We start from the raw sequence: 457,486 nt of genomic DNA, 5'->3' as shown, positions 1-457,486 counted from the left end.
GTCCTGGGGGGAGCTGATGGACATGGACCACCTTCAGGCCGGCCTGCCATGCCATGGCCATGGCACACGCGTCCTCAAGGGCCGGAGGAGAGCCGGACGCGTCCACAGCCACCACCACAGGCCCGTCGGGGTGGAGGTCCTGCCGGATGACCGCAACAGGGCAGTGGGCGGTGGCTGCCAGCTCCAGGCTGACGGATCCCACGAGCAGGCCCAGGAATCCGCCAAGGCCGCGGCTGCCCACAACAATCATTTCTCCGCCTGAAGCGATCATGGCCAGGTGCGAGGCAGGCAGGCCGTGCAACAGTGTCGCCTCAACATGCAGGCCTGGGGCAGCGGCGCGGGCATGGTTGACGCCGTCCTTCAGGATGGCTTCCGCTGACCGCTCCAGGCCGCTGTCCGCCACGCCCGGAACCGGGCCCAGATTGCGGGTCAGCAGCGGCCAGATGGAGCAATGAACCACGTGGAGGGCAAAACCGCGCAGCTGCGCATGCCCGGCTGCCCAGCGAACGGCGTCCGCCGCTTCAGCGGAACCGTCATAGCCGGCGACGATGGATCCTGGTTCTGCCATTGCTCCTTCACCCCTGGTCGGGCACTCCTGGTCGGGCGCTCCCGGTCACGCACTCCTGGTCAGGGACCTTCGGCACTGTGATGGTCCCTCGCGGCGCTCCATGCTGATGGAATGGGGCCGGCCGCGTACCGCGTACACCAGCAGAGCACCCAGAGCCGCCGGAAGCAAGAACTGCTTGACGAAAAGAGGAGCACCAGATGTCCATGTGGCAGGAAATCATCACGCCGAACCGGTTCGAGGGCCAGACCGTCATCGTTACGGGGGCCGCTTCCGGTATTGGCCTTGCCACTGCTTTGCGTGTTGCCCGCGAAGGCGGCCGGGTGATTGCCAGCGACCTCAGTGATGAAGGGCTGGACAAACTCGTGGCGGAGTACGAGGATCTGGACTTCGTCCCGGTGGCCGGAGATATCAGCAAAGAGGATGTAGTACAGGAAGTGGTGTCTGCTGCCCAGGGGCGCATCGGCGCGCTCGCCAACGTGGCCGGAATTATGGACAGCTTCCAGCCCGTGCATGAAGTGGATGACGCCACCTGGGAGCGCGTGCTGGACGTCAACCTGACGTCCATGATGCGGATGACAAGGGCGGTGGTTCCGGTGATGCTGGCCGCGGGGTACGGCTCGATCGTGAACGTTTCCTCCGAAGCGGGCCTTCGCGGATCGGCGGCAGGGGCCGCCTATACCGTTTCCAAGCACGCGGTCATCGGCCTGACCCGCAGCTCAGCCGTAATGTACGGGCGGCGCGGCATCCGCGTCAACGCGGTTGCGCCCGGAGGCACCAAGACCAACATCCACGCCGAGTTCAAGTCCCAGCTCGCCGCGGAGGTCCTCGGACCCCTGATGCAGGCAAACGTGCCGCCCATCGCCGAAGCGGGGGAACTTGCTGCCGGGATCACGTTCCTGCTCAGCAGGGACGGCTCGAACATCAATGGTGTGGTGCTGGCCTCGGACAATGGGTGGAACGCCGTTTGAGGGCGGCCCCGCCTGCAGGGAGTGGTCATAAATGGGCAGCATGATGCGCAGGATCGGCAGCCTGCTCCTGGCTTTGCTGGTGCTGTTGCCCGGCACGGCCGCCGTCGCCTTCGCCGTGGCGCCGGTGTCCGTGGAGATCCAGGACACTGCGGGGGTGCTGGACCGGAACACCCTGGTGCCGGCCCTTGAACGCATCGAGTTCTATGAGCCTACCCGGGTTGTGGTGTACACCTACAACGGACGGACCGAGGACAACCTCAATGAGGAAGTCCTGAGGTTTGCCCGGGCTGAGCACCCCGAGTGGATCAGCGCGGACGGACAGAAGTGGGCGGACGGACTGTTTATTTTCGCCCTGGACCCGGTGGGCCGCCATGTGGGCACCTACATGGGCGAGGACCGCAAAGTGTCCCTGGAACAGCGGAACGAGATCCAGGACGCTGCAAAGGACCTGCTGCGCGACGCCCAGTGGACGGACGGGACCATTGCCGGAGTCCAGCGGGCTGCCGAGCTCATCAACCAGCCGTGGTACCGGTCGGCCGCCTTCCTGGTCACGGCGTGGGTAACGGCGGGGACGGCAGCCCTGGGAGCCGGAGCATGGGTTGTGGTGCGGGCCGTCACCAGATCCTCCGCGCGGAAAGAGATCGAACGCGGGGACCGGAGCTACGCCAACGTCAGCATGGACCTCGAGGTGACAGAGCTCAACGCCGGCACCATTCCCGAAGCGTCCAGGTATGGAAGCACCGTCCTGGAGAAACACCGCACCTTCCTCAACCGCTACAACGCTGCCAGCGAGCTGTCCAACAAGGTGCACGCGCTCTCGAAGCGGGAGTTTGGCCGACGCAGGAACCTGAAGCTCGCGCGCGAATATGCGGAGGCCGCCTCGGAGCTCGACGCCCTGGACGATGTCATTGCCGACACCAACGCGCTCCTGAACCGCGCCGATGCGTGGCCCGCAGCGTGGGACCGCCAGCTTGCCCCCTTCCGGAACGACCTTGCCGGGCTGGAACAGCTCCTCAGCAAGCGCCACGGCCAGGGGGACTCTGCCTCAGCGGCGGCACTCCGGTCCTTCCGTGACCAGAGCCTGCGGGAGATCGAGCGGTGGACGGCGGAGCTGGCGGAGGGAAAAATCACGCCCGAAAAGGCGCTGGACCGCCTCTACGAGGCCAGGACCCGGCTCGCGGTGCTGCTGGAAAACCATGCTGAAACGGTCATTGAAGGCTATGCGAAGAACGAACGCGAGGCTGCGCTGATGCGCAAGGAGATGGAGGCGGCCCAGGACGGCCTCGACCACCGCCGCCGCACTTACGAGCCAAGCATCCTGGGCACGGTTTACCCGTCCTACCACTTCTTCTCGGTGGCCACCTTCAACTCCGGGCTCAATACGGGCGTCAGCAGCGTCAGCTCCGCCCGCGGCGGAGGCGGCAGCACCACAGGTTACGGAAGCAGCGGCGGGAGCTTTTCCGGTTCCGGCAGTTCGTCCAGCTTCTGAGCGGGGCTACGCACGGCTTCTGGCCGGCGGACACGAGCGGGTGCGGCTTTTGAGTGGGGTACGACGGCGGCCCTTGCCTAAAGCGCGCGGCTGAGGCTGCGCTGCAGCAGGAAGGATCCGAGCGCCAACAGTGCCAGCGCCATGGCGGCCAGGACGCCCAGCTGCGGAAGGATGTCCCCCAGCGTTCCGTTGTGGCGCTGGATGTCCGCGAACGCGTCGTAGGCCCACCGGTGAGGGGTTACCCGGGACACTGCCTGCAGCGTCCCGGAGAAAAACTCCGGCGGCACCATGGAACCGCCCAGGCCCGCCAGCACCAGGCCGAGCCCTACGCCCACACCGGACGCGGCGGCGTCGTTATCCATCAAAGCCCCGATGACCATCGCTGCTGCGGCGGACACAGCGCAGAAGAGAACCAGGACCAGCCCGGCCAGCAGCGGATTCCCCCAGTCCACGCCGAACAACAGGGATGTGCCGAGCATGATGTACCCGCCTTGGACCGCGGCGATTCCGAAGCGTCCCATAGCCTGGCCCGCGAGCGCCTGCCAGCTGCTGACAGGGGCGGCCATGACGCGGGCGATGACGCCCAGGCGGCGGGCTTTGATCAGGGTGGCGGCGCCCGTGAGGGAACTGAGGAAGACGAAGAGGAGAAGCTGCTGGGCGGCTCCGAGATCGAACCTGCCCAGGCCCTGGAACACCTGCGAGACGTCGTTGGTGTCCACCAGTTCCACGCGCGGCCGTTGCACCGCTTTCCGTGCCTGCTCCAGTGCCGCCGCTGCCTCAGATGCATCCACGCCGGCAGCTTCAAGGAGGGACTGCTGCCGCCGTTCCGTGCTGACCGCCTGGATGGACGAGCGGACTTCCTGGAGCACTGCCTGCGCCGCCGACTGGGAAGCCGTCACCACTTCCAGGTCCGCGGGCCGGCCTGCCGAGAAAGCGGCCGAGTCGTCGTCGCTGATGAAGATCCCGACGTCGGTCCTGCCGCGGCTCAGCTGGTCCCGCACTGTTCCGGCCCCGGCGGCGGAAACCTGCAGGCCGTCCTCCTCCATTTGCTCCGTCAGGGCGCGTGCCAGCGCAGTATCCGCTCCGCCGGACAGCGCCACCCGCGCCTGGCCGCTGTTGGTGCCGAACTGCGAGCCGAGCAGCAGGATCAGCAGAAGGGGAAAAATGAAGACGAAGAAGATGTTGGACCTGTCCCGCAGGAAGAGCCGGACTTCCACGGCGGCGATTCCCAGGATGCTCCTCATTGCCTGACACCCCTGTCCGGGAGCAGCCGGGAGGCCAGCGTCGCCGCCGCAGCGAAGCCGAGCATGATGGCAAGGGGAATGCCGGCGTCGGCCACTCCGCCGCCGCCCGCCGTGATGCCGAGGCCGCGGATGAAGGCTGCAATGGGGTTGAGGTCCATGAGCGCAGCAAGGAATCCTGAGGCTTCGATGGGGAAGAACGCGCCGCCCGCAATGCCCAGCACCATGCCCAGGATGGATTGGACAATGTTTGCCTGCTCGGCGGTCCGGACAAGGCGCGCGACGATAAACGTGAGGCTCGTTGCGGCTGCTGCCACGGCGAGGACCAGGAGTGCCACCACTGCCGGTGAGCCGAAGGACACACCGAACAGTACGCTGCCGGCAGTCAGCAGGATGGTGGTGGCCACGACGCCCAGGATGAATCCCACCAGGGCTTTGGCCGTGATGATGGTTCCCGGCGCCACCGGAGTGGACTGCAGCCTGGAGAGGGTGCCCTCCTCCCGCTCGGCCAGCAGCCCCAGGACGCCGAAACCGACCGTGAAGAGCAGGAAGAGCCCTGTTTGGCCAGCCACCAAGGTTCCCTTCAGGGACAGCTGCTCCGCGGACGCCTGGCCTTCCGAGAGCGTAAGCGCCGGCGGCCCTGCGGCTGCCTGCTGCGCCAAACCTGCCAGGACATCATGGGGGAGTCCGGCGGTTTCACCGGCTTCGGCAGTTACGGTCCCCGCCGAAAACTGCTCGAGGAGCCCGTCCACCACTGACACCAGGACGTTGGTTTCCAGCCCTGCCCCGTCCCCCTCGATCACCTGGACGCTGAGCGCCTGCCCGGACGTGACCGCCGCCGTGAATTCCGCTGGCAGGATGATGCCCAGGTCCGCTCCGCTGTCCCTGGTCTCCCGGCTGACCTCTGCGGCGGGCACCTTGCGGACAGTGACATCCATGATGGGCAGCGAGTCCACGGCCTCCAGCAGGGCGGCGCCGAGCTGCCCGCTGTCCTCCGAGCTGGCCACGACTTCGGCTGGCTTCAGGTCTACGCTCTCGGTGTCGAACCCGCCAAAGGACAGGTTCAGCACAGCCATCAGCGCCAGGGGAACGAGGAGGGAAAAGATGAACACGGATTTGTCCCGGACCCGCTGCCGGAGGTCGTTGGCCACCATGGTCCAGAGTCCGCGCACGTCAGTCCCGGAGTGCTTTGCCGGTCAGGTGCAGGAAGACCGATTCCAGGTCCGGCCGGACGATCTCCACGGAAGTCAGCGCCACCCCGGCCCGTCCCGCCTCAGCCACGATGGGGGCCAGGAGTCCCGGCCCGTTGTGCACGGTCAGGGTCAGCCCGGACGTGCCGCCGTCGACATGCTGCACGCCTGGAAGCTGCCGCAGTGCCGTGGCAGCGGCACTGGTGTTGCCGCTGCCGCGCAGGTCGATGCGGTCCACCCCGCCCGTCAATTCAACGAGCTGGTTCCGGGTGCCCTCGGCCTGGATCCGGCCCTCGTCAATGATGGCGATCCGGTCGCACAGCCGCTCCGCCTCCTCCATGTAATGGGTTGTGTACAGCACCGCCATGCCCTCCGTGGCGAGGCCTTCCACTGATTCCAGGATGGAATTGCGGGACTGGGGATCCACCCCCACCGTTGGTTCATCAAGGATCAGCAGGGTGGGCCGGTGCAGGAGGCCGATGCCGATGTTCAGCCGGCGCTTCATACCGCCCGAGAACTTCTTGGTCTGCTCGCCGGCCCGGTCCGCCAGGCCGATGAGGTCCAGGACCTCCCCGGTCCGCGATTTCAGTTCCTGGCCGCCCAAACCCTGGAGCCGGCCGAAGAACATGAGGTTCTCCTTTGCCGTCAGGTCAGGGTAGATAGCCAGTTCCTGCGGGACCAGCCCAATGTGGCCTTTGACCCGTGTACTGGCCGGAGTCATGGCTGCACCGGCCAGCTCGATGGATCCGGAGTCAGCCGGAATCAGTCCTGCCACCATGGAAATAATGGTGGTTTTGCCCGCCCCGTTGGGACCCAGGAGCCCGTACGTTTCGCCGGCTTCAATGTGGAAGGAGACGCCGTCCACCACAGTGTGGCTGCCATAGCTTTTCACCAGGCCTTTGACGCCCAGGACCTGAGCCTTCTGGGTCTGAACGTCCGCCGTCATCGGACAGCCGGTTTGCTAGGCGGCACCGAGCGATCCCGCCTTGGCGGAAGCGAACGGCAGTGCCTGCGGGAGGCGCCTGGGGATCCGGACCCGGACCGGGGCGGCAACGGGAGCGAGGTCCCGGATCAAACCGGTGCCGGCGCATTCGCGGACATCGTTGATGGCGGCAGCAGCCTGGTACTTGTCCTGGTACTGCCCGGACACGGCCAGCACCGTTCCATCCGCCGCCACCAGCCTGAACCTGATCCGCGAATCTTCATCGGCAAACAGTTCGAACGTTCCCGCCATAAGTCCTGCTCTCCCTCAAGCAACCTGGCTCCATCGGATTCGTGGAGCGCGTGGGCACACCGGCCACCCGGTGCGGCAGCCCGGACACAGCACCCCAGCCATGGTGCATCCTTCGGGCCTCAACCAACCCTGCCAGAGCATGCGGCCGGCTATTAGGGCCCAAAGTCCCGTATTGCCCAATCGCTGGTGAAACCGGCTGGCTTCCAGCGGTCGGCTTCCAGCGGGCTGCTTCCAGCAGGCAAGGCCGCCGGCGGAGAGGCCGCTTGTCCGCTTCAGAGCCGTTTGGCTCTAGTCTGTGCGGGAAGCCGCTCCTAGCCTCGGTGCAGGAGGTGCTTACGGATGAAGAACGAAGTCGGGTTGTATGCGGGGAAGGGTCGACGCCGGGAACAGGCCACTGCGAGCGCGTTGGCAATTGTTCTGCTGGCCCTGGGAATGGGCATGGCGGTTTCCTCCTTGATGGGGCCGCTGGGCTTTGGATTCATGCAGTACCGCACGTCGGAGACGACGGTCAACCAGTTGGTGGGCAGCGATGCCGCGGCCCTTTTCGTCGTATTTCCCGCCACCATCGCCGCCGCCGTGCTGGTCCTCCGGGGCAACCCGGGCGGGCCTCTGCTGGGCAGCGGCATTGGCGTGTATGCCATCTACACCTACGCACAGGTGGTCATCGGCCAGGAGTACCTGCGGCTGCCGGGCAACGTGGAGTATTGGTTCCCGTTGCTGCTCGCTGTCTTCATTCTTGCCGAAGCCGCGGTTGTCCTGTCCCTGGCCGCCGGGCCGCGGGACCTGCCCCAGCCTTCGCAGGGGGTCTGGAAGACGGCCGCCGTGTCGCTGCTGGTGGTGGCGGCGTTCCTCGTGGTCGGGCAGCATTTGCGGCCGCTGCTCGCCGCGTGGTCCAACCCTTCGTCCCTTACCGAGTATTCCTCCAGTCCCACGCCCTTCTGGATGGTGAAGCTGATGGACCTGGGCATCATCGTACCGGCGGCCGTCGCGTCCGGAATTGGCCTGCTCCTGGGCGCACAGTGGGCTTTGAAGATCATGTATCCGCTGCTCACGGGGTACGCGTTCCTGGCTGCCTCGGTGGCCTCCATGGCCGTGGTCATGTACGTGAAGGCCGATCCGGATGCCTCACTGCCGCTGATGGCCGCATTCCTGGTCTTCGCGCCGCCGTTCGCAGGTTGGCGCTCATGATCTACCGCCCGTTCTTTCCATCGCAAGCGGGGGCATCTGCGCCATTCGGGCTTTAGCAGGCCGGCCGGGGACTCATGACCTTGGTCTCTAGTGTCTTCCTGCCGTCCGTTCCTACGCTGGGCGGCATGGACGAAAAGCTGCAGATCGAGCTCGAGGATGCCGCCTCCCAATCCTGGTGGGCACGCATCCTCTACACGTTGGGATCCCAGTACGGGCGGACGCAACTGCGGTTCGTGGGGAAAACGGATGATGACCGCCGGCTCTATGTCAGCGACACCTTCCCGGGGCCGCCGCTAGGTGCCACCCCGCCCGAAGAACAATGGGCTCCGGGGATGGAAGCAAGCCTCGCGGAGCTCCGGCAGCAGATTGCCAGGGACGGTTGGTCCGAAACCAGCCGCGGCCAAAAGCCCTGGGAACTGACCTTTGCACGGCGGGCAGGCAGCTAGTTTTACCGTCCCGCGTCTCCGGCATGGGATGTGAGTTCCCTGGTGATCTCGTCGGCCCAGGCGTCAATGGCGGCCCAATCGCGGAAATCACCGGCCGGCAGCGCGTCCTTCGACGCCGGTGCCAGCCGGATCAGGCGCTCGCCAAGGCCCACAGGAGGGGCGTCGGGGTCCCAGGCACCGAAAAAGACATGTTCTCCGCGGGGCTGGAGTACCTCCTGCAGTGCGGTGAATTCCTTGGGCCTGGCGCTCGCCAGAACATCATTGCCATCCTTGTCAACGGTGTCCGTGCCGAGGGGTCCACTGCTGAAGAGCCACACCCGTTTGTCCTGGAGTTCGCTATGGTGCCGCCTGGCAAACGCCGTAGCTTCCTTGAGCCAATGGACCATGTAGGCGGCGCTGCCCAGAACCACGGCGTCGTATGGGCCAACGTCGTCCACGTCTGCTACGGACCGCGCCTCGGCCTGGTGCCCGTTCTCCGAAATGCGGGCTGCGATGCGTTCAGCTATTCCTGCCGTGGAGCCGTGCCGGCTGGCGTAGGCAACAAGAACTTTCATGGTGACCTCCTGTTGGTGCGGTCGGGATGTGGCTTGAAGCAGTTACGCGATGGGCCAGACCACCCTTGTCTGCCATTTCGCCGGGTCTGGTTCGGCCTCCGGGTCGCTCAGGTAGTACTCCCACATGGTGTCCGAAGGGGTGAGGCCCTCGGCTTCCATTTGTCCCAGGATGGCGTGGTAGGTGCTTTCCAGGGTGTCATACGGTCCAATATGGAGGGCCTCGAGGGCATCCGTCTCCGGCAGTGTCCCTTTGGCTACCCCGTCTGTCCCCTCGAAGTTTCCGGTGATGGGGAAGCCGGCTTCCACGTCAACTGACTCGCTTGGCATTCCGCGGTAGAGCGCGAAGGGCGGCCCGGCCGGGCTGGCACCCTGCTTTTGCGCGGCAGCCATCACCGTGCTGAATGCCCGGCCGAAGAAATCGGTAAGTGAAGCCATGGGGACGCGTTCGCGGACGACGGCGACGGGCTGCTCCGTGAGGTGGACTTTCCTGGGGTGCTGGGCAGAATTGTTCATGGCATTAGAGTGCCCCCGCCGGCGGCAGCGGCCACAGGGCCTTAGGACCCTGGATTGCTGCCCGGGGGCGGCAGTCACCCGGCGGACTCATAGGCCTGCCGCATCCACTCCGCCACCTCCCTGTCCAGCCCGCTGCTGTCCACCAGTTCAAGATGGTGCATCCAGATTCCACGGGAGGGGTGGGCAATTTCCTTGAACCGCGGTGAGGCTGCCTCGTAAGGCAACGCCAGCGAGAGGACCACGGGAACCGCGGACTTTACGTAGGTCCCGGGGCGCCAGAGGTACGCAAAGCCGCGCCGGCGCCGGAACGCCACTTGGCTTTTGCTGACGCGGACTTCCATGGGTCCCAGCGCTGCTGCCATCCGTTCTGCCGCCTGGTAGATGGCGTAAGCAGCGGGGGACCCCTCAAAAAAGCGGGCAGCAGTCCACGCTTCACCGCCCGCTGCGGACGGGACCGTGGCTATTCGAGGCCGGCCCGGGTGGCCTCGTTCAGGGGTGTCTGCCAAGTGCCGGTGGCCGACAGGGTGAACCTGCGGCCCGTGACCGACTGGGGAACGATCCGGATCAGGTGGTCCTGGCCAACGCCCTGCCAGGGAAAGAGTCCCCGCCGCGGCTCATTCAATGCCGGTCCCGTGGCGTCATCCTGGACAGCCTTGCCCTTGACCACAACGCTCCATGCAAGGCCAAACTCGGCGCTCACACTGTCCGCTTCCAGGGCAACCATTGAGTTGGCTTCCATGGCCTGCAGCTTCGTTCCGCCGCCCGTCCGGAAGATGAGGCCCTCACCGTCAACCTTGAAGCTCACCGGGAAGACGTCCGGCTCGCCGTTGACAACCACCCCAAGCCGTCCCACGCTCGTGTGTTCCAGTAGTTTCCAGCACTCGTCGGAGTCGAGGATTTCAGCTTCCGGCACCATGTTTTTCTCGGTCATGCCCAGATCCTATGGTGCGGGCCGGACGTCCAACAGGGCCCAAAGACCTTGACCCCTTTCCTGGCGCCTTTAGGCGTTGCCGTGACTGGCCTGGTCCTTCAGGGATGCAAGCAGGGTTCCGGCCCAGGATGCGGCGCGTTCTTCCTCGCCCTGCAGCAGGGGTCCCTCGCTGCCCTTGACATAGAAGGCCATGGGGCCGGAGACGATGCTGGCCCCGGCGTCCTTCAAGGCGCGGCTGATCTTTTTGGCCGCGTCACCGTGGATGAACAGCTTGAGCCGGGTATCAAACGCTGCTGTCTTAACCCCCGCCAGTCCATGCTCCGCCAGGTCCGCGAGCGCCTGCGCGATTTTTGCTGTGGGGCGCCATCCATTGATGGGGCTTCCCACCACCAGGAGATCTCCGGCCCGAACGGCCCGGGCGTCGAAACGGTCTACGGGAACGGCGGCTGCGTTGTTCCCCAGACGTGACGCAAGCGCCTCGGCAATGGTCCTGGTGTTGCCATAGGCGGAGTCGTAGACAATGTGGGTTTTCATTTTTCCTGTCGCCTTTCGCGGGCAGCGCACGTGCTGGAAATTGTGTGCTTCCATCCTGCGGGCAGCAAAGTCCCCGGTGCAGGGCCGAAAGTCATGGCCGGCCCGCCAAAGCCACCGGTTCCCGGGCCTAAATGCCCTAGCACTGACGGTGCCGGGGGCACTACGTTCAGCTGTATGCACAACGAGTCGCCTGGGCGAAACGCTTCACCCGCTGTGGAAGTCTTGGATTCCGATGAGTGCTGGGATCTCCTGCGCGGGGTTCCAGCAGGCCACCTTGCCGTCCTGGTGGATGGCCATCCGGAGATCTTTCCCGTGAACTACAAAGTGGACCATGGTTCCGTGGTCTTCCGCAGCGGGGAAGGTACCAAGCTCCACGCGGCGGCCGGGCCCGCCGCCGTGGCATTTGAAGTGGACGGCACAGACCAGGAAAAGCGGACGGCCTGGAGCGTGGAGGTGAAGGGCCACGCCGTCGCCCTGGAGCCTTCCCCGGAGTTGCTGAAAGGTGTTGGCCTGACGCTTTTCCCCTGGCAGTCCGGGCACAAGGACCACTTCGTGCGGATCATCCCGACGGCGGTCAGCGGCCGCCGCTTCAAGGTCACCCCGCCGCTCACCTGGTGGAACCACATCGATGATCCCGCGCGGGCGGGCTTTGCCTGAGGAACGCCCGGCCGCCGCGGGCACTGACATCCGGGGCCCTGACACCGGTCCGGACACCTCCGCCCAAACGTTCCCGGGCAGGGCCGTCAAGTTTGTCCGGCTGTATCCGCTGGTGGCGCTGACATGCCTGGTGCTTGTCCTCACTGGCCTGCTGCTGCAGTTCGGCCTGGAAGAACCCGTGCGGCTGGGGGCCTCCGCCTATGCTGCCATCGTTGCCGCCGGCCGCGCCGTCGCCATGTTCCGGAGCCTGCGCGAGGGCCGCTGGGGCATCGACGTGCTGGCGCTGATGGCCATTGCCAGCACGGTGTGGGTGGGGGAGTACCTCGCGGCCCTGGTGGTGATCCTCATGCTGTCCGGAGGGGAGGCACTGGAAAGCTTTGCGCAGGGACGCGCAGCACGGGAGCTGCGTTCGCTGCTGGACAGGGCACCCCGGTTCGCCCACCGGGAAGCCGCCGGATCCCTGGACGAGATTCCAGTGGGAGAGGTGGCAACCGGTGATGTCCTGGTGGTGCGCCCCTCGGAGCTGGTGCCCGTGGACGGGGAGCTCCTGTCAGATTCGGCAAGCCTTGATGAATCATCGCTGACCGGCGAGAGCCTCCCCGTGGAGCGGGTCCGGGGCGAGCAGCTGCTGAGCGGGTCCGTGAACGGCGAGTCAGCCATCAGGATGCGCGCCACCGCCACCGCTGCCGATTCGCAGTACAGCCGGATCATTGCCCTGGTGGAAGAAGCCTCCAACAGCCGCGCACCGGTGGTCCGCCTCGCAGACCGCTATGCCGTTCCCTTCACCGCGCTCGCGATCGCCATGGCGGGCACGGCCTGGTTCCTGTCCGGAGATCCCGTGAGGTTCGCCCAGGTCCTTGTGGTGGCAACCCCCTGCCCGCTCCTGATCGCCGCGCCGGTTGCGTTCCTTGCCGGCACCAGCCAGGCGGCCCATAAGGGCATCATCATCAAGAACACCAGGACGCTGGAGCAACTGGCCAAGGCCAGGACGGCGGTTTTTGACAAAACCGGAACCCTGACCTCAGGGCGGCCCGTCCTCCAGAGCGTCCTCACGGCACAGGAGCAGGGAGCCGGCAACGGTGGGACCGTCAGCGCTGACCGGATCCTGCAGCTCGCTGCCTCCGCCGAGCAGTACTCGTCGCACGTCCTGGCGGCCTCGGTGATCGAGGCTGCGGCTGCCCGGAACCTTGAGCTGTTGCCGGTTGCGGAGGCTGCAGAGCATGCCACCCATGGGGTGGAAGCGGTCTGCGGCGGTGAGCGAGTGGTTGTTGGCAAGGCGCGCCTGGTCGGCGCCTCGGCCACAGATTTCCGGGAAGCGGAACTGCAAAGCGGCCAGCTTGCCGTCTATGTTGCCGTCAACGGGGTCTACGCCGGTGCCCTCATCATGAAGGACCCGCTGCGGGCCGACGCCGGGGAGACGCTCGCCAGGCTGCACAGCCTCGGTGTCCGGCACACCCTGCTGCTGACAGGTGATGCCGCCGGAACCGCCGCCCACATCGCCCGGGAAGCCGGGATTCGCAACGTCCAGGCGGACTGCCTTCCCGAGGACAAGGTCAACGCCGTGGCGGCCGTGCTGGAACGCCCGGTGTTGATGGTGGGCGACGGCGTCAATGATGCCCCGGTGCTTGCGGCCGCAGATGTCGGCATCGCGATGGGGGCCAAGGGTGCCACCGCAGCGAGTGAGTCGGCGGACGTTGTGGTGATGCTCGATGACCTGTCCAAGGTGGCAGTGGCCGTGGGCATCGGCAAACGCACCGTAGCGGTGGCGCTGGTGAGCATCTGGACCGGAATCGGACTGAGCGTAGGACTCATGGCGGTGGCCATGACGGGGTACATTCCGGCGGTCACGGGTGCGCTCCTGCAGGAGCTCGTAGACCTTGCCACGATCCTGAACGGACTCAGGGCGCTGCGCGGTGCTGACATACCCCGTGCTGATGTGACCGCTGTTGACATACCGCGTGCTGGCATCACGGATGCCGGGAAGGCCCGGCGCCCTGCATGACTTTTGGCCCTTCCCCCCGCCTCCGGCTCTGGGGATGGTAGTGGGTATGAATGCAGACATAGTGTCCAAGCCCGTGATTGCGGGAGTGGACGGCTCGGAATTCTCCTCGGCGGCCCTCCGCTACGCAGGGATGCTGGCCGCGCGCCTCGATGCCCGGCTGGAAGTGATTACGTGTATCGGCATGCCCGATTACTTGGTGGTGGCGCACCTCGAAAGCGGCGAGCACCCCTTGACGGCGAGGCTGGAGGACACGGCTGCCCGCCTGGTGGAGGACGCCCTGGGCCGTGCCTTCTCCGACGCGCGTCCCGCGAACATCGACGTCACGGTCAAGTTCGGCCCGCCCGGCAAAGTCCTGGTGGAGGAGAGCCGCCGGGCGCAGCTGCTGGTGGTGGGACGCCACGGTGAGGGGGGATTCCTTGGCACCTCCATGGGCTCAGTCAGCAAAGCCTGCGCCGCGCATTCCGTATGCCCCGTGGTCCTGGTGGGCCAGGAGGCGGACAACGTGTGATGACAGCGGCGGGCCTGACCTCGCAACAGGCTGCGGAGCTTCTGGAGCAGGCAGGACCCAACCTCCTTCCGGCGGAGAAACCGGTACCGCAGTGGCGGAAACTGTGGGGGGAGCTGACCCACTTCTTCGCACTGATGCTCTGGTGCGCCGCAGGACTGGCCTTCCTCGCGGACATGCCGCAACTGGGGGTGGCGATTATCGTCGTCGTTCTTGTCAACGGCGTGTTCGCGCACATCCAGCAGGAAAGGGCCCAGCACGCGGCCGCGAAACTGCGCGGGCTGCTGCCCGCTGACGTCCGGGTCCGGCGGGACGGGCGCGTCCGCACCATGCATGCCAGCGAGCTGGTCCCGGGCGACCTGGTACTCCTGACCGCCGGAGACCGGATCCCTGCGGACGTGGTACTGGCAACTGCTGGAGCCTGTGCCGTGGACGAATCGATGCTGACCGGCGAAAGCGTTCCAGTACCCAAGGCAGCCGGAGACCCCGCCTGGGGCGGAACCTTCATGGTCAACGGCGACGCCGAGGCGTCCGTCAGCGCCACGGGCGCAATGACACGCCTGGCCGGGATCGCCGCACTCACCAGCGGAGCGGTTTCCCCGCCCACCCCGCTGTCCCTGGAACTGCGCAGGATCGTCCGGCTGGTAGCGTCCGTGGCGCTGGCCATTGCCGCCCTGTTCTTCCTGGTGTCGCTGCTGGTGGGCATCCAATGGCGCGATTCGTTCCTTTTCGCCATCGGCGTGGCCGTGGCCCTCGTCCCGGAAGGCCTGCTGCCCACCGTCACGCTCTCACTGGCCATGGGCGCCCAGCGCATGGCTTCCCGCAATGCGCTGGTCCGGAACCTGGAGGCCGTGGAAACCCTTGGCTCCACGACGTTTATCTGTACGGACAAGACGGGAACCCTGACGCAGAACAGGATGAACGCCGTCGAGGTTTTCACCGGCGAAGGATCCGTCCGCATAGAAGGCGAGGGGTACTGCCCGGAAGGCACCGTGCAGGGGGAGGGAAAAGGAAAAGCCGCGGAGACGGCCTTCGCGGCGCTCGCCGCCTCGCAGGGCCGGGCCGAACTGCACAACGGGGAATGGCGGGCCGCGGGGGATCCGATGGAAGCCGCCATCGACGTCCTGGCCCGGCGGCTGACGGGAACGGCGGGCACCGGAAAGGCACCCTCGCGGCGCCTCGCCTTTGATCCGGTACGACGCCGGGAATCGGCGGTTGTGGGGCCGGACCTCTTCTGCAAGGGCGCCCCCGAAGCCGTCCTTCCCCTGTGCGGGGACGTCCCCGCACAGTTCAAGGAGCAGGTGCAGGTGATGGCCTCCCGCGGATTGCGGGTGATTGCCGCCGCGCGGAGGCGGCTGGATGGACCCCCTGGCACGTGGGACGCATGCCCCGCCGAGGACCTGGAACAGGGCTTGGAGCTGCTGGGCCTGATCGGCCTCCACGATCCGCCCCGGCCGGACGTTGCCGACGTGATCCGGACAGCGCGGCAGGCCGGGCTCAAACTTGCCATGATCACGGGCGACCACCCGGCCACTGCAGCCGCGATTGCCCGGGAAAATGGCTTGATGGGGATGCCCGAACGCGTTGTGGAAGGCTCCGATCTGCCTGACGACGAGCAGATGCTCGGAGCGCTCCTTGACCGGGACGGGGTGGTGGTCAGCCGCGTCTCGCCGGAGCAGAAGCTTCGGGTCGCCAAAGCGCTGCAGTCCAGGGGGCACGTGGTGGCCATGACCGGCGACGGCGTGAACGACGGCCCGGCCCTCCAGGAGGCGGACATAGGGGTGGCAATGGGGCTCAGCGGCACGGATGTGGCACGCGAAGCCGCGGACCTTGTCCTCCTGGACGACCATTTCGGCACGATTGTGGCTGCCATCGAGCAGGGCAGGGCCACGTACTCGAATATCCGCCGGTTCCTGACGTACCACCTCACAGACAATGTGGCGGAGCTGACGCCTTTCGTTGTGTGGGCGCTTTCGGGCGGGCAGTTCCCGCTTGCCCTCGGCGTCCTGCAGATCCTCGCCCTGGACATCGGCACCGACCTGCTGCCGGCCCTGGCGCTGGGAGCCGAACCACCCGGCAAACGGGTGCTGGCACGCCCGCCGGAACGGCGGCACCTGATGGACCGGCAGCTCATGGTGCGGGTTTTTTGCGTGCTGGGCCCTGTGGAGGCGGCCATTGAAATGGCGGCATTCTCCGCGGTCCTCTTCGGCGGCGGCTGGACCCGCGGCGAACTCCCGGGGCCTGAGCTGCTCATGGCCGCGTCCGGCGCTGCCTTCACGGCCGTGGTGCTGGGCCAGCTGGCCAATGCCTTCGCCTGCCGGAGCGCCAGCGTTGCCCCGTGGAAGCTGGGCTGGGGCACCAACCGCCTCCTGGTGTGGGCTGTCCTGGCTGAACTGGTTGTTCTGGCCGCCTGCCTGTATGTTCCCCAGGTCTCCAGGCTGCTGGGCCAGGCGCCACCCCCGCCGGCCGGACTGCTCCTGGCTGCCCTGGCGGTACCGGCCGTGCTGGCAGCGGACTGGGCCTACAAGGCCGCCAAAAGGCGGTGGAGCGGGACGTAGCCGGGAGTGCCGGCAAGGGCAGGGCGGGCCCGCGGGACCAAAGACTCTGCACGGCCCTTCCTGCACGTCCCACAATCAAGGCATGACTGCACCCTCCGTGACCTCCCTGACCGACGCTCTCGTTTTGTGGTTCGACGATACCGGGATAGGGGATGTTGCCTCTGTCGGGGGTAAGAACGCCTCCCTGGGGGAATTGAGCAGGTCCCTGCGCTCTGCCGGGGTGAGGGTTCCTGAAGGCTTCGCCACCACCGCTGCTGCCTACCGTTCCTTCCTTGAAGCCAACGGCCTGGAACCCCTTATCAGGTCCCACATCCAGGACTACCGGGGCGGCCGGGCAACATTGCGCCAGACGGGCGCCGCCATCCGGGAACTTTTCCTGGCAGCAGTGTTCCCGGACAGCATCGGGGCCGCCATCCAGGAGCACTACCGCCTCCTTTCCAGCCGGGCGGGCCAGGACGACGTGTCGGTTGCCGTCCGCAGCAGCGCCACGGCTGAAGACCTGCCGGACGCCAGTTTCGCTGGCCAGCAGGAGACCTTCCTCAATGTCGCCGGGGAGCGGGCCGTCCTTGAAGCCTGCCGGCGCTGCTACGCCTCACTGTTCACGGACCGCGCCATCAGCTACCGGGAAATGAAGGGTTACGACCACCTGGAGGTTGCGCTTTCGGTGGGGGTCCAGCGGATGGTCCGTTCCGACCTTGGCGCCTCCGGCGTGATGTTTTCCATCGATACCGAGTCGGGCTTTCCGCAGGCGGTAGTCATCAGTGCTGCATGGGGTCTCGGCGAAACCGTAGTCCAGGGAACCATCAATCCGGACAAATACCAGGTGTTCAAGCCGCTGCTCGCCGATTCCCGGCTCGTGCCCATCATCGAGCGGCAGCTGGGCGCCAAAGAGCGGAAGATGGTCTACAGCGTTGGCGGAAATGCCAGGACCCAAATGGTGGACACCACTGAAAGGGAGCGCGGAGCCCTGGTGCTGGACGACGCTGAAGTCGTCCAGCTGGCGCGCTGGGCTGTCGCCGTGGAGGACCACTATGGCCGCCCCATGGATATGGAGTGGGCGAAGGACGGAATCACGGGCGAACTGTTCATGGTCCAGGCCAGGCCGGAGACCGTAATGGCCCAGCGCAGCACCACCACGTTCCGTACCTACCATCTCCGCCAGCCCGGCCGGGTGCTGACTGTGGGGGCGGCGATCGGGGATGCCATCGCCAACGGGCAGGCCTGCGTGATCCGGGACGCGAAGGACATCGAGCGGTTTGTGGACGGTTCGGTCCTGGTGACCCGGATGACTGATCCGGACTGGGTTCCGGTCATGAAGCGGGCGGCCGGCATCGTCACGGACCACGGCGGGCCCACCAGCCACGCAGCCATTGTCAGCCGGGAACTCGGCGTGCCCGCCGTCGTCGGAACCCGCAACGCCACCGAAACGCTGCCCGATGGCGCCCCCATCACCCTGTCCTGCGCCGAAGGCGAGGAAGGACGTGTTTATGAGGGCCTGCTGGAGTTCAGCGTCGAGGAAGTGGACATGGCGGCCCTTCCGGCGGCCCGGACGGATGTCATGGTCAACATCGGCAGTCCCGCCGCGGCCTTCAAGTGGTGGCGGCTGCCGGCAGCGGGGGTAGGCCTGGCCCGGATGGAATTCATCATCAACAACCTCATCCGCATCCACCCCATGGCGCTCGTGCACCCGGAGAAAGTGGCTGACCTGGAGGAGGCCGAGCTGATCCGCAAGCTCACCAGCGGCTACCCGGACCCGCAGGAGTACTTCATCGATGTCCTGGCCACCGGGATCGCCAAGATTGCGGCGCCGTTCCACCCCAAACCTGTCATTGTCCGGCTGAGTGATTTCAAGAGCAACGAGTACAGCCACCTGGTGGGCGGCGCCTCCTTTGAACAGTCCGAGGAAAACCCGATGCTTGGCTTCCGTGGTGCCTCGCGCTATTACAGCGGGCATTACCGGGAAGGTTTTGCCCTGGAATGCAAAGCACTCAAACGCGTCCGGGAGGACGTGGGCTTCTCCAACGTCATTGTCATGGTCCCGTTCTGCCGCACCGTGCAGGAAGCCGACCTGGTCCTGGAGGCCATGGCAGAGCACGGCCTGGTGCGCGGCGACGCCGGGCTGCAGGTCTACATGATGTGTGAAATACCGTCCAACGTGGTGCTTGCGGAGCAGTTCGCCCAGCGCTTCGACGGCTTCTCCATCGGTTCGAACGATCTCACCCAGCTGGTCCTGGGGGTTGACCGGGACTCCGAACAGCTGGCAGGCCTGTTTGACGAACGGGACCCCGCGGTCAGCGCCATGATCGCAGAGGTCATCCGCAAGGCGCACACCGCCGGGATCAAGATTGGCATCTGCGGTCAAGGCCCCAGCAACCACCCCGATCTTGCCGAATTCCTGGTAAGCCAGGGCATCGACTCCATTTCCTTGAACCCCGACACGTACCTGAAAACCCTGCCGGTCATCGCCGCGGCCGAGCAGCGGCTGGGCAAGCAGGCCTAACGGCACTGTCAGCCGGGAACGCCTCCTGATAGCACTGTCATATGACCGCATCGCCCACCGCAGCCGCCGCCAGGCCGCCCTTCGATGCCGTAATTTTCGACCTGGACGGAGTGGTCACCAACACCGCGCTGGTGCACCAGGCTGCCTGGAAAGAAGCGTTTGACCGGATCCTGCAGGACCCGCGGATTCCCGGCACAGCTGACCGTTCACCCTTTACCAAAGCCGATTACCGCACCTACGTCGACGGCCTTCCCCGGGAGGAAGGGGTGCTGAAGTTCCTGGCGTCCAGGGGGTGCGCATCGACCGTGGGTCTGAGGCGGACGAGCCCGGCGCCTGGACGGCTTTTGGCCTGGGCGGCCTGAAGAACCGGCTCTTCCTCGAGCGCCTGAGGCAGGACGGAGTCCAGACGTATCCCGGCACGCTGCAGCTGCTGCAGAGGCTCGCCGACGCCGGTGTCCCCATGGGGGTGGTCACGTCAAGCCGCAATGCCTCTTCGGTACTGGACGCGGCCGGCATTCCGGATTTCTTCGGCGTCATCCTGGACGGGGCGGCCGCAGCAAAGCTCGGACTGCGCGGGAAGCCGGCGCCGGACGTGTTCCTGGCGGCCGCCTTCCGGCTGGGAGTATCACCGTCCCATGCAGTGGTTGTGGAGGATTCGGTGGCCGGCGTGCAGGCGGCGCGCCGGGGCGGTTTTGGACTGGTGGTGGGGATCGACCGGAGCGGCACCCGGCGGGAACTGGAGGCTGCCGGCGCCCTTGCTGTCCTCAACGACGTCAGCGAACTGGACCTGGGGCTGGTGGCGGGCGATCCGTGGCAGCTCACCTACGAGGGTTTCGACGGCGGCCACGAAGGGCACCGCGAGGCGCTCACCACCTTGGGGAACGGCTACTTCGCCGTCCGGGGCGCTGCCCCGGAGGGCGGCGGCTTCCGGTACCCGGGCATGTACCTGGCCGGCATCTACAACCGGGTGGCGGCGGAAGCCGCCGGTGAAGTGCTGGTGGAGGAACACCTGGTCAACGCCCCCGACTGCCTGCCGCTGGACCTGCGGGTGGGGCGCGGGCAATGGTGGTCCGCGGGCGGCTTGGCTGTCCTGCGGGAACGCCGCACCCTGGATCTTCACAGGGCTGTCCTGGAGCGTTGGCTGCTGGTGGAAACTGCCGACAAGCGGCGAATGGAAATCGTCCAGAGCAGGTTCGTTTCCATGGCAGAGCCGCACCTGATGGTCCTCGACATGCTGGTCACACCCCTGGGCTGGTCCGGTGCCGTGGAGGTGCGCAGCGGTGTCAACGCCGGCGTCAGGAACGCCAATACGCCGGACCCGTCGTCCGGCCCGGGGATCCACCTGGTGGACCGGACCGGCGCAACGCACCCGGAAGAGATCGCCGTCGTCGAAGCCGAAACAACGCAAAGCCTCATCAGGATTGCCGCGGCCTTCCGCACGCGCGTGGCCGGGCAGCCGGACGAAGGGCGGCCGGGCAGGAAGGGAGCGTTCCATTTCCGGACCTTCCAGGTTCCCCTGGTGGACGGTACGCCCGCGAGAATCAGCAAGACCGTGGCTGTGGTGACCTCCCGGGACCGGGCCATCTCGTCCGCGGCATCTGCTGCGCGTGGCGTACTGGAACGGACAGGCGATGACGTCGACGCCCTGCTGGCGGCCCACTTGAAAGCCTGGCACCGCGAACTGCATCCTTTCCTGGTGGACATCGACGCGCCGGTCCAGGTGCGACTGGTCCTAAACCTGCACATATTCCATGTGCTGCAGACCCTGACGCGCCACACCGCCGAACTGGACGCCGGCGTCACCGCCCGCGGACTCCACGGCGAGGGGTACCGGGGGCACGTCTTCTGGGACGAGCTGTTCGTCCTGCCGCTCCTGACCGCCCGGACGCCCGACGTTGCCCGCGCGCTCCTCGACTACCGGTGGCGGCGGCTCCCCGCGGCCCGCCACGCGGCTGCCGTCCTGGGCCTCGCCGGAGCGAAGTTCCCCTGGCAGAGCGGCAGCGACGGAACCGAGGAGACGCCCAAGTGGCTCTACAACAACAGGTCCGGCCGCTGGGTCAGGGACCACTCGCACCTGCAGCTGCATGCCGGGCTGGCGGTGGCCTTCAATGCCTGGCAGTACTACCAGGCCACCAATGACAAAGCCTGGCTTTTCCGCCGTGGTGCCGAACTGGTGATCGACGTTGCCCGGTTCTTCACTTCCCGCAGCCAGTACAGCCACGACACCGGGCGTTACCATCTGCGCGGTGTGGTGGGGCCGGATGAGTACCACACAGGTTACCCCGGCAGTCCCGATCCGGGCCTGGACGATAACGCCTACACCAATGTGATGGCGGCCTGGGCCTGCCTTCGTGCCGCGGAGATCGTGCAGACGGTCCAAGGGGATGAGATGGGCGAGCTCATGGAACGCCTGGATATTACGGAGGAGGAAGTGGCCGGCTGGGTGCAGGTGGGAAGGGCGATGTTCGTCCCGTTCCACACCGACGGCGTCCTCAGCCAGTTTGCCGGGTATGAGCAGCTGGAGGAACTGGACTGGGAGCGGTACCGGGAAACCTACGACAACATTGAACGGCTGGACCTGATCCTGGAAGCCGAAGGGGACGAAACCAACCGGTACAAGCTTGCCAAGCAGGCCGATGTCCTGATGCTCCCCTATCTCCTGGGCCAGGAGGGACTGCTCACACTTCTCGGGGAGCTGGGGTACGCCTTCACCTCGGAGCAGCTGAACAGAACCATCGAGTATTACCTCGCCAGGACCGCGCACGGGTCCACGTTGAGCCGGGTCGCCCACGCCTCCGTCCTGTCAGCACTGGACGCGGACAGGGCGTGGGACAGTTTCCGGGAAGCGCTCGACGCCGACCTGGACGATACGCAGCATGGAACCACGCGGGCTGGTATCCACCTGGGCGCCATGGCGGGAACCATCGATGTGATCCAGCGCAGTTTCGCAGGGTTGAGGCTCAGCGGGGACACTCTCGTGTTCGCCCCCAACCTGCCCACCGGGCTGCGGGCCGTAGCCTTCGAAGTCCGTTACCGGGGACACCATCTGCACATTGAGCTCAGGGACGGGCAGATAAATATCGCCTCGGCCCCCGGGGATGCGGGCCCGATCAGTGTCCGCGTCAACGGCACGGACACCGCCCTTCCGGCGGGGGAGGCCAGGAGTTTCCAGCTGCCGGCCACGTCGGAAGGGTCCGCCGCATCATGACGGATTGAGCTGGTGGATGACGGATTCAGCGTGGTGCCTGGTGCCTGGTCCCGCTGCAGGGCGGTCCCTGCTGCGGGACCAGGCGCCGGCATCAGCCCCGGGTGATGGGAATCTTCGAGGCTGCGGCCTCCTGCCCCTGGTCGGGGAGGGGAGCCCGGACCTCCAGGACGCCGTCCTTATATGAAGCAGTAACGTCGGCCTGCTGGACCCCGTTAGGCAGCGGGAGCCGCCGCACGAACGAACCGTAGCGGAACTCGGAACGGTAGCTGTCCTTTTCCTTGTGTTCCTTCTTTTCCTGCCGCTGTGCCTTAATGGCCAGCACGCCGTCGGACACTGTCACATCGACGTCCTTTTCCGGGTCGATGCCGGGCAGCTCGGCGCGCACCACCAGGGTGTTGCCGTCCACCAGTTCCTCAACGCGGATGGCGGACGTCCCCGTCTCGCCTTCGAACAACCGCTCGATCAGGTCGACGGGGGAGCGGCGGGTATCAAACCATTTCATCAGGTCAGTCATTCTTGCCTCCTGCTTAAACTTTCTCCGGGTTTCCCGGCAATTCCACCTTCCGCTTCATTCGGGCGCGGTTCCAGAGTCCAAGGTCCCAGCCTGCACTTAGCCGCCTTCGGGACGGACCCGCAGGACGGCGGATCCGGTGATCCTGTCCGCCGCAAGGTCCTCAAGTGCCCTCCCGGCGGCGTCGAACGGATACGTGGTGGTGGTTGGCGCCAGCGGGATTTCGGCTGCCAGCGCAAGGAATTCCTGCCCGTCCGCACGGGTATTGGCTGTCACACTCCGCACCTGGCGCTCGTGGAACAGGTGTGCCTGATAGTTCAGGGAGGGAATGTCGCTCAGGTGTATGCCGGCAATCGCCAGGGTGCCGCCACGATCAAGGGCCTGGAGGGCAACAGGCACCAGGTCACCCACCGGGGCAAAAAGGATGGCCGCATCCAGCGGCTGCGGTGGCTTGTCGCGGGCGCCGCCGGCATACTCCACGCCGAGTTCCCGGGCCAGGGCACGGGCACTCTCGGAGCGGGTCATGACATAGACAGACATGCCCTGGTGCATCGCCATCTGCGCGGTCAGATGCGCTGAGCTGCCGAAGCCGTAGATGCCCAGGCGCCCTCCGGGCACGATGCCCGCGCGTTTCAAGGCACGGTAGCCGATAATTCCGGAACACAGCAGCGGCGCCGCCTGTTCATCTGTGAACACGTCGGGAATGAGGTAGGCAAAGTCCTGGGAGACTACGAGTTTCTGGGCGTAGCCGCCGTCCCTGTCCCAGCCTGTGAAGACCGGCGCGGAGCACAGGTTTTCGTCGCCGCGGCGGCAGTAAGGGCAGGTCCCGCAGACGCCTCCCAGCCAGGCCACGCCCACCCTGTCCCCGGGCATGAACCGGGACGTGCCAGGGCCGCATTCAACCACAACCCCCACGGCCTCGTGTCCCGGCACCACTCCCGGGCGGCGGGGCTCCAGGTCGCCCTCAGCCAAGTGGAGGTCAGTCCGGCAGATGCCGCAGACGCTGACCTCGACCAGGAGTTCCTTGGCGCCGGGCCTGGGGTCCTCGCGAGTACCCGTGACCAGGGGATGCGTAGATATGGGACCGGGCCGGCCCACCCACCAAGCGAGCACGTCTCCTCCTCATGCGTGTACGTCAACACTGGCAGGCTTTCGCGGGGCAGGCCCAGAGCCAAAGGTCACATTCAACGCGCATTTGCCGGCGCAGCGGCAAGGCGGCGCTGGAAACGGGCGGCGGCTTCGATGGCCGCTCCGCCCGCCACTGCCACCAGGCCGGTGGCGGCCAGAAGATCCGGCGGCGGCCACTCGAGCCTGAAGAACTCCTTCACCGCGGGAACGGTAAACAGAAGGCCCAGTCCGGCGTACATGCCGGCAAGGATGAGGGACTTGGACCGGGTTAACGGGCGGGACGCCACCACGAGGATCCATGCCGCCACCAGGGCAAGGGTGAGTACCGCGGCCGATTGGATCTCCCCGGAGCTGAACCTGGCGGCGGCGTGGGCATAGAGGCTGACGGCCAGAACGCACAATGCGGCGCAGAACCCCGCCGGGACCGAAAAAGCCAGCGAGCGCTTCAGGAAGCCTGGTGTGTACCGCCTGGCGCTTGGCTGCAAGGCAAGGAAGAACGCCGGCAGGCCCAGGGTCAGCCCGTCAAGGACGGACAGTTGGCGCGGAAGAAAGGGGAAGGGACACAGCAGCAGGGCGAACGTCAACGAAATGATGGTGATGTACACAGTCTTGCTGAGGAACACCATGGAAACCCGTTCGATGTTGCTGATGGCGCGGCGGCCCTCGGCAACCACTGCCGGCAACCTGTCGAAGCGTCCGTCAAGGAGGACAAGGCGGGCTACTGCCTTGGTTGCTGGCGATGCCGTGTCCATGGCGATACCCAGGTGGGCCTCCTTGAGCGCCAGGACGTCGTTCACACCGTCTCCGGTCATGGCGACAGTATGTCCCCGCCGCTTCAGGGCCAGCACCATGTCGCGTTTCTGGGCCGGCGTGACGCTCCCGAAGACGTGGACGTTCTCCACCGCGTCCTCCAGCAGGACTGGGTCGGTGGGGAGGGCCCGGGCGTCATATGCCCCAGCCTGTCCCGTACTGCTGCCCTGCGCTGTGCTGCTGCCCTTCGCCGGGGCACCAGTCGTTTCCGGTCCGAAGCCCAATTCGCGGGCCAGGACCCCCACGGTCCGGGGATCGTCGCCGGAGATGATCTTCAGGGTGACCCCCTGCTCCCGGAAGTACGCGAGCGTTCCGGGCGCATCCCTCCTGATGTCCTCACGGAAGGTCAACAGCAGGGCCGGCACCAGCCCGGAAGGCAAAGCGCCGCCTTCCGCTCCGGAGGGCAGCGGCCCCGGCAAGTGGGCCAGCGCCAGCGTCCGCAGCCCGGTGGACGCCAACGCCGCGGCCCGCCCGTGGGCGTGGTCCTGGGAGGGCGATCCCCTGAGGACGGCATCAGGTGCGCCAAGAACCCAGGTGCCGGCCGCGCCCGAACCGGGCCGGAAGGTCACCGAGCTCCATTTTTGCGCTGAGGTGAATGCCACGGAAGAAGCCTCCTGCAGGACTCTCCCGGCCGGAAAAGCCGCACCGATGGATGCGGCGGTGGTGCTGGCTTCGGCCTTGGCGCCAAACCATTCGAGGGCTTGCTTCCACCCGTCCGGTGGCGGCACACCTGCATCATGGACGGCGTCGAAGGCGATGGCTCCCGAAGACAGGGTGCCGGTTTTGTCCAGGCAGAGGACGTCCACCCGGGCCAGGACCTCAACGGCAGCGAGCTCCTGGACCAGGACCATGTGGCGGGCCAGCCGGACCCCGCCCACCGCGAAGGCCACGCTGGTAAGCAGAACCAGCCCCAGGGGGACCATGGAGATGATGCTGGCCACTACGCCAACGACTGCCGGAATCCACCGGCCGGACGTGAACGCCTCGGACCAGCCGCCCGCATTCTGGATCTGCGCATGGGTTACGAGCAGGGCGGTGGGCAGCAGAAGCCACGTTATGACGCCCAGAATCCTGTCCAGCCCCGCGCGGATCTCGGACGTGACCAGCGAGAAGCGTTTGGCCTCAGCGGTGAGTTTGTAGGCGAACGTGTCCGGACCCACCCGGATGACTACTGCCTGGCCCGAGCCCTCCATGATCAGGGACCCGGACAGCAGCACCATTCCGGGGTACTTGGGCACTGGCTCGGATTCACCGGTCAGGAACGACTCGTCCGCTTCCACGTATCCGTCGTCCAGGAGGCGCACGTCGGCGCTGACCTGTTCGCCGGCGCTGAGGAGCACGACATCGCCGGGGACCAGTTCCTCCGCCGGGACCTGGCGGGGCAGGCTGTCCCTGATGACCCTGCTCCTGGCGGCGTGGAGGATGGCGAGCCGGTCCAGGGACTGCTTGGCGCGGTATTCCTGGATGATGCCGATCAGGGAGTTCCCCAGTGCCGAGAAGCCAAAAAGGGCGTCCCGCCATTGATCCAGCACGAACAGCAGGATGAAGCTTCCCGCCACGATGCCGTTGAACAGGGTCAGGACGTTGGCACGGACAATTTCCCAGATGCTGCGGCTGGTGGCGCCCGGGATGCGGTTGACCCTTCCCTCCTCCGTCCGTTGCCGGACTTCAGCCGAGGACAGGCCTTCCCGGGCAGGGCCGGCTCCGGGCGTGGCCGGAGCCGGATGGCGTGCGCTGCTTTCCCCGGCTTCGAACATCACGAGGTCAGGGAGTCCTGCCTGTCACTTTTCCTGCCGGGTTTTCTTCAGCCGGGTGATCACCGTAGGGCATGGCGGCTGGGTCAGGACGGCGTGCGCCGTGGACCCCAGGAGCAGCCTGCTGAAGCTTCCCCGGCCCCTGCTGCCCAGGACCAGCAGCCTGGCTCCGGAGGCTGCCTGGACCAGGGCATCGGCGGGCTCCATGACCGTCTCAAGGACTCCATTCACGGCAAGGCCGGGGTAGTCCTGGCGGAGTCCCGCCACCGTTTCGGACAACACGATCTGTTCTTCTTCGACCACATGTTCAGCGAAAGTGCTGGACGGCAGTCCGGCCTTGATCCATCGGTTGGGACCGGTGAAGGCGTAAAGGACGGTCAGTTCCTCGCCCAGTGCGTCCGCCTCGGCGGCTGCAAAGGCCACAGCCTGGGTGGACTCCCTGGACCCATCCACGCCCACCACCACGCCATGTCCGTCGGCTTGGCCCGGCCCGATCACCGCCACGGGGGATTCGGCCGTGGCGGCGGCCTGGAGGGCCCGGTCCGTCAGCGCCCCGCGTGAATGGCCGCTGCTGCCCAGTACCAGCATGGAGGCGTTCCGGGAGTAGTCACCCAGGGCGGCGCCCACGCTGCCCTCCAACAGTTCCGTTGTCACCTGCACATCAGGTTCCTCAGCCCGGATACGGTCACCGGCCTGCTTAAGCATGTCCAGCCCGGATTTCCGCAGGACGTCGATGTAGGGCAGGGCCTCCAGGGCCTCGCCCGCCATCCATCGGTCATCCAGCACATGCACCACTGCCAGCGGCACCTTGAGCCGGCGGGCGCGGGCCGTTGCCCACAGCAGGGCGGCACTGGAAGGGGAGGAGTCGGTGAGCCCGACGGCGATGGGTTTGGTTGCGTCCATGGGTTGCCTTCCTGGCGTTGGTCGGGGTTTCAGGCTCTGTCTGCCGGTTCCTGCGGTGCCCACCAGCTGTTGGGCGGCGCGATGACAAACCGCCGGCCGGTGATCTCCTCGGGCGTTATCCGGATGAGGCTGTTCTTCGGCCCTGCCTGCCACGGTGACAGCCCGGCGTCGGCCGCGTCCTGGAACTCTTCAGCGTCGTGGACTTCAGCAGCGTGGCCTTTCACCACCACGCTCCAGGCGATGGTGCCGTACTGGTTCAGCCCGTCAGCTTCCAGTGACACGGCCGTCCGTTCCTTTACTGCGTCCAGCTTGGTTCCCCTGCCTGTGCGAACGAGCAAAGTCCCGTTGCTCGGCACGTAGTTGACCGGGAAGATTTCCACCTTGCCGGTGTGCACGAAGGCAATCCTGCAGATCGACGTCGACCGGAGGTACCTCCAGCAATCGTGGACTCCCAGGCTTTCCGCTTCCGGCTCTGATGCTGCTGTATCCATGGCCGTAGCCTAGGACGGGGAGTCCCGGCGGCATAGGGAAGAAGGTCCCGCAGCGCACCATGTTGAGCAGGAATTTAGCGAATCTTTGGTAATGGGACGTTTCAAGCCTCAAACCTTTCTCCTAGACTGGTCCCAGGACACCACTTCGTGCTCAGGCGAGTGGACATTGCCGGGGACTAACCTCCCCGGCCGCAGGCAGCGCTGCTGAGGGCCGGCAGGGACGCCGGCATGGATGCCGGCAGTTCAACAGGAGGTCGGACATGAGCACTGAGCCGTCGCGCTCTCCCATGAAGGAAAGGGCTGAGGACCTCCTGCGGGACTTTGTAGCCCGGGCGGATGAGCTGCTGCAGACCCAGGAGAGGATGAACGGCCTGCTGGCAGCCGTCGTGGCCCTCGCCGAGGATCTGAGCCTTGAGGCAGTCCTGGACCGGCTGGTCCGGTCTGCCTGTGGCCTCGTGGGCGCGAAGTACGGGGCCATGGGCGTGATCGGTGAGGACCGCAGCCTCAGCCACTTCATCACGGTAGGTATTGAAGACGAGGAAATCCGCTCCATCGGTGACCTGCCCACAGGGCACGGCGTGCTGGGACTCCTGATCCGCGAGCCCCAGCCCCTGCGGCTGCACGACCTCGGCCAGAACCCCATCGCCTCCGGGTTTCCGCCAAACCATCCCCCGATGAGCACCTTCCTGGGGGTGCCGGTGCGTGTTCGGGACGAGGTATTCGGGAATCTCTACCTGACGGAAAAAGACGGCGGGCAGGACTTCACCCCGGAGGATGAGGACCTTGCCGTAGCGCTGGCCGCGGCTGCCGGTGTGGCCATCCAGAACGCGCGCCTCTTCGAGGACAGCAAGAGGCGCCAGAAATGGCTTGAGGCCGGAATGGAGCTGAGCAGCAGGCTGATCATGACGCCGCATCCTGAAAATGCGGACAACCTGGACCTCGTTGCCGAGACCGCCCTGAAAATCTCGGATTCCGCCCTTGCGGTGATTGCTGTTCCTGGCGGCGACGGCGTTCTTCGCTGCCGGTCCTCCCTTGGGGTCCAGGGCCTGCAGGCGGGCGAGGAGATTGGCGCTTCCGACGTTGTGTCCAGGGTTGTGGAGACGGGCGAGTCACTCGTGGCGCGGGATGCCCGGCAGGTTTTCGTCGACGAAGTGGCGGAGAAGCTGGGGTCCGTGCTGGTGTGCGCGATCGGACACAGCAGCTCGGAAAACGCCGTGCTGCTGCTCGCCCGCCCGCAGGGATCGGCTACGTACAACCAGGCTGAGGTGGAGTCCAGCTCGCTGTTCGGCAGCAGGGTGGGCCTGGCCCTGGACCTGGCCCGCGTCCACGCCCTGCGTGAACAGAACCTCCTGTTTACGGACCGTGAACGGATTGCCCGGGACCTGCACGACCTGGTCATCCAGCGACTGTTCGCCTCGGGGCTGAGCATCCAGAGCCTGCGGCGCTACATCCTTGATCCCGTTGCCCATGAGCGGATTGCGGCAGTGACCTCCGAACTGGATGACACCATCCGGAAACTCAGGGACACCATCTACTCGCTGCGGACAGGGGAGGTGGAGCGGGAACCGCTCACCAGCCGCGTCTTGAAAGTGGTCCAGGAAACCTCCCGCAACCACAGCGTGGCGCCGCAGGTGGCCTTTGCCGGGCCGGTGGACGATGTGGTTCTTGAAAGCGTTGCCGGCCACTTGCTCTCGGTGCTCTCCGAAGGCCTGAGCAACGCTGTCCGGCATTCCGGGGCGGACCAGATCGGGCTCACGGTCTCGACTAACCAGCAGCAGGTTGAACTGGTGATCCAGGACAACGGTTGCGGCTTCGAGGAACCGGCGCGGGTCAGCGGACTGGCCAACATGCGGCACCGGGCCGAACTGCTGGGCGGCACCTGCATCATCCGGAGTGCGGCTGGGGAAGGAACGCGGATTGTGTGGACGGCCAACCTCGAATAGCCTCCCGCGGAACGGACTACGGCCGGGCAGCTTCAGCTGCCCGGCCGTTGTCGCGTTCACTCGCCTGCCGGCCTATTGTGCGTCCTGCCCGCTCCTGGTCACATAGACGGCAGCCTGCGTGCGCCGCTCGAAGCCGAGCTTGGCCAGGATCGACGACACGTAATTCTTGACGGTCTTCTCTGCCAGGAACAGTTCCTCGCCGATCTGGCGGTTCGTCAATCCCTGGCCGATCAGCGTCAACACCTTTTTCTCCTGGGCGCTCAGCCCTTCCATCCGGGGATCGGTTGGAGTCTTGGAAAGGCCGCTGACGATCCGTTCCTTGACGCCGGGCTCGAACAGCGATTCACCCGCTGCTGCCCTGCGGATCCCCGCCAGGAGGTCGTCACTCCTGATCTGCTTCAGGACGTACCCGGACGCGCCGGCCAGGACGGCGCCGCGGATGGCCTGCTCGTCGTCGTAACTGGTCAGGATCAGGCAATGCAGGCGGGGATCGAACGAGCGCACATCCCGGCAGACCTCGATGCCGGTGCCGTCCGGAAGCCGGCCGTCAAGGATTGCAATATCCGGTTGCAGGGCAGGTATGCGGCGCGTGGCTTCCGCGGCCGAGCCGCTTTCGCCAACCACCACGAACCCTTCACCCTCCAGCAGGTCCCTCAGCCCTTGCCGGACAAGCTCGTGGTCATCGAGGATGAACACGCGCAGCGGCCCACGGGTATCTTCGGCTCCGTCCGAGCCTGATTCATGCCTTTGCACCCTACGCTCTCCCGTTTTCTGAAGGACAAAACCTGCACTGGTGTGCGAGCCAGCCCCCGCCAAGGGGTCAGGCCCCATTTTTCCTTCCGTGCAGAGAAGCCGGAAGGGACCAAAGTCTGGAGTCCTGATCATACAACCGCCGTTACCCGGCAACGACTGTAGTAATTGCGGCCTGCCAGGCAGGCATCCAGGCAGGCAATCAGGCGGGCAACCAGCCAACCAGCCAGCCGACCAGCCAAGATGACTTTAGGCCCTACCCGCGGCCCCGAACCCTGCCCATTGTTGGAGCAGGCCAGAAAGAGAGAATGGAGCCGCACATCATGGATGCCGGAGAAGAGCACCCCAAAATCATCGTGGGAGTGGACGGTTCCGGTGCTTCAATTGCTGCGCTCCGTACCGCGGCTGCCTTGGCCGGTCCGCTGGAAGCATCAGTGGAGGCCTGGGCCTGCTGGGATGTTCCACCCGGATTCGGGCTGTACCTGGCGGTGGGGATCGAGGGATTCGAATACGCAGCCAGGCAGTCCCTGGACCAGGCGCTTGCCGAGGCCTTCCACGGGGAGTTGCCGGCGTTCGTGCGGCCCCGGCTGTTGCGCGGCAAGCCCGAGGAGCAACTGATTGAAGGAAGCCGGAACGCCGCGCTCCTCATCGTCGGAAGGCGGGGTCACGGACGTTTTGTCCCCGGCTCCGTGAGTTCAGCCTGCGTCAGCCACGCCCACTGCCCCGTCCTGGTGGTCCATGCCCCGGAAGGGAAGCACGCCCCGGAGGAGAAGCACGACGGCGGACGGTAGCCCGCAGCGGCGCGTCCCTCAGGTGCGGCGCGTCCCCCAGCTGCCGCGCGGGTCAGTGGCCGCGCGCGTCAGTGATGGTGCGGGCCGCCGTCGTGCACTCCTGCATGGTGGCCCGCGCTCCCGCCTACCAGTTCGTGCAGCCCCTTCACCGAATCGGCAAGCGAAAGGTCAGGTGAAGCGACGATGAAAGGCATCAGGAGGCGGTTCTCTTTGTCCAAGTGCATCCCGAACATCCGTTGAATGGCCGCGCCGGCCACCACGGCGGAAATCCCGTTGGCCGTGCGCAGTTCCTCCACAAGGCCCACAATCACCTTGTGCTCGGCCAGCATCCCTTCCACCAGGAGCCGCCCCTCCGGGGTGGCACCCGGCCCGCTGTACAAAGGGCCCTCCTCCGCCAGCGCATGGGGAATGAGCTGGCTGTCGCACCAGTCCAGAAGTGTTGCCTGGGCCGTTTCCCCGGCTGCCGTGTCGCCTGCTTCAACAGCTTGCGTCAGCAGGGCCACCAGGCCGTTGAGGTGCTTGAGCATCTCGGCGTGGTGACGTTCCACAGCCTGCAGCGCCTCCGCCTCGGCTGAAGGGTCCTTGACGTTGTTGTCCATGATTCCTTCCTTCTCCACGTTGATGCAGGCTCCTTGCCGCGCCCGGCCACAGGCGGACGCGGGAAGGTGTTCCTGGATCAACTATGGAATGGACGGCGCGGCTGGAGTCAGAGCCATAAGTCCCGCACTTGGCAACGAAAGGGGCAGGGGCGTACGGAGCGGGCAGTCCGGGGGGAGCACGCTCCGGCGGGGCTTTTGGCACTGTTGTCCGCCGGTTACAGCAGGCAGTCTGGGATGAATGTGAAGGAAGGACCCTGCCCGGTGGCCGCTGAGCAATCCGTCGTGACGCGGAGGAACGCTTTCCTTGCCCGCTGGGTGGGCTGGGTGAGCCTGGGCGAGAGCCTTGGTTTCCTTGCCCCTGCGGTTGCACAGCTGATGGCCGCTGCGCTGTGGCCGGCCGGGCAGGTTCCGCTGCTGGTCCTTGCCGGTTTTGTGGAGGGAGCGGTCCTGGGCCTGTTCCAGGTGCGCGTGCTCAGGACTCGGCTGCCAGCCGTGCGCACCCGGCGCTGGGTTCTGCTCACCGCCGCCGCAGCGGTTGTGGCGTGGGCACTGGGGCTGTTGTCCTTTGGCAACGAGGCCTGGCAGGAGTGGCCGCCGGCAGCGCAGGCTGCCACGGGAACCGCGGCAGCCGTGCTGCTCCTGCTCTCGATTGGCCTGGCGCAGTGGTTTGAGCTGCGGCGCCACGTGACGCGTGCATGGCGGTGGGTGGCCGGAAGTGCGGCGGCCTGGGCTGCGGGGCTTGGAGTTTTCATGGCGGTGGCCACCCCGTTGTGGCAGCCCGGCCAGGACCCGTGGCTTTCGGCTGCCATCGGGGTGGTGGCCGCCGTTTTCATGGCGGTGGCCATGGCCCTGGTGACGGGTCTGGTGATGGTCCGCATCCTGCCGAAGGCCTGATGCCGGTTGTTACCTAGAACGTATGGCGCCGGAAGCGCTTGTCCAGGGCCACCACCAGGGAAGCCAGCACGGCGATGCCCACGATCCGCAGCCAGGTCTCCAGGCCGATCGGCGCGGTGTGGAAGAGCTCATTCATCAGGGGCGTATACGTAATGGCGAACTGTCCTGCCGCCTGGACCAGGACGCCCAGGATGACCCAGCGGTTGCTGAAGAGCCCGATTCGCCAGACGGACCTGGTGAGGGAGCGGCAGCTGAAGAGGTAGAACAATTCCACGGCCACGAAGAGGTTAACCGCCGCGGTCCGGGCCTCGGCGAGGGACGCTCCGCCTGCCAGTTCGAGTTCGAAGATCCACCACGTTCCGGCCACCAGGAGGGTGGAGACCAGCAGGATCCTCAGGGTCAAGGTCCACGTCAGGAGCGGGCGGTCCGGGGCCCTCGGCGGACGGGACATGATGCCCGGTTCTTTCGGCTCGAACGCCAGCATCAGGCCCAGGGCGACGGCCGTGGTCATGTTGATCCACAGGATTTGGGTGGGCAGGACCGGCAGGGTGGCGCCCAGCAGGATCGCCACGAGGATCACCAGGCCCTCGCCCATGTTGGTGGGCAGAGTCCAGACGATGAACTTGGTCAGGTTGTCGAAGACGTTGCGGCCCTCTTCAACCGCCGCCTCAATCGTGGCGAAGTCGTCGTCGGTCAGGACGATGTCCGCCGCCTCCTTGGCCACTTCCGTTCCGGACCGTCCCATGGCGATGCCCACGTTGGCCTGCCGGAGGGCCGGTGCGTCATTGACGCCGTCACCGGTCATCGCGGCCACGTGCCCCCGCGACTGCAGGGCTCCGATGAGGCGAAGCTTCTGCTCGGGGGAGACGCGGGCGAAGACGGTGGCCCGCTCCACGGCGTCCGGCAGTTCGGCCGCGGGGATGGCATCCAGTTCGGTTCCCGTCAGGGCCGTTCCGTCCGCCCGGTCCGAGGCCAGCCCCACGGCCCGCGCTATGGTGGCTGCTGTGCCCACATGGTCCCCGGTGATCATCTTGACTGCCACCCCGGCCTCATGGCAGGCCTTGACGGAAGCCGCCGCCGCTTCCCGCGGCGGGTCGAACATCGCCTGGAGTCCCGTCAGCGTCATGGTCCCGCGGAGGTTCTCCGAGGTCAGCCGGGTGCCCGGAGGGATCCGGACCATGGCAGTGGCGAGCACCCTCAGGCCGGTACCGGCGAAACCGTGGGCAGCGTCAAGGACCTCCTGCTTCGCGAGGGGCCTGCTGCCGCCGTTGCTGTCCATCTGGACCGCACAGAGGTCGAGCACCCGCTCCACGGCACCCTTGACCAGCACAATGCCGGCTTCGCCGCCGCTGCCTTCCTGGTGCCCGGGCAGGTGGAGTGTTGCCATGTATTGGCGCTCTGACGTGAACGGCAGGGTGCCCGCGCGGGGACTGGCGGCCAGGAAGTCTTCCGCACCCACGCCCCCTTTTCCGGCGGCCACCAGCATGGCGGCCTCGGTGGGATCCCCCTGGGCCTGCCAATTGTGTCCTTCCCTGATGACCTTGGCGTCATTGCAGGCGGCACCGGCAAGAAGGGACCAGGACAGTGCGGCGTCCTGCCCCGCCGTCGTTCCTTCGGGACCCGGATGCTGCGCGGCGCCGGCGGCGATGATCAGGCCCTCCGGGCCATAGCCGGAACCTGTCACCTTATAACTGCCCGACGGGGTCCAGAGGGCACGCACCGTCATCTGGTTTTCCGTAAACGTTCCTGTCTTGTCGGAGCAAATGACGGTGGTGCTGCCGAGTGTCTCCACCACCGGCAGGCGGCGGACCACGGCCCGGCGCCTGGCCATCCGGCGGACGCCGATGGCAAGGGTTACGGTGACGGCAGCCGGCAGGCCTTCCGGGATCGCCCCCACGGCCAGGGCGACGGCGGCCGTGAACATTTCCGCCGGCTGCTGGCCGCGTGCCACTCCCGCAAGGAATGCCACCGCGGCAAGGGCAAGGATGGCCACTGTGAGGGTGGTGCTGAAGTGGGCAAGTTTCCGCGTCAGCGGCGTTGCCACCGTCTGGACGGAACCCATGAGGCGGTGGATTTCGCCGAGTTCGGTTTCGCCGCCGGTTGCCACCACGACGCCCGTCCCGGTGCCCGCAGTCACCAGGGTGCCGCTGTAGACCATGTTGCGGCGGTCCGCCACGGGGGTGGTGGGGGGAAGCACCACCTCGTCCTTGGCCACTGCCTCCGATTCGCCGGTGAGCGCCGATTCGTCGGCCCGGAGGCCGGACAGCCGGACCAGGCGGAGGTCCGCCGGAACCTTGTCGCCCGCTTCGAGGAGTACAAGGTCGCCAGGGACAAGGTCCTCGGAGGGGACCTCCTGCCGCTGTCCGTCCCTCATGACAACGGCACGGGTCCGGACCAGAGAGTGCAGGGCGTCCAGGGCGGCTTCCGCGCGGACCTCCTGGACAAAGCCGATGATGGTGTTCACCAGGACGACGGCGAGGATGACCACCGAGTCCAGGTACTCGCCAAGGACCAGGGTGACTGCCGCCGCGGCCAGCAGCACATAGACCAGCGGATTGTTGAACTGCCGGGCGAGTTTGCGGGCGATGCCCCCGCGCCGGGAGCGGGGCAGCACATTGGCGCCGAACTGGGCCTGCCGCCGGGACACCTCGCCTTCTGCAAGACCCCGTACGGGGTCCGTCTCGAGCAGCAGGACCACCTCGTGGAGGGGGAGGCCGTGGTGTGCCGGGTCGCTGGTTCCATTCGGCGCCGGCAGGGATTTTTTGCCGGCCGGTTTTGGCGGCCTGGTTTTTTCCATGGTGGCCCTTCTTGTCTATGGGGCCAGCAGCGTATCGAGGGTGACGAACCCGTACCCCGCGGCGCTGATCCGGTCGATGATGGCGGGCAGGGCGTCGGCATCCAAAGTCGTGCCGTCGTCGGGATTTGAGCCAATGTGCATGAGGACGATTTCACCCGGCTGCAGGCCGGCCAGCGTCCGGTCGGCGACCACCTGCACGCTGACGCCGCCGCTGGTACCCTTCCAGCCCAGCGTGTCCACCGTCCAGCGGACCGCCACGTAGCCGGCGTTGTTCACGGCAGCGATGGTGCGGGCATCGCGTTCTCCGAAGGGGAAGCGGAACAACGGCCTGGGGTCGGCTCCGGCTGCCAGGATGACCTGCTCTGCCCCGCGGACCTGCTGGCCGATCTGGGCATCACTGAGGCCAGTAAAACCGGGATGCGTCATGGAGTGGTTGGCCACCCGGTGGCCGGCGGACACAATCTGCCGTACTCCGTCCGGGTTTGCCTCCGCCCAGTTCCCGGTCAGGAAGAAGGTGCCAGGAACTCCCCTCGCGGACAGGGCGGACAGGATCTTTGGCAGGCCCGCACCGTTGGCGCCGGCGTCGAAAGTCAGCGCCACCACCCGGCCGGCACCCGGAATGACCGTGAGGTCCTGGCCCCGAAGCGACGCGGGGAAGGGTGCCGCGGGCGGTGGAGGCGGTTCCGCCGGTGGCTCCGGGACAGGCGGCACCGTGACCGGCGGCTGCACCGGGTTCTGGCCGGCTTCCGGTGTTTCCGTTGCGGGGTTGGACGGTTGCGGCACGGAGGGAGCGGCGCTGGGCGTTTCCGTGCCGGGCACGGTGCTCGCACTGGAACCGGGGCTTGCGTTGCTGGAGGAATCCGGAGATCCCGTCGCAGCCGACGGCGGCGGGCTTGCTCCCGGCGACCGGAAGAACAGGGCCACCCCGATGGCAAGCGCCAGCAGGGCGAGGGCGACCACCAGGGCCACCACCCGCCGTCGGCCGCCCTGCAGCGCAGTTGTCAATGCCTGATACCTTCCTGCCCGCGCGGGCCTGCCTACGAGTCCTTCGGCCGTTCTTCCGGCGTGTGGACCACCAGGACCGGGCAATGTGCGTGCGCCACCAGGGCAGAACTCACGGAGCCCAGCAGCAGCCCGCCGAAGCCGCCATGGCCGCGACGCCCAACCACCACCATGTCGGCGTCGCGGCTGGCTTCAATCAGCGATTCCCGCGGGTGGCCGCGGACCAGGTTCGAGATGACGTTCGACGGCGTGTCCCCGCCAAACGCGGTTTTCACCGCTTCGTCGAGGATTTCCCCGGCGCGTTCCTCGAAGCCTTCGATGCCCATCATCACGTAGCCGGTGTACACCTGGGGGTAATCCCAGTAGGCGTTGGCCATGACCTTGGCGCCGAGGGGCACCGCCAGGCGTTGGGCCTCACGCAGTGCCTCGATGGAGGCCTCCGATCCGTCCACCCCCACAACAATCCGGGCGAATGGTGCTCCAGCAGTACTCATCTCAACTCCTCAGGTGACCGGTGCGGTCACTGGCAATCATGTCCGGACGCAACGGCCCGGGGTAGGGCCGAAAGTCACTGCACCGGCCGGCCCGGCGGGGGTTGAGTGGAGGCATGGAACAGCTCATCCCTTGGCTGGTGTTTTGCCTGGCCTTCCTGGCTTTCTGCTTTCTCCGCCCCAACGGCGCACGCATCTTTGCCGGCATCTTCTTCATCATCATGGCGTTGGGGGTTAACGCCCTGCTCAGTGTCGTGAACCCGGAGATGTTCGTGGCGATGGGCACTGACGCGCCGCTGATCCCCCTTTACGCGTGGTTCTTTGGCCAGGTGGTGGCTGCTGCGCCGGCGGTTGTGGGGCTGTTGGCGGCGTCCGGCGAAATAGCCGTGGGCCTGTTGATCCTCAGCCATGGACGCGGGGTGAAACTTGGCCTCCTTGGCGCGATCGTCTTCCTGCTGGCCATCACGCCGCTGGGCGTGTGGACACTCCCGAACCCGCTGATGGCGCTGGGTCTCGCCAGGTTGCTGGCCAGGGATTATCCGCGTTCCTTCTGGCACTCAGGGTGGCGTCCGGTCAGGGGTTAGCAGGTCCGGGTTGTGGTTCGGCGTTTGAAGGGGCTGCCTCTTGCGGTGCCTCTTCCAGCGGGCGCGGGTGATCGGCCGGGCCCTGGTCCAGCCGGAAGGGCGGATATTCGTCCCGCAGCAGGGCGGTGTACGTCATGACGCGGTAGATCCAGCGGTTGATGCCCAGGATCAGGTCGAACAGCGGCCGTATATAGCGCCCGGTGAACAGCAGGGCCACCACGGCCACCAGGACCAGCAGCCCCAGCAGGGACAGGCCCGTTCCGCGTTCATAGGTGGTGCCCAGGTCATCGGTTTCTGCCTGCCAGGTCCACGTTGTCCCGGCGAGCGCAGCAACGATGAGCAGATGCGGGAAGGACAGGAGCCACCATTTCACCAGGACCAGACCGCGGGAAAGCCGTTCAGGGTAGTCCACTTCGAAGTCGGCCGGATAGTTGGTGCGGCGCAGCGTGAAAGGCGGGTAGAGGTCCGTGCCTGCTGCGGCGTACGCGTAGAAAGCCACCCTCCAGTTCCAGCGCATCACCCCGACGTTGAAGTCGAACAGTGCCCGCGGATACCGTCCCGTGAACAGGATGGCGAATCCGGCGACGATCGTGGCCACAATGAACGCGAACCACAGGAAAACAAGCACGATGAAATGCGGAATGGCCAGGAGCCACTTCACCAGCCACATTGCCCGCGAAAGGGCGGGATCCAGCTCTCCGGAGAGCCGGGCCGGGTAGGGGGCACGGTCGGCCGCTTCAGCGGAACGGTGCTGGGCGGGTGGCTGGGGCTGCTGGTAGCCGGGCGCCGGGTAGCCGGGCTGCTGGTAGCCGGGCGCCGGGTAGTCTGGTGCCGTATAGCCGGGCGAAGGATAGCCTGGCGGGGGAACACTACCCGGGGGCGGTGCTCCCGGTCCCTGGGAGTGCGGCCCTGTATGCCTGCCCAGTCCCACCGCTCCCAGGATCAGCAGGGGAATCCCGATGGCAAGGGCCACAGCCCCTCCAACCAGCAGTCCTGTTGCCGCCGGCCGGATCAGGTCGGAACGGAAACCAACCTGGACCTGGGTATCAACACCAAGGCTGGCGTCCGCGTTCATGATGACGATGGCCCAGCTGCCGGCGGCAAGATCCCACGTGAGCTCCTGTTCGCCCGGCCCGGAGACGGAGGCGCTCCAGAAGTCCTGCCCGGCCGGAGGTGAGGGCGTGTTGGTACCGGGAATGTCACGATATTCTGCCCGGAACGGCCGGCTGTCCACCTCAAGCAGTTCCGAGTGGTGCACACCTGAAAGGTACCGCTCGACGTCGTCCTGCGGGGCAATGCCTATGAAAATCTCCTTACCGGGATCCACGGACGAGGCTTTCAACCTGAGCGTCCCGACGTCGAATGGCAGGCGGGGCGGGACGCCCTCGCCCACGGCGTCAAGCCTCGGTGTGGTGAGGGCGTGAGATCCCACGGAAAGCCGGGCGGTGCCCGAGGTGATGTAGCCGTCGCCCTGGGCGGAGCCCACCACGGATGCAGCCACACCTCCGGCCAAGGTAGCCAGCCCAACCAGCGAGATGAGGATCCCGAGGACGAGCATTATTACTGAAGCGGTCTTTTTCATGATGCCAACCCGGAAGTAGGAGTAGGGGCAGTACGGCGTGGCGCAGCCTTGGGGGCAGTGCCACGGGCCGGATTCAAACCTTGTTCTTGACGGCCTGGATCCGCGTAATGACGGTGGGGCACGGCAGGTGCTTGAGTACCCCGTGGGCTGTGGAGCCGAGCAGGAGCCGTTTGATGGCGCCGCGGCCCCGGCTACCCACCACGAGCATCCGGGCGTGGAGGGCGGCATCAACCAGCGCTTCCACAGGGCCCCTTTCGGTCTCCAGCACCTGGTTCACCCGCAGGCCCGGGTAGTCCTCCTTGAGCCCGGCGACGGTTTCCGCGAGGACCAGCCGTTCCTCTTCGGTAATGAGCTCGGCGAGGCTGGCGGAGCTCAGGCCCGCATCGGCAACCCGGTCAGGAGCGCTGATGGCATAGACCACGGTCAGTTCGTCATCTTCCCGGTCCGCCTCCGCTGCCGCGAAGGCGACGGCCTGGGTGGCCTCCTTCGACCCGTCCACGCCAACAACCACACCGGACCGTCCGCCAAGTTCCTGGGTTCCGACGACGGCGACGGGGACTTTGGCGGAGGCGGCAACCTGGAGTGCCCGGTCGGCCAGCGAACCGCCAAGGTGGCCTGTGCCGGAGCCAATCACCAGCATGGACGTTTTGCCCGAGTACTTCGCCAGTGAACCGCCAATGCTTCCAGTGAGGAGCCTGGTGGTGATGGTGATGGGGAACGCGTCCCGGACACGTCCGGCGGCGGTCTGGAGGAGACGGTCGCCGGCCTCCTCGAGGACGCCGATCCAGGGATAGGGTTCGGCGACCCACCGGTCATCCACCACATGGAGGATCACCAGCGGCACGCCGGCGCGTTCCGCCCGGCGCGCTGCCCAGAGCACCGCCGCCTGGCTCTGCGGGGAGTCGTTGGTGGCGACGGCGATTGGTTTGCGAGTTGTCATGGCCGGGCTTCCTGGTTCTTCTCTGGCGGGTCGACAGGGCGTTAGGAACCCGCGGATCGGCACCCCTCGGCATTCAGGGGTCTCCCTGCTGTACAAGACTGGCGTCCGTCCCCTGCAGTTTGTAGGGCCAAAAGTCACGGTCCCCCTGGACGGCAGCGGGGTGGGGACCTTGGGCCCTGTGGCAGGACCTGGCCGCGTGGGACGCTGACCGTGGGGCGGAGCAATCGGAGGAAACGGATAATGACGGAACATGGCTCTACCGCACGGCGCGCCGTCTGGGCCGTCGCGGCACTGCTGACGCTTGGTGCAGCCGGACTTGGCGTCGCTGACCCGGCCCTCTACGACGGACTTGTGGAGGAGCCCTACCTTCCCGGGACCTACTCCCAGGACGCGATGTCCGTGGCGGCCGCCGTCGTCCTGTTGTATGTGGCATGGGCAGCAAGGACCTTCCGCCCGAAGCTCGAACTGGTGGCTCTTGGGCTGCTGGGATACCTCGCCTATGCCTACGGCATCTACGTCATCGAGCGGGTCTACAACGGGCTCTACCTGGTCTACATGGCCATCTTCGCGGCAGCTTTTTGGGCCCTGGTGTACCAGGCCCTTGCCTTGTCCAGGAGAACAGGCCGGGTGAACCTGCCAAAGCGTGTCCGGCTTGCATCAGCGTCCGGGGCGCTGCTGCAGCCCCTGATGTTCTACCCGCTGTGGATCGGCATGCTGCTGCCGCTGATGGCGGCCCGGGAGAAGATCGAGACGATCTATTCGGTGTTCATCCTTGACCTGTGCCTCATCATGCCGGCGTTCCTTATCCTGGCTGTTTCCGCTTTCCGTCGGAGGAAGCAGGGGCTCCTGCTGCTGCCTGCCGCCTACGTTCTGGGTTTTACGCTGATCCTGCCCCTGGCGGCGGCTGAGCCCGCAAAGCAGTTGTTCGGCGGACAGTTCGACCCGGCAGCCTTCTGGTCCTGGCTGGTCCTGTCACTGCTCTTCCTTGTCCTCGGAGCCGTGCACCTGCGGTGGCTCCAGGTGGACGGCGAACCCGGTCCGGCCGGCGCGGGAGAGTACCAGGCCGCGGAGCGAAGAAGTTAGCGCCCCCACCACTTGCTCAGTATGCTTACTATTGTTCGCACGGCTGACCAAGGGAAAGGCATCATCATGACCGAACAGAACCTCCCCGACGACGAGCTGGAAGTTGTCCAGGATGACGACGTGCTCCTGGACGAGGCGCCCGGTGCGGCGTCCTCCCTTGAGCTCGACCCCGTCAAAGGCGAGCCGGACAGCTACCCCGGCGCCGCAGAGAACAACCCGGACCGCTGGCAGGAAGACCCGCTGCTCCAGGACGAGGCAGTTTCCGGAGAAGAGGAGGACTTCATTAGCGACCAGACCTTCCGGGACGAAGCTGCCCAGGCACGCTATGAATCCGGGGCGCCTGGGGACGCCCCGGTGACGCCCACCCTGGGTGAGGCTGTTGCTGACGTGGATTTCGGTGAAGACCCCACCGGGGACGAGTCCGAAGGCAGTGACGATACGGAGAACTTTGGCGGTTCCCCGCTCAGCGAGTTCGAACCCGACGACCTGGAGCGCTGAGCCGGCAACTGCGCCCGCTCCGGGCGGCTGCTTCCCTGATCCATGCGTGCGGCGGCGGATCCTTTCACGGCTGGCGCGGGCAGGACAAAACCGCATCCCAGGGGACGAAAGACTCTGGCGAGCGGGCCCGGGTGGCGGGATAGTCAGGGAACACCCGCGGCAATGGGTCGGGGGAAGGGGTCGGCAATGATGTTTTGGGACGGCAACATGGGCGCCTGGGGATACATCCTTATGGTGTTGAGCTTCATTCTGTTCTGGGGCGCGATCATTGCCGCCATCGTCGTCTTCGCCCGCTCGATGTCCGGAAGCAGCCGCAGGAACAGCGGCAGCGGCCACAGCATTGGCGGCGCGGAGGAACTGCTGGCGGAACGGTTTGCCCGCGGTGAAATCGACGAGAGCGAGTACACGGCGCGCCTCACTGCCCTTCGCCGCGCCCGGGGCGCCTGACCGGCTTGCCGCCCCTGCCGGGCCGATCGCCATGGACCTCCGCCTCGTTTCCCGGGTGCTGTTCCTTCGCGCTGCCTGGCGGCGGCGGGACCGGTGGGACGCCGCCCGGATAGCCGCCCATCAGGAACAGGCCCTGAAGGAACTGCGGCGCGCGGCGTATGCGGGATCCGAGTTCTACCGGCGTCACCACGCAGGCCTCCACGATGCGCCCCTTGAGCAGCTGCCCCCTGTGACCAAAGCGGCACTCATGAAGCATTTCGACGAGGCCGTGACCGCCCCCGGACTGCGCCTGGCGGAACTTGAGCAGCATCTCCGGGACCTCGCGGAGCACGACGGCGATCCGGGCCTGCCGTGGCGCGGCCGCTGGTGGGTAGCTGCCACCGCCGGGACGGCAGGACCGAGGGGAACGTTCGCCTGGAACCGCTCCGAATGGGCCACGGTGCTGGCCTCCTACGCCCGCGCCAACGATTGGGCCGGAATCCCGGCGGGCGTGGGCCGCCCACTGAAGGTAGCCCTCGTCAGCTCCCGGGTGCCCACGCACCAGTCGGCCGTCGTGGGTGCTTCACTGCGCTCCGGGCTCGTCCCCACCATCCGCCTGGACGTGACGGCACCAATTGCCCAGACCGTGGCCGAACTGAACGGGTTCCAGCCCAGAGCCTTGGTGGGCTATGCGTCGGCACTTCGTCCGCTGGCGGCCGAGCAGCTGGCAGGGCGGCTGCAGATTTCGCCGCAGGCTGTCATGTCGGCTTCCGAGGTGCTGACGCCCCTGGCCGCCCGGGAGATGGAAAAGGCGTGGGGGAGTGCCCCTTTCGACGTCTATGCCGCCACCGAAACGGCCGGCCTCGCCTCACCCTGCACGTACCGCAACCGGCATCTCTACGAGGACCTGGTCATCGTGGAGCCGGTAGACAGGGACGGGGCGCCGGTTCCGCAGGGCACCACCGCGGCAAAGCTCCTGGTCACTGTCCTGTTTTCGCGTACGCTGCCGCTCATCCGCTACGAGATTTCGGACAGCGTGACGCTGGGTGGACGCGGCTGCGCCTGCGGCCGGTCGTTCACCCTGCTGCAGGACATCGAGGGGCGGCTCGAGGATGTGCTGACCCTGCCCGGAAAAGGGGGAACGGCCACCGTCCATCCCATTGTGTTCCACCACGTCCTGGACCAGCAGTCAGCCGGCGGTTGGCAGGTGGTCCAGGAACCTGGCAGGCTGCGGGTTCTCCTTGCTGGCCTTGCGGCGGGCAGCACAGTTGAAGGAGTGCGGACGGCCGTGGAGGCCGCCCTTGCGGAAGCAGGGGTGGTGGAGACCTCCGTGGACGTGGCAGTGGTGGACCGGCTGGAACGGACACGCCTGGGAAAGGCCCCCTACGTTCGCCGGTTGGGGCACTGAGCACCAGGAGTAGGAATCAGCAGCCGGGCCCCACTGGAAATCTGCCAGCCACAGGTCCGGTCTGAAGACTCCGGACCTGTGGGGACACATCGGAGCGCACCTGCCTGCACCGCCGGACTTGTTTCCTTTTCCGCCCTGCCCCGGCGGAGTACCCTTGGACCACCGTTAGGAAATATGCGGCCGCCGTTTGCAGATTGGATCACACATCCCAGCATTCCGAAGGGATGCCTGGCGGCCGCTCGAATGCCTTTCATCCCCTGGTCAATGACCTGGATTCAAGCTCCGCCACACCTCTTCTGCTGGCCATTCCTGCGATCCGGCCGATGCAGGCACGTGTGAGGAGTTTCCATGGATACCGGGACTGTTCTGGCTCTCGTCGGCGGATACATCGCCGCTGCCATAGGGGTCTTCCTGCTGTATTCGCCGGTCCTTGTCCTGGTTGTTGGACTGCTGATCTCGGCAGGCCTCCTGCAGTTGCTGGCGTGGCCGTTCCTTGTCCTGGTCCGCAAGCTCCGGCGAAGGCCGGAGCCGCCGCAGGACGGGTCATGGCTGCTGCACTGAGTGAGCGCCTTTGCCGGCCGGACGCGTGCCCCGGCCGCGGGGCAACCGCGCGTCCGTCAATCAGCGTGGATTACGGCATTCTCCTTCGACTCAGCCCGGAACTAGGCTAAAATACTAAGCAGGCTGATAAATATCGGTTGGCAGGATCACTACTGAAGGAGTTTCACATGAACTTGGGAAGCATGATCAGGAATGCCGCTGGACGATTCTCCGGCAGGACCGGGACAAGCGGGACAGTCCGCGGGTCCGGCCTCAACGCCCCGGGACGCACGCCGGGCACGACCGGTGCCCCGGGAGCCAGGACCGGCGGAGTCGCCGGCAGGATCATGGGAATGCTCCGGCGGCGCTAAGCCGCCCCAGCATCAGGAAAGCAGGTCCCGGGTTGCTCCGGAGCCTGCTTTTTTGGCCTTCCAGGACAATGCGCCAACTTGTCATCCTGGGCACTGCTTCCCAGGTCCCCACCCGTACCAGGAACCATAACGGCTACCTGTTGCGCTGGGACGGCGAGGGTTTCCTTTTCGACCCGGGCGAGGGGACCCAGCGGCAAATGATCCATGCCGGGGTGTCGGCGAACCAAATCACCCGGATCTGCCTGACCCACGTGCACGGAGACCACTGCTTCGGGCTGCCCGGAGTTTTGTCGCGCATGGCCCTCGACGGCGTGGCGCATCCGGTGCATCTCCACTACCCGGCCTCCGGTGAGGACACGGTCCGGTCGCTGGTGTCAGTCAGCTCACCTGGAATCGACCTCCGGCTCCACCCGCACGGCGCGGGCGGAACCGTGGCCGAAGGCCTGGACGTCCGGCCGCTCCAGCACCGGATCGAAACGTACGGGTACCGCCTCGCCGAACCGGACGGCCGCACACTGCTGGCCGAACGCTTGGCGGCGGCAGGTGTTTCCGGCCCGGACGTTGGGCGCCTCCAGCGGGAGGGCACCCTGGCGGGCGTCCGGCTCGAGGATGTCAGCGTCCCAAGGCCCGGCCAGGGCTTTGCCTTTGTCATGGATACTGCCCCTTGTGCCGGCGCGGAGGAACTGGCGGACGGCGTGGACCTCCTGGTGGCGGAGTCCACCTTCAGCAACGACGACGCCGGGCTGGCACGCCAGTACCGGCACCTCACCGCGGGCAGGCGGGGGAGCTGGCGGCAGGTGCGGGCGTCCGCACCCTTGTCCTGACCCATTTCTCCTCACGCTACGGCGACGACGCCGGCGTTCTCGCGCTGGAGGCCACCGGCAGGGCCGGCGGTGCAACGGTCGTGGCGGCAGCGGACCTGCAGCGCATCGAATTCCCGCGCCGGCGGCGCTGGCCGGAGGACGCGGCCGGCCAAACTGCGAGCGGCCAGGCAGCAAACTATGGAGGTTACTTGTGAGTGCCACTTCCGAAGAAGTTTCCGACGTTGCTCCCCATGGCAAGGAGGCCACCCTCAAACGCGTGCTCGGGCCCAAGCTCCTGCTGCTGTTCATCGTGGGGGATATCCTGGGCGCCGGGGTCTACGCAGTCACGGGGACCATGGCAGGCACAGTGGGCGGCCTCGTCTGGCTGCCCTTCCTGCTGGCATTCGTGGTGGCCACGCTCACCGCCTTCTCCTACCTGGAGTTGGTGACGCAGTACCCCCAGGCGGCGGGCGCCGCCCTGTACACGCACAAGGCGTTCGGCATCCACTTCGTCACCTTCCTGGTGGCATTCGCCGTCGTATGCTCCGGCATCACCAGTGCCTCCACCTCCGCCAACGTCCTGGCCCAAAACTTCTTTGGCGGGCTCGAGGTCAACGGGTGGATGGGGATGCCGGGACAGGGGGTCATCACGGCAGTTGCCTTGGGCTTCATGCTTCTTCTGGCCGCCATCAACCTGCGGGGCGTGGGGGAGAGCGTCAAATTCAACGTCGTGCTCACCGTGGTGGAGATGGTGGCCCTCTGCATTGTCATCGGTGTTGGTTTCTTTGTGATGGCACAGGGAACCGGCAACCCCGGCGAGGTGTTCGTCTTCAACGACTACCAGGACAAGGGCCTGTTCCTGGCGGTCACTGCGGCCACCTCCATCGCGTTCTTTGCCATGGTGGGCTTCGAGGATTCAGTGAACATGGTGGAGGAGACCCGCAACCCGGAAAAAATCTTCCCCCGCACCATGCTGACCGGCCTCGGCATCGCGGTGCTGCTGTACATGCTGGTGGCCGTGTCCGTGGTCAGTGTCCTCACCCCCACCGAGCTGGAAGGCATCCGGGAAGCTGAGGGCGCCGCCCTGCTGGAAGTTGTCCATAAAGGGTCACCGGACTTTCCCATCGACAGGGTCTTTCCCTTCCTGGCCGTTTTCGCGGTGGCCAACACGGCACTCATCAACATGCTGATGGCCAGCCGGCTCATCTACGGCATGGCGCGCCAGCACGTCCTGCCCCGGCCACTGGGCAAGGTGCTCCCCGTGCGACGCACGCCGTGGGCAGGAATTGCCTTCTCCACCGTCCTGGCGCTGGGCCTCATCCTCTATGTAACAAGCGATCCGGAAAGCAATATCGTGGCCAACCTCTCCGGGACCACGGCCTTCCTGCTGCTGTGCGTTTTCACGGTGGTCAACGTGGCCTGCGTGGTCCTGCGCCGCAAGCGGGATCCCCACCGCAAGGTGTTCTTCACTTCCCCGGGCCCCCTTCCGCTGGTGGCGGCCGTGCTCTGCGCCTTCCTGGCGGGGCCTTGGGTCGGGCGGAATGTCATCCAGTACCAGATTGCCGGCGGGCTGATGGCCATTGGAGTGATCCTGTGGTTCGTCACCTGGCTGATCAACCGGCGGACCAACGACGGCGATAGGGTTAATCCATGACTGCCGCAGCAGAATCGATGATCACATTCGAGGGCCGCTTCGCCCGTGAACTGGCCGAGTTGGCTGTTCCCTGGCAGGCGGAGGAAGCGCCGCATCCGGAGCTGCTGGTCCTGAATGAAGCCTTGGTGGACGAACTGGGGATGGCGCCGGAGTACCTGCGCTCTCCCGAAGGCGTGCGCCTCCTGCTGGGCAACCACATTCCGGCAGGCGCCACCCCCGTTGCCCAGGCATACGCCGGGCACCAGTTTGGCGGGTATTCGCCCCTGCTCGGTGACGGCCGGGCCCTCCTCCTCGGTGAAATCGTGGACGACGGCGGCCGGCTGAGGGATGTTCACCTGAAGGGTTCCGGACGCACCCCCTTCGCACGGGCCGGGGATGGCCGCGCGGTCATCGGCCCCATGCTGAGGGAGTACCTGATTAGCGAAGCCATGCATGCCTTGGGCATTCCCACTACCCGGGCACTGGCCGTGGTGGCAACAGGGCGGGCCGTGCGCAGGGAGACGATGCTTCCCGGCGCTGTCCTGGCCCGCGTGGCAAGCAGCCACCTGAGGGTGGGAAGTTTCCAGTACGCGCGGGCCACCGAGAACGTGGAACTGCTCCGCAGGCTCGCCGACCATGCCATCAGCCGGCACCATCCCGCAGCCGCTGAAGCAGAGAATCCCTACCTGGCGCTCTTTGAAGCGGTGGTGGCCGCACAGGCCCGGCTGGTGGCCAAGTGGATGCTGGTGGGCTTTGTGCACGGCGTCATGAATACGGACAATATGACCATTTCCGGCGAGACCATCGACTACGGCCCCTGTGCCTTCATGGACGCCTTCAACCCGGGCGCGGTCTACAGCTCCATTGACGTTGGGGGCCGGTATGCGTACGCCAACCAACCGGTCATAGCAGAGTGGAATCTCGCCCGGCTGGCCGAGGCAATGCTGCCGCTGTTCAACGAGGACCAGGAGCAGGCAGTGGGCCCGGCAGTGGAGGCGCTGGGCAGATTCCGCAGCCAGTACAGCGACGCCTGGTTTAACGGGATGAAGGAAAAACTCGGACTGCCGGCAAGCATGGCCGGGACCCCGGAAGGAGACGCCGCGTCGGACGTGGTGGACGGAGTGGTTGCGCTGCTGAAAGACGGGCCCGTGGACTATACCCAGTTCTTCCGGAACCTGGGCCACGCCGCCCGCGGCAACTCCAGGCCTGCCCGGGGAATGGTCCTGGACCTGGCAGCCTTTGATGCCTGGGCCGAACGCTGGACTGCGCTGAACCCCGACTCCGGCCTGATGGACCGGGTAAATCCGGTATACATCGCGCGCAACCACCTGGTGGAGGAAGCGCTGGCTGCGGCCACTGAGGGCGACCTTGGCCCGTTCAACCGTTTCCTCGACGTGGTGCGTTCCCCGTTCCAGGAGCGCCAGGGGCTGGAACGCTACACGGAGGGGCCGCCGGAGGACTTCGGAGATTACCGGACTTTCTGCGGCACCTAGGAAGAAGCCGGAAGCACGATTGCGGCTCCAGGACAGGTGGGAACAGGACAGGCGGGAACAGGAAAGGTGGAACAGCACAGGGGCGGCAGCCGGGAAATCCCGGCTGCCGCCCCTGTTTGCTCAGTGGGCCGGGCCTGCGGTGCGCAGGCCTGCCCGTCCGGCTGCTGGCTATGCCACCCGCACGAAGGAAGCGCCGCCGAGCCAGCTGATGGAGTGGACCTCGGTCTTGTAACCGTCCACGCCGCCGCTGACTACCTGGCCGTCACCGGCGTAAACGCCCACGTGGCCTGCGGTGATGACCAGGTCACCCGGGGCCGGGGAGCCCACGGTGGTGCCGTACTGGAAGAACTGGGTGGGAGCAAGGTCGCCCACGGACTTGCCCACGGCACGAAGGGCCTTCTCCACCATGGCGGTGCAGTCCTGCTGGATTCCCACCTGGCCGTAGGCGTTCGCCAGGATGGCGGCGCCCGTGCCGGTGCCGCTTACTGCGGGAGCAGGCGCGGGGGCCGGGGCTGCGGTGGTGGAGGCATAGGCCAGGTTCATACCGGTATTGGCAGGAGCGGATGCGGCCTGCACCGGAGCGGCGGCGGCAGGTGCTGCGTAGCCGGCGGCCGGAATCTGGATCTGGTCACCCGGGTAGATGATCGCGGAGATCGACAGGCCATTGGCGGACAGAACGTCGTTCAGGCTCACGCCATAGGAGGCCGAGATGGCGCCCAGGGTGTCGCCGGAGACGACGGTGTGGACCGCGCCTGCTGCTGCTGCCGGGGCGGCAACCGTGGCGGCCGGGGCTGCAGTCGCCTGGACGTTAGTGGTTTCGGTGGTGTCCGGGCCGCTCACGCCAGCGTGCGCCGGAGCTCCGACGCCAAACGCAATGCCGGATGCAGCGGCAACGGCGAGGGCCGGCCGGCCCAGCGTCCGGGCCTGTGACTTGGCCGTTACAGCCAAGCCCTGGAGCACGATTGAGCGGTCCGGAGTCGCGCGGTGACGGGCGGTGGTGGAATTTTTTGACACAGTTGATCGCCTCTCCCATGCCTGCGGGGTGAGCTGTCGGGTTCGGGTTGGAGATACCCGGCCGGTGGCAACCCCCGTTATGGACGGAGGCGCTATCGACTTAACCCCAAGGCCTTAAAAAGGCCGCGGAAACTTGGTTCCCCCGTCCCTGCCAGCTGGAAAGCGATTGGTTCCCGTAACAGTGGCAGGGCTCGGCATACTGTCGGGAATGTCCCGTCTGAGAGGGACACCAGAAGACCATAACCCGGGCGCGGACCAATTGTCACATTTGGATAACATGCGAGGTACTTCTCTCACATTTCCGCAATTCGGTGGATTTCCTTTGCATTCCGCCGTGGCCTCGGCTGATGCGGTGTCCGTGGTCCTGGCAACGGGCCCGTGTAACAAAGTCATAAAGTTGTGCATGATGCGTGTGCGTGGCGGGGCAGGCGGACTACGGCGGTTTGCCATCTGCGCCATCTCCGGTCGGGGTGCACCATGGACGCCGGGCGCCGGTTTGAGTGGATTACCCAGGGCCTTACTGGTGTCGCGCTAGGCTTTTCCCATGCCCGATTTCGAAAGGTTCCGGATCCTTCTCGAGGAGGAATGGCGGCGGAAGGTTGAGCTCCTGCCCGCCCTCCGCGCGGACATCGCCGCGGCAAACTCTGCCCGGCAGGACTCCAATGTGGATGACGAACATGATCCAGAGGGCTCCACTATCGCTTTCGAGCTGTCCCAGGCATCGGCCCTGCTGAAGCAAAGCGCGTCCGGTCTGGACCAGGTGGAAGCTGCCCTGGCCCGTATCGCAGCCGGCACTTATGGCACCTGCGCGGTATGCGGCGAGGCCATTGCCGAGGGCAGGCTTGAAGCCCGGCCCTGGACCCCGTACTGCATCCGCCATGCGGGCGGGGGGCGTCGCCGGTGAACGGCGGAAGTGATGACGTGGCAGCGGCTGCCGGCTTCATTGACCACACCCTCCAGAACGAGGGCGCCTGGTACCGGGCGGACGACGTCGAACTGCGGCTGGGCGGTGCACTTGCCTCCTACGGGTCCTCCGTAGGTGCCGTCCGCGGCACCGTACGCGACGCGCTGCGGAAGTTCAAAGAACTGGACCACGACGCCGTAGCCATGCTGGCCTCGGTGTTGTGGGGCCAGCCGGGGCCTGGCACCAGGCCTGTTTTTGAGCGGCGGCTTGCCGCCGTGGTGCTGCTGCAGTCGCGTGTGAAACTCCTGCGCCACTCCGACCTGACCAGGATCGAGGGCTTCCTTCGGTCCGCAGGAAGCCGGGAACTGGTGGATCCGCTGCTGGCCGACGTAGTGCGGCCCCTGCTGGCCGGGCTGGCGCCACGGGAGCGCCAGCGGGCGGGCGTGGTACTGGCCAGATGGAGCCAGGACCCGGACGGGCAACTGCGCGCGGCAGCAGCCTTCCTTGAAGACCAGCCCCGCAGCGACGACCTGCACAAAAGCGCCCAAGCCCCGCATAAAGGAGAAATAACATGAACGATCCCTATGACCTGGAACGCTTCGTCACCGCCCAGGACAGCGGCGGCACCGGAGAGGGCGGAACCTATGCCCAGGCGCTGGCGGAGCTGCAGCTCGGGAAGAAGACGGGGCACTGGATGTGGTTCATTTTTCCCCAGCTGGCAGGCCTCGGCCAAAGCCCTACCTCCCGGAAATTCGCCATTACCTCGCTTGATGAAGCCCGGGCCTATCTGGACCATGAGGTCCTCGGCCCGCGGTTGCTGGAATGCTGCCAGGCGCTGACCAACCACGCCGGCCGCACCGCCCAGGAGATCCTGGGCGGCGTCGACGCCCGCAAGTTGCATTCGTCCATGACGCTGTTCCTCCGTGCAGCGCCGGGCGAAACCGTATTCAAGACAATCCTGGCGCAGTTCTTTGACGGCCAACCGGACGAGGCAACGGACGCCCTGCTCGCGCAACAGGATGCGGACTGACCGCTACGGGGTGGGATTGCCGCCGTTGACGTTCAGGGTTTCGCCCACCACATAGCTCGATTCAGGCGATGCCAGGAACACATACGCCGGGGCGAGCTCTGCCGGCTGGCCCGCGCGGCCCAGGGGAGTGGACTGCCCGAACTCCGGCAGTTCCTCCTTGGGCTGGCCGCTGCTGACCTGCAACGGTGTCCAGATGGGTCCCGGTGCCACGGCGTTGACGCGGATGCCCTTGGGCGCCAGCTGCTGCGCCAAGCCCTTGGTGAAGTTGTTGATGCTCGCCTTGGTGGTGGCGTAGTCCAGCAGCGTGGGGGAGGGGTTGTAGGCCTGGATGGACGTGGTGTTGATGATCGTCGAGCCGGCCGGCATGTGCGGGAGGGCCGCTTTGGTCAGCCAGAACATTGCATACACGTTGGTCTTCAGCGTGTGGTCAAACTGCTCATCCGTAATGCCGGTCAGCTCTTCCTGCGCCACCTGTTTTCCCGCGTTGTTCACCAGTATGTCGATGCCGCCAAGCACCGCCACGGCGGTGTCCACCACGTCCCGGCAGACGGACGCGTCCTTGAGGTCCCCAGGCACCTTGATGGCCTTGCGGCCCGCGGCCTCGATGAGCCCCGCGATCCGCGCGGCGTCCTCCTCCTCTTCCGGCAGGTAGGACAGCACGACGTCGGCACCCTCCCTGGCGAAGGCAATCGCCGTTGCTGCCCCGATCCCTGAGTCAGCGCCGGTGACGATTGCCTTCCGCCCTTCCAGCCTGCCCGTTCCGCGGTAGGTCTCCTCGCCCAGGTCGGCCTTGGGGGCGAGTTCCGCGTCCAGGCCGGGCTCGGGCTGGTGCTGCTTGGGCGGCGAAATCTTCTCATAGGCGGTGACTGGATTGCGGAAGGTGTACTGGTCTGTCATGGCGGTACTCCTGTTGCTCGGTGGAACACGAAAAGCTAAGCATGCTTACCGTTCCAAGCCTAGGCAATCGGCGGCCCGCTGCCAACCCGCTCAGGCCTTGTGGACCTCCACCAGCCGGACGTCCTTCAGGGCGCCGTTGTCCACGGAGGCGGTCATGTAGGTGCAGGCGGGCTGCCGGCGGCGGTCCGTCGGCGAACCTGGGTTGAGCAGGCGCAGACCGCGGGCGGACGTGGTGTCCCACGGAATATGGCTGTGGCCGAACACCAGGACATCCGCTTCGGGGTACAAGGCTTCACACCGCGCCTCCCGCCCTTTGGCCTGCCCGGTCTCGTGCACCATCACAAAACGCACTCCCTCCAGCGTCACCTCAGCCGTCTCAGGGAGCCGACTGCGAAGTTCCGGCCCGTCATTGTTGCCGTAGACGCCCACCAGTGCGCGGCTCCGGTGCTCAAACTCGTCCAGGACCGATGCCGCCACCCAGTCGCCTGCGTGAAAGACCACGTCAGCACTCTCGACGGCGGCCCATACCTGGGCGGGCAGGCTGCGGGCACGCTTGGGGACATGGGTATCGGCGACCAGCACGAGGTTGAGCGGCATGCAGGAAATCCTGCCATGTCCCGCGTACCGGCGCCCTTTCCCGCGGCCGTCTCCGTGGGCCCCGGAGGCTGCCCCCTATTCCCTTCCCTCTTTTTCCGTGGCCCCTTTTTCAGCGGCGGAGGCCAGTCGTAATCTGGGCTTGGAGGTGATTGCCATGGAGGCAGCGCAGGGCGACCGCATCATTGTGCATGGCAGGACGGTGGGTGCGACGGACCGGCATGGAGTGATCCTTGAGGTACGCGGCCAGGGCGGAACTCCGCCTTACCTGGTCCGCTTCGACGACGGACACGAGACCATCATGTACCCGGGCGGCGATTTCGCAGTGGAGCGGGGGCACGGGAACCAGGACGGGCCGTAACCAGCCTGGCCGTAAGCAAGGATGGCCGGAACCGCGCCCTTGCGGGTGCGCCGCGTCCGGTGCACCTGTCAGACTGGGGCGATGGATCATTTTCAGGCGTCCACCGCATCTTCCACCCCGCCAGTCCGTACCGGACCCCGTGACCCTGGTGATGCCTGGGTTGAGGGCGGCCACGGCCGCTTCTGGGGGCGGTTCGGAGCGGCGGGGGTACTCGCCTACGATCCGCAGAAGGGCGTGCTGCTCCAGCATCGCGCCGTCTGGAGCCACAATGGCGGAACCTGGGGCCTGCCGGGCGGGGCGCTGCACGAGGGCGAGGAGCCGGTGACGGGCGCGCTCCGCGAGGCGTACGAGGAAGCCGCGGTGCCGGCCGGAAAGGTCGAGGTCCTCTTCACCTCGTTGCTGGACCTCGGCTACTGGTCCTACACCACGGTGGTGGTGCTGGTGAAGCAGCCTTTCGATCCCGTGATCAGCGATCCGGAGAGCCTTGAACTGCGCTGGGTGCCGCTGCCGGAGGTCACCGGACTGGAACTGCACCCGGGTTTCGGAACCGCCTGGCCGGGTCTGCGGGCGCGGCTGGAGTCCTAGTAGTCGGGCCCGTATTCCGCGGTGACCAGGATGGGGAGATGGTCCGAGTTTCCGCGCGGCAGCGTTTCCACACTCTCAATGTCAAGGCCCAGTGACGTGGCGAAGTCGAAGTGGCCTTTGAACACTTTGTAGCGCGTGTAGGTCCGCCGGTTGCTCAGCGACAGGGCGTACCCTGAGTTCTTCATGTGCACGTGCAGGTTCTTGGTGAAGAACGGGTAGTTGAAGTCGCCCACCATCAGCGTCATCAGTCCCTTGCCCATGCTGAGCAGTTCCGCATGGGCGGCGTGGATCTGCTTGCGGCGCAGCGAGTTCGACGCTGTGAGCGGCGCGGCATGGAATGAGCCAATGACCAGTTCATGCTGGGTTTCGTTGTCCATGACCCGGGTCCCGATCAGCCGTTCATGGGCAGGGGCCAGGACCCGGTCATGCATCGACTTCTTGAGTGCGAATGACTGGGTGTCCAGTGCGGTGAAGCGGCTGGTCCGGTAGTAGATGGCCAACCCCAGCCGGTTGCCTTTGGTGGCGTCTGCCAGGTGCAGCGGGCCCAGCGTTTCCGGGAGGTCGCTGGCGTCCACCTCCTGGAGGCAGAGTGCGTCAATATCGTGGTTCCGCGCCAAGGCGAGGAGTTCACCGCTCGCCTTGTGCTTGCGGAGGTTGTAACTGATGACGCGCATGGAACACCTCTTCCGAGGGTTGCTGACAGGACCAGTTCCTGAGTCTAGTCGGATGCAACCCGTCAGGGTCCAACATTTCGCCGCGTCCCGGATCAGGCGCCGTGCCCGAAGATGCGGCGCAGCACGCGGCCCTGCCGGATAGAGTTAAGCCCGATTCACTGGAATACTCCGGAAGGGCCACCGTTGACCGCAGACCTGGCTGAACTGGCCGAAGGAAACTCCTATTACGTGGACCAGGGCGGGGGACGCTTCCAGTCCACGATCCACGCCCAGGGCGCATGGAACGCGCACGAGCAGCACATGGCGCCCGCGTCCGGGCTGATGGCCGACTGCCTGGAACGGCACCAGCCCCGGGCTGACATGCGGATGGCGCGGATCAGCTACGAGATCCTGGGCCTCATCCCCGGCGGCAGCTTTCACATCGAAACCGCCACGCTGCGGCCTGGAAAGACCATCGAACTCCTGCAGGCAGAACTGGTCGCCGGCGGCAGGACGGCCATCCGGGCCACCGCCTGGCGCCTTGTCACCAGCGATACAACCGCAGTGGCTGCCGTCGAGGACCTTCCCATCCCCGGGCCCGACGACTGCAAGCCCTATGACGGCGCCTCCGTCTGGCCGGGCGGCTACATCCGCTCCCTGGAAATGCGGGTGGCCGAGGGGCACCGGCCCGGAGCCGGAAAGGTATGGCTCAGGACGGAGCACCCACTGACCGACCGTGCGGACAGCGGCGACCTTGCCCGCCTCATGGGGCTGGTGGACACCGCCAACGGTATTGCAGCCCGCGTACCTCCCGGCAGGGACAGCTACGCCTTCCCCAATCTTGACCTCCAAGTCCACATGTACCGCCGCCCCGAAGGGGAGTGGCTGGGCCTGGACAACGCTGTCTCATTCGGCCGGGACGGAATTGGCCTGACGTCCACTGTCCTGCACGACCTCCAAGGACCGTTCGGCCGGGCCGAGCAGATTCTCACGCTGCGCCGGACCTGAACCGCCCGGCCCGTTTTGGTCCCGCCGCAGAAAAGCGGAGCAGCCCTCGATTCCGCAGTTGCGCGGATGTATCGTTGAGTATCGTTGTATATCGTTCGGGGTGACCTAAGGGAGCTGGCCATGCGAGACTCATACCCGGCCGCCGGGTTCGGCGCCAACAACATCGACGGCATCTTCCAGGCTGTCGAGGAACTGCGTTCACGCTTCGAAAAGCGTGTCGGCACCCGCGCCGGAAAAGGCGAAGTGCGGGCAGCAGTGCTGGCCCTCCTCGCGGAACGCCCAATGCACGGGTACCAGATCATCCGCGAGATCGAAGAGCGCAGCGGCGGCAGCTGGAAACCGAGCGCGGGCTCTGTCTACCCCACGCTCCAGCTGCTGGCCGACGAAGGCTCCATCACCGCCGAAGAATCCAACGGCCGCAAAATCTACTCCCTAACGGAAGCGGGCCGCGCGGAGGCCGCGGACCAGCAGGGGGCATCGCCCTGGGCAGCAGCGGGAACGCCCCCAGGCGCCGGCTTCGGGTCCCTGCCCAGGGCCGGCGTTGAACTTGCGCAGGCCACGGCCCAGGTGGGCCGCTCCGGCTCACCGGAACAGGTGCAGCAGGCTGTAGCTGTGCTGGATGAGGCGCGCCGCCGGATTTACGCCATCCTCGCCCAGGGCTGACGCCGGTGCAGCCACTCCACCGGGAGTCCGCAGTCCGGGCGCCAGGCGCAGGTGACACCCGGGCGCGGTACCGGCGCATCCTGCGGTTTGCTGCCTGGAACCTGGCAGTGGCCTGGTGGTTTGAGCTGTTCCTCCCCAAGGTTGGGTTTGCCAGGATCGCCGAGCGGACGCGCTCCCGCCGGATGCAGCGCTTCGCCCGGCGTTTCCACACGCTGGCGGTTGAGCTGGGCGGGCTCATGATCAAGGTGGGACAGTTCCTGTCATCGAGGCTTGACATCCTTCCGCCCGAAATTACCAACGAACTTGAGGGCCTGCAGGACGAGGTGCCACCGGTGGCTTTCCCTGCCATCCGGGCACTTGCCGAGCAGGAACTGGGTGCCACCCTCGAGCAGGTCTTCGCCTTCGTTGATGAAACGCCGATCGCTGCGGCATCACTGGGCCAGGCACACCGGGCGCGGCTTCTTCCACCCGATTCGGCCGAAACCGGGTTCAAGGACGTGGTAATTAAGGTCCAGCGGCCCGGCATCGACGCGATAGTGGACGTGGACCTGGCAGCACTGCGCCGGGTGGCCGGATGGCTTAGCCGCTTCCGCCTGGTAGCCGACAGGGCAGACATGCCCGCCCTCGTGGAGGAATTCGCGCAGACCAGCTTCGAGGAAATCGACTACCTCCACGAGGCCGCCAACTCCGAGCGCTTTGCGGCTGACTTTGCCGGCGACAGCCGGGTAGGCGTGCCCAGCGTCGCCTGGGAGCGGTGCACCCGCCGCGTCCTCACCCTGGAGGACGTCACCGCCATCAAGATCACCGATGCTGCTGCCCTCAGCGGGGCGGGAATCAATCCGGCTGACGTGGCGCCGGTCTTCGCATCCGTCATGTTCGACCAGCTGTTCACCAACGGCTTTTTCCATGCAGACCCGCACCCCGGCAATATCTTCGTGACGCCCGGACCCCCCGGTGCCGGCGGACACCCGTGGAAACTGACCTTCATCGACTTCGGCATGATGGGCGAGGTTCCGGCCTCGACGCGCCGCGGCCTGCGCAAGCTGCTGATCGCCGCAGCCGCGCGGGACGGCAAAGGACTCGTGGCCGCCATCCGCGACGTTGGTGTGCTGGTACCGTCGGCTGACACCGTCGAACTGGAACGGGCCATGACGCACCTATTCGCCCGCTTCGGCGGTATGGGTTTCGCCGAGCTCCGCGAGGTGGATCCCCGGGAGTTCCGGGACTTCGCGGTGGAATTCGGCGATGTGGTGCGCTCCCTTCCATTCCAGCTGCCGGAGAACTTCCTGCTCATCATCCGGGCGATGTCATTGACCTCGGGCGTCTGCAGTTCACTGGACGCCAGGTTCAACTTGTGGGACTCGGTGGAACCGTACGCGGACCAGCTGCTGCGCGATGAGCGCGGCAACCTTGTCCAGGACGCTGCCCGGCAGGCGCTGGACGCCGCCGCGCTTGCCGTCCGGCTGCCGGGGCGTCTGGACGGCCTCATCACCCGCCTTGAGGACGGCACGCTCGCAATGGCCACTCCGCGCCTTGAGCGGCACGTGGCGAGGCTTGACCGCACGGCCCGGCGGACGGCGTCGTCCTTGGTCTTTGGCGCCCTGCTGGTGGCCGGTGCCCTGGTCCGGCCTGATGACGCGGCACTGGGCAACGTGCTGATGATGGCGTCTGTGCTACCGCTGCTGCATGGACTGTGGGTGGGGCGCCGGGGGCTCTGAACCGGCTTCGGTGCCAAGCGGTGGACAAGCCATGGAACTCCACGGCGTAACCTAGGTGTGGTTTGCGCAGGCGGGCCACGAGGAATTGCACAATGACCAGAGGGAGCTTGGCGCAGATGAACGACGGCGGTTCCGGACCCCGCACCCTGACGGTGGTGCGGCAGGAAGAGTCGCTGGGCGCCGGGCGGGACCTGGAATTCGGCCTGGAACTGCTGGGTAAAGCCAGGAGCGGCGGGATGGGCCCAACGCTGCGGCTGTACCGGCCGGCTCCAACGGTGGCGTTTGGCCAGCGCGACACCCGGCTGCCGGGATTCGAGGCCGCTGCCCAGGCCTGCCGGGACAACGGCTTCGAACCCCTGGTCCGGAGGGCCGGCGGGCGGGCAGCCGCATACCACCGGGGAACCCTTGTGGTGGACCACATCGAGCCGGACGAGGACGCCATCGCCGGCTCCAAAACCCGGTTCGCCTACTTCGGGGAACTGTTCGCGGACGCCCTGCGCCGCGTGGGAGTGCACGCAGCGGTGGGTGAGATCCCCGGCGAGTACTGCCCCGGCGAGTTCAGCGTGCACGGCACCGACGCGCTCGACCGCACGCACCAGGTGAAGCTGGTGGGCACCGCGCAGCGCGTGGTATCCGGCGGATGGCTCTTCAGTTCCGTCATCGTGGTGGAAAACTCGGCACCGATCCGGAAAGTCCTGACGGACAGCTACGCGGCCCTGGGGCTCGAGTGGGACCCCGCCACCGCCGGGGCAGTGGATGATCTTGTTCCCGGAGTGGACGTCTCCGCCGTGGAGCAGGCACTGCTGGCCACCTATGCGGGCCACGCCACCTTGGCGCCCGCTCCGTTCAGCAGCCTCGGTGCATGACCAACCCTGGAGAAAAAAGAACGGGACCGGCACGAATGCCGGTCCCGTTCATTCCCAGGACGCGCCTGGCACGGCGCGCCCTGCTTGCAGCCTAGGCTGCGAGGCGCGTCTTGACTTCTGCTGCTGACGGGTTGGTGGCCGCTGTGCCGTCCGGGAAAAGGACCGTGGGCACAGTGCGGTTGCCGCCATTGAGCTGCTCCACGAGTTCGGCCGTTCCTTCCACTTCCTCGATGTTGATCTCGGTGTAACCGATGCCCTGCGCATCCAACTGCTTCTTCAGCCGGTTGCAGTAACCGCACCAGGTGGTGGAAAACATCGTGATGCTGCCGGATTCGGGAGTGAAGTCCATAAGTTTCTCCTATGAGTCGTTCAGGGGTTCCTTCCCTTCAACGGTAGCGTGCATGCCGCTATTCCCCCGCCCATAGGGCGCTGCGCGCTTCATATGGCTTCCGGATGACAGCCCCTGCGTGCGATGGCATGCTGGAGCCATGTGTGGACGCTATGTAATGGCACGTGCCGTGGGGGACCTCCTAGCCGAGTTCGACGCCGAACTGGAAGAGGAAGTGGACATCCCGCCGTCATGGAACGTGGCGCCCACCGATGATGTGCCGATAGTGCTGGAGCGGCTGGTTGACGACAGCCGGGAACGCAAGGTGCGCCAGCTTCATGTGGCACGGTGGGGGCTTGTCCCTTCATGGGCCAAAGACCCGGGGATCGGCTCACGGATGATCAACGCCCGGAGCGAGTCCGTCCTGGAAAAGCCGGCTTTCCGCAAAGCCATCCAGTCGCGACGCTGCGCGGTCCCGGCCGATGGCTACTACGAGTGGAAACAAGGGCGCGGCAAATCCAAGCAGCCCTACTATGTGCATCCCGGGGAAGGCAGGGGACTGGTCTTCGCGGGACTTTACGAGTGGTGGAAGGACCCCTCCTGGCCCGCAGGGGAGCCAGGCGGCTGGATGCTCTCCACCTCCATCCTGACAACTGACACGCCCCCGCCGGGCAGTGAATCAACGGTGTTTGGAAAGTTAACCGAGCTTCACGACCGTGTGCCCCTGCCCATGGACAAAGCCACGATGCAGGCGTGGCTCGATCCCCAGGCGGATGACGCCGCCGGACTGGTGGACCTTGTCCGAGCCGGCGTCAAGGACGTCGCGGCGGACTGGCACGTGGATTCGGTAGGCAAGGAAGTCGGCAACGTCCGGAACAACGGGCCGCAGCTCATCCAGCCCGTGGAAGCGCTGTTCTAGGCGCCCCCGTTTCCAGTAGCCCCTGCCCGCCCGCAGCCGGGGGCTAGACGGTAACCGTGCCGCCGTCGTCCACGGTCCACGTGGGGTTGTATGCCACTTCCCACCGGAAGCCGTCAGGGTCCGCAAAGTAGCCGCTGTACCCGCCCCAGGGCTGCGTGATGGGCTCCGAGATGATGTCCGCCCCTGCTGCCGCCGCCTCTTCAAGGACCCTGTCCACATCCTCCGTGCCCGGAACGTTGTGGCTGAGCGTGATGCAGGGGACAGGGCCGGGCGGACCTACGCCGGCGTCGGCCTGCATCTGGCGCACGTCCCACAGCGAGAGCACCAGCCCGTGGTTCACCTGGATGAACACCACATCCCCGGGAACCTCGCGGTGGACCGGCCAGCCAAGGCCGTCAACGTAGAACGCGCGTGACGCAGCCACGCTGCGGACGCCTAATGAAATGAAGTCGACTCTGGGCTGCATGGTTCGATACTGTCAGACGATGGCGACAATTCAAGGGAACGATCGGGATGCATTGGCCGACAAGGAACAGCTCGCTGCCGTCCGGGTCGCCGTGGACGAGGTGGATGACCAGATTGTTACCCTCATCGCCCGCCGTGAGCGGCTGATCCGGATCGCGGGAACGCTCAAGGGCGATGACGCGGAAGTCCGGGCCCCGGGGCGCGTGGAGCGGATCATCGAACACGTCCGCTCGGCCGCCGAAAAGAAGGACATCGATCCGGACATCGTGGAGTCCACCTACCGGGCGATGATTTCAGGGTTCATCGAACTCGAGTTGCGGGTCCACAAAGAAAACAGCTGAACGGCTGCCTTCAGGAGGCCTCGAACGCTTCCTCCACCGGCACGCCTGACTGGAACTCCCGGCCGTCCGCCTCGCTGAAGGCGGACATCACGTGTCCCTGGCCGAGGCCATTAATGGCCGTGCGGGGAAAATGCCCGGTGATCCTGTTTTCGGAGTGGGTGACCCCGGCAAGGTCATAGTTTTCTTCCAGGCCCTGTTCCCGGTTGAACGAGTAGAAGGCGATGGCCTCCCCGTTCATGAATTCAATGCAAAGCCGCCGCTGCGTCGAATAATCCGGGGTGGCCCCCACCAGTCCCACCACGTAGGCGCCCGATCCCGGAATGGTCCCGTCGATATCGAACGTTGCCACCAGGGTGGAGTCCTGGGCCTGGATTTTTGCCTGCTTGAGGAGTGCGTCATCGGTACTCATGGCACCATCCTGCTCCCTGGCGTTCTGTCCGTCCACCCCGGCAGCTGACAGAAAAGGGGCCGGAGGTGCTTCCGCAGCACCTCCGGCCCCCCTGCATCTTCATCTGCACTCAGGCTGTGGTGGTGTTCAGGCGCAGGTGACGTCCACAAAATAGGTGTGGTCACCCTCGGCGTGGTCCGCCACTGTCACGCTGACGTTGGCCCAGCCACGGTTGCCGTTCACTGCCTTTCCGGCAGGCGGCTGGACGGAAACAATCGTGCAGCCGGGCTGGCTGTTGACCCGGATGCCGTGGGTTCCCGGCTCCACCGCTTCAAAATGGGCCTCGTGGAAGGCAAGGACGGCGGGGTTCCATTCAGAGTATTTGGTGTTGCTGGCGCCGTTGGTATCGGTCCAGTGTGCCGCGTACCCGTCCATGGCTACACCGTTCTTCCAGAACCGGACATCGATTTCGACGATCAGGGGATGCCTGACCTTGAAGTTGTCAGTCTTGCTGTACCTGGGGACGAAGCAGTGCCTGGCACTTGGCGCACTGCAGTCCAGCAGGTTGGTGGGGGAGACCCACACCTTGTAGACGCCGCCGTTGTTAGGGGTGTCGTTGTAAGGGAAGAGCTGGACGGTAAGGCCGCCGTCCTCCGTGCTGGTCCCGGTGACGTGGGCGCAGGCGCCGGATACGGTGTTGCTCGTTATGACTCCGCTGGCATCGACCGTGAACTGCCGGCAGGCGACCGGGTCCGTGGACAGGAGGGTCTCTCCGGAGGGGTCGGTCACCTGGAACGAGTAGGTCCCGGCGGGAAGTCCGGCGGCGTCTTTCGGGGCGTTAATGCCTGGGCCGCCATTGAGGTAGACGTCCTCCTTTGAGTCGTAGATGTTGAGGTTGACGGGGTTGCCGCTTGCATCGGTAGTGAAGATGGCCCCGGAGAGCTGGGTGGAGGGTGGAGCAGCGGTGGCAGGGCTGCCCAGCATCGCCATGGAAGCGAGAACGATGCTGCCGGGAATGACTAGCTTTCTGAACATTGTTTTTGCCTCGGATCTGTGGGTCCCATTGACTCTGACGCGCATTCAGCGCGGATCTCAAGGCAGAGGCGCGCTGCGAAAAACCCCTGGCGGGGTTTATCGTCGGCTGCACCTCAGATGGGGGAATAGTACGCCCGGCGGGATTGATGCGCAATGGTGCATGATGCCGCTGCCCGAAGCCTTCCGCGGCAGCAGTGCCCCTGTCTATGCGTCCACTTCAGCAAGGCGTAGACTGGTGCTATTCGAACACATCTTCGAATACTAACCCGGTCCACAGCCAAGCCATGGAGGCGCAATTGGGCATGTTCAGTGAATCCGTGGATGTGGCCTGTGGTTCCGACGGCAAGCCGATCAGCGTCCAGTGGGCTGGGCGTTCCTACTCAGTGTGCGCAGAACCGACTCGCTGGTATGAGCGCCGCAACTGGTGGGCGGAAGAAAGCCGTGCACCCTTAGGGAGCGGACCAGGACTTGTGGATCACGAAATCTGGCGTGTCCAGGTACTGCCGTCCACTGCCGGTGTACCCGGCGCCCACGATGAAACCCTCACCCTGGACCTCACCCGCCATCTCAGCAGCGGCCGCTGGCGGCTCCTGCGGATCCACGATGCACTCCGGCCAAGAACAGCATGAGTTTTACCCATCTTCACGTTTCAACAGCTTTCAGTGCCCACTACGGCGTCTCCTGGCCTGAAGAACTGGCCCAGGCGGCAGCGGCTGACGGCGCAACAGCTCTCGCCTGCACCGACAGGGACGGCCTGTACGGGACCATCAAACATCTCAAGGCTTGCATGGCCGCGGGCATCGATCCCATCGTGGGGGTGGACCTTACGGTATTTGACGACGACGGCGACCACCGCACCCAGGTGGCGGGCAGGGTGGTGGTGCTCGCGCGGGGCAACAACAACGGTGCTGGCTACCGGGCACTTTGCCGGTTGATTTCCGATGCCCATGCCAGGACGTCAGGAAAATCCGGAGGTGCTGTACCGGTGGCTGTCACCCGGGCTGAACTTGCTTCACGGACCCTTGACCCCCAGACATTGAAGCCTGTGTTGGCTGTCCTGGTCGGGCCGCATTCCGACGTCGGACGAGCCATGGGCGGGCGGCGGTACCTTCGTCCGCGCACCCTCTTCAAGCAATGGCTGGACGCCATGCCCGCCGGAACGCTGGTAGCGGAAATTGTTTCGCAGCTCAGCATGCCGGGAACGCCGCTGAGCACAGCCCATGCTGTCCGCATGCTCAAGCTGGCGGAAGAGCACCAGGTTCCGGCTGTCCTGACCAACGCCGTCAGGTACTGTGCTGCCGACGGTGCCCCCACAGCCGATGTGCTCGACTCTGCACGTACCTTGAAATCCCTCCCCGAACTGGCCGAAGAACCCCTGCTCCAGCCAACCGGGCAGGGGTGGCTGAAATCCTCTGCCGAAATGCTCCAGCTGGGGAAGGAAATCATTTCTGCGGCAGGTTACGGAGCAGCCGACCTCAAACAACTGATGGCACAGACTGAGGCGCTCGCCGATCTCTGCCGGATTGATCCCGCCTCTGATATGGGGTGGAAGCAGCCGGTGGTGCCTGAGGCTTCCGTTATTGGGATCAGCCAGGACCCGCACCTTGAACTGGTCCAGCGGTGCCAGGCGGGAATCGGCAGGCGGTTTCCGGGAATCAGCGGTGCTGACGGGGAGAAGATGCTTGCCCGGCTGGAGCACGAACTTGGCATCATCCGGAACCTCGGTTTCTCCTCCTACTTCCTGACGGTCGCGGAGGTATCCCGGATGATCCAGGACATGGGGGTGCGGGCAGCTGCCAGGGGGTCGGGAGCCTCAAGCCTGGTCAACTACCTGATCGATGTCAGCCAGGTGAACCCCCTGCAGCACGACCTGATCTTTGAACGCTTCCTGTCGCAGGACCGCGCCACCCTGCCCGACATTGATATCGATGTTGAAAGCGCCGAGCGGCACAACGTCTACCACCGCATCTTCGAACGCTTCGGTGCTGAACGGGTCACGCTGATGAGCATGCAAAACGGTTACCGTGCCAGGGGAGCCGTCCGGGACGCCGGACTGGCACTGGGCATGGACGACGGCGAGGTGGGAGAGATTGCCAAGCAGCTCTGGCGGTTCTCGGCCAGGAAATTCCGCGAAGCGCTCCAGGAAAAACCCGAACTCAGGGAGTTCGCCGGCCGGGTGGAACAACGGGACATGCACGGGAACCAGCAGCTCGACCTGCTGGTTGACCTGACGGAACGCCTGGACAGGCTGCCCCGCCACATCTCCATGCATCCCTGCGGCGTGATCCTGGGCGATGCCACGCTCCTGGACCGCACTCCAGTCCAGCCCAGCGGCCTGGGACTGCCCATGAGCCAGTTCGACAAGCACGACATGGATCCCATGGGCATGCTCAAGCTCGACGTCCTGGGCGTCAGGATGCAAAGTGCCATGGCCTTTGCCGTCCGGGAAATCATCCGCATCCATCCCTCAAAACAGGAAGTGGTGGCTGCCGGGGGACATTCGTCCGGAATGGACGGTACCGGCCCGGAGTACATTGCCGAAAACGGCCGCATCGACCTCAATGCTGTTCCCCTGGATGATGAGCCCACTTTTGAGCTCATCCGCAGCACCCATACCCTGGGCTGCTTCCAGATTGAGTCCCCGGGTCAGCGTGAGCTCATTGGCAAAATGGCGCCACGGGAATTCAACGATCTGATCATCGACATCTCCCTCTTCCGCCCAGGGCCAATGAAGTCAGACATGGTCCGGCCCTTCCTGGAACACCGGCACGGGTTTGCTCCCGAGGTCTACCCGCACCCGCTCCTGAAGCCGGTACTTCAGGAAACCCACGGGGTCACCGTATTCCACGAACAAATCCTGCGGACATTCGACGTGATGACCGGGTGCGGACTTGCCAAAGCCGATGAATTCCGCCGGGCCCTCAGCAGCGAAGCGGGGGTGTCCCAGGTGGAGGAGTATTTCCGGATGCATGCCAAGGAAAAAGGCTTCCAGCCCGATGTGGTGGATAAGGTCTGGGAAACCCTGAAGTCCTTTGCCAGCTTCGGTTTCTGCAAAGCCCATGGTGCCGCCTTTGCCGTCCCCACTTACCAGTCAGCCTGGCTGAAAACGCACCATCCCGAAGCTTTCCTTGCCGGATTGTGGGAACACGATCCGGGCATGTATCCCAAAAGACTGCTGGTTGCGGAGGCCAGGCGCCTTGGCATCCCGATCCTTCCGCTGGACATCAACCGCAGCAAGGCAGAATACCGGGTGGAAAAAATCACCAGTGGCCCGGATGCGGGGAAGCTGGGAATCAGGCTCAGCCTCAATGGGATCTACGGACTGTCCGCAGCCGAACTGAAGCGGATCGTGGCCGGCCAGCCCTACGATTCCCTTGCTGACCTGAGGAACCGTTCAAGGGTCAGCAAGCCCAGCATTAAGCGGCTGGCCCAGCTGGGCGCCTTTGATTCGCTGCACCGGGAGGCAGGGGGCACTGCCAACCGGGCAGACCTGGTCCAGCACCTGCAAAAGCTCCAGGGGTCCAACAGCGGGCGGAAGGGCGTGGAAGTGCTCGAGGGGCAGCTTTCCCTGCCGCTGGGCGATGTTGAACTGCGCAACGTCAAACCGGGGCTTCCAGCTCTATCCTTGGTGGACAATGTGCGCGCCGAGCTTGACCTGATGGCCGTGGATGTCAGCAGCCACCTGATGGACAGCCACCGGCCCATGCTGAACAGGCTGGGTGTGGTCACCGCGGACAAGCTCCTGGGCCTTCGCAATGGGACGGAAGTACTGGTGGCCGGGGTGCGCGTGGCAACACAAACACCACCCATGCGGGGCGGCAGGCGCGTCGTTTTCATCAGCATCGACGACGGCACAGGCTGTATCGATTCGGTCTTCTTCCATGAGGCACAGGAAAATGCCGGAATGCTCCTGTTCGGTACCCGCCTTCTGCTGATCCGCGGAACCACCAGACGGACCGGGCCGCGGGGCATCAGCCTGAGCGCGAGCATGGCCTGGGACCTGAGCCGCACCGAAACCCTGCCGTTCCAGGATTCCCAGGGGCAGGAACCTGACGCCCCGCACCCCCTGGATGGAATCAGCAGGAGCCTTGCCATCACGGGATTCAGCGGCTGATCCCTCCGTGCGCCGCGTTGGTCGGGCCTCAATCGAACCGATAGCATTGACGATGGCTGGCTGTGGTCCCCGTATGCCACAAGCTATGAAGCCTAAACTTTGAATAGGAGACACCCGTGTCAGATGCCCAGCAGATCACCCTTCTCGTCGATGGCGAAGAGACCAAGGTGACTACCGGGACAACCGGTGCGGAACTCTTCTTTGAGCGCCGCGACGTTGTTGTGGCCCGCGTTAATGGCGAGCTGAAGGACCTGGACCAGGAACTTCCGGAGGGCGCCGACGTCGAAGGCGTCACCATCGATTCCCCTGACGGGCTGAACGTGCTCCGCCACTCCACCGCCCACGTCATGGCCCAGGCCGTCCAGCAGTTGCGCCCCGACGCCAAACTCGGAATCGGCCCCTACATCACCGACGGCTTCTACTTCGACTTCGACGTCGCCGAGCCCTTCACCCCGGAGGACCTCAAGACCCTCGAGAAGATGATGCTCAAGATCGTCAACCAGAACCAGAAGTTTGTCCGCCGCGTGGTCTCCGAGGAGGAAGCCCGCGAGGCCATGAAGAACGAGCCCTACAAGCTCGAACTGCTGGGCAAGAAGAACGAGGCCGCCGAGGCAGGCGAGGGCGTCAACGTCGAGGTCGGTGCCGGCGACATCACCATCTACGACAACGTCGAGCGCAAGGAAGGGACCACCGTCTGGTGCGACCTCTGCCGCGGCCCACACCTGCCCAACACCAAACTGATCTCGAACGCCTTCGCACTCACCCGCTCCTCCTCCGCCTACTGGCTGGGAAACCAGAAGAACCAGCAGCTCCAGCGGATCTATGGCACAGCCTGGCCCACCAAGGATGCCCTCAAGGCCTACCAGGAGCGCATCGCCGAAGCCGAACGCCGCGACCACCGCAAGCTCGGCTCGGAGCTTGACCTGTTCTCCTTCCCGGACGAACTTGGCTCCGGCCTGCCGGTGTTCCACCCCAAGGGCGGCATCATCCGCAAGGAAATGGAGGACTACTCGCGGCAGCGGCACGTTGAGGCCGGCTACGAGTTCGTCTACACCCCGCACATCACCAAGGGCCACCTGTATGAGGTTTCGGGCCACTTGGACTGGTACAGGGACGGCATGTTCCCGGCCATGCACGTGGATGCCGAACTCAATGAGGACGGTACGGTGCGCAAGCCCGGCCAGGACTACTACCTGAAGCCGATGAACTGCCCCATGCACAACCTCATCTTCCGCTCCCGGGGCCGCTCCTACCGCGAACTGCCCCTGCGGCTCTTCGAGTTCGGCTCCGTTTACCGGTACGAGAAGTCCGGCGTGGTCCACGGCCTGACCCGGGTCCGCGGCATGACTCAGGACGACGCCCATATCTACTGCACCCGTGAGCAGATGAAGGACGAGCTGACCAAAACCTTGAACTTCGTCCTGGGCCTGCTCAAGGACTACGGGCTGAACGACTTCTACCTGGAGCTGTCCACCAAGGACCCCGAGAAGTACGTCGGGGAGGACGCCGCCTGGGAGGAAGCCACCAGGACCCTTGCCGAAGTGGCCCAGGAATCCGGGCTGGAACTGGTTCCGGATCCGGGTGGAGCCGCTTTCTACGGACCCAAGATTTCGGTACAGGCGAAGGATGCACTGGGGCGCACCTGGCAGATGTCCACCATCCAGCTGGACTTCAACCTCCCCGAGCGGTTCGAACTGGAGTTCCAGGCCGCGGACGGCACACGGCAGCGCCCGGTGATGATCCACCGCGCCCTGTTCGGATCGATCGAGCGGTTCATGGGTGTCCTCACCGAGCACTACGCCGGCGCCTTTCCCGCGTGGCTGGCCCCCGTGCAGGTGGTGGGCATCCCGGTTGCCGAAACGTTCAACGAGTACATGTTCGACGTCGTCGACCAGCTCAAGGCTGCGGGCATCCGTGCCGAGGTGGACACCTCCTCGGACCGGTTCCCGAAGAAGATCCGCACCGCCAGCAAGGACAAGATCCCGTTCGTGCTGATCGCCGGTGGGGATGACGCAGAGGCAGGCGCAGTCTCGTTCCGCTTCCGCGACGGAAGCCAGGACAACGGCGTGCCCGTGGCAGAGGCAGTCAAGCGGATCACGGAAGCCGTCCGGAACCGGACCAGCTAGCGGAAACGGAAAAGCACCGTGCAGGAGAACACAGGCGCAGGGTATCCAGGGGATGCCGGCGTTACCGACGACTTTGACCTCGCCGGTGTCCCGGACGCCTTCCAGCGCCTGTGGACTCCGCACCGCATGGCCTACATCAAGGGCGGGCAGCACCAGTTCAAGAACGAGAATGACTGCCCCTTCTGTGTCGGCCCCGCCAGGACCGATGAGGAAGCACTGATCGTGCACCGCGGGAAGACCTGCTACGTGGTGCTCAACCTGTTCCCGTACAACCCCGGGCACCTGCTGGTCTGCCCCTACCGCCACATTCCGGACTACACGGACCTGACAGTGGCTGAGACGGCAGAGTTCGCAGACCTTACGCAGACGGCCATGCGGGTCCTCCGGAAAGTTGCCAACCCTGGCGGCTTCAACCTGGGAATGAACCAGGGCGTGGTGGGCGGCGCAGGCATCGCCGCGCACCTGCACCAGCACATTGTTCCCCGCTGGGGCGGCGACGGGAACTTCTTCCCCATCATCGCGCAGACCAAGGCCATCACCCAGACCCTCGACGAGGTCCGCCAGCAGGTGGCAGACGCCTGGCCGGGGGAGACGGATGCTGAATAAGCACGCGCGCGGCTTTTTCACCGCGTTGTTCACTCCGCTTGCCCGCTGGCTCCTCAAGATGGGCGTTTCCCCGGACGCCGTCACTGTCATCGGCACCGCCGGAGTAGTTGTCGGTGCTTTGGTCTTCTACCCCCTGGGGCAGCTGTGGTGGGGAACGCTCTTCATCACGGCATTCATCTTCTCCGACGTCCTGGACGGCATCATGGCCAGGATGCAGGAGGTGAAAAGCCGCTGGGGAAACTTCCTTGACTCCACACTTGACAGGATCGCCGACGGAGCACTGTTCGCCGGGCTTGGCATCTGGTTCTTCACCGGCGGGGCAAACGTCCCCATCGCCGTCGCAGCCATGATCTGCCTTGTCCTGGGCATGGTGGTGTCCTACGCCAGGGCCAAGGCGGAGTCGTTGGGATTCACGGCCAACGTTGGTATCGCGGAGCGTGCGGAGCGCCTTGTTTCGGTCCTCGTGGTCACCGGATTCACTGGCGCGGGACTGCCGGAAGTGGTCCTGCTGGCCACCCTCCTGCTGCTCGCTGTGGCCAGCCTGATCACCGTGGTCCAGCGGATGCTGTCCGTCCGACGCCAGGCGCTGGCCGAGCCGTCGCCGGCGGATTAACACGAATTGAGCCGGCCGGCCGGGGTGAGACTAGTATTAGGACTGCCCGGTCAATGGATCCGGCAACCCGGTGTGTGTACAGATGGCATCTGCGTGCCGCCCTGCACCCCCGGCGAAGGTCATCTATCTACCCATAGGGGTTTTTGTGTCTACACCTGATGTAAGCAGCGAAGCCGGTTCGTCCGCGAACAGCGTCACGGGCAGCAACCGCGTCAAGCGCGGTATGGCTGAGATGCTCAAGGGCGGCGTCATCATGGACGTCGTCAACGTCGAACAGGCCCGCATCGCCGAAGACGCCGGTGCCGTTGCCGTGATGGCGCTGGAACGCGTTCCGGCCGATATCCGCGCCCAGGGCGGCGTCTCCCGCATGTCCGATCCGGACATGATCGACCAGATCATCGACGCCGTGTCCATCCCGGTGATGGCCAAGGCCCGGATCGGCCACTTCGTCGAAGCCCAGGTCCTGCAGTCCCTCGGCGTGGACTACATTGACGAGTCCGAGGTCCTCACCCCTGCGGACTACGTCAACCACATCGACAAGTGGAACTTCAAGGTTCCCTTCGTCTGCGGCGCCACCAACCTGGGTGAGGCGCTGCGCCGCATCAACGAGGGCGCGGCCATGATCCGCTCCAAGGGCGAGGCCGGCACCGGCGACGTCTCCAACGCCACCGGGCACATGCGCCAGATCCGCTCCGAGATCGCCAAGCTGGCAGCCCTGCCCGAGGACGAGCTGTACGTCGCGGCCAAGGAACTGCAGGCCCCGTACGAACTGGTCAAGGAAGTCGCCGCTGCCGGCAAGCTTCCCGTGGTGCTGTTCACCGCCGGCGGCATCGCCACCCCGGCTGATGCTGCCATGATGATGCAGCTCGGCGCTGACGGCGTATTCGTCGGCTCGGGCATCTTCAAGTCCGGCAACCCGGCCCAGCGTGCCGCCGCCGTCGTGAAGGCCACCACCTTCTTCGATGACCCCGATGTCATCGCCAAGGCCTCCCGCGGCCTGGGCGAAGCCATGGTGGGCATCAACGTCGACGAGATCCCCCAGCCCCACCGCCTCGCCGAGCGCGGCTGGTAATTTCTCTGGTTCGCGCCTGGCGGCGCTGATCCTCTGCGCGCTATTCCCCGCGTCCTGCTAAGGCCGCTTCGCGGCGAGCCGGGACGCGGGGCCCCTTTTACGCACGCTGCCGGATAACACCGTCCCTCGCCAGGGTGCGTTGGCTAAAGAAGTACGACGCCGGTTCCTCACCCTCTGCGGGTGGGGGACCGGCGTCGTTCATTTAACCCAACTGAGTAGCGCTAAGTGTCGTTTTGAGGGCTCAGAACGACACTTAGCGCTACTCAGTTGGGAGCTGTGCCGCTTTACTCGAGGCCGCGGCGCTTGAGGAGCGGCTCCAGCCTTGCGTCCCGGCCGCGGAGGATGCGGAAGGACTCGAGCGGGTCGCGGCTGTTTCCCCGGGACAGGAGCTCCTGGCGGAACCGTTCCCCGTTGGCGCGCGTCAGCCCCGCGTTTTCGGTGAACCAGTCCACCGTTTCCGCGTCCAGGACCTCGCTCCAGATGTAGGAGTAGTAGCCGGCGGCATAACCCGCGCCGGCGAACACGTGCTGAAAGTACCCGGTGCGGTACCGGGGCGGGATCAGGGCATGCGCAATGCCTGCGGCGGCCAGCGCTTTCTCCTCGAAGGCCACCGCGTCCTCGGGAATTCCCTTGCCGTCCAGGACATGCCAGGCCAGGTCGAGCAGGGCTGCGCCCAGGTACTCCGTGGTGGCAAACCCTTCACCCCACATCCGGGATTCGTTGAGCTTCTCCACAATGTCGGCCGGCAGCGGCTCACCCGTGGCGTGGTGGCGTGCGTAGTTTTCCAGGACCTCGGGCCACATGATCCACATCTCGTTGACCTGCGACGGGTATTCGACAAAGTCGCGGGGAACAGAAGTGCCGGAGAACCGTGGATAGGTCACGTTGGAAAAGAGCCCGTGCAAGGCGTGGCCGAACTCATGGAAAGTGGTGCGCAGTTCGTCAAGCGTCAGCAGCGTGGGTTCGCCGGCGGGCGGTTTGGTGATGTTCAGGTTGTTGATGACAACAGGCTTCGTACCCAGCAGCGCCGACTGTTCAACCAGGGAATTCATCCAGGCGCCACCCCGCTTGGACTCCCTGGTGTAGTAGTCGCCAAGGAACAGGCCCAGCCCTTCGCCGTCCCTGTCGCGAACTTCCCAGACCCGCACATCAGGGTGGTACCCGGACAGGTCCTCCCGTTCATGGAACGTGATGCCGTAAAGGGACGTGGCGGCAAAGAACACGCCATCGGCAAGGACCCGGTCCAGTTCGAAATAGGGACGCAAGGCCAGCTCGTCCACCGCGTATTTCTCCCGCCGGACCTTCGCCGAGTAGTACGCCCAGTCCCAGGGCTCGAGTGCATGCCCCGCCACCTCGGCAAGCTCCGCCGCTTCCCGGTCCGCGTTCCGCACCGCTGCCGGGGCCATCCGGTTGAGCATGGCCTGGACGGACTCGAAATCCGGAGCAGTCTGCCGGTCCACCACCAGTTCGGCGTAGTTGGCAAAGCCGAGCAGCGACGCCTTCTCGGCTCGAAGCCCTGCCATGGAGGTTGCGAGTTCGAGCACGTCAAGGCTGCCGCCGCCGCTGCCCCGGGCTACGGAGGCCTCGAACAGCCGACGGCGGACGTCGCGGTTTTCGAGGGCGGCCAGGGCAGGCTGGTTGCTGGGTTGGATCAGCGTCAGCAGGAACTTGCCGTCATGCCCGGCTGAGCGGGCTGCTTCCGCGGCGCCGGCAATATCCTCTGCCGGCAGGCCGGCCAGCTCCCCTGCATCGTCCAGCAGGAGCGCAGCGGCCTTCATTCCTTCCTTGACCCGCTGCCCGAACTCCGTCCCCAGCCGTGCAAGCTCGGCGTTGATGGCCTTGAGCCGTTCCCGGTCCGGTCCCTCAAGCTGGATGCCCGACTGCCGGAATTCCTTGAGGTACTCATCCACCAGCCGCACCGATTCGGCGTCGAGCCCTTCTGGTTCAATCGCTGCGAACCGCTCGAACAGCGCCCGGTTCAGGTACACCTCGTCCTGGTGCACCGAGAACAGCGGGGAAAGTTTCGTCTCAAGCCCGCGGATCACGTCAGAGGCATCGGCTGAGACCAGTGTGAAGAAGGAGGCTGCTGCCCGCTCCAGCAGCCGGCCCGACCGCTCCATCGCCAGTGCGGTGTTGTGGAACGTTGCGGGCTCGGGGTTGTCCACGATGGCCTTGATCTCCGCCAGGTGGCCGGCCAGGCCCGCGGTGATGGCTTCCTCATAATGGGCTGGCGTGATTTCGGCGAAGGGCGGCAGTCCGTACGGCAGGGGACTGGCGGCCAAAAGGGGGTTGGTCATGATGTAAAACCTTTCACAGCAGGCCACGCTTCTCAATGTGCGCCACGCCACGCGGCCGTCCCTAGAATGGCCAGTATGGGGACCATAACCGGCAGGGAACCGGTGCGCCGCCGCTCCCGGACATCCGCCATGGCGCTGGCCGTTTCGGTGCTGCTGGCAGGCGCCCTGGCGGGCTGCGGCCTGGTCGCGGAGCAGGACGGCTCCACTGCCCGGCCAGGGACTTCCGCGCCGGCCGGAGCAGGGGATGCAAGCGGGCAAGGCAGCCCGGTCCCGCCATCCACCGCAACGACTGCGCCGACGCCCACTCCCACCCCGACTCCCGGCAAGGGGCCCGGCTGCCCCGTTCTCCGGTGCACGTCGGTGCTGGTAACCGGCGACATGCTGGTCCACACCCAGCTGTGGCAGCAGGCCCAGCAGGACGCGGCGGCTGCCGGCAAGCCGGGGCTGGACTTCGTGCCGCTGCTGGAAGGCCAGCGCCGCTACATCAGGAACAGCGACCTGGCCATCTGCCACCAGGAAACACCGGTGGCCGGTCCTGATGGACCATTCTCCGCCTACCCGTCCTTCAACGTCCCGCCGCAGATCATAACGGCAGCGAAAGAGGTGGGCTACCAGGCCTGCACCACCGCCAGCAACCACACTATCGACCGCGGGACCGACGGGCTCCTCCGCACCCTGGACCACCTGGACGCCGCCGGCCTCAAGCACACAGGCTCTTACCGTACCGAGAGCGAGTCCCGCGGAATCCTCATCATGCAGACGCCCGCAGCAAAGATTGCGCTCATCCAGGCTACCTACGGACTGAACGGACTCGTTCCGGACCATCCCTGGCAGGTGGACATGCTGGATGCGCCCACGATGATCGCCAAAGCGGAGAAGGCCCGGGCCCTGGGTGCGGACATCGTCCTGGCGGCACTGCACGCGGGGGACGAATACGCCGGTGCCCCCAACATGCAGCAGCAGGAAGTGGCGCATGCCCTGGTGGACAGTGGCCAGTTCAACCTGGTGTATGGACACCACACCCATTCGGTCCTGCCCATTGAAAACTACAAGGGCACCTGGATCGTGTACGGTCTCGGCAACGGCGTCACCGAACTCTCACCGTGGTACGTGGTCAACAATGAGGGACTGCTGGTCAGGGTGCAGTTTGGGCAGGACAGCTCCGGCAAGTGGTCCGCCACCGACCTTGCGTGGGCACCGTCCGTCATAGTCCGGGATCCGTACCGCTGGTGCTCCGTGGCCTCGGACGCCCCACAGGGGCCCTGCGCCGGACCGGAAGCGGACGCCGCTACAAGGCAGCGGACCATCGGTGTGGTGGAATCCATGGGGGCTGCGGCGGCGGGAGCCCACGAGCTCCTCATCTCCCGCGAACCGTAGCCGGCGCGCAAAGGGGAGCGCCGCCGTCGTGCGTCCGTTCCTGGAGCAGGTGTGCCTAGCGCGGCCGCCGCGCCGCGTGTTCCCGGGCCAGCTCGGCGTAATGATCGTCCGGGTGGCCGGGCAGGAAGGTGCCGTACTTGCGTTCGGCTGCCGTCCGGATCAGGAAGTCGGCGATGGCAGGGTTCTTCGGCAGGAGGGATCCATGCAGGTAGCTGGCCACGATGTTGCGGTACCGGGCGCCCTCGTGGCCGTCGGTGCTGTTGTTCCCCATGCCTTTCGGGGTGGTGCCCAAAGGCCGCACGCCACTGCCCAGGGTGGTCTGTCCGCTGTGGTTCTCGTAGCCCAGCACTTCGCCGAACTCCGGAGTGGACACCTTCACATTCCCGATCAGCCGTTCGTCCGTGCCGTGGGTTTCCACGTCAAGGACGCCGATGCCGGGAATCACGGCCCCGGTCCTGGTCTTGAAGAACTTGCCGAAAAGCTGGTAGAGCCCGCAGATGACCAGCATCGGCACGCCGTCCTCGGCCAGGTCCTTCAACGCTCCGCCCCGGGACTGAAGGTCGTCCTGAATGACCAGCTGGCCGCTGTCCTGCCCGCCGCCGCCCAGGATGATATCCACGTCGTCCGGAAAAGGATCGCCCACGTTGTACTCGAGCAGCTCCGGGGTGTAGCCGTGCCAGCTGAGCCGGCGCTTCAGGACCAGCGCGTTGCCCCAGTCGCCGTATATGTTCATGTCGCGCGGATAAAGCTGCACCACGCGGACAGTGCCTTTGCCGTCTTCCACGGACCCCGCACCTGCCTGGTTCAAGAGACAACCTCCACGGTGGTGATTTTGGACAGCTCGCGGCGGATGGCCAGCATGGCTGTATAGGTACAGAAAATGCGCTTCGGCTTGCCCTGGGCTTCCCGGATGAAAGCCGCGAGGGCGGGGGCAATGTCCGGCTCGACGTTTCCGATGGGGACCTCGTCATACTGCAGGCGGAGGGCCATGTCGTAGGCCCGGGAACCGGTCAGCTGGTCCACGCCGCCCTCGCGCAGGGAATCGAATTCCACATCCCAGAGCCAGGACATGTCACGGCCGTCGGCGTAGTTGTCGTTGATGGCGATCATGGTGGCGTAACCGCCGGCGGGGAACGATTTCAGGCCGAGCCGGAATCCGCTTGGATTCTTCACCAGCACCAGGTCCAGCGGCTGGCCGTCAACGGTCAGGCTTTCGCCGCGTCCGAAGGCCGGTGCCACGTGGGACAGCGCCTCCAGCAGGGTTTCGTGGTTGGCAGTGGCGGCGCCGCTGCCGCAGATGCTCCGCGCAAGCGTCAGCGCGGCGGCCGCGTTGAAGATGTTGTAAACACCCCGAAGCTTCATGCCCGTGGTGACGGTGACGCCGTCGTATTCGAATTCAGCCGTGTCCGCGCCTACCTTGCGAAGCACGACGTCGGCCGCCGGCTTCTCCGGCAGGGTCGCCGGGGCGGGGCTGCCGGGAGCGGCGCGCATGTCGTCGTCGTTGGGGAAGGTGCTCAGGAGCGAATCGTCCAGCCCGAAATATTTGACGTCCTGGCCGGTGAGGGTCTCCGCGATCCGGGCAACCCGGGGGTCCTCCCGGTTCAAGACGACCGTTCCGGTGGTCTTGGCGGCAATGTGCTGCAGCAGCTGGGCGGTTTTGTCGATCTCGCCGAAGCGGTCCAGCTGGTCCCTGAGGACATTGAGCAGGAGGCAGTAGCGGGGCGGGACGCTGTTCACAAAGTGCACTGCGTGGGCCTCGTCGAGTTCAAGGACCGCGACGTCGGCATCCAGCCGGCCGCGCCAGTCCACCTCGCCCAGCAGTGCGGCGGCAACACCGCGGGTGAAATTGCTGCCGGTGCGGTTGGTGAAGACCTTCAAACCCTGGCTTTCCAGGAGCTCAACCACCATTTTGGTGGTGGTGGTCTTGCCGTTGGTGCCGCTGACAACCGCGACGCCATGGGGGAGCGTGGTGAGTGTCCGCCGCATGAAGCCGGGATCGATTTTTTCGACCACCAGACCGGGCAGGGCGGAACCGCCGCCCCGAAGCCGGGACACCCGGCGGACCAGCTTGCCGAGCGGAACACTGAAGGAGAGCATGTTTTGAATATATCCCAGCAACGGCATGCAACCGCTGTCGGGTGCCTTCACTTGGAACCGGTGGAAAGGCCCGTCCCCGTATGCTGGATGGATGGCAAATTCCCTTTCAGCTGATTCTGCGCGCCCTGGCGCCGGCCTGCGTATCGGTGTGCTGGCACTGCAGGGCGACTTCCGCGAGCACCTGCACGCCATCGAACTGACCGGGGCCGAGGCCGTTGGCATCCGCCGCCCGGAGGAGTTGGACGGGCTGGACGGGCTGGTCATCCCGGGCGGTGAATCCACCGCCATCGACAAGCTGGCACGTGCCTTCGACCTGGCCGAGCCGCTCAAGGAACGGATTGCCGGGGGCCTGCCGGTCTACGGCTCCTGCGCCGGCATGATCCTGTTGGCCTCTGACATTGCCGATCCCGCAACAGACCTGGCCGGCGCGCCGCAGCAGACCTTCGGCGGCCTGGACATCACCGTCCGCCGCAACGCCTTCGGCCGGCAGCGCGAGTCCTTCGAGACGGACCTGGAATTCAAGGGACTTGACTTCAGCGCAACGGAGAACGGCGTCCCGCCCGTCCATGCCGTATTCATCCGGGGGCCATGGGTGGAACGGGTGGGGACCGGCGTCGAAATCCTTGCCCAGGTGGAACCGGCCGACCCGGACCACGCGTCCCACGCGGTCCCGCTGCCCGGGACGGCTAGAATTGTTGCAGTGCGTTCCGGCCACCTGCTGGCCACCTCCTTCCACCCGGAAGTGACCGGTGAGAAACGCATCCATGAACTTTTTATCCGCATGATCAGAGGAGAAGCGTAAAGCATGTCAGGCCACTCCAAATGGGCGACGACCAAGCACAAGAAGGCGATCATTGACAGCCGCCGCGCCAAGTCGTTCGCCAAGCTGATCAAGAACATCGAAGTTGCCGCGCGGATGGGCGGGCCGGACCTGGCCGGCAACCCGGGCCTGGAACTGGCGGTCACCAAAGCCAAGAAGACCTCCGTGCCCAACGACAACATCGACCGCGCCATCAAGCGCGGTGCCGGCCTCACCGGCGAAGTGGTGGACTACACCGAGATCATGTACGAAGCCCGGGGCCCGCAGGGTTCCGCGCTGCTGATCGAGTGCCTCACCGACAACAAGAACCGCGCCGCCTCCGAGGTCCGACTGGCGATTTCCCGCAACGGCGGCACCATCGCCGACCCTGGTTCCGTGAGCTACCTCTTCACCCGGAAGGGCGTTGTCAACCTGCCCAAGAACGGCCTCAGCGAGGACGACGTCCTGATGGCAGTCCTGGACGCGGGCGCGGAGGAAGTCAAGGACAACGGCGACACCTTCGAGATCCACTCGGAACCGGGCGATCTTCCCGCCATCCGCGAGGCACTCAAGGAAGCCGGCATCGAGTATGACACCGACGAGGTGGAGTTCGTCCCCTCCATGCAGGTGGAGCTCGACGTCGACGGCGCACGCAAGTTCCTGAAGCTCGCGGACGCACTGGAGGACCTCGACGACGTCCAGAACGTCTACAGCAACGCCGACCTCAGCGACGACGTCCAGGCCGCCCTGGAATCTGAGTGACGCACCTGCCGCCCGCCGGACCAGCGCAGCCGTGACGCTGCGCGTCCTCGGGGTGGACCCCGGACTGACCCGCTGCGGGATCGGCGTGGTGGACGTGGAGCGGAACCGGCGGGCAACCATGGTGGCTGTCGGCGTCGTGGGGACCTCGCCGGAGGAGTCGCTCGACCAGCGGCTCCTGCTGATTGCCTGCTCCATCGACGAATGGCTGGACCGCTACGAACCGCAGGTCCTCGCCGTCGAACGCGTCTTCTCCCAGCTGAACGTCAGCACGGTGATGGGCGTGGCCCAGGCGTCCGGGGTGGTCATTGCCGCCGCCGCACGCCGCGGGATTCCGGTTGCCCTGCACACGCCCTCGGAGGTCAAGGCGGCCGTGACCGGCAGCGGATCCTCGAACAAGGACGCCGTGACCAAGCTGGTCACCAAGATCCTGCGCCTGGACGCCCCGCCGCGTCCGGCGGATGCCGCTGACGCCCTGGCCCTGGCCATCACCCATGCATGGCGGGCAGGCAGCGGCGCCGCTGTCGCCACCACAGGTCCGGGCAATTCGTCCCTGACGCCGGCGCAGCGTGCCTGGGCCGAGGCGGAGGCAAAGGCGCGCCGCGCGCGCTGATTGTCCTGGCTGCTTGCTAGGGTATTCGTAAATATGTTCGGATAGCCGGTTCTGCTGCCCTGTGGACCCGGCAGTACACCAGGAGCCCGGCCTTGATCAGTTTCCTTCGCGGAACGGTAGCGCACGTGGGTCTTTCCACTGCGGTGATTGACCTTAACGGTGCAGGGATGAGCGTCAACGCCACCCCACAGACCCTGAGCGGGCTGCGCACCGGGGAAGAAGGCCAGCTCTTCACCTCCCTGATTGTGCGGGAGGACTCACTGACTCTTTTCGGCTTCGCGTCCGACGACGAGCGTGAAGTTTTCGACGTCCTGCTCAGTGTCAGCGGTGTGGGTCCCCGGCTGGCACTTGCGGTCCTTGCAGTGCACGATCCCGAGGCCATTCGGGTCGCGGCGCACACCGGCGACAGCAAGACCTTCACCAAGGTGCCGGGGATCGGGCCCAAGGTTGCAGGGAGGATCGTGCTTGAGCTCGCTGGAAAGCTGGTGCCCCAGGGCACGGCAGGTACCGCTGCCGCACCCACCGCGGCCGAAGCCTCCTGGAAGCCCCAGGTGGTCGCCGCCATGACCAGCCTGGGCTGGTCGGAAAAGGACGCGTCCGCCAGCATTGACAAGGCCTTGGCAGACGAGCCCGAGGTCTCCTTCCGCGGCAACGTCCCCGAAATCCTGCGGACCACCCTGCGGTGGCTCGGCCAGGACGGGGCCCGGGCGGGCAACCGCGTAGGCAGCCGTGGCTGAACCGTCCCTGGTGGCCGCCGGCGAAGAGCCGGAGGAACGTGCCATCGAGGCTGCGCTCCGGCCCAAAAACCTGGACGACTTCGTGGGCCAGCACCGGGTGCGCAAGCAGTTGTCCCTGGTGCTCAAGGCGTCCAGGATGCGCGGCCGCAGCGCCGACCACGTACTTTTCTCCGGCCCGCCTGGCCTGGGCAAGACCACCCTGGCCATGATCGTGGCCGCAGAGATGAACGCACCGCTTCGGATCAGCAGCGGACCCGCCATCCAGCACGCGGGTGACCTCGCCGCCATTCTTTCCTCCCTTTCCGAAGGTGAGGTCCTGTTCCTGGACGAAATCCACCGAATGTCCCGGCCGGCAGAAGAAATGCTGTACATGGCCATGGAGGACTTCCGGGTGGACATCGTGGTAGGCAAGGGAGCCGGCGCCACGGCCATTCCCTTGGAGCTGCCGCCTTTCACCCTGGTCGGTGCCACTACACGCGCGGGGCTGCTGCCCGGCCCGCTGCGCGACAGGTTCGGGTTCACCGGCCACCTGGAGTTCTATTCCGTGCCGGAACTTGAACTCGTCCTGCGGCGCTCGGCCGGGCTGCTGGACCTCAAGGTCAATTCCGCGGGTTTCACTGAAATCGCAGGACGTTCGCGCGGTACCCCCCGTATCGCCAACCGGCTGCTGCGGCGCGTCCGGGACTGGGCCCTGGTCCACGACATCGAACAGATCGATGCCAGGGCAGCCTCTGCCGCCCTGGATATGTATGAAGTGGATAAGAAAGGCCTGGACCGCCTGGACCGCGCCGTCCTGGAGGCGCTCATCACCAAGTTCGGCGGCGGTCCGGTGGGGCTGGCAACCCTGGCCATCGCCGTCGGCGAAGAAACCGAGACTGTGGAGACCGTAGCGGAGCCGTTCCTTGTCCGCGAAGGCCTGCTGGGGCGCACCCCGCGCGGCAGGATCGCGATGGCACCGGCCTGGACGCACCTCGGCTACTCCATACCTTCGGGGGTCTTTGCGCAGGAGCAGCTGGACCTCTTCGAGCCCGCCGGGGAAGAGGACGGTCCGGCAGGGGACTGGACCCCTGCAAGCCAATAGCAGGATGTCTTCAGCTTTTCCCTTTAGACTGGTATGACGCTCGGCACGTACGGGTCTTTGTTTCGCGGGCCGCACAACTGCTTCCCGCCCCGCTGGGGACGGAAACCGGCAGGCTTCTGCCTGCCCGGCAGTCCTGCCCCGCCGGACCAAAGCCCCTGTTGCCGCCAATTCAGCTAGGCAAATAAAGGACGGAATTCCCCTTGGATCCAATGTCAATTCTCCTGTTCGTCATGCTCGGTGTGTTCATCTTCATGATGTTCCGCCGCAACAAGAAGACGCAGCAGCAGCAGGCGGAACTCCAGTCGAAGTTCGGCCCGGGCGTCGAAGTCATGACCAGCTTCGGCCTCTTCGGCCGGATTGTGGACATGGACGAAGCCGAGAACAAGGTCACCCTTGAGCTTTCCCCCGGCAACCTCGCCACGGTCCACCGCCAGGCTGTCACCAAGATCGTTGAACCCGCTGCCGTGCCGGAGGCTGCTGCCCCGGCCGTTCCCGATGACGCCTCCTCCATCACCGGCCAGGGTGTCACGGCACAGGAACCGGCTGCCCCCGCCCAGCCGGCGGAAACCGCAGAGACGCAGGACGAGACCCTGAAGCGCCTCAACGATGAGGGCAAGAAGGACAGCTAGTCCCGCAACCGCTTTTCAACCTCTACCGCTGCGGACCGCCGCCGGTGCAAGCATCAGCAGGCACCGGCGGTTCCTCCGTGAATAAGAGAAAGATCCACAATGGCACGAACTGGCCCCAAGAAACCAGGCCTCCGGGTCCTGGTCTGGCTCGGTGTAATCCTCGCCGCGCTCACCGCTGTGCTGGCCGGCGGCACCCTCGCCGGGCAGGCAAGCTGGGCTCCCAAACTGGCCCTGGACCTCGAGGGCGGTACCCAGATGATCCTGGCGCCCAAGGTCGAGGGCGGTTCGGACATCAACGAGGAACAGCTCAACCAGGCTGTGGCGATCATCCGGCAGCGCGTTGACGGTTCCGGCGTTGCCGAAGCCGAGATCAGTACCCAGTCCGGGCGCAACGTGGTGGTCAGCCTTCCCGGCACCCCCTCCAGCCAGACCCGGGACCTGATCCAGGCCTCGGCGGACATGAACTTCCGGCCCGTCCTGCTTACCGCAGCCGGCGCACCCGTTCCTGAGGACCAGCGCGCACCCGAAGACCAGCTGCCCAAGCCGACGGCGGAGCCCGCCAACAGCAGCGACACCAACTGGATCACCCCCGAGATTTACCGCCAGTTCGAAGCGCTGGATTGCGAGAACCCCGCCCAGGACGAACAGGAGCGCTCCGATCCAGCCAAGCCGCTGGTCACCTGTGAGCCTGCCACGGACACAAACCCCGCCATCAAGTACATCCTCGGTCCCGTGGAGGTCAAGGGCAGCAACATCGTCACGTCCTCCTTCCAGCTCCAGCAGGGTGCCCAGGGTGCCGTCACGAACGACTGGGCCGTCAACATCCAGTTCGACGACGAAGGCACGGCCAAGTTCAAGGAAGTCACCGAGCGCCTGAACCAGTTTTATGTTGCAGCCGGCGGCGACGCAGGCAACGACCCCAAAGCCCAGTTCGCCATTGTGCTGGACGACCAGGTCATCTCTGCTCCCCGCTCCCTTGCTGTCATCACCGACGGCCGGCCGCAGATCACCGGCGGCTTCACGGAACAGAGTGCAAAGGCTCTGTCAGACCAGCTCCGGTTCGGCGCCCTGCCCATCAGCTTCGAGATCCAGAGCGAGCAGCAGATATCCGCCACCCTGGGTGGCGAGCAGCTGCGCATGGGCCTCCTGGCAGGCGTCATTGGACTCCTGCTCGTGGTGGTGTACTCGCTGTTCCAGTACCGGGCCCTGGGATTCGTGACCATTGCCTCCCTGGTGGTGGCCGGCGTCCTGACGTATCTCGCCATCGCCATCCTGGGCTGGACAGAGAACTACCGGCTGTCCCTCGCCGGTGTGGCGGGCATCATCGTGGCCATCGGCCAGACCGCGGACTCGTTCATCGTCTACTTCGAGCGGATCCGTGACGAACTCCGCGAGGGCCGCGGCCTGGTCTCCGCCGTCGAAAATGGCTGGAAGCGTGCCAAGCGGACAGTCCTGGCATCCAAGGCCGTCAACCTGCTGGCCGCACTGGTTCTGTACTTCGTCGCAGTCGGCAACGTCCGCGGCTTTGCCTTTACGCTGGGCCTGACGGCCATCGCCGACCTCATCGTCGTCTTCATGTTCACCCACCCCACGCTGCAGCTTCTGGCACGCACCAGGTTCTTTGGCGAGGGACATCCGCTGTCCGGCCTTGACCCCAAGCGACTCGGCGCCGTTCCGCTCTACCGCGGCGCCGGCCGGATCCGGACCCCCGAGGACAAGCCGGCCGCAGTCCGCGCCAAGAATGCCGGCGCGGCAGCAGAGGCCGAGCGCAGGATGACCATCGCCGAACGCCGGATGGCGGAAAAGCAGGAGCAGCTCGCGGGCTCCTCGAAGTCCTCAGCGAAGGAGAACAAGTAATGTCAAGCTTCGCCAACTTCGGCAACGAGCTCTACACCGGAAAGCGGTCCTACAACTTCGTGGGCGCCAAGAAAATCTGGTTCATCATCGCGGCGGTGGGCGTCGCCCTCTCCATCATCATTCCCGTGGCCAAGGGCGGGTTCAACCTGGGTATCGAGTTCCGCGGCGGGTCAGAATTCACAGTCTCCAACGTTCAGACCACAGACGCTGCCCTGGGGGAGAAGGCTGTCACGGACGTTGTTCCCGGCAGCGTGCCCAGGGTGGCCAACGTGGCCGGAACCACCATGCGGATCCAGACGGACAAGCTCACCGACGATGAAACGCTCCGCATCAAAGAAGGCCTCACCAGCGCTTACGGCGTCACCGACGACGAGGTGACCTCCACCTTCGTGGGGCCGACATGGGGTGCCGATGTCACCAAGCAAGCACTGATCGGCCTGGTGATCTTCGTACTCCTCGCGGCTGTCCTGATGGCGCTGTACTTCCGCACGTGGAAGATGTCGCTCTCAGCCATCGCAGGCATGGCGGTCACGATGTTCATCACCGCCGGCGTCTATGCCCTCAGCGACTTCGAAGTCACTCCGTCCGCCATCATCGGGTTCCTGACCGTCCTCAGCTACTCGCTGTACGACACCGTGGTGGTCTTCGACAAGATCCGGGAGAACACCGCGGACCTGGACGCGTCCACCCGCCGGACCTTCGCGGAGGAAGTGAACCTTGCCGTGAACCAGACCCTGGTCCGGTCCATCAACACCATGATGGTGGCCATCCTCCCGGTTGGCGCCATCCTGTTCATCGGTGCCGGCCTCCTCGGCGCCGGGACGCTGCGCGACCTGTCGCTTGCCCTGTTCGTGGGAATCCTCATCGGCACGGCCGCCACGATCTTCGTGGCAGCTCCAATGTATGCCTGGCTGCGGCAGAATGAGCCGGACCTTGTCAGGCAGGCCAAGCGGGTTGAACACCGGCGTGCCGCTGCGGGACAATCCACCGCCGGACGGGCCGCCGCGGAACCGGCCCAGGCCTAAGCGCCAGTTCGGGCCGGACAGCGCCATAACCTTGGCGTTGTCCGGCCCGTCCGTGTTTAAGCACCCGGTTATAAAACTCCCCGCCGCGGGGAATAGACTGAAGTAATTGAAACTGTGGTGAGGGGTGCTTCATTGGAAGAACGTTCGGCGTCAGCGCCAACGGCACAGGGAGACAAGAGTCCTGCCCACGGTACGCCGGCCGGGGTGGCTGCATCTGCGCGCCCGGGCCCGCTGGTTCCCGTCGACAACTCGGGTTCCCGTCCCACATTTCCGGGGCGCAGGGAGCGCACCCGGTCCCGGCTTGCCCGGCTGACGGGGCGCAGCACGGCCACGTACTCGCCTATCCTTGAGCCGTTGCTGCGGACTGTCCGCGCCAACAATCCCAAAGAGGATTTCGACCTGATCCAGCGTGCGTTCGACGTCGCTGAGCAAAGCCACCGCGGGCAGAAGCGCAAGAGCGGCGATCCGTACATCACCCATCCGGTGGCGGTGGCCACCATCCTCGCTGAACTGGGCCTCAGCGGCACCACCCTGGCTGCCGCCCTCCTGCACGACACCGTGGAGGACACCCCGTACACGCTGGCGGACCTGAAGCGGGACTTCGGCCCCGAAGTGGCCATGCTGGTGGACGGCGTGACCAAGCTGGACAAGGTCAGCTTCGGGGAGGCAGCGCAGTCCGAGACCGTGCGCAAGATGGTTGTGGCCATGGCCAAGGACATCCGCGTCCTGATGATCAAACTGGCCGACCGGCTTCACAATGCACGGACCTGGCGTTTCGTCTCGGCCGAGTCCTCCGCGCGCAAGGCCCGTGAGACTCTGGAAATTTTCGCCCCGCTGGCGCACCGGCTGGGCATGAACACCATCAAGTGGGAACTGGAAGACCTCTCCTTCGCTGCCCTGTACCCGAAGGTCTACGAGGAGATCGTCCGGATGGTGGGGGACAGGACCCCTGAAAGGGAGAAGAGCCTCAGCGTCATCCGCGACCAGATTACAGAGGACCTCCGCGCCGCCAAGATCAAGGCCACCATCACGGGCCGGCCGAAGCATTACTACTCCATCTACCAGAAGATGATCGTCCGCGATAAGGACTTTGATGACATCAACGACCTGATGGGCGTCCGGGTGCTGGTGGACTCCGTCCGGGACTGCTACGCGGCCCTGGGCACCATGCACTCGCGCTGGAACCCGCTGCCGGGCAGGTTCAAGGACTACATCGCGATGCCGAAGTTCAACATGTACCAGTCGTTGCACACTACGGTGATCGGGCCCGGCGGCAAACCTGTGGAAATCCAGATCCGTACCCATGAAATGCACCGCCGTGCCGAGTACGGCGTGGCAGCGCACTGGAAGTACAAGGACCAGCCCAACCGCACTGCCGTTGGACCGGGGAGTCCCCGCGACGGCGACATGGGCTGGCTGCGTTCCCTGGTGGACTGGCAGCAGGAAACGTCCGATCCGGGCGAGTTCCTCGACTCGCTGCGCTTCGAGATCAACGCCCGCGAGGTGTTCGTCTTCACGCCCAAGGGCGAGGTCATGGCGCTGCCTGCCGGCTCCACGCCCGTGGACTTTGCCTATGCGGTGCACACCGAGGTGGGCCATCGGACGATTGGTGCCCGCGTCAACGGCAAACTGGTTCCGCTCAACAGCGAACTGAACCACGGTGACTGGGTTGAGATCTTCACCTCGAAGGCCGAAGGAGCCGGGCCCAGCCAGGACTGGCAGCACTTCGTCAAGAGCGCCAGGGCCCGGAACAAGATCCGCCAATGGTTCAGCAAGGAACGCCGCGAGGAAGCGATCGACCGCGGCAAGGAACTGCTGACCCGTGCCATGCGGAAGCAGAACCTCCCGCTGCAGCGGCTGATGACCCATGAGGCCCTTGCCGCAGTAGCCGAGGAATTCAAGTACGTCGACATCTCGGGCCTGTATGCCGGTGTGGGGGACGGGCATACGTCCGCCCAGTCGGTGATGGAAAAGCTGGTCGAAAACCTCGGCGGCAATGAAAGCGCCGACGATGACATCGCCGAAGTCAGCATTCCCACCCAGGTCACCAAGGCCCGGTTCTCCGACTCCGGCGTGGTGGTTCGCGGCGTGGGCGACGTCTGGGTCAAGCTCGCCCGCTGCTGCACACCGGTGCCGCCAGATCCCATCCTCGGTTTCGTGACCAGGGGCTCCGGGGTTTCCGTGCACCGGACCGACTGCACCAACATTTCAGACCTGAAGGACCAGCCGGACCGGATTGTGGATGTGGATTGGGCACCGACGCAGTCCAGTGTGTTCCTGGTGGAGATCCAGGTGGAGGCCCTGGACCGCAAATCGCTGCTGTCGGACGTCACCCGGGTACTGTCCGAGAACCACGTGAACATCCTTGCAGCCAGTGTGCATACGTCCACGGACCGGGTGGCCATCTCAAAGTTCGCCTTTGAAATGGGTGACCCCAAGTACCTCAGCCACGTCCTGAGCGCTGTCCGCAGGATCGACGGTGTGTTCGACGTGTACCGGACTACCGGAAACAAGCGCCGGAACTAGCGCCGCAAGCTTCTCCAACGCAGCCTTCTTGTGGGGCACCCGCGGCGTTGCTTCGATGGCGAGGACCAGCAGGCGCAGGCGGACATCATTCTGCGGGCGGGCCAACAGGGACTCCAGGGCGGGGATGGCAGATGCGGATTCCACGTGCAGTGCAATGTCCAGCGCCGTCCGCAGGGGGCTGGAAACCATAAGTCCGCCGAGGCTGACGACGTCCAGCGGGCCCAGCTTCACCTCATGGAGCGTACAGCCCCTGGTGTTCCGGAGGCTGGAAACCCTTCGTTTCGCATCCACGAGCAGGGCAAGCCTGTCAGGCTCGCCGGCGCAGCCGTAGATCCAGGCGGCTGTCATGCGGCCGGCGACAACACGCTGGCGGATGGACGGGGGCACTGATCCCGCTGCCGCACGCGCACGCAACTGCGGTGATGTCGGCATGCCCGGCAGCGTATAGCCGCGATGGTGCAGCCGGTCCAGCAGGCCATCCGAGGCAAGGGACTGCAATTCCGGCCAGGCGAACGGCATGCCGGGCGCATACAGCTCGGGGAACCGGGCAGGTGCTTCTGCCGGTGTTGGATGTTCTGGGCCGGCGCTAGCCGATGGAGTCGCCATTCGTCCATCCTGCCCCGGGATCCATTAACGGACGAAGGCCCGGTTCCGGGTATGTGGATAACCGGAACCGGACCTTCACGGAAGGTGTGCGCTGATGTCAGCGCAGGGGACTCAGGTGAGCTCGCTTGCCGACCGCTGGATCTGGTCCAGCCATGCCTGGCGGGCCTCAAGGGCTTCACGCGCAGCCTTGATCTTGCGCTGGTCGCCGGTCTTCTCAGCCGCGGCCAGGTCGTCCTGCAGGCCTGCGATCGCAGCTTCGAGCTGGGACAGGGCGCTGTTGGTGCGCGCCTTGCGCTCCGGGTTGGACCGCTGCCACTGCTCGTCTTCGGCCTGGCGGACGGCGTCTTCAACCTTGCGCAGTCCGGCCTCAATACGGCCCATGTCAGCCCGGGGAACCTTGCCCGCCTCTTCCCACCGGTCACGGACGGACTGCAGGGCTTTCTTTGCCGCTGCAAGGTCCTTCACGGGCAAGATGGTGTTGGCCTCCGCCAGGAGCGCTTCCTTGACCTTAAGGTTGGCGGCGTATTCCTGGTCGATCTCGTCGTTGGCTGCCTGCCGGTTGGTGAAGAAGACATCCTGGGCGGCGCGGAAGCGGGCCCAGAGTGCGTCGTCGTCCTTGCGGCTGGCGCGCGGGGAGGCCTTCCACTGGTCCATCAGCCGGCGGTATTCGCCCGCGGCAAAACCCCAGTCCGTGGAGCTGGAGAGTGCTTCCGCCTCAGCAATGAGCTTCTCCTTGGCCGACTTGGCAGCAGAGTTGTTGCTGTCCAACTGGGAGAAGTAGGCGCGGCGGTGCCGGTCGAATACCGTGCGGGCAGCGCGGAACCTCTTCCACAGGGCGTCTTCATTGCTGCGGCCCAGGCGCACGCCGCTCTTCTGCGCTGCCTTCCAGCTCTCGAAAAGCTCGTTCATCCGCGCGCTGGAGGTTTTCCACTGCGTCTGTGCAGGGTCCTGGCCGGAGATCTGCTCAGCTTCGGCAACGATCGCCTCGCGGGCCGCAAGCTCCGACGCGCGGAGGGCGTCATGCTGGGCCTTTTCGGCTTTCTCAAGCTCTTCGATCTGGCCTGCAAGCTTGTCCAGCCGCGCTTCTGCCGCCCGCAGGTCGCCCACCATATTCCGCTCGGCGAGCTGCTCCCGGAGGTGCGTCACCGTCTTTTGCATGTCGGTGCTGGGTGCCTTGGAGCTGACGCGCTGTTCAAGCAGCACAATCTGGGCCACGATGTCGTCGTACTTCCGGGCGAAGTACGCCAGGGCTTCGTCGTCGCTGACGCCCGGGTACTGGCCCACGGCGTGCTCGCCGCCGTCGATGGTCAGGAAGACATGCCCGTCACCTTCAACGCGTCCCCATTTCGACGCTTCGGCCAGGGAGGTTGCAGGAGCTGCCGGAACCGGTGTTGCGGCCGGAGCGGCAGCAGCAGGCTTGGGCCGTGAAGCGAATGCAGCCGGGGAGGGTGCGGCCGGGCGGGATGCGGGTACGGGTGCAGGTGCAGGTGCTTCCTCAGCAGGGGTGCCGGCCGCCGGGACCTCACCGGCACTGGGTTCTTCTGCAGCGGCAGCCCCGGCCCCGGGTGCGTCCGCAGCGGGGGTGCCGGCTGCCTCGGGTCCTGGCTGGGCTGCCTCGATGGCCTCCGCTTCGGCCAGGTCTGTTGCTGTTTCGTCGGATTTCTGACTGTCTGTCACCGCTAAAAGTCTTTCGCTTGGAGGGAAATACTCACGTACTGCACCGCGGCCTCGCAGGCCGGGCTTCCTACTTCAGAGAAAATGAGTCTATCGTGACTGGTTCCACGGGTGCGCCGTCTGTGTCGCTGCTGCCCGGCGTGATGCCGGCGGCAGCGATATCCGAGACGATGTCCAGCCCGGATGTTACCCGTCCCACCACCGTGTAGCCGCCGGCACTGTCTGCCGGGATGACCGTGTCCTTGTAGACAATGAAGAATTGCGTGCCGTTTCCGTAGGCGTTGTTGCCGGTACGGGCCACCGCGATGGTTCCAGCCGGATAGGTATTGTCCGCTGGGGTGTTTTCCAGTGGTCCCCAGGTGTAGTTCGGGTCACCCTGCCCGTCGCCCGACGCCGAACCGCATTGCAGGACGCCAAAGGACTCCCCGGTGGTCAAACGGTGGCAGGACTTTCCGGCGTAGAAGCCTTCGTCGCTGAGGGATTTGAAGACTGCGGCTGCCTGTGGAGCCTTGGTCCCGTCCAGCTCAACACCGAGGGCGCTGCCGTTGAGCACCAGTTCACCCGTGAAGGTCTTGCCGGCAGCGGTGTCGGCGGCGGGGATGTTGGGGCCGTTGGTTGCCTGGGCAGACGGGTCTGCCGACGGGCTTGCGGAGGCCGACGGGCTGGACAGCCCGGCCTCCGCGGCTGCGAATTCCTCTTCGGTGGGATTTCCGGCAAAGGCGGTGAGTTGGAGGACGACGGCGAGCACCACCGCGGCTGCCCCGGCACCGGCGGCGAGCAGGTTGTCGCGCTTGCGGCGGTTCTCCTGGTCCCGCCGCATGGCGCGCTTGGCTTCCATCTGCTGGATGCGCCGTTTGGCCTCGCGGGCACTGCGTGGACTGGCCGCCAAGGGTCCTCCTTCTAGTCGGGGTGCTGCACCCGGTGGCCCTGGGCCGCTGGTAGCAGGTGTTTGGCGGTCACACCCGCCTTTCCGCCGCATTAGAGATGCCGGCGGAAGGCGCATAAACTGACTGCCGCACATAGTTTATGCATGACTGGCTGGACTGCCGCCGTCGCAAGGACCGTTTCGGGCCGATCGCCGCGCAGGTCTGGCAGCCTTCACCAAGAGGAGATACTCCACCATGGCACGCACCGCCTCCCTGTCCGGATTCCCCGAGTGGCTTCCCGAGGAGCGGCTGGTGGAGCTCCATGTGCTTGACACGCTGCGCAGGGTTTTTGAACTCCATGGGTTCTCCTCGATCGAAACCCGGGCAGTTGAAACGGTGGGCCAGCTGCTGCGCAAGGGCGAAATCGACAAGGAAGTGTATGGACTCAGCCGGCTCCAGGAAGACGAGGGCACCAACCCTGTCAAAGAAGGAAAAGCTGATCCGCATGCACTTGCCCTGCACTTCGACCTGACCGTCCCCTTTGCCCGCTACGTCGTCGAAAACGCCGGATACCTGGCCTTCCCGTTCCGGCGCTACCAGATCCAGAAGGTGTGGCGCGGCGAACGTCCCCAGGAGGGCAGGGCGCGCGAATTCACCCAGGCGGACATCGATGTGGTGGGCGACGGCGAGCTGCCGTTCCGCTATGACGTGGAGATTGCCCTGGTCATCGCCGAGGCGCTGAGTGCCCTTCCGATTCCTGATTTCCGCCTGCGCATCAATAACCGGAAGCTCGCGGAGGGGTTCTACCGCGGCATCGGACTGGATGACACTGCCGGCGTGCTGCGGAGCATCGACAAGCTCGAGAAGATCGGCCCGGCGAAGGTGGCCGAACTGCTGAAGTCCGAACTGGGCGCCACGGACGAGCAGGCGCAGAAAGCCCTGCAGCTGGCCGGAATCCGTGCGGAAGACACCTCGTTCGTGGCGCAGGTCCAGGCGCTGGGCGTCACCAACGATCTGCTTGAGGAAGGCCTGGCTGAACTCGAACAGGTGGTCGAAGCTGCCGTGCAGCGGGCCCCCGGCAAGGTGGTGGCCGACCTCAGCATCGCCCGCGGCCTGGACTACTACACCGGCACCGTGGTGGAAACGGTCCTGGTGGGCCACGAGCAGCTTGGCTCCATCTGCTCCGGCGGACGGTATGACGCCCTGGCGTCCAAGGGAAACCGGAAGTTCCCGGGGGTGGGGCTCTCCATCGGAGTGACCCGCCTGGTGTCACGCATCCTCAGCCAGGACCTGGCAAGGGCATCCCGTTCGGTGCCCACGGCCGTGCTGGTGGCCCTCGCGAACGAGGACAGCTGGGACGTTGCCCAGGACGTTGCCGCGCAGTTGCGCAGCCGCGGGATTCCCACCGAGGTGGCGGCGAAGGCGGAGAAATTCGGCAAGCAGATCAAGTTCGCTGACCGGCGCGGCATCCCGTTCGTGTGGTTCACTGACGACGACGGCACGCACCAGGTCAAGGACATTCGCACCGGGGAGCAGGTGGTGGCCGCCCCCGAGACCTGGACTCCGCCGGCAGAAGACCTGACGGTCCAGGTATCAACGGTGTCCGAGCCTGCGGCGGTTTAGCGGCGGAACCGCAGCACAACCCACCGCCCTGCCACGCCGGCGGCAAGCACCGCCGCCATGGTCGCAACTGACGCCGGCGGCAGGGTGAACGCGAGCAGCAGGCAGGCAAGGAAACCGGCTGCGTTGAGCCAGCGCGGCGCGTAGCCGGGATGCCGGTCCAGGGTGAACGCGGATGCGTTGGCCACGGCGTAGTAGATCAGGACGCCAAAGCTTGAGAACCCCACTACCGTCATGACGTCGGTGGTCAGCAGGAGCAGGATGACGACGGCGGCCACGGCAAGTTCCGCGGCGTACGGCACCGTGTGCCGGCCGCCAACCTTGGCCAGCAGGCCGGGCAGGTCGCGTTCCCGTGCCATGGCCAGCGTGGTGCGGCCCACACCGGTGATGAGGGCAAGGAGCGCGCCAAGGCATGCGGCCGCGGCTCCTGCCTGGACGATAGGAGCGCCTGCCTCGAGCCGGGACTGCAGCACGGCGTCAAGGAGGGGTGTGGTGGTGGCGGCGAGCTGCCCGCCGGGAAGGTGGTTCAACAGGAGCAGGGCCAGCGTGAGGTAGATGGCGAAGGCGCCGGCCAGTGCCGCCAGGATGGCGCGTGGAATGGCGCGGGCAGGATCCTTGACCTCCTCGCCCAGGGTCGCAATCCTGGCGTAGCCGGCGAACGCGAAGAACATCAGGCCGGCAGCGGGGAGCACGCCGGCGGGGGAAGCAGCGCCGTCGGGTCCGGCCGCGGCGGGATCGGGATGCGGTCCCATGGCTGCTGCCACGGCGACGAAGACCAGGGTGGCCAGCACTACGCACAGCAGGATGCGGGTGAGCAGGGCCGTGCGGGTAATGCCAAACAGGTTCACAACGGTCAGGGCAACCACGGCGGCGATGGCCACCGGCACGGCATACCCGGGAGAGATGTAGCTGCCGAACGTCAGCGCCATGGCGGCACAGGAAGCGGTCTTGCCGGTGACAAAGCCCCAGCCTGCAAGGAAACCTGGCCACTGGCCAAGCTGTTCCCGTCCGTAGATGTACGTCCCGCCACTGGTGGGGTACCTGGCGGCAAGCGCGGCGGAGGCCACGGCATTGCAGTAGGCCACCGCCCCCGCGATGACCACCGAGAGGGCCAGGAGCTGGCCCGCCAGCGCCGCCGCAGGAGCGAAGACCACGAAGACCCCGGCGCCCAGCATGGAGCCCAGGCCTATCGCAGTGGCGTCGAACGTGCCGAGCCTGCGTTGAAGTTGCTGGTGTGCGCTCATGCGGTGGCAGTCCCTTTGCAGCGGGTAAACTCGAACGGGATTGTTCCCGTAACGATCCTATTTAACTTCCAGATCGACTTCCCGCTGTTACCCCGCAGAAAGGCGTGCTGTGCTGCGCACACATGACCTCGGATCCCTTCGTTCCGAGCACATTGGACAAACCGTAACCCTGGCCGGCTGGGTGGGCCGCCGTCGTGATCACGGTGGCGTGGCCTTCGTTGACCTGCGTGATGCTTCCGGCGTGGCACAGGTGGTGGTCCGTGAGGAGGAAGTCTTCCACGGCCTGCGCAACGAGTACGTCCTGCAGATCATCGGCACCGTGTCCAGGCGGCCGGAGGGCAATGAAAACCCCGCCCTGGCCACCGGTGAGATCGAGGTGATGGCCGAAAAGGTCACCATCCTCAACACCTCCGATCCCCTTCCGTTCCAGATCGACGAGCACGTTGAGGTGGGTGAGGAAGCACGCCTGAAGCACCGCTACCTGGACCTGCGCCGCCCCGGGCCCGCACGCAACCTTCGGCTTCGCTCCGAAGCCAACCGGGTGGCCCGCGAGCTGCTCCACCAGGACGGGTTCGTTGAAGTCGAGACCCCCACACTGACCCGGTCGACGCCGGAGGGCGCCCGCGACTTCGTGGTTCCCGCGCGCCTGGCGCCGGGTTCCTGGTACGCCCTTCCGCAGTCGCCGCAGCTGTTCAAGCAGCTACTGCAAGTGGGCGGTTTTGAAAAGTACTACCAGATCGCCCGCTGCTACCGGGATGAGGACTTCCGTGCTGACCGGCAGCCCGAGTTCACCCAGTTGGACATCGAGGCAAGCTTCGTGGAGCAGGACGACATCATTGCCCTGGGCGAGAGCATCGTCAAGGCACTGTGGAAGCTTATCGACGTCGAAATCCCGACGCCGATCCAGCGGATCACGTACCACGACGCCATGGCCCGCTTCGGCTCCGACAAGCCGGACCTCCGCTTCGGCGTGGAGCTCACGGAGCTGACGGAATTCTTCAAGGACACAAACTTCGGTGTCTTCAAGGCGCCGTATGTTGGTGCCGTGGTGATGCCGGGCGGTGCTTCCCAGCCGCGGCGCACCCTGGACGGCTGGCAGGAGTTCGCCAAGCAGCGCGGCCACAAGGGCCTGGCCTACGTTCTCTTCAAGGAAGACGGCGAACTTGCCGGTCCGGTGGCGAAGAACCTGACCGAAGCCGAACGTTCCGGCCTCGCCGATGCCGTGGGCGCCAAGCCGGGGGACTGCATCTTCTTCGCCGCCGGCGAGAAGTCTGCCGCCCGTGCCCTGCTCGGCGCAGCCCGCGTTGAAATCGGCCACCGGACCGGGCTGATCGACCCCAACGACTGGGCCTTCTGCTGGGTGGTGGATGCACCGATGTTCGAGCCCGCCGCGGCGGCAGTTGCGTCCGGCGACGTCGCCGTTGGCGCCGGCAAGTGGACGGCCGTGCACCACGCGTTCACATCGCCCAAGCCGGAATACATGGACAGCTTCGACACGGATCCCGAGTCCGCCCTGGCCTACGCCTACGACATCGTCTGCAACGGCAACGAAATCGGCGGCGGCTCCATCCGTATCCACCAGAGCGACGTCCAGGAACGCGTCTTCGAAGTCATGGGCCTCTCGCACGAGGACGCCCAGGAGAAGTTCGGCTTCCTGCTGGAAGGCTTCAAGTACGGCGCACCCCCGCACGGCGGCATCGCCTTTGGCTGGGACCGCGTGGTGGCGCTCCTGTCCGGCGTGGACTCCATCCGCGACGTTATTGCCTTCCCCAAGACCGGCAACGGCTACGATCCCCTGACTGCAGCCCCGGCACCCATCACGCCGCAGCAGCGCAAGGAAGCCGGCGTCGACTTCAAGCCGGAGGCAAAACCGGCAGAAGCCAAATAGGAAACCAACCCGCATCACCTGAAGGTCCTCCTGCACGGGAGGGCCTTCAGGCTTATCTGCAAAGGAATAGCTGTGGCCGGGCACTCACTGGTTCCGCCGGACCACCATTACGGGGCGCTCATGGATGCTGCCTGGCCGGCACTGGAGCGCCATGACACGGGGGAGTGGGTCCACCGTGCCGCCGCCGGTGTTACCCAGCGCGCCAATTCCGTGTGGCCGCGGGACTGTGCCCGCGAACCGAAGGAGGCGTTGCGCGCGGCCTTGCAGTGGTACCGGCAGCGGCGCCTGCCACTGATCTTCCAGGTCACGGAAACACCGGCGAACTCGGCGTTGAACCACCTCCTGGATGCGGAGGGCTTTACCCGCCAGTCGGAGACGCTCATCATGTGCCGCGCCGGAACGGACGCGCCGTCACCTTCGCCCTCCGCCACTGCGGCAGCGGTTGAGGTTACTGACCAGCCCGGCACAGGGTGGCTGGACCTGTGGTGGAGCGTGGATGGCCGGGGCGGCACCGCCGGGATGGAAACGGCACGGGCCATCCTGGCCGGTTGTCCCTCCCTGTATGCCCTCGTAAGGGACGACGACGGCGTCCCCGCCGCTGTAGGACGCCTCGCCCTGGTGGCGGGGACCGGCGGGATCTACTGCATGGCCACGTCCCCCACCCATCGCCGCCGGGGCTACGCATCGGCGGTGCTCGAGGCCCTCCTTACCGCGGGAAGCGCCAACGGCGCAGACAGCTTTTGGCTGCTGGTCACTGCGGCCAACCAGGCCGCCCGGCAGTTGTACAGCGGTGCAGGCTTCCAGGAAGCGGGCCGCTATCTCTACCGCCAGCAGCGACCCGCGCGTGCCCTGACTGGCTGCTGAGCTTGACCTCCATCCTGCTCACTGATGGGCGGTTGTGGATAACCCGGCCCCGGCGTCGGTCACTTGGATCCTGATTGAGCAGGCGTCGGCGGCAGCTTTCTTCAACACGGCGGCTTTCGGATCCGGAACGTCCAGGGGCGTGAGCCGCGGCAGGCACGCAAAGCGGGTGAGCGACGGGTGCTGGAGGACGAGGGCCGCCAGGGTCCGGTCGCCGCCGGGAACCACGTACTCGAAGGATTCACTGCCGAACACCCGGGCTGCCTGCTCCGCCACAGCGTCCACCAGCGCCTCCGCCTGGTTGGACCGCCGCCGCGCAAACCGCTGCTGCGACTGGCCTCCCGCGGCGGTGCGGGACTGCACGTAGGTGGAGCCAACCTTGGATGCCAGGACCAGCCCCTCACCCGCAACGCCCACTCCGTACCCGCCGCGCCGGACCAGCAGCAGGCCAAGCCGGCGCGGCTGCGACGCGAGGGAGGCAAGCCGTTCGAGGGCATCCCGGCCGCGGCCCGGCCGGCCATCCACGGGCCACGGAGCCTGCAGAAGCGCCTCGGTCCCGTCGGAAGCCATCAGGCGCAGGCCGTCGTCGCCGTCTTCCATCACATAGCCGCCGTGGGCGGCGCCAAACCTCCCGGCCCAGCCGTCCAGCCGTTCGCCCGGAACAAAGGCCGTCCTGGTTGAGATGGGGCGGCCGGTGCCGTGCGGTGTCATGGGAACCCTTTGGAAGACGACGAAAGCCGGGCAGCAATCTGGAAGTAGCCTATCTATGTGGATGATCTCTTCGGCCAAGGGCCCCGTAACGACGACGACGGCGACAATGGCGCACCACTCGCCGCCCGCGCCGTTGGAGGCGGCAGTCCCTCACCCCGGGGGCCACTGGCCGTTCGGATGCGGCCCCGTACCCTCGACGAGGTGGTGGGCCAGCAGCACCTGCTGGGGCAGGGTTCACCGCTGCGGCAACTGGCGGCAGGCGCCGGCGCCGATACGTCCGGGCCGGCCGGTCCCACTTCCCTCATCCTCTGGGGGCCGCCTGGCACCGGCAAAACCACCCTCGCGCATGTCATTGCCCGCGGGCCCGGCAGGAAGTTCGTGGAGCTGTCAGCGATCACCGCCGGTGTCAAGGATGTGCGGCGGGTCATGGATGAGGCCCTGACCGCCAGGGACCTGTACAAGACCACCACTGTCCTGTTCCTGGACGAAATCCACCGGTTCAACAAAGCCCAGCAGGATGCCCTGCTGCCCGGCGTCGAAAACCGGTGGGTGGTCCTGGTTGCCGCCACCACCGAAAACCCATCCTTCTCCGTGGTCTCGCCGCTGCTGTCCCGCTCCCTGCTGCTGACGCTGCGCCCGCTGACCGACGCGGACATTGAAGGGCTGATCCAGCGTGCCGTTGCCGACCCACGGGGCCTGAGCGGGAAGGTGGACCTCAGTGCGGAGGCCCTCGAGCACCTCGTGAGGCTCTCCGGCGGTGATGCCCGCCGCGCGCTGACCGCGCTGGAAGCCGCCGCCGGCGTCGCATTCGGTGATGCTGACGACGCCGTCGATGGTCCTGTCGCCGTTGACCTCAAGCACACCGAGCGGGCCCTGGACGTTGCAGCTGTACGGTATGACCGCGCGGGCGACCAGCACTATGACGTCATCAGTGCCTTCATCAAGTCCATCCGCGGCTCGGACGTCGACGCGGCCCTGCACTACCTGGCCCGCATGCTCGAGGCGGGGGAGGACCCGCGCTTCGTTGCCCGGCGGATCATGATTTCCGCCGCCGAGGACGTGGGGATGGCGGATCCCACGGCCCTGCAAACAGCGGTGGCTGCGGCCCAGGCCGTCCAGCTGATCGGCATGCCGGAGGGCCGGATCATCCTTGCCGAAGCCGTGGTGCACCTGGCAACCGCCCCCAAATCCAACGCAGCCTACCTGGGCATCAACAAGGCAACAGCCGATGTCCGGGCCGGCTTCGGCAACGGCATTCCCGCCCACCTGAGGGACGCGCACTACCCCGGGTCCAAGCAGCTGGGCCACGGTGTGGGATACAAGTACGCCCACGACGCTCCCCACGGAGTGGCCAGCCAGCAATACCCGCCAGATGATCTCGTGGGGAAGGACTACTACCAGCCCACGGCCAACGGGGCGGAGCGGGACATCGCGGGGCGGCTGGAGCGGCTGCGGAAGATTGTCAGGGGTAAGTGACCGCCGTGGTAGGATGGATGTTTGTCTGGCAAGGCGCCGGCGCACAATCTCCCCAATTTTACGTTGTGAAGGTTATGCCCTGCGCCCAGTAGCAAAAGGCAGCGGTTGGCCGATGCTCTCCATCGTGGAGGCCAGTAACACTGACACACCGCAGATATTGGAAGGACACAAGTGGCTAACAACACTCGTGCTCGCCGTCAGGCCCGCCTCTCGCGGTCCCTCGGCATCGCTCTGACCCCCAAGGCCGCCAAGTACATGGAGCGCCGCCCGTACGGCCCCGGTGAGCATGGCCGTGCCCGCAAGAAGCAGGACTCCGACTACGCCGTACGTCTGCGTGAAAAGCAGCGTCTGCGCGCCCAGTACGGCATCCGCGAAGCGCAGATGACCCGTGCCTTCGAAGAGGCCCGCCGCACCAAGGGCCTGACCGGTGAAAACCTCATCGAACTGCTCGAAATGCGTCTTGACGCCCTGGTCCTGCGTGCCGGCTTCGCCCGCACCATCGCCCAGGCCCGCCAGCTGGTTGTGCACCGCCACATCATGGTTGACGGCGTCCGCGTTGACCGCCCGTCGTTCCGCGTCGGCGAGGGCCAGCTCATCCACGTCCACAGCCGCAGCGAGACCATGGTCCCGCTCCAGGTTGCCGCAGCCGGCGCCCACCGCGACGTCCTGCCGGCCGTTCCGGGCTACCTGGACGTCAAGCTGGAAGCCCTGCAGGCACGGCTGGTTCGCCGCCCCAAGCGCTCCGAGGTCCCCGTGACCTGCGAAGAGCAGCTCGTCGTCGAATTCTACGCACGCTAAATTCCGGCAGCGTATCCAAAGAAGCCCGTGGCAAGCGCCGCGGGCTTCTTTGTATGTAAGGTACTTGGGGGACATCTGCGGGGTGCGCTTCATGCACACCCTCCACGATGCAACGAACCACGGAATTTCAAGGAGATGAACGTCTATGTCTGGTGGCGATATTGCCGGCCTGATCGCTGCCGGGGTGTTCGCGCTCCTGGTGCTGCTGCTCGCGGTGCCCATCCTGAAGCTGGGCAGTGTTTTCGACGAGGTGCGCACCGCAATACGGTCCCTCAGCGACGGCGCCACGCCCCTGATGGACGAAGTGACAGCCACCGTGTCCACCACCAACCAGCAGCTGAAGAAGGTTGACGGCATCTCGTCCAACGTCTCGGATGCCTCCGCCAACCTGTCGGCGCTGTCCTCCCTGGTGGCAGCCACCGTGGGATCGCCGCTGATCAAGGTGGCGGCCTTCAGCTACGGGGTGCGGACCGCTTTGGCCGGCCGCAAGAAGCCTTCTGCCGGCCGCCGCAGCCGCTAAATCCAGGGAGAATTGAAAATGAAACGACTTGTCTGGATGGGAATCGGCGTCGCGATCGGAGTTATCGCCTTCCGCAAGGTGACTGAAGCGCAGGCCTCGATGCAGTCCACCCTTGGCCCCGAAGGCCTGAACCGGGCCGTCAACCGGCTCGCGGACGGCGTCTACGACTTCGCTGACGCAGTACGTTCCGGAATGCGCGAGCGTGAGACGGACCTCCGTGCCGCCCTCGGCATCGAATCGGCAGAGCTGGTCCGCCGCTGACCGCAGCGCTGGCGCACATCATGCTGACCGGCACCAGGCCGGGCGGCACCACACGTTAGAAACACACCGGCGGCGACCGCATAAGCGGGACCTGCCAAGCGAAAGAACCTCCGCACCACATGTCGGGCGGAGCAAGAAGGGTAAGTACACAGCTCATGAAGTCGCAGGAGATCACAAAGCGCTGGGTGGACTTTTTTGTCAGCAAGGGCCACACCGCGGTTCCCTCCGCGTCGCTGGTCTCCAGCGACCCCTCGCTGCTGTTCACGGTTGCCGGCATGGTGCCGTTCATTCCCTACCTGACAGCCAGGGAGGAAGCGCCCTACTCGCGTGCCGTCAGCGTGCAGAAGTGCATCCGCACCGGCGACATCGAAGAAGTCGGCAAGACCGCGCGCCACGGCACGTTCTTCCAGATGTGCGGCAACTTCTCCTTCGGCGACTACTTCAAGGAAGACGCCATCAAGTTCGCCTGGGAGCTGCTCACCACCGGTGTGGACGACGGCGGCTACGGCCTTGACCCCGAGCGGCTCTGGGTGACCGTCTACGAAGAGGACGACGAAGCCAAGGACCTGTGGCTCAAGAACACCGGCGTGCCTGCAGAGCGCATCCAGAAGATGGGCAAGTCGGACAACTACTGGCACACGGGCCAGCCCGGCCCGGCAGGCCCCTGCTCCGAGATCTACTACGACCGCGGACCCGCCTACGGCGTGGAGGGCGGCCCGCTGGCCGACGAAACGCGCTACATCGAGATCTGGAACCTCGTGTTCATGCAGTACCAGATCGAAAACGTCCGCTCGAAGGAGGACTTCGACGTGGTGGGCGAACTGCCCAAGCGCAACATCGACACCGGCCTTGGCATGGAGCGGCTGGCCATGATCCTGCAGGGCGTCGAGAACATGTACGAGACGGACCAGGTCCGCCCCGTCATCGACAAGGCCGCCGAGCTCTCGGGCAAGGAATACACTTCCGCCGAAACCGATGAGGATCCGCACCACACCGATGACGTGCGGATGCGCGTCGTCGCCGACCACATCCGCTCGGCCCTGATGCTGATTTCCGACGGCGTGACCCCCTCGAACGAGGGCCGCGGCTACGTCCTGCGCCGCCTGATCCGCCGTGCGGTACGTTCCATGCGCCTGCTGGGCGTGGAACAGGCGTGCCTGCCCGAGCTGCTGCCCGCGTCCCGCGACGCGATGAAGGGTGTCTACCCTGTGGTGGACACCGACTTCGCCCGGATCAGCAGGATCGCCTACGCCGAGGAAAAGGCTTTCCTGCGGACGATCGCCTCCGGAACCGCGCGCCTGGAGGACGCCGTCAGGGAGTCCAAGGCCGCCAACAAGCCGCTCTCGGGCGAGGACGCCTTCACCTTGCACGACACCTACGGATTCCCGATCGACCTCACGCTGGAAATGGCTGAAGAAGCCGGGCTCAAAGTGGACGAGGCAGCCTTCCGCAGCCTGATGCAGGAGCAGCGCCAGCGCGCCCAGGCCGATGCCAAGGGCAAGAAGGGCGGCCACGCCGACCTCAGCGCCTTCCAGGAGCTCCTGGGACAGGGTGAGACGGTCTTCACCGGCTACTCTGAGCTCGACGGCGAATCACGCGTCCGCGGCATCCTCACCGGAGGACGGCCGGTCCAGCAGGCGTCCACCGGCGACGAAATCGAGCTGGTCCTGGCCGAGACCCCGTTCTATGCCGAAGCAGGCGGCCAGGCAGCAGACACCGGCCTGATCACCGGCGACGGATTCGTCGTCGAGGTGCTCGACGTCCAGCGTCCGCTGAAGGGCCTGAGCGTGCACAAGGCGATCGTCCGGGAAGGCGAAATCGGCGCGGACTCCCTGGTGCGCGCCGCCGTCGACCGCGAACGGCGCCATGCCGCCGAGCAGGCGCACACCGGCACGCACATTGTGCACGCCGCCCTGCACCAGATTCTGGGCCCGGAGGCCACCCAGCGCGGCTCGTTCAACAAGGCGGGCTACCTGCGGTTCGACTTCGCCTGGGGTGAAGGCCTGAGCACGGCTACGCGCTCGGAAATCGAGGAAGTGTCCAACCTGGCCATCCGCAACAACTACGCGGTGGACACCAAGGTCATGCCCCTGGCGGAGGCCAAGGCACTGGGTGCCATGGCCCTCTTCGGCGAGAACTACGGCAATGAAGTCCGCGTCGTGGAGATCGACGGCGCCTGGTCCCGCGAGCTTTGCGGCGGCACGCACGTGTCCAACACCTCCCTCATCGGCAGCCTGTCGCTCCTGGGCGAGCAGTCCGTGGGCTCCGGGAACCGCCGCGTGGAGGCCTTTGTTGGCATGGATGCGTTCCGGCACCTGGCCGCCGAGCGTGCCCTGGTCACCGAACTGACCGAGATGCTCAAGGTTCCGTCCGGCCAGCTCGCTGACCGTATTGCCACCACCCTCGCCAAGCTGAAGGCCACGGAGAAGGAATTGGACCGCCTCCGCAAGGAGCAGCTGGCCGCCTCGGCTGCCCAGCTGGTCAGCACCGCCACGGACGCCGGTGGTGTCAGCGTCATCGCCCATGACGCCGGCCAGGTCAGCGGTGCCGACGACATCCGTGGACTCGCCCTGGACTTGAGGAACCGCCTGGGCTCCGGTGCCGCAACAGTGGCAGTGGCTGGTGTGAGCAACGACCGTCCCGTCATCCTGGTGGCTACCAATGAGGCCGCGCGCGAAGCCGGGGTCAAGGCAGGAGCCCTGGTCCGCCTTGCTGCCGGTATCCTCGGCGGGGGTGGCGGCGGCAAGGACGACGTGGCGCAGGGCGGCGGAACCGATGCCGGCAAAGTGCCCCAGGCGCTTGCCGCCGTCGTCGATGCCATCTCGCGGCGCTAATCCTCCATGACCAATCCTGCAGCAGCCGGCGGCTACCCCCAGGGCATCAAACTGGGGGTGGACGTCGGCACCGTCCGCGTGGGGGTTGCCATCTGCGACCGGGACTCCGTCCTGGCCACGCCCTACAAAACGCTTGACCGCAATGCCAGGAAGAACTCGGATATCCGGATCATCGCGAATCTTGTGGACGAACTTGGCGCGGTGCAGGTCATTGTCGGGCTGCCGCGCACCATGAAGGGCGAAGAACGGTCCTCCGCCGAGATGGCCAGGGAGTACGCCGCGCTGCTGGCCGGTGAGCTCGCAGGCCGCGGCCTGGCGGTGCCCGTGAACCTGGTAGACGAGCGGCTCAGCAGCGTCACGGCGCACCGGCACCTGCATGAAGCTGGCATGAGCAGCCGGAATCACCGTAAAGTAGTTGATCAGGTCGCGGCGGCAGGTATCCTGCAGCACGCCATCGACATGCAGAAAGCCAGGGGAGCGGACGTCGGCTCACGCGTGACGGCGCCTACCCCTTCCGTGGAGCCAGGAGGCAGCGCACAGGATGAATCCGTGCGCGCCACCCCCGGTGACACGGCCCGATCTTCAGATAATGGAAGGCAACAGTGAGCCCTGCCAACATTGACGACGCTTCCAGCCCGCTGGAACCCGGGGCAGCCAGACCGCTGACCCGCAAGGAAATCCGCGCGCGGGAAAAGACGCTCAACACCGGACACCACGACGCCGTTCCCGAACAAGCCTACGAAACGGGGCATGACGTGCCGCCACTGCCCTCCGAGCCACCTGCCGTTCCTCCGGCCGCTTCCCGCGGCACCCGCGAGGATCAGCCGGTTCCGGCCGCGCCGGATGCGCCGCCGTCAATCCAGGAAACCCAGCCGGAGCAGCACCACTGGGCAGTTCCGCAGCAGGAGCCGCACCACGATGAACCGGCGCAACACGAACCGGTCCAGCACGAAACCGTCCAGCACGCGGACCCGCACCACGACGACGTGCACCATGACGATGTGCACCATGACGATGTACAGCATGGCGGCCTGGCTGCAGCCTATGCCGCCCCCGTACCGGCCGGCCACGCAGATGCCGCCGGCACCCACTACGCCGAAGACCATCACTACGCCGATCAGGACTTCCGGGAAGGCCCGCACCATGACGAGGCCTACCACGATCCGGCCTACCACGATGATTTCCAGGACATCGCCCACCACGGGGCCCATGAAGTCAGCGGGCAGCACCACGAGTTCCTGCCAGGTGCGGCGGCATCCGTAGTGGCCAAACCGTCCAAGAAGGTGCGCCGCCGCCGTCGGATGCTGGCTCTTTTCCTGACCCTTGCAGTCTTCGTCACCGCCGTCGCCGTGGGCGCACAGTTCCTCAAGCCCCTGCTTGGCAGTGACAAACCCAGTGATTTTCCGGGGCCCGGTACGGGCGAGGTAGTGGTGACAGTCGAAAACGGTGAAGGTACCCGGTCCGTGGCGTCCAAGCTTGAGAGCGAACGCGTAGTGGCCAACGCCGACACGTTCCTCCAGAGCTTCAGTGCCTCCGGCGGAACGCTGGCCCCGGGCGACTACACTTTCAAGACGGAAATGAAGAACTCCGACGCCGTGAACGTCCTGCTGGGCAAGGACCAGGCGAAGGTGATCTACTTCGCGCTGAGCGCCGGCCTCCGCATCGGCGAGTCCCTGCAGGCGATCTCGGAGGGTTCCGGAATATCCATCCAGGATCTCCAGGCGTTGAGCAACCAGCCCGCCCAGTTCGGCCTGCCCGCCAATGCAAAGAACCTGGAAGGTTACCTGGCTCCGGGGGAGCACCGGTTCCCGTTGGGCACGCCGGCCAAGGACATCCTCCAGGCGCTGGTCAAGATCACGGTTGACGAATTGGAGTCCCAGGGAATTACCGATCCGGCAAAGCAGTACGACGCCGTGATCGTCGCCAGCATCGTGCAGGCCGAAGGCGGCCAGGCGGAGTACGGGGACGTGGCGGGTGCCATCTACAACCGGCTCAAGCCCAACGACCAGACCAACGGCTTCCTGCAGGTTGATTCCGCCGTGACCTACGGCCTGGGCACGAAGAGCTACAACTTCACCGAAGAACAGCGCCAGGATAAATCCAACCCGTACAACACCTATGCGAACCCCGGCCTGCCGCCCGGTCCCATCGGTTCGCCGGGCAAGACCGCCATTGATGCTGCCGCCAAGCCCAAGACCAACGACTACCTGTACTGGGTGACCATCAACCTGGATACCAAGGAGACCAAGTTCTCCAAGACGCTGGCCGAGCACAACAGTTACGTCGAGCAGTACAACGCCTGGTGCATGGCCAACCCCGGACGCTGCACATGAGCCTTCGGGCAGCCGTCCTTGGCCACCCGATCAGCCATTCCAAGTCCCCGGCACTGCATCTGGCTGCCTATGCCCGGCTGGGAGTGGGCATCAGCTATACAGCTGTCGATGTGACGGAACAGCTGCTGCCCGCGTTCATGGACCAGATCCGGGACCAGGCCGGGTGGCGCGGGCTCTCGGTCACCATGCCGTTGAAGACCGCCATGCTGGAGCAGGTGGACGAGGTCCGCGGCGTTGCCCGGACCCTGGGCGTGGTGAACACGGTGTCGTTCGAGGACCATCCCGCCGGGACCCGCACCGTCGGTTCCAATACTGATGTGGCCGGCATCGTGAACGCGCTGCGGCACGCAGGGGCCGGAGCGGCACCTTCGGCCGTTGTCCTGGGAGGCGGCGGGACGGCTGCGTCGGCGGTGGCTGCGCTCAAGGAGCTGGGGGCCACCCGGGCCGAGGTCTTTGTCCGGGACACGTCCCGGACCGCAGAAGTGTGCGCCGCGGCGGACAGCCTGGACGTCGACCTGGACATCCGGAACATGGCCGGCGCCGCCCGCGCGGCCGTAACTGCCGACGTCGTGATTTCCACCCTCCCGCCGCGTGCGGCGGACGGAATTGCCTCCCAGATGGCCGCCCTGAAGACTGCCATGCCTGGTGTCCTGCTGGACGTTGCCTATGACCCGTGGCCCAGCCTGCTCGCCTCCGTATGGCAGGCCGGCGGCGGAAAAGTGGTGCCCGGGCTGGAAATGCTGCTTTACCAGGCGGTGGAACAGGTCCGCCTCTTCAGCCGGCTGGACAAGGAAGTTAACGCATCCGTCATAGATGTGATGTGTGACGCAGTCGGCCTTCCCCGACGGGCGTTGTGACCGCCATACGTGGCAGGATGGAAAATATGTTGCGTTGGTTGACTGCCGGTGAATCCCATGGTCCGGCCCTGATGGGAATTATTGAAGGCGTCCCCGCCGGTGTGGAAATCACCAGCGGGCATATCGCCGATTCACTGGCCCGCCGTCGTCTGGGCTACGGGCGCGGCGCCCGCATGAAGTTTGAGCAGGACGTGGTAACCATCCTGGGCGGCGTCCGCCACGGCCTCACCCAAGGTGGCCCTGTGGCCATCCAGGTGGGCAACACCGAATGGCCCAAGTGGGAACAGATCATGTCCGCCGATCCGGTGGACCCGGAGCTGTTGGCCGACCAGGCCCGCAACGCGCCGCTGACCCGGCCGCGTCCGGGCCACGCCGACTTCACGGGTATGCAGAAGTACGGCTTCAGCGAGGCCCGGCCGGTCCTGGAACGCGCCAGCGCCCGCGAAACCGCCACCCGCGTGGCGATGGGAACTGTCGCAGCACAATTCCTGAAACACCTCGGCATCGAGCTGGTCAGCCACACCGTGTCCATTGCCACGGTGACCGTGCCCGAAGGCCGTCCGCTTCCCGTGCCCTCCGATGTCCTGGCCCTGGATGCCGATCCGCTGCGCTGCTTCGACCGCGAAACGTCGGACGCCATGGTGGCCGAGGTGGACGCCGCGCACAAGGAAGGCGAAACCCTTGGCGGCGTAGTGGAGGTCCTCGCCTACGGCCTTCCCCCTGGACTGGGCAGTTACGTCCACTGGGACCGCCGGCTTGATTCCCGCCTTGCCGCAGCCCTCATGGGGATCCAGGCCATCAAGGGCGTCGAGGTGGGCGACGGTTTCCTGACTGCCGCGCGCCGCGGCTCCGCCGCGCACGACGAAATCGTCAGGGACGCTGATGGCCGGATCGTGCGCGCCAGCAACCGTGCCGGCGGCATTGAAGGCGGCATGAGCATCGGGGACGTCCTGCGCGTCCGCGCGGCCATGAAGCCTATCGCCACGGTTCCCCGCGCCCTGAAGACCATCGATGTCAGCACGGGCGAGCCTGCCAAGGCACACCACCAGCGTTCCGACGTCTGTGCCGTACCGGCCGCCGGGGTGGTCGCCGAAGCCATGGTGGCTCTGGTGCTGGCAGAGGCCGTTACTGAAAAGTTTGGCGGCGACTCCGTGGCGGAGACGGCACGCAACATCAAGGGTTACCTGGACAACATTCCGGCTTCCCTGGACTCGATTGGCCAGTAAGTGCCGTTCAGCAGCAAACCTGGACCCGCTGGCCGCCCGATCGTCCTGATCGGGCCAATGGCGGTGGGCAAGTCCGCCATTGGCCAACAGCTGGCGCACCAGCTCGGTGTCCCTTTCGTGGATACTGACGCCGTGATCGTGGCCGGCCACGGCTCCATCTCCGACATTTTTGCCGGGCGCGGAGAACGCGCGTTCCGGGAGATCGAAGCGCGGACGGTGGCCGAGGTCGTGGAGGCGGCGGACAACACCGTTTCGGTGATCTCGCTGGGCGGGGGCGCCGTGCTGGATTCCGGCACGCAGCAGGTCATCAGGCGCTGCACTGTGGTCTACCTCGAATGCGACACGCAGACTGTCGCAGGCCGGATCGCCCGCAACTCCGGCCGGCCCCTGCTGGCAGGGGACGCGATGGGCCGTTGGACGGCCATGTTTGCCACCCGCAAGCCCGTCTATGAACGGCTCGCGGACATCACCCTGGACGTGCGCCAGGGCTCGGTTTCCGAGCTGGGCGGCCGGCTCGAAGCAGCACTGCGTGAGTACGCAGCTGCCCAACAGGAAGTTGAATTGTGAGCACCGAATCAACAGTCATCAGTGTTACCGGCGGTTCCGCTGCCGAGAACTACGACGTCGTGGTGGGGCGCGGGCTGCTGGGTGACCTGCCCCGGCTGCTGGGTGAGCGCGTCCGCCGGGTCCTTGTCATCCATCCCCGGGCGCTGCGCCTGACCGGTGACACCGTCCGTGACGAACTGGCGGCCGCAGGGTTTACCTCCCTCACGGCGGAGATCCCGGATGCCGAGGAAGGCAAGCACATCCAGGTGGCCGCCTTCTGCTGGCAGGTCCTGGGCCAGAACGACTTCACCCGCTCTGATGCGATTGTGGCCGTCGGGGGAGGGGCCGTCACGGACCTCGCCGGTTTCGTCGCCGCCACCTGGCTGCGCGGCGTCAAGGTTATCCACATGCCCACCAGCCTGCTGGCAATGGTGGACGCCTCCGTGGGCGGAAAGACCGGCATCAACACTGCCGAAGGCAAGAACCTGGTGGGAGCCTTCCATCCGCCCGCCGCGGTACTGGCTGACCTGGACACCCTGGATACGCTGCCGCGGAACGAGATGATCTCCGGCATGGCGGAAGTCATCAAGTGCGGCTTTATCGCCGATCCCGCCATTCTCGACCTCGTGGAAAAGGACCCCACGGCAGTGGTTGACCCGCAGTCGGACGTCCTGCGGGAGCTGATTGAGCGGTCCATCGCCGTGAAGGCAAAGGTTGTCTCCGAGGACCTGAAGGAATCCGGGCTCCGGGAGATCCTGAACTACGGGCACACGCTGGGCCACGCCATCGAACTGGTGGAGCGGTACTCCTGGCGCCACGGTGCTGCAGTCTCCGTGGGAATGATGTTTGCCGCCGAGCTTGCCCGCAGCGTGGGACGCCTCAGCGATGCCGACGCCGACCGGCACCGGAGCATCCTGGAGAGCCTGGGGCTCCCGGTCACCTACCGCCGGGACCGCTGGCAGGGCCTCCTGGACGGCATGCGGCGCGACAAGAAGGCCCGCGGGGACCTGCTGCGCTTCGTGGTCCTGGACGGAGTGGGCAAGCCTGGCATGCTTGACGTTCCCGATACCTCGCTGCTGTTTGCGGCCTACCAGGAGATAGCCTCCTGATGCAGGGCGACATGGAAGGCACAGCCGACTGGCCAGAGGCTGGTTTCCCGGGCATCCGGATCAACCCGGAATCGCTGCTGCCGGAGATCGTCAACGACGACGCCTGCCGGGAGGCGCTGGCCGTTTCCACCGATCCCGCAGACCACATCTTTGTGCTGCTGGTGGAAGGCCACGCTTCCGAGGCTGCCGAGCTTCTCGCCGAAGCACGTTTCAAGGACCCCGAGTCCTTCCGGCTGCGCACGTTCGAAGCGGAGGTGCTCCGGGTTTCCAACCGGATGGACCGCGCGGTGGAGCTGTTCCGGCAACTTCTGGCCGAGGTGCACGGGACTCCGCGCGAAGCCTTGGTCTGGCAGTTCCTGGGCAAGACCCAGTACAGCGCCGGCCAGATGTCAGCAGCTGTGGAATCTTTCGCCCGTGCGCTCGATTTGCGGGTGGCCCAGTCTGCTGACGCAGCCCAGATCTATTCGTCCACAGTGGCCCTCCAGCGGGCCCGCGACGTCCTGGAACTTGCCTGCTGACGCTGGCAATCAAGCAACTGCAAAAGTGGCCGTCCGTGCCCGGTAATTCAGTGCTGCCGATTTACAGGTAGAATGGTCTTTGGATTTTTACGACCCGATCTTTGACAAACACGCGCCGGCAGTCCTTGTGGCTGTCCGCCCGGCATAGAACGTCTGGCACTACCACCAGACCAAGAAACCAGAGGAAACCAGTGGCAACCACCAACGACATCAAGAACGGAACGGTCCTGAAGCTCGAGGGCCAGCTCTGGAACATCATCGAATTCCAGCACGTCAAGCCGGGTAAGGGCGGAGCCTTCGTCCGCACCAAGATGCGCAATGTGATGTCCGGCAAGGTTGTGGACAAGACGTTCAACGCCGGGCTCAAGATCGAGACCGCCACCGTGGACCGCCGGGACTACCAGTACCTCTACCAGGACGGTGCCGACTTCGTGTTCATGGACACGTCGGACTACGACCAGATCACCGTCTCGGGCGCCACTGTTGGCGACGCCACGAATTTCATGCTCGAGAACCAGATGGTCAACATTGCCATCCATGAGGGCACCCCGCTCTACATCGAACTCCCGCCGAGCGTCGTCCTCGAAATCACCTACACCGAGCCCGGCCTGCAGGGCGACCGCTCGTCCGCCGGCACCAAGCCCGCCACGCTGGAAACCGGCTACGAGATCCAGGTTCCCCTGTTCATTGAGAACAACACCAAGGTCAAGGTGGACACCCGCGACGGCAGCTACCTGGGCCGGGTCACCGACTAGTGAGCGCACGCGGTAAAGCCCGTAACAGGGCCCTGGATATTCTTTTTGAGGCTGAGCAGCGCTCTGTCTCCGCTTTCGACGTGCTCCGGGCACGCCGCGAGAAGACTGACCAGATCATTAATCCGTACACCCTGGAAATCATCGAAGGCGTGGTCTCGCAGCAAACCGCCATCGATGAATTCCTTGAGACCTACTCGCAGGGCTGGAGCCTTGAACGGATGCCGTCCGTTGACCGCATCATCCTGCGGATCGGGACCTGGGAACTGCTGTACAACGACGACGTCCCGGACGGCGTGGCGGTAAGTGAAGCGGTGGCACTGGCCAAGACGCTGTCCACCGATGAATCGCCGCAGTTCATTAACGGCCTGCTGGGCCGCCTGCAGCAGCTGAAGCCCTCGCTGCTCGCCTGATACAGAAAACCCCGCCCGGATCAGTCCAGGCGGGGTTTTTTGTGCCCCGGCCGGATGCCTGCACCACAGCGGGCCGCAGATCGAAGGGGCCTAACCTATAGGATCTGACTATGCAGAACGCCTCCGTGCCCGCCGCTGCCCAGCCCAGGGAGAAGGCAGCCCCCCGCCAGTCAGCCCGTTCCGTCAGCCGGCAGGTGTTGGCCGACCACGTCTACGCGGAGCTCCTGGCATCACTCATGGACGGGCGGCTGGAGCCAGGGGCTGTGGTCAGCATTGACGGAACAGCCCGCGACCTTGACGTTTCCCCCACTCCTGTCCGTGAAGCGCTGGCACGGCTGGAGCATACCGGCATGGTCCGGCGGGTGGCGCTGAAGGGTTACCGCGTGGCCCCGGTCTTCACACGGGAGGATTTCGCTGAGCTGATGGAGGCGCGGCTGGCCATCGAACCGGTCAACGCCAGGCTTGCGTGCACGCGAATTGGCGAAGGGGGCCTGGCGGAACTGGAGCAGGCCGTCGCGGACCTCAAAGCCGCTCCCCGGGGCCCGTCCTTCTCCGAGTTCAAGGACTACCTCGAGGCTGATGAGCGGTTCCACCAGCTGATCGCGCGGGAAACGGGAAACCAGTTCATGGAGGCGGCGTACTCGGCCCTTGGCGGACAGATCCAGCGGTTCCGGCTGTTCGGGGGAGTGGGCATTACAGACGCCGAGTGTGCCATCGCCGAGCACCAAGCAGTGCTGGACGCCATCCGTACAGGTGAACCCGCCGCAGCGGAAGCGGCGATGGCGGACCACATCAACCGGGTAAGGTCCAGGGCAATCGCCGACGCACCGGAAGGCTGAAACCAGCCACGCCCACCCAACTAGGTAGCGCTAAGTGTCGTTTTGAACCGCCAAAACGACACTTAGCGCTACTTAGTTGGGGGACGCCACCTGGAGTGTGACCTTGACAACTTTCTCTCTTTCATAAATCCTATAGGAAAGAGGATCGAAGCAAGGAGCAAAACATGCCTTACACAGCCGAGAACTGGCCCATCACGGCAGCGCTGCTGCAATTCCCCGGCACTGACGCCCGGGGCGTGCACGTGAACGACGCCGATCCCTCCGTCTGGCGGGCAGTGTTCGAAGAGGTGAAGGACGCCGGGTTCGCGAACGCCGACCTGACCGACAGCTGGGTCCGTCCCGGGGACCTGGACAAAGCGCGGCTGGCCGAGTTCAAGCAGGCTGCTGACTCCGTGGGCATCGGCATCCCGGTGATTTCCGCCATCCGCCGCAGCGTCATTGAAGAGGGCAACTGGGAAGCCAACCTCGCCTACAGCCACCGCACCATTGATGCTGCGGCAGAACTGGGCTGCGAAGTTGTCTCCTTCGGGCTCCACCAGGCCATCACCCCGGAACAGCAGAAGCAACTGTGGTTCTGGACGGTGGAGGGCTACAAGGATCCCGCGGGGGACAAGGAAACGTGGAACAACGCCGTGGCACGGCTCCGTGAACTGGGGCGCCATGCAGCCGACGTTGGGGTCCTGGTTTCGCTGGAAATGTATGAAGACACCTTTCTGGGAACCTCCGACTCCTCAGTGCAGATGGTCCAGGACATTGGGCTGTCGAACGTGGGCCTGAACCCGGACATCGGCAACCTGATCCGCCTGCACCGGCCCATCGAGGACTGGCGCGACATGGTGGCCAAGACGCTGCCGTACTCCAACTACTGGCACATGAAGAACTACATCCGGGACGAGGATCAGGCCCGCGGTACCTACATCGCCATGCCCTCGCCCATGGAAAGCGGCCTCATCAATTACCGCGAGGCGTTCAAGGTGGCGCTGTCCGTGGGCTTCCAGGGCATCCTGTGCACCGAGCACTACGGCGGCGACGGACTGAGCGTGACCGCCAGCAATCAGGAGTACCTCCGCCGCCACGTCCTCCCCAAGACCGACGGTTATGCCCTGGGGCGCAGCGAGGTGGCACAGGGCCGCCAGCAGCCGGCCGCCTTCGCCGCAACGTCGTCCTGACCGCTCCGGACCGGGCGTACCGGCCGGACTTTTCACTCCTACGGATTCGATGAGGAAACCATGACCCAGATCTTCGATAACCCCGCCGATTTCGCGGATGAGGCACTGGACGGGTTCGTCGCTGCCAACCGCGGGTTTGTTACCCGCGTTGACGGCGGCGTGGTCCGCTCCACCGAGGTTCCCGCCGGGCAGGTGGCGCTGGTGGTGGGCGGCGGTTCCGGCCACTACCCGGCGTTCGCCGGCCTGGTGGGCCCCGGCCTGGCCACAGGTGCCGCATGCGGGAACATGTTCGCTTCGCCCGCGGCCGGCCAGGTGTACAGGGTGGCCAAGGCCGCGAATGCAGGCGGCGGCGTGCTCTTGAGCTACGGCAACTACGCCGGCGACGTGCTCCACTTCGGCCAGGCCCAGCTGCGCCTCAACGCCGAAGGCATCGAGACGCGGACCGTCCTGGTCACTGACGACATCGCCAGCGCCCCGCTGGACGAGATCGAAAAGCGCCGCGGCATCGCCGGCGACCTCACAGTCTTCAAGATTGCCGGTGCCGCCGCCGAGGCGGGCCTGGACCTGGACGCGGTGGAGGAGCTGGCCATCCGGACCAATTACCGCACCCGTTCGCTGGGTGTGGCCTTCGACGGCTGCACCCTCCCCGGCGCCGACCGGCCACTGTTCCACGTGCCGGCAGGACAGATGTCGCTGGGCCTGGGCATCCACGGGGAACCGGGCATCTCCGACCACCCCATGCCCACCGCCTCCGAACTCGCCGGCCTGCTCGTTTCCAGGCTGCTCGCGGACAAGCCGGAGGATGCGGGGGACCGCGTGGTGGCCATCGTCAACGGCCTGGGGACGGTCAAGTATGAGGAGCTGTTCCTCCTGTTCGGCAAGATCGAGAAACTCCTCGCGGCCGCGGGCCTGACCGTGGTGGAACCCGAATGCGGGGAGCTTGTCACCAGCCTGGACATGTCCGGTCTTTCCCTGACCCTGCTGTGGCTGGATGACGAACTCGAACGGTTCTGGGTCGCCCCTGCCAGTACCCCGGCCTTCCGTAAGGGAAACGCCGAACCACGGAAGCGCCGGGAACTGGCCGGACCCCAGGCAGGCGTCGCCGCTGCAGCGGAAGACACGACGGCGACGGCGGCGGTGGTGGGCAGGCTGGCGGCCGCCGTGCTCGCCGAAGTGCAGGACGTCGTCGTCAAGCACGAGGCCGAGCTCGGCAGGCTGGACGCCATCGCCGGCGACGGCGACCACGGCATCGGCATGCGCAGGGGCGTGGACGCTGCAGCCGCAGCGGCGCAGGACAGCGCCGCGGCCGGGGCGTCCGTGGAACGGGTACTGACAGCGGCGGGTGAGGCGTGGAGCGAGCGGGCCGGCGGGACCTCGGGCGCGCTCTGGGGATCAGCGGTCATCGCCGCCGGACTCACGCTGGGTAACAAGGACGCCTACAGCGGGGGAGAAGCCGCCGCCGCAGTGAACGCTTTCGCGGACGCCATCACCGCCCTGGGGAAAGCCGAACCGGGCGACAAGACCATGGTGGACGCGCTGCTTCCCTTCCGGGACACATTCCAGGCAGCGTTCGACGGCGGCGCGCCGGTGGCGGATGCGCTTGCCGCGGCATCGGCGGCGGCGCAGGAGGCTGCCGCGGCCACCTCGTCCCTCAGGCCCCTCAAGGGGCGGGCGCGGCCGCTGGCCGAAAAGAGCCTCGGCCACCCGGACCCCGGCGCAGTTTCCTTCGCCCTGATTGCAGCGAGGCTGTCGGACTACCTCAACTCTGAGCAGGCCAGGCATGTCCTGGCTGATTACCGGATGGCCGCTTCCACGGCCGGAAATGGAGCCCAAGCATGAACAACAACAGCATCTCCGAAGGCTGGCGCATCGTCATCGGCAATGACGAGGCCGGCGTCGAATACAAGCAGGCACTGAAAGCGCTGCTTGAAGCGGACAGCCGCGTGGCGTCCGTCGTGGATGTGGGGGTGGGAGCCAATGATTCCACCGCCTACCCGCATGTCGCCGTGGATGCCGCCCGCAAGGTGGCCGCGGGCGAAGCGGACCGTGCCCTGCTGATCTGCGGCACAGGCCTGGGAGTGGCAATCGCGGCGAACAAGGTTCCCGGCATCCGGGCCGTCACCGCCCACGACGGCTATTCCGTGGAGCGGTCCGTGCTCAGCAACAATGCGCAGGTCCTCACCATGGGCCAACGCGTCATCGGCCTGGAACTGGCCAAGAAACTGGTGGGCGAATGGCTTGACTACCGGTTCGACGAAACGTCGCCCTCCGCCGCCAAAGTGGACGCCATTTGCTCCTACGAGCCCGAATCAACGAAAGCAGTCTGACCATGACCGAAACAACAAACAACCCCGCTGCGGCAAGCACAAACGGCTCCCGGAAGATCGCCGTCATCGGTTCCGGCTACATGGGCGGCGGAATCGCGCAGGTCCTTGCCCTGGGAGGGGCACGGGTGGCGCTTGCCGATGTGTCCGCCGAAGTGGCGCAAAGCAATTACGACCGGCTCCTGGTCGAGTCCGACCAGTTCGTAGCCGACGGACTGTTTCCCGCCGGGGCCACCGAAATCCTGAAGCAGAATCTGTGGGCCGCCAAGGACATCGAGGAAGCGGTGGCGGACGCTGACTTCATCGAAGAGGCGGTACCGGAAGTCATCGCCATCAAGCATCAGACGCTGGCCCGGATCGGTGAAGCCGCCAAGCCGGACGCCATCATCGGCTCCAACACGTCCACCATCTCCATCGCCGAACTGTCCCAGCCGGTCAGCCGCCCCGAGCGCTTCCTCGGCGTCCACTTCTCAAACCCGTCGCCGTTCATCCCCGGGGTGGAAATCATCCCGCACGCCGGGACTTCGGCAGCTGCAGTGGCAGCTGCCCGGGACCTCGTCCACGCCGCAGGCAAGCAGACCGCCGTGGTCAAGGACGTCACCGGGTTTGTGCTTAACCGCCTGCAGTACGCGCTCTTCCATGAAGCCGCGCAGCTGGTGGAACAGGGCATTGCCACCGCCGACGACGTGGACACGCTGGTCCGGACCACATTCGGCTTCCGGCTCCCGTTCTTCGGCCCGTTCGCCATCGCCGACATGGCCGGACTGGACGTCTACAACTTCTGCTACCAGTCCCTCCAGAAGGATTTCCCGGAACGCTTCGCCACTCCGAAAATCCTCAGCGACCTGGTGGAGGCCGGAAAGCTGGGCACCAAGACCGGTGCCGGGTTCCTCAACGTCCCGGCGGAACGTACGCCCGAGCTGATCGCCTACCGCAACAAGGCCTACGTGGCCATGCAAAAGCTGCTTGACGACCTCGGCCCGGCCCCCATCAGCTGAGCCTGTCCACTCCCGTCCTTCTTCCAACGCCTGAGGAGCACCATGAGCACTTTCCCCACGGAACGCACGGCAATAATTACGGGCGCCGTCTCCGAGCGGGGCATTGGCCGCGCCACCGCAAACTACCTTGCCGCCCAGGGCTGGAACATCGGCATCATCGATCTTGACGATGCCCTGTGCAAGGCCACAGCCAAGGAGCTTGCCTCCCAGTACGGGGTCCAGGCCCACGGCGCCGGTGCCAACGTGGCAGACGAAGCGTCCGTCCGTGCGGCCATCGACTCGATCGAGGCCGAGCTGCCGCAGGTCGTTGCGCTGGCCAACGTTGCCGGCGTCAGCTCCCCGGTTCCCTACCTGGAGCTCGATGCTGCCGAATGGAACCGCGTGCTGGACATCAACCTGAATGGTGTCCACTACGCCACCAAGCGGGTCGCTGAATCCATGGCCAGGAACCGGATTGGCCGCATCGTCAACATTTCCTCGGTATCCGCCCAGCGCGGCGGCGGCACCTTCTCCAAGACTCCCTACTCAGCGGCAAAGGCAGGCGTGATCGGCCTGACCCGTGCCACTGCCCGTGAACTGGGGGAGTACGACATCACCGTCAACGCCATCTCTCCCGGTCCCATCGATACGGACATCATGGGCGGGACGCTCAGCGAAGAACGGAAAGAGGAACTCACCAAAGACCTGGTGGTCAACCGTGTGGGCTCCACCCGTGACATTGCCGCCGCCATCGCCTTCCTCTTCAGCGAAGACGCCGGCTACATCTCCGGCCAGACGCTGAACGTGGACGGCGGGCTCTACATGCATTAGGAAAAGGGCATCCCATGGGCTCCTGGAGCAAAGAACGTCGGATCTACCTGGCCATCGGCATCCTCGCCTGCCTGGCCGGTGTGGCGCTCATCGCCTTTTCGATCTAGCCGTTCACCGCTGGCTTCGATTCACTCTTACACACTCAAAGAGGAGTTTTTATGTCCCTAACAGCAGCATCCACCAAGGAGCTCCTGGATTCGCCGGTCCTCAAATCGGCGGTCTCCAAGGCTTCCTTCCGGCTGATGCCGATGCTCGTCATCCTGTACATCGTGGCGTTCCTGGACCGCACCAACGTTGGCTTTGCTGAAGCAGCGCTGAGCGTGGACCGCGGCGTCACCGCGGGAGCGTACGCGCTCGGCGCCGGAATCTTCTTCATCGGCTACGCCCTGTTCGAAATCCCGAGCAACCTGCTCCTGACCAAGTTTGGGGCAAAAGTGTGGCTGGCGCGGATCGCCATCACCTGGGGCATCGTTTCCTCGTGCTTTGCCTTCGTGCAGGGGGAAACCTCCTTCATCATCCTGCGCTTCCTGCTCGGTGTGACCGAGGCCGGCCTGTTCCCGGGCGTCATCATGTTCCTCGCCGCCTGGTTCCCCAACAAGGTGCGCGTCAAGATGTTCGCGATCTTCTACCTTGCCCAGCCGTTCTCCCAGATGATGGGCGCGCCGCTCTCCGGCTGGCTGATCAACATCGGCGGCCAGGTCCCGGGTGTGGCCGGCTGGCAAGTCATGTTCTTTGTCGAAGGCATGCTGGCCGTGGTTGCCGGCATCGCCGCCTACTTCTTCCTGATCAACGGCCCGCAGGACGCAAAGTTCCTGAACCCGGCTGAAAAGAAGGCCCTGCTCGACGTCATGGCGCTGGAAGACAACGTCAAGGAGGAAACCGGCCCCCGTGGTGTCCTCGCAGCCATGAAGAACCGCAAAGTCTGGTACTTCACGGCCATCTACTTCTGCCTCCAGGTGGCGGTGTACGGAGTAACCTTCTACCTCCCGCAGCAGGTGTCCCAGCTGACGGGCCAGAAGGTGGGCCTGATGGTGGGGCTGCTGGCGGCTATCCCGTGGTTCTTTGGCATCTTCGCCTGCTACTTCATCGGCAGGGCTGCCAACACTGTGGTCCGCCGACGCATCTGGGGCACCGGCCTGTTCCTTTCCACCGGCCTGTGCATCTTCGGGTCTGCGTGGGCCGGAGCCAACCATCTCCCCGCACTCGGCATCATTTTCATCACCCTTGCCGTCTGCAGCTTCCTGTCCACCGGCCCCATTGCGTGGTCATACCCCACCGCTTTCCTGACCGGAACGGCGGCCGCCGCCGGCATCGGCCTGATCAACTCCCTGGGCAACCTGGGCGGCTTCGTGGCTCCGATCCTCCGGACTACGGTCAACCAGGTCACAGCGTCGGAAACAGGAACAATGGGGGTCTATGCACTGGGCGTCCTGCCGTTCGTTGCGGCGGCCATGATGTACGCCACCAAGCGGTTCCGCAACAAGGCCGACGACCTGCTCGACACGGAGTAAGAGCGGTCGGATGCCTGATTACACCATCACAGGACAGCAGGGCGGCGAACCCGTCTACGTGGGCGTCAGCACCAAAATGTACTTGGGATACCGGGCTTCCCTGGATTGGCTTGCCCGCATCAGGCACGAAGTGGACACCCGCCCGGCCCTTGCGGCCGGGCGGGTGGTCCCGTTTGTGATCCCCAGTTTTCCGGTCCTGCCCGCCGCCGCGGCCCTTCTGGAGGGGGCGCCGATGTTGCTGGGTGCGCAAAACTGCGGCTGGGCTGACGGCCCGTGGACCGGGGAGGTGGCGCCATCCATGCTGGCCGAACTGGGCGTGCGCCTGGTGGAGATCGGCCACGCCGAGCGGCGCCGGCATTTCCACGAGGACAACGCCGTCGTTGCCCGCAAGGTGCGTGCAGCGGACGACGCCGGGCTGACGCCGCTGCTCTGCGTGGGAGAAGACTCGGTGGGGGAAGGCGGCGCCCTTGACGCCGCCCGCGTTGTACACGGGCAGATCCAAGCGGCGGTTGGCGGCGACTGGACTCTGGCCTCCCGCCTGGTCGTTGCCTATGAGCCCGTCTGGGCCATCGGCGCTGCCGAGCCCGCGGACGCCTGGTACGTGTCCGACGTCGTCCGTCACCTCCGTGCGCTGCTCGCCGGGGATGGGCTCCCGGAGGTTCCGGTCATCTACGGCGGGTCAGCCAAGCCCGGCACGCTTCCCAGGCTCGACGGCGTTTCCGGGCTGTTCCTGGGACGCTTTGCCCACGATGCAGCGAACTTCGGGAGGGTACTGGACGAGGCGCTGGAACTGGCAGCGAAGAACACCGGCTGCCGGGCCGGCTGAACGGGTAGGCCGCTCAGCCGGCGACGGCGGCGCGCAGGGCCAGGATCCGCTGCAGTTCGCGGCGTTCTTCGGCCTGGTGCAACTGGACGTCCCTGCCGCTCAGGATCCGTTGCCTGGTATTCGCAAGCCGGGTTGCAGCCTTCAGGAATTCCTTCATCTGCCGCTTCTTCCCGTACCCGGCTGCCCAGCTCAGGGCGGTGCGCCTTCCCCCCAGCGTCGCAAGCAGTTCCACCTCGGCGGGGGTGAACCAGCCTGCTGCCGAGTACTCCAGAAGCCGCTGGCGGGTCAGCCGTTTTTCCGCGACGCGCAGCAGGATGATGCCGCCCACGGCAAGGAAGAAGATGGGCACCTGGACCAGAATGTAGTCCACCAGGAAACCTTGGCCCATGCTGTTCCACCGGTTGTGCAGGAACATGGCCGGCAGCAGCCCCACGAAAAATGCGGCCACCGAGGCACCGGCGTGCCACCGCCGGGCAGCAAAGCCCATGATGAGACCTGTGGTGCCGGTAAAAATCGCATGGGCGAACGGGGACATCACCCCGCGAAGGAAAAAGACCTGTGCAAAGTCGCCCGCAGGGTCTGCGGATTCGGCAATGGCCCGGCCGAAGTAGAGGATGTTCTCCGTGAAGGCGAATCCTCCGGCGATGGTGAACGCGAAGACCACCCCGTCCACGGGTCCGTCGAAGTGTTTCCGCGCCATCAGGAGAAGAATCAACAGCCCCAGGGATTTGGCGAACTCCTCCACGCTGGGAGCCTGGACTGTGGCCATATAGGTCTGCAGGTCGGGCTCATCGGAGAACTGGAACGTCAGGACAAAGAACGGCTGGATGAGCAGGGTCACCGCAATGGACACCGCTGCACCCCAGGTGAAAGCGAAGTAGAGGAGCCGCTTGGGTTCCGGCTCCCACTTGTCAATGATGTAGACGGCCAGGAGCACCACCGAGAGCGGAATCAGCGATGCCAGGAAACCCACCAGGAAACCGGCCGGGCCGGTGTTGGACAGCAGGAACGGCACCACCAGGAACAGGCTGAGGAAGGCAAGGATGCTGCCTCCGAGCGTCAATCCCAGGAGGCCGCTGCGCGTCCGTCCTGATTTCACCATGGCACCCTGGACCTGCGGCGGGACCATGGCGTCCACGGGCCGGCCCTGGTGGCCCGGGGCCGGACGGTAGTTGCCAGGCTGGATATGTCCCATCCAGCTGGGGTTGGCCTCGGTTGGGAGCGGCGCAGTTTCCCCGCCCCAAGGATCTTCGGGCGGCCCGGACGCAGGGTGGCGAGGATGCATCGACATACCGGAAAGCCTAGGTGCGAGTCGCCGTGGCTCCTAGGATCACGGCAGTTTGGTCCCGGTGAGCCGCCGCAGTGTGACCATTACCGCGTTCCCGCGGAACATGCCGGAAGGGGCCCATGTGGTAATTTTGGAGCGCACATAATCCTTTTTTAATTCCGTCCTGTGAGGCGGGGAAAGGGGAGACGAGCGTTGACTACTGTCACCAGCGCACCGGTTCCAGCCAGGGTTGTCCTCAGCCAGGCGGATATTGACCGGGCCCTCACTCGTATCGCCCATGAGATCCTTGAGGCCAACAAGGGTTCCCAGGACCTCGTCCTGCTGGGCATCCCGCGCCGCGGCTACCCGCTGGCAGTCCGGCTCGCCGGCAAGATCGCCGCGGCGGACAGCACGGTCGATGCTGCCGCAATAGTCGGCCAGCTGGATGTCACCATGTTCCGTGATGACCTCTCACACCAGGGCACGCGCCCGCCGTACCCCACCAAACTTCCACGCACTGGCATCGACAACAAAGTCGTGGTCCTGATCGACGACGTCCTGTACTCCGGCCGCACCATCCGTGCCGCCCTGGACGCACTCGTGGACCTGGGCCGCCCGCGCATCGTACGCCTGGCCGTGCTGATCGACCGGGGCCACCGCGAACTTCCCATCCGCGCGGACCACGTGGGCAAGAACCTGCCCACGTCGTCGTCGGAAAAGGTCCGCGTCCGGCTCGAGGAAACTGACACTGCCCCCGGCGGCGCACCCGTGAATGAAGTAGTCATCGAGGGCGGCTCATGAAGCACCTGCTGTCCACCGAAGACCTCAGCCTCGCCAACGCCATCCGCATCCTGGACACCGCCGAGGAAATGTCCGCCGTGGGCGACCGCGAGGTCAAGAAGCTCCCGGCCCTGCGCGGCCGGACCGTGGTCAACCTCTTCTTCGAGGATTCCACCCGCACCCGGATCTCCTTCGAGGCCGCCGCAAAGCGCCTCTCCGCGGACGTCATCAACTTCGCCGCCAAAGGTTCCTCCGTCTCAAAGGGGGAGTCCCTGAAGGACACCGCCCAGACACTGTCCGCCATGGGCGCTGACGCGGTCGTGATCCGGCACTGGGCCTCCGGCGCACCCCACCGGCTCGCCGCCACCGACTGGATCGACGCCGCCGTCATCAACGCCGGGGACGGCACCCACGAACACCCCACCCAGGCGCTGCTGGACGCCTTCACCATGCGCCGGCACTGGACGCGCCTGGCTGGCACCGAATCCCAGGGCGCCGATTTGAAGGGCATGCGGGTGGCCATCGCGGGCGACGTCCTGCACTCCCGGGTGGCCCGCTCCAACGTCTGGCTGCTGCGTACCCTCGGCGCTGACGTGACCCTGGTGGCGCCGCCCACCCTGCTGCCCATCGGCGTCGAAAAGTGGCCCTGCAAGGTCAGCTACAACATGGACGAAACCCTGGGGCAGGGCGTGGATGCCGTCATGATGCTCCGTGTCCAGGGCGAACGCATGAACGCCTCCTTCTTCCCCAGCACCCGTGAATACTCACGGCGGTGGGGTTTTGATGACAACCGCCTGCGGGCGCTGGACAACCTGGGCATGAAAGACACCATCATCATGCATCCCGGCCCCATGAACCGCGGCCTGGAAATCTCCGCAGCTGCTGCCGATTCCCCCCGTTCCACCGTGCTGGCCCAGGTCCGCAACGGGGTCTCGGTGCGGATGGCCGCGCTGTACCTGCTGCTCTCCGGGGACACCCGCGAACCAGCCGCCACCCCCGCCCTGGCCTACGCCGGCACCCATTCCACCAAGGAGAGCAACTGATGGCCGCCAACACCGGTACCTACCTGATCCGCAGCGCCTCGATCCTGGGCGGCGAACCGGCCGACCTGCTGATCCGCGACGGCGTCATCGCCGACACCGGAACCGGCCTTTCAGCCGAAGGCGCCACCGTCATTGACGCTGCAGGCCTCGTGGCCCTGCCCGGCATGGTGGACGTCCACACCCACCTCCGTGAACCGGGCCGCGAGGACGCCGAAACCGTCGAGACCGGGACACGGGCCGCGGCGCTGGGTGGCTACACTGCCGTCCATGCCATGGCCAACAGCACTCCCGTGGCGGACACGGCAGGCGTGGTGGAACAGGTCTACACCCTCGGCCAGGCGGCCGGCTGGGTGGACGTGCGTCCGGTGGGAGCCGTCACCGTGGGCCTCGCCGGCGAGCAGTTGGCCGAGCTGGGTGCCATGGCTGATTCCCGCGCCCGCGTGCGGATGTTCTCCGACGACGGCATCTGCGTCCACGATCCGGTCCTGATGCGCCGCGCCCTTGAGTACGTCAAAGCGTTCGACGGCGTGGTAGCCCAGCACGCGCAGGAACCTCGGCTCACCGCCGGGGCCCAGATGAACGAAGGGGACGTATCCGCCGTCCTGGGACTGGCCGGCTGGCCCGCAGTGGCCGAGGAAAGCATCATCGCCCGCGATGTCCTGCTGGCCCAGCACGTGGGTTCACGCCTCCATGTCTGCCACGTCTCCACCGCCGGCTCTGTGGAAATCATCCGCTGGGCCAAGGAACGCGGCATCAACGTCACCGCGGAGGTCACCCCGCACCACTTGCTGCTCACCGATGACCTCGTCCGCAGCTACGATCCCGTGTTCAAGGTCAACCCGCCGCTGCGCACCGATGCCGACGTCCAGGCCCTCCGGGCCGGACTGGCGGACGGCACCATCGACGTCGTGGGCACGGACCACGCGCCGCACCCCAGCGAGCACAAGGAATGTGAGTGGGCGCAGGCAGCGATGGGCATGACCGGACTGGAAACCGCATTGTCCGTGGTCCAGCACAGCATGATCGAAACAGGCCTGATGACCTGGGCGGATTTTGCCAGGGTCACCTCTACCGCAGCTGCGAAAATCGGCCGCCTTGAAGACCAGGGCAGGCCCCTGGAAGCAGGGGAACCGGCAAACGTCATTCTGGTGGACCCGGCCGCGCGGTGGACGGTTGATCCGTACCGGATGGCAACCATGGGCCGGAACTCACCGTTCAAGGGAAGGGAACTGCCGGGCAAGGTGGTGGCCACCTTCTTCAAGGGCCATCCCACGGTCCTCAACGGCGAACTCAACACCCCGTACCCGCACGCTGCCGCCACCGCCGCAGGCGTCGCCTGATGGACAAGATCCTTCCCGGACTTGCGATGCTGGCGATCATCGCCGTCGTCTTTGTCCTCCTCGCCATCGGCTGGCGCAACAGGCTCCGCCGCCAGTCCGACGTCGGCCAGTTGCCTGCGGTGCCCACCGAACCCGGGCAGCCGCTCGCCGCCGCAGAAGGGCAGTACGTCGCCACCACCACAGCCGGCGACTGGCTGGACCGGATCGCCGTGCACAGCCTCGGAATCCGCACCAACGCCGGCCTCGCGGTCTATCCGCACGGCGTCCTCTTTGACCGTTCAGGAGCGCCGGCCCTCTACATCCCGGCGGCGACGCTGACCGGGGTCCGGCAGGACAGCGGCATGGCCGGCAAGTTCGTGGAAAAGGACGGCCTGCTGGTCCTCGCCTGGACCCACGGCAGCCACGCGCTGGACACCGGGTTCCGCACCCGCCGCGCGGCGGACAAGGACGTTCTGTTCGAAGCACTTCAGGAATTGATTTCTTCGGCCCCCGCGGCTGATGCCAATAGTGGAAAGTAAGACAGTGACAACAAACACAGCAGTATCCGCTCCAGTTTCCGCGCCCGCTGCGCTGGTCCTCGAAGACGGCCGCATCTTCCGCGGAAGCAGCTACGGCGCCACCGGAACCGCCTTGGGCGAGGCCGTCTTCGCCACCGGGATGACCGGTTACCAGGAGACCATCACGGACCCCTCCTACGCCCGCCAGCTCGTGGTCCAGACGGCCCCGCACATCGGCAACACCGGCGTGAACAATGACGACGCCGAGTCCCGCCGCATCTGGGTGGCCGGCTACATCGTCCGCGACGCCGCCCGCCGTCCGTCCAACTGGCGCTCCGAGCGTTCACTGGACGAGGAGCTGGTGGCCCAGGGGATCGTGGGCATCCAGGGCGTGGACACCCGGGCGATCACCCGCCACCTGCGCGAGCACAAAACCATGCGCGCCGGCATCTTCTCAGGGGAAGCCGCCCAGGCCACGGACAAGGAGCTGCTCGACGCCGTGCTGGCCAGCGCCCCGATGGAAGGCGCGCGCCTGGCAGAGGAAGTCAGCGTCGACGAGGCATATGTGGTGGAACCCAAGGACCACGGCTGGGACGGCGAACCCCGCTTCAGCATCGCCGCCGTCGACCTCGGCATCAAAGCCATGACCCCCGTCCGGTTCGCCGAGCGCGGCGTCCGCGTCCACGTGCTGCCCGCCACCGCCACCCTGGCGGACGTCAAGGCCGTCAACCCGGACGGCTTCTTTATGTCCAACGGCCCCGGCGACCCCGCAACCGCCGATGCCCAGGTCAAGCTGCTCCGCTCCGTCCTGGATGAAAAGCTGCCCTACTTCGGCATCTGCTTCGGCAACCAGATCCTGGGCCGCGCCTTGGGCTTCGGCACCTACAAGCTCCGCTACGGCCACCGCGGCATCAACCAGCCCGTGATGGACCGCCGCACCGGCAAGGTGGAAATCACCTCCCAGAACCACGGCTTTGCCGTGGATGCACCGCTCGACGGCGCCACCCAGGCCCCTGAGGCGCGGTACGGCCGGGTGGAGGTCAGCCACGTCAGCCTCAACGACGACGTCGTGGAAGGCCTCGCCTGCCTCGACATCCCCGCCTTCTCCGTGCAGTACCACCCGGAAGCAGCGGCCGGACCGCACGACGCCGCCTACCTCTTCGACCGCTTCATCGACCTGATGGAAGGCACCCGGGACGGCCGCACCGCCAACCTGTCCAAGGACCCGGTGGACTCCGCACACCCCGCCGGCGCTGAACACAAAAACGACAACAAGACTGAGGACAAGAAGTAATGCCGAAACGTACAGATCTCAAAAGCGTCCTCGTCATTGGTTCCGGCCCGATCGTCATCGGCCAGGCCGCCGAGTTCGACTACTCCGGCACGCAGGCGCTGCGCGTCCTGAAGGAGGAGGGCCTGCGGGTCATCCTGGTCAACTCCAACCCGGCCACCATCATGACCGACCCCGAGTTCGCCGATGCCACCTACATCGAGCCCATCACCCCCGAGGTGGTGGAAAAGATCATCGCCAAGGAGCGCCCGGATGCCGTGCTGCCTACCCTGGGCGGCCAGACGGCCCTGAACACGGCCATCGCCCTGGACAAGAACGGGGTACTGGAGAAGTACAACGTGGAGCTCATCGGAGCCAACATCGCCGCCATCGAACTCGGCGAGGACCGCGAAAAGTTCAAGGGCGTGGTGGAGCGCTGCGGTGCCGAATCCGCCCGCAGCCACATCATCCACAGCATGGACGAAGCCCTGAAGGCAGCCGAGGACCTCGGCTACCCCATGGTGGTCCGGCCGTCCTTCACCATGGGCGGGCTGGGTTCCGGCCTTGCCTACAACGAGGATGACCTGCGCCGCATCGTGGGCCAGGGCCTGCAGTACAGCCCCACCAGTGAGGTGCTGCTCGAAGAGAGCATCCTCGGCTGGAAGGAATACGAGCTCGAGATGATGCGGGACAAGAACGACAACGTCGTGGTGGTCTGCTCCATCGAGAACTTCGACCCCGTGGGCGTCCACACCGGCGACTCCATCACGGTGGCGCCCGCCCTCACCCTCACCGACCGCGAATACCAGCGGCTGCGCGACATCTCCATCGCCGTCATCCGTGAAGTGGGCGTTGACACCGGCGGCTGCAACATCCAGTTCGCCATCGACCCCGCCACCGGCCGTGTTGTGGTCATCGAAATGAACCCCCGCGTGTCCCGCTCCTCGGCGCTTGCCTCCAAGGCCACAGGCTTTGCGATTGCCAAGATCGCCACCAAGCTCTCCCTGGGCTACACCCTGGACGAGATTCCCAACGACATCACCCAGAAGACCCCCGCGTCCTTCGAGCCCACCCTCGACTACGTGGTGGTCAAGGTTCCGCGCTTCGCGTTCGAGAAGTTCCCGGCCGCGGACAACACCCTCACCACCACCATGAAGTCGGTGGGCGAGGCCATGGCCATGGGCCGCAACTTCACGGAAGCCCTGCAGAAGGCCCTGCGCTCCCTGGAGCAGAAGGGCTCGCAGCTGGACTTCAGGTCCGTTCCCGAGTGGGAAGTCGCCGAGCTGATCGAGAAGGCCAAACGCCCCACGACGGAGCGGCTGCACCAGGTCCAGCGCGCCCTCCTCGGCGGCGCCACCGTGGAGCAGCTCTTCGAAGCGACCAAGATCGACCCCTGGTTCCTTGACCAGCTGCAGCTGCTGAACGAGATCTCCCATGAGATCCGCCAGGCCGGTGCCCTCACGGTTGACATGCTGAAGCGCGCCAAGCGCCACGGCTTCTCCGATGAGCAGATCGGCGCCCTCACCCACAACTCCGAGGCCGTGGTCCGCGGCGTCCGCCAGGCACTGGGTATCCGTCCGGTCTACAAGACCGTGGACACCTGCGCCGCGGAATTCGCCGCCTACACCCCGTACCACTACTCGGCCTACGACGAGGAGGACGAGGTTGCGCTGCACTCCAAGCCGTCCATCCTGATCCTCGGTTCGGGTCCCAACCGCATCGGCCAGGGCATCGAGTTCGACTACTCCTGCGTGCACGCCTCGATGGCACTGCGCAAGGCCGGCTACGAGACCGTCATGGTCAACTGCAACCCGGAAACCGTGTCCACGGACTACGACATCTCCACCCGCCTCTACTTCGAGCCGCTGACGCTCGAGGACGTGCTGGAGGTCATCGCGGCAGAGGAACGCACCGGCGGCGTAATGGGCGTCTTCGTCCAGCTCGGCGGCCAGACACCGCTCAAGCTGGCCCAGCAGCTGGCCGACGCCGGCGTGCCGATCCTCGGCACCTCCCCGGAGGCCATCGACCTCGCCGAGCACCGCGGGGCCTTCGCCCAGGTGCTGGACAAGGCCGGCCTGATTTCGCCCAAGAACGGCACCGCGGTGTCCTTCGAGGACGCCAAGAAGATCGCTGACGAGATCGGCTACCCGGTCCTGGTCCGCCCGTCGTACGTTCTCGGCGGCCGCGGGATGGAGATCGTCTACGACGAGCCCAACCTGTCCCGCTACATCGCCAACGCCACGGAAATCACCCCGGACCATCCGGTGCTGATCGACCGGTTCCTGGAGGACGCCGTCGAAATCGACGTCGACGCCCTCTTCGACGGCACCGACCTGTACCTGGGCGGCATCATGGAGCACATCGAGGAAGCCGGCATCCACTCCGGCGACTCCGCGTGCGTCCTGCCGCCCATCACGCTGGGCACCAACGTCCTGGAACGGGTCCGCACCGCAACCCGTGCCATCGCCGAAGGCGTGGGCGTGCGCGGCCTCATCAACATCCAGTTCGCCCTGGCCTCAGACGTGCTGTACGTGCTCGAAGCCAACCCGCGCGCATCCCGGACCGTGCCGTTCGTCTCCAAGGCCACCGGTGTGCAGATGGCCAAGGCCGCAGCCCTGATCGGCACCGGCGTGACCATCAACCAGCTCCGCAGCGCCTACAAGATGCTGCCCGAGGTGGGGGACGGTTCCAGCCTCCCCCTGGACGCCCCGGTCTCCGTCAAGGAAGCCGTCCTGCCGTTCAGCCGCTTCCGCACCCTTGAGGGCAAGGTGGTGGACTCCCTGCTCGGGCCCGAAATGCGCTCCACCGGCGAAGTCATGGGCATCGACAAGCATTTCGATACCGCCTTCGCCAAGAGCCAGGCCGCCGCGAACAACGCCCTGCCCACGGAGGGCAAGATTTTCGTCTCCGTGGCCAACCGGGACAAGCGTTCGGTGATCATGGGCGTCAAGCGGCTCTCCGACCTCGGCTTCGAGATCGTGTCCACCGGCGGCACCGCGGACGTCCTGCGCCGCAACGGCATCCAGGCTACCCCAGTCCGCAAGGTGGCAGAAGGCAGCAGTGCCGAAGGCGAAGGCACCATCGCGGACCTGGTGGTCGCCGGTGAGATCGACATGGTCTTCAACACGCCCTCCGGTGGTGAGGCCCGCAGCGACGGCTACGAACTCCGTGCCGCTGCCACGTCCATCGGCATACCCTGCATCACCACGGTGGCCGAGTTCAACGCCGCGGTGCAGGCCATCGAGGCGATGCGGACCTATGAGTGGTCGGTCACCAGCCTGCAGGAGCACGCCGCTGCCCTGGCAGAATCCCAGAAGGCGGCCCTGCAGCATGCCTGAGACGGTATCCGGCGCCGGCCGGGAGCCCTTCGGCTCCCGGCTCGGCGCGGCCATGGCCGCGCGCGGCCCGCTCTGCGTCGGCATTGATCCGCACCCGGCGCTGTTGAAGGACTGGGGACTGGACGACGACGCCGCTGGGCTGAGGCGCTTCTCCCTGACCGCCCTGGAGGCGGTGGCTTCCCTCGCTGCCGCCGTCAAGCCCCAGGTGGCACTGTACGAGCGCCACGGCTCGGCCGGCATGGCCGTCCTGGAGGAACTTCTCGCCGAAGCACGCGACGAAGCGGTGCTCACCATTGCCGATGCTAAACGCGGCGATATCGGTTCCACCATGGCCGCCTATGCCGATGCCTGGCTGCGGGATGATTCGCCGCTGGTTGCGGACTCGGTCACCCTTAGCCCGTACCTCGGCTTCGAGTCCCTGCGGCCTGCACTGGACCTCGCGGCCCAGACCGGGCGCGGCGTCTTTGTCCTGGCATTGACGTCCAACCCGGAGGGCGCCTCCGTCCAGCACGTCGGGGGAGTGGATTCCGTGGCCCGCCGGATCACGGAAGCGGCCGCGGCGGAGAACGGCCGCTATGCGGGACCCCTGGGTTCAGTGGGCCTGGTGGTGGGAGCCACCGTGGGCGCAGCCCTGTCACGGCTGGACCTTGACCTGGCCGCCGTGCGCGGCCCCATCCTGGCTCCCGGGCTCGGTGCCCAGGGAGCCACGCCTGCTGATCTTCGCGCGACCTTCGGTGCTGCCTACCCGCAGGTCCTGGGTACCTCCAGCCGGGAGATTCTCTCTGCCGGTCCGGAGCGGCGCAGATTGCGGGAGGCCGCCCAGCGGACCCTGGACGGACTCCTCGGCGAATAGTGTCCTGTTTCGCCCGATGCATTGATTCGGGCAGCACCAGAGGGTAGTTTCAGGACAGGTCCAAGGGCGGCCGCCCTTGGACGAATCCGCCGAATCCGGGGGTGTCCACCATGGTCCTGCGACCGTTATCCGCGTCGGAACGGGCTGAGGCCCTGAGCAAGGCAGCAGCAGCAAGGGCCGCCCGGGCGGCAGCCAAGGAAAGCCTGAAGAACGGTGAGCGCTCTGCCGCGGACATCATCACCGCAGCGCTTCAGGACGACGCCCTGGCACGGATGAAAGTGTCCGAACTGCTTGAGGCACTGCCGGGGATCGGCAAGGTCAGGGCGGCGGCGATCATGGGCCAGTTGGGCATTGCGGCGTCCCGCAGGGTCCGCGGCCTGGGCGTCCACCAGCGCCGGGCACTGGTAGATTTTATAGACGAGAACTAGGGCTGACCCCACCAGGGCCAGCCTTCGACGAACTCCGGCACAAAGGAATACGTGAGTAATAAACCGGGACTGACAGTCCTCGCTGGTCCGACGGCTGTTGGCAAAGGCACCGTGTCCACCTACATCCGGGACAACTATCCCGAGGTCTGGCTGTCCGTATCCGCCACCACCCGCGCTCCGCGCCCGGGAGAGCAGGACGGCGTCCACTACTTCTTCAAGTCCAAGGAGGAGTTCGAAAAGCTCATCGCCGACGGTGAACTCCTGGAGTGGGCCGTGGTCCACGGCCAGAACACCTACGGGACGCTGAAAAGCACCGTGAACCAGGCCATCGCGGAAGGCAGGTCGGTTCTCCTGGAGATCGACCTGCAGGGCGCGCGCCAGGTCAAGGCTGCCGTTCCGGACGCCCAGTTCGTGTTTCTGGCCCCGCCCAGCTGGGACGAAATGGTCCGCCGGCTTGTGGGCCGCGGCACGGAAACCCCCGAGGAACAGCAGCGACGCCTGGAAACCGCTAAACTGGAACTTGCTGCTGAACCGGAGTTCGACCACACCGTTATCAATGACGACGTTCGCCGGGCAGCGGACGAGCTTGTTTCACTCATGGGGCTGACCCCGCATCCGCACGGAACGCCGGAACACTCAGCCCGCTAGAACTTTGGAGAATTCGTGTCCACGAACCTTGAAGGCATCATCAACCCGCCGATCGACTCGCTGCTCGAGGCAGCCGATTCCAAGTACGGCCTGGTGATTTTCGGTGCCAAGCGTGCTCGTCAGATCAACGCTTACTACGCCCAGCTGCACGAGGGCCTGTTCGAGTACGTCGGCCCGCTGGTTGACACCAAGCTGAACGAGAAGTCCCTCTCGATCGCCCTGCGCGAAATCAACGAAGGCAAGCTGGTTTCCACACCGATCGAAGCCGCGGAGTAACACTGCCGCCTGACGTGCTGTTGACGGAGATCACGTGCGCATAGTCCTCGGAGTCGGGGGAGGGATTGCCGCCTACAAGGTGGCATCGCTCCTCCGGCTTTTTACTGAAGCCGGCCATCACGTCACCGTGATCCCCACGGAGGCGTCCACCCGGTTCGTTGGCACCGCCACGTGGGAGGCGCTGTCCGGGAACCCGGTCAGCAACAGCGTTTTCGACGACGTCCACCAGGTCAACCACGTCCGGCTGGGCCACGAGGCGGACCTCGTGGTGGTGGCACCGGCCACGGCGGACCTCCTGGCCAAGGCCGCGACAGGTCAGGCCGGGGACCTCCTCACCAACACGCTCCTGATGGCCCGCGGTCCGGTCCTGTTTGCCCCGGCCATGCACACCGAGATGTGGCAGCACGCCGCCACCCAGGCCAACGTTGAAACCCTGCGCAGCCGCGGGACCGCCGTCCTGGAGCCGGCCACCGGAAGGCTGACCGGCGCGGATTCCGGGCCTGGACGGCTTCCCGAGCCCGAGGCAATCTTCGACGCCGCCATGGCACTTGTGCAGGGCAGTTCCGACTTCCAGCTGCCCCTGGCCGGCCGGACAGTCACCATCACCGCCGGCGGCACCAGGGAGCCGCTCGACCCCGTCAGGTTCCTTGGGAACAGGTCCTCGGGAAAGCAGGGCGTCGCCCTGGCGGTGGCTGCCCGCAATGCCGGGGCCACAGTCCGGCTGCTGGCAGCCCACATGGAGGTTCCCCCGCCGGCAGGTGTCGAGGTGGTGCCTGTGGAGACTGCGCTGCAGCTCCGTGAAGCCGCGCTGGCGGCGGCCGCTGATTCCGACGTCGTCATCATGTCGGCAGCGGTGGCGGACTTCCGTCCGGCGGACGTATCGGACACCAAAATCAAAAAGCGTGAGGGCCATTCCGACCCCGTCATCACGCTGGTCCGCAACCCGGACATCCTGCAGGAGCTCGTGGAACGGCGTAATGCCCGCAGCGCAGACGCGTCCGCAGGGCACCAGCTGATCGTCGGGTTTGCCGCCGAGACCGGTGACAGTGAAGGCGATGTGCTCGCCTACGCCGAGGCAAAGCTGCGGCGCAAGGGCTGCGACCTGCTGGTGGTCAACCACGTGGGGACGGACAAGGTCTTCGGCCAGGACACGAACTCCGTGGTCATCCTTGCCCGCTCCGGCTCCGAACCGCAGGAGGCTGCAGGAACCAAGACGGAGGTTTCGGCCGCCATCATCAGCCGGATCGGCTTTGAACTGAATTCCGTTTCACCCCGCGCCTGAGTGTTTCAGGCCACGTTTGCTTAGCACGGAGACATCTCCCGACGTCCTCTGCAGGTAGCGCGGATCCCAACCAGTAAGGTAGTTAAGTGACTTTACCGCTGCACATTCCCCAGACGTCCGGGGCCTCGCCTACCGCGCTCCGGCTCTTCACCTCCGAGTCGGTTACCGAGGGCCATCCGGACAAGATCTGCGACCAGATCAGTGATGCCATCCTGGACGCCCTGCTGGCCGCCGACCCGGAGTCCCGGGTAGCGGTGGAAACCATGGCCACCACCGGCCTGGTGCACGTTGCAGGCGAAGTCACCACCGACGCCTACGTTGAAATTCCCCAGATCGTCCGAGAGACCATCCTCGGCATCGGCTACGACTCCTCTGCCAACGGATTCGACGGCGCCCGCTGCGGTGTCTCCGTATCCATCGGCCAGCAGTCCAACGACATCGCCGGCGGTGTGTTCAACTCGCTGGAGGCCCGCGAGGGGCGCCAGGAAGACGATTACGACCTGCAGGGCGCCGGTGACCAGGGCCTGATGTTCGGCTACGCCAGCGACGAAACCCCGTCCTACATGCCCCTGCCCATTTGGCTGGCGCACCGCTTGTCCGAGCGCCTCACCGAAGTCCGCAAGACCGGCGAACTGGCGTACCTCCGCCCGGACGGCAAGACCCAGGTGACCGTGGGCTACGACAAAGACGTCCCGGTGTCGGTGGAAACAGTAGTTATCTCCAGCCAGCATGCAGAGGGCGCCAGCCTGGACCAGCTACGTGCGGACCTCGCGTCCATCGTCATCGAGCCGGTACTGGCAGGCGCAAACCTCGATCTGTCCCGGGTCCGGAACATCCTCAACCCCGCCGGCGAATTCGTCATCGGCGGGCCGGTGGGGGACGCCGGCCTGACGGGCCGCAAGATCATCGTGGACACGTACGGTGGCATGGCCCGCCACGGCGGCGGCGCTTTCTCGGGTAAGGACCCGTCCAAGGTGGACCGCTCAGCCGCTTACGCCATGCGCTGGGTTGCCAAGAACGTGGTGGCTGCCGGGCTGGCAAAGCGGGCGGAAATCCAGATTGCCTACGCTATCGGCCAGGCCCGTCCCGTGGGGACCTATGTGGAAACCTTCGGCACCGAAACCGTCGATCCTGCCCGCATCAGCGCTGCGATCGCTGAGATCTTCGACCTCCGGCCGCGCGCCATCATCGACGCGCTGGACCTGAAGCGTCCCATCTACGCCAAGACGGCCGCGCACGGGCACTTCGGCCGCGACGAACCGGACTTCACCTGGGAACGGCTGGACCGCGTGGACGAGCTGAAGGCATTCTTCAACGCCTGATCCCTAAGCGCCTGGACACCCAGCGCTTGGACACCCAGCGCCTCGTGACGTTGGGACTTGTGACCCGGCGCGGCGTCCTGGGCGGTGTGTCCGGGCCGGCGCGCGGCTAATGTCAGTAGCCCGTGGTTGGCTGGGCATGTCCACCAGTGAACCGAACGGAGATGATTGCCATCGCTGAAGCTTTGCAGCCGTCGCTCCTCCAGGGATTCCCTACGGCGGCCCGGCCGGCCGGGCCGCAGCTGGCAGGACACTTGCCCGTGGCGAAGGTACTGGTGGAATCGTCGCTTCCGCACTTGGACCGCCTTTTCGACTACGGCGTTCCGGAGGGCCTGGATGAGGCTGCGCAGCCGGGGGTCCGGGTCAAGGTCAAGTTCAACGGCCAGGAGCTCAGCGGCTTCCTGATGGAGCGGGTCGCCGTGTCCGACGCCGGGCAAAGCCTGGTGCCCCTGGCCAAAGTGGTGTCGCCGGTCGCCGTCCTCACGCCCGCCGTCCGCGAACTGGTTGCCTCGGTTGCTGCCCGCTACGCAGGGACTGTCAGCGATGTTGTTCGCGTTGCCGTTCCGCCCCGCGTGGCACGGCTGGAAAAGGAGCTGGTTACCGGGCCGACCGGCGAACAGCCTGCCGGGCAGCCAGCAGGGGAAACGCTGTTGCAGCCGGGGGAGGCAGATCCGGACGGTACAGGAGCGGCGCCGGACGCTGTCGGTGGGTTCGTGGCAGGCCCTGCCTGGCAGCTTTACCATAACGGCGTGCCCTTCCTTCGCCACCTTGCGGACGGCGGTGCCCCCAGGGCGGTCCTGAACCCGCTGCAGGGATTCGGTCCGGGGGGTTGGCCGCAGCTGCTGGCCGAGGCAGTCGCGGCAACCTATGCGTCGGGGCGTGGCGCGGTGGTGGTGGTGCCCGATTACCGGGACCTAGACCGGCTCGAAGAGGCTTTGCATGCCCTGTTGCCGCCGGAGGCTGTTGCCCGCCTGACGGCCGACGATGGTCCCACCCCCCGGTACAGGAATTTCCTTCGCCTCCTCACGGGGAGTGCCAGGGTGGCGATTGGCACCCGGTCGGCTGCTTTTGCCCCCGTGACGGACCTGGGCCTGGTGGCCTGCTGGGACGACGGCGATGACCTCCATATTGAGCAACGCGCCCCGTACGCCCATGCGCGCGATGTCCTGCTCCTGCGTGCCGGGCAGGAAGGTACGGCCTGCCTCCTTGCAGGGCACGCCAGGAGCACCGAGTCCCAGCGGCTGGTGGAAGCCGGATGGGCGCAGGCTGTTGAGGCCGCCCGGCCCGACGTGCGGTTGACCGTGCCACGGGTGGTGAATACAGCGGACAGCTTCGAACAGGAGCGGGATCCGCTGGCCCGGATAGCCCGGCTTCCCGGCGCCGCATGGCGGGCCGCCAAGGAGGGCCTGGAACGCGGGCCGGTCCTGGTGCAGGTTGCGCGCGCCGGATATGCGCCGTCCCTTGCGTGCGGGACTTGCCGGGAACCGGCGCGCTGCGGCACCTGCCAGGGACCCCTGGCCGTGTCCGGCGCCAGCGGCTCCTCAGCAATGCCCCAATGCCGGTGGTGCTCCACTCCCGCACCAGGATGGCAGTGCGGCCGCTGCGGAGGCCGGCGGCTCCGCAAGGGTGCCACCGGTGCGATCAGGACGGCTGAGGAACTCGGCCGGGCATTTCCCGGCAAGGCCGTCATCACGTCCTCCGGAGACCAGGTGAGGGCGAAGGTGGACGCTGCCAAGGCTCTGGTGGTGGCCACAGTGGGCGCTGAACCGGTAGCCCCGGGGGGTTACGCCGCCGCCCTGCTCCTGGACGGAGACTCGCTGCTCCGGCGCGAAAGCCTTCGCGCCGGCGAGGACACGGTCCGCCGCTGGTTCAACGCCGCTGCCCTGGTCCGTCCCGCATCCGAGGGCGGCCTGGTGGTGGTGACCGCCTCGGACGCGGCGTCCGTTGGCGCCCTGCTCCGGTGGGACCCTGCCGGTTACGCCCAGCGGGAGCTGGCGCTGCGGGTGGAGCTGCAGCTCCCCCCCGCGGTGCGCATCGCCTCTGTGACCGGGCCGCGCGCCGCCGTCGAACATTACACGGCTGCCGTGGAGGCGGAATTGCGTGCTGCCGGCATCACGGTCCGGATGGCCGGGCCGGCGCCGCTGGTGCTTCATGGTCCGCCCTCAGCCCGCCGCCCTGCAGAGGACGTCCGTACCCTGGTCTTCTTCCCCTACGCCCAGGCGGCGGCCGTTACCCGTGTCCTGCGGGTGGCCCGGGCCGCGGCGGCTGCAAAGAGGACCACCGAACCATTCCAGCTCCGGCTGGATGGTGTGGACGTGCTCTAGCTGAGCAGGCCCGGCGGGCGGCGCCCGGCTACCGCTGCCGCCGCACCATGATTTCGTGGGCAACCTCCACCAGCTGGCGGGCTGATTCGTCCCAACTGAACTCCCCGGCCCGGGCCACTGAACGGCGTGATGCCTCCTGCCAGCGGACGCTGTCCTGCAGGATGGCAACCGCCCCGGCGAACTGTTCGGGAGAGGCAGGATCCACATACAGGGCCGCGTCACCGCCCACTTCCCTGAAAATTGGAATGTCGCTGGCAATCACCGGGGTGCCCAGCGCCATGGCTTCCACGAGCGGCAGGCCGTAGCCCTCGGCGCGGGAGAGGCTCACCAGCGCCGTGGCCGAACGCAGGAAGGAGTGGTACTCCTCGTCCGTGACGCCGTTATGGAACACCACATCCGCCCCCGGCGGAACCAGCCGCTCCAGCTCCTGGCGGCGCTGCGGAGTGATGCGGCTGAGCAGGTGGAGGGTGTACCCCGGCAGTCCGGCCATGCCCGCCACCATGGTTTCCACGTTCTTGTACGGCATGAAGGAACCCATGTACACCAACGAACGGCCCGCATCCGCGACTGGCTCCCGGGGATCCTGCTCCGGTTGCGGCGCGTTGCTGATGATCCGCACGGGACGGCGGGTCAGGCGGTACTTGGCGATCAGCGCTTCGGTGGTCCGGCTGATGGTGGCCACGGTATCGGCGCGGTTGAGGAGCAGCCGCTGCGGCCAGAAGGCCTTGTGGTACAGCCGCCACAGCAGCCGGACCGGTCCGGGCAGGAAGCCCGGCGGCTCCGGGTGCTCGTAATAGATGAGGTCGTGGAGGGTGAGGACCAGCCCGTACCGGCGGCCCCAGGTGCCCGTCGTCTGCATGGGGCACACCACAACATCGGCGCCCAGTTTATTGATCGTGCGCGCCACGAACAGTTCCCTGGGCGACAACGGACTGCTGATCAGTGTGTAGGGAACCTCGGGCAGCAGTGCCAGTTGCCGGAGATCCGAAACCAGCATGGAAACGTCGGCGATTTTGGCCGTCGCCGCGATCAGGCTGGCCCCATAGCGGCTGATGCCGTCGTGGTGGTCGGTCCGGGTAAAACGTGCGTCGATAACGATCTTCACGCGGGATGGTCCTTAAGGAAGCTGCGGATGAAGGTGGCTGCCGGTTCCGGGGTCTCGTAGTGGATCAGGTGTCCGACGCCGGGAATCACCTTGAGTTCGCCGTCCGGCAGCAGCGCGGCGAGGCGGCGCTGGTCGGGGAGCGTGGCGATCTCGTCTTTTTCCCCGGCGATCAGCAGGACGGGCAGGGTCAGTCTGGCGGCGACCTCAGCAACATGGCTGCTGACGGATGCGGTGAACGATTCCAGGAGGCTCTCGCGGCTGGCGAAGGCGCTGAAGTAGGCGTGGTGCTGCCCGTGGATGAAGCGGCGGAGGTCCCGGTCTCCGGTCTTTGCCATGGTTTCGCTCATCACCCGTACTATCAGCGGGCTTCGGAGCAGGGCCAGCCCCGCGGGCCGGGGGAGTCGGGCGGAGAGCCGGTAGTACAGGATCGCGAGCCTGGTCATGAGGCCTTTGGGCCCTTCCAGCGCCGGGGCCGCAATGGGATTGACCAGGATCAGCGGATTTACGGCTCCGGGGTGGCTGGCCACGAAGTGCGAGGCAATGATGGAGCCGAAGGAGTGGCCCAGCAGCACCGTGTCCGGACCGAGGCCAAGGGCGGCCATGAACCGTACAATGAACGCGCCGTACCGTTCCACGGAATGCGTGCCTGACGTGAAGGCCTCCGAGTCCCCAAAGCCGGGAAGGTCCGGCATGATGATCCGCATCTCGGGAAGCTGGTCGGCCACGCGCAGCAGTCCGTGGTGGTCGCCGCGGAACCCATGGATCACAAGGATGGTGCGTGTTTCCGCAGTGACTGCCACAGGCTCGTAGGTCCAAAAGGCGACGCTGCCGCCGTCGAGCGTGACGGCGGAAGCGGACGTACGTCCTGCAAGGTCCGCGCTGAAGTAGGCGGGCGCGGGGGATCCGGGCTTAGCTGTTGTCATGTCCTGCCTAGCTGACGTGGTCCGGGTGGGACCCGGTGCGCTGCCCCCGGTCAAGGCCGGCGATCGCCGCCATGTCCCGGTCCGAGAGCTCGAAGTCGAAGATGTGGAAGTTTTCGCGGATGCGGGATTCGGAGCTTGCCTTGGGGATGGCGATGTTCCCCAGCTGCATGTGCCAGCGCAGGATCACCTGGGCGGGTGTCTTTCGGTGCTCAGCGGCGCAGGCGTGGACCACGGGGTCGGCGAGGACCTGGCCGCGGCCCAGGGGGCTCCACGCTTCGGTCCGGATGCCCAGCCCGGTGTGGAGCGTGCGGAGTTCAGCCTGCTGGAGCCAGGGGTGCAGCTCGATCTGGTTGACGGCCGGGACCACTTCGGCAGTCTGCAGCAGCCGGTCCAGGTGGGCGGGCTGGAAGTTGCTGACTCCAATCGCGCGGACCTTCCCTTCGCGGTAAAGGGTCTCCAGCGCCCGGTAGGTTTCCGGAAAGAGCCCCCGCTGGGCGCATGGCCAGTGGATGAGGTACATGTCCACGTAGTCCAGCCCCAGATTGACCATGGAGTCATCAAATGCACGCAGCGTGGCGTCGTAGCCGTGGTGGTCGTTCCAGACCTTCGTGGTGATGAACAGGTCTTCCCTGGACAATGCCGGGAACAGTTCCCCGGACCCGCCGCTGCCGGTGTCCCCGCCCAGTTGTGAACTGATGCCGCGGGCCACCCCGGTTTCGTTGCCGTACATGGCGGCTGTGTCGAAGTGCCGGTAGCCGGCGGCGAGCGCGATTGCCACGAGGCCTTCCGCGTCTGCGGCAGGGACCTTGTATAGCCCGAAGCCGAGCTGGTCGATCAGCACGCCGTTGTTCAGGCTGATCCGCGGTGAGGTTCTCATAGCCTCGACTCTACCCACTCACCGTGGCCAGCCCTTCGAAATCCACCAGGCGCCGCGCGGTGGCCTCGTCCAGGATGAGGTCCGTAGCCAGGTTCGCTGCGAGCGCGCCGCGCAGCCCGTTGATCTTGGAGACACCGGAGACCACGCAGATCCTCCGCCGGACCTGGCGCAGTTCCGCAAGGGCCGGACCGGTGGATCGTTCGTTCAGGACGATCCCGTCCGAGGACCCGTCCCCACGGAAGAAGACGGTGGCGACATCGCCCACCACGTCGGAGTTGGCAAGGATATTGAGGTCGGCCTCGTCGAGGTATCCGCCGGCGTACACGTGGCTGGGGTAGTCCGCGTCCACCGATCCGACGCCGAAGATGGCGATGCTCATCTTTGCCTGCAGTTCCAGGATGCGTTGCACGCTGCGCTCATTCCACATGGCCGTTTTGGTGGCTGCGTGATCGAAAAAGGCAGGCACCGGGAACTGTTCCACCCGGGCACCGTAGGCGCTGCCGAAGCGCCGCATGATGTCGCTGGCATAGGTAATGCCCGTGGTGTGCATGTTGCCCGCGCCGTTCAACTGCACCACCACACTGTCGTGGGTGATCTTGCGGGTGAGGTGCCGGCTGACGGCGCTGAGGGTTGATCCCCATGCCACCCCGATGATGGCGTTGGAGTCCACCAGCGGGCCAATGGTCCGGGCTGCCTGCATCGCCACGCGGTCGAGGGTTTCGGCTTCATTCAGGGTTTCGAGCACCGGCACCACGTGCACATCCACCCCGAAGCGGCGGCGGATCATGCCCTCGAGCTCCGGCCCGGTATCGAGGGGATTGCGGATTTGTATCTGCACCAGGCCGGAATCACGGGCGGAGGACAACAAGCGGGAAACAGTCGATCTTGAGGTCCTGAGTTCGCGCGCAATGGCATCCATGGTCAGATCCTGCAGATAGTACATTTGTGCAGCTCGCAGCGCGTCCGAGTGCCTTGTGGGATCCATCCCGCCTCCTGTCTGCACGTTTGTGCATAGTCCTTGACTCCATTTTCCATTAGTCCAAACAATAGTGGAGAACGGCGGCGCACCGATGCGGTGGCCGCACCATACAAAGCCCAAGGGAGTCGTTTTGGGACCCAAGGATTTAACCGACCGACATTCTGCTTCAGCGGCGAAGCCGGACGTTGAGCGCAGTTCGGTGCACCAGCTGCGCCGCCGCCCCCACGCGAAGGTGTTGGTGGTGGGCGGGGGCATCAACGGGGTGGGGACTTTCCGTGACCTTGCCCTGCAGGGTGTGGACGTTGCACTCGTCGAACGCGGCGATTACTGCCAGGGGGCCAGCGGCGCCTCCTCCCACATGATCCACGGCGGCATCAGGTACCTCGAGAATGGTGAGTTCCGCCTGGTCCGCGAATCAGTGGTGGAGCGCAACCGGCTGCTGCGGATCGCCCCGCATTACGTTAAGCCGCTGCAGACCACCATCCCCATCTTCAGCACCTTTTCCGGGGTGCTCGCGGCACCACTGCGGTTCCTGACCCACAAGCAGCACGGCAAGCCCAAGGAACGCGGCGCCTTCCTGATCAAGGCCGGCCTCAGCCTGTACGACTCATTTTCCCGCGACGGCGGCAGCGTACCGCGGCACCAGTTCCTCAGCGGCAAGAGTGCCCGCGCAGAATTGCCCAGCCTCCGCCCCGACGTCAAGTACACCGCCACCTACTTTGACGCATCCGTGCACAATCCGGAGCGGCTCACGCTGGACGTCCTCCAGGACGGGGAAAAGGCCGGGTACGCCGGCGCCGGCAACGCCCAGGGCAACACCGCCCGTGCCAGCAACTACGTCTCACTGCAGTCCATGACAGCCGAACCGAACGCCGGTACCGGCAGGGGCAGCACCGTGAGGCTGCGGGACGAATTGACGGGCGAGGAATTCGACTTCACGGCCGACGTGATCGTCAATACCACCGGTGCCTGGGTGGATCTCACCAATGATGCGATGGGCACTGCGTCCTCTTTCATGGGCGGCACCAAGGGGTCCCACATTGTGCTGGACCACCCCGCGCTCCTTGAGGCCTGCCGCGGCCGGGAGATTTTTTTCGAACACACCGACGGCCGGATCGTCCTGATCTACCCCATGGGGGACCGGGTGCTGGTCGGGACCACCGATGTGGATGCGGATATGGCAGAGGATGCTGTCTGCACCGATGAGGAGATCGAGTACTTCTTCGACCTGATCGGCCATGTCTTTCCGGACATCGCCGTCACCCATGACCAGATCGTCTACACCTTTTCCGGCGTCCGGCCGCTGCCCCGGCATGATGCCACCCATCCGGGCTTCGTCTCCCGCGATTACCGCATCGAGCGCCGCGGGCCCGCCAAAGGCACGGACGGTGCCGGTGCGGTAGTACTCAGCCTGGTCGGCGGCAAATGGACCACCTTCCGCGCCCTGGCCGAACACATGACCAACGATGTCCTGGCCGAAATCGGCGTGGCCCGGAAAGTCTCCACCGCCCAGCTCCCCATCGGCGGAGGGGCAGGGTTCCCGTCAGACGAGGCCGGGGTGCAGAAATGGATCAAGGCGCACATGGCGGCCGGCCGCGATGCAGACCGCACCGCTGGCCTGCTCACCAGGTACGGCACCCGGGCCGAAGCAGTCATTGAGTACCTCGACGCCGAACCTGACCGGCCGCTGCGCTCCACCCGCGAGCTGAGCGTCCGTGAGCTTGAGTTCATGGCCGCGCAGGAACAGGTGGGGCACCTGGTGGACGTCCTCATCCGCAGGACCTCACTGGCCTTCAGGGGTCTGGTGACGGGGGAACTGCTCAACGAGGTGGCGGACGTGCTGTCTGTTCCCCTGGGATGGGATGCTGCAGCCCGTGCAGCAGAGATCAAGCACGCACAGGATGTGCTGCAGCGGTTCCACCGCGTAGAAACCCACAGCCTGGTCGCCTAGGACCAGGCTGCAGGCCGGGGCGGCAACCCGCCCCGGCCCACGGTCCTTCAACCCGCGAAGGACTTACAACAAAATACAAAGGAGTCAAAGATGTCTCTTGGAATTGTTTTCTTATCCGAAGTCTTCGGAACGGCAATGCTTACCCTGCTGGGCTGCGGCGTCGTAGCCAACGTTGCCCTGAGGGGTACAAAAGGCAACAGCGGCGGGTTCCTGATGGTCACCTGGGGCTGGGGTGTTGCTGTTTTTGCGGGTGTGTACGTTGCCGCGAAGTCAGGGGCGCACCTTAACCCGGCTGTCACGCTCGGGCTGCTGGTCAATGGCAAGGACGAATACGCGCCGGACGTTCCGGTGGATTTCGCCTCCACGCTGACGTACTTCGGCGGTGAACTGCTCGGTGCTTTCCTGGGCGCCGTGGCCTGCTGGCTCGCGTACAAGCAGCACTTCGACGCCGAGCCGGAAGTTGCCAGCAAGCTCGGCGTCTTCTCCACCGGTCCCGCCATCCGCTCCACCCCGTGGAACCTGGTCACGGAAATCATCGGCACCTTTGTCCTGGTGTTCGTGATCCTCACCTTTGGTGGAACCCCATCGGGCCTGGGTCCCCTGGCGGTGGCACTGCTCGTCGTCGGCATCGGTGTTTCCCTCGGCGGCCCCACCGGTTACGCCATCAACCCTGCCCGTGACCTTGGTCCGCGCATCGCCCATGCCCTGCTGCCCATCAAGGGCAAGGGGTCAAGCGACTGGGGCTACTCGTGGATCCCCGTGGTGGGCCCGCTCGTCGGCGGTGCCCTGGGCGGCATCGTCGCCAACCTGGTACCCATCATCGTCACGGCCGCTGCCTAGCTTCCTTAAAAACCCTGCACAACCCGTAACCAGACAAGGACGTCAACAATGAACCAGTACGTAATCGCCATCGACCAGGGAACCACCAGCACCCGGGCCATCATCTTTGACCACAGCGGGAGCATCGTGTCCTCAGGGCAGATGGAGCACGAACAGATCTTCCCGCAGGCCGGCTGGGTAGAGCACAACGCTGCGGAGATTTGGAACAACACCCGTGAGGTCATTGCCTCCGCCCTGTCCAAGGCGAACCTGACACGGCACGATATTGCCGCCGTCGGAATCACCAACCAGCGCGAAACCGCGGTGGTGTGGGACAAGACCACAGGTGAAGCAATCTACAACGCCATCGTCTGGCAGGACACCCGGACCCAGGACATCGTGGACGAGCTGGCCAGGGACGGAGGGCCGGACCGGTTCAAGCAAAAAGTGGGACTGCCGCTGGCAACCTATTTCTCGGGTACCAAGATCAAGTGGATCCTGGACAACGTGGAAGGTGCCCGCGAAAAGGCAGAAGCCGGGGACCTGGTCTTTGGCAACACCGATGCCTGGGTGCTGTGGAACCTGACCGGCGGTGTGGACGGCGGTGTCCACGTCACTGACGTTACCAACGCCTCCCGGACTCTGTTCATGGACCTCGAAACGCTGCAGTGGGACGACGAAATCCTCGGTATCTTCGGCGTACCCCGCAGCATGATGCCGGAGATCAAGTCCTCTTCAGAGGTGTACGGCACGGTCCACAGCTCGCAGCTGCTCCGCGAGACTCCCGTGGCGGGGATCCTGGGTGACCAGCAGGCCGCCACATTCGGGCAGGCTGCCTTCGACACCGGCGAAGCCAAAAATACCTACGGCACCGGCTGCTTCCTGATCTTCAACACCGGCGAAGAGATCGTCCACTCCAAGAACGGGCTGCTGACCACCGTGGGCTACAAGCTCGGGGACGCAGCGCCGCACTACGCTCTGGAAGGTTCCATTGCCGTCACCGGTTCGCTCATCCAGTGGCTGCGGGACAACCTGGGCCTGATCAACAGCGCCCCCGAGGTGGAAACCCTGGCAGCGTCGGTGAAGGACAACGGCGGTGTCTACATCGTCCCGGCTTTCTCCGGCCTCTTTGCTCCCTACTGGCGCTCGGATGCCCGCGGCGCCATCGTGGGCCTCACCCGTTTCGTCAACAAGAACCACATCGCGCGGGCCGCCCTGGAAGCTACGGCCTTCCAGACCCGCGAGGTGCTGGACGCCGTCAACGCGGATTCCGGCGTGCCGCTGTCCGAACTGAAGGTCGACGGCGGCATGGTCGCCAACGATGCACTGATGCAATTCCAGGCGGACATCCTGGGCGTTCCCGTGATCCGCCCCAAGGTGGTGGAGACCACCGCCCTCGGCGCGGCCTACGCGGCCGGCCTTGCGGTCGGGTTCTGGAAGGACCTGGGCGAGTGCTCCGCCAACTGGTCCGAGGACAAGCGCTGGGAACCGCAGATGGACCAGGCCGAACAGGACCGCCAGATGCGCCTTTGGAAGAAGGCCGTCACCAAGTCCATGGACTGGGTGGACGAGGACGTGCGGTAACCTTTCCGCTCCTTGAGAGGGGCCGATGACTCCCCGCCAGCCACAGGTGCCCGCCGCACCATGGCGGGAAGTCATCGGCCCTTCCTGCTGTACGGCCGTCCGCCTCAGTCCTCGTGCTGTTCCACTGTTCCTGCATTGCCGTCCACTGTGACCAGCTGGCCGGTGTGGAGCACCTGGGTGGCGTTGCCCGTTCCTACGACTGCCGGGATGCCGTACTCCCGGGCCACCAGTGAGGCATGGGCCGCCAGGTTGCCGCTGTCCGTTACTACCGCGGCGGCGCCTGCGAACAGCGGGGTCCAGGCCGGGGCCGTTGCCCCCGCCACCAGCACCTCGCCCGGCCGGAATCCCGGAAAGTCCTCCGGCCCCCTCACCACCCGGACCCGGCCACGCGCACGGCCGGGGCTGGCGGGGTGTCCCACGAGGGCCCCACGGGGAAGGGCGGCGGTGCTGCGGGCCGAGTGCGCAATCCGGTCGAAGGTGTTGCCGATCAGCGGCACGCCGCCCAGCACGAGCGGCGCGGCCAGCTTGCGTTGCCGCGACCATTTCTCGCGGCGGATGGCAACCCGCTCCTGCTGCGGTGGGGCGTCAAGCCGCAGGTCCTGACGTGACAGGAAAAACACATCGTCCTCGCTGGTGATGATGCCGGCGTCCCGCAGCTGCCTGCCAATGCGGCGGGCGCAGCGGCGCAGGAGCGGCCAGCCAGCAGTGAAATCCCGGGCCTGTTCCTCCCGGAGCAGGGCATAATGCTGCGCAACTGCCAGCAGTTCGTCGAACCGGCGGAGGCGGCGCGTGCCCCGCAGGATGTCCCGGCAGGCGGCTTCCGCAGAACGTCGCCGTTCCGCAGCCGGGGCGGCGGAACCGGGGTGCGCGGTGGTCCCTGCCCCGCCAGCTTCCGGGCCTTCCTCGCCGGCAGTGCGGTGATACCAGTCCAGGCTGTAGACGGCGTGCGGGACCGGCGCTGGCGGCCGGGGGAGCAGGCCGCCCAGCAGGACCTGGTATCCGCTGCCGCCTTGGAGTGCTTGTTCCGGAACCCGTCCCTGGGCCGGGCGTTTTGTAAAGGACGGTGCGAGGTGCCGGCGCCAGAATTTCGCCAGGACGCGTTCCATCTTCCAGGCCGCGCCGCCGGTGGCTGAAAAGAACCACAGGTACCGGCCCGCCGCCTCGCCGATTTCTTCCACGGTTGCCACCAACGAGGCGAAGGTCGCCGAAGGGGACAGGTCACGGTGCGCCAGGGCCAGGTAGGCCGGCAGTCCTATAACGCGCCACTCATGCTCCAAGTCCCGCAGGACCGCGCGGTCTGCTCCTGCCGGGTCGATCATGGGGCGCAGTACCGAATTGAAGAAGTAGGGCAGGGAGCGGGGCTGGCCGCCGAAGAGCAGGTGGGGGAGGGCACGCGGTGTGGGCGGGGCAACGTAGTACCACCCGTTGACTGTGGCGTACCCCATGGGAATCCTGATGCCTGCGGAGCGGTAGACGGCGTCGTTGTACCCGGCATCGATCAGGGGGATGATCCAATCCATGAAGAGGGGAGTGACCGGTTCCGGCAGCCATTCCCCCAGCCGAAAGTTGCGCAGCCATGCACCTTTCCCCGGGGCCTTCCACACCACGGGCTCCGGGAGGGCGGTCATGGGCCGTGCCTGCAGGATCATGATCTGGCCGGACGGGTCCACGGCCCACTCCACGTCCTGCGGGCAGCCGAAATGCGAGGCGACGGCGCGCGCCATGGCCGCGACCGCCGTCGCGCTTTCATTTGACAGGGCTGCCGCTCCACCGTGGCGGCGTACCGCCCGCCCTTCACGGACAAGCCATTCCTCGCCGTCCTCGGAGCCTTCCACGAGGTTTCCGCCAAGCCCCCTGACGGCGGAAACCACGCCCTCGTCCCGTGCCCCCGTCAGGGGGTGGGCCGTAAAGGCGACCCCGGCGGCCGCAGGGTCCACCATCTGCTGGACCAGGACCGCCATCTGTGCGGCGTCGTGGCCGCCACCCAGGCCAGGTCCCGGGCCGGCACCTGCCCCGTTTTCCGGCCTGGGAAGCGAATCCTGGTAGGCCCGGACCCGGGAGGCGTTCGCTGATTCGAAACAGCGGAGCACAGTTGCGGCCAGTTCACCCTCGGCCACCCGAAGGTAACTTTCGTACATTCCCGCATACGAGGCGCCGGGCAAATCCTCGGCGGCAGCGGAGGAGCGCACGGCGTAGGGTCCGGGGCCGCAGGCGCGGGCGGAGGCCCGCAAGCGGTCTTCCCATGAACTCACGGCTCCGGCGGCGCGGGCCTGCAGGTCCTGCCGCGTCACTACGAAGCCAGGCGGTACGGGAAAACCTGCCTGTTTCAGCTCCGACAGTGTTGCGGCCTTGCCGCCGGCCTGCAGGCGGGTGAGGGGGACGGGCCCGCCCAGCGGGGAGAACAGGCCATCACCGAACGCGCGCTGTCCACCGTTGTCCGCGCCGTTGCCCACGATGAGTCACCCTGCCGCACGCTTTGTCCTGGCTAGCCCGGATCAAGTCTAGTGACGGACGGTGCCGGCAGTACAGGCCCGGCGCTCAGCAGGGGGAACGTTTCGTGCGCTAAAGTGGATGCATGCGTGCGATCCTCCTGCTTAGCCAGCCGCCCGGTATCCGAACCAACGGATAGCGTGCGGCAGCCCCTCCATGGTGAGGGGCTTTTGTGTGTCCGGGAGCTTTTTCCGGTGGCAGCAGCAGGATCAGGCCGTTATGGCAGCACAGATGCCGTAACAGAACAGAAGAGGGCAGCAGTGGGCGTTCAGCCGGAGACAGAGACCGGAACAGCAGCAACAGTGTCAGCGGACGTGCCCGAGGAGGGCACCTACAGTTTCGCGGCGATGGAGGCCAAGTGGCCGCAGGTGTGGGAAGACCTGAAAGTCTTCACGCCCGTCGACGACGGGTCCCGGGAGCGGCGCTACGTGCTGGATATGTTCCCGTACCCTTCCGGAGACCTCCACATGGGCCACGCGGAAGCGTTCGCCATGGGGGACGTCGTAGCGCGCTACCTGCGCCAAAAGGGTTACGACGTGCTGCACCCGATCGGCTGGGACTCCTTTGGCCTGCCGGCGGAGAATGCCGCCATCAAGCGCAACGCCCACCCCAGCGAGTGGACCTACGCCAACATCGACACCCAGGCCGCGTCCTTCAAGCGCTACGCCATCTCGGCGGACTGGTCCCGCCGGCTGCACACCTCGGACCCGGAGTACTACCGCTGGACCCAGTGGCTGTTCAAGCGCTTCTACGAGCGCGGCCTGGCCTACCGGAAGAACTCCCCGGTCAACTGGTGCCCCAAGGACCAGACAGTCCTGGCCAACGAGCAGGTTGTGAACGGGGCCTGCGAGCGTTGCGGCACCACGGTCACCAAGAAGTCCCTTAACCAGTGGTACTTCAAGATCACTGAGTACGCCGACCGTCTGCTCGATGACATGGAGCAGCTCCGGGGCCACTGGCCCGAGCGGGTGCTGGCCATGCAGAAGAACTGGATTGGGCGGTCCGAGGGTGCCCACGTCAACTTCGTGATCGAGGCCGACGGCGGGAAGCCCGCCAAAGAGGTGACGGTCTTCACCACCCGCCCGGACACCCTGTACGGCGCAACGTTCTTCGTGGTGGCCGCGGACGCACCGCTCGCCGTCGAACTCGTCACGGAGGAGCACGCCGCTGCGCTGGACGAGTACCGCGAGCAGGTCAAGGCGCTCTCCGAAATCGAACGCCAGTCCACCGAGCGGGAGAAGACCGGCGTCTTCACCGGACGGTATGCCATCAACCCGCTGAACGGGGAGAAGCTGCAGGTCTGGGCGGCGGACTACGTCCTGGCCGACTACGGCACCGGCGCCATCATGGCCGTGCCTGCGCACGACCAGCGCGACCTGGACTTCGCCCGCACGTTCGACCTGCCGGTCCGGGCTGTCCTGGACACCGGCGAGGAAGACCCTGCCGTGTCCGGAACCGCTACAGCGGGGGAGGGCACCCTGGTCAATTCCGGTGAGCTGGACGGCCTGCCCAAAGCGGAAGCCATTCCGGCCGCGATCGCCATGCTGGAACGCCAGGGCACCGGTGAGAAGTTCGTGAACTTCCGCCTGCGTGACTGGCTGCTCAGCCGCCAGCGTTTCTGGGGCACGCCCATCCCCATCATCCACTGCCCGTCCTGCGGCGAGGTGCCGGTACCGGACGAGCAGCTGCCCGTCACGCTGCCCTCGGACCTGCGCGGTGAGGACCTGGCACCCAAGGGCACCTCGCCCCTGGCTGCCGCGGAAGCCTGGGTCAACGTGGAATGCCCCTCCTGCCACGGGCCAGCAAAGCGCGACACGGACACCATGGACACTTTCGTGGACTCGTCCTGGTACTTCCTGCGTTTCGTGTCTCCCCACTACACCGAGGGCCCGTTCGATCCGCAGAAGATCAACGACTGGATGCCGGTGGGCCAGTACGTGGGCGGCGTTGAACACGCCATCCTGCACCTGCTGTATGCCCGGTTCTTCACCAAGGTCATCCACGACCTTGGCCTGATCGAAACCAGCGAGCCGTTTACGGCACTGCTGAACCAGGGCCAGGTCCTCAACGGCGGCAAAGCCATGAGCAAGTCCCTGGGGAACGGCGTTGACCTGGGCGAGCAGCTGGACAAGTACGGGGTGGACGCCGTCCGCCTGACCATGATCTTCGCCTCCCCGCCCGAGGACGACGTGGACTGGGCCGACGTATCGCCGTCAGGCTCGGCCAAGTTCCTGGCCCGCGCCTGGCGTCTCGCCCAGGATGTGGCGAGCGAACCCGGCGTCGACGTCACCACGGGCGACCGTGGATTGCGCTCCATCACGCACCGGACCATTGCCGACGCCGCGGAGCTGCTGGACGCCAACAAATTCAACGTGGTGGTGGCCAAGCTGATGGAGCTGGTGAATGCCACCCGCAAGGCCATCGACGCCGGTGCCGGCGGAGCGGACCCGGCAGTCCGTGAAGCTGCGGAGGCGGTAGCGGTGATCCTGAGCCTCTTCGCTCCGTACACGGCTGAGGACATGTGGAGCGTGCTGGGGCATCCCGCCTCGGTAGCCAATGCGGGCTGGCCCGTCCACGATCCCTCCCTGCTGGTCCAGGACAGCGTCACCGCCGTAGTCCAGGTGCAGGGCAAGGTCCGGGACCGGCTTGAAGTTTCACCGTCCGTATCGGAGGACCAGCTGCGTGAGCTGGCGCTGGCCTCGGAGAACGTCCAGCGCGCCCTTGACGGCCGTGGCATCCGAACAGTGATTGTCCGCGCGCCTAAACTGGTCAACATCGTCCCGGCCTAGCCGGGACCAGGCCGCCGGAACAGCTCCGGCGGCCTGAAGCGACCCCAGGAGGCCCCCTTGCCAGACCGCGACGCTGCCTGGCCCTGGATCCGTGCGCGCCTCGCCGCCCTCCGTACCCGTCCGGAGGCTGCCGGGAACGGGCTGGATGCCGTGGTGCGCACCGCCGTGGTCACTGATTCCGCTTCGGCCCTGCCGGCGGAATGGGTGTCCGCGCTTTCGGATCATGGCGTACTCACCGTGATCCCGATGCCCGTCATGATCGGGGAAGAAATTTATGGCGAGGGGGAGGACGACATCTCCGAAACCATCGCCCTGGCGCTGGCCAGCGGGACTTCCGTCAAGACCTCACGCCCGTCCCCTGGACAGTTCGAGCAAGCTTACCGCGCCGCCCAGCAGCGGGGATTCGAGGCGGTGGTCTCTGTCCACATCTCCGGTGAACTGTCCGGAACCGCGGACGCGGCACGTCTCGCCGCGGGGAGGGTGGGTATCCCTGTGGAGGTTGTTGACTCCCTGACTGTTGGGATGGCCTTGGGCATGGCAGTCCAGGCCGCGGTCAGGACGGCGGCCGGCGGAGACGGGGCGGCCGCTGTTGCTGCTGCAGCGCAGGCGCAGGCAGCAAAGACCAAAGTGTATTTCTACGTTCCGAGCCTGGAGCAGCTGCGCCGCGGGGGCCGCATCGGCGCCGCGGCCTCGCTGCTGGGGACCATGCTGGCCATCAAGCCCATCCTGGCGGTCGACGGCGGCAGGATCGTCCCGCTGGAAAAGGTGCGTTCGGCTGCCCGGGCGGTTGCCCGGCTGGAGGAAATCGCCACAGCGGACGCGAGTGCCCGCCCGGCGCCTGCCGTCCGCCTTGCGGTCCACCACTTCGGCAACCCACAGGAAGCCGAAAGCCTCGCCCGGCGCCTCGCTGCTGCCCTGCCGCACTGCCCCCCTGCGCAAATCAGTTCGCTTCCTGCCGTTCTTGCCGCCCACGCAGGGCTCGGTGTCCTTGCCGTCATCGTGGGGGAGGACCTGACGGAAACCGCCGGCCATCCCACGCAGCTTCCCGGGGTCCTTTCCACATAACAGCCGGCTGCCCTGTTCCCTCACGCCCTGGGTTCCTAGCCTTGGAGCTATGTCACGCCGGGATGCTCGAGCAGCGGGTCTTCCGGCGCGCCATGTCCGGACCCGCTTGCAGGCTGCGCTTGGTGAGGCGCCTTCCGGCCTTCTGCGGGAGGGCAGCGGGGAGGCGGTGTTCGAATACCGGGGCCCGGGCGGGGAACGTGGCGGCGGCGCGGATGGAGACTCTGCGGCCGCCGCTGCGGGGCAGGAGGGAGTTCCCGACGGTCTCGCGGCGCCCGGCCCCACTCTGTCGGGCCATGGTGCGCTGGCTCCTGCGCTTCGATGGCGGCTGGGATCACGGCTTGCCATGTTCGTGGCAGTCGTGGCCGTTGCCGGTGGGGCGTGGTTTTGGTGGCAAGCCGCGTCCGGCCAGGCCGTCATCCTGCCGTTGGAGGGAGCCGGACCTGCAAGCGCGGCTGCCACTCTGCCCGGAGAGGGCAGCACGACGGCCGGCGGCGGGTCGACTCGAGAGCCTGCGGGGAGGGAGCCTGGAGGCGAATCTGCTGCAACCCTGGTGATCCATGTTGCGGGGGCGGTGGCCCGCCCGGGAGTGGTCCACCTGCCGGCAGGAAGCCGTGTGCATGAAGCCATCGCCGCTGCCGGAGGTGCTGCCGTGGGCGCCGACCTGAACCGCCTGAACCTGGCCCTTGTGCTGGAGGACGGCCAAAAGATCCACGTCCCGCAGGAGGGCGCGGACGTCCCTGTTGCCGGGCCTGAAGGCAACGGGCAGCCAGGGGCCGACGACAGTGGCGGGTCGCCGGCTGGGACGAAAATCAACCTGAACACGGCTGGGGTGGAGGACCTGGACGCCCTGCCCAAAGTCGGACCGGTGCTTGCCCAGCGAATTGTGGACTGGCGCAAGGAACACGGAGCCTTCAAGAGCATAGAGGAGCTGGATGCGGTGGATGGAGTAGGGCCCAAAATGCTTGAGGCGCTGCTGCCCCTGGTGACGGTGTGAGCGGCTTTATTGAGGCATCGGGCTGATGGCTGGCGGGAAGGGACCGACCAGCCAGAGCCCGTGGCTGCGCTACGTGGAGGCCGCCGTCCGGGGACCTTTGGCGGAGCAGGAAGCGCCCGTGGATCCGCCCCGCGGCCGTTCGCTGTCCGGGGCTCGTGGGTTCCCCGCGGTCATCCCTGCCCGGCGCCTCATTGGCCACGGCTCCCAGGCAGTGGCAGCCGCCTGGCAAAATCGTGCCGAAGCCACCGGGCAGCCTTCAGGTACGGGCACTGAGGCGTCCCGCCGCCGCACCGACGTACGCCTCGCCCTGCCGGCAATGGCAGTCTGGGCCGCCTCGGTCGCCGGCCTCTGGTTGCAGCCGCCGGCCCTGGCCACGCTGTGCGGTACCTGCGCAGCCCTGGGGATCCTCTTATTGGCCTCCTCACGACGTGCATCCCCGCCGGGCGTGGGCCGGGGCGTCCCGGCCGGGAGCAGATCGAAACTACCGGCAAGCCTCCCGCCCCGCCGCAGTCTGTTCGCCACCGGGGCTGTGGCGCTCTTTCTGGCCGCTGCGGCAGCTGCGCATTCGGCGGTGGCGTCGACCCAGCGCTTTGAGGGCGCGCTGGCAAATGCTGTGGCGGCGGGGAAGTCGGTGGTGGCCGTCGTCGAGGTAGCAGGGGCGCCGCGTGCCCTGGCGGCGCCAGGACAGGCCGGACCGCCTGGCCGCTGGTCGGTGCCTGTCCTGACAGTGGATTTGAGTACCGGCGGATTCCTGCTCAGGACACGGGCGCAAGTGACTGTCATGGGCGGTGACGGATGGGGGACAGTAGTACCGGGCCAACTTGTCCGTACCACAGGAAAGCTTCGAACAGCCGACCCCGGAAGGGAAGAGGCCGGAATCCTCACGGCGTCCTCCGGCCCCGGGCAGCCCGGCGACCCACCCATTCTGCAAAAATCGGCCAGGGAACTGCGGGAACGGTTCGTGGCCGCGGCGTCCTTCCTCGCCCCTGACCCGCGTGGCCTCCTGCCGGGCATGGTTACCGGTGACACCAGTGCCTTGGATGAGGGCCTGGAAGCCGCCATGAAGACGGTGGGCATGAGCCACTTAACGGCGGTCAGCGGTGCCAACTGCAGCCTGGTCCTGGGGGCACTGCTGCTGGCCTGCCGGGGCCTCCGTCTGCCTCGTCTGCCAGCTGCCGCTGCGGCCGGCGCCGGGCTGTGTTTGTTCGTGGTCCTGGTGGGCCCTGATGCCAGTGTCCTGCGAGCAGCACTCATGGGGGCCGTGGCGGTCATCGCCTTGGCCAGCGGAAGGTCGGGCCGGGGCCTTAGTTTCCTCTGCCTGGCAGTCATCGGTCTGCTGCTGTTCGACCCCGGGCTGGGTACGAGCTTCGGATTCCTCCTGTCCGTCCTGGCCACCGCCGGCATCATCATCCTCGGGCGGCGCATCATAGACTGGACGCCGCCGGTTGTTCCCCGCTGGGTGGCCGCAGCGGTGGCGGTTCCCTTATCCGCCCAACTCCTGTGCGCTCCAGTGACAGTCCTTCTGCAGCCCCAATTTTCCACCTATTCGCTGCTGGCAAATGTCATTGCCTCGCCCCTTGTGGCCCCGGTGACACTGCTGGGAACGGCAGCTGTTCCGCTGGTGGCTACGGCACCCTGGGCTGCCGCCGTCCTGATAGCCGTGGCGGGTACATTCAGCGCCGGTGTTGCCGCCGCGGCCAGGTTCAGTTCACAACTCCCGGGGGCAGCGCTCCCGTGGCCCGACGGCGTTCCCGGGCTGTTCACCATGATGTTGCTGTCAGTCCTGACCTACGGTCTTGTCTGGGCAGTGGCCCGTCCACGCCGCTGCATCCAGCTGGTTGTTGCCCTCCACGGGCGCACGGTGTCGCTGCTTGAAGCCACCGGGCCGCTGGCGGCCAAAACGTTGGGCCGCCGTACGGACCGGGCACCTGCCCACCTGCCCCAGCGGTCAGTGCGGCCCCTTGGTCCCGGCTTGGAGCGGGGGGCCGGACGTGGCAGGCTGGGATACTGCATAAAACTCTCCGGAAGGAACCCACGATGGCCGCTGCACCAAAGCGAGCGAACCGTTCCCCGGCATCGAATGCAGCCACCTGGCGCGATGTAACCCCCGCAGCGGTTGTGCTGGTCACCGGTCCTGAGGAGTACCTCGGCATCAGGGCGATGGACCGCATCCGCGCCCAGGTCCGCGCCGCTGCACCGGATGTTGAATTAAGCCGCTTCAGCGCCGCAGCCTACGAAGCCGGCACCCTCCTGATGCAGGTCAGCCCATCGCTTTTCGGTGAAAGCAAGCTCATTGAAGTCGAAGCCGTCGAGGCCATGAATGATGCCTTCCTGGCGGATGCCCTTGGCTACCTGGGCCACCCTGAGCAGGACGCTGTCCTGGTGCTCCGCCACGCCGGGGGTGTCCGGGGTAAGAAGCTCCTGGACGCTGTCAAGAAAGGCGGCTGGCCGGTGGTGGACTGCCAGCCGCTCAAGAAAGACGCGGACAAAGTCGCTTTTGTGATGGCCGAGTTCAAGGCAGGCGGCCGCCGCATTGAGCAGGACGCTGTCCAGGCTTTGGTCAACGCCGTGGGCGCCAACCTTTCCGAGCTGGCGGCGGCCTGCAGCCAGCTCATTGCCGATGCGGGGACCACAGTCACTGCGGAAATCGTTGACCGTTACTACGGCGGCCGTATTGAAGCTACAGCCTTCAAAGTGGCTGACGCCGCAATGGCAGGCAATGCACCCCTGGCACTGTCCACGCTGCGCCATGCCCTCGCCACCGGGGCAGACCCCGTTCCGCTGGTGGCGGCACTGGCCGCCAAGCTCCGCACCGTGGCACGGGTCGCAGGGGCTTCCGGATCCTCGGCGCACATAGCCGCGGAGCTCGGTATGCAGCCCTGGCTCGTGGAGCAGGCGCAGCGCGACGTGCGCCGCTGGACACCCGAGGGGCTGGTCCGGTCCATCCAGGCGACCGCGGAGGCGGATGCCCAAGTCAAGGGCCTTTCGAGGGATCCCGTGTACGCCGTGGAGCATGCCGTCACCGTGATAGCCATGTCCGTCCAGGGCCGCTGACTGGTCCTGCCCAGCACCTGGAACTTTCCCCTGGGCTGCGCCAATCCTCAGCTTGTAGGCGCTTCAGCACGTACACCCCTATGATCCGCTGGCCAGCCCAGGACTCGGGCTGCAACGTTGCGCCTTAAAGGTGTGTGGCCGGTACCCGAGGGTACCGGCCACAGCCATCAGTTCAGGGAACTGGAAACCTTACAGTGCGTTGACCTTCTTGGAGATCGCCGACTTGCGGTTCGCTGCGTTGTTCTTGTGCAGAACACCCTTGCTGACAGCCTTGTCCAGCTTGCGGCTGGCAGAAACCAGGGCAGCAGCAGCTGCATCCTTGTCCGAGGACTCAACGGCGGTGTTGACGGCGCGGATGGCCGTCTTCAGCTCGGACTTGACTGCGTTGTTGCGCAGGCGTGCCTTCTCGTTGGTGAGGATGCGCTTCTTCTGGGACTTGATATTCGCCACGTGTGAACTCTCTTTTTAATGCGGAAATGGTCTAGAGGGCTTTCAGGTTGGCCATTGACTGAGCGGCGTGGGGATACCTATGGCGGCCAACCATCAGTGGCCGTCGACCTGCACGGACACACAGCTATAAAGAATAGCAGGTCAGCCACAGGGCTGGCCATTTTGGGAACTAGTTCCAGCCGTGTCGCCGACGCAGGCCCGAGGCCACCTTCTCAAAGCGTGCCCGGTCCAGCACGGCTCCCTCCCTGCGGATGCTTTCCGGCCGGAGCCGCACGATGCGGTCGAGCCGGGCCTCGCTGGGCCGGCCCTGCCTGTCCCAGTCCCCGGTGCCGACGTCCATGTAGTCCGCGGATGCTACTGAATCCGAAACCCGGTCCCTGCTGGTGAGCATCAGCCCCAGCAGGTAGCCGTCACTGCGTCCCACCAGCAAAACGGGCCTGTCCTTCCCCCGGCCATGATCCTCCTCGTACGGCACCCACGCCCACACCACTTCACCCGGATCCGGTTCACCGTCCGGCCGGGGCGCGTAACGGACGGGAACGCGCCCCTGGAAGTCTCCCGGATAGGAAAGGCCTTCACCGTCGACAGCGGCAGGACCTGTCCTGCCGGGTGCGGGGCGGCGGAATGCAGGACGGCCGGGTGCGCGTTGGCCAGTGGCCGGGCGGCCGATGGGTGGCGCAGGATTCCCCGCCGCCCGTTGCAGCGCCCGAAGGCCAGTACGTACGGCATCCTGCAGTGATCGGAGATTGAAAACCATCCAGCCACCCTATCCCTGTGACCGAGCGCGGCGCCCAAGTCCCGGTCCGTCCGGAATGCGGTGTGAGGGGCCCGGACGTGGGACACTGGGAGTTCAAGATGTGCGGCATATCCGCGGGTGCCTTCGTTGCGCCCGGCGGTGGGCCGCGGAAATGCCAACAGTAAGGACCCTGCGTGTCTCCCATGGCCCGCACCGCCCCGGTGCCCGCCGCGACAGATCCGGCCATTATTCGGAATTTCTGCATCATCGCGCACATTGACCACGGCAAGTCCACGCTGGCCGACCGGATGCTTCAGTTGACCGGAGTGGTCCAGCCCCGCGACATGAAGGCCCAGTACCTGGACCGGATGGACATCGAACGCGAACGCGGCATCACCATCAAGTCACAGGCGGTCCGGATGCCGTGGGAACTTGATGGCAAGAGCTACGCGCTCAACATGATCGATACCCCGGGCCACGTCGACTTCACGTACGAGGTCTCCCGCTCCCTCGCAGCCTGCGAAGGGGCAATCCTCCTGGTGGACGCGGCGCAGGGCATCGAGGCCCAGACGCTCGCCAACCTGTACCTCGCGATGGAGAACAACCTCACCATCATCCCGGTCCTGAACAAGATCGATCTTCCGGCAGCGCAGCCTGAGAAGTACGCGGCGGAACTGGCCAGCCTGATCGGCGGCGACCCGGAAGACGTGCTGCGCGTCTCGGGGAAGACCGGAATGGGCGTCGAAGCCTTGCTGGACAAAATCGTCCGCGACCTGCCGGCCCCCGAAGGTGACGCCAACGCACCGGCCCGCGCCATGATTTTCGACTCCGTATATGACACCTACCGCGGCGTCGTGACCTATGTCCGCGTAGTGGACGGCATGCTTCACCCCCGGGAACGCATCCAGATGATGTCCACCCGGGCCACCCACGAACTCCTTGAGATCGGTGTCAGCTCCCCGGAGCCCACACCCTCGAAAGGTCTCGGCGTCGGCGAAGTGGGCTACCTCATCACCGGCGTGAAGGACGTCCGCCTTTCCAAGGTCGGCGACACCGTCACCAACCTTGCCAAGCCGGCTGCTGAATCGCTCCCCGGCTATGCCGACGCCAAGCCGATGGTGTTCTCCGGCCTGTATCCGCTGGACGGCACCGACTATCCAGTGCTCCGGGACGCGCTTGAGAAGCTGATGCTCAATGACGCAGCGCTGGTCTACGAACCCGAGACGTCGGCCGCTCTGGGTTTCGGCTTCCGCGTGGGCTTCCTCGGCCTGCTCCACCTCGAAATCACCCGCGAACGGCTCGAGCGCGAGTACAACCTGGACCTGATTTCCACCGCACCCAACGTGGAATACGAAGTGACGCTGGAGGACAAGAAGGTGGTCCATGTGACCAACCCCAGCGAATACCCCTCCGGCAAGATCCACGAGGTCCGCGAACCGATGGTGTCCGCCACCATCCTCGCTCCGAACGAATTCGTCGGCGCCATCATGGAACTGTGCCAGAGCCGCCGCGGCGTTATGGGCGGCATGGACTACCTGTCCGAGGACCGGGTGGAAATCCGGTACCGCCTGCCGCTGGCGGAGATTGTGTTCGACTTCTTCGACATCCTCAAGTCCAAGACCCGCGGCTACGGGTCCCTGGACTGGAAGGCCGACGGCGACCAGGTGGCTGACCTGGTGAAGGTTGACATCATGCTCCAGGGGGAGCAGGTGGATGCCTTCTCGGCCATCACCCACCGCGACAAGGCCTACGCCTACGGCGTGATGATGACCACCAAACTGCGCGAGCTGATCCCGAGGCAGCAGTTCGAGGTGCCCATCCAGGCGGCCATCGGCTCAAGGATCATCGCCCGCGAAAGCATCCGCGCCATCCGCAAGGACGTGCTGGCCAAGTGCTACGGCGGTGACATTTCGCGTAAACGCAAACTGCTGGAAAAGCAGAAGGAAGGCAAGAAGCGCATGAAGATGGTGGGCCGCGTGGAGGTCCCCCAGGAAGCCTTCATCGCCGCCCTCACCACCGACGAGTCCAAGGACAAGGCAAAGAAGTAGTGAACACAGCGTCCGGCAACACCGGAGGCCCCAGCAATGCCTAGCATTCTTCCCCTCGGCGACCCGGCGCCGTCGGACGGTCTGTTGCCTGCCCAGGCAGCGGACGGTGCGGCGGACCGGGCGTTCGGGCTGTACGTGCACATTCCTTTCTGTGCCGTCCGGTGCGGGTACTGCGATTTCAACACCTACACCGCCACGGAGCTGGGCGGCGGCGCATCCCAGGATGCGTACGCCGGCACGGCCGCATCCGAAGTGGCGCTGGCGGCGAAGGTCCTGGCCGGATCCGGGCTTCCGGCGCGCAAACTCAGTACCGTGTTCTTCGGCGGCGGCACGCCCACCCTGCTGCCCGCGGACGACCTTGCGCTGATCCTCCGCCGCGCCATCGACGAGTGGGGAATCGAGGATGGCGCCGAGGTGACCACCGAGGCCAACCCGGACTCCGTCACTCCGGAATCCCTCGCCGTCCTTAAGGAGGCTGGGTTCACCCGCGTTTCCTTCGGCATGCAGTCCGCCGTCCCCCATGTCCTCAAGGTCCTGGACCGCACGCACACCCCGAGCCGGGTCCCGCAGGTGGTCCAGTGGGCCCGGGAAGCCGGACTGGCCGTCAGCCTGGACCTGATCTATGGCACCCCGGGGGAGTCCCTGGCTGACTGGCGGCACTCCCTGGAAACTGCCCTTTCCTACAGGCCGGACCACATCAGCGCCTACGCCCTGATCGTGGAGGACGGTACCAAACTTGCCGCTCAGATGCGCCGTGGGGAAGTGCCCGGGATTGACGACGACGACCACGCCGACAAGTACGAACTCGCCGACCAGTTGATCACCGAAGCCGGACTGGGATGGTACGAGGTCAGCAACTGGGCCAGGACGCCCGGGCAGGCCTGCCGCCATAACCTCGCCTACTGGCGCGGCGACGACTGGTGGGGGATCGGACCTGGAGCCCACTCCCACGTAGGTGGCGTCCGCTGGTGGAACGTCAAGCACCCCACGGCATACGCCGGCCGGCTTGCGCAGGGCCTGTCACCCGCCGCCGGCCGGGAAACCCTGGACGCTGAAACCCGGAACATTGAGCGGGTCATGCTGGAAGCGCGGCTGAAGTCCGGCCTGCAGTTGTCCACCCTCGCCGCAGCCGGCAGGCGCGAGGTTGCCGGCCTCATTGCTGACGGCCTGGTGGAGCCGGCGGCAGCCCTCAATGGAACGCTGGTGCTCACACTGAAAGGCAGGCTGCTGGCAGACGCCGTGGTGCGCCGCGTCCTGCCGGACTAGGTCCGCCAACAGCAACGCGGGGTCACTCCCTGCCCAATAACCACTGGCTATCCGGCACGGAATGACCCCGCGTTGCTGGAATGCTACTTGATCCAGCGCAGGTTGTACTGGTAGCGGTGCGGCTGGCCCTTGTTCACGTGGATGCCGGCGGCCACGGAGTAGCACGTCAGGGCAATCCAGATGAGGGTGGCAATCACCGCGAAAATGTTCCCGATCACAGGAACGAAGACCAGGATGTTGGCCACTACGGCTGCGATGGTCGGGGGAAGGCTGAAGTTAAGGGCTTCCTTGGACTCCTGCGCCGTGAAGGGGCCGCGGTCCTTGAAGATCAGGTAGATCAGCAGCGCAGGCACGCAGCCCAGGATGCCGCCGAAGTGCGCCATGGTGGCCCACTGCCGGTCCTCGCTTGCTGTCAGGGGCAGCGCATTCGCCGGAACGCCATGGTATTCCGAACGGCCCTGGCCGCCCTGGCTGTCCCTGTGATCGCGTGCGTTTTCTGCCACAGTCTTGTTCCTTCTGAGGTGCAAATGGTGCTGGTTGGAATGCATTTCGGCTGCGGCAGCCCGCAATTGGCAGGATCCGCAGTACCAAGAATACTGGCTGCCGGCGCGATACCTGCCTCCGGCTGCCGCGTTGCCTCAAAGGGGTTGCCGTTTACGGTGCCGTGAGGAAGTCGATAACCTCTTCAACCCGTCCCAGGAGCGAGGCCTCCAGGTCCGCGTAGGTGTGCACCGCGCCCAGCAGTTTCTGCCACCCCAGTCCGATGTCCTCCTTGGTGGCATGGGGCCAGCCGAAGGCAGCAAGGATCCCGGTTTTCCAGTCCTGGCCCCGCGGCACCACCGGCCATTTGTCGATGCCCAGAACGGAGGGCCGGATGGCCTGCCACACATCGACGTAAGGGTGCCCCACGATCAGCACGTTTCCGGCGGCGCCGGGTGAAGCCATAACGGCGTCGGCTATCCGGGACTCCTTGGAGTCCGGGACCAGGTGGTCCACCAGCACGCCAAGCCGCCGGCCCGGACCGGGCCTGAAGCCGGCTACCGCGGCAGCCAGGTCGTCGATGCCGTGCAAAGGTTCGACGACGATTCCCTCCACACGCAGGTCGTCTCCCCAGACCTTTTCCACCAGTTCGGCGTCGTGCTTTCCTTCCACCCAGATGCGGCTCGCCTTGGCCACCTGTGCGCGCTGCCCGGCAACGCGCACGGATCCGGAGGCGGTCCTGCCCGCAGCCGCCCCCGCTGCCTGCCTTGGAGCCGGCGGCATGAGCTGGATGGGCCGTCCCTCAAGGAGGAACCCGAAGCCCAGCCGGAACGACCTCGACTTGCCGCGCCGGTCCTCCAAGGCAACCACATGCATGCCGCCCGATTTTTCCACCCGGGTCACGGCACCCACCCAGCCCGACTGGACGTCCTCCAGCACCATTCCGCGCTCCACGGGAACCTGCGGCAGCGCTGCCTTCGACGGTGCGGACATGTCCTGTGGGCCCCAGTTCTGGTACTGCATGGATACACTCCGCCTAGCGCTAGATCACCTGTCCGGAATTTCGCCCGGAGCGGTACCAATGCTAGCAACGGGGAGAGTCATATTAGACTGTTAGCACTGAGGCATGTCGAGTGCTAACCCCTGTGGTGGCACAGTTGGAGGCGGCGGGTGCCGCCCCGACCCTGGATGGAGGTGGAGTGTTGAGCGAGCCGCGCAAACTTGAAGTACTCCGTGCCATCGTGGAGGACTATGTCCACTCCCGCGAGCCAGTGGGGTCCAAGGCCCTCGTGGAGCGGCACCACCTCGGCGTCTCCAGTGCAACGATCCGCAACGACATGGCAGCACTGGAGGAAGAGGGCCTGATCACCGCCCCGCACACCAGCGCCGGCCGGATTCCCACGGATAAGGGTTACCGGCTCTTCGTTGACCAGATTTCCGCCGTCAAGCCGCTCTCGCAGGCCGAACGGCGGGCCATCCAGTCGCTGCTGGAAGGAGCGGATGACCTGGACGATGTCCTGGAGCGCACCGTCCGGCTGCTGTCCCAACTGACCAACCAGGTTGCCGTGGTGCAGTATCCGCACCTGAGCCGGGCCCTCGTCAGGCACATCGAGTTTGTCCTCCTCGCTCCGCGGAAGGTGCTGGTGGTTCTGATCGCCAACAGCGGCAAGGTGGAACAGCGCGTCATTGACGTTGGACAGGACCTGGGGGATGAGGCCCTGGCCGCGTTGAGGGCCCGTTTCCTTGGGTCACTTGCAGGGACACCGCTGAGCCAGCTGGCCCATTCCCTGCCGGCAGTGGTGGCCACGGCGAACCCGGCCCAAAGGCAGGCGGCGCAAGCCCTGGCCCACGGGCTTGAGGGCCTGGCGCAGAACAGCCGCGAGGACCGCATGGTCATGGCTGGTACGGCAAACCTGGCACGGTCCAACGTTGACTTCCCGCTCAGCATCGGCCCGGTCCTGGAAGCACTCGAGGAGCAGGTGGTCATGCTTCGGCTGCTCAGCGAGATGGCCCAGGACCACCGCGGGGTGGCCGTCAGCATCGGCCGGGAGAATCCGTACGACGGGCTGGCGGAAGCCTCAGTCGTCGCCACGGGATACGGGCCCGACAGCGCGGCGAAGCTCGGCGTGCTTGGGCCGACCCGGATGGACTATCCCACCACCATGGCCGCCGTCAGGGCAGTTGCCCGTTACCTTTCCCGGATCCTGGGCCCCTGACATTCCATCGGGTGCCCCCACACCCCAGCGCATTTCCCGCAGTCCAACTGCAGGCAGTACAACAAGGAAGAGATACGAACTTTGAGCAGCCACTACGACGTCCTTGGAGTCTCACCGGAGGCCACGGGAGAAGAGATCAAGAAGGCCTACCGCAAACTGGCCCGCACCCTTCACCCGGATGTGAATCCCGGTGAAGATGCCTCGGACCGCTTCAAGGCAGTGACCCACGCCTACGAAGTTCTCTCGGATCCGCAGAAGCGCCGGGTGTACGACACCACCGGCAACGAAAACGGAACGGACAACGGATTCGGCGGCGGCAGCTACGCCGGCCAGGGCTTCGCGTTCCAGGACATTTTTGACACCTTCTTCGGGGCCGGCGGCACCTCCGGTCCGGCCTCCCGGGTCAGGCGCGGCCAGGACGCCCTCATCAGCGTCCGGATCGAACTGCGCGATGCCGTGTTCGGCGTCAACAAGAAGCTGGAAGTGGACACTGCGGTCACCTGCCCGACCTGCGATGGTTCATGCTGCCGCCCCGGCACCCACCCCGAACGCTGCGACATTTGCGGCGGCAGCGGCCAGGTGCAGCGCGCGGTCCGGTCCATCCTGGGCCAGGTCATGACGGCCGCACCCTGCGGCAGCTGCGAGGGCTTCGGCACCGTCATCAAGGACCCCTGCAACGAATGCAGCGGCCAGGGGCGCATCCGCAGCCGCCGTTCCCTCACCATCAAGGTTCCCGCGGGCGTGGCAACGGGCACCCGCATCCAGCTGTCGGGCCAGGGAGAGGCCGGTCCCGCCGGTGGGCCCGCAGGCGACCTGTACGTCGAGATCCGCGTGAACAACGATGCCACCTATGTCCGGGAAAACGACGACCTGCACGCAACCCTGCACATCCCCATGACGGCCGCAGCCCTGGGCACCGAAGTAAGCCTGGAAACCTTCGACGGTACCCAGGAAATCGACGTGAAGCCGGGCACCCAGTCAGGTGAGATCATCACTCTTCGCGGACTGGGTGTGACCCACCTGCGCGGTTACGGCCGCGGCGACCTGAAAGTGCACCTCCAGGTGGATACTCCCGCCAGGCTTGACGCCGCCCAGGAAGATCTCCTGCGGCAGCTTGCCAAACTGCGTGGTGAACAGATCACGGAAGGAAAGCTGGCAGCCAGCGGCGGCATGTTCGCAAAGCTCCGGGACCGGTTCGGTAACCTGTAGCGGTGAGCAACCCTGTCTTTTTCACCCCTCCAGGCACCTTGGACCAGATGGCGGCGGGAGAGGTCTTCGTCCTTGAAGGGCAGGAAGCTCGGCACGCGGTTACCGTAAAGCGGCTTGCCCCCGGGGAGCCCGTGGACATCGTGGACGGTGCCGGGACCCGGATGCGCGGCAGGGTGGTTGCCGCCTCTGCGTCGGGACTGGAGGTGGAATGCGAGACCCTGGTATTCGAGGAACAACCCGGCACCAGGCTTGTACTGGTTCAGGCGCTGGCGAAGGGTGACCGGGACGAGCTGGCCATAGAGACGGCCACTGAGCTTGGAATCGACGCCGTCATTCCCTGGCAGTCCGAACGGTCCATCGTCCGCTGGAAGGGTGACCGGGCGGCCAAGGCGCACGCGAAGTGGCAGTCGGTGGTTACGGCCGCCGCGAAACAGGCCCGCCGGGCATGGGTCCCCGAGGTGCGCGCCGCCGTCGACACCGCTGCCCTGGCAGGCGCCGTGGAAGCTGCGGAGCTGGCCGTCATCCTGCACGAGGACGCCGTGCGTCCCCTGCGGGCTGTGCTGGAGGCGTGGCAGGGTGCGGACGCAAGCGGGCCCGCGGAGGTGCTGCTCATCGTCGGGCCTGAGGGAGGCATCAGTCCCCGTGAAGTGACCCGGTTGTGCGGCAAGGGGGCTGTCACGGCCCTGCTGGGACACCATGTGCTGCGCTCCTCCACTGCAGGACCCGCCGCCGTCGTGCTTGCAAGCGATGTACTGGGACGCTGGGCGGCGCCCGCCGGCTGAACCGGTTCCCTCAAGCTGCTCGGGGAAGCGGACCGTCCGGGAGCGACTCAGCGGACTTTGAAAGTCCGTGAATCCTCGTTCTGGTCAGGCTCCCCGCTGTCGCCGGCCTGGGCCACGCGCAGCTCGTAGGCGCCCGGCGGAAGCGTGAGGGCCAGCGTGAAAACCCCGGCCTGGCCGGGCTCCGGTGCTGCCGTTGTCTCGCCCGTCAGGAACGGAACCTTGTCCCCGTTCTCCTCCGCCCTCAGGATTTGCCAGCGGAGCTTCCCCCCGGCAACGGTGTTCCGGCCAGTGATCTTAACGCTGCCGGCAGGTACTTCCGAATTTTCCTGGGGATCGATGATCCACACTGGAGCCACCATTCCCGTGGCCCGGGTCATGAGGTCACCGAGCTGGATGTGGTCGAAGGCAACGTAGTCGGTGTGCCCGTCCACCAGGATCCGCACCCGGATCTGCTGCCCGGAATCGATCAGCCCCGAACTGGCCGCCGCAGCGGTGGCGGTGTAGACAAGCTGCTGCACGGCCCGGGCGGCCATATCGGCGTCGAGATTGCTGTTGAAGGCATCCTCGGACACGTCCACAGTGATGACGTCCTTGCCCGAGATCGACGTGGCCAGCTTGCTCGGGTTCTGCCAGGGGGTGAAGAAATCCGGGTCAAGGGGAGAGTCGGACATCATGGCGCGCAGAGCCCGCGTCACGGGGTTCTCCTGCTCGGGAACATCCCTGAACTCCCGGTACAGGAAGATGCTGCTGCCGGACCGGCCGATCCAGTACACAGGGGCTTTGTTGGATGACTGGGTGGTTTCAAGGGGTGCACTGGTGGCCGGCGCGGTGCCGGTGGCAGCAGGACTGGAAGCGAGAACGCCGGTGGGGGATGGGCTCGGCTCGGCCAGGCACCCTGTCAGGAGCGGGATGACCGTAAGGACCGCTGCGACGACGGCGGTGCGGGCACGCCTGCCCGTCCGTCCTGCCCTGCGGGGCGCAGCAGATTCCGGCACTTTTGCAGCCCAGTCCTTTCATGAGTGGCGGCCGCTCCCCAAGCGGCGATAACCCCAGCCCAACGGCTGGATTTCCAGCATCGCACAGGGGCCGGGGCGGATTCGCTGCCACGGCGTTCCTGTCCCGAACTGCAACGGGAACGATATGAGGAAGATATGAAGTTGATACCTAATGACCCAAAACGTCCGCCCGGTCACGTACTTCCCGGCAGCGGCTCCCTTGTCCGTATCCGGCGCGGAGGGCGGCTGGCGTAAGATGGAAGGATCGCTGGGCCGGGTGCCGGAAAGGGTGGCTGGCCCCAGCGGCGGAACTGTTGACGGACTTCGAGGGGATCACGGGCCTGCGGGCCATCACTATGACTGAATCAGCGAATGGAAAGCGCCGGCTCACCACGGGAGACGGCGCAGCGGGGGAATTTCCCCATTCCCTCCCCGGCAGCCGTACCGAGGTAGTCCTCTTCGACAACTCCGATCAGATGGTCCAGTCGCTGGGAAGCCATGACGAGGCGCTCCGTTTCATCGAAGAGCAGTTTCCCGCCGTCAACTTCCACGTCCGCGGCAATGAGCTTTCCATCACGGGCCCTGCCGCTGACGTGCCCCGGATCATGCGGCTCCTCCACGAGGTCCGAGGACTCGTAGCCCGCGGCACCGTGATCAGCCCGGCCGTGCTGCAGCAGCTCGTGGCGCTCCTGCGTACCCAGTCCCTGCAGAACCCCGTTGACGTGCTCACCCACGACATCCTTTCCAGCCGCGGCAGGACCATCCGGCCAAAGACGCTGAACCAGAAGAACTACGTTGACGCCATCGACGACAACACCGTGATTTTCGGCATCGGTCCGGCCGGAACGGGCAAGACATACCTGGCCATGGCCAAGGCCGTCCAGGCGCTGCAGCAAAAAGAGGTCAGCCGCATCATCCTCACGCGCCCGGCCGTCGAGGCGGGGGAGCGGCTGGGATTCCTGCCCGGCACCCTGAGCGACAAGATCGATCCCTACCTGCGTCCGCTCTACGACGCCCTGCACGACATGATGGATCCCGAGTCCATCCCCAGGCTGATGGCGGCAGGCACCATTGAAGTTGCTCCGCTGGCATACATGCGCGGCCGTACCCTGAACGACGCCTTCATCATCCTGGACGAGGCACAGAACACCACGCCTGAGCAGATGAAGATGTTCCTGACCCGGCTCGGCTTTGGTTCCAAGATGGTGGTCACCGGGGACGTCACGCAGGTTGACCTTCCGTTTGGCACCCGTTCCGGGCTCCGGATCGTGCAGGAGATCCTCGACGGAATCGAGGGGGTCAGCTTCTCGGTGCTGGACGCCGCAGACGTTGTCCGCCACCGCCTGGTCGGGGACATCGTCCATGCCTACAGCATCTGGGATGATGTCCAGCGCAGCAGGGTGAAGCACTCGGCGGGCAGCACAAAACGGGGGGAACACGCGTGAGCATCGAAGTCAACAATGAGTCCGGCGTCCAGGTGGACGAGGCAGAGCTTGTGATGTTGTCCCGCTACATCTTCGAGCAGCTCTTCATCCACCCCCAGGCCGAGCTTTCCATACTCCTCGTGGACGAACCGGCCATGGAGAAGCTGCACATCGAGCTGATGGACGAACCAGGTTCAACAGACGTGCTGTCCGTGCCCATGGATGAACTGACCCCTGGAACCCCGGACCGGCCCACGCCACAGGGAATGCTGGGGGATATCGCCATCTGCCCGCAGGTTGCCCAGATGCAGGCCAAGAACGCCGGCCACACCCTCCAGGACGAGATGCTCCTGCTGACCACCCACGGCATCCTGCACCTCCTCGGCTACGACCATGCCGAACCCGAGGAGAAGGCCGAGATGTTCGGGCTCCAGCGTGAACTGCTGTCCGGATTCACGGGCAAAGAAGCGCCTGCCGAGACAACCCAGTGACGCCTTTGCTCCTCGTCGCAATGGCCTTGGCTTTCCTGGCTGTTGCGGCGCTGCTGACTGCGGCGGAAGCCGCCTTCAATTTCATTCCGCGGCACGATGCCGAAGAAGCCCTGCTCAAGAGCCGTGGCGGTGCACTGCGGAAGATCCTGCGCCAGCCGGTAGCACACATCCGGGCGTTGCGGTTCTGGCGCATCTGGTTCGAAATGGCTTCCGCGGTGGCCGTTGCGGTGCTCCTCTACAGCCTCCTGGACAGTGTCTGGCTCGCAGGACTTGCAGCCACCGGCATCATGGCGCTGCTCGGCTTCGTGATAGTGGGGGTGTCCCCGCGGCAGCTGGGCCGGCTCCATTCGGCGGCCGTGGTGCGCTTCACCGCCCCGACCATCCGTTTCCTCACCTGGGTCCTCGGCCCGATCCCCGGGTGGCTCGTGAGGCTGGGAAGTACGGCCGCCCCGGGCGCGCCCGGCGGCGACGAAGCGTTCTTCAGTGAGCAGGAGTTCCGTGAACTCGTGGAACGCGCCAGCGAATCGGACATGATCGAGGACACCGAGGCTGAGATGATCCAGTCCGTCTTCGATTTCGGAGACACCCTGGTCCGCGCAGTCATGGTTCCCCGCACTGACATCCTCACCATTGAGGCGGGGTCAAGCCTCCGGCAGGCCATGTCCCTCTTCCTTCGTTCAGGCTATTCCAGGATCCCGGTCATCGGGGAAAGCACGGACCAGATCCTGGGCATCATCTACCTGAAGGATGTTGCCGCGGTGATCCATGAGCTGGCCCCCAACGAGGAGCCGCCTCCGGTGGAGTCGCTCGCCCGGGAAGTACGTTACGTGCCCGAGTCCAAGCCGGTCAGCGACCTGCTCCGTGAGCTGCAGAAGGAATCCACGCACGTCGCCATCGTGATCGACGAGTACGGCGGGACGGCCGGTCTGGTCACCCTGGAGGACCTCATCGAGGAAATCGTGGGCGAGATCGTGGATGAGTACGACACGGAAAGCGCGGAGGCGGTGGAGCTGGGCGACGGTTCCTACCGGGTCAGCGCGCGCATGGGCATCGACGACCTGGGCGAGCTTTTCGACATTGAACTCGACGACGACGAGGTGGACACCGTGGGTGGCCTCCTGGCAAAGGCCCTGGGCCGGGTGCCTATCGTGGGAAGCACCGTGGAAGTCCACGGTGTGTCCCTGCGCGCGGACCGGCTGGAAGGCCGCCGCAACCGGGTCAGCCACATCATTGCGGCGCCACTGGCAAAAGAAGACACTGACTTTGAGGACCTCTTCGAAGAGGCGGAAGCAACCCAGCAGGGAGTTCCACGTGAGCAAGAAAAATAAGGGCGAAAGCCAGGACGACTTCGGTGGTTTCCGTGCAGGGTTCTCGGTCCTTGTGGGCCGTCCCAACGCCGGCAAATCCACCCTGACCAACGCGCTGGTGGGCAAGAAGGTGGCCATTACGTCCGCCAAGCCCCAGACCACGCGCCACACCATCCGCGGCATCGTGCACCGGCAGGACGCGCAGCTCATCCTGGTGGACACTCCGGGGCTGCACCGGCCCCGCACCCTCCTTGGCAAACGGCTTAATGAGCTCGTTGCGGACACGCTGGCCGAGGTTGACGCGATCGGGTTCTGCCTGCCGGCCAACGAAAAGATCGGGCCCGGCGACAAGTTCATTGCGGCCCAGCTGGCCGCGGTGGGGCGCAAACCGGTGATCGCCATCGTCACCAAGGCCGACCTGGTGGACCGCCAGGCGTTGACGGAGCAGTTGCTGGCCGTGGCCGCCCTCGGCCGGGAAGTGCTGGGGGAGGAAGGCTGGAAGGACATCGTTCCCGTGTCCGCCGCCGATGGATTCCAGGTGGACACGGTGGCCGATGTCCTCATCAGCCACATGCCGCCGTCGCCCCCGCTGTACCCGGACGGCGAACTTACGGACGAGCCGGAGGCCGTCATGGTTGCCGAGCTCATCCGCGAGGCGGCGCTGGAAGGGGTCCGCGATGAGTTGCCCCATTCCCTCGCAGTGGTGGTGGAGGAGATCGTTCCCCGGGAAGACCGGCCGGAGGACAGCCCGCTGCTGGACGTGCGGGTGAACCTGTACGTTGAGCGTCCCTCGCAGAAGGCCATTATCATCGGTAAGGGCGGCAGCCGCCTGCGTGAAGTGGGCACCAACGCCCGAAAAGGCATCGAGGCGCTCCTGGGCACACGCATCTACCTTGACCTTCACGTGAAGGTGGCAAAAGACTGGCAGCGCGATCCGAAACAGCTGGTGAAGCTGGGCTTCTAGCCCCGTCAGCCGCGCGGCAGCGTCCGCCATCCGGCAATTTCCCAGCCTGGACCACTAAAATGGGCCGGATTTCGATTTTAGAGGAAGGTTCACCACGTGGGGCTAGGCCGCGACAGACGCGACAAAGGATCCGATGCGTCAGTGGGGAGGGGACCCGTGTCCCGCCACGCTGATGATGCGGCAGTCGGAGCAGCCCGGCATCTTGGACCCGTGCGCACGATGCCGGCGTGGCTGAAGGCCGTCACTGCCATCCTTGCGCTGGCCATGGTGGGCGGCCTGGTGTTCGCGGGATTCTGGTTCCTTCGCCTCCAGAACAACATATCCAAAGCCCCGCTGAACGCGGGCGGCGGGAGCACAGAGTCGGTGAGCGATGCCACCGGCCGCATGCAGATCCTGATTCTCGGCTCTGACACCCGGGAGGGCAAGAACGCCGAATACGGCACTGCCGACGACTCCAAGGGATATGGCAAGTCCGACGTCATGATGCTGATGGACATCTCGGAGGACAACAAGCGCGTGAGCGTCATCAGTTTTCCGCGGGACTTGCTGGTGGACATCCCGGAGTGCAAAGACGGTGAAACCAACCAGGTTTATCCCGCCCGCAGCGGAGTCATGATCAATGAAGCCATGGCCGAGGCCGGCATCGGCTGCGCGGTGGACACCGTCAACCAGATCACGGGGCTGGAAGTGGACCACTTCATGATGGCCGACTTCAATGCGGTGAAAGAGCTGTCCAACGCCGTCGGCGGCGTTGAGGTATGCATCAGCGACGCCGTCTACGATCCCGACTCCCGGCTCCGGCTCCCGGCCGGTACCTCAACCGTCCAGGGGGAAATGGCCCTCGCCTTCCTGCGGACCCGCCACGCCTTTGCCGACGGCGGTGACCTGGGCCGGATCAAGGCCCAGCAGGGATTCCTTTCCTCGCTCACCCGCAAGATCAAGGACGACGGAACACTGTCGGATCCCGGCAGGATGCTCAAAATCGCGGACGTGGTCACCCAGAACCTGACCGTCGACGAAGGCCTTGCTTCCGTCCCCAGCCTCCTCACGATCGGCAACCGGCTCAAGGACATCGACATCAGCAAGGTGGCGTTCGTGGCCGTGCCCACCACCCCGGCACTTCTCGATCCCAACAGGCTCCAGATAGCAGAGCCGGCCGGCTCGCAGCTCTTCTCGGCGCTCAGGAAGGACGTGGACCTGACCGACCCCACGGCGCCGTCCCCCTCGCCGACGGAAACGCCGGCACCCCCGACGACGGCCCCCACGGAAACAGCTCCGCCCCTCCCTCCCTACGACAAGGCCCTCCAACCGGTCACCGTGGCCAACGGCAGCGGCGTTCCCGGACGTGCCCGGGAGATCGTGCAGGCGCTGGTTTCGGGCGGCTTCACCCAAACTGCCCAGTTTGAGGCAACAGCGGTGGCCCAGTCGGTGGTGTACTACGGCCCGGGCTTCGCCGATGTGGCTGCGGACGTTGCGGCAGTGCTCGGCATTCCCGCCGCCCAGATGGTGCCTTCCGCGAACATCCCTGGCGTCCAGGTATATCTGGGGACCGATTTCACGGCCGGGGCCACGTATGGGGTTCCCGCGCTGCCGGACGACATCGTCAACCAGACTGCGAAGGACGCGTCCTGCCAGCAGGCCAACCCCGCCCTGATCGTCGAAGGCTAGGGGCCAGGGAAACCGCTCCGCAGCCGCCGGACAAGGCAGCGCATTAAAGTAAGCAGCGGGGCCCGCCTGGTGGCGGGCCCCGCTGCTTTCATTGCTTACCAGATGCTGACGCGCTCCGCGGGCGGCATCCACATACCGTCCTGTTCGGACACGTCGAACGCCTCGTGGAAGGCGTCCAGGTTCTTTGCGATGGCATTGGTGCGGAACTCATTGGGGGAGTGCGGGTCCGTGGCCAGCCGCCGGATGGCCTCCTCCGGCCGGATGACCTGCCGCCACCCTGCCGCCCATGAAGCGAAGAAGCGCTGCTCGCCGGTGAGCCCGTCCAGTACCTCCGGTTCCTTTCCATCCAAGCTGATCTGGTAGGCCTTGTAGGCGATGGTGAGGCCTGCCAGGTCGCCGATGTTCTCGCCCAGGGTGAGGCGGCCGTTGACGTTGTGGCCGGCTGCCGCTGACGGGGACAGGACTTCAAACTGGGCCACCAGTTGTGCGGTGAGCTTTTCGAAGGCCTGGCGGTCTTCCTCAGTCCACCAGTTCCGCAGGGCCCCGCCGCCGTCGAACTGTGATCCCTGGTCATCGAATCCATGCCCGATCTCGTGTCCGATCACGGCACCGATACCGCCGTAGTTCACGGCGTCGTCGGCATCAGCGGTGAAGAACGGAGGCTGCAGTATCGCCGCCGGGAAGACAATCTCGTTCATCATGGGGTGGTAGTACGCATTGACTGTCTGCGGCGTCATCAACCACTTGTTGCGGTCCACCGGCTTGCCAACCTCGTCAAGGTGCCGGTCGACGTCGGCGTTATGCGCGCGCTCAACGTTACCCAGCAGGTCAGCGGGGTCGATTTCCACTGCGGAGTAGTCGATCCACTGGTCCGGGTATCCGATCTTTGCCCGGAATCCCTCGAGCTTGCGGAGGGCTTCGGCCTTGGTGGCCTCGCCCATCCAGCCCACCGCGGTGATACTGCGCCGATAGGCCTCAATAAGGTTGGCAACGAGCGTCTGCATGCGTGCCTTGTGGGACTCCGGAAAGTGCCGGGCCACATAAATCTGGCCCACGGCCTCACCCAAAGCGGCCTCGACGACGGCGACGCCCCGCTTCCACCGGTCCTTGTTCCGCGGCGTGCCGCTGATCGTGGTTCCGTAAAAGGCGAAGTTTGCGTCCACGAAGGCTTTCGACAGGTACGGTGCCGCCGCGCTCACCACCCGCATCGCCAGCCATTCCTGCCAGTGCGCCAGGGGCTCAGACTCCACCAGGCCCGCTGCCCCCTCGAAGAACGGAGGGGTGCTCACCACGATCTCCTGCCGCTTCTCCCGGTCGATGCCGGCAGCGTCGAACCAGGCATCCAGCAGCGGGAACAGGGCGGCGGCTTCGTCGGCGGACTTGAGGTTGTACGTCTTCTGCGGGTTGCGGAGGGTGACGTTGTCCCAATGGTGGGAGGCAAGCTTGGTCTCCAGCTGCACCACCCGTTCAGCAGCCTCAGCGGCATCGGCAACCCCGGCCAGTCCGAGCATGGTCCTGACATGCGCGGTGTAGGCGGTGACCATCGGGGCAAACTTCTCTTCCCGGTAGTAGGACTCGTCCGGCAGGCCGAGGCCTCCTTGCCCGGTGTACAGCAGGACCCGGTCCGGGTTGCCGGCGTCCGGCGCCGGGTAGATGTAGAAGAGCCCGCCGACGTCGGCCCGGAAAAGCCGGCCTGCCAACGAGACGAGCTCCGCCACGGAGGAGGTGGCGAACACCTCCGCGAGGCGCTGGCGGATGGGTTCAATGCCTTTGGCCTCCACGGCAGCCTCGTCCATGAAGCTGTTGTAGAGATCGCCGATCTTCCGTTCAATTCCGCTGGCGGCGGCCCCCTTGGCTGCAGCCTCTTCGATAATGTCCCGGACAGCAATCTCGGAACCATCACGGAGTGCTGTGAACGTGCCCTCCAATGGCCGGTCGTCGGGAATCTCGGTGGCCTTGAGCCATGCGCCGTTGACGTGCTGGTAAAGGTCATCCTGCGGCCGGACCGTGTAATCGATGGTGGACAGGTCGATCCCCGAAATGCGCACTGAAACTCCTTCTGATGAAGAGCCGCAACCGGAGGATTACCGCGCGGCGTCTGCATGGTGGACTTTACGGACGGTAGTGCCCTTTCATCTTACGCACGCGTGCTACTCTCAAAAGGTGCGTGCAGAGCTTCTCCTTCTTAGCTGCCGCGGCGAGGCCTCAGACGCGATCTAGCGCAAGGCCCACCCTCGCTGCGGAGTTTGTGTTGCCCGGCCACCCTTTCAACGAAGAACCACAGAAAAGGCCCCGAAAGTAATGCGAAACGCACAGAAGCCCTCTGGAATGCCTGCCCACCGCTACATCCCGTTCCAGGACCAGATCAAGGTTGAACTGCCGGACCGTACCTGGCCGGACAAGATCATCACCAAGGCCCCGCGCTGGTGTGCGGTGGACCTGCGCGACGGCAACCAGGCACTGATCGACCCCATGAGCCCGGCCCGCAAGATGAAGATGTTCGACCTGCTGGTCCGCATGGGCTACAAGGAAATCGAGGTGGGCTTTCCCTCCGCGTCGCAGACGGACTTCGACTTCGTCCGCCAGCTGATCGAGGGCAACCACATCCCGGACGATGTCACCATCCAGGTCCTGACCCAGGCCCGCGAGCACCTGATCGAGCGGACCTACGAGTCCCTGGTGGGCGCCAAGCAGGCCATCGTGCACCTCTACAACTCCACCTCGGTGCTCCAGCGCCGCGTGGTCTTCAACCAGGACGAGGACGGAATCCTGGACATCGCACTGCAGGGTGCGCGGCTGTGCAGGAAATACGAGGAAACCCTCGTAGACACGCACGTGACCTACGAATACTCCCCGGAATCCTTTACCGGCACTGAACTGGAATACGCCGTGCGCGTCTGCAACGCCGTCGCCGATGTCTTCGAGGCCTCCGCGGACCGCCAGGTCATCATCAACCTGCCGGCCACCGTGGAAATGGCCACCCCCAACATCTATGCGGATTCGATCGAGTGGATGAGCCGGCACCTGCACCCGCGGGAGGGCATCATCCTGTCACTGCACCCGCACAACGACCGCGGCACCGGCGTGGCTGCAGCTGAACTGGGCTATATGGCCGGAGCCGACCGGATCGAAGGCTGCCTGTTCGGAAACGGCGAGCGGACCGGCAACGTGGACCTGGTCACCCTGGGCCTGAACCTGTTCGTGCAGGGCATCGACCCCATGATCGATTTCTCCAACATTGATGACGTCCGCCGCACGGTTGAGTACTGCAACCAGCTGCCCGTCCCGGAACGTTCCCCCTACGGCGGGGACCTGGTTTTCACGGCATTCTCCGGCTCCCACCAGGACGCCATCAAAAAGGGCTTCGAAGCGTTGGAGCGGGATGCTGCCGCCGCGGGCAAGCCTGTGGAGGACTTCACCTGGCAGGTGCCGTACCTGCCGGTGGATCCCAAGGACCTGGGCCGCAGCTACGAGGCCGTCATCCGGGTCAACTCCCAGTCGGGCAAGGGTGGCGTGGCATACCTGCTCAAGAACGAGCACAGCCTGGACCTGCCGCGCCGCGCCCAGATCGAATTCTCCGGCGTGATCCAGAAGCGCACGGATACCGTGGGCGGCGAAGTCAGCGGCGCCCAGCTGTGGCAGGTGTTCCAGGACGAATACCTGCCGTCCGGCAAGACCGACGGCCAGTGGGGCCGCTACTCCCTGGGTGCCGTCAAAACTGAGACTGATGGCGACGGCGGCATGACGCTTCACGCCTCACTCACCGTGGATGGGCTGCAGGTCCAGCGGACAGGAACGGGCAATGGTCCCATCGCCGCCCTGCTGAGCATCCTGCGGGAGGACGGCGTGGACGTCCGTGTCCTGGATTACAGCGAGCACGCCCTGTCCGAGGGCGGCAACGCCATGGCAGCGGCTTATGTTGAGTGTGCGGTGGGGGAGCGGGTCCTGTGGGGCGTCGGGATCGATGCCAACACCAGCATGTCCTCGCTGAAGGCGGTTATTTCCGCCGTCAACCGCGCCATCAGGGACGCCCAGGCCTGATCCACCGCCTTGCCGGGTGCCGCCGGGTTCAACCCGGCGGCGCCCGGCTTGCGCAGTGTGGCGCGGGCGCTGCCGCGCCGCAAAAGGATGGGAAGATAAAGGCGTGGCCCAACACTCTTTCGCCTCCCGCGCGTACCGGGACGACGCCGTCGTCCTGCGCACCCACAAACTGGGGGAGGCTGACCGGATCATCACGTTGCTGACCAAACACCATGGCCAGGTGCGCGCCGTCGCCAAGGGTGTCCGGCGCACCAGCAGCAGGTTCGGTGCCCGGCTTGAGCCGTTCATGGTGGCCGATCTCCAGCTCGTGTCCGGCAAGACCCTGGACATCGTGACCCAGGCTGTTGCCAAGGGTGCGTATGGCGGAAGCATCGCGGCGGACTATGGCCGTTATACCGTGGCGGCCGCCATGACGGAGACGGCGGAGAAGCTGACAGATGTCGACGGCGAGGCCGGTACCGCTCAATACAACCTCCTGGTGGGGGCGCTGGCATCGCTCAGCAGGGACGAGCACGCAGCCGGCCTGATCCTCGATTCCTATCTCCTAAGGGCATTGGCCACCGGTGGCTGGGCGCCAAGCTTCACGCATTGCGCCCGTTGTGGGATGCCGGGCCCGCACACGGCTTTTTCGGCCGCCCTGGGAGGGATGGTGTGCGGTGGGTGCAGGCCGCCCGGATCGCCGGCGCCGGCAGCAAAAACCGTGCTCCTGCTGGCCGCGCTGCTCACCGGCGACTGGGCGACTGCGGACGCATCCCTGCCCGTCCACCGCAAAGAGGCTGCCGGCCTGGTGGCCGCCTACCTCCAATGGCACCTCGAACGAGTCCTGAAGTCCCTCAAACATGTGGAGCGAAGCTGACAGTGGCCCTCGGCAAAAAGAACACAGCCTCCCGTAAGCGCACCCATCCAGTGGTTGCCCCGTACCCTCATCCCTCCGGGGCCGTGGCGCCGGCCATCCCGGCGGAATTCATCCCCCGGCACGTGGCAATTGTGATGGACGGCAACGGCCGGTGGGCCAACCAGCGCGGACTGCCCCGGATTGAAGGGCACAAGGCAGGGGAGCCGGCGCTCCTGGACGTCATGGCGGGGGCCATCGAACTGGGCATTGAGTACGTCAGCGTTTATGCGTTTTCCACGGAGAACTGGCGCCGGTCTCCGGAGGAAGTCCGCTTCCTGATGGGATTTAACAAGGACGTGCTGCGGAGGCAACGGAACCAGCTCGACGAATGGGGCGTGCGTGTCCGCTGGTCCGGCAGGCGCCCGCGGCTTTGGGGTTCTGTTATCCGGGAGCTGGAGGAGGCGGAGGAGTTCACCGCCGGCAACAGCACCTGCACGTTGACCATGTGTGTTAATTACGGCGGGCGGGCGGAGATTACTGACGCCGTCTCGGCCATAGCCGCCGAGGTTGCCGCCGGCAGGCTGAAGCCGGGTGCCATCACCGAGCGGACCATCCAGAAGTACCTTGACGAGCCGGACCTGCCGGACGTGGACCTGTTCCTCCGCAGCTCGGGTGAGCAGCGGTTGTCCAATTTCCTGCTCTGGCAGTCCGCGTACGCCGAATTTGTGTTCATGGATACTCTCTGGCCGGATGTCGACCGCCGGACGCTCTGGGCGGCGGTTGAAGAGTACGCTCAGCGGGACCGCCGGTACGGAGGAGCCGTGGACGCCGCAGCTCCGGCGGGCAGCTAGCGCAAGGCGGCCGCAAGGCAGCTCTGAACTTTGCGGCACACGCCCAAAGCCAGGGGTGCTGCTTCAGGCCGGATACGCCCGCAGCCACGCCGCCAGGTCCCCGCAGGCTTCTTCCCGCACCGCCCGCCGGGAAAGGAAGACATCGTGGATGGCGCCCGGGTAGCGGAAGACCGCCACCCGCCGGCCCAGCCGCAGGGAGCGGTTGGCCGTCTCCTCCACGTCGATGACCGCGTCCGCCTCCATCAGCTCCGCAGACCATTCAATCTGGATCCGGGTTCGGGCGGACAACAGGACAAGCGTGGGGGCGCGGATGTCCAGCCGCCGCTCCACCGCCGCATGTCCGGCCAGGACCGCCTTCGCCCAACCTGCCCGGATGGGAAATGACGCCCGGGGACGCCACAAGGGGTCAAGGTGCCACTCCCCGTGGGCCTCATTGCTCACGCTTTGCCAGTAGCCTGGCATCTCGGGAAGCCATAGGGGCCTTCGGGGATCCGTCCTGGACAGCGGATCCACCAAGTGCATCGCGATGGTGCGGATGATACTGCTGCCCTGCAGTTCCAGCCACGGCGCATTCAGGATCAGCGTACCCAGGGCGCCCGGGTTCCGGTCCGCCCAAAGCGCGGCGATCAGTCCGCCCAGGGAATGGGCCAACAGGTGAACCACGGGCCTGGCTTCCGGCCCCAGCTCTTCCGCGAGGTCTTCCCTGATGGCGCCCAGGGCGGCGGCCAGGTCCTCATCGTAAACGGCAAGGTCCTCGGTAAAGCCCGGCGTTTGCCAGGGGCGCAGGCTGCGGCCAAACTTCCGCAAGTCCACGGCATAGAAGGGAAACCCCGCATTTGCCAGGTACTCCGCAACTTCGGCCTGGAGGAAATAGTCAGCCCAGCCGTGCACGTAAAGGACCACGTTCACTCCGGCCTCCTGCGCCGCCGTGTCCTGTCCCGCCGTCGTGCCCCGCTGTCCCTGCGGCGTGCAGCGGACCAGCGTTGCGCAGACGTCCCCCTCATCATCCGGCGCAAGAGGCAGTATGCGCTGCTGGAACCCGGGGCCGAGGATATCCGGCGCCCAGGCAGTGCCTGCACTTCCACTGATGGTGGGTACCCCGGTTGGGCCCCGCCCCGCCGGCTCACTCACCGGCCGGGCTTTCCTTAGTCTGCGGTCCGCGCGCTTGCGGCCCGTCGTCGCCATATGCCCTGAGCCAGCGCGCCAACCGCGCGTATGCGTCGGCCCGGACGTCGGCAGGGGAGAGGAACACGTCATGCAGCGCGCCGTCGATCCTTTCCACCGTCACTGTGCGGCCAAGGGTCAGTGCCCGCGCAGCGATGATGTTAACGTCCAGAACGGCATCGGTCCGCCGCATCTCCTCAGACCAGAAAAGGCCGTTGGCGCTTCCCCTGGACAGCAGCACAAGGATGGGAACGTCGATGTCCAGGCCCCGCGCCACCTTGCTGTGGCCTGCCAGGACAGCGCTGAGCCAGCCTGCACGCACCGGAAACGCCATCGGTGGGCGGTACCGGTCGTCCAGGGACCACTCACCTTCAGCGGAACTGCTGATGGTCCGCCAATAGAAGCCGCGCTCCGGCAGCCGCAGCACAGCCTCCGGCCGGAACCTGGCCACGGGTCCCACCATCCGGGACGCCGCGCGCCGCACCAGTGCGCTGCCATGCATCTCCAGCCAGGGACTGTTGAGGACGAGCCGGGACACGAGGTCGGGATGCCTGCTGGCCCACAACACAGCCACCAGGCCCCCCGTGGAGTGGCCCATGAGGGTCAGGCCCTGGCTGGCGCCGTCATAGCTGATGAGCCTGCATGCCACCGAGATTTCCGCATCGTAGTCCTCCAGGTTGGATACATAGCCGCCCGGAAGGTCCGGCTGAAGGCTGCGGCCGTGGTTATGCATGTCCAGCGCATAGAACTCGTAACCGGCCGAGGACCAAAAACGGGCCAGGTCCACATTGAAGAAGTAGTCACTCCAGCCATGGAGGAATAACACCGCCGGCCGGCGTCCCGTCCGGGGCGGCGGCGCCACAGCCGGGCGGAAACGGACCAGTGTGGCGGTACGCTCAACGCCGTCCGGCCCGGCGGCGCGGAAGGTATGCGACTCGAACTCCTCGCCCAGGATGTCCTGCTGCCATTCCATGGCTTTATGCTAATCCGCGTCCTTTTGGTATTCCCCGTTTTGGTGTGGGACGGACAAGGCGGAAAACTAGAGGCATGCGCGTTTACCCCACTTTCTTCAGGCTGGCCTTTTCATGGATGGACGCCGAGCGCGCCCACAAAATCGGATTCAAGGGCATCCGGTTCGCGCATCGCTGCGGTGCGGGGAAAGTCCTGGCGAAACTTACTGCGCCGGCCCCGTCCCTGCAGACGACGGCGTTTGGCCTCACCTTTCCGTCACCCTTCGGCCTCGCCGCAGGTTTCGACAAGGAAGGCCATGGCATCGAAGCGCTGACAGAGCTTGGTTTTGGCCACGTCGAGGTGGGAACCATCACCGGCCAGGCCCAGCCAGGCAACGAAAAACCGCGGCTGTTCCGCCTGGTCCAGGACCGTGCCGTCATCAACCGGATGGGATTCAATAACGACGGCGCCACGGCCGTAGCCCCCCGCCTCAAGGCCGCGCGCGCCGCACTCCAACGGCGCTACCGGGGCGTACGCCCCGTCATCGGCGTCAATATCGGCAAAACAAAGGCGGTGGAACTGGCCGACGCCATCGACGATTACCTGGTCAGCGCCCGCAGCCTTGCTCCCGCCGCCGACTACCTCGTGGTCAATGTCAGCTCACCCAACACACCGGGCCTCAGGCTCCTCCAGGACGTGGAAAGCCTTCGGCCGCTGCTCACCGCAGTGGGCGACGAGGCAGACAGGGCAGCGGGACGGCACGTTCCGTTGCTGGTGAAAATAGCGCCCGACCTGACCGATGAGGATATCGACGACGTCGCCCGGCTCGCCCTGGACCTGAAGCTGGACGGCATCATTGCCACCAACACCACCATCGCCAGGACAGGGCTCTCCTCTCCGGCGGAAGAGGTGGAAAAATGCGGCGCCGGCGGCCTTTCCGGCGCTCCCCTTAAACAGCGCTCCCTAGAGGTCCTGCGCCGGCTCAAGAAAGTCACCGGGGACGCCCTCACGCTGGTTGCAGTGGGCGGCGTGGAAACAGCCCAGGACGTGCAGGATCGGCTGGACGCCGGGGCAACGCTGGTCCAGGGTTACACGGCATTCCTCTATGAAGGACCGTTCTGGGCAGCCCGCATCAACAAGGAGCTGGCGGCAAAAACCTCCTGACCAACGCCTTAAAGTGAAAACCCCGGCGGTCCTCCGCCGGGGTTTTGTTCGTAAATGGTGCGCTGACTGTCAGGCCGGGTACTGGCCGCGCTTGACCTGGGGCTTGGGCAGCCGAAGCTTGCGGAACTGCAGGGACCGCATGGAGCCATACCAGACAGTGCCGCGCTCCACCTCGCCGAACTTCGCAGTCAGACGCTTGCGGAGCTGGCGGGACAGGACGAACACGTCCACGAAGACAGCCAGGAACATCACCCAGAATCCGCCCAGCACATAGATCATCAGGTCACTGGAGGCCGGTACTACCAAGGACACCAGGACGAACACCAGGGCGCCGAACATCAGGTACTCGCCGAGGCTGAAGCGGGCGTCCACAAAGTCACGGGCAAAGCGCTTCTGCGGACCCTTGTCGCGCAGCGGCAGGAACCTCTCGTCACCGGTGTCCAGGGCCTGCCGCATTTTGAGCCGCTGTTCCTGGACGGCCTGGCGCTCGGCGGCCTTGGATGCCTTGCGGTCTTCCGGAACCAGGGGGCGCTTGCGCGCCGCTTCCTGTGCCTTGCGGGTTGGTGTGGGCGCCCCCTTGCCGCTCACGCGGGTTGCCTCCGCCGCGGCTTCTGCAGCCTGCTGGTCTACTGTTTGCTGCGCCGAGGGCGCTTCCTTTTTACGTCCGAACACGTGAACAGAATACCTTGCGGGAGGCGGCGGAATTCCGGCCCGCCCGGGACAGGTGCCAACAGCGGGGGATGTGACGCGGGTAATGTTTTTGGTATGACTTCATCGCCGACGGCTATGCCGCAGAACTCCCACGGCCCCTTATCCACGGGCCTTGCCGGAAACAGCTGGACGGAAGACCTCCGCAGCTCCATTGACCGCTCCTTCGACCAGACCCTTGCACGCCTGAAATCGCTGGTTGCCATCCCGGGAATAGCATGGCCAAGCTTTGACAGGGCGCCGCTGGACCGGAGCGCGGAAGCCGTGGCGGAACTGCTCCGCGGCGCAGGCGTGGAAGACGTTGAGATACTGCAATGCGACAAGGCGGACGGCACCCCCGGAGGGCCCGCCGTCGTTGCCCGCCGGCCAGCCGCCGGGGGGAAGCCCACGATCCTCCTCTACGCGCACCACGACGTCCAGCCCACCGGCGATGTAAGCCTGTGGGACACAGAGCCGTTCGCCGCCGTCGAAAAGGACGGCCGGCTCTACGGGCGGGGCGCGGCGGACGATAAGGCCGGCATCATGGCGCACATTGCCGCCTATGCCGCCGTTTCGGAAGTACTGGGCAGTTCGCTGGGCCTTGGCGTGACCTTCTTCATCGAGGGTGAGGAGGAAGCTGGCTCGCCGACCTTCCGCGCGTTCCTGGAAGCGAACCGCGAGCTGCTGCGCTCCGACGTGATCGTGGTGGCCGACTCAAGCAACTGGAAAGTTGGAATTCCCGCACTGACCACCAGCCTGAGGGGACTGGTGGACGGGACCATCGAAGTACAGGTCCTGGAGCACGCCGTCCACTCGGGCATGTACGGCGGGCCCGTCCTGGATGCACCCACCCTGCTGTCCCGGCTTATCGCCACCCTGCACGACGACGACGGAAACGTGGCGGTCCAGGGCCTGGTGGCGAGGGATACAGCCAACGTGGAGCTTCCCGAGGCGGACTACCGGGCTGACGCGTCCGTGCTCGACGGCGTCCGGCTGGCAGGGTCGGGCAGCATCGCCTCCCGGTTGTGGACCAAGCCGGCCCTGTCCATCATCGGCTTCGACGCACCGTCAGTGGACGCTGCCTCCAACACGCTGCTGCCGCGCGCACGGGCAAAGTTCAGCCTGCGCCTGGCACCAGGCCAGGTGCCCGGGGAAGCGATGGAGGCAGTGCGGAAGCACGTTGAGGCGAACGCGCCGTTCGGTGCCAAAGTGACCTTCACGCCGGGGGAGAGCGGCAATCCGTTCCTGACCGACACCTCATCACGGGCGGCCACACTGGCCATGTGGGCCCTGGGGGAGGCTTGGGGTGTCAAGGCCGTGGAGACGGGAATAGGTGGTTCCATTCCCTTTATCGCCGACCTCACGGAGGTGTATCCGGACGTCCAGATCCTGGTAACCGGCGTGGAGGATCCGGACTCCCGCGCCCACAGCGCCAACGAGTCCCTGCACCTTGGCGACTTCCGCAACGCCATCCTCGCCGAAGCGCTGCTGCTGGCAAGGATCAACAGCGAGGGACTGTAGGCAAAAGGTGTTCGCCGGGAACAACCAGGCCCCGGCCTTGGTTACGTCAGGAGTTAGAGCTACAGGTGCGCCGCGCGTAGCATGTAGCTATAGCCCATACCGAAACCGTAGGGGCAGGCACCGCCAGGGCGGCGCCGCCAGACCATCCTAAGAAGGTAGGCCAATGAGCACCGCAACCAATGAGAACAGCACCGAAACCACCAGTGCTGAACTGCCCGTCCACGAGGTTAACCTGACCGACGTTGCAGCCGGCAAGGTCCGCAGTCTTCTCGAGCAGGAAGGCCGCACCGACCTGCGTCTCCGGGTTGCTGTGCAGCCCGGCGGCTGCTCGGGACTGATCTACCAGCTCTACTTCGATGAGCGGCTCCTGGACGGGGACGCTGTCCGCGACTTCGACGGCGTCGAGGTCGTTGTGGACAAGATGAGCGTTCCGTACCTCAGCGGTGCGAGCATCGACTTCGAAGACACCATCTCCAAGCAGGGCTTCACCATCGATAATCCGAACGCCGGCGGCTCCTGCGCCTGCGGCGATTCGTTCCACTAACCCGGTTATTTCGCCCGATGCCCGCGCCGTGTCCCCTGCCGAAAATAACGGTATGGGGGCACGGCGCCGACATGTGGGCGAAACGCCCGGCGGAGCGGTAAGCTCTACACCGAGTAGTAAAACTTTTAGTGTGCCCGGGGCGCCCATGGCTGCCCGGACAACAGCAACAAGTAGGAAGGGCCGTCTGTGAGTTCGCAGAACCGAACCGGCAGCCGACGCAAAACGATCACCACGATCTCAAGCTTGGCAATTGCCGGCGCGTTGGTTTTGACCGGATGTTCGCCAGAGGTAGAGAAGGGGTGGCTGCCCACTGAACGGGGCACCACCAGCAACACCGACCGCATCATGGACCTCTGGGTCAACTCATGGATTGCCGCCCTGGTCGTGGGCATCATTACGTGGGGCCTGATCGTCTGGTGCCTGGTGGCATACCGCCGCCGCAAGGGAACCGTCGGTTTCCCGCGGCAGACCAGCTTCAACCTGCCGCTCGAAGTCTTCTACCTGACCATCCCTCTGTTCATGGTCGTGGTGTTCTTCTACTTCACCGACCGCGACCAGCAGGCCATTGATAACCGGTCCCAGCCCGCCGACGTCGTTGTGGACGTCCGCGGCAAGCAGTGGGCCTGGGACTTCAACTACAAAGCCGGCGACGTCATCGAAGAGGACGTCCACGAAGCAGGCGAGCAGGCGCACCTCACCGGCAACACGATCGACAAAGAACAGCTCCCCACGCTGTACTTGCCGGTTAACAAGTCCGTTGATCTCGAGCTCAACGCACGCGACGTTATCCACTCTTTCTGGGTTCCCGCCTTCCTGCAGAAGCGCGACATGATCCCGGGCAAGACCAACTACATCCGGTTTACCCCCACTAAAGAGGGCACCTACGACGGCAAGTGCGCCGAACTCTGCGGCGAGTACCACTCCGAAATGCTGTTCCGCGTCAAGGTTGTGTCGGAAGCTGAATTCCAGGCGCACATGGAAGAGCTCAAGGCAGCCGGCAACACGGGCCTCCTCGGTGTGGAGTACGACCGCAACCCGAACCTGAACGAAATTAAGTAAGGGGAGCGACGTGGCTACGTACACTCAATCCGCACCCACCGGAGCCCTCGCCGCTCCCGTGGTTCCCAAATCCAAGGGGCGCATCGTCGTCAACTGGATCACCTCCACCGACCACAAGACCATCGGGTACATGTACCTGATCGCATCGTTTGTGTTCTTCTGCCTCGGCGGCGTCATGGCGCTGCTCATCCGTGCCGAGCTGTTTGAGCCCGGGATGCAGATCCTGCAGACGAAGGAACAGTACAACCAGCTGTTCACGATGCACGGCACCGTGATGCTGCTGATGTTCGCCACCCCGCTGTTCGCCGGGTTCGCAAACGTGATCATGCCGCTGCAGATCGGCGCGCCGGACGTCGCCTTCCCGCGTCTGAACGCGCTGGCCTTCTGGTTCTTCCTTTTCGGCTCCACCATTGCGGTGTCCGGCTTCATCAGCCCCCAGGGTGCCGCGTCATTCGGCTGGTTCGCCTACGCACCGCTGTCCAACACCACCTTCAGCCCCGGCATCGGTGGCGACCTGTGGGTGTTCGGCCTGGCACTGTCCGGCTTCGGAACCATCCTGGGTGCGGTCAACTTCATCACCACCATCATCTGCATGCGTGCCCCGGGCATGACCATGTGGCGGATGCCCATCTTCACGTGGAACACCCTGGTCACGGCCATCCTGGTGCTGATGGCGTTCCCGCCGCTGGCAGCCGCCCTGTTCGCCCTGGGTGCGGACCGGCGCTTCGGTGCCCACATCTTCGATCCGGAAAACGGCGGTGCCGTCCTGTGGCAGCACCTGTTCTGGTTCTTCGGCCATCCCGAGGTGTACATCATCGCGCTACCGTTCTTCGGCATCGTCTCCGAGATCTTCCCGGTGTTCAGCCGCAAGCCGATCTTCGGCTATAAGGGCCTGGTTTACGCCACGATCGCCATTGCCGCACTTTCCGTGACCGTGTGGGCGCACCACATGTACGTCACCGGTGCCGTCCTGCTGCCGTTCTTCGCGTTCATGACCATGCTGATCGCGGTACCGACCGGCGTGAAGTTCTTCAACTGGATCGGAACGATGTGGCGCGGGTCCCTGACCTTCGAAACCCCGATGCTGTGGAGCATCGGCTTCCTGATCACGTTCCTCTTCGGTGGACTCACCGGCATCATCCTGGCCTCACCGCCGCTGGACTTCCATGTTTCCGACTCCTACTTCGTGGTGGCGCACTTCCACTACGTGGTGTTCGGCACCGTGGTGTTCGCGATGTTCGCGGGCTTCTACTTCTGGTGGCCCAAGTTCACCGGCAAGATGCTCAATGAACGTCTCGGCAAGATCCACTTCTGGCTGCTGTTCCTCGGCTTCCACGGAACCTTCCTCATCCAGCACTGGCTGGGTGTTGAAGGCATGCCCCGCCGGTACGCCGACTACCTGGTGGAGGACAACTTCACCTGGATGAACCAGTTCTCCACCGTCGCCTCCTTCGTCCTGGGTGCCTCGCTGATTCCGTTCTTCTGGAACGTGTACATCACCTGGCGCAGCAGCGAAAAGGTACAGGTGGACGATCCCTGGGGCTTCGGCGCCTCACTGGAGTGGGCCACGTCCTGCCCGCCGCCGCGGCACAACTTCACCTCGCTGCCCCGCATCCGTTCCGAGCGGCCCGCCCTGGACCTGCACCACCCGGAACTCCGCCAGGTCCACACCGTCGAGTCACCGGCTCCGGCCGCCCAGGTACTCGGAAACGCTGACCAGAGGGACAACTGACAATGAAAATTGAATCTTGGATTTTTGGTGCCGGAGTTTTCTTCTTCGTCCCGGTGTCCCTGGTCTACGGCTTCTTGACCAATTGGGGCGAGTGGGTGGGCATCCTCGGCATCCTGCTCGTAGGTGGACTGGCGGGCATGATCGGCGGTTACCTCGGATTCACCGGCAAGCGTGTCGGCATGCGTCCCGAGGACCGCAGCGATGCTGAGATCCACGAGGGCGCTGGAGAGCAGGGGCACTTCAGCCCCTGGAGCTGGTGGCCGCTGGTCCTGGGCATCGCCTGCGCCACGGGTTTCCTGGGCCTTGCAGTCGGTTTCTGGATTGTGTTCATCGCAGCCGGCCTCGCAGTAGTGGCACTCATCGGCTGGGTGTACGAATACAGCCGCGGTGACCACGCACACTAGCAGCGTAAGCAGGACCTGAAAGACTCAGGGCCCCACCAGAAGTGAACTGGTCCCCTAAAGCGGGACTCGTTAGTTTGCGGGTTCCACTCCAGTGGCCAGAGACCGGTCCTTTCCAGAAGTCCCCGTCCCAGTTGGGACGGGGACTTCTGTCGTTGCTGGTAGTCTCTTGCTGGGTGACAGAACAGACTTTGATTGGGTATCAGCCATGAACCGACTTGCTGCCGGGACCGCCACAGCCATCACCGCTTTTTCCTTGATGTGATGTTCTACTTCCGGAGTCCCCCAGCCGCCGGCGGATGGCGGAACGTTCGAGACAATTGACGACTTGAAGGAAGCTGTGGAATCCGTCGGCCTGGCCTGCCAGGAGTTGGTCCTGGCCAAACCCCCTTCCAAGTTCGCCGCCTCCTCGGCCAGCTGCGGCGAATTCACATACCTTGCGATCTACAGCGATGACCAGCACCTGGAGTCCCAGTTGGATTTCTGGCGGCCCGCTGGCCAACGCGCCATCAACATCGGCAAGAACTGGACCGTAATAAGCGAAGACCCGAAACGCATCCAAAAGAGCCTGGGGGGCACTATCCTCCATACGGGACCGTAGCTCCCTGCTGTAAGAACCGCTCGAGGTCCTCAGAGTCGAGCGCTAAGTGCAACCTACGCCGCAAGCGTCCGGGCACGGTATACAGCGCCACCGCAGCTTCGCGCTGCTCCTCCGACAACGGTTGCCCTGAACGTGAAACTGCTCCCCGTAAGTCAGAACTGAACTTTCAGTCCAACTTCCGGGGAGCAGTTCAAAAGTGGGGGCCCTCAGTCTTTGATTGTCCTGCCCACGCCGCCTGCCCGGCAGAACCATTGCCCTGGAACAGGACCTAGGCAGCGCCCTGCGACTCCAGCAGCTCACCAAGGGCACGGAGGGCTTCCTCGGCTTTTTGGCGGCTCAAAGACCCGTTCAGGGCGGTGTCGCTGATGCGCAACTCCACCTCGCAACCTTGGGGAAAGTCAGCCGTCATTACCTGAAGAAGGGAACGCGCATCAACGCCAGGGCTCCCGGCCTTGGTGATAGTGACGGGCAGCCCTGTTTCGGTTACGGCACGGACAAACACGGCGGCCGGACGTGCGTGCAGCCCGATCGAGGCTGTGACCACAGCCTTGTGTGTTGGCAAAGGGACTCCTTCTTCATGACGGCCCCCCGACGTCGAACTTCACATTTTCTCCACAAATATAGCGGGGAGCCGTCCTGGTCCGCCAAACGGCCGGCCCCGTGGACTAACTGGTCTAGACCTGCCCTAAAATGGGAGGGTGAATGTGACCCCACTGGAGATGCCTCATGGCTCCTAGCGCTGCCTCCATCGCCGGCGGAATTGACCGGACCAGTGGCACTGCCATCTATATCCAGCTCCGCGAAATCCTAAGGTCCTACATCGCGGAATCCTGCCCGCCGGGATCGGCCCTGCCGTCCGAGCGTGACCTTGCCGAACGGTTCGGCCTTGCCCGCATGACCGTACGGCAGGCTATCGACGCGCTGGTGGGTGAGGAGGTCATTGAGCGCGTGGTGGGCCTGGGTACGTTCGTCCGCCGGCCAAAGCTCGATCTGCAGGTCAAGCTGACGTCCTACAGCGAAGAGATGCAGCGGCGCGGAATGGTGCCGGCCGCGAAGGTCCTCAGCTTCGAGCAGATCGCGGCCAGCGCCTTCCTGGCCCGGGAACTGCAGCTGGACGAAGGGACCCCGCTCGTGCGGTTCCGCCGCCTGCTGCTTGCCGATGGCGAGCCCATGAGCGTTGACGAGAATTTCATCCCCGCCCACCGCGTGCCGGGCTTACTGGACGGGGAGCCGCCCACCTCGCTGTACAACGTCCTCAGCGAGCAGTTCGGGCTGGTCATGGAGTGGGGTGAAGACATGATTGAGGCCACGGCTGCCTCACCGTCAACCGCCCGCCTGCTTAACGTCGAAGTCGGCGCCCCGCTTCTTAAGATCCAGCGGCATGCCTTTGTGGCGCGGGCCATGGTGGACTACTCGGTGTCGTACTACCGCGCGGACAGGTACAAGCTGTGGGTACCGCTGCAACGCCCGGGGGCCCGCCGGGCGCGCAACCACTAGGAGCGGGGAAAAGCCCGGGACGCCCTTCCTGGGATCCCTGTGGGCTGCAGGGGGGCGATAAAAGCGGCAAACACAGCAGGAAGGCCCGGTCCACATTGGACCGGGCCTTCCTGGTTGCCTGGGAGGAGCCTTAGTGGGACAGGCTCTTTGCTTCCTCCGGCGCCTCGACTGCCGCGTGGCCGTGGCCATGGGCGGCCTCGAGTTCTGCCGGCGTAGCAGGTGCTACGCGGTCCTCGAAGAACCACTTGGAGAGGAACGCACGTCGCTTCTCCTTGCGGGTCACCACGCCGTGCTCGTTGGGTACGGCCGGAAGGACCTCAGGGGACTCGAAGCCCACGAGCTTGTAGCGCTTGTACTCGTCCAGCGGGGCGTGAACCTCGATGAACTCGCCGTGGGGGAGGCGCACGATGCGGCCGGTTTCACGTCCGTGCAGCGCGATCTCCCGGTCCTTGCGCTGCAGCGCCAGGGCTACGCGCTTGGTGACGATGAACGCGATGATCGGGCCAACGAAGAACAGCGTACGCAGCCAGTACGTCACGTCGTTCAGAGAGACACTGAAGTGCGTGGCGATGAGGTCGGAGCCGGCAGCTGCCCACATGACGCAGTACCAGACGAAGCCTGCCATGCCGATAGCCGTACGGGTCGGAGCGTTGCGGGGACGGTCAAGCACGTGGTGCTCACGGTCGTCCTTGGTGATCCAGCGTTCGATCCACGGGTACATGAACATGACCGTGAACAGGATGCCTGCCGGTACCAGGGCCGGGAGCAGGACGTTGAAGCTGAACACGAAGCCGAGCCACGTCTGTTCCACCTGCCAGTCGCCGAGGGTGCCGGGCATCAGGCGCAGGGCGCCGTCAACGAAACCGATGTACCAGTCAGGCTGGGTACCGGCGGACACCGGGGAGGGGTCGTAGGGCCCGTAGTTCCAGATCGGGTTGATCGTGAAGAAGCCTGCCATGAGGGCCAGGACACCGAAGACGATGAAGAAGAATCCACCGGCCTTGGCTGCGTAGACGGGGCCCAGCGGGTACCCGACAACGTTGTTGTCGTTGCGGCCGGGGCCGGGGTACTGGGTGTGCTTGTGAACAACCACCATGAAGAGGTGCAGGACGATCATCAGCAGGATCAGCGCCGGCACCAGCAGGATGTGCAGCATGTACAGGCGGCCGATGATGGCAGTGCCCGGGAACTCCCCGCCGAACAGGAAGAACGAGATGTACGTACCAATAACCGGGATGGACTTGATCACGCCGTCGATGATGCGCAGGCCGTTGCCGGACAGCAGGTCATCGGGGAGGGAGTAGCCGGTAAAGCCTGCGGCCATGGCCAGGATGAGCAGGACGCCGCCGACTACCCAGTTCATTTCGCGGGGCTTGCGGAAGGCTCCGGTGAAGAACACCCGCAGCATGTGGACTGCAATGGAGGCCACGAAGAGCAGTGCTGCCCAGTGGTGGACCTGGCGCATGAACAGGCCGCCGCGGACGTCAAAGGAGATATCCAGCGACGAGTTGTACGCCACGGACATCTCGACACCCTTCAACGGAACATAGGAACCGTCGTAGTGCGTCTCCGCCATGGAGGGGTCAAAGAAAAACGTCAGGAACGTTCCGGAGAGCAGGAGGATGACGAACGAGTAGAGCGCCACCTCACCGAACATGAAGGACCAGTGGTCGGGGAAGACCTTGCGGCCAAATTCACGGAGGATTCCGGAACCGCCAACACGTGCATCGACGAAGTCGGTAAACCGGCCTGTCTTGGTTTTGGCGACGAAAGCGGGCTCAGCTGTCGATGCTGCGCTCATGCATATCACGCTCCCAGTAACTTGGTCCTACAGGTTCTTTGAAGTCGCTGGTGGCGACCAGGTAGCCTTCGTCATCAACCGCGATGGGCAGCTGGGGGAGAGGGCGGCTGGCGGGGCCGAAGATCACCTTGCACTCCTGAGTGAGGTCAAAGGTGGACTGGTGGCACGGGCACAGCAGGTGGTGTGTCTGCTGCTCGTACAGAGCAACAGGGCAGCCGACGTGGGTGCAGATTTTGGAGTAGGCAACAATGCCGTTGTAGCCCCAGTCCTCGCGGCCCTCGGAAGGGTTCAGCGATGCCGGGTCAAGACGCATGAGCAGCACAACGGCCTTGGCCTTCTCGTTGAGCTTGCCCTCATGGAGTTCGTTCAGGCCTTCCGGAATAACGTGGAAGGCCGAACCGATGGTGACGTCCGAGGCCTTGATGGGTGTGCCATCGGGGTCGCGGGCCAGCCGCTTCAGCTTGCCGTCCTGCGGAGCCCACATGGTGTGTGCAAGCTTGTCGTCAGGGCGCGGTCCCAGGTCTCCAAAAATAGCGACGGCGGGAAGCGGAGCGAGTGCCACAGCACCCAGCAGGGTGTTGCGGATGAGGGGGCGGCGCTTGATGCCGGTCTCTTCCACAATGTCATCGACGATGCGGACAGCCGCCTGGCGGTCCTCTTCGTAGCGGATGGCGTGCCGCTCTTCGGAGACTTCGTGGTCAGGCATCAGGGCTTTTGCCCAGTGCACGATTCCGGTTCCGATGCCGAGCATGGCAAAAGCGGTACCAAGGCCCAGAAGCATGTTCTGCAGCCTGATGGTGCCAATGGTGGACTCTTCGCCTCCCAGGTCGATGGCAAAGTACGCCACCAGGAAGATCAGGGTTCCAACAACAGAGATGCCAAATAGTAAGGCGACCTGCCGTTCTGCCCGCTTTGCGGCCTTCGGGTCCGTGTCAGCCAGGCGCAAACGGTGCGGAGGAATTCCAGGATCCTGGAACTTCTCCACCTCATTCTGACCAGCCGTAGCTACGGTGCCCGAGTGGTTCGGACTGCCGTCACTATGGTTGCCCATAATTCGCCTCATCCTTCTCTCGTCCCGGCTGTTGCCGGGTTAGTTTCTAATATCAAGCTGCTGACGGATCAGCAGAAGTGTGCGGTGGTCCGCGGAGGTCAGGACGTCCGCGAAGTCAGCCAGATGGTGAAGGCGATGATGACGCCGAGGCCGGCAATCCAGACAAAGAGGCCTTCTGCCACGGGACCCAGGGATCCGAGGTCGGCGCCGCCGGGGGAACCGGTGGTTTCGATCTGCTTCAGGAAGGTGATGATGTCGCGCTTGCCTTCGGGGGTGATGTTGGAATCGCTGAACACAGGCATGTTCTGCGGGCCGGTCACCATGGCCTCGTAGATGTGCTTGCCCGAAACATCCGCCAGGGCGGGAGCGAACTTGCCGCGGGTCAGGGCGCCGCCTGCTGCTGCAGCGTTGTGGCACATGGCGCAGTTGGTGCGGAAAAGCTCGCCGCCGGCTGCTGCGTCGCCGCCTCCGTCAAGCAGGCTTTCTTCAGGAACTGCCGGGCCTGCGCCCAGAGAAGCAACGTACGCTGAAAGCTGGCGGGTCTGCTCGTCATTGAACTGGACAGGCTTCTTCATTGCCTGCGGACCGTTCATCTGCATCGGCATGCGTCCGGTGCCCACCTGGAAGTCAACGGCTGCTGCTCCAACGCCTACCAGCGACGGGCCGGCCTGGCTTCCGCTGGCGCCCATGCCGTGGCATGTGGCGCAGTTGGCGGCGAAGAGCTTGCCGCCTTCCTCTACGTCATTGGCGCTGTAGGAGGTGGTGGAAGCCTTCGCCTCGTTGACGGTGGTTGCCGCGGCGTAGAGCCCACCCGTGATGAGGAGCCCCATCAGGAGCAGCGCTATTGCTGCAAGTGGGTGACGCCGCTTTTGTGAGAGTGCCTTCACGTGGTGGTTCCTTTATTCGATCCTGCGCCGGCTCCGGGAGCCGCTACCTGAAATTCTGCCTCTTGTAGAAAAAGAATCAAAGCTGGCTACTTGAGTACGTAGATGACCAGGAAGAGGCCGATCCACACGACGTCCACGAAGTGCCAGTAGTAAGAAGTGACAATCGCGGAGGTTGCTTCGAAGTGCCCGAACTTCTTGGCCGCAAAGGCCCTGCCCATGATCAGCAGGAAGGCGATGAGGCCGCCGATCACGTGGAGGCCGTGGAAGCCGGTGGTGATGTAGAAGGCGGAGCCGTAGGCGTTGGAGGAGAGCGAGACGTGCTCGGAAACCAGCATCGCGTATTCGGTGGCCTGGCCGGCAACGAAGAAGGCGCCCATGAGGAACGTCAGCGTGAACCATTCGTTCATTCCCCAGCGGGCGAACTGGAACGCACCGCCGGTCCGGCGCGGCTGCAGCCGTTCGGCCGCGAAGACGCCCATCTGGCAGGTAAACGAACTTGCCACGAGGACGATCGTGTTGGCGAGCGCAAAGGGGAAGTTGAGCTTGGCCGTCTCTTCCGCCCACATCTGTCCGCTCGTGGAGCGCAGTGTGAAGTACATGGCGAAGAGACCGGCGAAGAACATCAACTCGCTGGACAGCCACACAACGGTTCCGACGGAAACCATGTTGGGGCGGTTCAGCGTGGGGTGCGCCGGGGTACTGGGGGCATGGGTCGCAGATGTCACATAGACATTATGTCTGTAAAAGTCCGTGCTGCCCAACGCAAACCGCCTTTTCGGGGGACTTTTTCTACAAAGACGCGAAATCGCAATGAAAAGTTCCCGGAGGGGTTCACATTGGTCAGTGCCCGCCAACGCTCGATAGCATCAGGAGGTGACTTCACAGGCTTCTGCAGCGTCCGGTAACTCTTGGCCCCGCCTGATCTCGGCACTGATCAGCGGCGCCGACCTCACCGCGGACAACACCGCATGGGCGATGGACACCATCATGTCCGGTGACGCCACGCCGGCCCAGATAGCCGGTTTCCTGGTGGCGCTCAGCGCCAAGGGCGAGACCGTGGAGGAGCTTTCCGGCCTAGTGGCTGCCATGCTGGCGCACGCCAAACCTGTCGCAATCTCGGGCGAAAAACTCGACATCGTGGGCACCGGCGGTGACCAGTTGAACACGGTGAACATCTCCACGATGGCCGCCCTGGTGGCAGCCGGAGCCGGCGCAAAAGTGGTCAAGCACGGCAACCGGGCAGCCTCGTCGTCGTCGGGGTCCGCGGATGTCCTTGAGGCCCTGGGCGTCCGCCTCGACCTGACCATCGAGGAGGTGGCCCGCAATGCTGAGGAGGCGGGAATCACTTTCTGCTTTGCCCAGGTATTCCATCCCTCCTTCCGTCACACGGCGGTGCCCCGCCGTGAGCTTTCCATCCCCACCGCCTTCAACTTCCTGGGCCCGCTCACGAACCCGGCCAACGTGCAGGCCTCAGCGGTCGGCGTCGCCAACGCCAGAATGGCGCCACTGGTAGCCGGCGTCCTGGCGCAGCGGGGGAGCAGGGGTCTGGTGTTCCGCGGCAACGACGGATTGGACGAGCTCACCACTACCGGGCCGTCAACCGTATGGGAGATCCGGGATGGACGGGTCACCGAACTGACCTTCTCACCGCAGGACCTCGGCATCGAGCTGGCCACGGTGGAACAGCTGCGCGGCGGAAATGCGGAAGTAAACGCCGCCGTTGTCCGCGACGTCCTCGCCGGCAAGGAGGGTCCTGCCCGGGATGCCGTACTGGTGAATGCCGCAGCGGGCCTTGTGGCCTTTGATAAGACTGCGGAGGGGCCGTTCGTTGAGCGGATGCGCCGCGCTTTCGCCCGCGCCGCCGAGTCGGTTGATTCGGGTGCGGCGGCTGCCGTCCTGGAGAAGTGGGTCTCCCTTACCGCTCGCTGAGCGGGTTGCGCCTATTGCTCGAAGCCCAGGGAGAAGGCCGCGTCCAGGTCATGCTGGGAGTACGCCCGGAAAGCTATGTGCGTGGTGGTGTGGACAACGGCGGGCACTTTGGAAAGCCGGTCGGCGATGACGTCGGCCAAGTCCTCGTGCCTGTGCACCCTCGCCACGGCAATGAGGTCCCATTCACCGGTAACGGAGTACACCTCGCTGATGCCCTCGATCGCGGAGATCTCCTCAGCTGTCTCGGGGATGCGGGCAGCGTCGGTCTTGATCAGAACAAAAGCGGTGATCACGATAAACCCTTCCGGATCTTTTGCGCCGCAGCAGTGCCCGGCGAGCTCTTCGGTCCTGCCAGCCTATTACATCAGCCCTGATCCGGACCGCCCCGGCGCCGAAGGCCGGCGGCAACCAGTCGGTAGCCGAGCAGGAAGAGTCCCAGGGCCAGCGTGGCCACAATGACGAACGGCAGGACCACGGTCTGTCCCGTGAGGGCGCGAAGCGCCATCCCGCCCGCCACGCTGCCGGTCCAGATGGGCAGTCCGCTTCGCGGCACGGACAGCGGGTCACGCCATGCTCGGGCCCCCAGCCAGCCCACCGCCGCTCCCGCCAGGAAAGGCCAGGCGGTCAACAGCACGCCGGCCACAACATCTCCGCGCTGATGGGCGTCCCGCCCGATGCCGGCAAAAACCAGGATCAGGGCAGCATCGGCCGCCACGGCGGCCAGTACCCGGGGGAGGGAGGCCCGCTTGGGGGATTTCACAGTGCTGGAACTCATGGATTCGAGCCTAATGCCACCGTGCCGCCCTATCACCCGGGAGCGTTGTGTGCACCGGAGCGGAGCACTAGGCTCGAGCCGGAAGGGAGCAACCTATGCCACGCAATATCGGGACCTGCCTCTGGTTCGAAAACCAGGCGGAGGATGCGGCAGAGTTCTACACCTCGGTTTTTGATGATGCGAAAATCCTGAACGTTTCCCGGTTTGGCGACGGCGGCCCCGGGACTCCGGGAGAGGCAATCGCCGTCGACTTTGAACTGGAAGGGCGCAGGTTTACGGCCCTGAATGGTGCGAGGGGGTCCAGCTTTACGGAAGCAGTTTCTTTCGTGGTGGAGTGTGAGGACCAGGCCGCCGTGGACCGGTACTGGTCGGCGCTGACGGAAGGCGGATCGGAAAGCCAGTGCGGTTGGCTCAAAGACCGGTTTGGGGTGTCCTGGCAGATCGTGCCGTCGGCGCTGCCGTCGTTGATCGGGGGCCCTGACCCGCATGGCTCCCAGCGGGCCATGGAGGCGATGCTGGGCATGCGCAAGCTGGACATCGCGGAACTGCAGAAAGCCTACGAGGGCTGAAGTCAGCGGGTAACGAGGTCGTTGCCATATCCGGAGTCGCACTCGCCGTCATGGATGACTCCTTCTCCCGGGGCCACCACGTACTGGTCGCCCGGGTTGAAGACTGCGGTCTGGACGCCCGTTACCCGCAGGGCACAGTCGCGCACGAACCTGGCACTTTCGCCGTCGCCGCCGATCCAGATGTCAATCCATACCGAGGCATCCCCGTGGTCATCGGCGCCAACATGGCACGGTCCCTCCTCGGGTGTTGGGCCGTCCCCGCACGCGTCTTCCACAATGAAGTACCGGCGCACGTTGGGAAGGTAGATCCGCGTACCGGCCGGGAAGTCCAGGACGCTTCGCCCCGTTTCGCGGGAATGCCCGACGGCGATGGTCACCGGATCCTCGAAGGTTCCGGTTCCCCCGGCTACGTCATGCAGGACAGGATTGCTGATGATGGTGGAGCCGGGCGGAGTGTTGTCGTGCCAGGAATAGGCGGTCACGAACGTGTCGTCCACCACGGCCTCGTCGCCGTCCAGCGGCCGCGGGCCCTGGCAGGCCGCAGCCACAAGGAGCAGGGCTGTCACGCCGGCCGCCGCCAAGCCCACCCTGCGCATGCGCTGCCTCCAGCCGTCCCTGCCACCTGAAGCCTCAATTATTGGCCAGTGGCCGGACTGTATCAAGGCAGTCCAGTGAAGGACCTGCCGAGCACCTCAGCGAACATTCCCGGCTCTTGCTGCACTCCGCTGCAGCTGTGCGTGGCTCCGTCCTGCGGCGCCTCACAGGCCACGTCCCGGTTCAGCGACCACATGGACATTCGGCCCAGGCCGCGTTCGGCTGCGAAGGCTTCGAGCGCCTCGGCGTCGGCAAGGCTGAGTACATTGCCTTCCACGTCATTGACGCCGATCATTGGGGTCAGCCCGATCCTGTGCCAGACAGCGGAATTTCCGGTGGGCAGGCCGTTCTTCGCGAAGAGGGCGGCGAGCGCCCGGTGTGTTGCTTCGGCCGCCTGCACGGACGCATCCCGCATGGACTGGCCCGCCGGCAGCGGCCCGAAATTCATGGTCATGACATTCACGCCCGCCACGTCCACGCCGGCCCCCAGCATGGTCTGCACCGAGAGCTCCGCGGCAGGCGTCAGGCCGTCACGCGAGACAGGCAGGGTCAGCCACACCCTGAGTGGGTCCCCTGCCGGCCGGGCCGCCTGGAGACGTGCGACGGCGGCGGCGCGCCGTTCCGCTGCTGCCGCGTCGGACGCGCCTGCCCCTTCGATGTCGAGATCAACAACATCAGGCCTGTACCTGTCGATAACGGCCGCGTAAGCCCCGGTCAGTGAATCGACGTCGGGACAGGCCACCGCAAGCTCCGTGCCCCTTTGCCCGCCAAAAGAGACGCCTATGCTCCCGCCCGCTTTCCTAAAACTTTCGACTTGCGCGTCAAGTTCCAGCTTTTCATTGGCCAGGTCAAGGCCGTATGTCCCGCCCCATGAGGGCTCGCAGGGCCGGTGGGGGTCCGAGCTGACGAACGACAGGACTGGGGTTCCCTGCACGGCAGGCCGGTGGTGGAGCAGGTATCCGGGCGTCAGGGTCACGTCAACGTAGCCCCCAAACCACCCCGGACCCTGCCCGCCGTCATCCGTCGTGGCCTCCGGGACCGGCTGCCCGCCTGGACTGCAGGCAGCAAGGGTAAGCACCGCTGCCAGGAGGAAAACGAGCGTGCTCCTCATAATGCACGCCCACCGGGCCTCCTGTGCCCCTGCCGTTCCCCCTGCCGGCTGTCCCTGCCAAGGCCGTTCCTGAGACCACCCCGGCCCACGAACAGGAACGTGAGGATGGCCAGGGATCCGATGCCGAACCAGGGCAGCCAGTGCTGCAGCAGCATGTTGGGGGTGAAGAAGTAGCTGGTCAGGGCCGCCATGGCCAGGTTGTCCTCCACACTGGCCTCCACGCCGTGTTTCGGTACGAAAGGCGAAGGCAGCAGTGGTTCAAGGGTAGTGAAGGTGTAGCCCTGGGCCTTTGCCCGGGAAATGAGCTGCGTCAGCATTTCAAGGGTTGCGGTGGGGCCGCCGCCGACGTTGAGCAGCACGATGCGGCCCTTTCCATCCAACTCGGGCACAGCAGCGGTACTCCCCGGCTCAGAGCCCCTGTCACGCATGTCAAGGTCCTGGTTCAAGGGGAGGTAACCGAGGTGCTGGGCATGCAGCAGGGCCAGCGTCCTGCTTTCCGCCCCGCCGGCGGGGATGAGGAATAACCGGCTTTCGTAATTGTCCGCCGCACGCATCACCCGGTCCGTTCCAATGATCTGCTGCCGGTTGAACCCATCGTCCTGCGCGTGGAAGTCGCCATGGGACATGGTGTGGTTGCCCACCAGATGGCCCTCCCGGACCAGGCGCCGGAAAACGTCCGGGTGTTTGATGATGTTTTCACCCACCGTGAAGAACGTTGCCGGCATTCCTTCCTCTGCCAGGAGGTCCAGGATTCCAGGAGTGTACCGGGGGTCCGGCCCGTCAGCGAAGATCAGCGTGAGGGTTCGTTCCGGGAGGCGGCCAAAGGCCTCCACAACGTAGGTGCTGCCGCCGGCCAGCTCCGCCTCCTCGGCGGTAACCTCACGCCATACAGTGTTGGTGAACGGATCCCTCAGCAGGGTCTTGCCGGCCCGCCGTTCCACCAGCGCAACGCGGTTGAAGGCCGCTTCACCCGGCTCAAGCCCGATCGTGGGGATGTCCCCCAGGTCGCTTAGCCTCCGCAGGTCCTCGGGGAAGCCGGAAGCCTGCCCGTATCCGCCCTGTGGAACAAAAGCAGTGGCGGCTGGAAGCATCCCCACCACGGAAAGTACCAGCACCAGGACCCCGGATACCAGGCAGCCCAGGAGCCGCGAACGGTTGCCTGACGGATGGCAGGAAGCGGGTTCCACCCCGGACGGGAGAGGGGAGCGTCCTTTCGTCATCAGGCTCCCTGCCCCGCCCCAGGCGGACTGTCCGGCAGGCGCCGCACCATCCAGGCAGCTTCCCACCGCACGTGGTAACCGTCATCATCCTCCCGCTCTACCAGGACATGGGTAACGGTATAGGCGATGGCGTGGCCCGTGCTGGACCGGACCTTGACGGGGGCCCGCCGGAGCATCAGGATCGGGATGCCGGGGGACTGCCTCAGTGCCTCCTCCCGGACGGCATCGCGCTTCAGGGGTTCTGTCGCGGGGTGGGGGAGTACGGACAGGCCGGCGTTCCCGGGATCGGTATAAGGCGGTTGCGGCATTCGAGATCCTCCAAGGTCAGAACCTGGTGCACCAACGCCGTCTGCTTCAGCTGAAGGGGAGGACCGCTGCTCGATCGCCGCCCCCGGAGTGCAAGCGGCAAACCGAAGCCGTTATACCGCCATGGCAAAGACCTTATGGCTGTGGACGGTCCTTCGCATGCGTGGGAAGTACTCGAATGCGATTCGTCCGGTACCTGCCCACAGCCTTGTCTTTCCGGAGGGAACCAACCACTCATGCAGTAGTCTCTGGATGACTGAATTGACGAGTATTCCGTTGCTGGAGGCCCTGTGAACAAGCCGCTTTGGATCTGTTGCCTCCTCGGCGCTGCTGTGGGAATCACCCTGGGGCTCGCCGTCTTCGACAGTCCGTTCCTCGGCTTTGCGCTTGGCCTTGGGGTGGGAGCCGTCGTCGGAGCAGGGATCGGCGCCAAATCGTAGAAGGCGTGGACGCGGGCGACCAGCCGCGTGCCGCCGTCGGGCCTTGCAGCAAGGCTCCATGCCCGCGTGCTCCCAAAGAGATAGCGTGCTCTCCCCTTGGGGGTTGTGGAGAAACCGGCATTGACAAGTCCCGCCGCGGTGAGGATGCTCAGTTCTACAAATGGACCGCATTCTTACTGAGCCGAAATCAGGTTCCCATGGGCGACGACGGCTATGGAGAATTAAAACTGGACATGCTCGGGACCTGGCGCCTCCGCCGGAACGGAGCGGCGCTGCATGTTGCCACGCGGCAGCAGAGGCTTATCGCCGCTTTGGCCCTCAAGGGACCGCACCTGCGCAGCTACCTGGTTGGGCTGTTGTGGCCTGAGTACCCCGATTCGAAGGCTTTGGAGAGCCTGCGGGTCAGTGTCCACCTGATATCCCGCCAGGTGCCCGGTCTGCTGGTGAACGAAGGCCGGATGCTTTCCCTCAGTGATCGGGTGGATGTCGACCTGCAGCGGGTGCGGCTGCAGATCCGGGCGTTGGGCCAGGGAGAGTACGGCCCAGGTACCACGTCCCTCTTGCACGACCTGCGGGATGCGCAGCTGCTGCCCGGGTGGTACGAGGACTGGGTGATGATTGAACAGACGCGGCTTCAGCAGGAGCGGCTGCGGGCCTTTACTGATATTTCGACGGCGTCCCTTGCCTTGGGGGATATGGGGACAGCGGAGGCGGCTGCTGAGGCAGCACTCGCCGTCGAGCCCCTCTACGAGACGGCGGTGACGCTCCTTATCCGGGCAGAGATGGGGCAGGGAAACCCTGCCGCTGCACTCCGGGCCTACGAGCGGTACCGGCGGCAGCTGAAGGAAGACATGGGGCTGCCGCCGTCCAAGTCGGTAGGGGAGCTCCTGGCCGCCGTCCTCGCGGGCCAGTCCCGGGCGGGAAGGAAACGCCTAATTCCGGCCGGTGACTCCTGGTTGGGCGGCCAACCAGCTCTTCACCACTCGTAGTACTTCACCCGGATCCGCGGTGGTCACGGTGTTCTGTTCATCAGCAGCCGCTTGCCCGTAGGTAATTCTGGCCCTGAAACCCTGGGGGTGGCCTGGCTCATGCCAGGTACGGATGATCATGAAACCTGCGGAGGCACCCTGGGGGCCTGCTCCCGACTCACCGGCAGGTTCCGACCAATGATGGTCCCTCATGTACCGGCCGCCCTTCCCCGCTCTGGCCCAACGCTTGTGGGAAGATCCAGGCTTCTGTCCCGAGCCATCCCCCTGCTGCCTCAAGTTGCGGCGCCCGTGCCGGACACATTCCCCTTGGCTTCTCTGATCTTGCTCGAGGAAAATCAGGAGTTAGCCCGCGTTTCTGAAATATTGGCGCAAGATTGGCCAATGCCCTGTGACGCTTGCTGTGAAGCGTGGGATCAGGGGGAGGCGCCTGCGGTTTTGCATCGCAGTGCGCCATGACCCGTTTGTGCGTGGGGGCTTCCCGGTCATTCACGGCGTGCTCCTCTGACGCTGGCTCGCTTGAGTTCAGTAGACTGCCGGCGCCGTTACGGCCGCGTTACCGGGCAGGGGAGGGGCATGCCGGCAGGAAAAAGGGGGGGCGTAACGCTGCGGTAACGCCTGGGGTGGTGCACTCTGCCCAAGGGGCGCAGCGCCGCCCCGGAACCCTGGGGTTGTTGGTTCAGGAGGAACACGTTATGGGATTTCCCGGCGACGATGGCAGGTTGCCTGTGATCTACGTCCGCGGCTTCGCGGGAACCGGCTCCGCAGTAAACACCGCCGTGGACGATCCCTTCTACGGATTCAGCCAAGGCTCGGTGCACGTGCGTGCGGACAGCAACGGGCGGGCAAAGTTCCACCAGTTTGAGTCGCCAATGCTGCGGCTGGTGACCGACCACAAGTACGAGGTCCCGGTTCACGGAGACCAGTGGGCGTTCCTCAACAGTGCAGATGCCGGCTCGGTGAACCCGGCATCTGTGTGGATTCACCGGTTTTATGATGACTCGGCGGACACTTTCGAAGAGGACGCCGAGGCTTTCTCCTTTGAGGAAGCCGCCCGGGACCTGTTCAGGCTCATCCGGCTTGTCCTGGAGAAGACCGGTGCACCGAAGGTCTTCCTGGTGGCGCACTCCATGGGAGGGCTCATTTGCCGTTCACTCCTGCAGCGCGTCATTCCGGAAAGTGTCGCAGGCGACGACGGCGCGTTCGATCCGGCTGCTGGGGCGAAGTTCGTCGCCAGGGTTTTCACCTACGCCACGCCCCATGGGGGAATCCGCTTCGCCGTCGGGTTTGGCCTGCTTGAGAAGATCCGCGATGCCACCGGACTGCAGGGGGCCGACATTTTCGGGCCGGACAGAATGTACGAGTACCTTACCCCGCCGCCCCTCCGCGGAACGCTCACCCGCGAGTCCTTCAGCGGGACGGTGATGCCCCCCGGCGGGTTCCCGGTGGACGAGCTGTTTTGCCTCGTCGGCTCCAATCCGGAGGACTACGACGTCGCATTCGGGCTGTCCTCCAAGGCGGTGGGAGCGCGAAGCGACGGCCTGGTCCAGATCGACAATGCGGCAGTGCGGGGGGCGCCCCTGGCCGTTGTGCACCGCAGCCACAGCGGCCGGTATGGCATCGTCAATTCGGAGGAGGGCTACCAGAACCTCCAGCGCTTCCTCTTCGGCGATCTCAAGGTTGAGGTGGAACTCATCGGGTTCATCGTCGGAAAAACAGCCCCGCCCGATGTCGAGTTCCAGCTTGATGTGGGCCTGGCAATCCGGGGGCTTCCCGTAATGGTCCACGAACAAAGCGCCGCCCATTTCTGTCCGGTCCAGGTGGAGCACTGGAAGGAAGGCGACCCCATCGATTCACCCGTTCCGCTGCTGACCACGTTCCTTTCCTCGAAAGCGCCAAGGCCGCGCGTTGGCGGCAGGGAAGTGCCCCGGCTACGGCATGCACTCAGGCTCCGGCTCATGTCGATCAGGGAAAAGGAAGGGCATTTCTTCTTTGCCGACCATCTGGAACAAACAGAGGATTGGCAGGACACGCTCGTAGTGGAGATCCAGCCGCCCGGCCCGGATCGGCCGCTGCCTCAGGCCTGGGCCGCCTGGAACAGCACGATTCCCACGGCACTTCGTGACTGGAACCCGGAGGACAAGGACCAGCTCAAGGACAGCGACACCACGCCAAACCGGTGGCAGGGCCGAATTGACGTTCCGGAGGTTTCAAGGGAACTGCTCGGACCCAACGCGGGAATCAGGCTGACCGTAACGCCGCGGAAGCTGAAACTCTAGCGGGGGGTGACCGTGCACCAAATGCACTAATCCTTGTTCAACTGGGTAAGCGGGTTATCAGTTTGGGGCTTATTCTCTGTCCCCCGGCGGAGTCCAAGGTGTTGTTGATAACTGCTTGAGGTCACTGCCAAAGCGTCAGACCAAGTGGGCGAAGGGTCACGCCCAGACCAGGGGCTGCTATTTGCTTTTGAAGCTGAGCGTGTCCGCTCCGGCGGTCCAAGTCAGGGTGTCCTGGACGAACGCCATTTCGATGGGCCGGCTTAGGAATTGCATGACCCATTGCTCCTGCGCAGAAGACTCGCCGGCGCAGCCCATCGCCCCGACTGCGGGTTTGTCGAGTGTGAGGGTGTTCCCGTTGATCACCGCCGGAGCGCTGATCGGATTGCACGGGGTTTTCGCCCCGAACTGGAGCTCTCCGTTGACGGAATAAAGTTCCACTCTCAGCCCGCCTGCCGCAGCCCACGGCAGGTCGACGCCGTTGGATGTCGCCGAAATGCTGACGTATTGCGAACATGCGGCGGTCGGCAGGAATGACGCGCATGTCGCCGCGGGAGGCGTGGAAACGGTCGGGGAAGGCGTGCTGACGTCCGTCGCCGCTTGGTCGATGGTGCCTGACGCGCACGAAGTCATGAGCAGGCTGAGAGATAGCAGACAAAAACTGTTTCGCCATAATCGTGAATGCTTCATCGATTCCCCCTGAAGATGGAAGCTGGTCGGAGCCTATACGCGGGCGCGGGCTTTGTCACTGGGTTTCTTCCGCCGGTTGGTCGCGGCTGCGTTCTCGGGTGAAGTGGGGGTTCTTGCCAACGACGTAGCTTGCCATGGGTGCGCTGGTGGCTCCCGCGTGGCGGGACAGAGTCTGCTTGCTGTATCCGAGCATGCGTGCGAGTGAGGTCGCGTCGATTTCTTTGACCAGGCTCTGCAGGGTGGCGTTGCGGATGCCCTGGATGTTGACGCCCATCCCGCGAAGCTTTAGCAGGTGGGTGTTGGGGGAGCGGGGGGATCCTGCGCGGACGCCCGGGAAGAGCCAGCGCGTGTCGCGGTTGACTGTCTGCTGGCCGCCGCGGTTCTGGAGGTGGGCCCAGAACATGGGTGCCAGCAGCTCGGGGATGGGCGCTGGGTACCGGCCGAGATTGAGAAACATGCCCTTGACGGTCACTTCGACGTCGTCGATGGTGAGCATGGCAATTCTGCCGATGGGGATGCCATAGAGCAGGAAGATCAGCCCCGCGATGCGGATCGAGACGGCGACGTTGTCGGCCTCGATGAGCTTGCGGACGAGGTCCAGGCGTTCCTGTTGGCTGAGGACAGGTGTTGTTCTGGCCAACCGCGCAGCGACCTGGATGTCCTTCCCTGGCGTTTCCCGCTTGAGGTATTGGATGAAGTTCCGGATATGTCGCCGGGTCGAGGTGCCCTCGGAGAGGTATTCGTCGAGATGCATCTGGCGGATGGAAGATGCTGTCCTGCCGTGCTCGTCGTGGAGCCAACGGAGGAACTTTCCCGCCTCGGTGATCTCCTGTTTCGCCGAGCGCACGGCGTAGTTCATGTTCTTCGTCGCGGACGATTCCGCCCGAAGCCTTTTGAGGTGATGCCAGCGCGCAAAACGCTCGATGGGTGCGTGGATTTCCGGTGTAGTGGAGAGCTGGTCGAGGCGTTCTTCCAGCCACTGTTCAAACATGGCCAGCTGACGGTCTTCCTGGGCGGGAAGGATCCGGTTGTGGGTGAGGATTGCCCGGAGGTGCTCGACCGCCGGCGTCTTCGGAAGCTCGTCGAAGGCCTGGTGGGAGAGTTCGATCTCTCGGTCGCCGATTCGCTTGAGCAGTGACGCGGATCGACCGCCGTGGCCGCGCAGCCAGGTGTAGATGCTCTCGGGCCGGGTGGAGTCGGTCAATATCTTGATCAGGCGTTTTAGCCGCAGGTCGGGCGGGTCATTTGGCCTGAGGAGCTCGGTCAGATCGGTGGTGAGTACGCAGGAGATGCAATGCCCGCCGCGGAAGCGCTCAGCCTCGCGGCCGCAGTTGTCACAGGTGAGGTTCGTCGTGATGCCGGCGCACTCCCGGCAGATGTCCTCGCCTGTATCGGTCCGGCCGGGGAGCATTCTGTCGGCGCCGCAGAGCGGGCATCGGCCGTATCGGTGGGTTGCGTTCGTGAAGCAGATGCCGCAGATGCGTCCGTCTGGCCAACGGACCCGGATTTTTCCGGTGGTCTTTCCGCAGCGGTCGCAGCCCTCGCTCGTCCTGTTGGAGCGGGGACGGCCACGCGGCTTGAACTCACTGCTCATGGGGGCGGGTAATGCGCGCCCGAACCGGCCGGTAGGCGGCCAGAAGGGGGACATCCGTGCCGTCGCCGACCGCGGTTCGACGGCGCTGAGTGCGGGCGTCCGTTGCGGTGTAGGTGAGGATTTCGTTGGCTTCGACCTTGAAAATGTCGCAGAGCGCAGCCAGGACCTGGAACGAGATCCGATCCGGGTTCTGGCCGACGAGCCGGTAGATCTGCGACTCGGAGAGCGTAATGCCGCGCTCCCGAAGCGGAGCAACAAGATCACGGCTGTTTCGCATCCCGGCGCGTGCCATCAGCTCCTTGACGCGAAACTGGTAGTCGATCTGACGGTTCATCGTGGTGTCTTTCCGGAAGGCGTTGTGGGTTTGGTCAGCACCCTGCTGTTGCTGGCCAGCAGGGTGCTGTTGAGAACGCGTTCGAGTTCGCGTGCGGCATAGTCGGGGGAGGGCAGGGTGTAGATCGTGGTCGTCGATGTGTGCTCGTGGCCAACCTGCATTGAGATGAACTTGGTGTCATATCCGTGCTCGGTCTGCATATGCGTGACATAGGACCGGCGCAGGGAGTGAAGATCAAGCCCCGGCGGAAAGCCGAGTTCATCAAGGAACCCGCGCATCCGAGCCCGGAGGTTCTTTTCCGGAACCAGGCCGCCACGGTCAGTCGGGAAGAGGTCGCCGACAGGCTGCCCATACCGGGGAAGACCGCGCCTGACCCAGTCATCAACCGCCTCGGCCGCCCAGTCCAGAAGGGTCAGGACGGACCGCTGTTTCTTGGGGGAGCCCTTCTGCGGCTTCCCGAACCGGACGCGCAGAATGCCGTAGTCACCAAAGTACGGGGCCTTAACATTGCGGGAAAAATCCACGAGGCTGAGGTGACGAAGCTCGTCGCGCCGAAGGCCCCAGCCGTAGGCGGTCTTGAAGGCCACGGCGTCACGCCAGGCGGCAAGAGCGCCCTTGCGCCCCGAATTAATGATCCGTTCGACCTCCAGGTCGGCCAGGTCGAAGAATGCCTGCAGCTCCTCGAGAGTGAAGGCACGCTTCTCTGGACCCATATCGGCATCCTGGACGTGCCGGGCCTTGTTGAACTCGGTGATCACCTGGGAAAAGGTGGTCCCGAAGAGCCGCCCGCAGTTCTCGTTCCACGGGTATTCAGGGTTGGTCGCATACTCGCAAAACAGCTTGATGTCCGTCTGGTACGCCCGGACGGTGGAAAGGGCAAGGTTCTCAACACCGCGCAGATGGGCGAACAGCTCATCCGCGTCGACCGGGCCCCATTCCCACGGATACTTGCCCGAGAAGTCCGACAGGCGCATCACCGAGGCGACCCGGCGCTTGGTCGTCTGCAGGGTGAAGTTCTGCGCCAAGTGGGATCTCTTCCACCCGGTGAGCACCTCGCTCAGGAACGCGTCACGATCCGGCTCCCGATTCGGCAGCGGCAAGAACGCGAGACCGCCGAACTTATCACCCAAGAAGCCTCCAATGCCGACTGCAAGTTTTGCAGTCAGAATGCAAAAAATGCAAACTGCGAGCCCAGGATGCCTGATACGACGCCAATTTGTGGACATGCAGCGCAGCACGTCCGGGCTCACCTGAACGGATCCCTGCCGTGACCAGACAAACAAACCGGCCGCTCACAGCCGTTATCTAGGCCTAAACAAGCCGTTATCGAGAGTGGACGTATTCGCAGAAATTGCGAACAACCTTTTTACAACTTGACATAATGTAGATTATCGGCGTTTGATCAGGATCGCGGCAGGGGTTGCCCAAGTGTCCCCGAATGCTTGAGCTGGGAACAAGTCCGCAGGTCATCGGCCCGGCCGGAACCGTTGCCTTAAAGCCGGGGCTCCTTAAGAATGGGTCAATGACGGTCTATGTGCGTTCACTCGAAACTGCAGTCCCGACAACAATGCTGATCCAGGCCGAAGCCCGGGACGTGTTTGCCGCCCAGCCGGGCCTGTCCAGGCTCGGGTCGCGGCTGGTGGGCACGTGCTTTGATTCAGCTGCCATTGACACCCGGTTCACGGCCGTTGAGGAACTGACGAATGAAGCCCGGTCCGAGGATCCGCAGTTTTACGACCCCCGGACGGGTCTGCTGCTGAATCCCAGCACCAAGGTCCGTAACGAGATCTTTGCCCGTGAAGCCACCAAGCTGTTCGTCCAGGCCGCCCGCTCCGCCATGGACGCCAACCCGGAACTCGATTTACTTGACATAACTCATCTCATCACAGTTTCCTGCACGGGTTTCTTCAACCCCGGGCCCGACTACAAGATCGTGCGTGAGCTCGGCCTGGATCCCGCCGTCCAGCGCTACCACCTCGGCTTCATGGGCTGCTACGCGGCTTTTCCCGCATTACGCGCCGCCAAGCTCTTCTGCGAGGCCGATCCAAACGCCGTGGTCCTGGTGGTCTGCGCCGAGCTCTGCTCCCTGCATGTCAGGACCTCGAACGATCCCGACACCATCATGGGCTCAGCCCTTTTCGCCGATGGTGCCGCAGCCGCCGTCGTCACTGCCCGGCCCGGCTCAGAGGAGCACGCCCTGCTGCAGCTGGACCACTTCGAGACGGTCCTCACGCCCGTTGGCGAGGATTCGATGGCCTGGAATATCGGTGACAACGGCTTCGAAATGGTCCTGGGCAACTACGTTCCACACATTATTGACGACCACATTGTGGGTGCACTGGAACCGCTCCTCGCCCGCGAACCGGGCCTGGCCGCCCTCCCCTACTCCGCCATCCCCCACTGGGCCATCCACCCGGGCGGGCGCAGCATCCTGGACAAGGTCGAATCCAGGCTGGGCCTCACGGAAAAGCAACTGCTCCCGGCCCGGGAAATTCTGCGGAACTACGGAAACATGAGCAGCGCAACGGTTCTCTTTGTGATCAGGAACATCCTGGAACAGGCCCCACAGGCCGGGGACGAACGGATCTGCTCCATGGCGTTCGGGCCCGGGCTGACGGTGGAAACGGCGCTGTTCACCAAGCTGCGGCAAGCACCTGCCCGGGCCTCCGCGTACCGGAAGCACCAGGCGAACCAGCAGGACCGCCTGCCCGTGGAAGCGCCGGTGGGCTGATTTCCGTGGACCTTCTGCTGCGGCAGCGCGCGGCGGGGGCCGTGGAAATCATGGACCTGCCGGACTGTGACCCGCAGGCCCTGGACAACACATACCGCCAGTTCGCCCTGATCAACCGTGTACTGTCCGGCTGGCGGCGTTTGTACCTCCGTGAGGTGCGCCCGTTCCTTGCCGACGGTTCGCGGCCGGCAACACTCCTGGACATCGGCTCCGGCGGCGGAGACCTTGCCCTGATGCTGGCCCGATGGGCGGCACGCGACCAGCTGACCCTCCACGTGACCGGCATCGACCCCGACCCGCGCGCCGCAGCTTTCGCGGCGCGGCGCACACCCGTCTCCGGGGTGGCGTTCCGGCAGGCCCATAGCTCCGACTTGGTGCGCGAGGGCAGGCAGTACGACTTCGTGATCTCAAACCACGTCCTCCACCACCTTGCGGCCGGCCAGCTTCAGGAACTGCTGGCGCACTCGGAAATCCTGGCCGGACACGCAGCCCTGCACAACGACCTGCGCCGGAGCCCGGCCGCCTACGCCCTTTTCAGCGCAGCGGCCCTGCCGTTTCGCCGGTCCTTCATCCGTGCCGACGGTCTAACCTCCATCCGGCGCAGCTACACGGCCCGGGAACTCGGGGCCATCGCTCCCCCAGGCTGGACGGTCCGGGCAGGAAGCGTGTTCCACCAGGTTTTGGCCTACGGCGGGAACTGACGTGGCGATAGACGTTGTGATTGTCGGCGCAGGGCCGGTGGGACTTTACTTGGCCGCACGCCTGCTCCAGGAGGGCCTCAGCGTCCGCGTCCTTGAACAGAGGAAGGGGCGGAACCTGCACAGCCGCGCCATCGGGATCCACCCGCCGGCCCTGGAAGCGCTGGACCGGCTGCAGCTGGCCGCGGCGATGGTGCAGGAGGGAGTGCCCATCCGGACGGGAATGGCAGTAAGCGGCGGGAAAACCGTGGGCACCATGTCCTTTTCGGGCGTGTCGGAGGAGTATCCGTTCGTGCTTTCCCTCCCCCAGTTCAGGACGGAACAGCTCCTGGAGGAACGCGTCCAGGCGTTCGACGGCGGGGCCATCGTCAGGGGCGCAAGGGTCACCGGACTGGAAGACGACGGCGACAGGGCCGCCGCCGTCGTCGAACCTTCTGAACGGGGAACGTCGCGCGGAGGGCGGTTTGAGGCCTCCTTCGTGGTGGCGGCAGACGGCGCACGGTCGCCGCTGCGCGATCTGCTGGGGGTACCCGTCAAGACCAGGCACTACCCGGACCACTACCTGATGGGCGACTTTTCCGACGCCGGGGACCACGGGCAGATGGCCGTCCTGTTCCTCGAACCGGAGGGGATCGTCGAGTCCTTTCCGCTGCCTGGCGGGCTGCGGCGGTGGGTGGTCCGGCTGGGCCGGCCCGCCGGCTCCTGCGATGCCGTCAAACTTTCCCGGCTGGTGCTGCAACGCACCGGGATTCTGCCCGCGGCAGGGACCAACACGATGCTCAGTGCCTTCAGCGTCAGGTCCACGCTGGCACGCCACACCGTGGCCGGCCGGGTGCTCCTCCTGGGCGACGCCGCCCACGAAATCAGCCCGATCGGCGGACAGGGCATGAATCTCGGCTGGCTCGACGCCGAGGCGCTGGCGCCGCTCCTTTGCGAGGCAGTGCGCTTGAAGCACCCCGGAAGCGGGTTCAGGGAATTCGAGGCCGCCCGGCATCGTGCCGCCGTAGTGGCCCGGCGCCAGGCCGAAGTCAACATGCTGCTGGGCCGGCCGCTGCCGCCGCCCCTCCTCAAACTGCGGAACTTTGCCCTTGGCGCCGCCGCTTCCTCCGCGGCGGTCAACCGCTGGACGGCCAGGCGCTTCACCATGCAGCAGGCCGTGCCGGCACTACGGCCTGCCGGCATCACGTCCGGTAGTAGCAGTCGTAACTGTCCTGGCTGATGATCCTGCCGTTGCTGACCACGAAAACCGAGGATGTCCTGGCCCGGATCCGTTCCCCCTTGTCCCAGTACGGGAGGTCCATCAGGACGGTGGCGGACCAGTCCGCCTCCACAACCACCCTGCCGCCTTCGCAGGTTGTCCGCGTGATGCTGAATTGCTGGTTCGCCACCACCTGACGGCTTTGGTCCGCACCTGCCAGGACCGAGGAGAGCGACCGCTTGGAACCCTCCGGGGCCAGGAGGTGCGGAGCTTCCACCAGCTCGAACGAATCAGCCAGGTAGGGCCTGATGCCGGCGGCACCTCCACCCGCTTCCAGCACACGGATAAACCCGAGGACGCAGTCTAGGGGGGTGGTTGTTTTGGTGGGGTATTCAGCCATGGAGACGACACTAGCCCAGCACGGCGGGAACGCTCCGGCACCACCAGTAGGCTTTTCTGCATGAGCCACACCCCGCCTGAAACCACCCTCAGCAGTGAACAGATCACGGAGTTGGTGGAACGGATCCTCTCCGCCGGCACCCTGCCGCCCATTGTGCAGGCGGGCCACCCGGCCCTCCGCCAGCGGGCCGCCGCCTATGACGGGCAGCTCTCTGCAGTGCAGCTGGACGGTCTCATATCCCTGATGCGGGAGGTCATGCATGAAGCCCCGGGCGTGGGACTGGCGGCGCCGCAGCTCGGCATCCCGCTCCAAATCGCGGTGGTTGAGGACCAGTACGATGTGGATCCTGAAGCGGCGGCCCTGCGCAAGCGGAGCCCCCTGGAGTTCCTGGCCATCGTGAACCCGCGGTACACGCCGCTGGGAACGGACATGGCCTCCTTTTATGAGGGGTGCCTGTCACTGAACGGGCTGCAGGCCGTGGTGGCCAGGCCGGAGAAAGTCCTGCTGGAGTTCCAGGCACCCGATGGCTCAGGAGTGCAGCGGGAATTCGAGGGCTGGCAGGCAAGGATCGTCCAGCACGAGACTGACCACCTGAACGGTGTCCTGTACGTGGACCGCGCGCAGCTCCGATCACTGAGCAGCAACGCAGAGTACGCAGCCCACTGGGCCGGGCCCGGCATCGGCAAGGCCAGTGAGGGGTTGGGATTCGACGCCGGCCCTGCCGGTATCAGCGTCCGCTGAGTTCCGGGCCATGGCTCCAGGGCCGGCGCGGTGCGCGGGCAATAGGATGGTGTCCATGCCCTCCACCCCCGGCCTTTCGCTGCTGTGCCCTGTCTGCTCCGATCAGTTGCAGTTGCAGGAGCCACCGGCCCCGGGCCAGGGCCGGCTGGCATGCAGTTCCAGCCACAGTTTCGATGCGGCCCGGCAGGGCTACTACAACCTGCTCGTGGGAAAAGGCACAGCCTTCGAGGCCGACACGGCCGAGATGGTGGAAGCGCGCTTCAACTTCCTGGCGGCCGGGCACTACCGGCCGCTGGCAGACGCCGTGGCGGCCGCCGTCGTTCCCCTGCTCTCCGGGGATCCCGCCGTCGTCCTGGATTCGGGAACCGGGACCGGGCACTACCTTCGCACGCTGCTGGATGCTGCAGCGGCGGGGCGGCGGAACGTGGCGGCCGTGGGGCTGGACATCTCGAAATTCGCCCTGCGGCGGGCTGCCCGCCTTAACCCCGAGGCAGTGAACCTGGTCTGTGACGTCTGGCAGCCCCTGCCGGTGGCGGACAACTCCGTGGACGCCATCACCGTCATTTTTGCCCCCCGGAACGCACCGGAGTTCTCGCGCGTCCTGCGGCCGACCGGGAGGCTGGTGGTAGTGACCCCGCGTTCGGGACATCTGGCCTCCATCGCAGCGCTCACGGGCATGCTCGGGATCGAGGAAGGCAAGGACGACCGTCTCACCTCGTCCATGGCGCCCTACTTCGAGGTGGAGGACACCCACCACGTTGACTTCCGCCTCGCACTGACGCACAAAGAAGCAGCAGATGCGGCCTTTATGGGCCCCGCCGGCCACCACTTTGACCGCCAGGCCATCGCCGCCCGGCTGGCGGACCAACCCGGGATCATCGAATCCGAAGCCAGGTTCCGGCTCACGCTCTTCCGCCATGCCGCGCCCGGCCTTCTGTAACTAAGGCCGGCCCCGCGTAGGGCCGGGACCGCGCTCAAGCAAGCGGCGTAACGACTTGGCCACTATCCCCGGCAACAGTCCCGGCCCCGCCCGCGGAACGGCCCGCGGCACTAGGATTGAAGGACAGTTACTGGACGGTCCGCGGACGCGCGCCGCCGTAGCGAAGGGGGAACTCAGTGTTCGAATGGTTGGGCGAGAACTGGTGGGCAGTGTGGCTCACCGCTTTCCTCGCCTTCGCAGTGGTCGAGATGATCACGCTCGACCTTTTCTTCATCATGCTCGGCGGAGGCGCCCTTGCCGCCCTCGTGGCTGATTTTGCCGGCGCCGACGCGTGGCTGCAGATCGTGGTCTTCTGTGTCGTCTCCCTGCTCATGATCGCCTTTGTCCGCCCGGTTGCGCTGTCCCACCTCAAGAAAGGTCCCTCTGAGCAGCGGACCAACGTGGACCGGCTGATCGGAGAACAGGCCGTGGTCATGGAACCGGTGACCTCGGATGGCGGGCTGGTCAAGATCGGCGGGGATATCTGGAGCGCCCGTTCGGCTGCCGGGGTCCTGCCCGCCGGGCAGAAAGTCGTTGTAGCCGCGATAGATGGAGCCACCGCCGTAGTGTCGGCAGCGCCGGACGCCGACCGCAAGTCCTGATACAGCCTGAACAATGGGGAAAAAGGAGATGTATGGATAACGCAGGAGGAACCGCACTGGCCATTGTGCTGGTGGTCCTGATCGTGTTTGTGATTATCGTCCTGGTGCGGGCAGTGAGGATCATTCCGCAGGCGCGGGCAGGAGTGGTGGAACGGCTGGGCAAGTACCAGCGCACGCTCAATCCGGGACTGACCATCCTGATTCCTTTCGTGGACCGGCTGCTGCCGTTGCTTGACCTCCGTGAGCAGGTTGTGTCCTTCCCGCCGCAACCGGTCATCACCGAGGACAACCTGGTGGTCTCCATCGACACCGTGGTCTACTTCCAGGTCACGGACCCGCGCGCCGCAACGTATGAGATCGCCAACTACATCCAGGCCGTCGAGCAGCTGACAACCACCACGCTTCGCAACGTGGTGGGCGGCCTGAACCTGGAGGAGGCACTGACCTCCCGCGACCAGATCAACGGCCAGCTCCGCGGCGTCCTGGACGAGGCCACCGGCCGCTGGGGCATCCGCGTTTCCCGCGTGGAGCTCAAAGCCATCGATCCGCCGCACTCCATCCAGGATTCGATGGAAAAGCAGATGCGGGCGGAGCGTGACCGCCGGGCGGCCATCCTCACCGCGGAGGGAACCAAGCAGTCCGCCATCCTCACGGCTGAAGGACAGCGGCAGGCCTCCATCCTCGCGGCTGAAGGCGACGCCAAGGCAGCCATCCTCCGTGCCGACGGCGAGGCCCAGGCCATCCAAAAGGTCTTTGACGCCATCCACCGCGGGAACCCGGACCAGAAGCTGCTGGCCTACCAGTACCTGCAGACGCTGCCCAAGCTCGCGGAGGGTTCATCCAACAAGCTGTGGATCATCCCCAGCGAGGTGGGCGAGGCGCTCAAGGGAATCGGCAGTGCCTTGGGCGGGACCAACCCGGAAACCGGCAAGGGCCTCTTTGATGAAGCCGGAGCGGAACCGTCCGAGCCGCGGCCTGTCCGGGCTGCCGGCCCGGCTGAATAGCCGTCCAGTGGGCCAAAAGGAGGGACCCGTGTTGCAGCGGATCCCTCCTTTTGGCTGTTGACGCCGGACCCCGGTATAATTGTGTATTTGTCCGGCAGGAGCAGATCCGCTGGAACAACAAGGCTTCGCGATGCGTTGAATCTAAAGATGCAGCACAGAGCACAGACTAGTCCGGCGGCGCTTCGGTGCCTCGGCTAACGCGGTGTTGTCCACCGCGAACCGACCAGAGGGAGAAATCATGAGCGATCGCAGCCTGCGGGGCATGCGCCTTGGCGCGCAGAGCATGGAGACAGAGTCCGGAGTCGAGCCGGCTCCGCGCCAGCGCGTCGAGTACCGGTGCGAGGACGGCGAACAGGTCTTCGTCACTTTCTCCTCCGAAGCGGAAATTCCCCCGGTCTGGGTTTCCAAGACCGGCAAGGAAGCCCTCCTGGTTGACGGCGAACGCCCTGACACCAGCAACGACAAAGCGGTCCGCACCCACTGGGACATGCTCCTGGAACGCCGCTCACTGCCGGAACTGGAGCAGATCCTTGAGGACCGGCTGACCATCCTGCGCGAACGCCGCGGAGAACGCCGCTCCGCCTAAGAAACAACGGCCGCAGGACCTCGCGTCCAGGCTAAGAAAAGAGGGGCTCCCTGCACGGTTCGTGCAGGGAGCCCCTCTTTGTGTTCCAGTTCGTAGCCGGTGGCAGCTACTGCGCCTTCCCGCGCGGCGCCTTGCGCATCAACGTGTTCCAGCGTGCTTGCAGGCCCCACTTGGTGACGTTGACCATTGCTTCCACCACGATGTTGCCGCTCATCTTTGAGGCACCGAGTTCGCGCTCCACGAAGGTGATGGGCCGTTCCTCGATGCGCAGCCCCATCCGGGCCACCCGGAAGGCGAGGTCAACCTGGAAACCGTAGCCAACGGAATCCACCTGGTCCAGGTTGAGCTTTTCGAGCGTGGTCCTGCGGAAGGCGCGGTAGCCGCCGGTGACGTCCTTGATCTTCAGGCCGAGCATGAGGCGCGCGTACGTGCTTCCCACCCGGGAGATCGCCTGGCGGTACAGGGGCCAGTTGACCACCTTGCCGCCGGGAACCCAGCGGGAGCCCATGGCCAGGTCAGCGCCCTGTTCAACGGCTTCCAGGAGTTGGGGAAGCTGCTCGGGCTGGTGGGAACCGTCCGCGTCCATCTCAACCAGGATGTCGTAGCCGGCGTCCAGGCCCCACCGGAATCCGGCGATGTAGGCTGCTCCCAGCCCTTCCTTGCCCTTGCGGTGCAGTACGTGGACCTGGGCATCGTCTGCAGCAAAACGGTCCGCAAGCTGGCCGGTGCCGTCAGGGCTGTTGTCGTCCACCACCAGAACGTCCGACGCCGGGACTGCCGCGCGAAGCCGCTGAAGGGTCCTGGGCAGCGATTCCAGTTCGTTGTAGGTGGGAATGATGGTGAGGACGCGCACAGGGGGCCTTTCCTGGGGGAAACGGTCATTGTGCCCGGCCGTGAACGGATCGGCGGCGGGCGCAACTACCCATTATAGGGTGGCGGGGACTTTGTCAGGACCGAAGGGCGGGGCTTGCGTAAAGTTCGCTCCCGTCCCGGACGGTCTGGAGGCACACCGGATCGGCACCCGTGTCCAGTGCCGGCAGCAGCGGCGTCCGGGCCCTGGGGTCGGTGCTCCAGGACTGGACCCGGCCGTCCGCCACTTGGACCATCAGTTCTTCGACCTCCCAAACGGCAAAACTGGCAGGGGCGCCCGGCACAAGCTGCCCCGCCATGGGGTTGGGGTACCTGGCGGCACGCCAGCCGGCACGGGTGTGGCCCAGGAAAGCCGCCCGGGCGGAAATCCGCTGGTCCTGGTTGTGGTGTTCCACGCACGCCCTGACGCTTGACCATGGACGCAAGGGGGTCACCGGGCTGTCACTGCCGAAGCAAACGGGCACACCGGCTGAGTAAAGGGTGGCGAACGGGTTCATGGAACTGCTGCGTTCCCCCAGCCTTTGCTCATAGAGGCCTCCCGGTCCACCCCAGGCAGCATCGAATGCAGGCTGGGCACTGACGGTTACCGAGTAGCGGGCCAGAGTTTCCACCGCCGCCGCATCCAGCATCTCCACATGCTCAAAGCGGTGGCCTGCGGCGCGGACCCGCTGCTCCCCCACTTCCGCGGCCGCACGCTCCAAGGCCTGCAGGGCGGCATCGAGCCCAGCGTCGCCAATGACGTGGAACCCGCCTTGGACACCGGCAAGGGAACACGCGGCCAGGTGCGCCGCGGCCTCTTCCACGCTGAGGTACAGGCTTCCCTGCTCGCCGGGCGAGTCCGTGTATGCGGCGCGCAGGGCAGCGGTCCGGGATCCCACCGAGCCATCGATGTTCAGGTCGCCGGCAAGGCCCCGCACGCCGGACCCAAGCTGCTCAAGGATGCTGCGGGCATGGTCTTCAGAGGTTGCCAATTCACCCCAGTAGGGAAGAACTTCGGGCACACCTCCCGGGCTGCTGTTCCATCCTGCCGCCAGCCGCAGGTCCTCAAGGCCGCCAATATGGGGCGCCCCCATCTCCGCCACTGCCACGTAGCCGTTCGCGGCAGCTTCGGACAGTGCACGTGCTTGGTGGCGCCGCAATGCTTCGTCCGGAAGCCGGCGCGTTGCCTGCCGCGCAGCCGTGTGCGCAGCCCGCCGGACCGTGGCGCCGCCGTCGTACCCGTCCAACCCGCGGACCCCTGCCGCACCAGCCAGGGACTCGGAAACCAACGCCGAATGCACGTCCACCCTTGCCAGGTACACCGGCCGCCCGGCCGAAGCCCGCTCCAGTTCACCGGCTGTGGGCAGGGTGCCATCAGCCCAGGTGGTTTCATCCCAGCCATGGCCCAGGACCGGACCGCTGCCGGGAACTGCTGCCACAGCGTCGAGCAGTTCCCTCGCCGACCGGATCCCTGCCAGCTGGAGGGAATCCAGGGCGATGCCCGTTTCCGTCAGGTGCAGGTGCGAGTCCACGAATCCTGGTGCCACCAGGGCTCCCCGAAGATCGATGATCTCCATCGAGCTGTCAGCGATGGACGAGGCCGCCTGCTCGGATCCCACCCACGCGACGGTGTCGCCGTCCACCAGCATGGCGGTGGCAAACGGATCTGCGGCTGTGTAGACCGAGCCGTTGCGGTAAAGGATTGGGGTGGGGCGGGCGGCGGGCAGCGGTTCAGACTCGGACATACGGGGCAATGCTCCTGGCGTTGGGGGCGGGCGGCCGGGGCACGGCCGGCAAGGCGTAACAGAGGGGCAGGGAAACCTGCGGGGCGGGAAACCTAGAGGACCGAGGAATAAGCCACGACACCACGGCGGATCAGCTTGATGGCCTCGGTGCAGAGCCTGGCCAGGCGGGGATCAAGTCCGGGAATCTTTGCGAGCTGGTCCAGCAGGTCCACCACCTGCTTCACCCAGCGCACGAAGTCTCCGGCAGCCAGGTCCGTGCCGCTGAGGACATCCTGGAGGTGGCGGCCGCGTGCCCACTTGTAGACAGGCCAGATGAGCCCCAGCTCAGGTTCGCCGGTCAGCGGAAGCTTGTTTTCCTCCTCCACGTCCTCCAGGGCGGACCACTCGCGGACGACGATATCCACCGACGTTTCCAGGGAAACACTGGGCATCCTGGGACGCAGCCCGCGGTCCTCACGTTTGGCCTGGTACACCAGCACGCTGGCCAGCGCCGCAACTTCGGCAGCATCGAGGTCATCAAACGCGCCCAGCCGCAACGACTGGGAGATCAGCAGGTCTTTTTCACCGTAGATCCGGCGAAGCCGCTGCCCGTCAGGACTGATGGACAGGCGGCCGTCTGCCGCCGGTTCCAGGTAACCGTAGGCGGACAGGACATCGCACACCCGGTCGAAGGTCTTGGCGATCGTATTCGTACGCCCCTGGATCTGCCGGACCAGTCCGTCCGTCTCGCGCCGCAGCTTCCACCAGCGCTCAGACCAGCGAGCATGGTCCTCCCGTTCACTGCACCCGTGGCAGGGGTGTGCACGGAGGGCACGGCGCAGGTCCGCGATGCGCTTCTCCTGGTTCGGCAGGGTGGTGGCGAGGCCGAAGTCATGGTTGCGGTTGTTCCCGGGGGCGGGCGGCCGGTTTTCCCGCAGCGCGTTCCGTGCCGACGAGGCGAGGTCGCGCCGGGACTTGGGGACCTTTGCGTTGAAGGACTTGGGAATGCGGATACGCGTTACGGGCGCAATGGGGCCTTCCAGGTCATCCGTTCCGATCCTCCGCAGCTGGTTGTCCAGGGTGAGGACGGCAGGCCGCGGCTCACGGCTGCTGTGGTCAGAGCTGAGGACGATCGCAGGGCCCGGCGCGCGGCCGCCGGGGACGTCCACCACGTCTCCTGGGAGAAGCCGCGCCAGTGAATCGTCGTTCAGGGACTTGCGCGCACGGGACCTGGTCTTGGACGTGGCATTTTCCGCGTCGGAGAGCTCCCGCCTCAGCCGTGCGTACTCGGTGAAGTCACCAAGGTGGCACGTCATCGACTTGGCGTACCCGGCCAGCGACTCTTCCCGGCTGCGCACCTGCCTGGCGAGCCCCACCACGGAACGGTCCGCCTGGAACTGGGCAAAGGATGATTCAAGGATCTCGCGCGCCCTGGCCCGGCCGAACTGGGCCAGGAGGTTGATGCTCATGTTGTACGTGGGCCGGAAGCTCGAGTTCAACGGGTAGGTGCGCCTGGAGGCCAGGCCTGCCACCGCCGTCGGGTCCGTGCCCGGCTGCCAGAGCACCACGGCGTGGCCTTCGACGTCGATCCCGCGGCGGCCGGCGCGTCCCGTCAGCTGGGTGTACTCCCCTGCCGTGATGTCCACGTGGGCTTCACCGTTGAACTTGTCCAGCTTCTCCAGCACCACCGACCGGGCCGGCATATTGACCCCGAGCGCCAGGGTCTCCGTGGCAAAAACCGCCTTGACCAGGCCGTCTGCGAAGAGCTTTTCCACCACTTCCTTGAAGGTGGGCAGCATGCCGGCGTGATGTGCCGCAAAGCCTCGGATCAGTCCGTCCCGCCAAGTCCAGAACCCCAGGACGTCCAGGTCGTCCGGCGGAATGTCGTGCCCGGCTTCGTCCACGCGCTGGGCGATGATGCGCTGCTCCTTCTCCGTGGTGAGCCACAGCCCGGATCCCACGCACTGCGCAACCGCAGCGTCACAGCCCGCCCGGGAAAAGATGAAGGTGATGGCGGGCAGCAGGTCCATGCGGTCCAGGCTCGCAATGACCTGTGGCCGGCTGGCCGGACGGATCCCCCGGTCGTCGCCGAGGCGGCCGGGGCGGTCATTGCCGCGCCTGCTGCGCTGGCCCCGTCCGCCAGGTCCGCCCGGACGCCCGCGGAAGCTTTGCTGGCTTTCACTGCGCGCCACTGCCAGGAGGTCGGGATTGACCTCGAAGCCGCGTCCCTTGGAGCTCTCCGCGGACGAGACCGGTTGCGTCTCACCCTCCTCTACAGGAGGGGCGATTTCGTCGAAGGTGGTTTCACCGGCGAACAGATCCATGATCTGCCGCCCCACCATCACGTGCTGCCAGAGGGGCACCGGCCGGTGCTCGGAGACAATGATGTCCGTGTCGCCGCGGACGGTGTCCAGCCACGCGCCGAACTCCTCGGCGTTGGAGACGGTGGCGCTGAGCGAGACCACCTGCACCTCACTGGGCAGGTGGATGATGACTTCCTCCCAGACTGCGCCGCGGAAGCGGTCGGCCAGATAGTGGACCTCGTCCATGACCACGTAGCCCAGATCGTCCAGGGTCGCGGAGTCCGCGTACAGCATGTTCCGGAGGACTTCGGTGGTCATCACGACGACGGGCGCGTCACCGTTGATGCTTGTGTCGCCGGTGAGCAGGCCTACTTTGTCCGCACCGTACTTCTCGGAGAGTTCGGTGAACTTCTGGTTGCTGAGGGCCTTGATGGGTGTGGTGTAGAAGGCCTTCAGGCCCCGCTGCAGGGCGAGGTAGATGGCAAACTCACCCACGATGGTTTTGCCTGCCCCGGTGGGCGCCGCCACCAGCACGCCCCTGCCCTCCTGCAGGGAACGGCAGGACTGCCGCTGGAAGTCGTCGAGCTCGAAGTCGAGGGTCCGGATGAAGGCGCCCAGGTAGGTGGCTGCTTCCGCCCTGCGTTCGGCACTGGCACGGTACCGCTCGGCCGGTGAGAGTTCTTCGAAGTTTTGGGAGCCGGCCGCGGACGGTCCGGCGGAAGTAGGCCCGGTGTTGGAGGACATACCCCAAGCCTAACGGGCGCTTACAGGTTCTTCAGCTCACTGCCCGGGGTGGCGATGTCAGCGGACGCCTCGGTTTCGGCCATGCGCTTGGCCTGGCGGCGTTCCCGGCGCTTGTCATTCATGAGGCAGATCCCGATTGCAGCGAAGAACAGCACCAGCAGCGGGCCGGCCAGCATGAACATCGAAATGGCGTCCGCTCCCGGAGCTGCAATGGCGGCCAGGACGAACACCAGGAACACCGTGATCCGCCATGCTTTCAGGATGGTCTGGCCGGAGATGACGCCGGCCATGTTGATGCCTACGAGGACCACCGGGACCAGGAAGGCAATGCCCAGCACCAGGACCATCCGGGTGACGAACTCGATGTAGGTCCTTGCGTCAATGACGCTTGAGGAGCCGTCAGGGGTGAATTGCGTCAGGGCGCGGACCACCTGCGGGACCACCAGCCAGCCGGCCCAGATCCCGGCAAGGAACAGCGGGACGGCCGCGGCCATGTACCCCAAGGTGTACCGGCGTTCCTTGGAGGTAAGCCCGGGAGTGATGAACGCCCAGAGCTGGTAGATCCAGATGGGGCTCGAGATGACCACGCCAATGAGCAGGGACATCTGGAGCTTGAAGTCGAACGGGGACGCGATGGTCCCGAAGTTGATCGCCGAAAGCCCGCCCGTTTGCTGCGAGATGCGGTTGACCGGATCGGCCAGCGCCTTCAGCAGCGGATCGTAAAGTATCCAGCCTCCAATGCCGCCAATGACGACGCCGACAGCCGACTTGATCAGCCGGTTTTTCAGCTCTTTGAGGTGGTCCCAAAGAGCCATCCGCCCCTCTGGGTTGGCTTTACGGGCCCGCGACAGTGCCACTGGGGGTCAGGCGCGGTTCGACGGCGGAACGTCAGTGCCGTCTGTCGGCTCACCGGGCTTCGCCTTGGGGTGGTTCACGATGGTGCCTTCCACCGGCCCCGAAGCGTCGGTGGGTTCGTTCTTGCCGTCGTTCTTCATTTCCTTGACCTCGGACTTGATGATCCGCATGGACTGGCCAAGGCTGCGTGCCATGGCCGGAAGCTTGGGCGCGGCAAAGAGCAGCAATGCAACAACAATGATGATTACGATGGGCCAGGGGCCATCAAAGAGTCTTCCCATGGGAATTCCTTTCGTCTTACTACATTTTACTTCTATGTGAAGTCAAGATCGCCGAGCGCCTGCGGCTGGCCCCGGTCCGTTTTGCGCTGCACTCGCCGGAGGCGGCGTTCTTCCCGTCGGGATGACTTGGATGCCTCGTAATCATGTCGCATGACCGACGGCGAGGCAAAAACTGCCGAGCCCGGGACGGGCCTGGCGGGATCTGCAGGATCTTCGGGTGCGTCCAGTGGACCCAACCGCCCCAGTTTTTCACCGGCCTCGCCCAAATCCTTCACGGTCGCCATGAACTGGCGGAACAGCCGGATGCCCAGCAGGAGATAGAAGAGCAGGGCAAGAGAAACAAGTGCGACCCATATCAGGATCCATGACCACCAAGGCATGCTGAGAAGTCTAGCCTCCGTACCTGGCCAGGGCTGCCGCCAGCCACTCCCGGGAGGCTCCAGCCAGTTCCGTGGGTGCCAGGATGCGGACTGCACCGCCGTGCTGGGCCACAAACATGGGCAGCCAGTCGGTGTTGCTGAACCTGATTTCGGCAACCAGCCCGCCGTCGTCGAGCCCTGCCGTGCGCTCAGCATAGTAATCATCGGCGAGCCCCCTGCCCTGGCGGGTGAGCTGGACGGTGACCACGGCGTCGTCGTCCCCGGCGGTGAAGAGTTTGGCAGGCACGCCCTGTGCGGGGGTGGTCCCTTCCGGAACCGGAAGGCCGTTGGGGTGTACTTCCTGGATCCGGTCCAGGCGGAAGTTCCGTAGTCCTTCCACTGAATGGCAGTAAGCCTCGAGGTACCAGGTGTTGTCCAGGGAATAGAGCCGCAGGGGGTCCACATCCCGTACGGTGATGCTGTCGCGCTGCGGGGAAAGGTAGGACAGGCGAAGCTGGGAGCGCGATTCGACGGCGTCCCGCAAGGTAGCGTGCGTGGCGGCATCCGCCGGCGCCACCTCGGGCGCTGCCAGTGAGGCCGCGCGGAGCCCTTCCTCGCCGGCTGCTGCAAGGAGCTTCAGCGTCACGGATTCCAGGGCACCTCCCCCGGCAACCTCCGGGAGGCTGTTGAGCGTTTCCAGCCCGGTCAGGAGGGCACACGCCTCCTCCACGGTGAAACGGACTGGTTTGGTCAGGTCCAGGTCCTGGGTGATGTAGACGTGGTCGTCCTCCCACTGGATATCCAGCAGGTCATCCGGGTAGCCCTCCGGAAGCCCGGAGCAGATCAGAATCTGAAGATCATCCTCCAGTTCCCGCCTGCTGATCCCGAACTGGTCCGCCACGTCCTGGATGTGCAGGCCCTGGTTGTGCACCAGGAAGGGCACCAGCTGCAGCATGCGCTTGAGCTGGTCTTCGGAGGTCCGCGCACGGGCCGGCCGCGTGGGAACATCGGCAAAGTGGAAGTCCGGGACAGGTGCGGCGCTGAAGTCCGCGGCGGCCCGCAGCCTGCGGCGGACAGCGTCAACAAGTTCGGCCGGGGCAATTGCCAAGGCCTCCGGTCCGTATGAGGCGAGCTCTTCAGCCAGGGCTTCCGGGTCCCTGTACTGGACGCGGAGCCGTTCATAACCCGCAGCCGGCGTGCCGGGCATACCGTCACCGGCCGCGTTGCCATGAGGCGCTGCGCGGCGCCGCAGCGCCAGGAGGCGACCTTCCCGGACATCGACGACGGCGGTGCGGAGCGGCAGTTCGGGGAGGCGTTCCAGCTCCTGCCGGATGTTAAAGTCCTGCGGAGGGGTGAAATGTTCACGCTCCAGCGTCGACACTGCGCTGGTGAAGCGCGACAGGCGAAAATGGCGCGGAGCGTTGCGGGCGCGGTCGTATCCTGCCAGGTACCAGTGTCCGAACCGGCTGCCCAAACCCCACGGCTCAACGGTCCGCAATTCCTCCGTGCCGGTGCTGCCGGCAAGGTAGGTGAACGTGACGGGGTGCTTGGCGTGCATGGCCGCAACGAGGTCGTCGAAGGCCTGGCCGGCAGGTTTGATCCTGGGTTGGACACCGTCCGGGAGCCTGACGTCGGCCATCGTTCCGGACGCCTGCAGCTTTCGCAGGGCACTTTGCGCGGCGGTGCCCAAGGCCGCCCTCTCCCAGAGCTGGGATGCCAAAAGGAGGACTGTCCATTCCTCGGGGCCCAGCTGGACGTCCGGCAGCCGGTTGGACTCCTTGCCGATCCGGTAGCGGGTGGTGGCGGGGTCGTCCTCGCTCCAGCCCATGTCTGTGAGCGTTTCGACCTCGAAGCCGAACTTCCGCAGGTCGCTCTTGTCCCGCTCAAACATCCGGCCAAAGGATGCTTCACTAGCGGCGGTGTCGCGGTAAATGGTTTCCCGCAGTTCGCTGCGGCGCAGGCCGTACCTGGTGTTAAGCAGGGCGATCAGCAGGTTGAGGAGACGTTCTGTACGGGATGCGGACACCCTCGTTACGTTACTAAACTCCGCCGCCGAACGCAGGAAGCGCGGCAGCACCGGAACCTTTTGGTTCCAGGCGCTGCCGCGCTTCCGGACTGGCTGGTGCTGCCAGGCTGCTGTTGTCAGCGGACGCCGACGAGGTCCACCACGAAGATCAGGGCTTCGTTCGGCTTGATGGCTCCGCCTGCTCCGCGTGAGCCGTAGGCCAGCTCCGAGGGGATTTCCAGGCGGCGGCGGCCGCCGACTTTCATGCCCAGCAGGCCCTGGTCCCAGCCCTGGATGACCTGGCCCACGCCGACCCGGAAGTCCAGCGGTGCGCCGCGGCCCCACGACGCGTCAAACTCTTCGCCGGTGGACCAGGCCACGCCCACGTAGTGGGTGGATACGGTGTCGCCGGGCTTGGCTTCACGGCCGTCGCCCTCAATGAGGTCGGTAATGACCAGTTCCGTGGGCACATCGCCCTCGGGGAAGTCGATCTCGGGCTTCTGGCGGTCGAAGTCACGCTGACCAAATGACATGGTTGCTCCTTTTGATGTCTGTGTTGCTCGTGCCTGTGTTGCCCGTGCCCGTGTTGCCGGTCACGGTGCCGCGGCGGGACGGCCGCGGCCTGACTGCAAGTCTTCCTACTTCGCGCCGAGGATGTCCACTACGAAGACAAGGTCGCCCTTGGCCTCGCCCTGCCCGGCGTCGCCGTAGGCAAGGTCCTTGGGAATGACCAGCAGGACCCGTGAGCCAACCGTCTTGCCGGCGAGGCCCTGGGTCCAGCCCTTGATGACGCCGGTGAGCGGGAAGCTCGCCGGTTCACCCCGGTCAAAGCTGGAGTCGAACTTGGTGCCGCCTGCCAGGGTGACACCCACATAGTTCACGGTCAGGGTGTCGGATTCCTTAACGGTGGCGCCGTTCCCCTTGATGAGGTCCTGGGAAACGAGGGCCGTGGGGGCGGCTACGCCTTCGACGTTGATCTCGGGTACGCCCTCGGCGTTTTCGGTTACCTTCGGAAGGCCGGCCGGCGGGGTAACGGTCTCGCCCTCGGGCTTTTCAAGTACGGGTGCCACGTCCTCAGCGGACAGCACCTTGATGACCAGGAGCTGAGTGGGCTGTGCCTCGCCACCAGCTGCTGCGGCCTGTCCCGGAACGGCCAGTGCAAGGCTGGAGCCCACCTTGGCGCCTACGAAAGCGTTGTAGATTACTTCGCTGCCGGTCTTCAGTTCCTCGTTGAGCTCCAGGGGCTCGGGTTCGTTCGGGAACGTGTCCTCAAGCGTGGAGCCGTCAGCGGCGTTGAGGGCGAGGATCGAAATGTTGGCGACCTGGTTCGCCTTGACCGGCTCGCCACTGCCCTCGGTGACCACCTTGATGGTGGGTTCAGCCACTTCCAGGGGCTTGGCGAACTCCACGCCCGGGGCCTTCTTGTCCCCGTTGTCAGTCAGTTTGAGGGAGTCGAACTTTGCAGTCTCCCCGGCGGAAACGCTGGTGGGTTCCGGCTCTGCGGGTGAACCTCCGCAGGCGGTCAGCAGCAGCAGACCGGAAAGAAGGATTGCTAGTAGTCGGCGCACGTAAGAAAACTTTCGTCGGGGCAGGATGGATGCGATGTTCCGCCTTGGCAGCGGCAGGTATCGCGGCAGGCCCGGATAAGGGCCCTATCCAGAATAGCCCCTGAAGCTGGATGTCAGCCCATAGAGTCAAGGAGCGCATCAACCCGCTCATCGACGCTGCGGAAAGGATCTTTGCACAGGATGGTCTGATGTGCCCGGTCGTTCAGTTTCAGGTGTACCCAGTCCACCGTGTAGTCACGGCCCAGTTCCTGTGCCCGCCTCACGAAGTCTCCGCGGAGCTTGGCCCGGGTGGTCTGCGGGGGCATGTCCACGGCGCCCTTGATGACCGTGTCATCCACGATGCGCCGCACCGCACCCCGTGACTGGAGCAGGTAGTACAGGCCCCTGCTGCGGGAGATGTCGTGGTAGGTAAGGTCGAGCTGCGCTATCCGCGGCGCATCCAGCCCAAGGCCATGGCGCTCACGGTAGTTGTCCATCAGCTTCTTCTTGATCGCCCAGTCGATTTCAGTCTCGATGCCCCGCGAGTCGCCGCTTTCGATGGCCTTCAGCGTACGTTCCCAGAGATCCAGGATCAGCGGCACGTGGGGGTTGTGGGCACCGTTCTCCTTCACGAAAGAGGTGACCTTGCCCAGGTATTCCTGCTGGATTTCCAGCGCCGTGAGCTGGCGCCCGTTGGCCAGGCGGACCAAGGCACGGCCGCTGAGGTCGTGGGAGATTTCGCGGATGCTGCGGATGGGGTTCTCCATGCGCATGTCCCGCATGATCACGCCTGCCTCGATCATGCGAAGCACCAGGTCCACGGTTCCGATCTTCATCATGGCCGTGGCTTCGGACATGTTCGAATCGCCCACGATGACGTGGAGCCGTCGGTAGAACTCAGCGTCAGCGTGCGGCTCGTCCCGGGTGTTGATGATGGGGCGGGACCTGGTGGTGGCCGAGGACACCCCCTCCCAGATGTGATCCGCCCGCTGGGAAAAGGCGTAGGTTGCCCCGTGCGGCGTCTTGAGGATCTTGCCTGCACCGGCAATCAGCTGGCGGGTAACCAGGAACGGGATCAGGATCTCCGCCAGCCTGGAAAACTCGCCGCGCCGGGGAATGAGGTAGTTCTCGTGGCTGCCATAGGAGTTCCCGGCGGAGTCGGTGTTGTTCTTGAACAAGTACACGGTGCCGTTGAACCCCTCAGCCGCAAGCCGGGCCTGTGCCTCGTCCACGAGGTCATCCAGGATGAGCTCTCCGGCCCGGTCGTGGGCTATGAGTTGCGCGAGGTCGTCGCATTCTGCCGTCGCGTATTCGGGGTGCGACCCCACGTCAAGGTAGAGCCGGGAGCCGTTGGTCAGGAAGACGTTGGATGAGCGCCCCCAGCTGACCACCTTGCGGAAGAGGTAACGGGCCACCTCCTCGGGAGCAAGAGGCCTCGAGTCCGGGCTCGAATACGAAATCCCGAATTCGGTTTCGATGCCGAAGATTCTCTTGTCCATCTTCCTGTCCTCCTAGGCCAGCAGTGCAGTGATGTCCGCGTCGTTGAGCCGGCGGAAGGCCCGCCTGGTTCCGCGGGTGCGCTCTGAGTCCCTGTCCAGGACTGCCACTTCCAGGGCACCCGGCGGCAGCGTCTTGGGCTGTTCCTCCCCCTCGGCCGGCGGAACCAGGCCGGTCATGGCCAGGCGCACGGCTTCCGCAAAGCTGAGCGAGCTGCGCCAGCCTTCCCCGATGACCGAGGAGACCTTGTCAGCCTGGCCACCCATGACAACAAAGGAGTGCTCGTCGGCGATGGACCCGTCGAAAGTCAGCCGGTACAGGTGGTCCTCCGCCTGGGCGGGGCCCACTTCAGCCACGGCCAATTCCACTTCGAACGGTTTCTGCTCGGCGGTGAACACTGCCCCCAGGCTTTGGGCGTACACACTCGCCAGGCCCCTTGCGGTGACGTCCTCGCGGTCGTAGGAGTAGCCGCGAACGTCCGCGTACCGGACCCCCGCCTGGCGGAGGCTTTCGAACTCGTTGTATTTTCCGACGGCGGCGAATGCGATCTTGTCGTAGATCTCGCCGATCTTATGCAGGGACGGGGAGGGATTCTCGGCCACCAGCGCGATCCCGTCCTCGCAGCTGATCACGACGACGGACCTGCCGCGGGCTATGCCCTTCCGCGCGAAGTCCGCGCGGTCCTTCATCAGCTGTTCAGGTGAAACATAGAACTGCTGTGTCATCTCAGGCCTCCCGTCCGGCGCTGGTCCGGGCTTCTATGACGTTCCGTGATACCGCTTCCAGTTCGTTACCGGGCACCTGGCGCGCGCCGGAGCTGTCAACTGTGTAGATGATGGGCCAGAGTTTGCGGACAGTATCCGGACCGCCGGTGGCTGAATCGTCGTCGGCGGCGTCATAGAGGGATTCAACAGCCACGGCGATGGCCTCGGCCGCGGAGAGGTTGGGACGCCAGAGCTTTTTCAGGGCGCCGCGGGCAAAGACGGATCCGGACCCTACGGTGTGGTGTTCATGCTCCTCGTACCGGCCGCCGGTGACGTCGTAGGAGAAGAGCCGGCCCACGCCCGCGCTTGTGTCGAAGCCGGCGAAGAGCGGCACCACGGCCAGTCCCTGCAGTGCGAGCGGAAGGTTCCCCCTGATCATCGCACCGAGCCTGTTGGCCTTGCCTTCAAGGCTGAGGAGCGTGCCCTCGATTTTTTCGTAATGCTCAAGTTCCACTTGGAACAACCGCGTGAGGTCTATGGCAATGCCGGCAGTACCCGCTATCCCGAGCACCGAGTATCGGTCTGCCGGAAAGACTTTTTCAATGTGCCTGCTGGCGATGACATTGCCCATGGTGGCACGCCGGTCCCCCGCCATCAGCACGCCGCCCTCATAGCTCATGGCCACGATTGTGGTGGCATGCGGCACCTGCAATGGGGTGGCAGGCGCCCCTGCCTGCAGGGACCGGTTATAGGGCAGAAGCTCCGGCCGGTCCCGCTGCAGGTGTTCAGTAAATGATGAGGTGGCGTTGGCGGCTACCTGGTTGGCGGTTGATTCCTGCACTCATGCACTCCTTGAACGTGGTTCTTCAACGTCGGTACAGATTCCGGCCGTCCGCGGCTTCGGCCACCTCGTGGCTCCGGGTTACTGACCGCCCTTTTGGACGAACGCGCGGACGAACTCTTCGGCGTTGGATTCGAGCACGCCGTCGATCTCATCAAGAAGATCGTCCACGCCTTCTGTCGACGCCGAGGCCTGTGCCTCGGGCGGCGCGGGAGGTGCCTCGGGAATCTCGTCTTCGACCTGGCTGTCGCGCGATTGCGGTTGCTGCTGCTCCTGGCCTGCCATTGTTACCCCTCCTTGTATCCGTCATCGGATCCGGCGGATCCTCCGATATGCCCATCCTGCCACGGAGTGGGCTTCCCGGGGGCGTTTACGCCGCAGGCGGAGTGCTGTTGTGTCCCAGCAGCTCCGCAAGGAACGGGCCCGCTTCCCGGTAGCGTTCGAACAACGCTCCGGTCAGGGCTTTGGTTCCCCGAAGCGGTTCCCGGGTAGGCACACGCTGGAGCCTTCCATAGCCCGGCACGTCGAAGATGACGGAGTCCCAACTGGCACCGACGACGTCCTTGCCGAAGCTGCTGATGCACTTGCCCCGGAAGAAAGCGCGTGTGTCACGCGGCGGTTCGGAGACTGCTGACGCAATGGCAGCGTCCTCGAGGATTCGTTGCATCCGGTTCCTGGCGAGGAACCGGTAATAGAGTCCTTTTTCGGGCCTGATGTCCGCCCACTGCAGGTCCACCAGTCCCAGCCGGGCATCGCCCCACTCCAGCCCGTCACGTTCACGGTAGCCCTCAAGAAGTGAGAGTTTGGCCAGCCATTCAACCGACGAGGCAGCGGCGGCCCTGTCGCTGTCCAGTTGCGTGAGGACGGTGGCCCAGCGCTCCAGGACCTCGTGCGTGTGCCCGTCGCCGTCCACGGCATCACCGACTCCGGTGTCCTGGGCCAGCTTGGCGGCGGCCTCGTGGTACATCCATTGCAGGTCGAGTGCGGTGACCCGCCGGCCGTCCAGCAGCCGCATGGTGGCGGTAAGGGAGGTATCGTGACTCACCGCCTGGAGTGCGGCCACCGGCTCATACACCTCGACTTTGGGGGCCAGCCCCGCTTCGATGAGGCTGAGCACCATGGCCGTGGTTCCAAACTTCAGGTAGTTGGAGACCTGGCTGAGGTTGGCGTCGCCGATGATGACATGGAGGCGCCGGTACTTGTCCGCCGTCGCGTGCGGCTCGTCCCTGGTGTTGATGATAGGCCTGCGGATGGTGGTTTCCAGTCCAACTTCGGCCTCAAAGAAGTCTGCCCGCTGGCTGATCTGGTAACCGTGGGTGGAGCTGTCCTGGCCGATGCCCACCCGGCCGGTGCCGCAGACCACCTGGCGGCTGACGAAGAAGGGCGTCAGGCCCCGGACGATGTCGCCGAAGGGGACGGAGCGGGGCATGAGGTAGTTCTCATGCGAGCCATAGGACACGGATTTGTTGTCCGTGTTGTTCTTGTAGAGGTTTATGGGCGGAAGGTCCGGATCTGCTGCCAGTCGGCGCACTGCCGCAAGCGCCACCAGGTCGCCGGCCGCATCCCATTTGACGGCGTCCCGGGGGTTGGTTACTTCCGGGCTGGAATATTCGGGATGGGCGTGGTCCACGTATAACCGCGCCCCGTTGCCGAGGACCATGTTCATCAGCAGCGTTCCGGACTCGTCCTGTCCGTCGAGTTCCAGTTCCTCGCGGCCGTATGCCAGGGCGACAGCCTCGGCATCCAGGACCGGCGGCTGGTCAGTCAGCTGGCTGGGGTGCGCGGCGGCCCGGTCCACGGTCCAGCCGCGGGCGTCATGCAGCGGCTCTTCGTCTGTATAGTCCCAGCGGGTCTCCGCTCCGCCGGCTGCCCTTTGGCGTGTCACCTGCGCGTAGGCCTGGACCACCCTGGCGCTCATCATGGTGGCATTGGCTGAAGGTGCGGAGGGGGCGTGGATTCCATATTCGGTTTCCGCCCCCATGACCCGCATGGCCCCGCCGGCCGGCAGTGTTCCGCCGGCGGCAGGCTCCGATGCAGCCGTCATAGATACTGCCCCGTGGTGGGCATCGTTTCGATGGACTTGCCTGGCTCCTGGCCGGCCTTGCCCTGGACGATGGTGCGGATGTAGGTGATCCGTTCGCCCTTCTTTCCGGAGATACGGGCCCAGTCATCGGGATTGGTGGTGTTGGGCATGTCCTCGTGTTCACGGAATTCGTCCACCACCGCACGCAGGAGGTGTTCGATCCGCAACCCCTTCTGGTGGGTGGTCAGCAGGTCCTTGATGGCGTACTTCTTGGCCCTGTCCACCACGTTCTGAACCACGGCACCAGAGTTGAAGTCCTTGAAGTACAGCATTTCAGTGTCACCGTTGGCGTAAGTGACTTCCAGGAACTCATTGGACTTGTCCGTGGAGTACATGGCTTCCACCGTCCGCTGGATCATCGCATCCACCGTGGCCTGGACGTCGCCGTTGTGCTCGGCGAGGTCCGTTTCGTGGAACGGCAGGTCCGGGGTGATGTACTTGTTGAAGATGTCGGCCGCTGCTTCTGCATCAGGGCGGTGGATCTTGACTTTGACGTCCAGCCGGCCGGGCCTCAGGATTGCCGGATCAATCATGTCCTCGCGGTTTGACGCGCCGATCACGATCACGTTGTCCAGCCGCTCCACGCCGTCGATCTCGCTGAGGAGCTGGGGCACTATGGTGGTTTCGACGTCGGACGAGATGCCTGTGCCGCGGGTGCGGAACAGCGAATCCATCTCGTCGAAGAACACCACCACGGGGCTTCCGTCGGAAGCCTTTTCGCGTGCCCGGGAGAAGATCAGCCGGATGTGGCGCTCGGTTTCACCGACGTACTTGTCCAGCAGCTCCGGTCCCTTGATGTTCAGGAAGTAGCTCTTGAGGTCCACATTGCCGGAACGCTCTGCGGCGCGCGCGGCGAGTGAGTTGGCCACTGCTTTAGCGATGAGAGTCTTTCCGCACCCTGGAGGGCCGTAGAGCAGGATGCCTTTGGGCGCCTTGAGCCCGTGCTCCCGGTAGAGGTCCGGGTGCAGGAACGGGAGCTCCACGGCGTCACGGATCTGTTCGATCTGCGGTCCGAGGCCGCCAATGTCTTCATAGGTGATGTCCGGGACTTCCTCCAGCACCAGGTTCTCCACCTCGGAGCGAGGCACTTTTTCGAGGGCGTAGCCGGTCCTCGAATCCACGGACAGGGCGTCGCCCACCCGCAGCTTCTCGGAGAGGAGCGCTCCGGAAAGCCGGACAACCCGTTCTTCGTCGGCGCGCCCCACCACGAGGGCGCGGTCAGCGCCGAGCATCTCCTTCAGCGTGGCCAGCTCACCAGCCCGCTCGTAGCCAAGGCCGGCCACGATGAGGAGCGCTTCGTTGAGGAGTACCTCCTGGCCCACCGCCAGCTGGTTGATATTGACCAGGGGGCTGATGCCCACCCGCATTTTCCGGCCGGCATTGAAGATGTCCACCGATTCTTCCGTCGCCGCCTGGCCGCTGCTGCCGGGTGTGGGCTGGCGCCTCGGGTTCAGCTGGAGAATGGTGCCGAAGCTGTAGGGCGGCTGTCCTTCCTGGTCCAAGGCGTTTTTCAGCCGAAGGATCTCGGCCTTCGCAGTTTCAAGCATGCTGACCAGCTTGGTGTTGTTCTGCGTTGCCGCAGCCAACTGGCGGTCTATGTGCCTGAGCTTGTCCCGGAGGATGTTGACCTGGCGGTCGGCAACCGAGAGGTCATTGGCGGCAGACTGCTCTGCCGGTGTACGTCCGGAGTCCTGGTTTGGTGTCTCCATGATGTATCAGCCCCTTCCTGCGCTTCTATTAAGACATTAGCCCCAAGATGGCAGGTAGGGAGGGAGACTCCCGAAATGTGGACTAGTTCGTAACCTCGGGGTCATCCTTGACGTTCGTTCCCGCGATCGCGTCGCGGGCTGCGCGCCGCAGTTTCTTGTCGGAGACCTGGCGCTCCCCCACGGCACCCGGCGTCCAGGCGTTCACGTCGTCTTCATTGAAGTCAGTCTTCGAGGGACGGCGCTTGACGGAGATGCCCGTAACGCCGTCGGCAAGCCGCCTGGTGACCAGCAGGAAGCCGGTGTGCGCCACCATCCTGTGGTCCGGGCGGACGGCGAGGCCCTCGAGGTGCCAGCCGCGGACCAGGGATTCCCACGCATCAGGCTCGGTGAACCGGCCGTCGGCGCGGATTGCCTCGGCGGTGCGTGAGAGCTGGGTCACCGTGGCAACATAGTTGATCCACACGCCGCCGGGAGCCAGGACCGTGGCAACAGCGTCCAGGCATTCCCAGGGGGCCAGCATGTCCAGGACCACACGGTCAACGGAGCCTGGTGCTTCGGTGCGGACAACTTCTTCCTGGAAGTCGCCCAGGGAGATCTGCCAGGCAGGGTGCGGTCCGCCGAAAATGGTCTCGACGTTGCCGCGGGCAATGTCGGCGAACTCCTCGCGGCGTTCGAACGAGTGCAGGTATCCGTTGTCGCCCACGGCACGGAGCAGGGAGATGGACAATGCGCCGGAGCCGACGCCGGCTTCAACCACACGGGCGCCGGGGAAGATGTCCGCCATGGTGACGATCTGGCCGGCGTCCTTGGGATACACCACGGCGGCCCCGCGCGGCATGGACAGGACAAAATCGGAGAGCAGGGGCCGCAGCGTCTGGTACTGCTGGCCCACATTGTTCACCACTACCGAGCCGTCCACCTTGCCGATGATGTCGTCATGGTTGAGGAAGCCGCGGTGGGTGTGGAAGGCCCCGCCGCTTTCGAGGGTGATGGTGTTCATGCGCCCGCGTTCGTCGGTCAACTGGACGCGTTCGCCTTCGCGGAAGGGGCCACGGCGACGGGAGGCACCCACCGGCTGCGAGCCGCCGGCGGCAGAACCGGCGGTGGCACCTGCTGCTGTGGCATCGTTGACGGCAGTTTCGCTGCTCATGACTTTCCTCACTCCTGTAAAACTGTGGCGCCTGGGTGTCCTGCTGCGGACAGTGGGGCTTATGGACGGCAATGCACCGGCCGGCAGGTAACTCTACCGGTTTTGGCCCCGCCGGCGCGTATCGGGCCGTATGGGTCTCCCCGTGATCGCGGCAAGGACAGCGTCCTGGGAGAGCAGCCCGGTGACCCTGCCGTTGTGGTCCACCACTGCGTAGTGCCGCCCTTCAAGCTGGGACAGGAACTGGAGCAGCTCCTGTCCTTTCGACCACTCCGGGACGTACGCTCCCGGAGCCAGGGCATAGGAAACAGCCGTGATGGGAGTCGACGCCGCGGCCTGGGCAGGCACAGAGGCCAGCGCCGCCGCATCCACCACCGCTTCTGGCCGCCCGCTCGGTCCGCACACCACCAGCGACCTGGTCCCGTCTGTGCCCTGCCGGCGGGCTTCCTCCACGGTGGCTGTCGCCGGGAGCCCGGTAGCCGGCGTCGAAAGCCCTGCTGCGCTGACCAGATGCAGGCGCCCGCGGAGGGTGCCCTGCTGGATGGAAGCGGACGCACCCATCCAAAGGAAGCTGCCCACCAGGACCGTGATCATCAGCAGGCTGAAGTCGGGGGAATCGCCGGCCAGGAAGGGCCTGGCAATAAACCAGTAGCACAGGGCGATCACAATGATGCGGCCTCCCCAGCCAGCCGCCACCGTTCCCTTCGCCTGGCTGCCGGTGGCCTTCCACACTGCCGACTCCACCAGGCGTCCGCCGTCAAGCGGGAGGCCGGGAAGCACGTTGAAGACGGCTATCAGGAAATTCGCCCACATAAAGATGTTCGTCAGGATCTCGGCAACGCTGCCCATGCTGGCCGAACTGAGCACCAGCCAGGCGCCCGCAGCCAGGACGAAGTTGGCGGCCGGGCCGGCAAGGGCCACCAGGACGGACCGCCCCGGCGTCGCGGTAAAGCTCTCGAACTGCGTATGGCCGCCCCAGAGGTTGAGCACAATCTTCTGCGTGGGCCAGCCATAGATTCTGGCTGTCAGGGCGTGGGCGAGTTCGTGGACCAGGACCGAAATGAGGAGCAAGAGGGCGTAAGCGAACGCCACGATATACGCGGAGACGCCGAGCGCAGGATTCTGCTGCCCCAGCACAGGGCCATAAACAATGACCGTGAACGCGGCAATGATGAACCAGGAGTAGGCAAGCACCACCGGAACCCCGGCAATCCTTCCCAATGGAATGCCTTCGCGCCGGACCGGAACGCCTGTGTCAGTCAACGGGCATCCCCAGGACTTGCGCCGCGGCGGAATCGCGGAGGACCGGACCGGCCAGCACCAGCGCCTCAAGATCTGTTACGGACCGGCCTGACAGCGAGTCCCACAGCGTGTACCGCTCATCCTCGGGCAGGGGCACGATGTGGGGAATCGCCACGGTTGCCACGCCGGAGGCCACCGCGGCAGCCACACCCGGCACCGAGTCTTCCAGGGCAACGCAGTGATGGATGCCCAGTTCAGGGTCCGTGTCCTGCAGCCATTCGACGGCGGTCAGGTACGCCTCGGGGTGCGGCTTGCCCTGGGCGACGGTATCGCCGGTCACCAGCACGTCGAAGTATTGGCGTGGAAGGCTGGCCACCACCTGCCGGGCCAGTGGCCCTTCGGACATGGTGACCAGTGCGCAGCGCACTCCGGCCACGTGCAGTTCTTCGAGGAGCTCCCGCGCCCCCGGCCGCCACGGCACCTGGCGCTGGACGCTGCTGACCACGGCTCCGGTGAGGGTGTCGATAATCTCCCGGATCTCCAGGTCCACGCCGGCCTCCTGAAGGAGGCCGGCCGAGAAAGTCAGGGACTGGCCCACGAGTTGCATGGCCTGCTCATGGCTCCAGGTTCCGCCGTGCGCTTCCACCAGGGCATGTTCGGCAGCGATCCAGTACGGTTCGGTGTCCACGATCGTGCCGTCCATGTCCCACAGGACGGCTTTGAGCGGGGAAGATTCGGCTGGCAGTCGCATTCCATCAGTCTACGGTGACACTCTGAAGGGAAGCTGAAGGCTACGCCCTTGGCGAATCTCAGGCCGGTTGCCCCCGGCCTCCCTGCCGGCAGCCGATTTTGCGGCGCTTCATTCAATGCGTGAGCGAGGTTCTTGGACGTAGGGTGATGAAATGAATAGCTTCGAGGGAGACACCACCGAACCGGGTCCCGGACCCGAGCGGGAGCGGTTCCTGCAGCCGGTCGCTGACGGGAAGCGCGTGACCGTAATGCTTGCCGCCTTTGAAGGCTGGAACGATGCCGGAGAGGCAGCCAGCGACTCTTTGCGCTACCTGAACAAGCTGTGGGGCGGCAAGAAAGTGGCGTCCATTGATGCCGACGAATACTACGACTTCCAGTTCACCCGGCCCACCGTCCGCCGGAACGCTGCCGGCGAACGCAAGATCAAGTGGCCCTCCACCCGGATCTACAAGGCCAGCGCGCCGAATTCCAATGTGGACGTCATTTTCGTGCAGGGCACGGAACCGTCCTATAAGTGGCGAGCTTACACCGCCGAACTCCTGGTGCACGCCGAAGCGCTGAACGTGGACTACGTGGTCCTGGTCGGCGCGCTCCTGGCCGACGTTCCGCACAGCAGGCCCATACCGGTCAGCACCTCCTCGGATGACGCTCCGCTGCGGGAACGCATGAACCTGGAGGCTTCGCAGTATGAAGGCCCGGTAGGCATCGTGGGCGTCCTGTCCGAGGTGGCCCTGCTCGCCGGCCTGCCCACCGTGTCGCTCTGGGCCGCAGTCCCCCACTACGTTGCCCAGGCGCCGTCGCCCAAAGCCCAGCTCGCGCTCCTGCACCGGATCGAGGAACTGCTCCAGGTTCCGCTGGACACGCATGAACTGGCAGAGGAAGCGGACGCGTGGGAGCGCGGCGTGGATGAGCTGGCCACGGAAGATCCGGAAATTGCGGCTTATGTCCGGCAGCTTGAGGAAGCCAAGGACACGGCAGACCTGCCCGAGGCCACCGGGGAATCGATTGCGCGCGAATTTGAGCGCTACCTCAAGCGGCGGGGCCAGGACCGCCCGTAGCAGCGGCCGCAGGCCGCGCCCCTGAACAGTGCCTAGAGAACAACACCCAGGAGGGCGTCAACCGCATCCCTGACCATGGCCTGGTCCGCGGGACTTGCGGGGCCGCCGTCGGACAGCGCCTGCTCTGCCCACCGGTTCACGGCGGCAACTGCGGCGGGGGCGTTGAGGTCCGCGGCCAGCGCTTCGCGCATGGCGGCAACGAGGGGTGCTGCGGAACCTGCGGGAGCGTGGGGCAGCGCCTGGCGCCAAGAGGCGAGGATGGCTTTGGCATCTTCGAATCCGTGGTCTGTCCAGGACCAGTCCGAGCGGTAGTGGTGCGCAAGGATGCCAAGGCGGATGGCGGCGGGGTCCTCCCCCGCAGCCCGGAGTTTTGAAACCAGCACCAGGTTGCCTTTGGACTTGCTCATCTTTTCGCCGTCCAGCCCCACCATGCCGGCGTGGGCGTAATGCCTGGCCAGCGGAACGCCAGCCAGCGAGTAGGCGTGCCCTGCACCCATTTCATGGTGCGGGAAGATCAGGTCCGACCCGCCGCCCTGGACGGTAAACGGCTGGGGCAGGTACTTCTGGGCGATGACCGTGCACTCGATGTGCCAGCCGGGCCTGCCCGGTCCGAGGCTGCCGCCCGGCCAGCTCGGTTCGCCTTCACGTTCAACCCGCCACAACAACGGATCCAGGGCCTGCCGCTTTCCTGCCCGTCCGGGGTCCCCGCCGCGCTCGGCGAAGAGCTCAAGCATCTCGCTTTCGTTAAGCCCGGAAATGCATCCCAGCGTCCATGCGTCAGGGGCCACCGACTGCTTTCCGGCAGCCTCGACGTCGTAATAGACATCACCGTCAGGCTCGCCGTTGGTCCCGTCCACCTTGTAGGCGAGGCCAAGGCTCACCAGCCGTTCCACTTCGGGAACAATCAGGCCGATCGATTCCACAGCTCCCACATAGTGGTCTGGCGGCAGGACATTCAAGGCTTCCATGTCCGTCTGGAAAAGTTCGATCTGGCCGGCCGCGAGGTCCCGCCAGTCAACGCCGGTGGCGGTTGCGCGTTCCAGGAGGGGATCATCCACGTCCGTGACGTTCTGGACGTAGGCCACCTCCTGCCCGGCATCCCGCCAGGCCCTGTTCAGCAGGTCAAACGCGACGTAGCTGGAGGCGTGGCCCATGTGGGTGGCGTCGTAGGGGGTGATGCCGCAGACATACATGGAGGGATGGTTCTCCTGCTCCAGGGCGACCTCCCGGCCCGCTGCGGTGTCGTACAAGCGGATGGCCGGCATGTTTCCGGGCAGGGCGGGAACGGGGCGGGAGGTCCAGGATTTCACACACCAAGCCTAGTGCTAGGCACTGATGACACCGAAACCGAGAAGCAGGTACAGGGCCATGCCCAGCAGGATCCGGTACCAGACAAACAGGCGGTAGCTGCGGGTGGAGACGAACTTCAGGAACCAGCCAATGATGATGTAGCCCACCACGAAGGCGATCGCCGTGGCCAGGGCGGTTTCCGGCAGGCCATACGGTCCGCTGATGCCTTCCTTGGAAACCGTCTTGTACAGCTGGTAGAGCCCACTGCCAAAAACCGCAGGGATGGCAAGGAGGAAGGAGTAACGGGCAGCGGCCTCACGGGTGTAGCCCATCAACAGGCCCGCCGTGATGGTGCCGCCGGAGCGGGAAACACCGGGAATGAGCGCCATGGCCTGGGCAAAGCCGAACAGGATGCCGTGCTTGTAGGTCAGCCGGCTCAGGTCGCGTTCCTGCTTGCCAACAGCGTCCGCGACCGCGAGGAAGAGCCCAAAGACGATCAGCATTGTGGCGACGATCCACATGCTGCGCAGCACGGACTCGATCTGGTCCTGGAACAGCAGGCCCAGCACCACGATCGGCAGGCTTCCCAGGATCACCAGCCAGCCCATCCGGGCATCGGGGTCCTGCCGCGGGATCTTTCCTGTAAGGGAGCCGGCCCACGACTTAACAATCCGGACGATGTCCCGCCAGAAGTACACCAGGACAGCGGTTTCTGTTCCCAGCTGGGTGATGGCGGTAAAGGCTGCCCCGGGATCTGCTGCATTGGGCAGGAACTGCCCCACAATCCGCAGATGTGCACTCGACGAAATGGGTAGAAATTCGGTCAGTCCCTGCACTAGGCCCAGCAGGGCCGCCTCAAACCAGTTCACGCTAAGACCCTACGTCATGGGCAGTACCCGTTCTGCCCGTAAGCTTGCTGCTATGCAGCAGCGTTACGTCGGCAACAGTGGATTGCGTGTGTCCGCCCTTACCCTCGGCACCATGGGCTGGGCCGGCGCGACCGACGAGCAGGACGCCGCGGAGCTCCTGCGCACGTTCCTCAATGCGGGCGGCCGGCACGTTGACACTGCCGCGTCCTACTGTGATGGCCGGTCCGAGGCGATGATTGGTTCGCTGCTGGGGGACGTGGTGGCACGGACGGAGATTTCCATCTCCACAAAAGCGGGAATGACGACGCCGGATGGGCGGCGGGGCGTGGACACGTCCCGTAACGCGATGCTCACCGGCCTGGAAGCGAGCCTGGCCAGGCTCGGCACCGACTACGTGGACATCTGGTTCGCCCAGGCGTGGGATGGCAACGTTCCCCTGGACGAGACCTTGTCCGCGCTGGAATTCGCAGTCCGCACCGGGCGTGCCCGGTATGCCGGAGTCTCCAACTTCAACGGCTGGCAGACTGCCAAGGCGGCTGCCATAGCCGGCATTCCCCTTGTGGCGGCCCAGGCTGAATACTCTTTCCTGCAGCGGGCACCGGAGGCTGAACTCATTCCTGCCATTGAGGATGCCGGGCTGGGCCTGATGGCGTGGGCGCCGCTGGGCCGGGGCGTCCTCACGGGAAAGTACCGGGGCGCCATTCCGTCCGCGTCACGGGCGGCGTCCGCGGGAGAAGCCGGATACGTGGAGCCCTACCTGCAGGAAAAGCCGTCACGGACCGTGGAGGCCGTGTGCATGGCAGCCAAGGGCCTGGGCCGGACGCCGCAGGACGTCTCCCTCAGCTGGCTGTTGTCCCAGCATGGTGTGGCCACTGCCATCGTGGGCCCGCGGACGCCGGCGCAGCTCAAGGAACTGCTGGACGCCCAGCTCACTCCCCTGCCGCCGGAGATTGCACGGGCGCTGGAGGATGTTTCAGGGCTTTCAGCAGCTGCTGCATCCTAGGGGGAAAGGCGGTCCGCCCCCGCATCACTAACGCGGGGTTCCTATTCTTCGACGATCTCCAGGTCCTCGTCGTCCACGTCGCTTTCCTCGTCCTCTTCGTCCTCGTCGTCAAAGACCTGCAGCGGAGTCACCTCGTTGTAGGCCTCATAGAGCGCGTCCTCGTACACTTCGAAGGCGTCTGCGACTGCAAAAAACGCTGCCTCCACGGACGGGTCACCATCTCCGCGGCGGTTGGATGCTGCTATAAGGTGTTCTTCCAAAGCGGTGGTCAGGGACGAAAGCGCGACACGCGGATCGATGCTCATGACTTCACGTTAGCCGGAAAAGGACGAAAATGGAGAGCAATGAAGGAACAATTTCTCACCAGCTCGGTCCAGCGGGAACGGGACTATTTGAGGCAGTACGAGTACCTCGTACTGACAGTCAGTCCTGACGATTCACTGCATGAGGCACGCCGGCGCCTGGTGGAACACTCCGAATACGGCAAGTGGGAGCTGGAGCGCAGCAAGCTGTACGTGGGCGGGGGACGGCGTTTCTGGCTGCGCCGCCGGGTCATGCAAGTGCAGCGGACTGTCTAGGGAACTTAGCGGGGTTCAGTCTTCCAGCGGGCCCAGCCAGGCGGTGGCCACTGTGTTGTGGGCAGACTCGTCATCCGAGGGGTGGAACATGCCTGCAAGGACGTCGCGGTAGAGCCGTTCCAGTTCCGATCCGCGGAAGTAGCTCGAACCCCCGCTCACCCTGATGGCCAGGTCCACCACGCGACGGGCGGTTTCCGTGGCATTGACCTTCAGCCCCACCAGTTTGGGGAACCACTGCGGCCCATGATCGGCCAGCGCATCCACGTCTCCCGCCACGGCGGCGAGCTGGGGATACAGGTTGTCCATGGCCATCGCCGCCTCGGCTACCTTCCAGCGGATGTCCGGGTCCTGGGCGTAGCTGCGGCCGCCGTTCTTGAAGGAGGTTCGGCGCTGGACAGCCTGGACACCCAGGGCAAGCGCCCGCTCCCCCAGGCCGGTGTAGACGGCGGCCAGCAGGGTCTCGAAGCAGGCGAAGATCGCGAAAACCAGGGGGTCGCGGCTGGGGCCCACCGGCATCTTGCGGAAGATCCGCTCAGGAGGAACCGTAGCGCCCTCCAGGACGGTGGTACCCGACTGGCTGGCGCGCATGCCCAGCGTGTCCCAGTCGTCGAGGATCCGGTAGCCAGGCGTGTCGCGGGTGATGAAGCCGTGGACCAGTTCGCCGTCGCCGTCCCGGCCTGCCGGATTCTTGCCGAAGATCCCCAGCCTGGTCCAGGCCGGGGACAGGCTGGTGAAGACTTTCGTCCCGGTGAAGGAGTAACCTCCGCCAGGCATCGGCTCGGCCGTGGTCCGGGAGTCGAACAGCACCGCGTCGTTTTCGGCTTCTGAGTTGCCGAAGGCGAAGATCTCACCGATGGCCGCTTCCTTGAGCACGAAGTCCAGGGAGTCGTCGCCGCGCGCGGCGAGGACGTGCGCGACGCCGGTCCACACCAGGTGCATGTTGACCGCCAGTGCGGTGGCGGGCGCAGCCGTTGCCAGCCTCCGCTGGCACTGCGCCGCCGCTTCAAGGCCAAAGCCCATGCCGCCGTCGGACGCGGGAACGAAGAGCTTCAGGTAACCCGCCGCAGCAAGGTCCGCCAGGTCCTCGTGGAAGAAGGTGTTGTCGCGGTCGTACCCGGCAGCACGGCCGCGGATCCGCTCCAGGAGGGCGTCCGGCAGGATTTCTTCGGGACCCATGGCCGTCGCTCAGTAGTTTGTCAACAGGGTGTTGAGGACCTTGGCGCCGAACTTGAGGGAGTCCGCGGGCACCCTTTCGTCCACGCCGTGGAACATGCCGGTGAAGTCCAGCTCATCCGGCAGCATCAAGGGAGCGAAACCGTAGCCGGTAATGCCCAGCCGGCTCAGCGACTTGTTGTCAGTACCCCCGGAGAGGGTGTAGGGCAGCACCTTGGCGCCCGGGTCCTCGGAGTGCAGGGCATCAATCATGGAATCCACCAGGTTCCCGGCGAAGGGGACTTCAAGGGAGACATCTTTGTGCACGTAGCTCACGTCCACGCCGGTGCCGGCCAGTTCGCGGACGATCTCCAGGACCTGCTCCTGCTGGCCGGGCAGCGTGCGGCAATCGATCAGGGCCTCGGCAGATTCCGGGATGACGTTGTGCTTGTATCCGCCCTTCAGCAGGGTGGGATTGGTGGTGTTCTGCAATGTGGCTCCCACAAAGCGGGACACGGTTCCCAGCTGGCTCAGCAGGAGGTCGGGATTGTCGGCGTCGAACTCCACGCCCGTGAGTTCCGTCACGCCGTCCAGGAACTGCCTGGTGGTGGGCGTGAGTTCGATGGGCCACTTGTATTCGCCGATGCGGGTGACTGCGGCAGCGAGTCGCGTGACGGCGTTATCCGTACTGATCTGGGAACCGTGGCCGGCACGTCCGTGAGCTACGAGGCGGAGCCACGAGATGCCCTTTTCCGCCGTCTGCAGGAGATAGGTGCGCTGGCCGCCGATAGTCGCCGAGAACCCGCCTACCTCGGAGATCGCTTCCGTTGCGCCCTCGAACAGTTCCGGGCGGTTGTCCACCGCGTAGCGGGCACCGTAGGCGCCGCCGGCCTCCTCGTCCGCGAAGAACGCGAAAATGAGGTCACGCTTTGGCTTCCTGCCGGACCTGGCAAAGCTGCGCAGGACGGAGAGGATCATGGCGTCCATGTCCTTCATGTCGACGGCGCCCCGGCCCCAGATGAGCCCGTCCTTCAGTTCCGCGCCAAAGGGGTCGACGGACCATTGGTCCCGGAGCGCCGGCACAACGTCCAGGTGGCCATGCACCACGAGGGCACTTGCGGACGGGTCCTGGCCCTCCATCCGGGCCACCACGTTGGCGCGCCCCGGCGCGGATTCGAAGATCTCCGCCTCCATGCCGACTTCCGTGATGAGTCCGGCGGCGTACTCGGCAGCGGCCCGCTCCCCCGGCCCCGACCCGTCTCCGTAGTTCGAGGTGTCGATCCGGATCAGTTCCTGGCAGATCCGGACAACTTCATCCTCGGGCAGGACGTCAGGCATGAAAAGCTCCTCACTGGGGGAATGACTGGCTGTACCAGCGCTGAATCACTGTCCTCAGCCTACCCACTTGGCCCGATTCCATGTTTGGTGAAAGTTCGTGTTAGAGTTTTTCTCGCTGCTTCGGAGAGGCGCGAAACGCTGAAAGGCGTAAACGCTTCCCGAAATACCACCTGCGCGGGTGGCGGAATGGCAGACGCGCTAGCTTGAGGTGCTAGTCCTCGAAAGGGGGTGGGGGTTCAAGTCCCCCTCCGCGCACAACTGTGGTGAGTCGAGACATCCTTCACGGATGAGTCGAGTCATCGGTAACACCCCGGTCTTCGGACCGGGGTGTTTTTCTTTGCCCTGTTTTTCTGGGTTGGTAGTTCCGGGTGGGGTCGATGGTGAGTTCGCGGATGATCTCGCCGGTGGTTGCGTCGCTGATGGTGACGTCGTTGTCGTGGATGAGCATCAGGACGTGTTTGCGGGCGTAGGCGCGGCCGATGCCGATGTGGCGGAGTTGGCCTGCGTGGCGGAGGGTGAGTTTCCCGAACTGGTCGACGCGGTCGATGCGCCGACGCCAGTGATCTCCTTGTTTGGATCCGGTCGGTGATGCTTTGGGTATCGCGGTGTAGGCCGCGGCCGGGGTGCGGCGGTCCAGGGCCCGGTGGGGGCGTTCGTGGTTGTAGATGTGCCGGAACTTTTCCAGCTGTTCGTTCAGGTCTTGAAGGGTGTGGGCCCGGGGTTGGCCGGTGAGCCAGCGTTTGAGGGTCTGGTGGAAACGTTCGATTTTGCCTTGGGTCTGCGGGTGGTTCGGGGCGCCGTTCTTTTGGGTGATGCCCAGGGCGTGGAGATGGTGTTCGAAGGCGTTCCTGCCGCCTTTCCCGCCCGCGAGGCGGGTGGTGTAGACCATGCCGTTGTCGGTCAGTGTCGAGGCCGGTAGCCCGTGTTCAGCAGCGCAGGCCAGGAACGTGGTGACCACGGCGGTGACGGTGACGGGTTTGAATCCGGTGCAGGCGAGCAGGTAGCGGGAGTGGTCATCGAGGAAGTTCAGGATCTCGATGTCGGTTCCGTCGGCCAGGGCCCAGTGGGTGAAGTCGGATTGCCAGGTTTCGTTGGGCTGGTGTGCTTCGAAGCGGTGCAGTGAGGCTTTGGGCCGTTTCTTCGGATCCGGAGTGATCATTCCTTTGGTGTGCAGGAGCCGGCGGATCGTGGACGTTGACGGCGCGGGTACTCCTTCTTGTTCGAGGTGCCAGGCGATCGTCACGGGCCCGGCGTCCAGGCCGGCGGTTTGCAGTTCCTGCCGCAGGGTAAGGATCCGCGCGGCTACCGTTTCGGTGGTGCGGCGCGGGTTGCTGAGGGGGCGTTTGGATCGGGGGTCGACGGCGGCGATACCTCCGGCGGACTCGCGTCGGAGGAGCTCGTGGACCCAGCGGCGGCTGACTCCATACCGGCGGGCAGCTTCCGTAACTGTCAGGCCTTGGTCACGGACGGCGAGGACGATCACTTTCTGCTTCGACATGCATCATGCTGGATCCCTGCCGGTGTGAACGATGTCCCGACTCACCGGTGAAGTGTCAACTGGGAACGATGTCCCGACTCATGTGAGAACTATGTCGTGAAACTAGACACCCCTCCGCGCACAACGAAAGCCCCGGGAAACCGGGGCTTTTTTGTGCCCTCGATCAGGCGAAGGGCTTTGGCGCCGCCTCACATGCCGCCCCTGATGCCTGCGGAAGGACCGGACGCCGGGAACCGACTAGCTATAATCTGAGAATGCCGATCATGCGCCTCACGCGAGGCCTCCACGCCCAGCAGTCCGTCGTCGAGCAGTGCGGGAGCGATCTGTGAGCGGCGGTCTCGTCGCCCTGCTGGACGACGTCGCAGCACTTGCCCGAATAGCAGCCGCGTCCGTGGATGACGTAGCTGCCGGGGCGGCCAAGGCGGGCGCCAAGGCTGCCGGCGTGGTGATCGACGACGCTGCCGTCACCCCCCAGTACGTGTCCGGAACCGATCCTTCGCGCGAACTGCCCATGATCAAGCGGATTTTCTGGGGCTCACTCCGCAACAAACTGCTGATCATCCTGCCCGCACTGCTCCTCATCAGCTCGTTCATCCCCGGGGTCATCCCTTTCATCCTTATGCTCGGCGGCACCTACCTCTGCTACGAGGGCGCCGAAAAGGTCTGGCACAAGATCCGCGGCCACCACACCGCGGAGGAGGATAAGCCGGCAGTCGAGCGGGGGCCGGAGGCAGAAGCCAAAGTGGTCAAGGGCGCCATCACCACAGACTTCATCCTGTCCTGCGAGATCATGGTCATTTCCATGAACGAGGTGGCAGCCGAATCCTTGTGGGCACGGGCAGTCATCCTCGTGGTTGTGGCCTTCGTGATCACAGTGCTCGTGTACGGTGCCGTCGCACTCATCGTCAAGATGGACGACGTCGGCCTGCACCTGGCAGCCAGGGAATCCGCCGGGTCCCAGCGCGTCGGTGAACTGCTCGTCAAGGGAATGCCCTCGGTGCTGGCCGCCATAACCCTCGTGGGCACCGTCGCAATGCTGTGGGTCGGTGGCCACATCATGCTCCAGGGAGCGTACGACCTCGGTTGGCACGGGCCGTACGACGTGGTCCATGCCCTGGAGTCCCCCTTCGCCGGCATCGCTGTAGTGGGTGGCGCCCTGGCCTGGCTCGTGAACACCTTGTGTTCAGCAGTCTTCGGACTCGCCTGGGGCCTCATCGTCATGGCAGTGGTGGGGCCGCTCCTGAAGGTGCTGCCCTTCGGCAAGAAGAAGGACGGGCACGCCGAGGGCGACGTCCGCGCCGCCGTCGCAGGTCACGAACCAGGTAAGGGCGACACCGATCCAACCTCCTAGCTTCCAGGTGCACCCGGAAGCACGTCTTCAGGTCCAGGGCCGGGGCGCTTCTCTCCTAAAGAGAAGCGCCCCGGCCCTGGACGGTCAAGAAGGGGATCCTTAACCTGTCCCGTCCCGGATGAGGGCGATACGCTTGAAACAGGTCAAGCAGCTGGCTCCCTTCGTTCTGAAAGGGAGGTCGGTTTTGACGACGATCCCCTTCACTGATCCGCGTGGCGCTATGGACACGATTCCAGCGGTGCTTCTTGTTATCGGGGCGGCCTTCGCGTGGTTGGGCCTGACAATCATTGCCATTCTGCGGCTTCGGCGCCGCAGGAACGGGTCATCCCTGGTTCGATCGGCAACACCACCAGCACCCGACCCGCCGGGCATACGCTACAGGCCACGGGGCCCCCGCCGGCGGCTCGCCGGACAGGCTCCTCCACGACGACGCAGGGCCGTCCTGTGGAAAGTCCGCGAATAGCGCGAAGAGGGAGTTTCGTCCTTACGCCCCTGCGCACGCTCACAACTAGGGACTTTCAGCCCTATGGCTGTCTTCGGGCTTCTTGCCATCCTTGTAGAGGCGCCGTCCGGGTCCTTAGATTGCAAGGCTGGACCGCCCACTACTTGGAAACGCAGACGTGTGGTCTGGCCGGCAAGGCATCAAAGACGAAGCCTTGCCGGCCAGACCGGGATTCTGAAAGGACCGGCATGCCCGCTCATATCCGTTCGCTCCACACCGCCCTGACAGCAGAGGCAGAAGCAGCGCGCAGAAGGGCGATGCTGGTGCATCCTTCCAACTTCAAGCGAATACAGTCCGGGAGCGATGCGGCCATGAAAGCCCAAGAACTCATTACGCGGTTCGATTGTCTCCATAAAGAGTTGATGGGCCAGGGCATTCCGGATAACGAGGCGCGGACGGAAGTTGCCCGGATCGCCGCCCGCGAAGTCTGGGACGGGTTCGCGTCACAACTGCGCCAGCACCGCACGGACGGTCACCAGATGGACGCCAGCGTCCTCGCCGTGGCGCTGGGTTCGATCCAGTGCATGGCCCTCCCGCTGGCCCGCCATCCGGGAGACCTTGTTTCGGCCAGCAGTGCCGTAAGCAAAGCGCGCCAGCGTCTCCGGTTCAATGGCGGGCTCATGGACCGGTTGCACACACAGGGAAACCCGGCTTTCAGCGACGCCGATATCACGCTTCAATCGCTGGAGGTCTTCCTCGCCCAGCCCACGTCTCAGGCGGCCTGAGTGCCGCCTGCATGATGCCTTGGTTAGGAGATGAGATACATGGCAACCATGGATGAATATAAAGCTGTATACGGGGGCAAGGAACCGCCGAGCCGCAGGAACGCCGCGGCCGAGTTTGGGGACGGCGGGTGCAACGTCATCTTTAAGGACAAGGGCGTCGTCGTGGGCCGTTGGAGCAACTGGGAGACGGCCAGCCGCGCGCTCAATCAGCTCCAGAAGCTCGGTTTCGGGTATGACTACCGGCTCCAGGAGTCCCACCAGTGGGTGAAGGCCACCGAATACACCAGCAGATGCTTGCTCTGCGACGTCACCCGCGGTATCAGCGCCTTTGCCAGCATCGACTTGGAACTTGAGTGGCCATATGCGTGCTGAGCCAGGGACAACCGACGCCGGCCTGCCGGGGCTGGCAGGCCGGCGGCGTCCGCCTTGCACTGAGCCGCCTACAAACTGAGCCGCCTACAAACTGAGCCGCCTACAAAAACTCCAGTCGATGTGTTGGGGAATTGCTCGTAGTATTCAATTCAGAGAGCCTGCCGGTCCCCCCCACCGGCAGGCTCTCCACTTCGCGCCGGGAAAGATAAGTACAGCCGCCGCCAGGCAAAACGCCGGCCCTACGCTTGGCGGGCCGTAGGGGCCTTCCACGTGACGCTCGTGCCCTTGCCCGGGGTGCTTTCGATGACGCAAGTACCACCCAGGCGGGATGCCCGGCTTTTCATGTTGGCTAAGCCGCTGACTCGCTCTGGTTCCTTGAAACCGCACCCGTTGTCACGAACTGTCAGGACTACCTCCCCCTCCAGCGCGGAAAGCAGGACGTGGATGTCCCCCGATCCTGAATGCCTGACAGCGTTACTGACACTCTCGTGCAGCACCGGCAGCAGCTCTTCGGCCACCTCCTGGCCAACAAGGTCATCCACTGGCCCCGAAAGCTGGACCTGCGGGAGGAAACCGGCCGAGCTGGCGGCTTCCTGGACAGCGCGCAGGACGCGGCCGCTGATCAGCTCCCGGCCGGGTTCCCTTGCCTGGAGGGAGTAGATCGTGTCGCGAAGCTGCTGGATGCAGCCATCCAGCTCAGTGGTGATGACGGCAATGCGATGCTCATGCGCCGGAGGGTCCGCGGTGTAGCGCCGAAGTCCCTGAATACTCAATCCTGCTGCGAACAGCCGTTGAATGACCAGGTCATGCAGGTCCCTGGCTATCCGTTCCCGATCGATGAACAGCGCCTGTTCCTCCCGCAACCGGTTGGCCCTCAACAGATCCAGAGTCAGGCCTATCCGGGAAGCAAACACCTCTGCCTGCTCAGTGTCCACGTCTGTGTAGTGCGTTCCACCCGATGCCCGGGCCAGGATCAGCACGCTGCCGCCGCAGCCGTCACCCGTATTCCCCAAAGCGGCCACGAGAACTGGCCCAAGCTTTTCGGCGTACGCCGCATCGAATACCTGTGCAGGGTCCGTCAGCGCCCTGGACTCCCCCGTCTCGAGCACCTTGGCCAGAACGTCACCGGCGGGCAATGCCGAGCCGGCCGGCATCGCCTGGACGCCCACTGAAGTGCGGCACCTCAGGCTCCCGTCCCCGGCCAGAGACGCGATCACGGACAACGTGGAAGCCGATGCATGCAACGCCCGTTCAGCGACCATGTCCAAATTTTCGAGATCGGACCGCGGCTCCGCCTTCAGCCTGTCACTGACGTCCATTCCCGCTTCCAGCCACCGCTGACGGCTCTTGCTGTCCTCGAAGAGCCGGGCGTTCTGAATGGCCACACCGGCAGCAGATGCCAGGGCAACCGCCAGGTCCTCATCCTCCGCAGTGAAGTCCTGACCATCGGTCTTCTCGGTCAGATACAGGTTCCCGAAGACCTCATCCCGTACCCGGACCGGGACACCCAGGAAGGATTTCATGGGTGGATGATTGGGCGGGAAACCCACCGCGATCGGGTGCTCACCCAAATCATGCAGGCGCACCGGGTTGGGCTCGCGGATCAGATGCCCCAGGACTCCATGGCCGGTGGGCAGATCCCCAATGAGGCGCGCTCCTTCTTCGTCCACCCCGACAGTAATGAAATGGCTCAGGCGCTGCCCGTCGCCAATTACGCCCAAGGCCCCATAGCGCGCGCCAACAAGCTCGCACGCGGACTGCACCACCCGGTCCAGCACCGCTTCAAGGCTCAGGTCTTCCGTGAGGGATACGACCGCGCCCAGCAACCCCTCCACGTGTTCCTGGGCGCGGACAAGTTCGTCTGCCCGGTCCACGAACTCGCGCAGGAGTTCCCGCGTCCGCCGCCTGATTGGTTCACGCCACATCCGAAACCACCCCATTTATCGGCAGGATCATTGCGGCGGACTGCATCACCCGAATCCTACGTATTACAGAGCCCCCCAGCGTCCCTCCTGCCCATGCTAACAACCCCTAATGGCTGCCGCTTGGCATCACGGCCCGAATACGCTCCATTTTGATGGTGGAAGCCGTTACATGAAGAAAAGAATCCGGCGCAGCGAAAGAACACCTGTCGCCACCGTCGCGGTTGTGGCCTATCCAGGAGTCTGGCCATCCTGGCCTGGGGGATTCGGCTGCCGGGAGGTGTAAGGCAGACCCGCTGAATTCTGGCCATATCCGGGATGAGGATACCGGTCGAACCGTTGGCCGAGGGGGTTTTCCCGTTGCGCAAGCAGCACAAGGACCGCTATCCACCCGAGTACCGGAATGACCGCGAGCAGCAGCATCCAGCCGCTGATGTTGGCGTCATGGAGGCGACGGACCGCTACAGCCAGTGAAGGGACAACGGTGGCGAGGAACCAGAGACCACCAAGGGCGCTTGACCCCGTAACCTGCCCGTTAACGACAGCCGGGTTGATCGAGTTCAGGACCGCGGACGCCAGAGCCGAAGCGAGGAACCACCACCAATACTCACTCCGGCTTGCACGTCCTGCGAAGACCGCGTATTTCTGAAACACCCGCTTGACCGCCTCGACAGGCGGGGCCCCGTAGTAGGGCACCTCAAGTCCCGGGGCGGGGGTGCGGGGAGTATCTGCGGGTTGCTGGATGGTCATCGAGCTGTCCCTTTCGTCGTGTGATGGGTCCCTGCTGCGGAACCGCTCGGAGCGGCACCCGTGCCGGACGTCCGCCGACCTCGCCACGTACCCCTTCTCCGCGGGGCCCTTCGCTCCAAGGGACGTCCTCCAGCGGCCGCCGGTGATTCCACCGCCGCGGTGCGTTCCAGTTGGGCCGCTATCAATGGCAGCACGCCGGGCCCACTGCGCCAAGGGTCAAAAGACCTCTGGGCCACCGGCTGACTTCAGAAGGTGGCTCGTAAACACTTCTCGTCGGTGGCGGGGTCTTGCTAGGCTGGGGATCTGGTCAGACAGACGGCCTCCCAGCGTCCCCAAGAGGAGCCCGTCTATGACCACCCAGGTTTCCGTCGCCGTCGAAATCGATAGCAAAGTGACGGCCCTATCGACTCAGCAGCCTTACTGGAGGCGTTTCCCGTGAAGGCGAGCCTCCCTGCGGGGCAGGGCAACCACGTTTTCCATACGTCCAAGCGTTGGCCATTGATGCCCACGTCGGACCTCATGAAGCTGCGCCATACCCTGCAATGGTCACGGGAGTTCGCCGATTCGGACGAGGCTCAGAAGCTGCTGCACCTGGTTGACCTGGAACTGCACCTGCGCACCCGCGGGTCAAACGGCACACTGAACTCCCGTCCCAGGCGGCCGGGATAGTCCGGCGGGATGTGGCCCAGGGCAGGGCCGTTTCGGGGGTGGGCCACATCCCGTCATTTCAAGCAGCCAGCCAGGACCGCGGCGATAGCTTCGTGCTCCGCAGGCGTGACCCACAGCTGGTATTTGGCCTTCACCGCTGTCTGGCGGGCGACGTATTCGCAGCGGAAGGTCTTGTTTGGCGGCAGCCAGGTGGCAGCGTCCTTGTCCCCCTTGGCACCGTTGGTGGGACCGTCGGCCGCCATCAGGTTCAGCGGATCGTTGGCGAACTGCTTTCGCTGCTCCGCACTAAGCTGCCGGGCACCTTTCTGCCAGGCATCGCTGAGTGGAACAAGGTGGTCAATCTGGACGGCTGCGCTCGTCTTGTCACCCCGGACAAAACTGATGGTGGTACCGGTGTATTTATCAGCGAGTAATCCTGCAGTGACGACGCAGTCCCGTGTACCGGGCTTAAATGTCTCGGCCTCAAGGTCGCGGGCCAGGATGTCGTTCCGCGTGTCGCAGCCGTTGCGGTCCACGTCCGCCCAGGCCGGACCGAACTCCTCACGGGAGTAGCCGGTTTTCGGAGCGCGGCCCTTGACCGGGATTGTTTCCAGTGCCGAGAGGGCTTCGCCCGCCTCTTGCGGCTGGAAACCACCCCCTGAGGAATCGTCGGCGGGCTGCCCGAGCGCGATTCCGGGACCGCCGTCCAGGATGTCCGAAAGTGCGGTACCGGTTCCTGCTGGGCCGCCACAACCGGCGAGCGCGCCTGCAAGGAGCAGTCCGGCAAGGAGCGCGGAACAGGTGGTGTTGGGCTTTCTGATCTGGTCCTCCTCCACGGGCAGCGGCTCCGTCCACGCTACCGGGCATAACAGCGGGCGGGACGCAGGCGGTTCGTTGTGCCCGTCACAGCCGCGGCTCTGGCAGAGGATCCCAAAGGAAGGCAGTATATGCCCATGGAGGATTTTCCGACGGCGGAGGCCGGCACCGGACATATCGTCCTGCTGGGCGATTCCATCTTTGACAATGGCGCCTATGTCAACGGCGGCCCGGCAGTCATCTCCCAGTTGCAGCGCGCATTGCCAGGGTGGAAGTGCACGCTTCTGGCAGTAGACGGGGACGTGGTGTCGGGGGTTTCCCGCCAACTGGCTTCCCTGCCAGCCGATGCCACCCACCTGGTGGTCAGCGCAGGTGGCAATGATGCCCTGGCTTATGCCCCGCTCCTGCAGGAGCGTTCTTCCTCCGTGGGGGAAGCCCTCGCCACGCTGGCGACCGCCCAGGAACGGTTTGCCACCGATTACCTGGCGATGCTGCATCAGGTTGAGTCAGCAGGGCGGCCCTTCGCAGTATGCACCATTTACGACACTCCACCTTCCGAGCCAGGGCAGAAGGTCATCAAGGCGGCACTGTGCCTGTTCAACGATGCCATCACCCGGGCCGCGTTTTCCCGCGGCGCAGCCCTCGTCGATCTTCGCCTCATCTGCAGCGAGGACGGTGACTACGCCAATCCGATTGAACCGTCATCGCAGGGCGGGGAAAAAATCGCCCTCGCCATTTCATCCTTCACGCGAGTGAGACCGGTGCCGGGCAGGGCCCAGTCGATTGTGATCGCCTACTGACGGGCATGGTGTCAGTGCGGACCGTGGTGTCAGTGCGGACGCAGACTCCGGGGCCGGTGGCGGCGGCCCCGTCCGTCACCCCGGGAGCCCTGAACGGCTGGCAGGTACTGGATCCGCCGGCCCCCCTGGCGGCTGGCCCTCCGCTCCTGACGGCGGGCCTTCCTCTCCCGGCGGTCTATCCCCGACAGGATCGCGAAAGTCCCAACAACCCAAAGGAACGCCGCCGCCAAAACCAGGGCGATCTCCATCTCAGTGCCCATGCCACCATTTTAGGCTCCGATCCCGCCGCTGGACCTGGCCCGGACAGAATTCCCCGGGACGGAATTCCCCGAAACAACCCGGGCACTACAGGACGCCCAGTTCACGCACCGCGGCAAGGACATCGGGCACCGTGACGGCCAGCAGCGCGGGGTCGGGCTGGTCCGCAAATGTGTCGCCCCGCCGAAGTTCGGGTTTGGTGAGGACAAGGTGCGGGCCGGGCGGCGGGCCCCAGATCTCGGGCGGGGCGGGTCCGAACAGCACCACCGACGGTGTTCCATATGCGGAGGCAAGATGGGCCGCGCCGGTATCAGCGGAGACCACAAGGCGGGCTGCGGCAATGGTGGCGGCAAATTCGCCCAGGCCAAGCCGTCCGGCCAGCACCGCCCCGCTGGGAAGGCCGGCCCGCCCGCAGACGTCCACGGCCCTGTCCCGCTCTCCGGCGCCTCCGGTGAAGACGACGTTGTGCCCGGCGCTGTCCAATGCGGTGGCAACCGCTGCGAAGCGGTCCGCCGGCCACAGCCGGCTGCCATAAGCGGCGCCAACATGGAGTACGGTGGCGCCGGGAACGGGGCTGGGAACATGGGGTGCGTTCAACTGCACGTCCAGCGGGTCTGCGGCGATCCCATGCCATTCCAGCAGCCGCACCCACCGCTCCCGCTCGTGCAGCTCGGCCCGCCACGGCGGACCGTCCCGGTATTCGCTGCGGTGGCTGATCGTCTGCCGTGCCTGCAGCGCCTCAATCCGCCCCTGGCTCTCCGGACCGCTGCCATGCAGGTTGACCGCGACATCCACCACGCCGGTTTCCATGGCCAGCGGTTCATCCAGTCCGTGGGTGGGGAACAGCTCATAGCCACCCACCAGTCCGAGCGCTTCGGACAGCCATCCCTGCGCCGCATAGCGCAGCCGGTGGTCGGGAAACGCCCGGCGGAGTGCCTTCAGGGCCGGCACGGCAACCAGAAGATCCCCGAGCTTGAGGGCACGGAGGACCAACAGCTCCGGCTTGCCGTCCAGTTGGTCCCCAGGCCCGGCTGCCGCCAGCGCTGCCCCGCCGCTCATGCGGCCCCTGCCCGACGTTCCGTGGCGGCCAGGCTGCGGACGTCTTCGTGGACGTCCCGTACTGCGACGCCGGCTACCACTGAATCGTCATGGGCACACCTCGGTGCCGTCCAGCCGACCTGTGTGACATCGATACCGCACGTGGGGCAGGCGGTTACCCATGACGCATGGATACGGTGGAGGCTCCTGCCCAGGGCCCCGGCATTAATGACGTTGCCGGCCCAGAAAATCCCTACCGTGGGAACACCGAGGGCCTGCGCGAGATGCCGGGGACCACTGTCGTTGCCCACCACCACGGCCGCCTTGGCCAAGAGGGCCACCAGGCCGCCCATATCCAGTTCTCCTGCGAGGGACCGGACTTGCGCCGACGCCGCCCCTTCCGCGATCTCTGCGGCGAGGCCGCGCTCGCTCTGGTCCCCCACGACGGCAACCCGGTAACCGTCGGCAGCGCAGGCGGATGCAAGTTCAGCGAACCGCTCCGCCGGCCAACGACGGCGAGGATCCGTGGCGCCCGGATGGATCACCACCAAAGGCTGCGCGCCGTCGTCGTCCGCCTTCACTGCCGCGCCTGGCGCGGCCTTTTGTGCCGGTGCCAGGCGGGCCTCAAGATCAACAGGGAAGGCACCCGCCAGTCCGGCCACTTCCAGCGCCCTCAGCGGCTCATGCTGATAGTAGAGGTAGGGAACCGTCCGTTCCAGGCTGGCAGCGTCCGCGGTGCGGGTACCCACGGTGTGGCGGGCGCCCAGCCGCAGCAGGAAAGGGTTTGAATACCGTCCCCCGCCATGAAGCTGTACGGCGAGATCGAAGTTTCGTCCCCGCATATCCTCGAAGAACAGGTCCAGAGTGTCCGCATCTTCCTCGCCGGGGCGGACGCCCTCCGCGAAAGGCAGGACGAACACCTCGTCCACCGGACTCTCGGTTGCCTCGAGCAGGGCCTGGTGCACGGGAGTGCCCAGCAGGGTCAAAGTCGCGGCAGGATAGGCTGCCTTGAGTGCGGCCATGGCGGGGATGGCGAAGATCAGGTCGCCCAGGCCTCCCCCACGTAACACCACGATCTTTGTGACAGCATCGAACTTCTCCAACACCGGACCCACCCCGGTACCCATCTGCCGGGAACCACCAAACTCAACCGTAAGCTGCTCCACCTGCACCCCTTCTCCTCGTGCGGAGAGCACGCGTCCTGCCGCGTCCCCGCTGTCCGTCCAGCCACAGTACGGTGCTAAACCGCCGGCTGCCTCCTTTGAACCTGTACCCAGGGGACGGTCAATATACTCCGGCTATTGGGGAATAGCAGGTTGATGCTGTACGTTTCATACGCGACAGGCGAACCAAAGAAAAGAGAAGCACCCAAAGTGGCAACCGATTACGATGAACTGCGCTCCGACGTCAAGGAATCGCAGGACAACTCCCTCGAGCAGCTCCAGTCAGCCAATGCTCCCGACGCACGCAGCGTCGTCCTGGAGCTGGATGAGGCCGACGGGCTTGACGGCGCCGGCGTGCCCGGAGGCGAATTCGTCGCCGAAGAGCTCGTGGTGCAGGTCATCCCCCAGGCCGACGACGAATTCACCTGCTACTCCTGCTTCCTGGTCCGTCACCGGTCCCAGATTGCACGCCAGAAAGATGGCCACAGTTACTGCACGGAGTGCGAAGGCTAGCAAGAGAGCCTGGGCGGGGCGCGGGAGTGACCGCGGCCTGCTTGATCCAGAGGCACGCCCACAGTGGCGTGCCTCACGGCTTTAAGCCTTCACCCACACAGCAGTACCGTTGAGCCCGCAAGCAGCCATGACCGCTGCCAAAGCCAGGAAGGACAGATGGACACCCCAGGTGATCTCTGGAACACCCTGCTCGGCGCATTCAGCCGGGCGGAGCCTCCCGCTGTGACATTCACTGAACTCATCCTGGCGCTGCTCATTGCCGCCGCCCTGTCTGTGCCGCGGCGTTCCTGGAAATACTTCGGACTCCTGGCTACAGCCACACACGAGATGGGTCATGCCGTTGCGGCCCTGACAAGCGGTCAACGGCTGTCCGGGATCCGGCTCCGGCTTGACCACTCCGGCACCACCACCACTTACAGCCGGAGCAGGCTGGCCTCCGCCTGGTCCTGCTTCTGGGGATACCCTGTGCCGGCAATCGTTGGTGCCACCTACGTGTGGTGTGGGTTCAACGGATGGGGGCCGGCGGCCATCGCCGGAAGCGCCTTCGCCTTGGCCGCCTCGCTGCTGTTTCTCCGAAATCTGGCCGGCGTCCTCATCACGCTGGGCGCCATTGCGGGCACCCTGCTGCTGATCATCCTGGTCCCGGAGGCCTTCCTTGGCCACGTGGCCGTCATCCTGGGCCTGGCCCTGCTGGTGGCTGCCGTCCGCGACCTCATCAAGCTGGCCCATGTGCACCTGCGCCGCCGGGAACGGTTGGCCAGCTCCGACGCCTACCTGTTGTGGCGCGCCACGGCGGTCCCCTCGGGCGTGTGGATCCTCCTGTTCGCTGCCCTGGTGGCAGGCTCCTGGCTGTGGGCCTGGCAGCCAATCTCAACTGTTCTGCTGGCGGGCGCATAGGCTGGTGCCATGAGCCAGGACACCGACAGCACCCAGCAAGCCTCACCAGGACAGAGCACGCAAGGGAAGGCCGCCGAGCACAGCACCCGCGGAGCCTATGTAACAGGCGGAGCGGAATTCAACCGGGACACCAACTACATCGAGGACCGCATTACGAAGGACGGCGCGCCGGGCCCCAACGGGGAACCGGGCTGGCCGGTGGAAGCTGGGCGCTACCGGCTGATCGCGGCCCGTGCCTGCCCCTGGGCGAACCGGACGGTCATCGTCCGCCGGTTGCTTGGCCTGGAAGAGGCCATCTCACTGGGACAACCCGGGCCCACCCATGACGCACGGTCCTGGACCTTTGACCTGGACCCAGGTGGCGTGGACCCCGTCCTCGGTATCGAACGCCTGCAGGAGGCCTACTTCAAGCGCTTCCCCGGCTATCCCCGCGGCATCACCGTGCCGGCGCTGGTTGACGTAGCCAGCGGAGCGGTGGTCACCAACAACTACCCCCAGATCACGCTGGACTTTTCAACGGAATGGACAGACTTCCACCGCCCGGGGGCACCGGACCTCTACCCGGCGCATCTGCGGGAGGAGATCGACCAGGTCAACAAGCGCGTGTTCACGGAAGTCAACAACGGGGTCTACCGCTGCGGCTTCGCCGGCTCCCAGGAAGCTTATGACGCAGCGTATGCACGCTTGTGGGCGGCCTTGGATTGGCTGGAGGACCGGCTCTCCGGGCAGCGGTTCCTGGTGGGTGACACCATTACGGAAGCTGATGTCCGGCTGTTCACCACGCTTGCACGTTTTGATGCGGTGTACCACGGGCATTTCAAGTGCAACCGGCAAAAACTCGCAGAGATGCCTGCCCTGTGGGGCTACGCGCGGGACCTCTTCCAGACCCCCGGCTTCGGCGACACGATCGATTTTGTGCAGATCAAGCAGCACTATTACATCGTCCATGAGGACATCAATCCCACGGGAATTGTTCCTGCAGGCCCGGACCTGGGCGGGTGGCTCGAGCCGCATGGCCGGGAGTCCCTGGGCGGACGCCCCTTCGGGGATGGGACGCCGCCTGGGCCGGTCAAGGAAGGGGAAGAAGTAGCGCCCGGCCATGGTGCGCAACCAGCCCAAGTCTAAGTGGGCAGTAAACGCTTTCCGGCTAGACTTGCCGCATGCATAAACCTGAGGGCTTCACAGCGCCCGGATACGGCAGCGTACGGGACCTGTTCGAATCATTCCTGCTTGAGGATCCCCGCTACAGCGCGCAACTTTCCGCATATAAAGACGGGTCGCCGGTGGTGGCCCTCACGGGTGGGCCGGACATGTCCGCGGACACCGTGACGGGTGCGTACTCCTGCTCCAAGGGCGTCGCGGCCATGGTCATCGGACTCCTGGTGCAGGACGGCCTGCTTGACCTGGACCGGACCGTAGCCCACTACTGGCCGGAATTCGGTGTCCACGGGAAGGACCGGCTCCTGGTCCGCGAGGCCTTGTCCCACCAGGCCGGACTCCTGGGAATCGAAGGCGGGTTCGGTCTCGACGAGTTCACCACGCCGGCTGCCGCAGCCCGGCTCGCCGCTGCGGCTCCAGCCTGGCAGCCTGGCCGGCAGTTCGGCTACCACGCCCTGACCATCGGCGTCATCATGGAGGAGTTGTGCCGCCGGACAGCCGGTCAAACCCTGCAGGAGATCTACGTGCGGCGGATTCGGGCTCCGTTCGCCATCGACTTCTACCTGGGACTGCCCGAAGGGCAGGAGCACCGCTTCCGGGACGTGCAGTACTCCCCCGACCTGGAGCAGCCCTGGCTCGATCCGCTCAGCCTGGAGGGATTGAACAGCAATGCACCGGTGAGCACCATCATGGAGCTTCCCAACATCCGCGCCGTACGGTCCGCGGGGATGTCCGCCGCAGGCGGCGTTGGAACAGCGGAGGGCCTGGCACGCCTCTATGCGGCTGCCACCACCGGGGCCGAGGGAGGGAAGGCTTTCCTCACGCCCGCGACTGTCGGGCAGATGTCCCGGGAACAGGTGTGGGGGCTGGACCGGTCCTCCGGGCTGGACAATGCCTTCGCCGTCGTTTTCATGAAGCCGCACCCTTCGCGGAATTTCGGCAGCCACCGCGCCTTCGGGCACGAGGGCGCCAACGCTGCGCTTGGCTTCGCAGACCCGGCGTACGGCCTGGGTTTCGGATACATTCCGCGTCGGCAGGAGGACGGCAGGACTCCTGGACGGGCCCACCGCCTCGCTGCCGAAGTGCGCCGTTCGGCCGCGGCTTTGTCCTGAGATGCGCTGACCAGGTGCTTCCCCCGGCGCTCTGACCAGTAGCTTTGGCCGCGGATGCCGGAGCGCACTAGTGTGAAGCGGATGGTCAAGTCTCAAGCACGTCCGGATGTCCGGTGGGCCAGGGGGACCCTTTTACTCAAACACGCAGTGTCAGGGCTGTCAGCGGCTTTTGCAGCGCAGCGGCTGCAGCTGGCGGCCAAAGCGGCACTGGCAGCCGGGCTGGCATTTTTCATTGCCCCGCTGATGCCGGGAGCAGCAGCCAACTATCCCTACTACGCCCCGCTGGGTGCGCTGGTTGTGATGTACCACAACGTGGCCGGCTCGGTCCGGCAAGGCATGCAGGCCCTTGCGGGGCTGGCCATGGGAATCGGACTGGCCTTCGTGCTGGTCAATATCACCGATCCGTCACCGCTTGCCGTGGCCCTCATCATGGGGATCGGCGTCCTGCTCGGCGGACTTCCGGGGGTGGGTTCAGGCAGTGACTGGATTCCGACGGCGGCCCTGCTGGTCCTGCTGGTGGGCGGCAGCAATCCTGACGACTTCTCCTTCGGCTACCTGCTGCAGATGGGGGTGGGGGTAGCAGTGGGAATCGCAGTCAACTTCCTGGTTTTCCCGCCGCTTCACCTCAGCGCGGCGGCTGCAAGCCTCGACGAACTGCGGCTTGCCCTCGGCAGGCAGCTCACTGACATGGGGGTGGCCCTCAAGGAGGACTGGCCGCCCAAACACGAGGACTGGTCCCGCCGCTCAGACGAACTGGCGGCAGCGGCGCGTTCGGTCCGCCACCTGGTCAAGGAGGCGGACGCGAGCCGGCGGGCGAATCCCCGGCGCAAACTGCATCCGCACGACCTCGACCGTGACTACCGCGACCTGCGCGAGCTGGAGCGCGTGACCTTCCACATCCAGGACATCACCGATGTTCTTTCGGACGTGATCTGGGACGACGATGCGCCGTACACCGTGCCGCTGGAGGACAACGGCCCGCTTGCGGACACGCTGATCGCAACCGGTGACCTTATGCGCTCCTTCAGCGAGGACGATGGCGAGACCCAGGCGGAACGGTTCCGGGCTGCCGAAGGGACGCTGGAAGCCCTCATGGCCGCCACCGCCGACAGGCAGGCCGGGCAGGGCATGGTGCCCGCATCCGAATCGGTGCTCCTGAGCCTCCACAGGATCCTGCGCGCCCTCCGCCCGGCATCCTGAACAGCCCGCCAGGGATGCTGAACAGGCTACCCGGCGGTTGGTTAGAGCGGGCAGACAGAACCGCTGAAGTGGCGGCGCCCGGAGCGCGGATTCCACGCGACGAAATCGGACCGGCCCCAGGACCCTTCGCTGCCCTCCACGGTGCTGATCTCCAGCGCCACCCGGCTGGGGAGAAAGACCGGAGCGTCAAAATCAACCTCCCAGGCAAAGGCGTCACCACGGGACGGACCCACGTCGGCGAGCGCCCTGGCCGCAAGGTACATGCCGTGGGCAATGGAACGGCGCATGCCCAGTGCCTTGGCGGAGAGAACGCTGAGGTGGATGGGATTGAAGTCACCCGATACAGCCGCATAGGCGCGCCCCGTGTCGACGCCAAGCTGCCAGACAGCTGTGGGGTCCGGAGCCTCGAAATCGGGACGTGCCGGGACGGGTGACGGCTTGTCGATTCCCGGCAGGAAAACTCCCTTGGCAAGGTAAGTGGAAACTCCCAGCCAGCAGAGTTCCGAGGTGCCGCTGCGGCGGACCGCGGCGACGACGTCCACCTGTGTTCCCGCCCTGTGCCCACGCAGGTTCTCCACGTGGGCGGCCACGTCCAAAGTGTCCGAGAAGAGCAGGGGGGCATGCTGCTGCACTTTGTTGCGGAGGTGGATCATTCCGAGCAGGGGCAGCGGAAAATCGTCCCTGTTCATCACGCTCATGGCCAGCGGGAAGGCGAGCGCGTGGATGAATCCAGCGGGCAGCACGTCGCTGGCGGTTTCCCCAATGAGGTGCTGGTAGGCGGTGAGGGTGGCAACGTCCACCGTGACACCGCGTACTTCGTGGCTCTCCGCCGGAAGGGTTGACCCGTCATGGTTGCCCAACAGCCTCCGGCGTGCCGCCTGGGCCGCGGCATTTACGTACAGCTTGGACAGCGACGGCATCTCGCCCAGGATCACTGGCTGGGTGGAGGTCATGCCCCCACCATGTTCTGTCCGCAGACCCGCAGCACTTCCCCATTGATTCCCCCGGCCGCGTCACTTGCCAGGAATGAAATGGCCTCCGCTACGTCCGAGGGCAGCCCGCCCTGCTGAAGCGAGTTCAGGCGCCGCCCCACCTCGCGAATGGCAAAGGGAATGCGCGCCGTCATCTCGGTTTCGATGAACCCGGGCGCCACAGCGTTGATGCTTCCGCCCTGCGCGGCCAGGAGCGGAGCGGTGGCCCGGATCATGCCCATGACCCCTGCTTTCGATGCCGCGTAATTCGTCTGCCCCCTGTTGCCGGCGATGCCGCTGGTGGACGCGACTGAAACGATCCGCGGTGATTGCCGGAAGTGTTCCGAGGCAAGCAGGGTTTCGTTGATGCGAAGCTGTGCTGCGATATTGATGCCGATGACGGAATTCCACCGTGCCTGGTCCATGTTGGCCAGAAGCTTGTCCCGGGTGATTCCGGCATTGTGGACCATGATGTCCAGCCGCCCGTGGCGCTGGGCGGCGTGCTCAATGATCCGTTGGCCGGCATCGTCCCTGCTGATGTCCAGCTGCAGGGCCGTCCCCCGGACCTCATTGGCCACGGCGGCCAGCTGGTCTCCCGCAGCGGGGACGTCGACCAGGATGAGGGTAGCCCCGTCGCGGTGCAGTGTCCGGGCAATTGCTGCGCCTATGCCGCGGGCTGCTCCGGTCACCACGGCAATCTTTCCTGCCAGGGGCTTTTCAATGTCCACGGAACGGTCCCCGGCGGTGGTGGAGACGGTGAGGAACTGCCCGTCCACAAATGCGGACCGGCCGGACAGGAAGAACTGCAGGGCTGCCACCGAGCTTGGACTCGTGACCTCCACCCCGTCACGCAGGACGATGCCGTTGCCCGTGGCGCCGGCCCGCAGTTCCTTGGCCAGCGACCGCAGGAATCCGTCCACGCCCTGGCGGGCAGCGGCCGCGGCCGGGCTGCTTGCCTCCGACGCCGGCCGGGAGATGGTGATGACCCGGCCGCCCGGGGAAAGGTCGCGCAGCGATGCTGCTGCGGACAGCACGGGCTTTTCCAGGTCTTCCGGTCGGGCCACTTCATCAAGCACCAGGATGACCGCGCCCAGCTTTTCACGCGGCACGGCATGCCTCCTGACATCAAGGTCCCAGGAGAGCAGCTCTTTTGCCAGGCCGTCCGCCCCCAAAGTGCTTCCCTGGACCAGGATGGGGCCCGTGATCAACGGCTGTCCCGGCTGGTAGCGGCGGAGGAGGGCCGGCTGGGGCAGGCCAAGCTTCCTGGCCACGGTCCTGCCCGGGCCCTGGCTGACAAGTTGGGTGTATTTATCCGTCATCGGTCCCCCTACAGTGATTCGAGAATAGCGACGACGCCTTGGCCGCCTGCTGCACACACCGACACCAGGCCGCGTACGGGGCGCCCTTCACTCCGGGCCTTGGCATGCAGTTGCTTGGCCAGCGAAGCTACGATCCGTCCGCCGGTCGCGGCGAAGGGATGGCCAGCCGCCAGCGATGAGCCATTAACGTTCAGCCGGGACCGGTCGATGCTGCCAAACGCGCCATCCAGGCCGAGCCGGCTCTTCCCAAATTCCTCATCTTCCCAGGCGGCCAGGGTGCTGAGGACCGTGGCCGCAAAGGCCTCATGGATCTCAAAGAAGTCGATGTCGGCGAGGGTGAGCCCCTGCCGGGCCAACAGCCGGGGCACGGCGAAGACGGGAGCCATCAGCAGGCCGTCCTTGCCGTGGACAAAGTCCACGGCGGCCGCTTCCGCGTCCACCACGGCGGCGAGCTTGGGCAGGTCATGGGCGTCCGCCCAATCCTCGGATGCCAGCAGTACCGTGGAGGCCCCATCCGTCAGCGGGGTGGAGTTTCCTGCCGTCATCGTGGCATCCGCACCGAGGTTCCTGCCGAAAACGGGCTTGAGGCCGGCCAGCTTCTCCGGCGAAGTGTCCGCACGGAGGTTGCCGTCGCGCACCAGTCCCCGGTACGGCGTGACCAGGTCGTCGAAGAATCCGGATTCGTACGCCGCGGCCAGGTTCCGGTGGCTCTTGTAGGCCAGTTCATCCTGTGCCTCGCGCGTAATCTTCCACTGTGCCGTGGTCAGGGCCTGGTGCTCCCCCATTGAAAGTCCTGTCCGGGGCTCAGCCGTACCAGGGGCCAGCGGAGCCAGGTCCTTGGGGCGGAGCCGGCTCAGCACCTGCAGGCGCTGGGGAAGGGTTTTGGCGCGGTTGAGGTCCAGGATCACTTCCCGGAGCCCCTCGCTGACAACGATGGGGGCATCCGATGCAGAGTCGACGCCGCCGGCGATCGCTGAATCAATTTGGCCCAGCTTGATCTTGTTGGCAAGGCCCACCACGGTTTCCAGGCCAGTGGCGCATGCCTGCTGCAGGTCGTAGGCGGGCGTCTCAGCCGAGAGCGCCGAGCCGAGGACAGCCTCGCGGGTGAGGTTGAAATCCCTGGAATGCTTCAGTACTGCGCCCGCCGCTACTTCCCCGATTCGTTCATCCTGCAGCCCGAACCTCGCGATCAGCCCATCCAGGGCGGCGGTCAGCATGTCCAGGTTCGAGGATTTTGCGTAAGTTCCGCCGGCGCGGGCGAAGGGAATCCTGTTTCCCCCCACGATGACTGCCTTGCGGGTGTCAGGAATGGACTGTCCGTCAATGGACATGGGTATCTCCTCGGGTCACGTGCGGTTACCGATACCCAGCGTACCTGATACGCTGGGTATCGTGAACATCCACCCACCAAGCCCCGCCCTGCCCGGGGCGCCCGTGCCTGCCGGCACGCCGTCGGACGGCCGTTCCTCCCGCTGGCAGAACCACAGGGAAGAACGCCGGCGGGAGTTGATCAAGTCCGCGCGCCGCGCTGTGCACGGCCTGGGCAGCGACGCCTCCATGGAGGAGATCGCTGCTGCCGCGGGAACCTCCAAGTCGGTGTTCTACCGGTACTTCGGCGATAAGGCCGGGCTGCAGCAGGCAGTGGGCGAAGTGGTCCTCAGCCAGATGCAGCGCCGGATCCAGGAAGCGGCCCAAAGCGCCCATACTCCGCGTGAAGGACTGTTGGCCATGGTCTCGGCCTACCTCCAGATGGCGGAGACCAGCCCGAACGTCTACACGTTCGTCACCCGCTACGGCAGTGGTGATCCCGAGGGGTCTCCGGCGTCCGGCTCGGTCTCGGGAGCGCTGGGACACTTCTTTGACGCGGTGGCGGAAATGATCGCCACCCCCATGCGGTCCCATCTGGGTGACGGCCGGGAGGCCGTTATCGGGTACTGGCCCAAAGCCGCTATCGGACTGGTACGGAACGCAGGAGAACAGTGGCTGGGAACCCCGGATTCCCCATCGAAGCCGGACCAGGAGGCCATGGCACGGCAAATCACGGCGTGGCTGTGCGTGGGCATCGCCCCCGAGCTTTCCGCGGCTGCGCGGACCTGACGGTTGGCCCGGACAGAGCGCAACACCCAGGCCAACACCGCAAGAACCAACAGCATCTCAAGAAACCACAGGCACCTGTCAGAACCAACGAAGGACATTGACATGACTGAAGTAGTGGACCGCCCCGCAGGCAAAGGGCAGCGACCCGCAGCATCCAGCACCGTACCCGCGACAACCCAACCCGTTGTGGATGTCGAAGCGCTTGGCCGGCAGCTGCTGGGCAAGTGGGCTGCGGTCCGGGTCCAGGCCCGGGACCTTGCTGCCCGCCCCGAGCTGCATAAGATCGAGGGCCTGACGCACACCGAGCACCGGACCAGGGTTTTTGGCCAGCTCAAATACCTCGTGGAGAACGAAGCGGTGCACCGCGCTTTCCCCACCGCCCTGGGCGGTTCGGATGACCACGGCGGCAACATCGCCGGCTTCGAGGAACTTGTGGTGGCCGACCCCTCTCTGCAGATCAAAGCCGGCGTACAGTGGGGGCTTTTCGGCTCCGCCGTCATGCACCTTGGCACCGCCAAACACCACGCGAAATGGTTGCCGGGCATCATGAACCTGGACATCCCGGGCTGCTTCGCCATGACCGAAACGGGACACGGCTCGGACGTGGCCAGCATCGCGACGACGGCCACCTACGATCTATCCACTGAGGAGTTCGTAGTGCACACCCCCTTCCGGGCCGCCTGGAAGGACTACATCGGAAACGCCGCGATTGACGGCCTGGGAGCCGTGGTGTTCGCCCAGCTCATCACGCGGGGCGTCAAGCATGGCGTCCACGCCTTCTATGTGGACCTGCGCGATCCGGAAACCAAGGAGTTCCTGCCGGGCATCGGGGGCGAGGACGACGGCGCCAAGGGCGGACTGAACGGCATCGACAACGGCCGGCTGCACTTCACCAACGTCCGGATCCCCAGGACGAATCTCCTGAACCGTTACGGCGACGTGGCCCCGGACGGTACGTACACCTCCCCCATCGCCAGCCCCGGCCGCCGGTTCTTCACCATGCTGGGGACTCTGGTCCAGGGCCGGGTGTCGCTGGACGGCGCCGCCGTGGCAGCATCGAAAGTGGCCCTGCAGGCTGCCGTCCGCTACGCCACCGAGCGCCGCCAGTTCAACGCGTCCTCCCATACAGACGAGGAAGTCCTGCTCGACTACCAGCGGCACCAGCGCCGCCTCTTCACCCGGCTGGCCACCACCTACGCCGCCGGCTTCGCCCATGAGCAGCTGCTGCAAAAGTTCGACGACGTCTTTTCCGGCGCCCACGACACCGACGCCGACCGCCAGGACTTGGAGACCCTTGCCGCCGCCCTCAAAGCCCTCAGCACGTGGCATGCGCTGGACACACTGCAGGAGTGCCGTGAGGCCTGCGGCGGCGCCGGCTTCCTGATCGAAAACAGGTTTGCATCGCTGCGGGCGGACCTTGACGTCTACGCGACGTTCGAGGGCGACAACACCGTGCTGCTGCAGCTGGTGGCCAAGCGTCTCCTGGCCGACTACGCCAAGGAGTTCCGGAACGTGGACTTCGGCGTGTTGGCCCGTTACGTGGTGGGCCAGGCAACCGGGGCCGCGATCCACCGGACGGGCCTGCGCCAGGTGGCACAGTTCATGGCAGACACAGGCTCGGTGCAGAAAGCTGCAATCGCACTGCGTGACGAGGAAGGCCAGCGGGCCCTCCTCACGGACAGGGTCCAGACGATGGTCGCCGAAGCGGCGGCCGCCCTCAAAGGCAGTAACCGGCTTTCCCAGGAACAGGGCGCTGCCCTGTTCAACCGGCACCAGAACGAACTCATTGACGCCGCCCAGGCGCACGCCGAGCTGCTCCAGTGGGAGGCATTCACGGACGCGCTGCGAGAGGTGGAGGACAGCGGCACCCGGATAGTCCTGACGTGGCTCCGCGATCTTTTCGGCCTGTCCCTGATCGAGAAGAACCTCTCCTGGTACCTCATGAACGGCCGCCTTTCCATGCAGCGGGGCCGCACCGTGGGCGAGTACATCAACAGGCTGCTGGTGAAGATCCGGCCGCACGCGCTGGACCTCGTGGACGCCTTCGGCTACAGCGGGGACCATGTGCGGGCCGCGATCGCAACCGGCGCGGAGAAGCAGCGGCAGGACGAGGCGCGTGCCTACTTTCGCAGCCAGCGCGCCAGCGGCGGAGCCCCGGTGGACGAGAAATTCCTGCTGGCCAGGACTGTCCCGGGCAAGCGCAACTGACGTCCCCGGCTGCCTGAACGACGACGGCGCCGCTCCCCTCACGAGGGAAGCGGCGCCGTCGTACGAGCGTCAGGAACAGTCAGCTGGATGCCGGCAACACCGAGCGGTACACCTCGAGGGTGGTTTCGGTGATTGACTCCCAGGAGAAATGCTGCTCCGCCCGCAACCGGCCGGCCTTCCCCATGGCGCGGGCCCGCTCCGGGTCCGTCACCACTTCGGTGAGGGCTGCCGCGAACTCGGTGACGAACTTTTCCGGGTCCAGGGGCGTACCGGTACCGTCGGTCACCTGTTCAAGCTCCACAAGGAGGCCGGTCTGGCCGTGCTCCACCACCTCCGGGATGCCGCCGGTCGCGCTGGCCACCACCGCAGCGCCGCACGCCATCGCTTCGAGGTTCACGATGCCGAGCGGTTCGTAGATGGAGGGGCAGGCAAAGGCGGTGGCGTGGCTGAGCACCTGGATGAGCTCGTTGCGCGGCAGCATGCGCTCGATCAGCACCACGCCCGTGCGCTGGCTCTGCAGGTCCTCAATGAGGCGGGCCGTTTCCGCGGCCAGCTCGGGAGTGTCCGCCGCTCCCAGGCAAAGGACCAGCTGGACGTCGGCGGGCAGCTTCGCCGCAGCCCGCAGGAGGTAGGGAACGCCCTTCTGTCGCGTGTTCCTGCCCACAAAAACCACGCTGGGCTTGGCCGGGTCGATGCCCAGGGCGCGGACGGCGTCGTCATTCTCGTCACGTTGCCACAGCTCGACGTCGATGCCGTTGTGGACCACCCGGACCTTTTCCGGATCGACGTCCGGGTAGCTGCGCAGGATGTCCTGGCGCATGCCCTCCGAGACAGCAATGATGGCTGCCGCAGCCTCATACGCGGTTTTCTCCACCCAGGACGAGAGGGCGTACCCGCCGCCGAGCTGTTCAGCCTTCCAGGGGCGCAGCGGTTCAAGGCTGTGCGCGCTCAGTACATGCGGGATGCCGTGCAGCAGCGAGGCAAGATGCCCTGCCATATTGGCGTACCAGGTGTGCGAATGGACCAGGTCCGCACCTTGCACGTCCGGGACAATGCGCAGGTCCACGCCAAGGGTCTGAACCGCCGGGTTCGCCCCGCCCAGGTCCTCCGGCACCTGGTAGGACGTTACGGTGGCGCCATGATAGTCGGTGTCCCGCGGAGCCCCAAAAGCACGAACCTGCAGGTCAACGTGCTTACTAAGCACCCTGCTCAATTCGGCTACGTGGACTCCGGCGCCACCGTAGATCTCGGGCGGAAACTCTTTAGTCACAATGTCTATTCGCACAAGACCCAAGGTAGTCCTTCACGCATAACTGTTCTAGTGTGAAGGAGTCCGGGCATGCCGGACTGTCTTGGGGAGTTACGAAGGCGTACAGGAGCGACCATTATGCCGTTGAACAAAAAAGTCCTGGCCATTGTCCTTGCAGGCGGCGAGGGAAACAGGCTGATGCCACTGACGGCAGACCGGGCCAAACCTGCTGTGCCCTTCGCCGGGAGCTACCGCCTCATCGACTTCGCGCTGTCCAACCTGGTGAATTCGCGCTACCTGCAGATCGTGGTGCTGACCCAATACAAGTCACACAGCCTGGACCGCCACATCTCGGAGACCTGGCGCATGTCCACCCAGTTGGGTAACTACGTAGCTTCCGTACCCGCGCAGCAGCGTGTGGGCAAGAGCTGGTTCCTGGGCAGCGCCAACGCCATTTACCAGTCCCTGAACCTGATCCATGACGCCAATCCGGACATCGTGGTGGTGGTCGGTGCGGACCACGTGTACCGGATGGACTTTGCCCAGATGGTGGAGCAGCACGTCAACAGCGGCGCCAAGGCCACGGTGGCTGCCGTCCGCCAGCCACTCCACATGGCCAACCAGTTCGGCGTCATTGAAGTGGACCAGGACGATCCGCAGAAGATCGCCGCTTTCGTGGAAAAGCCTGCCACCACCCCCGGCCTGGCAGCCGACCCCTCCCAGTTCCTCGCCTCCATGGGTAACTACGTCTTTGACGCCGACGCCCTGGTGGCCGCGCTCCACGTGGACGCCGAGCGCCTGGACACCAAGCACGACATGGGCGGGGACATCATCCCCTACTTCGTCAACCAGGGTGAGGCCGGCGTGTACGACTTCACGCTGAACGAGATTCCCGGCTCCACGGAACGGGACCGCACCTACTGGCGGGACGTGGGAACCATTGACTCCTTCTACGACGCCCACATGGACCTGATCTCCCCGCTGCCGGTCTTCAACCTGTACAACTCCGAGTGGCCCATCTACACCCGGCAGAGCATCTCCCCGCCGGCCAAGTTCGTCCGCGGCAAGAACAACACGGTTGGCACCGCCCTGGACTCGATCGTCTCGAACGGCGTGGTGATTTCCGGCGGCATCGTGGAAGGCTCCGTCCTGTCCAACGACGTCTATGTTGCCACCAGCAGCCGGGTCATCGACTCCGTCCTGATGGACAAGGTGCAGGTGGGCGAAGGTGCCGTGATCAACCGGGCCATTATCGACAAGAACGTCAAGGTACCGGCAGGCGCCGCAATCGGCCTGGACGCCGACCTGGACCGCGCCCGCGGATTCAAGGTAACCGACTCGGGCATCACCGTGCTTGCCAAGGGACAGGCCGTCCCGGAGCCCGGCGACGAGGAACGCCAGCTCGCTGCCCGCAACCTCCACCTGGTTCCGAACGCCGTCAAGGCTGCGGCGGAGCAGTACCCGGAGCTGCAGGAGTCAGTGGACAAGGTGGCCGAAACCCATGCCGCCGCAGCTGCGGACTCAGGCACCGGGGCGCGGATCTCCTAGCGGGTAATACCCGGCCGGGATTAAAGGGGCAGCACCAGCCTGTAAAATTGGGCTGGTGAGCTCCCCCGATCTGACCCCTGAGGAAATCCAGGCCTGCCTCAAGGTCCTGAACACCATTCATGCATATGACGAGGAGCACCCGGACTACGTTTCCGTGCGCCGTGCCACCGGGAAGATGTTCAAGGCCGTCAAGCGGCACCGCAGGGTTACCAAGCGGGACCTCATCTCCGAGGCAGACCGTGCCGTGCTGGCCCAGACGGCCACTGCGGCGCCGGACCGGATCGACGACGAAACCCGCGGCAACAAGCTCGCGCCGTCCGCCACCGGCAAGGTTGCAGGCCACCTTATCCGCTCGCGGCCCTGCTATATCTGCAAGCAGCACTACACGCAGGTGGACGCCTTCTACCACCAGCTGTGCCCGGAGTGCGCCGCCTTCAGCCACAGCAAGCGCGATGCACGCACCGACCTCACGGGCAGGCGCGCCCTCCTGACCGGCGGCCGGGCCAAAATCGGGATGTACATTGCGTTGCGGCTCCTCCGCGACGGCGCGCACACCACCATCACCACCCGGTTCCCCAAGGATGCGGCCCGCCGGTTCGCGGCGATGGAGGACAGCGCTGAATGGCTCCACCGGCTCCGGATCGTGGGCATCGACCTCCGCGATCCCGCCCAGGTCATGGCCCTGACGGATTCGCTCAACGAAGCCGGCCCGCTGGACATCATCATCAACAATGCCGCGCAGACCGTCCGCCGTTCCGGCAACGCCTACAAGCCGCTGGTGGACGCTGAGGACGAGCCGCTGCCGGCCGCCCTGGAACGGGCCAACGGCGGGCCCGAGCTGGTGACCTTCGGCCATGCCCACGACAAGCACCCCCTGGCCCTGGCCAGCAGCGTCACCGAGCATCCTGTCCTCGCCGGAGACGCCATCACGTCGCTTGCCCTGTCCACAGGATCGGCATCCCTGGAGCGCATCGCCTCCGGCACGGCCATCGACGCCGGCGGGCTGGTCCCGGATCTGGCCACCATCAACAGCTGGACCCAGGTGGTGGACGAGGTGGACCCGCTGGAGATGCTTGAAGTCCAGCTCTGCAATGTCACGGCGCCGTTCCTGCTGGTCAGCCGGCTCCGGGCCGCCATGAAGCGCTCCACCGCCCGCCGCAAGTACATCGTGAACGTCTCCGCCATGGAGGGGCAGTTTTCCCGTGCCTACAAGGGTCCGGGCCACCCCCACACGAACATGGCCAAAGCTGCGCTGAACATGATGACCAGGACCAGCGCGCAGGAGATGCTGGACAGCGACGGCATCCTGATGACGGCGGTGGACACCGGCTGGATCACGGACGAACGGCCGCATTTCACCAAGGTCCGGCTGATGGAGGAAGGATTCCACGCCCCCTTGGACCTGGTGGACGGGGCCGCCCGGGTCTACGATCCCATCGTGATGGGCGAGAGCGGCGAGGACCAGTACGGCGTGTTCCTCAAGGACTACAAACCCAGCCCCTGGTGAGGGTAAGCTCGCGGCATGAGCGCCGAACCATCATCTGAAGTGCAGAACCTCGAACACCACGAGTGCTGGGCAATGCTCCGGACTGTCTCCGTCGGCCGCCTGGCCATCACCGCGGGCGGGCGGCCGGACATCTTCCCCATCAACTACACGGTGGACAGGGGAACCCTGGTGTTCCGCACCAGCGAAGGAACCAAACTTTCCGGCGCGTCAGAAGATGCCGCGGTGGCGGTGGAAGCCGACGGTGTGGACCCGGACACCGGACTGGCCTGGAGCGTCGTCGTTAAAGGTACGGCCGCCGTCGTCACCGGCACGGAACAGGTCCTGGACACCACCCAGCTCTACCTGTTTCCCTGGCAGGCCGGAAGGAAGGACGTGTTCGTCCGCATCACGCCGGACAGCGTCACCGGCCGCCGCTTTAAGGTCACGGAGCCGCTGACCTGGTGGACCCAGCTCAGCGGCGCCGTCACGACGTCCCAGGAGTAGCAACCGGCCGGCCTGGCCGGGTCAGGCGAGCTGGGTGATCTCCACGCTGACGTTCAGTGCCGACCCGCCGCCGCCGGACAGAATGCCCTTCAGAGGGGACACGTCCCTGTAGTCCCTGCCCCTGGCAACCGTGACATGGAAGTCGCCGGCGGGCTTGTGGTTGGTGGGGTCCCAGCTCCGCCAGTCGCCGTCCCACCATTCCAGCCAGGCGTGCGACTGTCCGGCCACGGTTTCACCGACGCCCGCGCTGGAACGCGGGTGCAGGTAGCCGGAGACGTAGCGGGCCGGAATACCGCAGCTGCGCAGGGCACCGATCGCCAGATGGGCCAGGTCCTGGCAGACACCCTGGCGCTGGCCCCAGGCCTCTTCGGCGTTGGTGGTCACCGCGGTGGAACCTGACATGTAGGTCATTTCGCCACGCATCCATTCGAAGACCGCCATGGCGGCGTCGTGCGGGTTCTTTCCGGACACCACCCCGGGGATGAGGCCCAGGACCTCGTCGCCGGGGCCGCTCAGCCTGGACTGGGGCAGCCAGTCGCTGAAGGTGTTTAGCGTCGCGGGAGAGGCAAGGACGTCCCAGCCCACGATGTCCTGTTCCGACGGGATCTTCTCGGCCCGGTGCACTTCCACCGTGATGTTGGAGACAACTTCAAGGTGCTCGTGCGGCATCTGCATGTCGAAGGCCGTGACCCTGGTCCCCCAGTAGTCCCGGTAGGTGCTCACGGCGGCCTGCGACGGCGAGACCTTGACCACGGATTCCAGCACCACCTGCTGGGAATCCGTGAGCGGTGTCATCCTGGACTCGTTGTAGGACAGCGTGACGCGCTTGTTGTACTTGTAGGCCGTCTTGTGAACGATGCTCAGCCGGGTCATGAAACTTCTCCCACCCAGGCAAGTTCGTCCGCCTGATTGAAGTACTTACGGGAAATCGCGTCCGAGGCCTGGGACACGGCCTTCTGCACGCGCTCCATGTGTTCGGGCAGCTCGGACATGAGGTCATCCGTCCGGTGGAACTCCAGGAACGTCCGGGCCTGCCCCACGATGCGGCGGGCGTCGTTGATGAAGCCCACCCGCTGCGCGGAGGGGTCGAGCTTGGCCAGGCACTCGTCTGCGTCGCGCAGGGCGTACACGATGGACCGGGGAAACAGCCGGTCCAGCAGCAGGAACTCCGCCGCGTGCTGGTCGCCGAAGGCCGCCCGGCGGGTCCGCAGGAAGGATTCGTAGGCGCCGGCGCACCGGAGCATGTTGACCCAGGACATGCCCGCGGACAGGACGTCGCGGGTGGAAAGCATCCGGGCGGTCATGTCGGCACGTTCCAGGGAACGCCCCAGGACCAGGAACAGCCAGCTTTCATCGTGGCTGACGGTGGTGTCGGCCAGGCCGCTGACCATGGCGGTGCGTTCCAGGGTCCAGTTGCAGAACCGGTAGGTCCCCACCACGTCCTTGCGGTGCTGGCTGAGCCCGTAATAGGTGGTGTTCAGGCTCTCCCACAGGCCGGAGGACACCGTCTCCCGGGCGCGCCGGGCGTTCTCCCGCGCGGCGCCCAGGGAACCGGCGATGGAGGTGGCACTGGTTTTGTCGTACGCCAGGGCGTGCAGCAGCTCAGGCAGCCCGAAGTCCTCGCTCTGCGGCCGGGCGCCCATGACCGCCAGGAGTTCCTGTGCGACGCTTTTGCGCTCCTCCATGGGGAGGTGGTTCAGGCGTTCCAGGTGGACGTCCAGGATGCGGGCAGTGCCGTCGGCCCGCTCCACGTAGCGGCCGATCCAGAAAAGGGACTCGGCAATTCGGCTAAGCATTCGCGGCTACCTCCTGCGGTCCCGGGACTGGAATGGATTCTGGCCGGAGGGCACTCCGGCTCACTGCTGCTGCTCCGACTGGCGGTCGCGCCAGTTGCTCTCGACTGGCCACACGGAGACGCGTTCGCGAAGGGAAATTGAGGGCCGGGGCACCGTTTCCACCGGCATCTGCGGGGAATCTGCCAGGACCCAGGTGTCCTTGGAGCCGCCGCCCTGGCTGGAGTTCACGATCAGCGAGCCCTCCTTCAGTGCCACGCGCGTCAACCCGCCCGGAAGCACCCAGACGTTGTCGCCGTCGTTCACCGCGAAGGGGCGCAGATCCACGTGGCGGGGTCCGAATTTGTCGCCGCTCAGCGTGGGCACGGTGGAGAGCTGGAGCACCGGCTGGGCGATCCAGCCGCGGGGATCGGCGATGACCCGCTGGCGCAGGGCGTCCAGTTCGTCTTTGGAAGCATCGGGGCCGATCACCAGGCCCTTGCCGCCGGAACCGTCCACCGGCTTGACCACAAGTTCGGAGAGGTTGTCCAGGGTGTATTCCCGGGCTTCCTTCTCCTCCAGGCGGTAGGTGTCCACATTGGCGATGATGGGCTCCTCGCTGAGGTAGTACCGGATCAGGTCAGGAACGTAACTGTAGACGAGTTTGTCGTCAGCTACGCCGTTGCCCACGGCGTTGGCAATGGTCACCCCGCCGGCCCGTGCGGCATTGACCAGTCCGGGGCAGCCCAGCATGGAATCGGCGCGGAACTGCAGCGGGTCCAGGAAGTCGTCGTCGATTCGCTTGTAGATGACATCCACGCGCTGCTCACCCGCGGTGGTGCGCATGTACACGCGGTTCCCGCGGCAGATGAGGTCGCGGCCCTCCACCAGCTCTACGCCCATCAGGCCTGCCAGCAGGGTGTGCTCGAAGTAGGCGCTGTTGAACACGCCGGGTGTAAGGACGACGACGGTGGGATCGTCCACGCCGGCGGGTGCGGTCTTGCGCAGGGCTGAGAGGAGCCGGCGGGGGTACTCCTCCACCGGCCGGATGAGCTGCTGGCCGAAGGCCTCCGGCAGGCCCTTTGCCATGGCTCGGCGGTTTTCCAGGACGTAGCTCACACCGGAGGGGACGCGGACGTTGTCCTCGAGCACCCGGAAGGTACCGGCAGCATCGCGAACCACGTCGATGCCGGAAATGTGCACCCGGACGCCGCCGGCCGGCTCGAAGCCGTGGACCTGGCGGTGGAAGTGCGCACTGGTGGTCACCAGCTGGCGCGGGATCACGCCGTCGGACACTACCGTCATTTTGTCGTACACATCATTCAGGAACGCTTCGAGGGCGCGTACGCGCTGGGCCACGCCCCGTTCCAGCACATCCCACTCCGCTGCCGGAATGACGCGGGGAACGATGTCCAGCGGAAAGGGACGCTCCTCGCCCGCAAAGTCGAAGGTCACACCGCGGTCCAGGAAGGTGCGGGCCATGGAGTCTGCGCGCGCGCTGACATCGGCAAGGGAAAGCTTGCGCAGGGCGTCCGCCACCTGCCCGTACGAGTCCCGGGCCTGCTGCCCGGGGGCAAACATCTCGTCGTAGGCTCCGGTCCGGCCGGCGGCCACGGAGTAATCCTGGAATAGGTCTGACATGTCCACAAGCCAACCATCTTTTTGTTTCGAATTCATTACTGCCATCCATTCTGGCGTGTTGGCGGGAGCAGTCCTATTCGTGCATTCCGCGCCTTATCCGGCACAGTAGGTGAGTGCCCTTCAGCAGAACCTTCGCCAGCCGCGGCCCGGGCTTTCCCGGACGTGCCGGAAGGCTGTTCCCCGGGCTTGTCTCCGCTGCTGCGGCCCTTGCCGCCGCGTTCCTGGTCCACCGACTGGTACCGGCCCTCCCCGCGATGACCCTCGCAGTGGTCCTGGGGGTCCTGGCGGCGAATTTGCCCGTTACAGGCGTCTACACCGCCGGCAGGGCCCGGCCGGGGCTGGATTTCGCGGGGAAGCACCTGATGCGCGGCGGGATTGTCCTGCTGGGCCTCAAGGTGAGCGTCATGGACGTGCTGGGACTGGGCTGGACCGCACTTGTCCTGATCTCCGCCGTGGTGGCGGCCAGTTTCGCCGGGACGTATGCGATCTCACGGCTTTTCCGCCTGTCCCCGGTGACCTCGCTCCTGGTGGCCACCGGGTTCTCGATTTGCGGCGCGTCCGCCATTGGGGCCATGGCCGCCGTCCGCAGGATCCGGCACGTGGACACGGTCCTGCCGGTGGCGCTCGTGACGCTGTGCGGCACCTTGGCGATCGGGGTCCTGCCCCTGCTGGTCCATCCCCTCCAGCTCAGCGGGCCGGTGTTCGGCGCCTGGACGGGCGCCTCGGTGCACGACGTCGGCCAGGTGGTGGCCACGGCACAAACGGCAGGAACCGCGGCGCTGGGCATCGCCGTCGTGGTTAAGCTCACCCGGGTGCTGCTCCTGGCGCCCGTGGCAGCCGTGGCGGGGGCGCACCACCGTTTCTCAGCGCAACCGGCCGCCAACGGCGAGGGCGGCAGCGCAAAGCTGCCACCGGTGGTGCCGCTGTTCGTCCTGGGCTTCGTGGCCATGGTGGGCCTGCGTTCCACCGGCTGGCTGGGGACCGGCTGGCTCGAGGCAGGGGCAGCGCTGCAGGACATCCTGCTGGGGGCGGCCCTGTTCGGGCTGGGCTCCGCCGTCCGGATCCGGACGCTGCTGCACACCGGCGGACGGGCGCTCCTGGCGGCACTGGCATCCTGGCTCCTGATCGCCGTACTGGGCCTGGCGGCGGCCCTGCTGATCGCCGCGTGATGTTGGCCACCAACCCCATGATTAGATAGCTGGGTGTCACATGAGAATCTGCAGCGCGATGAAGCCGCCGAACGTTCAGCCCTGATCCGCACCACCAGCTACGACGTCTCCCTGGACGTGCGTCAGGCAGCGGACGCGGACGTGGCAGGTTATCCGACCCGCAGCATCATCACCTTCACGGCGGACCCGGGCAGCTCCACCTTCCTGGATTTCATCGGTGAGGTCCACAGCGTGCTCCTCAACGGCAAGGGGCTCCGCGTGGAGGACGTGGTGGACGGCGGCAGGATCCGGCTGGAGAACCTGCAGGCGGAGAACCAGGTGACGGTGAACGGGACTGCGTTGTACAGCCGGTCCGGCGAGGGCATGCACCGGTTCGTCGACCCCGCGGACGGCCAGTGCTACCTGTACACGCAGTACGAGCCGGCGGATGCCCGCCGCGTGTTCGCCAATTTCGAGCAGCCCGACCTGAAGGCTGTGTACACCTTCCATGTGATGGCTCCCGCGCACTGGCAGGTTGCCTCCAACGGGGCCGAAACCGGACGAACCGTGCTCGCCAGCGATCCCGCCACCGCCTGCTGGGACTTCGCCACAACAGATCCAATGTCCACCTACATCACGACCGTCCTGGCCGGGCCGTACTTCAAGGCGGAGGACCGCTGGCAGGCAACGCTCGACGACGGCACCTCCCTGGACGTCCCACTGGCCCTGTACTGCCGGGCGTCCATGGCGGAGTCCTTCGACACCGGAGAGCTGTTCACACTGACAAAGAAGGGCCTCGACTTCTTCAACCGGCTCTTCGACTACCCCTACCCCTGGGGTAAGTACGACCAGGCGTTCGTGCCCGAATACAACCTCGGCGCCATGGAGAACCCCGGCCTGGTGACGTTCACGGAGAGCTACGTCTTCACCTCCCGGGCCACCGACGCCCAGTACCAGGGGCGCGCCAACACGCTCATGCACGAGATGGCGCACATGTGGTTCGGCGACCTGGTGACCATGCAGTGGTGGGATGACCTGTGGCTTAAGGAATCCTTCGCCGACTACATGGGCACCCTGGGCGTGGACCGGGCAACGGACTGGGACACGGCGTGGGTGAACTTCGCCAACAAGCGCAAGGCCTGGGCCTACGTCCAGGACCAGCTGCCAACCACCCATCCCATCGTGGCGGACATCCCGGACCTTGAAGCGGCCAAGCAGAACTTCGACGGCATCACCTATGCCAAGGGCGCGTCAGTCCTGAAGCAGCTGGTGGCCTACGTGGGGTTCGAGGCGTTCATCGCGGGCTCCCGCGCATACTTCCGCAAGCACGCCTACGGCAACACGTCCCTTGGCGACCTGCTGGCGGCTCTGAGTGCTTCCTCCGGCCGGGACCTGGCCGGCTGGGCGCAGCAGTGGCTGCAGACCTCCGGGATCTCCACCCTGTCCCTGGACTTCGCGCCGCGTGGGGCCGCGGTGGACGACGGCATCCTGGGCGGGGTGGCGGTGGTCCAGGAGGCAACGGACCCGGTCACCGGACGTGGGGAACTGCGCCCGCACCGCCTGCGTGTGGGTTCCTACGACTTCGACGCCGCTGGCGCCCTGGTCCGGACCGGGAGCATCGAAACCGATGTGGCCGGGGCGCGCACGGACCTGCCGCAGCTTTCCGGGCAGCCCCGCCCTGCGCTCCTGCTGGTGAACGACGACGACCTCACCTACGCCAAGGTCCGCCTGGACCCGGCGTCCGATGCCACCGTCCGGGCCTCCCTGGACCGGATCATCGATCCCATGGCCAGGGCCCTCTGCTGGACGGCGCTGTGGAACTCGGCCCGGGACGGCGAGAGCCCGGCAGCCAGCTACGTCGATGCCGTGGCCGCGTTCGGACCGGCAGAAACGGGCATCGGAGTCCTGCTGAACATCCTTGACAACGCGACGACCGCCGTCGAACGCTACACCCCGGCGGCCGGACGTGCTGCCGTGCGGTCGTCCTTCCTCGCAACCGCAGCTGCAGAAGTGGACCGGGCCAGGCCCGGCTCGGACCAGCAGCTTGCCTGGGCCCGTACCCTGGCCACGCTGAGCAGGCATGACGATGCCATGCTGTCCCTCTTGCGCGGGCTCTTGGACGGGACAGCAACGGTGCCGGGCCTGGCGGTGGACGCCGAACTGCGCTGGCACCTCTGGCATGCCCTGGCAGCCAACGGCCAGGCAACGGCCGAAGAACTGGATGCCGAACTGGCCCGCGACAACACCGCTTCCGGGCGCGCCGGCCACGCCACGGCGCTTGCCGCGCGTCCCGAGCCGGAGGTCAAGGCAGCGGCCTGGAACGCAGCAGTGCACGGCAACAAGCTCTCCAACCAGCTGCTCAGCGCCACCATCAGCGGCTTCACCACGGCGCCAGCGCACCTGCTGGACCCCTATGTGGACCCGTACTTTGAGTGCTTGCGCGGCGTGTGGGAGGGCCGCAGCATCGAGATCGCCAGCCGCATTGTCCGCGGCCTCTACCCCCTGGCCCAGGACCTTCCTGAGGGCACACAACCCGCGGACCACCCGGTGGTCCGGCGGACCGACGCCTGGCTCGAAGCCAATACCGACGCACCCCGCGCCCTCCGCCGGATCATCGTGGAGCAGCGCAGCCACCTGCTGAGGGCGCTCACAGCCCAGGCCGCCGTCGTCAGTTCACCCGCCCACTAAGCTCTTCCGGCCCCTGCTCAGGGGACGCGGTGGAGCCACTCAGCTGTGCCGAACTTGCTGCCCACGCGCTGCCGGGCGGCGGCGAGCTCTGCATCCGTCAGCCGGGACCGGGTAGCTCCGTAGCGTTCACTGAAGACGTCGGCCATCGCCGCGATGATCGCTGTGCGGGCAAGCCCGGTCTGGCGCCGCAGCGGGTCCACCCGCTTCTTGGCGCTGCGGGTCCCCTTGTCGGAGAGCTTTTCCTTGCCGATGCGCAGGACCTCCACCATCTTCTCGGCGTCGATGTCGTAGCTCATGGTCACGTGGTGCAGCATGCCGCCGTTGGCCAGCCGCTTCTGCGCCGCGCCGCCGATTTTGCCCTGGTCCGTGGCGATGTCGTTCAGCGGCACGTAGAAGGCATTGATCCCCAGCTTTTCCAGGGCAGACATGACCCAGGAATCCAGGAAAGGGTAGGAGTCGGCGAAGCTGATGCCATCCACCAGGGTCTGCGGCAGGTACAGGGAGTAGGTGATGCAGTTGCCCGCTTCCATGAACATCGCTCCCCCGCCGCTGATCCGACGGACCACGGTGATGCCGTGCTTCGCCACGCCGTGCGGGTCCACCTCGTTGCGGACGGACTGGAAGCTGCCGATGACCACCGACGGTTCCTGCCAGTCCCAGAAGCGGAGCGTGGGGTTCCGGCGGCCCGCGCCCACCTCCTCGGTCAGCACCTCATCCAGGGCCACATTGATCTCCGTGGGCAGGACGGTGGGAGGGATGACATGCCAGTCGTGGTCCATCCAGGATGTCGCCTTGGCCAGGGCCCGGCGGACGGCGATGGCCACGGCGTCGGCAGAGAAGCCAAAAAGGACTGCGCCTTCCGGCAGGGAAGCCGTGACGGCGGCGGCAAGTTCAGCCGCCGTCGTCGTTTCCGGCAGCCCCGTCAGAGCGCTATTGATCCCAAGGAGGGCCTCGTCCGGCTCAAGGAAGAAGTCGCCGCTGACGCTCACGTTGGCCAGCCGGCCGTCCATAACGTCCAGGTCCACCACCACCAGTTTGCCGCCGGGGACTTTGTATTCGCCATGGCGGCGGGAGGAGGAGGCAGGGGCTGGGACGGGGCCGGCAGTCATGTGTCCATCCTGCCCCAGAAATGCAGCCCGATGCGAAGCGGGGCCCTGAACGCGAAAAGCCCGCACCATTGCCGGTGCGGGCTTTCCCTTGAAGCTTGGGGAGAAGTGGTTACTTCTTGCCGCCGAAGCCCTTGAAGCGAGCGTTGAAGCGCTCGACGCGGCCTGCGGAGTCCATGATGCGCTGCTTGCCCGTGTAGAACGGGTGGGACTCGGAGGAGATTTCGACGTCGATGACCGGGTAGGTGTTGCCGTCTTCCCACTCGATGGTCTTCGAGGAGGAAACGGTGGACTTGGTCAGGAACTTGACGCCGGAAGCCAGGTCGTTGAAAACAACAGCTTCGTACTTCGGGTGGATATCAGACTTCATAATGGGACCTTTTGTTCACGCAACTGGATTTTGCCAGCTGCCAGGTATGAATGGGATGGCCGCGTTCCGCGCCGGAAAGCGCAGGACGGCCAGCTATCAATCATAGCGGATGTCCAGGGCGCCCGCGAACCTGCTGCGGCCCCCTAATCCCGGGCGCGCAGCTCCCAGAACGCCACGGCCGAGGCTGCTGCCACGTTGAGCGAATCAACGCCGTTCCGCATGGGAATCTTGACGGCGAGGTCGACGGCGGCGAGCGTCTCTGCGCTCATGCCGGCCCCCTCGGTGCCGAGCACCAGCGCGAGCTTTTCGGGGTTCTGGGCTGCGACGGCGTCCACGTCCCGGGCATCCGCGGTCAGCTCCAGGGCGGCGACGGTGAAGCCGTGCTCCTTCAGCAGGTACAGGTCCTGCGGCCAGCTGGAAAGCCGGGCCCATGGAACTTGGAAAACCGTGCCCATGCTGACCCGCACGCTCCGCCGGTACAGCGGATCACCGCAGCGGGGGGACACGAGGACGGCGTCGATATCCAGGGCGGCCGCGGAGCGGAAGATGGCGCCCACGTTCGTGTGGTCCACGATGTCCTCCAGGACGGCCACCCTGCGCGCCCCAGCCAGCAGATCCGGCAGCGGAACCGGCGCCGGGCGCTGCATGGCGGCCATGGCGCCGCGGTGCAGGTGGAATCCGGTGATCTCCTCCAGGAGGGCCGCGCTGCCAATGAAGGCAGGCACGTCAGGGTAGGCGCCAAGGACGTCCTGCAGGTCATCGAGCCACTTCTCCGCCAGGAAGAACGACCGGGGCTGGTGCCCGGCGGCCAGGGCGCGGCGCAGCACACGGGATGACTCGGCAATGTACATGCCTTCGGCGGGCTCGCGGAGCTTGCGCAGGTGGACGTCCGTGAGCTGCGTGTAATCGGACACGCGCGGATCTGCCGCGGATTCGAGGTAGTGGATTGTCACCGGGTGATTATTGCAGCAGATCGGTGATCATGACTCCCAGCGCAACGAGCCCCAGGACCAGGATGACGCCCCGGAGCACTGTGGGCGGGAGCTTCCGGCCCACTTTGGCGCCAAGGATCCCGCCGACGCTTGAGCTGATGGCGATGAGCAGCACCACGAGCCAGTTGATCCGATCGAAGGCGAACAGCATGTAGGATACGGCGGCCACGAGATTCACGCCCAGCACCAGGATGTTCTTCATGGCGTTGGCGTTCTGGATGGTGCCGGTGAGGAAAATGCCCAGGATGCCCACCAGCAGGATCCCCTGGGCAGCCACGAAGTAGCCGCCATACACGCCGGCAAGGTAGACCAGCACCACCAGCAGGATGCCGTGCCTCTTGTCCCGCACGGCGTGCTCCGGGTTCTCCTCGCGGGTGCGCACCCAGGTTTGCAGCCGGGGCTGGAAGACCACCATCAGCAGGGCCAGGACGATCAGGACGGGCGCAACATAGTGGAACACCTCTTCGGGGAGGTGCAGGAGCAGCCACGCACCGGAGATGCCGCCCAGGAGCGAGGCCGGCAGGAGCCGCATCAGCTGCCGGCCGCGGCCCTTCAGTTCCCTGCGGTACCCGAAGGCTCCGGCGGCGCCGCCTGCCACCAGGCCCATGGCGTTGCTCATCGAGGCCACCACGGGCGTGATGCCCAGGGCAATAAGCACGGGGAACGTCACCAGGGTGCCGGAGCCTACCACGGCGTTGATCATGCCGGCCCAGAGGCCGGCAACGGACACAAAAGTGCTGCTGAGAAGGTCCAAGGTGCTGCGCTGCCGCCTTAGCGGCGGGCGACGGCGGTGTACCGGCCGCCGTTGACGGTCACCTCCAGGTCAAGACCAAAAGTCTCGCTCAGGTTTTCGGCGCTCAGCACCTCGGTGATGGGGCCGGCGGCCACCACGCCGCCGTCGCGCAGCAGCATGGCGTGCGTGAAGCCGGGCGGGACCTCCTCGAGGTGGTGCGTCACCAGCACCATGGCAGGTGCAGCCTCGTCGCTGGCCAGCTCACCGAGCTTGTGGACAAGTTCCTCGCGGCCGCCCAGGTCCAGTCCTGCTGCCGGTTCATCCAGCAGCAGCAGCTCGGGATCGGTCATCAGGGCGCGGGCGATCTGGACGCGCTTGCGCTCCCCCTCTGACAGGGTGGCAAAGGTCCGGTTAAGAAGCGGCCCCATCCCCCAGTCATTGAGGAGGCGGAAAGCCCGGCGCTCGTCGTCGCGCTCGTACCCCTCGCGCCAGCGGCCGGTGACACCATAGGCGGCGGTGACCACCACGTTGAGGACCTTCTCGTGTTCAGGAATCTGGGTAGCCAGCGCTGCAGAGGAAAGCCCAATGCGGGGGCGCAGTTCAAAGACGTCCGTGCGCCCGAGGGTTTCATCAAGGATGCCGGCTTTTCCGCTGCTGGGATGCAGGCGGGCGGCAGCGATCTGCAGAAGTGTTGTCTTGCCGGCGCCGTTGGGGCCGAGGATCACCCAGCGTTCGCCTTCATTGACTTCCCAGTCAACCTTGTCCAGCAGGGTCTTTTTACCTCGGACAACGCTGACGGAAGCCAATTCCAGAACATCACTCATAGGAGTAGAGACTAGGACAAAAGAGAGGCTGACTGATAACCGGTGCCCCGGGCGGACAGCACGTGAAGTTACCGGACGAGCTTGACGTCCTCGCCCCGGAGGCTGGCCCGGAAACCGTTGCCTTGAACGGCGACGTCCTGAAGCACGAGTCCTTCGGGCAGGCCCTCAATGTCATGCTCTATGGTTACGAGCCCCCGCACGATGGACCCGGTGGCGTCGGACAGGAAATCCGGCCCGCCGAAGTCGATCGAGCGTGGCTCGACCACGAGCCTGCCGGCCACAACCTCGACCGTGCCGGTGGCAATCACCTGAAGTTCACGCCCCAGCGCTTCGACGGTGCGGATCACCAGCGCCTGGCCGTCGTCCGCGGCGCGGACCTCGGTCCCTTCGCCAAGCTCGGCGGCGACAACATCGAAGGGGACGGTCGCATCCACGGCGAGCCGGGAAGCGACCGGCCCCTCCGGCCCCGCCGTCACGTCCTGCCCCACAACGCGGACGTCGCGGAGCGCCGAGCCCGCGGCTATCACGGTCCCGGCATCCAGCGAAAGGTCGGCCAGCCACACCTCGTCCTCGCGCAGGCCGGCAGGAGGCACCGCGCCCGGCATACGTTCGATACCCCCGGCCGGCGGCGGTACAGGTCCTGCCTCCCCCGCGCCCGGTTCGCTCGCTGCCCAGAGCAGGACCACAGCCGCAAACCCCAGGACGAGGAGCATTCCAATTGCACCGATCAGCCAGTCCTTCGCGCGCGTCCACTCCATCGGGACAGTCTGTCATTGTGCAGGCGGTTTGCCGCGGCGCAATCAAATTCAAGGGATTCCTCCCCGCTGACTAAGATTGCAGGCATGACTTCGAACGTGACTGCGGTCAGCTATGGGCCAAATCTGACTCCAACCGGGCTGGAGCAGCTCCGTTCCGTCCTCGCCGGGCAGGGCGCGACGATACTGTCCGAAACAACCTCGGGCGACGACCGGTACCAGGTCCACGCAGCCGAACTCGTGCTTCCGGATGCCACGATCGCCGGACTCGCGGCCCTCCGGCATGCGGTGGCGGAGGCTGCCACCCACGGCTTTGACACCGCGTTGGTTCCCGCCGGACTCCGCTCGGCCGAACGCAAGCTCCTGATCACGGACGTGGATTCCACCCTGATCCAGCAGGAAGTGATCGAACTCCTGGCCGCCTACGCCGGAAAGCGTGAGGAGGTTGCGGCGGTCACCGAAGCCGCCATGCGCGGGGAACTGGACTTCACCCAAAGCCTCCACGCCCGCGTGGCCGTGCTCGCCGGGCTGCCGGCCGCCGTCGTCCACTCCGTCCGCGAGGAAGTGAAGCTAAGCCTCGGAGCCGCCGAGCTGGTGGCGGCATTCAAGGCCGCCGGCCATGTGGTGGCAGTGGTGTCGGGCGGGTTCAACCAAATCCTGGCACCGATCGCTAATGAGCTTGGCCTGGACTACTGGCAGGCCAACGAACTGGAAATTGTGGACGGCGCGCTGACGGGCAAGGTCCTGGGCGCGGTGGTGGACCGGGCCGCCAAGGAAAAGTACCTGCGCGAGTGGGCGGCAGCCGAAGGCATCGCCCTGGAACACACCGTGGCCGTAGGCGACGGCGCCAACGACCTGGACATGCTCGGCGCAGCGGGAATCGGCGTCGCGTTCAACGCGAAGCCTGCCGTCCGCGCCGTGGCTGATGCCGCCATCAACATGCCCTACCTCGACGCCGTACGCCACATCGCCGGCGTCTGACACTCCCTTTAACCGCGAGATGGCGGTTCACAGCAATGTCCGAAAGGAACATCGCCGCGAACCGCCATCCCGCGTAGGGCGTCGCAAAACCTAGCTTGCGGGCTGGTCAGCGCCCTTGCCGAAATAGTCGGCACCGCCGGCGTATTCGGTGTGGCCGGATTCGACGTCGGCCGTGACCATGCCGGCCACAACCTCCGCGAACTCTTCCACGGAGTACAGCTTCCCGGCCTCCGCGCGGCGGGCCTCGATGGCGCCGGGGGTGGAGCGGTCAAGGAGTGTTGCGGTGACGGTGCCCTCGATCATGTCGCCGGACACTACAACCAGGGTGATGCCCTTCTCCGCCAGGGACGGGATGAGGTCGCGCAGGGCGTCCTCCCCGGCACGCTTGCTGCGGGCAACCGGCTCGTAGGCCTCCATGGTGGGCACGGTGTTGATGAAGTGGGCCTGGTGGCTGGTCACGAACACCACGCGGGAGCCTTCCTTCATCAGGGGCACGGCCGCGTTGAGCATGTTGACCTGGGCGTCGCGGTTCAGCTTGAGCGCGTAGTCCTCGCCCATGCCGGTTTCCATCCCGCCCGAGGCGTTCAGCACCAGGATGTCCAGTGAGCCGAAGTTTTCCATGGCAGCGGAGGCCAGGGCCTGCACGCCTTCCTGGGTGGTGAGGTCGGCGCCCACCGCCACGGCGCGGCCGCCCGCGGCTTCGATCCCCTGCACCACCTTGTTGGCGCGCGGCGCCTTCTGGCGGTAGTTGACTACGACGGCGGCACCCTGGCCGGCGAGAATCTTGGCCACTTCAGCGCCGATGCCGCGTGATGATCCGGTCACGATGGCGGTCTTGTTGTCCAGCAGTCCCATACGAGCTCCCTTTGTTCGAAACGTCTAAATCGCTGATGGTCTGCAGTCCATCATGCCAGCGGGCCCCGGCGATTCCCTTGTCCAAGTCCCACAAAGAAGCACCCGGCGCCTAGTTTGCCGGAAAGGTCAGTGGCCCATGCCCAGGCCGCCGTCAACGGGGATGACCGCTCCCGAGATGTACGCAGCCTCGTCGCTGGCAACCCAGCGGACCACGTTGGCAACCTCGGATGCTTCGGCAAATCGCCCGGCCGGGATGCTGGACAGGTAGTCCTTCTGGGTGGACTCAGGCAGCTCGGCAGTCATGTCCGTGTTGATGAAGCCCGGGGCAACGACGTTCGCCGTGATGCCGCGGGAGCCCAGTTCGCGGGTCAGGGACCGGGCGATGCCCACCAGGCCTGCCTTGGACGCCGAGTAGTTGATCTGGCCAGGCGCCCCGTAGAGGCCGGACACCGAGGAGATCAGGACCACGCGGCCCTTGCGGAGCCGGATCATGCCCTTGGAAGCACGCTTGATGACGCGGAACGCGCCGGTGAGGTTGGTGTCGATGACGGAGGTGAAGTCATCCTCGCTCATGCGCAGCAGCAGGGTGTCCTTGGTGATGCCGGCGTTGGCCACCAGGACTTCCACGGGACCGTGGGCAGCTTCCACTTCCTTGAACGCGGCGTCCACGGAAGCCTCGTCCGTGACGTCGGCTTTGACTCCCAGGATCCCTTCCGGCAGCTTTGCTTCGCTCCGGTACGTCACTGCCACCTTGTCGCCGTTGGCCAGGAACGCTTCGGCAATGGCCAGGCCGATGCCGCGGTTGCCGCCGGTAATAAGGACGCTGCGGGGGGCGGTGGCTGCTTCAGTCATGTAAAGGCTCCGGGTTTCTGCGGCGCAGGCGGCCGCGGTAGAAGAGGGGTGATTTGGCTGAGTTCGATCTTAGCGCCAGCACCGGGCCGGGTTTGGGCGCCACTGCCGATGGTGAGAGAATTGACGTAAGCCTTTGGAGCGTGATCAATCACCGTGACCCTTGAAAACCATGCGGGACAGTCCGCGCCTGAAGAACCCGGCCGGTTCTCCAGCGATCCGGAGGTCCACAGCATCACGGACGCCGCCGGAGCGCATTCCGAGGACATGCGCCAGCGCATGATCAAGTACGCGCTGGCCATGGGAATCCGCATGGTGTGCCTGGTCCTGATTTTCGTGGTGGACGGCTGGTTCAAGATCATCGCCGTGGCGGGAGCGGTGTTCCTCCCGTGGATCGCCGTGGTGATCGCCAACGGCAATGACAAAGCTGAAGGGCACAGCGACCTGCTCCTGGATTCCGCGCCGCTGCCGGAGCTGGAGAGCCCGCCGGCCCCTTCTCCGGAGGATGGGCACGGCAGCGAGGTCCTGCAGGGCGAACTGATTGATGAAGACGACGACACAACATCCGGCCAGGAGCGGAAGGCATCATGAGCATCTTTGACTTCGCAGCGGGGACTGATCCCGCAGCCGAGGCTGCCGCCATCTGCTCGCGCAAAGCCTGCCGGTCACAGGCGTCGTGGCAGCTGCTCTGGAACAACCCGAAGATCCACTCCCCCGAGCGCCGCAAAACCTGGCTGGCCTGTGCCGACCACCGGGACTGGCTGGAGGACTACCTGCAGACCAGGGGCCTCTGGAAGGAAACCCTGCCGCTGGACCGCTACCTCGCGTCCGGTGCCCTGGAGCAGGACAACTGAATGTACCGTTTCCTCTTCTCCAGCAAGTGGCTGGGCTATCTCCTGCTGGCCGCGATCTTTGCTTCCGCGTGCGTGTTCCTGGGCCGCTGGCAGATGGACCGCCGCGCCGAGACGCTGGCGGAAATCAACCGCGTGGTCACCAACTACTCAGCCAGCCCTGTTCCGTTTGCCGAAGCCCGGGAGCAGTTCAACCGGCTGGACCCGGCCATGGAGTGGACGCAGGTGGAACTGAAGGGCTCCTACGTGACGGACGGGCAGCGCGTTGTCCGGAACCGCCCCCTGAATGGGCAGCCCGGGTACGAGGTGGTTGTCCCGTTCCGGCTCACCACGGGCGAAACCGTGGTGATCGACCGCGGGTGGCTGCCCATCGGCAACAACAACCCCGGCAGTCCCGATTCGGTGCCGCAACCTCCTTCTGGCGACGTCACCGCCGTCGTGCGTTTGAAGCATCCGGAACCTGAATTGCAGCGCGGCGCGCCGGAAGGGCAGCTGGCCTCCATCGACCTCGACGCGTACTCCGCAGAGCTGGGCTACCCGCTGCTGACCGGCGCCTACGGCCAGCTCGCTTCCGAGACGCCGCCCGCGGCGGAGATGCCATTTCCTTTCCCGAAGCCCTCCACCGAGGAGGGGACGCACTTGTCGTACTCGCTGCAGTGGTTTGCCTTCGGCGTGCTGATGTTTGTGGGCTTTGGCTACGCCGCCCGGCAGCAGGCCCGCAATGCCGCCATTGATGCCGAGGACGACGACGGGGCCCCCGGGGGTGCGCCGCGCACGGCAGCCGGGGCACCGCGCCGTCGTCCTTCCCCTTCCCGCAAGCCCAGGAAGGCGACGGCGGAGGAAGAGGAAGACGCCCTCCTGGATGCGCAGGGCTACTAGGGCATGGCGGAGCACGACGGCGGGCCGGTGGCCCGTGTGCGGTCAGCGCTGGTTGCTGCGGGTTTGGGTGACACCGTCCGCACCTTCCCGGCCGGCGTACCCACTGCCGTGGCGGCGGCTGAGGCATTGGCCTGTGATGTTGCAGCCATCACCAACAGCCTCGTCTTTGAGCTGAACGGCGGGCCCCTGCTGATCCTCGCAAGCGGCGCCGCCCGGGTGGACACCAAGCTGGTGGAAGGCCACCTCGGCGAAGGGCGGATCCGCAGGGCCTCCCCCGACTTCGTCCTGCATCACACCGGCCAAGCCGTTGGCGGGGTCGCCCCGGTGGGGCACCCGAACGGGATCAGGACGCTGCTGGATGACTCGCTCCAGGCGCAGGAACTCCTGTGGGCCGGAGCCGGCGACCATTACTCCATGTTCAGCATCACCTATGAGGATTTGCGCAGGATCACAGCCGCCCGTGAACTGACCGTTCGCTAAGCCAGCGTGATCAGGTCCAGGTAGTCCTCGTTCCAGTGGTCCTCGACGCCGTCCGGGAGCAGGACGACACGCTCCGGGTTGAGCGCCTCGACGGCGCCCTCGTCGTGGCTGACCAGGACGACGGCGCCCGTGTAGTTGCGCAGTGCGCCCAGGATCTCAGCGCGGCTGGCCGGGTCCAGGTTGTTGGTGGGCTCATCAAGGAGCAGGACATTGGCGCTGGAGGCCACGATGGTAGCCAGGGCAAGGCGGGTCTTCTCACCGCCGGAGAGGACGCCGGCGGGCTTGTCCACGTCGTCGCCGGAGAACAGGAACGAGCCCAGTATGCCGCGGACCTCCGCGTCCTTCATGTCGGGGGCCGCGGAGCGCATGTTCTCCAGCACGGTCCTGTCCACATCAAGGGTTTCGTGCTCCTGGGCGTAGTAGCCCACCTTCAGGCCGTGGCCGGGAATGATGTCGCCCGTGTCAGGCTGGTCCACGCCGGCGAGCATCCTCAGGAGCGTGGTCTTGCCGGCACCGTTCAGGCCAAGGATGACAACTTTCGAGCCACGGTCGATCGCAAGGTCCACGTCCGTGAAGATCTCCAGCGAACCGTAGGACTTGCTGAGCCCTTCTGCGGTGAGCGGGGTCTTGCCGCATGGTGACGGATCCGGGAACCGCAGCGCTGCCACCCGGTCCTGCTCGCGGACAGCCTCGAGTCCGCTCAGCAGGCGCTCGGCGCGCTTGGCCATGTTCTGGGCAGCGACTGCCTTGGTGGCCTTGGCGCGCATCTTGTTGGCCTGGTCCATCAGGACCTGGGCCTTCTTCTCGGCGTTGGCGCGTTCACGCTTGCGGGCGCGCTCATCGGTTTCGCGCTGCGTGAGGTAGCGCTTCCAGTCCATGTTGTAGAAGTCGATCTGTGCGCGGTTGGCGTCGAGCAGGAACACCTTGTTGACGGTGGCTTCGAGCAGTTCGGTGTCGTGGCTGATCACGATCAGGCCGCCCTGGTGGTTTTTCAGGAAGTCACGCAGCCAGGCGATGGAGTCGGCGTCGAGGTGGTTGGTGGGCTCATCGAGGAGCATGGTCTCGGCGTCCGAGTACAGGATGCGGGCCAGTTCCACGCGGCGACGCTGTCCGCCGGAGAGGGTCTTGAGCGGCTGGTTCAGCAGGCGGTCCGGGAGCGCCAGGTTGGAGCAGATGGCCGCGGCTTCCGCCTCGGCGGCGTAACCGCCGGCTGCCAGGAACTCGGATTCAAGCCGGTCGTAACGGTTCATCGCCTTGCGCTGGACCGCCGCATCCTCGCTGGCCATTTCCTCGTGGGCCACCCGGAGTTTTCCGACGGCGATGTCCAGGCCGCGGACGGACAGGATCCGGTCCCGTGCGAGCTGCTCCATGTCCGGGGTGCGGGGATCCTGGGGCAGGTAGCCGATTTCGCCGCTGCGGGTCACCTTGCCCGCGGCAGGCAGTCCTTCACCGGCCAGAACCCTGGTGAGAGTAGTCTTCCCGGCGCCGTTGCGGCCCACCAGGCCGATCTTGTCTCCCTTGTCGATGCGGAAACTCACCTGGTCCATCAGGAGCCGGGCGCCGGCACGCAGTTCGAGATCCTGGACAGTAATCACAGCAGGTAAAGCCTTTCACAGCAGGGAGGTGCCGCAACCCGGGACGTCTATGGGGGGCGTGGGCGGCAATGGCCGCAGAAACGGCCCTCTCAAGTCTACCGTCCAAGGCCTCCTTCCCGAACCGCAGTGCATCCGGGTGGCAGTATTGGCGGGATGGGCAGAACGATTCAGGACCGCCGGGCACGACTGCTGGAGCTTCTTGCGGCTGACATACCCGCCGGCTCCGGAGGACGCACGCTTGTTGCAGTTGACGGGGTGGACGGCAGCGGAAAGTCGACTTTTGCCGCCGGCTTGGCGGCAGCGGTCCGCGGCCGGCCGGTCGTCCTCATCCACGCCGATGACTTCCTGAATCTGCGCGCGGTCAGGCACCGGCGGGGGCGGCAGTCCCCGGAGGGGTTCTGGCTGGATACCTATGACTACGGGAGCCTCCTGGACTACGCGCTCCTGCCTCTGGGCCGGGGCGGCAGCGGACTGTACCGTCCGGCAGCAACGGACTACGGCACCGACCGCTATGTGGAAGTGCCGGCAGTGCAGTCGGCGGCTGACGCCCTGGTGATCGTCGAGGGCATGTTCCTTCACCGGGATGAGCTGGTGGCTGTATGGGACTACTCGGTCTTCCTCGATGTCCCCTTCGCGGAGACTGCCCGCCGGATGCACAAGCGGGATGGCACGAATCCGGATCCGGAACACCCCTCCATGGCCCGCTATGTTGGAGGCCAGCGGCTCTACTTCGAAGCGGCCCAGCCCTGGCGGCGTGCCAGCCGCGTGGTCGACAACAGCAATCCCATAAAGCCCCGCGTCATGGCGGCCGAAGATGTGGGGCGGCGCCTCCGAGTCCATGCTCCGGCGGAAGGTGAATGCGGTGTACCCGTGCTTGAATTGCACGATGCAGAGACGGGGACGCGTGACGCAAGCACCTAAGCTTCGGCGGGGCGACCGGGTGGCTGTTCTGTCGCCATCGTTCGCGGCTCCGGGCTTTGCCCTGGGATTCATGAGCAGGCCATGACGCGCCTGGCCTCGGTGACGGGTCTGGTGCCTGTGGAATTTCCAACAACCCGCCAACTCGGTGCAACCGCCGAAGAGCGTGCGGCCGACCTCAACACCGCCTTTGCCGACCCAACCATCCGGGCGGTCCTTGCCACCATTGGCGGTGATGACCAGATCACGGTCACTCACCGCCTGGACGCCGGACTGGTTCGCGCTGCCCCGAAGATCTTCGTTGGCTACAGCGACAATACGCATCTTCTGAATTGGCTTTGGCTGCAAGGGGTTGCAGGCTTCTACGGTGGTTCCACCCAGGTGCACCTGGGTCCCGGTCCCGGCATTGATGCCGTCCACCGCGCTTCCCTGCACGCAGCGCTGCTGACCGGCGGCGAACTCAGCATCACCGATCCTGGCGAATCCGAGGATTTCGGAAGGGACTGGCGTGACCCACGAGCCCTAACGGAGTTCGGGGAACGGGAGCCCACGGAGCCGTGGACCTGGGCGGGGCCGGCGAGGCGCGTGTCGGGGTCCACCTGGGGTGGGTGCCTGGAGGTTCTGGACGAGCTTGCGCTCGCAGACCGGCTGCCACCAGTGGAAGACCTGGCAGGTTGCATCCTGCTGCTGGAAACAAGCGAGCTGCTCCCGCCTGCGGACTGGGTGAGGAGGTGGGTCCGCTCAATGGGAGAGCGTGGCATCCTCGGCGCGGTCCACGGAGTCCTCGTCGCGAGGCCGCCCAGCAGCAACTTCGAATCCCGGCCGGACGCCGAAGAACGCTCCCGTCTCCGGGCAGCCCAGCGTGACGCCGTCATCCAGGAGGTCACACGCTACAACCCTGAGGCCGTCGTCTGCGTCGGGGTGCCCTTCGGCCACACCCGTCCGCAGTGGATCCTGCCCTACGGCGGGCACCTCACAATAGATGGGTCAGCCCGGACAATAAGCGCCCAATATGGCTGAACATCCAGCGAAGTGGCTTGCGTCCCCCGGCGGGGCGAACTAGCTCGCGGGGTCGTACATGAACTCCCGGAGCTCCTGCGGGCAGCGGCAGGCCGCCGCGATCTTCCCCGCCCATTCAACAGCCTCCTGACGCGTCGGCAGCTCCAGCACGGTGAACCCGCCATTGAGTTCGGAACCCGGATAGATCTCGGAGCTGACTGCCCCGTCTGCAGAAACCAGCAGAGGGTCGACTTCCTCGTTGATTCCACCACCGAACACGTACACCCCGGCAGCCTTGGCCTCCTCAATCACGGCGTGGGATTCGGCGACGACAACCGGAAACTCTTCCTCGGTGACCACCATGGCCTTGCTGGGAAAGGAGATGAGATATTTGGTCATAGCTCGATGGTGCCATGCTGGCCGTGGGACTGCACCGGTTCCGACGGCCGAACAGGCTCGGCGGTTTCTCACGGACTAGTGAAACTTCACCCCAGGCTCTGTTGTGTGCCGCAACCCGACTCCAGGCACGCTGACCCGGAAGTAAGCTGTGCCGAGATAGCAGCGAAGCTGAGGACTACACTTGTAAACAGCCCGCGTGTGACCGGAGCGACCCTTACAGACAAGGAACGACTATGTTCGACATCCATAAGCGCGAGTACAAAGATCCACTCCTGGGGCTCAAGTACGTTGCTGACCCAGATCGTCTGGTTACGTTGCAAAGGGTAGCCGGGTTGGCACATCGCCCCGGGGCCGCCTTCAAAATGACTGTCGGGGAGGCAGTAATTCCCTTTGAAGTTACCGGTGACATGTTGACTGATCCGGAAACTGGGCAAGAGTTCATTCTCCGACGGTTTGAGTCTTTCGGGGCGAGCCCTACCGCAAAACTCTTGGGACAGATTGAGCCCTACGAGTTCCCTGATGAGGAGACAAGAGCAAGATTCCTCTTGCTTGCGGCAGAGGCGCTGATTGTCTTCGGTTGGAGCTACGACGGCTTCTCTCAAGACGAGGGATTCATCCGCGTAGATGTAGGCGGACGGACACTGACTCTCCGAGACATTGCCCGCCCTTGAAGCAAGGCGCGCCTACAGTTCGAGTTGAAGGGCCCTCGGCTCAGAGGGTCGGTTGTTGATGCGATCTAAGGTTGGATGATGGGGAACGAAAACGGACGCTCGGATCTCGACCACCACCAAGAGGATGCCAGTGAACCTGACTCAGTTGCCCGAATCAGGGCTGGCTCGGGCTGGCATGCCCGCCGCCATCTCTACCGCGGATGGACTCGAGAACAAACCATCGAACGAATGCAATCCGTCGCACCAGGGTTCCCACTCGAAGCCTATGAACGGGAACTCACCCGTGCGATGGAAATGGCAGAGGAAAACAGGCAAGACGGTCTCCGGCGGCGGCAATTGGAAATTGAGGAAGCCAAGAAACTAGATGTACTGAACGCCGTATTCGTCCTATACCTCCTCAATACGAGATACGGCAGCCACTACGTTGAGGATGGCTTGGGCTATATCGAGATACAGCATGAACTCGGCAGCACTTTCTCATCACGGGAGATCGAAACGGCCAAGCACAAAGCGGACGACGTTATCGAATACGCCTCGAACCTAGTGTGGCGCTCCTGGGACGGCCCCCACCTGCAAGAACTGCGGGCCAAGTTTTCCGAGTACAGCGACAACAACCTTTCAGCAGCTATCGGGCACGCGTACTGGCTCAACCGATAGCCAGTCCCGGTAAAGGATCCGTCACCGCACGCCCGCACAGTGGCAATCCTTATTAGAAAATCCATATGATGCCTCCGTGTCAGCAACAACTTCAGACGGTCCGCCACGCCCTCTGGCCGTCGGGGACGTGGTCGTCGGCCCCAACGACCTTCTCAGTGAGTGGGTCGCTGCGCAGATCACGGATATCGACCCCGATTGGAAGACGGTTGGGGTGTTGGAATTCGATTGGTCGGGTCCCGAACCGTTGACAACGGATGACTTGGGCGCAGTGGCTCCGCTCCGGCTCACCCACCATTCCTGGAAGGGGCGGTTGTCCCACGCGAACTGCGACTGGGTGCTCCCTCGGAGTTACCGAGTCCTCGGCAGGCTACCGCTGGTGCACAATCAGAGCTCGAACAGCTATACCAGCCGCTGGCGTCTAGGTGACCAACTTGCGCGGCAACGTGCGTGGGACCGGGGCGATCATGACTGGCAAGACCCAGGCGCGCTCGAACTCTCCCCTGCGGATCTTGAGCAGGCGCTGAACGACGGTGCGTCAGTTCAAAATGCGGTAAGCAGTCTCAAGGTGGCGGGTCTATCCGAAGTAGACGGCGCCCGGCTCACAGCCATCTTCCCCAACCTGATAAGTCTGACGCTCGATGGAAGCCTCGGGCAGTTCACGAATGCGGGCGAACTGAACCGGCTCCGCTCGCTCAAGAATCTCTTCATCTCCGAACTATTCGGCATGACGAAAGCAGACTGTTTGCTCCCTGGCGAAGTCCCCGATCTGGAGTACCTCGCCTTGGACAGCGTGCCTTCGGAGTACGCCCTTGCGATGCGGGCACGATGGCGCTCAGAGGTCTTCAACGGGACGAGCGTCACCATCTCGAAGGCACGTAAACCAGAGTGGGTGAAAGAGAATCTTGAGAACCCGCTTCGCGACTGGGACGGGCGCGAGCACATTTCCGCAGCCCGCTTCAAGAAAGCTGTCGAACAGTTTAAGAAGACGCGGCGCGAAGTTCTCGCGGTGGTCGGCCCGCAACAAGACGAGTCCACGTTAGCCCGTTTAACGGACCTTGGGCGCGAGTACGCGCTCGCGTTCAATCGTCTCGACGGGCGATCCCCGTTCATCGAAACGGAGGAGCGCGAGGAATTGTTCGCGGCACTCAACACGGTTTTGACGGACCTCGAACTGGCGTTGAGCCGTTCTCTTGTTGCCGAGAGATCGGCAATTCTCTCCGGAGTTGAAGGCGCGCGGGATTGGTAAATCCTGCAGTTTCCAAGCCCCCGTTTAGCGAGGGCAGGGCTATGGCGCTTGGCACAAACCTAGCCTGAAGGACAGCCCGGGCCGACGAGACGGGGTCCGGTAAAGCGTGGCTCGCCGCCCGCTCCAGGCTCCTGATTGGGGATCTCCTCACGGGACGGACGAACCCCGCCCTGCTACGTTGGCCGCGGCGGCGTGATACGTCGCGAACTTAGCGGAAGCGCTTGACCAGCCCAGCACGGCTCTAGGACGGCTGTTGATTTCCTCTGCAGCGAACAGGACATCTGCAGGTGCATGCTGCCGACTTGGAGTGCCCTTCTTTCATGAGCTGAACTTACAAGGGCTTCTTCTCAACCAAGCCCTCTGGGCCCACTTTCCGCGATCGGCGCGTCGAACTGCGCATGATCAAACACCTCTTTCAGCTAGGTGTTGCGACGTCCGTGAGATGCCGCCCTCCCATCACTGGAGCTGACCGGCCCCGGCTTGGTAGCTTCAAGCATGGCCATCAAACTTGAGAACGTCGGTATCGCCGTGCGCGACCTCGAAGCAGCAATTGCCTTCTTCACCGACCTCGGACTCGCGGTCATTGGCCGGGACACTGTCAGCGGCGAGTGGACGGACACCGCCGTCGGCCTGGACGGCAACCATGCCCGGATCGCGATGCTCCAGACCCCGGACGGCCATGGCCGCCTGGAACTCTTCGAATACATCCACCCCGCGGCGATCGAGACGGCTCCGACGCGTCCCAACGATGTCGGCATGCACCGCGTGGCTTTCTCGGTCGATGACATGGACAAAGCCCTTGAGGTGGCTGCGAAGCATGGATGCCGTCCACTGCGCGGTGTGGCCACCTACAGCGACGCCTACAAACTCACATACCTCCGGGGTCCCAGCGGAATCCTCGTGATGCTGGCCCAGAAACTGAGGGAAGACACCCCAACTGCTGACCCGCCGTCGCCCGGTCCCGGGGAGTTGCACCCCTGAAACCCTGCCCGGCTGCCGAAGTCCGGCTTTACCCGGAATGCAATTCACCCGACTTTTCAGCCCGGTCCTGGTTGCTGACCCGCCCACTCCCACTCGCCTTCGTGAGCGTAAATATCCCGTAGTGCATCGCACCGGTGCGGTAGGCCAGGATCAGGCGCGGAATGCTGAGGACGAAGACACGGTTGCGCGCGCGCAGGGCCAGGCGGCGCATCTCACGGTCGGTGAACAAGGCCTTCACGAGCCTGCCGGCGCAGATCATCCAGGTGCGGGCGACGCGGCGGCTGACATCCTCGTAGCCGGTGACCACGAAGCCCGCGGCTGTTGCCATCGCCTCGTACTCCTCGCGGGTGCCCATCGAGGGCAGGCGCCCTTCCCGGCAGATCGGCTCAAGCAGGTGGCGGACCTTCCACCCGCCAGCACCGCTCTCGGCGAGCCACGCGCAGATGACGAAGCTGCCGCCGGGCAACAGCACGCGGTGCGCCTCGGCGAAAAACCCGGGCTTGTCCACCATGTGCTCACTCGACTCGATCGCCCACGCGGCATCGACCGAGGCATCAGCCACGTCGTTGTCAAGCCAGTCGCGCACCCGGATGTCAACGTCCGGTACGGAATGCGCGGCCGCGAAGTGGGCCTGCTCAGCGGAAAGGGTGAAGCCGGTGACGCGAACCCCGCGTGTCGACGCGAGCCGCCTCGCGGTCGAGCCATAGCCGCAGCCGATGTCCACGCACGTCTCCCCAGGCGTAAGGCGCAACCTCTCCCCGACGGTATCGACCAGTGCCTCGACGGCCTCCCCGGGCGTCTCACGACCCGTCACCCATAACCCGTGATGGACATGATCACCCCACACCCGCCGATAAACCGGATCGAGCTCGTCGTAGTGATCCGCGACCGCAGCGGTGCTCTGGGAAATGTTGGGGACGATCACGCCATCACACTACAACGCCGGCCAGCAGCCCTGGCCTCCCGGATGACAGGTACCGCCCGGAAGGTTTTGAAGAGCAGTTGTGGCCAGCCCTCAGCAGCAGGAGCCCCCTTTAGTAGGCCCCCTACAAAATATGGGGTGTTCCGCGCCAGTAACGTCGGCAGTACATTAGATTCCGCTTGTACAACCCCGACAGGACCGCCATGAGCAACACCGATACTGCCGTCAAAAATACCCCTGCATCCGGGCGCCGCCGCTGGAACGCTACCGACCTTGGCCTGATCGCCGTGTTCGCCGCCCTCGTGGCGGGTGCCGCGTTGGTGCCCGGACTGGCCGTCAACGGCTTCGGTGTTCCCATTACATTCCAGACGCTGGCCGTGATGCTCACTGGCCTGGTGCTGGGCCCGGGAAGGGGCTTCGCCGCCGTCGCGCTCTATATCGTGCTGGGACTTGCAGGACTGCCCATCTTCAGCCAGGGCCGCAGCGGCCTGGGCATCCTTGCCGGCCCCTCGGCGGGCTACATCATCGCCTTCCCCATCGCTGCCGGCATCGTGGGGTGGCTGGCTACCGTGGTAATCCGCCGGACCGTCAAAGCCCGCGCACTGTGGTTCTTCATTTCCGCCGCAGTGACCAGCGCGTTGGTGGTGCACTCCCTGGGCATCGCCGGCATCGCCCTGAACACCAAGGCCACGCTTGAGCAGGCCTTCCTGAGCGACCTGGTCTTCTACCCCGGGGACATGGTCAAGAACATCCTCGCCGCCATCATCGCCGTCGCCCTCCACCGTGCCTTCCCGGACATCCTGGTCCGCCGCATCCGGCGCAGCACCGCCCAGCCTGCGAAGGCCTGAGGCGCCGCCATGCCCGCCGTCGTCTTTGACCAGGTAACAGTCGCCGTCGAAACGGACCATGCACCCGGACCGAAGGTCCTGCTCCGCGACGTCGGGCTCCGTCTGGAGGAGTCCCGCGTGGGCGTCATCGGCGCCAACGGCTCGGGCAAGTCCACACTGCTGCGCCTGGTCAACGGGCTGGTCCAGCCCAGCACAGGCAGCGTAACGGTCGACGGCGACAGCACAGTCCGTGCCGTCCGGAAAGTACGCCGGAACGTCGGCTTTGTCTTCACCGATCCCCTGTCCCAGCTGGTGATGCCGACCGGGCGGGAGGACGTGGAACTGTCCCTGCGCCGCTCGGTGAAGAACACCGCCGAGCGGCGCGCGGCAGCGGACGCGGCACTGGAGCGGCTGGGACTCCTGCACCTGGCGGACCAAAGCATCTACGAGCTGTCCGGCGGCGAGCGGCAGCTGATGGCCCTCGCCGCCGTCCTGGCGGTGAACCCCAAAGTCCTGGTGCTCGATGAACCCTCCACCCTGCTGGACCTCCGCAACCGGGAGCTCCTCCGGAGGACCCTGGCCGGGCTGGACCAGCAGATCATCATGTCCACCCACGACCTGGAGCTGGCCCTGGAAATGGACCGTGTGCTGGTGGTTGAGCAGGGACAGGTGGTGTTCGACGGAGAGCCGGCTGATGCCGTGGCGGCCTACCGTTCCCTTTGTCTGGACGGACTGCAGGCCGGGGAACCGCGATGAGGGGCCACGGCTTCCTCCTGGCCAACTACGTTCCCGGGAACTCCATAGTCCACCGGGCACCCCTGGGCTTGAAATTCCTTCTGGTCTTTGCCAGCGGCCTGGCCTCCTTCGTCATCGTGGACTGGCGCGTTTCTGTGGCGGTGCTCGCGGCACTGTGCGGCCTGTTCCTGCTCACCGGCGCCGGGGCGGGGAAACTCTGGGCGGCTGTCCGCCCCCTCGCCGCCGTCCTCCTGGTGATCGGGCTCTTCCAGTGGTGGCAGCTGGGCGCACCAACTGCAGCCCGGATCGTCGTAAACATCCTTGTCTGCGTGGTGGCGGCATCACTGCTGACCGCCACCACGCCCGTGCAGCAGCTCCTGGACGGCGTGGTCAAGGCGGCCACACCTTTTAAGAGACTCGGTGCCGACCCTGAACGGTTCGCCCTGACCATCGGCATCATGCTCCGCAGCATCCCCTACATCGCGGGAACCTTCGCCGACGTCCGGGATTCCGCCCGTGCACGGGGGCTGGAACGGAATCCCCGGGCGCTGATCCTGCCGGTGTTCATCACTTCAGTTGCCTTCGCCCGGCAAACAGGGGAAGCGCTCGCCGCCCGCGGGCTGGGCGAGCCGGACGACTGACCGCCGGCTACAACCGCCGGTATTCCAGCAGCGCCGCCGTTCCCATGCCGCCGGCGCTGCTGATCATGGCAAGGCCAAGGCTTCCCGCCATCTCGTCACGCCGTGCCTGCGCCAGCAGGCGGGTAACCAGGACCGCACCGGACGCCCCATACGCGTGCCCCAAAGCCAGCGCGCCGCCGTCGAGGTTTACCTGTTCCGAATCGATGCCCAGTTCATCCAGGCAGGCGAGGGTTTGCGACGCGAACGCCTCGTTAAACTCCACCAGCTCAACCTCGTCAGCTGCCACCCCCGCGGCTGTGAGCACGTTCCGGGCGGCGGCGGCCGCACCGACTCCAAGGACGTCCGGCTCCACTCCGGCGGTCCCTGCGCCCACCAGCAGCAGCGCATCGGCAGCGCCCAAGTCCCGGGCCCGCTCGAGGGAAGTGACGACGACGGCGGAGGCGGCGTCCGCGTCGAAGCAGGAGTTACCCGCGGTGACAGTTCCCCCGTCCACAAAGGCGGGCGGAAACCTGGACATTACCGCGCCGTTCAGACCCCGCCGTGGGCCATCGTCGGCAGCAACAGTACCGGCGCCGACGCCCAGCGGAACCAGTTCGCCGTCAAGATATCCGGCTTCAGAGGCGGCCAGCGCCAGGCGGTGGCTGCGCAGGGCAAAGGCATCCTGGCGCTCCCTGCTGACCCCAAACTTCCGTGCCACGGTTTCCGCGGCCACCCCCATGTCCGGGTCGCCGTAGCTGTCCGGCACGAACTGGGCGCGCCGGTAGAACTCCGGCCCGCCGTCGTGATTCCTGTGCGCGCGGAGAGGCGCGGTGCTGGTGCTCTCCACTCCCCCGGCCAGGTACAGCGGGTTGCCGCCCGCCGCCACCAGCCGCGCCGCGAGGACAATGGCGTCCAGTCCGGAACCGCACTGGCGGTCCACCGTGATGCCTGGGACGGTCACCGGCAGGCCTGCCTCCAGCAGCGCAAGGCGTGCGACGTTACCGCCACCGCCCACCGCGTTGCCCATCACCACGTCGCTGACCTCTCCCGCCCCAACGTCCACGCCGGCCAGCAGCTCCCGAAGCACGGGTGCCAGGAGTTCATACGCGTGCAGGGCCCGCAGCGCTCCGTTCGTGCGGCAGACAGGGGTGCGCAACGCTGAGATGATGACGGGCTGCCGGTCCGGCGGCAGCAGCTCAGCCGGCAAGGTGGCGTACCCGCCGGTCCCGGGACGAGATCCAGTCCAGCAGCATGCTCCGGCTGACTTTGCCGCGGTCTGTGACCGGCAGCTCGGCCAGCAGATAGTACTGCAGCGGCCGTTTGTCCCGGGCCAAAATCTCCTCGAGACCGGCCCTGAGCTGGGTGGCCGTGACTCCCCCGTGGGAGGGGACAACGCCCGCCACCACGCGCTGGCCGCGCAGGTCGTCCGGCATACCGGCGGCCACCGCGGCGGCCACGCCGGGTACCGCTGCCAGTGCCAGTTCCACCTCGTGCGGGTAAACGTTCTTACCGGCCGTGAGGATCATGTCGGCGCGCCGGCCCAAAATATGGAGCTCCGCTGCCGCGAGGTACCCCTGGTCCCCCACGGTGAACCATCCGCCGAAGGACCTCAGCGCCTGGCCGTCATCGCCCCACAGGTAGCCGTTGCTCACCATTCGGCTGCGGACACAGATGTTCCCGGCTTCACCGTCCGGGACGGGAAGCCCTGCGTCGTCGAGGATGCGCACCTCCACTCCCGGAAACGCCCTGCCGATGCCGGTGCCGCCGGGGACCGCCAGCTCCCGCGCAGGCAGGCCTGCCCCGGAAACGAAACTCAACTCGGAGGCACCGTAGTACTCGAAGATCGTGGCGTTGGGCGCCCAGCGCCGCGCGGCTTCCAGGGTCCGGGTATCGAGCTTGGACCCCGCGCAGATGATAGTCCGGATCCCCGAGGCGTCCACGCACCCGGTCAGTCCGCGCTCGCTGAGCATCCTCAGCATGGTGGGAACCAGGACCAGGCGCGTCACGCGGTCATGGGTAATGGCGGAATGTACAGCGCCGACGTCAAAGTGCTCAAGCGTCTGGAATTCCGAGCCGGCATAGAGGCACTCGGCCAGGGCATAGAGGTTCAGGCTCGCCGCCAGCGGACCGGGAGCCAGCGTGACATCGTCCTGCCGGAGGCCGAAAAACTCGATGGAGGCCTCGAAGGACTCGCGCCAGGAATTCCGGGACCTGGTAAAGGCCTTGGGGACGGACGTGGTGCCGGAGGTCAGGCCGATCAGAAACGTCGCCTCGGGTGCGCCGTCCGCAAGGGGGTCATCAGGGGACACCGCGGCAGCCTCTGCAGAGGACTCGACGCGGTGCCTGATGTCCTCCTGCAACTGGGAGGGCCACGCCGGGTCGAGAACAGCGCACTGGCGCGCGCCGGCCACGGCAGCGGCAAACTTCGCTGCGAATTCCACCGAGTTGGCCTCGCAGAGCGGGGTCACGGACTTGGTGTGGGGCACCAGCGCCGCCGCCGAATCCCGGAGCTCCGCCCAGGAAAGCCGCTGGCCAGCGATGACGACGGCGGTGTCGTGCGGCCGCTCTTCGGCCCAGCGCTGGATTTTGTCGAGGAAAGGCATCGGATCAACTTTACCGGGAGGCACCGGTTGAGGCCCGGGCCCGCGGGTATTGTGACTTTATGAGTTTTAACGACAACGTGCAGCTGGATCCGTCGCAGGTCCAGGACAGGCGCGGCATGGGCCGTGGAGTGAAGGTGGGCGGCGGCATCGGCGGCGGGCTCCTCCTGCTTATCGCGGCGCTGCTGGGCGTAAACCCGCAGCTCCTGGAGGGGCTGGCGGGCGGCGCGGCCCCGGCGCCGCAGAGCCAGGGCACTGCCCCCGCCTGCCAGACGGGTGCCGACGCCGATGCCCGGGTGGACTGCCGCATCACGGGCACAGTCAACAGCTTGAACGCGTTCTGGCCCGCCTACCTGCAGCAGTACAACGTGCAGTACCCGCAGCCTGACACGGTCATCTTCGACCAGGCTGTCAGCACCGGCTGCGGTACGGCGTCCAGCGCCGTTGGTCCCTTCTACTGCCCCGCCGATACCACCGCCTACTTTGATCCCGGGTTCTTCCAGGAGCTGGTGGACCGCTTTGGCTCCTCAGGAGGTCCGCTGGCCCAGGAGTACGTGGTGGCGCACGAGTTTGGGCACCATATCCAGAACGTACTGGGCAACCTGGACCAGGCCCAGCAGGATCCGCAGGGGCCGGAATCCGGTGCAGTCCGCGTTGAGCTGCAGGCGGACTGCTACGCCGGGCTCTGGGCAAAGCATGCCTCAAGCCAGCCGGGCCCGGACGGCCAGCCGTTCCTGGAGGCCCTCACCCAGCAGGACCTCAACGATGCCCTGTCCGCCGCCTCGGCAGTGGGCGATGACCGCATCCAGGAAGCCGCCACGGGCCGGGTCACGCCGGAAGCCTGGACGCACGGCTCCAGCGAACAGCGCCAGCGCTGGTTCTACACCGGGTACGAGACCGGGGACATCAACCAGTGCGACACCTTTTCGGCACGGACCCTCTAACATCGATTGCTCCGTATTTGTCGTTTTGAGGATTGAAAACGACAGGTACGGAGCAGTGGAATGAGTTAAAGGACGACGACGGCCGGTTACCTTCCTGCTGGAAGGCAACCGGCCGTCGTCGTGCTTTATTCAGATGTTGAAGCCGAGGGCCCGCATCTGGTCCTTGCCGTCGTCGGTGATCCGCTCGGGACCCCATGGCGGCATCCAGACCCAGTTCAGGCGCCAGTCATCAACCACGCCGTCCAGGGCCTTGCCCACCTGCTCCTCCAGGACATCGGTGAGCGGGCAGGCGGCCGTGGTCAGGGTCATGTCGATCAGCAGGGCGCCGTCGTCGTCGGAGTACTTCAGGCCGTACAGCAGCCCGAGGTCCACCACGTTGACGCCGAGTTCGGGGTCAATGACATCCTTCAGCGCCTCCTCGACGTCCTCGAGGCTGGTGCGCGCCGCGTTGATTTCGGTCATGGCAAGTCCTTACTAGGCCTGTACCGCAGCGGGTGCAGCGGCGGTGCCGGCACCCTTGGCGTAGCGGTCGTAGCCTTCTTCTTCAAGGCGGTCGGCGAGCTCGGGGCCGCCCTCCTCCACAACCTGGCCATCCACGAACACGTGGACGAAGTCAGGCTTGATGTAGCGCAGGATCCGGGTGTAGTGCGTGATCAGCAGCGTGCCCATGTTGCCTTCGGCGTGGGCGCGGTTGACGCCCTCAGACACGACCTTCAGGGCGTCAACGTCAAGGCCGGAGTCGGTCTCGTCCAGGACGGCGAACTTGGGCTTGAAGAGCTCCAGCTGGAGGATCTCCACGCGCTTCTTCTCGCCGCCGGAGAAGCCTTCGTTGACGTTGCGCTGGGCGAAGTCGGCGTCGATGCGCAGCTGCTCCATGGCGGCCTTGACGTCCTTGGTCCAGGTGCGGAGCTTGGGAGCCTCGCCGTCGATGGCGGTCTTGGCGGTGCGCAGGAAGTTGGTCATGCTGACGCCGGGTACCTCCACGGGGTACTGCATGGCCAGGAAGACGCCGGCGCGGGCGCGCTCGTCAACGCTCATTTCCAGGACGTCTTCGCCGTCCAGGGTGATGGAGCCACTGGTGACGTTGTAGCGCGGGTGGCCTGCGATGGTGGAAGCCAAGGTGGACTTGCCGGAGCCGTTGGGGCCCATGATGGCGTGGGTTTCGCCCGTCCGGATGGTCAGGCTGACGCCCTTCAGGATTTCCTTGGTGCCCTGCTCCGTCTCGATGCTGACGTGCAGGTCCTTGATCTCAAGAGTAGACATGTGTCTTGTTCTCCTTTGCACCGGGCCTGCCGGCCGCGGTGCGTTCTCTGTCTGGAAGTTGGTTCGTAATTCTGTGGTGCTAGCTGAAGTTCGGAGCTTCGGCGCCGTTGAGGACGTTGGTGACGTCCACGTAGACCTCATCCCCGCGGATGTCGACGGCGAACACCGGGACCGGATCATAGGCCGGCAGCTGCAGCGGCTGGCCGCTGCGCAGGTCGAATTGGGACCCATGGCCCCAGCACTCGATGGCGCAGCCCTCCACCTCGCCCTCGGACAGCGAAATGTCCGCATGCGAGCAGGTGTCACCGATGGCGTGGATCTCCCCCATGGAGTCTTTGACGATTGCCACGGGGTAGTCGTCGATCAGGATCCGCAGCGCCTGCTTCAGCTGGATTTCATCCACTTTGCAGACAAGCTCGCCCTTTGGCTGGTCAGTCATGTGTTAACCGTGCTCCGTAGCTTCTAGTTGTCCGTCAGCGCGAGTTCGTGCTCAACAGCCTCGGTCAGCCGCTCCTCGATGGAGGGGACCTTGATCTGCTGGATGATCTCGTTCAGGAAGCCGCGGACCACCAGGCGGCGGGCAACATCCTCCGGGATGCCGCGTGCCATCAGGTAGAACAGGTGCTCATCGTCCATGCGGCCGGTGGCGCTGGCGTGGCCGGCACCCTCGATCAGGCCGGTCTCGATTTCGAGGTTGGGCACGGAGTCGGCCCGGGCGCCGTCGGTCAGCAGGAGGTTGCGGTTGGCCTCGTACGTGTCGGTGCCTTCGGCTTCCTTGCGGATCAGGACGTCGCCAACCCAGACGGCGTGGGCGTTGCGGCCCTGCAGTGCCCCCTTGTAGAGCACGTTGGACTTGCAGTTGGGCACCGCGTGGTCCACGAAGAGACGCTGTTCCAGGTGCTGGCCGGCGTCGGCGAAGTACAGGCCGAACATTTCGGCCTCGCCGCCGGGGGCGGTGAAACGGGCCGACGGCGTGACGCGGACCAGGTCGCCGCCGAGGCTCACCATGACGTGCTTGAGTTTGGCGTCGCGGCCGATCTTCGCCTGCTGGGAGGAGGCGTGGACGGCGTCGTCGTTCCATTCCTGGAGCGTGATGACGGTCAGGTTGGCGCCGTCTTCCACGATGATCTCGACGTTCTCCGAGACAACGGCCGAGCCCCTGTGGTTCAGCACAACAACGGCCCTGGAGAACTTTTCGGCCACGATCACGAGGTGCTGGGCGGCAGCGTCCAGGGACGTGCCTTCAATGTCCACGGAAATCTCAGTCAGGGCTTCGAACTCAGACGGAATGGTCACCACCGTGGCACCGGCGAAGTTCTCCCAGGCGTTGGCGGACACGCGGTCTTCCGGGATACCGGCGGTGCCGATCCGCTTGTCGTCGCGGCCCACGCTCTCGACGGTGACTTCCTCGGGACCGGTGACAACCACGGTGGGCGCCGCGCCGGAGAGGACCTCGGAGTGCAGCCCGCGGAGGCGCTTCAGCGGGGTGAAGCGCCAGTCTTCCTCCATGCCGGTGAGCGGCTTGAAGTCCGCGAGCCTGTAGGAGGTCAGGCGGCCGGCGCGTGAGCTGTCCGGAACGCCTACGCCGCCGCCATGGGAGTGGCTCTTGGCCGAAGCGCCGGAAAGCGGAGCCTTGGAGCCTGCCGCGTTGATGGGCGAAAGGCTCTCGCCTTCCTCGGTGAAGCCGTCAATGAACGGCTGGGCTGAGGGCGCGCCGATGCGCGCCTTTTCAGTAGTGATTTCAGTCATCGTTATCCGACGGACCCTTCCATCTGCAGTTCAATCAGGCGGTTCAGCTCAAGTGCGTACTCCATGGGGAGCTCGCGGGCAATCGGCTCGATGAAGCCGCGGACGATCATCGCCATGGCTTCGTCTTCGCGCATGCCGCGGGACATCAGGTAGAAGAGCTGTTCTTCGCTGACCCGGGAAACGGTTGCCTCGTGGCCCATCACAACGTCGTCCTCGCGGATGTCGATGTACGGGTAGGTGTCCGAGCGGCTGATCGTGTCAACGAGCAGGGCGTCGCAGCGGACGGTGTTGGCCGAGTGTTTTGCGCCTTCACGGACCTGGACCAGGCCGCGGTACGCAGCCCGTCCGCCGCCGCGGGCCACCGACTTGGAGATGATGGAGCTCTTGGTGTTCGGCGCAATGTGCACCATCTTGGAGCCGGTGTCCTGGTGCTGGCCTTCGCCGGCGAACGCGATGGAGAGGGTCTCGCCCTTGGCGTGCTCGCCCACGAGGTAGACGGCCGGGTACTTCATGGTGACCTTGGAGCCGATGTTGCCATCAACCCATTCCATGGTGGCGCCCTCTTCGCAGATGGCGCGCTTGGTCACCAGGTTGTACACGTTGTTGGACCAGTTCTGGATGGTGGTGTACCGGACGCGGGCGCCCTTCTTCACGATGATCTCCACCACGGCTGAGTGCAGCGAGTCCGACGTGTAAATCGGGGCGGTGCAGCCTTCGATGTAGTGGACGTAGGAATCCTCGTCCGCAATGATCAGGGTCCGCTCGAACTGGCCCATGTTTTCCGTGTTGATGCGGAAGTATGCCTGCAGCGGGATGTCCACGTGGACGCCCTTGGGGACGTAGACGAAGGATCCGCCGGACCAGACTGAGGTGTTCAGGGACGCGAACTTGTTGTCGCCCACCGGAATGACGGTGCCGAAGTACTCCTGGAAGATCTCCGGGTGTTCCTTCAGCGCGGTGTCGGTGTCCAGGAAGATGACACCCTGCCGCTCCAGGTCCTCACGGAGCTGGTGGTAGACAACCTCGGACTCGTACTGGGCAGCGACGCCGGAAACCAGGCGCTGCTTTTCGGCCTCCGGGATGCCCAGCTTGTCGTAGGTGTTCTTGATGTCCTCGGGGAGGTCGTCCCAGGACGTCGCCTGCTTCTCCGTGGAACGGACAAAGTACTTGATGTTGTCGAAGTCGATGCCTGAGAGGTCTGCGCCCCAGGTGGGCATGGGCTTGCGGTCGAAGTACTTCAGGCCCTTGAGGCGCAGGTCGAGCATCCATTCCGGCTCGCTCTTCTTGGCCGAAATGTCCCGGACCACTTCTTCGTTGAGCCCACGGCGTGCGTTGGCACCGACGTCGTTCTTGTCAGCCCAGCCGTACTCGTAGTTGCCGATGCCGTGGAGCTCGGGATTCTTTTCCAGAATCTCCGAGATCACAGTGTTTTCGGCTACTGCTTTCTCTGATAGTTGGTCCGTCATCACGGCCTTTCTTGCTGATGGTTGTTTACTTCATTCAGGCTGGCGGGGGCTGCTGAAGGCGTTGTGTGCCCTCCGGCAGACAGCCGGCCTGTGGGAATGTGGGTGGTGCAGACGTGCCCGCCGCGGGCGAGGGTGGAAAGCCGGCGTACGTCCACGCCCACCAGCCGGGAGAAGACTTCGGTTTCCACGTCGCAGAACACGGGGAACCGGGCGGCGAGCTGCTGGATGGGGCAGTGGCCCTGGCACAGCTGCACGCTGGACAGGGCTGCGGGCAACGGGGCCTTGGCCTCGATGGAGGCCGCCGACGCAACGAAGTTGTCGCGGCTCAGCGCTTCCGCCAGAGCCCGTGCGCGGTCGCCCACGTCCGGGCCCGCCTTCTCGATCTCCGGCGCGTACCGCCGCTCCATTTCGGAGAAGCGCTCGACGGCGAAAGCGCGGACAGCGTCCGGGCCCGCCATTTTCTGGAGCTGCTGCAGCGCCAACGCGGCAATGTCCAGGTAGTCGTTACCCAGGCTCGACTGGCCCTGGGAACTGAGGACGTAGCGGCGGGCGGGCCGGCCTGCGCCGCCGCCGGACTTGGCCACGCGCTTGACCTCAATGACGCCGGCCTTGGACAAATGGTCCAGGTGCCGGCGAACGGCAGCCGGGGTGAATCCGAGCAGGTCGCCGAGTTCGGCGGCGCTGACCGGGCCGTGCTCCAGGACAGCGGAGAGAACCCGGTCCCGCGTGCGCTCGTCCGCGTCAGCTACCGGCCCCGAGGGCACAGCGCCACTCTCCGCGGTGACTGCGGAGGCCCCGTGCCGGACAGAAGGCACAGCAGTAGCGTTGGTCATGGAATACACAACACAATAGTGTCGTAATTTAGTCCCGCATTCCAGTAAGGCGAGGCTGACCTCAGCCGGCCGGGGAACACCGGAAAATACTACATCCCGTAGAATACTGGGGTGCGATCGCCCCAATCCCCTGTGCTGTCCATCAACGGGCTGGTTAAAGATGTAGGCCCGCTTTCCAGCATGGACGGAAAAATGCTCCGGGTAGTGAGCGGCATCTCCCTCGTCGCCGAACGCGGCCAGGTCACCGCACTGCTGGGAGCCAACGGCGCCGGGAAAACCACCACCCTCGAGTGCGCCCAAGGCCTGCAGAAACGCAGCGGCGGCAGCATCTCCCTGCTGGGCCAGGACCCGGCATCCGCGGGGGCCGGCCTGCGTTCCCGCGTTGGCGTGATGCTGCAGGACGGCGGACTCCCGCCGTCGGCCAGGCCCGTGCCGCTGCTGCGGCACATCGCCGGCCTCTACGCGCATCCATGGCCGGTGGACGACCTGGTTGGGCGCCTCGGAATCGACACGTTCAGCCGCACCACGGTACGCCGGCTGTCGGGCGGACAGAAGCAGCGGCTGGCCCTTGCCGCTGCCCTGGTGGGCAGGCCCGAAGTCCTGTTCCTGGATGAGCCGAGCGCCGGCCTTGACCCGCAGTCCCGCCAGCTGGTGTTCGAACTGATCGCCGAACTGCGGGATGCCGGCATGGGAATTATCCTCACGACCCACCTGATGGATGATGCCCAGCGGCTGGCGGACTACGTCTACATCATCGACGGCGGCCGCAACGTGGCCGAGGGGACGGTCCAGCAACTGCTGCAGCGCGGACCAGCAGTGGAAGCGGGCGCGGACCATGTGCGGACCCTGACTTTTGAAGCGCGCCCCGGGCTCGACCTGTCCGGGGTGCTCCCCGACGACGTGGTGGTCTCCGAAGATCGCGCCGGAAGCTATTGTGCCACCGGGGCCCTGACACCGCGGCACCTCGCCGCCCTGGCCCAGTGGTGGGCCGCCCACGACATCATGCCCAGTGCCATGACCCTGCAGGCGCGCAGCCTTGAGGACGTCTTTCTGGACATTTCGGGAAAGGACATCCGATGAACCGGAATCCCGTTGGCACGCCAGCCACCGTGCCGGGCATCGGCCCTGGCGCACCGGGGCGGCAGCAGGCGGCATCCCTGCTCCGCCGCATTCTGCTGCAGGGTAAATACGAAGCCCTGGCGATGCTGCGCAACGGGGAACAGCTCATCCTGGCGGTGGTCCTGCCGCTCCTGGCGCTCGTGGGCCTGACGGTGACACCGTTCCTGGACGGGCTGGGCCCCACCCGCATCGATGTGGCCGTTCCCGGGATCCTGGCGCTCTGCGCGATGTCCACCGCGTTCACCGGGCAGGGCATCGCCACCGGGTTCGACAGGCGCTACGGCGTACTCCGCTTCCTGTCCACCACTCCCCTGGGGCGCGGCGGACTGATCGCCGGCAAGGCACTGTCAGTCCTGGCGGTGCTGTGCCTGCAGGTTGCCGTGGTGGCGGCCGTCGGCCTGGCCCTGGGGTGGCAACCTCCTGCCTCGGGCTGGCTTCCCGGACTGGTACTCCTCGCGCTGGGCGCGGCAGCCTTCACCGCCCTGGGCCTGCTGGTCGCCGGAACCGTCCGGCCGGAGGCAACCCTTGCCATCACCAACCTGTTGTGGATTCTCCTTGGGGCACTCGGCGGGATCGTGATTCCCGCGGAACGACTCCCTGACGCTGCGCAGCAGATCGTCGGCTTCCTGCCGTCCGGCGCCCTCGGTGAAGCACTCCGGGATGCCTTCCTGCACGGTGCCATTAACGGCGCCGCCACCCTCATACTGGTGCTCTGGACAGTTTTTGCCGGGGCAGCAGCCATCCGTTGGTTCAAGTGGAATTGAGATATTCGTGAGCACCGCCTTCCGCCTTCCCCAGTTCGCCGGCCGCCTGGCGTCCCGCCTGCCGCGCACCGTGGACGCCAGCGTCCGGCGCCTGGCGGTTGCTTCCCTGGTGGGGCAGACCCTGCTGGTGGTGACCGGCGGAGCCGTCCGGCTGACCTCATCGGGGCTTGGCTGCCCCACCTGGCCCCGCTGCACGGACACCTCGCTGGTGAACACGCCGGAGATGGGCATCCACGGGTTCATCGAATTCGGGAACCGCCTCCTGACCTTTGCCCTGGCCGCCGTCGCCGCCCTCATGCTGGTTTACCTGTGGAACCTCCGCAAGGAACGGCGGGACCTTTTCCTGCTGGCATTGGGGCTCCTGGCAAGCATTCCGGCGCAGGCCGTGATCGGTGGCATCACCGTGCTGACAAACCTCAACCCCTGGGTGGTGGGGCTGCACTTCCTGGTGTCCATGGCGCTGGTGGTCTTCGCCACGCTGCTGGTTAACCGCGCCTTCGGCCGGACAGGCCGTTTCCGCACCCTTCCCCTCGCCGCCCTGCCAGGGGCCATGCGCCCGGTCACGGCCGCCGTCGCGCTCTTCTCCGCACTCGCCGTGATGCTCGGGGTAGTGGTGACCGGCGCCGGTCCGCACGCAGGTGACGCCGACGCTCCCCGCAACGGCCTGGACTGGGACTTGTTCTCCCACATCCATGCCGTGCCCGCATACCTGGTGACCGCGGGCACCCTGGTGGCGCTGGCACTGGTGCTCCTGCACCGGATCCGCGGCCCCATCCGCACCGCTGCCCTGGGCCTCCTGGCGGTCACCGTGCTTCAGGCAGCGATCGGCTTTACGCAGTACTACAACGGCATTCCTGTCCTGCTGGTGGCCGCGCACATGCTGGGGGCAGCGCTGCTGATGGGAGCCGCCACCAACGCCTGGGACATCGCCCGGTCGAGCCCGGTGAAGTAGCAGGATCCTGCATTCCCAAGAGCAGGGAAGGTGCCCCGATTCTTTCCGGATCGGGGCGCTCTACCTTTAACCACCCTCTCGCAGATGATGTGGCCTTTCCCGGGACCCTCTCGCACATCATGCTGCCTTTTCCGGGACCCTCGCGCACAATTCAGGCGGCATACTGCAATTCCTCCCTCACCGGGCAGGGCAGGGTGAGATAGGGATGCCCCAAAGCGCGCAGAAAGTGAGAGAGGGTTTCAGGAAACCTTGCAGTAAGTGAGAGAGCGTCCGGTGTCAGCCTGCCATGACGGCGGGGCCAATGAACGGGTCCACAGCCAAGGCGATGAAGAGCAGCGTGAGGTAGCTGATGGAACCGTGGAAGACCTTCATTGCCCGCTTGTCCGAGATGTCCTCACGCTGCGCCCTGTTATAGAGCGCGTGTGACTCGTAGAGGAACCAGGCGCCCGCAAGGACGGCAGTGACGGTATAGACCCATCCGGCGCCGCCGGCCGGAACCATCAGCAGGGAGCACGCCACCATGGCCCAGGCGTAGAGGACCACCTGGACGGAGACCACTTTGGCCCCGGCAATGGCACCCAGCATGGGCACTTTGGCATTCCGGTAGTCCTCGCCATACCGCATCGACAGCGGCCAGTAGTGCGGCGGGGTCCAGAGGAAGATCACCATGAACAGGATGACAGCCGGCCATTCAACAGAGTTGGTCACTGCCGCCCACGCGATGAGCACGGGGAAGCAGCCGGCTGCCCCTCCCCACACAATGTTCTGGGCGGTACGGCGCTTGAGGATGATCGTGTAGATCACCACGTAGAAGAAGATGGCGCCCAACCCGAGCCAGGCGGACAGCGGATTGGCGCCAAACCAAAGAATGGCGATGGCGGCGGCACCTAGGAGCCACGAGAAGACCAGGGCTTCGCGCGGCGTGACCTCACCGGTGACCAGCGGTCGGTTCTCGGTCCGGTGCATCAGCTTGTCGATGTCGCGGTCAATGTAGCAGTTGAAGGCGCCGGCGCTGCCGGCGGCAAAGGCACCACCCACCAGGGTGGCCAGGATCAGCCCTATGGAGGGGAAGCCGCGCTCGGCATAAATCATGGTGGGCAGCGTGCTGACCAGGAGCAGTTCGATCACGCGGGGCTTGGTGAGGGCGAGATACGCCTTTGCCTTACGGGCAAACCCGGCACGAGGTGCCCGGGATGCGTTCAGCGGCGTATCTGTTGTGCTCACGGTGGCAGTCACCCGTTCTGTTGGCAGTTCTGTCTGGCTGGCCCAGCTGTATGGTGCGGCTCCGTCCCAACCGGGCGCCGGCGGAACGTGATCCACGCAACGGCCGGGATTCCCGGGCGGCTGGAGAACACTCCCAACCCGGCGATGGCCTCCGAATATCATACCGCGCCGGCTTCCTTCCACCGGCCGCCCTGTTGGTGCTGATGATCGCTCGCGCGGCGATTCGAGCAGATTAACTCAACCTCACTTCAGACGCATTCATAAACATGGAAATTGCGTCCACAACGTGAGATTTGAGCCGCCCGAAGAGTGGAATAGAGCTAAGCTGTCACCAGATCAGCACGCAGCAAGAAAGCAGTGGAAAACGCATTCCCATCTGGCTCGTGGCTGAGTGACAAAGATCAACGTTTCGATGGTGAACGGCTGGTACACACCAAAGCGGGCGCCACCTACAGTGCCTTTAACCGGATCCGGTGTGCCGCCTGCCATCAGCACAGAGAGGGGCCCGGTTTTCGTGCCACATTTGGAAGAGCAAGAACTGTCCTGGACAAGCCTGGACCAGCGTGCGGTGGATACCATCCGCGTCCTGGCCGCAGACGCCGTGGAGAAGGTGGGCAACGGCCACCCGGGAACGGCGATGAGCCTGGCACCCGCCGCATACCTTCTGTTCCAGAAGCTGATGCGCCACGATCCCCGGAACCCCGACTGGCTGGGCCGTGACCGGTTCGTCCTGTCCCCGGGCCACACCTCGCTCACCCTCTACATCCAGCTGTTCCTTTCCGGTTACGGCCTGGAACTGAAGGACCTCGAGGCACTGCGTACCTGGGGCTCACTGACCCCCGGCCACCCCGAGTACAAGCACACCGCCGGCGTCGAGATCACCACGGGCCCCCTGGGCCAGGGCCTGGCGTCCTCCGTTGGGTTCGCCTACTCCCAGCGCCGCCAGCGCGGCCTGTTCGACGCCGACGCCGCCCCGGGCACCAGCCCGTTCGACCACACCATCTGGGTCATCGCGTCCGACGGCGACCTGCAGGAAGGCGTCACGGCTGAGGCTTCCTCGCTGGCCGGCCACCAGGAACTCGGCAACCTTGTAGTTGTCTACGACGAGAACCACATCTCGATCGAGGACGACACCGACATCGCGTTCACCGAGGATGTCCTGAAGCGCTACGAAGCCTACGGCTGGCACGTCCAGCGCGTGGACTGGACCAAGACCGGCGAATACAAGGAAGACGTCCAGGAGCTCTACTCCGCACTCCTCGCCGCGAAGGCCGAGACGTCCAAGCCCTCCATCGTCTCGCTGCGCACCATCATCGGCTACCCGGCCCCCAAGAAGCAGAACACTGGCAAGATCCACGGTTCAGCCCTTGGTGCGGAAGAAGTCGCAGCACTGAAGGAGGTCCTGGGCTTCGATCCGGCCAAGTCCTTCGAGGTTGACCAGGATGTGCTGGCCCACGCCCGCGCCGTCGTCGACCGCGGTGCAGCCGCCCGCAAGGAATGGGAAGAGTCCTTCAACGCCTGGCAGGCAGCCAACCCCGAAAGCGCGGAACTGCTGCAGCGCATCGAAGCGAAGGAACTGCCCGAGGGCCTCGACGCAGCCCTTCCCGTGTTCCCCGCCGGCAAGGACGTCTCCACCCGGGCAGCGTCCGGCAAGGTCCTGAACGCCCTGGGCCCGGTCCTGCCTGAACTGTGGGGCGGGTCGGCGGACCTCGCGGAGTCGAACAACACCACCATCGAGGGATCGCCGTCGTTCGTTCCCACCTCCAAGCAGACTGACGCCTGGTCCGGCAACCCGTACGGCCGCGTCCTGCACTTCGGCATCCGTGAGCACGCCGCTGCCTCGATCGTGAACGGCATCAGCCTGCATGGCCGCACGCGGGCCTTCTCCGGCACGTTCCTGATCTTCTCCGACTACCAGCGCCCGGCCATCCGCCTCGGCGCGCTGATGGGTGTCCCGTCGCTGTACGTCTGGACGCACGACTCCATCGGCCTCGGCGAAGACGGCCCAACGCACCAGCCGGTGGAGCAGCTTGCCTCGCTGCGCGCCATCGTGGGCCTGGATGTGGTCCGTCCTGGTGACGCAAACGAAGTCGCCGCAGCCTGGAAGAGCATGCTGGAGAACCACAGCAACCCGGCCGGCATCGTGCTGACCCGCCAGAACATCCCCACCTGGGAGCGCGGTGAAGGCGAGGCCGACGGCGACACGTTCGCTTCGACGGCGGGCGTCGCCAAGGGCGGCTACGTCCTGGCCGAGGCTTCCAAGGACGGCGCCACCGTCCCGGCCGACGTCATCCTGATCGCCACCGGCTCAGAGGTCCAGCTCGCCGTCAAGGCCCGCGAAACCCTGCAGGCCGAAGGCATCGCCGCCCGCGTCGTCTCCATGCCGTGCGTCGAGTGGTTCAACAAGCAGGACGCCGCCTACCGCGAGTCCGTCCTGCCCGCCGCCGTCAAGGCGCGCGTGTCCGTCGAGGCCGGGCTGGCCCTGGGCTGGAAGGAATTCGTCGGCGACGCCGGCCGTTCCGTCAGCCTCGAGCACTACGGTGCTTCCGCGGACTACAAGCGCCTTTTCCAGGAGTTCGGCATCACGGCAGAAGCAGTCGCCGCCGCCGCCAAGGACTCCCTCGCAGGCCTGCAGGCCTGAAAACCGATTTCCTAGGAGATATATAACAATGACTACTCCCACCCAGCAGCTCTCGGACGCCGGAGTTTCCATCTGGCTTGATGACCTTTCCCGCGGCCGCCTCGAAACGGGCACCCTGGCCAAGCTCATCGAAGAGAAGAATGTGGTTGGCGTAACCACCAACCCGTCCATCTTCCACGCCGCGATCACCGCCGGCACCGACTACGACGCCACCATTGCCAAGCAGGCCGCGGCCGGCGCGTCCATCGAAGACACCATCTTCGAGATCACCACCACCGACGTCGCCGACGCCTGCGACCTGTTCGCTCCCGTGGCAGCAGCAACCAACGGCGTTGACGGCCGCGTCTCCATCGAGGTTGACCCCCGCCTGGCCTGGGACACTGCCGGCACCATCGCCGAAGCCAAGCACCTGTACAAGCGGGTCAACAAGGACAACGTCCTGATCAAAATCCCGGCCACGCTTGAGGGCCTCGAAGCGATCACCGCCACCCTGGCCGAGGGCATCAGCGTCAACGTGACTTTGATCTTCTCCCTGGAGCGCTACCGCGCCGTCATCAACGCCTTCCAGTCCGGCCTGGAGCAGGCCAAGGAAAACGGCCACGACCTCGCCAAGATCCACTCCGTGGCCTCCTTCTTCGTCTCCCGCGTGGACACGGAAATCGACAAGCGCCTCGACGCGATCGGCACGGACGAAGCCAAGGCCCTCAAGGGCAAGGCCGGCCTGGCCAACGCCCGCCTGGCCTACCAGGTCTATGAAGAGCTCTTCGCAACCGAACGCTGGGCCCTGCTCGCCGAGGCCGGCGCACTCCCCCAGCGCCCGTTGTGGGCTTCCACCGGCGTGAAGGACCCGGCCTACCCGGACACCCTCTACGTCACCGAACTCGTTGCTCCCGGCGTGGTGAACACGATGCCCGAGAAGACCCTGGACGCCACCTTCGACCACGGCGTCATCACCGGAGACACCGTCACCGGGACCTACGCCGAGGCCAACGCCACCCTGGATGCCCTGGAGAAGCTCGGCATCTCCTACAACGACGTCGTCGCCATCCTCGAATCCGAAGGCCTGGACAAGTTCGTGGCCAGCTGGAAGGAACTCCTGGCCGACGTCGAAGGCGCCCTCGCCGCTGCACGGAAGGCTTCCTAACCCACGATGAGCACACTCAGCTACGACGCCACCGGTGCCGCTCAGCAGGCACTGGAACAGCACCTCCCCGTCCTCGTGGAGGACCGCATTGCCACCCGCATCTTCGCCAAGGACCACACCCTGTGGGGACCCGAGGCAGAAGCAGAGTCAGCGATCCGCCTCGGTTGGGTGGAAGCGGCCACCGTGTCCCAGCCTCTGGTCAAGGACATCCTGGAGCTCCGTGACGCCCTGAAAGCCGAAGGCGTGACCCGCATCGTGCTGTGCGGCATGGGCGGATCCTCGCTGGCTCCGGAAGTCATTGCCGGGACCGCGGGCGTCGAGCTGACTGTGCTGGACAGCACGGACCCGGACCAGGTCCGTGCTGCCCTGGTCCACCGGCTGGCCGAGACCGCCATCGTGGTCTCGTCCAAGTCGGGTTCCACCGTGGAGACGGATTCCCAGCGCCGGGTCTTCGAAAAGGCGTTCAACGACGCCGGCATCGATGCGAAGAGCCGGATCATCATCGTCACCGACCCCGGCTCCCCGCTGGACAAGTCGTCCCGCGAAGCCGGCTACCGCGCCATCTTCAACGCCGACCCCAACGTCGGCGGCCGCTTCTCCGCTCTGACGGCTTTCGGGCTGGTGCCTTCCGGCCTGGCAGGCGTGGACATCCAGGCCTTCCTGGACGAAGCCGAGGAAGCAGCAGAAATCCTCAACGACGACGCTCCGGAAAACATCGGCCTGGCGCTCGGCACCGCCCTCGGCGGCACCAGCCCGCTGCGGAACAAGATCGTCATCGCCGAGGACGGCTCCGGAATTGTCGGCTTCGCTGACTGGGCCGAACAGCTCATTGCCGAGTCCACGGGCAAGCTGGGCACCGGCGTCCTGCCGGTGGTCGCCGGGCCGGGTTCCCCGGAAGTCACCTCCGGGGCTCCGGACGTCCTGGTGGTGCGGCTGGTAGCCGCCGATGCCGACGTCGAACTCGGTGAAAACGAAGTTGCCATTGCCGGCGGACTCCCCACCCAGATGATGGTCTGGGAGTTCGCCACGGCCGTGGCTGGACGCCTGCTGGGCATCAACCCCTTTGACCAGCCCGACGTGGAAGCCGCCAAGGTGGCAGCCCGCGGCCTGCTGGATGCCCGGCCGGAACCCACCCCGGCCGCCTTCGTTGACGGAGCCATCGAGGTCCGTGGCGGCGAATGGCTTGCGGGAGCCTCGACAGCGGAGGAGGCAGTCCGCGCGCTGCTGGGAACCCTCCAGCCGGACAGCTACCTCAGCGTCCAGGCCTACTTCGACCGCCTCGCCTTCGCCCAGCTTGAAAGCGTCCGCGACGAACTGGCTGCCGCCACGGGCCGGCCGGTGACCTTCGGCTGGGGACCCCGCTTCCTGCACTCCACAGGGCAGTTCCACAAGGGTGGACCGGCCATCGGCGTCTTCCTGCAGGTTACCGCCGACGCCGCGGAGGACCTCGCCATCCCGGACCGTCCGTTCACCTTTGGGCAGCTGATCGCCGCCCAGGCTGCGGGCGACGCCCAGGTCCTGAGTGAGCACGGCCGTCCCGTGCTCCGCCTGCACCTGACAAACCGGACAGCCGGTGTGGCACAGTTGCAGGACATCATTGCTGCGCTGTCCGCCAGGCCAGCCACCGTTACCGAAAGCTAAGGCACAAAGCACCATGCCAGAAACTGAATACGGCAAGCCGGCCGGGACCCGTCCCGGCCAGCGCCGGAATCCGCTGCGGGATCCGCGTGACCGCCGCCTGAACAGGATCGCGGGCCCGTCGTCGCTGGTGCTCTTTGGAGTCACTGGTGACCTTGCCCGCAAGAAGCTCATGCCGGCTGTGTACGATTTGGCCAACCGTGGCCTGTTGCCGCCCAGCTTCGCGCTGGTGGGTTTCGGGCGGCGGCCCTGGAGTGATGAGGACTTCGCGGCCGAGGTGAAGTCCTCGGTCCAGGCGTATGCGCGGACGCCTTTTGATGAGGCGGTCTGGAACCAGCTGTCCGAGGGCGTCCGTTTTGTGCAGGGCGAGTTCGACGACGACGGCGCGTTCGAGCGCCTCGGCGAGACCATCAAGGAACTCGACGACGTCCGCGGCACGCGCGGCAACCATGCGTTCTACCTGTCGATCCCGCCCAAGGCGTTCGAGCAGGTCTGCCGGCAGCTGTCCAAGCACGGCTTGGCACAGGCCGAGGGCGACAAGTGGCGCCGCGTGGTGATCGAAAAGCCGTTCGGGCACGACCTGGAGTCCGCCCGGAAGCTGAACGACATCGTGGAGTCGGTTTTCCCGCAGGATGCGGTGTTCCGGATCGATCACTACCTGGGCAAGGAAACGGTCCAGAACATCCTGGCGCTGCGGTTCGCGAACCAGTTGTTCGAGCCCCTGTGGAACGCGAACTACGTGGACCACGTCCAGATCACTATGGCCGAGGACATCGGCACCGGCGGCCGCGCCGGGTACTACGACGGCGTGGGCGCAGCCCGCGACGTGATCCAGAACCACCTGCTGCAGCTGCTGGCACTGACCGCGATGGAGGAGCCCATCTCCTTCAACGCCGACCACCTGCGGGCTGAGAAGGAAAAGGTCCTCGCCGCCGTCAAACTTCCCGATGACCTGTCCACGCACTCGGCGCGCGGCCAGTTCACCGGTGGGTGGCAGGGCGGGGAACAGGTCCAGGGCTACCTTGAGGAAGACGGCATCCCGGCCGATTCCACCACCGAGACGTTCGCCGCGATCCGGGTGGACATCCACACCCGCCGCTGGTCCGGGGTCCCGTTCTACCTGCGCGCCGGCAAGCGCCTGGGCCGCCGCGTCACCGAGATCGCGGTGGTTTTCAAGCGCGCACCGAACCTCTTGTTCCGCGACCACGGGGAGGATGACTTCGGCCAGAACGCCGTGGTGATCCGGGTCCAGCCCGACGAAGGCGTGACCATCCGCTTCGGGTCCAAGGTCCCGGGCACGCAGATGGAAGTCCGTGACGTGACCATGGACTTCGGCTATGGGCACTCCTTCACTGAATCCTCCCCGGAGGCTTACGAGCGGCTGATCCTGGACGTGCTCCTGGGCGAGCCGCCGCTGTTCCCCCGGCACGAGGAAGTGGAGCTGTCCTGGAAGATCCTTGACCCGTTCGAGGAATACTGGGCCACCCTGGACGAACAGCCCGAACCCTACGCCCCGGGATCCTGGGGCCCTGCCTCCGCCGATGAGCTGCTGGCCCGCGACGGACGAACCTGGAGAAGGCCATGATTGTAGACCTGCCGGACACCACCACCTCCAACGTTTCCAAAAAGCTGATGGCCCTGCGCGAACAGGGCGGCGTGATCGCCCTGGGCCGGGTGCTCACCCTGGTGGTGGTCACCAAATCCGGGCTCGAGGAAGAAGCGATCGAAGCGGCCAATGACGCCAGCCGCGAACACCCCTGCCGGATCATCGTCCTGGCCGACGCCGGCCAGGACCACGCCGACCGGCTGGACGCCCAGATCCGGGTGGGCGGGGACGCCGGTGCCTCGGAAGTGATCGTGCTGCGCGGCTACGGCCAGCTCGCCCACGAGAGCGAATCCCTGGTCGCCGCGCTGCTGCTCCCGGACGCGCCCATCGTGGCCTGGTGGCCGCACGGCGCCCCCGAAAACGCCTGCGAAACCTCCATCGGCCGGATCGCACACCGCCGGATCACCGACTCGGCCAATGAGCCGGACCCCCAGGCCGCGCTGGAGAAAATCCACAGAACCTACCGCGCCGGCGACACCGACCTGGCCTGGACCCGCCTCACCAACTGGCGGATCCAACTCGCCGCCGCCCTGGACGAAGTGGACCCCTCACCGGTGACCGCCGTCGCCGTCGAAGGTGCCTCGGACTCACCCTCCACCATCCTCCTCGCCGCCTGGCTCACCCTCACGCTGGACGCACCGGTGACCATCGTGGCGGACCCTGCTGGGACCGGTATGCGCCGCGTCCGGCTCTCCCGCCCCGGCGGCGACGTCCAGCTCTTCCGGCCGGGACTGTCCGTGGCCGAGCTGACCCAGCCGGGCCAGCCGGCCCAGAGGATCTCGCTCCCGCGCCGCAGCCTCCGTGACTGCCTGGCCGAGGAGCTGCGCCGCCTGGACCCCGACGAAGTCTTTGGCGAAGTGATTACTATGGGACTGCCACGAACCAATCTAAGGAGCGTCCGACCCAGTGAGCGTTGAGCCAAGAGTAAGCATCCATCCTGATTCGTCGGTGTTGATGGCCGCCATCGCGGCGCGCCTGATTACCAAGCTTGTTGATGTGCAGGACAAACACGGTGAAGCCACCGTGGTCCTGACCGGCGGCACGGTAGGTATCGGCACCCTGAAGGCTGTTGCTGACTCTCCGGCGGCTCCCGCCGTCGACTGGTCGAAGGTGAATTTCTGGTGGGGGGATGAACGGTTCGTAGGGTCCGGGGATCCCGACCGGAACACAAAGCAGGCATATGACGCGCTGCTTTCGCACATCCCGGTGGATCCCGACCGGATCCACGAGCCTGGCTCCTCGGACCACTTCGGCACACCCGAGGAAGCGGCCGAGGACTACGCGCGCAAGTTGAGGGAAGCGGCCGCCGCCGAGCACGCAGCGGACATGTCCGACGACCGGCCGGAGGAGCCCGCCGCGCTCCCCCGCCTGGACGTCGTGCTGCTCGGCGTTGGTCCGGACGCCCATGTGGCGTCACTGTTTCCCGAGCAGGCCGGGATCCGTGAAAAACAGCGGACGGTGGTGGGCGTGCACAATTCGCCCAAGCCCCCGCCCCTGCGTGTATCCCTGACGCTGCCCGCGATCAATACGGCTTCCGAAGTCTGGATGGTGGTTGCGGGCGAGGACAAGGCGGGCGCCGTTGGCCTGGCCCTTGCCGGGGCCAACCCCGTGCAGGTTCCCGCTGCAGGTCCACGGGGCAAGTCCCGGACCCTGTGGCTGATCGATGAGAACGCGGCCTCACGTGTCCCGCAGCAGCTCGTCCGGAAGGACGCCGCGGGCGCGTAGTTTCTCCAGCGCTCCGGCCAGGACGTCCTCGGCGTCCTGGCTGGAGCGTCGCTCTTTAACGTACTCAAGGTGGGTCTTGAAGCCGTCGTCCATCGCATCCGCCGCTGCTGCCTGGCCGTCGCGGGAGGCAGGAGCACCGCAACGCCGGCAATCCCACACCAGTGGAATTTGGTCCTCGGGCAGCTTGAGGAATACCGGCCGGGTCTCGTGGCCCTTGGCGCACCAGTACGAGACCTGGATGCGAGGCACTGCCTTTCCGTGGTCCTCGGACTCGTAGCTGAAACCCGTTCCTTCCGTAACTCCCGCCCGGGTGCCGCGAAAACCTGATGCCGGATGAATCATCGGGACTCCTTGCCTGGTTAAAACAAGAACTGTGGCTGTCGGGAACCGACAGCCACAGTTTAGTTGGCAGATCTACGCGGCGGCAGTCTCCGCGCTCAGCATTTCCCCGGAAGGGAATCAGGAATCGCCGCCCCCGCTGAACCGCATGATCAGTCCCAGTGCGATGATCACGATGCCCCACGTAACACCCAGGATCACCGTAAACCTGTTGAGGTTGCGCTCAGCCACACCCGAGGAGCTGAGCCCGGAACTCATGCCACCGCCGAACATGTCCGACAGTCCGCCGCCCCGTCCCTTGTGGAGGAGGATGAGCAGTGTCAGCAGGAGGCTGGTGATGCCCAGGAGGATCTGCAGAATGACATGAAGAACGTCCACGACGGCCTTTCAGGAAGTTGGATTTGCGGGAGTATGCGCAGCGGTACGGACTAGTCCGTCACCAGGTGACTCTCGAACCTGACAATATTAGCAAACTCGGCCGGATCGAGGCTCGCACCGCCCACCAGCAGGCCGTCCACGTCGCGTTCCTTCAAGATGGCGGCGGCGTTGTTGGCCTTGACCGATCCACCATACAGCAGCCGGGTCTTGGCGGCGGTTTCCGCGCCGAACAGTGATTCGAGTTCGGCTCGGATCGCGGCACACATTTCCTGGGCGTCCCCGGGCCCTGCCACTTCGCCGGTGCCGATGGCCCAGACAGGCTCGTAGGCGACCACAAGTTCCGCTGCCTGCTCAGGGGTGAGCCCGGCAACTCCGGCACGCAGCTGTTCCAGTGTGTGGTTTACATGGGTGCCGGCCTGGCGGATTTCGAGGCCTTCACCCACGCAGAGCACGGGAACCAGTCCGTGCTTGAAGGCGGCCTTGACCTTGGCGTTGAGGAGCTCGTCGGATTCGTTGTGGATGGTGCGGCGTTCGCTGTGTCCCACCAGGACGTACTTGCAGCCCAGCTTGTTGAGGAACTGGCCGGAGATATCACCGGTGAAGGCACCGGAATCATTCGGAGAAAGATCCTGTCCGCCGTACGCGATGTCCAGATTGTCACCCTGGACCAGGGTCTGCACGCCGCGGAGGTCAGTGAACGGCGGGAAGACGGCAACTTCCACCCGGCTGTAGTCGTGCTTGGCATCCGAAAGGGTCCAGGCGAGCTTCTGCAGGAGGGTAATGCCCTGCACGTGGTCCATGTTCATTTTCCAGTTGCCCGCTATGAAGGGCTTGCGGTCGAAAGCGCCGTTCGTTGACGTAGTCACGTATTCTCCAAAAAGTTCTTGATATGTTTGCGGCCGGCAGGCTGCCGCTGGCAACCTGCCGGCCGAAGGACGTGTCACCCCGGTCGCGCCGCCGGACGGCAGGACCGGAGGCTGTGCCTAGCGGTCCAGGACGCTGAGCCCCGGAAGTTCCTTGCCTTCAAGGTATTCCAGGCTGGCCCCGCCGCCGGTGGAAATGTGTCCGAACTGGTCGTCGGCGAACCCAAGGGTGCGCACGGCAGCCGCGGAGTCACCCCCACCAACCACGGTGAACGCTCCCGTTTCAGTCAGGGCCTGGGCAATGGCTCGGGTTCCGGCAGAGAACGCCTCGAATTCGAAGACGCCCATGGGACCGTTCCAGAACACCGTTTTGGCGCCCTTGATCCTGTCCGCGAAGGCTGCGGCGGAGTCCGGCCCGATGTCCAGGCCGATGCCCTGGGCTCCGAAGCTGCTGCCTTCGATGGCATCCGCCGGGACGGTTTCGTGGGCAGCGTCGGCGGCGAACGTTTCGGCCACCACCACATCGGTGGGCACCACGAACTCGGTTCCCGCGTCTGCGGCACGCTTGAGGTAGTCCTGGACCACGGGGATCTGGTCTTCCTCAAGCAGGCTTCCGGCCACTTTGTGCCCGGCTGCGGCAAGGAAGGTGAACAGCATGCCGCCGCCCACCAGGATGGTGTCTGCCTTGCCCAGCAGGTTGTCGATGACAGCGAGCTTGTCCGAGACTTTGGAGCCGCCGAGCACCACAACGTAGGGGCGCTGGGTGTCAGTAGTCAGCTTCCGGAGCACCTCCACCTCGGTGTGCACAAGGTCGCCCTGGTAGGACGGCAGCCGGGTGGCGACGTCGTACACGCTGGCGTGCTTGCGGTGCACCGCGCCGAAGGCATCGTCCACATAAGCGCCGTTGTCACCGGTGAGGGCTACCAGCTCGTCTGCGAAGGCGCCGCGCTCGGCGTCGTCCTTGCTGGTTTCGCGGGGGTCGAAGCGCACGTTCTCGAGGACCAGCACTTCGCCATCCTGCAGGGACGCAGCTGCTTCCCTTGCGGCCGTGCCCACGGTGTCGGCTGCCAGCGAGACCTTGAAGTCAGCCAGCTCAGCCAGGCGGGACACTGCGGGGCGAAGGGAGTACTTATCCTCGGGAGCGCCCTTGGGGCGTCCCAGGTGGGCTGTTACCAGCACGCGGGCACCGGCGTCCGTGAGCTTTGACAGCACTGGAAGCGAGGCCCTGATGCGGCCGTCGTCAGTGACTGTAGAGCCGTCGAGCGGCACATTCAGGTCACTTCGAACCAGAATGTACCGCCCGCGGACACCTTCAGCGATGAGTTCGTTGAGGGTGTGAGATGTCATGTGTCTAACCCTAGCCCAGCTTGGCTGCCACAAGCTCCGTAAGGTCAACGAGGCGGTTGGAGTAGCCCCATTCGTTGTCATACCAGGAAACAACCTTGACCTGGTTGCCGATCACCTTGGTGAGGCCGGCGTCGAAAATGGACGAAGCGGGGTCGCCGACGATGTCGGAGGAAACGATGGGCTCCTCCGTGTAGGTCAGGAAGCCCTGCAGTTCCTCGGACTCAGCAGCGCGCTTGAGGGCGGCGTTGACCTCCTCCACGGTGGTTTCGCGGGAGACGGTCACCGTGAGGTCGGTGGCGGAGCCGGTGGGGACCGGAACGCGGATGGCGTACCCGTCCAGCTTGCCCTTGAGCTCCGGCAGGACCAGGCCGATGGCCTTGGCGGCACCGGTGGAGGTGGGCACCATGTTGATGGCTGCGGCACGTGCGCGGCGGAGGTCCTTGTGCGGGCCGTCCTGCAGGTTCTGGTCCGCGGTGTAGGCGTGGACGGTGGTCATCAGGCCGCGCTCGATGCCGAACTCGTCGTTGATCACCTTGGCCAGCGGGCCCAGGCAGTTGGTGGTGCAGGATGCGTTGGAAATGATGTGGTGCGAGGCGTTGTCGTACAGGTTGTGGTTGACGCCCATCACGATGGTGATGTCCTCATCCGAGGCCGGAGCGGAGATCAGGACCTTCTTGGCGCCGGCATCAATGTGCTTCTGCGCATCAGCGGCCTTGGTGAAGAAGCCGGTGGATTCGATCACGATGTCTACGCCGAGTTCGCCCCAGGGAAGGTTGGCGGGATCGCGCTCTGCCAGGACCTTGATGACGTTGCCGTTGACGACGATGTTGCCGTCCTTGACCTCGATGGTTTCCTTCAGGCGGCCGCCTACGGAGTCGTACTTGAAGAGGTGTGCGAGTGCCTCGGGGCTGGTGAGGTCGTTGACTGCAACGATCTCCAGGTCTGCACCCTGCGCGAGTGCCGCGCGGAAGTAGTTGCGGCCAATACGGCCAAAGCCGTTAATACCAATACGGGTCGTCACTTTTTCAGTCTCCTTGGTGCTTTCTGAAGCACAACTAGTTGAGCGGGCTATCAAGCCAACTAACAGATCCCGCACGCCATTGGGCAGAGATGATTTACAAACGGAGGGCGACCAGCCTCATTGCTGAAGGCTAACCGCCTTCCGTGACCTATCTTACGTTTAACTTGGTCCGCCCCCGCAAGTGCAGGGGCGGACCGTCCACATCCCGGCCTTTTTAAGTCCGAATGTGAAGTTTGTTACACCGGGGTGTCCGCTACGGGAGGGTGATGAGTCCCGTTGCGCTGGTGCGTGCAGCCTCGAACCGGCGGGCCACGTCCGCCCAGTTCACGATGTTCCAGAAGGCCTTGACGTAGTCGGCCTTGACGTTGACGTAGTCCAGGTAGAAGGCGTGCTCCCACATGTCAAGCATCAGCAGCGGGGTGGTACCCAGCGCCACGTTGCCCTGCTGGTCATACAGCTGCTCGATGACGAGGTTTCCGCCGATGGGCTCGTAGGCCAGGAAGCCCCAGCCGGAGCCCTGGAGGCCGAGTGCGGCCGCGGAGAACTGGGCACGGAACGCATCGAAGGAACCGAAGGCGTCATCGATGGCCGCTGCCAGCTCACCTTCCGGCTTGTCGCCGCCGTCCGGGGAGAGGTTGTTCCAGAACACGGAGTGGTTGACGTGCCCGCCCGTGTGGAACGCGAGGTCCTTCGACAGCCGGTTGATGTTGGCGAAGTCGCCCTTCTCGCGGGCTTCGGCCAGCTGGGCCAGGGCGTTGTTGGCGCCCGCCACGTAGGCTGCGTGGTGCTTGCTGTGGTGCAGCTCCATGATCCGCGCGGAAATGTGCGGCTCCAGTGCGGCGTAGTCGTAGCTGAGTTCGGGCAATACGTACTCGGTCACAAAATCCTCCAATATCGTGGACTCTCAGTCCGGTTGGTGACTCTTGGATTGTGCATCCGGGCGGCTGGCGTCCGGAATCTTTTTGATTCTATGGGGCTGTCACTCGTCCAGCATTTCAGGCGTCACATTGGCGTCCGTACCCGGAATGCCCAGGTCAAGGGCACGTTTGTCCGCCATTGCGAGCAGCCGGCGGATCCTTCCCGCAATGGCATCCTTGGTCATGACCGGGTCCGCGAGGCGGCCCAGCTCGTCCAGGCTTGCCTGCTTGTGCGCCACCCGCAGCTCACCGGCGTACTTCAGGTGGTCCGGGACGTCGTCACCAAGGATCTCAAGGGCGCGTTCCACCCGTGCTCCCGCGGCCACGGCTGCCTGGGCGGAGCGGCGGAGGTTGGCGTCGTCGAAATTCGCGAGCCTGTTGGCGGTGGCCCGGACTTCCTTGCGCATCCGCCGCTCCTCCCAGACCATCAGTGCGTCGTGGGCGCCCATCCGGGTCAGGAGGGCGGCAATGGTGTCGCCGTCGCGGATGACCACGCGGTCCACGCCGCGGACTTCGCGGGCCTTCGCCTGGATGTCCAGCCGGCGCGCGGCGCCAACAAGGGCGAGGGCCGACTCCGGCCCTGGGCAGGTGACCTCCAGCGAGGACGAGCGGCCTGGTTCAGTGAGCGAACCGTGGGCCAGGAAGGCGCCGCGCCACACCGCCTCGGCGTCTGCTGCGGAACCGTTCACGACGGCGGACGGAAGCCCGCGCACAGGGCGGCCGCGGCCGTCCAGGAGGCCGGTCTGGCGGGCCAGCGCCTCGCCGTCGCGCACTACCCGCACCACGTAGCGGCTGGCGCGTCGCAGTCCCCCGGCGGACACCACGATGATCTCGCTTTGGTGGCCGTACACTTCGGCGATGGCGGCACGGAGGCGGCGGGCAGTGGAGGCCAGGTCCACTTCCGCCTCGATCACGATCCGGCCGGAAATGATGTGCAGTCCGCCTGCGAACCGGAGCATGGCCGAGACTTCGGCCTTGCGGACTGATGACTTTTTGATGTCCAGACGGGACAGTTCTTCTTTGACCGATGATGTCAGTGCCATGGCACCTTCCTAACTGTTCCCAAAAATGTCCTGGTACGCCGTTGCCAGACGCAGGGGGTCATGGACGGGACGGCGCCCCGACGCCCCTACTTTACCCAAGACCACCTCGGCGCCGATCATCCCCGCGGCTTTCTCAAACTCCTGCCGGTCCGGCACCGAGGCGGGGTCGGCCAGGACAACGTCAACGTTGAACTCAGGGGCGTAGCGCCGCAGCACATGGAGGTGGTCGGCCGCTGTCATGCCTGAGGTTTCCTTGGTGTCCGTGGCGAGGTTCATGGTCAGGCAGCGCTTGGCCGGCGTATGGCACAGTGCCTGCCGCATTTCGGGCAAGAGCAGGTGGGGCAGCACGGAGGTGTACCAGGAGCCGGGGCCCAGGACCACCCAGTCGGCGAGTTCGATGGCGCTGAGGGCCTCGACGCAGGCAGGCGCCGCCTCAGGCAGGAGCCGCACCTGCTCCAACGAGCCGGCCACGGCGCACCGTGCCTGGCCGTGGATGGTCTGGAGTGCGGTCCCTCCGTCTGGAGCAGTGATGCGCACATCGCCCTCGATGGTGAGCGGAACCGTGGACATGGGCAGCACCTGGCCCCGTGCCCCCAGGAGGGCACCGGCCCATTTGAGCCCGGCCACAGCGTCGCCCAGCAGCTCCCACAGGGTTACGATCAGCAGGTTGCCCATGGCGTGTTCGTCCAGTGAGCCGCCGGGACCGTTCGCCGGGCGGAACCGGTGCTGCATGACGTCGCGCCAGGTGCGTCCCCAGTCGGTGTCGTCGCACAGTGCGGACAACGCCATGCGCAGGTCGCCTGGCGGAAGGACGCCGTACTCCTCGCGGAGACGCCCGGAGGAGCCGCCGTCGTCCGCTACCGTCACCACCGCGGTGAGGTCCGAGGTGAGCAGGCGCAAGGCGGACAGCGACGCCGAAAGGCCGTGGCCGCCGCCCAGTGCAACGACGTTGGGGCCTTTGTCCTGCTTCCCGGACGCTGAACCGGCAGGCGGAACCAGCGGCAGGGCCCCGGTGAAAAGCGACATTACTCGCGGCCCAGGTCCCGGTGCGTGGTGGTCACCGTGACTCGTGGGAATTGGGCCAGTTTCTTGGAAAGTTCGACGGCGACGGCGACCGAGCGGTGTTTCCCGCCGGTGCAGCCCACGGCGATGGTGGCGTAGTGCTTGTTCTCGCGGCGGTAGCCGTCCAGGACCGGTTCCAGGGCCATGACGTAGCGGTCCACGAAGTTCTTGACGCCTTCGGCTTCCAGGACGTAATCGCTGACATCCTTGTCCAGGCCGGTGTGCGGGCGCAGCTGCGGCACCCAGTGCGGGTTGGGGATGAAGCGGACATCTGCCACGTAGTTGGCGTCCACGGGCAGGCCGTACTTGAAGCCGAAGCTCATGACGTTCAGGCGAAGGGCCACCGGGCCGGTTTCACTGAACAGTTCCGTGATGGCCGTGGCCAGCCCGTGCACGTTGTAGCCGGAGGTGTCAAGAACGACGTCGGAGCTGTCGCGCAGTTCCTGCAGCAGCTCGCGTTCAGCGGCGATGCCGTCCAGGATGCGGCCGCCGCCCTGCAGCGGATGCGGCCGGCGTCCCTGTTCGAACCGGCGGACCAGGACGTTGTCGCTGGCGTCAAGGAACAGCACCCGGAAGGTGACCCCGCTGGCGGCCAGCGCCCCGAGCGCGGCCCGGATGTCGGCGAAGAGCCCCTTGCTGCGGACATCGATGACCACGGCCAGCCGCGGGATGGACTGCGGTGCGTGGGAGACCAGCTCGGCGAGGGTGCCCAGCATCTGCGGCGGCAGGTTCTCCACGACGTACCAGCCGTGGTCCTCCAGCGCATCAGCTGCCGTGCTCCGCCCAGCTCCGGACATTCCGGTGACCACCAGCAGCTCCGCTTCGAGGGGCTTGACGGGCTGCATCCCGTCCTGCCCTGCTCCGGATTCCGCCGTCGTGTCTGCCATTAAGTCCGCCCCGTTTCCGTTGTTGTCCCGCAGGCTTCCGCAGTAGTGGAAACCCCGTCCTTTACCCTAGCCAAGTTTCAGCGGACTCCGCTAAGTTTCAATGATTTCGCCGGTGGTCATATTGATCGCCGGCACAGGAGCCGGTTCCGGCCCGTCCGGCGCGAAGTGGTTCACGATGGCGCTGGCGAGAGCGGGGCCGATGCCCTTCGCCTGGGACAACTCCGCGGCCGTCGCCGCTTTCACGCCCTTTACCGAGCCAAAGTGCGCCAGGAGTGCCTTGCGCTTGGAGGCACCCAGGCCCGGAACGCCGTCGAGGGCGGAGACCGTCATGGCCTTGCCCCGCTTCTGGCGGTGGAAGGAGATGGCGAACCGGTGGGCTTCGTCACGGATCCGCTGCAGCAGGTACAGCCCTTGGGACGTCCTGGGCAGGATCACCGGGAAGTCGCTGTCCGGCAGCCAGACTTCCTCCAGCCGCTTGGCAAGGCCCACCACGTAGACGTCATCGATACCGAGGTCGGCCAGGGCACGGGCCGCGGCGTTGACCTGGGGCTTGCCGCCGTCCACCACCACGAGGTTGGGCGGGTAGGCGAACTTGGCGCGCGGCGCCGGAGTGGTGGTGTCCAGCAGGGAGCCTTCACCAAATTCTTCCGGCTCCCCGGCAAGGGCGGCGTCGTCCACCTGCGCGGATTTATCCTCGAGGTAGCGGCGGAAGCGCCGGGTGAGGACGTCATGCATTGCAGCGGTATCGTCCGAGGCCGCAGCACCGGTGACGGAGAACTTCCGGTAGTCCGACTTCTTCGGCAGCCCGTCCTCCACCACCACCATGGAGGCCACAACGTTGGTGCCCTGCACGTGCGAGACGTCGAAGCACTCGATGCGCAGCAGCGGTACCGGGAGGTCCAGGGCCTCCTGGAGCTCCTGCAGGGCCTGCGACCTGACCGTCAGGTCTCCGGCGCGCCGGGTCTTGTGCAGCTTCAGGGCGTGCTCCGCATTTTCTCGCACCGTGGACATCAGGGCGGCCTTGTCCCCGCGCTGGGGCACCCGGATGTCCACCTTCGCGCCCCGCATGCCGCTGAGCCATTGCGCCAGCTCTTCGGCATTGCTGGGTGCGACGGGCACCAGTACCTCCCGCGGCAGCCTGCCGTGGCTGTCGCCGTCCTCGCCGTAGACCTGCTGGAGGAGGTGCTCCACGAGGTCAGGGGTGGTGGAATCCTCCACCTTTTCAACCACCCAGCCACGTTGTCCGCGGATGCGGCCGCCCCGGACATGGAACACCTGGACGGCGGCTTCAAGTTCATCCTCGTGCAGCGCAAAGATGTCAGCGTCCGTCTCCTCGGCAAGGACCACGGCGTTGCGCTCGAAGACTTTGCGCAGGGCGGTGATGTCGTCGCGCAGCCGGGCGGCGCGTTCGTAGTCAAGCTCGGCGACGGCTTCTGCCATCTGCTTTTCCAGCTTTGCGATGAACCGCTTGGCCTCACCCCCCATGAAGGCGCAGAAATCCTCAGCCAGCGCGCGGTGGTCCTCAGGTGAGATCCTGCCCACGCAGGGAGCGGAGCACTTGTCGATGTAGCCCAGGAGGCAGGGCCGTCCGCTGGCCTCGGCGCGCTTGAACACCCCGGCACTGCAGCTGCGCACCGGAAACACCCGGAGCAGGGTGTCCATGGTCTCGCGGATGGCCCCGGCCGTGTAGGGGCCGAAGTAGCGGGTCCCCTTTTTCTTGTCCCCGCGCATCACCTGGACACGGGGATATTTCTCCCCAACAGTCACTGCCAGGTAGGGGTAGGTCTTGTCGTCGCGGAACACCACGTTGAACCGCGGCTTGAACTCCTTGATCCACGTGTATTCCAGCTGCAGCGACTCAAGTTCGCTGCCCACCACTGTCCACTCGACGCTGCTTGCCGCGTGGACCATGGCGTAGGTCTTGGGCAGCAGCCCTGCAGGATTGGCGAAGTAGGAGTTCAGGCGCGACCGCAGGCTTTTGGCCTTGCCGACGTAGATGACCCGGCCGTGCTGGTCGCGGAACCGGTAGACCCCTGGATTGGTGGGGATCTCTCCCGTCCTGGGCCTGTAACTTGCTGGATTTGCCACCAGTCCAGTCTACTGAGGCCCGCCGGGTGCCCTTGCCACGGACGCGTCAGCGGACAGCGGAATGGCCGGCTATTCCGTCGTCTTGCTCTGGTTGTAGCTGGTGGACCGCTCCTGGCCGCTGAGTTCGGCAATTGCATCCATGATCCGGTCCGTCACCTGCCGGCGGGCGGGCAAGGAGTGGTCGGGGCCCGTCTTGTCGAAGTACAACGGCTCCCCCACTTTCATGGTGAAGTGCTGTGGGCGCACCCCGCTTTCACCGGCGCGCTGGAGGTTCTCGGTGCCGATCAAGCCAACCGGGATGACAGGCGCGCCGGTGGTCAGCGCAAGCCAGCCCACACCTGTACGGCCGCGGTAGAGGATGCCGTCGCGGGAACGTGTGCCTTCCGGGTAGATCCCGATTCCCTTGCCCGATTCCAGGATGTCCAGGAGTGTTTTGAGTGCCTGGACACTGGCTGCCTGCTCGCCGCGTTCCACCGGAATGGAGCCCACGGACTCGAAGAACGCCTTCATGACCTTGCCCTTCACGCCGCCGGTGGTGAAGTACTCGGCTTTTGCGAAGAAGGCGACCGGGCGTGGCATCAGTGCCTGGACAATGACGCTGTCGAAGAATGACAGGTGGTTGGGTGCCACAATGAAGGGCCCGTCAGCAGGAACATTTTCAAGGCCGACGACGGTGGGCCGGCAGGTGCCGGAGATCAGGCTGCGCGTGGTCCAGCGGACAGCATCAAACATTGCCATCGTTGGTCACCTCCCTCATGGCTGCGGTGTGGATCGCCTGCATCCGGCCGATCAGTTCCGCCAGGCCGTCCGCGGTCTCCACGACGGCCACCGCCCCTGCCTCTTCAAGTTCGCCGTCGGGGGCGAATCCCCAGGCCACGCCGATGCAGTCGAGCCCGTTCGCAATGGCGCCGGAGACATCCTGGGCGCGGTCCCCGACCATGACGGCATGCCGGGTGTCCAGGTCCTTCAGGGCTGCGGCAATGATTCCGGTCTTCCCGAGCGGGACGCCGTGAACAGCGCCCTCGTCGTCGGCAGATCCGTGGATGCCGTGGAACAGCCCGTCGATACCATGGTGCTCCAGGACTGTGCGCGCCAGGCCCTGCGGTTTCTGCGTCGCCACGGACACGGGCCGGCCGGCCGCCACGAAGGACTCCAGGACTTCCCGCACGCCGGGGTAAACCCGGCTTTGCGCTATGCCGGTGGCCACGTAGTGCTCGCGGTACAGGCGGATGACCTCGTCCAGGAGCTCCGCGGGAACGTTGGCAACGTTCAGCAGCGAGTCACTGAGCTTCGGGCCGATCATGGCGTGCAGCAGGTCCTGGCTCGGAATCGGCAGACCCAGCGTCCGAAGGGCCGAGGAGATTCCGTCTGTTATCCCACCGGCCGGATCGACAATAGTGCCGTCCAGGTCAAAGATCACGGGCACTGTTGTTTGAGTCACCGGGTTAGTTTCTCATGACAGCAGCAGTGCCTGAAACTCGCATACCCGCAGCGGCATATACCCGGCGTGCTTCTTCCGGTTTCGCTTCTGCGTCAGCCGAGGATTTCCGCCAGGAACGCCGCAGTGTGGCTGGTGGTGGACGTGGCCACCTGTTCCGGGGTGCCGGTGGCCACAATCTGGCCGCCGCCGGAACCACCGTCCGGGCCAAGATCCACGATCCAGTCCGCGCTCTTGATCACATCCAGGTTGTGCTCAATGGTGATCACCGTGTTGCCCTTGTCCACCAGCCCCTGCAGGACCATCAGCAGCTTGCGGATGTCCTCGAAGTGCAGGCCCGTGGTGGGCTCGTCCAGGACGTAGACGCTGCGTCCGTTGGACCGCTTCTGCAGCTCAGCGGCCAGCTTGACGCGCTGGGCCTCGCCGCCGGACAGGGTGGTGGCCGGCTGCCCCAGGCGGACATAGCCCAGGCCAACATCCACCAAGGTGTTGAGGTGCCGGGCGATCGGCGAGAAGGCAGCGAAAAACTCCGCGCCCTCCTCGATGGGCATGTTCAGGACATCGGCAATGGTCTTGCCCTTGTAGTGGACCTCAAGGGTTTCCCGGTTGTACCGGGCGCCGTGGCACACCTCGCAGGGCACGTACACATCCGGCAGGAAGTTCATCTCGATCTTCAGCGTGCCGTCACCGGAGCAGGCTTCGCAGCGGCCGCCCTTGACGTTGAAGGAGAACCGGCCGGGGAGGTAGCCGCGCACCTTGGCCTCGGTGGTTTCCGCGAAAAGCTTGCGGATGTTGTCGAAGACGCCGGTGTAGGTGGCCGGGTTGGAGCGGGGGGTGCGGCCAATGGGACTCTGGTCCACATGGACCACCTTGTCCAGGTGCTCCAGCCCCTGCACGGTCTTGTGCCGTCCGGCCACCTGCTTGGCACCGTTGAGCTTGTTGGCCAGCACCTTGTACAGGATTTCGTTGACAAGGGTGGACTTACCGGAACCGCTTACGCCGGTGACGGCGGTAAAGAGCCCCAGCGGGAAGGCGGCGTCCACGTTGACGAGGTTGTTTTCCCGCGCCCCCACGACCTTCAGCTCACGCTTCTTGTCGTACTTGCGGCGCTTCTTGGGAACCTCGATCTTCCTGCGTCCGGACAGGTAGTCGCCCGTCAGGGAAGCCGTATTGTCCAGCAGCTCCTTGTAGGAGCCGGAGTGGACCACCTGGCCGCCGTGCTCCCCCGCACCGGGTCCGATGTCGACAATCCAGTCAGCAACATGGATGGTGTCCTCATCGTGTTCAACCACGATGAGCGTGTTGCCCATGTCCCGGAGCCTGGTGAGGGTGTCGATCAGGCGCCTGTTGTCGCGCTGGTGCAGGCCGATGGACGGCTCATCCAGCACGTAGAGGACACCCACAAGGCCGGAACCGATCTGGGTGGCCAGCCGGATGCGCTGCGCCTCGCCGCCCGAAAGCGTGGCCGAGGGACGCTCAAGGTTCAGGTATTCAAGGCCAACGTCGAGCAGGAAGGTCAGGCGCGCCTGGATCTCCTTGAGCACCTGGTGGGCGATCTGCGCTTCCCGGCCAGTCAGGACCAGGTTGTTCAGGAAATCGGCGCACTGGCGCATGGGGAGGGCCGCGACGTCGGCAATTGACTTCCCGTTGATCAGGACCGAGAGCGAGGCGGGGTTAAGGCGGGCACCGTTACAGGCCGGGCATGGGACCTGCCGCATGTACTCCTCGTAGCGGTCGCGGGCCCAGTCCGAGTCCGTCTCGCCATGCTTCCGGTGGACGTACTGGATGGCGCCTTCGAACCCGGTGCTGTACTTGCGTTCCCGGCCGAACCGGTTGCGGTACTGCACCACCACCTTGTGGTCTTTTCCGTGCAGGACAGTCTGGCGCACGTCCTTGCCGAGCTTTTCCCATGGTGTGTCCATGGAGAAACCCAGCTCCTTGGCGAGGCCGTCCAGGAGCCTGTTCCAGTATTCCGTGGTGGCTGTGCCCATGGACCAGGGCGCGATGGCGCCCTCCCCCAATGAAAGTTCAGGGTTGGGGACGATCAGTTCTTCGTCCACCTCGAGCTTGGTGCCGATGCCGCTGCAGGCGGCGCAGGCACCGAAGGGGTTGTTGAACGAGAAGGACCGCGGCTCGATCTCGTCAATCGCCAGCGGGTGCTCGTTGGGGCAGGCGAGATTCTCCGAGAATGCCCGCAACCGGCCGGGGTCATCGGTCTCCAGGTCGACGAACTCGGCCAGGACGCGGCCTTCGGCCAGCCCCAGCGCGGTTTCGATGGAATCCGTCAGCCGCTGGCTGATCCCCTCCTTGACCACGAGCCTGTCCACCACCACTTCGATGGTGTGCTTGAACTGCTTGCCCAGTTTGGGCGGGTCGCTGAGCTGGACAAGGTTTCCGTCAACGCGTGCCCGTGAGTAGCCCTTTGCGGTGAGTTCCTTGAAAAGGTCGACGAACTCGCCCTTGCGCCCCCGCACCACGGGGGCCAGGACCTGGAAGCGGGTGCCCTCGTCCAGTTCCAGGAGCTGGTCCACGATCTGCTGGGGGGTCTGCTTGGCCACCGGCTCCCCGCACACGGGGCAGTGCGGCCGGCCCACGCGTGCCCAGAGCAGGCGCATGTAGTCATAGATTTCGGTGATGGTGCCCACCGTGGACCGCGGGTTTTTGCTGGTGGACTTCTGGTCGATGGAAACTGCCGGGGACAGTCCCTCGATAAAGTCGACATCAGGCTTGTCCACCTGCCCCAGGAACTGGCGTGCATAAGCGGACAGCGACTCAACGTAGCGCCGCTGGCCCTCCGCGAAGATGGTGTCGAAGGCCAAAGAGGACTTCCCGGATCCGGAGAGTCCGGTAAAGACGATCATTGCGTCCCGGGGCAGGTCAAGGTCCACGTTGCGCAGGTTGTGTTCCCGCGCCCCCTTGACGATGAGGCGCGACAGGTCCGGGCGGTGCGGGGCAGCCGCAGGAGGAACGGTCAACGCAGTGGAGGGGGCGGAAGTTTCTTCAGCTACGGCTTTAGGCACCCCATTATGCTAATCGAAAACTTCTTCGAACCTGCACGGTTCCGCCCTCAGGGAACATCGTAGGCAGCAGCGAGCAGCTTGACTGCCTCCGCGAAGGAGGCGCCCTGCGCCTTGGCCTCTGCGGCATACGCGGCGGCAGCTGCTGAGAGCCCGCCGAGACGTTCATCACGCGCGCAGACCACCGTGCCATTCCTGCCCCGAGTGGCCACGATGCCGGCAGCCTCCAGCTCCTTGTAGGCCCGGGCCACTGTGTGCGGAGCGACGTCAAGGTGTTCGGCCAGCGCCCTGACGGCGGGCAGCCGGGTTCCCGGCACCAGCGCTCCATTGTCCACGAGGTGGATCACCTGCAGGCGAAGCTGCTCGAACAGCGGCACTGAGCTCGCGGAGTTCGGCTTCCAGTTCCCGGGCAAGGCGGAGGCGGGGCTCAAAGGCCCGCCTCAAGCGCGTCGGCCTGGCCGGTGCGGGCGGAGAACTGGGCGTTGTGGAGCCGCGCGTAATAACCGTTGGCGGCCAGGAGGCTGTGGTGCGTGCCCTGCTCGACGATGCGTCCGTGGTCCATGACCAGAATTAGATCAGCGTTCCGGACCGTGGACAAACGGTGGGCGATGACAAAGCTGGTGCGGCCCTGCCTCAATTGCTGCATGGCCTGCCGGATCAGCAGCTCCGTCCTCGAATCCACCGAACTGGTGGCCTCGTCCAGGACCAGGACTGCCCTGCCCGCGAGTTGCGCCCTGGCTATGGTCAGAAGCTGCCGCTGGCCCTGGCTCAGCGGTTCCCCGCCATTCTCCAGCACGGTGTCGTAACCCGCGGGCAGCGCCCTGACGAACCGGTCCACGTGGCTGGCCTCGGCGGCCGCGACAATGCACGGTTCCGTGGCCCCCGGCCTACCGTATGCGATGTTTTCCCTGATGGTGCCGGCGAACAGCCACGATTCCTGCAGCACCACCCCGAGCTGCTGCCGGAGGAGATCCCGCGGAATGGCCGCGATGTCTGTGCCGCCCATGGTGATGCGCCCGGATCCCGGCTCGTAAAAACGCATCAGGAGGTTCACCACCGTGGTCTTTCCGGCGCCCGTGTGGCCCACGATGGCCACAGTCTGCCCCGGCTCCACCGCGAAAGAGAGGTTGCGTACGGCGGGGGCCGATTCGGGATAGCCGAACGTGACGTCCTCGAACACAATCCGCCCGCCAGGTGGAACCGCACCCGGTGCCGGCACGGGTTCGGCAGGATCCACCTCGGTATCGAGGAGGGCAAAGACCCGCGCCGCGGAGGCCGCACAGGACTGGATGAGGTTGAGCATCCCCCCGATCTGCCCCACGGGCTGCGAGAACAACCTGCTGAACTGCACAAACGCCTGTATTCCCCCGATGGTCATGGCGCCGGCAATCACCTGGAGGGCACCTACCACCGCCACGGCGATGTAGTTGAGGTTGGACATCAGCACCATGAGGGGCTGCACCACCCCTGCCGAATACTGGGCCTTTGTGGCTGCCCGCGCCAGGCGGTCATTGCTGCGGGCAAAGATCTCAGCCGCCTTGGCCTGGTGCCCGAAGGCCTTGATGACCTCGTGCCCGGTAACAAACTCCTCCACGTGCGCATTCAGCTCGCCGGTCTCGGTCCACTGCCTGGCGAAATGGGCCTGGGAACGGCGGGCAACCACCACCGTCAGCAGTGTGGACAGCGGAACGCTGGCAATCGCAATCACGGCAAGCAGCGGCGAGATCCAGAGCATCATGGCCAGCGATCCGCACAGCATCAGGAACGACATGATCAGCTGTGTCAGGAGCTGGTTCAAAGCCTGGGCGATGTTGTCGATGTCATTAGTTGCGCGGCTCAGGACATCTCCGCGTGAACGCTCCTGGAAGTAAGTGGAAGGGAGCCGGTGCAACTTATCCTCCAGCGATGCCCGCAGCCTGTACATCAGTCCCTGGACGGAGCGGGCTGTCAGCGCCCCCTGGATCCAGTTGAACAGCGAGGCAAGGACGTACATCAGGGTTACGGCCGCGAGCAGGCGGCCAAACCGCCCGGCGTCCAGGGCTCCTTGCAGCACACCGTCCACCACCACGTCGGTGGCGTCTCCGAGATACTTCGGCGCGGCAACGTTGAGCCCGGCAAAGGCACAGGTAGCGGCGATGGCACCCAGCATAAAGCGCCTGAAGGGACGCAGCAGCCCGAGGAGCCGTCCCGCCGTCGGCCAGAATGTTCCGGGCGCCGCCGGTGCAGCGGGGGGCGGCGTCACAAGGGACCGTCCAGAGCCAGCTGCGAGTCGGCAATTTCCCGGTAGGTGGGCGACGTTTCCAGCAGCTCGCTGTGGGTCCCCTGTGCCACCAGCCGGCCGCCGTCCAGCACCAGGATGAGATCGGCGCTTTCGACGGCGGAAATCCGCTCCGCCACCACAATCACCGTTGCAGGGGCGAGCTCCGCCGCCAAGGCCTGCCTCAGCCTGGTATCAGTGTCGTAGTCCAGGGCCGAAAAGCTGTCGTCAAAAAGGTAGAGGGGGCTCTTCCGCAGCAGGGCGCGGGCGATGCACAGCCGCTGCCGCTGCCCGCCGGACAGGTTCGTCCCGCCCTGGCCAAGAGGAGTGTCCAGGCCCAAGGGCAATTCGCGCATGAACCGCATGGTCTGCGCTGTTTCAAGTGCAGCCCACAACTGTTCGTCCGGGGCGTCCGGGACTGCCAGCCGGAGATTGTCGCCGATGGTTCCCGAAAACAGGTGTGAGTGCTGCGGAACGATCGACATGGCGCCCCGCAGGGCATCCAGCGGCAGGTCCCTGATGTCCACCCCATCAAGGCGGATGGTCCCGGCCGTGGAATCGAGGAAACGCGGAATCAGGTTGAGCAACGTTGATTTTCCGCTGCCCGTGGATCCCACAATTGCTGTGGTGGTGCCGGGTCCGGCCGTGAAGCTGATGTCCGCCAGGACTGGCGCCTCGGCGCCAGGATAGGAAAAACCCACCCTGCTGAACTGGAGGGTCCCCCGGCCCGGTCCCGGTTCCTCGTTCCACACGGTCCTTCCGGGCATCGCCGGCCTGGTTCCATCCGGGTCCCGCACGGAAGGTTCGGTGCTGAGCACGGCGCCGATCCGCTCGGCACAGACTGCCGCCCGGGGCGCGGTCATGAGCACATACATGGCCATCATGATGGCGAGCAGGATCTGCAGGATGTAGGCGATGAAGGCGGCCAGCGCGCCGATATCCATTACGCCCGCCTGGATCCGGTGCCCGCCGAACCAGACGACGGCAACCGAGGAGATGTTGACCACAAGCATGATCAGCGGCAGCATGCCTGCCACCAGCAGGGCCGACTGGAGGTTGTTGGCCGTGAGGCTGCTGTTGGTGCGTGCAAACCGCCGGACTTCATGGTCCTGGCGGACAAAGGCACGGATGACGTTGGCACCGATGATCTGCTCGCGCAGGATCCCGCCGGCCCGGTCGAGCAGTTCCTGTCCCTCGCGGTAAAGCGGGATGAGGCGCCGAACAATGGCGACCATGATCAACAGAAGCAGTGGAACAATGACAATCACAACCGCTGACAGGGCGATGTCCTGCTGCACTGCCAGCACGATGCCGCCCAGCCCCATCGCCGGCCCCGCAACGAGCATGGTGAAGACGAGCACGGCAAACGCCTGGATCTGCTGGGTGTCGTTCGTGGCCCGCGTGGTCAGGCTCTGGGTTCCAAAGGCCGCCACTTCCTGCGAAGACAACGACTGGACCTTGGCGAAGATCTCCGCTCGAAGCTGATGGCCGATTTCCATCGCAACCAGCGCGGCAAGGTAGCCTGCCGCTATGGCCGCCGCCGCCTGGACCGCGGCTATTCCCGCCATGACGGCACCCAGGCGGGAGATGACCCCCGTGTTCCCGGCGACGATGCCGTCGTCGATAATGGCCGCATTCAAAGTGGGCAGCATGAGGGTGGCGGCAGCCTGCAACAACTGGAGAACAACGATGGCGGACACCTGGGCCTTGTGAGCCCCGAGAAGCCGCCTCAGCAATCCGATCAGCAACGTACCTCCGTTAGGTCTGTCAGCCGATGGGGCAGCCGGCGGTAGCCTCTCCCCCATCAGCCACCCCGCCATTGTAAGCCAGATCACTTTCTGCCGCTGTCACATCCTGTGACAGGACTGTTGAGAACCTCCAGCGACTGATGCGGCGCTTAGCCCCGCTTCCGTCCCACGGCAAAAACCCTCCGGAAGGGATAGACCGTGCCATGCCCGGTCTGCGGGTACGCCGTCCGCAGGGCCTCCGCATACTCCGCCTCAAAGTCGGCGGCGTCTTCTGCTGACAACACTGCCAGGGCCGGCCGGAGCGCCGTACCGCGGGCCCATTCCAGGACGGCATCCGGGCCGGGCAGCACCTGCTGGTAGGTGGTTTCCCAGGCATCAGCCCAGTACCCCGCGTCGAGCAGGATATGAAGGTAGTCAGCGGGGCCGCCAACCGACTCTCCGCCGCGAAGCACCGTCCCCAGCTTGGATTCCCACCTGGTCGAGGCCGCCAGTTCGCGCATCAGGGCATGCGACGGAGCATTGAAGTTGCCGGGCACCTGCAGGCCGAACCAGGCACCGGGACGGAGCGCGTCCAGCCACTGCCGCATCATGTCCAGATGGCCCGGCACCCACTGCAGCGCCGCGTTGCTCACCACCACATCGGTGTCCGGTGACGGCTTCCAATCGGCGATGTCCGCCAACTGGAAGCGCAGCGAGGGCTTGTCCGCCGCCTGCTCCCCCGCCTTGGCGAGCATCTCGGCCGAGGAATCAACACCCACCACTTCCGCATCCGGCCAGCGCTCCGCCAGGGTTGCGGTCAGGTTCCCGGGCCCGCAGCCCAGGTCCACGACCTGGGCCGGACGGTCCGCGCGGACCCTGCCGGTGAGGTCGAAAAACGGCCGGTCACGGTAGTCGCCGAACTGTATGTACTTTTCCGGATCCCATTTCATTGCACATCTCCACGTTCTGATGCGGTCACACGTACGGCGAAGCCTAACCCGGGCACGGCGGAAATCAGGACGCGGCAGGGCACTAAGCTGAAATCAATGAAACTCGTCGACCAGCTGACCGATCTGACCGCCCCCACCGCGCCTGCCGGCGTGGATCCCGACGACCTCTACATGCGCTTTGTTGAGTGGACGGAAAGCCGGGGGCTGGCCCTCTACCCGGCGCAGGACGAGGCCATCATGGAACTGGCCACCGGGGCCAACGTCATTCTGGCCACACCCACCGGATCCGGCAAGTCCCTTGTGGCCATCGCCGCACACTTCCAGGCCATGGCCCAGGGCAAGCGCAGCTACTACACGGCGCCAATCAAAGCGCTGGTGTCCGAGAAGTTCTTCGCCCTGTGCGACATCTTCGGCGCCGACAACGTGGGAATGATTACCGGTGACTCCGGCGTGAACCAGGACGCGCCGATCATCTGCTGCACGGCCGAAATCCTTGCCAACACGGCCCTCCGCGAAGGCTCAGCAGCAGAGCTCGGCAGCGTCATCATGGATGAATTCCACTTCTACTCCGACCCGCAGCGCGGCTGGGCGTGGCAGGTTCCGCTGCTGGAGCTCCCGCAGGCACAATTCCTCCTGATGTCCGCCACCCTCGGCGACGTGACCCGGTTCGAGGAGGGCCTGACCACGCTGACCGGACGGCCCACCACCACGGTGAGCTCGGCGGAGCGGCCCATTCCGCTGCATTACTACTACCACGAGACCCCTGTCCACGAGACCCTGGAGGAACTGCTCGCCACAAAACAGGTCCCGGTCTATGTGGTGCATTTCAGCCAGCTTGAAGCGATAGACCGCGCCCAGACCCTGATGAGCATCAACGTCTGCACCCGCGAAGAGAAGGACAGGATCGCGGAGCTGATCGCCAACTTCCGGTTCGCTGCCGGCTTCGGCAAGACACTGAACCGGCTGGTGCGCCACGGTATCGGCGTGCACCACGCGGGCATGCTGCCCAAGTACCGGCGGCTGGTTGAACAGCTCGCCCAGGCAGGGTTGCTCAAAGTCATCTGCGGCACCGACACGCTGGGGGTGGGAATCAACGTGCCCATCCGCACCGTGCTGCTCACCGCCCTGAGCAAGTACGACGGCGTCCGCACCCGCCTGCTGAACTCCCGCGAGTTCCACCAGATCGCCGGCAGGGCAGGCCGCGCCGGGTACGACACGGCCGGCACCGTGGTGGTGCAGGCGCCCGAACACGTGACCGAGAACGTCAAGGCCATGGCCAAAGCAGTGGCCAAATTCGGCGATGACCAGAAGAAGCTGCGCCAGGTGGTCAAAAAGAAGCCGCCGGAGGGGTTTGTTACCTGGGGCGAGCCCACGTTCAAGCGGCTCGTCGAATCGGTGCCTGACCCGCTGACTTCAAGCTTCACCGTGACGCATGCCATGCTGATGAACCTCATGGAGCGCCCGGGCGACCCGTTCGCGGCCGCCCGCCGCCTGCTGACCGAGAACCACGAGCCCAGGTCCTCCCAGCTGCAGCTCATGAAGAAGGCCCTCGGAATCTACCGGGAACTCCTGGCGGCCGAGGTTGTGGAGCGCATCCCGGCCGGCGAGCAGGGGCCCGACGGCCGGACTGTCCGGCTGACTGTCCACCTCCAGCCGAACTTCGCACTGAACCAGCCGCTGTCCCCCTTCGCACTCGCCGCACTTGAACTCCTGGACCCGGAGTCGGCGTCGTACGCGCTGGATGTGGTGTCAGTGATCGAGGCGACGCTGGAAAAACCGCGCCAGATCCTCTCCGCCCAGCAGAAGAAGGCCCGCGGCGAAGCCGTGGCAGCCATGAAGGCGGACGGCATCGACTACGACCAGCGGATGGCCATGCTGGACGATGTGACGTATCCGCAACCGCTGGCGGAGATCCTGGGCGAAGCCTTCGAGGTGTACCGGAAAGCCGCCCCGTGGGTGGGCGACTTCGAGCTGGCCCCCAAGTCCGTGGTCCGGGACATGTACGAACGCGCCATGAACTTCGGCGAATTCGTCCAGTTCTACGGGCTGGCCCGGTCCGAGGGGATTGTCCTTCGCTACCTGGCCGACGCCTTCAAGGCCCTGCGCCAGACCGTGCCGCAGGACATGCTGCGCGAAGACCTGGAGGACCTGGTTGCCTGGCTCGGCGAGCTGGTCCGGCAGGTGGACTCCAGCCTCCTGGACGAATGGGAGGAACTGGCGTCAGGCCTGGCACCTACGCCGCACGACGCACCACCGCCGCCCCCGCCGTCGCTGACCTCGAACATCCGGGCCTTCCGCGTGATGGTGCGCAACGAGATGTTCCGCCGCGTGGAACTCTTCGCCGACGAGGACGCGGTGGCCCTGGGGGAACTCGACGGTGCAGCCGGCTGGAACGCCGAACGCTGGGAAGACGCCCTGGACGACTATTTCGACGAACACGATGACATCGGAACCGGGCCGGACGCCCGGGGCCCGGCGCTGCTCATCATCACGGAGGAAAAGGACCGGTGGAAGGTCAGGCAGATTTTCGAGGACCCTGCCGGCAACCACGACTGGGGCATCTCCGCGGACGTGGACCTGGCGGCATCGGACGAGACCGGAACGGCCGTGATCAGGGTGACGGAGGTCAACCGGCTCTGATCACTGCGGGTACCGGCGGTAAGCTCGAACAATGAGTGTAATCCGCCCCGCAGCTCCCCACGATGTCCCCGCAATCCTTCGGATGATCCACGAACTGGCGCACTACGAGAAGGAGCCGGACGCTGTCCGGAACACCCCCGAAATGCTGCAGCAGGTGCTGTTCGGCGAGAACGCCCGGGTGTTCGCCGCCATGGCCGAAAACGAGGCGGGCGAAGTACAGGGATTTGCGCTGTGGTTCCTGAACTATTCCACATGGGAAGGCGTGCACGGCATCTACCTCGAAGACCTGTATGTCAGCCCGGAGGCCCGCGGCGAAGGACACGGCAAGGCCCTGCTCCAGCATCTGGCCGCCCTTGCCGTGGAGAACGGCTATGCCAGGGTGGAATGGAGTGTCCTCGATTGGAACGAGCCGTCCATCAACTTCTACCGGAGCCTTGGCGCGCGGCCTATGGACGGCTGGTCAACCTTCCGGCTCACCGGCGAGGCCCTCGAACAGTTCGGCAACGCCGTTCCTGCGGCCGCCCATGGCTAGGGCAGGAACGGCCGCCCCGGCAGGGCCAGGCGTCCAGGCACAGCATGAGGTGCGCGCACGGCACGAGTTCCGGGGCATGCGTACCGTGGAGCACTTCTTCAGGGTGCCGCTTGACCACTCGGCGCCCTCCAGCGAGGCCATCACGGTCTTCGCCCGCGAATACGTCTCGGCGGCGCACAGCGAGGAAAAGGCGGCACAGCTTCCCTGGCTGCTGTTCCTCCAGGGCGGGCCGGGCGGTCGCGGCAACAGGTTAGGGTCACTGGGCGGCTGGAGCAAAGCCGCGGCCAAGGATTTCCGGATCCTCATGCTGGACCAGCGGGGCACCGGGCTGTCCTCACCCATCGACCGCAACAGCCTTCCCCTGCGCGGCCGGGCGGCGGAACAGGCGGCGTATCTGGAACACTTCCGTGCGGATTCCATCGTGGCCGACGCTGAACTGATCCGGGAGGCGCTTGGCTCGGGGCCCTGGACCATTTATGGCCAGAGCTACGGCGGCTTCTGCGCCCTGACCTATCTCTCGTTTGCGCCGGAGGGGCTGCGCGAGGTCCTGGTGACCGGTGGCCTGGCGCCCCTGGCGGGTCCGGCCGACGACGTCTACCGCGCCACGTTCCAGCGCGTGGCGGCCCGGAACGCGGAGTACTTCTCCTGGTACCCGGAGGACCGCACCACGGTGGAGAGAATCGCCCGCCACCTGAGGAGCACCCCGGAGTTCCTGCCCGACGGAAGCCCGCTCACCGTTGAACGCTTCCAGATGGTGGGTGCCTTCCTGGGCGGCAACACGCGTGTCGACAGCCTGCACTACCTGCTGGAGGACGCCTTCACGGAGACCCAGGAGGGCAGGGCGCTCTCCGACACGTTCCTGGACCAAGTGCAAGGCATCGTCTCGCGCCGTTCAAACCCGCTCTACGCCCTGATGCACGAATCCATCTACGGGCAGGGAGAGGCCACGGGCTGGTCGGCTTGGCGGGTCCTGGCGGAATATCCCGAATTCCGGCCGGACGCTGAACCCCTGCTGCTGACCGGGGAGATGGTCTACCCGTGGTACTTCGAGCAGGACCCGGCGCTCCGGCCCCTCCGGGAGGTGGCCGACCTGGTGGCCGCGAAACCGGACTGGAAGCAGCTCTACGATATGCGGCAGCTGGCAGCCAACACAGTTCCGGTGGCAGCGGCCGTCTACTCGGACGACATCTACGTGGACCGGAAACTGTCCCTGGAGACCGCGTCCGCCGTTCAAGGGCTGCAGGTCTGGGAGACGGCGGATTTCCATCACGACGGGATTGCCGACGACGGGGAAGGAATCTTCGCCCGGCTGCTCGACATGGTCCGCTCAGGCGGGCGCTGACTGGCGCCGGCCCGCCACCACGGTCAGGAAGGCCGCGGCCAGTACCGTTGCGCCCACAACGCCGCCGAGCAGGTTCAGCCCCAGGTACCCGATCCAGCTGAGCACCAGCCCGGAGACGGCCCCGCCCACGGCACCGGCAGCGCCCATCAGCATGTCCGAAACCCCCTGCACCACCACGCGCGCGTCCTGCCCCACGCTTTCGGCCAGCAGGGTGGAGCCGGAGACGGTAGCGGCGGACCAGCCCATGCCCAGCAGGACCAGACCAGTTGCCACAGCTGCCGTTGATGACTGGCCGAAGCCGGCCACCGCCACGGCAGCAATCAGGAGGGTGAAGCCGATCATGATCGTCTGGGCCCTGCCCGCCTTGTCAGTCAGCCAGCCCATCACCGGTGACAAGGCAAACATCCCGGCAATGTGCAGCGAGATGGTAAACCCGATGATCACCAGCACGTCGCCGGAAGCGGTATGGCCCGCGTGGCCGGCGCCCGGGCCCTCCACCAGCTCCTGCAAGTGCAGGGGCGTCATGGACATCACGCCGACCATTACCGCATGGGCGCCCACGACGGCGGCCACGGCAAGGAGCGCTGTCCGCGAACCACGGATGGCGCGCAGCCCGCGGACCAGCGATCCGCCGTCGCGCTTTGCCTCTCCCCCGGCCATGGCCGGGGCGGCGGGAGGAGCCTGTCCGGTGGCCGCTGCCTGGCCGACGCTTTGCCCTTCCACCCCCGCGCGCTGCAGTCGGCTTTGGCCGGCATCCCTGGCCGCGAGTTGCCTGGCCAGCAGCAGCGGGTCCGGCCGAAGCCCGGCGAAAAGCAGCACGGTGGCCACCAGCAGGCCGGCACCCGAAATGACGAACGGCCCGGCAACAGGCGGGAGCCCCAGCGCCTCGCCCACCGCTGTGCCGGGCTGGATCAGGTTCGGTCCCGCGACGGCACCCACGGTGACCGCCCACACCACGGTGGACAGGGCCCTGCCGCGGTGCTCCGTGTCTGCGAGGTCGACGGCGGCGAAGCGGGCCTGCAGGCTCGCTGCACTGCCGACGCCAATGCCGGCTGCCCCGAGCACCAGCAGGATGAAGAGGCCCGATACCACTGCGAGAACCATCAGGACAGCGCCTGCCAGCGCGGCGGACAGTCCCACGACCTGCCCCACCCGCCGTCCCCGGCGGTCGGCGAGGGACGCAAGCGGCAACGCTGCCAGTGCGGCGCCGAGGGTCATCAGCGTGGCAACGGCGCCAGCCCAGGCAGTGGAACCTGACAGCTCCACGGCCAGGATGGAGCCGATGGAGACCGTGGCCCCGGTGCCGATACCGCCAAAAACCTGGGCTGCCGCCAGCAGCGCCACGGTGCGCCGCTGCACGTGGCGCACCTCTTGCTCGGACATCAGGGTGAGGGCCATGCTCCGAGCATAGCCCCGTGGGGGCACCGGCCACAGTGCCAATTAAGCCGGAAAATCCCGGCCGCGGGGCGGCCGGGATTTGTCCTGGAGCAGTTGCCGAAGGGCTGCTAGTCGACGTCGCTGTGGCTCTTGCGAATGTCTTCCTCGAGCCTCGGATCGAGATGCGCTTCCTTGGCCTTGGAGCTGATCAGGCTGGCGACGACGGCAATGATGATGGTGCCGACGATGACGGCGAGGGACACGAACGTGGGGATCTCGGGAGCCCATTCGATGTGCTGTCCACCGTTGATGAACGGCAGCTCGTTCACGTGCATGGCGTGCAGGACCAGCTTGACGCCGATGAACGCCAGGATGAAGGACAGCGCGTGCTTCAGGTAGATCAGGCGGTTCATGAGGCCACCCAGCAGGAAGTACAGCTGGCGCAGGCCCATCAGGGCGAACAGGTTGGCCGTGAACACGATGAACGGGCTCTGGGTGAGGCCGAAGATCGCGGGGATGGAGTCGACGGCGAAGAGCAGGTCGGTGAGGCCGATGGTGATGAACACGATCAGCATCGGGGTGAAGACCTTCTTGCCGTTGACCGTGGTGCGCAGCTTGCCGCCGTCGAACTTCTCCGACATGGGGATGACCTTGCGGATCTTGGCGATAAGCGGGTTCTCGCGGTCTTCTTCGTCTTCGCCCTCGTCCTGGGCCTGCTTCCAGGCGGTCCACAGCAGGAACGCGCCGAAGATGTAGAACACCCAGCTGAACTGTTCAATCACGATGGCGCCCAGCAGGATGAAGATGCCGCGGAGGATCAGCGCGATGATGATGCCCACCATCAGCACTTCCTGCTGGTACTTCCGGGGCACCGAGAAGCGGGCCATGATGATGATGAAGACGAACAGGTTGTCGATGCTGAGGCTGTACTCCGTCACCCAGCCGGCGACGAACTGGCCGCCGTACTCGGGGCCGGTGAAGGCAAACATGGCACCGGCGAACAACAGGGCAAGGCTGACATAGAACGCTACCCAGAGGCCGGCTTCCTTCATGGAAGGTTCGTGGGGCCGGCGGACCACCAGGAGAAGGTCGATCAGGAGAATCAGGCCGAGGACGACAAAAGAGCCGACCTCGAACCACACGGGCAATTCGAGCACAGGGTAGCCTTTCGCAGGGTACAGAGATGCGGTGTAAGTCTCTCCGGCCTGCCTGCGCACTTGGTGCTGGATTCGGCGGCCCGCTACGCCCGGCGGGGCAACCATGCCCTGCGTGTTGACGATCGTAGCGCTCGGGATACTCCCCTACGTGACCTTAACTCTACCCCAGCCCGATGGTTGCCCTGTCCGCTGTTGACGTTTGTGTCAGGCGTGCCCGGCGGCCTGCATCTGCCGCAGTTCCTTCTTGAGCTCGCTGACTTCGTCCCGGATCCGGGCTGCCACCTCGAACTGCAGCTCTGCCGCGGCCCCGTGCATCTGTTCGGTGAGCTGTTCGATCAGCCCCACCAAATCCTCCGCGGGCGCCGCTGCCAGGCCGTCCGACCGGACCTGCGCGGCCCCCTTCGCGGCGGCCTTCCGCTTGCCGCCCTTGGCCAGCCGGTTGTTGTTCAGCAGTTCCTGCGTGTCGGCATCTTCGCGGGCCAGCTGGTCGGTGATGTCCGCGATCTTCTTCCGAAGCGGCTGCGGGTCAACGCCGTGTTCCTTGTTGTACGCCACCTGGATGGCGCGGCGCCGGTTGGTCTCATCGATGGCGTTCGCCATGGAATCGGTAATCCGGTCCGCATACATATGTACTTGGCCGGAAACGTTGCGCGCGGCGCGGCCGATGGTCTGGATCAGGGACGTGGACGAGCGCAGGAATCCTTCCTTGTCGGCGTCGAGAATGCTCACCAGGGAGACTTCCGGCAGGTCAAGGCCCTCACGCAGCAGGTTGATGCCCACCAGGACGTCGAAGCTGCCCATCCGCAGTTCGCGCAGCAGCTCCACGCGCCGGAGCGTGTCGACGTCGGAGTGCAGGTACTCCACCTTGATGCCGTGGCCCAGGAGGTAGTCGGTGAGGTCTTCGGCCATGCGCTTGGTGAGCGTGGTGACCAGGACCCGCTCGTCCTTTTCCACCCGGGTCCTGATTTCGCCGAGGAGGTCGTCGATCTGGCCCTTGGTGGGCTTGACGATGACCTCGGGGTCGATCAGGCCGGTGGGGCGGATGATCTGCTGCACGAAGCCGTCCGCTTTGCCGAGCTCGTATTTGCCCGGGGTGGCGGACAGGTAGACCGTCTGGCCGATCCGCTCCAGGAATTCGTCCCACTTCAGCGGGCGGTTGTCCATGGCGGAGGGCAGGCGGAAGCCGTGGTCCACCAGGGTCCGCTTCCGGGACATGTCGCCTTCGTACATGGCCCCGATCTGCGGGATGGTCACGTGGGATTCGTCCACCACGAGCAGGAAGTCGTCCGGGAAGTAGTCCAGGAGGCAGTGCGGGGCCGTGCCGCCCGCCCGGCCGTCGATATGCCGGGAGTAGTTTTCGATGCCGTTGCAGAAACCCATCTGCTGCATCATTTCGAGGTCGTACGTGGTGCGCATGCGCAGGCGCTGCGCCTCGACGAGTTTGTTCTGCCCTTCAAGGACGGCGAGCCGGTCCGCGAGTTCGTCCTCGATGGACTTGATGGCCCGGCCCATGCGTTCGGGTCCGGCCACGTAGTGCGAGGCAGGAAACACATACATTTCGGTTTCCTCGCGGATGACCTCACCTGTGACAGGGTGCAGGGTGTAGATGTTCTCCACCTCATCCCCGAAGAACTCGATCCGCAACGCGAGTTCCTCATACATGGGAATGATCTCCACAGTGTCGCCGCGGACCCGGAAGGTGCCCCGGTGGAAGTCCATGTCGTTGCGGGCGTACTGCATGGAGACGAATTTCCGGAGCAGTGCGTCCCGGTTCATTTCCTGGCCCTTGCGGAGGGTGACCATGCCGGCGATGTATTCCTCGGGGGTGCCCAGGCCATAGATGCAGGAGACCGTGGCCACCACGATGACGTCGCGGCGGGTGAGCAGGGCGTTCGTGGCAGAGTGCCGCAGCCGCTCCACTTCCTCGTTGATGGAGGAGTCCTTCTCGATGAAGGTGTCCGTCTGCGGGACGTAGGCTTCCGGCTGGTAGTAGTCGTAATAGGAGACGAAGTATTCCACCGCATTGTTGGGCAGCAGCTCGCGGAATTCGTTGGCCAACTGCGCGGCAAGGGTCTTGTTCTGGACCATCACCAGCGTGGGCCGCTGCACCTGTTCAATCAGCCAGGCCGTGGTGGCGCTTTTGCCGGTACCGGTGGCGCCGAGCAACACTACGTCCTTCTCGCCGTTGTTGATGCGCTCTGTCAGTTCGGCAATGGCTGCGGGCTGGTCACCGGCGGGCTTGAATTCGCTGATGACCTCGAAGGGCGCTACAACACGGTTGATATCCTGCGCAAGGCTCATGGATCTAATCTACAACCGGGCACCGACACTGGGCGGCGGAGTCCGTTACGGGCGAACAAGCCTCCGCCCTTGGGAGCTTCAGGACCCGTACGACGGCGGCGCCCAGCCGGTTGCCTCAGCCCAGGCGGACATCCCCGGCCAGGCCACATCGCTGAACCAAGGCTCCTTGGCTTCGGCGTACGCCCGTGTGCCCGGAGAAGCGGCGAACCGCCCCGCCAGGTCTGCCTTGTGCTCCGCGTAAAGTTTGAGCGCCTGCGGATCGTCCCGGAGCCAGTCGCGGAACATCAACGCGTAGCGCCATCCGGGCGAGCCGGCCGCGCGGACGTGGACGTTCACCGCCCGGCCCGGGTCAGCGTTGGCGTGGAACCGCTTCAACCATTGGGTTGGATCAGGCGCGTTGGGCTTCGAGGTGTCGGCTTCGACTCCCCGTACCCCCGGAAAACCGGCAGCGGCGAGGAGCGGCGCGAGCCTTGCTGCGGCTTCAAGGTCCGGCACGGCAACCTGCAGGTCGATCACGTCCTTGGCGGGCAGCCCCGGCACGGAGGTGGAGCCGATGTGGTCTACCGCCAGGATGAGCCCGGGCGCCGCGGCCTTCAGCCGTGCCGCGATCCGGGCCGCCTGCTGCGGCCATTCCTCCCGGTGCGGCACCAGGACCGGACCCCCGGCCCGGTCCGCCCGGACCCCGTTAGCGATGTTCCGCGCGAAGGGCACCAGCCGGTTGTCCCAGAGCCGGTCGACCTGGTCCAGCAGGTGCTGCACGCTGCCGGAGTTGTCCAGGATCACGTCCGCCGCAGCAAGCCGTTCCTCCCGCGCCGCCTGCGCTGCCATCCGGGAGCGTGCCGCATCCTCGGTCATGCCCCGGTGTTCCAGCATCCGCTGGAGCCGCACATCGTCCGGGGCGTCCACCACCACAACCAGGTGGAAGCTGCTCCCCTGTCCCGTTTCCACCAGCAAGGGGGTGTCCTGTACCACCACGGCATCTTGTGCCGCAGCTTCCACGATTGCCGCCGCGCGCGACCGGACCAGTGGGTGGACGATCCCGTTCAGCACGGCAAGGCGGGCGGGATCTCCAAAGACCAGGGCGCCGAGCTTGGGCCTGTCCAGCCTTCCGTCGGCCCCGAGGACATCCTCGCCGAACTCCGCCACGATGCGGTGCAGGCCCTCGGTGCCCGGCTCTACCACTTCACGCGCCAGCGCATCGGCATCAACCAGGACGGCACCGCGGTCTTTCAGGCGTGAGGCAACCACTGATTTTCCTGAGGCGATGCCGCCCGTCAACCCGATCTTCAGCACTCCACCACAGTAGTCCCCACGTTCCACAGACCCCGGAAACCGGGCGCCGTCACGTGGACATGTCCCGCGGCGGCAGGTCGATTCCACGCTCCCAGGCAAACTGCAGGACGTTCGGCATCATGACTTCCCTTTGCTGCCGCGCTTCTTCGGCGGGGGTGAAGGCAACAAATTCCGAGCCCTCGAAGACGATGGGTGTGTGGCCCGGCTCGATGACGAAGGCGTCACCGGCCTCGTAGATCTCCTCGGAACCGTCACTTTTCCTGATTCCAAACCTGCCCTTAAGCATGTAACCCATGTGATGGGACTGGCATTGGTCATTCGGCGCGCCTTTGAAGAACGCAGACTGGTCCATATCAACGAAGTTGCTCTCGAAGGTGACGCTCCAGCCGGCGGCCACCTCTTCGTACGCATCAACGAACCCCGGGTAGACCTGGTGGTCAGGTGCGGTGGCCCTGGATATTCTCGCCATGATTTACTCCTCGGTGCTTCCCTTTAGCCGGGCGGCGCCCGGGCGGACTGCGGAGCCCCAGCCGTCCGCCATTGCCCCATGCTAGGTGCCGGTACTCAACGGCGTCAGGGGCCAAGGTCCCAGGGAAATTGGCCTTGGGGAGCCGTCCCGACACTAGACTTGGCGGGTGAAAGAGGAAGACAGCAGGGCCACGGGCTACACCACCCTTGCGGCCGGGCCTGATTTCCGCCACGAGATCGAAATCAGGCGCTCGAGGTTCATTACCGTCCTGCGCCGTGCGGAAACCGAAGAAGCCGCCCGTGACCTGGTGGCCGGCCTGCGCCGCGAATTCCACGACGCACGGCACCTTTGCTCCGCCTTTATCATCGGTCCGGACCGGGACATCCAGCGTTCCAATGACGACGGCGAACCGTCCGGAACAGCAGGCATCCCGATGCTCGAGGCGTTGGCCAAGAGGGAAACGGCACCCGGGCTGGCCGACCTCAGCGACGTGAGCGCCGTTGTCGTGCGGTATTTCGGCGGCGTACTGCTGGGGGCCGGCGGACTGGTGCGGGCCTACTCGGAATCGGTCTCCTCCGCCCTGTCCCTGGTGCCGATGGTGCGCCGGAGCAGGCTGCGGATCTGTGCGGCCGAAGTCCCGCACGCTGCTGCCGGCCGGCTGGAGAACGACCTGAGGTCCGCAGGATACGTGATGGCCGAAACAAGCTACACCGCCCAGCAAACCGTCCTGCGGGTGGCCGTGCCGGACGAGGCCGCCGCCCTTGAAGCTGCCGCGGGACGCGTGCAGCTGCTCACAGCCGGGAACGCCGCCCTAACCATGGAAGGAACGGAGTGGGTGGATGTCCCGATTGCCTGAGGTATCCCTGGTGGACGTGGACGAGGAAGTGATGGACCAGCTCCTGGACCTTGCGAAGCGGGATGCGTCCCCGGATGAGGTTGCTCCCCCGCTCGGCGGGCCGGGCTGGAACCTGGAACGGACGGCATGGTTCTTCAGCTACCACCGCGCCGCTTCCGAAGGACTGGAGGGGGCGGCCGGCGAGAAGTCCTGGGGAATCCTTGCCGATGGCGTCCTTGCCGGGTCCATCCGGCTCAAGCGCGTCGGATCCGGCGGCGGCCGGGAGTCGGCGGAAACCGGCATCTGGCTCGGCCGGAGTTTCCGTTCACGCGGAATCGGCAGCGCGGCCCTGGGCCTCTTGCTGCATGAAGCACGCCGCGCCGGCCTTCGGAGGGTGACCGCGCGGACCCTGGCCGGCAACGTTGGGGCCCAACGCATCCTCGCCGGCGCCGGCGCCATCCTCACCCTCGACGACGACGGAACGGTCCGCGCCGTCGTCGTGCTTTAAAGCAACAGATCCGGTTGGCGAATTTGCGTATCTTTTACGACGCAGACTGCCTGCGGGGTGCGAAGCAGCAAGGCACCAGGCCACGTGGGCTGCCATAAGTTACGCATTCAGGTCACCGTGAGGGCCAACCTTTGTTAAAGCAACAGACCCCCTGCCTGGAGGCAGGGGGTCTGTCGTGTCAGCCCGGACAGGTCCGGACCAGTGGCAATTAGTTGCCGGTCAGCTTCTCGCGCAGTGCGGCGAGAGCCTCGTCGGATGCAAGCGTACCTGCACCGGCGTTGGACTCAGCAGCCGGCTCCGAGGAGTAGCTGGTAGTGCCGGAATCGCTGTCACCGGACGTTGCAGCTGCAGCGTCGTCGGCAGCGTGCTGGGCAACCTGCTTCTTGTGGGCTTCCCAGCGGGTCTGGGCGTCAGCGTACTGCTGCTCCCAGGCGGCGCGCTGGTTCTCGTAGCCTTCAAGCCACTCGTTGGACTCGGGATCGAAGCCCTCGGGGTACTTGTAGTTGCCCTCTTCGTCGTACTCTGCGGCCATGCCGTACAGAGCCGGATCGAATTCGGTGCTGTCGGCGTCGACGCCCTCGTTGGCCTGCTTGAGGGACAGCGAGATGCGGCGGCGTTCCAGGTCGATGTCGATGACCTTGACGAACAGTTCGTCGCCAACGGAGACAACCTGCTCGGCCAGCTCCACGTGGCGGACAGCCAGTTCGGAGATGTGGACCAGGCCTTCGATGCCGTCTTCGACGCGGACGAACGCACCGAACGGAACGAGCTTGGTGACCTTACCCGGAACAACCTGGCCGAGGGCGTGGGTGCGGGCGAAGGTCTGCCACGGGTCTTCCTGCGTAGCCTTGAGCGACAGGGAGACGCGCTCGCGGTCCAGGTCCACCTCGAGAACCTCGACGGTGACTTCCTGGCCAACTTCGACAACCTCGGACGGGTGGTCGATGTGCTTCCAGGACAGCTCGGAAACGTGAACCAGGCCGTCTACGCCGCCCAGGTCCACGAAGGCACCGAAGTTGACGATGGAGGAAACGACGCCGGGACGGACCTGGCCCTTTTCCAGCTTGTTGAGGAAGGTGGAGCGGACCTCGGACTGGGTCTGCTCGAGCCATGCACGGCGGGAGAGAACCACGTTGTTGCGGTTCTTGTCCAGCTCGATGATCTTGGCTTCGATCTGCTGGCCGATGTACGGAGCCAGGTCGCGCACACGGCGCATCTCGACGAGGGATGCGGGCAGGAAGCCGCGCAGGCCGATGTCGAGGATAAGACCACCCTTGACGACCTCGATGACGGTACCGGTGACAACACCGTCTTCTTCCTTGACCTTCTCGATGTCGCCCCAGGCACGCTCGTACTGAGCGCGCTTCTTGGAGAGGATCAGGCGGCCTTCTTTGTCTTCCTTGGTGAGCACCAGGGCTTCGACCTGATCGCCAACGGAGACAACGTCTCCGGGATCAACGTCGTGCTTGATGGACAGCTCACGGGAGGGGATGACACCTTCGGTCTTGTAACCGATGTCGAGCAGGACTTCATCGCGGTCGACCTTGACGACGGTACCTTCGACGAGGTCTCCGTCGTTGAAGTACTTGATGGTGGCGTCGACAGCTGCGAGGAAGTCCTCAGCGGTACCGATGTCGTTAATCGCGACTACGGGGGTACCGGGCTTCTCGGTGGAGGTGATGGTCATGTAGTAGGGGCTCCGTTGTGGATAGTTAGTTGGTCAGGCGACCACCACTTCCGGGTACTGACCTGGAGGCGGAGCGCGGCGGAATTGCCGGGTCATCCTGATTGCGCGGTGTTCACATGCAACCAAAACTGGGCACACCTAACACACGCCCGTTCATTCTAGTTGCTGGGCACAACACGGGTCAAAAGCACTCCGAAGGGGGCGCGGGTGCCTTGGACCGGGGCGCCCTAGAAGTGCGTGAGGCAGTGCGTTGCCCGCTCGACGGCGAACATCTGCCGGGCCGTGAGCGCTGAGCCTTCGGTGTGCTCGCGGATCCTGCCTGCCGCCGCCAGGGTCACCGGGCTGACCCCGCCCACATAGATGGAGGACAGGGCGGAGACGTCCAGGGCCAGGTCCGGCTTCGCGGTGTCCGGCAAGCGCTCGACGGCGGCCTTCCCGCCGTCTGCCGTCAGCGCGAACCTGCCGTCCGTGAAGCCGAGCGGGTCCAGGACGTCCAGGACCAGGCGCCCGTCCGAGGGATAGTTGCGGGCGGCCAGGGCAGCAGGGACGTCGAGGATCCGGAGCCAGAGCATGTCACGGCTGTCGGAGGAATCGATGCAGCGCGGATCGTCCAGGGCCCAGGCCAGCGGGTCGTCCAGCGGTGCTTCCGTCCAGGAGACGCGTTCCACGAGGTCGATAGCGCCCAGGAACTGCCAGAGTTCGAGGTAGGCGTCGTTGCTGCCCGCCAGCAGGTCCACTACTTCAACCGTGAAGGGCTCGGTGTCCCAGCCGAGGAACTTGTAGGAGACGTAGCCGTCCACCTCGCCGCCGGGGCCGTAGTGGAGCGCCACCTTGACGGCCGGATCTTCCTTTCCGTCCCGGCCCAGGGAACCCGAGGCCAGCTGCCGGTACCAGTCCTGCCGGCCGATGGAGCCTGGAGTCTGCCGGTGCACCTGGTCGAAGACGTCCGGGGCAAGCTGCAGCAGCGCCTTTGGGTCTGCCACTTCCACGCTGCCGGTTGGTTTGTGGTGCAGCCCGAAACGGGCGGTGGTGTCAACCTTGACGGTCCGTTCGAAGCTGGCCACGCCGTAGCCGAAGCGACCGTAGATGGTCCCCTCTGATGCGGTCAGCGCTGCCACCGCTACCCCATCGTCCTTGGCAAGCCGGAGATCCTCGGTCATCATCTGCCGCAGCAGGCCGCGCCGCCGGTGCGACGTGCGCACCGTCACCGAGGTGACCAGGTGGGCGTCCACGGTACGGCCGAAACCAACATTGAGGCTCTTGCGGAACGTTGCGAACGTTGCCACGGGCACCTCAGCGGGCAGGGCCGACGGCGCCACTGTCCCGGTCTGGTACACGCCGGTCAGGATCCGCCCGTCCGCCTCGTACGTCGCCAGGGCTTTTGCCACGTGGTCCGGGGTCCGGGTGGCCTCATGGAACCCGAAGGACACCGCCCGGCTCCAGGTTTCCGCTTCGGCGTAGCCGTCCTTGCCGGCCGACACGGCGCCAAAGCGCCGGATTTCGTAGTCCCCACTCATTTCAGCCACGCACTTGAGCCTAGCCAAGAAAACCGGCGCCTGACCAGCACCGCCGGGGTGTGCCCTATCCGTGGCGCCGCCTCCCTTTGGGAAACCTGCTCAGACCGGACCGGCGCGCCCTGTACCTCCGCACAGTGTGCCGAACACCGGATAGGACTACCGTGGAGAAGTACGTGACGCAGCTCACAAGCGTGTGTCTGTGAACCGTGCCACGACTCCAATCCCAATACCGGCAACCCTAGCGAGGACACATGGCAACTTCCCAAGCTGAACAAAGTCCAGATACTTCCCTGCTGAAGGTTTTGGGCAACTGGGACGCCTTGGCGCTCGGCTTCGGTGCGATGATCGGGTTTGGCTGGGTAGTGCTCACCGGCGGCTGGATCGCTTCCGCCGGGACGATGGGCGCGGTCCTGGCCATGGTCACTGGCGGCGCCATCATGGCTGTGGTGGGCCTGACCTACGCCGAACTCACGGCGGCCATGCCCAAGGCGGGCGGGGAGCACAACTTCCTGCTGCGCGGAATGGGCCCCCGGTGGTCCTTTATCGGGTCTTGGGCGATCACCGGCGGATACATCACGATCGTCGCCTTCGAAGCGGTGGCGCTGCCCCGAACGGCGCAATACCTCTTCCCGGACCTCAGCCAGATCCCGCTCTGGGAAGTAGCCGGCTACCAGGTCCATCTGACATGGGCGCTGGTGGGAGCGGTTGCCGCGGTGGTGATCACCGGCATCAACATCCTGGGTGTGAAACTCGCCGGGGCTGCCCAGACGTTCGTGGTGGTTTTCCTGCTGGTCATCGGCCTTGTGCTTGTCTTCGGTTCCATCACCGGCGGCGCCGCAAGCAACATGGAGCCGTTCTTCACGGGCGGCCTCAACGGCTACTTCGCCGTACTGGTTGTGGTCCCGTTCTTGTTTGTGGGCTTTGACGTAATCCCCCAGTCCGCGGAAGAAGTCAATATTCCGGCCCGCCAGATCGGCCGGCTCGTCGTCGTCGCCGTCCTGCTCGCAACGGTGTGGTACGTCATGACCGTGGTGACCACATCCTCCGCAATGCCGGCAGGAGACATCGCCCAGGCCGACATAGCCACAGCCGATGCCATGGGCGCATTGTTCGGCAGTGACATCATGGCGAAAATCCTGATTGCCGGCGGTATCGCCGGGATCCTGACATCCTGGAACTCCCTGCTCCTGGGCGCCTCCCGGCTGATGTACTCGATGGCCCGTTCCGGCATGCTCCCGGCATGGTTCGGCAAGCTGCACCCGAAGTATCGCACCCCCGCAAACGCACTCCTGTTTGTCGGCGTGCTGTCCTTCATCGCGCCGTTCTTTGGCGTATCGATGCTGGGCTGGCTGGTGGACTCCGGCGCACCGAGTATCGTCATCGCCTACATCCTGGTTTCGGTGGTGTTCGTGATCCTCCGACGCCGTGAGCCGAACATGGACCGGCCGCTCCGCGTCGGCGGAAGGGGCAACGGCGGCATCGCTATAGGCATTGCCGCCGTGGTCCTGTGCGTTGGACTGCTCAGCCTCTACCTTCCCGGTATGCCGGCAGCCCTTACCCCTCCGCCGTGGATACTCTTCGGACTCTGGTGGCTGCTCGGACTGGTTCTTTTCTTCCGCATTCCAGCCGGGATTGCCCCTGGCGAAGATTCTGAACACCGCCTTCTCGAACGGCTCAAGCAGCGCCGTCAGGAAGCAACCAGAAGCAGCTGACACCCGGTTTAGCACGGCACAGGAACGGTCCGGCACCCCACGATGGGAGCCGGACCGTTTCCCTGCGCCCTGTCAGCCGACCTTGAAGACCCTAGTGGCCGGCGTCGTACCAGCTGGGCCCGACGCCGATCTGGACTTCGAGCGGGACGCTGAGGTCCGCTGCGGCCGCCATCTGGTCAGTCACCAGTTTCTCCACGGCGCCGCGTTCCCCGGGCGCGACCTCCAGGACGAGTTCGTCATGGACCTGGAGCAGCATCCGTGATGCGAGCCCTTGCGCCTTCAGCTCGGCGTGGACACCCAGCATGGCACGCTTGATGATGTCCGCAGCTGAACCCTGGATGGGGCTGTTGAGGGCGATGCGCTCTGCGTTTTCCCGGAGCTGCCGGTCTGTGCTGGTCAGGTCCGGCAGGTACCGGCGGCGTCCCTCAATGGTTGCGGTGTAGCCGTCCACGCGGGCCTGGTCCACCACGCCGCGGAGGTAGTCACGGACCGCGCCGAAGCGGTCGAAGTACTCCTTCATGAGCGTGCGGGCCTCGTCCACGGAAATTTCCAGCTGCTTGGACAGGCCGAACGACGTCAGGCCGTAAGCGAGTCCATAGGACATGGCTTTCACCTTGGAGCGCATGGCGCTGGTGACTTCCTCGGCGGGCACGTGGAAGATATTGGATCCCACGAACCGGTGCAGGTCCTCGCCGTCCTTGTACGCCTGGATCAGGCCCTGGTCCCCGGAGAGGTGCGCCATGATCCGCATTTCGATCTGCGAGTAGTCGGCGGACAGCAGGCACTCGTAGCCTTCCCCCACCACGAAGATTCCGCGGACCCTGCGACCTTCCTCGCTGCGGATGGGGATGTTCTGCAGGTTGGGATTGTTTGAGGAGATCCGGCCCGTGGCCGCCACGTTCTGTGCATAGGTGGTGTGAATGCGGCCGTCCTCCGCCACGGACTTCTTCAGCGATTCCAGCATTTGGCGCAGCTTGGCGGCCTCACGGTGCGCCATGAGCTGGACCAGGAACTCATGGCCGGTTTTCTCCAGGAGGTTCTTGAGGGATGCCGCGTCCGTGGTGTACCCGGACTTGATCTTCTTGGTCTTGGGCAGCTGTAGTTCCTCGAACAGGACAGTCTGGAGCTGTTTTGGCGAGCCCAGATTGACCTCGTGGCCGATCGCCGCGAACGCCTGCTCCTGTGCCTGGTCAATTACCCGGGCCAGGTCGGCGAGCTGATCGTCCATGCGCGCCATGTCGATGCCGATGCCGGCGAGTTCCATGTCCGCCAGGACCCGGCTGACCGGCAGTTCCAGCGTGGACAGGAGTTCCTCGGCCCGGCGCTCCTTCAGTTCGCCTTCGAAGTAGCGGCTGAGGGCCTGCACGACGGCGGCCGACTGGACGAGTGCGTCGGCGGCGGCTTCGTCCTCCCCGTCGAAGGACAGTTCCAGCTGGCCCGCCTTGGCGGTGGCCTGCGGGATCCCGACGTTCAGGTGGTGCTGGGCGAGCTCGGCGAGTTCATAGGTGCGGCGGTCCGGCTGGATGAGATAGCCCGAGATGGAGGTGTCGTCAACCACCCCTTCCAGTTCCAGCCCCCGCGAGGTCAGCGCCTTGAGCGCGGCCTTGAAGCCATGCAGGACCTTGGGTGACTCGGGGTCACGAAGCCATCCGGCCAGGACGTTTTCCGACTCGGCGTCCTGGCCGGCAAGGTCGATGTAGGCGGCGGCACCGTCCCGGACAATGGCCAGGGCGGCGGCGTCCTCGCCGATCCGCCCGGGAATGAGGTCCACGGCCAGGGCTGACCGCTGCCCCGCGCCGCCGGCGAGGAACGCCTGGAGCTCTTCGGCCCCGGCCGGAACGGTGTACTCCGGGGTTTCGATGCTCTCGCGCTCCGCGGCGGGGCTGTCCTCGTCACCGTAGAGCGCGAACAGCCGGCTGCGGATGGTCTTGAACTCGAGCTTGTCGAAGAGGTCTTCCAGCGCCGCCTGGTTGGGCCGGGGCTGGTACAGGTCATCGAGCGTGACGGGGAGTGCCAGGTCAGTGTGAAGCTCATTGAGCCGCCGGTTCCGCTTGACGGCTTCGACGTTTTCCCGCAGCGCGTCGCCGACTTTCCCCCCGATGGAGTCCAGGTGTTCCAGGACTCCATCCAGTCCGCCGTAAAGGTTGATCCACTTTGCGGCTGTCTTGGGTCCCACGCCCGGGACTCCGGGGAGGTTGTCCGCCGTCTCCCCCACCAGCGCGGCGAGGTCAGAGTACCGGGACGGCGGCACGAAGTACTTCGCTTCGATGGCGGCGGCGTCCAACCGCGGGATGTCGCTGACGCCCTTCTTCGGGTACAGCACGAAGACGTTGTCATTGATGAGCTGGAAGGCGTCGCGGTCTCCCGTCACCAGCAGGACTTCGAAACCGGCCTTTTCGCCCATGGTTGCCAGGGTGGCCAGGATGTCGTCGGCCTCGTACCCGGGCATGGTGATGGTCTTGATGCCCCAGGCTTCCATCACCTGCGCAATCAGGTCGATCTGGTTGTTCATCTCCCGGGGGGTCTCGTTCCGTCCCCCCTTGTACTCGGTGTACTCGGTTTTGCGGTGGGTGGTTTCGTCCGAGACGTCGAATGCCACGGCAACGTGGGTGGGCTGCTGCTCCTTGATGAGGTTGATCAGCATGGACGTGAATCCGTGAATGGCGTTGGTGTGCTGCCCGTTGGCGGTGGAGAACTTGTCCGCAGGCAACGCAAAAAACGCGCGGAAGGCCATGGAGTGGCCGTCCAGGACCAGCAGCCGGGGCTGCCCTGTGATGGGAACCACCGGAGCGGCGGTAGCTGAAACTGATCCGCCCGCCTGGGCCGGAGCCTTGCCCTGGCCCGCGCCTTCCCCGGCTGCAGCAGCCCCAAGGGAGTCGGAACCCTGGGCTGGATTGTCTTCCTGCAGGGTTTGGGACGGGAAAGGGGCCGGTTTGGTTGTTTCACTCACAGGTGCCAGCCTAGTTGCCATGATGGACAATTTCACGCCCGGACGTTTCGACGAGGAGTTGGCCGCTGCCGGCATCCCAGGACATCTGCACGGTTGGCTTGCCAGGTTCGGGATCGGCGCCCTGGTGGTGAAAATGGGGATCCAGTTCCTGGAAATGAGCCCCGAACGGAGTATTGCCACCATGCCGGTGGAGGGCAATACGCAGGTGGCCGGCATCCTGCACGGCGGCGCCCATGTGGTGCTGGCTGAGACGCTGGGTTCGTTTTCCGCAGGCATGCACGCGGGGCCGGACCGCCACGCCGTGGGCATTGAGGTCAACGCCACGCATCACCGCTCCATTGCCTCCGGCACCGTCACTGGAACCTGTACAGCCATCCACCTGGGCCGGACCCTGGCAACCCACGAAATCGTCATGACCGACGAGCAGGGGCGCCGGCTGTCCACCGCCCGGATCACGAACATGCTCCGGGACAATGTGCCGCCGCAGGGACAGGAAGGCTCAGGCGCCGGGCCCGCCGGCTGAGCTGCCTTTCAGAAGGTACCGCAGCTCAACGATTCCCCTGCCCATGGTGCGCGAACCGGTCAACTCAAGGGGCGGCGTCGGGCCTTTCAGCGGGAGCAGCCGCTTGCCCTCCCCCAGGACCACGGGAATCACCGAAAGGATGATCTCGTCCAGCAGCCCGGCGTCGGCGAACTGGGCGGCGAGGTTTCCGCCGCCCACAACCCAGGTGTTCCTGCCGCCCGCATCGCGTTCAAAGTCCGCCACGAATTCGGTGACATCCCCGCGGACGAAGGTGACGTCTGCCCCTGCCGGCGCCGCATACTCGTGACGCGTGAAGACGTAAGCCGGCGTACCCGGGTAAGGCCACTTGTCAGGCTCGTTTTCGAGGAGCCAGGCGTAGGTTTCGCCGCCCATGACGATGCAGCCCACGTTCTCCATGAACGACTCGTAGCTTTCCTGGCCGCCCTCGAAACCATCGAACTGCAGCAGCCAGCCCAGGTCATCTGTGGGGGTGGCAATAAAACCGTCCAGGGACGCGGCGACGTAGTACTGGGTGCGTGGCATGGGCCAAGCCTAGCCAACCGCCCATGGGGCTGCCAGAGGCAGTGTCAGCCGGAGAAGTAGGGAATGATCAGGTAGAGGCCGAAGAGGACGGCCAGGCCGCAGAGCCCGAAGCACACATACGCCAGGGACCGTTTGAAGCCCGGGGAGGCCTGTGCGTCTCCCGCGATGGCAGTCAGCCTCACGCCCAGCGAGTACAGGACCACCACTGTTACTGCAGCCGCCAGCGTGGCACCGGCCACGGTCACCAGTTCCAACCACTTCATCGCTGGGCATCCTTCGTTGTCATGGCCTCGGATCCGGCCTCGGCCTGCGAGTCGGGGGTGTTGTTGTCAGCGCCGGCCGGTGCCTGCGCCTTGGTGCCGTTCTTGGCTTTGGCGTCCGCCTGGGCCTGGGCCTTGGCCTTGGCGTCGGCACGGGCACGGGCCCTCGCCTTCTTCTTGGCGAACCGGACAGCCTGCCCGGCCTCCTCCACCTCGATGGCGTTGTGGTGGCCCACGGCGGATTTGCGTGAGTAGAAGAACATGAACAGCACGGCCGCCGTGCCGGCGACAGCGGCGATCAGGACGCCCACCACCCCGGTCTTGACCAGGAGGGCGGTCAGCGCCCCCACGATGCCTGCGGCAGGAAGGGTGAAGAGCCAGCCGAGGGCGATTTTGCCCACCATGCTCCAGCGGACGCTGGTTCCCTTCCGGCCCATGCCTGAGCCGATCACTGAGCCGGACGCCACCTGGGTGGTGGACAGCGCGAAGCCCAGGTGCGAGGAGGCCAGGATGGCTGAGGCGGTGCTGGTTTCCGCTGCGAAGCCCTGGGCGGGCTTGACCTCGGTGAGGCCGGCACCCATGGTGCGGATGATCCGCCAGCCGCCGGCGTAGGTGCCGATGGCGATGGCGAAGGCACAGGCTGCGATGACCCAGAACTGCGGGCCGGAACCCGGCTCCTGTGTGCCGGCGGCGATCAGGACCAGTGTGATGATGCCCATGGTCTTCTGGGCGTCGTTGGTGCCGTGCGCCAGGGCTACCAGGCTGGACGTGAAAATCTGTCCGGTCCGGAATCCGCCGCGTTTCTGGGTGAGCTTGCTGCCGGTCTCGGGATCGTGCCGTGAGGTCAGGGCGTAGGCGAGGCGGGTGCAGATGTAGGCCACGATGCCGGCGATGAGCGGTGCGAAGATCGCGGGGAGGATGACCTTCTGCATGAGGCCCGCGAGATTGATCGAATTGAAGCCGATGCCCGCGATGGCGGCACCAATGAGCCCGCCGAACAGCGCGTGGGAGGAACTGGACGGCAGGCCCTTGAGCCACGTGATCATGTTCCACAGGATGGCTCCCATCAACCCGGCGAAGATGATGTCCGGCGTGATTTGGACGCCGTCCGAGCCTTCACGGATGATGCCGCCGGAAACCGTCTTGGCCACCTCGGTGGAAAGGAACGCGCCCACCAGGTTCAGAATGGCAGCAAGTGTTACCGCTGTTTTCGGTTTGATGGCACCGGTTGCGATGGGCGTGGCCATGGCATTCGCGGTGTCATGGAAACCGTTCGTGAAGTCGAAGAATAGTGCCAGTGCGATGACCAGCGCCACCATGAAGGTGATGTCCACCTGTTGCCCAATCTGCAGAGATGACGTTCAGCGGTTTCGTTTCCCCGGCTGCCTTGCACAGCATAATTCACCAGCTGTTCGCTTGGAATGACCTGTGCCGTTTACCCAGCCGGCGTAAAAACCCTATCGATCGTACGCGTCCCCGGCATCAGGTCAAAACACCGGCCGCTCCAGGAATGACCGCAGCCGCTCCAGCCCGGCCGGCGTAATTCCGCGTCTCGGGTCAGGGGACAGCGCCAGGAGGCGGCGGCCGAGGAGGCGCGCCCATGCCTGGGCCTCCGCCTCGTACGCAAGCTGGTCATCCACCCAGGCAACGGCTTCGGGTCCGGTGGCTTCGAGATCGTCCTGGACGGCCCTGAGCTTCCACCACCCCGGCCCCGAGCCTGCTCCGGCCGCCGTAAGGCAGGGCCACCCGGCGCCCTCAAGCCCGATGGCTGGGCACAGGTACTGTGCCGCAAGCTCCTCCCAGCTGGTGAGCCAGACGCACCGCACTCCCCGCTGGCCGGACAGTGCGTTCAGCCCGTCCACGAGCTCCGGGGCATAGGCCACCGGCAGGAGCCCCGCGTCGGCGTACCGCCAGCTGGACCCCCAGGGATCGGCTCCCGCCGGCGCGAAAGGACAGATGACGCCGTCGACATCGATATAGAGCGTGCGGGTCACGGCCTGTGGCGGGCCCGCTCGGCCCAGTGCCCGGCAAAGGCAGTCAACGGAAAAACGGGCACCAATGCCTGCCTGGGCTGCTAAGGCGCTGCCGCGCCGGCCTGGGGGTTGTTGACATTGATCAGCCAGGCCACGCCGAAGCGGTCGGTGCACATGCCGAAGATGTCACCCCAGGGTGCCTGCTCCATGGGGACCGTCACCATACCGCCGTCGCCGCTGAGCTTCTCGAAGTAGCCGCGGAGTTCCCCTTCATCCTCACCGCTGAGGGAGATCGAGATGGCGGACCCCGGGGTGAACTCCATGCCGTTCGGAGTGTCCGCTCCCATCAGCACCATGCCCTGGCTGGTGGTCAGCATGCCGTGCATGATTTTCTCGGCTTCGGCAGGATCGTCACTGGCGTGGAACTCCGCGAAAGTGCTCAGCGTCAGTTCGCCGCCAAAAACGGTTTGGTAGAAGTTCAGCGCCTCCCGGGCGTTGTCGCGGAAACCGAGGTAGGGGTTGAGGGTGGTCGGCATGGTGGATCTCCTTCGACTGGGGACGATACATGGTGGAACCAGACAACATCCTGCCTCATGGGCCGGGCGGCGGGTAGGGGAAGCAGTGAGGTGGTGCCGAAGGTCCCGCTGGGCCTAGGCTCGGGGTCATGGCCAGATACTTTGACGTTCATCCCCAGGATCCACAGCCGCGCGCCATCAGCCAGGCGGTCAAGATACTGCTCGACGGCGGGCTGGTGGCCTACCCCACGGACTCCTGCTATGCCCTGGGTGCGCAGGTGGGGAACAGGGAAGCCCTGGACAGGATCAGGAGCATCCGCCGGTTGGATGACAAGCACCACTTCACCCTGGTGTGCCGGGACTTCGCGCAGCTTGGCCAGTTCGTGCACATCGGCAACGACGTCTTCCGGAGCATCAAAGCCGTGACGCCGGGTGGCTACACTTTCATCCTGCCGGCCACCAAGGAAGTCCCGAAGCGCCTGCTGCATCCCAAGAAGAAGACCGTGGGCGTCAGGATCCCGGATAACCGTGTGGTCCAGGCCTTGCTGGCGGAGCTTGGGGAGCCGTTGCTGTCCAGCACCCTGCTGCTGCCGGACGAGGAGGACCCGCTGACCCAGGGCTGGGAAATCAAGGAGCGCCTCGACCACGAGGTGGACGCCGTAATCGACGCCGGCGACTGCGGGTCCGAGCCCACCACCGTCATCGATTTTTCCAGCGGCACAGCCGAGGTGGTCCGGCGCGGTACCGGGGACCCGTCCCGGTTCGAGTAGACACGGTTCGAGTAGGCCCGGTCCGGAGGGGCCGGGTCCGGCCGGCCCACTCCTGGCGCAGCGCTTTCAGTCCTGTTTGCGGGCCCGGCTGGGCTGCACCCTGGGCGGTTCACCCGGCATTTTGGGGTAGTCCGGGGGGAAGGGAAGCTCGCCCAGCCCGGCCTTGAGGTCCCGCTCCCACCACTCCAGGAGTGTGTCGATGGTCCCGGGGTTACTGGGCATGTCCGCCCAGGGATCGCCAACCGTCCTGAGCCGTTCCGGCACGGTGAGGATAGTGAAGTCTTTCGGGTCCACGTTTTCGAGCTCGTCCCACGTGATGGGGCAGGAGACGGGGGCGTGCGGCAGCGGCCGGGGGCTGTAGGCGCCGGCGATGGTGCGGTCCCGGTTGGCCTGGTTGAAGTCCACGAACACCCGCCGGCCGCGTTCTTCCTTCCACCAGGCTGTGGTGACCTGGTCCGGCATGCGGCGCTCAAGTTCCCGCGCCGCTGCGATCACGGCGTGCCGGACATCCAGGAATTCCCTGCGGGGCTCGATGGGGGCGTAGACGTGCAGTCCGCGGTTGCCGGAGGTCTTGATGTAGGAGGTGAGGCCGGCCTCCGCCAGGACCTCCTTCAGCTTGAGCGCGGCGGGGATGGCGTCGTCAAAGTCGGTTCCCGGCTGGGGGTCCAGGTCAATGCGCAGCTGGTCCGGGTTATCGGTGTTGTCCGACCGGGAGGGCCACGGGTGGAAAACGATGGTGTTCATTTGCACGGCCCAGACGGCGGCGGCAGGCTCATCGAGGATCAGCATGGGATGGGAGCGGGCGCTGGGGAAGACCACCTTCGTGGACCGGATGAAGTCCGGGGCGCCCTTGGGCGGGTTCTTGGAAAAGAACATCTCGCCGTCGACGGTGCCGGAGAACCGCTGCAAGGCAACGGGCCGGTCGCCGTTGGCGGCGATGAAGGCTTCCCCCACGTCGCTGATGTAGCGGGCCAGGTCGAGTTTGGTGATCCCTGGCTCGGGCCAAATCACCCTGCTCGGGCTGGAGATGCGCATTTCACGCCCGCCGTTCGGGCCCTGGACTGTGAGAGTGGTCTGTTCGCTCGCCATGGGGACAACGTACACCCCTGCCAGAGGAGGCTGGCAGATTTGGCCGGCCGGTCCGGCATGATGGACGCATGTCAGCTTCTGAAACCGACCTCCACATCCCGGTGGGTGAAGTCGTGGTCTCCGGTGTCTACGCGCGTCCCGGCAACCCGTCCGCCACCGTTGTAGTGGCCCATGGTGCCGGTGCCGGCATGGAGCATCCCTTCCTGCGCGGGTTCACCGACGCACTGAACTCACTTGGCCTCGCTACCCTCCGCTTCAACTTTCCCTACCGGGAGGCCGGCAGGAAGTTCCCGGACCGCCCGCCCACAGCGATGGTGGCCTGGCGGGCGGCCATGGCGGCAGCGGAAGGCCAGGCAGCGGAACATGGCGACACCGGTCCCCTGTGGGCGGCGGGCAAGTCCTTCGGCGGCCGGATGGCCTCGATGGCCGTGGCGGACGGGATGCAGGCCGCAGGACTCGTCTACCTGGGCTATCCCCTGCATCCGCCGGGGAAGCCTGACAAAGTGCGGGACGAACACCTGTATGGCAGCACCTCACCCATGCTCTTCCTGCAGGGCAGCCGGGACACCTTCGCCACTCCCGGCATCCTTGAGGACGTGGTGTCCCGCATTGGCCCGCGTGCGGTGCTGCAGTGGGTTGAAGGCGGCGACCACTCATTTGCGGTGGCCGGTGTGAAACGTTCGGCCGCGGAGGTGGGCGCATCCCTTGCGGAGCCCGTGGCGGGGTTCATCCGGGCCCACTGAGGCAGGGTCAGGCTGCCTCCTCGTGCCACCACCCTTCCCAGGCCGCCGAGGTGAGCCGGCCAGCGGGAAATTCTGTGTGGCCACCGCCTGTGTGGGAGCGGTTATCGTCACTGCGCCGGCCGTCAAGCAAGAGGGTAAGGCTGTTCAAGAGAAACATCTTCATGTCCTTCCAGTTCTGTGGTGGACCACGCTGTCCAGGTGCAAATGAGCCTAACGGGGGCATGTTTCAGCCCGTCGACTGGAAGTAACAGGCTTGTATCGGAGATCTCACGCTGGCCCCGCGGGTATGGGAGGCGGGCGCGGGGATGGGCTATTTCCGCTGCTTGGTCCGTGCTGTGGCCGGGGCGGACCAAGGGTCTTCCGGCCAGGGGTGCTTGGGATAGCGGCCCCGCATCCCGGCACGGACCTGGGCATACGGTCCGGACCAGAAGGATGTGAGATCGTCAGTGACAGCGAGGGGCCGCCGGGCCGGAGACAGCAGGTGGAACAGGACGGGAACCCGGCCGTCCGCCAGGCGGGGCGTCTCCGCGAGGCCAAAGCACTCCTGGAGTTTCACTGCCGCCACCGGTTTTGCACCCTCATCGGCAACATCCGGATAGTCGATCCGGACCTTCGAGCCGCTGGGTACGTCGAGCCATTCCGGGGCAAGCTCTTCGAGCCTTGCTGCCTCGGGCCAGGGCAGCAGGCGGCGCAGCGGCCCCGTGAGGTCCACGGCTTTGACGTGGGCGCCGGCCGCAAGCGCCTCCAGCTCCGGCCCCAGCCATTCCTGCAGCACCGCTGTGAGCCCGGCCTCCGACAGGTCCGGCCACGGTTCCCCCAGCTCGCGGTGCAGGAAGGCGATCCGACGGCGTAACGCGGTTGCCGCCGTCGACCATTCAAGGACAGCGAGTCCTTCCCGCTGCAGGACTGCTGCCACCGCGGCCCGGCCCTCTGCCGGGGTGGGCCGGACGGGAGTGGACGCGAGCACGATCGCTCCCAGCCGGCGGACCTTGCGGGCTGTGACGCGGCCCTGCGCGAAGACCGCTTCAACGCGTTCAATCACCAGGTGGGAAGCGGCGGCTGCAGCGAGGTCCGCGGAAAGCGGGGCAGCGGCCCGGATCACGGCGCCGGTACCTGCCGCATCCCTCCCTTCTGCCCGGGACACTTCGGCCACGGCCAGCCACTCGTGTCCGGCCAGGCTGCTGCCGGCCGGCAGTCCTGCCCTGGTCCCGGAGGACAGCAGGTACCGCTCCGGCCCGTCCCCGGGCACCCTGCGTGCCACCCGGTCCGGAAAGGCCAGGGCGACGACGGCGCCCGCCACCCCGGCAGCGTCAGTCACCACCGGAAGGACGGGGGCATCAGCCAGCGGCCCGGCCCGCCGGGCCAGGGCCTGCAGGCGGCGGCTCTCCTCGGCCCAGTGCCGGCCGGCGGGCCCATTGTCATTGCGGAACTGGGACAGGAGGCGCGGCAGGTCGGCACCCGGGGCGCGGGCATCACCTGCCACCGCAGCCACTACGTCAGCCGCCGCTGCGGAACCGGCCGCGGCGGCGCCGTCGAGCAGGGCGCGCCCCAGCCTGGGATCGGCCGGAATGGCCGCCAAGGACCTGCCGGCAGAGGTGGCGTGACCGTCGCCCGCCACGGCGCCCAGCTCCCGGAGGACTTCCATGGCATCGTCCATGGCCTGTTCCGGCGGTGCGTCCGGCAGGGCGAGCCCGGTCCCGCGCGGCGCACCCCAGCAGGACAACACCAGGGCGGCGCCCGTCAGGTCCGCCACGCTGATTTCGGGGGTGGCATGCGCCGGTGCCGCCCCGTACGCCTGCTGGCTGTAGCAGCGGACAACCGTTCCCGGCCCCTGGCGCGCCGCCCGGCCGGCCCGCTGCTCCGCCGACGCGCGGGAGCACGATACAGTTACCAGCCCGTTCATCGCCCGGCCGGCGTCACGGCGCGGCTCCCTCGCCAGTCCTGAATCGACCACAAGCCGAACACCCGGCACCGTCAGCGAGGACTCGGCCAAGTCCGTTGAGACGATGATCCGGGCCCTCTCCCCCGGCCGGCGCCCGGACACTGCCCGGTCCTGCTCCCCAGGACCCACCTGGCCATGGAGTTCCAGCACGTCGACGCCGTGCCCCAGCCGGCTGCGCAGCTCCCCCGCCACCTGGGACACTTCCCTCGCCCCTGGTACGAAGACCAGCGCGTCGGCCGCGGCATCTGCTGCGGCGGCGTGCCGATAGGCGTCAGCGGCGGTGGCGGCGACGAACTCCAGGAAGGCGCGGGTCACTCCCCTGCCGTCCAGCCGTGGAACAGGTGCAGGCCGCCATTCCGTCTCCAGTGGGTGCAGCGCCGAGGGGCAGTCGACGACGGGAGCCGGGCCGCCGCCGTCGCCATCCGCCAGCAAGGCAGCGAACCTCGGGGCATCAAGGGTGGCGGACATGGCCACAACGGCCAGGTCGGCGCGCAGCTGCCGGACTTCGGCCAGCATTCCGAACAGCAGATCCGTTTCCAGTCCGCGCTCATGCACCTCGTCGAGCACCACGCCACCGGTGCCCGGCAGGTCCGGATCGGCGAGCAGGCGGCGGAGCAGGATTCCGGGCGTAACGAACTCGATCAGCGTTTCCGGTCCGGTGTGGCGCTCTCCCCGGACCGTGTACCCCACGCGGCCGCCCAGCCGGCTGCCGTCAAGGGCCGACAGCCTTCGGGCCGCGGCCCGTGCAGCGACACGGCGGGGCTGGGTGACCACGACCCGCCGTGGTTTCCCGGCGCCGTCGGATGCCGGAAGCCGGGCAACGAGGTTGGCGAGGAGCGGTGGAACAAGCGTCGTCTTGCCCGTTCCGGGAGGCGCCTGCACCACGGCGGAGCCTCCGGCCGCCCCGCCCAGGGCCGCGGCGAGTGCAGTCGCGGAGTCGTGGAAGGGCAGCCCGGCGCCGATTGCCGCCAGGTCGAAGTCCGGCGCCTGCTTCCGGCCGGTGGGAGAAGTCATCCCTCCATTCTCCCCGCAACCTTGGCCCTGCCTGGACAGTGGCAGCTGCGGTTCAGGGGAAAGCCCAGGTCAGGCAGCAAACACCGTTTAGGGCTTGCCGGCGCCCTTGCCCTTGCCTTTGGCCTCTTTGGCAGCCGCGGGCAATTCCGGTTCTTCGGGTGCCGGTTCAGGTGCCGGTGCCACGGCCACCTCGGGCGCGGGCTGCGGGTACTGCGGTTCCGGTGCGGCGGACTGGGCAGCCGGGACCTCCGCTGCGCTCGCCGTCTTCGCTTCGACAGCAGCGGCCGACTGGGCAGTGATGTGGCTGGTGATGTCGGCCCGTACGGCTTCCAGGGCAGCTTCGATGCCCCGGTACCGGGCTGCCGAGATCAGGCCTTCGCCTGCCGCGAGATCGAGGTCCCGCTCCAGCGCCTCCAGCGCGTCGAGGGCGCCGTCAAGCCTGTTTTCGGCGGCCGCCTGGCTGACGTTGAGCACCCGGATCTGGAATCCCCGAAGGGTGGCCTCATCAGAATCCGGGCCGCGGAGCGCCGAGGACACCGAAAACGCCCCCACCACGAGGGCGCCGGCTGCGAGTGCTGCTCCCAGGGCTGTCCAGATCCTCCGGCGGCGGCGCGGTCGCCGTGCAGCCGGACCGGCCCCGGCCGGCATGTCAGGCGGCATGCCTGCCCCGCAACGGGGCGACGGCGGCGGGCCGGGGACGCAGTACCGTCACGGTGGCCGTCTCCGGGGTGCCCGCCGGAACTCGGACAGGAGCCTGGCCGGCAGGTGCGGCTTCCACAGCCGGTCCCGTGGACAGGGAAACGGGTGCGGGACGGGAGGCTGCCTTCCTGATGATCCGGCGCGCGGCGTACCGCAGCGCGGCCACGGCCAACTGTCCCAGGCCCAGGCCCAGGAGCACGTGGCCTGCCAGATACTGGCCGCCGTGCATCAACGCGCCAAAGGGGGCACTGACGGCCAGGGCTGCTCCGGCAGCAGCAACCAGTGACCAGACGGCGGCGGTTACGGCACCCATGTGTTCACCCTGCTTCCACTTCGATGATGATTAATCAGCAAGCTTACTAGTATTGGTCAGCAAGCTTACTACCCAATACCTGCGCCGCAAGGGGAAGCGCAGCAAGAGGGGGGGTCTGCCGGGCGAACCGAGGGGCACTCCGGGCCCCCTCCCCACGCAGGACTACTGGACATGAATAATCAGCAGGCTTAGCATTTTTTCATCGGTTAGCTCTTCGGAGACGGACAATGGCAACGGCACGGGAAATCATGACCGGCGGCGCCGAGTGCGTGGGCGAGAACGAGACCTTGGAGGCAGCCGCGCGCAAGATGAAGGAGCTGGACGTGGGATCGCTTCCGATCTGCGGGGAGGACAACCGCCTGAAGGGCATGCTCACGGACCGCGACATCGTGATCAAGTGCCTGGCAGAAGGCGGGGATCCCCGGACCGCCACCGCCGGCGAGTTCGGTGAAGGGAAGCCGGTGACCATCGGCGCCGACGACTCCATTGAAGAGGCGATCCGGACCATGCAGGACCACCAGGTGCGCAGGCTCCCCGTGATCGACGGGCACAACCTGGTGGGCGTCCTAAGCCAGGGAGACATCGCCAAGAACTACCCGGAGGACCGGGTGGGCGAACTCGTGGCGTTCATCTCTTACTGACTGCCCGGGAATCGAGGGCCGTCAGGAGCCGCCTGACCGAGCCGCCCAGGTTCCACTCAACGGCCAACCGCTCCAGTTCAGCACGCGGTTCCCCCGAAACCGGGCTTAGCTTTGCGCCCGCCTGCTCGGGACTGGGCAGGTCCAGGTCCCGTACGAGCCGGACGACGGCGGGTGCTGCCGAGAGGTAGCCGGCCGCGGCGGCCAACTTGGCACGCACGGGCGCGGACAGGCCGCTGCAGGAGTCCTCGGCCGCTTCCAGCAGCCCCTCCAGGGTGCCGTGCTTGAGCAGCAGCGACGCGGCTGTTTTGTCGCCAATACCGGCGACTCCCGGCAGGCCGTCGGAGGCGTCCCCGCGCAGGGTTGCGTAGTCGGCGTACTGCTGGGGCAGCACCCGGTACTTCGCCACCACCACCTCTTCGGTAATCACTTCGAGGTTCTTCATGCCGCGTGCGGTGTAGATGACCCGGACCTGGCGTTCGTCGTCGCATACCTGGAAGAGATCCCGGTCGCCGGTGACCACGTCCACGGGGAGGCTGGCGTGGCTCGCGTAGGTCCCCACCACGTCGTCTGCCTCATGGTGGGCGGCGCCAACGACTGCGATACCGGCGAGACCCAGCACGTGGCGGATCATGGGGAGCTGGGCTTCCAGGGCATCCGGCACCACTTCCACATCCGGTGCGTCCGTGACAGCTTCCGCCACCCGGTGGGCCTTATAGGTGGGCAGCAGGTCCACGCGCCATTGGGGCCGCCAGTCGTCATCCCAGCAGGCAATGAGGTGGGTGGCGTGGTAGTCCGTGGTGAGCCGCGCGATCATGTCCAGCAGGCCGCGGACGGCGTTGACCGGAGTACCGTCGGGCCGGCGGATCGTGTCCGGCAGTCCGTAGAAGGCGCGGAAGTACAGTGACGCGGTGTCCAGCAGCATTAGGCGGTCAGGCATACTCCGATCCTAGGAGGCCCAGTCGGCGTCGTTAAACGCCCGGCCCCGGAAGTGGGCCCGCAGGTACTCCCCCACGACGGCGGCGCCCAGCTCCCCGGCCTCGGGTGCCACCACCCTGCCGTCCACGCGGCGTGCGATTTTCCGGACGAATCCCTCCAGGCTTGGATCGTCGCCCAGCCTGAAGAACGTGGTCTGGGCACCGGCCCGCCCCAGCCGGTCCAGTTCGGCCACTGTGGTCCGGATGGTTTCCGGGTCGGGCGGCCAGCAGAACCATGATTCTCCCTCTGCCAGCAGGTGGGCGGTAGGTTCGCCGTCCGTCACCACCAGCAGGACAGGCTGCATGGAGGGGTGCCGGCGGAAGAAGCGGCCGGCCAGCAGCAGGCCGTGGTGCAGGTTGGTGCCCTGTTCCCGGCGGGGCGGCAGCGCAGTGAGCTCGCCGATGTCCATGGTCCGCGCATAGCGGCCGAAGGTGATCAGTTCCAGCCTGTCGCCGCGGAAGCGGGTGGAGACGAGGTGGTGCAGGGCCAGCGCAGTGCGCTTCATCGGCACCCACCGCCCCTCGGCAGCCATCGAGAAGGAGACATCCACGAGCAGGACGACGGCGGCCTGGGTCCGCGCCTCTGTCTCGCTCACTTCGATGTCGGCGGGCGTGAGCCGCAGTCCGCTGCGTGTTGTCCCGCCGTCGGCTGCCGTGCGGCTGATCGCGTTGGTCAGCGTACGGGTCACGTCCCAGGGTTCCGCATCGCCGAACTCCCACGGGCGGCTGGACCCGGTGTGTTCCCCGGCGGCGCCGGCCACGCGGGTGTCCCGGCGCCCCTGCCGTCCGGAGAGCTGCTTGGCGGTATCCCGCAGCAGGGACCTGCCAAGGCGCCGCATGGCCTGGGGTGACAGCCGGAGGTCGCCGTCAGTGCCGCGCCGCAGGTAGCCGCCGTCCTGCATGGCCCGCTCAATTTCCGCCAGCGTCCGGGCCGTGACCGCGGCGTTCTGTCCGAGCTGGCGGGCCAGCGCATCCAGGTCCAGGTCGCCCAGAGTCGATCCGTTGTACGACTGCGAGAGCTGGTCGGCCAGCTCATCCAGTTCGGCGATGTCCTGGAGCACGCCCGTGCCGTCCCCGAGGCCCAGGCCTTCCTGTCCCTCAAACCGCTCCGCTCCGCTCCAGTCCTCACCCGGGCGCAGGGCGCGCAGGCTGTCATCCAGCTGGTCGAGCTGGGCCATCAGTTCCGGCGAACCGAACGCCTGGGCGGACAACCGCATCAGCTCTTCCCGCTGCTCGGGGGACATGGACTGCATGAGCCGCTGGGCGGCAGCCGCACGCTTGGCGAGCGCGTCAACCAGCTCCTCCACCGATTGCGGATTCTCCGGAAAGAACTGGCCGTGCCGCGCCATGAATTCCTGGAAGTCTTCGTCGGTATCCTCACCGTTGCGGTGCTTGGCCAGGAGTTCATTCAGGTCCCGGAGCATGGCACTGACGGCCGCCCGGTCCTCGTCCGTGGCGCTTTCCAGCGCCTGTTTCATGCCTGCAAACCGCTGGTCGAGGGCCTCCCGGCCCAGCAGGTCCTTGATCTGTTCGTAAGCCTCCCGCGCAGTGCCCGACTGCCAGTCATATTGGGCCAGTTCGTTGATCGCTGCTGCGGTGGACCGGGGCAGGTTTTGCAGCTGCATCTCCCGGAAGGCGCGGTCCGTGTTGTCCATCATGGCGTCCCTGGCCAGCTGCTTGCGTTCCTCCAGCACCGCTGTGTCCAGGAGTTTCCTGACCTCGTCCAGGGTTCCGTCCAGCCTGTGCCGGCCCAGCAGCCCGCTCCGCCGCTCCTGGACGCGCCGGGCAAGATCGTCCAGGCCCTCCCGGCTGCGGCCCCCGCGCCTCAGGAACTCCTGCAGCGCGTGGCGGGGCGAGTACCCGGCCATCACGTCCTCGGCTACGGCGTCCAGCGCTTCCGCCAGATCCACCGGCGGTGCCAGCGGATCGGGACCGCCGGTGTACCGGCCGTACCTTGCGGAGTGGTTGTGGAAGTTCATGGTGCCCCTAGCCGTAGACCGTCTCTTCGTCGTCGGACTCCTTTGAGATCCGCCGGGCGAGGTAGAGGCCCTCGAGGGCGAGTTCTATGGCGGCTGCGCGCTGCCCCTCGTTCCGGGCACCCAGGCGGCTGCCGATCTCGTCATACAGGCCCGAGCCGTTGAGGGACGGCAGGTTGGCGAGGAACTCCCGGGCGGTGACGTGCTCCCCCGTGGTCACCGTGGTGTGGCCGTCGAGCGCAGCCACCAGCGGGCCCAGGTCCAGTCCCTGGTAGTGCGCGCGCACCGCCTCGGCCGTGGCCGTGCGCAGGAGGTGGTCGAGCACCGCCTGTTCGCGGCCTTCCTCGCCCGATTCGAATTCGATCTTGCCGGTGAGGACGTCCACCGCTGTACCGAGATCTACGATCCTGGCCACAGCCTGGCCCTCCCCGCGGACGCTCGCCCGGCGCAGCGCCGCCGCCGCCACAGTTTCGGCGCCTGCAATGGCGAACCGCGCAGACACTCCGGAGGTCTGGTTGATGGCCGGTGATTGCCGCAGCGCGCGGGTATAGCGCGCAAGGATCTCCAGAATGACCGGCGGGACATCGGCCACCAGCTGCCCCTCCTGCCGGATGACGGATACCTCGTCCTCGAGTTCGATGGGGTAGTGGGTGCGGATCTCGGCGCCAAAGCGGTCCTTCAGGGGCGTGATGATCCGGCCGCGGTTGGTGTAGTCCTCCGGGTTGGCCGATGCCACCACCAGCACGTCCAGCGGCAGCCGAAGCACGTAGCCCCGGATCTGGATGTCCCGTTCCTCCATCACGTTGAGCATGGACACCTGGATCCGTTCCGCCAGGTCGGGCAGTTCATTGATGGCGATGATGCCCCGGTTGGAGCGGGGCACCAGGCCGTAATGGATGGTTTCGGGGTCGCCCAGGCGCCGGCCTTCGGCCACGCGCATCGGATCAACGTCGCCGATGAGGTCGGCGACGGAGGTATCCGGCGTCGCCAGCTTTTCCACGTACCGCTCCGAGCGGTGGCGCCACGCTACCCGCAGCCGGTCACCCTCGGTCAGGACACGGGCACGGGAATGGTCGGTTATCGGCTCGAACGGGTGTTCGTTCAGCTCGGAGCCCTCGATGACCGGGGACCACTCATCGAGCAGCCCGGCCAGCGTGCGGAGGAGGCGCGTCTTGCCCTGCCCGCGTTCCCCCAGCAGGACCACGTCATGGCCCGCGATGAGTGCGCGTTCGAGCTGGGGAAGGACGGTCCGGCTGAACCCGTACATCCCGGGCCAGGGATCGCGGCCGGCGGCGAGCGCTGCCAGCAGGTTGTCGCGGATTTCCCGGCGCAGATCCTTGAGGACATGGCCTGCGGCACGGAGTTCACCAACTGTGAAGATTTCGGGACGATCAGTCACCCCTCCACGGTAGCCCCATGGCCCGGGCGAATCGAGCAAATTCTTCCCCCCCTTTTGGCCCTGCTATGCCCGTCGGTGGATGGATTTATAACTCACATAGGCGTTCAGTCCTTCAATCCCGTACTCGGTCCCAAGTCCTGAATCATGCCGTCCGCCGAAAGGCGCCGCGTGGTTGGACGCGAAGAAGTTGACGCCCACGGATCCGGTGTCCATCCGGTCGGCGACGGCGAACGCTGCTTCCGCGTCCCGTCCGAAGACCAGCCCGCCGAGGCCGAATTCAGTGTTGTTCGCCAGCGCTACGGCCTCCTCGATGCTGCCGCCGGCGTCGTTGTACTTGAGGATGGTGATGACCGGTCCGAAGATTTCCTCGCGGGAGACGCGCATAGCCGGGGTGACGTCGGCAAAGACCGTGGGTTCCACGAAGTAGCCCTTGTCCATGGGTGCTCCCAGGGACGCCGCCTTGCCGCCGGTGGTGGCGCGGGCGCCTTCGGCCAGGGCGGACTCGACGTAGTCCAGCACTGTCCGGTACTGGGATTCCGTGGCGCAGGGGCCGAATACGGTGTCGGGGTCCAAGGGGTCTCCCTGTTTGCCGGCGGCAATAGTGGCCGTCACCATCTCCACCACTTCGTCATAGCGGCTGGCGGGGGCCAGGATGCGGGTGGAAATGTAGCAGGTCTGGCCGGTGTTCCGCATTGATGAGCGGATCAACACCTTGGACATGGCCTCGAGGTCGGCATCCGGCAGGACGATCGCGCTGGATTTTCCGCCGAGTTCCAGCGTCACGGGCCGGAGCAGTTCACCGCACGCGGCCGCGATTTTCCGGCCAACCGGCGTGGATCCGGTGAACGCCACCTTGTCCACGCCGGGATGCTTGACCAGCATGTCGCCGAGCCGGCCGGACCCCGTGACCAGGTTGACCACCCCTGCAGGGACTCCGGCGGCGGCTATGGCGTCGATTACCACCCGGAAGGACAGCGGCGTGGGTGATGCGGGTTTGACCACCACCGTGCAGCCTGCCAGCAGTGCCGGGGCCAGCTTGATCACCACCAGGTTGATGGGAAAGTTCCATGGGGCGATCAGCGCGCAGATGCCCACCGGGTCCCGGCGGACCACCGATTCGCCCCCGCCGTTGGGAAAGGGCCGGACGTCTTCCTTTTCCAAGTAGCCGGCAAGGCCGGCGAAGTAGCGGAAGATCCCGGCTGCGTTTGCCGCGGCGCCAGAGGATTCGGCGACGGGTGAGCCGTTTTCCCTGGTGTTCGTCAGGGACAGCTCCGTGGCCCGTTTCTCCACCTCCTCGGCGATCCGCAGGAGATACGCTGCGCGTTCGGAGGGCGTCAGCCGCGGCCACTCGCCCTGGAAGGCCCGCTGCGCTGAGCCGACGGCGGCGTCCACGTCCTCCGCGGTGCCGTCCGGAACAGATCCCCAGACTTCGCCCGTAGCCGGGTCCGTGACCGGGTTACGGCCGGTGCCTTTGACGCGAACCCATTCACCGTCAACGAAGATGGTGTCCACATGGGTGTGTGGGAGGGAAAACTCCGGACGCGTGGCCGCGGGTCGGGTGTCGTGGGGGGCGGAGGTCATCGGATCACCCCCGTCTTGAGCAGGGCAGTGGAGCGGTCAAGATCCGCCGTGGCCATGTCCAGGGCTGCCTGGGTGATGAGTTCCGGCAGGATTTCGGCGGCCAGCCTGTCGGTGTAGGTGGCCGGGTCCATGCCGAACCATGAGGATGCCAAGGCAATTCCGGCCTGGTCGAAACGCCACAGCCGGTCCGCGTCCCGCATCAGCGCGTCCTCCAGTGAATGGGCAACGGGACGCGTGTCGTGGCCGTCAATGATGAGGCACACCCGCTCAATGAATTCCGCGGAATATCCCAGCCCGGGGAGCACTCGGCGTGCCACGTCGCAGCCCTGCTTTTCATGCTCGTACCGGATCGCGGCCTTGCGCCAGTCCCCGGCGAAGCCCTCGGAAATGATGCGGCTTTCGTCCACATGCGCCCAGCCGGTGTCGTGCAGGAGGGTGGCCACCCGGACCAGTTCGGCATCCGCGTCGGGGTAGGCCCGGCACAGCCGCTCGGCAAAGGCCAGCGAGATGGGCAGGTGGATGTCATTGCCCCGGGTACGGGTTTCGTGCACCACGGCCTGCCAGAGCGCATCAAGTTCCACGAGCACCGCCGGCGTCGTAGCGATGGGCGCTGTGTCTACCGGGCCGGTGGCCGGGACCGGACGGACGGGGTACGCGACGGCGAAGGCGTGGGCGGCGGGGTGCGTGCCGCCGTCATCCTTGTCGTCAACGGCCGGGGCTGCTGCGGAAGCTGCCGGGGTCTGGGAGGGTGTCATGGGGCTCCTTCGGGTTCGCCAACCTGCTGACGAAGCAGTTAGCTGTCCGTGGTGATGGTCTTGAGTTGCGTGGCGGTGTCCGCCGCGGCGTTGGCAGGAATGTTCCGGCCCTTGGCGAGGGCGTTCTTGACGGCCATGAAGTCCAGTGGGGCGTTGACGCAGTCCGCGGCAATGATTTGCCCCTGGCGGTAGTAGAGGACGGTGAACTTCCCGCGTTCCACGTCGTTCCGGACCACGGTCTGGTCGTAGCCGTTGCATAGCCCGGCGATCTGCAGTTTGAGGTCCGCCTGGTTGGACCAGAACCACGGGATGCCGGCGTATTCCTCCCGCCGTCCGGTAAGTGAGTAGGCCGCCACCTTGGCATGTTCGATGGCGTTGTTGACGCTTTCGAGCCGGATCCGTTCCCCCGGTTCGGAGCCGGGGACGGGGTTGGGCATGTTGGCGCAGTCCCCGATGGCCACGGTGGTGCCGTCCGAGGCCAAAGCGAAGCGGTCCACCATAATGCCGTTGTCCACCGCGAGCCCCAGCTGTTCGGCCAGCTGGGTGTTGGGGATGACGCCGATGCCCACCAGCACGATCTGGGCGGGCAGCACTTCACCGTTCTGGAGTTCGACGGCGGCAACGGAGGTACCGTCGTCGCCTGCCACAAAGCGGGCCGCACTGGTGTTGAGCCGGATATCAAGCCCGCGGGAGCGGTGCGCCTGCAGGAAGTAGTCCGCGGTCTCCTCCCCCACAGCCCGGCCCACCAGGCGCGTCCCGAACTCCAGGACAGTGACATTCTTTCCCATCTTCTGCAGGCTGGAGGCGGCTTCCAGTCCGATGAACCCGCCCCCGATGACCACCACATCCGTGGCGTCGCCCACGCGGGCCTTGAGGGCCAGGGCGTCATCCGCGTTGCGGAGGTACAGCACGCCGTCAAGGCCGCCGCCGTCGATCTCCAGCTTCCGGGCGCGGGCACCAACGGTCAGCGCCAACCGTTTGAACGGGAACTCGCGGCCGGAGGACGCATAGGCCACCCCGGACCCGTCCGCCTCCTTGTCGATCCGGGCGATGTGTTCCCCTTTGACCAGGGCTACGTTGTGTTCGTCCCAGTACTCGTTGGAGCGGAAAATCAGGGATTCGCTTTCGACGGTGCCCTGCAGGAACTCCTTGGACAGGGCCGGGCGCTGGTAGGGCCGGTGGTCCTCGTCTCCCAGCAGGGTGATGTGTTCGTCGAAACCCAACGCCCGAAGCGATACCGCAAGCTGCACGCCGGACTGGCTGGCGCCGATTATCAGGAGCCCGGTGCGGGTAGGCGTATACGCATGGGACGCCACCACCGTTGCCGGTTGCTCCACTGTGTCCGTGCCCATCCCTACACCTGGGTTTCCGGGGTGGTGACGAACAGTTCGATCTCATCCGTCAGGCGGAGTTGGCAGGACAGCCGGGAGTTGTCCTCCCGGTCCACCGCCGTCCCGTAAAGCATCTCGTCCTCCATGTCTTCCATGGGCGGAAGCTGGGAGAGGCAGTCCTCCCGGACGAAGACGTGGCAGGTGGCGCAGGACAGCGACCCGCCGCACTCGGCGACGATGCCCGGTACCCCGTTGCGGACGGCGGTTTCCATGACCGAATCGCCGGGGCTTCCCTGGACATCGCGAACGGCGCCTTCAGCGTCGGTGAAATGAACCGTTGGCATGTGGTTCTCCTTGGTTTGAAAGTTGAAGGGGTGAAGGGCGGTCAGATGAACTGCCTGCCGCCGTCCACCACCATGGTCTGACCGGTGTAGTACGAGCTGTCCGGACCGGCGAGGAAGAGAGCAGCACCAACAATGTCCTCCGGCTGGCTGGCCCGCTTGATCGCTCCGCGGTCCACGCCGTAGTTTTCGGCGTTGTCCATCAGGCCGTAGCTCGCTTCGGTGAGGGTGAATCCTGGGGCGATCGCGTTGACCGTAATCCCCCGCCGGCCCAGTTCCTTTGCCATAACTCGGGTCATGGCCACCACGCCGCCCTTGGAGGCGACGTAGTGGAGCCACTGCTCAGAGCCGCTGTAGATGGTGGCGCTGGAGAGGTTGATGACCCGCCCGCCGTCGGGCAGGTACGGGCTCGCCGCCCGCGTCACCAGCCAGGGGCCCTTGAGGTTGACGTTCATCACCAGGTCCCATTCGGCCGGGTCAATGTCCTCGAAGCGGCTGCGGGTCACCCCCGCGTACACGGCGGCGTTGTTAAGCACGACGTCGATGCTGCCGTTCCCGAACTCCGCGCAGCTTTTCGCAAGGTCCTCAGTGGAGTCCACGTCAGTCACGTCCGCCTGGAAGGCCGCCGCTTCCGCCTCGAGTTCGCGAACCAGTTTTGCGGTCTGCTCCGCGCCTTCGAGGTTGATGTCAGCGACTGCCACCCGGTAGCCGCGGCTGGCGAAGCCGAGTGCGAACGCCCGGCCCAGCCCGCCGGCGGCACCGGTGATGAGGACCGTTTTCCCCGCTCCGGTGGTGTCCGGCGCGGGCACCGCCCGTTCACTCACTTCCGGCGCAGTCATCTCTTGCTCAGACATGGCTGTGGCTGTGCGCTCCGGGGCCGGCAGCCAGGAGTTCGGGTTCCGGGGCGTCGAGGATCTGGACAGTGCCCTTGGTACCGTCAACCCTCAGCAGCTGGCCGGTCTTGATGGTGGTGGAGGCCGAGCCCGTGCCGGTGACAGCCGGGAGACCGTATTCACGGCAGACGATGGCGGCGTGGCTCATCATGCCGCCGATATCGGTGACGGTGGCCTTGATCCTTCCGAAAATCGGTCCCCAGGACGGCGCGGTAACAGTGGCCACCAGGATTTCCCCCTGCTGCACATCGGAGAGCTGGTCCGCGTCGGTGACTACCCGGGCGAGTCCTTCGACGACGCCCGGCGAGGCTGCCATGCCGCGGAGGCCGCCGCCTTCCACCTCTTCGCCGGCGCCCAGCCACTGCTGGACCTGCTCGGTGGTGATGCCCCAGAGCATGCGGGTGAAGGGTTCGGTTATGGATTCCGGCGGGGTGTTCAGGGCCGGGGCAGGCCGGGCAGTCTTGAGCGCCTCCACGATGCCGCGGCGGCGTTCGATTTCCAGCGGCCAGTAGTCGGGGCCGATCGGTTTGGCACCGACGCCCCAGCCGGTGACCAGGTCGAAGAGGGCGTCGCGGACCTCGTTGCGCCCCAGGTAAAGGAGGTCGTCGGGCCGGGTCCAGAACCCCTCGGCGTGCATCATCCGGGAGAGTTCGCGGATCTTGCGCCAGAAGACGCCCATGGTCCAGTGCTCGATGTAGAAGTTGTGGTTCTCCACGTACGGGTAGGCGGTTCCGGCCAGGCGGCGCTTGGCATCGAAGATAGCCTGGTTTTCGCCCTCAAGCAGGTCCCGGTACTCCTCGATGATGCGGTCGCGTTCGGCAATGAGTGCTTCCACCGGGCGCATGATTTCCTGGCCCTCATCCACCCGCCGGATGTAGTCGGCGATGTAGCCAAGCGGAATCTCCTGGTGCTCGTTCCAGTACTTGTCGTGGCCGTAGAAGCCGTTGCCCACCGTGAAGTTGAACCACGGGTCCTTGGCGCCCTCGTACTGGCCCATCCAGCGGTCCCCGCCGGGGGCCGCCGCAATGGCACGCAAGGTGGCATCGACGTCGTCCGTGTTCGTGAAGTGGGGCTGCAGCTGCAGTTCCACGGCAAGCTTGGCGAGCTGCTTGAGCTCGTCGTCCGGGCGGAAGAGTTCCATGTCCACGCCCTGCACCATGGTGGCGATGGACTGGTCCGGAATGTTGGGGAACACCTGCTTGCAGAAGTTGAAGAAGTCCAGGTAGGCGATGTAGCCCAGGTTCAGGAATTCGAAGTGGTACTGCCAGTTCTGGTAGGCCAGCTGGATCAGCCGGTCATAGCTTTCCAGCAGCTTCTCGGAGCCGTCTTTGCCCTTGCCCGAGAGGATGTCCTCCATGGGCACCATGTCCGGGAGCTTGGGAAAGGAAATGGTTTCCATCTCATCGATGGTGCCCTTGACCTTGCCGTGCCACTCCGCAAGGAGCCGCTCCCAGTTTTGGAAGTAGTAGCCCACGCGCTCCTCGAACAGGGGCACGCGTGCGGCAATCTGGTCCTCGGGCACCGGAATGGGCGACATGTAGAGGTAGCCCAGGTGGACCCGGAATTCGATGCCGTTGGCGTTGGGGATCATCAGGTGCCGGGCGTTGTACTGGCCCAGGCATTTGACCGCGAATTCGCCGCCGATGGTTTCGAACGGCTTGTACACCGTGGGCCAGTGCTGGCTGTCGCAGAACCAGAACTTTGCGTCTTCCTGTTCCTTGAGCTTGTCCTGGAAGACCAGGTAGTAGGGGTAGATCTCTTCCCAGCCCTCGGCGCCGGCGGGGACCGGCAACTCGGACGGTTTGGGGAAGGACTTCAGGGACATGGCGGTCCTTTCAACTGCTGGCTCAACGGTGAGCCTGGTGGGGTAAGCGGGAGTGGGAAAAAGCGGGATTCAGAAGGACGGCTTGAGCGCGCCCGCGCTGAAGCCGCTGAAGTAGCCGCCGGAAACCACGGGCACCGTGGCGGTTTGGGTGGCGGGCTTTGAGGAGTGCACGGTTTCCGGCCGGGACTGGAGCAGGAGCAGGTTTACGCCGTCGGGAAGGTCCGCATCAAGCGCCCATTCGATGTCCTGGGGGCACTTGTAGTGCTTCTCGGCCCGCTTAGCCATCTGCGCGACGGCGGTGAGTTCGGCGTCGGTGAGGCTGCGGCGGCCGCGGCGTTCGGCGTCGACCTCCCGTTCCACCAGCGCTTTGGCTCCGGCGTCCGGGACCAGTTCGGCGTGCTTGTCGCCGAGATGTTCGGTGACGACGGCGAGGGTCACCTTGTCCAGGACGATGTTGTCCGGCGTGACCTGGCCGGAGACCACCATCTCACCCACCCCATAGGAAGAGTCGATGGTGATTTTCGAGCGGTCGCCGTTGGTGGGGTCCATGGTGATGGCCACGCCGGAAACCCGTGAGTTCACCATTTTCTGGACCACAACGGCCATGGACAGACCCTCGTTGGGGATGTTGTTCTTCAGGCGGTAGATGATGGCGCGGGACGTATAGAGAGAGGCCCAGCACTGCCGGATGTGGTCGGTGACAGCCTTGACGCCGTCCAGCCACAGGTAGGTGTCCTGCTGGCCTGCGAACGAGGCGTCGGGGAGGTCCTCGGCGGTGGCGCTGGAGCGGACGGCCACTGGGACGGGCGCGTCGAAGCGGGCCATCAGGGACTCGTAGGCGCCGATGGTGAGGCTGCGCATCGCGTTGGGAACCGGCCGGGAGCAGATGTCCTCGCGGATGGCGGCGGAGACCTGCTCCACCTGGCCCATGTCCTCCACGTCCAGGCCGGCAAGGAGCTGGTGGATGTTCCGCGTGATGCCGGCTTCTTCCATGAACGTGTCGAACTGGGCGGTCGTCACCACGAAGCCCGGAGGCACGGGCATGCCGGCGGAGGTCATGGTGACCAGGGAGGCGCCCTTGCCGCCGAGGTATTCAAGCTTCGGTTCGATGCCGCCGTCGAAGAACTGGATGTATTCGTTGCTCTGCATGGTGGTCAGGCCTTCCAGGTGACAGGAACGGTCTCGGGGACGCGGAAGGAGAGGTTTTCGCGAAAGGCAATGTCCTCCGGGTCCTCCAGCTGCAGTTTGGGGGCCAGCCGGGCCACTTCCTCGAGCGCGATCTTGGCCTGAAGCTTGGCGAGCATGTTGCCCAGGCAGTAGTGGATGCCGAACCCGAAGGAGAGGTGCTCGCGGGCGTTGGGCCGTGAGATATCGAAGTCCTCGCCGGCTTCGAACTTGCTTTCATCACGGTTTGCGGAGCCCATCAGGAGGAGCAGCTGGGAGCCCTCCCTGATGGGGACGCCACCTACTTCGGTGTCCTTGAGGGCCTTGCGGCGCCACCCGACGATCGAGCCGGCGTAGCGGAGGACCTCATCGATGGCGGCGGGGATCTTCTTGGGATCCTCGACCAGCTGCTGCCACTGCCCGGGGCGGACCAGGAGCTCGCGCAGGGCGTTGGCGATCAGGGTGGTGGTGGTCTCGTGGCCGGCGAACAGCAGGCTGTAGAGGACCGATGCGATCTCGTGATCGGAGATTTCAGCGCCGTCCTGCTGTGCCTTGACCAGGTCTGCGGTGAGGTTGTCGCCGCCCTGCTCATGGGCCACCCGGACCAGGCGCAGGCATTCCTGCCAGTACTCCACGAGATTGTGGGCGTGCGGGATCTGGTCCTCGTCGCTGAGGTCGCCCCAGGTCATGGCTGCCCGGGAATCGCTCCAGCGCTTGAACTGGTCCACCTGGGAAACGTCCGCGCCGATCAGGGTGAGGATGGTGATGGTGGGGACGTCGTAGGCGAGGTCCTTGACAAGATCGCCGCGGCGTTCCGGACGGGCGAGCATTTTTTCGATCAGGGCCACGACGTTCTGCCGGATGAACGGTTCCAGCGCCTTGTAGCGGCGGGGCGTGAAGGCCTTCTGCACCACGGCGCGGATGCGGGTGTGCTCCGGCGGACGGCGCGCGGACAGTCCCGAGTAGGCCGTGAAGCCGCCGTCCACCATGATTTTCTTCGCGGCAGGACCGCGTTCGCGGACGGGGGCCTGGGCGTTTTCGCTGGAGAAAGTCTCCCAGTCCTCGAATACGGCTTTGATGTCGTCGTATCGGGACACGACGTACAGGCCAACGCGCTCATCGAACATCACCGGCTGCTCGGCCCGGAGTTCGGCGTAGGCGGGGAACGGATCCTTCATCTGGAACGGCTCATAGCCGTGGTGCCCGGCAGGGGCTTCGGCGCCGTAGCCGAAGGGGCAGCGGCCGGCCGTTTCTGTCGACGGTGACATGGGGAACTCCTTGAAGATTGACGCCGTCCGGGCGCCTGTGCGGCCCCCGAAGGTTCTTAACCTTTAGTGTGGTCCACCTCACTGTCAGGGGACAGCTTCTGCTTCCACTGGACGGAAACCAATACTGCGCAGGTGAAGTGGGACCGCAAGGTTGGAGCGCAGGCGGGGCAGTGGGGAGATTACTCCTTTGCTGCCCGGTGCACGCCGATGAGGGTTTCCAGCGGGATGCGCGCGGTTGCCCGCTCGATTTGGGCCGAGATGCCTTTCAGGACAGGAAGGTGCCTGGTCATGGTTGAAGCCTGCGATGTGGGCAGCACCAGGCCCAAGCCGGCTCCTATCCTTCCGGTGTGGAAAACGGGTACGGCGATTGAACAGGATCCGAGCCGTACCTCCTCCATGGTGACGGCGTAACCCTGCTCCCGGATCTGGTGCAGCTCCTCAGGAAACCGGCGCGGGTCAACGTGTGTATGGGCGGTTGGCCTTTCGAGGTCCCGGTTAAGGCAGGCATCCCGGACCCAGTCGTCCTCAAATGCGAGGATGACCTTTCCCACAGCGGTGGCATGCATGGGAAGGCGGCCACCCACCCGGGACGCCCGCGGCACGCGCTTGGACCCGTAGACCCTGTCGATGTAGAGAACCTCGTGGCCCTCCCGAATGGCCAGGTGCGCCGTCTCCCCCGTGAGCGAGAACAGGTCCTGGATGTAGGGGTGGGCAGCGTCACGCAGTTGGCGTCCCGTGTTTTGGGCGAGTTCCCACAACCGGATGCCCAACTGGTAGCGGCCGTTGGGTTCGCGCGAAAGGAGCCCCCAGTCCGTGAGTTCATTGACCAGGCGGTGGGCGGTGCTCACCGGCAGGCCGGACCGGTCTGCGATGTCCGTGAGGCTCATTGCCCCGCGGGAGCCCTCAAACGCCTCCAGGATCGCAAGCACCTTTGATGTCACCGTCCGGCCAGGTTCGCGGCTGCCGCCGGCCATCGCCGCTCCTTTGTGTACGTTCCTCGCGCAGGGACCGCTTCCGCGGTCCGAACCAGAGTCTAGTCCGCTTGGGTCCGGTCGGGAGGCAGGGACCGAAGTCCGCGGCCACTGAAAGCCTTGCACCTGCCCACAAGCCGCCCATCTCGACATACGCTGGGTGGTGATGACTAACGCAACGTCCCCCGCTCCCCAGGCTGTGCCTGCCCAAACACTCCTCCTCCTGGTGCGGCACGGCCAGACGCCAACCACTGGAAAGGTGCTGCCCGGCCGGGCCGCGGGACTTCACCTGTCCGAACAGGGCCAGTCTCAGGCCCGTGAAGTAGCAGAACGCCTCGCGGGCCTGGCGGTGGATGCCGTCTATTCCTCCCCGCTTGAGCGGGCCCTCGAAACCGCCGCGCCTGTAGCCGCCCGGACCGGGATTGGCGTGAAAGAGGACCCCGGGCTGCTCGAATGCGACTTTGGCGAGTGGACCGGCGCCGCGCTCGCCGACCTGTCCGGGCTGCCGCAGTGGCGCACAGTCCAGCACACGCCGTCGTCGTTCCGCTTTCCCGGCGGGGAAAGCTTCACGCAAATGCAGGCACGCATGGTGGACGCACTCGACGAACTCCGGGCCGCCCACCCGGGGGCCGTCGTCGTGTGCTTCTCCCACGCCGACCCCATCAAGGCTGCCGTGGCCCACGCACTGGGGACGCACCTGGACCTGTTCCAGAGGATCGTCATCAGCCCCGCGTCCGTCTCCGCCATCTCCTATGCGGACGGGCAGGCGCCCGCCGTGCTGACGGTGAACTCCACGTCCGGCAGCCTGGCAGGACTGCGGACGCCATGACCCGCCCCAGCACCGCAGGAACTGCGCCCGCCCCGCCCCTCCCGCAGCAAGGCCGGGCCGGTGTCCACGCCTGAGCTGACCCTGCTGACCGAAGGCCGCGTCGAACTCCTTGCGCGGATCCCGCGCAGCAGCAACGCCACCTTCCTGGTCCGGGTCGCCTCCGGGGACCACTCGGCCTACGCCGTGTACAAGCCGGAATCGGGCGAACGGCCCCTGTCGGATTTCGATCCCGGCCTGTACCGGCGGGAGCGCGCTGCCTACCTCCTCAGCCGCCACCTCGCCTGGGACCTGGTGCCGCCCACGGTCATCCGCGCGGATGCACCGCTGGGAATCGGCTCCCTGCAGTGGTTCGTGGAGTGCGACTTCCGCGAGCACTACTTCACCTTGCATGCAGAAGCACCTGAAACGCATGCCGTACTGTCGCAGCTCGCCCTCTTCGACGTCGTGGCCAACAACACCGACCGCAAAAGCGGCCATGTACTGCGGGGACACGACGGACGCATCTGGGGCATCGACCACGGCCTGTGCTTCTCGGCAATCTTCAAGCTCCGCACCGTCATCTGGGAGTTCGCCGGCGAAGCCATCCCGGAGCCCCTGCTCGGGGACATCAGCGCGCTCGCCGGTTCCGTGCCTGCCGATGTGGCAGAACTGCTCGACGACGGCGAGGTTGCGGCGCTGCAGCGGCGGGTGCAGCGCCTGCTCCGGGAAGGGACGCTGCCGGTTGACCGGACGGGGATGCGCTACCCCTGGCCGCTGGTGTAGGCGCCGCGGCGGTCCCACCAGCGCAGCACCCGGAGGCACCGCAGTGTAGTCATTCGGCTTGCGCCCGGCGGTTCGAGGGGAAACCACTGCCTGCCCGGGTAGGGCGGATACCTTTTCCAGGTGCCGTCCGGTCTTTGGGCTGTGCGGACGCGTTCCACAGCATCTTCCAGCCGGGCGTCCGGCACTGTCCCCGCCGCCCGGAAATACTCCAGCCCCCGGAGAAGGTCGAAGTGCCAGTGCGGAGGAAACGGGAAGCGGAGGAAGCTTTCGTGGACAACTTCGCCGGAGCGGTGTGACCTGTAGAGGTGGTGGGAAAGGAAGAAATCCTGCCCCCTTGCCGTCGCTTCCTGCACGCCGGCGTGTCCGCCGGACTGCCGGTACGCCTGGAGTGCCTCAAGGACGCTGATACTCGTGTGGAAGGAACCGTGGCGGGATCCTGTCCGCCTGGCCTGGCAATTCCACCCGCCGTCGGGAAGCTGTTCGCTCAGGAGCCAGGACACTGCCGCTTCGAGCCGCGGCTCCCCGTAACGGAAGCAGGAAGCCAGGAGGACAAGCATTCCCGCAACACACGTGTCCGGAGGTCCGTGCCACAGGCTTGGTCCGCCGTCGTAATACGTGGCACCCTCCCAGAGGCATTGGCAACCGCGCACCGCCTGGGCATTACCCTCTGGAAGGCCCAACCGGTGAAGAAGGAGGAGGGTGTAGGTGGTGGACGTCCATTTGGGCAAATACAGCCCCTGGGCCCAGGTCCCGCCGTCGTCCTGTTCGCCCAGCAGCTTGGCGCCCCACCCTTCGGTTGCCACGCGGCGGCGCTCAGCGAGGACCTGCTCCTCCCCCGCCCCCTGCAGGTCCTGCAGCACCTGCCAGCGGATGGCAGGATCTCCCTCCAGCAGCCACGGGATCAGGTCAGCAGGCGCCTGGCTGCCAGCGCGCGGCTGTTGGTTTTTCCGGGTAGCCACAGCAGGCCCTTCCTCTCGGGGACCACTGCCACCAGAATAGGGCCAAAGGGTGCGGAGGAGTCAGCAGTGGGCACAGAACGGGCAGGTGCTGGAGGGACTGTCTCGGTTGTGATCCCCACCCGGAATGACGCCGAAATGCTGCAGGCATGCCTGCTGCTGCTGTCGCGTCAGAGCAGGCCGGCGGACGAGATCATCGTGGTGGACAACGCCAGCTCGGATAACACGGAAGCCGTGTGCAGCGCAGCGGGCGTACGGCGCATACTGGTGGACGTGCCGGGCATTCCTGCCACTGCGGCTGCCGGTTTCGATGCGGCCACCGGAGATATCATCGCCCGGCTCGATACCGACTCCAGGCCGCCCGCCGACTGGCTGGAACGCCTGGAGGCTGCCCTGGCGGCTGCCGGCCCCCAGTCCCTCATCACCGGGCCCGCACAGTTCTATGGCGGACGTGCATGGGCGCGCTGGGCAGGGAGGCACCTGGTCCTTGCCGCGTACTTCAGGCTCTTCGGGTTTCTCCTGGGCCACCCGCCGGTTTTCGGTTCGAACTTCGCACTTCGGCGGCCGGTGTGGCAGGAGATCCGCGGCAGCGTCGTGCGGAACAATGCCGATGTCCACGACGACCTCGATATTTCCTACAGCCTCCGCCCGGGAATGCGCGTCATCTATGACCCCGCCCTCTCCGTCGGGATCTCGGCCCGGCCGCTGACCAGCTGGGCGTCCATCCGCCGCCACCTGGCCATGACCTTGGTGACTTTCCGGGTTGAGTTCCGGGAGGAGCCACCGCTCCGCCGCCGCCTGCAGCGACTGCGGGCACGGCACCAGCGGGAAACAGCGGACGACGGCGGGTAGCGGTCAGGGCGCTCCGTCCTGCTTCGCGTACAGGGCCAGGAGGTCCCGGCTGAATTCATGCGGCGAAGTCTCGCACGGGCTGTGCCCGCCGCGGTAGACAGCTATGCGGGCGCCGATCGCCTGGGCGAACAGCCGGTGCAGCTGCAGAGGCCACAGGTCATGTTCTCCCACGGCGACGAACTTGGGGATGTCGGCGCCGGCCAGGAGTCCGCGCAGGTCCGGAACATTCTTCATCAGTTCGTAGATGTCCCGGACGGAAGCCCGCCGCGTATAGCGGAAGCGGTAATTGACGAAGCGCTGCCGGCTTCGGGGCACCCGGACAAAACTCCGGCGGATACCCCAGATCAGCAGGGCTGCACCTATCCGGCCGTTCGCCCAGCTGCTGAACCGCCCGATCCTGCTCACCCCGCGGAAACTCTGCCCGGGTTCGGGCGGGCAACTCAGGAGCGTGAGCGTCAGGAACAGCTCCGGCCGGACGGAGAACGCGATTTGCACCACGATCGCGGCGAACGAGTACCCCACCACATGGACAGGCTTGCCGGCTGTCCCGAGGACCGCAAGGAGATCGTTGACGAAGAGGTCGTAGTCGTAGTGCCGCCGCGGCGGCACCAGGTTCTCCGGTCCGGCTGCTGCAGACTCGTACTGTCCGGCCAGGTCATAACTGAGGACGAAGTAGCCGGCTTCGGCCAGGTCCGGCATCATCAGCGAAAAGTCCTCTTTGGAGCCGGTGGCCCCGGGAACAAGGACGATCCAGGGGTCTTCAGGGTTGCCCATGGTCCAGGCCGCAAGCTGGCCGCTGGGGGCTTGGATCCTGGTGGCTGCCGAACCGGGAGGGCGCCTGGTCCAGTCAACCTCACCAAGCTCCGCATCCAGCAGGGCTGCAGCATCAACGCGGGCAGAACCGAACTCTTCGGGGCTTACCCCCAACGGTTGCCGATCCGCCGTTCCCATGCTCCCAAGATAGCGCGGGCATCAGGTTTTATTGAGAGGCGTCCCCGGCGGGGGCCGAGACCCTCCTGACGAAGGCGTGCAGGCGCCGGTAGACTTCCTGGGATTCGGCGAACCGGTAGTCCTGTTGCCAGGTGTGTTCGGTGTTCGTGTTGGACCATTCGTAGATCAGGGCATCAACCGGGACATCGTGTTCTTCCAGCCTCGCGATGAAGTTGAGGTTGGCCTCATACAGGAAGTCACGTTCCGAGGTCGTGACAAAGACAGGCGGGAACCGGCCGTCCAGCCATTCAATGGGAGACATGCAGGCGGCCTCCTCCCGGAGCCGCTCCAAGGCCCTTTTGGTGGTAAAGGGCACCCGGCGGCGGTTCCCGGGCCGGGACGGCAGCAGCATACGGACGAAATTCAGGCCCATCACGAATCCGCTCTTGAAGAACACTGAGAAGTCCACCATGCTGCAGTGCTGGACAAGGCCTTTCACGTGGTCCGCGGCCACGGCGGGCTGAAGGGAATAGTGTCCGGCCAGCTCAGGCCGGAACGTTGCCGCCGCCAGCAAAGCCGCGATCTGGCCGCCGGCGGAGTCGCCGCCCAAAACCACGCATTCGGGATCGCCCCCGTAGTCTTCGATGTTGCTGCGCACCCAGGCCAAAGCAGCGTTGGCGTCATCAAGTACATGGCCCATATGGAACCGGGGCGGCCTGCGGTAGTTGACATTGACCACCACCATTCCGCCGGCCGCCTGGTTTGCGCAGTATTTGGTCAGGGCTGACTTGTCGCCGGATGTCCATCCTCCGCCGTGGAAGTACACGTAGACGGGAAGGGCGCCGTTGTGGCGGGCCTGGGAGCTGTGGGCGATTGCGAGGGGGGTGAGGACGTCGAGTTTTTGCGCGGCCACACCATCTTCTGCGTAGCTGATATCAACTGCGTAACCGATGTCTGTCCGTGGGTCCGTATTGAACCGTGCACGCTCACGGGGGCTCACGCCCAGCATCAGCAGCCGCCAGGTCCATACTGGCACGCGCCGCACCAGACCCCGCGTCCTCCGTGCCAGCGGGAAGGCGGTTTGTGGGTGGCGGACCGCCGTGGTCATTCCTTAAGGATACCGGCCGGCGCCGCCCTGCCCGGGGCGTTGCCGGGTTCTTGCTGCACCGGCAGCTCAGGCGGCATCCGTGGGCGCTGCCCTGTGGTCCACGGAAGCAGTCAGGTGATCGATTCGCTCCAGCGCAGCCGTGAGCTGCTGCACCGCTGCCCACAGGGCGGGATGCTGTTCCTCAACCTCCTGCAGCGTGGCCCCGGCAGACCTGAGGGTGGCAAGGTCGAAGCTGACATTCGTCCGCGCCCCCGCCACCGCAGCCCTCAGGGCCCCGAACCCGACGACGACATCGGCTATGAGCGCCGGGTTCCCGTGCGAGGCAAGCCAGCCCAGGTCATCGATCGCGGCCACGGCCCGTTCCCCCAGGAGGGCCGAAGCCTTGGCCGCGTCGACGGAGGCCCGGTGGATCGCCTCGTCCCGTTCGCGGCCCCGGTCCAGGCGGAAGGCGGCGCCAAACGCTTCGGACGCGGCAGCATCGCCGTCGGCCAGTCGAAGGGCTTCCTCCCGCAGCGAGAGGGCGCGCGCGTGCAGGGCGGCGAGGTCCCCCCGCTGGTGCTCCTTTGGCTCTGTGTAGCCGGCGAGCATTGAGGCGAGCGACGCCGCGATGGCCAGCATGACGCCGGTCCCGGCGCCTCCCCCAGGCGAGCCCTTCGACTCGGCCAGGGCGCGGGTCCATTCCTGGACGGTGGAACGTTGGGTGGTTACGGCATCACGTTCTGTCATGGTGTCCAGTGTGCCAAATGGCTGTCACCCAAAAAGCGGAGGGCCCCTTATTCAACCGTGGTGCCCGGCGGGCCCGAGAGCACGGTGGGAATGTATTCGAGCAACTGCAGCCTGCCATCAAACGTCCGGCTTTCCACCATCTCCAGTGCGACGTCCGGGTAGCCATCCCAGATCCGCTCGCGTCCGGTCCGCCCGGTAATCACAGGGAAAACCACCAGCCGGAACCGGTCCACCAGGCCGGCGGTCAGCAGGGAACGGCAAAGGCTGAGGCTGCCGAGGGTGCTCAAGGGCTGGCCGCCCGAACGCTTCATTTCCTTCACGGCCCCAATGGCATCCCCGGTGACCAGCTCCGAGTTCGGCCACGCAAGCGGGGCCTGGAGTGTTGAGGAGAAAGCGATTTTGCGCACCGCTGCGAGCCCGCTAAGGCTGGCCCCTTCGTCGTCGGAAAATTCCGAGTCTCCGGCTGCGGCCTGCTCTGACATGGCGGACATGAGCCGGTATGTGTTGGCGCCCATCAGGAAGGTGTAGTTCTTCTGTCCCTCCTGCTCCAGCCACGCCAGGTATTCGGGCCCCTCCAGACCCCACCAGCCGGGCCATCCCTCGGCGGAGGCATAACCATCCAGGGAAATGATGAGGTCAACCATCAGCCCAGCCGGCCGTGCCGCTGCGGTTCCGTTTTCCACTGCCGTCTCCTCCTGTCGGGCTGGCGGCCATGCTATCCCCGCGCGGCGGGGCCTTCAAGGCCCTTTTCCCTAGGCCTTGGCGTCCCCTGCCGCTAGCATGGCCGGTACCGGGCCCCGCCCTGGTGTCCCGCCGGAAAAGGAACGCCATGAACAACGTCACCTGCGATCTCACTGTTTCCCTGGACGGATTCCTCGCCGGCCCCAACCAGAGCCGTTCCACTCCCCTGGGCGACGGCGGGGAGGAGCTGCACCGGTGGATGTTCGAGGAGCCCGATGCCAACGCGGACGCGATTGCCGGCATCCTCTCCTCCGGCGCCTACATTATGGGACGCAACATGTTCGCCGGGCCGGGTCCCGGGCCCTGGGACGCTGACTGGCGAGGATGGTGGGGCGTGGAGCCGCCCTACCACGCCCCCGTTTTCGTCCTCACGCATCATCCCAGGCCTCCCCTGCAGATGGCGGGCGGCACGACGTTCCATTTCGTCGCCGAAGGCATCGAAGCGGCACTTGACCAGGCCCGGAATGCAGCCAACGGCAAGGACGTGGCCATTGCCGGAGGCGCTGCCACAGCCCGGCAATACCTGTCGGCCGGCCTCATCGACGAACTCCGGCTCCACATCGCGCCGCTGGTCCTTGGAGCAGGCGCGCGTCTTTTGGAGGGAGTGCGGGATATTAGGCTTGAACCGGCTGACGTCAGCGGAACGCGCCTCGTGACCCACGTACGCTACCGGATACTCCGCTGAGCTACCGGCCGCCTTCAATCTTGCGGCTGCGCTGCTCCTGTGCCATGGGACCGTAAGGATAGACGCCGGCCGGGGGCTGGCTCACCGTGGTCAGCCGGTTGCTTTCCTCCGGCGTGAGTTCAACATCCGCCGCAGCAAGGTTGTCAGCAAGCTGTTCCCGGGTTCGGGCGCCAAGGATGACGGACGTGACTCCCGGCCTGTCCGCCAGCCAGGCAAGGGCAACCTGGGAGGGGCTTACTCCGCGTTCGGCGGCAATCCCCTCCACGGCATCAATAACTGTCCAGGTGTGTGCGTTTTCATTGCGCGCCTTCCAGGCCTCCATTCCCCGTTCGGGGTTCTCGCCGAGGCGGGTGGCACCTGCCGGGGCCTGGTCCCGTTTGTACTTGCCGGACAGCCATCCGCCGCCCAGCGGCGACCACGGCAGCAGCCCAACCCCGGCGTCGAGCGCAGCGGGGACGATCTCGGCTTCGATATCACGGACCAGCAGGCTGTACTGGGGCTGCAGGGTCACCGGCGGGTTCCAGCCGTGCGCGCGGGCTACGTGGACTGCCTTGGTCAGCTGCCACCCAAGGAAGTTGGAGAACCCGTAGTAGGCGATCTTGCCCCGGCTCACAGCATCGTCCAGAAAGCGCAGCGTTTCTTCCAACGGGGTGATGGGGTCCCAGGCATGCATCTGGTACAGGTCCACCTGTTCCACGCCCAGGCGCCGGAGGGAGCCATCCAGGGCGCGGGTCAGGTGCCGGCGGGACGTTCCGACGTCGTTCGGTGCCGTTCCCATGGGAAAGCGGCCTTTGGTGGCAATCACCGCCTTGTCCCTCATGTCCGGCCGTTTCGCCAGCCAGCGTCCGATGATTTCTTCAGAAACCCCTGAACTGTAGACATCAGCGGTGTCAATGAAATTGCCGCCGGCGGCAAAGTAGTCATCCATGATGGTGTGGGAGGTTTCCTCCGTTGCCTCCGCACCGAATGTCATGGTGCCCAGCGCATACGTGGATACGACGGCGCCGCTGTTACCGAGGGTTCTATAGTCCATGGCTCCTCTTATTCCTTTGGATTTCCAGCCGTGGTGGCGTCCCGCGTGGTGGTGCGGATCCGGTACAGGCTGGTGGTGGCGGTGATGTAAAGGTCCTGCCCGTCGGCGCCTCCGAAGCACAGGTTGGAAACCGTTTCGGGTACGGCAACGGTGGCCAGCAGTTCAAAGTCCGGTGAATAGACCCGGAGGGAGGGTCCGGCAGACGTCCAGATCCTGCCTTCAAGGTCCACCCTGAAACCGTCGGCGGCGTGCCCTTCCCCGAGTTCCAGGATCCGTTGCCGGTGGCACGAGCCGTCACGGACGTCGTAAGCCGCGATCCGGAGCGGCACTCCATGGCCTGGACCGGCCGTGTCCGAGACGTAAAGAACACTTTCGTCCGGTGAGAACGCCAGGCCGTTCGGATACACAAGGTCGGTAATCATTGCACTGAGGGTGCCGGCAGCAGGCACGAACCGGAAGACGTAGCAGCCCCCGTACTCCTGCTCTCCTTCGTAACCTTCCTTGGTGCCGGGGAGGATTCCGTATGGCGGGTCCGTGAACCAGATGCTGGCGTCGCGCGCGATCACGACGTCGTTGGGTGAATTCAGGCGCCGGCCTTCGAAAGAATCAACAAGCCCCGTCACCGTACCGCCGCGGTCGCGTTCAACCCGGCGGTGCCCATGGCTGCACTGCACCACGCTGCCGTCGGCGTCGAGGGTCCTGCCGTTGGTGAATCCTGCCGCAAGGGCGTACTCGGTGGTGGTGCCCGCGGCCGGGTTGAACTCGAGAATGCGGTTGTTGGGAATGTCGCTCCACCGGACCGTCTGCGACGCGGGAATCCACAGTGGCCCTTCAGCCCAAATCGAGCCCGTGAAGAGGCATTCCAAGCGGCCTTCTGTCAGTCCGTCGTCCACCAAGGTCCCTTCAGAGGCAGGTTGTTGAGGCGTTGCAGAGCGTGGGCCTGCCCCGCCAACAGGGCCAGCGCATTACCGAAAACGATAGCGCGAAGGGAATCCGCAACGCCGCATTGAAGGACGCAGCCACGCGTGGTGGCGATACACGATGCATGTGGCCTGGCCGATAACGCTGCTGTAACGCCGTCCCGGGTAGAACTGGCACCGTGTGGGATCAGACGTTCACCGATACGTTCGCTGCCGCCGCTGCGCCAAAAACGCAGACCGTTCCGTGTATAAGCCAAGGAGCCCCGGATGTCCAAGCTGTTCAACCAAAAGATCGTGATACTGCGCGCGCCTTCCCTCGGCGCCACCCGTGATCCCTTCGACGGGCCGGGAGCACCGGGGCTGGAAAGCACAGCCCGGAACGTCGCCGAACGCGCTGTGGGCATGATGGTGGAGGAGGACGAGAATCCTTCCACTTCAACTCTCAACGCCCTGCGGAACGACCCCACCGTCATTGGCTTCGCCCCGGCCATGCCCATGAAGCTCATCGAACCCCTGGCGGCCGATGCTGCCGCAGCCGCTGATGCGACGTGGGGTGTCAAGGCTGTGGGCGCGGATACGTCGCCCTTCACCGGCGCCGGGGTGGTCATCTCTGTCCTGGACACCGGAATAGATGCGACCCACCCGGCCTTTGCCGGCGTCAACCTCATCACGAAAGACTTCACAGGCGCAGGCAGCGCCGACGACGACAACGGCCATGGGACGCACTGCGCCGGCACGATCTTTGGCCGCGACCTGTCAGGCCAGCGGATCGGCGTCGCACGCGGCGTCAGCACCGCGGTGATCGGCAAAGTCCTTGGGGAACCCAGCGGCGGCAGCAGTGACACGCTGGCGAGCGCCATGTTGTGGGCTGCTGACAACGGTGCCCACGTTATTTCCATGTCCCTGGGCATGGACTTCCCGGGCTGGGTGGACGAGCTGGTCAACGTCAACGGCCTGTCCATCCCCGCCGCAACGTCGATCGCCCTCGAAGGCTACCGTGCCAACGTCAGGCTGTTCGAACAGCTCGCCAACCTCCTCAACGCCCGCGCCTCAGTGGCCCAGACGACGATTGTGGTCGCGGCCGCCGGCAACGAAAGCGAACGCGCCGGTAATCCCGCCTACGAGATCAATGTTGCCCCGCCGGCCGCCGCCTACGGGATCACCTCGGTTGCCGCCTTGGCCGATGGCGGCAGCGGGCTGACTGTGGCCCCCTTCTCCAACACAATGGCGACAGTGGCGGCTCCCGGCGTCGGGGTCTTCAGCGCCTGGCTCAACGGCGGGACCAAAACGATCAGCGGAACCAGCATGGCCACCCCGCACGTGGCAGGCGTGGCGGCGCTCTGGGCTGAGCGGCTTCTTGCCCAGGGACCGTTGAGCCCGGTACTCCTGCAGGCCAAACTGATCGCGTCCGGAACGTTCAAGCCGCTCAAGGCGGGCACTGATCCGGTGGATGTGGGCGCCGGACTGGTCCAGGCACCCACGAATGCCAACTAGTTCCCCTCCTCCCCTGCCTGGGCGGGTGACTGCTGGACGGGGAGGCGTTCAGGCGAGGCGTTCAAAGGAGCAAGCCGATGGTAATTCCGGAAGATGTGATCACGGCAACCCAGTCGCGGTTCCAGGCGCGGCAGGGTCCACGGTCGGGCACGGAAGAGAAGATCGCGGCTGCCCACGCCCCGCAAGGAAGCATCCTCGACGTGGATGCGCCGGAGAGGGTGGAGCTGCGCTCCCGGCGGGTCCTCCGCCAGCCGGTGGTCATGGACGCGATCAGGACGACGGCGGAGACGACGTCGCCCTCCGCGGTTGGCGCGGATCCTGTGCTGGAAAGAATCATCGGCGGAAGCAACCTGCTGGGAATCGCGTTCCTCGAACTCGGCACGGCGGTGTCCAGGAGTGTGGGCAGGGTGATCGTCCGTGACCGGTTCCAGATCCGCTCCTTCGGCACCGGGTTCATGATCTCTCCCCGCCTGGCCCTGACCAACAACCATGTCCTCAGGGACGCGGAGTCCGCCCGCCACTCGCGGCTGGAATTCAACTTCCAGAACGGCCTCAACGGCCTGCCCCTGGCCACATCACAGTTTGACCTGGAACCGGACACGTTTTTCCGGACCGACGCCGGCCTTGACGTCACTGTGGTGGCGGTGGCCGCACGCTCACGCGCCGATGGGACGGGTGCCTCCCTGCCGCTGGCCAGCTTCGGCTTCAACCGGACTACCAAGGAGCAGGGCAAGATCCTGCTGGGCGAGTCCATCAACATCATCCAGCACCCTGAAGGGCAGGAGAAACAACTCGCCCTGCAGCAAAACGAACTCATCGACCGTTTTGACCAGTTCCTGCACTACCGCACGGACACCTCGCCCGGCTCCTCCGGTTCACCGCTTTTCAACAACCAGTGGGAAGTCCTGGGGCTCCACCATTCCGGCGTGCCCGCCCGCAACGAAGCCGGAGACATCCTGACCGTGGACGGCACGGTTTGGGATGCAACCCAGGATGAGCTGAAGATCCAATGGATAGCCAACGAGGGGGTCCGCATCAGCAGCATCCTGGCCTGGCTCGGCACGCACGCCGATGCAATGAACGTCCAGGAACGGGCCCTGCTGGAGGACGTCCTGAACCCGCCTTCCCTGCCGGTGGAACCGCCGGCTCCGGTTCAGGAACAGCAGGACACGGCCCGGACACAGCCCGCAGCGCAGCACTCTGCCGCCCTTGCAGGGGAAGGGGCCGTCTCCGTTACTATTCCCCTGCACATCACGGTCCGGCTCGGAACGGCGCAGGGTCCGGTTGATGCCGCTGCGGGCAGGAGCAACGTGCCGGCCGCGGCAACCGCCGTAGAGGCTGTGGCCATAGATCCCGATTACCCCCGGAGAAAGGGCTACGACGCCGAATTCCTGGGCACGCCCGTCCCCTTGCCGGTCCTCACGGCCGAGCAACGTGCCGATACCGCCCTTAACCAGGCGGCCGCCCCCGGGCAGGACCCCACCGTCCTGAATTACCATCACTTCAGCCTCGTCATGCAGCGCACCAGGCGCCTGGCGCTCTATACCGCCGTGAACGTGGACGGCCACCTCAGCAAGTCGCCCAAACGCGACCGCAACAAGTGGTACTTCGACCCCCGGCTGAAGCGCTCCGAGCAGACCGGTGAAGACCTCTATGCGGACAATGACTTTGACCGCGGGCACCTGGTACGCCGCCTCGATCCGGCCTGGGGCCCGGATGACGTGGCGCTCGCCGCCAATGACGATACCTTCCACTTCACCAACTGCTCCCCGCAGCACAAGAAGTTCAACCAGGGGGCGTCGCTGTGGGCCGGCCTCGAAGACTATCTCCTGGACCGGGCGAGAGCCGAAAGGCTCCGGCTCACGGTGTTCACCGGCCCGGTTTTCGCGGCCGGCGATCCTGAATTCCAGGGAACGCGGATCCCGCTGGCATTCTGGAAAATCCCGGTGTTCCGGCGGCCCGGCGGAAGCCCTTCAGCCTCCGGGTACATGATCAGCCAGCATGAATTGGTGGAGGATATGCTCCGGGAGGCTTTCACCCCCGCCACGTTCCAGGTCCCGGTCCGCAGGATCAGTGAACTCACCGGCCTGGATTTTGCGCACCTCTTTGACTGGGACCCCATGGACAACGAGTTCACGCCTCTCCCCGAGGCGTTCGAAGCCCTGGCCACGCCAACGCCCGCCCGCGAACTGCACAGTTTCGACGACCTGCTGCTGTAGCTGTCCAGGCGACCTTGACGCGTACTGGGGCCAGGCGTATACCGGAGTTGTCATAAGGCTGGCCCCCGCTGGGGTGCCAATGGAGCCGGCTGCCCTTGGTCTCAAAAATCAGAAAGTGGGAGTTGTCATGGGTAGCGATCGCTTTGCTGTGCTGCGCGAACAGGTCCGCGGGCAGGTCATCGAAGAAGGAGATGCGGACTACGACGCCGCGCGCAGTGTCTATAACGGCATGATCGACCGCCGCCCGGTAGCCGTGCTGCGCGTCTCCCAGGTCGCAGACGTCATGGCCGCCATCCGCTTCGCCCGCGGCCTCGGAATTGAAGTGGCCGTGCGCGGCGGCGGTCACAGCGCACCCGGCTTCGGGACCGTCGATGGCGGCTTGGTCCTGGACTTCTCTGCCCGCCGGGGCGTCCGCGTCGATCCCGTGGGGAGGACAGCCCGCGTGGAGCCAGGCGCGACCTGGGCGGATTTCAACCACGCGACGCACGCGTTCGGACTGGCGAGCACCGGCGGCATCATCGGCTCCACAGGCGTCTCAGGCCTGACCTTGGGCGGAGGCATCGGCTACCTCGCCCGGAAGTACGGACTGGCGTGCGACAACCTGGTCGCCGCGGACGTCGTCCTCGCAGATGGATCGTTTGTGACGGCCAGCGAAGCAGAAAACGTCGACCTTTTCTGGGCACTCCGCGGCGGAAGCGGCAACTTCGGTGCCGTGACGTCCCTGGAGTTCCGCCTCCACCCGCTGGACATGGTCCACGTCGGGCTGATTTTCTTTGATGCTGCCATGGGAGCCGCTGTGGGTGCTGCCTACCGGGAGTGGATTGCCTCGGAACCGGAGGAGATGGGCGCGTTCCTCGGATTCCATCAAGGTCCCCCGGTTCCTTTCCTGCCTGAGGAATGGCACGGGAAGCCAGTGGCCGTGATTGCGGGCATGTGGACGGGCGATCTGGAAGCGGGACCACCACACTGGCAGGCCATGCTCGACGCCGGTCCCGCGCTGGGAAGCTTCTTCGCCCCGATGCCGTACCCGGCCCTTAACATCATGTTCGATGGACTGAGCGGCGTCCCCGGGCTGCAGGGCTATTGGAAGGCCGATTTCCTCCGGAACCTCAGCGACGAGGTGCTGCGCACCGCCGTCGAATATGCTCCGGGAATCCCGACCGTCCACTCAGCGAACCACTTCTATCCCATAGACGGTGCTGTCCAAAGGGTGGCGCCTGAAGCCACCGCCTTCGCATACAGGGACGTGAAGTTCGCCCCTGTTATTGCCGGGCAGTGGCCGGAGCCATCCGAAAATGACAGGAACATCGCCTGGGTTCGTGACTACTGGGCGGCGCTGCACCAGTACTCAGAGCCCGGCGGCTACATCAACTTCCAGGACGCCGACGACCAGTCCAGAATTGAGGATACGCTCGGGTCCAACTATGCGCGGCTGGCGGAGCTGAAGGCCAAGTACGACCCCGACAACTTCTTCCACGTCAATCAGAACATCACTCCTGCCGCTCCAGGCCCCGGACCGGCGGACGCCGTTCCCCGGCCTACGCAAACGCGGACGCAGCCGCCGCCAGAGACCGAAGGCGCCAAGCAGGAGACCATCCCGCCCGGGGCGGCGACCGCCCAGTGACCTGTCCGCCAGTGACCTGTCCGCCGGCCGGAGGTCGCCGTGCCCGTCAACGCCCGGATCTTTGCGCTTAGACATCGAGGAGCAGGGCGGGGGCTTGTCAGCTTCCGCCGCGATCAACGGACCGGCGGATACCGACTATCCTGACGGCGACACCCGTCAGGACCAGGGCTATCCCCGAGGCCATCAAAATCCAGACCGGCACCGCAGCGGCATCGATCGTCCGGTAACACTCTGCCGCTAATCCAGTGGTAAGCAGTTGAGCATCGGACAGTTCGGCTCCTCTGCTGGACGGGACCAAGGGACTGCCGCATAAGGGGGCCACCGCCTTCAGGCCTATAACGAAACTCAGCAAATACAAGGCGAATCCCACGGCTATTGTGAGTATCCAGCCGCGCCGCTGGGCAAGTTCCCGATTAATGTTCCTGGTCGCGTCGCCCCGAGAATCTCGAACCTCCATGCTCAGAGCTTAGCGGGCCTCCGCGCCGCTGGCCCCGGAACGGTAGTGGCTTCGGCGCCTGTGTTGTTGAATCTGATTCCTGCCGGAACGCTGGTGTTAGCGGTTGAGCGTATGTCCTTCGGCGTCGAGATAGTCCCGCCAGGAGCGTTTCGGGGTCCAGCCCAGCATCCGTTGCGCCTTCGCACTCGAGATCCCGGAAGCATCAATACGGCCTAGTTCGCGAAGTTCAATCTTGTCACCGTAGTACTTGTTCAGGACCTCGGCGAAGTCGTGGCCGCCCACATTGTCAGGGGAAGCGATGTAGAAAACCTCATGTCCGGGCAGGTCTGACTCGGTGGCCAGGACGATGGCGTCGGCGAGGTCATAGACATCGACGTAGCTCCATAGATTGGGGCTCAGGACTGACGCGTCACGGACCTGCGGCCCGAGGTTTGTCTCGAAGTTGCCTTCGAACTGGACCCAGCTCGGCCGGATGGAAATGCAGCGGATGTCGGAGCGGGCGATTGCGGCGTCCATAAGCTGCTCGCCAAAGTGCTTGGAGAGCGCGTAGGGATCCTGTGGCCGGATCGGGTGTTCCTCGTCCACCGGTGCGTAGTCAGGGAGGAAATCGCGCTCGGGGAAGAAGAACCCGGGGACAGTCTCACTGGAGATGTAAACGAAGCGTTTCACGCCAAATCGAATGGCGGCCTCAAGCACGTTGAAGGTCGCCATGAGATTGGTCTGGAAGACGACGTGAGGCGGATGACCAGTGGGTTCCGGGATCGCAGCGACGTGTACGACGGCGTCCACTCCCTTGACGACGGAGTACGCTTCCCCTGCGTCGGTGAGGTCGGCCATCATGTACTTCGGTGTGCCTTCAGGCTTGCGTTCAAAGCCGGGACGAGTCAGATCGGTGGTGAGCACTTCGTGCCCGGCGTCGATCATCGCCTGGGTAGCGGCACGACCGACCTTTCCATGAGCGCCGGTGATAAGGACCTTCATGATGTCTCCTGGGTGGTTGTTCGGGTTTGGCACAGGGAAGGCTGGGTATGAGGCACCTCAACTGGTTCCAGCCGACCACCGATACTGCCCTGCCATCGGCGGGGCCTCCTGCCTAGCCGATCATCCCCTGCCTTGAGGGGTGGGCGCCGCCGGAGTGCTACTGACTCCGGCGGCGCTGTCCCATGGGGGTCGTGCGTTACGGAGGGTCAGCGGGCACCGAGGAGGTGTTCGATGGCGAGTTGGTTGAGGCGGACGAAGGCGAAGGAGCGTTCGGCTGCTTTGTTGGCGTCGAAGTCTTCGAACGCGGTGGTGTCCGCGAGCAGGTCGGTGGTGGTTTCGCCGGCGGCGAGGGTGGGTTCGCCGAGTTCGCCGACGCCGGAGGTGGCCAGGGCTGCCTGGACTTCGGGGTCTGCGCGGAAGGCCAGGGCGCGTTCTTTCAGGAGCAGGTAGGTGGCCATGTTTGCTTTGGCTGATTCCCAGACGCCGTCGTAGCCGTCGGTGCGGGAGGGCTTGTAGTCGAAGTGGCGCGGCCCGTCGTAGCGGGGGCCGCCGTTGGGGAAGCCGTTTTCGAGCAGGTCCACGGTGAAGAACGCGCTGGTCAGGTCGCCGTGGCCGAAGACGAGGTCCTGGTCGTACTTGATGCCGCGCTGGCCGTTGAGGTCGATGTGGAAGAGCTTGCCGGCCCACAGGGCCTGGGCGATGCCGTGGGTGAAGTTCAGCCCGGCCATCTGCTCGTGCCCGGTTTCGGGGTTCAGGCCCACGATGTCGCCGTGTTCGAGCTGGGCGATGAACGCCAGGCCGTGGCCCACGGTGGGCAGGAAGATGTCACCGCGGGGCTCGTTCGGCTTGGGCTCCAGGGCGATGCGCAGGTTGTAGCCCTTGTCCTTGATGTAGGCCGCGGCGGTGTCCACGCCTTCCTTCATCCGGTCCAGGGCCGCGGCGAGGTCCTTGGACCCGTCGTATTCGCTGCCTTCACGCCCGCCCCACATCACAAAAGTCTCAGCACCGAACTCGGCGGCCGAATCGATGTTGCGCAGCACCTTGGACAGGGCGAACCGGCGGATGGAACGGTCGTTGGAGGTGAAGCCGCCGTCCTTGAACACCGGGTGGCTGAACAGGTTGGTGGTCACCATGGGCACCTTCAGGCCGGTCTCGGCCAGGGCTGCCTTGAAGTTCTTCAGGATCAGCTCCCGCTCCGAGGCCGTGGCCTCGAACGGGACCAGGTCGTTGTCATGGAACGTGATGCCGTACGCACCCAGCTCGGCCAGGCGGTGGACCGCCTCAACAGGGTCCAGGGCCGCGCGCGTGGCGACACCGAACGGGTCAGCACCGGTCCAGCCAACGGTCCACAATCCAAAAGTGAACTTATCAGCCGGTGTAGGGGAGAGAGTCATGATGCGTCCTTGCAGTCGGGGGTCCCGGTAGTTCCCGGTTTAGTTTACTGCCTGAACTATATATGCGTGATGCCGTGGGGTCAATGCCCCGCGCTCCACCGCGTCCGGTTGGCGCCCGCCCACATGAAAGGGATACTCGTAAAGGTCAATGCGAATAAACTGCGCGTTCCGGCGCCGCGGCAAGGAGACATGCAGTGTTAAGAATCGGAATTTTGGGTGCCGCGGGTATCGCGCCTGCGGCCGTCATCCGGCCCGCCAGGCGGCGAACCGACGTCGAGGTCGTTGCGGTAGCCTCGCGCCGAATAGCGTCTGCCCAACAGTTCGCGGAGCGCCATCGGATTGACCGTTTCTACGGCGATTACTCAGCGTTGATGTCCGACCCCGACGTTGATTTGGTCTACAACGCGTTGCCACCTTCCGAGCACGCCAGGTGGTCGATCGCCGCTTTGGAAGCAGGAAAGCATGTGCTCTGCGAGAAACCCTTCGCCATGAATGCGGACGAGGCTGCGCAAATGCTGGAAGCGGCGCAGTCGACTGGGCACCGCCTCATCGAGGCCTTTCATGACCGCTACCACCCTCTCAGCGCGGAACTCGATGCCGTCAAGGCCTCCGGCGAGCTCGGGGAGATTTTGACACTGAGCGCAGACTTTTCAAGCTCGAACCCGTTCGATCCGGCGTCTCTGCGGCACGATCCGAGGCTGGGAGGCGGATCGCTGATGGACCTCGGCTGCTACCCGGTTCACTGGGTGCGGGCATTCATGGGCGAGGAACCAACCGTAGTCCGGGCGAGCGGGTCGCTTAATCCCCTTGGCGCGGACCTCAGCGTGGCAGCGGACCTCCAGTTTCCCTCGGGAGCAACAGCGCTCATCACATCCGCGATGCTGGAAGAGCCCGGGCACCTGAACTCATCCCTCGAAGTGGTCGGCACTCAAGGGACACTCGTCGTCAAGAATCTGGTCTTTCCTTCCAGGGGGCACTCCATCACCCTGAGCCATAACGGGCTGGACCGCATCTGGACGGTACGAGGCCTTGAGACCTACGACCATCAACTGGAGGCCATTGTCCTTGGTCTTCAGTCAGGCCAGGAGTTGCTCACTGAGGGCCCCGATAGCGTTTCCAACATGAAGGTCATCGACCTAATCTACGCTGCCGCAGGTTTCGGCCCTGTGAAGTAAGGATGCCGCCCTCCCGGCAGCGACAGGCCTGGCGAAAACCGCTAGAGAAACCGCAGCTCGCTGGTCCAAACTGCGATCCAGATCCACGGGAACACGCAAATTCATCGCGGATGATGCAATCGCCCTGCCAATGTCGTCCCGGCCCTCATTCAGCTCCGCAATGTCTTCGCGAAGCAGCTTGAGAAGGGGATGGCTGTGTCATATGGCGGGTATATCGGGATAGGGGTATAGCCGAGCTTTCGGTACAGTTCCACGGCTTCTGGCTGTTTGTCTCCGGTCTGCAGGATGAGCCGACTGGCGCCCGCTTCGACGGCGAGCCTTTCCACGGCGGACATGAGGACGGTGGCCGCACCCTTGCCCCGGGCTTCGGGCAGGACGATGACTCGTTTGACTTCGAACTCGTCCCCAAGGCGCCTCAGCGAAGCGTGGCCCAGCGCGGTTCCTTCCGGATTGAGCACCAGAACGGTGGCAAGGATTTGCTCCGGGGGAACGTCCAGGGCGGCACGCGACACCGAAGAAAGGCGGGGAAATTCCTTGGTGGCGTAACGGGCCAGCAGCTCGGTGCTGAGGGCGCCACGCAGCTCGACGGCGCGGCCGTCGTCGAAAGGTACGACTTCAGTCGTGAGTAAGAAATTGCCGGGGCTCATTGTGGATAGTTCCGCTTCCGTGTTGGCGTTAAGTTTCTTCTTTGGATCCCGGCTACGCCCGGAACTTGAGCACTACTCCGGCCCCATAAACCACCGAACGCGCGAGTTACTTTGGTCCGTTTGCCGCGATCACGTTGTCCAGTGCCGTCATTGCGATAGTGGTCAACTCCGCCCGCGGGACTCCAGCCTGGCCAATGACTTCCATGCCGCGGGTCACGGCCAGGAAGAAGGAAGCCAAACCGTCCAGGTCAGCGGATTCCGCCAGTTCGCCGCTCTCCTGGGCGTCCGCTAGGCAGTTTCGGTAAATCCTCCGTAACTCGTGGAAAGCCTCCAGGGCGGACCGCGCCACCTCGGTGTCGCGGTCGGCGAGTTCCACCGTTGCCTTCAGGAACAGCACCTGTCTGCTGCTGCCGGCACTGAAAGTGATGGCCAACTTGAGCAGGTGGGCACGGATCCGCTCCAAGGGAGTTGCTTCATTTGATCCGAGGGCTTGATCAACTGCTGCCACCGCGTCGGCCGCATCGGATTTCAGCGCACGCAGGAACAGCTCGCGCTTTCCCTCGAAGGCGTTGTACAGGCTTTGTTTACCGATCCCGGTAGCACGCACCAGGTCGTCCATGGTGGTTCCACCGTATCCGTTGGAGGAAAAGGCCTCCCCCGCCAGCGTAATGACGTCCCGCTCCTGGAATTTCCGTGGCCTGCCCATGCGCTACACCCTAAGCGTTCTTGACAGGTTAGTCCAAAACTCCTATATTTGACTAAATGGAACAAAATCGCGAAGTAACCCAGTCCCTGGTCACGACCTTCCTCCAGAAAGTGGGTGGGCAGGATGCCGACGCTATTGCCAGCCTCTTTAGTGACATCGTCGACTGGAACGTCCCCGGAAACCCCGCTCTCCCCTGGATTGGAGCCCGCACCGAAAAACCACAGGTGGCCGACTACTTCCGTACCATGTGGGGGCAGTTTGCCGGCCCAGGTTCGGCGGTTGTGCATTCGATCCTGGTGGACGGCAGCGATGCCGTGGTCCTGGCAACCATCGCCAACAGCTCAGCATCAACGGGACGGGCATTTGAAACACCCGTCGCCATGCATTTCCACGTCGAGGCCAACAGGATCACGAAGCTGCACCTGTATGAAGACTCATGGACCGTGAATAAGGCCTTTGCCTGATTCTCGTCGCCCCCCGGAATGGACTTCCGGCCTCCAGAAACCCTGCCCCTCCGAGGGATCTGTCAGGCGGGGTGCCAGCTATCGTTCACCTCTCCTTCCGTGGGGTGGGTGATGGCTGCGGTAAGGCGGACGATCCGTCCAGCGGGTATCCACAGACCGATCGCTGTCCCCTGCGGGTCCCTCGACCGCACGGCCATGATCTCTGCGCCCCGTGGTGGCACAGGGGACCGCCGTGTCGGAATGTCCGGAAGCTTCCAGGAGCCGCGCAAGGGACGGCGCCTGATGGGGTCCGGCGGGATGCTGCCGGGCAGTGTAGCGACGACCGTGAGGACGTGGCGCGGTTCGGTCGCGGCATCGGCACTGGTCAGCAGGCTCGCAACATAGCCGCGACCGGCAATTCGCACCACGTCAATGATCTTCAGGGTCAGATCGGGCCGCGGCTCGACCCAGCCGGGGATGAGCAGAGTTTGCTCCGCGACCCGCCCAAACGGGTCGGCCACGCGCACGGTTGCCTGGACCGGCACCGACGGGTCGCCGCGGCGGCCCCAGACCAACAGCGGCGTGCGCCCGGCCGCGCGCGGCAGCCGCTGCACGACGGGGCCGGCGGTGGTGTCGGGCGGGGAAGACTCGTCCGCCACCCGCGCGGTCGCCTCGAGCGGCTGGACCGGACCGGTGACCGCGCCCAGCGTCACCTGGACCGTATGCGACCCGGCAGGCACCACCCGGTCCGCGGCGGTGGTCGCCGTCCTAACCAGAAGCCCGGTATGGTCGGCCCCCACCACCTCCGCGACCAGCGGGTCGAGCTGCGGCGCCGCCGGGGGCAGGACGACGGCGGCGACTACGTCCGAGGCCGGCGACACCAGGCCGCGGACCGCGGAGACGGGCACCGTGCGCTCCGGCACGGCGACGGCCCGCAGATGCCACGGCTCCCAGGAGGGCGGCAGGTCGCCGGACCACTCTGCGGTCCAGACCCGCTGGCGGGTGATCGGGTCCAGCCGCGGATCCGCCGTCACCGGGTCGAATGCGGCACTGGCCGGCACGTGGGCCAGCGGCGGCCCCATGGTCAGGTGGTCGCGAGCCGCGAGCTCGGACCGCGTCGCGAACACTTCGAAGGCGGTGACTGGGATCGGCGAGGCCGCCTCAATTGCCACGGTGAGGCTGCCGTCGGGCTGGACGGCAGGCCGGATGAGCGGGATGGCGGGCCGCCGCAGCCGCGGCGCGGCCACCGCTTGCAGGTGGGCGTGCGCGGGCAGGCCGACTCCCCCGGCCGGCCAGGGCGACTCGACCCCTGTGGTGGTGACGGCAGTGACGAGGAACAGGTGGATGTCCTCGCTCCCCCGGGCAAGGGCCAGGTCGGCGGCGGCGGGGACGGCGGGCACCTCGGCGGCCCGGCGGAAGCCGAGGGGGCGCTGGGCGGCGGGCGCGGCGTCGTACAGGTTCCACAGCTGCTGGAGCCGGACGCCGAGCGGGAGTGTCCGCTCCGGCGGACTGCCGGGCGCGAGCCGCTGGCGCAGCGTGGTCTCCGAGGCTTCCCAGACGACGACCCGGTCCACGTGCGGGCCAGCCAGTCCTGACCAGCCCACCTTCACGTGGGACACGCCCTGCGCATCCGGGGTGCTGCCCATCGGCACCCCGGGCGGCAGCGGCGGGGGCGTCGGCACGGCGGGGACGGGGCTGCCCGCGACGGCCGTGGCGGGTTGTCCGGGCACGGGCACCCAGACGCTGGGGGCGGCGATGCCCGGCGCGGTCTGCCGGGCCCAGACCTGGACTCCCCAGCGCGAGACCGCCCCGAAGTCCAGGCCGGGCCCGGGCACCATGAGTCGGTAGGAGCGCGCCTCGCCGCCCTGCTCCGGGGCGCCCCAGCCCGGCGCGACCGAGCCGTCCTCGCGCAGCGGCACCACGGTCCCCGCAGACGCCGTGGCCGCGTCGCCGGTGAACGTGAGGGTGCTGGCCAGCCCGAGGTTGGGCGCCGGCGGGGGCAGCGTCGGCGGCGCCCCGAACGGGGGCGGCGTGGCGCCGGTGGGCATCGGGTAGAACAGCGCGCGCAGCTCGATCGCCGCGGGCGTGCGCTGCGTCCACTCCGTGGCCAGGTTCACGGTCAGCATCGAGGGGCAGACCGGGGATCCCGCGTACGTGGCCACGAGCTCCAGGTGCGCGAGCCGCGGCGGCGCCACACCTGGCGAGGAGGTGGTCAGCTCCACGTCCTCCCAGCGCGACCAGACGCCGAAGATGTCGCACTGCGCGACCCCGTACCCCCGGTCGATCGACCCGTCGACCGGCAGCTCCTGGTCGCCCTGAACCACTTTCGGCCGGTCCGCGCCGGCCAGGGTGGTGCCGTCGGCGTCGGGACGGGGAATGGCCCGCGGCTGGGACCCGCCGAGCAGCCGCTCCGGGATCAGGTCCTCGGCAGACCCCGCGCCGTGACGCCAGCCGGCGAAGGCATGCGCCACCGGCCCGGTCATCGTCGCCAGCCGCGGGCCCGGCCGCCAGCTGACCTCAATCGCCTCGCGGAACGGCCCGTCGGGGAGCGCGGGCGGCAGCAGCGCCGCCCGCGCAGCCTGCAGGTCCACGACCGGCGGTACCACCTCGTGCCGCTGCACCGGCGGGACGTACGCCGCTACCTCGACGCCGTCCCCGAGGAGAGAGCGCCGGTAGTGCCCGGTGACCAGGTACTCGAGCTCGCCCTGCCGGTCGGGCATAAGCTGCGCCAGGTCGGCGGCCCGGTAGGCGGTGCCGAAACCCGTCGCGAGGTTCGCCGCCGGGTCGGTACCCGCGGCCAGCAGCAGGAGGGCGAGCGGCTTGAGCCGGGCGGTCGCGGGCTGGTCGGCGGCGGTGCCGTCGGCGCGGGAGGGAGGGTCGACGGCGCGCCGGTCCTCGAGCGCGTGCTGATCCGTCTCGGCTGTCCCGGACGCGTAGAGCGGCCGCAGCTCGGGCAGGAGGAACTTGCGGGTCTCCTCGACCAGCCCGTCGGGGTCCGACGGCTTCCACGGCGGGGCGGCCCGGCCGGTCTCAGTCACGGGGTACCAGCCGAGCGGCACCCCTGCCCGGTCGATGCGCTGGGCGGCGGCCTTCGGCGGGGCGGCCGGCGCGACGAGGAGGCCCTGCTCGTCGGGAACGTACTCGCCGAGCTCGTGGCCGTCGACCGGCAGGCCAACGCGCTCGAGCGGCTGCCAGTCGTCGGCGGCGACCACCTCCTGCACGGGCTGGATCCGCACCGCGAGGGCGTGCGCGTTGACCAGGACGGCGTGGGTGGCCGCACCCGCGCTGGCGGTAAGCGTCACGGTGGGGCTGCCGGCAGACGCCACGGCGGCCGTGCCGACGGCGCCGGCCGGCTCCAGTCCGGTCCGCAGCAGGAACAACGCGACCGGCCGTACCGGGTCCTGCACCTGGCACCGGACCTGCACGTGCGCGGCCTCCTCGCCGCCCCACCAGACCAGCTCCCCCTCGTCGACGGGGACTCCCACCAGACCAGCTCCCCCTCGTCGACGGGGACTCCCACCAGCCCGGCATCCTGCAGCCGGCGGTCCCGCACCGGCCGGGCCCACACCGTGAAGGCATCGCGTGGCACGCCCAGGTCTGCGGAGCAACCCCAGGCCAGCCGGGTATCCGGGCCGCGCTCCTTGAGCCGCTCCAGCAGCGCGTCGTCGATCCCCTCGCCGTGCCCGGCCCGCAGCATGCGGCGGGCGATGTCCAGCCAGTCGAGCCGTGCGCCCACGGCCCGGAACTTCCTCACGTCGTGCGCGCGCATCAGAACTCCACCTCCCACGGTGCCCCTGTCAGGGTCACGTCGACGATCGTGACGGCCCGGCCCGGGTCGGCCGCGAGCGGGTCTGGGGCCTGCACCAGTTCGAGGGTCAGGCGCCGGCCGCGCTGCCCCGCGGCCAGCAACACCATCGCCCGGGTGCCGCCGGGCCCGCTGACCACCCGCCCGACGCTTGCGGCGGCCCCCGGGTCCGGGGGCGTCACGGCCGGCCGCACGTCCAGCCAGGTCGCCGGCCGGGCGGCCCACCACGCGTGCGAGGGGTCGACGCCGTCGGGCGGCGAGCTCAGCTGGACCGGCATGACGCGCTCCCGCACGAGCTGCTCGGAGCACTCGATGACGACGGCGAGCGGCTGCGGAACGGCGTCGGCCGACCACCAGACCTGCACCGCCGGCGCGGACGGGGTCTGCGGGACGGGCAGCCCGGCCAGCTGCACGGCGTCGTCCCACTCCCGCCCGGTCGGCCTGTCAGGCAGCCCGGCCAGCGGGGCGGCGTCGCGGACCAGGCGGTGGTCGATCGGCGCCGGCGCGATCCACGAGGCCAGATGGTCGGGCCCGTCAAAGCGGGAGGTGGTGAAGTTCGCCCGGTGCACCCGCTTCCGCGGCCCGGCGCCGCCGGCCGGCACCGCATGGATATCGAGGAGGTAGTCGGTCAGCGGCTCGAGCTCGTACGCCAGCACGATCTCTTCAACCTCCCGGGTGACGTTGCCGGCCTCGATGCACTCGAGGGCGTCCACGAGCTCCCCGACGGCCCGGTCCCACGGATTGAGCACGACGGCGTTGGCCTTGGGCTGCAGCACCGAGCCGGCGGCGAGCACCGCCTCGACGGGCAGCACGAGCGCCTGGCCAGCGACTCCCCCGCCCGGCGGGACCGGGTGGTGGCCCGATGCGGCGAGCACGGTCACCTCGAGCCTGTGGTCGTAGGCATCGAACAGCCGGAGCACGTTCTGGGTGGCGAGAGTGATCCGCAGCGGCTCCCGGCAGAACACGCCGGCATCGCCCATCCCCGGGTTGGTGTCGAGCAGCCACGGCCCCAGGTCGGCGGGGACCTCGGACGCCGGGGCGGTCGCGAACCGGAAGGTCTGCGTGTGCTCGTCGGCGAAGGACGGTGTCCGCGTCGGGACCTCGTCGCCGGTCTCGACGTCGTACGTCCAGCCCACGGTGACGTCGTAGGTCTGCCCCGGCTTGAGCAGGGCGTGGTCGGAGGGGTCCTGCGTCAGGCCGGTCTCGAGCGCGTCCCGGTCGCGGGAGACGACCGTCTCGTCGTACTCGTACCGGCGCACCTCGGCCCGGCTCAGGCCCGCAGCCGCGACCACCCAGTAGCGCTGGGCGCGGATCTGCTGGCCGTGCTCCTCGCCCCAGCCGACGACGACGGCGGCCGCACCCTCCGGCAGCTCCTCCCAGCGGATCAGGGCGGGCATCGGCCGGTCCCGGTCGGCCCCGGCGATCTTCGCAGCCATGCGCCCGGCCAGCTCGACCGGCTCCGCCCAGGGCCCGTCGTGGGCGACCCAGCGCTTTGGCAGGGGGTTTGCGGGGCCGACCATCGCCGCCCAGTCCACCTCGCGGCGGTCGAGGGCCTCCCCCGCCGCCGAGCGGACCTCGACGAGCAGGGTCCGGTGCTTCTCCCGGGGAACGAGCAGCAGCAGGTCGAACGCGGCGAGGTCCTCCCCGAGCGAGAACGCGACGGCGTCGGCCAGCGGGTCGGGCCGCCAGCCGGCCTCCTGCCGGGCCCGCTCAACGAGCTCCCGGTCGGCCTGGCTGCCGGTCAGCGGCTCGCCGTCGGTGCGCACGGGCGAGGCGAGGATGCGTCCCTCGCAGCCCTTGAGCCGGCCGGCCTCGGGGTCGGGGCTGCGCTCGAGCCAATGCCCGGCCACGTCGTTGACGGTGGCGCCGGCGGCGAGCAGCTCGGCCAGTTCGGCGTAGGTGGCGGCCCCGGCACCCGCCCAAGTGGTCGGGTCAAGGGGGCCGTTGTCCCGGCCCCAGCGGCTGAACGGGTCCTCGGGCGGGGTGCGGTCGGTGGGGCAGGCGACGGCGTCGCCGGCCACCTCGGCCGGGGCTCCGCCCGCGAGCAGGTCCGCTGCGGCGTCCCCCGTGCGCCACTGTTCAGTGACCCGGAGCCGGCGGCCAGCCGGGGCAGTCCGCAGCAGCCCGTCGGGGTCCGGCCACAGCACCGGATCGAGCCGCCAACCGGTCGCGCTGGGCCCGAGCGCCTCACCCAGGAAGGTCCAGAGCTGCGGCTGGGGCGGCGCGGCCGGGCGGCAGACGGTCCCCCAGCGGTGCTCGACCTGCTCGCGCAGCACCTCGCCATACGTGACGGTGCTGGTGAACGGCGTCGGCAGCCAGTGCAGCAGGGCCAGCGCCGGCGGCTCGGCAGTGGACGAGCCGGGCGCCGACGCGCTCCACCAGACCGACGGCGTCATGCCCGCGGTGAGGGCGCCGCTGAGGGTGACGCCCGTGACCTTGTAGGCCCACCAGCGCTCCCCGATCCGGCGCCAGGCGCCGGGACCCGCCGCCCCGGTCGAGCCGAGCGGTGCCTGGCCCAGCACGCTCAGACCCTCGGCGTCGGGGGCCACCTGGAACCTGAGCACGGGGACGGCATCAAGCGGCACGGTCGGCACCTCGCCATGGACGATGGCACCGTCCACCCCGGCGGCGTGGCCGACGGTCGAGTCGGCGGGCCGGCCGGCGGTGCCCTCGAGCAGCGCCGGCGTCCGCCCGGCGAGGGACAGTCCGGCGACGAGGTCGCGCACGGGCGGGTCCGGATCCGGTTCGTGCCCGATGGTGATCCCGACGCAGCCCTTGACGCTGAAGAAGAAGAAGTCGACCCTGCCGCAGACCTCCCCATGCAGGTACGGGTCGTCGCGAGGCACGCCGTCCTGGATCCGCGTGCCGACCATGAGCGTGAGCTCGGCGCTCACGCCGATCGAGACGATGAACAGCCGCAGCTCGCCCCGGACGTAGACCTTGCCGGCCAGGAAGAACGGGTCGAAGCCAAGCACGGCGTCGAACCCCGCCGCCGCCTCGACGTACAGCCGGGCGGCCTTGGAGCCCATCAGCACGGCCTGGATGTGGAAGCCGGTGGCCACGGACAAGCCGGTCGTGGCCGGCAGGGGCGGGATGGCGATGCCGTCGCCATGCACCATGAGGTAGCCCGTGCCGGTGAACACGTCGAGCACCTTCACGGTCACCCGGTCGTCGTAGGAGCCGAGGTCAACGAGCCACTTCTCTGGGTTCCGCGCGTCGAAGAATGCAGTGACCGGGACGTGGATGCGGAGGATCCGCTCGATGGAGTAGTCCGCGACGACGCCGACGGTGATCGTGCCGGCACCGAAGTCTATGTCCAGCACCGCGAGGAAGGTCGCCTCCTGGGCGGAGCCCAGGGCGGGCGGGAGGCTCAGGACGTCCGCCTTCATCACGAGCAGCAACCGCGGCCCGGGCACCTCGATGAGGATGATGCCCTTGAGGTGCAGGATGAACCCGCCCTCGGTGGTCCCGAGCAGCAATCCGGCCGCGACGGCGAAGGAGCCGGCCGTGTGCGTCCAACCGTCCGGGTGCATCACGCTCTTGCGCGGCGGGGCAAGCTGCGCCATGAGCCAGTCGAGTGCCGGGACCCGCGCCGCCGGGTTCTCGAGCCGGGCGTAGTTGACGCCGACCCCGCCGAGCAGCCCGTACAGGGCCAGGCCGGAGTTGCCCAGCGGCAGGGGCGCGGGGAACTCGACCTCGACACCGATCAGGAGGCCGGTGACGCCGGCCTTGGTCTCGATCGCGAGGGTCGCTGCGGCGCGGATACTCAGCGGCACGATGGTCAGGTCGAACGCCGCCTTGAACCCGGCGCCGGTGAGCTCGATCGAGCCCGCGCCGTGGACCGTTCCGGGGATATCGAGCGTGGCGCCGAGCTTGGTCAGCTGCGGCAGCTCGACGGCGTCGAGCCTCGCCCGGACCCGGATGGTGTCCACAGTCACGGGGCCCAGCGGGACGTCGATGCCTGCCTCGACCTCGAGGTAGGTCGGGTTGTCGCGGCTGACGCGCACGCCGAACACGCGCAGGATCTCGTCCAGCGGCGGCTTCGCGATGAGGGAGCCGGGCTGGATGTCGAGCTCGTAGCCACGGTTGGGGTCGAACACCGGAATCGGCACGTATTCGACCTCGGTGCCGGTGCCCCACTCCGACCGGACGCCGACGGCCTTGTAGCGGGTGCGGATCGGCCGGTCCTCGGGCACGCGGATCACGGCCAGGTCGAACCAGAACTGCACCTCCACGTCCAGCAGGACGCTGACCTGCGTGCCGCGGTCGCTGGCGGTTGATCCGTCCGGCGCGATGACGCCGTCGCTCACCATGACCTCGGCGCCGCGCAGGGTCAGGATGCGGGTCCGCACGAGGCTGCTGGCGCCAAGCGCGACCGAGCCGAGCTGGACGAGGGTCCCGGCTGCCGGGGAGAGGTCGGCGGCGCCGGCGGCGAGGGTGCCCATCACGGCCAGCGCTCCAAGCACGTTGAGGCTGCCGGCGTCGATGCCGGCGTCGGTGTGGCGGCCCTCCCAGAGCCCGTCGAGGTCCGCTTCGAGGGCACGGAACTCCCCGAAGACCTGCCAGGACTCGCGGTCGGTGGCCAACCGGAGCCGGACCCGGAACGCGCACAGGCCGTCGCCGGGGTTGGCGCCGCGCCCGCCCAGCGGCGGTTGGCCGCCCTCGTCGAGCGAGGCCTCGATGGCCGTCTGGACGTCGAACTCGCCCCAGATCTCGAGCCGGACGAACGTGGTCCGGATCAGCTCGACCTCCACGCCGAGCCGGCGGAAGCAGTCCGGCCGGCCGGTATCGGGGGGCTGGGGGTCGCGCTGCCCGGGCGGCTGGCTGGCCGCCGGACGGGACAGCTCGGCGCGGACGGTCTCCGGGGCTGGCGGCGCGGCGGCCCTGGCGCGGGCGAGCCACCATTCCCCTGAGGTCTCGGCCGGAGCCGCTTCGGGCGGGTTCAGCGGCGTGTGGTCGCGGGCGTCGGCGTGGCCGTGGGGGGTGCCTGCGGTCGCGGTGTAGCCCAGGTCGCGCAGGATTTCGACTGCCGCGTCGAGGCGGCGCCGGCTGAGTTCCAGGTTGCTGGTCCGCTTCGTGGGGGTGTCGTTGCCCTCGTAGGAGGCGTAGCCGTCCACGACGAGCGGGGTTGCGCCGATGTCGGCCTGCCGGGACCGCGCAAGGTCGGTGAAGGCCTGCCCGGCCGGGGCGGCGGTCTGCCCGGACGCAGGTGCAGAGCCGGTGTTGGACGGGTTGCGCCACCAGGCGTCGGTGGTCTCGCTCGGGAAGGGGTGGTTGAACCGGAAGTAGCAGTCCAGCGTGGTCGGGCGCGCGTCCGCGGGCTGGGTCGGGGTACCGGAGACCGCCGCGGTACTGCCGGCCATCACAGGGACGGTGGCCCGGGTGCCCGTTGAGTTGCCGCCGGGCCACGCCCAGTCGGCGGGCACGTCGGGGCCGAGCCGCACGGTCACGTCGGCGGCGGTCTGGGAGACGATGACCATCCGCCCGCGCTCGGGCGTCAGCAGCCGCAGGGCGGCCGGGTTCGCCAGCGCCGGAGCTGCCCCCTCCCCGGCGGCAGGCCGCAGCGCCCGGAAGGAGGCCGGGCCGTGGGAGTTCCCGCCGGCGTCGGTAACCGTGACCCGCAGCTCGACAGTGCCGGCCGCGGGCACCGTCACGGGCAGCCGGTCCCCCGCGACCGTCGGCCCGCCGACGACCTGGATCCTGATGGTGTGCGGGGCCAGCCCGCCCGAGGCGTCGACGAGGAACACGCTCTGGTCCGGTGCCTCGACCGCCCCGCCGGCGACCGCCGCGATGTGCCGCCCGGCCGGGCTGATGAACCGGGCCAGCACTGTCGGGGAGCCGCCGCGGTTGACGACCTCGGCACTAAAGGCCCCCGTCACGCCGTCGTGAACTCCGATCCCGATCCACAGGTCCCGGACGCCCGCCGACACGGCCAGGCCCTCGAGCCCGTCCGGGGCCACGAACAGCCGGACCTCCGGCAGGTGCAGTCCCTGCCACTCGCCGGGGACGGCTCGCGCCCCGGGTGGCAGGCCGGGCGGGTCCGCCAGGGCTGAGAGGTCGAGCTCGGCGGTGCGGAACGCGAAGCCGACGGTATTGCCCGGGCCGATAAGCGCGTGGCCCGGGGTCATGCGGATGAAGGAGTAGATGTCGTCGACGGGGTTGCCCGAGGTCGACGCCGAGCGCAGCCGGGTGCCGACCGTGGCCCCGGCCAGTTGCATGGTCCGGATGACGATACGCGGCAGGATGAACCTGACCTGCGGGTTGGCCGGGTCGAAGACCAGCTGGCCGCGCGTGTCCAGCATCGCACCCCGCAGGTAGGGCACGAGCAGCCGGATCCCGGGCACGTCCAGGTCGAGGTGCCAGCCGCCGTCCTCGGTGCCGCCCGGGCCAGTCAGGTGGCGGCCGTACGCGATGGTGGCCTGGGTGCCGGTGAGCTCGATGGGCGTGGAGGACCCGGCGCCGCCCCAGCGGCCGGTCGCGGGGTCGACGCTGACCCCGGCAAGCTGCGGTACGTCCACCGCGACGGATCGCACGCTCCAGGTGCCATCCACATCGGTGATCTCGCGCGGCGGCAGCCCGGCGGTGTCAATCGCCCTGAGGGCATTTTCCAGCGGATCCAGTGCTCCGGTGTTGCGGACGTCGGACGGGAGATCGTCCCAGAGGCTCATGACAGCGCCGTTCGAAGTGAACGGTCCTCAGTGGCCAAGGGTCCCCCGTCGTCCTCCGGGCTAGGCAAGCAAACGCTTATTCGAAACTGGCCCAATGTTGGCGTAGCCGGCTTTTTACAGAGTCCGCAGAATCCGAGCCCTTGCGCGGCATCAGCTAAGGAATCGCGTCCATTGGGCAATCGCTCCTGTATCTCTTTCCAAAGCCTGAGATTGGCCATGTCAGCTCCCCGGGCACCGTGAACGCAATGTAAAGGTAGTGGGACCCTAATGACGTGAGCGTTACTGCAGCGTTACGGACCAAGCCAGATCGTTGACTCCGTTTCCCGCTGAGACCAGGCCTTCCTGCAAACCCAGGTCTGTTCGGGCCTGACTTTTGCAGTGTTGCTCTTGGGCAAACCGGTTCGCGGGCGACGTGACAATGGAGGGCTGAAGCAGAACCCTCGGAAATTGTTTCGGCCCGTACCCCCTCGACATGCTCAATAAGGGTACTTAGTATTGGGCAACCGGTAGTTACGTTTTTCGCGAAGGGACTGGCCATTCCGGATTTCCCGGGCTGCCAGGAACCTTAAATCCTCCGACCTCCCGCCCATTTCGGGTGGACTCCTGTACCTTCGGCCCGACCAGGAAAGAACCGTCACCACATCAGATCATTGCATTCCTGCTACCCGGAACCCTGCTCGTCTTACTGGCCCTGCTGGACATCGGTTTCTGGTGCGGCGGCTGGCTGCTCGGGCTCCCGGCCTGGGGGCTGCTCCTGAGCCGGTGGACTCCGGAGAACCCGCTCCCTGCAGTGCAGGTGCTGAAATTCCTGGGGCTGCTGGTGCTGGGCATGACGATCTACACGTTCAACATCATGTGGGTGATTTTCAGCCTCGGCCTTTTCCTACTCCCGATCATCCCCCTGGTCCGGCTGGCCCACCCTGGGTACCGGGCCAAGCCCCTGCAGGCGGCAACGGAGGTACTTCTGGCCGTGGCTGCCCTCGTGGTTGCCTTTGCTACTCCCACCCCCGAAGGGTCATGGTCCTCGCCCTGGATCTACGCCGGCGGGGCGGCCACTGCAGGGCTGATTATCGCTTGGTGGGCCAGTGGACTCCCCCGCCGCAGCCAAGGTGCCCGCCTCAACGACGGCGCCGTCGTCTAGGTGTTTCCCTAGCGCGACCGTAACAGGTCGAGCACAGCTGGGAATCTGGTCACCCCATCTTTGGCCATGAAGTGTCCGGCTTCCGGGTGGACTTGTACCTGCGCGTCGAGGCGTTTAGCGAGCTCATCCGAGGCTGCGGGCGGAACAAAGGGATCCGTTTCAGACCGGATCACGGTTCGTGATCGAATGCTTTGGGCCAAGCGTTCTACGTCAACTCCCATTGAAAGGTAACGGTCCAGTTCCGGCAATGACTCCAGTGGCTCAACGAACCCGGCCACCAAGACAATGCCGCCCAACTCCCACACCTCCGAAAGGCCGGCCAGCACGCGCAGAGCGGTGATTGCACCGAGGGAATGCGCAACTATCACCGTTCCCGCGTCCGGTACCCCGAGTGCTGCACCGACAGCGTTCTCCCATCCTGTCACTTCCGGGGCGTCTGGATCCGGGAGGGGAACGGCAGTGACGCGGACGCCTTCAGCCTCCAGGGTGTTTTGGAGCCAAGGGAACCAGTGGGCGTCCGGCGCCGCCTCGTATCCGTGGACAATGATGACGCGCTGAAGGGAATGAGACAGGCGGTCGGTGGTTTTATCGCTCATAAGCAATGACCCTATGGCAGTCGATTTGGGAGGCGGCTGCGAGGGGAATCGAGAAGGGTGCGCTCAGCGAACGGGGCGCACCTTTTTCGTGCCCGCGTTGCGGAAATATCCCAGGGTTTCCCCTTCCAGCGGAGCCGCCAAGCCACTCCATCTGGAACGTGCCCCAGAAAAGCGTTCCAAGCGGTTTCACCGGCATGGCAATATTTTCACCGGCTGAGGGCGCCGCCCACTCCGGGAACCCGCATCGGGAACAAGGGTGTCAGCAGCGCGCTCTGCAGTTCCTCGCTGATCCCCTCGGGTACGTCGAGTTCCACACCCATGGCCAGCAGGGCGCGGCTGAAGAAGTTCCGGGCCGCCGCGGCCATGGTGATGTCGACGATTTCACGGTCACTGAAGCCGGCGTCGCGCAGTCGCTGGGCGTCCGCGTCCGTCATGGTGGCCACGTCGGTGCTTAGCTTGACGGCGTAATCCATCATGGCCACCTCAGCCTCCGACAACCCCGCGTTGTGAAAGTCTTTGGCGATGGCGTGCAGCTGCTTTTCGCCGATGATCTTGAGGGTCTTCTTCCCGTGGGCAAGCCGGCAGTGCGACGAGCCGATAGCCTGGGCGGCGGCCAAGGTCACAAGCTCGTAGCGGCGTAGACCGAGAGAGCTGCTGATCGCCTTGGTCAGTGATTCCCAGGCAAGGAACGCCTCTGGGTTCAGACTCATGGCCTTGGTGTGGCTCGGCACGTAGCCAAGTGAATGCCGGTCGGCTTCGTAGATTTCGGCGATAAGGCCGGTGGCTTCAGCTTCGGGTGTCATTCTCAGGATTGTCATGGGAGCTCCTCTGACTGCTGGCCTCGGCCGACCAGCCCTGTGACGCCTTTCCCAGCACGGAGGCTCTTGCTGACATTATGCTCCGTTTTGTGGGACCTTAAACGACTTGAATCCCCCTGTTTTGAGCAGACCGGGGTAGTCAAAACTTACTGCAGGGCCGCGCGCAAACGTTCCGACAGCTCTTCGAGGGATTCCCGCCATTCAGGTTCGTCGGCCCCGTGGGCTGTTACCCAGTCGGCGAAGTTCCCCGGCAGGTCCCCGACCGGGTTGCCACAACTCACTGCAGTGGCGTCTACGGCCGCGATGGCTATGCTGCCTTCCGGGCCTCGACGTAGCCGCCGGGGGCCCGACACGGCCTGCTGTCCCTCCGCCGGCCACAGCTGCCCCTGGATCACTGAATAGCGGCAGTGATGCGTACTGACGCGAATGCACCCGTTCCCCACTCAGACTCATCGACTTCTCCGTTCATGACGTCGACCGTCATTCCCCCAGACCGCAGCTCAACAGTCCGGACATTGGGCGTGCCGCACGTGAAATCGAAGGAGTGGTTGAACGGGCTCGCGCCAGGCGTGCTCTGGTCCAAGATCATTCTGGCTTTCGAAGTGCCAATGCAGGCAATTGTGATGTCGTAGCTTCCGTCAGCGGGAACCTGACCGTTCACCACGAAGGAATTCATTTTGCCACTGATCATCTCGGTCACGTCCAGATAGGCATCCCTCGTTGGGACCCCCAGCACCTCGTCCAGCTTCGCCCGGTTGCCCTGCTCAAGATCTAGAACATGAGAAGGCTTCGTTGCAGGCACTTGTGGTACTCGAGAGACGGCTGTTGCGCCACGTGACGGCTCGCTGAAACCGTCCTGGTATTCACAACTGGTCAGCCCTGCGCCGACCGCAACCGCCGCCGCCAAGAAGGCACACGAGCACCATACCTGCCGTGCTCCCCCAAAACGTGACATGTCCCTGAGCCTACGCCACCCTTCACCACCGGAGGTGAACTGTAGGCTGGCAGGACCATAAGCCTGAGGGGGCAGCGCTATGAAAAACCACCACATTCCTACCGCAACACTCGCCACGGTATTCCTGCTGGCCGGCTGCACGTCGGCCCCAAATATCAGTGCCTTGGACAGCCCAGCCAATGAACAGGACCAGCTTCCCGCTGGCATCACCATCTGGCCGGAGGAGGAGATCCCTGCCAGCAGCGTGAGATTCCTGGTCGAGCACAATGAGATCAGGTATTTCGGAGCAAAGAGCGCCGACGGGAAACGCGCTTGCGTCGCTGCCTTGCCGGAGGACGGGAATGCCTCCTGGATTGCAGGATGCTCGGACTTGAGGGATGACAGGGAGATCGTTCGTGTTAGTGGCACAGGGGTCGTTGAGACCGTCTTGATGTCCGACGGCTTTGACGTCGACAAGCTCGTCGGCGACGGGTGGAAGCCCATCCACAAAAACATCGTCATCTCCGCACCCTAGGCTGCTCTCGCCTGGGCTGGACTCCAGTTCAGTCCTGCTGCCGGCGGCCGCGGACCCTGATGACCTCGGTAATCCCGCCCAGCGCCAGGGGGAATGACACGACGGCAGCCAGGTGTCGCAGCAGGCTATAGGGGTCCTCCACTACTGCCCAACCAACGAGAAGCCCCGGTAATCCAACAAAGATGCTCACCCAGACAGGGTTGCTGCGGAGGTGAGACCAGGCGGCAGCCGTGAGTGACAGCGCGCAGCCGGCCGTGATGAACAGACCACCGATCCGCGCCTTCTCGAGCATTGCCGGCTCGGGCGCCCAAATGAATAACATGGTCTGCGCCAGGCCGATACCAATCAGGACCCAGCGAGGCGAGGACAAGCAGGATCCAGGCGATGGTTCCGGCCTTACGACGCCCTGCTTCAGACAGGGGCTTCATCTGGCCCCTCCCCTATGAAGTCCTTCGTTGGGATGTGGCAGCCTTTGCGCGGTTTTCAACCGTGCGGCCCCAAGCGACCCCCGCAGATGCTCCCGCCAGGAACCCGCCGAACCAGGCATATCCTGCCGTGCCTAGTGCGAACCACACTGCGATGAACACAACGAGAACGACGGAGCTCATCCACCGCTTGGTCACGCCGAACCGCACGAGGAGGGCAGCTGCGAGCAGGCCTGCGGACATGGCTCCGATTTCCAGCAGCACCTGCTTCGTTGGCACGAAGACCATCACGGCCACAGTGGCCAACAAGACCAGTCCGCTGAAGATCAGCGCCCCCTTCCAGGGGCGCCGGCGATTACTTCCCACAACTGCCAACTTTCTCTTGATCTCCATGCGCTCGGAGTGGCCCGGGGCCAGCGGTGATCGCGTCTTTGCGGACGGACCATCGGCCAACCGCCGCGGCCGCACCTACGGTTGCCGCCCATAGTCCCAGCCAGCCGGGGTGCCAGCCGAAGCCGAGTTGGCCGGCCACCGCCCAGAAGGCCAGGGTCGGCATCACAAAGAACGCTCCGATGTGAATCCACTGCCTCCGTACAGGGCGCAGCAGGTAAGCCAGCAACCACCCCAAGGGCCCACCCAGAGCGTGGTGCGATCAGCCAGCCCTTGACGAACGAGGAGGCGTCAAGGACGACCCGCTGTTGCCCGCTCACCTCGCGGCGAGTTCTTTGCGGCGGAAGGTCGCCCGCCCAGCTCGACGATCCATCAAGAAATGCGCACCTTGCTTGGCAAGTCGACCAAGTGGCGAACAAGTCGGTTCACCAGTGATTCCGGGTCCTCTCGGATGTCCATGGCAATGTGCGGCTCATCGGGTTCGAGCGGTTCGAGGGTTGCCAGCTGGGAGGCGAGCAGGCTGCCCGGCATGTACTCGTGTTCCCTGCTGCTCAACCGGTCTGAAATGGTTGCTGCGTCGCCGGTGAGATGAATGAACACCGTATCGGGGGCGAAGCTGCGCAGGAGGTCCCGGTAACTGCGCTTGAGCGCGGAGCAGGCGATGACGCTGGAGCCTGCTTCCCCGGCAGGGCTCACCAGCGCCATACCGATTTCAGTAAGCCAGGGCGCCCTGTCGTCGTCGTTCAAGGGAATTCCGGCGGCCATTTTGGCCTTGTTGGCGGGCGGGTGGAAGTCATCGCCGTCGAAGAACGGAACCCCCAGCCTCTCCCCCAACAGGGAACCCACAGTTGACTTTCCGCACCCCGAAACGCCCATTACCACCAGGGCCGGCAGCTGGCTCATGATGCCCTCACTGCACCGAAGCTGAGCAGGACTTTCCCCGACTCGGCTGAGTTGCGGGCGACGCCAAAGGCTTCCAGCGCCTGTTCCACGGGGTACTCATGCGTGATGACGGGCTCGATGTGCAAGGTGCCGTCGGCGAGGGCGGCGATGACGTTGTCGATCTCGTCGTTGAACCGGAATGACCCCTTCAGCTCGAGTTCCCGCGTAATTGCCAGCGAGATCAGCACCGGCTGCGGCCCGGTGGGCAGCAGCCCCACCATCACCACGGTGCCGCCGCGGGTTGCGCCCTGGATGGCCGACGCCAGGCCGTGGTGGTTGCCGGAGGATTCAATCACGACGTCGGCCTCCACAGCGGCGATCGCCTCGGCATCGGCAGCGGTGATTACCTGGTCCGCTCCCACGGCTTTAGCGATTTCCAGTGGCTTTTCGTGCATGTCGACGGCGGTGATGCGGCTTGCGCCCGCCCGCTTCAGGACAGCGACGGCAAGGGCGCCGATGGGGCCGCTGCCGATCACCAGCGCGGATTTCCCGGCCACGTCCCCGGCCCGGGCCACCGCGTGCCACGCCACGGAAGCGGGCTCGATCAGGGCGGCCGTGCGGAGGTCGATGCTGTCCGGCAGGGTGCGGAGCATCCGGGTGGGGAGGTTCACGTACCGGCTGAATGCCCCGTCCGTGTGCGGGAACCGGGCGGCGCTGCCCAGGTAGGTGCAGCCCGGCGACAGGTTGGGCCGGTCCGCCGGGTACCGTGCGGCGCCCGGGCCGGGAGTGGCCGGGTGGACCGCCACCGGGGTGCCGGCGGCTGGGCCGGTTCCGTCAGCTGCCGCCCGGACAACGGTTCCGGAAATCTCGTGCCCCAGCACCAGCGGTGCCTTCAGGATGGATTCGCCGGCGGCGCCGTGCAGCCAGTAATGCAGGTCCGAGCCGCAAATGCCTCCGTAGTGGACCTCGATCACTGCTTCATCCGAAGCGGGAGCGGCGAGGGTGAGCTTGTCGATCCGGAGGTCGTTGGCGGCATGGGCCACCACGGCCGGGCCAGTAATGGGAAGAGCCTGGTTGGGGAGTGCTGTATCCAGTGTCATCAGACCACCACCGTCATTCCGCCGTCGATAAAAATCGTCTGCCCGTTCACGAAGTCGGAGCCGCTGGACGCCAGCCACACGGCCGGCCCGGCAAGGTCCTGCACGGTCCCCCACCGGTTCGCGGGCGTGCGGCCCAGGATCCAGGAGTTGAACTGCTCATCGTCCACCAGGTTCTGCGTCATCTCGGTGTGGATGTAGCCCGGAGCGATCCCGTTGATCTGCAGACCGGACGACGCCCACTCGGCTGTCATGGCCCGGGTCAGGTTCCGCAGCCCGCCCTTGGCTGCAATGTACGGTGCGATGGTTGGCCGGGCCAGGTCCGTCTGGACCGAGCAGATGTTGATGATCTTGCCGTGGCCCCGCGGAATCATGAAGCGCGCCGCTTCCCTGCCCACCAGGAAAGCGCTGGTCAGGTCCGTGGTAATCACGCGCTCCCAGTCCTTCACGTCCAGGTCCAGCATGGGCACCCGGTGCTGGATGCCCGCGTTGTTCACCAGGATCTCCAGCGGCCCCACGTTCTCTTCCACCCACGCAACTCCTCGCGCCGCCTCGGCGTCGCGCGTGACATCAAAGGCGACACTGCGGATGCGCCCGGGCGCGAAGTCGCCAGCCATTGCTGCCGCGGCATCCTTGAGCCGCTCCCCGTTGATGCCGTTCAGCACAACCGTTGCCCCGGCGTCGGCCAATGCCCTGGCGAGCGCGTTGCCGATGCCGCGGCTGGAACCGGTGACAAGCGCAACGCGGCCGGTCAGGTCGAAAAGAGAACTCATGCGAAGGGACCTGCCTGCACCAGGTTGGCCGGGGCGTGGCCCGCGGCGAGCGCCTCGAGCTGCTTCCGGAGGAGTTTGAGGATCCGCGGCTGGAAGGCCGAGGCGTTGCCGCCCACATGCGGGGTGATCAGGGCGTTGGTGGTGGTCCACAGCGGGTGGTCCTGCGGCAGCGGCTCGGGATCGACGACGTCGAGGGCGCACTGCAGGCGGCCGGACAGTACTTCCTTGGTCAGGGCAGCGGTGTCCACCACGGCGCCGCGGCCCACGTTCACCACCAGGGCACCGTCCGGGAGCGCGGCCAGGACCTCTTCGCCGATCAGCTGGTGCGTGTGACCGTTCAGCGGCAGCACGGAGACAAGGATGTCGTGGTCGGCGGCGAGTGCCGTCAGTTCCGAGGACGCGTGGACCTCGCCGTGCTCATCGGTCCGGGCGGAACTCCCCACCCGGGTGACGTTGACTTCGAAGGGCTCTAGGCGGCGGGCGATCTCGTGGCCGATTCCGCCCACGCCCACCAGGAGCACCCGCCGGTCCGCCAGGGACTGGCGCCGCTCCGGCCGCCAGAGGCCGTGCTGCTGGTCCCTGACCGCCTGGTCGATGCCGCGCAGCTTGGCCAGGATCAGGCCGATGGCAAGCTCCGCCGTCGCCGCAGCGTGGACTCCGGAGGCATTCGCAACGCCTGCGTCCGGGCCGGCGGCCTCGATGACGCCGTCGTAGCCGGTGGACTGGGTCTGGACGAATTTCAGCTGCTCCACTCTGGCGAGGGATCCCAGTACTTCGCCGGCGTTGATGTACGGCAGGATGACGCCGTCGATCTCAGCCAGCGTCCCGCCGTCGGGATCCTCCTTCAGATCCCAGACAACTCCCCGCAGCCCGTCAGGCAGGGGCGAGAGGTCGTCGAGGAGCTGCTGGTCGGGGAAGCTGACGGTACGGACTGTTTGCATGGAGGAACCTATCAATCTGGAGCGGTAAGGACTGGGCTAGCGCCGGTCGAAGGTGAGGCCGCCGGGGACCTGGAACGTGGGCATAAGCTCCAGCATGCCAACATTAACGTGGCGGGGCGTTTCGATGGCGTAATCCATGGCGTTGACGATGTCATCGGTGGTCAGGGATTCGTAGCCCTCGTAGTAGGTCTTCCACGCCTCCTCCATCGCCTCCGGCGTGCCGCCCATGTTGCGGCCGAAGATTTCTGTCTCCACCCGGCCGGGACAGATTTCGGTGACGCGGACGCGCTTGCCCACCGTGTCGTTGCGGAGCTGGCGGGAGACCTGGTGCACCGCGGCCTTGGTGGCGTGGTACACCGTGTGGCCGTAAAAGTTGTAGGTGCCGGCGATGGAGCTGACGTTGATGACGTGCCCCAGGTCGCGTTCCACCATGCCCGGCAGCACTAGGCGGGTCAGCTGGAGCAGGCCGCGGAGGTTGACGTCCACGAGCTCGTCGATGTCGTCCTCGCTGGAGTCCAGGATATTGCCGGGGCGGGAGACGCCGGCGCAGTTCACCAGGACATCGACCTGCAGGTTTTCGACGGCGGCAGTCAGCGCCGCGGTGTCCGTCAGGTCCACAACATGGGGCACGGCGCCTGTCTTGTCCGCCAGTTCCTTCAGGCGGTCCTCGTTCCGGGCCAGGGCATGCACAGTCAGCCCGCGCTTTGCCAGGCGTTCGGCGATGGCGGCGCCCATACCGGTGGAGGCACCGGTCACCAGGGCGGTTGAGTAGTCAGAAAAAGTCACGGGGATCTCCAATGAGGGTGCAGCCAAGTGCTGCAGGTGTGGTGGGAAGTCTTGGTAAGGGATAAGTCAGGCGTCGCGGAGCGGCAGGTGAGCCCGATCCTTGACGGTGCTGACGGCAGCCAGCGTGCCCAATGCGGTGATGACCGCGTAGAAGGCGGGCATGTAGATGTTGCCGGTGGACGAGATCAGCCAGGTCATCAGCAGCGGCGCGGTACCACCGAAGAGTGCGGACGAGATGTTGTAGCCGAGGCCGTAGGCCGAGTACCGTACGCGGGTGGGGAACAGCTCCACGATCAGGATGTGGATCACCGCCGTATGTCCCGCGAAGACCACTGCCATGATCGAGGCGCCCAGGATGGCGAAGGCCATCTCGCCGGTGGCGATGAGCGCGTAGGACGGAATACCCAGGACGGCCATGGCGATGGCGGCACCGGCGATGACCTTCTTGCGGCCCACGCGGTCCGAGAGGGCGCCCATGAAGGGGATGGCGATGCAGATGACCACCAGGCTGCACGCGGTAACCAGCAGGGCCTCGCCGATGGTGAAGTTGAGCTGCTTTCCCTTCAGGAAGGTGGGCATGTAGGAGAACAGGACGTAGTAGCCGGAGCCGTTCATCAGCGGGATGAAGAGGGCCAGCAGCATGGCGCGGCGGTGTTCGGGTGAGGCGAAGGCTTCCTTCAACGGGTTCTTGGACAGCCCGCCTTCTTCCTTGAGTTTTTCGAAGTTGGGGGTGTCACTGATGGCCTTGCGGATGTACCAGCCGATGATGCCCATCGGAATGGCCACCAGGAACGGGATGCGCCAGGCGAACGCGCCGAACCCGCCGCCGTCGATTGCTTCCTGCGTGAGCCACGGGGACATGGAGTAGGCAACCAGGGTGCCGGTCAGCAGTGCTGCGAAGGAGGCGATCTGGGCGTAGGAGGTGATGACACCGCGCTTGCCTTCGGGGGCGTGCTCGGCAAGGAACGTCATGGCGCCGGCAGCTTCGCCGCCCACGGAGAAGCCCTGCAGCATGCGGAGCAGCACCAGCATGATGGGGGCCGCGATGCCGATGGCTGCGTAAGGAGGCAGCAGGCCGATGCCCGCCGTTGCCACGCTGATCAGCAGGATGACAAAGACGAGGAGCTTCTGCCGCCCGATCCGGTCACCCAGGTAACCGCAGACGACGGCGCCCAGGGGGCGGACAAAGAAGGAGACGGCGTAGCCGGCGAAGACGAAGAGGAGGGCGTTGTCCGGGTTCCCGGGCGCCAGGAAGACGAGGGCAAGCGTTCCGGCCATAAAGGCGAAGATGCCGTTGTCATAGAGTTCCACGAAGATACCGACGCAGCCGGCAGTGACAACTTTGCGGGTCTGCCTGCTGCTGAGCCGCTCCTGCGGCTGGGCCGCGTGCGTAGAGGTGGACATGGCTTTCCTTACTTAAGGGGATGGTAACAATGCTTGGCGGGTGAAGCGAGGGCTTTTAACTTCCGGCGGCGGGTGCGAGCTGTTGCCAGCCCGGCCGGCCGCCGATGCCAAGGAGTGGGAACACTGTGCCGATAGTAGAACGCAGCGTTTCCAGTTCCCTCAGCGCCGCCCGGTGCTTCGCTGTCGCTTCGGGGACGGAAGTTTTCTTGAACCTGATTTTGTGGCCGGGCCGAGCCTGCGCCAGCACGTCCAGCGAACGGCTGGTCACCACGGCAAGGACAGGGTAGCCGGCGGTCACTCCGCGTCCGCGGTGCAGCACCAGGAGTTCTTCCCGGGACGGCACCTCGATGGCGCCCACCGGGACGCCTCGGGACAGCACCTCGGCGCTGGACTGGCGTTCGGGAAGTGCTCCGCCGAGCCGGAGGCCGATGTGGTTGCTCCGGGCGCTGACGGTGTACTCCGTGCTGTAGAGCAGGTCAGCAGTGCTGCCGAACTCGTCCACGTCCGGGCCGTCGGTCACTTCCACCACCGCGGTACTGCTGAATTCGGGCCGGGTAAGGCCCAGGCGGAACAGCGGGAGGTCGAAATACGGCTGGCGGATGGGCGGAACAGTAGTGAAGGTTTTCAGTTCCGTGCCCTCGGTCAGCCGCAGGCCGAAGCCGATCACGGTGTCCGGCGCGCAGCTGCCCAGGAGCACCGGTGCCTCCACAGAACCGTGGACAGCCACATAGGCGCGGAGTCCGCCGTCGATCCTGCGCAGCGCCACCGTATCCCCCGCCCGTACGGATACAGGCTCCCACTGCTGGCACTCGCGCCCGCCCACGGTGAGGTGCAGCGGTGCGCCGGTGACGGCGATGAGGAGGTCCGTGGTGGCGCGCATGCGGAAGTCCAGTGCTGTCACTTCCAGCAGCGGGGCGTTGTCGTCGTTGCCGGCGAGGATGTTGGCGGCGCGGGCGGAAAACTGGTCCAGAGCGCCATTGACGGGGAGCCCGAACCGGGGGCCCCGGAAGCGACCCAGGTCCGTAACCACGGAGTTGCCGGGCTGCTGGATCATCAGGCTCATCGCGCTGCCTCCAGCTTCCGGCCGGCGTAGTCCGCGAAGTCTTCGGGCTGGACCTGGTGGAACCGCAGCGTGTCACCGGGAACGTAGGGAACCAGCGGCTCAGTGGTGGCGTCCAGGACAGTCAGTGGAGTCTGTCCGATCACGCACCAGCCGCCGGGTGCAACCGCGGGGGCAATGACAGCCTGCCGGCCGGCCACCGAGACGGCGCCTGCCGGTACGGACAGCCGGGGATCCTTCAGCCGCGGAACGGGGAACGGGAAGTCCGGGCCGTCCATCATCGGCGAACCGGCCGGTGCGCCCAGGCAACGGATCACGTAGGACTTGGTGGTGTGCAGCCGGATGATTTCCTCGGCGGAGAGCTGCTGCTGCTCGGCAACGCGCTCCAGGTCGGGGCCGTATTCCCCGCCGTACACTACCGGAACGCGGAATTCCCGGGGTGCGCGGGCAGGGGCGCCGGTGAATTCGAGCTGGCGCAGGCCCAGGAGGACAAAGGCCCGGACCTGGCGTGCTGACGTGACGGCTGGATCGAATTCCACGAGCAGCGAATCGTAGGTGGGCACTGCCCCGTGCACGCCGTCTGGCCCGGCAGCGTCCAGCCACCCGGCAAGGGCGTGGACGGTGGCCCAGTTGGCTTCCCGGTCCGGGGAGGACGCGACGACGCGCAGGGCGGCGTCACCGGATTCGAACACCTCCACCGGAGGCTGTGCTGGAGTAGGAGTGGCGGGCATGTCAGGCGGCTTCCACTTTGGCGGCCAGCACCTGCGTGAGCGGGGCGATGGTCACCCCGGCGCGTTCCAGTTCCGCACGGACCTGGCGGGCCAGCCGCACGGCGCCGGGGGTGTCCCCGTGGAGCAGGACGGTGTCCGCGACGATGGGCAGGTCCGTTCCGGCGACGGTTTCGATGACGCCCTCACAGACCATCCGGATGGTGCGGTCCACGATGGTTGGCTGGTCATGGATGACGGCGCCCGGCTGGCTGCGCGGCACCAGGGTGCCGTCGGCCTGGTAAGCGCGGTCGGCGATACCCACGATTCCCACGGGCAGCCCGCGGGCTGCGGCGGCATCGGCCAGTTCGCCGTCCTGTGCCAGGACGATGAGCTCCGGGTTGATGCGGGCGGCGGCGTCTGCCACGGCGTCTGCATAGTCGGCACGGGTGGCCACAAGATTGCCCAGCCGGCCGTGGGGTGCAACATGGACGACGGGGGCGCCATGGTAGGCGGCGAAGGCGTTCAGGGCCCCAAACTGGTACAGGACGTCATTGCGGACTTCGGTGCCCGTCAGGTCCATTGCGCGGCGGCCGAAGCCCCGCAGGTCCGGGAAGCTTGGGTGCGCCCCGATGCTGACGCCGCGGCGAACGCATTCGGCCACAGTGGCGGCCATGATGTCCGGGTCGCCGGCGTGGAAGCCGCAGGCGATGTTGGCGCTGGAAACCACTTCCAGCAGGGCTGCGTCGTCGCCCATCGAGTAGGCGCCGAAGCCTTCTCCGAGATCTGCAACGAGATCGACAATGGGTCCCATGTGAGCCCTCCTTGGGGTGATGGCGCAGCGCTGGCCAGGGCACAGCGGCAACTGCCGGAAGCGGAAGTGGGGGAACCAGCCGGTACGGCTTGGGTCCCGTGGCCCGGGGTACCGGGCTTGTAGAAAAAGTCTGGCACCGGGACTTTGATCACACAAAGACGTAATAGGTGTCACGGGATACGACCCTGTTATGACCCCTGCCACGTGAAGACACTCCTGCACGGCCCGCTGTTGCGGACCGGGCAGGAGTGTCTGTCGGATCGTTCCAGCGCGTGGGATGGCGTCAGCGAAGCGCCTTGCGCAGCCCCATGACGCGTTCGACGACGACCACCACGGCAAGCGAGATCAGGATCAGGATGACGGACAGCGCAGCGACGGCGGCATCTGCGGAGTTCTCCACGTAACGCAGCACCTGCACGGGCAGCGTTGGCAGACCCGACTCGGCCACAAACAGCGAAATAACTGCTTCGTCGAACGAGACGATGAAGGCTATGACGCCGCCGGCGATCACACCCGGCTGGATGATGGGCAGGGTCACCCGCCGGAAGACTGTCCACGAACCGGCGCCCAGAATGCGGGCGGCAGCTTCACACGACGTGTCCGTGGTGGCCAGGCTCATCAGCGTGGTCCTGATGACGAATGGGATGGTGATGGCGACGTGTCCGATGATGATGCCGGCATAGGTGTTGTTCAACTCCAAGGGCCCGAAGAGCAGGACCATGCCCAGGGCCAGGACGATGCTGGGTATCAGCAGCGGCGAGAGGAAGAAGGACTGGACGGCTGCCTTGGCCTTGAACTCGAACCGGTCCAAAGCCAGCGCTGCAGGCACGCCGAGTGCCAGCACAATGAGCGTGACAATCACCGCCACGATCAGGCTGACCTTCATGCCCTCCATGAAAGTGCTTTCCTCCGGAAGCATCTCGTACCACTTCAGAGTGAATCCTTCCGGCGGAAACGAGAGGTACTGGTTCGAAGCGAAGGACACCACGAACACGATCAGCAGCGGGGCCAGCAGGAACAGGTAGAGCAGGAACACCAGCAGCCCGAAGGCCGGTTTGGCGGGATTGAAGCGCGCTTTGAACACCTTGGCGCCGGTTAGGTTGGCACTGCTCACGGTCAGCCTCCGATCTTCTTGGTGAGGCGCTGGTAGACGGCGATGATGAGGCCGAACAGCACCAGCAGGATGACGGACAGGGCGGCCGCGAACGGCCAGTTGAGCAGCCCGGTGGTTTGGTCGTAGATCTCCGTGGCCAGGACCTGAACGCTGCCCCCACCCAGCAGGCGAGGCGTGATGAAGGTGCTGATGGAGAGGACGAAGACCAGCAGGAACGCCGTCAGGAGGCCGGGAAGGCACAGCGGAAGGGTCACCTTCGTGAAGACCTTGAATTTGCTGGCGCCCAATGACCCCGCGGCTTCCTCGAGCTGGGGGCTGAGCCGGCCGAAGCCGGAGATCATGGCCAGGATTGCGTAGGGCATGAAGATCTCCACGAGGCCGATGGTCACGCCGGTCATGTTGTTGGTGAGCTCCAGCGGGGTGTCGATCAGGCCGAGCCCATCCAAGGAGGAGTTGATCAGGCCGTTGGTTCCCAGGATCACCATCCACCCGTAGGTGCGGACCACGGCAGAGGTGAGCAGCGGAGCAATGGCGATGGCGATGAGCAGGCCACGGTATTTGCTCGTGCTGCGGGCAAGGAACAGTGCCACGGGGTAGGACACGATGACGCAGAGGATGCCGACGACAACCCCCATCTGGAAGGTGTCCAGCGTGACCCTCCAGTAATAAGGGTCGGTGAGGGGCTGGATGTAGGTGTCCAGCGTGAATGTTTCGACGATGACGCCGTCCGGGCTGCCTTGGTTGAAGGACATCCGGACCATGTACGCCAGCGGGAAAACGAAGCTGACCAGCAGGCCGAGCAGGCCCGGAAGCAGCAGGGCCAGGTAGGTGCGCCGGTTGCGCCGTTCGGTGGCCTTCTCCAACTGCCCTTCGTCCTGCGCCTTGGGCCTTTCCGGTGCTGCGGGGGCTTCGAGGACTGTCATGCCGCAAGCCTCTCCAACTTGGCTGGGGTCGGGAGGAGGTAGGCATCTTCCGGGTTCCAGGAGAGGTATGCGGCGTCCCCGATGCGGGGCAGATCACCGCTGCTGGTCAGCATCTGCGCCTGCAGTTGCTTCCCACCCACCCGGACGGCAACAGCCAGCGCGTCGCCGGTGTAGCTGACCCGTTCGATCGTCCCGGCGAGCGGTGCGTGCGCTGCCCCCGGGTGTAGGGACACGTTGAGCCGGTGCGGGCGGATGACCAGTTCATGCGTGCTGCCGGCCAGGCCGGTGGAGCCGATGGCGCCGAACTGCCCCAGCCCTTCGACGTCCACCTTGTAGTAGCTTTCCCCTGCCAGGTTGGCGCGGCCCGTCTCAGCCCCGACGCGGCCGGTCAGGAAGTTGGCCTGGCCGATGAAGTTGGCCACGAAATGGGTGCGCGGACGCTCGTACACCTCGGTGGGGGAACCGAACTGTTCAATCAGCCCCCCGTTCATGACGGCGATCCGGTCCGCCATGTCAAGAGCCTCGTCCTGGTCGTGGGTGACGAAGAGGGTGGTTGCCCGGGTGCGTTGCTGAATCGAACGGATTTCGGTGCGCATTGTTTCGCGGAGCTTGGCGTCAAGGTTGGACAGCGGCTCGTCGAGCAGGAGCAGGGTGGGCTCCACCACCAGTGCACGGGCCAGCGCGATGCGCTGCTGCTGGCCGCCGGAGAGCTCCTTGGTCTGCCGCTTGCCGAGGTGGCCCAGCTGGACCATGTCCAGCGCGGCCGCGACGCGTGCCTTCTGCTCAGCCTTGGACACCTGCCGCATTTCCAGCCCGAAGGCCACGTTCTGTTCCACGTTCATGTGCGGGAACAGGGCGTAGGACTGGAATACCATGCCCATGCCGCGTTTGTTGACAGGGGTGTGGGTGATTTCCTGGCCGTCCACCACTATGGATCCTGCGGTGGGGTCCATGAGGCCGGCAACCATGCGGAGGGTAGTAGTTTTGCCGCAGCCGGACGGACCGAGGAGTGCCACGAGGTGCCCCTCCTCAACTTCCATGTTCAGGCGGTCGACGGCGGGTTCCAGACCTGCTGCGTATCGTTTGGTCAGATCTACGATCGACAGTTTTGATTCAGTCACGGGGTTCAGTTCTCCTGAAGGGGAAGTGTGGGGAGGGGCACCGGCAGGTGCTACTTGGTGATGATTTGGCGCTTCCAGGTGTCGGTCCACTTGTCGCGGGCCGAGGACAGGAATTCGACGTCCAGGGGAACGATGTTCAGGGACCCGTCAGTGGGAACCACACGGTCCTTGACGTCGGCGGGCAGCTCGGCGTTGGTGACGGAGGGCGCGTAGAACAGGGCCTTGGCGAATGCCGTCTGCGCTTCAGCGGAGAGTGCGTAGTCGATGAATGTCTTGGCCGCGGCCGAGTGCGGGGCGTCCTTCACCAGGTTGATCGTGTTGATCTGGTAGACCGTGCCCTCCTTGGGGAAGGTAACGCCCATCTTCTTGTTGCTCTGGTCGCTGTAGAACTGGCCGCGCGCATTCTGGCCGAGGCCCAGGACGGTCTGGCCGGTGATGACGTTCTGGTATTCGTCCGGGTTCGGCGCGAAGGTCTGCACGCCCGGCGCCATTTCCTTGAGGCGGGTCACCGCGGAGTCAATGCTCTTGGTGTAGTCCTCGCCCTCCATCTTGGAGGTGATGGCGGTCAGTGACAGGCCCAGCAGGGAGGGCGGGGCATTCACGTTGATTTTGCCCGCGTAGGCTGGATCCCACAGAACCTTCCAGCTATCCGGTGCTTCGGGGAAGGTTGCAGTGTCGTACACCAGGCCTACTGCGTCGAGCATGGCAACCGGGCCGTACCCTTCCTTGTCCCGGAACTTTTCGGCGACGTTGGCAAGGTTCGGGACCGCTTCGGCGTCGATCTTTTCGAAGAGTCCCTGCTTGTTACCGGTGGTGGAAACGGAATTGTCCATGATGGCGACGTCGGTTGCGGGGTTGTTCTTCTGTCCCTGCAGGGCGCTGAGCATCTCGGCGGAGGACCGCTTGGAGGCGTAGTTGATCTTGATGTCCGGGTACTTCGCCTTGAACGGTTCGATGACCGCTGCGGTGTACTGGTCCTGCCACACGCCCGAGTAGGCAATGAGGTTCACTTCGCCTGAGGTGGCGCTGCTGCTTGCTGCCTGGCTGCCGCCCCCGCAGCCGGAAAGAACCAGTACTGCTGCGGAAAGGGCAGCCACGGCCGCCACTTTGCCTTTGATAGTTGCTCGCATTTGTTGTCTCTTTCTCAAGAAGAATCCGGGCTGGTGACGGATCCTTGGTTGCTTTGAAGCTATTGAGTGCATATTTCGGTGATGTAAAAGAAAACGCCTATTCCGGTAAACAGGACCTTTATGCATAATGCGTCTGACATCATCGTTAAATCGCATGCTTGGCCGGGGTTAGAATGGATTGCTCATGAAATAGCGTTCTGGGTTCAACCTAATGTCAGAGATATGCATCACACAAAGACCAGTTGCGTATCCCTCCATAGCATCCGGTTATGACCTTTATGGGACGCCGCAGAGAGAGAAGGCGGCCATGGATACGCGGAAGCTTGCGTACTTCGTGCAGATTGTGGATTCAGGAAGCATCACCAAGGCCGCGGCAGCGCTGCATGTGGCCCAGCCGGCCCTGAGCCAGCAGGTTTCGGCGCTTGAGAACGACCTCAAGCAGCGCCTGCTGATCCGCAGCAAGCAGGGGGTAAAGCCCACCGCCGCCGGGCACACGCTGTACCGGCATGCCCAGTCCATCCTGCGCCTGGTGGACCAGGCGCGGCAGGACGTCGCCAGGTCCGGGGCGGCACCGTCCGGCCGGGTGTCCGTTGCCATCGCGCCCTACAGCATGGCTTCAAGCCTGACGCCGCAGATCATCAGCGAGGTGGCCAGCCGGTATCCGGACATCGTCCTGCACGTCACGGAAATTTACGGTGGCGTGCTCAGCGAGGCCATCAAGAACGGCCGCCTGGACATGGCACTGATCTACGAGCCCGGGCCTATCCGCGGCGTGCAGTTCACCACGATGATCGTGGAAGACCTGCACTTCGTGGTCAATGCGGGCAGGGAGCGCGTGCAGCACGCCGACGGCGGCATCACGCTTGAGGAGGTGGCCCGCCACGGACTGTTCCTGCCCGAGCAGATCCACACCCTGCGCCAGGCGGTGGAGGCCGGCTTCGCCAGCAAGGGCCTCAAGCTCAGGCTGGTGGGGGAAGTGGAGTCTGTCCCCTCCCTCGCCAGGCTACTGCGGGCTGATCTTGGTGCCACCATCATGCCCAAGTCCGCTGCCGATGCCCTGTTCCACGAGGAGGACTTCCAGGTGTTGCGCATTGTGGACCCGGCGCTGCAGTGCAAGATTGCGCTGTGCACCCCCGACCATGATCCACTGTCCGAGGCGGCGTCCGCTGTCCTGCTCGTTGTGAAGGAAATGCTGCAGGAAATGCTGAGCAGTAAATATTCACGTTAGCTGGTCCATAGCTTCCGCTTATCGCGTCACTCATCATTGGTCTTAGTACTCTGCTTCCCCCGATCCTAGAATCTAAGAAAAGCCGGACAATTACGGCGAATCAATTCTTATGCGGATCAATGGGAGTGTACCGTGAAAAAGATAAACACCTTGGGGAGAAATTCGGGTAAAAGCGCGGCCCTAATGGCCAAAACCGGTTTCCACTGCCCCGCCAACGGTTTTTGGCGGCCCGAGGACCGGTCCGTTGAGCCTGTGTTTGTGTTCGAAGGCAGCATCATGCCCGCCGGCGGCCGGGGGTCCACCGTATGGTACCTGGAGGATGCGGTCTTCGGTCCGCCGGAGTATCCACTACCCGCACGGTAGGCCGCGGCCGGTTCTGCGCCGGCCTGGACTAGAGATGCCGGAGGTACCGTTGGAGCGCATCAAGGAACGAACGCCAGCTGCCCACAAGGTCCAGCTCCTCCCAGCCCCGCATTGTTTCGGCCAGCAGGGATTCAGGGGCCCTGGTGCTGTGCCGTGCACCGGTTGAGCCGCCTTCGGGAGACAAACAGTGGGGCAGGGCTATCGCTTCCATTATCGTTGATTTCCGACCCGTTCCCGCCCACCAAGACGTTGGCTGACGTCAGTTCGAGCCCGTCGTTAAATGCCTGCGCCACGGGCGGCAGGACTCCGGCCACTGTCGACGGTCCAGGACGTTCGCAGGGCGCCCCTCCCAGCCGCCGGATCGATATCTGTCGCGGGGCATGCGACCAACTCCGCAGCCGGCGCGGCGGTCAAGCGCTCAGCCGCCGGCCACTGCCACGCCGGCGGCTGCACGTGTGCTTCGCTGGAAAGCCCGGCTAGGCCTGTTCCACCAGCAGGCCTTTGGCTTTCAGGACGTCCGTGAGGTTGCAGAGATCGATGGTGGTGCCGCCTGCCTTGTACAGGTCAATGAGCTCACGCTCGGCGTCGTCACGTTCCTGGGAGAGGCGGATGACCTCCTCAATCTCGTCCCTGCGGACCACCACCACACCATCGGCGTCACCGCGCAGGACGTCACCGGGATAGACGATTTCGTCACCAAAGACCACAGGGTGGTTGATGGGGCCGATGGTCTCCTTAACCGTGCCCTTGATGGACACGCTGCCGGAAAAGACGGGCAGCCCGAGTTCAATGAGGTCCTGGGTGTCGCGGACACCGGAGTCCGTCACCAGCCCGGCCAGGCCCTTGGCCTTCATTGCGTTGCCCAGGACGTCGCCGAACGTCCCGGCTTCCTCGTACTCCCCTGCGGAAGCCAGGATGACGTCCCCCGGCTGGGCGTAGTGGATGGCCACCTGCAACATCAGGTTGTCCTTGGGGGCGCAGCGGACGGTGGTGGCGGGTCCGCAGAAGGACATGGCCCTGTCGATGGGCTTGATGCGGGAGCTCAATGCGCCTCTACGGCCCTGTGCCTCGTGGATAGTGGCTGACGAGAACTTCGCGAGCCGGCTGACGGCGTCGGCACTGGGACGGTCGATGGTGGTTTTTACGTGGATCACGGCGTTATTTCCTTCGATGGGGTTGGATCAGTTGAGGGCTTGGACGGCCTTGTCGATGGCGGCAATGGATTCCTCGATGATGTCCAAGCTGGTGGCATAGGAGATCCGGAAGTACGGGCCCAAGCCGTAGGCGGAGCCCTGGATCACAGCCACGGAGGCTGCATCAAGCAGGTAGAGGGTGAAGTCCTGGTCGCTACTGATGACTCGTCCTTCGGGCGTTGTTTTGCCGATGACCCCACCACAGTTGACGTAGGCATAGAAGGCGCCATCCGGCGTCGTGCATGACAGGCCATCGACAGCGTTCAGGGCGGCGACGGCGGTGTCCCGCCGCTTGCGGTAAATTTCCACGCTGTCCCGGACGAAGCGCTGGCTGCCGGTGAGGGCGGCAGCGGCGGCGGCCTGGCTCACGGAGGACGGGCAGGAGGAAATCTGGGACTGCAGCTTGTTGATGGCGGCAATCACCGGCGCCGGCCCGGCCGCGTATCCCAGCCGCCAGCCGGTCATGGCGTAGGCCTTGGACACGCCACTGACGGCCAGGATCCTATCCTTGAGTTCCGGGGCCACCTCCACCAGGCTGGCCAGCTTGCCTTCGCCGAAACAGATCTGGTCATAGATCTCGTCCGCCAGGACAGAGACGTGCGGGTGCCCGGCAAGGACGTCGGCGAGCGCCCGCAATTCGGCACGGGAGTAGACGGCGCCGGTGGGATTGGACGGTGCGTTGAGGATGACCCACTTGGTCCGGCCGGTGATGGCACCCGCCAGGGCCTCCGGGGTGAGCTTGAATCCGGAATCTTCGCCGCAGGGAACGACAACCGGCGTGCCGTCGTTGGCCAGCACCATGTCAGGGTAGGAAACCCAGTAAGGGGCGGGAACAATCACTTCGTCGCCGGCGTCGAGGGAGGCCATGAATGCGGTGAAGATGACCTGCTTGGCTCCCCCGCCGATGGTGATCTCAGCCGGCGTGTAGAGCAGGCCGGTGCGCTGCTCGAGGGTCTGGAGGATGGCCTTCTGCAGCGCCGGGGTTCCGGTGACCGAAGTGTACTTGGTTTCACCGCGGGTGATGGCCTCCACGGCGGCTGCCTTGATGTGCTCCGGGGTGTCGAAGTCCGGCTCGCCGACTGTCAGGTCGAGGATACGGCGTCCTTCCGCCTTGAGCTCACGCACGCGGGCCGCAGCAGCCACACTGGCTGAGGACTTGATGCGGGACACCCGCAAGGCAGGTACAAATTCTGGCATGGTCTCTTCCTAGGGAGTCAGGAGCGAGCGGGGCTCGTTTCCTTCGACAATAGGGAAATCCCGCTGGGGTGGATAAGACCTAAAGTGCGTGGGCGGATAAGCGTCCCTTATGGCTGGCCCATCCACACGTTCCGGTTATGGGTCCACGCACTATTGGTATTTCCGCGGCCGCTTCATTCTGTCTAGCCTCTAAGTTGGCCCGCCCGGCAATATCCGAAACCGAGGAGTGCTCTTGGCCGTTACGCATCACGCCGGTAGCGGCCAATATCGCTACCGCGGAACACCCAAACCTGACAAGACTGCGCTGCAGGCGGAAAAGCTTCGGAAACTGCTCAGGGCGAACCGGCAGCGACTGGCCTTCAACGCAAGCAGCAGCCGGCCCCTGTCCGCACGCCTGAACCAACACGTCGCGCAAGCGCTCCGTGACGGAATGAAGGTCGCCCGCTTGGCCGAAGCCGCAGGACTGACGCGCTGGACAGTCAGGACCATCGGTCTGTCCTACGATGACCTCGTGTCATCAGGCGAACCGCCCGAAGGCCAACGTGCCTTGATTGAGTCGCTCAGGGCCGAGCTGGCAGAGCTCGAGAAATCGAAGGCAGTCCTCGAACGGCAGCGGCTGAAGCTACTAGCTGCGGCACGCAAGCTTGGAGTCATGGACGCCTTCGAACTCGCCGCGCTTAGCGGACTCCATAGCGAGGAAATCCGAAAGCTGACCTGGGGCCTTCAAACTCAAACACCGGCGTAGGACACAACGTGCAACGCCATGATTTCAGCACAGTGACCGATGAGTTTTGGCTGAAGACGCCACAGAATCCAGCAGGTCAATTGCACCAGTGCCGCCTTGAGCAGAATTCGGGACGTTCCACCGCTCCTGTGGATGTACTCGACGATAACCCTGTTTCCGGTCCGACTTCTGCACTGCCCCTGGATGGAGGGGGCGGCTTCTTCTCCGTCGGCTCTATCGCCTACACGGCAGCGCTTCCCGACGTTGCAAGCACATCCGCCCAGAACTCACGCAGTTCCGAGCGCGGGTCCTCCTCCACCCGGAGAACCTCGTCCAGGATCATCGCCTGGCGTCCGTACCGGTAATCCGGCCAGGGCGGCAGGCCGGGAGCGGCGGGCAGACCGGCCCGGGCGAACGCGGCCCACGCCGAGCTCATGGCATCTCCCAAGCCCTGCGGCGCCCTCCCCCGCGTCAGAAACTCCGCCTCGGGCGAGCCAAGCTGCCGGAAAACGAACGGGATGTCCAGCGCGTGGCAGGCGCCCAGCTTGCCGCCCATCGCGGGACTCCGCCAGGTGAACAGGTAGGAAAAGGTCCTCCCCGTCGAGCCATGCCGGGCGTCAAGCAGCCGGTTGCTGGGCTGCCGGTACACCGCATCGGAAACAACTGCCTCCAGCAACTCCTTCCCGGAAGCCTCGGCCCCCAGGACAAGAGCAACAGCCTGCGCGTATTCCTCCAAACGGCCGGGCGCACCAAAATCCCTTAAAACCGCCGCAGCCCGCCCGGCGTACGGCGGATCCAACGGGTCCTTCGGCCGCATCTCGACGGCGAACGATCCCTCGTTCAGGTTCGTCCCCACCAGCAGGTCCACGCCGGAGTTCATGCCTGCCCGCACCGCCTCCAGCGGAGGCAAAGGAAGCGACGGCGTCCCGACCGCAGGCTGGAACGGCAGCGGCACGGCATACGTCTCCGCGCCAAATTGCTGCACCAGCTTCTCCTGGGCCTCGAGCAGCCGCTCCACCGGAAGCACCAGCAACTCCCGCGCGTCCCCAACCTCACACAGTGACAGGAACTCCCGGCTGAGCCGGGCAGAATCCGCCGCACTCCGGAACCTCTCGGCCGTCCCGCTCTGCATGATTGCCCGCCGCACCCGAAACATAGGCGCCGCCGTGAATCCACACCATCACCGGAAGCCCCGAACCGCACGCATCAGGCGTCCACACATTCAGGTTCAGGCACCCGTCCTCGCTCCACGTCCGCGGCTTCCGGCCGGGAGGAGCGGGAACCTCAGGGTTCTGCGGCGCTGCAGGGCCAGGCCCGGTACAGTCGCGCACCCCGGCCCAGCCGGAAGCAGGAACCGGCGGGCGGAAGCGGGCGGACCCAGCCGGCGAACCGGCATAGGGAATCCCCAGGAACCGGCTGACGCCGCGCCGTTCAACAACGGTCGCAGTGCCGCGGACCCGTCCCTCGGCGATGGTCACAGTGCGGGAAAGGCTCATGGGGGCAAGGCTCCTGGTGGGGTGTAGGTCCAACTGCCAGCTTCGCAGCCCGACCATGAACCGCACACTTGGCTTTCACCCATTGAAATCTGGTCTCTTGTCAAAGGAAAGCGCAGGCAATGATGGAGGTCACATTCCGGCCCTGCCGGACGAGTCGAAAGAAGGAACCATGTCCCTCAGCGTGGAGGAAATGAACCAGCAGCTGCCGGTGGCCAACACCCTGCCCGGCGAAGCTGTCCCCTACTACATGGCGTCAGGCGAAGGTGCCCGCTACGAGATCAACGGCCAGCTGGTGACGGTCATCGCCCGGGCCGCGGACACCGGCGGCATCTTCAGCGCCGCGTACATTTCCGGCGGCATGGGCGCCGATTCACCGTTCGTCAGCCACGAAATAGAGCACAAAACCCTCTACGTTTTCGACGGCATCCTCCACGTCTGGCTTCCTGGCGAAAGCCGCATCCTCACCCCCGGCGACTCGGTGGTCATCCCGCCCAACACGCCCCATGCCTACCGAATGGCGAGCCATTACACGCGCTTCCTCAACTGGATGACACCCGGCGGCGTGGAGGCTTACTACGAGCGGGTCGGCACGCCCATCGACTCCCACGTTCCGCCTGTCCGCGCCGGCCACACGGCCAGCCTCCACGAACAGGCCGCAGTGGGCGCAGAATTCGGGATCACCTTCCCGGAGGTTGAGCGGGTGGAACCGGTGTTCAAGCACGACGCCGGCCTGCCGCCCACGCAGAGCCCCTACTTCCTCAGTGCTCACGAGGGCGAGCGCATGGTTAGCTACCAGACCATGTTCACCTACCTGTCCCGGCCCGCCAACACCGGCTCCAACTACTTCGCCGTACACACCAAAGGCGCCAAAACGCCCTACATCCCGCTGCACTTCCACGAACAGCACACCGAGAACTTCCTCGTCACCGAGGGCCGGATGTGGCTCTACGCGAACGGCCGGGAGATGCTGCTGACTAAGGGCGACTTCGTCCACGCCCCAGCCGGCACCATCCACTCCTTCGCCCTGGACTCGCACAACACCCAGATGCTGGGCTTCCTCACACCGTCGGTCTTCAATGGCTTCTTCGAGTACTTCAACAAGCCCACCGAGGACTACATGTACACCGAGGGAGGCCAGCCCTACATGGACATGGAAGGCTTCGGCCGCGCCCAGGCCGAGATGGACCTCACCGTGGTGGGGCCGCCGCCACAGCGCCGGATCGCGCTGGAAATCTCCTAGCGATCCCAGGACAAAAACATGGCCCGGACTTCCGAAAGGGAGTCCGGGCCAGCCGGGTTTAGGGACCATCGGCTGCTGGGCAGATGCCGTTCCGGGCGTTGAAAACGGCAGTTCTGGAGCAATCGCGGCCGTAGTCGTTGCCGGAGGGGGTGCGGACCACACCATGCATGTGGACCGGCGGGGGTTCGTCGTTGCTGAGGAAAACTCCGGTGTGGTGGTCCAGCTCCAGCACCACCAGCGTCCACTGGCTGGTGAGCTTCTGTGCGCGGCGGGCGGTGATGTCATTGAAGGTGGAGTAGCCAAAAACGGCCTCTGCGGCTTCGGCCTCGTCCGCTGATTCCACGCGCCGGCCGATGTACGCGGCCACCTCCCCTTCCCAGTCCAGGCCGTCTTCCCCGCCGGGAACGGGCACGGGCACGTTGCCCACGGAAAGTGACGCAGTCCAGCGTCCGAACAGCGTAGGGTACGGCGGCAGGTCCTGGTCCCTATAGCTGCCCTCGGCAGCGTGGGCCTTGTAGTTCAGGCCCACGCAGATCACGCGCGCCGAGGCGGGGACTAGCGGCACTTGGGTGGCGCTGCCACGCTCAAGGGGCGGGCCGGCGTCGGCCGTGAGCGTCAGGGCCTTGTCCTGTCAGCCCAGGGGGTCCGTCCAGAATTCCGTGACGGGAGCGAGTGGAAGAACTGCACATCGACGAGGGCCGCGGCCCAGGATTCGCCGCGGTGGGTGATGCCAACAAACTGCATGGGAGGGTTTCAAATCAGGGTTTGTGTCCCTGGCGGCGGAAAAAGTCGATGGTTGCGGCGGCGGCCTTGGCGGCTGCGGTCGGGTCCTGCCCCGGCAGCTGCCACATGTGGTCGGCGCCTTCAATGAGGAGAAGTTCGACGGCGGTGCCGGCGGCTTCCAGCGCCGCGGCCAGCGTTATGGATTGGGCGGGCGGGACGAAGCGGTCGGCCGTGCCGTGGGCCAAAAAGAAGGGCGGGGCGGGGTTGCCGGCATAGGTGATCGGGCTAGCTGCTGCAGCCTTATCCGGAGCCTGGGCCGGCTGGGCGCCGAGGAGCAGCGCCTCGCGGGACCCGGGATCGTCGGCGCTGGCAACGGCATTCGGGAGCCGTTGTGCTCCCATAGTGAGGAGGTCCGTGGGCGGGTACCAGGCGGCGACGGCGGCGACGGCGTCACTCACGTCCGCGCGGTCGCCGGCGTATGCGGCGGACCCGGCGGTCAAGCCCACCAGGCTGGCCAGGTGTCCGCCTGCGGAGTCACCCCAGGCGTAGATCCGGTCCGGGTCCACGGCGTATTCCGCGGCATGCCCGCGGAGCCAACGGATGGCGGCTTTGGCATCCAGCAGCTGGGCCGGAAAGTGCGCCACGGAGCTCAGCCGGTACTCGGCAGAGGCCACCACGAATCCAGCGTCCACGAGCCGCTCAATCGGGCTCACGCCCAGCGAATCCATCTGCGGGCCCAGGGAGGATCGGCCTCCCACCCGCCAGCCGCCTCCGTGGAAATGGACCACCGCTGGCAACGCCCCGGACTGCGGGGCGGCGGGGATGTAGAGGTCCAGCAGCAGCGGGAAGGAACCCCCGGGGCGGGCAAACTCGATGCCTTTTATAACCCGCCCTGCCGTCATCGTTGACTCCATGTTTGTACCGCGCCGTTTCGTTCATGCGCCGGACCACCTGTGTGGACCGCGTCACCAGTCAACCTTCCCGTACGGGAAGCCCGCCCCGCGTGGCCGGTTTCGCTGAATGAAACAGCGCCTTCGCCGCCGCCAGCTCCGTGGCCAGGAAGTCCAGTACTGGCTGCGCTTCCGGGCTGCCAGCGGCGTGATTGAGATGGCCGTGGACGGCGCCACGGGCCAGGAAGAAGGACACAGGCACGCCTGCCTGCCGAAGGTTGTCGGCGAAGAGCTCCGAAGAGCCGCGGGCGTCGTCGTATTCACACGCCACCATGGCCGTGGGCGGCAGCCCGGACGGGTCGGCGTAACCTGGCATCGCATACGAGGACGCCATGCTGACCGGTCCGCCCACGTAGTTTTCCGCCTGGCGCACGCAGTCCTCGAGGGTGAAGCGCAGGTACCTGGGCAGTGTGGCCATCACCTCCTCGTCCAGCCCGCCTGCAGGGGGTGGCAATTCTGCGTGCAGGAAGGGGTAGGCAAGCAGGAGCTTGGCCGGGAGCGGCTTTCCGGCATCGGTCAGGTACAGCGCAGCGCCCACCGCGAGGTTTCCCCCCGCGCCGGCGCCGCCCAGGCACAGGAGCCCGGGATCCAGTCCCAGTTCGGCGGCGTTCCGGCGGATCCAAAACCAGGCGGCGAGCGTGTCCTCGTGCGGTACCGGGAAGTGCACGCCGTCGCGGGCCAGCCGGTAGTCGACGGACAACACCGGTATTCCGGACGACGCCAGCACCCGGCCCAGGTAATCGGATTCGGGCATGTCCAGGCTGCCGCTGACAAAGCCGCCGCCGTGCAGCCACACCAGCGCCGGCCCCGCAGCCTGCGAAGGCTCCCCATAAATCCGGATAGCCACCGGTCCACGGCGTCCTTCCGCGGCCACCGTGCGGATCGCAACGTCCGGGCCTGCCTGGCCCGGCAGGGTTTGCGGCCCTTCGGGGGCGGCCAGGTACTGGGCAAACCCGGCGTCCGGAGCAAGCGCGTCCCCGGGCGGAACCTCACTGTCGCGGGCAGGAGCCGGAGACTCGCGCCGCCCGGCCGTCATCGCCGGCCCAGCTTGGCAGCAAAGAACCCGACGGCGGCAGCAAGGATGGCATCCAGCTGGTCCTCCGCGCCGAAGAAGCAGTGGTCCCCGCCCTTGACCGTGACCACCTCGTGCTCAACGCCGGCGCCTGCAAGCGCGGCTGCCAGGAGGTCGGTCTGCGAGTGCGGCACCAGGCCGTCGCTGTCCCCGTGGATCAGCAGGAAGGGCGGCGCCTCGGCGGTCACGTAACTGACCGGGCTCGCCGCAGCCAGGAGCGCGGGATCCTTGGAGCCACCCACCAGCATCTGTTCGGGCTGCAGGGACATCCCGGCTGGAACCGCAGCTGTCAATGCGGGCGGGAACAGGCCCGGCGGCATGCTGATAGGCGGGATATCGACGAGCGAGGAGACGCCATAGAAGTCGACGACGGCGCTGACGCTGCTGGAGTGCCCCTGCACACCGAGCCCGCCGTGCAGGTCCTCCCGGCCCCCGGCCAGGCCCAGCAGTGCGGCGAGGTGGCCGCCGGCCGATTCGCCCCATGCCCCGAAGCGTTCCGGATCCACGCCGAGGTCCGCTGCGAACTCCCGCAGGTAGCGGACGGCAGCCTTCAGGTCGTGCAGCTGCGCCGGGAAAGGTGCTTCCAGCGAATGGCGGTAATCGACAGTGGCGCAGGCAATGCCGGCCTCGTTGAGCAGCCGGAACACCGAGTCCGGCGCGAAGGTGGGCGGCAGTTCACGGCGGTCGCCCAGCTGGAAGGCGCCGCCGTGGATCCACACCACCAGCGGCACGGAAGCGCCTGCCTGGCGCGGCAGCCAGATGTCCATCTTGAGCGGCCGGAAGCCAATCGCCTTGGCGTACGTGACTTCGCGGCGCACGGCCGACACGTCCGATACGTCCTCGGGGACGCCGGGCGGATCAAAGACGGGAAAAGGGGGAACGTCTACCCCGCCGGGCCGGGCAGGATCAGGCCGGGCAGGATCAACCCGTGTGGTGTCGCAGGCCTCGGTCGTTTCGCTGATGCTCATTGCATGCTCCTTACGGGCTGGGGTCGGGTTCCGTCCCAGGCTGGGACGGTGAAGTGGTGCGTTCCGGGCCCGACGACGGCAGGCGGCCCCACGGGCAGCCGGACTTCCGCGGTGGTCCCGGCAGGGACCCCGGCACGAAGCTGCAGGCCGCCGTCGTCCTTTTTCCACTCCACCTGGATCAGGCCCCGCGGGCCCTGGTGAGACGTGGCGGCAGAGGTGAGCCCGGCGCCCGGACGGGGCTCGATGATGATCCGCTCATACCCCGCGCTGCCGGGCGCCTGCCGCAGTCCGGCTGTGTAGCGGTGGAGGAAAGAGGCCACCGCGCCCTTGCTGTAGTGGTTGAGCGACTGGTGCGGGGCGCCAGCGGCGTCGATGCCGTTCCAGAGCTCCCACATTGTGGTGGCGCCGCGGTCCACCATGACGAGCCAGGAGGGTTCCGAATCCTGCATCAACAACTCATAAGCCAGGTCGAGCTGGCCGTTGTCCGCCAGGACCGGGAGCAGGTGGGGCGTGGCCAGGAAGCCCGTTCCCACGTGCGTGCCCGCGGCCCGGACCAGCGAAACAAGCTGGGCTGTGACGACTGGGCGCCGCCCGGGGCTGACGAGATCGAATGCGAGTGCGCGGACGCAGTTGGCCTGGCTGGGTTCTGTTACCTGCCCTGATGAGTCCAGGTACTCCGTTTCCCACGCCTGCCGGATGTTCTCCGAGAGGGCGGCGAGCGCAAGGGACTCCTCCGGGAGGCCAAGGACGTCGGCGATCCTCGCCATCAGTGCTGTGGTGTTGCGGTAGTAGGCGGTGGCCACGATGCCGTGGTCTGCGGACCGGGCAGCGAACAGGTCCGGTTCCGGGCCGCCCGGTTCCATCCATTCGCCCCAGTGGAAGCCGGTGTCCCAGAGGTACTGCTCATGGGCGGCGGGAACCGGACTTGCCGCAGCGCGGGCGGGGTGCCGGCGGGATTCAGCGGTATTGCGGACAAAGCCGAGCCAACGGTTCATGGCCGCCCAGTTCTCGGCCAGTATCTCCGCATCGCCGGAAGCCCGGTACACCTCCCACGGCACCATGACGATCGCATCGCCCCAGCCTGCTGAACCGTTCACGAACGCCATGAAATCCGCGGACGTGGCGCCGGGGCCGGGCGATGGGGAGATGTTGGCGATGACGCCGTTGTCCCACTGGTCCGCGCGGACGTCCCTCAGCCATTTGCGGGAGAAACCTGTCACGTCATAGAGGTAGGCAGCGGTGGGGACGAACAACTGCCAGTCCCCGGTCCAGCCGGCCTTTTCCCGCTGCGGGCAGTCGGTGGGCACCTCGCATGCATTGTCCCGGAAGCTCCAGCGGACGATCTCATGGAGCCTGTTCAGGCGCCCGTCGCTGCACCTGAACGTGCCCAGGGGTTCCAGGTCCGTGTGGACCAGGCAGGCGGTGATGTCATGCCCGGCCAGGTCCCCGGGAAGGCCCTGAACGGACACGTACTGGAAGCCGTGCGTGGTATGCCGCGGCTCAAACACCTCCGCGGGGGCGCCCGACGCCGTCACCTGGTCAACCTGCCCGGCGGGCAGGAACTGCCCGGGCCGCCGGAAGTCGAGGGGGCGCAGGTGGTCCTGGGTGACGTCACCGCCGGCGTCCAGCGCTTCGCCGTACACGAGGGTGACGGGGTGTCCGGGCGCGAGCCGGTTTAGCCGGACCCAGCCGTGGAGATTCTGGCCGAAGTCCACCACTTGGTGCCCGTTGGCCAGGCGGATGATGGACACCGGGGCGAGCTCTTCAATGACCCGGGTGGGCGGCGCCACCGGTCCCGCCAGTGTGTCATAGCTGCCGTGACGGACGACGGCGGCACTCGCCTTAGGCGCGGCGCCTACGTTTGCCGCCGCGCTGCGTCCGCCCCGGAAATCCACGTACTGCCCTGCCATCAGGTCGGCGCGAACGATCTCCGTCCCGGTCACCAGCCAGGACTCATCGGTGCCGATGACCGTCCTGCCGTTCCCGGACTGAATCTCCAGCTGCGCGAGGAGGGCGGTCTGAGTGCCGTACATGTCGGCGTCGCGCGTGAATCCGAAGGTTCCGCGGTACCACCCGTCGGTGAGGACGGCCATGACGGTGTTGATGCCGGGGCGCAGCAGGGAGGTGACGTCGTAGGCCTGCACCTGCAGGGTGGTGTTGTAGCTGGTGGAGCCGGGCGTGAGCTGTTGGTCGCCCACCCGCTCGCCGTTGAGGAACAGCTCGTAGATGCCGTGGGCGGTAGCGTAGGCGCGTGCCGCTTCCGGGACTGACGCAAGGGTGAAGGTCTTGTGGAAGCCATAGCCCGGGCGTTCACCCGGGGCGTGAACCTCGGGTTCGGACGGGCCGATCCACTGCGCGGTCCAGTCCGTGGGGTCCAGGAGTCCCAGCTCCACGGGCATGGGTTCAGACCAGGAGCTTACATTTTCGCTGCCGCCGGCGTCGATGGTCCAGGTCCGCACCTGCCATTCGAACCGGCTGCGGGCTTCCAATGCCGGGCCGGAGTATGGGACCAGGAGGTGCTGCGCGGAATCCACGCGGCCCGTATCCCAGCCGTTGGTTGCGGTGATCCGATAGGCAACCTGCCCTGTTGCTCCGCGGGGCGGGGTCCAGCTGAGGCGTGGCCGGGTAGTGGTGATGCCGAATGCCTCGCGGAGGTGTTCGACACGAAGCCTGGTGGGGGCGGCAGGGGCCGGCAGGCGTTCGCCGACGGCAGCGTCGGGACTGATGGCGGTCATGCGGGAGGCTCCTGAAGGTGGATTAGCTGGACTTCCAGCTTCGTTGCCGGCATGCAGCCCTACCCAGTCTCCTTTCATTGGTTGGAATGATATTGTGTTGCGGCTCACGGACTCCGGTCCGAACTTCCAACGGCGCAAGGACCTAAGCCATGACTGTCCCCCCGGACACCTACGCAGATTCCGATCCGGACACCCCTCCCGTCCGCGGCAAGCGGCCCAAGCAGGGCGAACCTGTGATTGACCGGGCGCTGAGCCTCCTCGCAGTCTTTTCCGACCGCCGTCGTGCGCTGACCCTCTCTGAACTTGCCCGCCATGCCGGGATGCCCGCTCCCACGGCCCTGCGGCTGATCGCCCGGCTGGTGGCGTGGGGCGCACTGGAGCGGCTGGACGACGGCCGGTATGTCGTGGGCGTCCGGCTGTGGGAGGTGGCGTCGCTGTCGCCGCGCGGCCACGGGGTCCGGGAGATCGCGCTCCCCTACCTTGAGGACCTGTTCGAAGTCACGCGGCATCACGTCCTGCTGGCGGTGCGGGACAACGAGGAAGCGGTGCTGATCGAGCGGTTGTCCTCAAAGGATGCAACCGAGGTGGCGTACCGGGTGGGCGGACGGGCGCCGCTGCGGTCCACCGCCGTGGGGCTGGTGTTGCTGGCCGGTGCTGACCAGCAGTTCCAGGAGGCGACGCTGCGGAAACCGCCGGAAAACGAGCCCGGCGTGGACCACATGCCGGAAGGCCAGCTGCGCCGGACGCTGTCGGATGTGCGGCGTACCGGCGTGGCCATGATCCGGCGTTCGCTGCCCTCGAAGACAGTGTCCGTGGCGTCGCCGATCTTTGACGCCCAGGGCTCCGTGGTGGCGGCCCTGTCCATCGTGGTGCCGGACGGCTCCACACCGCCCAACGTGCTGGCTCCGGCCGTCCGGGCAACGGCGCGGGCCGTGTCCAGGAACCTGGGCCACCACGCCGAAACCAGCCCTGCCGTGCGGACGCACTCGGAGGGATGAACTACTGCCTTGGGGCCGGGACGGCCCCTCGGTGCTTGCCGGAATGGCAGAGGCGCCGGACCAGGACCGCACCTTCTGTTGCGAAGACACCAGCCACAGGCGCCTACGCCCCTGTCGGGACGACCAGCGCCGCAGGTGCGGTGAAGCTGTGCGTGCCGCCACTGACAGTGTGCTGTGCACCGCCAGGAAGTACGACGTCGGCCTCCATTCCCCCAGGTAACGTCGCCTCGAGGCGGAACGCACCGTCGTCGTGCTTCCATTCAACGCGGATGGTTCCGTGCGGTGTTTCCAGGGACGTGCTGGCCCAGTCGATGCCACCGCCCGGGACGGGTGCGATCCGGACCCTGCTGTAGCCCGGGGCCGCGGCACTGATGCCGCCGATGCTTTTGTGCATCCAGTCCGCCACCGCACCCAGGGCGTAGTGGTTGAAGCTGGTCATCTCGCCGGGGTTGATGGTGCCGTCCGGCAGCATGGAGTCCCAGCGTTCCCACACCGTGGTGGCGCCCATGGTCACCGGATAGAGCCAGGACGGGCAGCCTTCCTCCAGCAGCAGCCGGTAGGCCTCGTCGACGTGGCCGGTGTCCGTGAGTGCGTGCGTGATGAACGGCGTTCCGGCGAACCCCGTGGACACCCGGTAGCCGTTGTCCCGGACCAGTTCCGCCAGCCGGTTGCCGGCGAACTCCCGCAGTTCCGGGGTGGCCAGGACATCGAAGGCGATCGCCAGGGCGTAGATGGTGGTGCAGTCGCTGCGGATGGTGCCATCGGCTGCCACGTAGTGCTTGGCGAAGGCAGCACGCACCCGGGCGGCGAGCGCCTCGAAGTGGGCCTCGTCGTCGTGCCTGCCCAACAAACCTGCTGCCTGGGCGGTGATGCGCGCGGTCCGGTACAGGCAGGCGGTGGCCACAACGCCGGTGTCCGCCTTGGCTGCCCACGGCTGGTCCGGCGCGGCATCCGGATCCAGCCAGTCACCGAACTGGAAGCCTGAGTCCCACAGTCCGGCGGGTGATAGCAGGCCCTCCACCCGGCGGGTGTGCGAAACCATCGATTCGTACTGGTTCTGCAGCACGCCCGGGTCGCCGTAGGCCTCCCACAGTGCCCACGGCACCCAGACGGACGCCTCACTCCACAGCGCGGAGGACTCAGGCGCCGGGAACTCCGGCGGCTGCGGGCAGTACTTAAGGGCGTCGGGAACGGTGATGGGCACCAGCCCGCCGGCCGCCTTCTGCTCGGCTGCGAGGTCCAGCAGCCAGTCCTGCAGGAAGCCCTTGACGTCGTACAGGTAGGCAGCGGTGGGTGCGAACACGGCGATGTCGCCGGTCCAGCCGAGCCGCTCGTCGCGCTGCGGGCAGTCCGTGGGCAGGTCCAGGAAGTTGCCCCGCAGGCCCCAGACGATGTTGCGGTGCAGCTGGTTCACGAGTTCATTTGAACACTCGAAGGTGCCGGTGCGCTGCAGGTCGGTGTGCACCACCACGGCTTCGAGGTCATCAGCGGTAAGCGTTCCGGGCCAGCCGGAGATTTCTGCGTACCGGAAGCCGTGGAACGTTTTGGTCGGCTCGAAGGAGTCCTCGCCGCCTGACAGGATGAACATGTCCGTGGCCTTGGCGCTCCGCAGGGGACGGACGCCCAGCTCGCCGTTTTCCAGCACCTCGGCGTGGCGCACCGTGATGCTGTGCCCGGCCTCGCCCTTGACCGTGAACCGCAGCCAACCCACCAGGTTTTGGCCAAAGTCCACGAGAGTCTTCCCGGCAGGAGACGTGAAGATTTCCGCGGGACGCACGACGGCGGCACGCACCACGGGCGGGGCTACCGGCTTAGCCAGCCGGCCGGCGTCGAACTCCAGCGTGTGCACCCCGGCCCACGTACCGGCGTCGAAACCTGCCTCCGCCCAGCCCGGCTGGTTCCGGCGGGCGTCGATGGTCTGCCCGTCATAGAGATCGTTGAACGTGGTGGCCGAGGGGCCGGACTGCCAGGAGGACTCGGAGGCGACCGTCTGGACGTGTCCGTCCTCGAACTCGATGTCCAGCTGCCCGAAGAAGCCCAACTGGTCCCCGTAGAGGTTGGACATGCCGTGCCACGCCAGCCGGCCGCGGTACCAGCCGTTTCCCAGTTCAACACCAATCACACTGGTCGGCCGGAGGAGGGAGGTCACGTCGTAGCTGCGGTAACGGAGCCGCCACTCGTACGAGCTCCAGCCCGGGCTCAGCACGTCCTGGCCCACCGGCACCCCGTTGATCAGTGCCTCGTAGACCCCGAATGCGGTGGCGCGCAGGGTAGCCCTTACCACCGCTCCATGCCCCGCCTCGAGCCGGAACTCCTTCCGGAGCAGCGGGGCGCCGTCGAAGTCTTCGTTGGGGGTGATCATGGCTGCTTGCCAGGGAGTGGAAGTCATGGAATGAATGGTCCGTTCTAAGTGCTTTTTGTTGATGTTCCAGGTTTTGTTGATGTCCCAGGGCAGCCCCGATCAGAGCGGTATAACGTCCAGGGCTTGCGGGGCGATGATTTCTCCGGTGTACCCGATGGCTTCCGCCACCGGCGCAGCCATGGCAAGCCAGATGGCCGCCGGTTGCGCAACAGGCGTGTAGTGGCTGAACACGAGCTTCTTAGCCTGCGCCGCAAGGGCGACAGCAGGCAGGTCAAGGACGCTGGAGTGCGCCTCGAAAAGATGCTTCTTCAGCTCCTCACCACGGGAATGGGGAAGCCCGGCTGCAATACGCTCAATGGCGCTGTTGTCCTGCGTTTCATGGATCAGCACATCACATCCCCTGGCGATGGCGGCAAGATTTGCATCGTGAGCGGCGGTGTCACCTGAAAAGACCGCCACCTTGCCCGTGCTTTTGACCGTAAACCGGTAGGCATAGGCGTTCGCCACCTCGGGGCCGTGGAACACCCGGGTGGCATCAACACGGACGTTGTCGTCTTCCATGACAGGTGTGATGCTCCCGTCCAAGGGCACCTCCACGTCGTGACCATCCGGTGCCGTGAAGGCACCGAAGCCGCCGCCGGACTCGAAGAGAGCGATTTCGTCAGCAAAGCCGGCGAGGAGGTTTGTTGCTTTTTTCTTGGTCCCTGGCGGCCCCCAGATGTTCACTGCCGGCAGCGGCGGCCGGGCTGCCCATCCGTGCAGCAGGAGTCCAGGCAGCCCGGAGGTGTGGTCCAGGTGGTGGTGCGTAATGAAGACGTTTCGAATGCCGGCGAATCCCAATCCGGCGTTGACCAGCTGGCGGGATGCATCAAGCCCGCAGTCAACAAGGTACACGGCGTCATTGACCACCAGCGCCAAGGCAGGTTTGGCTTCGTCGGGACCGACAACTGGGCCACCGTTTACTCCCAGCATGACGATCCGGTCGCTGACGTTATCCGGCCCTTGCCGCTGCTTCGTCATCAGTGCTCCAGTTCTCTCGTTGAATGTTGTCTCGGGGTGATGCAGGGCCCATCGGGAGAAATTCCCGGGAATCGTGTCAGGAGGCGTAGTGGCAGGCCACGTCGGAGCCACCCACCCGGCGGAGGGCCGGCCGCTCGGTGGCGCAGAGTTCCGTGGCCAATGGGCAGCGGAGCCGGAAGGGGCAGCCGCCAGGCCCCGGCACTGCTGCTGCTCCTGTCCGCACGCCCAGCGACTCCCGGGCCTGCCGGCGGGCGGCCTGCTCGGCGGGCCGCGGCACCGGGGAGGCCGCCACGAGCGCCTGGGTGAACGGGTGCCTGGGGTTTTCCGTGACGGCGGCAGAGGGCCCGCTTTCCATGACCTGCCCACGGTAAAGCACCACCACGCGCTGTGCCAGGAACTGGACCACGGCGATGTCATGGGCGATGAACAGGTAGCTGAGGCCCCGCTCATCCCGGAGGTCGGCCAGGAGGTTCAACACCTGCGCCTGGGTGGAGAGGTCCAGCGCGCTCACTGCCTCATCGCAAACCACCAGCCGGGGATCGCAGATCAGGGCGCGGGCCACGGAGATGCGCTGCCGCTGGCCTCCCGAGAACTGGCTGGGGTAGCGGTCCACGGCCTCACGGGGCAGGCCGACCCGCTCCATCATGTCTTCCGCCTTGGCCCGGGCCTCCGCTGCGGACATCCCGCGGAGCCGGAGCGGTTCCGCCAGCGAGGAGCCCACCGTGTTCCGCGGGTTCAGCGAGGAGTTGGGGTCCTGGAAGACCGCCCGCAGCTCGCCGCCCAAGGCCCTGCGCTGGGCGCCGCCGGCTGAGGTGATGTCCCTGCCCTGGTAGGTGACGGACCCGCCGGCAACCTTTTGCAGGCCAAGGATGGCCTTGCCGATGGTGGACTTGCCCGAGCCGGACTCCCCCACCAGCCCCACGGTCTCGCCGGGGGCGATGCTGAGGCTGACGCGGTCGACGGCGGCGGGCGCCGCGGCTGCCTTGCGGCCCCGCCCGTAACGGACCACCAGGTCCTTGACTTCCAGCAGCGGCTGGGCGGCACCGGGCGGCGGTGCTTCCGGGCGGACGGTGGTTGCGGTGCTCATGCGTGATCCTTTTCGACAGTCCTGTGGTCCACAGTTCGGGCTTCAACCAGGTTCAGGACGTGGTGGCTGGGCACGTCGGTGGCCACCCAGTCCAGGCCTTCGACGGCGAGTTCGTCGGCCTTGACGCAGCGGACCAGGCCCTCTCCGGTTCCGGAGGGCGCCAGCGGAACCGGAACCATGCATGCAGAACCAGCGAACTGGCAACGCGCCGCAAACCTGCAGGTGCTGGGCCAGTCCTTGGGCTGCGGGACTTGGCCGCTGATGGTCGCAAGGCGTTCGGGCATGTCCGCGGCGTGGTTGGCATGCGGGTCCGCGGCCAGCAGGGCAAGGGTATAGGGGTGGCGCGGGTTATCCAGGATGCTGTCCGTCCGGCCGTTCTCCACCACCTCACCGGCGTACATCACGGCCACCTGGTCGCAGAGGTCAGCCACCACGCCCAAGTCGTGGGTAACCATCACGACGGACATTCCGGTTTCCTTGACCAGGCTGCGCAGCAGCGAGAGGATCTCGGCCTGCACCGTGACGTCCAGCGCTGTGGTGGGTTCATCCGCCACGAGGAGACGCGGCCGCCCGGCGAGCGCCAGGGCGATCGCCACGCGCTGGGCCATGCCGCCGCTGATCTGGTGCGGGTAGGTCTTCAGGATCCGGGCAGAGTCCACGATGCCCACCTTCTCCAGCAGGCTGGTTGCTTCAGCTTTCGCTTCCACCCGTCCCATGCCGCGAAGCCTCCGGACGGTGGCGGTGAGCTGGTAACCCACCGTGAACATCGGGTCCAGGGCGCGCATGGGCTCCTGCGAGATGAGCGCGATCTCGCGGCCGCGGATTCCTTCCATTTCCTTGTCCGTGGCCGCAGCAAGGTTCCTGCCGTTCCACAGGATCTGGCCACCGGTCACGGACACTCCGGAGGGCAGCAGGCCCAACAGGGACAGCGCGGTCATGGTCTTTCCACAGCCGGATTCGCCCACCAGGCCCAGCACGGTTCCCGGTTCGACATCGAAGGAGACGTCCGTTACCAGGCGGACACCGTTCTCGACGCCCACGGACAGGTTGCGGACGCTGAGCGTACCCTTCGGCACCTCTGCGGGAGCCGGTGCATCAGCGGCTATGGCGGCCACGGCATTGGCCCGCTGCCGCCGTGCTGCTGCGGAAGGCAGGTGCGGTGCGGCGGCGTTGGGCGCCTTGCCCAGGGAGTTGCCGATGGCGTTCGCGGCGAGGACGGTCAGGGCGAGCACGGCCCCGGTGGGCACCATCATCCAGGGAGCGTCATAGACGTGCTGGGAGGCACCCTGGATCATGCCGCCCCAGCTGGGCTCCGGGATGGGCGGTCCGAACCCGATGAAGGCAAGGCCGGCCTGGATCAGCATGCCGACGGCGAAGATCAGCGCCGCCTGCACCACGATGGTGTTGGTCAACCCGGGCAGCACGTGCCGGAAACTGATGCCGGCCGTGCCCATGCCGTCTACCTTGGCCGCGTCCACGTACAGCTGGGACTGCAGGGACTTGGCCTGGCCCAGCATCACCCGGTACATCCCGGCGGAAATCAGCACGCCAAGGATGGCCATGATCAGGGGGATGTTCGTTCCTACGGCGCCGATGACGGCCAGGATGATTACGGTGCCGGGAAGGGACATCATGATTTCAGTGACCCGGCTGACGGCGTTCTCTACCCGTTCGCCGGCAGCTGCGGCAAGCATCGCCAGGAGGGTTCCGAGGCCGACGGCGACAATCACCGTGATCATCGACGTCCCCAGCGTCCCGGCTGCGGAGGCGAAGATCCGGCTCAGCAGATCCCGGCCGAGTTCGTCGGTGCCGAGCCAGTGCGCGGCAGTGGGGCCGGAGAGGACGGCGGTGAAGTCCTGGTCCTCGGTCTTGTACGGCAGCCACAGTGGCGCCGTCACGGAAGCGGCAACCAGCGCGGCCAGCCAGACGACCCCTGCGATGCTCCCCGGCGAGGCGAACAGCTTGCTGCCTGCGAATTTCCTGGCCGCACTCTGGCGCGGAGCCGTGGGAAGGACGGCAGCCGCCGTCGGCTCCGCCGAGTCTGCAGGGGCAGGGGCAACGTTGGGGATCATGAGGCACGCAACTTCGGGTCGAGGAACTTGGTGGCGAGTTCCAGCACCAGGTTCACGGCAACCACCACCACAGTGGCGATCACCACCACGCCCTGCACGGACGGGGCGTCATGGGTGCTGACGGATGTCTGGACAGCCTGGCCCAGGCCAGGCATGGCGAACAGCTGCTCGGCGATCACGGATCCGCCGAAAAGCTGGATGAACTGCAGCGCGATGCCGGCGACGATGGGAAGGCTGGCGTAGCGCAGGGCGTGGACGTAGAGGATCTTCCAGGTGGGAGTGGCCGTGGCCCGGAGGGTTCGGATGTGTTCCTGCTGCAGCGCCTCAAGCATGGATGCCCTGGTTTGGCGGGCAATGAACGCTCCGCCGCCCACAGCCAGGGTGATCACCGGCAGCGCAAGCGAGAGCGCCCAGTCCTGCGGGGAAACCTCGAACGGAACGTAGCCGGTGGCCGGGAAGACGGAGGACTGCACGGCGAGGAGGTAGACGAAGATGATGCCGATCCAGAACGCCGGGAGGGCCACGGCCATGCCGCAGACGCCGCCGATGATGCGGTCCACGGAGCCGCCGCGGACTGCCGCCGTGACGCCCAGTGCAATGCCCAGGACGGCGCTGAGCAGGGTTGCTCCTGCGGCGAGGGAAGCAGTCACCGGAAGCCTGCTGGCGAGGTCGGCGGTGACGGAGCGCCCGTCGATAAGTGAAATTCCGAAGTCGCCCTGGACGGCGGCGCCGAGCCAGGTGAAGAACTGTACCGGGAGCGGATCGTTCCAGCCGAGCCGCTGGTTGACCTCATCAATCGCTTCCTGGGTGGCGCCGGCGCCGAGGGACACGGCACCGGGGCTGCCCGGCATTGCGTGCACCAGCAGGAACGCCAGCACCGCGACCACCAGCACGGTGGCCAGCGCCATAAGCAGGCGCCTGGTGATGAATAGTGCCATGGTGACCTCCATCGGTCAGGCCCTTGCCGGGCGGCCCCTCCTGGTGATAGGGGCGGCCCGGCAGGTGCGGGTATTAGCTGGCCGGCTTGTAGGACGAGAGGAGCGGGTAGGCGTTGGTGCCGGCGAATTCCACCGGCGCCACCTTCCTGGTGTTGTAGCCCTGGTTGGTGAGCGCCTCGTACAGCGGGATCATCCAGCCCGATTCCACCAAACGGGTGTTCAGCTTGGTGGCCGCGGCCTTGACGGCGGCGTCATCCTTGGCGGCGGCGAGTTCGCCTGTGGCAGCGCTGAGCTGCTCGTCGGTGGCCTTCTGCACGTTGGTGAAGCCGTTCAGGACTGCCCCGTACATCACCCCCACGGGGTTGTCCCAGTTCAGCGGTGCATAGCCGAGGGGCGTGGTGGCAACGGCGGCGAAGGCTTCGTCAGTGCTGGCGGCCATCTTCACGTTCATGGTGATTCCGACGGCGGCAAGGTCTTTCTGGACAGCCTGCAGGTCCGTCTGCGTCTGGGCGCCGGCGATGATGGTGAACTCAAAGCCGTCCGGGTAGCCGGCTTCGGCCAGCAGGCTCTTCGCCTTGTCCGGGTTGTAGGCGAACTTGGTTTCGAGGTCCTTGGTGAAGCCTGGGGAATCCTTGGGCAGGGCGTTCCAGGCCGGGATGTCACCCTTGTGCAATGCGTCCACAAGGGCCTGGCGGTTGATGGCGTACTGGATGGCCTGGCGGACCTTCTCCTCCGCGAACGCGGGGGCGGTCTTGCCGATCTTGTCGAAGGAGATCATGGTGTTCACGGTGCCGCCAACCTGGGACACCCCAACACCCTTGGATTTGGCGAAGTCGACGGTTGAGGAGGTCAGCATGGCCACGTCCGCCTGGCCGGAAACCAGCGCGTTTGCCCGTGCCTGCGGATCCAGCACCACGCTGAAGATGACCTTGTCGAAGGCGTACTTGGAAGCTTCGGGGCTCTTTTCGTTCTTTACCAGCACGTACTTGTTGCCTTTAACCGTGGCGGGGTCCAGCGTGTAGGGACCGGAGCCGGCCGGAGTGGCCGCCAGGCTGGCCGAGCCGGTCACGCCGTTCTTGCCCACGATCATGCCGGTGGTGGAAGCGAGGTTCTTTTCAAAACCCGGCTGCGGCTTGGCGAAGGTCAGGGCCACCTGGGTAGGACTGACCACGTCCACCGAGGTGATCTCCTGGGCACCGCCCTTGGCCACGGCGGAGTATGCGCTCAGTGCGGGATCGGACCGGCGGTCCAGGTTGGCTTTGACCAGCTCAGCGTCGAGCTTGGAACCGTCTGTGAAGGTCACACCTTCCTTGAGCGTCAGCGTCAGGACCGTGTTGTCAGCGTTGTAGCTGAACTCCTTGGCCAGGCCCGGCCCCGTGGAACCATCCGGCTGCAGCGTCATCAGGCTCTCGTAAAGGCCTTCAAAAAACTGCCGCTGGGCTGCCGAAACGCGCAGCGGGTCGAAGCCGAAGGAAGCAGAGTCACTGTCAATGGCCAGGGTCAGGGTGCTGGTATCCGCTTTCGCGCCGGCCTGGCCGGAGCCTCCGCCACAGGCGGTCAGCGATCCCAGCAGGAGCGCTCCGGCCAGAACGGCGGAGCCGGCACGGGCTGTGGGGTTGGGGAGTTTCATGTGGTGCGCCTTTGCATTCGTGACAACGGAGAGAGTGGTCTTGGGGGTCGGCTGCTCGCCGGCTCCCCACCAGCATCAGGCGCAGGCAACGGGGCTCCACATGAGAATGTCATTGATTGAAAAAGTATTGTGGCACCGGTCACGCTGCCGATCAGGATTGAAAGCCAGGGCAGAGACGCCCTGCGCGCTTTTTCTGCGCTGAACCGAAAGGACCTTCATGACCACCGCATCACCCTTCCCGCAGGACTTCCTCTGGGGCGTAGCCAGCGCCGGACACCAGGTGGAAGGGAACAACGTCAACAGCGACACCTGGTTCCTTGAGCACCTCCCGGGCACCATGTTCTCGGAGCCGTCGGGGGACGCCGTGGACCACTACCACCGGTACCGCGAGGACATCGCCCTGATCGCTGGCTTGGGATTCACCAGCTACCGCTTCTCCATCGAGTGGGCCCGCGTTGAGCCGGAAGAAGGCCGCTTTTCAACGGCAGAGCTGGACCACTACCGCCGGATGCTGGAGGCCTGCCGCGACCACGGGCTCACCCCCGTGGTCACATTCCACCACTTCACGTCACCGCGCTGGCTCCTGGCCGTCGGCGGCTGGGAAGGCGCACGGACTGCCGCGTTGTTCGCCCGCTACTGCGACAAGGTGATGGCTCACCTGGGCGACCTCATCGGCGTCGCCTGCACCCTGAACGAACCCAACCTGCCATGGCTGCTGGAATCCTTCGGCATCGGCGGCGTGGCACCGGAGGACCGCGGTTCGGTCCCTGTTTGGGCGGCCGCGGCTACCCGCCTGGGCGTGGACGCGGGCACTGTTGCACCGTTCCAGTTCTGCTCCACTGAGGCGGCATTCGACGTGAAGCTGGCTGCGCACCGAGCCGGAACCGCAGCCATCAAGGCGCACCGCCCGGACCTCCTGGTGGGCTGGACCCTGGCCAACTCAGACATCCAGTCCATCGACGGCGGCGAGAAACTTGCTGCCCAGGTGCGCCGGGACGTCAACGAACGCTTTCTGGAAGCATCCCGCGGCGACGACTTCGTAGGCATCCAGACCTACGGCCGCACCGTCTACGGACCCGAAGGACACGCACCGGCCCCGGCAGGCGTGGCGGTCAACCAGATGGGCGAGGAAATCTATCCGCAGGCCCTCGAAGCAACCATTAGGGAGGCCCACCGGGTTGCCGGCACCCCGGTTATCGTGACGGAAAACGGCCTCGCCACCGAAGACGACACCCAGCGGGTGGACTACCTTCGCGCCGCGGTTGATAGCGTTGCCGCCTGCCTGGCCGACGGAATCGACGTCCGCGGCTACATCGCCTGGACGGCTTTCGACAATTTTGAGTGGGTGTTTGGCTACGGACCAAAGTTCGGCCTGATTGCCGTGGACCGGAAAACGCAGGAAAGAACCCCCAAGGAAAGCGCGCGTTGGCTGGGTCGCCAGGCACGGCTGCATGCGGCGCAGCCGGATGCTTTTGAGGCAGGCAAGGCCCCGCAGCCCGCCTGACCGCCGGCGCCCGCTTTCCTCGGACAAGACCTTCCCTTTCTCGAAAGGATCCGCTTCCATGCCCGGACCACTGGGCGGCGGACCTGGGCGCACGTGTTATCAGGTTGAATCTCCTAATAATCCTCAGCGGGTAGGTGTTCCGATGGAGACCTCCCGGCTGGAATCTGCGGGGCCGTTCCTCTTTTACATCGTCGGAGCTTACGGTGCGTCAAGCCCGATTACCGGTTAGTAGGTGTTTTGCGAGGAATGTGCCCGAGGCTGCGTGAGATGGCACGGGCGGATGCCCGGACTAGCGGTACGACCTGGTGGGTTTGGATAGAAGTCGCGGGGACCACGATGGAGAGTGCTGCGAGCACCTGTCCCGAAGCGCCGTATATCGGTGCTGCGACTGAAACCGTGTGGGAAGGACTTGAGCGTTCAACTATGGCCGCGCCTGCTTTGTTGATCTCGGCAAGGACTACGCGCAGGTGGGCAGGGCTGACGTCGTACCCAGAGCCATCGTCTTCGCTGTCCGCGAGTATCGTTTGCTGAAACTCCTGGTCGCTGTGGGCCAGGAGAACCTGGCCCACAGCTGTTGAGCGAAGGGGAAGTCGCCCGCCCACTCGATAGGCGACCTCGGCGGCAGCGTGGGAGGACAATCGATCCACGAGCACCGCAGATGAACCTTCCCGGACCGCCAAAAGCACATGGTGTCGGGTCACTTCGTAGAGATCTTCGAGGAAAGGAAGGGCGATCGCCCGCACTCCATGGCCCCTTGGTGAAAGAGATGCGATCTCCCAGAGCCGCACTCCGATGACATACCGCCCGTC

General features: G+C 65.8%; 420 protein-coding genes, 1 tRNA gene, 1 pseudogene and 1 riboswitch (2 of these 423 only partly in view). Of the genes and pseudogenes, 202 read left to right on the top strand and 220 right to left on the bottom strand.

Annotation, left to right across the window (positions count from 1 at the left end; genetic code table 11):
* Positions 1-568, bottom strand: partial view of a universal stress protein gene (locus ASPHE3_RS10420; RefSeq protein WP_013601193.1) — the 5' portion only. It extends 281 nt beyond the left edge of the window; 568 of the gene's 849 nt are visible here — the first part of the coding sequence; its start codon is at positions 566-568; the stop codon falls past the left edge of the window.
* Positions 569-765: 197 nt separating this feature from the next.
* On the opposite strand from ASPHE3_RS10420, the gene ASPHE3_RS10415 reads away from it, so the two are divergent.
* Positions 766-1,536, top strand: coding sequence for an SDR family NAD(P)-dependent oxidoreductase (locus ASPHE3_RS10415; RefSeq protein ID WP_013601192.1), 771 nt, complete (start codon positions 766-768; stop codon positions 1,534-1,536).
* Between the two features lie 31 nt (positions 1,537-1,567).
* Positions 1,568-3,025, top strand: coding sequence for a DUF5129 domain-containing protein (locus ASPHE3_RS10410; RefSeq protein ID WP_013601191.1), 1,458 nt, complete (start codon positions 1,568-1,570; stop codon positions 3,023-3,025).
* Between the two features lie 77 nt (positions 3,026-3,102).
* On the opposite strand, the gene ASPHE3_RS10405 is transcribed toward ASPHE3_RS10410, so the two are convergent.
* From ASPHE3_RS10405 to ASPHE3_RS10390, 4 genes are read right to left on the bottom strand one after another with little or no spacing between them, the layout of a single operon-like run.
* A complete protein-coding gene (locus ASPHE3_RS10405; RefSeq protein WP_013601190.1) occupies positions 3,103-4,269 on the bottom strand; it encodes an ABC transporter permease in 1,167 nt (388 codons plus the stop codon).
* A complete protein-coding gene (locus ASPHE3_RS10400) occupies positions 4,266-5,438 on the bottom strand; it encodes an ABC transporter permease (RefSeq protein ID WP_013601189.1) in 1,173 nt (390 codons plus the stop codon). The genes ASPHE3_RS10405 and ASPHE3_RS10400 overlap by 4 nt, the downstream gene beginning before the upstream one ends.
* Position 5,439: 1 nt before the next feature.
* Complete coding sequence (locus ASPHE3_RS10395; RefSeq protein WP_013601188.1) at positions 5,440-6,402, bottom strand: ABC transporter ATP-binding protein; 963 nt, start codon at positions 6,400-6,402, stop codon at positions 5,440-5,442.
* A 15-nt stretch (positions 6,403-6,417) separates the two neighbouring features.
* On the bottom strand, positions 6,418-6,690 hold the full coding sequence (locus ASPHE3_RS10390; RefSeq protein WP_013601187.1) for a YegP family protein: 273 nt from the start codon (positions 6,688-6,690) through the stop codon (positions 6,418-6,420).
* A gap of 339 nt (positions 6,691-7,029) precedes the next feature.
* Between ASPHE3_RS10390 and ASPHE3_RS10385 the strand changes: the two genes are divergently transcribed.
* The gene (locus ASPHE3_RS10385) at positions 7,030-7,878 is read left to right on the top strand and encodes a hypothetical protein (protein WP_013601186.1); all 849 of its coding nucleotides are present in this window, start codon (positions 7,030-7,032) and stop codon (positions 7,876-7,878) included.
* A 125-nt stretch (positions 7,879-8,003) separates the two neighbouring features.
* Positions 8,004-8,324 (top strand): hypothetical protein, encoded by a 321-nt coding sequence (locus tag ASPHE3_RS10380; RefSeq protein ID WP_013601185.1) that lies wholly within the window; start codon positions 8,004-8,006, stop codon positions 8,322-8,324.
* Positions 8,325-8,326: 2 nt separating this feature from the next.
* Here ASPHE3_RS10380 and ASPHE3_RS10375 read toward each other — a convergent pair whose 3' ends face one another.
* The 5 genes from ASPHE3_RS10375 to ASPHE3_RS10355 form a co-directional block, all read right to left on the bottom strand.
* Positions 8,327-8,878: a flavodoxin domain-containing protein gene (locus ASPHE3_RS10375; protein WP_013601184.1), complete on the bottom strand. Its 552-nt coding sequence runs from the start codon at positions 8,876-8,878 to the stop codon at positions 8,327-8,329.
* A gap of 42 nt (positions 8,879-8,920) precedes the next feature.
* On the bottom strand, positions 8,921-9,391 hold the full coding sequence (locus tag ASPHE3_RS10370) for a GyrI-like domain-containing protein (protein ID WP_013601183.1): 471 nt from the start codon (positions 9,389-9,391) through the stop codon (positions 8,921-8,923).
* A 74-nt stretch (positions 9,392-9,465) separates the two neighbouring features.
* Positions 9,466-9,855: a DUF5655 domain-containing protein gene (locus tag ASPHE3_RS10365; RefSeq protein WP_041652801.1), complete on the bottom strand. Its 390-nt coding sequence runs from the start codon at positions 9,853-9,855 to the stop codon at positions 9,466-9,468.
* Positions 9,852-10,322, bottom strand: coding sequence for a pyridoxamine 5'-phosphate oxidase family protein (locus ASPHE3_RS10360; RefSeq protein ID WP_013601181.1), 471 nt, complete (start codon positions 10,320-10,322; stop codon positions 9,852-9,854). Before ASPHE3_RS10360 ends, ASPHE3_RS10365 begins: the two co-directional genes overlap by 4 nt.
* 69 nt (positions 10,323-10,391) lie before the next feature.
* Positions 10,392-10,856: a flavodoxin family protein gene (locus tag ASPHE3_RS10355; RefSeq protein ID WP_013601180.1), complete on the bottom strand. Its 465-nt coding sequence runs from the start codon at positions 10,854-10,856 to the stop codon at positions 10,392-10,394.
* A 174-nt stretch (positions 10,857-11,030) separates the two neighbouring features.
* On the opposite strand from ASPHE3_RS10355, the gene ASPHE3_RS10350 reads away from it, so the two are divergent.
* The 7 genes from ASPHE3_RS10350 to ASPHE3_RS10325 all read left to right on the top strand — a co-directional run bounded on the left by ASPHE3_RS10350 (position 11,031) and on the right by ASPHE3_RS10325 (position 22,286).
* Positions 11,031-11,513, top strand: coding sequence for a pyridoxamine 5'-phosphate oxidase family protein (locus ASPHE3_RS10350; RefSeq protein ID WP_041652087.1), 483 nt, complete (start codon positions 11,031-11,033; stop codon positions 11,511-11,513).
* Entirely contained in the window at positions 11,485-13,515 is a 2,031-nt protein-coding gene (locus ASPHE3_RS10345; protein WP_013601178.1) for a heavy metal translocating P-type ATPase, read from the top strand. The genes ASPHE3_RS10350 and ASPHE3_RS10345 overlap by 29 nt, the downstream gene beginning before the upstream one ends.
* 46 nt (positions 13,516-13,561) lie before the next feature.
* Positions 13,562-14,023: a universal stress protein gene (locus ASPHE3_RS10340; RefSeq protein ID WP_013601177.1), complete on the top strand. Its 462-nt coding sequence runs from the start codon at positions 13,562-13,564 to the stop codon at positions 14,021-14,023.
* Entirely contained in the window at positions 14,023-16,578 is a 2,556-nt protein-coding gene (locus ASPHE3_RS10335; RefSeq protein ID WP_013601176.1) for a cation-translocating P-type ATPase, read from the top strand. The genes ASPHE3_RS10340 and ASPHE3_RS10335 overlap by 1 nt, the downstream gene beginning before the upstream one ends.
* 82 nt (positions 16,579-16,660) lie before the next feature.
* Positions 16,661-19,078, top strand: a complete 2,418-nt coding sequence (gene ppsA / locus ASPHE3_RS10330) for a phosphoenolpyruvate synthase (protein WP_041652084.1) — start codon at positions 16,661-16,663, stop codon at positions 19,076-19,078.
* A gap of 41 nt (positions 19,079-19,119) precedes the next feature.
* The gene (locus ASPHE3_RS22650; RefSeq protein WP_254362841.1) at positions 19,120-19,440 is read left to right on the top strand and encodes a hypothetical protein; all 321 of its coding nucleotides are present in this window, start codon (positions 19,120-19,122) and stop codon (positions 19,438-19,440) included.
* The gene (locus tag ASPHE3_RS10325) at positions 19,371-22,286 is read left to right on the top strand and encodes an HAD-IA family hydrolase (protein ID WP_254362839.1); all 2,916 of its coding nucleotides are present in this window, start codon (positions 19,371-19,373) and stop codon (positions 22,284-22,286) included. Before ASPHE3_RS22650 ends, ASPHE3_RS10325 begins: the two co-directional genes overlap by 70 nt.
* A 91-nt stretch (positions 22,287-22,377) precedes the next feature.
* Here ASPHE3_RS10325 and ASPHE3_RS10320 read toward each other — a convergent pair whose 3' ends face one another.
* From ASPHE3_RS10320 to ASPHE3_RS10300, 5 genes are all read right to left on the bottom strand, one after another.
* Positions 22,378-22,800: an Hsp20/alpha crystallin family protein gene (locus ASPHE3_RS10320; protein ID WP_013601174.1), complete on the bottom strand. Its 423-nt coding sequence runs from the start codon at positions 22,798-22,800 to the stop codon at positions 22,378-22,380.
* Positions 22,801-22,896: 96 nt separating this feature from the next.
* A complete protein-coding gene (locus ASPHE3_RS10315) occupies positions 22,897-23,910 on the bottom strand; it encodes a zinc-dependent alcohol dehydrogenase family protein (protein WP_041652081.1) in 1,014 nt (337 codons plus the stop codon).
* Positions 23,911-23,981: 71 nt separating this feature from the next.
* The gene (locus tag ASPHE3_RS10310) at positions 23,982-26,492 is read right to left on the bottom strand and encodes an HAD-IC family P-type ATPase (protein ID WP_013601172.1); all 2,511 of its coding nucleotides are present in this window, start codon (positions 26,490-26,492) and stop codon (positions 23,982-23,984) included.
* Between the two features lie 24 nt (positions 26,493-26,516).
* Positions 26,517-27,392 (bottom strand): universal stress protein, encoded by an 876-nt coding sequence (locus tag ASPHE3_RS10305; RefSeq protein WP_013601171.1) that lies wholly within the window; start codon positions 27,390-27,392, stop codon positions 26,517-26,519.
* 29 nt (positions 27,393-27,421) lie between these two features.
* Positions 27,422-27,883, bottom strand: a complete 462-nt coding sequence (locus tag ASPHE3_RS10300) for a pyridoxamine 5'-phosphate oxidase family protein (protein ID WP_013601170.1) — start codon at positions 27,881-27,883, stop codon at positions 27,422-27,424.
* A gap of 260 nt (positions 27,884-28,143) precedes the next feature.
* On the opposite strand from ASPHE3_RS10300, the gene ASPHE3_RS10295 reads away from it, so the two are divergent.
* Entirely contained in the window at positions 28,144-29,826 is a 1,683-nt protein-coding gene (locus tag ASPHE3_RS10295) for a GAF domain-containing sensor histidine kinase (RefSeq protein WP_013601169.1), read from the top strand.
* A 72-nt stretch (positions 29,827-29,898) separates the two neighbouring features.
* Here ASPHE3_RS10295 and ASPHE3_RS10290 read toward each other — a convergent pair whose 3' ends face one another.
* Positions 29,899-30,579 carry a response regulator gene (locus ASPHE3_RS10290; RefSeq protein ID WP_167536978.1) on the bottom strand — a complete coding sequence of 227 codons (681 nt, stop codon included), beginning with the start codon at positions 30,577-30,579 and terminating at the stop codon, positions 29,899-29,901.
* Positions 30,580-30,884: 305 nt separating this feature from the next.
* On the opposite strand from ASPHE3_RS10290, the gene ASPHE3_RS10285 reads away from it, so the two are divergent.
* Positions 30,885-31,367: a universal stress protein gene (locus ASPHE3_RS10285; RefSeq protein ID WP_013601167.1), complete on the top strand. Its 483-nt coding sequence runs from the start codon at positions 30,885-30,887 to the stop codon at positions 31,365-31,367.
* A gap of 68 nt (positions 31,368-31,435) precedes the next feature.
* On the opposite strand, the gene ASPHE3_RS10280 is transcribed toward ASPHE3_RS10285, so the two are convergent.
* A complete protein-coding gene (locus ASPHE3_RS10280) occupies positions 31,436-31,984 on the bottom strand; it encodes a hemerythrin domain-containing protein (protein WP_013601166.1) in 549 nt (182 codons plus the stop codon).
* 243 nt (positions 31,985-32,227) lie between these two features.
* On the opposite strand from ASPHE3_RS10280, the gene ASPHE3_RS10275 reads away from it, so the two are divergent.
* Entirely contained in the window at positions 32,228-32,860 is a 633-nt protein-coding gene (locus ASPHE3_RS10275; RefSeq protein ID WP_013601165.1) for a hypothetical protein, read from the top strand.
* A 13-nt stretch (positions 32,861-32,873) separates the two neighbouring features.
* Here the strand turns inward: ASPHE3_RS10275 and ASPHE3_RS10270 are convergent, their stop codons facing one another.
* From ASPHE3_RS10270 to ASPHE3_RS10260, 3 genes are read right to left on the bottom strand one after another with little or no spacing between them, the layout of a single operon-like run.
* Entirely contained in the window at positions 32,874-35,657 is a 2,784-nt protein-coding gene (locus ASPHE3_RS10270) for a cation-translocating P-type ATPase (RefSeq protein WP_013601164.1), read from the bottom strand.
* A 15-nt stretch (positions 35,658-35,672) separates the two neighbouring features.
* Entirely contained in the window at positions 35,673-36,662 is a 990-nt protein-coding gene (locus tag ASPHE3_RS10265) for a polysaccharide deacetylase family protein (RefSeq protein ID WP_013601163.1), read from the bottom strand.
* Positions 36,663-36,694: 32 nt separating this feature from the next.
* Positions 36,695-37,153 carry a universal stress protein gene (locus ASPHE3_RS10260; protein ID WP_013601162.1) on the bottom strand — a complete coding sequence of 153 codons (459 nt, stop codon included), beginning with the start codon at positions 37,151-37,153 and terminating at the stop codon, positions 36,695-36,697.
* Positions 37,154-37,266: 113 nt separating this feature from the next.
* Here ASPHE3_RS10260 and ASPHE3_RS10255 point away from each other — a divergent pair, with 113 nt between their 5' ends.
* Positions 37,267-37,734, top strand: a complete 468-nt coding sequence (locus ASPHE3_RS10255; RefSeq protein WP_013601161.1) for a hypothetical protein — start codon at positions 37,267-37,269, stop codon at positions 37,732-37,734.
* Here the strand turns inward: ASPHE3_RS10255 and ASPHE3_RS10250 are convergent.
* Both ASPHE3_RS10250 and ASPHE3_RS10245 read right to left on the bottom strand, forming a co-directional pair.
* Complete coding sequence (locus ASPHE3_RS10250) at positions 37,724-39,316, bottom strand: DUF4389 domain-containing protein (protein ID WP_049786057.1); 1,593 nt, start codon at positions 39,314-39,316, stop codon at positions 37,724-37,726. The two genes, ASPHE3_RS10255 and ASPHE3_RS10250, sit on opposite strands and share 11 nt — an antisense overlap.
* 73 nt (positions 39,317-39,389) lie before the next feature.
* A complete protein-coding gene (locus tag ASPHE3_RS10245) occupies positions 39,390-40,256 on the bottom strand; it encodes a universal stress protein (protein WP_013601159.1) in 867 nt (288 codons plus the stop codon).
* Between the two features lie 240 nt (positions 40,257-40,496).
* On the opposite strand from ASPHE3_RS10245, the gene ASPHE3_RS10240 reads away from it, so the two are divergent.
* From ASPHE3_RS10240 to ASPHE3_RS10205, 9 genes and pseudogenes are all read left to right on the top strand, one after another.
* Positions 40,497-41,339: a hypothetical protein gene (locus tag ASPHE3_RS10240; RefSeq protein WP_013601158.1), complete on the top strand. Its 843-nt coding sequence runs from the start codon at positions 40,497-40,499 to the stop codon at positions 41,337-41,339.
* Between the two features lie 66 nt (positions 41,340-41,405).
* On the top strand, positions 41,406-41,837 hold the full coding sequence (locus tag ASPHE3_RS10235; protein ID WP_013601157.1) for a hypothetical protein: 432 nt from the start codon (positions 41,406-41,408) through the stop codon (positions 41,835-41,837).
* Between the two features lie 186 nt (positions 41,838-42,023).
* Positions 42,024-42,284 carry an SHOCT domain-containing protein gene (locus ASPHE3_RS10230; protein WP_013601156.1) on the top strand — a complete coding sequence of 87 codons (261 nt, stop codon included), beginning with the start codon at positions 42,024-42,026 and terminating at the stop codon, positions 42,282-42,284.
* Complete coding sequence (locus ASPHE3_RS10225) at positions 42,220-43,671, top strand: phenylacetate--CoA ligase family protein (RefSeq protein WP_254362837.1); 1,452 nt, start codon at positions 42,220-42,222, stop codon at positions 43,669-43,671. Before ASPHE3_RS10230 ends, ASPHE3_RS10225 begins: the two co-directional genes overlap by 65 nt.
* A gap of 348 nt (positions 43,672-44,019) precedes the next feature.
* Complete coding sequence (locus ASPHE3_RS10220; protein ID WP_013601154.1) at positions 44,020-44,232, top strand: hypothetical protein; 213 nt, start codon at positions 44,020-44,022, stop codon at positions 44,230-44,232.
* A gap of 167 nt (positions 44,233-44,399) precedes the next feature.
* The gene (locus ASPHE3_RS22040; protein ID WP_013601153.1) at positions 44,400-44,582 is read left to right on the top strand and encodes a hypothetical protein; all 183 of its coding nucleotides are present in this window, start codon (positions 44,400-44,402) and stop codon (positions 44,580-44,582) included.
* A gap of 68 nt (positions 44,583-44,650) precedes the next feature.
* A pseudogene (locus tag ASPHE3_RS10215) lies at positions 44,651-45,600 on the top strand (ribonuclease Z).
* Positions 45,597-47,039, top strand: coding sequence for an APC family permease (locus ASPHE3_RS10210; protein ID WP_013601151.1), 1,443 nt, complete (start codon positions 45,597-45,599; stop codon positions 47,037-47,039). Before ASPHE3_RS10215 ends, ASPHE3_RS10210 begins: the two are co-directional and overlap by 4 nt.
* On the top strand, positions 47,036-48,511 hold the full coding sequence (locus ASPHE3_RS10205) for a protein adenylyltransferase SelO (protein ID WP_013601150.1): 1,476 nt from the start codon (positions 47,036-47,038) through the stop codon (positions 48,509-48,511). Before ASPHE3_RS10210 ends, ASPHE3_RS10205 begins: the two co-directional genes overlap by 4 nt.
* Positions 48,512-48,679: 168 nt before the next feature.
* Here ASPHE3_RS10205 and ASPHE3_RS10200 read toward each other — a convergent pair whose 3' ends face one another.
* Positions 48,680-49,525 carry a C40 family peptidase gene (locus ASPHE3_RS10200; protein ID WP_013601149.1) on the bottom strand — a complete coding sequence of 282 codons (846 nt, stop codon included), beginning with the start codon at positions 49,523-49,525 and terminating at the stop codon, positions 48,680-48,682.
* Between the two features lie 3 nt (positions 49,526-49,528).
* A riboswitch (cyclic di-AMP (ydaO/yuaA leader) is annotated at positions 49,529-49,700 on the bottom strand.
* Between the two features lie 369 nt (positions 49,701-50,069).
* On the opposite strand from ASPHE3_RS10200, the gene ASPHE3_RS10195 reads away from it, so the two are divergent.
* Genes ASPHE3_RS10195 through ASPHE3_RS10185 form a run of 3 tightly spaced genes read left to right on the top strand, consistent with a single transcriptional unit; the run spans position 50,070 to position 51,459 of the window.
* On the top strand, positions 50,070-50,429 hold the full coding sequence (locus ASPHE3_RS10195; RefSeq protein WP_013601148.1) for a TraR/DksA family transcriptional regulator: 360 nt from the start codon (positions 50,070-50,072) through the stop codon (positions 50,427-50,429).
* Complete coding sequence (locus ASPHE3_RS10190; protein WP_013601147.1) at positions 50,426-51,004, top strand: DNA alkylation repair protein; 579 nt, start codon at positions 50,426-50,428, stop codon at positions 51,002-51,004. The genes ASPHE3_RS10195 and ASPHE3_RS10190 overlap by 4 nt, the downstream gene beginning before the upstream one ends.
* Positions 51,001-51,459, top strand: coding sequence for a DUF1810 domain-containing protein (locus ASPHE3_RS10185; protein ID WP_013601146.1), 459 nt, complete (start codon positions 51,001-51,003; stop codon positions 51,457-51,459). The genes ASPHE3_RS10190 and ASPHE3_RS10185 overlap by 4 nt, the downstream gene beginning before the upstream one ends.
* Positions 51,460-51,462: 3 nt before the next feature.
* Here the strand turns inward: ASPHE3_RS10185 and ASPHE3_RS10180 are convergent, their stop codons facing one another.
* Both ASPHE3_RS10180 and ASPHE3_RS10175 read right to left on the bottom strand, forming a co-directional pair.
* A complete protein-coding gene (locus ASPHE3_RS10180) occupies positions 51,463-52,356 on the bottom strand; it encodes a glucose 1-dehydrogenase (protein WP_013601145.1) in 894 nt (297 codons plus the stop codon).
* Positions 52,357-52,446: 90 nt separating this feature from the next.
* Positions 52,447-52,953, bottom strand: a complete 507-nt coding sequence (locus ASPHE3_RS10175) for a metallophosphoesterase family protein (protein ID WP_013601144.1) — start codon at positions 52,951-52,953, stop codon at positions 52,447-52,449.
* 154 nt (positions 52,954-53,107) lie between these two features.
* On the opposite strand from ASPHE3_RS10175, the gene ASPHE3_RS10170 reads away from it, so the two are divergent.
* Both ASPHE3_RS10170 and ASPHE3_RS10165 read left to right on the top strand, forming a co-directional pair.
* A complete protein-coding gene (locus ASPHE3_RS10170) occupies positions 53,108-53,311 on the top strand; it encodes a DUF1918 domain-containing protein (RefSeq protein ID WP_041652079.1) in 204 nt (67 codons plus the stop codon).
* Between the two features lie 81 nt (positions 53,312-53,392).
* Entirely contained in the window at positions 53,393-53,896 is a 504-nt protein-coding gene (locus ASPHE3_RS10165) for an NUDIX domain-containing protein (RefSeq protein ID WP_013601142.1), read from the top strand.
* Here the strand turns inward: ASPHE3_RS10165 and ASPHE3_RS10160 are convergent.
* Complete coding sequence (locus ASPHE3_RS10160) at positions 53,893-54,570, bottom strand: endonuclease/exonuclease/phosphatase family protein (protein ID WP_013601141.1); 678 nt, start codon at positions 54,568-54,570, stop codon at positions 53,893-53,895. The genes ASPHE3_RS10165 and ASPHE3_RS10160 overlap by 4 nt on opposite strands.
* A gap of 183 nt (positions 54,571-54,753) precedes the next feature.
* Between ASPHE3_RS10160 and ASPHE3_RS10155 the strand changes: the two genes are divergently transcribed.
* From ASPHE3_RS10155 to ASPHE3_RS10140, 4 genes are all read left to right on the top strand, one after another.
* Positions 54,754-55,557: a thioesterase family protein gene (locus ASPHE3_RS10155; protein ID WP_013601140.1), complete on the top strand. Its 804-nt coding sequence runs from the start codon at positions 54,754-54,756 to the stop codon at positions 55,555-55,557.
* Between the two features lie 120 nt (positions 55,558-55,677).
* Positions 55,678-56,220 (top strand): PadR family transcriptional regulator, encoded by a 543-nt coding sequence (locus ASPHE3_RS10150; protein ID WP_013601139.1) that lies wholly within the window; start codon positions 55,678-55,680, stop codon positions 56,218-56,220.
* 5 nt (positions 56,221-56,225) lie between these two features.
* A complete protein-coding gene (locus ASPHE3_RS10145; protein WP_013601138.1) occupies positions 56,226-57,938 on the top strand; it encodes an ABC1 kinase family protein in 1,713 nt (570 codons plus the stop codon).
* Positions 57,939-58,054: 116 nt separating this feature from the next.
* The gene (locus tag ASPHE3_RS10140; RefSeq protein WP_013601137.1) at positions 58,055-58,804 is read left to right on the top strand and encodes a lipoate--protein ligase family protein; all 750 of its coding nucleotides are present in this window, start codon (positions 58,055-58,057) and stop codon (positions 58,802-58,804) included.
* 91 nt (positions 58,805-58,895) lie between these two features.
* Here ASPHE3_RS10140 and ASPHE3_RS10135 read toward each other — a convergent pair whose 3' ends face one another.
* Positions 58,896-59,153 (bottom strand): mycoredoxin, encoded by a 258-nt coding sequence (locus ASPHE3_RS10135; RefSeq protein ID WP_013601136.1) that lies wholly within the window; start codon positions 59,151-59,153, stop codon positions 58,896-58,898.
* Positions 59,154-59,292: 139 nt separating this feature from the next.
* Here ASPHE3_RS10135 and ASPHE3_RS10130 point away from each other — a divergent pair, with 139 nt between their 5' ends.
* Complete coding sequence (locus ASPHE3_RS10130) at positions 59,293-60,051, top strand: SOS response-associated peptidase (protein ID WP_081459837.1); 759 nt, start codon at positions 59,293-59,295, stop codon at positions 60,049-60,051.
* Between the two features lie 43 nt (positions 60,052-60,094).
* Here ASPHE3_RS10130 and ASPHE3_RS10125 read toward each other — a convergent pair whose 3' ends face one another.
* The gene (locus ASPHE3_RS10125; RefSeq protein ID WP_013601134.1) at positions 60,095-60,517 is read right to left on the bottom strand and encodes a VOC family protein; all 423 of its coding nucleotides are present in this window, start codon (positions 60,515-60,517) and stop codon (positions 60,095-60,097) included.
* A 19-nt stretch (positions 60,518-60,536) separates the two neighbouring features.
* On the opposite strand from ASPHE3_RS10125, the gene ASPHE3_RS10120 reads away from it, so the two are divergent.
* The gene (locus ASPHE3_RS10120; RefSeq protein ID WP_041652078.1) at positions 60,537-60,857 is read left to right on the top strand and encodes a chorismate mutase; all 321 of its coding nucleotides are present in this window, start codon (positions 60,537-60,539) and stop codon (positions 60,855-60,857) included.
* A 10-nt stretch (positions 60,858-60,867) separates the two neighbouring features.
* Here the strand turns inward: ASPHE3_RS10120 and ASPHE3_RS10115 are convergent, their stop codons facing one another.
* Together ASPHE3_RS10115 and ASPHE3_RS10110 are read right to left on the bottom strand one after the other, a co-directional pair.
* A complete protein-coding gene (locus tag ASPHE3_RS10115; RefSeq protein WP_013601132.1) occupies positions 60,868-61,266 on the bottom strand; it encodes a hypothetical protein in 399 nt (132 codons plus the stop codon).
* Between the two features lie 126 nt (positions 61,267-61,392).
* On the bottom strand, positions 61,393-62,280 hold the full coding sequence (locus ASPHE3_RS10110) for a flagellar hook assembly protein FlgD (protein ID WP_013601131.1): 888 nt from the start codon (positions 62,278-62,280) through the stop codon (positions 61,393-61,395).
* Between the two features lie 296 nt (positions 62,281-62,576).
* On the opposite strand from ASPHE3_RS10110, the gene ASPHE3_RS21455 reads away from it, so the two are divergent.
* From ASPHE3_RS21455 to pdxS, 6 genes are all read left to right on the top strand, one after another.
* On the top strand, positions 62,577-62,909 hold the full coding sequence (locus ASPHE3_RS21455; protein ID WP_081459836.1) for a DUF6504 family protein: 333 nt from the start codon (positions 62,577-62,579) through the stop codon (positions 62,907-62,909).
* A complete protein-coding gene (locus ASPHE3_RS10105) occupies positions 62,906-66,394 on the top strand; it encodes a DNA polymerase III subunit alpha (protein ID WP_013601129.1) in 3,489 nt (1,162 codons plus the stop codon). Before ASPHE3_RS21455 ends, ASPHE3_RS10105 begins: the two co-directional genes overlap by 4 nt.
* Before the next feature lie 116 nt (positions 66,395-66,510).
* Complete coding sequence (gene thrS, locus ASPHE3_RS10100; protein ID WP_013601128.1) at positions 66,511-68,520, top strand: threonine--tRNA ligase; 2,010 nt, start codon at positions 66,511-66,513, stop codon at positions 68,518-68,520.
* A gap of 18 nt (positions 68,521-68,538) precedes the next feature.
* Positions 68,539-69,126, top strand: a complete 588-nt coding sequence (locus ASPHE3_RS10095) for an HIT family protein (protein WP_013601127.1) — start codon at positions 68,539-68,541, stop codon at positions 69,124-69,126.
* Positions 69,116-69,739 carry a phosphatidylinositol phosphate synthase gene (gene pgsA, locus ASPHE3_RS10090; RefSeq protein WP_013601126.1) on the top strand — a complete coding sequence of 208 codons (624 nt, stop codon included), beginning with the start codon at positions 69,116-69,118 and terminating at the stop codon, positions 69,737-69,739. Before ASPHE3_RS10095 ends, pgsA begins: the two co-directional genes overlap by 11 nt.
* 145 nt (positions 69,740-69,884) lie before the next feature.
* Positions 69,885-70,811, top strand: coding sequence for a pyridoxal 5'-phosphate synthase lyase subunit PdxS (gene pdxS, locus ASPHE3_RS10085; protein ID WP_041652076.1), 927 nt, complete (start codon positions 69,885-69,887; stop codon positions 70,809-70,811).
* Between the two features lie 284 nt (positions 70,812-71,095).
* Here pdxS and ASPHE3_RS10080 read toward each other — a convergent pair whose 3' ends face one another.
* Positions 71,096-73,108, bottom strand: coding sequence for a M3 family metallopeptidase (locus tag ASPHE3_RS10080; RefSeq protein ID WP_013601124.1), 2,013 nt, complete (start codon positions 73,106-73,108; stop codon positions 71,096-71,098).
* A 75-nt stretch (positions 73,109-73,183) separates the two neighbouring features.
* On the opposite strand from ASPHE3_RS10080, the gene ASPHE3_RS10075 reads away from it, so the two are divergent.
* Positions 73,184-74,485 carry a CapA family protein gene (locus tag ASPHE3_RS10075; protein WP_013601123.1) on the top strand — a complete coding sequence of 434 codons (1,302 nt, stop codon included), beginning with the start codon at positions 73,184-73,186 and terminating at the stop codon, positions 74,483-74,485.
* 55 nt (positions 74,486-74,540) lie between these two features.
* On the opposite strand, the gene ASPHE3_RS10070 is transcribed toward ASPHE3_RS10075, so the two are convergent.
* Together ASPHE3_RS10070 and ASPHE3_RS10065 are read right to left on the bottom strand one after the other, a co-directional pair.
* A complete protein-coding gene (locus tag ASPHE3_RS10070) occupies positions 74,541-75,293 on the bottom strand; it encodes a type 1 glutamine amidotransferase (RefSeq protein WP_013601122.1) in 753 nt (250 codons plus the stop codon).
* Positions 75,290-76,582 carry a Mur ligase family protein gene (locus ASPHE3_RS10065; protein WP_174266593.1) on the bottom strand — a complete coding sequence of 431 codons (1,293 nt, stop codon included), beginning with the start codon at positions 76,580-76,582 and terminating at the stop codon, positions 75,290-75,292. Before ASPHE3_RS10065 ends, ASPHE3_RS10070 begins: the two co-directional genes overlap by 4 nt.
* 91 nt (positions 76,583-76,673) lie before the next feature.
* On the opposite strand from ASPHE3_RS10065, the gene pdxT reads away from it, so the two are divergent.
* From pdxT to ASPHE3_RS10020, 9 genes are all read left to right on the top strand, one after another.
* A complete protein-coding gene (gene pdxT, locus ASPHE3_RS10060; protein ID WP_013601120.1) occupies positions 76,674-77,384 on the top strand; it encodes a pyridoxal 5'-phosphate synthase glutaminase subunit PdxT in 711 nt (236 codons plus the stop codon).
* Between the two features lie 3 nt (positions 77,385-77,387).
* Positions 77,388-78,143, top strand: coding sequence for a YebC/PmpR family DNA-binding transcriptional regulator (locus tag ASPHE3_RS10055; protein WP_013601119.1), 756 nt, complete (start codon positions 77,388-77,390; stop codon positions 78,141-78,143).
* Between the two features lie 31 nt (positions 78,144-78,174).
* Positions 78,175-78,753, top strand: coding sequence for a crossover junction endodeoxyribonuclease RuvC (ruvC, locus tag ASPHE3_RS10050; protein ID WP_013601118.1), 579 nt, complete (start codon positions 78,175-78,177; stop codon positions 78,751-78,753).
* A 92-nt stretch (positions 78,754-78,845) separates the two neighbouring features.
* A complete protein-coding gene (gene ruvA, locus ASPHE3_RS10045; protein WP_013601117.1) occupies positions 78,846-79,490 on the top strand; it encodes a Holliday junction branch migration protein RuvA in 645 nt (214 codons plus the stop codon).
* On the top strand, positions 79,483-80,571 hold the full coding sequence (ruvB, locus tag ASPHE3_RS10040; RefSeq protein WP_013601116.1) for a Holliday junction branch migration DNA helicase RuvB: 1,089 nt from the start codon (positions 79,483-79,485) through the stop codon (positions 80,569-80,571). Before ruvA ends, ruvB begins: the two co-directional genes overlap by 8 nt.
* 209 nt (positions 80,572-80,780) lie before the next feature.
* Positions 80,781-81,200, top strand: coding sequence for a preprotein translocase subunit YajC (gene yajC, locus ASPHE3_RS10035; RefSeq protein WP_013601115.1), 420 nt, complete (start codon positions 80,781-80,783; stop codon positions 81,198-81,200).
* A gap of 99 nt (positions 81,201-81,299) precedes the next feature.
* Positions 81,300-83,057: a protein translocase subunit SecD gene (gene secD, locus ASPHE3_RS10030; protein WP_013601114.1), complete on the top strand. Its 1,758-nt coding sequence runs from the start codon at positions 81,300-81,302 to the stop codon at positions 83,055-83,057.
* Positions 83,057-84,082 carry a protein translocase subunit SecF gene (gene secF, locus ASPHE3_RS10025; protein WP_013601113.1) on the top strand — a complete coding sequence of 342 codons (1,026 nt, stop codon included), beginning with the start codon at positions 83,057-83,059 and terminating at the stop codon, positions 84,080-84,082. Before secD ends, secF begins: the two co-directional genes overlap by 1 nt.
* A 132-nt stretch (positions 84,083-84,214) precedes the next feature.
* Positions 84,215-86,608 carry a RelA/SpoT family protein gene (locus ASPHE3_RS10020; RefSeq protein ID WP_013601112.1) on the top strand — a complete coding sequence of 798 codons (2,394 nt, stop codon included), beginning with the start codon at positions 84,215-84,217 and terminating at the stop codon, positions 86,606-86,608.
* Here ASPHE3_RS10020 and ASPHE3_RS21450 read toward each other — a convergent pair.
* The 3 genes from ASPHE3_RS21450 to ASPHE3_RS10010 form a co-directional block, all read right to left on the bottom strand.
* Complete coding sequence (locus ASPHE3_RS21450) at positions 86,489-87,214, bottom strand: type IV toxin-antitoxin system AbiEi family antitoxin (protein ID WP_148258094.1); 726 nt, start codon at positions 87,212-87,214, stop codon at positions 86,489-86,491. The two genes, ASPHE3_RS10020 and ASPHE3_RS21450, sit on opposite strands and share 120 nt — an antisense overlap.
* A 111-nt stretch (positions 87,215-87,325) precedes the next feature.
* Positions 87,326-88,891 carry a DUF349 domain-containing protein gene (locus tag ASPHE3_RS10015; RefSeq protein WP_013601110.1) on the bottom strand — a complete coding sequence of 522 codons (1,566 nt, stop codon included), beginning with the start codon at positions 88,889-88,891 and terminating at the stop codon, positions 87,326-87,328.
* A 67-nt stretch (positions 88,892-88,958) separates the two neighbouring features.
* On the bottom strand, positions 88,959-89,777 hold the full coding sequence (locus ASPHE3_RS10010; protein WP_013601109.1) for a peptidylprolyl isomerase: 819 nt from the start codon (positions 89,775-89,777) through the stop codon (positions 88,959-88,961).
* A gap of 232 nt (positions 89,778-90,009) precedes the next feature.
* Between ASPHE3_RS10010 and hisS the strand changes: the two genes are divergently transcribed.
* Entirely contained in the window at positions 90,010-91,377 is a 1,368-nt protein-coding gene (gene hisS, locus ASPHE3_RS10005) for a histidine--tRNA ligase (protein ID WP_013601108.1), read from the top strand.
* On the opposite strand, the gene ASPHE3_RS10000 is transcribed toward hisS, so the two are convergent.
* A complete protein-coding gene (locus ASPHE3_RS10000) occupies positions 91,374-92,618 on the bottom strand; it encodes an APC family permease (RefSeq protein ID WP_013601107.1) in 1,245 nt (414 codons plus the stop codon). The genes hisS and ASPHE3_RS10000 overlap by 4 nt on opposite strands.
* Positions 92,619-92,727: 109 nt before the next feature.
* On the opposite strand from ASPHE3_RS10000, the gene aspS reads away from it, so the two are divergent.
* Together aspS and ASPHE3_RS09990 are read left to right on the top strand one after the other, a co-directional pair.
* Positions 92,728-94,506, top strand: coding sequence for an aspartate--tRNA ligase (gene aspS, locus ASPHE3_RS09995; protein WP_013601106.1), 1,779 nt, complete (start codon positions 92,728-92,730; stop codon positions 94,504-94,506).
* A 72-nt stretch (positions 94,507-94,578) separates the two neighbouring features.
* Entirely contained in the window at positions 94,579-95,370 is a 792-nt protein-coding gene (locus tag ASPHE3_RS09990; RefSeq protein ID WP_013601105.1) for a GNAT family N-acetyltransferase, read from the top strand.
* Positions 95,371-95,388: 18 nt separating this feature from the next.
* On the opposite strand, the gene ASPHE3_RS09985 is transcribed toward ASPHE3_RS09990, so the two are convergent.
* Positions 95,389-96,078 carry an acVLRF1 family peptidyl-tRNA hydrolase gene (locus ASPHE3_RS09985; RefSeq protein ID WP_013601104.1) on the bottom strand — a complete coding sequence of 230 codons (690 nt, stop codon included), beginning with the start codon at positions 96,076-96,078 and terminating at the stop codon, positions 95,389-95,391.
* A 57-nt stretch (positions 96,079-96,135) separates the two neighbouring features.
* On the opposite strand from ASPHE3_RS09985, the gene ASPHE3_RS09980 reads away from it, so the two are divergent.
* The 22 genes from ASPHE3_RS09980 to ASPHE3_RS09875 all read left to right on the top strand — a co-directional run bounded on the left by ASPHE3_RS09980 (position 96,136) and on the right by ASPHE3_RS09875 (position 118,198).
* Complete coding sequence (locus ASPHE3_RS09980; protein WP_013601103.1) at positions 96,136-97,554, top strand: replication-associated recombination protein A; 1,419 nt, start codon at positions 96,136-96,138, stop codon at positions 97,552-97,554.
* 171 nt (positions 97,555-97,725) lie between these two features.
* Positions 97,726-98,352 carry a 30S ribosomal protein S4 gene (gene rpsD / locus ASPHE3_RS09975; protein ID WP_013601102.1) on the top strand — a complete coding sequence of 209 codons (627 nt, stop codon included), beginning with the start codon at positions 97,726-97,728 and terminating at the stop codon, positions 98,350-98,352.
* A 145-nt stretch (positions 98,353-98,497) separates the two neighbouring features.
* Positions 98,498-98,872, top strand: a complete 375-nt coding sequence (locus ASPHE3_RS09970) for a DUF948 domain-containing protein (RefSeq protein WP_013601101.1) — start codon at positions 98,498-98,500, stop codon at positions 98,870-98,872.
* An 18-nt stretch (positions 98,873-98,890) separates the two neighbouring features.
* Positions 98,891-99,133 carry a hypothetical protein gene (locus ASPHE3_RS09965; protein WP_246084568.1) on the top strand — a complete coding sequence of 81 codons (243 nt, stop codon included), beginning with the start codon at positions 98,891-98,893 and terminating at the stop codon, positions 99,131-99,133.
* A gap of 155 nt (positions 99,134-99,288) precedes the next feature.
* Positions 99,289-101,967 carry an alanine--tRNA ligase gene (gene alaS, locus ASPHE3_RS09960; RefSeq protein ID WP_013601099.1) on the top strand — a complete coding sequence of 893 codons (2,679 nt, stop codon included), beginning with the start codon at positions 99,289-99,291 and terminating at the stop codon, positions 101,965-101,967.
* Between the two features lie 6 nt (positions 101,968-101,973).
* Positions 101,974-102,573, top strand: coding sequence for a Holliday junction resolvase RuvX (gene ruvX / locus ASPHE3_RS09955; RefSeq protein ID WP_013601098.1), 600 nt, complete (start codon positions 101,974-101,976; stop codon positions 102,571-102,573).
* On the top strand, positions 102,570-104,300 hold the full coding sequence (mltG, locus tag ASPHE3_RS09950) for an endolytic transglycosylase MltG (protein ID WP_041652074.1): 1,731 nt from the start codon (positions 102,570-102,572) through the stop codon (positions 104,298-104,300). The genes ruvX and mltG overlap by 4 nt, the downstream gene beginning before the upstream one ends.
* Positions 104,297-105,157 (top strand): shikimate dehydrogenase, encoded by an 861-nt coding sequence (locus tag ASPHE3_RS09945; RefSeq protein WP_013601096.1) that lies wholly within the window; start codon positions 104,297-104,299, stop codon positions 105,155-105,157. Before mltG ends, ASPHE3_RS09945 begins: the two co-directional genes overlap by 4 nt.
* Before the next feature lie 26 nt (positions 105,158-105,183).
* Positions 105,184-106,383: a chorismate synthase gene (gene aroC, locus ASPHE3_RS09940; RefSeq protein ID WP_013601095.1), complete on the top strand. Its 1,200-nt coding sequence runs from the start codon at positions 105,184-105,186 to the stop codon at positions 106,381-106,383.
* Between the two features lie 57 nt (positions 106,384-106,440).
* Complete coding sequence (locus ASPHE3_RS09935) at positions 106,441-106,950, top strand: shikimate kinase (protein WP_049786056.1); 510 nt, start codon at positions 106,441-106,443, stop codon at positions 106,948-106,950.
* Positions 106,947-108,038, top strand: coding sequence for a 3-dehydroquinate synthase (gene aroB / locus ASPHE3_RS09930; protein WP_013601093.1), 1,092 nt, complete (start codon positions 106,947-106,949; stop codon positions 108,036-108,038). The genes ASPHE3_RS09935 and aroB overlap by 4 nt, the downstream gene beginning before the upstream one ends.
* Complete coding sequence (locus ASPHE3_RS09925; protein WP_013601092.1) at positions 108,038-108,556, top strand: tetratricopeptide repeat protein; 519 nt, start codon at positions 108,038-108,040, stop codon at positions 108,554-108,556. Before aroB ends, ASPHE3_RS09925 begins: the two co-directional genes overlap by 1 nt.
* A gap of 191 nt (positions 108,557-108,747) precedes the next feature.
* Complete coding sequence (gene efp / locus ASPHE3_RS09920) at positions 108,748-109,311, top strand: elongation factor P (RefSeq protein WP_013601091.1); 564 nt, start codon at positions 108,748-108,750, stop codon at positions 109,309-109,311.
* Complete coding sequence (gene nusB / locus ASPHE3_RS09915) at positions 109,311-109,721, top strand: transcription antitermination factor NusB (protein ID WP_013601090.1); 411 nt, start codon at positions 109,311-109,313, stop codon at positions 109,719-109,721. The genes efp and nusB overlap by 1 nt, the downstream gene beginning before the upstream one ends.
* A gap of 110 nt (positions 109,722-109,831) precedes the next feature.
* Positions 109,832-110,560 carry a GntR family transcriptional regulator gene (locus tag ASPHE3_RS09910; RefSeq protein ID WP_013601089.1) on the top strand — a complete coding sequence of 243 codons (729 nt, stop codon included), beginning with the start codon at positions 109,832-109,834 and terminating at the stop codon, positions 110,558-110,560.
* A gap of 164 nt (positions 110,561-110,724) precedes the next feature.
* A complete protein-coding gene (locus ASPHE3_RS09905; RefSeq protein WP_013601088.1) occupies positions 110,725-111,729 on the top strand; it encodes a sugar phosphate isomerase/epimerase family protein in 1,005 nt (334 codons plus the stop codon).
* A gap of 60 nt (positions 111,730-111,789) precedes the next feature.
* Positions 111,790-113,568, top strand: a complete 1,779-nt coding sequence (gene dhaL / locus ASPHE3_RS09900) for a dihydroxyacetone kinase subunit DhaL (RefSeq protein WP_013601087.1) — start codon at positions 111,790-111,792, stop codon at positions 113,566-113,568.
* Positions 113,565-114,056 carry a ribose-5-phosphate isomerase gene (locus ASPHE3_RS09895; protein ID WP_013601086.1) on the top strand — a complete coding sequence of 164 codons (492 nt, stop codon included), beginning with the start codon at positions 113,565-113,567 and terminating at the stop codon, positions 114,054-114,056. The genes dhaL and ASPHE3_RS09895 overlap by 4 nt, the downstream gene beginning before the upstream one ends.
* Before the next feature lie 2 nt (positions 114,057-114,058).
* The gene (locus ASPHE3_RS09890) at positions 114,059-115,051 is read left to right on the top strand and encodes a 3-hydroxyacyl-CoA dehydrogenase family protein (protein WP_013601085.1); all 993 of its coding nucleotides are present in this window, start codon (positions 114,059-114,061) and stop codon (positions 115,049-115,051) included.
* A 42-nt stretch (positions 115,052-115,093) separates the two neighbouring features.
* Positions 115,094-115,861: an SDR family NAD(P)-dependent oxidoreductase gene (locus ASPHE3_RS09885; protein WP_013601084.1), complete on the top strand. Its 768-nt coding sequence runs from the start codon at positions 115,094-115,096 to the stop codon at positions 115,859-115,861.
* Between the two features lie 158 nt (positions 115,862-116,019).
* Positions 116,020-117,372, top strand: coding sequence for an MFS transporter (locus ASPHE3_RS09880; protein WP_013601082.1), 1,353 nt, complete (start codon positions 116,020-116,022; stop codon positions 117,370-117,372).
* Positions 117,373-117,382: 10 nt separating this feature from the next.
* Complete coding sequence (locus ASPHE3_RS09875; protein ID WP_013601081.1) at positions 117,383-118,198, top strand: triose-phosphate isomerase family protein; 816 nt, start codon at positions 117,383-117,385, stop codon at positions 118,196-118,198.
* 13 nt (positions 118,199-118,211) lie between these two features.
* Here the strand turns inward: ASPHE3_RS09875 and ASPHE3_RS09870 are convergent, their stop codons facing one another.
* Complete coding sequence (locus ASPHE3_RS09870) at positions 118,212-119,489, bottom strand: PrsW family intramembrane metalloprotease (RefSeq protein ID WP_041652073.1); 1,278 nt, start codon at positions 119,487-119,489, stop codon at positions 118,212-118,214.
* A gap of 189 nt (positions 119,490-119,678) precedes the next feature.
* Between ASPHE3_RS09870 and pyrR the strand changes: the two genes are divergently transcribed.
* The 13 genes from pyrR to ASPHE3_RS09805 all read left to right on the top strand — a co-directional run bounded on the left by pyrR (position 119,679) and on the right by ASPHE3_RS09805 (position 134,863).
* On the top strand, positions 119,679-120,266 hold the full coding sequence (gene pyrR, locus ASPHE3_RS09865; RefSeq protein WP_013601078.1) for a bifunctional pyr operon transcriptional regulator/uracil phosphoribosyltransferase PyrR: 588 nt from the start codon (positions 119,679-119,681) through the stop codon (positions 120,264-120,266).
* On the top strand, positions 120,263-121,288 hold the full coding sequence (locus ASPHE3_RS09860) for an aspartate carbamoyltransferase catalytic subunit (RefSeq protein WP_013601077.1): 1,026 nt from the start codon (positions 120,263-120,265) through the stop codon (positions 121,286-121,288). The genes pyrR and ASPHE3_RS09860 overlap by 4 nt, the downstream gene beginning before the upstream one ends.
* Entirely contained in the window at positions 121,288-122,628 is a 1,341-nt protein-coding gene (locus ASPHE3_RS09855; RefSeq protein WP_013601076.1) for a dihydroorotase, read from the top strand. Before ASPHE3_RS09860 ends, ASPHE3_RS09855 begins: the two co-directional genes overlap by 1 nt.
* Positions 122,628-123,146 (top strand): PH-like domain-containing protein, encoded by a 519-nt coding sequence (locus tag ASPHE3_RS09850; protein WP_013601075.1) that lies wholly within the window; start codon positions 122,628-122,630, stop codon positions 123,144-123,146. Before ASPHE3_RS09855 ends, ASPHE3_RS09850 begins: the two co-directional genes overlap by 1 nt.
* Positions 123,127-124,419, top strand: coding sequence for a glutamine-hydrolyzing carbamoyl-phosphate synthase small subunit (gene carA, locus ASPHE3_RS09845; RefSeq protein WP_049786055.1), 1,293 nt, complete (start codon positions 123,127-123,129; stop codon positions 124,417-124,419). Before ASPHE3_RS09850 ends, carA begins: the two co-directional genes overlap by 20 nt.
* Positions 124,419-127,733, top strand: coding sequence for a carbamoyl-phosphate synthase large subunit (gene carB, locus ASPHE3_RS09840; protein WP_013601073.1), 3,315 nt, complete (start codon positions 124,419-124,421; stop codon positions 127,731-127,733). Before carA ends, carB begins: the two co-directional genes overlap by 1 nt.
* Positions 127,726-128,586 (top strand): orotidine-5'-phosphate decarboxylase, encoded by an 861-nt coding sequence (pyrF, locus tag ASPHE3_RS09835; RefSeq protein ID WP_013601072.1) that lies wholly within the window; start codon positions 127,726-127,728, stop codon positions 128,584-128,586. Before carB ends, pyrF begins: the two co-directional genes overlap by 8 nt.
* Positions 128,587-128,696: 110 nt before the next feature.
* Entirely contained in the window at positions 128,697-129,014 is a 318-nt protein-coding gene (gene mihF / locus ASPHE3_RS09830; RefSeq protein WP_174266613.1) for an integration host factor, actinobacterial type, read from the top strand.
* Positions 129,015-129,065: 51 nt separating this feature from the next.
* Positions 129,066-129,662 (top strand): guanylate kinase, encoded by a 597-nt coding sequence (gene gmk, locus ASPHE3_RS09825; protein WP_013601070.1) that lies wholly within the window; start codon positions 129,066-129,068, stop codon positions 129,660-129,662.
* A 15-nt stretch (positions 129,663-129,677) separates the two neighbouring features.
* Entirely contained in the window at positions 129,678-129,938 is a 261-nt protein-coding gene (gene rpoZ, locus ASPHE3_RS09820) for a DNA-directed RNA polymerase subunit omega (RefSeq protein WP_003800778.1), read from the top strand.
* 34 nt (positions 129,939-129,972) lie between these two features.
* Positions 129,973-131,220, top strand: coding sequence for a bifunctional phosphopantothenoylcysteine decarboxylase/phosphopantothenate--cysteine ligase CoaBC (gene coaBC / locus ASPHE3_RS09815; RefSeq protein WP_013601069.1), 1,248 nt, complete (start codon positions 129,973-129,975; stop codon positions 131,218-131,220).
* An 86-nt stretch (positions 131,221-131,306) separates the two neighbouring features.
* The gene (gene metK / locus ASPHE3_RS09810; protein WP_013601068.1) at positions 131,307-132,542 is read left to right on the top strand and encodes a methionine adenosyltransferase; all 1,236 of its coding nucleotides are present in this window, start codon (positions 131,307-131,309) and stop codon (positions 132,540-132,542) included.
* A gap of 161 nt (positions 132,543-132,703) precedes the next feature.
* The gene (locus tag ASPHE3_RS09805; protein ID WP_013601067.1) at positions 132,704-134,863 is read left to right on the top strand and encodes a primosomal protein N'; all 2,160 of its coding nucleotides are present in this window, start codon (positions 132,704-132,706) and stop codon (positions 134,861-134,863) included.
* Between the two features lie 28 nt (positions 134,864-134,891).
* On the opposite strand, the gene ASPHE3_RS09800 is transcribed toward ASPHE3_RS09805, so the two are convergent.
* Genes ASPHE3_RS09800 through ASPHE3_RS09785 form a run of 4 tightly spaced genes read right to left on the bottom strand, consistent with a single transcriptional unit; the run spans position 134,892 to position 138,753 of the window.
* A complete protein-coding gene (locus ASPHE3_RS09800; protein WP_013601066.1) occupies positions 134,892-135,968 on the bottom strand; it encodes a glycosyltransferase family 4 protein in 1,077 nt (358 codons plus the stop codon).
* Positions 135,965-136,891 carry an alpha/beta fold hydrolase gene (locus ASPHE3_RS09795; RefSeq protein WP_013601065.1) on the bottom strand — a complete coding sequence of 309 codons (927 nt, stop codon included), beginning with the start codon at positions 136,889-136,891 and terminating at the stop codon, positions 135,965-135,967. Before ASPHE3_RS09795 ends, ASPHE3_RS09800 begins: the two co-directional genes overlap by 4 nt.
* A 7-nt stretch (positions 136,892-136,898) precedes the next feature.
* A complete protein-coding gene (locus tag ASPHE3_RS09790; protein ID WP_013601064.1) occupies positions 136,899-137,768 on the bottom strand; it encodes an aldo/keto reductase in 870 nt (289 codons plus the stop codon).
* Between the two features lie 10 nt (positions 137,769-137,778).
* Entirely contained in the window at positions 137,779-138,753 is a 975-nt protein-coding gene (locus tag ASPHE3_RS09785; protein ID WP_013601063.1) for a sugar-binding transcriptional regulator, read from the bottom strand.
* An 85-nt stretch (positions 138,754-138,838) separates the two neighbouring features.
* Between ASPHE3_RS09785 and ASPHE3_RS09780 the strand changes: the two genes are divergently transcribed.
* From ASPHE3_RS09780 to glpK, 3 genes are all read left to right on the top strand, one after another.
* On the top strand, positions 138,839-140,698 hold the full coding sequence (locus ASPHE3_RS09780; RefSeq protein ID WP_013601062.1) for a glycerol-3-phosphate dehydrogenase/oxidase: 1,860 nt from the start codon (positions 138,839-138,841) through the stop codon (positions 140,696-140,698).
* 90 nt (positions 140,699-140,788) lie between these two features.
* Positions 140,789-141,538, top strand: a complete 750-nt coding sequence (locus ASPHE3_RS09775) for an MIP/aquaporin family protein (RefSeq protein ID WP_013601061.1) — start codon at positions 140,789-140,791, stop codon at positions 141,536-141,538.
* Positions 141,539-141,586: 48 nt separating this feature from the next.
* The gene (gene glpK / locus ASPHE3_RS09770) at positions 141,587-143,101 is read left to right on the top strand and encodes a glycerol kinase GlpK (RefSeq protein ID WP_013601060.1); all 1,515 of its coding nucleotides are present in this window, start codon (positions 141,587-141,589) and stop codon (positions 143,099-143,101) included.
* 104 nt (positions 143,102-143,205) lie between these two features.
* Here glpK and ASPHE3_RS22820 read toward each other — a convergent pair whose 3' ends face one another.
* Complete coding sequence (locus ASPHE3_RS22820) at positions 143,206-145,554, bottom strand: PEP/pyruvate-binding domain-containing protein (RefSeq protein ID WP_013601059.1); 2,349 nt, start codon at positions 145,552-145,554, stop codon at positions 143,206-143,208.
* Positions 145,555-145,851: 297 nt separating this feature from the next.
* On the opposite strand from ASPHE3_RS22820, the gene leuS reads away from it, so the two are divergent.
* Entirely contained in the window at positions 145,852-148,380 is a 2,529-nt protein-coding gene (gene leuS / locus ASPHE3_RS09760) for a leucine--tRNA ligase (RefSeq protein WP_013601058.1), read from the top strand.
* 57 nt (positions 148,381-148,437) lie between these two features.
* Entirely contained in the window at positions 148,438-149,445 is a 1,008-nt protein-coding gene (locus tag ASPHE3_RS09755) for a DegV family protein (RefSeq protein WP_013601057.1), read from the top strand.
* Positions 149,446-149,497: 52 nt separating this feature from the next.
* Here the strand turns inward: ASPHE3_RS09755 and ASPHE3_RS22635 are convergent, their stop codons facing one another.
* Positions 149,498-149,740, bottom strand: coding sequence for a hypothetical protein (locus ASPHE3_RS22635; RefSeq protein ID WP_254363029.1), 243 nt, complete (start codon positions 149,738-149,740; stop codon positions 149,498-149,500).
* Between the two features lie 48 nt (positions 149,741-149,788).
* Here ASPHE3_RS22635 and ASPHE3_RS09750 point away from each other — a divergent pair, with 48 nt between their 5' ends.
* From ASPHE3_RS09750 to holA, 3 genes are read left to right on the top strand one after another with little or no spacing between them, the layout of a single operon-like run.
* Positions 149,789-150,439, top strand: a complete 651-nt coding sequence (locus tag ASPHE3_RS09750; RefSeq protein WP_254363027.1) for a ComEA family DNA-binding protein — start codon at positions 149,789-149,791, stop codon at positions 150,437-150,439.
* 25 nt (positions 150,440-150,464) lie between these two features.
* The gene (locus ASPHE3_RS09745) at positions 150,465-152,543 is read left to right on the top strand and encodes a ComEC/Rec2 family competence protein (RefSeq protein ID WP_013601055.1); all 2,079 of its coding nucleotides are present in this window, start codon (positions 150,465-150,467) and stop codon (positions 152,541-152,543) included.
* Complete coding sequence (gene holA, locus ASPHE3_RS09740; RefSeq protein ID WP_013601054.1) at positions 152,477-153,493, top strand: DNA polymerase III subunit delta; 1,017 nt, start codon at positions 152,477-152,479, stop codon at positions 153,491-153,493. Before ASPHE3_RS09745 ends, holA begins: the two co-directional genes overlap by 67 nt.
* 189 nt (positions 153,494-153,682) lie before the next feature.
* Here holA and rpsT read toward each other — a convergent pair whose 3' ends face one another.
* Both rpsT and ASPHE3_RS09730 read right to left on the bottom strand, forming a co-directional pair.
* Positions 153,683-153,943 carry a 30S ribosomal protein S20 gene (rpsT, locus tag ASPHE3_RS09735; protein ID WP_013601053.1) on the bottom strand — a complete coding sequence of 87 codons (261 nt, stop codon included), beginning with the start codon at positions 153,941-153,943 and terminating at the stop codon, positions 153,683-153,685.
* A 169-nt stretch (positions 153,944-154,112) separates the two neighbouring features.
* A complete protein-coding gene (locus ASPHE3_RS09730; RefSeq protein WP_013601052.1) occupies positions 154,113-154,700 on the bottom strand; it encodes a type II toxin-antitoxin system PemK/MazF family toxin in 588 nt (195 codons plus the stop codon).
* Between the two features lie 173 nt (positions 154,701-154,873).
* Between ASPHE3_RS09730 and lepA the strand changes: the two genes are divergently transcribed.
* Together lepA and hemW are read left to right on the top strand one after the other, a co-directional pair.
* Complete coding sequence (gene lepA, locus ASPHE3_RS09725; protein ID WP_041652071.1) at positions 154,874-156,727, top strand: translation elongation factor 4; 1,854 nt, start codon at positions 154,874-154,876, stop codon at positions 156,725-156,727.
* Between the two features lie 36 nt (positions 156,728-156,763).
* Positions 156,764-157,993 carry a radical SAM family heme chaperone HemW gene (hemW, locus tag ASPHE3_RS09720; protein ID WP_041652070.1) on the top strand — a complete coding sequence of 410 codons (1,230 nt, stop codon included), beginning with the start codon at positions 156,764-156,766 and terminating at the stop codon, positions 157,991-157,993.
* 83 nt (positions 157,994-158,076) lie between these two features.
* Here the strand turns inward: hemW and ASPHE3_RS09715 are convergent, their stop codons facing one another.
* A complete protein-coding gene (locus tag ASPHE3_RS09715) occupies positions 158,077-158,496 on the bottom strand; it encodes a DUF4870 domain-containing protein (RefSeq protein WP_013601049.1) in 420 nt (139 codons plus the stop codon).
* A gap of 151 nt (positions 158,497-158,647) precedes the next feature.
* A complete protein-coding gene (locus tag ASPHE3_RS09710; RefSeq protein ID WP_013601048.1) occupies positions 158,648-159,496 on the bottom strand; it encodes a DUF3097 domain-containing protein in 849 nt (282 codons plus the stop codon).
* A gap of 179 nt (positions 159,497-159,675) precedes the next feature.
* Here ASPHE3_RS09710 and hrcA point away from each other — a divergent pair, with 179 nt between their 5' ends.
* The 3 genes from hrcA (at position 159,676) to ASPHE3_RS09695 (ending at position 162,680) form a co-directional block, all read left to right on the top strand.
* Positions 159,676-160,689, top strand: a complete 1,014-nt coding sequence (hrcA, locus tag ASPHE3_RS09705; protein ID WP_013601047.1) for a heat-inducible transcriptional repressor HrcA — start codon at positions 159,676-159,678, stop codon at positions 160,687-160,689.
* Positions 160,690-160,770: 81 nt separating this feature from the next.
* Positions 160,771-161,898 carry a molecular chaperone DnaJ gene (gene dnaJ / locus ASPHE3_RS09700; protein ID WP_013601046.1) on the top strand — a complete coding sequence of 376 codons (1,128 nt, stop codon included), beginning with the start codon at positions 160,771-160,773 and terminating at the stop codon, positions 161,896-161,898.
* Positions 161,899-161,900: 2 nt separating this feature from the next.
* A complete protein-coding gene (locus tag ASPHE3_RS09695; RefSeq protein ID WP_041652069.1) occupies positions 161,901-162,680 on the top strand; it encodes a 16S rRNA (uracil(1498)-N(3))-methyltransferase in 780 nt (259 codons plus the stop codon).
* A 47-nt stretch (positions 162,681-162,727) separates the two neighbouring features.
* On the opposite strand, the gene ASPHE3_RS09690 is transcribed toward ASPHE3_RS09695, so the two are convergent.
* Positions 162,728-163,675, bottom strand: coding sequence for a GerMN domain-containing protein (locus tag ASPHE3_RS09690; RefSeq protein ID WP_013601044.1), 948 nt, complete (start codon positions 163,673-163,675; stop codon positions 162,728-162,730).
* A gap of 356 nt (positions 163,676-164,031) precedes the next feature.
* Between ASPHE3_RS09690 and ASPHE3_RS09685 the strand changes: the two genes are divergently transcribed.
* From ASPHE3_RS09685 to ASPHE3_RS09665, 5 genes are all read left to right on the top strand, one after another.
* Positions 164,032-165,120, top strand: coding sequence for a PhoH family protein (locus ASPHE3_RS09685; RefSeq protein WP_041652769.1), 1,089 nt, complete (start codon positions 164,032-164,034; stop codon positions 165,118-165,120).
* Positions 165,117-165,590 (top strand): rRNA maturation RNase YbeY, encoded by a 474-nt coding sequence (gene ybeY, locus ASPHE3_RS09680; protein WP_013601042.1) that lies wholly within the window; start codon positions 165,117-165,119, stop codon positions 165,588-165,590. Before ASPHE3_RS09685 ends, ybeY begins: the two co-directional genes overlap by 4 nt.
* Complete coding sequence (locus ASPHE3_RS09675) at positions 165,587-166,918, top strand: hemolysin family protein (RefSeq protein ID WP_013601041.1); 1,332 nt, start codon at positions 165,587-165,589, stop codon at positions 166,916-166,918. Before ybeY ends, ASPHE3_RS09675 begins: the two co-directional genes overlap by 4 nt.
* Entirely contained in the window at positions 166,902-167,861 is a 960-nt protein-coding gene (gene era, locus ASPHE3_RS09670; protein ID WP_013601040.1) for a GTPase Era, read from the top strand. The genes ASPHE3_RS09675 and era overlap by 17 nt, the downstream gene beginning before the upstream one ends.
* Positions 167,862-168,080: 219 nt before the next feature.
* Positions 168,081-169,529: an LCP family protein gene (locus ASPHE3_RS09665; RefSeq protein WP_013601039.1), complete on the top strand. Its 1,449-nt coding sequence runs from the start codon at positions 168,081-168,083 to the stop codon at positions 169,527-169,529.
* Between the two features lie 95 nt (positions 169,530-169,624).
* Here the strand turns inward: ASPHE3_RS09665 and ASPHE3_RS09660 are convergent, their stop codons facing one another.
* The gene (locus ASPHE3_RS09660; protein ID WP_013601038.1) at positions 169,625-171,577 is read right to left on the bottom strand and encodes a M13 family metallopeptidase; all 1,953 of its coding nucleotides are present in this window, start codon (positions 171,575-171,577) and stop codon (positions 169,625-169,627) included.
* A gap of 253 nt (positions 171,578-171,830) precedes the next feature.
* On the opposite strand from ASPHE3_RS09660, the gene leuA reads away from it, so the two are divergent.
* The 3 genes from leuA (at position 171,831) to ASPHE3_RS09645 (ending at position 175,256) form a co-directional block, all read left to right on the top strand.
* A complete protein-coding gene (leuA, locus tag ASPHE3_RS09655; protein ID WP_041652066.1) occupies positions 171,831-173,570 on the top strand; it encodes a 2-isopropylmalate synthase in 1,740 nt (579 codons plus the stop codon).
* 103 nt (positions 173,571-173,673) lie between these two features.
* Complete coding sequence (recO, locus tag ASPHE3_RS09650; RefSeq protein ID WP_013601036.1) at positions 173,674-174,426, top strand: DNA repair protein RecO; 753 nt, start codon at positions 173,674-173,676, stop codon at positions 174,424-174,426.
* A gap of 2 nt (positions 174,427-174,428) precedes the next feature.
* Positions 174,429-175,256, top strand: a complete 828-nt coding sequence (locus ASPHE3_RS09645; protein WP_013601035.1) for an isoprenyl transferase — start codon at positions 174,429-174,431, stop codon at positions 175,254-175,256.
* Positions 175,257-175,319: 63 nt separating this feature from the next.
* On the opposite strand, the gene ASPHE3_RS09640 is transcribed toward ASPHE3_RS09645, so the two are convergent.
* Positions 175,320-176,387: an alpha/beta hydrolase gene (locus ASPHE3_RS09640; RefSeq protein ID WP_013601034.1), complete on the bottom strand. Its 1,068-nt coding sequence runs from the start codon at positions 176,385-176,387 to the stop codon at positions 175,320-175,322.
* A complete protein-coding gene (locus tag ASPHE3_RS09635) occupies positions 176,380-177,393 on the bottom strand; it encodes an alpha/beta hydrolase (protein WP_013601033.1) in 1,014 nt (337 codons plus the stop codon). The genes ASPHE3_RS09640 and ASPHE3_RS09635 overlap by 8 nt, the downstream gene beginning before the upstream one ends.
* A 74-nt stretch (positions 177,394-177,467) precedes the next feature.
* Between ASPHE3_RS09635 and ASPHE3_RS09630 the strand changes: the two genes are divergently transcribed.
* Entirely contained in the window at positions 177,468-178,535 is a 1,068-nt protein-coding gene (locus ASPHE3_RS09630) for a quinone-dependent dihydroorotate dehydrogenase (protein WP_013601032.1), read from the top strand.
* 69 nt (positions 178,536-178,604) lie between these two features.
* Here ASPHE3_RS09630 and ASPHE3_RS09625 read toward each other — a convergent pair whose 3' ends face one another.
* On the bottom strand, positions 178,605-179,207 hold the full coding sequence (locus ASPHE3_RS09625) for a DUF3043 domain-containing protein (RefSeq protein WP_013601031.1): 603 nt from the start codon (positions 179,205-179,207) through the stop codon (positions 178,605-178,607).
* Positions 179,208-179,300: 93 nt separating this feature from the next.
* On the opposite strand from ASPHE3_RS09625, the gene ASPHE3_RS09620 reads away from it, so the two are divergent.
* From ASPHE3_RS09620 to ASPHE3_RS09595, 6 genes are all read left to right on the top strand, one after another.
* Positions 179,301-180,743: a dipeptidase gene (locus ASPHE3_RS09620; RefSeq protein WP_041652064.1), complete on the top strand. Its 1,443-nt coding sequence runs from the start codon at positions 179,301-179,303 to the stop codon at positions 180,741-180,743.
* A 163-nt stretch (positions 180,744-180,906) separates the two neighbouring features.
* Positions 180,907-181,287, top strand: coding sequence for a HesB/IscA family protein (locus ASPHE3_RS09615; RefSeq protein ID WP_013601029.1), 381 nt, complete (start codon positions 180,907-180,909; stop codon positions 181,285-181,287).
* A 186-nt stretch (positions 181,288-181,473) separates the two neighbouring features.
* Complete coding sequence (ctaC, locus tag ASPHE3_RS09610) at positions 181,474-182,346, top strand: aa3-type cytochrome oxidase subunit II (RefSeq protein ID WP_013601028.1); 873 nt, start codon at positions 181,474-181,476, stop codon at positions 182,344-182,346.
* A 10-nt stretch (positions 182,347-182,356) separates the two neighbouring features.
* Complete coding sequence (gene ctaD, locus ASPHE3_RS09605; RefSeq protein ID WP_041652063.1) at positions 182,357-184,078, top strand: aa3-type cytochrome oxidase subunit I; 1,722 nt, start codon at positions 182,357-182,359, stop codon at positions 184,076-184,078.
* 2 nt (positions 184,079-184,080) lie between these two features.
* Complete coding sequence (locus ASPHE3_RS09600) at positions 184,081-184,482, top strand: cytochrome c oxidase subunit 4 (protein WP_013601026.1); 402 nt, start codon at positions 184,081-184,083, stop codon at positions 184,480-184,482.
* 325 nt (positions 184,483-184,807) lie between these two features.
* A complete protein-coding gene (locus tag ASPHE3_RS09595) occupies positions 184,808-185,080 on the top strand; it encodes a hypothetical protein (protein WP_148258093.1) in 273 nt (90 codons plus the stop codon).
* A 268-nt stretch (positions 185,081-185,348) separates the two neighbouring features.
* On the opposite strand, the gene ASPHE3_RS09590 is transcribed toward ASPHE3_RS09595, so the two are convergent.
* Positions 185,349-185,642 (bottom strand): HPr family phosphocarrier protein, encoded by a 294-nt coding sequence (locus tag ASPHE3_RS09590; protein ID WP_013601024.1) that lies wholly within the window; start codon positions 185,640-185,642, stop codon positions 185,349-185,351.
* 164 nt (positions 185,643-185,806) lie between these two features.
* Here ASPHE3_RS09590 and ASPHE3_RS09585 point away from each other — a divergent pair, with 164 nt between their 5' ends.
* Positions 185,807-186,577, top strand: coding sequence for a GntR family transcriptional regulator (locus tag ASPHE3_RS09585; RefSeq protein ID WP_013601023.1), 771 nt, complete (start codon positions 185,807-185,809; stop codon positions 186,575-186,577).
* A 130-nt stretch (positions 186,578-186,707) separates the two neighbouring features.
* On the opposite strand, the gene qcrB is transcribed toward ASPHE3_RS09585, so the two are convergent.
* From qcrB to ctaE, 4 genes are all read right to left on the bottom strand, one after another.
* The gene (gene qcrB, locus ASPHE3_RS09580; protein ID WP_013601022.1) at positions 186,708-188,378 is read right to left on the bottom strand and encodes a cytochrome bc1 complex cytochrome b subunit; all 1,671 of its coding nucleotides are present in this window, start codon (positions 188,376-188,378) and stop codon (positions 186,708-186,710) included.
* The gene (gene qcrA, locus ASPHE3_RS09575) at positions 188,356-189,429 is read right to left on the bottom strand and encodes a cytochrome bc1 complex Rieske iron-sulfur subunit (RefSeq protein ID WP_013601021.1); all 1,074 of its coding nucleotides are present in this window, start codon (positions 189,427-189,429) and stop codon (positions 188,356-188,358) included. Before qcrA ends, qcrB begins: the two co-directional genes overlap by 23 nt.
* A 98-nt stretch (positions 189,430-189,527) precedes the next feature.
* Positions 189,528-190,316, bottom strand: coding sequence for a cytochrome bc1 complex diheme cytochrome c subunit (gene qcrC / locus ASPHE3_RS09570; RefSeq protein WP_013601020.1), 789 nt, complete (start codon positions 190,314-190,316; stop codon positions 189,528-189,530).
* A gap of 86 nt (positions 190,317-190,402) precedes the next feature.
* Positions 190,403-191,041, bottom strand: a complete 639-nt coding sequence (gene ctaE / locus ASPHE3_RS09565) for an aa3-type cytochrome oxidase subunit III (protein WP_174266592.1) — start codon at positions 191,039-191,041, stop codon at positions 190,403-190,405.
* Positions 191,042-191,189: 148 nt separating this feature from the next.
* Between ctaE and trpD the strand changes: the two genes are divergently transcribed.
* A complete protein-coding gene (gene trpD, locus ASPHE3_RS09560) occupies positions 191,190-192,245 on the top strand; it encodes an anthranilate phosphoribosyltransferase (protein WP_013601018.1) in 1,056 nt (351 codons plus the stop codon).
* Positions 192,246-192,256: 11 nt separating this feature from the next.
* Here trpD and ASPHE3_RS09555 read toward each other — a convergent pair whose 3' ends face one another.
* Both ASPHE3_RS09555 and ASPHE3_RS09550 read right to left on the bottom strand, forming a co-directional pair.
* Positions 192,257-192,538, bottom strand: coding sequence for an Lrp/AsnC family transcriptional regulator (locus ASPHE3_RS09555; RefSeq protein ID WP_013601017.1), 282 nt, complete (start codon positions 192,536-192,538; stop codon positions 192,257-192,259).
* 71 nt (positions 192,539-192,609) lie between these two features.
* Complete coding sequence (locus ASPHE3_RS09550) at positions 192,610-193,020, bottom strand: DUF3054 domain-containing protein (protein ID WP_013601016.1); 411 nt, start codon at positions 193,018-193,020, stop codon at positions 192,610-192,612.
* 95 nt (positions 193,021-193,115) lie between these two features.
* On the opposite strand from ASPHE3_RS09550, the gene ASPHE3_RS09545 reads away from it, so the two are divergent.
* Complete coding sequence (locus tag ASPHE3_RS09545; RefSeq protein WP_013601015.1) at positions 193,116-193,589, top strand: VOC family protein; 474 nt, start codon at positions 193,116-193,118, stop codon at positions 193,587-193,589.
* A 2-nt stretch (positions 193,590-193,591) separates the two neighbouring features.
* Here the strand turns inward: ASPHE3_RS09545 and ASPHE3_RS09540 are convergent, their stop codons facing one another.
* The 4 genes from ASPHE3_RS09540 to ASPHE3_RS09525 form a co-directional block, all read right to left on the bottom strand.
* Complete coding sequence (locus ASPHE3_RS09540) at positions 193,592-194,185, bottom strand: hypothetical protein (protein WP_013601014.1); 594 nt, start codon at positions 194,183-194,185, stop codon at positions 193,592-193,594.
* A gap of 62 nt (positions 194,186-194,247) precedes the next feature.
* Positions 194,248-195,294: a glycoside hydrolase family 18 protein gene (locus ASPHE3_RS09535; protein WP_013601013.1), complete on the bottom strand. Its 1,047-nt coding sequence runs from the start codon at positions 195,292-195,294 to the stop codon at positions 194,248-194,250.
* The gene (locus ASPHE3_RS09530) at positions 195,291-196,514 is read right to left on the bottom strand and encodes a polysaccharide deacetylase family protein (protein ID WP_081459833.1); all 1,224 of its coding nucleotides are present in this window, start codon (positions 196,512-196,514) and stop codon (positions 195,291-195,293) included. The genes ASPHE3_RS09535 and ASPHE3_RS09530 overlap by 4 nt, the downstream gene beginning before the upstream one ends.
* On the bottom strand, positions 196,514-196,822 hold the full coding sequence (locus ASPHE3_RS09525) for a hypothetical protein (protein WP_013601011.1): 309 nt from the start codon (positions 196,820-196,822) through the stop codon (positions 196,514-196,516). The genes ASPHE3_RS09530 and ASPHE3_RS09525 overlap by 1 nt, the downstream gene beginning before the upstream one ends.
* Positions 196,823-197,110: 288 nt before the next feature.
* On the opposite strand from ASPHE3_RS09525, the gene ASPHE3_RS22260 reads away from it, so the two are divergent.
* The 3 genes from ASPHE3_RS22260 to ASPHE3_RS09515 all read left to right on the top strand — a co-directional run bounded on the left by ASPHE3_RS22260 (position 197,111) and on the right by ASPHE3_RS09515 (position 200,525).
* Positions 197,111-197,260, top strand: a complete 150-nt coding sequence (locus ASPHE3_RS22260; RefSeq protein WP_013601010.1) for a hypothetical protein — start codon at positions 197,111-197,113, stop codon at positions 197,258-197,260.
* Between the two features lie 197 nt (positions 197,261-197,457).
* Entirely contained in the window at positions 197,458-198,249 is a 792-nt protein-coding gene (locus ASPHE3_RS09520) for an AfsR/SARP family transcriptional regulator (protein WP_013601009.1), read from the top strand.
* Between the two features lie 692 nt (positions 198,250-198,941).
* The gene (locus ASPHE3_RS09515) at positions 198,942-200,525 is read left to right on the top strand and encodes an esterase/lipase family protein (protein ID WP_013601008.1); all 1,584 of its coding nucleotides are present in this window, start codon (positions 198,942-198,944) and stop codon (positions 200,523-200,525) included.
* Between the two features lie 177 nt (positions 200,526-200,702).
* Here the strand turns inward: ASPHE3_RS09515 and ASPHE3_RS22035 are convergent, their stop codons facing one another.
* From ASPHE3_RS22035 to ASPHE3_RS09495, 4 genes are all read right to left on the bottom strand, one after another.
* A complete protein-coding gene (locus ASPHE3_RS22035) occupies positions 200,703-201,155 on the bottom strand; it encodes an META domain-containing protein (RefSeq protein WP_167536970.1) in 453 nt (150 codons plus the stop codon).
* Positions 201,156-201,267: 112 nt separating this feature from the next.
* On the bottom strand, positions 201,268-202,623 hold the full coding sequence (locus ASPHE3_RS09505; RefSeq protein WP_013599276.1) for a site-specific integrase: 1,356 nt from the start codon (positions 202,621-202,623) through the stop codon (positions 201,268-201,270).
* Positions 202,624-202,795: 172 nt separating this feature from the next.
* Entirely contained in the window at positions 202,796-203,140 is a 345-nt protein-coding gene (locus tag ASPHE3_RS09500; RefSeq protein WP_012311535.1) for a helix-turn-helix domain-containing protein, read from the bottom strand.
* Positions 203,137-204,390 carry a tyrosine-type recombinase/integrase gene (locus ASPHE3_RS09495; RefSeq protein ID WP_013603027.1) on the bottom strand — a complete coding sequence of 418 codons (1,254 nt, stop codon included), beginning with the start codon at positions 204,388-204,390 and terminating at the stop codon, positions 203,137-203,139. The genes ASPHE3_RS09500 and ASPHE3_RS09495 overlap by 4 nt, the downstream gene beginning before the upstream one ends.
* Positions 204,391-204,662: 272 nt before the next feature.
* On the opposite strand from ASPHE3_RS09495, the gene ASPHE3_RS09490 reads away from it, so the two are divergent.
* From ASPHE3_RS09490 to ASPHE3_RS09480, 3 genes are read left to right on the top strand one after another with little or no spacing between them, the layout of a single operon-like run.
* Positions 204,663-205,871 (top strand): type III polyketide synthase, encoded by a 1,209-nt coding sequence (locus ASPHE3_RS09490; protein WP_013601005.1) that lies wholly within the window; start codon positions 204,663-204,665, stop codon positions 205,869-205,871.
* Between the two features lie 50 nt (positions 205,872-205,921).
* Positions 205,922-206,572, top strand: a complete 651-nt coding sequence (locus ASPHE3_RS09485; protein WP_049786125.1) for a methyltransferase domain-containing protein — start codon at positions 205,922-205,924, stop codon at positions 206,570-206,572.
* Position 206,573: 1 nt separating this feature from the next.
* Positions 206,574-207,788, top strand: a complete 1,215-nt coding sequence (locus ASPHE3_RS09480; protein WP_141000349.1) for an FAD-dependent oxidoreductase — start codon at positions 206,574-206,576, stop codon at positions 207,786-207,788.
* On the opposite strand, the gene ASPHE3_RS09475 is transcribed toward ASPHE3_RS09480, so the two are convergent.
* Positions 207,751-208,167, bottom strand: a complete 417-nt coding sequence (locus ASPHE3_RS09475; protein WP_013601002.1) for a nuclear transport factor 2 family protein — start codon at positions 208,165-208,167, stop codon at positions 207,751-207,753. The two genes, ASPHE3_RS09480 and ASPHE3_RS09475, sit on opposite strands and share 38 nt — an antisense overlap.
* Before the next feature lie 60 nt (positions 208,168-208,227).
* Between ASPHE3_RS09475 and ASPHE3_RS09470 the strand changes: the two genes are divergently transcribed.
* The 5 genes from ASPHE3_RS09470 to ASPHE3_RS09450 all read left to right on the top strand — a co-directional run bounded on the left by ASPHE3_RS09470 (position 208,228) and on the right by ASPHE3_RS09450 (position 212,079).
* Positions 208,228-208,908, top strand: coding sequence for a peptide deformylase (locus tag ASPHE3_RS09470; protein ID WP_013601001.1), 681 nt, complete (start codon positions 208,228-208,230; stop codon positions 208,906-208,908).
* Positions 208,909-208,963: 55 nt separating this feature from the next.
* The gene (locus tag ASPHE3_RS09465; RefSeq protein ID WP_013601000.1) at positions 208,964-209,848 is read left to right on the top strand and encodes a methyltransferase domain-containing protein; all 885 of its coding nucleotides are present in this window, start codon (positions 208,964-208,966) and stop codon (positions 209,846-209,848) included.
* A gap of 176 nt (positions 209,849-210,024) precedes the next feature.
* Complete coding sequence (locus tag ASPHE3_RS09460) at positions 210,025-210,489, top strand: NfeD family protein (RefSeq protein WP_013600999.1); 465 nt, start codon at positions 210,025-210,027, stop codon at positions 210,487-210,489.
* 32 nt (positions 210,490-210,521) lie between these two features.
* Positions 210,522-211,493: an SPFH domain-containing protein gene (locus ASPHE3_RS09455; protein WP_013600998.1), complete on the top strand. Its 972-nt coding sequence runs from the start codon at positions 210,522-210,524 to the stop codon at positions 211,491-211,493.
* 238 nt (positions 211,494-211,731) lie between these two features.
* The gene (locus ASPHE3_RS09450) at positions 211,732-212,079 is read left to right on the top strand and encodes an RNA polymerase-binding protein RbpA (RefSeq protein ID WP_013600997.1); all 348 of its coding nucleotides are present in this window, start codon (positions 211,732-211,734) and stop codon (positions 212,077-212,079) included.
* A gap of 106 nt (positions 212,080-212,185) precedes the next feature.
* Here the strand turns inward: ASPHE3_RS09450 and ASPHE3_RS09445 are convergent, their stop codons facing one another.
* The 18 genes from ASPHE3_RS09445 to ASPHE3_RS09360 form a co-directional block, all read right to left on the bottom strand.
* Complete coding sequence (locus tag ASPHE3_RS09445) at positions 212,186-212,932, bottom strand: polyprenol monophosphomannose synthase (RefSeq protein WP_013600996.1); 747 nt, start codon at positions 212,930-212,932, stop codon at positions 212,186-212,188.
* Between the two features lie 94 nt (positions 212,933-213,026).
* The gene (locus ASPHE3_RS09440; protein WP_013600995.1) at positions 213,027-214,673 is read right to left on the bottom strand and encodes an amidohydrolase; all 1,647 of its coding nucleotides are present in this window, start codon (positions 214,671-214,673) and stop codon (positions 213,027-213,029) included.
* A gap of 92 nt (positions 214,674-214,765) precedes the next feature.
* Positions 214,766-217,699: a DEAD/DEAH box helicase gene (locus tag ASPHE3_RS09435; protein ID WP_013600994.1), complete on the bottom strand. Its 2,934-nt coding sequence runs from the start codon at positions 217,697-217,699 to the stop codon at positions 214,766-214,768.
* 20 nt (positions 217,700-217,719) lie between these two features.
* Entirely contained in the window at positions 217,720-218,514 is a 795-nt protein-coding gene (gene tatC / locus ASPHE3_RS09430; protein ID WP_013600993.1) for a twin-arginine translocase subunit TatC, read from the bottom strand.
* A gap of 48 nt (positions 218,515-218,562) precedes the next feature.
* On the bottom strand, positions 218,563-218,835 hold the full coding sequence (gene tatA, locus ASPHE3_RS09425; RefSeq protein WP_013600992.1) for a Sec-independent protein translocase subunit TatA: 273 nt from the start codon (positions 218,833-218,835) through the stop codon (positions 218,563-218,565).
* A gap of 32 nt (positions 218,836-218,867) precedes the next feature.
* Entirely contained in the window at positions 218,868-219,215 is a 348-nt protein-coding gene (locus tag ASPHE3_RS09420) for a hypothetical protein (RefSeq protein ID WP_013600991.1), read from the bottom strand.
* A 10-nt stretch (positions 219,216-219,225) separates the two neighbouring features.
* A complete protein-coding gene (locus tag ASPHE3_RS09415) occupies positions 219,226-221,220 on the bottom strand; it encodes a helix-turn-helix transcriptional regulator (protein WP_013600990.1) in 1,995 nt (664 codons plus the stop codon).
* A gap of 116 nt (positions 221,221-221,336) precedes the next feature.
* A complete protein-coding gene (locus ASPHE3_RS09410) occupies positions 221,337-221,732 on the bottom strand; it encodes an FKBP-type peptidyl-prolyl cis-trans isomerase (RefSeq protein ID WP_013600989.1) in 396 nt (131 codons plus the stop codon).
* A gap of 105 nt (positions 221,733-221,837) precedes the next feature.
* A complete protein-coding gene (locus ASPHE3_RS09405; RefSeq protein WP_013600988.1) occupies positions 221,838-222,767 on the bottom strand; it encodes an FKBP-type peptidyl-prolyl cis-trans isomerase in 930 nt (309 codons plus the stop codon).
* Positions 222,768-222,880: 113 nt separating this feature from the next.
* A complete protein-coding gene (pafA, locus tag ASPHE3_RS09400) occupies positions 222,881-224,245 on the bottom strand; it encodes a Pup--protein ligase (protein ID WP_013600987.1) in 1,365 nt (454 codons plus the stop codon).
* Positions 224,246-224,257: 12 nt separating this feature from the next.
* On the bottom strand, positions 224,258-224,968 hold the full coding sequence (gene prcA / locus ASPHE3_RS09395) for a proteasome subunit alpha (RefSeq protein ID WP_013600986.1): 711 nt from the start codon (positions 224,966-224,968) through the stop codon (positions 224,258-224,260).
* Position 224,969: 1 nt separating this feature from the next.
* Positions 224,970-225,788 carry a proteasome subunit beta gene (gene prcB / locus ASPHE3_RS09390; protein ID WP_013600985.1) on the bottom strand — a complete coding sequence of 273 codons (819 nt, stop codon included), beginning with the start codon at positions 225,786-225,788 and terminating at the stop codon, positions 224,970-224,972.
* A gap of 81 nt (positions 225,789-225,869) precedes the next feature.
* Entirely contained in the window at positions 225,870-226,073 is a 204-nt protein-coding gene (locus ASPHE3_RS09385; RefSeq protein WP_013600984.1) for a ubiquitin-like protein Pup, read from the bottom strand.
* Positions 226,074-226,158: 85 nt separating this feature from the next.
* On the bottom strand, positions 226,159-227,832 hold the full coding sequence (dop, locus tag ASPHE3_RS09380) for a depupylase/deamidase Dop (protein ID WP_013600983.1): 1,674 nt from the start codon (positions 227,830-227,832) through the stop codon (positions 226,159-226,161).
* Complete coding sequence (gene arc / locus ASPHE3_RS09375; protein ID WP_013600982.1) at positions 227,829-229,580, bottom strand: proteasome ATPase; 1,752 nt, start codon at positions 229,578-229,580, stop codon at positions 227,829-227,831. Before arc ends, dop begins: the two co-directional genes overlap by 4 nt.
* Before the next feature lie 82 nt (positions 229,581-229,662).
* Complete coding sequence (locus tag ASPHE3_RS09370; protein WP_013600981.1) at positions 229,663-230,730, bottom strand: tRNA (adenine-N1)-methyltransferase; 1,068 nt, start codon at positions 230,728-230,730, stop codon at positions 229,663-229,665.
* 93 nt (positions 230,731-230,823) lie between these two features.
* Positions 230,824-231,990 (bottom strand): site-2 protease family protein, encoded by a 1,167-nt coding sequence (locus tag ASPHE3_RS09365; RefSeq protein WP_041652062.1) that lies wholly within the window; start codon positions 231,988-231,990, stop codon positions 230,824-230,826.
* Positions 231,983-232,720 carry an HAD family hydrolase gene (locus ASPHE3_RS09360; protein ID WP_013600979.1) on the bottom strand — a complete coding sequence of 246 codons (738 nt, stop codon included), beginning with the start codon at positions 232,718-232,720 and terminating at the stop codon, positions 231,983-231,985. The genes ASPHE3_RS09365 and ASPHE3_RS09360 overlap by 8 nt, the downstream gene beginning before the upstream one ends.
* A gap of 151 nt (positions 232,721-232,871) precedes the next feature.
* Here ASPHE3_RS09360 and ASPHE3_RS09355 point away from each other — a divergent pair, with 151 nt between their 5' ends.
* The gene (locus ASPHE3_RS09355) at positions 232,872-233,777 is read left to right on the top strand and encodes a PAC2 family protein (RefSeq protein ID WP_013600978.1); all 906 of its coding nucleotides are present in this window, start codon (positions 232,872-232,874) and stop codon (positions 233,775-233,777) included.
* Positions 233,778-233,809: 32 nt separating this feature from the next.
* On the opposite strand, the gene mshC is transcribed toward ASPHE3_RS09355, so the two are convergent.
* Together mshC and ASPHE3_RS09345 are read right to left on the bottom strand one after the other, a co-directional pair.
* Positions 233,810-235,087: a cysteine--1-D-myo-inosityl 2-amino-2-deoxy-alpha-D-glucopyranoside ligase gene (mshC, locus tag ASPHE3_RS09350; protein ID WP_013600977.1), complete on the bottom strand. Its 1,278-nt coding sequence runs from the start codon at positions 235,085-235,087 to the stop codon at positions 233,810-233,812.
* Positions 235,088-235,102: 15 nt separating this feature from the next.
* Complete coding sequence (locus ASPHE3_RS09345; RefSeq protein ID WP_013600976.1) at positions 235,103-235,936, bottom strand: undecaprenyl-diphosphate phosphatase; 834 nt, start codon at positions 235,934-235,936, stop codon at positions 235,103-235,105.
* A gap of 52 nt (positions 235,937-235,988) precedes the next feature.
* On the opposite strand from ASPHE3_RS09345, the gene ASPHE3_RS09340 reads away from it, so the two are divergent.
* Positions 235,989-236,939 (top strand): aldo/keto reductase, encoded by a 951-nt coding sequence (locus ASPHE3_RS09340; protein ID WP_013600975.1) that lies wholly within the window; start codon positions 235,989-235,991, stop codon positions 236,937-236,939.
* Positions 236,940-236,980: 41 nt separating this feature from the next.
* Here ASPHE3_RS09340 and ASPHE3_RS09335 read toward each other — a convergent pair whose 3' ends face one another.
* On the bottom strand, positions 236,981-237,244 hold the full coding sequence (locus ASPHE3_RS09335; RefSeq protein WP_013600974.1) for a hypothetical protein: 264 nt from the start codon (positions 237,242-237,244) through the stop codon (positions 236,981-236,983).
* Positions 237,245-237,283: 39 nt separating this feature from the next.
* Between ASPHE3_RS09335 and ASPHE3_RS09330 the strand changes: the two genes are divergently transcribed.
* The gene (locus ASPHE3_RS09330; RefSeq protein WP_013600973.1) at positions 237,284-237,517 is read left to right on the top strand and encodes a DUF5703 family protein; all 234 of its coding nucleotides are present in this window, start codon (positions 237,284-237,286) and stop codon (positions 237,515-237,517) included.
* A 15-nt stretch (positions 237,518-237,532) separates the two neighbouring features.
* Here the strand turns inward: ASPHE3_RS09330 and ASPHE3_RS09325 are convergent, their stop codons facing one another.
* Positions 237,533-238,693 carry an acyl-CoA dehydrogenase family protein gene (locus ASPHE3_RS09325; RefSeq protein ID WP_013600972.1) on the bottom strand — a complete coding sequence of 387 codons (1,161 nt, stop codon included), beginning with the start codon at positions 238,691-238,693 and terminating at the stop codon, positions 237,533-237,535.
* Positions 238,694-238,702: 9 nt separating this feature from the next.
* Complete coding sequence (locus ASPHE3_RS09320; protein WP_013600971.1) at positions 238,703-240,007, bottom strand: M20/M25/M40 family metallo-hydrolase; 1,305 nt, start codon at positions 240,005-240,007, stop codon at positions 238,703-238,705.
* Positions 240,008-240,179: 172 nt separating this feature from the next.
* Here ASPHE3_RS09320 and ASPHE3_RS09315 point away from each other — a divergent pair.
* Positions 240,180-240,262: transfer RNA gene (locus tag ASPHE3_RS09315), tRNA-Leu, on the top strand.
* Positions 240,263-240,287: 25 nt separating this feature from the next.
* Here the strand turns inward: ASPHE3_RS09315 and ASPHE3_RS09310 are convergent.
* A complete protein-coding gene (locus ASPHE3_RS09310) occupies positions 240,288-241,505 on the bottom strand; it encodes an IS481 family transposase (RefSeq protein WP_013599876.1) in 1,218 nt (405 codons plus the stop codon).
* A 325-nt stretch (positions 241,506-241,830) separates the two neighbouring features.
* Here ASPHE3_RS09310 and ASPHE3_RS09305 point away from each other — a divergent pair, with 325 nt between their 5' ends.
* From ASPHE3_RS09305 to ASPHE3_RS09295, 3 genes are all read left to right on the top strand, one after another.
* Positions 241,831-242,856 carry a DUF808 domain-containing protein gene (locus ASPHE3_RS09305; protein WP_013600970.1) on the top strand — a complete coding sequence of 342 codons (1,026 nt, stop codon included), beginning with the start codon at positions 241,831-241,833 and terminating at the stop codon, positions 242,854-242,856.
* 690 nt (positions 242,857-243,546) lie between these two features.
* Positions 243,547-244,083 carry a hypothetical protein gene (locus ASPHE3_RS09300; protein ID WP_013600969.1) on the top strand — a complete coding sequence of 179 codons (537 nt, stop codon included), beginning with the start codon at positions 243,547-243,549 and terminating at the stop codon, positions 244,081-244,083.
* Positions 244,084-244,122: 39 nt separating this feature from the next.
* A complete protein-coding gene (locus tag ASPHE3_RS09295; protein ID WP_013600968.1) occupies positions 244,123-244,455 on the top strand; it encodes a hypothetical protein in 333 nt (110 codons plus the stop codon).
* A 239-nt stretch (positions 244,456-244,694) separates the two neighbouring features.
* Here the strand turns inward: ASPHE3_RS09295 and ASPHE3_RS09290 are convergent, their stop codons facing one another.
* Together ASPHE3_RS09290 and ASPHE3_RS09285 are read right to left on the bottom strand one after the other, a co-directional pair.
* The gene (locus ASPHE3_RS09290; RefSeq protein ID WP_013600967.1) at positions 244,695-246,380 is read right to left on the bottom strand and encodes a GAF domain-containing sensor histidine kinase; all 1,686 of its coding nucleotides are present in this window, start codon (positions 246,378-246,380) and stop codon (positions 244,695-244,697) included.
* A gap of 228 nt (positions 246,381-246,608) precedes the next feature.
* A complete protein-coding gene (locus tag ASPHE3_RS09285) occupies positions 246,609-247,127 on the bottom strand; it encodes a DUF805 domain-containing protein (RefSeq protein ID WP_013600966.1) in 519 nt (172 codons plus the stop codon).
* A 435-nt stretch (positions 247,128-247,562) separates the two neighbouring features.
* Here ASPHE3_RS09285 and ASPHE3_RS09280 point away from each other — a divergent pair, with 435 nt between their 5' ends.
* Complete coding sequence (locus tag ASPHE3_RS09280; RefSeq protein ID WP_013600965.1) at positions 247,563-247,796, top strand: hypothetical protein; 234 nt, start codon at positions 247,563-247,565, stop codon at positions 247,794-247,796.
* A gap of 53 nt (positions 247,797-247,849) precedes the next feature.
* Here the strand turns inward: ASPHE3_RS09280 and ASPHE3_RS09275 are convergent, their stop codons facing one another.
* Complete coding sequence (locus ASPHE3_RS09275; RefSeq protein ID WP_013600964.1) at positions 247,850-248,611, bottom strand: HNH endonuclease family protein; 762 nt, start codon at positions 248,609-248,611, stop codon at positions 247,850-247,852.
* 117 nt (positions 248,612-248,728) lie between these two features.
* Between ASPHE3_RS09275 and ASPHE3_RS09270 the strand changes: the two genes are divergently transcribed.
* Complete coding sequence (locus ASPHE3_RS09270) at positions 248,729-249,391, top strand: SGNH/GDSL hydrolase family protein (RefSeq protein ID WP_148258092.1); 663 nt, start codon at positions 248,729-248,731, stop codon at positions 249,389-249,391.
* A 345-nt stretch (positions 249,392-249,736) separates the two neighbouring features.
* Here the strand turns inward: ASPHE3_RS09270 and ASPHE3_RS09260 are convergent, their stop codons facing one another.
* Both ASPHE3_RS09260 and ASPHE3_RS09255 read right to left on the bottom strand, forming a co-directional pair.
* Entirely contained in the window at positions 249,737-250,708 is a 972-nt protein-coding gene (locus ASPHE3_RS09260; protein ID WP_013600961.1) for a glycosyltransferase family 9 protein, read from the bottom strand.
* On the bottom strand, positions 250,705-251,853 hold the full coding sequence (locus ASPHE3_RS09255) for a glycosyltransferase family 9 protein (protein WP_041652744.1): 1,149 nt from the start codon (positions 251,851-251,853) through the stop codon (positions 250,705-250,707). The genes ASPHE3_RS09260 and ASPHE3_RS09255 overlap by 4 nt, the downstream gene beginning before the upstream one ends.
* Before the next feature lie 207 nt (positions 251,854-252,060).
* Between ASPHE3_RS09255 and ASPHE3_RS09250 the strand changes: the two genes are divergently transcribed.
* The 5 genes from ASPHE3_RS09250 (at position 252,061) to ASPHE3_RS09230 (ending at position 256,730) form a co-directional block, all read left to right on the top strand.
* On the top strand, positions 252,061-252,363 hold the full coding sequence (locus ASPHE3_RS09250) for a DUF4193 domain-containing protein (protein WP_009358564.1): 303 nt from the start codon (positions 252,061-252,063) through the stop codon (positions 252,361-252,363).
* A gap of 156 nt (positions 252,364-252,519) precedes the next feature.
* Positions 252,520-253,260 (top strand): M50 family metallopeptidase, encoded by a 741-nt coding sequence (locus tag ASPHE3_RS09245; protein WP_013600959.1) that lies wholly within the window; start codon positions 252,520-252,522, stop codon positions 253,258-253,260.
* A gap of 9 nt (positions 253,261-253,269) precedes the next feature.
* The gene (locus tag ASPHE3_RS09240; protein ID WP_013600958.1) at positions 253,270-254,385 is read left to right on the top strand and encodes a glutathione S-transferase family protein; all 1,116 of its coding nucleotides are present in this window, start codon (positions 253,270-253,272) and stop codon (positions 254,383-254,385) included.
* 35 nt (positions 254,386-254,420) lie between these two features.
* Complete coding sequence (locus tag ASPHE3_RS09235; RefSeq protein ID WP_013600957.1) at positions 254,421-255,530, top strand: EstA family serine hydrolase; 1,110 nt, start codon at positions 254,421-254,423, stop codon at positions 255,528-255,530.
* A 147-nt stretch (positions 255,531-255,677) separates the two neighbouring features.
* Positions 255,678-256,730: an FUSC family protein gene (locus ASPHE3_RS09230; protein WP_013600956.1), complete on the top strand. Its 1,053-nt coding sequence runs from the start codon at positions 255,678-255,680 to the stop codon at positions 256,728-256,730.
* Positions 256,731-256,771: 41 nt separating this feature from the next.
* Here the strand turns inward: ASPHE3_RS09230 and ASPHE3_RS09225 are convergent, their stop codons facing one another.
* From ASPHE3_RS09225 to ASPHE3_RS09215, 3 genes are read right to left on the bottom strand one after another with little or no spacing between them, the layout of a single operon-like run.
* Complete coding sequence (locus ASPHE3_RS09225) at positions 256,772-257,683, bottom strand: MaoC/PaaZ C-terminal domain-containing protein (RefSeq protein WP_013600955.1); 912 nt, start codon at positions 257,681-257,683, stop codon at positions 256,772-256,774.
* Entirely contained in the window at positions 257,680-259,020 is a 1,341-nt protein-coding gene (locus tag ASPHE3_RS09220; protein ID WP_013600954.1) for a 3-oxoacyl-ACP reductase, read from the bottom strand. The genes ASPHE3_RS09225 and ASPHE3_RS09220 overlap by 4 nt, the downstream gene beginning before the upstream one ends.
* Before the next feature lie 8 nt (positions 259,021-259,028).
* On the bottom strand, positions 259,029-260,351 hold the full coding sequence (locus ASPHE3_RS09215) for an acetyl-CoA C-acetyltransferase (protein ID WP_013600953.1): 1,323 nt from the start codon (positions 260,349-260,351) through the stop codon (positions 259,029-259,031).
* A gap of 61 nt (positions 260,352-260,412) precedes the next feature.
* Here ASPHE3_RS09215 and ASPHE3_RS09210 point away from each other — a divergent pair, with 61 nt between their 5' ends.
* Together ASPHE3_RS09210 and ASPHE3_RS09205 are read left to right on the top strand one after the other, a co-directional pair.
* A complete protein-coding gene (locus ASPHE3_RS09210) occupies positions 260,413-261,117 on the top strand; it encodes a TetR/AcrR family transcriptional regulator (protein ID WP_375153923.1) in 705 nt (234 codons plus the stop codon).
* Between the two features lie 102 nt (positions 261,118-261,219).
* The gene (locus ASPHE3_RS09205) at positions 261,220-263,325 is read left to right on the top strand and encodes an acyl-CoA dehydrogenase family protein (RefSeq protein WP_013600951.1); all 2,106 of its coding nucleotides are present in this window, start codon (positions 261,220-261,222) and stop codon (positions 263,323-263,325) included.
* 79 nt (positions 263,326-263,404) lie between these two features.
* Here ASPHE3_RS09205 and glgA read toward each other — a convergent pair whose 3' ends face one another.
* Positions 263,405-264,610, bottom strand: a complete 1,206-nt coding sequence (gene glgA / locus ASPHE3_RS09200) for a glycogen synthase (RefSeq protein ID WP_041652060.1) — start codon at positions 264,608-264,610, stop codon at positions 263,405-263,407.
* 102 nt (positions 264,611-264,712) lie between these two features.
* Between glgA and glgC the strand changes: the two genes are divergently transcribed.
* Genes glgC through ASPHE3_RS09185 form a run of 3 tightly spaced genes read left to right on the top strand, consistent with a single transcriptional unit; the run spans position 264,713 to position 268,112 of the window.
* Positions 264,713-266,122, top strand: a complete 1,410-nt coding sequence (glgC, locus tag ASPHE3_RS09195; RefSeq protein ID WP_013600949.1) for a glucose-1-phosphate adenylyltransferase — start codon at positions 264,713-264,715, stop codon at positions 266,120-266,122.
* Positions 266,123-266,177: 55 nt separating this feature from the next.
* On the top strand, positions 266,178-267,629 hold the full coding sequence (locus ASPHE3_RS09190) for an SDR family NAD(P)-dependent oxidoreductase (RefSeq protein ID WP_013600948.1): 1,452 nt from the start codon (positions 266,178-266,180) through the stop codon (positions 267,627-267,629).
* Between the two features lie 15 nt (positions 267,630-267,644).
* Positions 267,645-268,112, top strand: coding sequence for a pyridoxamine 5'-phosphate oxidase family protein (locus ASPHE3_RS09185; RefSeq protein ID WP_041652059.1), 468 nt, complete (start codon positions 267,645-267,647; stop codon positions 268,110-268,112).
* Positions 268,113-268,133: 21 nt separating this feature from the next.
* Here ASPHE3_RS09185 and ASPHE3_RS09180 read toward each other — a convergent pair whose 3' ends face one another.
* The 3 genes from ASPHE3_RS09180 to ASPHE3_RS09170 are packed head-to-tail and all read right to left on the bottom strand — an operon-like array spanning position 268,134 to position 271,525.
* Positions 268,134-268,985 carry a transglutaminase family protein gene (locus tag ASPHE3_RS09180; protein WP_013600946.1) on the bottom strand — a complete coding sequence of 284 codons (852 nt, stop codon included), beginning with the start codon at positions 268,983-268,985 and terminating at the stop codon, positions 268,134-268,136.
* Entirely contained in the window at positions 268,982-269,908 is a 927-nt protein-coding gene (locus tag ASPHE3_RS09175; protein WP_013600945.1) for an alpha-E domain-containing protein, read from the bottom strand. The genes ASPHE3_RS09180 and ASPHE3_RS09175 overlap by 4 nt, the downstream gene beginning before the upstream one ends.
* Positions 269,909-269,968: 60 nt before the next feature.
* Entirely contained in the window at positions 269,969-271,525 is a 1,557-nt protein-coding gene (locus ASPHE3_RS09170; RefSeq protein ID WP_041652058.1) for a circularly permuted type 2 ATP-grasp protein, read from the bottom strand.
* Positions 271,526-271,638: 113 nt separating this feature from the next.
* On the opposite strand from ASPHE3_RS09170, the gene ASPHE3_RS09165 reads away from it, so the two are divergent.
* Both ASPHE3_RS09165 and pepN read left to right on the top strand, forming a co-directional pair.
* On the top strand, positions 271,639-272,694 hold the full coding sequence (locus ASPHE3_RS09165) for a YeiH family protein (RefSeq protein WP_013600943.1): 1,056 nt from the start codon (positions 271,639-271,641) through the stop codon (positions 272,692-272,694).
* Positions 272,695-272,727: 33 nt separating this feature from the next.
* Positions 272,728-275,361 (top strand): aminopeptidase N, encoded by a 2,634-nt coding sequence (gene pepN / locus ASPHE3_RS09160; protein ID WP_013600942.1) that lies wholly within the window; start codon positions 272,728-272,730, stop codon positions 275,359-275,361.
* Positions 275,362-275,378: 17 nt separating this feature from the next.
* Here the strand turns inward: pepN and ASPHE3_RS09155 are convergent, their stop codons facing one another.
* The 6 genes from ASPHE3_RS09155 to ASPHE3_RS09130 form a co-directional block, all read right to left on the bottom strand.
* Positions 275,379-276,470 (bottom strand): lipoate--protein ligase family protein, encoded by a 1,092-nt coding sequence (locus ASPHE3_RS09155; protein WP_013600941.1) that lies wholly within the window; start codon positions 276,468-276,470, stop codon positions 275,379-275,381.
* 109 nt (positions 276,471-276,579) lie between these two features.
* Positions 276,580-276,837, bottom strand: a complete 258-nt coding sequence (locus ASPHE3_RS09150; protein WP_009358283.1) for a type B 50S ribosomal protein L31 — start codon at positions 276,835-276,837, stop codon at positions 276,580-276,582.
* 143 nt (positions 276,838-276,980) lie between these two features.
* On the bottom strand, positions 276,981-277,790 hold the full coding sequence (locus ASPHE3_RS09145) for a TrmH family RNA methyltransferase (protein WP_013600940.1): 810 nt from the start codon (positions 277,788-277,790) through the stop codon (positions 276,981-276,983).
* Between the two features lie 7 nt (positions 277,791-277,797).
* Positions 277,798-278,583: a sulfite exporter TauE/SafE family protein gene (locus tag ASPHE3_RS09140; protein WP_041652056.1), complete on the bottom strand. Its 786-nt coding sequence runs from the start codon at positions 278,581-278,583 to the stop codon at positions 277,798-277,800.
* Between the two features lie 17 nt (positions 278,584-278,600).
* Positions 278,601-279,386 (bottom strand): ABC transporter ATP-binding protein, encoded by a 786-nt coding sequence (locus ASPHE3_RS09135; protein WP_041652055.1) that lies wholly within the window; start codon positions 279,384-279,386, stop codon positions 278,601-278,603.
* Positions 279,387-279,454: 68 nt separating this feature from the next.
* On the bottom strand, positions 279,455-280,144 hold the full coding sequence (locus ASPHE3_RS09130) for an LmeA family phospholipid-binding protein (protein ID WP_013600937.1): 690 nt from the start codon (positions 280,142-280,144) through the stop codon (positions 279,455-279,457).
* An 84-nt stretch (positions 280,145-280,228) separates the two neighbouring features.
* Here ASPHE3_RS09130 and serB point away from each other — a divergent pair, with 84 nt between their 5' ends.
* Positions 280,229-281,122 (top strand): phosphoserine phosphatase SerB, encoded by an 894-nt coding sequence (gene serB, locus ASPHE3_RS09125; RefSeq protein ID WP_013600936.1) that lies wholly within the window; start codon positions 280,229-280,231, stop codon positions 281,120-281,122.
* A gap of 90 nt (positions 281,123-281,212) precedes the next feature.
* Here serB and ASPHE3_RS09120 read toward each other — a convergent pair whose 3' ends face one another.
* Together ASPHE3_RS09120 and ASPHE3_RS09115 are read right to left on the bottom strand one after the other, a co-directional pair.
* On the bottom strand, positions 281,213-281,977 hold the full coding sequence (locus ASPHE3_RS09120; protein ID WP_013600935.1) for an SDR family oxidoreductase: 765 nt from the start codon (positions 281,975-281,977) through the stop codon (positions 281,213-281,215).
* A 126-nt stretch (positions 281,978-282,103) separates the two neighbouring features.
* Complete coding sequence (locus ASPHE3_RS09115) at positions 282,104-282,829, bottom strand: beta-ketoacyl-ACP reductase (RefSeq protein ID WP_013600934.1); 726 nt, start codon at positions 282,827-282,829, stop codon at positions 282,104-282,106.
* A gap of 153 nt (positions 282,830-282,982) precedes the next feature.
* Between ASPHE3_RS09115 and ASPHE3_RS09110 the strand changes: the two genes are divergently transcribed.
* Genes ASPHE3_RS09110 through ASPHE3_RS09095 form a run of 4 tightly spaced genes read left to right on the top strand, consistent with a single transcriptional unit; the run spans position 282,983 to position 285,036 of the window.
* A complete protein-coding gene (locus ASPHE3_RS09110; protein WP_013600933.1) occupies positions 282,983-283,417 on the top strand; it encodes a DUF3099 domain-containing protein in 435 nt (144 codons plus the stop codon).
* A complete protein-coding gene (locus ASPHE3_RS09105) occupies positions 283,414-283,680 on the top strand; it encodes a hypothetical protein (RefSeq protein ID WP_013600932.1) in 267 nt (88 codons plus the stop codon). Before ASPHE3_RS09110 ends, ASPHE3_RS09105 begins: the two co-directional genes overlap by 4 nt.
* Positions 283,681-284,556: an SURF1 family cytochrome oxidase biogenesis protein gene (locus tag ASPHE3_RS09100; protein WP_013600931.1), complete on the top strand. Its 876-nt coding sequence runs from the start codon at positions 283,681-283,683 to the stop codon at positions 284,554-284,556.
* Positions 284,557-284,559: 3 nt separating this feature from the next.
* Positions 284,560-285,036 (top strand): YbaK/EbsC family protein, encoded by a 477-nt coding sequence (locus ASPHE3_RS09095; RefSeq protein WP_013600930.1) that lies wholly within the window; start codon positions 284,560-284,562, stop codon positions 285,034-285,036.
* On the opposite strand, the gene ASPHE3_RS09090 is transcribed toward ASPHE3_RS09095, so the two are convergent.
* Positions 285,033-286,631, bottom strand: coding sequence for an ABC-F family ATP-binding cassette domain-containing protein (locus ASPHE3_RS09090; protein WP_013600929.1), 1,599 nt, complete (start codon positions 286,629-286,631; stop codon positions 285,033-285,035). The genes ASPHE3_RS09095 and ASPHE3_RS09090 overlap by 4 nt on opposite strands.
* A 153-nt stretch (positions 286,632-286,784) precedes the next feature.
* On the opposite strand from ASPHE3_RS09090, the gene ASPHE3_RS09085 reads away from it, so the two are divergent.
* Both ASPHE3_RS09085 and ASPHE3_RS09080 read left to right on the top strand, forming a co-directional pair.
* A complete protein-coding gene (locus ASPHE3_RS09085; protein WP_013600928.1) occupies positions 286,785-287,552 on the top strand; it encodes a nucleoside/nucleotide kinase family protein in 768 nt (255 codons plus the stop codon).
* A gap of 81 nt (positions 287,553-287,633) precedes the next feature.
* Entirely contained in the window at positions 287,634-288,569 is a 936-nt protein-coding gene (locus tag ASPHE3_RS09080) for an LD-carboxypeptidase (protein ID WP_013600927.1), read from the top strand.
* Between the two features lie 39 nt (positions 288,570-288,608).
* Here ASPHE3_RS09080 and ASPHE3_RS09075 read toward each other — a convergent pair whose 3' ends face one another.
* Positions 288,609-288,947, bottom strand: coding sequence for a YciI family protein (locus tag ASPHE3_RS09075; RefSeq protein ID WP_013600926.1), 339 nt, complete (start codon positions 288,945-288,947; stop codon positions 288,609-288,611).
* 233 nt (positions 288,948-289,180) lie between these two features.
* Here ASPHE3_RS09075 and ASPHE3_RS09070 point away from each other — a divergent pair, with 233 nt between their 5' ends.
* From ASPHE3_RS09070 to ASPHE3_RS09055, 4 genes are all read left to right on the top strand, one after another.
* Entirely contained in the window at positions 289,181-289,618 is a 438-nt protein-coding gene (locus tag ASPHE3_RS09070) for a hypothetical protein (protein WP_013600925.1), read from the top strand.
* 75 nt (positions 289,619-289,693) lie between these two features.
* Positions 289,694-290,275 carry a hypothetical protein gene (locus ASPHE3_RS22030; protein ID WP_148258091.1) on the top strand — a complete coding sequence of 194 codons (582 nt, stop codon included), beginning with the start codon at positions 289,694-289,696 and terminating at the stop codon, positions 290,273-290,275.
* Between the two features lie 76 nt (positions 290,276-290,351).
* Positions 290,352-291,521, top strand: coding sequence for a hypothetical protein (locus ASPHE3_RS09060; RefSeq protein WP_254363022.1), 1,170 nt, complete (start codon positions 290,352-290,354; stop codon positions 291,519-291,521).
* A 495-nt stretch (positions 291,522-292,016) separates the two neighbouring features.
* Complete coding sequence (locus ASPHE3_RS09055) at positions 292,017-292,502, top strand: VOC family protein (RefSeq protein ID WP_013600922.1); 486 nt, start codon at positions 292,017-292,019, stop codon at positions 292,500-292,502.
* 28 nt (positions 292,503-292,530) lie between these two features.
* Here the strand turns inward: ASPHE3_RS09055 and ASPHE3_RS09050 are convergent, their stop codons facing one another.
* Positions 292,531-293,427 carry an SAM-dependent methyltransferase gene (locus ASPHE3_RS09050; RefSeq protein WP_013600921.1) on the bottom strand — a complete coding sequence of 299 codons (897 nt, stop codon included), beginning with the start codon at positions 293,425-293,427 and terminating at the stop codon, positions 292,531-292,533.
* Between the two features lie 200 nt (positions 293,428-293,627).
* Between ASPHE3_RS09050 and ASPHE3_RS09045 the strand changes: the two genes are divergently transcribed.
* From ASPHE3_RS09045 to ASPHE3_RS09035, 3 genes are read left to right on the top strand one after another with little or no spacing between them, the layout of a single operon-like run.
* A complete protein-coding gene (locus ASPHE3_RS09045) occupies positions 293,628-294,272 on the top strand; it encodes a biotin transporter BioY (RefSeq protein WP_013600920.1) in 645 nt (214 codons plus the stop codon).
* A 9-nt stretch (positions 294,273-294,281) separates the two neighbouring features.
* Positions 294,282-295,007 carry an energy-coupling factor ABC transporter ATP-binding protein gene (locus ASPHE3_RS09040; protein ID WP_013600919.1) on the top strand — a complete coding sequence of 242 codons (726 nt, stop codon included), beginning with the start codon at positions 294,282-294,284 and terminating at the stop codon, positions 295,005-295,007.
* Positions 295,004-295,627: an energy-coupling factor transporter transmembrane component T family protein gene (locus ASPHE3_RS09035; RefSeq protein WP_013600918.1), complete on the top strand. Its 624-nt coding sequence runs from the start codon at positions 295,004-295,006 to the stop codon at positions 295,625-295,627. The genes ASPHE3_RS09040 and ASPHE3_RS09035 overlap by 4 nt, the downstream gene beginning before the upstream one ends.
* 7 nt (positions 295,628-295,634) lie before the next feature.
* Here the strand turns inward: ASPHE3_RS09035 and ASPHE3_RS09030 are convergent, their stop codons facing one another.
* Positions 295,635-296,813 carry a thiolase family protein gene (locus tag ASPHE3_RS09030; RefSeq protein ID WP_013600917.1) on the bottom strand — a complete coding sequence of 393 codons (1,179 nt, stop codon included), beginning with the start codon at positions 296,811-296,813 and terminating at the stop codon, positions 295,635-295,637.
* On the bottom strand, positions 296,803-298,209 hold the full coding sequence (locus ASPHE3_RS09025; RefSeq protein WP_013600916.1) for a class I adenylate-forming enzyme family protein: 1,407 nt from the start codon (positions 298,207-298,209) through the stop codon (positions 296,803-296,805). The genes ASPHE3_RS09030 and ASPHE3_RS09025 overlap by 11 nt, the downstream gene beginning before the upstream one ends.
* 59 nt (positions 298,210-298,268) lie before the next feature.
* Here ASPHE3_RS09025 and ypfJ point away from each other — a divergent pair, with 59 nt between their 5' ends.
* Entirely contained in the window at positions 298,269-299,150 is an 882-nt protein-coding gene (gene ypfJ / locus ASPHE3_RS09020) for a KPN_02809 family neutral zinc metallopeptidase (RefSeq protein WP_013600915.1), read from the top strand.
* Positions 299,151-299,279: 129 nt separating this feature from the next.
* Here ypfJ and ASPHE3_RS09015 read toward each other — a convergent pair whose 3' ends face one another.
* From ASPHE3_RS09015 to ASPHE3_RS08990, 6 genes are all read right to left on the bottom strand, one after another.
* The gene (locus tag ASPHE3_RS09015; protein ID WP_013600914.1) at positions 299,280-299,612 is read right to left on the bottom strand and encodes a metal-sulfur cluster assembly factor; all 333 of its coding nucleotides are present in this window, start codon (positions 299,610-299,612) and stop codon (positions 299,280-299,282) included.
* Positions 299,613-299,624: 12 nt separating this feature from the next.
* Positions 299,625-300,413: a Fe-S cluster assembly ATPase SufC gene (sufC, locus tag ASPHE3_RS09010; RefSeq protein WP_013600913.1), complete on the bottom strand. Its 789-nt coding sequence runs from the start codon at positions 300,411-300,413 to the stop codon at positions 299,625-299,627.
* A 79-nt stretch (positions 300,414-300,492) separates the two neighbouring features.
* A complete protein-coding gene (locus tag ASPHE3_RS09005) occupies positions 300,493-300,852 on the bottom strand; it encodes a non-heme iron oxygenase ferredoxin subunit (RefSeq protein WP_013600912.1) in 360 nt (119 codons plus the stop codon).
* 23 nt (positions 300,853-300,875) lie between these two features.
* Positions 300,876-302,162 carry a Fe-S cluster assembly protein SufD gene (sufD, locus tag ASPHE3_RS09000; RefSeq protein WP_013600911.1) on the bottom strand — a complete coding sequence of 429 codons (1,287 nt, stop codon included), beginning with the start codon at positions 302,160-302,162 and terminating at the stop codon, positions 300,876-300,878.
* Positions 302,163-302,164: 2 nt separating this feature from the next.
* Positions 302,165-303,628 (bottom strand): Fe-S cluster assembly protein SufB, encoded by a 1,464-nt coding sequence (gene sufB, locus ASPHE3_RS08995; RefSeq protein WP_013600910.1) that lies wholly within the window; start codon positions 303,626-303,628, stop codon positions 302,165-302,167.
* Positions 303,628-304,461: a helix-turn-helix transcriptional regulator gene (locus ASPHE3_RS08990; protein WP_041652732.1), complete on the bottom strand. Its 834-nt coding sequence runs from the start codon at positions 304,459-304,461 to the stop codon at positions 303,628-303,630. The genes sufB and ASPHE3_RS08990 overlap by 1 nt, the downstream gene beginning before the upstream one ends.
* 111 nt (positions 304,462-304,572) lie before the next feature.
* Here ASPHE3_RS08990 and ASPHE3_RS08985 point away from each other — a divergent pair, with 111 nt between their 5' ends.
* The 3 genes from ASPHE3_RS08985 to ASPHE3_RS08975 are packed head-to-tail and all read left to right on the top strand — an operon-like array spanning position 304,573 to position 307,296.
* Positions 304,573-305,541 carry an ABC transporter ATP-binding protein gene (locus ASPHE3_RS08985; RefSeq protein WP_041652052.1) on the top strand — a complete coding sequence of 323 codons (969 nt, stop codon included), beginning with the start codon at positions 304,573-304,575 and terminating at the stop codon, positions 305,539-305,541.
* Positions 305,538-306,344 carry an ABC transporter permease gene (locus ASPHE3_RS08980; protein WP_013600907.1) on the top strand — a complete coding sequence of 269 codons (807 nt, stop codon included), beginning with the start codon at positions 305,538-305,540 and terminating at the stop codon, positions 306,342-306,344. Before ASPHE3_RS08985 ends, ASPHE3_RS08980 begins: the two co-directional genes overlap by 4 nt.
* Before the next feature lie 7 nt (positions 306,345-306,351).
* Positions 306,352-307,296: a COX15/CtaA family protein gene (locus tag ASPHE3_RS08975; RefSeq protein WP_013600906.1), complete on the top strand. Its 945-nt coding sequence runs from the start codon at positions 306,352-306,354 to the stop codon at positions 307,294-307,296.
* 276 nt (positions 307,297-307,572) lie between these two features.
* Here the strand turns inward: ASPHE3_RS08975 and ASPHE3_RS08970 are convergent, their stop codons facing one another.
* Entirely contained in the window at positions 307,573-308,532 is a 960-nt protein-coding gene (locus ASPHE3_RS08970) for a heme o synthase (protein WP_013600905.1), read from the bottom strand.
* A 511-nt stretch (positions 308,533-309,043) separates the two neighbouring features.
* Here ASPHE3_RS08970 and tkt point away from each other — a divergent pair.
* The 6 genes from tkt to pgl are packed head-to-tail and all read left to right on the top strand — an operon-like array spanning position 309,044 to position 317,274.
* Positions 309,044-311,161: a transketolase gene (gene tkt / locus ASPHE3_RS08965; protein ID WP_013600904.1), complete on the top strand. Its 2,118-nt coding sequence runs from the start codon at positions 309,044-309,046 to the stop codon at positions 311,159-311,161.
* A gap of 28 nt (positions 311,162-311,189) precedes the next feature.
* Positions 311,190-312,305: a transaldolase gene (gene tal / locus ASPHE3_RS08960; protein ID WP_013600903.1), complete on the top strand. Its 1,116-nt coding sequence runs from the start codon at positions 311,190-311,192 to the stop codon at positions 312,303-312,305.
* A gap of 6 nt (positions 312,306-312,311) precedes the next feature.
* Entirely contained in the window at positions 312,312-313,946 is a 1,635-nt protein-coding gene (locus ASPHE3_RS08955) for a glucose-6-phosphate isomerase (protein ID WP_013600902.1), read from the top strand.
* A 13-nt stretch (positions 313,947-313,959) separates the two neighbouring features.
* On the top strand, positions 313,960-315,528 hold the full coding sequence (gene zwf, locus ASPHE3_RS08950) for a glucose-6-phosphate dehydrogenase (RefSeq protein ID WP_013600901.1): 1,569 nt from the start codon (positions 313,960-313,962) through the stop codon (positions 315,526-315,528).
* Positions 315,525-316,466, top strand: a complete 942-nt coding sequence (locus tag ASPHE3_RS08945) for a glucose-6-phosphate dehydrogenase assembly protein OpcA (protein WP_013600900.1) — start codon at positions 315,525-315,527, stop codon at positions 316,464-316,466. The genes zwf and ASPHE3_RS08945 overlap by 4 nt, the downstream gene beginning before the upstream one ends.
* A complete protein-coding gene (gene pgl, locus ASPHE3_RS08940) occupies positions 316,456-317,274 on the top strand; it encodes a 6-phosphogluconolactonase (protein ID WP_041652051.1) in 819 nt (272 codons plus the stop codon). Before ASPHE3_RS08945 ends, pgl begins: the two co-directional genes overlap by 11 nt.
* Here pgl and ASPHE3_RS08935 read toward each other — a convergent pair.
* From ASPHE3_RS08935 to ASPHE3_RS08855, 17 genes are all read right to left on the bottom strand, one after another.
* A complete protein-coding gene (locus tag ASPHE3_RS08935) occupies positions 317,227-317,616 on the bottom strand; it encodes an RNA polymerase-binding protein RbpA (RefSeq protein ID WP_013600898.1) in 390 nt (129 codons plus the stop codon). The two genes, pgl and ASPHE3_RS08935, sit on opposite strands and share 48 nt — an antisense overlap.
* A 117-nt stretch (positions 317,617-317,733) precedes the next feature.
* Entirely contained in the window at positions 317,734-317,991 is a 258-nt protein-coding gene (gene secG, locus ASPHE3_RS08930) for a preprotein translocase subunit SecG (RefSeq protein WP_013600897.1), read from the bottom strand.
* A gap of 50 nt (positions 317,992-318,041) precedes the next feature.
* On the bottom strand, positions 318,042-318,857 hold the full coding sequence (gene tpiA, locus ASPHE3_RS08925; RefSeq protein WP_013600896.1) for a triose-phosphate isomerase: 816 nt from the start codon (positions 318,855-318,857) through the stop codon (positions 318,042-318,044).
* A gap of 117 nt (positions 318,858-318,974) precedes the next feature.
* Positions 318,975-320,201: a phosphoglycerate kinase gene (locus tag ASPHE3_RS08920; protein WP_013600895.1), complete on the bottom strand. Its 1,227-nt coding sequence runs from the start codon at positions 320,199-320,201 to the stop codon at positions 318,975-318,977.
* Positions 320,202-320,211: 10 nt separating this feature from the next.
* Entirely contained in the window at positions 320,212-321,222 is a 1,011-nt protein-coding gene (gap, locus tag ASPHE3_RS08915) for a type I glyceraldehyde-3-phosphate dehydrogenase (protein ID WP_013600894.1), read from the bottom strand.
* A gap of 253 nt (positions 321,223-321,475) precedes the next feature.
* On the bottom strand, positions 321,476-322,102 hold the full coding sequence (locus ASPHE3_RS08910) for a superoxide dismutase (RefSeq protein WP_013600893.1): 627 nt from the start codon (positions 322,100-322,102) through the stop codon (positions 321,476-321,478).
* A 99-nt stretch (positions 322,103-322,201) separates the two neighbouring features.
* On the bottom strand, positions 322,202-323,182 hold the full coding sequence (whiA, locus tag ASPHE3_RS08905; RefSeq protein WP_013600892.1) for a DNA-binding protein WhiA: 981 nt from the start codon (positions 323,180-323,182) through the stop codon (positions 322,202-322,204).
* A 9-nt stretch (positions 323,183-323,191) separates the two neighbouring features.
* The gene (locus ASPHE3_RS08900) at positions 323,192-324,208 is read right to left on the bottom strand and encodes a gluconeogenesis factor YvcK family protein (RefSeq protein ID WP_013600891.1); all 1,017 of its coding nucleotides are present in this window, start codon (positions 324,206-324,208) and stop codon (positions 323,192-323,194) included.
* Complete coding sequence (rapZ, locus tag ASPHE3_RS08895) at positions 324,208-325,131, bottom strand: RNase adapter RapZ (RefSeq protein WP_041652049.1); 924 nt, start codon at positions 325,129-325,131, stop codon at positions 324,208-324,210. The genes ASPHE3_RS08900 and rapZ overlap by 1 nt, the downstream gene beginning before the upstream one ends.
* Before the next feature lie 90 nt (positions 325,132-325,221).
* Entirely contained in the window at positions 325,222-327,219 is a 1,998-nt protein-coding gene (gene uvrC, locus ASPHE3_RS08890) for an excinuclease ABC subunit UvrC (RefSeq protein WP_013600889.1), read from the bottom strand.
* Positions 327,220-327,288: 69 nt separating this feature from the next.
* Complete coding sequence (locus ASPHE3_RS08885; protein ID WP_013600888.1) at positions 327,289-327,957, bottom strand: lysophospholipid acyltransferase family protein; 669 nt, start codon at positions 327,955-327,957, stop codon at positions 327,289-327,291.
* On the bottom strand, positions 327,944-328,660 hold the full coding sequence (locus ASPHE3_RS08880; RefSeq protein WP_041652048.1) for an HAD hydrolase-like protein: 717 nt from the start codon (positions 328,658-328,660) through the stop codon (positions 327,944-327,946). Before ASPHE3_RS08880 ends, ASPHE3_RS08885 begins: the two co-directional genes overlap by 14 nt.
* 92 nt (positions 328,661-328,752) lie before the next feature.
* Positions 328,753-331,677 carry an excinuclease ABC subunit UvrA gene (gene uvrA / locus ASPHE3_RS08875; RefSeq protein ID WP_041652046.1) on the bottom strand — a complete coding sequence of 975 codons (2,925 nt, stop codon included), beginning with the start codon at positions 331,675-331,677 and terminating at the stop codon, positions 328,753-328,755.
* Between the two features lie 47 nt (positions 331,678-331,724).
* Positions 331,725-332,105, bottom strand: a complete 381-nt coding sequence (locus ASPHE3_RS08870; protein ID WP_041652045.1) for a GntR family transcriptional regulator — start codon at positions 332,103-332,105, stop codon at positions 331,725-331,727.
* Positions 332,102-333,823, bottom strand: coding sequence for an ABC transporter ATP-binding protein (locus ASPHE3_RS08865; protein WP_013600884.1), 1,722 nt, complete (start codon positions 333,821-333,823; stop codon positions 332,102-332,104). The genes ASPHE3_RS08870 and ASPHE3_RS08865 overlap by 4 nt, the downstream gene beginning before the upstream one ends.
* Positions 333,824-333,912: 89 nt before the next feature.
* Positions 333,913-335,679 carry an ABC transporter ATP-binding protein gene (locus tag ASPHE3_RS08860; protein ID WP_013600883.1) on the bottom strand — a complete coding sequence of 589 codons (1,767 nt, stop codon included), beginning with the start codon at positions 335,677-335,679 and terminating at the stop codon, positions 333,913-333,915.
* Positions 335,680-335,828: 149 nt separating this feature from the next.
* The gene (locus ASPHE3_RS08855; RefSeq protein WP_013600882.1) at positions 335,829-336,608 is read right to left on the bottom strand and encodes a trans-aconitate 2-methyltransferase; all 780 of its coding nucleotides are present in this window, start codon (positions 336,606-336,608) and stop codon (positions 335,829-335,831) included.
* Between the two features lie 96 nt (positions 336,609-336,704).
* Between ASPHE3_RS08855 and ASPHE3_RS08850 the strand changes: the two genes are divergently transcribed.
* The 3 genes from ASPHE3_RS08850 to ASPHE3_RS08840 are packed head-to-tail and all read left to right on the top strand — an operon-like array spanning position 336,705 to position 341,122.
* Entirely contained in the window at positions 336,705-339,248 is a 2,544-nt protein-coding gene (locus ASPHE3_RS08850; protein WP_013600881.1) for a DEAD/DEAH box helicase, read from the top strand.
* A gap of 31 nt (positions 339,249-339,279) precedes the next feature.
* On the top strand, positions 339,280-339,780 hold the full coding sequence (locus ASPHE3_RS08845; RefSeq protein WP_013600880.1) for a GNAT family N-acetyltransferase: 501 nt from the start codon (positions 339,280-339,282) through the stop codon (positions 339,778-339,780).
* Positions 339,773-341,122, top strand: a complete 1,350-nt coding sequence (locus ASPHE3_RS08840) for an alpha/beta fold hydrolase (protein ID WP_049786053.1) — start codon at positions 339,773-339,775, stop codon at positions 341,120-341,122. The genes ASPHE3_RS08845 and ASPHE3_RS08840 overlap by 8 nt, the downstream gene beginning before the upstream one ends.
* On the opposite strand, the gene ASPHE3_RS08835 is transcribed toward ASPHE3_RS08840, so the two are convergent.
* From ASPHE3_RS08835 to ASPHE3_RS08815, 5 genes are all read right to left on the bottom strand, one after another.
* Complete coding sequence (locus tag ASPHE3_RS08835; RefSeq protein WP_013600878.1) at positions 341,108-342,520, bottom strand: MFS transporter; 1,413 nt, start codon at positions 342,518-342,520, stop codon at positions 341,108-341,110. The genes ASPHE3_RS08840 and ASPHE3_RS08835 overlap by 15 nt on opposite strands.
* Positions 342,521-342,627: 107 nt before the next feature.
* Positions 342,628-343,656 carry a TerC family protein gene (locus ASPHE3_RS08830; RefSeq protein WP_013600877.1) on the bottom strand — a complete coding sequence of 343 codons (1,029 nt, stop codon included), beginning with the start codon at positions 343,654-343,656 and terminating at the stop codon, positions 342,628-342,630.
* Between the two features lie 204 nt (positions 343,657-343,860).
* On the bottom strand, positions 343,861-345,957 hold the full coding sequence (gene uvrB / locus ASPHE3_RS08825; protein ID WP_013600876.1) for an excinuclease ABC subunit UvrB: 2,097 nt from the start codon (positions 345,955-345,957) through the stop codon (positions 343,861-343,863).
* A 78-nt stretch (positions 345,958-346,035) separates the two neighbouring features.
* A complete protein-coding gene (coaE, locus tag ASPHE3_RS08820; protein ID WP_013600875.1) occupies positions 346,036-347,250 on the bottom strand; it encodes a dephospho-CoA kinase in 1,215 nt (404 codons plus the stop codon).
* A gap of 49 nt (positions 347,251-347,299) precedes the next feature.
* A complete protein-coding gene (locus ASPHE3_RS08815) occupies positions 347,300-347,719 on the bottom strand; it encodes a cupin domain-containing protein (RefSeq protein ID WP_013600874.1) in 420 nt (139 codons plus the stop codon).
* 166 nt (positions 347,720-347,885) lie between these two features.
* Here ASPHE3_RS08815 and ASPHE3_RS08810 point away from each other — a divergent pair, with 166 nt between their 5' ends.
* Together ASPHE3_RS08810 and ASPHE3_RS08805 are read left to right on the top strand one after the other, a co-directional pair.
* The gene (locus ASPHE3_RS08810; protein ID WP_013600873.1) at positions 347,886-348,575 is read left to right on the top strand and encodes an IMPACT family protein; all 690 of its coding nucleotides are present in this window, start codon (positions 347,886-347,888) and stop codon (positions 348,573-348,575) included.
* Complete coding sequence (locus ASPHE3_RS08805; protein ID WP_041652042.1) at positions 348,559-349,062, top strand: GNAT family N-acetyltransferase; 504 nt, start codon at positions 348,559-348,561, stop codon at positions 349,060-349,062. Before ASPHE3_RS08810 ends, ASPHE3_RS08805 begins: the two co-directional genes overlap by 17 nt.
* A gap of 208 nt (positions 349,063-349,270) precedes the next feature.
* Here ASPHE3_RS08805 and rpsA read toward each other — a convergent pair whose 3' ends face one another.
* On the bottom strand, positions 349,271-350,749 hold the full coding sequence (gene rpsA, locus ASPHE3_RS08800; protein WP_013600871.1) for a 30S ribosomal protein S1: 1,479 nt from the start codon (positions 350,747-350,749) through the stop codon (positions 349,271-349,273).
* 227 nt (positions 350,750-350,976) lie between these two features.
* Positions 350,977-352,266 carry a GNAT family N-acetyltransferase gene (locus ASPHE3_RS08795; RefSeq protein ID WP_013600870.1) on the bottom strand — a complete coding sequence of 430 codons (1,290 nt, stop codon included), beginning with the start codon at positions 352,264-352,266 and terminating at the stop codon, positions 350,977-350,979.
* Between the two features lie 251 nt (positions 352,267-352,517).
* On the opposite strand from ASPHE3_RS08795, the gene ASPHE3_RS08790 reads away from it, so the two are divergent.
* Positions 352,518-353,978, top strand: coding sequence for an APC family permease (locus ASPHE3_RS08790; protein ID WP_013600869.1), 1,461 nt, complete (start codon positions 352,518-352,520; stop codon positions 353,976-353,978).
* Between the two features lie 91 nt (positions 353,979-354,069).
* On the opposite strand, the gene polA is transcribed toward ASPHE3_RS08790, so the two are convergent.
* Positions 354,070-356,712, bottom strand: a complete 2,643-nt coding sequence (gene polA, locus ASPHE3_RS08785) for a DNA polymerase I (RefSeq protein ID WP_041652040.1) — start codon at positions 356,710-356,712, stop codon at positions 354,070-354,072.
* 235 nt (positions 356,713-356,947) lie between these two features.
* Between polA and ASPHE3_RS08780 the strand changes: the two genes are divergently transcribed.
* Positions 356,948-357,451, top strand: a complete 504-nt coding sequence (locus tag ASPHE3_RS08780) for a hotdog fold thioesterase (RefSeq protein ID WP_013600867.1) — start codon at positions 356,948-356,950, stop codon at positions 357,449-357,451.
* Here the strand turns inward: ASPHE3_RS08780 and ASPHE3_RS08775 are convergent.
* From ASPHE3_RS08775 to ASPHE3_RS08755, 5 genes are all read right to left on the bottom strand, one after another.
* Complete coding sequence (locus tag ASPHE3_RS08775; protein ID WP_013600866.1) at positions 357,428-357,994, bottom strand: dihydrofolate reductase family protein; 567 nt, start codon at positions 357,992-357,994, stop codon at positions 357,428-357,430. The genes ASPHE3_RS08780 and ASPHE3_RS08775 overlap by 24 nt on opposite strands.
* 44 nt (positions 357,995-358,038) lie before the next feature.
* Positions 358,039-358,257 (bottom strand): hypothetical protein, encoded by a 219-nt coding sequence (locus ASPHE3_RS08770; protein WP_013600865.1) that lies wholly within the window; start codon positions 358,255-358,257, stop codon positions 358,039-358,041.
* A complete protein-coding gene (locus ASPHE3_RS08765) occupies positions 358,254-359,588 on the bottom strand; it encodes an inorganic phosphate transporter (protein ID WP_013600864.1) in 1,335 nt (444 codons plus the stop codon). Before ASPHE3_RS08765 ends, ASPHE3_RS08770 begins: the two co-directional genes overlap by 4 nt.
* Positions 359,589-359,741: 153 nt before the next feature.
* Positions 359,742-360,248: an HAD domain-containing protein gene (locus ASPHE3_RS08760; protein WP_013600863.1), complete on the bottom strand. Its 507-nt coding sequence runs from the start codon at positions 360,246-360,248 to the stop codon at positions 359,742-359,744.
* Between the two features lie 80 nt (positions 360,249-360,328).
* Positions 360,329-360,763, bottom strand: coding sequence for a VOC family protein (locus tag ASPHE3_RS08755; RefSeq protein ID WP_013600862.1), 435 nt, complete (start codon positions 360,761-360,763; stop codon positions 360,329-360,331).
* A 128-nt stretch (positions 360,764-360,891) separates the two neighbouring features.
* On the opposite strand from ASPHE3_RS08755, the gene ASPHE3_RS08750 reads away from it, so the two are divergent.
* Positions 360,892-361,512 carry an L-threonylcarbamoyladenylate synthase gene (locus ASPHE3_RS08750; protein ID WP_013600861.1) on the top strand — a complete coding sequence of 207 codons (621 nt, stop codon included), beginning with the start codon at positions 360,892-360,894 and terminating at the stop codon, positions 361,510-361,512.
* A 66-nt stretch (positions 361,513-361,578) separates the two neighbouring features.
* On the opposite strand, the gene ligD is transcribed toward ASPHE3_RS08750, so the two are convergent.
* The gene (ligD, locus tag ASPHE3_RS08745) at positions 361,579-362,601 is read right to left on the bottom strand and encodes a non-homologous end-joining DNA ligase (RefSeq protein ID WP_013600860.1); all 1,023 of its coding nucleotides are present in this window, start codon (positions 362,599-362,601) and stop codon (positions 361,579-361,581) included.
* A 68-nt stretch (positions 362,602-362,669) separates the two neighbouring features.
* Here ligD and ASPHE3_RS08740 point away from each other — a divergent pair, with 68 nt between their 5' ends.
* Positions 362,670-363,344 (top strand): alpha/beta hydrolase family protein, encoded by a 675-nt coding sequence (locus tag ASPHE3_RS08740; protein ID WP_013600859.1) that lies wholly within the window; start codon positions 362,670-362,672, stop codon positions 363,342-363,344.
* Between the two features lie 310 nt (positions 363,345-363,654).
* On the opposite strand, the gene hrpB is transcribed toward ASPHE3_RS08740, so the two are convergent.
* From hrpB to ASPHE3_RS08725, 3 genes are all read right to left on the bottom strand, one after another.
* Positions 363,655-366,300: an ATP-dependent helicase HrpB gene (gene hrpB / locus ASPHE3_RS08735; RefSeq protein ID WP_013600857.1), complete on the bottom strand. Its 2,646-nt coding sequence runs from the start codon at positions 366,298-366,300 to the stop codon at positions 363,655-363,657.
* 87 nt (positions 366,301-366,387) lie between these two features.
* Positions 366,388-366,960 carry a hypothetical protein gene (locus tag ASPHE3_RS08730; protein WP_013600856.1) on the bottom strand — a complete coding sequence of 191 codons (573 nt, stop codon included), beginning with the start codon at positions 366,958-366,960 and terminating at the stop codon, positions 366,388-366,390.
* Entirely contained in the window at positions 366,950-367,312 is a 363-nt protein-coding gene (locus ASPHE3_RS08725) for a hypothetical protein (protein WP_013600855.1), read from the bottom strand. The genes ASPHE3_RS08730 and ASPHE3_RS08725 overlap by 11 nt, the downstream gene beginning before the upstream one ends.
* A 227-nt stretch (positions 367,313-367,539) precedes the next feature.
* Between ASPHE3_RS08725 and ASPHE3_RS08720 the strand changes: the two genes are divergently transcribed.
* Positions 367,540-367,953, top strand: a complete 414-nt coding sequence (locus ASPHE3_RS08720; RefSeq protein ID WP_013600854.1) for a CBS domain-containing protein — start codon at positions 367,540-367,542, stop codon at positions 367,951-367,953.
* Here the strand turns inward: ASPHE3_RS08720 and ASPHE3_RS08715 are convergent.
* The 12 genes from ASPHE3_RS08715 to ASPHE3_RS08660 all read right to left on the bottom strand — a co-directional run bounded on the left by ASPHE3_RS08715 (position 367,940) and on the right by ASPHE3_RS08660 (position 382,434).
* Complete coding sequence (locus ASPHE3_RS08715; RefSeq protein WP_041652038.1) at positions 367,940-368,890, bottom strand: 5'-3' exonuclease; 951 nt, start codon at positions 368,888-368,890, stop codon at positions 367,940-367,942. The genes ASPHE3_RS08720 and ASPHE3_RS08715 overlap by 14 nt on opposite strands.
* A 9-nt stretch (positions 368,891-368,899) precedes the next feature.
* Complete coding sequence (locus tag ASPHE3_RS08710) at positions 368,900-370,906, bottom strand: vWA domain-containing protein (RefSeq protein WP_013600852.1); 2,007 nt, start codon at positions 370,904-370,906, stop codon at positions 368,900-368,902.
* Between the two features lie 7 nt (positions 370,907-370,913).
* Positions 370,914-372,302, bottom strand: coding sequence for a sigma 54-interacting transcriptional regulator (locus ASPHE3_RS08705; RefSeq protein WP_013600851.1), 1,389 nt, complete (start codon positions 372,300-372,302; stop codon positions 370,914-370,916).
* A 63-nt stretch (positions 372,303-372,365) separates the two neighbouring features.
* Positions 372,366-373,883, bottom strand: coding sequence for an aldehyde dehydrogenase family protein (locus tag ASPHE3_RS08700; RefSeq protein WP_013600850.1), 1,518 nt, complete (start codon positions 373,881-373,883; stop codon positions 372,366-372,368).
* A complete protein-coding gene (locus ASPHE3_RS08695; RefSeq protein ID WP_013600849.1) occupies positions 373,880-374,638 on the bottom strand; it encodes an HD domain-containing protein in 759 nt (252 codons plus the stop codon). Before ASPHE3_RS08695 ends, ASPHE3_RS08700 begins: the two co-directional genes overlap by 4 nt.
* Before the next feature lie 38 nt (positions 374,639-374,676).
* Entirely contained in the window at positions 374,677-375,990 is a 1,314-nt protein-coding gene (locus tag ASPHE3_RS08690; protein WP_013600848.1) for an NAD(P)/FAD-dependent oxidoreductase, read from the bottom strand.
* A 2-nt stretch (positions 375,991-375,992) separates the two neighbouring features.
* Entirely contained in the window at positions 375,993-376,313 is a 321-nt protein-coding gene (locus ASPHE3_RS08685; protein ID WP_013600847.1) for a 2Fe-2S iron-sulfur cluster-binding protein, read from the bottom strand.
* 41 nt (positions 376,314-376,354) lie between these two features.
* On the bottom strand, positions 376,355-377,164 hold the full coding sequence (locus tag ASPHE3_RS08680; RefSeq protein ID WP_254363020.1) for an SDR family NAD(P)-dependent oxidoreductase: 810 nt from the start codon (positions 377,162-377,164) through the stop codon (positions 376,355-376,357).
* The gene (locus ASPHE3_RS08675) at positions 377,157-379,028 is read right to left on the bottom strand and encodes a PEP-utilizing enzyme (protein WP_013600845.1); all 1,872 of its coding nucleotides are present in this window, start codon (positions 379,026-379,028) and stop codon (positions 377,157-377,159) included. Before ASPHE3_RS08675 ends, ASPHE3_RS08680 begins: the two co-directional genes overlap by 8 nt.
* 69 nt (positions 379,029-379,097) lie before the next feature.
* Positions 379,098-380,177, bottom strand: a complete 1,080-nt coding sequence (locus ASPHE3_RS08670) for a PEP/pyruvate-binding domain-containing protein (RefSeq protein WP_013600844.1) — start codon at positions 380,175-380,177, stop codon at positions 379,098-379,100.
* Positions 380,178-380,182: 5 nt separating this feature from the next.
* A complete protein-coding gene (locus tag ASPHE3_RS08665) occupies positions 380,183-381,460 on the bottom strand; it encodes a cytochrome P450 (protein WP_013600843.1) in 1,278 nt (425 codons plus the stop codon).
* Between the two features lie 179 nt (positions 381,461-381,639).
* On the bottom strand, positions 381,640-382,434 hold the full coding sequence (locus ASPHE3_RS08660) for an IclR family transcriptional regulator (RefSeq protein ID WP_013600842.1): 795 nt from the start codon (positions 382,432-382,434) through the stop codon (positions 381,640-381,642).
* Between the two features lie 163 nt (positions 382,435-382,597).
* Here ASPHE3_RS08660 and ASPHE3_RS08655 point away from each other — a divergent pair, with 163 nt between their 5' ends.
* Both ASPHE3_RS08655 and ASPHE3_RS08650 read left to right on the top strand, forming a co-directional pair.
* Entirely contained in the window at positions 382,598-383,260 is a 663-nt protein-coding gene (locus ASPHE3_RS08655) for an MSMEG_4193 family putative phosphomutase (RefSeq protein ID WP_013600841.1), read from the top strand.
* A 60-nt stretch (positions 383,261-383,320) separates the two neighbouring features.
* On the top strand, positions 383,321-384,022 hold the full coding sequence (locus tag ASPHE3_RS08650; protein WP_013600840.1) for an SCO1664 family protein: 702 nt from the start codon (positions 383,321-383,323) through the stop codon (positions 384,020-384,022).
* Here ASPHE3_RS08650 and ASPHE3_RS08645 read toward each other — a convergent pair.
* Entirely contained in the window at positions 384,001-384,981 is a 981-nt protein-coding gene (locus ASPHE3_RS08645; protein ID WP_013600839.1) for a prenyltransferase/squalene oxidase repeat-containing protein, read from the bottom strand. The genes ASPHE3_RS08650 and ASPHE3_RS08645 overlap by 22 nt on opposite strands.
* A gap of 66 nt (positions 384,982-385,047) precedes the next feature.
* Here ASPHE3_RS08645 and ASPHE3_RS08640 point away from each other — a divergent pair, with 66 nt between their 5' ends.
* Complete coding sequence (locus ASPHE3_RS08640) at positions 385,048-385,830, top strand: glycosyltransferase family 2 protein (RefSeq protein WP_041652037.1); 783 nt, start codon at positions 385,048-385,050, stop codon at positions 385,828-385,830.
* A 3-nt stretch (positions 385,831-385,833) separates the two neighbouring features.
* Here ASPHE3_RS08640 and ASPHE3_RS08635 read toward each other — a convergent pair whose 3' ends face one another.
* From ASPHE3_RS08635 to ASPHE3_RS08620, 4 genes are all read right to left on the bottom strand, one after another.
* The gene (locus ASPHE3_RS08635) at positions 385,834-386,781 is read right to left on the bottom strand and encodes an alpha/beta fold hydrolase (RefSeq protein WP_041652036.1); all 948 of its coding nucleotides are present in this window, start codon (positions 386,779-386,781) and stop codon (positions 385,834-385,836) included.
* 28 nt (positions 386,782-386,809) lie between these two features.
* Complete coding sequence (locus tag ASPHE3_RS08630; protein ID WP_254363018.1) at positions 386,810-387,868, bottom strand: alpha/beta hydrolase; 1,059 nt, start codon at positions 387,866-387,868, stop codon at positions 386,810-386,812.
* Between the two features lie 66 nt (positions 387,869-387,934).
* The gene (locus ASPHE3_RS08625) at positions 387,935-388,594 is read right to left on the bottom strand and encodes a cyclodeaminase/cyclohydrolase family protein (RefSeq protein WP_013600835.1); all 660 of its coding nucleotides are present in this window, start codon (positions 388,592-388,594) and stop codon (positions 387,935-387,937) included.
* Positions 388,595-388,641: 47 nt separating this feature from the next.
* Positions 388,642-389,238, bottom strand: a complete 597-nt coding sequence (locus tag ASPHE3_RS08620) for a dihydrofolate reductase family protein (RefSeq protein WP_041652721.1) — start codon at positions 389,236-389,238, stop codon at positions 388,642-388,644.
* Positions 389,239-389,423: 185 nt separating this feature from the next.
* Between ASPHE3_RS08620 and ASPHE3_RS08615 the strand changes: the two genes are divergently transcribed.
* Complete coding sequence (locus tag ASPHE3_RS08615; RefSeq protein ID WP_013600833.1) at positions 389,424-390,020, top strand: dihydrofolate reductase family protein; 597 nt, start codon at positions 389,424-389,426, stop codon at positions 390,018-390,020.
* A gap of 1 nt (position 390,021) precedes the next feature.
* On the opposite strand, the gene ASPHE3_RS08610 is transcribed toward ASPHE3_RS08615, so the two are convergent.
* Both ASPHE3_RS08610 and ASPHE3_RS08605 read right to left on the bottom strand, forming a co-directional pair.
* Positions 390,022-391,053 (bottom strand): aldo/keto reductase, encoded by a 1,032-nt coding sequence (locus tag ASPHE3_RS08610; RefSeq protein ID WP_013600832.1) that lies wholly within the window; start codon positions 391,051-391,053, stop codon positions 390,022-390,024.
* 8 nt (positions 391,054-391,061) lie between these two features.
* On the bottom strand, positions 391,062-391,946 hold the full coding sequence (locus tag ASPHE3_RS08605; RefSeq protein ID WP_013600831.1) for an SMP-30/gluconolactonase/LRE family protein: 885 nt from the start codon (positions 391,944-391,946) through the stop codon (positions 391,062-391,064).
* 294 nt (positions 391,947-392,240) lie between these two features.
* Here ASPHE3_RS08605 and ASPHE3_RS08600 point away from each other — a divergent pair, with 294 nt between their 5' ends.
* The 3 genes from ASPHE3_RS08600 (at position 392,241) to ASPHE3_RS08590 (ending at position 397,310) form a co-directional block, all read left to right on the top strand.
* Positions 392,241-393,467, top strand: coding sequence for a S8 family peptidase (locus ASPHE3_RS08600; RefSeq protein WP_013600830.1), 1,227 nt, complete (start codon positions 392,241-392,243; stop codon positions 393,465-393,467).
* Between the two features lie 77 nt (positions 393,468-393,544).
* Positions 393,545-395,686 (top strand): DNA/RNA non-specific endonuclease, encoded by a 2,142-nt coding sequence (locus ASPHE3_RS08595; RefSeq protein WP_013600829.1) that lies wholly within the window; start codon positions 393,545-393,547, stop codon positions 395,684-395,686.
* Between the two features lie 127 nt (positions 395,687-395,813).
* The gene (locus tag ASPHE3_RS08590) at positions 395,814-397,310 is read left to right on the top strand and encodes an FAD-binding oxidoreductase (RefSeq protein WP_013600828.1); all 1,497 of its coding nucleotides are present in this window, start codon (positions 395,814-395,816) and stop codon (positions 397,308-397,310) included.
* A gap of 553 nt (positions 397,311-397,863) precedes the next feature.
* Here the strand turns inward: ASPHE3_RS08590 and ASPHE3_RS08580 are convergent.
* Positions 397,864-398,748 (bottom strand): NAD-dependent epimerase/dehydratase family protein, encoded by an 885-nt coding sequence (locus ASPHE3_RS08580; protein ID WP_013600826.1) that lies wholly within the window; start codon positions 398,746-398,748, stop codon positions 397,864-397,866.
* Positions 398,749-398,954: 206 nt separating this feature from the next.
* Entirely contained in the window at positions 398,955-400,142 is a 1,188-nt protein-coding gene (gene xylA / locus ASPHE3_RS08575; RefSeq protein ID WP_013600825.1) for a xylose isomerase, read from the bottom strand.
* A gap of 194 nt (positions 400,143-400,336) precedes the next feature.
* Between xylA and ASPHE3_RS08570 the strand changes: the two genes are divergently transcribed.
* Positions 400,337-401,317 carry a Gfo/Idh/MocA family protein gene (locus tag ASPHE3_RS08570; protein WP_013600824.1) on the top strand — a complete coding sequence of 327 codons (981 nt, stop codon included), beginning with the start codon at positions 400,337-400,339 and terminating at the stop codon, positions 401,315-401,317.
* 149 nt (positions 401,318-401,466) lie between these two features.
* Here ASPHE3_RS08570 and ASPHE3_RS08565 read toward each other — a convergent pair whose 3' ends face one another.
* Together ASPHE3_RS08565 and ASPHE3_RS08560 are read right to left on the bottom strand one after the other, a co-directional pair.
* Entirely contained in the window at positions 401,467-401,964 is a 498-nt protein-coding gene (locus tag ASPHE3_RS08565) for a GNAT family N-acetyltransferase (RefSeq protein WP_013600823.1), read from the bottom strand.
* Positions 401,965-402,070: 106 nt separating this feature from the next.
* A complete protein-coding gene (locus ASPHE3_RS08560; protein WP_013600822.1) occupies positions 402,071-402,670 on the bottom strand; it encodes a TetR/AcrR family transcriptional regulator in 600 nt (199 codons plus the stop codon).
* A 56-nt stretch (positions 402,671-402,726) separates the two neighbouring features.
* Between ASPHE3_RS08560 and ASPHE3_RS08555 the strand changes: the two genes are divergently transcribed.
* Positions 402,727-403,134, top strand: a complete 408-nt coding sequence (locus ASPHE3_RS08555) for a nuclear transport factor 2 family protein (protein ID WP_013600821.1) — start codon at positions 402,727-402,729, stop codon at positions 403,132-403,134.
* A gap of 62 nt (positions 403,135-403,196) precedes the next feature.
* On the opposite strand, the gene ASPHE3_RS08550 is transcribed toward ASPHE3_RS08555, so the two are convergent.
* From ASPHE3_RS08550 to ASPHE3_RS08545, 3 genes are read right to left on the bottom strand one after another with little or no spacing between them, the layout of a single operon-like run.
* Positions 403,197-406,415 (bottom strand): hypothetical protein, encoded by a 3,219-nt coding sequence (locus ASPHE3_RS08550; RefSeq protein ID WP_148258090.1) that lies wholly within the window; start codon positions 406,413-406,415, stop codon positions 403,197-403,199.
* Positions 406,412-406,882 (bottom strand): hypothetical protein, encoded by a 471-nt coding sequence (locus ASPHE3_RS22025; RefSeq protein WP_148258089.1) that lies wholly within the window; start codon positions 406,880-406,882, stop codon positions 406,412-406,414. The genes ASPHE3_RS08550 and ASPHE3_RS22025 overlap by 4 nt, the downstream gene beginning before the upstream one ends.
* Complete coding sequence (locus ASPHE3_RS08545) at positions 406,882-413,586, bottom strand: DUF6603 domain-containing protein (protein WP_013600819.1); 6,705 nt, start codon at positions 413,584-413,586, stop codon at positions 406,882-406,884. The genes ASPHE3_RS22025 and ASPHE3_RS08545 overlap by 1 nt, the downstream gene beginning before the upstream one ends.
* Positions 413,587-414,181: 595 nt before the next feature.
* On the opposite strand from ASPHE3_RS08545, the gene ASPHE3_RS08540 reads away from it, so the two are divergent.
* Positions 414,182-414,727, top strand: a complete 546-nt coding sequence (locus ASPHE3_RS08540) for a hypothetical protein (protein ID WP_013600818.1) — start codon at positions 414,182-414,184, stop codon at positions 414,725-414,727.
* A gap of 8 nt (positions 414,728-414,735) precedes the next feature.
* On the opposite strand, the gene ASPHE3_RS08535 is transcribed toward ASPHE3_RS08540, so the two are convergent.
* The 3 genes from ASPHE3_RS08535 to ASPHE3_RS22020 form a co-directional block, all read right to left on the bottom strand.
* A complete protein-coding gene (locus tag ASPHE3_RS08535) occupies positions 414,736-415,323 on the bottom strand; it encodes an RBBP9/YdeN family alpha/beta hydrolase (RefSeq protein ID WP_013600817.1) in 588 nt (195 codons plus the stop codon).
* A gap of 206 nt (positions 415,324-415,529) precedes the next feature.
* On the bottom strand, positions 415,530-416,141 hold the full coding sequence (locus tag ASPHE3_RS08530; RefSeq protein ID WP_013600816.1) for a carboxymuconolactone decarboxylase family protein: 612 nt from the start codon (positions 416,139-416,141) through the stop codon (positions 415,530-415,532).
* Positions 416,142-416,532: 391 nt separating this feature from the next.
* The gene (locus ASPHE3_RS22020) at positions 416,533-417,096 is read right to left on the bottom strand and encodes a hypothetical protein (protein ID WP_141000416.1); all 564 of its coding nucleotides are present in this window, start codon (positions 417,094-417,096) and stop codon (positions 416,533-416,535) included.
* A gap of 79 nt (positions 417,097-417,175) precedes the next feature.
* Here ASPHE3_RS22020 and ASPHE3_RS08520 point away from each other — a divergent pair, with 79 nt between their 5' ends.
* Positions 417,176-417,610: a hypothetical protein gene (locus tag ASPHE3_RS08520; RefSeq protein WP_013600814.1), complete on the top strand. Its 435-nt coding sequence runs from the start codon at positions 417,176-417,178 to the stop codon at positions 417,608-417,610.
* A gap of 28 nt (positions 417,611-417,638) precedes the next feature.
* Here the strand turns inward: ASPHE3_RS08520 and ASPHE3_RS08515 are convergent, their stop codons facing one another.
* The 15 genes from ASPHE3_RS08515 to ASPHE3_RS08445 form a co-directional block, all read right to left on the bottom strand.
* A complete protein-coding gene (locus ASPHE3_RS08515; protein ID WP_148258088.1) occupies positions 417,639-417,932 on the bottom strand; it encodes a hypothetical protein in 294 nt (97 codons plus the stop codon).
* A 118-nt stretch (positions 417,933-418,050) separates the two neighbouring features.
* On the bottom strand, positions 418,051-418,401 hold the full coding sequence (locus tag ASPHE3_RS08510; protein WP_013600812.1) for a hypothetical protein: 351 nt from the start codon (positions 418,399-418,401) through the stop codon (positions 418,051-418,053).
* A gap of 396 nt (positions 418,402-418,797) precedes the next feature.
* On the bottom strand, positions 418,798-419,328 hold the full coding sequence (locus tag ASPHE3_RS08505) for a gluconokinase (protein WP_013600811.1): 531 nt from the start codon (positions 419,326-419,328) through the stop codon (positions 418,798-418,800).
* Positions 419,325-420,407, bottom strand: coding sequence for an L-idonate 5-dehydrogenase (locus ASPHE3_RS08500; protein WP_013600810.1), 1,083 nt, complete (start codon positions 420,405-420,407; stop codon positions 419,325-419,327). Before ASPHE3_RS08500 ends, ASPHE3_RS08505 begins: the two co-directional genes overlap by 4 nt.
* On the bottom strand, positions 420,407-421,177 hold the full coding sequence (locus ASPHE3_RS08495; RefSeq protein ID WP_013600809.1) for an SDR family oxidoreductase: 771 nt from the start codon (positions 421,175-421,177) through the stop codon (positions 420,407-420,409). Before ASPHE3_RS08495 ends, ASPHE3_RS08500 begins: the two co-directional genes overlap by 1 nt.
* A complete protein-coding gene (locus ASPHE3_RS08490; RefSeq protein ID WP_013600808.1) occupies positions 421,174-422,118 on the bottom strand; it encodes a 2-hydroxyacid dehydrogenase in 945 nt (314 codons plus the stop codon). The genes ASPHE3_RS08495 and ASPHE3_RS08490 overlap by 4 nt, the downstream gene beginning before the upstream one ends.
* Positions 422,119-422,154: 36 nt before the next feature.
* Positions 422,155-422,904: an SDR family oxidoreductase gene (locus ASPHE3_RS08485; RefSeq protein ID WP_013600807.1), complete on the bottom strand. Its 750-nt coding sequence runs from the start codon at positions 422,902-422,904 to the stop codon at positions 422,155-422,157.
* Between the two features lie 66 nt (positions 422,905-422,970).
* Positions 422,971-424,308 (bottom strand): MFS transporter, encoded by a 1,338-nt coding sequence (locus tag ASPHE3_RS08480; protein ID WP_013600806.1) that lies wholly within the window; start codon positions 424,306-424,308, stop codon positions 422,971-422,973.
* A 55-nt stretch (positions 424,309-424,363) separates the two neighbouring features.
* Positions 424,364-425,371: a 5-oxoprolinase subunit C family protein gene (locus tag ASPHE3_RS08475; protein ID WP_013600805.1), complete on the bottom strand. Its 1,008-nt coding sequence runs from the start codon at positions 425,369-425,371 to the stop codon at positions 424,364-424,366.
* Entirely contained in the window at positions 425,368-426,099 is a 732-nt protein-coding gene (locus tag ASPHE3_RS08470) for a 5-oxoprolinase subunit B family protein (protein ID WP_041652033.1), read from the bottom strand. The genes ASPHE3_RS08475 and ASPHE3_RS08470 overlap by 4 nt, the downstream gene beginning before the upstream one ends.
* A gap of 1 nt (position 426,100) precedes the next feature.
* A complete protein-coding gene (locus tag ASPHE3_RS08465; RefSeq protein ID WP_013600803.1) occupies positions 426,101-426,889 on the bottom strand; it encodes a LamB/YcsF family protein in 789 nt (262 codons plus the stop codon).
* Positions 426,890-427,172: 283 nt separating this feature from the next.
* Complete coding sequence (locus ASPHE3_RS08460; RefSeq protein ID WP_013600802.1) at positions 427,173-428,003, bottom strand: ABC transporter permease; 831 nt, start codon at positions 428,001-428,003, stop codon at positions 427,173-427,175.
* A 2-nt stretch (positions 428,004-428,005) separates the two neighbouring features.
* Positions 428,006-428,926, bottom strand: a complete 921-nt coding sequence (locus tag ASPHE3_RS08455) for an ABC transporter permease (protein ID WP_013600801.1) — start codon at positions 428,924-428,926, stop codon at positions 428,006-428,008.
* Entirely contained in the window at positions 428,923-430,047 is a 1,125-nt protein-coding gene (locus ASPHE3_RS08450; protein ID WP_013600800.1) for an ABC transporter ATP-binding protein, read from the bottom strand. Before ASPHE3_RS08450 ends, ASPHE3_RS08455 begins: the two co-directional genes overlap by 4 nt.
* A gap of 50 nt (positions 430,048-430,097) precedes the next feature.
* Entirely contained in the window at positions 430,098-431,177 is a 1,080-nt protein-coding gene (locus tag ASPHE3_RS08445; RefSeq protein WP_013600799.1) for an ABC transporter substrate-binding protein, read from the bottom strand.
* 307 nt (positions 431,178-431,484) lie between these two features.
* On the opposite strand from ASPHE3_RS08445, the gene ASPHE3_RS08440 reads away from it, so the two are divergent.
* The gene (locus ASPHE3_RS08440; RefSeq protein WP_013600798.1) at positions 431,485-432,405 is read left to right on the top strand and encodes a LysR substrate-binding domain-containing protein; all 921 of its coding nucleotides are present in this window, start codon (positions 431,485-431,487) and stop codon (positions 432,403-432,405) included.
* 839 nt (positions 432,406-433,244) lie between these two features.
* Here the strand turns inward: ASPHE3_RS08440 and ASPHE3_RS08430 are convergent.
* Together ASPHE3_RS08430 and ASPHE3_RS08425 are read right to left on the bottom strand one after the other, a co-directional pair.
* A complete protein-coding gene (locus tag ASPHE3_RS08430) occupies positions 433,245-433,922 on the bottom strand; it encodes a 4-carboxy-4-hydroxy-2-oxoadipate aldolase/oxaloacetate decarboxylase (protein ID WP_013600795.1) in 678 nt (225 codons plus the stop codon).
* Between the two features lie 27 nt (positions 433,923-433,949).
* Entirely contained in the window at positions 433,950-435,158 is a 1,209-nt protein-coding gene (locus ASPHE3_RS08425) for an aspartate transaminase (protein ID WP_013600794.1), read from the bottom strand.
* 226 nt (positions 435,159-435,384) lie between these two features.
* Between ASPHE3_RS08425 and ASPHE3_RS08420 the strand changes: the two genes are divergently transcribed.
* Positions 435,385-435,903: a hypothetical protein gene (locus ASPHE3_RS08420; RefSeq protein ID WP_148258087.1), complete on the top strand. Its 519-nt coding sequence runs from the start codon at positions 435,385-435,387 to the stop codon at positions 435,901-435,903.
* A gap of 220 nt (positions 435,904-436,123) precedes the next feature.
* On the opposite strand, the gene ASPHE3_RS08415 is transcribed toward ASPHE3_RS08420, so the two are convergent.
* Complete coding sequence (locus ASPHE3_RS08415) at positions 436,124-437,014, bottom strand: carboxylesterase family protein (protein WP_254363015.1); 891 nt, start codon at positions 437,012-437,014, stop codon at positions 436,124-436,126.
* The gene (locus ASPHE3_RS22630; RefSeq protein ID WP_254363013.1) at positions 436,935-437,378 is read right to left on the bottom strand and encodes a carboxylesterase family protein; all 444 of its coding nucleotides are present in this window, start codon (positions 437,376-437,378) and stop codon (positions 436,935-436,937) included. The genes ASPHE3_RS08415 and ASPHE3_RS22630 overlap by 80 nt, the downstream gene beginning before the upstream one ends.
* A 169-nt stretch (positions 437,379-437,547) precedes the next feature.
* Between ASPHE3_RS22630 and ASPHE3_RS08410 the strand changes: the two genes are divergently transcribed.
* Positions 437,548-438,618, top strand: coding sequence for a quercetin 2,3-dioxygenase (locus ASPHE3_RS08410; RefSeq protein WP_013600792.1), 1,071 nt, complete (start codon positions 437,548-437,550; stop codon positions 438,616-438,618).
* Positions 438,619-438,676: 58 nt separating this feature from the next.
* On the opposite strand, the gene ASPHE3_RS08405 is transcribed toward ASPHE3_RS08410, so the two are convergent.
* The 5 genes from ASPHE3_RS08405 to ASPHE3_RS08385 form a co-directional block, all read right to left on the bottom strand.
* Positions 438,677-439,183 (bottom strand): fumarylacetoacetate hydrolase family protein, encoded by a 507-nt coding sequence (locus ASPHE3_RS08405; RefSeq protein WP_254363010.1) that lies wholly within the window; start codon positions 439,181-439,183, stop codon positions 438,677-438,679.
* Positions 439,184-439,376: 193 nt separating this feature from the next.
* Complete coding sequence (locus tag ASPHE3_RS08400) at positions 439,377-440,243, bottom strand: alpha/beta hydrolase (RefSeq protein WP_013600790.1); 867 nt, start codon at positions 440,241-440,243, stop codon at positions 439,377-439,379.
* Between the two features lie 70 nt (positions 440,244-440,313).
* Positions 440,314-441,327 carry an alpha/beta hydrolase gene (locus ASPHE3_RS08395; protein WP_013600789.1) on the bottom strand — a complete coding sequence of 338 codons (1,014 nt, stop codon included), beginning with the start codon at positions 441,325-441,327 and terminating at the stop codon, positions 440,314-440,316.
* Positions 441,324-442,331: an alpha/beta hydrolase gene (locus ASPHE3_RS08390; RefSeq protein ID WP_013600788.1), complete on the bottom strand. Its 1,008-nt coding sequence runs from the start codon at positions 442,329-442,331 to the stop codon at positions 441,324-441,326. The genes ASPHE3_RS08395 and ASPHE3_RS08390 overlap by 4 nt, the downstream gene beginning before the upstream one ends.
* Positions 442,328-445,066 (bottom strand): alpha-L-rhamnosidase, encoded by a 2,739-nt coding sequence (locus ASPHE3_RS08385; protein ID WP_013600787.1) that lies wholly within the window; start codon positions 445,064-445,066, stop codon positions 442,328-442,330. The genes ASPHE3_RS08390 and ASPHE3_RS08385 overlap by 4 nt, the downstream gene beginning before the upstream one ends.
* 149 nt (positions 445,067-445,215) lie before the next feature.
* Between ASPHE3_RS08385 and ASPHE3_RS08380 the strand changes: the two genes are divergently transcribed.
* Complete coding sequence (locus tag ASPHE3_RS08380; RefSeq protein ID WP_013600786.1) at positions 445,216-446,064, top strand: IclR family transcriptional regulator; 849 nt, start codon at positions 445,216-445,218, stop codon at positions 446,062-446,064.
* Positions 446,065-446,167: 103 nt separating this feature from the next.
* On the opposite strand, the gene ASPHE3_RS08375 is transcribed toward ASPHE3_RS08380, so the two are convergent.
* The 6 genes from ASPHE3_RS08375 to ASPHE3_RS08350 all read right to left on the bottom strand — a co-directional run bounded on the left by ASPHE3_RS08375 (position 446,168) and on the right by ASPHE3_RS08350 (position 455,173).
* Positions 446,168-448,453, bottom strand: a complete 2,286-nt coding sequence (locus ASPHE3_RS08375) for an alpha-L-rhamnosidase (RefSeq protein ID WP_013600785.1) — start codon at positions 448,451-448,453, stop codon at positions 446,168-446,170.
* Positions 448,454-448,525: 72 nt separating this feature from the next.
* Entirely contained in the window at positions 448,526-449,446 is a 921-nt protein-coding gene (locus ASPHE3_RS08370; protein ID WP_013600784.1) for an MBL fold metallo-hydrolase, read from the bottom strand.
* A 76-nt stretch (positions 449,447-449,522) separates the two neighbouring features.
* On the bottom strand, positions 449,523-450,533 hold the full coding sequence (locus ASPHE3_RS08365) for an oligopeptide/dipeptide ABC transporter ATP-binding protein (protein WP_013600783.1): 1,011 nt from the start codon (positions 450,531-450,533) through the stop codon (positions 449,523-449,525).
* Complete coding sequence (locus ASPHE3_RS08360; RefSeq protein WP_013600782.1) at positions 450,530-452,605, bottom strand: dipeptide/oligopeptide/nickel ABC transporter permease/ATP-binding protein; 2,076 nt, start codon at positions 452,603-452,605, stop codon at positions 450,530-450,532. Before ASPHE3_RS08360 ends, ASPHE3_RS08365 begins: the two co-directional genes overlap by 4 nt.
* Entirely contained in the window at positions 452,602-453,555 is a 954-nt protein-coding gene (locus tag ASPHE3_RS08355; RefSeq protein WP_013600781.1) for an ABC transporter permease, read from the bottom strand. The genes ASPHE3_RS08360 and ASPHE3_RS08355 overlap by 4 nt, the downstream gene beginning before the upstream one ends.
* A gap of 61 nt (positions 453,556-453,616) precedes the next feature.
* Positions 453,617-455,173, bottom strand: a complete 1,557-nt coding sequence (locus ASPHE3_RS08350; RefSeq protein ID WP_013600780.1) for an ABC transporter substrate-binding protein — start codon at positions 455,171-455,173, stop codon at positions 453,617-453,619.
* 217 nt (positions 455,174-455,390) lie between these two features.
* Here ASPHE3_RS08350 and ASPHE3_RS08345 point away from each other — a divergent pair, with 217 nt between their 5' ends.
* Positions 455,391-456,677: a glycoside hydrolase family 1 protein gene (locus ASPHE3_RS08345; RefSeq protein WP_013600779.1), complete on the top strand. Its 1,287-nt coding sequence runs from the start codon at positions 455,391-455,393 to the stop codon at positions 456,675-456,677.
* 218 nt (positions 456,678-456,895) lie between these two features.
* On the opposite strand, the gene ASPHE3_RS08340 is transcribed toward ASPHE3_RS08345, so the two are convergent.
* On the bottom strand, positions 456,896-457,486 hold the 3' portion of the coding sequence (locus ASPHE3_RS08340) for an IclR family transcriptional regulator (RefSeq protein WP_246084584.1). Its footprint extends 198 nt past the window's final position; the window shows 591 of its 789 coding nt (coding positions 199-789); the start codon falls outside the window, past its right edge — the gene reads right to left on this strand; the stop codon is at positions 456,896-456,898.

This window comes from Pseudarthrobacter phenanthrenivorans Sphe3 (assembly GCF_000189535.1).
Taxonomy (GTDB): Bacteria; Actinomycetota; Actinomycetes; order Actinomycetales; family Micrococcaceae; genus Arthrobacter; species Arthrobacter phenanthrenivorans.
Note: the sequence above shows the minus strand (reverse complement) of the source record. Positions and strands in the feature narration are given on the sequence as shown.

Coding starts and splice junctions, on each gene's coding strand:
- ASPHE3_RS10415 (WP_013601192.1), top strand. CDS start 766: ATGTCCATGTGGCAGGAAATCATCACGCCGAACCGGTTCGAGGGCCAG.
- ASPHE3_RS10410 (WP_013601191.1), top strand. CDS start 1,568: ATGGGCAGCATGATGCGCAGGATCGGCAGCCTGCTCCTGGCTTTGCTG.
- ASPHE3_RS10405 (WP_013601190.1), bottom strand. CDS start 4,269: ATGAGGAGCATCCTGGGAATCGCCGCCGTGGAAGTCCGGCTCTTCCTG.
- ASPHE3_RS10395 (WP_013601188.1), bottom strand. CDS start 6,402: ATGACGGCGGACGTTCAGACCCAGAAGGCTCAGGTCCTGGGCGTCAAA.
- ASPHE3_RS10390 (WP_013601187.1), bottom strand. CDS start 6,690: ATGGCGGGAACGTTCGAACTGTTTGCCGATGAAGATTCGCGGATCAGG.
- ASPHE3_RS10385 (WP_013601186.1), top strand. CDS start 7,030: ATGAAGAACGAAGTCGGGTTGTATGCGGGGAAGGGTCGACGCCGGGAA.
- ASPHE3_RS10380 (WP_013601185.1), top strand. CDS start 8,004: ATGGACGAAAAGCTGCAGATCGAGCTCGAGGATGCCGCCTCCCAATCC.
- ASPHE3_RS10375 (WP_013601184.1), bottom strand. CDS start 8,878: ATGAAAGTTCTTGTTGCCTACGCCAGCCGGCACGGCTCCACGGCAGGA.
- ASPHE3_RS10370 (WP_013601183.1), bottom strand. CDS start 9,391: ATGAACAATTCTGCCCAGCACCCCAGGAAAGTCCACCTCACGGAGCAG.
- ASPHE3_RS10360 (WP_013601181.1), bottom strand. CDS start 10,322: ATGACCGAGAAAAACATGGTGCCGGAAGCTGAAATCCTCGACTCCGAC.
- ASPHE3_RS10355 (WP_013601180.1), bottom strand. CDS start 10,856: ATGAAAACCCACATTGTCTACGACTCCGCCTATGGCAACACCAGGACC.
- ASPHE3_RS10350 (WP_041652087.1), top strand. CDS start 11,031: ATGCACAACGAGTCGCCTGGGCGAAACGCTTCACCCGCTGTGGAAGTC.
- ASPHE3_RS10345 (WP_013601178.1), top strand. CDS start 11,485: ATGATCCCGCGCGGGCGGGCTTTGCCTGAGGAACGCCCGGCCGCCGCG.
- ASPHE3_RS10340 (WP_013601177.1), top strand. CDS start 13,562: ATGAATGCAGACATAGTGTCCAAGCCCGTGATTGCGGGAGTGGACGGC.
- ASPHE3_RS10335 (WP_013601176.1), top strand. CDS start 14,023: ATGACAGCGGCGGGCCTGACCTCGCAACAGGCTGCGGAGCTTCTGGAG.
- ppsA (WP_041652084.1), top strand. CDS start 16,661: ATGACTGCACCCTCCGTGACCTCCCTGACCGACGCTCTCGTTTTGTGG.
- ASPHE3_RS22650 (WP_254362841.1), top strand. CDS start 19,120: ATGACCGCATCGCCCACCGCAGCCGCCGCCAGGCCGCCCTTCGATGCC.
- ASPHE3_RS10320 (WP_013601174.1), bottom strand. CDS start 22,800: ATGACTGACCTGATGAAATGGTTTGATACCCGCCGCTCCCCCGTCGAC.
- ASPHE3_RS10310 (WP_013601172.1), bottom strand. CDS start 26,492: ATGTTCGAAGCCGGGGAAAGCAGCGCACGCCATCCGGCTCCGGCCACG.
- ASPHE3_RS10305 (WP_013601171.1), bottom strand. CDS start 27,392: ATGGACGCAACCAAACCCATCGCCGTCGGGCTCACCGACTCCTCCCCT.
- ASPHE3_RS10300 (WP_013601170.1), bottom strand. CDS start 27,883: ATGGATACAGCAGCATCAGAGCCGGAAGCGGAAAGCCTGGGAGTCCAC.
- ASPHE3_RS10295 (WP_013601169.1), top strand. CDS start 28,144: ATGAGCACTGAGCCGTCGCGCTCTCCCATGAAGGAAAGGGCTGAGGAC.
- ASPHE3_RS10285 (WP_013601167.1), top strand. CDS start 30,885: ATGGAGCCGCACATCATGGATGCCGGAGAAGAGCACCCCAAAATCATC.
- ASPHE3_RS10270 (WP_013601164.1), bottom strand. CDS start 35,657: ATGGAAAAAACCAGGCCGCCAAAACCGGCCGGCAAAAAATCCCTGCCG.
- ASPHE3_RS10260 (WP_013601162.1), bottom strand. CDS start 37,153: ATGAGTACTGCTGGAGCACCATTCGCCCGGATTGTTGTGGGGGTGGAC.
- ASPHE3_RS10255 (WP_013601161.1), top strand. CDS start 37,267: ATGGAACAGCTCATCCCTTGGCTGGTGTTTTGCCTGGCCTTCCTGGCT.
- ASPHE3_RS10250 (WP_049786057.1), bottom strand. CDS start 39,316: ATGAAAAAGACCGCTTCAGTAATAATGCTCGTCCTCGGGATCCTCATC.
- ASPHE3_RS10245 (WP_013601159.1), bottom strand. CDS start 40,256: ATGACAACTCGCAAACCAATCGCCGTCGCCACCAACGACTCCCCGCAG.
- ASPHE3_RS10240 (WP_013601158.1), top strand. CDS start 40,497: ATGACGGAACATGGCTCTACCGCACGGCGCGCCGTCTGGGCCGTCGCG.
- ASPHE3_RS10235 (WP_013601157.1), top strand. CDS start 41,406: ATGACCGAACAGAACCTCCCCGACGACGAGCTGGAAGTTGTCCAGGAT.
- ASPHE3_RS10230 (WP_013601156.1), top strand. CDS start 42,024: ATGATGTTTTGGGACGGCAACATGGGCGCCTGGGGATACATCCTTATG.
- ASPHE3_RS10220 (WP_013601154.1), top strand. CDS start 44,020: ATGGATACCGGGACTGTTCTGGCTCTCGTCGGCGGATACATCGCCGCT.
- ASPHE3_RS22040 (WP_013601153.1), top strand. CDS start 44,400: ATGAACTTGGGAAGCATGATCAGGAATGCCGCTGGACGATTCTCCGGC.
- ASPHE3_RS10205 (WP_013601150.1), top strand. CDS start 47,036: ATGACTGCCGCAGCAGAATCGATGATCACATTCGAGGGCCGCTTCGCC.
- ASPHE3_RS10195 (WP_013601148.1), top strand. CDS start 50,070: ATGCCCGATTTCGAAAGGTTCCGGATCCTTCTCGAGGAGGAATGGCGG.
- ASPHE3_RS10185 (WP_013601146.1), top strand. CDS start 51,001: ATGAACGATCCCTATGACCTGGAACGCTTCGTCACCGCCCAGGACAGC.
- ASPHE3_RS10180 (WP_013601145.1), bottom strand. CDS start 52,356: ATGACAGACCAGTACACCTTCCGCAATCCAGTCACCGCCTATGAGAAG.
- ASPHE3_RS10175 (WP_013601144.1), bottom strand. CDS start 52,953: ATGCCGCTCAACCTCGTGCTGGTCGCCGATACCCATGTCCCCAAGCGT.
- ASPHE3_RS10170 (WP_041652079.1), top strand. CDS start 53,108: ATGGAGGCAGCGCAGGGCGACCGCATCATTGTGCATGGCAGGACGGTG.
- ASPHE3_RS10165 (WP_013601142.1), top strand. CDS start 53,393: ATGGATCATTTTCAGGCGTCCACCGCATCTTCCACCCCGCCAGTCCGT.
- ASPHE3_RS10160 (WP_013601141.1), bottom strand. CDS start 54,570: ATGCGCGTCATCAGTTACAACCTCCGCAAGCACAAGGCGAGCGGTGAA.
- ASPHE3_RS10150 (WP_013601139.1), top strand. CDS start 55,678: ATGCGAGACTCATACCCGGCCGCCGGGTTCGGCGCCAACAACATCGAC.
- ASPHE3_RS10140 (WP_013601137.1), top strand. CDS start 58,055: ATGAACGACGGCGGTTCCGGACCCCGCACCCTGACGGTGGTGCGGCAG.
- ASPHE3_RS10135 (WP_013601136.1), bottom strand. CDS start 59,153: ATGGACTTCACTCCCGAATCCGGCAGCATCACGATGTTTTCCACCACC.
- ASPHE3_RS10130 (WP_081459837.1), top strand. CDS start 59,293: ATGTGTGGACGCTATGTAATGGCACGTGCCGTGGGGGACCTCCTAGCC.
- ASPHE3_RS10125 (WP_013601134.1), bottom strand. CDS start 60,517: ATGCAGCCCAGAGTCGACTTCATTTCATTAGGCGTCCGCAGCGTGGCT.
- ASPHE3_RS10120 (WP_041652078.1), top strand. CDS start 60,537: ATGGCGACAATTCAAGGGAACGATCGGGATGCATTGGCCGACAAGGAA.
- ASPHE3_RS10115 (WP_013601132.1), bottom strand. CDS start 61,266: ATGAGTACCGATGACGCACTCCTCAAGCAGGCAAAAATCCAGGCCCAG.
- ASPHE3_RS10110 (WP_013601131.1), bottom strand. CDS start 62,280: ATGTTCAGAAAGCTAGTCATTCCCGGCAGCATCGTTCTCGCTTCCATG.
- ASPHE3_RS10105 (WP_013601129.1), top strand. CDS start 62,906: ATGAGTTTTACCCATCTTCACGTTTCAACAGCTTTCAGTGCCCACTAC.
- pgsA (WP_013601126.1), top strand. CDS start 69,116: ATGCTGAATAAGCACGCGCGCGGCTTTTTCACCGCGTTGTTCACTCCG.
- ASPHE3_RS10080 (WP_013601124.1), bottom strand. CDS start 73,108: ATGACCAACCCCCTTTTGGCCGCCAGTCCCCTGCCGTACGGACTGCCG.
- ASPHE3_RS10075 (WP_013601123.1), top strand. CDS start 73,184: ATGGGGACCATAACCGGCAGGGAACCGGTGCGCCGCCGCTCCCGGACA.
- ASPHE3_RS10065 (WP_174266593.1), bottom strand. CDS start 76,582: ATGCTCTCCTTCAGTGTTCCGCTCGGCAAGCTGGTCCGCCGGGTGTCC.
- pdxT (WP_013601120.1), top strand. CDS start 76,674: ATGGCAAATTCCCTTTCAGCTGATTCTGCGCGCCCTGGCGCCGGCCTG.
- ASPHE3_RS10055 (WP_013601119.1), top strand. CDS start 77,388: ATGTCAGGCCACTCCAAATGGGCGACGACCAAGCACAAGAAGGCGATC.
- yajC (WP_013601115.1), top strand. CDS start 80,781: ATGTCAATTCTCCTGTTCGTCATGCTCGGTGTGTTCATCTTCATGATG.
- secD (WP_013601114.1), top strand. CDS start 81,300: ATGGCACGAACTGGCCCCAAGAAACCAGGCCTCCGGGTCCTGGTCTGG.
- secF (WP_013601113.1), top strand. CDS start 83,057: ATGTCAAGCTTCGCCAACTTCGGCAACGAGCTCTACACCGGAAAGCGG.
- ASPHE3_RS21450 (WP_148258094.1), bottom strand. CDS start 87,214: ATGGCGACTCCATCGGCTAGCGCCGGCCCAGAACATCCAACACCGGCA.
- hisS (WP_013601108.1), top strand. CDS start 90,010: ATGGCACGCACCGCCTCCCTGTCCGGATTCCCCGAGTGGCTTCCCGAG.
- ASPHE3_RS10000 (WP_013601107.1), bottom strand. CDS start 92,618: ATGAGCGCACACCAGCAACTTCAACGCAGGCTCGGCACGTTCGACGCC.
- ASPHE3_RS09985 (WP_013601104.1), bottom strand. CDS start 96,078: ATGACACCGCACGGCACCGGCCGCCCCATCTCAACCAGGACGGCCTTT.
- ASPHE3_RS09970 (WP_013601101.1), top strand. CDS start 98,498: ATGTCTGGTGGCGATATTGCCGGCCTGATCGCTGCCGGGGTGTTCGCG.
- ASPHE3_RS09965 (WP_246084568.1), top strand. CDS start 98,891: ATGAAACGACTTGTCTGGATGGGAATCGGCGTCGCGATCGGAGTTATC.
- alaS (WP_013601099.1), top strand. CDS start 99,289: ATGAAGTCGCAGGAGATCACAAAGCGCTGGGTGGACTTTTTTGTCAGC.
- ruvX (WP_013601098.1), top strand. CDS start 101,974: ATGACCAATCCTGCAGCAGCCGGCGGCTACCCCCAGGGCATCAAACTG.
- ASPHE3_RS09945 (WP_013601096.1), top strand. CDS start 104,297: ATGAGCCTTCGGGCAGCCGTCCTTGGCCACCCGATCAGCCATTCCAAG.
- aroC (WP_013601095.1), top strand. CDS start 105,184: ATGTTGCGTTGGTTGACTGCCGGTGAATCCCATGGTCCGGCCCTGATG.
- ASPHE3_RS09935 (WP_049786056.1), top strand. CDS start 106,441: ATGGCGGTGGGCAAGTCCGCCATTGGCCAACAGCTGGCGCACCAGCTC.
- ASPHE3_RS09925 (WP_013601092.1), top strand. CDS start 108,038: ATGCAGGGCGACATGGAAGGCACAGCCGACTGGCCAGAGGCTGGTTTC.
- ASPHE3_RS09910 (WP_013601089.1), top strand. CDS start 109,832: ATGCAGAACGCCTCCGTGCCCGCCGCTGCCCAGCCCAGGGAGAAGGCA.
- ASPHE3_RS09905 (WP_013601088.1), top strand. CDS start 110,725: ATGCCTTACACAGCCGAGAACTGGCCCATCACGGCAGCGCTGCTGCAA.
- dhaL (WP_013601087.1), top strand. CDS start 111,790: ATGACCCAGATCTTCGATAACCCCGCCGATTTCGCGGATGAGGCACTG.
- ASPHE3_RS09895 (WP_013601086.1), top strand. CDS start 113,565: ATGAACAACAACAGCATCTCCGAAGGCTGGCGCATCGTCATCGGCAAT.
- ASPHE3_RS09890 (WP_013601085.1), top strand. CDS start 114,059: ATGACCGAAACAACAAACAACCCCGCTGCGGCAAGCACAAACGGCTCC.
- ASPHE3_RS09885 (WP_013601084.1), top strand. CDS start 115,094: ATGAGCACTTTCCCCACGGAACGCACGGCAATAATTACGGGCGCCGTC.
- ASPHE3_RS09880 (WP_013601082.1), top strand. CDS start 116,020: ATGTCCCTAACAGCAGCATCCACCAAGGAGCTCCTGGATTCGCCGGTC.
- ASPHE3_RS09875 (WP_013601081.1), top strand. CDS start 117,383: ATGCCTGATTACACCATCACAGGACAGCAGGGCGGCGAACCCGTCTAC.
- ASPHE3_RS09870 (WP_041652073.1), bottom strand. CDS start 119,489: ATGTCGATGCATCCTCGCCACCCTGCGTCCGGGCCGCCCGAAGATCCT.
- ASPHE3_RS09860 (WP_013601077.1), top strand. CDS start 120,263: ATGAAGCACCTGCTGTCCACCGAAGACCTCAGCCTCGCCAACGCCATC.
- ASPHE3_RS09855 (WP_013601076.1), top strand. CDS start 121,288: ATGGCCGCCAACACCGGTACCTACCTGATCCGCAGCGCCTCGATCCTG.
- ASPHE3_RS09850 (WP_013601075.1), top strand. CDS start 122,628: ATGGACAAGATCCTTCCCGGACTTGCGATGCTGGCGATCATCGCCGTC.
- carA (WP_049786055.1), top strand. CDS start 123,127: ATGCCAATAGTGGAAAGTAAGACAGTGACAACAAACACAGCAGTATCC.
- carB (WP_013601073.1), top strand. CDS start 124,419: ATGCCGAAACGTACAGATCTCAAAAGCGTCCTCGTCATTGGTTCCGGC.
- pyrF (WP_013601072.1), top strand. CDS start 127,726: ATGCCTGAGACGGTATCCGGCGCCGGCCGGGAGCCCTTCGGCTCCCGG.
- mihF (WP_174266613.1), top strand. CDS start 128,697: ATGGTCCTGCGACCGTTATCCGCGTCGGAACGGGCTGAGGCCCTGAGC.
- ASPHE3_RS09805 (WP_013601067.1), top strand. CDS start 132,704: ATGATTGCCATCGCTGAAGCTTTGCAGCCGTCGCTCCTCCAGGGATTC.
- ASPHE3_RS09795 (WP_013601065.1), bottom strand. CDS start 136,891: ATGACAACAGCTAAGCCCGGATCCCCCGCGCCCGCCTACTTCAGCGCG.
- ASPHE3_RS09790 (WP_013601064.1), bottom strand. CDS start 137,768: ATGAGAACCTCACCGCGGATCAGCCTGAACAACGGCGTGCTGATCGAC.
- ASPHE3_RS09785 (WP_013601063.1), bottom strand. CDS start 138,753: ATGGATCCCACAAGGCACTCGGACGCGCTGCGAGCTGCACAAATGTAC.
- ASPHE3_RS09780 (WP_013601062.1), top strand. CDS start 138,839: ATGCGGTGGCCGCACCATACAAAGCCCAAGGGAGTCGTTTTGGGACCC.
- ASPHE3_RS09775 (WP_013601061.1), top strand. CDS start 140,789: ATGTCTCTTGGAATTGTTTTCTTATCCGAAGTCTTCGGAACGGCAATG.
- glpK (WP_013601060.1), top strand. CDS start 141,587: ATGAACCAGTACGTAATCGCCATCGACCAGGGAACCACCAGCACCCGG.
- ASPHE3_RS22635 (WP_254363029.1), bottom strand. CDS start 149,740: ATGGCCCGACAGAGTGGGGCCGGGCGCCGCGAGACCGTCGGGAACTCC.
- ASPHE3_RS09750 (WP_254363027.1), top strand. CDS start 149,789: ATGTTCGTGGCAGTCGTGGCCGTTGCCGGTGGGGCGTGGTTTTGGTGG.
- ASPHE3_RS09745 (WP_013601055.1), top strand. CDS start 150,465: ATGGCTGGCGGGAAGGGACCGACCAGCCAGAGCCCGTGGCTGCGCTAC.
- holA (WP_013601054.1), top strand. CDS start 152,477: ATGGCCGCTGCACCAAAGCGAGCGAACCGTTCCCCGGCATCGAATGCA.
- ASPHE3_RS09730 (WP_013601052.1), bottom strand. CDS start 154,700: ATGGTTTTCAATCTCCGATCACTGCAGGATGCCGTACGTACTGGCCTT.
- hemW (WP_041652070.1), top strand. CDS start 156,764: ATGCCTAGCATTCTTCCCCTCGGCGACCCGGCGCCGTCGGACGGTCTG.
- ASPHE3_RS09710 (WP_013601048.1), bottom strand. CDS start 159,496: ATGCAGTACCAGAACTGGGGCCCACAGGACATGTCCGCACCGTCGAAG.
- ASPHE3_RS09685 (WP_041652769.1), top strand. CDS start 164,032: ATGACTGAATCAGCGAATGGAAAGCGCCGGCTCACCACGGGAGACGGC.
- ASPHE3_RS09665 (WP_013601039.1), top strand. CDS start 168,081: ATGCCGGCGTGGCTGAAGGCCGTCACTGCCATCCTTGCGCTGGCCATG.
- leuA (WP_041652066.1), top strand. CDS start 171,831: ATGCGAAACGCACAGAAGCCCTCTGGAATGCCTGCCCACCGCTACATC.
- ASPHE3_RS09635 (WP_013601033.1), bottom strand. CDS start 177,393: ATGGAATGGCAGCAGGACATCCTGGGCGAGGAGTTCGAGTCGCATACC.
- ASPHE3_RS09630 (WP_013601032.1), top strand. CDS start 177,468: ATGCGCGTTTACCCCACTTTCTTCAGGCTGGCCTTTTCATGGATGGAC.
- ASPHE3_RS09620 (WP_041652064.1), top strand. CDS start 179,301: ATGACTTCATCGCCGACGGCTATGCCGCAGAACTCCCACGGCCCCTTA.
- ASPHE3_RS09615 (WP_013601029.1), top strand. CDS start 180,907: ATGAGCACCGCAACCAATGAGAACAGCACCGAAACCACCAGTGCTGAA.
- ASPHE3_RS09600 (WP_013601026.1), top strand. CDS start 184,081: ATGAAAATTGAATCTTGGATTTTTGGTGCCGGAGTTTTCTTCTTCGTC.
- ASPHE3_RS09585 (WP_013601023.1), top strand. CDS start 185,807: ATGGCTCCTAGCGCTGCCTCCATCGCCGGCGGAATTGACCGGACCAGT.
- qcrB (WP_013601022.1), bottom strand. CDS start 188,378: ATGAGCGCAGCATCGACAGCTGAGCCCGCTTTCGTCGCCAAAACCAAG.
- qcrA (WP_013601021.1), bottom strand. CDS start 189,429: ATGGGCAACCATAGTGACGGCAGTCCGAACCACTCGGGCACCGTAGCT.
- ASPHE3_RS09550 (WP_013601016.1), bottom strand. CDS start 193,020: ATGAGTTCCAGCACTGTGAAATCCCCCAAGCGGGCCTCCCTCCCCCGG.
- ASPHE3_RS09545 (WP_013601015.1), top strand. CDS start 193,116: ATGCCACGCAATATCGGGACCTGCCTCTGGTTCGAAAACCAGGCGGAG.
- ASPHE3_RS09540 (WP_013601014.1), bottom strand. CDS start 194,185: ATGCGCAGGGTGGGCTTGGCGGCGGCCGGCGTGACAGCCCTGCTCCTT.
- ASPHE3_RS09535 (WP_013601013.1), bottom strand. CDS start 195,294: ATGAGGAGCACGCTCGTTTTCCTCCTGGCAGCGGTGCTTACCCTTGCT.
- ASPHE3_RS09530 (WP_081459833.1), bottom strand. CDS start 196,514: ATGACGAAAGGACGCTCCCCTCTCCCGTCCGGGGTGGAACCCGCTTCC.
- ASPHE3_RS09525 (WP_013601011.1), bottom strand. CDS start 196,822: ATGCCGCAACCGCCTTATACCGATCCCGGGAACGCCGGCCTGTCCGTA.
- ASPHE3_RS09520 (WP_013601009.1), top strand. CDS start 197,458: ATGGGCGACGACGGCTATGGAGAATTAAAACTGGACATGCTCGGGACC.
- ASPHE3_RS09515 (WP_013601008.1), top strand. CDS start 198,942: ATGGGATTTCCCGGCGACGATGGCAGGTTGCCTGTGATCTACGTCCGC.
- ASPHE3_RS22035 (WP_167536970.1), bottom strand. CDS start 201,155: ATGACTTCGTGCGCGTCAGGCACCATCGACCAAGCGGCGACGGACGTC.
- ASPHE3_RS09505 (WP_013599276.1), bottom strand. CDS start 202,623: ATGCTCCCCGGCCGGACCGATACAGGCGAGGACATCTGCCGGGAGTGC.
- ASPHE3_RS09500 (WP_012311535.1), bottom strand. CDS start 203,140: ATGAACCGTCAGATCGACTACCAGTTTCGCGTCAAGGAGCTGATGGCA.
- ASPHE3_RS09490 (WP_013601005.1), top strand. CDS start 204,663: ATGACGGTCTATGTGCGTTCACTCGAAACTGCAGTCCCGACAACAATG.
- ASPHE3_RS09485 (WP_049786125.1), top strand. CDS start 205,922: ATGGACCTGCCGGACTGTGACCCGCAGGCCCTGGACAACACATACCGC.
- ASPHE3_RS09475 (WP_013601002.1), bottom strand. CDS start 208,167: ATGGCTGAATACCCCACCAAAACAACCACCCCCCTAGACTGCGTCCTC.
- ASPHE3_RS09470 (WP_013601001.1), top strand. CDS start 208,228: ATGAGCCACACCCCGCCTGAAACCACCCTCAGCAGTGAACAGATCACG.
- ASPHE3_RS09465 (WP_013601000.1), top strand. CDS start 208,964: ATGCCCTCCACCCCCGGCCTTTCGCTGCTGTGCCCTGTCTGCTCCGAT.
- ASPHE3_RS09455 (WP_013600998.1), top strand. CDS start 210,522: ATGGATAACGCAGGAGGAACCGCACTGGCCATTGTGCTGGTGGTCCTG.
- ASPHE3_RS09450 (WP_013600997.1), top strand. CDS start 211,732: ATGAGCGATCGCAGCCTGCGGGGCATGCGCCTTGGCGCGCAGAGCATG.
- ASPHE3_RS09440 (WP_013600995.1), bottom strand. CDS start 214,673: ATGTCCGAGTCTGAACCGCTGCCCGCCGCCCGCCCCACCCCAATCCTT.
- ASPHE3_RS09435 (WP_013600994.1), bottom strand. CDS start 217,699: ATGTCCTCCAACACCGGGCCTACTTCCGCCGGACCGTCCGCGGCCGGC.
- tatC (WP_013600993.1), bottom strand. CDS start 218,514: ATGGCTCTTTGGGACCACCTCAAAGAGCTGAAAAACCGGCTGATCAAG.
- tatA (WP_013600992.1), bottom strand. CDS start 218,835: ATGGGAAGACTCTTTGATGGCCCCTGGCCCATCGTAATCATCATTGTT.
- ASPHE3_RS09420 (WP_013600991.1), bottom strand. CDS start 219,215: ATGCCTTGGTGGTCATGGATCCTGATATGGGTCGCACTTGTTTCTCTT.
- ASPHE3_RS09410 (WP_013600989.1), bottom strand. CDS start 221,732: ATGTCATTTGGTCAGCGTGACTTCGACCGCCAGAAGCCCGAGATCGAC.
- pafA (WP_013600987.1), bottom strand. CDS start 224,245: ATGGACAAGAGAATCTTCGGCATCGAAACCGAATTCGGGATTTCGTAT.
- prcA (WP_013600986.1), bottom strand. CDS start 224,968: ATGACACAGCAGTTCTATGTTTCACCTGAACAGCTGATGAAGGACCGC.
- ASPHE3_RS09385 (WP_013600984.1), bottom strand. CDS start 226,073: ATGGCAGGCCAGGAGCAGCAGCAACCGCAATCGCGCGACAGCCAGGTC.
- dop (WP_013600983.1), bottom strand. CDS start 227,832: ATGACGGCTGCATCGGAGCCTGCCGCCGGCGGAACACTGCCGGCCGGC.
- arc (WP_013600982.1), bottom strand. CDS start 229,580: ATGGAGACACCAAACCAGGACTCCGGACGTACACCGGCAGAGCAGTCT.
- ASPHE3_RS09370 (WP_013600981.1), bottom strand. CDS start 230,730: ATGAGCAGCGAAACTGCCGTCAACGATGCCACAGCAGCAGGTGCCACC.
- ASPHE3_RS09360 (WP_013600979.1), bottom strand. CDS start 232,720: ATGCGACTGCCAGCCGAATCTTCCCCGCTCAAAGCCGTCCTGTGGGAC.
- ASPHE3_RS09355 (WP_013600978.1), top strand. CDS start 232,872: ATGAATAGCTTCGAGGGAGACACCACCGAACCGGGTCCCGGACCCGAG.
- ASPHE3_RS09340 (WP_013600975.1), top strand. CDS start 235,989: ATGCAGCAGCGTTACGTCGGCAACAGTGGATTGCGTGTGTCCGCCCTT.
- ASPHE3_RS09335 (WP_013600974.1), bottom strand. CDS start 237,244: ATGAGCATCGATCCGCGTGTCGCGCTTTCGTCCCTGACCACCGCTTTG.
- ASPHE3_RS09330 (WP_013600973.1), top strand. CDS start 237,284: ATGAAGGAACAATTTCTCACCAGCTCGGTCCAGCGGGAACGGGACTAT.
- ASPHE3_RS09325 (WP_013600972.1), bottom strand. CDS start 238,693: ATGGGTCCCGAAGAAATCCTGCCGGACGCCCTCCTGGAGCGGATCCGC.
- ASPHE3_RS09320 (WP_013600971.1), bottom strand. CDS start 240,007: ATGCCTGACGTCCTGCCCGAGGATGAAGTTGTCCGGATCTGCCAGGAA.
- ASPHE3_RS09310 (WP_013599876.1), bottom strand. CDS start 241,505: ATGTCGAAGCAGAAAGTGATCGTCCTCGCCGTCCGTGACCAAGGCCTG.
- ASPHE3_RS09300 (WP_013600969.1), top strand. CDS start 243,547: ATGCCCGCTCATATCCGTTCGCTCCACACCGCCCTGACAGCAGAGGCA.
- ASPHE3_RS09295 (WP_013600968.1), top strand. CDS start 244,123: ATGGCAACCATGGATGAATATAAAGCTGTATACGGGGGCAAGGAACCG.
- ASPHE3_RS09290 (WP_013600967.1), bottom strand. CDS start 246,380: ATGTGGCGTGAACCAATCAGGCGGCGGACGCGGGAACTCCTGCGCGAG.
- ASPHE3_RS09285 (WP_013600966.1), bottom strand. CDS start 247,127: ATGACCATCCAGCAACCCGCAGATACTCCCCGCACCCCCGCCCCGGGA.
- ASPHE3_RS09270 (WP_148258092.1), top strand. CDS start 248,729: ATGGAGGATTTTCCGACGGCGGAGGCCGGCACCGGACATATCGTCCTG.
- ASPHE3_RS09260 (WP_013600961.1), bottom strand. CDS start 250,708: ATGAGCGGCGGGGCAGCGCTGGCGGCAGCCGGGCCTGGGGACCAACTG.
- ASPHE3_RS09245 (WP_013600959.1), top strand. CDS start 252,520: ATGGACACCCCAGGTGATCTCTGGAACACCCTGCTCGGCGCATTCAGC.
- ASPHE3_RS09240 (WP_013600958.1), top strand. CDS start 253,270: ATGAGCCAGGACACCGACAGCACCCAGCAAGCCTCACCAGGACAGAGC.
- ASPHE3_RS09235 (WP_013600957.1), top strand. CDS start 254,421: ATGCATAAACCTGAGGGCTTCACAGCGCCCGGATACGGCAGCGTACGG.
- ASPHE3_RS09225 (WP_013600955.1), bottom strand. CDS start 257,683: ATGACCTCCACCCAGCCAGTGATCCTGGGCGAGATGCCGTCGCTGTCC.
- ASPHE3_RS09220 (WP_013600954.1), bottom strand. CDS start 259,020: ATGACGGATAAATACACCCAACTTGTCAGCCAGGGCCCGGGCAGGACC.
- ASPHE3_RS09215 (WP_013600953.1), bottom strand. CDS start 260,351: ATGTCCATTGACGGACAGTCCATTCCTGACACCCGCAAGGCAGTCATC.
- ASPHE3_RS09205 (WP_013600951.1), top strand. CDS start 261,220: ATGACTGAAGTAGTGGACCGCCCCGCAGGCAAAGGGCAGCGACCCGCA.
- glgC (WP_013600949.1), top strand. CDS start 264,713: ATGCCGTTGAACAAAAAAGTCCTGGCCATTGTCCTTGCAGGCGGCGAG.
- ASPHE3_RS09185 (WP_041652059.1), top strand. CDS start 267,645: ATGAGCGCCGAACCATCATCTGAAGTGCAGAACCTCGAACACCACGAG.
- ASPHE3_RS09180 (WP_013600946.1), bottom strand. CDS start 268,985: ATGACCCGGCTGAGCATCGTTCACAAGACGGCCTACAAGTACAACAAG.
- ASPHE3_RS09175 (WP_013600945.1), bottom strand. CDS start 269,908: ATGCTTAGCCGAATTGCCGAGTCCCTTTTCTGGATCGGCCGCTACGTG.
- ASPHE3_RS09170 (WP_041652058.1), bottom strand. CDS start 271,525: ATGTCAGACCTATTCCAGGATTACTCCGTGGCCGCCGGCCGGACCGGA.
- ASPHE3_RS09155 (WP_013600941.1), bottom strand. CDS start 276,470: ATGACTGCCGGCCCCGTCCCAGCCCCTGCCTCCTCCTCCCGCCGCCAT.
- ASPHE3_RS09150 (WP_009358283.1), bottom strand. CDS start 276,837: ATGAAGTCTGATATCCACCCGAAGTACGAAGCTGTTGTTTTCAACGAC.
- ASPHE3_RS09135 (WP_041652055.1), bottom strand. CDS start 279,386: ATGAGTGATGTTCTGGAATTGGCTTCCGTCAGCGTTGTCCGAGGTAAA.
- ASPHE3_RS09130 (WP_013600937.1), bottom strand. CDS start 280,144: ATGGAGTGGACGCGCGCGAAGGACTGGCTGATCGGTGCAATTGGAATG.
- serB (WP_013600936.1), top strand. CDS start 280,229: ATGACTTCGAACGTGACTGCGGTCAGCTATGGGCCAAATCTGACTCCA.
- ASPHE3_RS09120 (WP_013600935.1), bottom strand. CDS start 281,977: ATGGGACTGCTGGACAACAAGACCGCCATCGTGACCGGATCATCACGC.
- ASPHE3_RS09115 (WP_013600934.1), bottom strand. CDS start 282,829: ATGACTGAAGCAGCCACCGCCCCCCGCAGCGTCCTTATTACCGGCGGC.
- ASPHE3_RS09105 (WP_013600932.1), top strand. CDS start 283,414: ATGAGCATCTTTGACTTCGCAGCGGGGACTGATCCCGCAGCCGAGGCT.
- ASPHE3_RS09100 (WP_013600931.1), top strand. CDS start 283,681: ATGTACCGTTTCCTCTTCTCCAGCAAGTGGCTGGGCTATCTCCTGCTG.
- ASPHE3_RS09095 (WP_013600930.1), top strand. CDS start 284,560: ATGGCGGAGCACGACGGCGGGCCGGTGGCCCGTGTGCGGTCAGCGCTG.
- ASPHE3_RS09085 (WP_013600928.1), top strand. CDS start 286,785: ATGGGCAGAACGATTCAGGACCGCCGGGCACGACTGCTGGAGCTTCTT.
- ASPHE3_RS09080 (WP_013600927.1), top strand. CDS start 287,634: ATGACGCGCCTGGCCTCGGTGACGGGTCTGGTGCCTGTGGAATTTCCA.
- ASPHE3_RS09075 (WP_013600926.1), bottom strand. CDS start 288,947: ATGACCAAATATCTCATCTCCTTTCCCAGCAAGGCCATGGTGGTCACC.
- ASPHE3_RS09070 (WP_013600925.1), top strand. CDS start 289,181: ATGTTCGACATCCATAAGCGCGAGTACAAAGATCCACTCCTGGGGCTC.
- ASPHE3_RS22030 (WP_148258091.1), top strand. CDS start 289,694: ATGATGGGGAACGAAAACGGACGCTCGGATCTCGACCACCACCAAGAG.
- ASPHE3_RS09055 (WP_013600922.1), top strand. CDS start 292,017: ATGGCCATCAAACTTGAGAACGTCGGTATCGCCGTGCGCGACCTCGAA.
- ASPHE3_RS09045 (WP_013600920.1), top strand. CDS start 293,628: ATGAGCAACACCGATACTGCCGTCAAAAATACCCCTGCATCCGGGCGC.
- ASPHE3_RS09040 (WP_013600919.1), top strand. CDS start 294,282: ATGCCCGCCGTCGTCTTTGACCAGGTAACAGTCGCCGTCGAAACGGAC.
- ASPHE3_RS09035 (WP_013600918.1), top strand. CDS start 295,004: ATGAGGGGCCACGGCTTCCTCCTGGCCAACTACGTTCCCGGGAACTCC.
- ASPHE3_RS09025 (WP_013600916.1), bottom strand. CDS start 298,209: ATGCCTTTCCTCGACAAAATCCAGCGCTGGGCCGAAGAGCGGCCGCAC.
- ypfJ (WP_013600915.1), top strand. CDS start 298,269: ATGAGTTTTAACGACAACGTGCAGCTGGATCCGTCGCAGGTCCAGGAC.
- ASPHE3_RS09015 (WP_013600914.1), bottom strand. CDS start 299,612: ATGACCGAAATCAACGCGGCGCGCACCAGCCTCGAGGACGTCGAGGAG.
- sufC (WP_013600913.1), bottom strand. CDS start 300,413: ATGTCTACTCTTGAGATCAAGGACCTGCACGTCAGCATCGAGACGGAG.
- ASPHE3_RS09005 (WP_013600912.1), bottom strand. CDS start 300,852: ATGACTGACCAGCCAAAGGGCGAGCTTGTCTGCAAAGTGGATGAAATC.
- sufD (WP_013600911.1), bottom strand. CDS start 302,162: ATGACTGAAATCACTACTGAAAAGGCGCGCATCGGCGCGCCCTCAGCC.
- sufB (WP_013600910.1), bottom strand. CDS start 303,628: ATGACGGACCAACTATCAGAGAAAGCAGTAGCCGAAAACACTGTGATC.
- ASPHE3_RS08990 (WP_041652732.1), bottom strand. CDS start 304,461: ATGACCAACGCTACTGCTGTGCCTTCTGTCCGGCACGGGGCCTCCGCA.
- ASPHE3_RS08980 (WP_013600907.1), top strand. CDS start 305,538: ATGAACCGGAATCCCGTTGGCACGCCAGCCACCGTGCCGGGCATCGGC.
- tal (WP_013600903.1), top strand. CDS start 311,190: ATGACTACTCCCACCCAGCAGCTCTCGGACGCCGGAGTTTCCATCTGG.
- ASPHE3_RS08955 (WP_013600902.1), top strand. CDS start 312,312: ATGAGCACACTCAGCTACGACGCCACCGGTGCCGCTCAGCAGGCACTG.
- zwf (WP_013600901.1), top strand. CDS start 313,960: ATGCCAGAAACTGAATACGGCAAGCCGGCCGGGACCCGTCCCGGCCAG.
- ASPHE3_RS08945 (WP_013600900.1), top strand. CDS start 315,525: ATGATTGTAGACCTGCCGGACACCACCACCTCCAACGTTTCCAAAAAG.
- ASPHE3_RS08935 (WP_013600898.1), bottom strand. CDS start 317,616: ATGATTCATCCGGCATCAGGTTTTCGCGGCACCCGGGCGGGAGTTACG.
- ASPHE3_RS08920 (WP_013600895.1), bottom strand. CDS start 320,201: ATGACATCTCACACCCTCAACGAACTCATCGCTGAAGGTGTCCGCGGG.
- whiA (WP_013600892.1), bottom strand. CDS start 323,182: ATGGCACTGACATCATCGGTCAAAGAAGAACTGTCCCGTCTGGACATC.
- ASPHE3_RS08900 (WP_013600891.1), bottom strand. CDS start 324,208: ATGTCGCTTTTCACCGGGGCCCTGCCGCTGGTTCCGCCTGCCGGTTCA.
- rapZ (WP_041652049.1), bottom strand. CDS start 325,131: ATGGCAGACACGACGGCGGAATCCGGAGCAGGGCAGGACGGGATGCAG.
- ASPHE3_RS08885 (WP_013600888.1), bottom strand. CDS start 327,957: ATGGCAATGTTTGATGCTGTCCGCTGGACCACGCGCAGCCTGATCTCC.
- ASPHE3_RS08865 (WP_013600884.1), bottom strand. CDS start 333,823: ATGCTGGGTGCCATCGCCGCTACCTGTGCCTTTGCCGGGCTCAACGTT.
- ASPHE3_RS08855 (WP_013600882.1), bottom strand. CDS start 336,608: ATGAAATGGGATCCGGAAAAGTACATACAGTTCGGCGACTACCGTGAC.
- ASPHE3_RS08850 (WP_013600881.1), top strand. CDS start 336,705: ATGAAACTCGTCGACCAGCTGACCGATCTGACCGCCCCCACCGCGCCT.
- ASPHE3_RS08845 (WP_013600880.1), top strand. CDS start 339,280: ATGAGTGTAATCCGCCCCGCAGCTCCCCACGATGTCCCCGCAATCCTT.
- ASPHE3_RS08840 (WP_049786053.1), top strand. CDS start 339,773: ATGGCTAGGGCAGGAACGGCCGCCCCGGCAGGGCCAGGCGTCCAGGCA.
- ASPHE3_RS08835 (WP_013600878.1), bottom strand. CDS start 342,520: ATGGCCCTCACCCTGATGTCCGAGCAAGAGGTGCGCCACGTGCAGCGG.
- uvrB (WP_013600876.1), bottom strand. CDS start 345,957: ATGAGCCTTGCGCAGGATATCAACCGTGTTGTAGCGCCCTTCGAGGTC.
- ASPHE3_RS08815 (WP_013600874.1), bottom strand. CDS start 347,719: ATGGCGAGAATATCCAGGGCCACCGCACCTGACCACCAGGTCTACCCG.
- ASPHE3_RS08805 (WP_041652042.1), top strand. CDS start 348,559: ATGTCCCGATTGCCTGAGGTATCCCTGGTGGACGTGGACGAGGAAGTG.
- rpsA (WP_013600871.1), bottom strand. CDS start 350,749: ATGACCATCACCTCCACCGAGAAGCCCGGTACCCCCGTAGTCGCGATT.
- ASPHE3_RS08795 (WP_013600870.1), bottom strand. CDS start 352,266: ATGAGTGGGGACTACGAAATCCGGCGCTTTGGCGCCGTGTCGGCCGGC.
- ASPHE3_RS08790 (WP_013600869.1), top strand. CDS start 352,518: ATGGCAACTTCCCAAGCTGAACAAAGTCCAGATACTTCCCTGCTGAAG.
- polA (WP_041652040.1), bottom strand. CDS start 356,712: ATGGCCTTCCGCGCGTTTTTTGCGTTGCCTGCGGACAAGTTCTCCACC.
- ASPHE3_RS08780 (WP_013600867.1), top strand. CDS start 356,948: ATGATGGACAATTTCACGCCCGGACGTTTCGACGAGGAGTTGGCCGCT.
- ASPHE3_RS08775 (WP_013600866.1), bottom strand. CDS start 357,994: ATGCCACGCACCCAGTACTACGTCGCCGCGTCCCTGGACGGTTTTATT.
- ASPHE3_RS08770 (WP_013600865.1), bottom strand. CDS start 358,257: ATGAAGTGGTTGGAACTGGTGACCGTGGCCGGTGCCACGCTGGCGGCT.
- ASPHE3_RS08755 (WP_013600862.1), bottom strand. CDS start 360,763: ATGCCGACCACCCTCAACCCCTACCTCGGTTTCCGCGACAACGCCCGG.
- ASPHE3_RS08750 (WP_013600861.1), top strand. CDS start 360,892: ATGGCCAGATACTTTGACGTTCATCCCCAGGATCCACAGCCGCGCGCC.
- ligD (WP_013600860.1), bottom strand. CDS start 362,601: ATGGCGAGCGAACAGACCACTCTCACAGTCCAGGGCCCGAACGGCGGG.
- ASPHE3_RS08740 (WP_013600859.1), top strand. CDS start 362,670: ATGTCAGCTTCTGAAACCGACCTCCACATCCCGGTGGGTGAAGTCGTG.
- hrpB (WP_013600857.1), bottom strand. CDS start 366,300: ATGACTTCTCCCACCGGCCGGAAGCAGGCGCCGGACTTCGACCTGGCG.
- ASPHE3_RS08730 (WP_013600856.1), bottom strand. CDS start 366,960: ATGCCGCCTGACATGCCGGCCGGGGCCGGTCCGGCTGCACGGCGACCG.
- ASPHE3_RS08725 (WP_013600855.1), bottom strand. CDS start 367,312: ATGGGTGCCGTAACCGCCGCCGTCTGGTCACTGGTTGCTGCTGCCGGA.
- ASPHE3_RS08720 (WP_013600854.1), top strand. CDS start 367,540: ATGGCAACGGCACGGGAAATCATGACCGGCGGCGCCGAGTGCGTGGGC.
- ASPHE3_RS08715 (WP_041652038.1), bottom strand. CDS start 368,890: ATGCCTGACCGCCTAATGCTGCTGGACACCGCGTCACTGTACTTCCGC.
- ASPHE3_RS08710 (WP_013600852.1), bottom strand. CDS start 370,906: ATGAACTTCCACAACCACTCCGCAAGGTACGGCCGGTACACCGGCGGT.
- ASPHE3_RS08700 (WP_013600850.1), bottom strand. CDS start 373,883: ATGACCTCCGCCCCCCACGACACCCGACCCGCGGCCACGCGTCCGGAG.
- ASPHE3_RS08695 (WP_013600849.1), bottom strand. CDS start 374,638: ATGACACCCTCCCAGACCCCGGCAGCTTCCGCAGCAGCCCCGGCCGTT.
- ASPHE3_RS08690 (WP_013600848.1), bottom strand. CDS start 375,990: ATGGGCACGGACACAGTGGAGCAACCGGCAACGGTGGTGGCGTCCCAT.
- ASPHE3_RS08685 (WP_013600847.1), bottom strand. CDS start 376,313: ATGCCAACGGTTCATTTCACCGACGCTGAAGGCGCCGTTCGCGATGTC.
- ASPHE3_RS08680 (WP_254363020.1), bottom strand. CDS start 377,164: ATGTCTGAGCAAGAGATGACTGCGCCGGAAGTGAGTGAACGGGCGGTG.
- ASPHE3_RS08675 (WP_013600845.1), bottom strand. CDS start 379,028: ATGTCCCTGAAGTCCTTCCCCAAACCGTCCGAGTTGCCGGTCCCCGCC.
- ASPHE3_RS08670 (WP_013600844.1), bottom strand. CDS start 380,177: ATGCAGAGCAACGAATACATCCAGTTCTTCGACGGCGGCATCGAACCG.
- ASPHE3_RS08665 (WP_013600843.1), bottom strand. CDS start 381,460: ATGTCACCGTCGACAGAAACGGCCGGCCGCTGCCCCTTCGGCTACGGC.
- ASPHE3_RS08660 (WP_013600842.1), bottom strand. CDS start 382,434: ATGGCCGGCGGCAGCCGCGAACCTGGCCGGACGGTGACATCAAAGGTG.
- ASPHE3_RS08655 (WP_013600841.1), top strand. CDS start 382,598: ATGACTAACGCAACGTCCCCCGCTCCCCAGGCTGTGCCTGCCCAAACA.
- ASPHE3_RS08635 (WP_041652036.1), bottom strand. CDS start 386,781: ATGGGAACGGCGGATCGGCAACCGTTGGGGGTAAGCCCCGAAGAGTTC.
- ASPHE3_RS08630 (WP_254363018.1), bottom strand. CDS start 387,868: ATGACCACGGCGGTCCGCCACCCACAAACCGCCTTCCCGCTGGCACGG.
- ASPHE3_RS08625 (WP_013600835.1), bottom strand. CDS start 388,594: ATGACAGAACGTGATGCCGTAACCACCCAACGTTCCACCGTCCAGGAA.
- ASPHE3_RS08620 (WP_041652721.1), bottom strand. CDS start 389,238: ATGGTTGACCTCATCATTTCCCTGGATGGTTATGCCTCCGCCGAGGGA.
- ASPHE3_RS08615 (WP_013600833.1), top strand. CDS start 389,424: ATGAACAACGTCACCTGCGATCTCACTGTTTCCCTGGACGGATTCCTC.
- ASPHE3_RS08610 (WP_013600832.1), bottom strand. CDS start 391,053: ATGGACTATAGAACCCTCGGTAACAGCGGCGCCGTCGTATCCACGTAT.
- ASPHE3_RS08600 (WP_013600830.1), top strand. CDS start 392,241: ATGTCCAAGCTGTTCAACCAAAAGATCGTGATACTGCGCGCGCCTTCC.
- ASPHE3_RS08595 (WP_013600829.1), top strand. CDS start 393,545: ATGGTAATTCCGGAAGATGTGATCACGGCAACCCAGTCGCGGTTCCAG.
- ASPHE3_RS08590 (WP_013600828.1), top strand. CDS start 395,814: ATGGGTAGCGATCGCTTTGCTGTGCTGCGCGAACAGGTCCGCGGGCAG.
- ASPHE3_RS08580 (WP_013600826.1), bottom strand. CDS start 398,748: ATGAAGGTCCTTATCACCGGCGCTCATGGAAAGGTCGGTCGTGCCGCT.
- xylA (WP_013600825.1), bottom strand. CDS start 400,142: ATGACTCTCTCCCCTACACCGGCTGATAAGTTCACTTTTGGATTGTGG.
- ASPHE3_RS08565 (WP_013600823.1), bottom strand. CDS start 401,964: ATGAGCCCCGGCAATTTCTTACTCACGACTGAAGTCGTACCTTTCGAC.
- ASPHE3_RS08560 (WP_013600822.1), bottom strand. CDS start 402,670: ATGGGCAGGCCACGGAAATTCCAGGAGCGGGACGTCATTACGCTGGCG.
- ASPHE3_RS08555 (WP_013600821.1), top strand. CDS start 402,727: ATGGAACAAAATCGCGAAGTAACCCAGTCCCTGGTCACGACCTTCCTC.
- ASPHE3_RS22025 (WP_148258089.1), bottom strand. CDS start 406,882: ATGCGCGCGCACGACGTGAGGAAGTTCCGGGCCGTGGGCGCACGGCTC.
- ASPHE3_RS08545 (WP_013600819.1), bottom strand. CDS start 413,586: ATGAGCCTCTGGGACGATCTCCCGTCCGACGTCCGCAACACCGGAGCA.
- ASPHE3_RS08535 (WP_013600817.1), bottom strand. CDS start 415,323: ATGAGCGATAAAACCACCGACCGCCTGTCTCATTCCCTTCAGCGCGTC.
- ASPHE3_RS08530 (WP_013600816.1), bottom strand. CDS start 416,141: ATGACAATCCTGAGAATGACACCCGAAGCTGAAGCCACCGGCCTTATC.
- ASPHE3_RS22020 (WP_141000416.1), bottom strand. CDS start 417,096: ATGTCACGTTTTGGGGGAGCACGGCAGGTATGGTGCTCGTGTGCCTTC.
- ASPHE3_RS08520 (WP_013600814.1), top strand. CDS start 417,176: ATGAAAAACCACCACATTCCTACCGCAACACTCGCCACGGTATTCCTG.
- ASPHE3_RS08515 (WP_148258088.1), bottom strand. CDS start 417,932: ATGTTATTCATTTGGGCGCCCGAGCCGGCAATGCTCGAGAAGGCGCGG.
- ASPHE3_RS08505 (WP_013600811.1), bottom strand. CDS start 419,328: ATGAGCCAGCTGCCGGCCCTGGTGGTAATGGGCGTTTCGGGGTGCGGA.
- ASPHE3_RS08500 (WP_013600810.1), bottom strand. CDS start 420,407: ATGACACTGGATACAGCACTCCCCAACCAGGCTCTTCCCATTACTGGC.
- ASPHE3_RS08495 (WP_013600809.1), bottom strand. CDS start 421,177: ATGAGTTCTCTTTTCGACCTGACCGGCCGCGTTGCGCTTGTCACCGGT.
- ASPHE3_RS08490 (WP_013600808.1), bottom strand. CDS start 422,118: ATGCAAACAGTCCGTACCGTCAGCTTCCCCGACCAGCAGCTCCTCGAC.
- ASPHE3_RS08480 (WP_013600806.1), bottom strand. CDS start 424,308: ATGTCCACCTCTACGCACGCGGCCCAGCCGCAGGAGCGGCTCAGCAGC.
- ASPHE3_RS08475 (WP_013600805.1), bottom strand. CDS start 425,371: ATGAGCCTGATGATCCAGCAGCCCGGCAACTCCGTGGTTACGGACCTG.
- ASPHE3_RS08470 (WP_041652033.1), bottom strand. CDS start 426,099: ATGCCCGCCACTCCTACTCCAGCACAGCCTCCGGTGGAGGTGTTCGAA.
- ASPHE3_RS08465 (WP_013600803.1), bottom strand. CDS start 426,889: ATGGGACCCATTGTCGATCTCGTTGCAGATCTCGGAGAAGGCTTCGGC.
- ASPHE3_RS08455 (WP_013600801.1), bottom strand. CDS start 428,926: ATGACAGTCCTCGAAGCCCCCGCAGCACCGGAAAGGCCCAAGGCGCAG.
- ASPHE3_RS08445 (WP_013600799.1), bottom strand. CDS start 431,177: ATGCGAGCAACTATCAAAGGCAAAGTGGCGGCCGTGGCTGCCCTTTCC.
- ASPHE3_RS08440 (WP_013600798.1), top strand. CDS start 431,485: ATGGATACGCGGAAGCTTGCGTACTTCGTGCAGATTGTGGATTCAGGA.
- ASPHE3_RS08425 (WP_013600794.1), bottom strand. CDS start 435,158: ATGCCAGAATTTGTACCTGCCTTGCGGGTGTCCCGCATCAAGTCCTCA.
- ASPHE3_RS08415 (WP_254363015.1), bottom strand. CDS start 437,014: ATGCAGAGCGGGACGGCCGAGAGGTTCCGGAGTGCGGCGGATTCTGCC.
- ASPHE3_RS22630 (WP_254363013.1), bottom strand. CDS start 437,378: ATGAGCCTTTCCCGCACTGTGACCATCGCCGAGGGACGGGTCCGCGGC.
- ASPHE3_RS08410 (WP_013600792.1), top strand. CDS start 437,548: ATGTCCCTCAGCGTGGAGGAAATGAACCAGCAGCTGCCGGTGGCCAAC.
- ASPHE3_RS08400 (WP_013600790.1), bottom strand. CDS start 440,243: ATGACGGCAGGGCGGGTTATAAAAGGCATCGAGTTTGCCCGCCCCGGG.
- ASPHE3_RS08395 (WP_013600789.1), bottom strand. CDS start 441,327: ATGACGGCCGGGCGGCGCGAGTCTCCGGCTCCTGCCCGCGACAGTGAG.
- ASPHE3_RS08390 (WP_013600788.1), bottom strand. CDS start 442,331: ATGAGCATCAGCGAAACGACCGAGGCCTGCGACACCACACGGGTTGAT.
- ASPHE3_RS08385 (WP_013600787.1), bottom strand. CDS start 445,066: ATGACCGCCATCAGTCCCGACGCTGCCGTCGGCGAACGCCTGCCGGCC.
- ASPHE3_RS08380 (WP_013600786.1), top strand. CDS start 445,216: ATGACTGTCCCCCCGGACACCTACGCAGATTCCGATCCGGACACCCCT.
- ASPHE3_RS08375 (WP_013600785.1), bottom strand. CDS start 448,453: ATGACTTCCACTCCCTGGCAAGCAGCCATGATCACCCCCAACGAAGAC.
- ASPHE3_RS08370 (WP_013600784.1), bottom strand. CDS start 449,446: ATGACGAAGCAGCGGCAAGGGCCGGATAACGTCAGCGACCGGATCGTC.
- ASPHE3_RS08365 (WP_013600783.1), bottom strand. CDS start 450,533: ATGAGCACCGCAACCACCGTCCGCCCGGAAGCACCGCCGCCCGGTGCC.
- ASPHE3_RS08360 (WP_013600782.1), bottom strand. CDS start 452,605: ATGATCCCCAACGTTGCCCCTGCCCCTGCAGACTCGGCGGAGCCGACG.
- ASPHE3_RS08355 (WP_013600781.1), bottom strand. CDS start 453,555: ATGGAGGTCACCATGGCACTATTCATCACCAGGCGCCTGCTTATGGCG.
- ASPHE3_RS08350 (WP_013600780.1), bottom strand. CDS start 455,173: ATGAAACTCCCCAACCCCACAGCCCGTGCCGGCTCCGCCGTTCTGGCC.
- ASPHE3_RS08345 (WP_013600779.1), top strand. CDS start 455,391: ATGACCACCGCATCACCCTTCCCGCAGGACTTCCTCTGGGGCGTAGCC.